A 461,373-nucleotide genomic window follows, 5' to 3' on the forward strand; every position below is an offset into this window, starting at 1 on the left:
GCCGACAGTTGACGGCGAGCCAGTGAGTCGTTGCTCCACAGTGCGGTGGTGGAACGCTCATCGACGCTTTCAACCGTGCCGGAGGCCAGGCTCACATAGACGCTGCCAAACCCTTGGGCGACACCCGCATAGCTGGAAGCATCACGCTGCCAGTTGACGCGACCGCTTTGCAGGTCCAGCGCGGCAACACGGCCCTGATAGGTGGCGACATAAAGGGTTTCACCCGACAGCAGCAAGCCACCGTCGATGTCCACGACGCGATCCAGCTCGGAACGACCTTGTGGGATAGCCACACGGGTTTCCCAGGCCGGCACGCCGTTCTGGGTATTCAGGGCGACCACTTTACCGGTCGACAGGCCGGCAACGGCGAGGTTGTTGGTCACAATCGGACCACTGGTACCGCGCAGGGTCAACACCGCCGGAGTGCTGTCGTACAACCAACGCTGGTCGCCGGTGGAGGCCTCCAGGCCGATCACGCGATCATCCTGGGTTTGTACCACGACGATATCGCCGTTGGTCGCAGGTGCCGAGAGCACTTCACTGGTCACGCGAGCGCGCCATTTCTCTTCGCCGGTGCTGGAGTCGAGTGCGACCACATCACCTTTGAGCGTGCCGATCAGAACCATGCCGTAGCCGACGCCCACACCACCGGAAACCGGCAGTTCGAGGTCTTTTTTCCACTTCACATCGCCATTCATGCGATCCATGGCAATGACGACGCCGGTGGAGTCGGTGGCGACGATGTTGTCGCCGTCAATAGCCGGCTGCAACAGGTTGTAGAGGTCGCCCTGACCATCACCGACGGAGCGGCTCCATTGCTTTTGCAGGACCACTTCTTCCTTGAAGCTGGTCAGCTCGGCAGGCGGCAGTTCTTTTTTGCTGTTGCTGCTGCAACCCGCGGCCAAAACGGCCAGAGCCAGCAATGCTGCATGTTTCCAACGGATCACGTCACGCATCCCCTTTGGCCAAGTCGTCGAGCTTGATTTGTAAGCCACCGACCGCCGCTTCATCAGACAGCGCCGCCTTGGCTTTTTGGTACGCAGCATGGGCTTCGTCGGTACGACCCAATTGGACCAACAGGTCGCCCTTGAGCTCTTCGCGAGTGGCCACGAATGCCTTGTCAGCATCGCCGTCGAGCAGTTTGAGTGCTTCGTCAGCCTTGTTCTGTGCCGCCAATACCTGTGCCAGGCGCTGACGTGCGATTTCACCCAGGGTCGGGTTGGTCGGCTTGTCGGCGATGGCCTTCAGTTCGGTGGCGGCGTCATCCAGCTTGCCGGTGTCGACCGCGACTTTCGCGACGAACAGGCTACCGTACTGGGCGTAAGTGCTGCCGCCGAATTCGTTCTTCAGCTTGCCGGCCAGGTCTGCAACCTGCGCGGGGTCAGGCTTGCCGTCCGGCGTCAGGGTAGTTTCCAGCAATTGCTGATAAACGATCGAGGCGCCCTGGGACTGGTTGGCCTGATACTTGGTCCAGGCTTGCCAGCCGAACACCACCACTAACGCCAGCAGGCCGCCAGTGACCAGGGGCTTGCCGTTACGCTGCCACCAGTCCTTGAACTCGGCCAGTTGCTCATCATCAGTACTCGACACCCCAATACTCCTTAATCGCTAAATTCGGCTGTTCGACAGCTTCAACCCTGCACGACGCAGGTGGCCAAGTGCGCAGCGAGCGCATCAAAGGCAATGTTCTGTTGTTCGCCCTGGCCACGCAGGGGTTTGAAACCTATCACTTGCTGGCCCAGCTCATCATCGCCGAGGATCAGCGCATACAGCGCACCGCTCTTGTCGGCCTTCTTGAACTGGCTTTTGAAGCTACCGGCGCCGGCATTGATCTGCAGCCGCAGGTTCGGCAGTTGGTCGCGCACTTTTTCGCTCAAGGCCAGGGCAGCCAGTTCGGCGGCCTCGCCAAAGGCGCACAGGTACACATCCACCTGACGGGAAATCTCTTCGGGCACCTGCTCGAGGGTTTCGAGCAGCAGGATCAGCCGCTCAATGCCCATGGCAAAACCTACGCCCGGGGTCGGCTTGCCACCCATTTGCTCCACCAGGCCGTCGTAGCGACCACCGGCACACACGGTACCCTGGGCGCCGAGTTTGTCGGTGACCCACTCGAACACGGTCTTGCTGTAGTAATCGAGGCCACGCACCAGTTTCGGGTTGATCACGTAGGGAATACCCGCGGCATCCAGGCGAGCCTTAAGGCCCTCGAAGTGCACGCGGGATTCGTCGTCCAGGTAGTCGGCCATCTTTGGCGCATCGACCAGCACGGCCTGGGTGTCGGCGTTCTTGGTGTCCAGCACGCGCAACGGGTTGGTCTTCAGACGGCGCTGGCTGTCTTCGTCCAATTTGTCCAAGTGCGCGGACAGGTACTCGACCAGGGCTTCGCGATAGCGGCCCCGGGACTCGCTGGTGCCCAGGCTGTTGAGTTCGAGCTTGACCGCATCGCGGATGCCCAACTGGCCCCACAGGCGCCAGGTCAGTACGATCAGCTCGGCATCGATGTCCGGACCGTCAAGGTTGAAGACTTCGCAACCGATCTGGTGGAACTGTCGATAGCGACCTTTCTGCGGGCGCTCGTGGCGAAACATCGGGCCGATGTACCAGAGCTTCTGGGTCTGGCCACCGCCGGTGATGCCATGCTCAAGTACGGCGCGCACGCACGCAGCAGTGCCTTCCGGACGCAGGGTCAGGGAGTCGCCGTTGCGGTCTTCGAAGGTGTACATCTCTTTTTCGACGATGTCGGTCACTTCACCGATGGAGCGCTTGAACAGCTCGGTGAACTCGACGATCGGCATGCGGATCTGCTTGTAACCGTAGTTATCCAACAGGCGCGCGACCGTGCTCTCGAAGTAGCGCCACAGTGGCGTCTGCTCCGGCAGGATGTCGTTCATGCCACGAATGGCTTGCAGAGACTTGCTCACATCAAATCCTTAAATTCGTTCAATCAGCCGCGAGCGATCAGCGCTGCGTCAGCGGCGACCTTCTCGGCCGCTTTCTCGCGGATCAGCTTTTCCAGCTGATCCACCAGATTGTCATTCGTCAGTTTCTGCGACGGCTTGCCGTCGATGTAAATCAGGTTCGGCGTACCGCCAGTCAGGCCCACATGGGCCTCCTTGGCTTCGCCCGGCCCGTTGACCACACAACCGATCACTGCGACATCCAGCGGCACCAGCAGGTCTTCGAGGCGCAACTCCAGATCGTTCATGGTTTTCACCACGTCGAAGTTCTGCCGCGAGCAGCTCGGGCAGGCAATGAAGTTGATACCACGGGAACGCAAGCGCAGGGACTTGAGAATGTCGTAACCGACCTTCACTTCCTCTACGGGGTCTGCCGCCAGGGAGATGCGGATAGTATCGCCAATCCCTTCGGCGAGCAGCATACCGAGACCCACGGCAGATTTCACTGTGCCTGAGCGCAAACCGCCCGCTTCGGTGATACCCAGGTGCAACGGCTGCACGATTTCCTTGGCCAGCAGGCGGTAGGCTTCTACCGCCATGAACACGTCGGAGGCCTTTACGCTGACCTTGAAGTCCTGGAAATTCAGGCGTTCGAGGTGCTCAACGTGGCGCAGTGCCGACTCGACCAGGGCCGCCGGCGTCGGCTCGCCGTATTTTTTCTGCAGGTCTTTTTCCAGGGAACCGGCGTTGACACCGATGCGGATCGGGATACCACGATCACGGGCAGCATCCACCACGGCGCGCACACGGTCTTCGCGACCGATATTGCCCGGGTTGATACGCAGGCAATCCACGCCCAACTCGGCGACGCGCAACGCGATCTTGTAATCGAAGTGAATGTCGGCAACCAACGGCACCTTGACCAGCTGCTTGATACGGCCGAAAGCCTCGGCGGCATCCATATCCGGTACGGAAACCCGCACGATGTCCACACCGGCCGCTTCCAGACGGTTGATCTGGGCCACGGTAGCTGCCACATCGTTGGTGTCGCTGTTGGTCATGCTTTGAACTGCAATGGGGGCATCGCCGCCCACCGGCACAGAGCCGACCCAGATCTTGCGCGATACGCGACGTTTGATTGGAGATTCGCCGTGCATGACTATTGTCCCAACTTGAGGCGAGCAGTCTCGCCACTGGTGAACGGCGCCACGTCTACAGGCTGGCCGTTGTAGGCCACTTGCGCGCCACGGGCAAAGCCCAGACGCAGCGTCAAAGGAGGCTTGCCGCCCTGGTCCAGCGTATCTCCCTTACGCTTCAAACCGCTGAACAGCACTTTGCCGTTGCCATCGGTGACCTGCGTCCAGCAGTCAGCGATGAAGGTAATCTGTACGCGCCCATCACCGGCGATCAACGCTGGGGTGGTGGGAGGCGACATCGCCGGCGCTGTCGGTGCGGCTGCCGCGGGGGCAGGTGTCGGTGCGGCCGGGGCCTGGGCCACAGGCGCTGTCGGAGTCGCTGGAGCCGGCACCGCAGGCGTCGCAGCCGGTGCCGTGGCGGTTTCTGGCACAGGCTGTTCAGCCGTGGCCGGCGCTTGCGGCGTGGTTTGCCCTTCTGCAACGGCCTGGTCTTCCGGCTCATCCAGCGGATGAATCTGGGTAGTGCCGTCGGCGCTTTCGACTTCGACGTGCTCCATGGCGTTGCTGGTCAGGTCTTTGCTGCGTTGGGAAGCCTGGTCTTGCCACCAGACGAAACCGCCGCCAATCACGGCAATCAGCAGTAACAGGCTGACAATTCGCAAAATCGTATGGGAAACCCGAGTTGGTTCTTCGATGCGCCCCAGGCCATGGACGTTACTGCCCTGGGAGTCGGTACCGGTGAACTGGTCGAATTCCTGCACCAGCACGGTCTGGTCGATCCCCAGCAATTTGGCATAGGCGCGGATATAGCCGCGGGCAAACGTATGCCCGGGCAGCTTGTCGAACGCGCCGGCTTCCAGGTTGGCCAGGGACGTGCTGGTCAAATTGAGCTTGAGGGCCACTTCCGCCAGCGTCCAACCATTGCTTTCGCGGGCCTGACGCAAGGTTTCGCCTGGGTTTACGCGATTAGCTGCTACATCTTCCGGGTGCGCGGCTTTCATCATTGCTCCGACAGGTATTGCTGATATTCCGGCGTACCGGGATAGAGTCGTTCGAGTTGCTGGCCAAAACGTGCGGCCGTGTCGTGTTCTTCATGAACCGTCGCCAGGCGCACACCGAGCAATAGACTACGTGCATTTTGCCCGCTGAGCAGGCTAAAACGCTCGTAATAGTCTCGTGCCGGCACATAATGCCTGTCTTCGTACGACAACTCAGCCATTTCGAGCAATGCCCGTGGCTGGCGGCTGTTCAGGTGCAAGGCTTTTTCAAGGTGCTGGCGTGCATTTTCACGCTGGCCGAGATGCATCGAGGTCACCCCGAGGTTCTCGAACACCCGCGAACGCCCCGGGTAAAGGGTATCGACGGCAGCCTGCTGGAAATAACGCGACGCCAGGTCATAACGCTTCTGCTCGAACAGGAAACTGCCGTAGTTGTTCAGCAGCCGTGGGTCGGCAGGGCGTGAAGCCAGGGCCTTGTGGAAATAGCGGTCGGCCAGTTCAGGCTCGGCCTGGGCCTGGAATACCTGGGCCAGTGCGGCATTGGCGTCGGCATCATCGTTGTCCAGCTCAAGGGCCTTTTTCAACGGCACCTTGGCCTGCTCGCTCATGCCTTGGCGCAGGTACCCCAAGCCCAGCTGCACATAGGCAACTCGCGCCTCATCACGGCCTTTATCCGTTTGCAAAGGGCTGACATGGCCCGATGAAACGCAACCGGCCACAAGGCCGGTAACCAGTAAAAGCAGCGCAAGGCGCAAGGGCATAGAGGTCCTCTCTCAGATTCGATTCACAGCAATTTGCGGCAAATCTTCAGCGGCGTTAAGTTCGCGCACGGCGATATAACGTTCGCTGCGGCGGGTGCGATCCATCACCTGCCCTACCAATTGACCACAGGCGGCGTCGATGTCTTCACCACGGGTGGTGCGCACGGTGACGTTGTAGCCGGCCTGGTGCAGTTGATCCTGGAAACGACGGATAGCGTTGTTGCTCGGCCGCTCGTAGCCAGAATGTGGAAACGGGTTGAACGGAATCAGGTTGATCTTGCACGGGGTATTCTTGAGCAGTTCGATCATCTCGACCGCGTGCTCGACCTTGTCGTTGATGTCCTTGAGCATGGTGTACTCGATGGTCAACACGCGCTTCTCGCCCAGGGTCGCCATATAGCGCTGGCAAGATTCGAGCAACATCTTAAGCGGATACTTCTTGTTGATCGGCACCAATTGGTTACGCAATGCGTCATTGGGTGCATGCAGCGACAACGCCAGGGAGACGTCGATGTGCTTGGCCAGCTCATCGATCATCGGGACCACACCGGAGGTCGACAGGGTCACGCGGCGCTTTGAGATGCCGTAGCCCAGGTCGTCCATCATCAGGTGCATGGCCGCAATCACGTTGTCGAAGTTCAGCAGCGGCTCACCCATGCCCATCATCACCACGTTGGTGATGGCACGGTCGACGGTTGCCGGGACGCTACCAAAGGATTTGTTGGCAATCCACACCTGGCCGATGACTTCGGCGGCGGTGAGGTTGCTATTGAAGCCTTGCTTGCCGGTGGAGCAAAAACTGCAATCCAGGGCACAGCCTGCCTGGGACGAAACGCACAATGTGCCGCGTTTGCCCTGGGGGATGTACACGGTCTCGACGCAGCTGCCGGACGCCACGCGCACCACCCATTTACGGGTGCCGTCGCTGGAAATGTCCTCGCTGACAACCTCGGGACCACGCACTTCGGCAATGGCCTTGAGCTTGTCGCGCAGGGCCTTGCTGACGTTCGTCATGGCGTCGAAATCGTCGACGCCAAAGTGGTGAATCCACTTCATTACCTGACCGGCACGGAAACGCTTCTCCCCGATTGAGTCGAAGAATTTCTCCATTTCCGGCTGAGTCAGACCCAGCAGGTTGGTTTTAACAGTCGATGTAGTCATGGATTCACCCTCACTCTTTAAGCCGATGCTTAGCGAGCGGTTACTTCAGTAGCAGCGAAAAAGTACGAGATTTCGCGAGCAGCAGCGGCTTCGGAGTCCGAACCGTGAACAGCGTTGGCGTCGATGGATTCAGCGAAGTCAGCACGGATGGTGCCGGCAGCGGCTTCTTTAGGGTTGGTAGCGCCCATCAGCTCACGGTTCAGAGCGATAGCGTTTTCGCCTTCCAGTACCTGGACAACAACAGGACCGGAGATCATGAAGGCAACCAGGTCGCCGAAGAAGCCACGAGCGCTGTGCTCAGCGTAGAAGCCTTCAGCTTCAGCCTTGGACAGTTGCTTGAGTTTCGAAGCTACAACCTTCAGGCCGGCTTTTTCGAAACGAGTGGTGATCTCGCCGATGACGTTTTTTGCAACAGCGTCAGGCTTGATGATGGAGAAAGTACGTTGAACAGCCATGGTGTAACTCCAGAAACGGTAATTTACGAAAAATTAAACCCGCGAATTATACGCGGGTTATTGGGTATTGCCTAACTGCGTAAAAAGGCGGCTCAGTCTGCTTCTTCGATCCACAGGCCTTGAATCGCCTCCAGGACCTTTTCGCCACCCCGATCCGGGACGTCGTCAAAATCCGGCAGTTCCATTACGAGGTTGCGCAGCTTGACGAAGTTCACGGTAAGAGGATTGACCTCAGGGTGAGCTTCGGCAAGTTGTATAGCGATTTCTTGTACATCAACCCATTTCAGGCTCATGACAGTTCCTTGAATCAATGCGGCGCTTCGGCCGCATGGTTGAGCGAATATTTCGGAATCTCGACAGTGAGATCTTCGGTGCCGACCTTCGCCTGACAGCTCAGGCGCGACGTTGGCTCCAGGCCCCACGCCCTATCAAGATAGTCTTCTTCAAGGTCATCGGCCTCGTTGAGGCTATTGAAACCTTTACGAATGATGCAGTGACAAGTGGTGCAGGCATTCACGCCACCACAGGCACTTTCGATCTCGATATGGTTGTCATGCGCGACGTCGAGCAGGGACTTGCCGGTCTCAGCCTCCACGACCATGCCGTCCGGGCAATGCTCGGCGTGCGGTAGAAAAGTGACCTGCGGCATCAGTTATTCCTCGATTTCATTCAGGTTGCGCCCCGCCAGTGCGGCTTTCACCGTCTGATCCATGCGGCGGGCGGCAAAGGCGTCAGTGACCTGCGACAAGCGCTTGGTCTGCTGCTCGATGGCATAACCATCGTTGCCTTTCATCAGTTCGGCCAACTCCTGCATCTGCAGGTCGATGACCATGCGTTCCTCGGCGTCCAGCAGGCGCTCACCGTCAGCATCCAGGGCCCCCTGAACCGCTTCGAGCAGGCGCTGGGCATCGACTTGCTGCTCACGCAGCACACGGGCGACCTTGTCGTCGCCGGCGTACTGGAACGAGTCCTTGAGCATCTTGGCGATTTCGCCGTCGGTCAGGCCGTAGGACGGCTTGACCTGGATGCTGGCCTCAACGCCCGAACCCAGCTCACGGGCCGCCACGCTGAGCAGGCCGTCGGCGTCGACCTGGAAGGTGACACGAATCTTCGCTGCGCCCGCGACCATGGCCGGGATACCGCGCAATTCAAAGCGCGCCAGGGAGCGGCAATCGCTGATCAGCTCGCGCTCGCCCTGCAGCACATGAATCATCATGGCCGTCTGGCCGTCTTTGTAGGTGGTGAAATCCTGGGCGCGGGCGACAGGGATGGTGGTGTTGCGTGGAATCACCTTCTCCATCAGGCCGCCCATGGTTTCCAGCCCCAGGGACAACGGGATCACGTCGAGCAGTAACAGTTCGCCACCGTCGCGCTTGTTGCCGGCCAGGGTATCGGCCTGGATCGCAGCACCGATGGCGACCACTTGATCCGGGTCGATTTCAGTCAGCGGCTGGCGACCGAAGGCTTCGGCCACGGCCTCGCGAACGCGCGGTACGCGGGTGGAACCGCCGACCATGACCACGGCAGCCACGTCTTCCAACTCGACACCGGAATCACGCACGGCACGGCGACACGCCCTGAGGCTGCGAGCGACCATCGGTTCGATTAGCGCATCGAAGGCTTCGCGGGTCAGCTGTGCCGACCAACTACCGTAGCAAACTTCAACAGAAGCAGCGTCAGTCAGTGCCTCTTTGGCCGCGCAGGCGGTTTGCAGCAGATTACGCTGCGCGCCTGGGTCCAAGTCGGCAGACAAACCGGCGCTGGTGATGATCCAGCCTGCAATGGCGTGGTCAAAGTCATCGCCGCCCAGGGCACTGTCGCCACCGGTGGCCAGCACTTCAAAGACGCCGCCGGTCAGGCGCAGGATTGAAATATCAAAGGTGCCGCCGCCCAAGTCATAGATAGCAACCAGGCCCTCAGCATGCTGATCCAAGCCATAGGCTACAGCGGCCGCAGTCGGCTCGTTGAGCAGGCGCAGCACGTTCAGGCCGGCGAGTTTCGCCGCATCCTTGGTAGCTTGGCGCTGCGCGTCATCGAAATACGCGGGAACGGTGATCACCGCACCGACCAGTTCGCCGCCCAAGGTGGTTTCCGCACGCTGGCGCAGCACCTTGAGGATATCGGCCGACACTTCCACCGGGCTCTTAGGCCCTTGGACGGTGTCAATGAACGGCATATGGGATTCACCGCCGACAAAGCGGTACGGCAGCTGGTCGCCCAATTGCTTGACGTCGGACAGACCACGACCCATCAAGCGCTTGACCGACAGCACAGTATTCAGGGGGTCCGAGGACGCGGCCAGCTTGGCCGATTCACCGACTTCGGTGCGATCAGCGTGATAACGCACGGCGGACGGCAGGATCACCTGGCCATCGGTGTCGGGCAGCGGCTCGGACAGGCCGCTGCGCAAGGCGGCGACCAGGGAATTGGTAGTGCCCAAGTCAATCCCAACCGCCAGGCGACGCTGGTGCGGTTGAGGGCTTTGGCCGGGTTCGGCGATTTGCAGTAGAGCCATGGTAATCAGGTCTTATCTGTCTATCAGGCGTGCATCACGGGCAGCACTGGGTTAATCGTCGAGGCGCTCTTCTAGCTGGCGCACTTCGTAGGTGAGCTTGTCGAGGAACTGCATGCGCCGCATCAGGCGTTCAGCCTGCTCGCGTTGCGCAGCATCATCCCAACAGGCTGCGAAGCTTTCGTTGAGCTCATCCTGGGCAGTTTTCAGACGACGCTTGAAAACCGCGACACCCGCCACATCGGCTTCGTCCTGCAAGTCTTCGAGCTCTTCGCGCCACTGCATCTGCTGCATCAGGAAGTCCGGATCGTGCACCGTGACTTCCAACGGCAACTCACCACCGTTCATCGCGAGCAGGTAGCGCGCGCGTTTCGCAGGGCTTTTGAGCGTCTGATAGGCTTCGTTGAGGCTGGCCGATTGCTCCAGGGCCTGGCGTTGTTCACGCTCGGAAGCGTCAGCAAAACGGTCCGGATGCACGCCACGCGCCAGTTCTCGATAGCGCGTGGCAAGCTGATCGAGGTCCAGGCGAAAGCTCGGCTGCAGCTCGAATAAAGCGAAATGACAAGGAGTACCCACGAGTAGCCTCAGATGTTGAAGCTTTCGCCGCAGCCACATTCACCGCGCACGTTGGGGTTGTTGAACTTGAAGCCTTCGTTCAACCCTTCCTTGACGAAATCGAGTTCGGTGCCGTCCAGGTAGGTCAGGCTCTTAGGGTCGATGATCACTTTCTCGCCGTGACTTTCGAATACCTGGTCCTCTTCAACCACCTCGTCGACAAACTCCAGCACGTAGGCAAGGCCGGAACAGCCTGTGGTGCGAACACCCAGACGAATCCCCTCACCTTTACCGCGCCCATTCAGGGAGCGGCGAATGTGCTGCGCAGCCGCTTCTGTCATGCTGATAGCCATCGTTGACTCCTTACTCGTCGCCAAATGCTTAGATCAAGCCTTTCTTCTGCTTGTAGTCGCGAACAGCCGCCTTGATGGCGTCTTCCGCAAGCACCGAGCAGTGGATTTTCACTGGCGGCAGGGCCAGTTCTTCGGCCAGCTGGGTGTTGCTGATGGTGACAGCCTCATCCAGGGACTTGCCTTTCATCCACTCGGTCGCAAGGGAGCTGGAGGCGATGGCCGAACCGCAGCCATAAGTCTTGAACTTGGCATCTTCGATAATGCCCTGTTCGTTGACCTTGATCTGCAGGCGCATCACATCGCCGCACGCCGGAGCGCCGACCATGCCGGTGCCGACATCAGGGTCTTGCGCGTCCATCTTGCCGACGTTGCGCGGGTTTTCGTAGTGGTCGATGACCTTTTCGCTGTAAGCCATGGTACTGAATCCTCACTCATCAGGGCCGCTCTGGAACCCTGTAGAAACGCCTGCGTTTTCCGCCACGTTCCTACAGAGCTTGGGTGGCGGCTTCTATAGTTAGTGTGCCGCCCACTCGATCTTGGAAATGTCGACGCCGTCTTTGTACATGTCCCACAGCGGCGACAGAACGCGCAGCTTGTTGACGGCTTCGCAGACTTTCTGCGCGGCGTAGTCGACTTGCTCTTCGGTGGTGAAGCGGCCGAACGTAAAGCGGATCGAGCTGTGAGCCAGTTCGTCGTTGCGGCCCAGGGCACGCAATACATACGAAGGCTCAAGGGATGCCGAGGTGCAGGCCGAGCCGGACGATACCGCCAGGTCCTTGAGCGCCATGATCAGCGACTCGCCTTCGACGTAGTTGAAGCTCAAATTCAGGTTGTGCGGTACACGGGCGGTCATGCTGCCGTTGATGTACAGCTCTTCAAGGTTCTCGACCTGCTTGTAGAAGCGATCGCTCAGGGCCTTGATACGCACGTTCTCGGCAGCCATGTCTTCCTTGGCTACGCGGAAGGCTTCGCCCATGCCGACGATCTGGTGGGTCGCCAGGGTGCCCGAACGCATGCCGCGCTCGTGACCGCCGCCGTGCATGGTGGCTTCAATGCGCACGCGTGGCTTGCGGCTCACGTACAGCGCGCCGATGCCTTTAGGGCCATAGGTCTTGTGGGCCGAAAACGACATCAGGTCGACTTTCAGCTTGGACAGGTCGATGTCGACCTTGCCGGTGGACTGGGCAGCGTCGACGTGCAGCAACACACCTTTGGAGCGGGTCAGCTCGCCGATGGCCGCGATGTCGTTGATGGTGCCGATTTCGTTGTTCACGTGGATCACGGAAACCAGGATGGTGTCTTCACGCATCGCGGCTTCGATCATGGCCGGGGTGACGATACCGTCGGTGGTGGGCTCGAGGTAGGTGACCTCGAAACCTTCACGCTCCAGTTGGCGCATGGTGTCGAGGACAGCCTTGTGCTCAATCTTGGTGGTGATCAGGTGTTTGCCCTTGGTCGCGTAGAAATGCGCGGCGCCCTTGATAGCCAGGTTGTCGGACTCGGTAGCACCGGAGGTCCAGACGATTTCACGCGGGTCGGCATTGACCAGGTCAGCGACCTGGCGACGAGCATTCTCCACAGCTTCCTCAGCCTTCCAGCCGAATACGTGGGAACGGGAGGCCGGGTTGCCGAAGTTTCCGTCGACCAGCAGGCATTCGCTCATTTTTTGCGCGACACGCGGATCAACCGGGGTGGTCGCTGAGTAATCAAGGTAAATCGGCAATTTCATGGACTTTCTCCTAAATCAGGCTGGCTGGCGTGCCGGTAGCTCTGCGGCTGTCACTCGACGGCGGACGCTTCGATCTTGTCCAGGCGCGGCGCCTTGGTGTTGCAACGGCGCTGGTCCTGACGCTGGGCTACTTCTTGCACCTCACGGCGAGTCACAAGATCAGCCAAGCTGATACCACTCAAAAACTCATGGATCTGCAGGCTCAAGTCACACCACAAGTGGTGCGTCAGGCAGGTGTCGCCAGCGTGGCAATCACCCAGGCCCTGGCACTTGGTGGCGTCGACGGATTCGTTGACCGCGTCGATCACCTGGGCTACCTGGATGCCCTGCATGTCGCGGGACAATTGATAACCGCCACCTGGACCACGAACGCTGGAAACCAGGTTGCTGCGGCGCAATTTGGCGAACAGCTGTTCGAGGTAAGACAGGGAAATGCCTTGGCGCTCGGAGATATCGGCCAGGGACACCGGCCCAGTTTGCGCGTGCAAAGCCAGGTCAAGCATGGCGGTCACCGCGTATCGGCCTTTTGTAGTCAGTCTCATGGACAAGGTACCAAGGTGTTTCAGAATGGGAGCAAGTATGCGATTCCCGAGTATTTAAGTCAACTATAAGACCTAGTGCTTTAGTCGGGATTACCCGTAAAAAGGGCGCGCGAATCATAGCAGTATGGGGTGGGATGGACCAGCGGGAACAGGGCCTGGCAGAGATCTCGAGACCAATGGAGATCAAAATGTGGGAGGGGGCTTGCTCCCGATGACTGAATGTCAGTCACTTATCAGCTGGCTGACCCACCGTTATCGGGAGCAAGCCCCCTCCCACAGGGATCTCTGGCGGCCTTGGGACTTCAGCTTGCCTTGGTGGCGGCCTCGTCCTTGATCTCGGCGAAGTCCTCTTCGCGCAACTCAGGCAACTCCTTGGCACAGTAGGGGCTGCCCAGGTCCTTCAGTGCGCCACACATGCCGTCCAACTTGCCATCCACCGCCTGCAGGTGGTCGAGCAATTGGCCAATGGCGCGAGCCACCGGGTCGGGCATGTCTTCGCTGATACCGTAGGCATCGAAGCCGATCTTCTCGGCCATAGCCTTGCGCTTGGCCTCCTGCTCGTCGCCGACTTCCGGCTTGACGATGATGCGACCCGGAATGCCCACCACGGTGGCGCCAGCAGGTACAGCCTTGGTTACCACGGCATTGGAGCCTACCTTGGCGCCGGCACCCACGGTAAATGGCCCCAATACCTTGGCGCCCGCCCCTACCACCACACCATTTTCCAGGGTCGGGTGGCGCTTGCCTTTATTCCAGGTGGTACCGCCCAGGGTCACACCCTGGTAAAGCGTCACGTCATCACCAATCTCGGCGGTCTCGCCAATCACGATGCCCATCCCATGGTCGATGAAGAAGCGGCGACCGACCTTGGCGCCAGGGTGAATCTCGATGCCGGTCAGCCAGCGACCGAAGTTCGACACCAATCGCGCCAGCCATTTCCAGCCCATGCCCCACAACACAGCAGACAGGCGATGGATCCAGATCGCGTGCATGCCCGGGTAGCAGGTCAGCACTTCAAAGGCATTGCGCGCCGCCGGGTCTCGGTGGAAAACGCTCTGGATGTCTTCTCGCAAACGCTCGAACATTGTTAATCCTTCCGCTTAAGAAGCTCGCCACGGGCCGCTTTCTGGGTTTCCGTGAGGATGCCACGCAATATATTCATCTCAGCCCGGCTCACCGAGCTGCGACCGTACAAGCGACGCAGGCGCGCCATTAAATGCCTTGGCTTTTCAGGATCGAGGAATTCGATGGCTACCAGGGTTTGCTCCAGGTGCTCATAGAAGCGTTCCAACTCGTCCATGGTGGCCAACTCGCCACTTTTGGTCGATGCGACTTCATCCTTCTTAACCTTGCTCGGCTGGCCTTGAGCAGCCAGCCAGGCCATGCGCACTTCGTAACTCAATACCTGCACCGCCGCCCCGAGATTCAGCGAGCTGAATTCAGGGTCGGATGGAATGTGCACGTGGTAATGACATCGCTGCAGCTCTTCATTGGTCAGGCCGGAGTCTTCACGGCCGAACACCAGGGCGATCTCAGCGCCACCGGCAGCTTCTTCCACCACTTTGGTGCCGCATTCGCGCGGGTCCAGCAGCGGCCAGGGGATGCGTCGGTCACGGGCGCTGGTGCCGAGCACCAGGTTGCAGCCAACCAAGGCATCTTCCAACGTCGCAACAACCTGAGCGCTTTGCAGGATGTCATTGGCGCCGGACGCACGGGCATCGGCCTCGTGGTGCGGGAATACCCGCGGCTCGACCAGCACCAGGCGCGTCAGCCCCATGTTTTTCATGGCTCGCGCCACCCCGCCGATGTTGCCGGGATGACTGGTATTGACCAAGACGACACGAATGTTTTGCAGCAAGGGAGGCGCTCTCGGACATGGGAAAGGGGAGCAAATCTTACAGAACAGCCTAAGGTTATGCCATGAAAGCTAACGTCGTCCTTCACCTGAAGAAAGTTTCTGCTAGAATGCCCGGCTTTCTTTAACAACCTTAGGTGACACATCCATGCAGCCCATGCTGAATATCGCGCTGCGCGCCGCCCGCAGCGCCAGTGAATTGATCTTCCGCTCCATCGAGCGCCTGGATACCATCAAGGTCGACGAAAAAGACGCCAAGGATTATGTATCCGAGGTGGATCGCGCCGCCGAACAGAAGATCATCGACGCCCTGCGCAAGGCCTACCCTACCCACGGCATCCTCGGCGAAGAAACCGGCCTGCACAAAGGTAGCGGCGAAGGCGAAGACTACCTGTGGATCATCGACCCACTGGATGGCACCACCAACTTCCTGCGCGGCATCCCGCACTTTGCCGTGAGCATCGCCTGCAAATACCGTGGCCGTCTGGAACATGCCGTTGTGCTGGACCCGGTTCGCCAGGAAGAATTCACCGCCAGCCGTGGCCGTGGCGCCCAACTGAACGGCCGTCGCCTGCGTGTCAGCGGTCGTACCAGCCTGGAAGGCGCCCTGCTGGGCACCGGCTTCCCGTTCCGTGACGACCAGATGGATAACCTGGAAAACTACTTGGGCATGTTCCGCGCCCTGGTTGGCCAGACCGCCGGCATCCGGCGCGCGGGCGCAGCCAGCCTGGACCTGGCGTATGTCGCCGCGGGTCGTTTCGATGCATTCTGGGAATCGGGCCTGTCCGAGTGGGACATGGCTGCAGGCGCCCTGCTGATCCAGGAAGCTGGCGGCCTGGTGAGCGACTTCACCGGTGGTCACGACTTCCTTGAGAAAGGCCACGTGGTTGCTGGCAACACCAAATGCTTCAAGGCCGTACTGACGGCGATCCAGCCGCACCTGCCGGCTTCGCTGAAGCGTTAAGCGAGCGAGCACAAAAAAAGCACCCTCAGGGGTGCTTTTTTTATGCCTGGGATTTGTGCCAGACCCGTGAATCAGCAGCAATACATATCAAATGTGGGAGGGGGCTTGCCCCCCGATGGCGGCGGGTCAGCCAGCTAATCAGGTACTGACCCACTGCAATCGGGGGCAAGCCCCCTCCCACATTTTGAACTGCACCAGAGCTTTGAATAAGTGCCAGGCCCGGGATTACTGCTGGTTCTGACCGAGGATCAGACGCCCTTCCTTATCCACCGGAATCTGGCTGCCTGGATCACGCTCCATACGCACAGTGCCTTCCTTGCCATCCAGGTTGTAACGCACATCATAGCCAACAACCTTGTCGCTGATGTCATTGACGGTGTTACAGCGGGTTTGCGTGGTGGTGTAGGTATCGCGGTTCTGCATGCCTTCCTGAACCTTGTTACCGGCGTAGCCACCACCAACTGCACCGGCCACGGTGGCCAGCTTCTTACCGTTACCGCCACCGATCTGGTTACCCAGCAGGCCACCTGCAAGGGCACCCACTACGGTACCGGCGATTTGATGTTGATCCTGCACCGGACGCTGCCGGGTCACGGTGACGTCCTTGCAGACCTCACGAGGGGTTTTAATCTGGGTTTTCACCGGCTGCACCGCCAGCACTTGCGCATACTCAGGGCCGCTTTTTACCAGGCTGTAGGTGGCAACAGCGCCCCCGGCAGTCACACCGACAGCACCCAATACCGCACCAACCAGCAACGACTTGTTCACATGAACCTCCTGACCATCACAAGCGGACCGAAACGTCCGCGCTATACCCAGCCTTGGAGCCAAAAAAAAGGCACGAGTTCAATCTCGTGCCTTCTTTGTAACAGCGTATCAACGAACATCCATCAAGGACGGTCGTCGACCTCCTTGTCGGTAGCAGCAGGAGGGATCAGGTCTTCGCTATTGAGGTTCAGCCAGATCAGCACCACGTTGGCGATGTAGATCGACGAGTAGGTACCCGCCAGAACACCGATGAACAGCGCCAGGGAAAAGCCCCAAAGGTTGTCGCCACCGAAGATCATCAGCGCAGCAATCGCCAGCAAAGTGGAGATCGAGGTCGCCATGGTCCGCAGCAGGGTCTGGGTGGTGGAGATGTTGATGTTCTCGATCAACGTCGCCTTGCGCAGTACCCGGAAGTTCTCGCGAACCCGGTCGAATACCACGATGGTGTCGTTGAGCGAGTAACCAATGATCGCCAGCACGGCCGCCAATACGGTCAGGTCGAAGGTGATCTGGAAATAGGCCAGGATACCCACGGTCACGATCACGTCGTGGATCAGCGACACAATGGCGCCGACACCGAACTTCCACTGAAAACGGAAGGCCAGGTAGATCATGATGCCGACCAACGCCATCAGCATGCCGAGGCCGCCCTGGTCGCGCAGCTCTTCACCGACCTGCGGGCCCACGAACTCGACGCGCTTGACCGATGCCGGGTTGTCGCCGCCGACCTTCTGCAAGGCCTCAGCCACCTGGTGACCCAGTTGCGGGTCTTCGCCAGGCATACGCACCAGCAGGTCGGTGGTCGCACCGAAGCTCTGCACGACGGCTTCGTGATAGCCGGCCTTGACCAGCTCGTCGCGCACCAGGGTAACGTCGGCCGGCTTCTCGTAGGTCAGCTCGATGAGCGTACCGCCGGTGAAGTCCAGGCCGTAGTTCAGGCCCTTATGGAACCAGCTGAACAACGCCAGAACGGTAAGGAGCACGGTGACGCCGAACGCAATGTTGCGAACGCCCATGAAGTTGATTGTACGTAACATGGCAGCCCCTTAAATCCACAACTTCTTGAAGTCACGCCCGCCAAAGATCAGGTTGACCATTGCGCGGGTCACCATGATGGCCGTGAACATCGAGGTAAAGATACCCAGGGACATGGTCACCGCAAAACCTTTGACGGGGCCTGTGCCCATGGCAAAGAGAATCCCGCCGACCAACAGGGTAGTCAGGTTGGAGTCGAGAATCGCGGTAAATGCCCGGCCGAAGCCTTCGTTGATTGCACGTTGTACGGTCATGCCCGCCGCGATCTCTTCACGGATACGCGAGAAGATCAGCACGTTGGCGTCTACCGCCATACCCATGGTGAGGACGATACCGGCGATACCCGGCAGGGTCAGAGTTGCACCCAGCAGCGACATCAGGGCCAGTAGCATTACCATGTTGCCCGCCAGGGCGACGGTGGCGATGACGCCGAAGAAGCGATAGATGGCGATGATGAACAGCGACACGAACAGCATGCCCCACAGCGCCGCGTCGACACCTTTGGTGATGTTGTCGGCACCCAGGCTCGGGCCGATGGTACGCTCTTCAGCGAAGTACATCGGCGCCGCCAGGCCACCGGCACGCAGCAACAGCGCCAGTTCGGACGACTCGCCCTGGCCGTTCAGGCCAGTGATGCGGAATTGAGCACCCAGCGGCGACTGGATGGTCGCCAGGCTGATGATCTTCTTCTCTTCCTTGAAGGTCTGTACTGGCACGTCTTTTTCGACGCCGTTGACCATTTGCTTGGTGTAGGTGGTGACCGGGCGCTGCTCGATGAAGATCACCGCCATGCTGCGACCGACGTTGCTGCGCGTGGCGCGGCTCATCAGTTCGCCGCCGTGACCATCCAGGCGGATGTTCACTTCAGGAGTGCCGTGCTCGCCGAAACCGGCCTTGGCATCGGTCACCTGGTCACCGGTGATGATCAGGCCACGCTCGATAAGTGCTGGAGGACGGTTGCCTTCGCGGAACTCGAACTCTTCGGAGGTCGCGCGGGTGGCACCCGGCTCAGCCGCGAGGCGGAACTCCAGGTTGGCGGTCTTACCCAGGATACGCTTGGCTTCAGCGGTGTCCTGCACGCCCGGCAGCTCAACCACGATGCGGTTGGCGCCTTGACGCTGCACGATCGGCTCGGCCACACCCAGCTCGTTGACGCGGTTACGTACCGTGGTCAAGTTCTGCTTGATGGAGTATTCGCGGATTTCGGCAATCTTGGCCGGGCTCATCGCCAGGCGCAGTACCGCCTGGCCATTGAGGTCGGCTGGCACGATGTCGAAATCATTGAAATTCTTGCGGATCAGCGCACGGGCCTGTTCGCGAGAGGCTTCGTCAGCAAAGCCCAACTGGATGGCACCGTTGAGCTGCGGCAGGCTGCGATAACGCAATTTCTCTTTGCGCAGCAGGCTCTTCACGTCGCCTTCGTAGACTTTCAGGCGCGCATCGAGGGCCTTGTCCATGTCCACTTCCAGCAGGAAGTGCACACCACCGGACAAGTCCAGACCCAGCTTCATCGGGTGCGCGCCAATGCTGCGCAGCCATTGTGGCGTGGTCTGTGCCAGGTTCAACGCAACGACGTAGTCGTCACCCATGACCTTGCGCACGACATCTTTGGCCGGCAACTGGTCTTCTTGCTTGGTCAGGCGCAACAAGCCGCCTTTGGAACCAGCCGCCAAGGTTGCCGCTTTAACCTGGATACCCGCGTCGTTGAGCGCTTTGCTCGCACGTTCCAGGTCAGCCTGATTGACCTGCAGCGAAGTGCTGGCGCCAGAGATCTGGATCGCAGGGTCATCAGGATAGAGATTGGGAGCGGAATAAATAAAACCGATCGCCAGCACCGCCAGGATCAGTACGTATTTCCACAGAGGGTATTTGTTCAGCATCACGCCGCCCGCTTATAACGCGGGGCGCCTTGCGCGCCCCGTCGATTGGTAAAGGTTGTTACTCAGATCGCTTTGAGCGTGCCTTTAGGCAGCGTGGCGGCGATGGCGCCCTTCTGGAACTTCATTTCTACGGTGTCGGAGACTTCCAGTACCACGAAAGCGTCGGAAACCTTGGTGATCTTGCCGGCGATACCGCCAGTGGTCACGACTTCGTCGCCTTTCTGCAGGCTGCCCAGCAGGTTTTTCTGCTCTTTGGCGCGCTTGGCCTGTGGGCGCCAGATCATCAGGTAGAAGATGACCAGGAAGCCGACCAGGAAAATCCACTCGAAACCACCGCCCATAGGGCCGGCAGCAGCAGGCGCAGCGGCGTCAGCCATGGCGTTAGAGATAAAAAAGCTCATTTAGCACTCCAGTTGCAAATAGTGAATCTTAGGGTCGGGAAACTCAGTCCAAGGGCGGCACAGGGAGCCCGCGCTTGGCATAGAAGGCATCGACGAAGGCGGCCAATGTACCCTGTTGAATAGCCTCGCGCAAACCAGCCATCAGGACTTGGTAGTGACGCAAATTGTGGATGGTATTCAACATGCTACCCAGCATTTCCCCGCATTTGTCCAAGTGATGCAGATAAGCACGGGAGAAGTTCTGGCAGGTGTAGCAGTCACAGGTGGAATCGAGCGGCGAATCATCATGGCGATGGAACGCGTTACGGATCTTCAGCACGCCTGTATCGATGAACAGATGCCCATTGCGGGCATTACGGGTTGGCATCACGCAATCGAACATGTCCACACCGCGGCGCACACCCTCTACGAGATCTTCCGGCTTGCCAACGCCCATAAGGTAACGAGGTTTGTCAGCGGGCATCAGGCCCGGCAGGTAATCGAGCACCTTGATCATTTCGTGCTTGGGCTCGCCCACCGACAGACCACCAATGGCCAGGCCGTCGAAGCCGATCTTGTCGAGGCCTTCCAGCGAGCGCTTGCGCAGGCTTTCATGCATGCCGCCCTGGACGATACCGAACAACGCCGCGGTATTGTCGCCATGGGCATTCTTCGAGCGCTGGGCCCAACGCAGCGACAACTCCATGGAGATGCGTGCCACGTCTTCATCGGCCGGGTACGGCGTGCATTCGTCGAAAATCATCACGATGTCCGAGCCCAGGTCACGTTGCACCTGCATCGACTCTTCCGGGCCCATGAACACCTTGGCACCGTCCACCGGCGAGGCGAAGGTCACACCCTCCTCCTTGATCTTGCGCATGGCGCCCAGGCTGAACACCTGGAAACCGCCTGAGTCGGTGAGGATCGGGCCTTGCCACTTCATGAAGTCATGCAGGTCGCCATGCTTCTTGATCACTTCCGTGCCCGGGCGCAGCCACAGGTGAAAGGTATTGCCGAGGATGATCTCGGCGCCGGTGGCGACGATGTCACGGGGCAGCATGCCCTTGACGGTGCCGTAGGTACCGACCGGCATGAAGGCCGGGGTCTCTACGGTGCCGCGCGGGAAGGTCAGGCGACCGCGACGGGCCTTGCCGTCGGTAGCCAGCAGTTCAAACGACATACGACTCATAAGTTGTCCTCAGGGCCGCGCGGCGCCGGGTTACGGGTGATAAACATCGCATCACCGTAGCTGAAAAAACGGTACTCGTTGGCGATGGCGGCTTGATAAGCCGCCATGGTTTCCGGGTAACCGGCAAATGCCGACACCAGCATCAACAGCGTGGATTCCGGCAAATGGAAATTGGTGACCAGGCAATCGACCACATGGAATGGCCGACCCGGAAAAATAAAGATGTCAGTGTCGCCACTGAACGGCTTGAGCACGCCATCACGCGCCGCACTTTCAAGTGACCGCACGCTGGTAGTGCCCACCGCCACCACTCGCCCACCGCGCGCCTTGCACGCGTTAACCGCGTCCACGACGTCCTGGCTGACTTCCAGCCATTCGCTGTGCATATGGTGGTCTTCGATGTTCTCCACACGCACCGGCTGAAACGTACCGGCCCCCACGTGCAGGGTCACATAAGCGGTCTCGACGCCCTTGGCGGCAATCGCATCCAGCAGCGGCTGGTCGAAATGCAGGCCGGCCGTCGGTGCTGCGACCGCACCGAGACGCTGGGAGTACACCGTCTGATAGCGCTCGCGGTCCGAGTCTTCGTCGGGGCGGTCTATATAAGGAGGCAACGGCATATGACCGACACGTTCCAGCAGCGGCAACACTTCCTCGGCGAACTTGAGCTCGAACAAGGCATCGTGGCGCGCCACCATCTCGGCTTCGCCACCGCCATCGATCAACAGGCTCGAACCCGGTTTCGGTGACTTGCTGGAGCGCACATGGGCCAGCACGCGATGGCTATCCAGCACCCGCTCCACCAGGATTTCCAGCTTGCCGCCGGAAGCTTTCTGGCCAAACAGCCGCGCCGGAATCACCCGGGTATTGTTGAAAACCATCAGATCGCCTGGGCGCAAATGCTCAAGCAAATCAGTGAATTGACGGTGTGCGAGGGCACCGCTCGGCCCGTCCAGGGTCAGCAGTCGACTGGCGCGACGCTCGGCCAAAGGGTGGCGAGCGATCAGCGAATCAGGGAGCTCAAAAGTAAAGTCAGCAACGCGCATGATGGGGTTCGTCTAGCAGGGCCGGGAAGTCTAGCGGAAATAGTCAAAATTGACCATGAAACGTGATTGACCAACGGTAATCTCATCTCTATACTTCGCCGCCATTGAGCCCTGATGGCGGAATTGGTAGACGCGGCGGATTCAAAATCCGTTTTCGAAAGAAGTGGGAGTTCGAGTCTCCCTCGGGGCACCAAGATTTTCCTTTAAAATCAAGCACTTACCAGCTTACGGTTTTAAAGTTTTGGAAGTTATTTTTGGAAGTGTTTTTGGAACTTCCAAATCAAAGAACCCGGCCCACGCGCCGGGTTTTTTATTGCCTAAAAAACGCTCAAAGCCACAGCCTGCATGGGTTCCTCTGATCCAAGCCCCTCCCCTCAAAATGATCAGGCTGAAATGCCTTTTTCCGCTTTTTCAAAGCCTCCGCTCCACGCAATCCCTTTAGGCAATCCTTCCCGCGCAGCGGAATGCATCAAATGTTAGATTCTCGAATCATCCGAGGATTTCTACCATCATGCTCATGCAGTTCTTGACCAGCCTCTTGCCTACCCTCACACCCGATAACACCAAGATCCATTTGGCACAGCACAACGGGATCGAACACCCAATGGACGTGTACCTGGCTGGGGACTTTGATGAGTGGCAGTCGTGGCAGTCGAGGAAGAATTTCGAGTGCCGATACGTCATCGGCCTTGTTGAGATCCCAGAGTCCAAGAAATGGCTCCTAGCTGGGATCTACGATTCGTTGAAGGTGAAGGAGGCACGCCAAGGCAAAGTCAATCGTGACTACGTTTACGAATACCGCCGTGTGCCAGAGTTCGAAGAGCTGGCGGGACGTTTGGTCTTGGAGTACAAAAAACCAAGGGCCAACTACCTGTACCTCAAGACATGCATACCCACGATGATGCTGTCCGAAATCTTAGAAAAGAAAATGACCGTGGGGGGATTCCCCGGTTTCAAGGATGTAGACATTAGCTTTCAAGAACTGAAAACCATTGCCAGGGAAGGGATAGTGTCGTGGCAGACTGCTTTGAGCAGCGTTGCAGGGGTCTACCTGATATCCGACCGCACCGAGGGTGAACACCAGCTCTATGTAGGCTCTGCTACGGGCACAGGTGGCTTGTGGGATCGCTGGGTAACGTACTCAAAGAATGGGCATGGCGGTAACACCCGTATACGTGACCTTCACCTAAAACGTGGAGAGGCATTTGCAGAACACTTCAGATTCAGCATCTTAGAAATTGCCGATAAGCATACTGGCGCAGAAGAAATGAAGGAAAAGGAGATTCACTGGAAAATGAGGCTTTTGACTCGTGACAGTGGATTGAATGGAAACTGATAAATTAACCTGGGAAATCACATGACGATCTACGAAAAAGTAATCAGCGAATTGCACCAAATTCGAACCATCGTAAACCACATAAAAAAGCTCGGAAATCTATTACCTGAAATTCAAGACAGCAAGCTTAAAGCCTTGCTTCAGGCAACTGTTACTGGCTTGCAGCGAGCACATGCTGACACTCGTGTAAAAAACAAATCGACACCCGGCAATCTTTACGGCCTGAAAGAAAATACTGTAGTGCAGCTCGTTCAGTATTGCGAAACCACAATTGGTACTAAAAAACCAGAATGGCAAGTCGAAGCAGAACGTAATAACTGGGGGCCTAAACAGTAATTTCACTGCAAGATTTCCATCCAATCCATGAGTGCGTTGCTGCTCATGGATTAACTGCAGGCAATATTTGCACTTCCTGCATCCACAACCTTCACATTCGTTCCCATGGGCATACCGATGCGCTCTCCAAAACAATATCTCGTAGTAGAAGTCAGCGCAGAGGGCACTATTGAATTTCATCCAATGAAAAACTGGTGCAGGGCTAACCCTACTGAAGCACCGCCCCTAAACCCCAACGAAGCGAATTCGCAGGCATTAAGGCGAGGTTTCGAGCGTCTTGGATGGAGCGTTGAAGAAACAGATACTCAGATCAGATTCTTCAAGCCAGGTACGACCCAATCAGCTCTAGAGGTCCTGGGAGAAACTGATCCTGACCTAGACCAACTCGATACGCCAGAAGGCGAACGAGAAACGGTTTTCGAGCTTGAGTACCAGCTACGAGATTTCATAGCCCATAACATCGAGTCATTAAAGGTTGATGGAAAATCGCTTCGCCTATATGTCGATGACCAGGGCCGAGACGGCATTGAGTACCCTACTGGTGTTGGCCCTATAGACATTCTGGCAATAGATAGCGATGGCTCCTATGTAGTATTTGAGCTGAAACGTGGCCGAGTGGCAGACAAAGCCATAGGCCAGATTAGCCGGTACATGGGATGGCTGATTACGAACAGAGAGGAAGGAACGAAGGTGAAGGGAGTCATTGTCGCGAAGGACATAAGCCAGAATTTACGCCATGCAGTGGTGGCAGTGCCTAACGTCTCACTTTTCGAGTATCACATCAGCTTCACCCTCAACGAGATCAAAGCAGCCAACGCGAGGTGAAGCACATGCCGCCATTGCGGCGGCATGATAGCTGTCGTGTTACTTGCTCAACCACGACTCAACGGTGTCAGCACCGAACTCGGTTTTCCACTCTTTCAACTGCTTGTGATTACCACCCTTGGTTTCGATGGTTTCACCCGTGTTCGGGTTCTTGTAAACCTTAACAACACGTTCACGGCGAGTAGCTTTGATCGGTGCCGGGGCTGCGCCTTTGCGGTTAAGCGAAGCTGGATCGAGAATGGCGATCACGTCACGCAGGCTTTTGCCATATTGACCAAGCAGGTTGCGCAGCTTCTCTTCAAATTTGATCTCTTCAGCCAAACCAGCGTCACCTTTCAAGGCTTCCAGTTGGGCCATTTGTTCTGCAAGGTGTTTTTCAAGCTGACGGAATTCTGCAAGCTTCGACATTGCTCATACCTAATAAATTGATTGTGATTTGATGATACATGAAATCAATTAAATCTGAAAAGTCATCAATCCATCTTCACAAGAAAAGGTTTGGATTTTGCAATAATTTCAAATTTCTTAGCCTTTTCATTCCAAAGCACCACACCATCGTTTTGCATCATGTCCGGGCTACCAGCTTTGTAGTAACGCAAATCGCTCATGAAAATTGCATTGCTGTTTTGCCTGTGAGCAACCCCACCATTAGCTGGGGCAAGAGCATCTGACTCGCTTGGAAACTGCATAGGTGATTTGTATAGCTTCCCATCGTTCACATCAACGAAGACAGTGGCTTGGCATCCCGTGCCGCAACCATAAGTAGCGACCACAAAGTGCCCCGCAAAATCTGCTTTCTTGCCAACGGTGCCTTCGATGGATTCTTTGATGCGCCACTGCCCTGCTAGGGCTTTGTTACTCGACCAATCTACCTTTGCCAGAGCCTTGCTGGAAACCGCAGAGGCTGGGTACTTCTCAAAGGTGAAACGGTCGTCAGCATGGCTTGCAGAAGCTACACACAGGGAGATAACTACAGCAGTCAAAATCCTTTTCATTTGAATCACTCAATTTTGGTTTGAGGCAAAACCATAGCTCCAGTCTTGAGGATCAATCAAGATCGATCCTAGAAATATTTTAGAACCTTATGAAACCCGGCAGATATAGCTTAAAAATTGCTTTTCCCTGCAATGCCTAACAGTTTTTCTCAACACGGTGCCCCAGCCTTTATTTCGCGTAGCGAATGCCTTCTAAAAATCAAATGGTAAAATCAGTCATATAACAACCAGAAATTAAATGGCAGTAGCTAAACGAAAATCATACAAAGAAAAAAAGGAGTACATCGACAACAATAAAGAGAAGCTCGAGGGATTCCTTGCGGATAAGGTCGATAGCATCCACGCAATGCTCCAGGCAGAAAATCCAGACGTGCCGGTGTGGAATTCACCGTGCTTCAAAATCCGATACCTGAACCCCATGTCAGGAACAGTCTACAACCTCGAAAACTCCATGCTTCTGTCCATGCTAGGGAAAGAGAAAGGCTTTGAACTGCCCTACTACCTCACAGCGAAACAGGGCTACGACGCTGGCCTGTCAAACAAGGGCGAGAAGGGAGACTTCGTTGTTCACCACTTCGGCATGCAGATCGGCTTTGTAAAAGACGGCGAAAAGCCAGGTGCTGGAGGTAACGATGACCAGGACAATGCGGAAGGCAAAGCCATCTATAGACGTGCTTCAAAGCTATCGCCTGTCTTCAACCTGCAGCAATTTACAGGCGAGCTACCCGAGAAGATAAAAGCGCAGATGGCGCAACGCGCCAAGATCCCAACACCAGCCGAAGTACAGACGGTGCTTCAGTCAGTCATGGATACGATGCCCACACCGCTCAAAAGGCACGCAGGGGCGGAACACAGCAATTACTTCTCACCAAGTGAAGACACCATCTACATGGCCCCGTCTGGCTACTTCAAGAGCGACCTCCACGAGCTATCGACGCTTCTCCACGAAGTCAGCCACTCATACGGCGTAGCAAGCCGCAAGAACCGTGAAAGCCTCGCAAAATATGCTCAGAGTGATGAACACAGGGCCTATGAAGAGTTGGTAGCCAATCTGTCAGCGCAAGCCGTGATTAAGCACCTGAACTTCAACATCACCGATGGCATGCGCGACCAGTTAGACGATACCTTTTTCAAGAACCACCAGACCTACGATGTGGGTTGGGCTCTCAAAGGCTTGAGGGACAAACCTGACCAGGTATTCAAAGCAGCAGCAGACGCTGACCGCACAGCGAACGAGATCATCTACAAGCTAGAGAACGACCTCAAAGCCAAGTACGACCTAGACCCTACCCTGCCTGTTTCTGACTTCATCAAACAGCGCCTATCGCGGGCTGATACGGATTCAACGCCACAGGTGAAGGCGCCGACCATAAGCCCTAGAGATTCAGCGGTAGAGACTCCTACACCCCAAGAACAACAACAAAAGAAGAGGACATTGAAAATATGAATAATTTCGAGAAAAACAGAAAACAAGCTATTGAAGATCTGATCGATGGAGACGAAGAGCTAACGGAGCTTTACGAGCAAGGAATGCTGACAGAGGAATGTTTTGTAGAGGAATCCAAGCACGAAGCCGTTCTAGATTCATTACCAGAAAGGATTTACTAAGGAGATAAATTATGATCCTAGAATTAAAACATGAAGAGATTCCTGTTTTTTTTTGGTTTTGATATCCGCAAATCAGTAAATGAAAGGTTTTGATATCCCTTCAGTCTAAAAACCAGCGATCAATCATTTTACTGAAGCCAAAAATTAATTCATGATCCACCACGTTATTAAGCACTTCATAAACACTTATGAAGCATCTCATAAGTATTTCATAACTATTTATGAAATATTTCGCACTAACGGCTTGTTTTCTTTTTTCAAATGTTATTATTTTAAAAACAACCAAAAACTAAAGGACTTTAATCATGAACCAACCAGCTAAAATCTTGGCCTTAATCAGTCATAAAAGCATTACTAAAACCACGACCATTTCAAATCTCAGCCACTCCTTGGCGCTTCAGGGTTATCGCACGCTGATTATCGACACTGATGGCGTACCAGCAATTCAAATGCATATCGAACAGAACAAAGAAGTAACGGAAAAACGCATTATCAAAAACAAAGCCAAGGTGGAATTGCTTAAAAATAAAGGTAGAGCTATAAACCAGTCCTTGCTGGATCAACTTGAGTACGATGAATTCGCACTTGAAAACCGTCCTATCGTTATTGCCCGCAGCCTTTATGAGCTGGACGCACAATTTGATGTAATCAAACGTGACTACGCTCACTTTGACTTTATTATTGTAGATGTTCCAGCCAAGGTTCTCGACTCGAAAAACAACCCAATCAAGGAAATTAAAAGGCTCATCAGCTTTAGTGACTTGGTGATTACACCTTACAAAGGTGACACACAGAACGCAGTGACTGCCGTTACCGTGTCGGGAATCATTGAGGATTTGAAATACGACGCTGTGAGCCTAGGCGGAAAATTCACCACAAAGGTACGCTCTCTGCTGGCTTTCGATCCAGCACGCATCAAGGCAAATTCCAAAGAGGTCAGCGCTAACCTCACCTTGACGGATACATCCACGACTGCAGCAAGACTTGCCCGAAATGCAGAACGTAAAGCCTTGAAGGAAATCGACCGTAAGAACCAGATTGATGCAGATATTAGGGCATTTGGTGATGCGTTTGGTGAACACCAGAAGCCGTTGGAAGCACCTTTGATTTTTCGCTCGATATACCCTAACCAATTCAACAAAGGGCAGACCATTTATAACGCCACGAGTGAATCGGCCAAAATTGCACAAGCTGAATTCAATCTTGTGGTGAAAGCGATTCTTGAAGCCATTGCTGAAACATCAGTGGTCGCCACTGCCCAAAACGAATCAATCACAAACTAACTAAAAGGAGATAACAATCATGACATTTGACTTACAAGCAGCAAAAGCCCGTGCAGAAGCTAAAAGAGCGGAAGCACCTACTACACCACCAGAATCTGAAATCACTTTGGTAGAGACAACTCCAAAATCACCGGAACAGATTCAAGCAGAAATCGAGCAAGCAGCCGCTGAAAAAGCTATCCACGATCAAAAGGTCTTGGCTTTCAAAATCGACCAAGCTTTGAAGGAACACAAAGCCCTACCAGAAGGCAACAAATTGAGCGTTCGCAGCTTTGCGTTCACAGACAAGACCGATAGCGCTATCAAGGCTTTCGAGTCCATCACCAACAACAAGCGCTATGGCAAAGGGTACGTGAGCAGTTCAGTCAGCGTTGACGTTGAGCGCATGTGCATTCTGCGCTTGAAGGCTCTGACAGACCCTGTTCTGAAATCCTACCTGGATGACGTAGACGCAGAATTCAGACGCACCATCGACTGATAGAGACTCAAAAAACCCAAGCCCCCTTAACCGGGGCTTTTTTTCGCCTTGACGTTCATAATCACCGATCTGAACTGGATCTGATCTACATCATAAGCACTTCATAAACACTTATGAAACAGTTCTGACGTGGTTAATAAATCCTTATGAACCATTTCACATGCGTTTCTTCAACAGCTCAGAACCAGCTCATAGCCATTTGCTCAATGCTTATGAAGAGCCTCATAGGGGTTTCACATCTACTTCATAAATGCATCAGAAACAGATTTTAGCGTTTACCGCTACCGTAACTCCCAGGTAGCCGCGCCCAGGAATCAAGCATGTCTATTTTCTTGGGGCTCTTCCTACCCTTCTCAACCGGCTTGGTGTCGTGGACTAGCTTTTTCACGGGCAAAGCAATCTTGAATTTCCTTGCCGCGAACTCTTCAAGACTTACCTTCCAGCTCATGCGCTCGTTAGGCGGATTCCCACCACGAGCAAAGACAGCTCCGTTCGGCCCCGTCTTGCTCAACAACCCAAGCCGCTCACAAACCCAACCTGACACGAATAATTTGTAGTCGCGGGTATCGAAGACCTCAACCAAAGCTACGAATAGCGTGTAGTCACGGTGCTTGGTCGCGTGGTCAATGCAGTGCGCTATTGCCTGACTGTACAAACTAGATAGCAGGATCTTCTTCTCATCAAGCAAAGGGCGAAGCTCGTTTTTGTTGAGTGTCACCAACAGCTTGTAGGACTCCTTCATCACCCACCCTCTTCTTTTCAACCGTGGAAACCGTCTATTAGCGCTCAAGCATAGGCGCTCTGTGTTGAATTCTGGTCTTTTTTGCGTGGCATTGCCCTGCCAATTTCAACACAGGACGTGTGCGGAAGCCTCACCAAGCCGCATCCAACCCGTAAAAACCCAATAATTTAAGAAATGCTTAATAAGTATTTCATAACCACTTATCAAGTAAATCATATCTACTTCATAAACATTTAATAAATAACTTCACTAACAGCAAAATTGGAGAAATCAAGATGATATAATCTTAATACAACAAAAAATAATAAAATGTTAAACCTACACTACGAGAACAACACTTACATATGCAAAACAATTTATGACTTAAAAGATTATCCAAAATCGGCCGGATTCAACTGGAGCAAACCGCTTACCGCATGGGTTACGCCCAGCTTCGTAAACGTATTGAACCTTATAGAATCCCTAAAAGAAAGCGAAGAAGGATACACAACAACCCCTGACTTTGATTACCAATCAGATATTGCTGAAACAGAATTAAACAAGAGACTCGCGGCGTCCAGTAAAACATCTTCCCAATTCGTAGTGCCCGCTCCTATTGGTCTAAATTACCTTCCATACCAAAAGGCCGGTATTGAGTATGCTGTCGCAAAAGGTAATGCATTAATCGCGGACGAAATGGGGCTAGGTAAAACGATACAAGCGATTGGTGTTATTAATTTTCAAAAGTCCAAAAAGATACTAATAGTTTGCCCAGCAACTTTGAAATCTAATTGGAAACGCGAATTACAAAAATGGTTAGTAAATCCTGAACTCTCGAAGTCAGCATCGGTATTGACCAGCAAGTCAAAGATAGATACCCAAAGAGAATATGCTGCAGATGTAATTAACTACGACATTGTTGGAAAACAGATTAATTCGCTTACGGCTCAGAATTATGACTATGTAATCTTTGATGAAAGCCACTACTTAAAAAATCCAAAAGCAAATAGAACCATTGCAGCCCTTTCTATTCCATGCAAAAACTTTATAGCTCTTACAGGAACACCTTTCCTCAATAATCCTTTTGAAATATTCACGATAGCCAACAAGCTTGCTCCAGAGTCATTCAAGTCTTATGGCTCATTTGGGTATAGATATTGTTCTGGCGTGTTTGACGCGAAGATAGCCCCTCACTTCTTAATAAACCTGAACGAATTACAAACCAAGCTTAAAGAAGCCGGAATGATTCGTCGCTTGAAAAAAGATGTGTTAGCGGAATTACCGGACAAAATACACAGTGTTGTGCCAATGCCTTGTGACCATGCTTCATTGAAGATTGCCATTAAAGGCGAAATGGCCGTAGTTGAAAAAGCTCACAAGCTGTACGAAGGCATCATCAAGACGATGAGTAAATATGACCCTTCGCACAAGGTCTACCGTGCAGCAGCAAAAGATTTAGCCGATCTCAGAGGTAATTTCCTTTCGCAGCTTATGCTTGTCAGGAAGATTAGCGCCGTTGCCAAGGCACCACTTGTTGCTGAGTACATCATTGAGGCTGTGGAATCCCAAGGCAAGGTGGTCTTTTTCGCTCATCACCAGGACGTGCTGGATCTCATTGAATCCACTTTGCATAAAGCTGGCTTGAAGACTGTAAGGATTGATGGAAAGGTGCCTACAGCACGCCGTCAGGAGCTTGTAGATGAATTCCAAAATGGTGATGCACAAGTCTTCATTGGTAGCATCAAGGCTTGTGCAGAAGGAATCACCCTTACCGCCGCTTCTACCGTTATGTTTGGAGAAATGGATTGGACCCCGGCTAAGATGGTTCAGTGTGAAGATAGATGCCATAGGATTGGGCAGAAGGACACTGTGAACGTGGTTAACCTTGTGATTGAGAATTCAATTGACGATTTTTTATCCAGCATCCTTCACAACAAAAATATAGTAATTAGTAAATTGTTGGATGAAGGTGACGATCAAGACGCCGAGTATATTTCCTATGATTTGTTCGACTTATTCAAGCATTTCGGGTTATCCAAGTAATCTACAAGCATTTCAAAAGCCAGGTATTGGTAACAGCATCTGGCTTTTTTGCCTGCATTCATAGCTATATTTTTTAGACCACACTCGAAATATTAAATACTTCATAAGCACTTCATAACCATTTCATAAGTAATTATGAATATTTTCGCTAATGGCAAATAAGGCAAAACCAGAATGGTATAATTAGACTAAACAAACAATTACCATTATGAACAACTCATGCGAACTGATTCTACCCATCCAAACCGGATTAATATTACCAAGCCTAAATTTGCTTATCCCCAATGAACAAGGTTTGATTCTGTCTAAACCGACTATAAATGCTTTGTTGGATTTTTACTGTACTTCCCTGCCATTGAGCGTTCTCAATAAATTACCAACGTGCAAAACCAGATAAATTCCCCCTCTACGGCAAAGCCGTAATGCAACTCGACAAATCATCGTCAATAAAAAAGCCACTGAAGAGTGGCCTTTTCATATCCCAACATTTTTATTCATGCAGTTCTTCTATTGTCATTGCGTAAGCTTCTATTTTTCATCAGCACAAAAGTGAACATACCAACAAGCAGAGTAATCGGCCAGATTATTGTAAACGCAAACATAGAGCCGAACATTGCTGAAGGATCACTTCTCTTAAAGCTCATTTGAATCTGAGTAAGATCGACGTAATACAATTCATGGAGGAAAAACTTCACAACTGCCGTTTCACCCGCAAAGCTCCAAAATGGCACCCCGAACAACATGACCATGGATGCCCTGTAGATGAAAACCCATACCAGGATATTCATTATCAACTTGAACGCTTTGATTCGCTTATCGTGAATATCAGGACTGAAAAAGTTTGGTTTGTAATCAATCTGATTGATTAAATAAAAAACTGGCAACGTGATCAATGCAAAAATGAATGGAGCGACATGAAAGAGAATCAGGTGAGCATCATAATACGCAGTATTAACATTTGACGTACCTTGTACGAGAAAGTTTCCAATTGGCAACGTTGAGATACCTGCGTATATAATTATAAATCTCTGTAAGAAATTTAACCTAATCTTTTCCTTCTTCATGTTGCTCACCTTCTTCTAGCTATCCAAATTATAGCATTTGCAAATAAAAAGAAAAGGGTTAAGCGACAAACGTATCAACCCCTTTGCAATAAACTCCTATACCCTTATAACAAATTCCTTATTTGAAACTCTGCAATTTTAATGAGCCTGTGAATTTCTCGTTTGCGCCTTTAACTTTTTCAAAGCCGTTCTCACCCATTCTCTTATCTTCAACAATGTCTTTTGCCACTAGCAATTCCTTGAATGAAACGTTGATGGATTTCACCTGCTTCAAGAATACGACAAACATCACGATACTTATTATGTGATGCAAGAACAACATCACGAGCATTCTTATCACATCAAAGATAAGCCCTGTACCGCCCGACATAAAGATAGAAGATAAATGGTAGACCACCTCATTGACTATTACGAGTATATTTGAAATCAGAACAATGCCCACAACAAACAAGACAATCGTCATAGGACCGTGCAAACAAATCCAAGCGTGCTGCAGAAGAATATTTTTGAAAACATCAAAAGCATGATCTTCACTTTTCCCTGGCATTATCGCCTTGAGAATTCTTACGCAAAGAATAATTGTGATGCCTACAATACCAGCAAAAAGAGTTCCTAATTCACCCATCAGGTAGATGATCGGAAGAATTCCGAACAAGATCTGGCTACCCATAAAGAACAAATACATAAACATTGAGATCTTGGAGATACCCGAAAGGGTATTAGTCAAATATCTTTCATTCTTATTAAATGTCAGAATTCCGTTTCTTAACACTTCTGCACCGTAGTAAATCGACAGTGACATTTGTGTGTATTCAGCTGAGTTACTGAACAGCGCTGCTGGTGCGTTCAAAACTGGCGAATAGCAATTCGCACCGGTTTTAAAACATGATTTGAACTGAAAACCAATATTTTCATAATACTTTGCTGTCATCATGTTTAAGAGTTTTTGAATTGCTCCTAACGTTAAACCTGATAAATCGTTATTTCCGCCAGTCAGGTACACGTCATAAATTGATTTCTTAATATTGAAGAGCTTCACATTTTCAGAATCACTCAATAAATTACTTCTACTATTGCCAGCATCGTTTTCATTCAATGCAGCAGATGAATCAGCCGCATTCAGCTTTTGATCCACAGTAACCACAAAGCCTTTATATTCTGCGTCTACCGCATCATGGATTTTCTTTTGGAAGCTGTTAACGTGCATCAATGATATGAACATTGAAAACAAATCAGAACGAATTTTCTCTTTTTCAGTTCTATCCAACAATTCTCTAACCACTGTGTCTACAGTGTCTTTGACAATGCCAACCAGTTGATCACGGTTTTCACGTAACTGGTCAGCAGTCACGCTTTCCCTATATTCATGAACAAACGTATCCTTGTCAGCAACAGATCCATCCACCTTTATGTCTAGACAGTCGTTTAGTAATAGCTCGCTATCAGCGTATGTTTGACGATTCTCGCCTTTATCCAGGCCGGTATTACACATGTAAATTAGGTTTTTCCTGGCCTCTTCATAAGCACCATCAAACAACCTAATGTTTGCCATCTTTACGATTTCAGTCTGAGAAGACTTGATGATCCCAGGTGAGTATACGTTTATCTGTAGACCCTCTTTCATACACTGTTTGGTCTTCACTATCTCACCAACCAGTAAAGCCTCACCATCGTAGACGGTTTGTGGTGCAGGCTGCTCAAGGCAACGAGAGAAAGCAGTCTCGACGAATTTGAACCTACCCGTGTTCACATCTTTAATTAGGTTATGCTTCACCAGAAGCTTTCTACGAAGCGAAATGTCTTCGGCGGACATTTGTATAGCATTCAATATGACATTATTATAATAAAGCTCGGCAGCGATATTGCCTCTTGTTGTAAATGCAGATTCATCCTTTACCGACGAGTCAAATAAAATACCAAACAAGAATATCCCTGCCTGTATCGTCAGTACAAAACAGACAATCGCAGCCGCTAAAATTGTATGAATTATCCATCCATAACCGACAAGAATAATGGCGGCTATCCAGCAAAATATTAAAAGGGCTTTGTTTTGATTTGCTACAACGCTAGCGTCAGATGCATTCTTGTAAATATTATAGAGAACCGCAAGACCAACAATTAGAAAGGCAAATATACCAATTACGTCCACGGCACCTTTCACGATAGCCTGTATTGCTTCACCATCTTTTGATTTATCAGCAACGATTGATAGGTCATCGTAGTAAGGTGACAAGATCAATCGAGCTATCATGACCGATTGCGGGGTTAGCATTTTAGCGGCTGCGCTAAAGGCAAAATCATTTTTAGCCGCATGCCCAGCGCATTTCCCTACCATGTCACTCGTTGCGTAGTAACAATCTGCCTGTTGTGCTTCTTCCAATGTATTTGCTTGAGCTTGTGAGAGGCAGAAGGTAAACAACAAAAGCAGCACATATCTAATTCTTGTAAAGTTCATCTATTTAGTATTCATTTCCTTAATTATACCATTTGAATACCTTGCTTTAGGAAGCTAAATGGTATACTTCAACCATAACAACCCACACCAAAATGGATATAGTAAAAGAACTAAAAGACTTAAGAGTAAAATTCGACCAAGCAATTGATACAGAGCTGACCATTGCCAATTCGAAAAACCGCCGAAAAATGAAGCCTTAAAGCTTCAGCATTTAACCCTCTTGAGCTGATTCCAATCAGTGACGAAACTATCTGACAGATAATCCCTTTTCATTCCCCACTGGGGAATGGGTGGCTCCACAGCGAGCCTGATGCTACCCCGACCATAGCGAGCGTTGATCCCATCTAGCACCTTCATCAAGGTCTCAGAATTGCGCCGTGGTTCTGGTGCAAATAGATCCGGCTGATACCCGTCGCCACTCACGAATTGACTCAACACGATCCCGGCCTTGGCATAGCGATAACCAGGTACATAGATCTTCTGTAATCCCTCCAAAGCCAGTGCTACGAATTCCCGTGTGTCATTGCTGGGCACCGGCAAGCCACAGATCGAAGCGCGGCTGTAGGGCTTGTCATCAAAGCGTGAGGTTTGAATGAAGACCTGGAGGCAGGAAGCAAGCTGCCCTTCTGACCGAAGTTTTGCGCATGCCCTACTGGCATATGTGGCAACAGCTTCACGCAGCCCCTGCTGTGTAGTAACACGCTCACCAAAGCTTCTGGTACTGGCTATGGTCTGCTTGGGTTCAGGAGAGTCTTCAAGCGCGTAGCAGCTTACCCCTTCAAGCTCCATCGAAGTCTTTTCCACGTTCACGTTGAACACCTTGCGCAGGCTTTTACGGTCATACCGTGCAAGGTCGATAGCCTTGTGGATTCCCATACCTTGAAGGCTCGCAGATAGCTTCCGGCCTATGCCCCAAATCTCATCAACCGGCATCCATTTGAGCAACTTGTCACGGCGCTCTTCATCCATGAGGACCACGACACCACCAGTTTCCTTTCGCCATTTCTTCGCGCTGAAATTGGCAGCTTTTGCCAAAGTCTTGGTCGGCCCAAACCCTACCCCTACCCCAATTCCGGTTTGCTTTTTCACCGCAGCCTGGATCTCACGCCCTAGCTTCTCCAAGTCGCCCTGGACGCCGGTGAAATCTAGCCAGGACTCATCGACATAAAGGAAAGATGTCAACCCATGGACATCGGTTTGGATGAATATTTGTCAGGGTTTAGATCAGGTGTCCGATGTCCATAGACCACACGCATTTTTCACAGAAATGGATCCCGCTGGAACCCGTATCTGGATCGCCGCTGGCGTCACGGACATGCGTCGTGGCTTCGACGGTTTGGCGGCCATGGTGCAGACTCAACTGGAAGCCGATCCCTTCTCCGGTCAGATCTTCGCCTTTCGCGGACGGCGTGGTGACCGGATCAAACTGTTGTGGTGGGATGGCGACGGCTTGTGCCTGTTTTGCAAACGGTTGGAGCAAGGACGCTTTGTCTGGCCGCAAGCAACCAGCGGCAGCGTGTCGCTGACGACCGCGCAGTTGTCGATGCTGTTGGAGGGCATTGATTGGCGCCGGCCAATTCGTACAGCACCCGTCCTCGCGGTCTGACTTGCCGCGCTGAAAAAATCCCCAGTAATATTCGGGCATGACCCTCGTGACCGACTCCCTGCCGAATGATCTTCAAGCCTTGAAGGCGCTGATCGCTGCCCAGCACGCAGAGATTGAGCGCTTGAAGATGATGATCGCCAAGCTGCGTCGTACGCAGTTCGGTCGCAGCTCCGAGCAACTGGAAGCGATGATCGACCAGCTCCAGTTGAGCCTTGATGAGCTGCAAATCAGCCAAGCCGAAATGACACCTCCAGTCGAGCCGGCACCTCGCGCAGTTTCGCGCCGTAAACCATTGCCTGAACACCTACCTCGCGAAACCCACGTTCATCAGCCCGAGTCGCAATGCACTGGCTGCGGTGGGACGCTTCGCCATTTAGGTGAGGATGTGTCCGAAGTGCTGGAGTACGTTCCGGCACGTTTCAAAGTCATTCGCCATGTCCGTCCGAAGTGGGTTTGCCGCTGCTGCGAGCACTTCGCCCAGGTGCCGGCACCGAGTCGCCCGATCGCCCGAGGTCTTGCCGGCCCAGGGTTGTTGGCCCATGTGCTGGTCTCGAAGTTTGTCGATCATTTGCCGTTGTATCGGCAGTCCGAGATCTACGCCCGTGAGGGCGTGGAGCTGGAGCGCTCAACCCTGGCCGACTGGGTTGGCCAGAGCAGTCAGTTGCTGCGACCACTGATCAACGCCCTTGAGCACCACGTCATGAGCGGACACAAAGTCCATGCCGACGACACGCCGATTGGCGTGCTCGCGCCGGGCAACGGCAAGACCAAATCGGCGCGCCTGTGGACGTACGTGCGGGACGACCGACCTACGGGGGACGCGACACCGGCGGCGGTCTGGTTTGCCTACTCGCCGGATCGCAAGGGGCAACATCCCCGCGCGCATCTCAAGCGCTTCAGCGGGATCTTGCAGGCGGACGGCTATGCCGGTTTTGCTCAACTATATGCCACGGGCACCATTGAGGAAGCGGCGTGTTGGGCTCACGCCCGGCGCAAGTTTTACGAGGTCTACAAAGACCTGGCTTCACCACTTGCCGCCGAGGCGCTGCAACGGATTGCGGCCCTGTATGCCATCGAAAGCGAGATTCGAGGGCAACCGCCCAACCTGCGAAAAGTGGTTCGGCAAAGCCGAGCCAGTCCGCTGCTGGAACAACTCCACGCGTGGCTCAACCAGACGCTGACTCAACTGTCGAAAAAATCGGCATTGGGCGGTGCGATTCTCTATGCCCTCAATCGGTGGCAGGCCTTGGTGCGCTATTGCGATGACGGGCGAATTGAGATCGACAACAACGCTGCCGAACGCGCGCTACGTGCTGTCGCGCTAGGCAGAAAAAATTATCTGTTCGTCGGTTCCAACGCCGGCGGCGAACGAGCGGCTGCGATTTACAGCCTGGTGGGTTCAGCCAAACTCAACGACCTGAACCCGCAAGCCTATTTGACACACGTGCTGGAGCGCATCGCCGACCACCCGATCAATCGGGTCGACGAACTGCTGCCCTGGAACGTTTCTCTCGCCTCCACGGAACTCTGCGAGGCCGCCTGATCCATGGTCAAAACTGTTCGCTTGCCAAAACCCGAACCTGATTTGTTGCTACTGCACATTGAATTGAAGTGGATCGAACCTGCCATCTGGCGCCGTGTGGCGGTGCCCGAGAACATCACCTTAGGCAAATTGCACGCGGTGATCCAGATCGCAATGGGCTGGCACGATGACCATCTGCATGAGTTTGAAATAGCTGGTGAGAGTTACGGTATTCCCGACTCCGATGGATGGGGGCCTCCCGTGAACTCGGAGACCCGCAAGACTCTGATCAAAGCGTTGAACGGGAAAAGGACATTCCGCTAGGTCTATGACTTTGGCGATGGCTGGGATCACCGGATCAAAGTCGGAAAGAGAAATCCGATGCCCACTCCGTAGGACATTGAGTCGAAATCCAATCACGATGTTCTCATTGGAAGGGTCTGCAACAGATGTCGATTAAGCTCCTGGCCCACGCCGAACGCCTCTTGGACGCTTACGATAGTCAATCCTTGATGCTTGGAGGCCCAATCTTCTGCCGCTGGGATAGATGCGAAGAAATGCACATGGCAACAGAAGGACTGACGAACGTCGGCCGCCTCCTGCGGCAATACCAGTGACACTGCCACGTCGGCAGGTTCAACAGCCTGTATCTCGCTGGGTGAAACCGTAAGCGAAACGGGTGCTCCAGTTGCAGCGCAATGCGACGAGACGCGAGCTGTACGGCCGATTAACGCCGGGAGCATCAGGGTGTCCAGCGCGCACCAGGCATACAGCCGGCGGTTGTCAATTTCCAAGACATGCGACGTCTCGCGCAAGGTGAGGACATAGCCGATGATGTTCCCATCGTTGTCGTATTCGGTACTGGTGGCTTGTTCGAGCACAGCCGCCACTTGCTCAGCGGGCCAGCCAAGAGTCCTGGCAAGCGTAGTTCGCGAAATCGGGCGTCCCTTGGCAAGTTCACCCAGTAGCGCGACCAAGAACTCCGCAAAACCTTTGGGCCGGTTGGTCGGGGTGAGACGTTCGGCGATCTCGGTAATGTAGCGGGCAAATTTCATGGTGCTCTCCATTCATCCAGCGCAGCAGGACAATTGCTTTACGTCCTTGGTGAAAGTCTGCGCCGCGAGCTTCAGGCCCTCGACCATGGTTAGGTAGGGGAACAACTGGTCGGCCAGCTCCTGCACGGTCATGCGGTTGCGAATAGCCAGCACCGCCGTCTGAATCAGCTCGCCCGCTTCCGGGGCCACCGCCTGCACGCCGAGCAACCGACCAGAACCCGCTTCGGCGACCAGCTTGATGAACCCTCGCGTGTCGAAGTTGGCCAGCGCACGCGGCACGTTGTCCAGGCTCAGCGTGCGACTGTCGGTTTCGAGGCCTGCGCGCTGTGCTTCCGCTTCGCTGTAACCGACGGTGGCCACCTGCGGATCGGTGAACACCACCGCCGGCATGGCATCGAGATTAAGCGTAGCTTCGCCGCCGGTCATGTTGATCGCCGCACGGGTGCCAGCCGCCGCCGCGACGTAGACGAACTGCGGCTGGTTGGTGCAGTCGCCGGCTGCATAGATATCCACTGCGCTACTGCGCATGCCCTGATCGATCTGAATGGCGCCGCGTTCATCCAACAGTACACCCGCCGCTTCCAGGTTCAGGCTTTGGGTGTTGGGCGTGCGGCCGGTGGCGACGAACAGTTGGTCGGCGCGCAGTTCACCGTGGTTGGTGGTCAGTACGAATTCGCCGTTGGCGTGGGTCACCTGACTGGCTTGTGTCTGCTCAAGCACGTCGATGCCCTCCATGCGGAAGGCTGCGGTCAGCGCCTCGCCGATGGCCGGATCTTCGCGGAAGAACAGCGAGTTGCGCGCCAGGATGGTGACGCGGCTACCCAGCCGGGCAAAGGCTTGCGCCAGCTCCAAGGCCACCACGGATGAGCCGATCACGGCGAGCCGTTGCGGAATACTGGCGCTGGCCAGTGCCTCCTCCGAGGTCCAATAGGGGGTGTCTTGCAGCCCGCGAATCGGCGGCACGGCCGCACCGGCGCCGGTAGCGATCAGGCAGCGGTCGAACGCGACTTCGCGCCCGCCCCCCTCGACCAGTTCGACGCTGAGCGTGTGGCCGTCCTGGAAGCGAGCGGTGCCACGCAGCACGGTGATGGCTGGTGTGCTCTCCAGAATGCCTTCGTACTTGGCGTGACGCAGTTCGTCGACAAGGCCTTGCTGTTGCGCGAGCAGCCGCTCGCGCAGGACGGTCGGCGGCGTGGCGGGCATTCCGTCATCGAACGGACTCTCGCGGCGCAAATGAGCCACATGCGCGGCGCGAATCATGATTTTCGACGGCACGCAGCCGACGTTGACGCAAGTGCCGCCGATGGTGCCGCGCTCGATCAGAGTGACGCGGGCGCCGGCTTCCACCGCCTTCAAGGCGGCCGCCATTGCCGCACCGCCGCTGCCTATGACTGCAATGTGTAGCGCGTCGCCGTTTTTGCCGACCTCGGTGTCGCTGCGCAACCAGCCCAGCGCCTTATCGAGCTGGCCGGGGCGCGGTTGTAGCGAGGCGACTTCGAACGACGCTTGATACCCAAGGGCCTCGACGGCGGCTTGCATTTGTTCACGGCTGACAGCCGCGTCGGCCGTCATTTCGGCCTTCCCACCGGCGTAGGAGACGTCCGCCCGGTGCACGCCGGAGATTCCCTCCAGAGCATCTCTGACGCGGTCGGCACAGGAGGCGCAGGTCATACCGTGGATTCGCAGTGTGGTCATAGCGTTTACTTCCTCAAATGGGTCTCTTTGCGGCATTACTGTTTTGGCTGTGGTGGGCAGGCACCCGGGGCGCAACGGGGGTGGGCGGGCGACACGAGATCCCAGATCGAGCCCCCAAGCATGAGGGCCAGACCGATATAGAGCAGCCAACCGCTCCGCCAGCCATAAGCCCGCATCAAAAACACCGCAGCCAAGACCAGGACAGGGCCTATCAGGCCGAGTGCAGTTCGCTGCCACTGCCGATGTTTGAGCCAGCCAAGGGAATTGACGAGCAGCGCCAGGGCCGCAAACAAGGGCAGTAGCGTGGTGATGAACAGGCCTTCCCACTGGCTCAAAAAGCCCAGACCGATTGCAGCGCCTAAGCTAGCCAGAGCAGGAAAACACGCGGCGCAGCCTAGGGCTGAAACCAGCACACCGACGGAACTGGCTTTGTCACCGATCCGCGTGAACAGATTGAGAGGATTTCTCATTGGTATTTCCTCCTATTGCTTGATGGTAGATGGATAGCCGGCATCCTCGGTCGCCTTGGTCAGGGCCTCGGAGTTGGTCTTGGCATCGTCGAAGGTCACGATGGCTTCGCGTTTCTCGAAACTCACCTCGGTCTTGGTCACGCCCTCGACCTGGGTCAGCGCTTTCTTGACCGTGATCGGACAGGCGGCGCAGGTCATGCCCGGTACCGACAGGGTGACGGTTTGGATGGCGGCCCACACCGGGGAAACCACGGCAATGAGCGCGAGAGCGGCAAACAGCTTTTTCATGGGAGACTCCTGCCTGATCAGTAAAACAACGGGAGGATGTAGGGGAAACCGAGCGCGACCAGCACGAGTGCCATCACGAGCCAGAAAATGAACTTGTAGGTGGTTCGTACCTGCGGAATTGCGCAGGTCTCACCGGGTTTGCAGGCTTGAGCCGGGCGGAAAATGCGCCGGTAAGCGAAGAACAGCGCCAACAATGCCGCGCCGATGAAAAACGGGCGGTAGGGCTCCAGAACGGTGAGATTACCGATCCAGGCGCCGCTGAAGCCCAGGGCAATTAGCACCAGCGGGCCCAGGCAGCAGGTGGACGCAAGGATCGCCGCCAGACCTCCAGCGAGGAGTGCACCACGGCCCTTTTGTGATTCAGACATGGGTTCAACCTTTCGAATGTTTGATCGATGGGTTAAGGTTATTTCCGTAGTCAGGTACGGAGTCAAGCGGTATGAAAAACACTGCGGAAAGCCTGACCATTGGCGTCTTTGCCAAGGCAGCCGGGGTTAACGTGGAAACCATTCGGTTCTATCAACGCAAAGGGCTGTTGCCCGAACCGGACAAGCCCTACGGCAGCATTCGTCGCTACGGCGAGGCGGATATTGCACGGGTGAAATTCGTGAAGTCCGCACAACGGCTGGGCTTCAGCCTCGATGAAGTGGCCGGACTGTTGCGGCTCGATGACGGTACGCACTGCAATGATGCGCGTGTGCACGCCGAGCAGAAGCTCGAAGACGTGCGGGGGAAACTTGCGGATCTGCGGCGGATCGAGTTGGTCCTGGCGCAGTTGGTTGATGACTGTTGCGCGAGCCACGGGACGGTTAGCTGCCCGCTGATCGATTCGCTGCATGGAATAGATAGCCACGAAAACTTCGCGCCTTAGCCTACGATTTCCCGTTTCATTGCCCCCCTGTTTGTCGGCTTGAACAGGAAAAGAGCGGCGCTCAATGAGCCCCGTTGACTGGCCAAACCTACGGTCTGCTTTTAGCCACGCTCTTACCCTACAGAGCCGAGAGTCCTGATCACTTCGAATGCAAATGATTGGTCAGTTGCAACGCAAATGGGTGGTCAAGTGGGGTGCAATTTCGCAGTTTTTGAGTGTGAGCGCGTCAATCAGCGGTTAAAGGGGATTAAGGTCTGAGATGCAAGGCGGTGTAGTTCGGACGCTTACGCTCTTAACGCCACGACAGTTGATGTAGAAAATTCCGAATACCGGGAGCACTGCTCCAATTAGAATCAGCCACCAATCGGAGTTTTTGCGTTTAAATGTCTCAAACGCAGCAAGATCGATGCCTATAACAGTCAGGCCAACGCAAACCACAATAAACAAAGCCCATTTGTAGCGTGTCATCTCACCAAATAGGTTTTTTCGATGGATGATACAAAAAATCCAGAAGCACATCCAAGCTACTGCGTCGATCATATAGAGGCTTAAAGCTAGTATGACACCACCCACACCTACTCCATGCATATAGTCCTCCTGCTATAGCAAAGGCATTCAATTTAGACTAGCAGCAATGGCGTGAAATTTCCGTGAAGCTAAAACTTTGAATAGTTTAACGACTCTGGCAAGGAGACGCCTTTGGTCAGCGGCAGCCAGTCAGCGAGACAGACGATATCTGTATCAGTGGGATCAATGTAGCTACCTCTATTCTGTCGAAAACTAAGGTTTTGGTCGCGTACTTTTCTAGGTCAGGTTATACCAAAGTGGTTGCTGGTCTGATTTAACGCTTCCAGAACGCTGATCTGTTTGAGAACCGCCCTGATCGCATATCCAGATGACTATCTTGAAACGGTTGAGCAAGCACGACGGGAAACATCACCTGCCGTAAGGGAGAATTGTTACAGATAGGAGGGCGCCTTATATGCGTCCGGCCAACACACCTTGGCGATTATTTTGGTGGCTGCAGGTGCTGCTGCGGCTATTGGCGCTAAACAAGCGTCCACCGCTGGCCATGGCTGGGCACCGTTGCTCGTCGAGCGCCTTACCTGTCGAGCGTGTTGATCATCGGTGTTGGTCTCTATGTTAACGATAATGCTGGCTTAATTCAGATACGGTGATATCGCCTGAATCAGAGCCTTCGGCAGGCTGTGAGAACTTCATCCAATTGTAAGAGCCCATTTCAGCCACTACACTCCAGCCCATGAAACGCTACCTGCGGTTTTGCCTCATTTTCGTTATTAGCTTGGCGCTTCCCCTTAGCGGGATGGCGGGTGTTCAGGCGCCGACAGAACCTTGCCCAATGAAGATGATGGGCATGGCGATGATGGAAGACATGGGAATGGACTGCTGCAACGACATGAAAAGCCCGACGGAACATGGCAAACCCTGCAAGCCGGGCAAGGAATGCAAGACGGGCGGCATGCTGCAAGTCTCGATCCTCAAGCCTCCTGTAACCGTGTTCAGCCCCGTAGTGACTTCTTTCTTCAGCGACTCCCTGCCCGTACAAAACCCGTCCGGGGTATGGCGACCGCCTCGCGTTTAACTCCTGTCCAACATTGAGCCTCATTCCGCATTTGCGGGATGGACTGGCTGCGCGCATGTTTTTTTTGACGCGTGCAGTGGATGATCACAGGAATCGTAAACATGAACTCCAAGTGCTATTGCACAGGTTGGCCCCTGATGGCCGGTCTGGCGGCAAGCGTACTGGCATTGCCGAGCTTCGCTGCCGCATTGACACTCGATGAAGCGTTGCGGCTGGCTGAAAACAATGCACCGTCGCTGATCGCACAAGACGCCAAAATTCAGGCTGCCAGCAGTGCGGCTATTCCAGCGGGTGAATTACCCGATCCCAAGTTGCTGGCAGGTGTGCAGAACTACCCCATCGGCGGCCCAGATCGCTGGAGCATCGACCAGGACTTCATGACCATGCAAATGGTCGGGGTCAGACAAGAGATGCCCAACAGCGACAAGCGCAAAGCACGCATTGAGGTCGCCGATGCGGCCATTGATCGAGCTGCGGCAGAGCGTGGAGTCGAGCGCCTAAAGGTACGCCAGTCCACGGCGTTGGCCTGGATCAGCAGCTACTCGGTTGAGCGCAAAGATGCGCTGTTCCAGGACTTCTACAAAGAAAACCGCCTGCTGAGCGATACCGTCCGGGCCCAGATTGCCGGTGGCCGCGCTCAACCCGCCGATGCAGTGACGCCCAAGCAAGAAGCGGCTCAACTGGCGGAGCAACAGGACGATCTGGTTCGCCAGCGCATGCAGGCCCGAGCGGCCCTCAAACGCTGGATAGGCTCCGCCGCCAACGACAAGCCTGTGGGTAGCTTGCCTGAATGGCCCGTCGATCCATCAAGCTACGCCCATAAACTGCAACACCATCCCGAGTTGGCAGCGTTTGCGCCGATGACCCGCGAAGCGCAAGCCAAGGTTCGTGAAGCCGTGTCGGAGAAGCAGTCGGACTGGAGCTGGGAACTGGATTACCAGCGCCGTGGCGGTGAGTTTGGCGATATGGTCAGCGTGCAATTTTCCTGGGACCTGCCGCTGTTTCCTGACTCGCGCCAAAACCCCAAAATCGCAGCCAGACAGGCTGAACTCAGCCAGCTTGAGGCCGAGCGCGAAGCTCTGTCTCGCGAGCACACCCAGCAACTGGAAAACGAACTGGCTGATTATGAGCGCCTTAATCGTGCGGTAAGCCGGAACCAGCAAAGCCTGTTGCCGCTGGCCAGGGAAAAGGTCGAACTCAGCATGGCCAGTTATCGCGCTGGTAAAGGCGATTTAAACGCCGTTGTTGCCGCCCGACGTGAACTCATTGAAGTCCGCCTCAAACAGGTCGATGTGGAAGAGCAGCGAGCACTGACCAGTGCGCGTCTGTATTTTGCTTATGGGGAGTCCAGCCAATGATCCTTAAAAAATGGAACGGGGCATTGCTGGTAAGCATCACGCTGGCATTGGGTGCTGTCGGTGGTTACTGGTTTGCTCACCAACGCATGAATGAGGCACCCAATACCGCCCCGGAGCAGAGCCTCAATTCACCGGATGAACGCAAGGCCCTGTATTGGTACGACCCCATGTACCCGCAGCAAAAGTTCGATAAACCGGGTAAGTCCCCCTTCATGGACATGCAACTGATCCCCCAGTACGCCGACGTCGTCGGGGATCGTGCGACCGTCAGTATCGATCCGAGTCTGACCCAAAATCTCGGTCTGCGTATTGCGACTGTCACGCGTGGAAACTTTGAGTCCAGCCTCGACGTGACAGGTGTCTTGGCGTTCAACGAACGGGATGTCGCCGTGATTCAGGCACGCACCGCAGGCTTTGTAGAACGGGTCTATGCCCATGCTCCAGGCGATGTGCTCAAAGCCAATGCGCCGTTGGCGGATATTCTGGTGCCAGAGTGGGCCGCCGCCCAGACAGAGTTCCTTGCACTCAAGCGCAACGGTGATGCCGACCTGTTGGCTGCGGCCCGCCAGCGACTGCGGCTCACTGGGATGCCGGCAACACTGATTACCCAGGTAGAGCGTGGCGGTAAGGTTCAACCTTACCTGACGCTCACCAGCCCCATCGGTGGTGTGCTGCAAGAATTGAATGTTCGTACGGGGATGACCGTGGCGACTGGCGACACTCTGGCGCGCGTCAATGGCTTGAGCAGTGTCTGGCTAGCCGTGGCTGTTCCAGAATCGGACTCCGCAGCTATCACCGTGGGACAGCCAGTCGAAACGCGTCTGCCAGCTTTCCCTGGGACAATGCTCAATGGCAAGGTCAGCGCGATTTTGCCCGAGACCAATCCGGACAGTCGCACGCTTCGCGTGCGGGTGGAACTACCCAATTCGGACGGGCGCCTCAGACCGGGTTTGACGGCGCACGTACGCCTAAACAGCTCAACCGGGCAAAGTGTCTTGTGGGTGCCGAGCGAGGCGGTCATTCGCACTGGCCGACGTGCTCTGGTGATGCTCGCCGAAGACGCTGGCCGCTACCGTCCGGTTGAAGTGCAACTCGGCCAGGAAAGCGATGGCAAGACGGCGATAGTGAAAGGTCTGGAAGAAGGCCAGAAGGTGGTGACCTCTGGCCAGTTCCTGCTCGACTCGGAGGCCAGTCTCAAGGGCATTGTTGCAAGCTCGGAGAAAGAGTCTCCGCCCAGTGAAGCAGCCTCCAGTTTTCATGAGGCGGATGGGCAGATCGTTGAGATCAACGACAAAGAAGTCACGCTCGCCCATGGCCCCTTCAAGACGCTGGGCATGCCTGGCATGACGATGACGTTCCCTCTCGCCAGTCCGGCGCTGATGCAGGGCCTCAAGGCTGGTGACAAGGTTCGGGTCGCGGTGAGCCAGACCGATGATGGCTTGCGTGTCCAGCGCCTGAGTAAATCGGGGAGCCAGCCATGATTGCAGCTCTCATTCGTTGGTCGGTGGCCAACCGATTCCTGGTGCTACTGGCGACACTGTTCGTCACGGCTTGGGGTATTTGGTCGGTGCAGAGCACGCCCATCGATGCGTTGCCGGATCTCTCCGATGTTCAGGTGATCATCCGCACTCCTTATCCAGGACAAGCGCCGCAGATTGTCGAGAATCAGGTGACCTATCCGTTGGCCACCACCATGCTCTCAGTACCAGGGGCCAAGACCGTGCGTGGTTATTCCTTTTTTGGGGATAGCTTCGTTTACGTGCTGTTCGAAGACGGCACTGACTTGTACTGGGCCCGCTCGCGGGTGTTGGAATACCTGAGCCAAATACAAAGCCGGTTGCCGGCCAGCGCCAAACCGGCGTTGGGGCCGGATGCGACAGGGGTGGGTTGGATCTATCAGTACGCACTGGTGGATCGCAGTGGCGGTCACGATTTAGCCCAGCTTCGAGCACTTCAGGACTGGTTCCTCAAGTTCGAACTCAAGACTCTGCCCAACGTTGCAGAAGTCGCTACGGTGGGAGGCATGGTCAAGCAATACCAGGTGCAGCTTGATCCGCTCAAACTGGCCAGCCTTGGTATCACCCAGACTGAGGTGACCGACGCTATCGGCAAGGCCAATCAGGAAACGGGTGGTGCAGTGCTGGAGATGGCGGAGACCGAGTTCATTGTGCGGGCTTCCGGCTACCTGAAGACGCTCAATGACTTTCGGGCGATCCCGCTGAAGCTGGGCTCGAACGGTGTGCCGGTGACTCTTGGTGATGTCGCCACGATCCAACTGGGGCCGGAAATGCGGCGTGGCATCACCGAACTCGACGGTGAGGGGGAGACTGTCGGCGGCGTGGTTATTTTGCGCAGCGGCAAGAATGCTCGCGAGACCATTGCTGCGGTCAAGAGCAAACTCGACGAGCTGAAAAGCAGTTTGCCGGCTGGGGTTGAAATCGTCACCACCTACGACCGAAGCAAGCTGATCGACCGCGCTGTGGAAAATCTCAGCCACAAGCTTATCGAAGAGTTCATCGTTGTCGCGTTGGTTTGTGGGATCTTCCTCTGGCACTTACGCTCGTCGCTGGTGGCGATCATCTCCCTGCCGGTTGGTGTGTTGATTGCCTTCATCGTCATGCGTTACCAAGGCATCAACGCCAATATCATGTCTTTGGGCGGGATTGCCATCGCCATCGGCGCGATGGTCGATGCCGCCGTGGTGATGATTGAGAACGCCCACAAGAAGGTTGAGGCCTGGCACGTGGCCAATCCTGGGGAGGAACTGAAGGGTGAGCATCATTGGCACGTAATGACTGAAGCGGCAGCGGAGGTAGGCCCTGCATTGTTCTTCTGTTTGTTGATCATCACCCTGTCGTTCATCCCGGTATTTACCCTGGAAGCACAGGAAGGGCGTTTGTTCGGCCCACTGGCTTTCACCAAGACCTACGCCATGGCCGCAGCGGCGGGATTGTCAGTGACCTTGGTGCCAGTGCTGATGGGCTACTGGATTCGAGGACGAATCCCCAGTGAGCAACAGAACCCGTTGAACCGGTGGTTGATTCGGATCTATCAGCCAGCCCTGGACGCAGTCTTGCGTCGACCAAAGATCACGCTGCTGGTGGCGCTATTGGTTTTCGTCAGTGCGCTATGGCCAATGTCGCGCTTGGGTGGAGAATTTCTTCCGCCGTTGGATGAGGGCGACCTGCTCTATATGCCTTCTGCTCTGCCGGGATTGTCGGCGCAGAAAGCGGTGCAATTGCTGCAACAGACCGACCGCCTGATCAAGACCGTTCCAGAGGTGGAACACGTCTTTGGTAAAGCAGGCCGTGCCGAAACCGCTACCGATCCGGCACCGCTGGAGATGTTCGAAACCACCATTCAATTCAAACCGCACGAGCAATGGCGCCAAGGCATGACCCAGGAAAAATTGGTGGAAGAACTGGATCGTGTGGTACGAGTCCCTGGACTAACCAATATCTGGATACCGCCAATACGAAACCGAATCGACATGCTGGCGACAGGTATAAAGAGCCCAATTGGAGTGAAAGTTGCCGGCACCAACCTGACGGAGATCGATGCCGCGACTCAGGCAGTCGAGCGAGTGGCCAAGGGCGTGCCCGGTGTCAGCTCGGCTCTGGCCGAGCGACTGACCGGTGGGCGCTACATTGACGTGGATATCGACCGCAAGGCCGCTGCTCGTTACGGGCTGAATATCGCCGATGTGCAGTCCATCGTGGCAGGTGCCATCGGTGGTGAAAACGTCGGCGAGACCATTGAAGGTCTCGCACGTTTCCCGATCAACGTACGTTACCCACGGGAGTGGCGCGACTCGCTCGGCGCCCTGGAGCAATTGCCGATCTATACCCCGCTGGGGAGCCAGATCACCCTTGGCACGGTGGCGAAGGTCAAGGTCAGCGACGGCCCACCGATGCTCAAGAGCGAGAACGCACGACCTTCAGGCTGGGTGTACATCGATGTGCGTGGTCGGGATATTGCCTCGGTGGTTGCCGATCTGCGCCGGGTCGTCAGTGAGCAGGTCAAGTTGCAGCCAGGCATGAGCCTCAGTTACTCCGGACAGTTCGAGTTTCTCGAAAGGGCCAACGCACGTCTCAAACTGGTGGTGCCTGCCACGCTGCTGATCATCTTCGTGTTGCTCTACCTGACTTTTGCCCGATTCGACGAGGCCTTGCTGATCATGGCCACTCTGCCGTTCGCACTGACTGGCGGGGCATGGTTCCTCTATCTGCTGGGCTTCAACCTGTCAGTCGCCACCGGGGTCGGTTTTATCGCCTTGGCCGGGGTTTCTGCCGAGTTCGGCGTGATTATGTTGCTCTACCTGAAAAACGCCTGGGCCGAGCGTGAAGACCTCGGCGACAGCACTGAGCGTGGGCTGGTGGCGGCGATTCGTGAAGGCGCTGTGCAGCGCGTTCGCCCCAAGGCCATGACCGTGGCCGTGATCATTGCCGGTCTGTTACCCATCCTGTTGGGCAGCGGCACCGGCAGCGAAGTGATGAGCCGCATCGCCGCGCCCATGGTTGGCGGTATGGTCACGGCACCCTTGCTTTCCCTGTTTGTCATTCCGGCAGCGTATCGCCTGATGCGTCGCCGTCAACTCCAAGTTTAACCCAATCCCCCTCAAGGAAAAGTCGTATGAAACTGACCCTGATTGCAGCTGCTAGCATCGTAGTTACGCTGTCTTTTTCTGCCCTGGCAGAGGACATGCCGGGCATGAAAATGGACGATATGGAAGGCATGGAAATGAAGCAGGAATCGAAGCAGGAATCGAAGCAAACGCCTGTCGCCAGCGCCGAGGGCACGATCAAGGCTATCGATCCCGCAAAACATACGGTGACCCTAGCTCACGGCGCCGTTCCAGCGGTGCAATGGCCGCCGATGACCATGGCCTTTTCCGTGGCCGAGGATCAGTTGGCAGGGCTGTCGGTTGGAGACCGTGTATCGTTTTCTTTTCGACTAGAGGGTGGAAAAGCAACGATTGTCTCCATCAAAAAGTGATGTTTCAGTAGCCGGCACGTATTGTCGTGCCGGTTTTTACCACCTACCTTCACAACAATCAGCACTTCGGCTACGGGTGAGAATGACTGCTTCTCGCCGATATTGTTGAAAAAGTGGCGTTGTCACGGTGGCATCGTCTTCTCAATCAGATCGACTGACGTTACTTGAGGCAACCAGTCAGCGATTGAGGACGGTAACATTCATGGGGTGTCGCATTTCGGCTCCACGGTGAAGGTCCGCGAGGCATCAACCGCTCCAATACGCGCTAAGGTACTGCGCCCAATCAGCACGGGATAATTCATCTTGCCCCGATCCTTCAGCGAGAACTCCTCATCGTACATACGAGATCCGATGCATATTTTCATCATCACAACCGGACGCTGCTCCGCGCCGCCGGCGCCACGCACTTTTACGTTGCGGACGACTTTGCGCTCAAAGGATGAATTGGTCATCTTGCCAGTCATGCTGTCTTTGACTTCCACGTTAAAGCGGACCCACCTCTGGTTGTCCTTTTCAAACCGTTCCAAATCCTTCGCATCCATGGACGAGGTCAAAGCTCCGGTATCGAGCTTGATTTTCACCGAGATGTTTTCTGGTTGAATCTGCCCTTCCTCCACCCACCCAAATACCTTGGGCGGTGACTTCGTCTCGGCAAATCCGGGCGTCATCGCCAAAGCAATAGTCATCGCAATCAACCATCTTGTCGTTCGATACTGCATAAGGGAAACCTCTTTTATGGGTTGAGAGAGTTGTTTCTTGTGCTGTAGGGGGCTTAGGTTGTCTGCTGCTCCGTCAATGACGAGCCCTAAACATCCTCGTAGCTGCGGCTGTTCGCCCATTCCAACTCATGCTGCACCTCCAGGTGGAAGGCCTCATAGAGCAACCAGGCCTTCTGACAGTTCTGCTCCAGAAGTCTCTCTGCCTCAGCGCTGATGCCCGACTGCTCGCGCAGTGCCATCAACTTTAGGTAGGCAGCATAAGCAGCATCTCGACTCTGGACGGCATGCCCTTCGGCAATATTGCGGTTTAAACCCGCCATTAGCTGCTCTATCTCAACCGTGTAATCATCAGTCATAAGTTACGAGTCTCTGGTTGGGGAACGGCGTGAAGCAGCAGCCAGCAAATGCCCCCTTGATCACGCTTTCAAGGCCAGGATTCGGCGTGCCCCATTCAAGACAATGAGGCCCACAACGGTACCAATCACCAAATCTGGATAGGCAGAACCTGTCCACGCGACCAGCACGCCGGCAACGATAACGCCAAGATTCGCGAGCACGTCGTTGGCTGAAAAAATCCAGCTTGCTTTCATGTGTGCACCGCCTTCGCGATGACCATAGATCATCAAGAGACAACTGACGTTGGCAACCAGTGCGACTGCGCCAATCCCCATCATCAACATCGACTCAGGTTCGCTGCCGTAGAGAAAGCGTCTCGCCACTTCAACGAGTACACCCAGGGCCAACACGATCTGAAAGAAACCTGCCAGGTGCGCAGCGCGCACCTGCAGCCGTGCACTCCGGCCGACTGCGTAAAGAGCCAAGCCATACACGGCAGCATCAGCAAACATGTCCAGTGAGTCGGCCACTAGGCCAGCCGACTGGGCGATCAACCCTGCGCCCATCTCGATGGCAAACATCGCGGCATTGATACCGAGTAGGATTTTGAGCGTGCTTGCCTCCTTGGCAGTAGTCAGCTCTTCGGTGGCACTATTGGCCGAGGCTGCTTCCTGACTGGCCGGTTCAGTCCCCAGTAACGTTGCGCCCAGGCCAAGTGACTCCAGCTTTGTAGTGATCAGATCAACGGGCCCGTAATGGAAAGCGCGTACCTGCCTGCTCGCCAAATCAAAGGACAATGAATGGAGCTCAGGCAAGTCATTTAATGCGAGCCGAATCATCCGTTCTTCTGATGGACAATCCATTTTTGGCACCAAAAAACTGCTAACCCATGTTCCATCATTCGACGACGTGGATGCCGCTTCGGTGGTTGTTTCCGCGGGGCCACAACCACAGGATTTATCACAGGCGCTCATGATCCACTTTTCCTATTGGTTTCCACTCTGGTTATTGAAAACTATATAGTAGGTATAGGGTCAAGCGTAGATATACTGGATTTTTATCGAGGAGCCATTGATGCGCATCGGTCAACTAGCACAGCTGACAGGAGCGGATATTCAGACCATTCGTTTCTATGAGCGCGAACGTCTGCTTCCACTGCCAAATCGTCAGGCCAATGGCTACCGCGCCTATGAAGCGGAACATGTGGAGAGACTCCTGTTCATCCGTCGCTGCCGGTCGTTCGGTATGTCGTTGGAGGAAATCGCTGTTTTGCAGAGCTTTCAAGCACAGCCGCAGCAACCTTGCGCGGCGGTGAATGCGCTGCTTGATAGTCATATTGCTCAGGTCAGAACCCAAATCACGTCCTTGCAAGTTCTGGAAGAGCAATTGGTGAGATTGCGCCGCTGCTGCGATAACGAACGACAAAGCTTGGACTGCGGAATACTTTCGGGCTTGGTGGAGGGCGGTTCAACACACTCCTGATGCACGCGCCCCTTCGTTTTTGCTCAAAAATTTAGTTCTTGACCATATAGCGACTATAGGGTGTTCACTGCGCAACAACAGAGGAGACGCCTTAATGGCTAATTGTTGCGATGACACCCCGAAAAAAAGCTTATGCGGCAACCCTGCGGAGACAAGCTGCAGTGCAACGGCTTGCGCGGCACCGGCAGAACCGGTAGGCGAACTGAGCAGCTTTCGCATTGAACAAATGGATTGTCCTACTGAAGAAGCGCTGATCCGCGGCAAACTGGAGAAGCTGCCCGAAGTGCAGGCGCTGCAGTTCAATCTGCTAAACCGGACCCTCGACGTCCGTCACGAGCCGCTGTCCCCGCAGGTACTTGTGGAGGCCATTGCTTCATTGGGGATGAAGGCTGAGCCATTGACCGCCGCGCAGGGCACTCGTGTGGTAATTGCGCAAATGGACTGTCCCACCGAGGAGCGACTGATCACCGACAAACTGTCCGGTATGCCGGGCATCTCGGCACTGCGGTTCAATCTGCTGCAACGAACACTCACCATCAGCCATGAGCCGGAGGCACTGGCGCCCGCGTTGGACGCGATCCGCGCGCTCGGCTTCACTCCCCAGCTTGCGGCCGAAACCAAATCCTCGACCAAACCGCATCCACCGACCAATGCTTACTGGTGGCGGCTAGGGCTGTCCGGGGCCGCCGCCGCATCTGCGGAGATCTTGCACTTCACCCAGTTGGTGCCCGAATGGGGCGTTGCGGCCATTTCTCTGGCGTCCGTGTTGCTGTGCGGGTTGGCCATCTACAAGAAAGGCTGGATCGCCCTCAAGAACCGTAACCTCAACATCAATGCGCTGATGAGTATTGCCGTTACGGGCGCTATTCTAATTGGGCAATGGCCCGAAGCTGCCATGGTGATGTTCCTGTTTGCGGTCGCGGAGTTGATCGAGGCCAAATCCCTCGATCGCGCTCGGAATGCTATCCGCGGCCTGATGGACCTGGCTCCGGACAAGGCGACGGTGCAGCAACCCGATGGCCGTTGGATCGAGCTGGAGGTGGCCACGGTCGCCGTCGGAAGTTTGGTTCGGGCTCGCCCCGGTGAGCGTATCGGCCTGGATGGGGAGGTGGTCAAAGGTAATTCGACGATCAACCAGGCACCCATCACCGGCGAGAGCCTGCCTGTGGAAAAGGGGCCAGGCGATACGGTGTTCGCCGGCACCATTAACCAAGCTGGCGAATTGGAGTATCGCGTCACGGCGGAAGCCAGCCATACCACCCTGGCTCGGATCATCCACGCGGTCGAAGAGGCTCAGGGTGCCCGTGCGCCAACCCAGCGCTTCGTTGATCAGTTCGCGCGGATTTACACGCCGGCGGTGTTCCTGTTCTCGCTGGCTGTGGCTGTCGTACCGCCCATGCTGATGAACGGGATGTGGTTCGACTGGATCTATCGTGCCCTGGTATTGTTGGTGGTGGCGTGCCCCTGCGCCCTGGTGATTTCCACCCCTGTTACCATCGTCAGCGGCCTGGCGGCCGCCGCTCGCAAAGGCATTCTGATCAAGGGCGGGGTGTACCTGGAAAGCGGCCGCAAGATCACGCACCTGGCTTTGGACAAAACCGGCACCCTCACCCATGGCAAGCCGGTTCAGACCGACTTCCTACCCATTGGCACAGACCTGCCATCGGAATACCTCTCGGCGGCGGCGAGTCTGGCCAGTCGCTCTGACCACCCAGTGTCGCAAGCCATTGCCAACCAGGCTGCTGAGCGCTCAATACCGTTGCTGGCCGTAGAGAGCTTTGAAGCTATCGTTGGGCGCGGCGTTCGAGGTGTTATTGACGGTCATCTTTACCAGCTGGGCAACCACCGATTGCTTGAGGAGCTCGGTCTCTGTTCGACTGAATTCGAAGCGTTACTCGAACGATTCGAGCGTCAGGGCAAAACGGTTGTCATCCTCTCCAACAAAACTCAGGTGTTGGCCCTGTTCGCCGTGGCCGATACGGTGAAGGACAGCAGCCAAGCTGCCATTGGCGAACTCCACGCACTGGGCGTGAAAACACTGATGCTGACGGGCGACAACCCCTACACCGCCGAAGCGATCGCTGCGCAGGTGGGCATCGACGAAGCCAAAGGTAACCTGTTACCGACCGACAAGCTCAGCGCCATTGAAGCCCTGATCAACAACGGAGCTACCGTGGGCATGGTCGGGGATGGCATCAACGATGCCCCCGCACTAGCTCGTGCCGATGTCGGTTTTGCCATGGGCGCAGCGGGTACCGATACCGCGATCGAGACTGCAGATGTGGCGATCATGGACGATGACCTGCGCAAGATCCCGGCCTTCATCCGTCTATCCCGGCAAACCGCTGCGGTGCTTATGCAAAACATCGGACTGGCTCTGGGGATCAAGGCGATCTTTCTGGTAGTCACCCTGGCCGGTCACGCCACGATGTGGATGGCGGTATTCGCCGACATGGGGGTAAGTCTGTTGGTAGTCCTGAATGGATTGCGCCTGCTGCGCAAGTGAGGGCGAGATGAACAGTGAACTACGTGCTGCCATCGAGATGGCCTTCCAGCAAGCCGAGCAGGCACTTGCGGCCAAGGAGCCTTGGCGCGCCTATCCCTGGTTGGAGCGCGCCCACATTCTCAGTCAGCGCCTGCAGTGCTGCACGTATGCAGCCATCGGTTGATGCTCCGGGCTGGCTGGCAACAGCGAGACTACCGGGAAATGTTTGGCCAAACCACACGGATAATGGCCGCCTTGCTGTTCAGCAAATCTGGGTACCAATCGGCAACACCAGACGGGCCAGGATCAGTGCATTCCGGTCGATGCCAGTTCCAAAGGATCTTCAACGACTACTGCAAGGTAAGCACCAGTGAAGGCACATCAGGAAGCAACGCACTACGTCACACCTTGGTTTTGGTGGGGGCTGGCGACTGCAGTTGCCACCCTCGATCAAGGGTTCAAATCCATCGTTGAACGTCTATTCGCGTTGGGTTCAACGCTTCCCTTGAGTTCATTTTTCAATATTGTGCATGCCCGGAATACCGGGGCAGCCTTCAGCTTCCTGGCTGAAGCGGGCGGTTGGCAGCGTTATTTTTTCATCGCCATCGCTTTGGTCGTGTCCGTGGTGCTTGCCCTGTTGCTTCGTCGTGCGCACCCCCCGAGCGAATCCTTGGGTTATAGCCTGATCTTGGGCGGCGCTATCGGTAACCTCATCGATCGGTCGTTCCGCGGCTATGTTGTCGACTACTTGGACTTCTACTACCAGACATGGAGTTGGCCGGCGTTCAACCTAGCGGATATCGCCATCGTCGGTGGTGTTCTACTGTTGTTCCTGAGCAGCCTGTCGCAACCGAGTCCACAAGCAGGTCGGACGGGATGAAGGTGCCCGCAGCGGTCGACTCGCCTCGCTGGTCCGGTCGTGCGTGGATTGCGCCTGGCATGGCTATCTTCATCGGCCGCGCCGGGCATCAAGACTGGCACCATCATCAGGCGCACCAGATTGCACTGGGAGTGAATGCGCTCGTCTCCGTAGAGTCCCCCCAGGGTTGCCACACCGGGGCCGCGGTTCGCATTCCTGCGGGTGTTCGCCATCGGCTCAGCGGCGACATCGTCATGTCGATCTACCTAGATGTATTGTCGGATGAAGCCCGGGCTCTGCCCGAGGGCAGAACCCTGGCGCCGCTCGAAATTGCTACGGCCGACGTGACGAGGCTGATCGATGCCTTAGACGAGACGACCCTTGGTGTCCGAAGGGCGGTTCGGAGGGCGTTGGGAGTAATCGACCTGCCGACAACCGACCCGCGCCTGGCTGTGGTCAGCGCAGCCGTGCACAGCGGCAGCGTGCGGCGTGACCAACTCGCCGCCTTGGTGCACCTGTCTCCGACGCGGTTCTCCCATTGGTTCGTGGAGCAGACCGGCCTGCCGCTGCGCAGCTATGCAAAATGGCTGCGCCTCACCCATGCAGTTCAGCTATTGGCCAGTGGGCTATCGATGACCGACGCGGCACACGCGGTAGGCTTCTCCGATTCCGCCCATTTTTCACGAACCTTTCGTGCGCTGCTGGGCATTGATCCATCCTCAGCGCTTGCCGAAGTTCGCCTGCAGGAAGGCTAGCTCTTTCGTTCAAGCTGCCAGCGCGTACCCGCACATATCGTAAAGGCCCACAACTCGGGAGCCCGATAATGTCCAGCATTTCTCGTTTCGCCATTCGATGGTTGAGCTATCCCTTAGTATTTGGCGGCTGTGCGGCCTTCATGGTGTGGGCGTTATACGCTGGAATGCCCTATTGGCCGACATCCCCCCTTGTCGCTGCGGTCGGACTGCTGGCCATCGCGGCATTGGAGCATCTTCTGCCGTTTCGGCAGGAGTGGCTGGAAGATCACCAGGACACCCAGACGGACTTGCTGCACTTGCTAGTAAACCTTTCCGTCATTCAGTTCACGGCAGAAATCGTGGCCAAACTGGGGGATGCGGTACCGGCCTCGATGCGTCTGTTCCCCACTGAGAGCCCCTTATGGCTGCAACTGTTGCTGGTTGTGGTGGTGCTCGACCTGAGTCTGTACAGCATGCACCGAATCAGCCATCAGGTGCCCTGGCTGTGGCGTTTCCACATGATTCACCACAGTGCCGAACGGCTGTACTGGATGAACGGTGAGCGGCGCCACCCCCTCCACGCTGCGTTCATGGCCGGCCCTGGGCTGGTAGTGCTGCTCGCTTCAGGGGCACCCGCGGCGGTGGTCGCGACCTGGTTTGGCATTTTGAGCGTGCACCTGGCCTTCCAGCACTCGAACCTGGATTACCGGGTGGGCTGGTTACGACATGTGTTTGGGGTCGCCGAAATCCATCGTTGGCACCACAAGCGTGACTTCGAAGATGCCCAAGTGAACTTTGGTGAGTTTCTGATGGTATGGGATCGGTTGTTCGGTACGTTCTATGACAGCGCGGGGAAGCTGGGCGAGGCAGAGGTCGGACTGCATGAACAGGGATTCCCGCAGGTCTATTTGGAGCAGCTTGTTGTGCCCTTTGGAAAAGCAACCTTGCCCAAATAAACCGCGATGATACGTGACATATAATGGCATGAGCGTGTGCCTACACCATCACTCGACGGACGAGCTGGTGTTGCTTAGGTTGACGGCCTTGTTTTGATACCCGAGGGGAGCGCTATGGATAGGGACGCACTTGAACAGAACCAAATACCGATCTATTTCGTCGCGGTCATTGCCGCAGCAATCGGTGGGTTCATTGCGCCTGTAGCTGCTCAGGGGTTGAACGCTTTGGTAACGCCAACCATCGCCGTGCTGATGTACGCGATGTTCTTACAGATTCCCTTTCTTAATCTGCGTGAAGGACTGAGCAATAGACGCTTCATGTCAGCCCTGCTGATCGCCAACTTTGTACTGATTCCGCTGTTGGTATGGGGGCTCACTCGGGGACTCACGGATCATCCGGCGATCCTTGTTGGTGCTCTCCTCGTACTGCTGACCCCCTGCATCGACTACGTGGTGGTCTTTACTCATATTGGCAAGGGCGACTCTCGTGGAATCCTTGCAGCCACACCAATCCTGCTGCTGCTTCAGCTGGTTCTGCTACCCGTGTACTTGGCCTTCATGTTGGGTGGGCAGTCCGAAGTCATGATCTCGGTAGGCCCCTTTGCTGAAGCCTTTCTCGTGTTGATTGTTGCGCCGTTGTTATTGGCCGTGATTACAGCGGCGCTGGCGAAAAAGTCGAAAATCATCGGCGCTTGGAACGCCGCCTGGGCTTGGCTACCCGTCCCAGCTATGGCAGCGGTTTTGGTCGCGGTGGTGGGTTCTCAAATCTCCTCGGTCGTTCGCGACATCGATAAACTTGCTCCGGTCATCCCAGTGTACATCGGCTTCATGCTATTGGCTCCGTTGGTTGGCGCTTTGGCTTCGAGAGCTTTCAAGCTGCCGTCCCCGACTGCCAGAGCAGTGACATTCAGCTCGTCAACACGCAACTCTTTGGTCGTTCTCCCACTGGCCCTGACATTGCCTGAAGAGATTCGAGGCCTTGCAGCGGCGGCGGTGATCACCCAGACGCTAGTCGAGTTGGTGGGTGAGCTGATCTACATCCGCGCAGTACCGGCACTAATTTGGCGAAAAAGTTCGCAGACTGCGTCAATAACGCGATAGAGATCGAAACGTCGCGAAATGGTTTTGATGAAGCTTGAATGACTGCTACTGGTCCGATAGCTGCCTGTTTCCATCGGCGGATCGCAGCCAGTAGGCAGGAAGCATCTAGCCCGGAGCTGCCGGCTGAGATGCATCAATCTAGCAGAGCGCTCAGCTCCTTCCGGCTCGCCGCATCAAGGTTGAGCAGCAGAGTGGTCGGAATAGGCCAGTCCCTACACCCAGACGACTAGCTGCATACGCGCTGTTATCTCAAAGCTTTCTCGGCCCGCGCGGATCCAACGAAATTATATTTGACGCAGGCAACTGCCGCTCAAGCTCAGCGATACGGTCATACAGCTCAATGATCTTCGCATCCGCTTCGCTCAATAAACTTGCGAGTTGGTCGCGCTGCCGGGCAACTTGCTCAATCCGATCACGCAGGGCGCGGCTTTTCTGGCGGGCGAGAAGATTTACCTGGCTCAACGAAGGAGGTCGCTCCTGCGCATGTTGTTCCACGTAGGTTTTTATCTCTGCGATGAGACTCGGGAAACGAGATTTCTTAAGCGCCGAAGGATCGCTTCCGGCCTCTTTGGCCACGTTGTTCTGAGTGACCGGTGTCCCCTTCGGAAGAAGCTGTGGCCTATTGAGTTTCAGGCGCTCAAAAGCATCACGATATTGATCAGCAGCGTTGCGGCGAACAGGGAGTTCAACGTTCATTTACGCTCCCTACGACACGACGGAAGCTCTCTACGCTTCGCTGTTGAGCCATCAACGATTCCATTAGCGGACTCCCATCCTGAGCAATAGCAAGCCGCTCTTTGAGTACATGCTCAAGATCATCTACCGTGCCCAATCGTTCTGAGTCATACAGCACACGGTACTGAACAAGACATCGATCAGCCTTTCGAGACGGAAACTCAAACCACTGAAGCCCGCGACTCTCCAAAAACTTCGCGTAGTTCAACAGCCCGTTCAGGTTGCTAGAAACGGTCTTAAGGAGTGCCTCACCGTTGGTGACTCTCTCCATAGCCCATAGATTGGCTTCTCTCCAGGGCAATCCGTCTTCCCAGAATATTTGTGGTAGTCCTTCGATCACTACACGGGAGCTATTCAGCGAGTAGGTAATCAGGCGGTCTTTGACAGAGAGGTCATGCGGACTGAAGTGAATGTGTTCGACGGTAGGCAAGGGAAATCTCTGTAAGAACAAGCGTCAATGTCCATGGGGACGCCATCTAACTTTGGACGTCCACGGTATGCAACTTATTCTTATCAATCGAATACACCTCGATCCGAGGCGCAAACGTCTCTAAAACACGCATCACACGGTTACTGACTTCTTGGTACAAGGCGTAATTTGAACTGACCACTCGCAGGCCGTGAGACTTCATCAGGTGCTTAATTTCGAAGAATGGCGCGCCCATCTTGATCCCCAGCCCACCAGAAGAGGAGTCCTTGCTTTTGGCTATCGGGCAGCGGGAAACGACGCAGCCATCTGAGTTGGACAAAGCAACAACAGGGACGCCTATCAACGTAGGGTCGAAAAGACGCTCTGCGCTAACGTAGAAGCAGTCACAATCAACCAAACAGAAGACGGCCATGAGTCACCTCCCCGTCAACACAAGGTCGGTATGCTTCATCACAAAGACAGAGGCAACACCGGCAAGATGATTTACTGTCTGAGCTAGATCTGACGTAGGTGGAGTGTATTCATCATCCTTGCCATGAGAGACGCTTTGGGCGTTACGGATGGTCCCTACGCCAAGGAAGATGGTGCCTACTCCACGCATCATTTGCGAGGTGGCTTCGTCGATAACCGAGGACTTTTTCAGGATGTCCAAAACCTTGCTACCAAGCTTCTCAATCGCGTCTTTCTGGTAGCCCGTTTCACCTAGAGATTTGAGACACGCTTTCAGTACTGTCTCAATGTGGCTGCAGCTCAACGTGATGGAAAGCTCTGGATCAGTCAGCACACATCCCCGAGCTTTCAACCAGGAATCCGAGAGCATTTTATTGCCCTGGAAGAGCCCATCGAGATCGGCATCCATCGCGGCCTTCTCGACCGTCACAAATTGGGATAGGGACTGAACCACGGAGGCAGTTTTCATGTACTCCCGATCAAGGTTAACCAGGAGATCAGCTACCAGTGAATTCAGAACCTTATGGTCACTGATACGCCTGTGCAGGTCAGTGTCCGCTTTGTCCAATGGGCAAAGGGTCCAGTAATCCTCTTCGCTTGGACAAGGAACCTGTTTCCATCCAATCATTAGCTCCCGTCCAGTGAATGCGAGATAACAAGCTGTGTGCCCCATCGGCTCATGTTCTTGGTCGAGAATTTCATCAAACACTACGGTCTCACTGTTACCACCACAGCCAAGACCTTCAACCAAATCGAGAAGCTTTCGTTCAAACGCTCTCAACCCAAGCAACAGTTGCAGGTTTTCGTTTTTGACCTTTGCTGATCGAGCTGCCAGCTCAGAAAATCCGTCATCACTCATTTAGGTCTGCCACCATTCGCTCTTTGAGTCTTTCAAGAATATAGATTGCAGCAGCACCAACTAAATTGTTGACCAATCGAGCATCATTTTGACTAACTTTTTTATCGCCGCCATGTGCCGTACTAAAATGAGTTCTAAAAGAACCTGTGCCTACACCGATCGACTTGATTCCGCCGAAAAGTTTTTCGATGTCGCCTTTAGCTTCTTTCCCCTCCACTGTGCTAGGAAATGGAAAGTCTTTGACGACTGCAGCCACTAATTCAGGTGCAGTTTTAGTACCTGGCAAAGGCAAATCTCTTTGTTCTAAATAATGTCGGCATATAGACTCGAGAAATCTATTGCTGTGATTAAGCGAATCGCTCGGATCTGTCGCGACCTTCAGCCGCGCCTGTGCCCATTGTTTCTCGAAATATTGACCTTTCATCAGGCCGGTCAGATCTTCCTGCATTGCTTCAGCTTGGACGTCCGTAAACTCAGAAAGCTGCCTAACAGCGCTTTTAGCTTCACCAAGAAAATCATTCAGTTTAGATTCAACGGCGGACCAAATCGAATTTATGGATTCAGCAGAGGAATATTTAACTATATCCTCTTCACTCAACTCGCTCAAATGCTTAGACGTATAGTATCTTTCTTCTTCATTACCGTAATTGTAAGCATCTTCTAAAGAGGATGAAGAAAGCGCGCGAATTTGTTCACCATCAAAGGTCAGAAATCCATACTCGTAATCGTCGAGTCCGATATTACCCAAGCCAACACGGCAACCGCTTGCGTAAAGACGCACTCCATGAACCGCTTCACGAAGATCTTTCTCAACTGATTCCAGCCCAATACGGACCTCACTGCGAGATTCCTGTACAAGCGTCGCCAGCCGTTCAATGGCTTCTTTCCTGGTTGTCATAACGCACTCATTTATCGAGACACACGGTGTAGGTTGTGCAGGACGATACCCCACAGCTCGATGTCTTCCCACTCTCCCACCTCAATGCTTGCATTGAGGGGATTGTGGGCCAGCAGAATGGGCGATTTCCCTAGGCGTTCTCTGTACTCTTTGCAGCAAAAATCAGCCCCAATGACTACGACCACAATGTCACCATCCAAAGGCTCTAGAGCCTTGTCCACCACTAGCACGTCACCATCGTAGATCCCAATCCCCTGCAAGGAATCGCCATCAGCACGGAGCAGCCAGCGCGAAGGCTCACGCAGGCACACCAGTTCATCCAGGCTCAAAGGCGGTTCAGAGTACTCAAGCGCAGGGGACGGAAACCCACACGAAACCCTGCCCACGATGGGCTTTCGCAGAGGATCTACAGGGGGATTGATGGGACCGAGGATGGAAAACATAGGGGCTTGCTCGCACTGTACATACAAACAGTATGGCGCGACGTGCCAGTAGCCCACAAGCGACCTACAGATCCGTCCGACAGACGAGCTTCGAAAAAGCCTAACAGACGTATTCAGACGAAACGCAAACAGCGATACCAAAACTGAAATTAATTAATTGAAGATAGATTATTTCCCTAATACAAAAAATCAAAAAACATAAATGGTATAATATGCCTACAAAAGGAATAAACCTTTTATCAACAGGCCGGAGATAAGAATGATAGTTAGCACACAAGAATCATCAAAACACTTTAAAGCACCAAAGGAACTTGAACCGTATTTAAACATACAAACCGACAAAGAAGGAAAAATAGGAATTACGATTTTAGATTCAAAAATACTTGGAGAAAAATACACACTTGAATTCATGAGACTAGTTAAAGAGGTATCAATATTAAACCACCATAACAATCATAGAAGCATAGAGCTACGTGAATATGATAGCGAAGATTACAAAGTGCAAAAGACCGCATATCAGAAGTTTTACCAAAGCAAAATTAAATAAGCCCTATAGGGCTTTCTCACAATCAAATGCCGCCCCAATACTATAATAATAATCTTGACAATCACATTTAATTCGATCTATATTTTCGCCGTCATTACTGAATAGGTGAAAAATGAATGAATTAAAAAACCAAATCGTAAATCTCAAGAAAACGATTTTCAAAATTACAAAAAATGTATGCGGTTCAGATTCAGAAAATAAAAAACTCGCATTCAAAGCTTTTGTTCAGCTAGCGCTTCATACCGGCATTCACACCCTAGGCGAGCGCTATGCACATCACGGACTGCCATCCTCGATGATAAATCACCACATTAATGTAGGTGAAGCATTGATCCAATATGAAGGCAAACACAAAGACTTAGAGTTCATAGAACTTGATTCACTCATTGAGTCTGTAAACCTATACAACAATATCGTTAAGCAAAATGAACCATTCCTAGATATTCTTTCACTCCTGGCAGAAGAAATCACTATCTCCAAAGCTCAAGCATTTTCGCGGGGTCAATTCATGACTCCACCTGATCTAGCGCAATTTGTCGTAGAATTACTTGATGCTAAAAATGATAAAAATAATGAACATAAAATCAGTGATATTTGTGTTGGTTACGGAGCCTTAATTCTTGCGAAAATTAACAGAGCCTTCAAGGAAAACCCTCAAAGCCTTTGTAAACTAGAGATACTGATTAACGACTTAGACCCATTCATGTGCAATGTGGCAGCACTGCAAATAATCTCAAATACCGTAAACAACAATATAGATGTTAAGCAATTAGTAGTGCTGTGTTCTGACGCAATCAAACAATACAAAACTGGCGAAGTGTCGTTTGTAATAAAGTACCGCACCCCTGAATTAGTCATTAAAGATATTGAAAGGATTCGCGGGGAAAAGGCGGTACAAAAGGTTATTGAAGAAACTAAATTGCTTCTAGACTTTCTTCATGAATCGGTAGGTGCAGCATGAGCCTACCTATCGAACAACAAATCAAAGCACTGAAAGCCTCAATCTTCCAGATCACAAGACATCAAACCGGTGGCAAACGAGCAAAACGAGATTTGGCCTTGTCCATCTTCATCAAATTCAACCTTGGAGTGATGCTGAATCAGCTTGTGGCGCGATACCGTCATTATGGAACCACTGACCTGGAGCTAACCGAACACGTCTTCATTGACGATACCTACATCTGTCTAGACGCAAAGCTGTTCAGCTCAATCAACCTGGCAGCGTTAGCAAGGTCAGCGCAAATCTACAAAGAAGTTGTAGAAGCCCTACCTGCGTTCTCAGATGTGCTGCATTCGCTCATCGAAGACATATGGCTTGATGACCAGAAGGGGAATGGTTTAGGTCAGTACCTCACTCCACCAGACTTGGCTAATCTGATTGGCAACCTGATAGACGTGAGCGAATCCGACCGAGATAAGCGCACCAAGCCGTATGTCATACATGATGATTGCAGTGGGGCAGGTAGCTTGACGTTACCAGCAGCACAGAGAGAAGCCAGAGTAGGACGCCACCGCACGCAATTACTCAATTTAATGGTGAACGACATTGACCCATTGATGTGTTGCGCAGCGGCCCTACAGTTGGTATCGAGCATGGTGGTTCATGAGCATGACCTTCACCAGCTGAGAGTCATTTGCTCGAATGCGCTCACAGAGACGAACCCTAATAGTAAGTCGATGGTAGTCATCAAGACACCTGAAAATGTTCTCTTGAACGTCAAGCTCGCTCATGACCAGCACATGCAGGAAAAGCTTCAACTGTTCAAACATATGAATTCATTGACCAATAGAATTTTAAATAAAAGTTAGGGTTATTTTCACTCACCTACCTGCAATCTTTAATGGTTCAACGTCTTCACCTAGCAAAGCCCTCAACACGTTTGTCTTCTCCCCTTCCTGCAGGCTGTAAGCAACCGCTGTGCAGCTCACAGGCCATGCCACCAGGTTAGCAATCGACAAGGATTCCAGATCCACGGCGTTAGGCATCACAGCAACAGGCCAAGGCTGTATACCCGCGCTAGAGAGTCGATGACTGCCAGCACTGGCGGACGCCAAGCTCAAGGCAAGGAAACCGCACAGAAAGGCTTTGGTGACACAAGCAAGAAACCTCATCAATCACCAAGCCCGAGCTTTTCAAGTCTCTTCTTTCTGACCTCATTCTTGCGCGACATTTCCAGTCCCATCAGAGTTTCGTTGTGTTCAATCACATCACGATTCGCAGCATCAACTTCTTCAATCTTTGCATTTAGCTTCTGATTTATATTCACACCCTTGAGAATTGCCCAAAACAATACCGCGCAAGCGAATGCAGTTAACAACATCGCACCGAAACTTAAAACGGTAAAAACCTTCACCAGACCTAGCACGACGATAGCTACCAAAAACCAATAGTAGTGCTTTTTAGATTGCTCATTCATATTCAAGCCTCCCCTTCAGTGGTTTGTTTATTTTTATGTTCTTCCTTACTGAATTCTTCACGAGCTTGTCTATTTCTCTCTTTCCTTTGAGCCTCGTATTGCTTTGCCTTCAAATTGTTAGCCACAAGATTTTTGAAGCCTTTCTCAAGTGCTGGGACACTAGAACTGATCGCATTTTGCATTCTATTATTCGCAAACAATAAAGCATACATTCTGTTTGCTGAATCATCAGCAGGGGTATCCTCATTACCGATTACTTTCATTGTACTGTCGAATTGGTCCATACCACTTTTATAGATACTGAAAATACAGAAAATGATAAAGATTACCGTAGCAAGAATTGCAAGAATATCTCCAATAAACGACCCATCACTCATACCTAGGATTCCGGCGATTAAACCTTGAGCATTCATATTGTCTGCAGTGAAAGAAATCACTTTCATAAATAAAGCGAGAACGGGCATGTACCAAGCTAAATAAACCAACTTCCAACCAGCTCTTTGTAGATGGATAGGATTACCGCTTATGGCTCCGTAGCTGAAAAGCACCGGTGCTTCGATAAATTTGAAGAAAAACGCGAAGTAGATAAACGAAATCAATCTACCCAACAACATGAAGAATAAGGCCAAAGGAATAACGTACTTACAGAAAAAGCCTAGAGCTGCAAAAACGTAACCTAAAGGCAAATACGCGCTCATTATAATGTCCATGGATTTGAGAGCTATCTGTACTGTCTTACCGCTAAACGAACCTAGGAATTTAGCGATATTTCCGGTGAATTGTCCTGTCTTGATTCCTGCTGATGATGAATCACTAGAACCGATCATCTCTATAATCGAATCAAGAGTGCCATCTGCAACGGCTGTAAGCGCCTTAAGTAATATGATCTTCACGCCAAAATCGAACATCTCATTGCCCAGCATGTACATTCCGCCAGCAAGGCCGATATGGTAGTTATTCGCACAGCTTTGTGGATTTGCTGCACACTCCGCTCTACCTTTCATAATCGACAGCGAGGGATCAAAACCGGCCATCAATTTGATAGAGGTGAAATCAAAACCGATTGCATCCATTATTAATTTGTTAAAGTCAAATTTACTAAACCAGCTTCCATCATCCAAAAGAGTAGAAGGTGTTACGTTGATAATTGCTGAAAGATAAAGCCCTTTATAATCAATCGGAGCAAACGGTACAAGGTTACACGAGCTTGCTTGGCCTTCGGGCCTAACATCCTGTATGCCACAAAGCACCTTTCTATTCACATAGTTATAGTTTTTAATGTCGGCGTTATCCCAGTGAACAAAGAAAGCATTCTTCAAGGTTTGGGTACTGATGTTTTTATTGTTGCGGAATTTCGACATGGATGAAGCTGACAAAGCACTACCTAAAATCCCTTTTGTCGAATTCGTCAGCACCTCATAGGTCAGCATGTCTATGCCTTCTTTGTTCTCTTGCAGTGCTTTCTTTACCCCGATGTAATAAAGCTCGAAAGCCCTATTAGCAGCCGTTAGGTAAGCTAACTGCACCGCTCTGAATTTGAGAACGTCAGCTTGATTTTCGCTTCCCAATATCTCAATTTTCAATGAGATTGGGTTAAGGGTCGCGCACTGCATGTCAAAATCAGAGATTGAATCCCATCCTTGATCACGGTTTAATTTGCTACCCTTCACGTCATTAGGTAATTCATTGTATTGCTTTATCGCACGCCTTGAGGATTCATGCTCAGACCATGTATCAGTGCAGTATTCGTTTAGTTTGGCTTTTACAATCGTATTCTTAAAATAGTTAATAATGTTTTGAAATGAAGCACCATCAGCATCAAAGTCGTGGCCCATGTACGCTGAAAGAAATCCCGATGCAAATTTCGATTTTATCACTTCAGCAACTGATGACGTACTGACTCCAATTTCGTCAAGCTTCAAAATGCCCATCACTTCTTTTGATTTAGTATAAGCATCATCAACAATGGCTTGCTCTTCTGCGTCGAATTTACCATCCACAACATTCATTGAGTTTGTTTGGAAATTGTCATCCATGATTTGAGCGTAATACTTACGACCTAACGTACCAGTATTTTTCAGGTAGGTAGAAGATCCACCTAACATTTCATTGCTAGTCTTTGCCCCCTTTTCAAACATAGACCTCATCGTACCGTCATTAAGACTCTCACCAGTCAATTGCTCAACGTCAGCACCATTCGATCCAATGATGAATTTACCAAAACTAGCGGGATAACCTTTAAGCACTTGGTCTTTGAATGGGTAATCGTCAGCAGACTTTTTCATTGAATAGTCTTTGACTTCGTTAAGCCAATTAAGAATGTTTTTCCAATTTGTTGTTGCGTCTACGTTTGGTGTACCCCAGCTTTTATCCTTCGAAACCTTCAAACCGGCGTCAGCAGAGATTTTAAGTATCTCACCTCTTGTATATCCGGCTTCCCCCAAAGCAACACGATTATTGGCAAACATTGCGTCTATCGTCCTAAGATCTTCCGTAGCTATATCGTTTATCCTCTCGATGTTAGCGGAGAAAACCATCTTCTCTTCAGCTCTGACGAAGTTGTAATCTTCTGACTTAGCAAGCTCTTCTAAATCAGTGGAAAGCGCATGCTTATTCGAAACCATGAATCCAAATATTGCAAACAACAACATTACAACGCTCACAAGGATGAGGTGACAGAAAAGCAGAAGCAGTGCAATCATTCTTACAGTATTGTTTTTGATAGCAGCCTCAAGGCTACCGGTTTTGGCCTTGTCATATAAAAACTTCCAAATAAGAAAAACAGCAATCAAACCAGTTACGCCCAAACCTATATTGGTTAAATATGTAGTCATTGAATCGAGAAAAGGGCTAGGCTTTGAGAAGCTGGCATCAGTACGACCAGCGTTTACAAGAATCGGCTTGATCGCTTTAACAGCAGCAGAATTAGTACCTTCTAAAGCTAGAAGTACGCTTACCCCCTGATCGGCATCACAAGCGAACATGCCTTGTGTTATCTGAGAAGCCAACCCCTTGGATTGAGGTGTTGCTGTCCTCATCACTTCACAAATATTTGAATATTCGAGAGCTTGGGCTTGGTTGCCAACCAACAGAAGAAAAAGCATTGCGAACAGAATTTTGAATTGACGCATTAAGTTTAAGATTTGTTTTCTTAATTATACCATTTGTAAACATACGGAAACGAATCTAGTGCGCACTTAAGAGGAAGAGTGCTAGCAAAGTTGCTTATACCTGCAGCTAAAGCTACTATAGCCAATGCTAGAAAAAAATCGGCAATATTGTGCTGCAGCAGGGGGTCGAAGTGAACATAGAAAGAATTCAAATAGAAGGCGGTTTTTTAAATGGGGTTGATTTGACCTTATCGGCTGGGTTGAATGTTCTAATCGGCGCTCGTGGCACAGGCAAAACGTCAATCATTGAATTGATCCGTTACGCTTTAGACGTCAGAAATATGACAAGCGAGTCTAAGAGCCGCTCTTTAGATCATGCTCGCGCAGTACTGGATGGCGGCGAAATCTGTGTAACACTTAATGATCTTATAGAAAATATAAGCGTAAGCAGAAGCGCGGATGAAGATAAATTTAGAGCCTCTTCAACTTTCACCTCACCTATCATATTGTCTCAGACTGAGATTGAGACTGTTGGTTTGAGTGAATCTGGTAGGCTCTCATTAATCGACGGCTTCCTTTCCAACAGAACCTCGATCAGAGGTGCGCTAGCAGAAACCGCGAATAACATACGATCTTTTTACAAAGAACTAGAAGCGCTAGAAAAGGAAATAATTAGCCTAGGCGAAGGTATTGAAGAGTTTCAAATACTTCAAGATAAAATCAGTCAACTAGAACTGGAACAAAAAAAATTCCTAGGCGAGTCAGATGAAATTTCAATCAAACAGCTAAAGTTCGGAGTGGTTTCGTCGAAACTCTCAGAGTTGAGCGTAAAAGATGAGGTTTTGCAAAGATTTAGCACCACCGTTGAAAATTGGTTCCAAAAATTGGAGAGCCAAGTATTCGAAGATTTCGGACCTGAAGAATGGGATGGCTCACCGGAAGATGATCCATTGTCTGAGCTGCGCATTAAATACTCACAGACAATAATGCAATTAGATGATGCTTTAGGTTCATTCATGCAAATGAAAGAGGCAGCTAAAAACAAACTAGATGAAGTGCATAAGTCTAAAATCGAATTAGAAAAAGAGTCGCGTGCAATAAGAGGTGAGCTTGACCATAACACAGCAGGTGCTGGAGCTTTGGCTCGACAAATTACATTGCTGAGAGCCAATGCTGCGCAAATTCAATCTCGACAAAAGCTTATAAACGAAAGAAAGGCTAGGTTAGCAGCCTTAAGAACTCGTCGTGATTCAAAGCTAGAAGAATTGTTAGAGTTGCGAGCAAACCGATCTACTGAACGTAAAAAAATCGTGGAAGACTTAAACGAAGCTCTGACACCTTGGGTTAAAGTAGAACTTGAAGGTTCCGCGCAATTCACTGAGTACACTCGGGCAATTGCGAACGCACTGCGCGGCAGTGGTATGAAATATAATGAACTCGCTTTAAATATTTCAGAAAAAGTAAGCCCCCAAGAGCTTATGGATTTTGTTGAATATTATGATTTTGAAACACTATCCCAGATTACCAGTATCCCGAAAGAACGCTGTGCCAGGCTATTAGGTGTTCTCGCGGAAACGGGCATATCAGATATTGTTACAAGCGAAGTAGAAGATAACATAAAACTAACACTACTTGATGGATTAGACTACAAGGACGTGGCTGCATTATCTGCAGGACAAAGATGCACTGTAATATTGTCAATCGTACTACAACACCGTGAACGCATGCTGATCATTGATCAACCTGAAGATCATCTAGATAACTCGTTCATTGCGAATACAGTAATCAAAGCGCTAGTCAATAGAAAAGGTTATGGACAAGTAATTCTTTCAACGCACAACGCAAACATTCCAGTACTTGGACAAGCTGATTTGATAATAGAAATGACATCAGATGGGCGTAATGGATATGTTCAAATGTGTAAGCCTCTCGACGATCTGGAGGCTGTAGAAGCGATTACAAATGTCATGGAAGGAGGCGCGCAGGCATTTGCTACCCGTGCGCGCTTCTACGCAGGGCACAGTTAAAAATGAATGCTGAAGAAGCCAAAATAGTTTTGATTGCAGGTACTGTTAAAGAACGCCTACAAGCAGCTCGGTACTTTTCCCAAAACCCTACTGAGGTTAGCACTGATTTATTGCGGGATGCGCTCGCGCAAGAAGGAGTTAGCTGGATTAAAAAAGCCCTACTGCTTGCACTTGAGCGGGCTGATGTTTCAGTCATACGACCCGCTAATGTTGATGATTCGGCTGAAGGCGAAGTAAATATTAAGCTCATTCGGTCCATAATGGCGCGAGCTACTGAAGAAGTCACAGGTACTATCCTTCATGAGTTTAGTACGATTATCGGCGAAATCAACATGAAGGCGCAGTCTGAGTTTGAGCATTTCTCAGAGTCTCAGACGTTTAGATTGATGTCGCGCTTAAAAGAAATTCTCAGAGCAGTTAGAGAGTTAAAACAGGCATCTGCTTCGCCAAATTACAGCGCATTTGATTTGGGTGAGCTGATTGATCAGATCGTAGAAGAGAATCCGAAAATCTTCGAAGAGATAAAACTGCTTGACGGAGGGCTGCGACCGTTTTTGGTTACTGCAGATCGAGGCTCTATGTATCTGGCAATCATCAACGGATTGAGAAATGCTAATGAAGCAGTTCTTAGCTATAGCAGAAAGAACCCGCCCGAAGTGTTGCTAACATGGGGTCGTGCGGGAGATGAGGTTTTTTTCGCCATTATTGATTCAGGTTCAGGCTTTAAAGGTAACCCTATTGACGCGATGAAGATTGGAGTTTCGAATAAAGATAGAAATCTCCATACGGGATATGGTCTCGCCACTGCGTCCAGTGCAATGAAAGCTATGGAGGGTGAATTATCACTTTCCAACAGCCTTGAGGGTGGCGCAAAGTTTGAACTTAGATGGTACAAAGATAATGAAACTACTACTAGTTGAAGATAATAAATCGTATGCCGAAACGCTTATAGAGCAGATTTCGAGAATAGAAGAGAATATTGACATTTTTCTAGCCGAAAGCCGTGATAGTGCGCTCTCATTTCTGAATGAGGTCTTTTTTGACCTAGTAATTCTTGATCTCGAAATTCCTACTACCGATGGTTCTTTCGATTTAGAAGTTGAGCATGGGCATCAAGTTTTTTATACCGCAGGTAGTTTAACGCCAGGCACACCGGTCTATATCTTAACCGGGTCCAACCCAGATGCATTTCTTAGAGGGCTCGCTAGGAAAGGTCAAAGTATAGACTTATGGGGTGACGGTACATTGGTGCCAACTGTAGCCTATTATTTAAAAGAGGACGGCAATCAACTAATCGCAGAAATTAGGGATATTGCATCGCGCATAGCTCTCACTGACGCTATTCGCATAAATACCGGTGCCAACGCAATCGATCTTACGCAAGAGCAAAAAAGGGCCATTAAGGTATTTACAAGAGCAAACGGTGGCAGCTTTTGTAAGTTAAAGAAATTAGGCGGTTTATCAGATGCAATAGTACTGAAGATCAGTGTGATGGATCAGGCAGGCCGTGTTAGATGTGAATGTGTCGGTAAATTAGGTCTTGCAAGGCATGTCAAGAAGGAGATCGCTGCATATGAAGCAGAGGTAAAACATCTGCGACTGGGAACCTTTGCGCCGGTAATGAGTTATAATGATCAGGGACTTCGTGGCTTTTCTGCTATTTTTTATGTCTTGGCAGATGAACATACCGATACTTTTTTTCAGTTAGCCTTAACCAACCCTGCAGCAGCCCTTGATGTACTTGGCCGGATACGCACTGCTTTAGCACGCTGGTCAGACACGAGAAATGTCAAACCGGTGAAAATAAAAGACATTCGCAGGCGGATCTTGAGTGATGAAAACTTTCAAAATATCATTACTACTCACTCTCTTGAAATACTTTTAGATTTAGAAGAGAGGACTGTTGAAATCTCAGAAGCTTGCATTCATGGTGATTTACATGGAGGAAACATACTAGTCAATGGTGATAACACTCCGGTGCTTATCGACTTTGGCGACGTGGGTACTGGCTATACTTGCCTTGACCCAATAACCCTTGAGCTTAGTTTAATATTCCATCCTGATGCCAGAGCGAACGGATTAGCTACCCTGCTTGAATCATCAGGTGAAAGTTGGCTTGACCTAAATATCTACGCAAAGGATTCACCACTTTATCAAGTGGTTAAGTATTGCAGGGAATGGGCCTATGACGTCGCCCCTCATGATGAATCAGTTTTGAGCATGGCGTATTTATTTGTCTTGAAGCAGTTCAAATATGACACTGTTCCACCCGAAGTGCTTAATAAGATCCTAAAAGGGATAATTAATAGACTCAATGATTAGCGGTGACGCTTACTCATTTAAGTCTATTCCTCCCCCCAAATATAATCCGGCGCCAGGTATACGGCGCCGCAGTTTATATTTACAAAATGCTAATTATTTTAAGATATTCACTTCATTATAGGCGTCAGCCTGTATCACATTAAGCTGTGCAGACCAAAAGCACACAGCGGCACCCAGGACGATGAGACTTACCACTACAGGTACGTGGAGGGCGAAGGCTATGGCGAGCATCACAGAGGGCACCAGGAAGCACACAACGCCGTCTTTGATGATTGCTTTGTGCTGTGCCACGTACTGGCCGGGTGCAAGGATATTGCTTGATAGGATCTTGCCTGAAAGCGCGAGAGCAGGAGTAAACCCGCCTTCATAGCCATCATCCTTTTTGGCGCATTTGGCTCTTAGCATTGCTAGGGAGGAAACGCCTAGTAAGCTCATTAAAAACACCAAGGAGAATAGATAGAAGGCGAAGCTTGTACTGAAGGATTCTTTGAGGAAGAAAGCAATTATCGTTTTGATCACGAAGCCACCCATAACGGCAATGGGTAGGATTCGGACAAGGTTCATGCCTACACCCTCAAGGAGATTCCTTTTTACGTGCAGTAGACTTTTGATTTCGGAATCTGTTGGTTGATTTTTCATTTGTAGTAAAGTTTGTTTATGTTCCAATTATACCATACTAAAAACCACAACCAGCGCATTTGGGGAAACTCAAAAAAATTACGACTGTAGACCTTGAAGAATAGGCTCCAGCTTTGCCCTAAACTCATTAGCCAGACTCCGCTCATGACTATTAGGCAAAGAACCCTTATAGGCACGGTCAGCTTCCATCATAAATTCTTTAATCATTGATATTTGCTTTGCTTTATCCTTAAACGAATTAACGCAAAGCTTTGAACTCAAAGCTGTATTCATCGTTTGCCATGCATCTAAAAACATACGTTGACCAACAGCATCTTTGGCCTGATCAACCCAATGATGAATCCGCTCTAAAGAAAAAATAATGGGATATTTTCTTATAGGGACCAGGCTATGCTTCGGAGGCAATTGCGATTGGAAATTAAGAATTAGCGCTTTACGAAGCTCGGCGCTTTCTGAAAGATGGTTAACGCTTTCTACTGGATGATTACCAGTGAACACAAGGAAAGCGTTAAGAACTACTGTCACCCGATTTATGTATTCATCTATAGAATAAATATTGATTCCGAGATTCTTTCCATCCAGTGCCAAATCGCCTTCAAAATCTTCTTCAACATGAAAAAAACTAAGCGAGTTAGGCATTAGTATTAAATGCTTAATTAAATTGTCTGCGTCCGCTGGAATCCAAGATTTATTCCTTAGCAATTTTTTCATTTGAACGAAGCTTGAAAACATATTTGATAAATCATCAACCTTTGCTAATTCGCCGCCTACAATCTGCACCCTAAACGAGCATTCTAGAGGCGAGTTCTGAGGAAAGATATTATGATAGAGCTTGTCAGGATTTTTGAATTTTATTTTGTTATCCAGGCTTTCTTCGATCTCTTTCAGACGCTCAAGAAACAGCTTACGATGGTTTAAATACTGCTCAAAGGTCATGGCTTCAATTTGCTTCGATGTGACCTTCTGCTGCTCTTTAAATTGCGCGTTTAGGAACAACAGAGTAGCTATGGTTGCGGTGCTGCCGAAGAAAGTAAATACTCCGGCAAGCATCGAGCCGAAACTACTCCATGCTGCATGTTCATGTGAGCGTGGTCCGAGGCTTAATGCATAGGTAGTGAAGATGGCAACAATGACTAAAAAGCCAACACCTATTAGCGCTGAAATCCATGGATACTCGCCGATGCTTTTCCATATTTTTCTATGCATCAAATTCGTCCTACAGAATGCATTTCCTTAAAAAACAGAATCAAAAGGATGAACATCACAAACGAAAATATCCACAGAATTACTCTATCCCTTTCGGACATTTCTATATTTGAGATTTGGTAAAAGGCTCGGTTGATTCCTAGCCAATAAGCTATGCCGCCAACACACATTACAACTACCCCAGTGGTCAAACCTGATCTAGAGTAATATATAATGCAAAACGCCAAAGAAGAGAGTCCCACTCCAACAAAGTAATTTGTCAACTCGATAATTTTGTCTAGAGTCCGTTGTTTGAATGTATTTTTTTTTACAGATCCAAAGAGCAAAGCAACAAGCATGCAAACAGCCCCGATAAATGCGCCCCAGGATATTAAGGGGAAGGATGCATTAGCCTCGACAAAACTATCAAATTTTAAGCATAGGAATGCAAGCCCCAGTGCCAATCCAACAAGGAAAGGTTTGAAGCTAACAAGTACATACTTTTCTAAAAATTCTGATTTCATAACCGTCCCTAGCTTGAGTGAAATTTTCAGCATTCTACTCAAGGCGATGGCACTCCGATAGCACATCTCTCACCGCGCTGGAGCAGAGCCAGCTATACCGCGCCATCAGCCTATCCCAGGGCACACCAAATCACACAGTCCTACCTCTCCATGGATCTGGCTGAAAGCTCTTATCGCTTCTAAATGACGTACACAAATCATCCAAACGAAGCGCATCAGGCCACATCGAACACGCCATCTTGTCGAGCCGATTCCGGCTGCGCAGCGGTCGGGTGCCTCACTCACTACCCTCCACCCTTCGGATGACCACGACAGCGGGGATTCCACTAAAAGCTACGCACCATTGGGTAAGTATTGGTTATTCAATAAAGCTATTTATAAGCATTTTTTAGAGCAGGCAAGGTCAGGTTGTTAATTGACAAGTCAATTAAAACAATCTAGCGCACTCCGTTTGTTTGGATACCGCATTCTACAAGGCTTTCATTAAATCAGTGATGACAAAAATCATACATAAATCAATAAAAAGTGAAAGCATGTTAAAAGGCATCAATAGAATAAAGTGCGCTACTGAAATGCTATAATCTAAAGTACAACAATCTTTATTCATCATGATAATCACACACCTAAAAAACTATTTTCGACTTATAAGGCTTGGCAAAAAATTACGCTCCAAAGAATCCTACAAAATCTTAATCACATACAGAAACTCTGTAGAGGACAACATTCGTGACGTGCTTAAAGAAATAGAGAGAACGCAGCCCCATAAACTACGCAAAGCACTCTTCAAATCTGTAAAAGCTAGGGCCGAGGAATACACACCATTAGCTATGAACCTCGCTAGGTTAAACGCTTCAAAACTCGAAATAGACAATGCCATCTTGGACTACAAATATCTCTACTTCATGAACCCGGTTAAGCAAAGAGCCCTAATCTACAACTATGATTTACTCGACCTTTTGAAACTGCAAATCACATTCGTATTGTTAACTATTCTTTTAAGTATTGCCTCAGTCAATCACTTTGACAAAATCATCGCCGGAATAATTGCAAGTGTTGTTTTTATTTACACTCTACAAATGAAATCCAACAGAACAATTTGCGAAATTAAAAATGCTATAATAGATACAAACAAACAACATAAAAAATGACAATCACAAAAACCATTTCCGATCTAAAAGCCGACATTATCGAAAAACAAAACGAGTTTACAACGCTAGCTTCGGAAATAAAAAAACTAGAAGATCAGGCTAGTACCATTCGCGCAAGCAGAGACAAATTCGGTGAAACCCTACTGAAGAAATCTTCCACAGACGAAGCAAAAGCCAGGGCTGAAAAATCCTACGACAACAAAACCAAATTGCTTGAAAGAAATGAGTCTATAAAGAAGTTAAAAACAGAAGCCCGAGGAAAAATCACGTCAGAAATAAGCGCTATTGAATATTCGATCTCAGTAATAGAAGCACTAGAGTTTGTCGAAGAAATGAAGGCCCTGACTTCAATCAAGGACACTGCCAAGTTAAGAGAAGCCTTCAGGACAAAACTCCAGCCGCAGCACACAACGAATAACAGCCCCCATCAGTGAGGGTTGACCCATGAAAAGGTATCTCCAGTTCAGGTGTTCAGAACGCTTCAAGTCAGACCTACAGAACCTAGTCTTTGCGTGTGGTTACACACGCCTTCCAGAGGTCGTGAATGAGATCGAGTTGATTGCCAAATACAGAAAAGGTGTGAGCCTTTTCTTGACTCACCTCCACAGGGATAAAGACATCTACATTCCTCTGAAGGATCAGAAAAGCGTTGCGGCGTTGAAGGACACGTTCAACAGGAATCAGAGCAACATCCAGCAGCTTTTCAACCTCTGTGCAGGCCAGCAGTACATCTCTAAGCAAGGCAAGACAGTCAAGCTCCACAACGTGCTTACGATGCTCCTGAAGCATCACGTCAAGGTGAACCAGCTCAGTGAAAAATTCACGTATGTCCACGTCGAATACGTCGAGCAAACGACAGGTACGGAGGCCGTAGCCAAGCGTAAATTCTTACGCAGTGCCCAGCTTTATACGGAGAGCGAAACGCGCCTATCTGCGCTGCTTGAGGACGAACCATACTGTTTTTTTAAACACGATGACGATCCATTTACTCAGATTGTGAGGGCAATCGAAGAAGCCAAGATATTCAAGATTGGGGTTAGCTCAAAGCCCCCCTTCTTCGTCGAAAGAAAGCGCATTTACGACCTTCTGAATCGACGCGTCAGAGACGTGAATGAGCTGGTGAAAATCGGTAAGGACTACAAAGAACTGCTGGTTCGCACAATGCTTGAAGCATCAAAAGCGTTGGAGCTTTTACACATGAAATATAGGAACAATAAAACGATCAGAATACGAGAAGAAAAATGATAATTGCCGTACCACTTAAGCTTAAATTTGCCAGCATTACATCCAACGCAAAGATAGAATACGTTGAATCCTCTGACCCTGAAATCAGAGGGAAGGTCAGGATTAAAGGTGCGGTTGCTTATTTGTACCTTCCAAAAATCAATGACGAAGGAATAGACACACACGTAGGAGTCAAATATTCAGAAACGAATTTGGATTTACTGTTAGATTCACCGCAAAAAATGAAGAATCTTGGCCTTTTTAAAAACGGTATTGATGAAAGAAATTATACATTAGAATTCGCAAATTCTTGTGCACAAGAATTCATACAACATTCTAAGCAAGGCAGAAATTCTTCATCGAAAGCATCTGATGCTTTTTCGTTCATCGTTTCTTGTACAGACAACGAGCTTGCTAGCTTAAAGACTGACGAAGAAAAAGCAAAATTCCTTATCAATTCCGCTAAAGAAACTTTACTTGAGCTGTCTAATTCAAAAACGGATATTGCATTCAAATACATGATTGTTCCGCATTTGAAGGACGGGAATCCGCACGTACACGTCCTAATGTCTACACGTAGACTGGATGGGTATAGACCTAGCTTTTTTAGAGGAAAAAAACACAGCGGCATAATCAAAAAAATGAGAGACGTGAAATTCCGCCTCGAAGAAAAATATCCTTTCCTTCTTCAAATGGAGCATGAAGACCGAGCTAAAACTATTGATGTATCAACAAACCCAAATACAGGTGAAGTCTTTGGTAAGGACGTTGAGCTAGTAAATAGAATTGAGTCAATCACCTCAAAATTCATTGGGCAGAACTTCTCTTATCCACAATTCACACAAGCCCTCCAGGACAGTGGTTTTGAAGTGGTGGATGATTATCTCAAAGGGAAACAACACATCAAGATAAAACACAAGGATTATGGTGATGACTTCCTTTCTATAGACACCCTTCCTGCTCATACCAAGGGTGTGCTTGAGCTGCATGTAGCTTACAAATACAAAGCTAAACAAACTAAAACAGATGTGTCCCTAATCGTTTCTAAAGCCGTGGCGCTCATTAACGCTTCAGACATGAGAAATGGATTTGAAGAGCTGAACAAAAAACTGTACCAGAAGCTGGGCGCACGACTGGTCCCGAACATCAGCAAAGACAAAAGCGGCGAACGTAAGGTTAGCGGTTGGTCGATCTACCTAGACGAATTCGATTTCAAAATATCTGCCAAAAAATCCGGCGTCATCATGGATAACAAGCTGAAAATCGACATGGATGAGGTCGAATCAATCAACAGTCTCTACCAAATGGTCAAGAAACAGAACATTCAAAAGCAGGTCACAGAAGCCACGGTGAACGGCTCTATCACCATCGCAGATGGCAGGAAGAAGAAGATCAAGTTCAGGTTCATAGACAACTCTGAAAGCCTTCAGGATTTCATCACACGGTTCAACGAGAACAGTAGATACGGCCCATCCATCACCAAGCAGATGATCGTGGGGAACACCGTTGTGTCGAAATTCAACCAAAGAGACGTATGCACAATCGTTGGGAATGCCGTAGAGACTTACCAGACTGACCTGAATTCAGCTCTCATCACTATGAGTATCCACGTTGCCAAAGGCCACACCAAGATCCGCTGCACAGGGGAGCCGAACCCGAGGACGCAAGCGAATCTCTACCTTGCATCACGTATCTGCGGGACAACGCTTCTGGACTACACGCCTTCTCCAGAGCTTGTCAGAGAAGCAGATGCAATGATGGACAAAGAGTACAAGAAGCTCGTGATATCTAACCGTCAGAGAATCAAAGACGCGGTAGCCATAAGAGCTACTGACCCAACAGGCAAATCGAAGAAGGTGTTCATCCAGACGAACAACAGAATGGATCGTGAGGTTGATGCCCGACCGAAGCTATATGGCTTCCTCTATGGCATACACAAGGGGATACCCTTCCAGGACTTCACCTACGTCCAACATCTGAACGATCTGCCGAAGGCATTGAAGAAGCGCGTTATTGACGACCTTCGCAAGGATGAGCAGCTTTCGGCCAACGAGCTGGACAGCATCCTTATACGAGCTGGGATAACACTAGAAGACGCCCTACCGTCAAAACCACCTGCGAAGGCGCCGGCACTTGCTGCGCAAGATCAGAAGCCAGGGATTGTCACGCCTCCAGCAGCATCAGAGCAGGACAAGCCAGTTCAGCCAGGATCTGCAGGTACGGGTAAGCCAACAGATCCTAGACGCCATTCGGTACAGCCCGGCAAGATGTAATCCCCACCACAATGACAATGGCCGTAAAGCCCAAGTCAGACAGCGATCATCCTGCGGTATCGCTGTTCTAGGGCTTGCTTACCACCCTCCATGATTTCGCATACCTCACGCCTAACGTCTGGCTCTTGAAGGCCGCCTGATGCAGCCACCTCAATACTACCTTTGTCTTGGAGAGCTACAACGAATTCAGAGTCACCGTTGACGACAATATTGGGATTATGAGTGACTACTATCACTTGCCTTCTCGACTTATTTTCCTGCAGCTTTGAGACAATCAACGAGGAAATTAAGCCGTTATCAAGGTCGTCTTCAGGTTGATCCAAAATCAGAGGCTCATTCCCATAGGACAATAGGAAGGAGAGTACCGTAGCCGCTTTCTGACCAGCAGATCCCTGAGAAATATCTTTCAGTCTTTTCCCATCGTTAAATTTAACAACGAGTCGATCATCTGGAAACCACAGGTTAAGTCTGTCAAAAATTTGCGGTTGCAATTGGCTCAACAAATCTGAAAACCGTTTACCGATGGGCATGCCCATGATTTGACCCGTTCCATACTTAAACAATTGGCTTTTAAAATCATGAACACAGGTAAAATTCTGAGTGAGATCGTTTGGCACTGCTGGGTTATTATTATGTTCAGCAATTAGAGCTAACCAAAGGAAATACAAGAATCCTGTCTGTTTTTCCTTATCAAGTATGTCACTAGCAAAAGCACCATCAGGACGACCAATGACTTCCCGGAAAGATTCTTCCATATCATCTATATTACACAAAGGCTCTATAGACAAACTAATAGAGGGGTTATTCGATAAATGCTGACGAACGAAATCTCTGCGCCTATTCGTAAGTGATTTTCTCAACTCGATTAAATCGGCATAAATCAAATTAATTTCAGCCGCCATTAAGCGCTCTTGTGATTCAAAATCTTCTATCTCGGCAAGCTTCTTTTCAATGCCATTTTTGGTTTCAACGAGCTGTTGATATTGATCGGGATTATCCACCCCATTCTGAGTGAGGGTTGCGACAAGAGATGCATATTGGCTAAACGATGAATCTTGCTGCTTACCAAAAGCACTTGTTGCCTGCCATTGACTGAATTCATCAAGACTACTATTCAAGCCAGCAATAAGGGCATTAATCTGGCTTTTAATTTGCAAATAAGCCTGATTCATTGCACCAACACGTTGAAGCACCTCAACATCAATTTCGTTCGTAGCCGCAAAAACTGTACTATTGAATTTAAGCTGATCAGCAGTACGCATTTGCTCTGACAGCTTTTCTCCCAAATTTGAATATGACTCTTTGAAATCTACAATGGCTGTATGTTTTTTCATTGCATCATTAAAATCGGACAATACCTGGGCATGTCCTGATGACTCGATAACATTAATCTTCTGAATTACATCTGATAGCTGACCTTCAAGAACATTCTTGTTAGCCATCTGACCTTGGAGAACCCTTCTCTGTCCGCAGAGAGATAAGAATTTATTTTCTTTCTCTGTCCAAGCCATTTTCCAACCGAACAAATCAACAACGTCAGTTTCGTCAATGATTCTTATCAAAGCACTCGGATTTCTTGCTATATCATATATTTGCTTTTGGCTAAATATTTTTACCGGAAACCTGCTTCGCGCATCACCATGTTCTGCTTTCCACTCCTGACCATCCCACTTGAATATAGCCACGTTAGGAACGTTGGAAACCCATTTCAGAAGGTAATAAGCACCCTCTTTCTGAATAACACAACTGATACAGGTTTCATCGAGCAGAACACCATCGGCATCACGATCTGCTGACTTTTGTGCAAAGCGTGTAAAGGTTTCTTTAACCTCATTACGGCCAGGTATATCTAGTAAATCTTTATCCCGACCTAATGCAAGTCTGATGAATTCTAGGATAGATGACTTTCCGCTACCACGCCCGCCGATGATAGAATTGAGCCAAGGGTTAAAGACAATTTCTAATGGTTTACCTCTACCACAATATTTTGCTTTATCAATAGATATAGAATGAATCACATTACTTGAAACAGCATTTGGATTGCCTGTAACCGTGTTTGATCGTTTGATTGAGGAAGCACCATCAACCAACGCCAACCTTACACCATCAATAGTAGGGCTAGACATCTTGACCCAGGTATAGGCTCTACCCACCTCATCTGGACGGTGCGCGTCAGATCCTATGACCTCGGCCAAACCCAACTCCAGGGCTTTGTACCGCCTTAAACATTCATCATGTTCTGGACCACGCCCGCCTTCTGGAAAAATGACTTCTACAGCAGAAGACTTATGGCAGATCTGCTTGATGGTATGGCTTGACTGAATTTGACACATTCCAGCCTTCATATCGATATGAGCTGGAATTGCAATACCACCTAATTTGGTGATTTCATCGACAATATTTTCAGCGCTTTCACCAGCCACTGCATCACTATTGCCGTACTCGCCTCTGAATTTCGCGGCTCCAACAGCAGCCATGACAATTTCAGATGATTTTGAAGGGTCGAAAATAGCAAGAATATGGATATTACCGTTGGCTGTAATTTCCACACCAGGAAAGACATGAATAATCTTTCCCTCTTCCCTCATTACTGCTGCTTCTACTTGAAGACGGTCAACCCAAGAAGCCGTGTTGTGATCCGTAACCGCTACACACTCTATCCCCTGATCGACAAACGATGATAACCACTCCCTCGGCGTCACGGTGTTGCGAAGATGAGGCTCATGGCGGCCATAGTCCATCGAGGCTGGCGTATGCGTATGAAAGTCGAGTTTCCACCATCTTGCTCCTACCTGAACCATCAACCTTCATCCTTATGCACGCCAAACGGGTACTGCCTCCTAGGTTCAGGTTGCAGCCATGAGAGCTATGAGCTTACCCGTAATGGCGAAAGCCTACTATCAGCCTAACGGATGCCCTTCAGGGACTGCTTGAGGTGACGGCCTTAAGGTAGAGGCAGATGGCTCGTGAGTGCGCAGATTCTCTTAACGGACCTACCGTAAAGGACAGCGACACCTATGCGCCGGCACTTGCTCCGCAAGGTCAGAACCATCCCTGGCTATGCATTCAGTTCCAACGGTCACAAGGCTGGAAAAGCCGGATCAGCCAGATTTTTTAGCATCTGGTAAGCATAGAACCCCTATACGACCGTCTAGTAAACCGAGGAAGGCATAATGGACTCTTCACCCTTTCCAGCACTGCCAGGCTCTTTCGGTTTCTGTCATGATCATCGTCAATGGAGGCTCCCAAGGATCGAAGCAGTTGGGGAGCCTGACGTACCTAAAGGATTAACATGTTCCGCAAAGCTCACATCATTACCTTCCCCGCCCTAATCGCGACGGCGCTTTTACTGACCGGCTGCCCGCCATCACCTGAATTTACGCAGTGGAAACGCCCTTCTACCTCTGTTGAGGGTGTCAAAGCCGCAATGACAGAATGTGGCGACCCGGTAGGCACTTCGATAACGGATTTGCCAATCAACGAACAGGTGCTGCAATTCCAGTGTATGAAGCGTAATGGCTTCATTCGCAAAGACGGTTTTGAATACTGTGAAGTAATGAAAGACATGCCCGCCTGCGTCGAGGAAAGGCAGGGACATCCTCTAAGCCTGTCCCAGCTCGAGGCTTTGCCATTTGTGGAGGACGAAGCATTTCACCCTATCAAGCCGAATTCTGGCAGGGATGAACGCATGCAAGTCACCTGGCGTAAGGCGGGAGCATCACCGCATTTTTCAGTCCAGATAGCAAATGATAGTGAAGCCCTACCTGTAATGTATGCATGCGGTTATGCCAAACCACTGGGAGCAAATCTGGACGTTGCAAGCATTGGAGATACAGCCAAAGCGCAACGCTGCATGATTGATCACGGCTTTGAGCCAAAGCACAAATCAACACTAGTTTGCCTGATCTATCCACAAGTGACTGGTTGTTCGTCAACGAATCTTGATCGTTATTTTAGAAAGTAAATAATTAACACTCGTAACTACTAGCCAATTTAATGATTAGGCGAATGTAAATGATGTTCAACAAAAAACAAATAGCAAGTCCTTCTTCCACAGGCGACCGGGGAGGTGCATTCGAGCGAAGAGTACAAGCCTCAAGATTGCTAGCAATGTGCCTGGGGCTTCCTTGCGCTGGTGTGCCGACTGGATATTCAATCCAAAAATTGCAGTTTCAGGGACGAGTACTGGGGCATAATACAGACGACCTTATTATTACTTCCGTATGCGCGAGAACTGGCGAAAATGCCGTAGTGCGAATGCAGATGAAGCGTACTCTGACACCTAGCTCAAATGATTTTAAAGAAGCAGTTGGACTGGCTTGGCTTGATTTCGTCGACCCTTCCTTTAATAAAAATTTCGATCAAATACAAATTGTTTTCGATTCCTCAAGCCTGGGTCAGATGAAAGGGGCACAACAAATTGTTGCATTCGCCCGTTCAACATTGACTCACGATGTATGGAAAACCAAAGTCAACACCAAAGATTTTAGTAACGAAAAGAATAGAAAAGCATACGACGCCATGGAAAGCGCCGTTAAAATTTATGATTTAGATGCATTCAGCGATGATAGATTTCATGAATTCGTTAAGTCAATAGAGTTTCTTGGAGAAAGCTTAGATTCCGATAATGATGCAGGTACTAACACCCAAAAACAATTGATTTCACAGCAATTACCTAGCCTCGACAAAAACATGGTTTGGGCACGGCTAGTCTTGGTATGCGTTGAGCTAAATGGAGTCGCTGGGGAAGTTTCTCTGAGTAACCTCAACGCGTTTATGCCAGAGCTGGTTGACGACTTTGGCATTGCACGACTCCTGTTGAGGGCAATGGGCACTTCAACTGAAAGCGGGCTCCTAGAGATTAAACAGCATGAGTTTTATGAAAAGCTTCAAAAAAAGTTATTACTAATAGGCTCGCCTGTAATGCCTACTGTAAATCCTAACTCAACTAAAGATAAATCTGAATTTGCCAGTCAAAAGCTTTCTCTTGCGATTAGTGAAGCTAGTAAGAATCAAGCCCTGACTGAGCAAGATGGAGTTTCCTCTACCATCCACGCGACAAATAAGGGTGCATCGACTATTAAACAATTTACAAATGATTCGATAGGGGAGATCCTAGACTCCTGGTTTCCAGATTATGAGCATATTGCAAACACAAACATAAGATTTAGAATACAAGAGCTTCAGTGTGAATTATTCGCAGCGAATATACAAACAGGTGAACTGTCAGAAGAAAGGTTCGAAACAACAGCCTATGCTGAAATATTAGTATCTACAGGAGAAGCCCCTTTTTTGGAAAGGAAGCACAAACTCTGGGTATCTGGGCAGGGGCATGATGAACTAGAAGTTACATGGCAGTTTTCGTTTAACATGTCTAAACAAAAAGATTACTTCGCGAGATCCAAACATTTCTCTTCCTCATTTTTTGCGAGTAATTATTTTCGCGAGAAGCTTAATGCTTATGAGAAGGTGCTGGATAAAATCTTGGCTGGCTGGAAACCCGTTGTCCGTCTTGGCATGTTAGGAAAAAAAGAAGAACGATTCCATAATGATTTAGGTCTGATTTCAAATATCCCCCGGAATGATGAACTCTTAGAAATGTCTCGACGAATTAAAGTAATAAATCTCATTTTAAATCTCGCCGAGAAGAATGGTATCCATCTCCGATTTTCCGACGCGGCCTTTGATAAAATGTTGACAGAAGAACTAATTGTGACTGCTGTTCAGGATTTAGTAAACGCCTGTACGCCTCGCCTACCGAATCCTTATCGATCAGTCGCTTATGTACGAGGGGAAGATTGGGAAATCTGCATGATAGTGAAAAACTTTTTCATAGGATTTCAGAAGCTTAAGATAATAAAACCAAGCGTGAGATTTTGACCTTGTGGAAGGTGGTGAGAACAGAAGCCCCGGAGGTATGGCGAATTCGGGGCTTCGCCTTAATCAGTGTTCAAATCCCCGGTCTCATTCAAGCCATCGATCCATCAAATAGCCAGGATGCGTTCAGTAACACTGCCATCCATAGCACGCAACGTGCCCGTTCTTCCTCACTAGCTTCGTAGCGACAAACGCAATTGATCAGGGTGGATTCTTGAGATCCTCATTCTCCCTTGGTCTACTCACCAGGAACTGAAATCTACGGATAGCACCATGCCCCTCACGAAGCCCAAACAAGCATTGCGCGACGATCTTAAAGAAGCTGCAGCCACCCTCAAGTGGGCTGGCGTTGATCTGGTGGCAGTAGCTGACCGTATGAAGGCAACTGGCGATGAGCAAGCAGCAAGCGAGCTGCTGGAGATAGCTCGCTCCTTCCAAGAGGTTGAAGACAAATTAGAAAGGTGATCCAGAGAGGGTGAAGGCTGGCTTATAAAACACTGCCCAGGAACACTCTAGGGCTTCGGCGCCTTACGAGCTTTCCCTACCAACGCAACCAGCCTCCGAAGCTCATCAGCATCAGCGTTGTGGATAACTTCAAAGAGAAAAGCCCTCTGCTCAATCTCCCCATCCAGATCCGCAAAAAGATCTTTGACTGGCACGCCTAGAATTTCAGCAAATTTGTACACAGCCTCCACGGTTGGGACGTACTCGCCCGTTTCAAATCGACTGATCGTCTTGGGGTCGAACCCTGACCGATTGGCTAGCTCCGCTTGTGTGATTCCCTTCCCTAGGCGGTATTTCTTAATCGCTTTTGCAAGCACCACAGTTTTTCAGCCTGTTCACATATTTCAAACAAGCACTTCACAGTAAAAATCCTTGTCTACAAACGCTCTGTGCCATCGGATTTTTTGCTAAGAATACGATGGCTGGCGTAGACTCCGCTTTAGGTATCAGACGGCCACCACGCCGTCTGTCAGGGGCTTTACGTTCGGTATGGTTGAGGATTCAGGGAATGGCAGATCGCGATGAGGATGACAAATGGTTGTCGTATGACGGCCAGAAGCACGAAACCCATTTTCAGGCCAACGAGAAGGACAAAGCCCATGGCCGGGAGATGCGTGAGACATATCAAAAAGAAGTGAGCTTAAAGGGAAACCTTGTTCAAATTATTTACCTGTTCATCTGCGTCCTTGTGTTTGCAGCAGCTCAAGGTGCCCAAAGTGGTTTGGGGTATTTCCTTCTCTTACCCATGGCCTGGGGTCTGTACGCGCTAACGAAGTTCGTCAACAAATTCTCACAAGAGCAACGTGATCGAATTTTTATGTGGACCCTAATTGCGATTGCAGTGATTTCAATAACGATGATGATTAAAGGAATTGTAAAATGAAAATCGCTGCAAACGTGCTTTCAGCTTTGATTTTCTCCGCTGCCACACTTGTTCATGCTGACGCTAGCTTTTCGAAAAATGAAAGCTATCAACCAGGTCAGGTGAGTGCAGACATCCAAGGTTTCGGGAATCAGGTTTTAGATCAAGCGGGCAAATCGAAGTATCTGAAATTCGATCTGCAAGGCGCAGAATATGCCTACACCATCGAACGTATGGGTTCAAACGATGTGCAATACACGGGCAACGCTAAAGACTTAAATGGTGTCATTTTTATTAATGTGAGAGCTTTCAAAGACGGTTTTGAGCTTCCAAAACAGGTCAGCACGTTCAAGCCTAGCAAATATAATAATGCGATCCGCATTGTAAAAATGGACCGTAACGACGAGCGTCCTTATGAATTTGATCTTGGAATGGATGAAGACAAACGGTTGTTCTTAATCGACGGCCCTACGTCTACGACCCACTTAGAACAGGTCGATACAATTAAGAAGTACGTTTCAAGAAAAGACAAAAAAAGCCCTTACGCTTTCTAAATGGAATTTTATACCATGTGCAAAATGATCAGCAAACTAGTTTTAGCAGCCATACTTTGCTCGACAATCACAATCGTAAATGCTGACCCAAGCTTTACAAAAAATGAAAGCTACAATCAAAGCCAGGTCAGCGCAGATATCCAAGGATTTGGAAACGAAGTACTAGACCAAATAGGAAAGTCGAAATATATAAAATTTGACCAGCAAGGTACGGAATACGCGTTTTCAATTGTACGAATGGGCTCTAACGATGTTAAATACACGGGCAACCCTAACGACATCAAAGGTGTAGTTTTTTTGCGCGTGAGAGCATATAAAGATGGTTTCGAGCTTCCTAGTCAAATCAGCACTTACACTCCGAGCAAATACAATAACGCAATTAAAATCGTGAAAATGGATCGAAATGATGAGCGTCCATATGAGTTTGATTTGGCCATGGACGGTGACAAAAAAATCTACATAATTAATAGTCCGACTAGTGCCAAACAACTCCAGCAGGTTGATGAAATTAAGAAAGATATACCATTAACCGAGCGCCAAAAAAAGTTTATTTGGTAACCGTATTAAAAAAGGCAGTAAGAGAAATCTACTGCCTTTAAATAACCCTACTCCATCTTCCTTATCCACCTATGATTTTCAACCTTATTATCCTCTTCTCACCAGGAGTTAAATTCATTTCAGCCAGTTCGCCAACTGCATAAAGATAGGCATCTTTCGTTGTAGGCAGATTTTGATCAAATTCTTCTTCAAAATCATGAAAGAACAAATTAGCTAATCTGTCAGCTTCAATAACCAAATCATAGCGAGCCAATTCTTCTGCTAACCGGATTCTTTTTGATTCTTGATTGTGAAGCCTCACCCCCTCCACATAGTCATTATTATTCTTGTCTTCTAGCTCAAGCTCAATCGCTTCATATGTATTCATTTTTAGTAAAGTTTGTTGTTAAGCGAATTATAGCATTTCACTTTAATCAAATTTACCATTAAGCAAAAATAAAAAACAGACTCAAAGGTCTGTATTTATTGGCTTCCAATTCTCTCTAAATTCTTGATGCTTTTTCCGCTCAAGATAGATATTCATTTCTAGACTCAAACATTCGTCAATCTCATCATCTGATTTTTTATGTTTAATCGGCTCTAAATCATCATCGTAATAGTTAAATGGCTTCTTTATCCCTATTTTCATTTAACAGCCTCCTTACTGATAAGCTCAAGACTTAAGTCATGGAGCGCAGAAACTGCTGACTCACTGAAAGTGATAAATATAGGCGATCTGAAATTCATCACTTTGATTTTTGTTATCTTCTGCATTTTCTTAGTAAAGCTTAAAAACTTATCCCCCTTGACTCTGACTTTCACCAGAATCGACAACCTTTTTAACTGATCGCCTTCAACCTCAAGACTAAATACTTTTAAAGCATTTACATCTTCAACTGTTATCTCCTTTTTCATTTTTGGTTTGTTTGTTTGTATCTATTATAACATTTTAAAATGGTATAATTTGAGAAACAAACCTTCTAAAAACAATGAAAACAATAAAAAAATGGCTAATGATTCTTTCAGCCATCATAGCCATTTCAGTAACAAACATCCCGTTGAGCCAAGCAGAACCAATTACCGGAGAATCCATATCAGAACATTCAAGCGGATTCGTCGGGGTTGATGACAATGATGAAGGCTATGACGACTGGGCAGATAATGCTAATGGAGACGCATATCTAGACCTTATATCAATAATAACTTGGGTTGCTGTAAAGGTTTCGGTTCTGATCGGAGTAGTTCTTGTCCTAAATGCTTTCATGGATATGCGTCTATCTACAGAAGTAGGCGGACATGACAAACCAAAGCTGGTGCGGAAAGCAATGGTAGGATTTCTAATTGGCGTTTTATTGCTTAATATCACGTCCATCATTGACGTCGTTGTACATACATTAAACCCTGAATCAAAAGGGGGTTGCCTTATCACGAATGCCGAAGCTTTGGATGATATAAGGGTTGGTAAAAACAAAGACGCATGCTGGAGTCTAGCATCAGCACAAATAACTGGTCCAACTTACGAGAAAGCCAAAAGCATGATTGACTCACAGTATGCCGGAGGTATTGAAAGCCAGTTAAAAATTGTCATAAGCGCCCTGCAAGCCTTGGGTGTCATATACTTTATTATTGGCATTAATGAACTGAACCAAATATCAAAAGGTTCAAGCAGGCATGGCGTTGGGCGTGTTTTAACTCAAATAATTGCCGCTGGCCTAATTATTGATTTCCCTCACACTGTAGCTGTAGTCCAAGCTTCTGGAAAGCTGTTAGGTCTGGACATATAAAAAAGCCCCATCTAGGGCTTTTCTAAATCATTGCTCACTCGCTAATGAATTGATCAAACAGGCGCTTGGAAATTTCATATCTACATTCGTTGTAAACTCCACGCTTGATAAGAGCCATTTTCAGCACATTTTCAAGATAATCAAATTCTGTTGCAGTTGGGTCAAAATCGTAACTGACTAATATCTGCGCTGTTTTAAAAGCATCACGCAAAAGCGCTTCTTCTTCTTTCTTGTATTCAAGAGCCCACCTCTTGTAATCAGCCAGGGAACCGCCCTTCTCTTCCACAGGCGTAGCCGGTGGCGTTGCTATAGCTTCGTCTAAGCTTACTTCTTCCTCTACCTGGGCGATGCCTAGAGGCTCATACGATTCGCTCACACCAAGGGGCACAATCACGTCTGGCTCACCAATAGGCCACTCATCATCCCCGATGCCTTGCGAAGGCTCAACAGAGGCTACTGCAGGCGCTACGATGGATGCTGGTGCTGGTGCTGGTGCTGGTGCTGGTGCTGGTGCTGGTGCTGGTGCTGGTGCTGGTGCTGGTGCTGGTGCTGGTGCTGGTGCTGGTGCTGGTGCTGGTGCTGGTGCTGGGAGCTTGATCCCTGCGAGTGATGCATTCAAGCCACGACTCTCTGTTATTGAGCTTAAAGCTTGGATCAGTGAGTCAGTTCTTTCCGCGACGTTCTCTTTTGATTTTTCTGTACCGAATAGATCTGGTAAATCAATCTGCACAGCCGGTTCGTTAAAGTTTAATTCATTCATGTTTTACACAGTTGTTTTTGTCATTATAGCAAATGCGATTAGCTCAAATGTTATAATACATTAAATAAATAAATTCCTGCACATGCCGAATTCAAACCTTCACGTATTAAAGCCAGCTACGAGACTCACATTTCAAGACTTCACAGTAAACGGAAAGCCTTTAATCAGTCAGGGTCTTATCCAGGCACTGGCGAAGCTTCATCAAGCAAATACCAGTGAGTTGATGATATACACGTCACAAAGAAAACACTTCAGCACAAAGATACAGGTGCATTTCACTAGAGACTTATTACTAGAAAGACACATCTGCATTACAGCCCCTGAAGCTATTCGCATAGAACACGAACAACACTGCTGCTTTGAATTCGACATTAGCCATAATGGTAAATACGAAAAACCCAATGAAGAATATTTAAAGCTACATCTTTGCCGATTTTTCAAGGTTGTGGTGAATTACGACACTTGGGATTCTTTTACTAACGAATACTACAGTAAAGCGTATAGGAAATTCATGCCGTACAGGAGCCCTTCAGAAACGGCCATCAAGATTAGCCAAACAGATCTTCTTCAAGGTTTACGCTCAATAACAAAAGACCTTGAAGCCCCGGTCATCAAATACATTCCAAGCGGAGCCGAAACATTCGCAGATTTAACCCAAGATATAGAAACACGAACACATAAGCTTTACGTTGCAATTGAAAACCCATTGGGGGAATTACATTGCATGGTCGCGGTGGATGCGACCACTTGCCAAGTCTTTGCATACTATCCAAAATCAAATCTAAAAGACCTCGCATATTTTAGTAACGTCTTTATCAAAGAATCCTCCTGACAAAATGGTATAATTATAAAAACAAACTTAACAATCATGCAAAACTCAAAACCATCTACAACTCAACCTTATGCTAAATACTATAAAATTGAACGCCTCTTCAAATTTGCAATACTTGCGTTTGCCATATTGATAGCTTGCTCAATTTTCATGAGCCATTCCATTGGTAGTTTCAGTTTCATAGACTGGCTGGTGGTAGCAGCTCAAAAATCAAATGTCACGCAAATCATTTGCGGCCTGATTGCTTACACCATCATTCCAATGGGTCTCTCTTACCTAATCATTTACAGAAGAAAAAACAGTCAGGCTAATGCCTGATTTTTCTTTATTCTATAAGGCGAGTTACATCACCTACAAATGGTATAATTAGAGAAGAAAAACAAACAATGACATTATGTTTAAAGCTAGTCTGACCAAAGGGCGAGAGATCCCGATCAATGACTTGGATGAATTGCTTTACAGCAAGACTTTCGACTTTGATCCGAAACCCAACACTCTCGATGAAATTATCAACGCTGAAAACTACACAGAGCTGAATAATCCTTTCATTCTCTACAAGTACAACAAAGAAATTGAATTTCTACTTTTCTTTTCGAACTGCCCAACGCGCAACGATTTAATCAACGCGCTTATCTTTGACGATTATTCACAACGCTTGGCTAACAAACCTTTCGCTTTTCGTTTGAAGTGGTTCTATGAGAAAGACCTGAAAGGCTTCCTAAAGTCTCTATATGCTTTTCCTACGGATGCTTTGAACGTCAGTGGGTATAGAGCTAATAGCCGTTGTACGGATCATAGATTCCGAATCAGACATGACTGGGCACAGATTCAAAACGAAGAATCATTAAACAACTTCACTACGAATGAAGAAAACTGGCTGGCATTTGACGCTTTTCAACTATGCCAATTCGATGAGTGGGCTGAAAACGCTAGACCAAACAGCATTAATGAATACATCGCTTTTTTGCTAAAGAAAAACTATGCACGATACTTTACACATTACGTGAATAAACCTGAATGGCTTAGATACCCATTAGACTATATGACGGAACACCCTACGCTTCATAAAGACTTGTTAATCAGTTATGAACCATTTCTGAGAAAATACGGGCACCTGTTCCAAAGGTACAACGAGAAATATCTCAATAAAAAAGCAAAGTCTTACAGAGCCTTTCTTACGGCTAGTAAAGCTCAACAAAGAATAATGAAAATATTTTCAATACCAACCAATATCATGAGGATATTATGACAGACGAATATGACGAAGACGCGATAAATCAAATGATGGAAAATTTAGATTCCGGGATAAACGGGGATGATGAAAAAGATATACCCAATCCGAATGCTGACATTCTTGATAAAATTTTTAACTCTGACCCGCCACCGGAAGACAAATCGTATGCCGGGATTAAGAAGAAACTAGGCGCCCCGCTGGATAAATATTGCACTGCTTTTGACCAAATCATCACAAGCAATTTTCTTAAACAACCAATCGAAACATGTGCATCTCTAATGTTTGTCACGAGCATGATTAGAACTTACACAAAAATCAAACCCGGCTCACCAGAATGGAAAATGTGCAATGAAGAGGTAAAGGCATTCGTAAAACACATGGATGACTATTATAGTATTTTTAAGTACACCCAATTCGAAAACAACAAGATCAACACTCACTATGTAGAAAATCTATTCGAGCTTGACAGGATTATTTTCAAGATGGATTATTCAAAGGTCAAATGGGAATACAGACAACCCATGGAAATCCTAACAATTTGCCTAAAATTTCCAACGAACAAATCAGTGCTAGCCGAGATATTTACAGATTTGCACGGCGACCTTTAATCGCCTTTTCTGTAGGTGCTTGTCGTATCAAATGTGTAAAGTTCATCGAATAGAACATCTGCATTCTTCTGTAGTTTCTTATCCAAAAAGCTTTTCAAGTCATCATCACCCAACATCAGGTGAGGTGCTTTCAAGGCTTCATGACGAGCTACAGCTAACGGTATGCGCTGATTGTCAGCGAAGTATTGCCCGAGGTTAGAAGCCAGCTTACGCGCAATCACAGCTTGAACTTGTCCCTCCACGGAATCACGCCCAGCTTCCAGGACCGAATCAGGCAGATCTAGGCACGCCGCGTGTATTACGTCAGTGATGACCCTTACAAGGCCCCCTTCCTGTGTCACAGCTTCATCAGCTACCAGCGAGAGAATGATCTGACCTTCGTTGCTGGCACCTATACCAAATTCATGATGCACATCCCGTATGAGGCAAAGCACAAGCTCCGCAGACTGGGTACGCACGTCCAGGACACAGAAACCCTTGCCCTTCACGAGAACAGAAGCTAAGCCGTTGGCCGTGGCTGTCAACTCTTCACCATCATGGGAAACAACAAGCGTCAAAGACCGAGACGACCGAATCATGGTGCTGATCAAACGTTCTCGACATCTATTGAGGAATTCAGGCTTCGCCACCAGCTCATCAGCAGCTTTGGAAGCCTCTTTGCTTCTTGGCTTTTGAGCTTGGTTAGCCACGAAGAAGGAGAACAGCCCCTTCATAGAAATCATGGCTTGTACCCCCTTTTAACTGCCTCACGCACTGTGTTGTCGTCTTGCTCATTCTTTTCAAGCTTGTGCATTTCTGAAAGAATTTTACCTCCGTTAATGCCATTTAGCTCTAATGATACTTTGTGTAGGTTTCCGTCTTTCGCTTTTTCACCAACAATATTTTTAGAATCTTGCGATATAGAAATATCAATACTTAAATCCTTTGAAGCCTTTCCTGTTAAATCTTCAAATGTAGACAGATTCCCTTTGGAATTCATAACAATGCTACGAATTGTATTGCCTACTTCTCTCATGCTTAACTCATGAATATACCTCTCTCCTTTCTCGACAGTTTTTGTGAGAAAAGTTGCGGATAACTTTTTATCAACTGTTGAACCAGTTACATGATCGCCATCTGGACTAAAACCAATCTCTAAATTATGTTCACTGGCCAAAACTTTACTTTTACTTTCTAAATATTCTAAATCACCACCGCAATATCTTAATATTCTCAAGGTGCGTTGTTCCAAAGCCTCTTGGGCAGTGATTGTTCGAACCCCTCCAGTTAAGGGTGGAGCTTGTGAATTCATTGGTTTCGCGTTGTTGGTTGATTCCGCATCAACTTTGACGGGCTCGACTTTAGGCTTTAACTCATCCATAAGGTATCTGAAATCTTTATCAAGAATGACAATTCTCTTATGATCGATACCTGCAGCATGAAGAGTTTTATAACATGACACGAAATATTTTTTACGTTCTTCATGGCTTACTAAATCTGGATCTGTTGAAAGCTCAATACTTTTTTTATTTCCCGTATAATTATGCCTTGCTTCAAAGTCAACTATCTCTTGAACCCATGGCCCATTGATATTCACATAAAACCTAACCCCACCTGTTCTATTGAGGTCAAATTGAGTTCTATTTCTTTCATCCGCTATCTTAATCTTTGAGTTAGAAAACTCCATTATTGACATATTGTACTTTTCTAGAATCACCTTTAATTCAGCTAGATAATCTTTTGCCTCGACCATAGAATTTTCGGGGCTTTTAGCCAGCTCTGACTCTGGTACTCGCTTAACATTTATACTAGCAATAACCTTGTCACGAAATGCCCCGTCTGTATCAGTCAAATAATCATATTTAGTTTGACTATTGCTTCCCATGCCAAAGGTTTTAGATTCTTCTGCGAAAGCCTTCAATATATCATCGCTATACTGCTCTTGATTCTCCGGTAAATCATTGATGACACTGGGCGTTGAATCTGCATCTTGAAAAGACTGAAGTACATCTACAGTATTCTCTGTGAATCCACCGTCTTTTTTTCCTCCAAATACCTCTTTGAGGTTATCTTTAATTTTATCTATAAACTTCATTTTAGATTTGTTTGTTAATGCTTTAATTATACCATTTCGCAGCCCCAAAATTATGCGCAAAAAAAAGAACCCGCAGGTTCCTTTATTTTTTTCACATCGAAGGTTTGTTTCTTCGACTTGTTTGCCTCTCTTCAACATCCACAGGTTTTGGCTCAAACAATGCATCCGCATTTGCTGCTTTGGCTGCATTGCTTGGCCTTATTTCTTTATACTGATTGTCGGCGCTTGAAATATTCTTCAGTGCGTTGAACAACCCCGCCCCTAATTTTGAATTACCAACCACGATGCTACTAAGAGGAAAGGTTTCTCTCTCTGTTATATTGCCAATCTTTCTCGAAACAACTACGTCTTGGTAATCATCGGAAAATGACAAATCAATTCCACTTTTCATTAAATTCGTTTTTTGCTTATCAAAATTTTCGAGGCTCATACCTGATCTTATGATTGCCAACTGACCTTTCCCTTCAAGAGAATTGAAGACCCTTTTAAACTCATCCTTTTCAGGCATTTTAGAAGTGTCGAACTGGAATTTTCTATCTGGAATTCTTTGACCATCACCTATTTTTGTGACGTTCCAGGTGCTTCCATCTGACGATAATTGAATTTTTAATCCTTCAGTTCTTTCTAGCTCTGCACGTCTATTGAACATATCCAAAATAGTGTCTCCCCTTCTGAACAATCCCTCACCTATAAAAATCTCTTCGATTCTAGTTTTCACTTGATCAGATGGAGTATCGGTTACATTCTGCTTCGCAGGAATTTCTTCTTTTGGTTGAACCACCTTTTGAGAGGATTCAGCCACTGGTGCAGCAGGTTCACCTGGCTTTTCAACAGGCTTGTTTTGACTCACGACATTAACACCAGCTACAGCGGGCTCTTCTGGATTAGCTGCTTGTGCGTCTGTTTTGTACTTCTCAAGAATAGAGTTGAATTGCTCGTTTTTTAAAATAATACGGTCGAGGCTAACGCCAGACTCAATCAACGTGCCAATAGTGTTCTTAATGAATTCTTCTTGCGCAGAAATTGCTTCTGGAGTTTTTTTAGAATCATCTACCCACACCTCAAGCACGGTGTCAGGCTGGTGAAATTTGAAAGGAGCTACAGCTCTCACAACGTCTTGGTTCATCTGGCAATTCAATTCGCCTTCATTGAATCGTATATCACCACCATGCTTTACGCTCACATCAATAGCGCGTTCTTGCCCAACTTTGATGAAGAAAAGGTCTACGCCATCATGAATGTCGTCTTTCTTCTGCATTACTTTTCTATCGTATTTTTTACCTATTTTCAGTAGAGCAGAAACGAATTCATCCACTGGTAGCTGTTCTTCTTCCTCTTCATTAGACAGCTTTGTTAAAGGAACTGCGCGTTTAACATTCACTCCCCCGCTTATTATGCCTTGCTGTGTAGCGATTGGTTCTGGTAACTTCTGAGCAACACCTTTCTTGACGAGCATGTCATCAATATCTTGGATTTGCTTTGCCTCATCTATTTGAACTGCTTGATCTCTTTTTGCCTGTGCCTGCCTTTCTTCTTCTTTTGAATACTTCATATTAGATTTGTTAGTTATATGAACAATTATATCATTTATATTTTTTCAAACACCGCCAAACGAATTGACAACCGTTTTTTCATCGAGTAGCTTCAGGTGATGTTTTTTTAAAACTACCAACACGCACGCAAGGAACGAGTGAATGACTGACAAAGCCTCTCAAAATGAATATGAAGCTGCCGTTGCTGCTGATCTCCATGCAGCTCCTGCAAGGGAGCTGGGCGCAAAGGTTTTGAAGCACCTGCTGTCTGTCACGACTTCATCAGCTCTGACTGACATCCACGCTCAAATCTCCGCTGCAGCAACTTCGGGCGATGACGAAAAGCTGGTTAAGCTTTTTGAAGAATTGAAAAAGCTGAAAGATGCAGAAAAAGCTAACCTCAAGTCCTTGGCAGAATTGAAGAAAAGTACTTCTTTTGAACGCGTTCTGTTGGCTTTCCAAGACGAATTCAAAGCCTTGGCATATGACATTTCCCTTGAGGTCATCAAAGGCACACACGTAGCGTTGAAGAACGCCGGTAGCAAAACAAAGGGCACTCGCAAAACCAGCGAGAAAGACCCATCCGGCGAGCCGACATTCCACACCGTGACGCATAATGGTAAGTCTGAAAAGCTGTTCTCTCGCCGTGGTCGTGCTGCTGCTAACCTGACCCAAGACGAACCAGCTTTCACCTTCTTGGGCTTTAAGATCGTCAAAGATGGCGACGGAAAGGAAACGCTCAACCCGGCCACTATCAAGCTTGCAGACGGCTCCGAGGTTCCAGCTACCCGACCAAACATCATCAGGGCTATCACTGAGAAAACCGCTTTCGATGGTTACACCATCGCTTGATGGTTCCAAACTGCTAGCATGAAGCCCCGGCCTATCGGGGCTTTTTTTCGTCTGCCATTAGGGACTGCACATGGAAGATGATTTCCCAGAGTATGAGAATTACCTGCACCACCAACGGCCCACGTTGGTGGACGACAAGAGCCATCAAAATCATTGGCGGAACCGTGCCAATGACCTTCATGCCTCTGCCGGTGCCATTTGGCTTTCCATGTCAAACGGGCGTGGTCATGACGCCGCTAGGGAGCTTGGGTTAGGTGAAGGGTTCGACATGCACCTTGCCTGTTCACACGTCTACCACATGCTCTGCGGCTTATCTCTGGAAGTAGCTATGAAGGCGGCGCTTGTTAGCCAAGGGATTACTCCACCTGAACATCACGACTTGAATCGGCTGGCTCATTTGCTTGGTGTGAAGAGGAATCCTGCGCAGAAGAAGATCCTGAATTTTTACCAGCACAGCGTTGTTTGGGCAGGACGCTATCCCGTGCCAGTGAATGCGACTGACGAAAAGCTGATCGACTACTACGAAATGGCCAACACCGTTCTGTACAAAGGCAAGACGGTGGTTAAGGGCGCGACCATCAATATAAAGACCTACTCACCGACTGGGGCAACGTCTTGGGAGCGGTATGACGCTCTCTACAAGAGCTACACCGCCCTGTTCGATCATCGCTACCCAGTCAAGGCCAAATAAAATGAGCGAGTGGGAAGAATTCTGTGAGTCCCGTGGCTTCTCCACGGGGGAAGACGACTATGAAAAAATCATCGACAGTCTTGAGAAAACTCCGCGACAAAAATCTTTGAGCCAACCGCCTCCCTGTGATCTTAACCAGGAGGAAGTGAACGCTTTGATCAAGCTTGATGCACACGGCATCCCCAAGCATTCCGAAATATCTCTAATGGTTTGGACGGGCCAAACGGCTGAAATCGGTCAGTGGTCATTGGATGGCATGATCGCGGGTAAAGATGAAGGGCTGATTGTTCGCTTCCGAGAAAAGGACGGTGATTATTTCGCGCCTTTGCACATGCTCATCGAGGCACTCCGCTCAACGTGCTTACCTCTGCAATTGGAGGACCAGCTTGTTATCTGGGATTCCAAAAACGAGTGCTTGGATAGCTGGCAGGGCATTTTTAAAGAGTCATTCTTGGTCCAACGTACCGATAGGGTTCCCTCGGGACAGGACGATCTGAACATGCTGCACCTTCTGGATCGTGCAAAAGCCGCTGACCATTCTTTAAAACCACTACTGGTAGCAGCCACTGACCTTGAACGGGCGTTGTCCGGTGGAGTTGTTGAGTTCATTGATGGTAGCTCGCTGTCATCAGAAACCCTGTCTGATGCTTTCCTTGTTTACATCACGAGCAAGGGCATACCTGTCAGCAAGCCGCTTCGGTCGATGGATGAGTTCGTGATGGAGCTTCACACTCGAAATGGCACCTACAAACTCTCAGATGGCAAGGTTCGCACGGTAAACGGCCCCGCTCGACTCACTGCTGGTGCAATCCTTCTCGACAAGGAAACGAAGCACCCAACGTACTACCTGCGGGCCGACCATGGGACGATCTACCAGCCTGTGTACAGAAAGGTTTCCGAGGACGATATCCAGGACCACGACCCGAGCAACATTTTTGCAACTGATGGTGCCCACCCTCTTGAGCTGAACGGAACGCATAGCGCTGATCGGTACGTTACAACACTGGTCTATGCAGAGCGTTACCAAGGCAGTTTATTCAACGGCATAATGGACGAGGATATTTTTCGATAGCGCGAAAAGCATACCATTTACCATCAAGTAAAATACGCCGCACTACACGGATATATAAGAGGTTTTAATGGAATATTTGATCGGCGCAATCGTGGCCGGAATTATCATTTTTGTTGTCTTGGTAAAGTCCAAAACTGACAAATTCAATAAGCTCACACGGATGCACTTTCCGAATTGGTTTGCATTATTTTCCAACAGTCAGATGCCTGAAAATCACGGGATGGCGCGAGCGTTGATCCTTCAAACCTTCCACCTTGCAGAGGAATTCGGAGCCATCACCCCGACCGAGAAACGCGAACTCGACGTCGGATGCATGAAGGAAGATCCTATAGAGATTCTGAATGGGTGGTTGGAGCATGCTTTGCCGGTCGTAAGGAGAGAATTTGGGGATGCTGAAATCGCCACTTCGGAGGCTCGATTAATCGGAGTTTTGATGTTGGTTAGCGTCAAAGGTGTACGTCCAGAACGTGACCTTAACGAATTTCTAAAACGGTTCAATTAGGAACGTCAGCATGGATGAAATTGACCCTCAAGCCCTCCAGTTCAAAGAGGTCTGCGCTTTCTACGGTGCAGCCATGCACATGGCCCAGGTGCTTGAGCATGGGATAGTGAACGCCATCTTCTTCCTGGACTTTTTACCTAGTAAAAAATCCGAATGGACTGACACTGAATACGAAGAGTTTTTTGACGGTAATTTCTCCAAGACGTTTGGCGCACTTGTCCATTCCTTGAGAAAAGTGATGACCGTGCCGGAAGCCTTTGATGACTTGATTCGCAGATCCAACAAGCGCCGGAATTACCTCGCCCATACCTTTTTCCGTGAAAACATGGACGTGCTTTACGCGGGTGGTTTTGACGAAATCGTCACCAGATTAAACGATGACATTGAGTTGTTCCATGAGACAGATACAGCACTCACAGCCATCCTTGAACCCTTGTGGATAGAGAACGGTTGGACCATAGAACGTATAGAAGCAGAGGCTGAAAAATACCAAGCTGAATTGCGTAGGTCCAAGCCAGACGAGGTGGTCTGATGTTCAGAAGCAATGGTGATGATTCATTCCGGGCTTACCTCAAGGCAGGGACAGAAAACCTAGAAGAGATCCTTGAAGCAGGTTCCCCGTTCCTGACCATGATGAACGACCTCGATTCGTTCCTAAATCAGTACGTGAGTGGTCCAAGCGTCCAGATCGACAATCCGATAATTCACCTTATGCGTACCAATGCCAGGTTTCTTTTAATGACCGGCTTTCGCATTGGTCTCACGGGTCACGTTTCAGGAATTTTCCCCATCTTGCGCACGGCGTTGGAAACTGCCTGTTATGCGCTATTGATGGCGAATGATGAAACCCTGCCAGAGAAATGGATAGGTCGGCACAGTTCACCCGAAGGGTTGAAAGCCTGTAAAAACGCCTTCAAAAAACCGATCAAAGATGCACAGAAATTGGTTGATAAGCATGACCCAGTACTGGGTACTTGGATGTATGCACTGTACGAAAGCACCATCGACTTCGGCGCGCACCCTAATGCCAAGACCGTGACCTTACACACCCGCATTTCATTCGAAGAGGGAATGACCCGCTTAGAAAATGTAGGGCTTTATGCCGTGGGCAATTATGAATACGAGGGTGGGCTCCTAGCTTGTGTAGAACTGGGGCTAGCCACTGCAATGGTTCTCTACATGACTATCTGCAAAGTGTCTCCTGAAGCGGTACAAGCAATCCAGGCACTCAATGATAGGAAGAACGAGCTGGAAGATATGATCAGAGAGAAGCACCTTCAGGACTGATCAAAAAGTGATCATTCTTGCGTTGCTGGTGTGTCGCCGTTCGGCTACACTTGCTTCATGAACACACTCATCACAACAACAGAATTCAACCAGTGGTTGAAAGGCTTGAAGGACGACAGGGCACGAGCCCGGATCGTCTCGCGGATGGTTTCAGCACAGGAAGGTAATTTCGGTGACTGTGAGCCGGTAGGTGATGGGATTTCAGAGATGCGGATCTTCGTCGGCCCTGGCTACCGCGTCTACTACACGCGCCGTGGAGAAGTTGTGTATCTGTTACTGTGCGGTGGTGACAAGTCGTCGCAAAAGCGCGACATAAGGGCCGCAAAAGCTATCCTAAACGAGATCGATCGTGGAGAACGTACATGACCCAGCTCAAGCCATTTGAGGCGTCTGAATACCTTACTAACGAGGACACCATCAGTGAATTCCTCACTGCCTCGCTTGAAGACCCAAACCCTGACGTGTTCCTGCGCGCCTTGCAAGAAGTCGCCAAGGCCCGTGGTATGTCGCAGTTGGCCCGTGATGCAGGCATGAACCGTGAGAGCCTGTACAAAGCGTTGGCACCAGGTGCAAAGCCCCGGTATGACACAGTGTTGAAGCTTGTGAATGCATTAGGCGTGAAGCTGACGGCACAGCACGTCTAGTCCCAATACCCTCCCGGAATCACCGGGAGCATGAGCAAATACAAAACCTCCTAAAAGGAGGCATCGTTTCGTTCCAATGAGAAATTGTTATTCAAACCTAATTTCACACTGTTCATAAGCTTTGTTGTTTTGCGCCTCATAACTGAAAAGAGACATTTCCGCGATACCTAATGTGCGGATAGACTCTTCATCACATCTGAACATACTTTCATTGCACCCATTGTCGTTACACAGTCCTTCTATGAATAACTCAAATGCCCACAGAATGTGTCCATAGCCTTTAGTCACATTCATAAAATTCTTCAACGACCTTCTGAAGCAGCAAGCAAAAACGAATACGCCATCCTTTCTACTTAAAATCATATCTTTACGGAATTTTATTTGGCCCGATGACTCATGGTATTCAGGAGCTTTGATTTGAAGCTCATTAATTTCTGCGTAAAATCCATAGTCTTTGAGAAGCCAGACAAGGAAAGAAGGTACATAAAAGCAATATTTCGTGTGATAACTTGTTAAATAACTTAGGACAAGATTATTTTTCGCATCGAATTCATAAGGATCATTCTCAGATGTGATCTTTCGAATTTTGGCTATTATTTCTACTAGCTCTTCTTTTACTGACTCAGAATACGAGCTAAGACGTTTGTTTCCCAGTCCATTATTCTCATTAAATGAACTCTCAGACCAATCATAATCAAGACCATCTATAGTGAAATCATCATTTGGATCAACGTATTCATCCTTACTATTCTTCGCGCCTATTGGGTCTTCTTCAATAAGGAATGAAAAATCCAGATCGTCATTTTTAATTTCAGCAACTGGCTGAGTACTTTCAGGCAACACACCTTTATTTTTTGTAGCTTTTCTTTTAGTCATAGATGGATAATTTGTTATACAAACAATTATACCATTTGACAAAACAAAACCTCCACTTAGGAGGCTTGAAATTCTATTTCTTTCAAATACTTTATCTGCTTATGAGTTATTACTGTCTCGCCACGGAAAAGCAATACCTCTTTGTTCTTGAATCTTCGAACAGCAACCCCTACTTCTTTGACCAGATCCCAGCTCACCATCGAATCTAGTTTTACATCATAGTAGTCAAGAGAAATTACAGTTTTCCCTGAATAGTCTTTGTAAGATAAACCAAATGCGCAATAACCGTAATCACGGGCTATATGCCTTAAAGAGTCAATCAACCCTTCGAAATGCGTTAGATATTCGTCATCAGATTTGAATTTAATTTTACTCATAGTAAATGTAGGTTTGTTTATGAGTCAAATTATACCAAACCGAATTAGCAAAATTTACCCGTAAGGCAAATTAATTTCATAACTTAAATCTTGGCCTATCAGGCTTATTTTGCTCAACCGGGGCTGGCGCAGAAAAAACGTCCATCACTCGTTTAGCAAAAGAGTTTTCAAAATCAGCAAACCTGTTGGGAACAATGAATTCGTTTTTAAAGCCTTTGACGTATGGATTGAGGGCTATCCAGGTATTGGGCATGTCTAGTTCACGCCATTTAGTGAAATCGTCGCCAGAAAGCTTTTGGAGGTCATCAAGCTTCTTGATAGCAATGCCCTTCTCAGTGATGTTCTTCACCAACTGCGCTTCAGGGTTTTTCAACGTCATGCCCTTCACCTTCTCGTACCACTGCTTAAAGGTGTTATCGAGATCTAGCATAGGCTCACCTTGGCTGACACTGTGATTCCTCAAGGTGACGTAGTTATCGACAGTCTTGGTTAAGGCATTGATGGTCATTGGAGCATGGTCTTTCTGTGTATAGACATTGCACATGTCAAAGCCATAGTAGTCTTCTCCATCCTTCTGAATCACCGTGTTGGTGAAAACAGGGCTACCAAAATTAAGAACGTTCGGGGCTTTCTCACCTTGCGCACGAACCTCTTCTGCAACCAAAGCTGTTAACCAGCGTGGTAGAAACGCTTCTTGTTTGATTTTCGACATTTTGTAATCAACGTCAGGGCTGACGTTGTTGGCGTAATCCAAAGCTTTGATGAAGCTTTGAACCTGTGCGCGGTATTCAGACTTTAGATTTGGCATGGCTATCATTAATTGTTATGAATAAATCATAGCATTTCTTTCTGCTCACATCTAAATCTCTTAACTCTCTTAAACTTTTCAAACCCTCTCGGTCTCTTCTTTGACATCAGTATTTGCTTTTCATTTATTGATAATGGGCTCTCTGAATAACCTTCCCAATATATTTCATCTGCGATAGTGCCGCCGCACCATGTGACTTGCTTTCTCAATTGATCAATCTGATCATTTGAAAAAATTTGGTCTGGCGAGTATTTATTTTCTGATACGTCAGTCATAGAAACTTAATATTTTATTATACCCAAATTATACCATTTAGGTTATCGACTTAATGAGATAAGCCCCTTTGTTCTTCACATTGCCAACGTCTTTTGAGACGGGATACCACTCAAAATCTTCTGCAGGTTCGCCAAGGTCGCGGGCAATTTCCTTTGCTCTATCCTTCGTCAGATCAGGAGAAAGCCATTCCCGCGCAAGCTCGGGAGAAAGAACCACGGGCCTACGGTCATGAACGTCCACCATGCCCCCGGCAGCATCAGCAGTGATGATCAAAAAGCCCGGTGGCTCATCAGGCGATGGACCTGGCTCTACCTGGGCCAGTCCAGCGAAGAACATAGGCTTGTGGCTCTTCAACCTGATGAAGAAGGGTTGCTTCTTCTCATCACCCGGTTCTTTGACCCATTCGTACCAGCCGTCAGCCATTACCAAGGCCCTGTGGTCAGGGAACAGATCCTTGTAGAACCTGCCCTTCGCAATGGTCTCTATGCGTGCGTTGATAGGCTGCACAACCTTGGGCTTCGGCCAAGACACCTCCCTCTTCCAACCCCAATGCACTGGCGAGATCTGCGGGCCGTCAGGCTCGGCATGGATGATTGGCACATCAGTTGAAGGGGCGATGTTGTATCGCTCAACAGGCGTGGTGTCAGCGCTTGTGAAGAGGTCGCGTTGAGGGTCAAGCTCCTGCACATACTCATCAAGGCTTCTAAACATCACAAATCGACCACACATAAACCTTCTCCTGATATTAGAGGTTAGGTCTCTCACCCTTCCCCCATCTGACTGCAGATAGAAATTTGGATGACTCCAATGCTGAGAAATTCATAAAAAAATGAAGGCACCAAACTAATATTTCATTGAAGGTGGAACGGTCCAAGAAGGGTTAACCCGGCCTTCGCCTAAAATGATCGCGAGTTCTTCTAACTCCGTCTCGGAAACTGGCAATAACTTTTGGTGAAGGCCAATCATCTGCTGACCAGGGCTTGATGGATCTGCAAAGGTAAGCCCCATCCAAAAGAAGGCCAAATTTTTATCGCGAGTGACAAGAGTGACCTTTAGCTCTGGGGCTTGTGTCTGGAGAACGTTAGTAAGCATAATCAAAAAAAGATCATACATAGAGTTGTATGCATCTTCTTCCGTGTAAATCGCTTTTGGCTTGATAAGCTTTTGTGCCGGATTGAAACCTTGTTCAGCAGAAGTAGCACTTATACAGGCAAGAAATACAATGTGACTTACAGAAATATTTTCAGCCCTAGCTATCTGAGCCATGGCTTTCCACCTATCAACTCTTTTATTACGTGCTGGTGAATTAATCACCAATGGAGCTAACTTAATGAGAAGGCGCATTCCTTGCGAAAAATACTCACGAAACTTATCTGCCAAAGCTAGAAAGTGTTCTAGGTCCGAATCGGATTCGGGCCAGGTTTTTACGTGGGGCAAAGCTCTCGACAAGGTCTTTAAAGCAGCACAATGTTGTTCAATAATTTTTTCTGCGGAAGGAATTTTTCGCTCATTACTTTCCAGTGCATAAGATATTGTATGAATAGTGCATGAACAGTTCTTGTCACAGATATAGTCTAAAAAATCGTTACGCTCTCTTTCAGAAGACATTTCACCATTTGAAAATCTAGCTTGAATTTCAGAAACCAGATTTCTGTCGGCAATAATATTCCCTTTAGAAAAAGCATAAAATATAGGAACCCATCCGCCTTTAACCAAAGCAAAACACGAGTTATTTAAACTTGGTCCAACCGCAAAGTCGGCTTGGAATCTATTACCAACGGGCGGAAACGTTTTATCCCATTCAGGTTTTCCAGCAACGACACCAGCAATTTTAATCTTTAAGTCTTTCGAATCAGAAAAACCCAACCAATCATCGAGTGTAAGTGGATGAGGTTGAACGTCTTTGAAATATACGATTCCATTAGAACCAGTTTCATCACAATGAATAGGCATTTTCATGAAAAGCTGGGTGTCGAGAGCGGCGCTATGCATTTCTATCCCTTTAAATGTAGTGGCTGGAAGTCGATAGTAGCCTATCCTCCCTTACCTCCACCGGTTAGCACTGACCAATAATTTTATGCTGCATGTACGACCTCTCAATGCCCCGTCGAATGACACCGGGGCATGTTGAAGGTGGAACCTATGAATAGCTCTAAGAGGTGCTTTCAGCTCGGAGGGTGCGGATTCAGAAGGAGCTGTAAGGACAGGGACCGACCAAGACGAATTTATCAATGTCCATCGATAAAAAATCTCTGAACAGAATCTTGAACCATTTCAGGAATGATTAGCCTTTCCGGATCGCATCCAAAAGCTGATCTCGCAACCCTCGACCCTGATCGTCCTTTTTCTGCGCCATAAGGTAAATCCCCTTACCCCCGGATTTTTTAGCCCAAAGCTCACCGATGAGGCGCTTCTCTTTACTGTCATCATTGCTCACACGGTCGCCTCCCTTGTACTCAATCACGAACAGGCGTCCGTCCTTGAGACGAGCTACAAAGTCTGGATAGGTCCTTTGTGTCGCTGTCGGCATCCAGAACTGGGTAGCGTGAACAAGATTCCTTACCCAAAATTCGACTTCATCCAGAAGCTCAATTGCCTGCGCACAAAGGTATTCCTCTGCATCCTCCCCCTTCGACGTTTTCCAAGGAAGCATGCCGGGGAACGGGTAGTAGTGCTTCTTGAACTTGAATGATCCAGAGTAGTACGAGGTAGCAGGATACAACGCCATGTCAGCAGGATAAGTAAACGCATGGTCGGGTTCTGAGGACGTTACCAGCTCCAAATCATCATGGAACAGTGCCTGTTGAAAGCCCTTGTCGTAGGCGTTTTTCTTCGCAAGCAAAAGTTGCTCACCAAGCTTCCTACGAAGGATGAACTGTCCTTTCAACAGTTGGGATAGCGAGAATCCACGATCATCAATCAGTCCCGTTACCGCACGGCGTAACCACTCGCGTAGCACAGGCTGTTTGATAGATGGCTCACGGATTTCTTGATCCAGCCAACCAATCAGGTCCGAAACGGTACGGTCCTGCGCAAAGCCAGGAAGATAAGTACCGACATCGTCTTTCACATTCTGGAACTGGACTGTTTTGTCATCGAGATAAACCTCAAAAGTCATACTCGATTCATCAAACCGGAAAGACGACAGGTCTGGTGGTGACGACAGCAGATCCCAACTGAATGAGGCAGAGACAGCCCCACGGTCTACAAGCTCAAGCTCGCCCTGCTCAACTGAGTAAAGACGTGGAACCTGAAACACGACGCCCCGCTCACTAGGAGCTTTTGCAGCGACGGTCATTTGTTGGTGCCGTTCAACTTCAGCGGCAATTGCAGCCTTTTTTTCCTTGCCAGAAACGCTAGAAACGATGGCTTCAACAGTCAGTAAATCCAACTCGTCCGTCAGCTCAATAGTCCCACCAGGTCCATCAGATGAAAGCACGAAAACGACTCGCTCGTGGTCGCGCTCTGGGATCTTGGTGAAATCAGGGGCTTTGGAGACTTCAACCTTCGTGACCGGTAATTCTGGCGTACCGACTTGCCCACCTTGCAGAGGAAGTTCTGCAGTCTTTTCCTTACGGATTGCAGCCGCCGCTTCCATCGGATTGAAGCCGATACTGATGAGCGATTGGGTCAATTCGCCAGCAGCACGGCCAAACGTATCTGTAGTGACATGAGCATAGGCTTTGCTCATTGCTTCCTGACGCCGAGGTACTGCATATGGCATGCGCAGGACACGACCAAGAAGCTGTTGAATATCTTTGTCAGATTTCACCTGCGCGACGGAACAGAAAACGTAGGCAAACGAGCAGTCCCAGCCTTCTTTCAACGCCTGTTTGGTGATGATGACTTCTATGGGACAGTCTTTGGCAAATAGGTCAATCCCATCAATTTCCCGCTGTGTGCCGGTCGCGATAGCAATAGCTTTTTCGTCCACCCCATCAGTGTCGATGAGGTGCTGCTTTACCTCTTCAACCGTCGCTTCGCTCTTAGCATTTTCAGCCTGGATCAGCAGGATTGGACGAATGTATTCCGGTTCACCGAGTGCGGTTTTCGAAAGGGATTTGCGCCGAGCTACTGCACTGCTCACTGCAACCTGCCATTCCCCATTGTGTTCCTTTAGGATCACAGGGAATTTGATCATGTTTTCTGCTTTTAGCTCGAATGCAGAAACACTGACCAGTACGTTCGAGCTGGACACATCAGGGGTAGCTGTAAGCTCTACCACAGCCTTTGGACCTAGACGCTCATACACAGTGTACGAAAGCGGTGTTGTGGCGTTGTGCGCTTCATCCATGATGACCAATGGACCATGAAGCTTGAGAAGGTTAGCGAAAGAGGCAACGGCTTTCCCATCTTTCCCTTTATCAAGATGTTCGAGCTGTTTGGCAGATCCTGTGAAATGCCCCTCAAGATCCTCGTGATGCTCGTAGACCTTTCGCCCTTCTTCTTTATCGACACGTAAAGCAGCCACTGTGGAGATCACCACGCAGACCTTCGTGATCAAATCTGCCGGACGTATACGGGTGAATTCTGACACATCGAAAACCGCGACCTGCCCACCAAAAGCATCATCAAGTTCCTGGCGATACGGATGGCGATGGTCACGAAAAGCTTCAATCGTTTGATTCTTAATCTGTGTAGTCGGCACCATCCAGAGAACAACTGGGTATTGGCGCTCGAGGTAAGACGAACCGCAGATTTGGATGATATGGGCACCCATCACCGTCTTGCCGCCACCGGTAGGAATTCGCAGACAAACGTAAGGTATTTCAGGCAAACCAGGCATCAGTTTGTATTCACTGACAAGCCCAGCATCAACAGTCTGCTCAAACGCCTTCGATGGTCCTTCTAAACGAGCCGCGTCGAGAAATTTTTCAAGGCTAGACAATGCACGGTTTTGATACAGCTTTAGAGTTAGAGCCATGGTCAGCGAGCCTTAATGTCGTATGGGGTTTGCCGGAAAGTAATCTTCGATTCCAAAAGAAGCTCAGACGGAATTGCGCACGCCTCCCCGTAAATCACCATAGGACCATCAGTCTTTGGCAAAGCTTTGAGTATTCGCTTGGTCAGGACATTGCCTCCTGACGCAGTCAGATCACCGAGTATGCCGTTGAACAGCAGGAAATAAGACGTGCCCTGATGCTCACCAAGGAAGGGAGATTTTTCAGCGGATGACGACCGAGCCGTGCCTGTTTCAGCAAACCATACGTGAGCCGCTAACTGCTCAAAGGAAATACCTTCTCTGATGTGACCAGCGTCATCGAAAACTGGAACACCCAACTTGTAGTAACGGTAGCCTCCGCCGCCATTCCAGCCCAAGGCTTCTGAGATACCACCCTGTTCCCCGTTCACAACCTGAAGCAAGCGTGGACCGCAGAAAAGCCTAGCGTTTGCGGACATCTCAATGCCAATCCAATTGCGCTTCATTTTGTGCGCCACTGCAGCCGTGGTGCCGGAACCAAGGAAGCTGTCGAGTACCAAATCACCAGGCTTGCTCGCCACTTCCAGAACCTGTCTTAGAAGGCGTTCAGGTTTCGGAGTATCAAAGGCTTCAACATCCTGGAACAGAGCCAAGATTTCCTTTTTTGCTTCCTCTGTAGTGCCAGCGTCCATGGCATGCCAAAGCGTCATGGGAACAAGTCCTTCGTCCTCCCAGGGAAACCGCTTCAAGCGGGGTTTACCCTTACCGTCCTTTGGGAAATAGACGCGGTTTTCGGAACGATACCGATTGAATTCTGGCTCAACCGATCCCCAGCAACGGCCTTTCGGAGGCAAGTGAACATCACCTGAATCGCTGGTGATTGGATACATTTGGTTGGGTCTGAAACCTTGAGCCGAGAACGGAATCGACCGCCACGGACCACGCGGGTCATTATCTGGATTTCCGTAGCCCTTGTCGTTGGATGGAAGCAGGTTCCGATACTTCTTCCACTTGGAAGCTTCCATTTTTGCGTAGACAAGCATCGTGTCATGAGACGAGCCTACAGCGGCACGGTTTTCGCGAGACGTGCGTTTCTGCCAAATGATTTCAGCAATGAAATTTTTACGACCAAAAATCTCATCGCAAATGACTTTCAGGTAATGGGCTTCGTTATCGTCAATTGTTATCCAGATCGAGCCTTCTTGACTCATCAGCTCACGTAGAAGCTCAAGCCGTGGATAGATCATCGACAGCCATTTCGAGTGTTCTAGGTTGTCATCGTAACGTTCGAAGGCGGATTTCGTGTTGTAAGGCGGATCGATGAAGATGCATTTCACCTGACCAGCGTAGTACGGAAGAAGCGCCTTGAGCGCGTCGAGGTTATCGCCTTCGATCAGCATGTTCGGAGAGTCAGGCTCTCCATGAGACAGTTCAGCAACCGGCTCAAGCAGACGGTAAGGCGCTAGGGCAGCTCTCGTCAGGTCGGCATCACGGTTAAACCAAGACAATAGAGGCATTCGAAAAGGGTTCCAGGGACGGCTAAATCAATCCCCTACTTTACCTTCTTTAGATGACGGCTAGCCATCGCATCAGCCCCAAGATAGCGGAATGCGGGTCGGTTAAAGACTGCATGTTGATACAAACCCTGAAGGATCAACCAGCCCCCAGACTCGTTCTCGCCGCCAGGGATGGGCGGCCCCCAAGGACGACTGGGACACAGTGAAAGGGTTTAGCTCAGCACATGGCCAAGCTCATTCCTGATCGCTTTTCAGCCGTATCAGGCCCGAAGAATCGTGTAGGCAATAAAGGGCGCGAACATGTGGAACATCCACAACCTCCATGAACGTCATGGCGAGCTTGGGGAAGACCCGTGGAAGGACTACGGCAAAATAAAACAAACGATCACTGCTGATATGCGTGGAATAATTGGACTCAAAAAATAGGAGGCTTCATGGATAACTACCACATCACAAAGTCTGGCGACCATTGGATTCTTAAGAAGCAAGGTGCTGAACGGGCGTCGAAGACTGCTGATACCAAGGCTGAAATCATCAAGCTAGCGGTTGAGTTTTTAGAAGGCAAAACGGTCTCACTGAAAATCCACAAGGAAGATGGCACCATCCAAGAAGAACGCACCTACCCGCGTAGCGCTGACCCTACGAGAACGAAAGGTTGAAAAGTCGATCACAGCCCGTTTTTGCGGGCTTTTTTTAGACAACAAAAAAACGCCCCTAGGAGGCGGTCGTTTCCTTGTACAGCATGACTCATCACATTTTGAGCCTAGACTTTTTGGTTGGCTTAGCATCTACACCAAAATTCTTTTCGACGGATTCAACGATTCCTTGAGCCTCTAAAAGGCCACTCATCAAATCTGGAACAAATACATCCTGTCTTCCAAAATTGTGTTTAACACAAACATTTGAACCTTTTCCTAATGATCCATTTGGGCCATCACTTGGAATCAACTCCAAAATAGAGTCTCCCAAAGATTTTGAGAAATATTTATTGCTTTCGAATTTTACAGTTGGATAATTATCCGTAGTCCCGTCAACTACAATAACACCTGATGCAACTCGCTCCTTTAAAACCTTTAGCGCAGGTTTATTTATAATCAAGTCAAGAATTTGAGCCTTACCCAAGGCACGATCAACCGCCCAATCAGTCGCGAGAAAATTACCCATCAAACTAGCATTCAACCCTAACCCTTTTAATATTTCGCCCTTGTCTTGAACATACGTCTCTGAAAATGTTCTCTTGAAACAATCATCGTTCTCAGCCGCATTTAATTCCTTTGTTCTTCTCATTACCTCCACCAAAACAGCCGCAAATTTATCAGCTTCATTTTTAAATTTCATTATTCTTCACCATTTGATATGAAAGCGTAATTGCCTTCATAGATTTAATTATAACATTTTGAAATACCCAAATAACGATGCACACTATTCACAAGTCAATCTACATAAAAAGATAAAGTCTTGAATTCATCCTCATACTCCAGCTCATATTTTTTACTAGCCACATTCCACTGCTTTATTCCATCCGATCTCAAATTAGAAACCTGCTCAAAAACCCAATCAATATAAACATATTCAATGGTATCTACATAAATGAAGACACAGGTTTCATCTGTTAAATAGATTTGTACACATTCACTATCTATCACATCAACTCGCGTAACCTTTCTCTCAAATCTTCCATTATCAACCATCAACCGAAATTTGTTCTTTTCGACAAACAGGCAAAATTCTTGAAATTTATCCTCAGCAGTTTTAACACTCATAGTGAATACCTCATTACCACCAGCCGAATTACTGATGGGCGTTCCTCAACAATTCTTATGCAAGACGTGAAGATATTCAGTCACGTAAATTTCATTAGCAGCTTCTTTACGTGATTTGAATTTCTTGTACTGCATTTCCTTTCTTTGGTATTTGCCGTAACTACTCATCACATCAGCAATCAGATCCATCGGCATGATGCTTTCGTTGGAATAGCTCATGACCAGGTATTCGAAATTGGCCGAATCAACAAGCTGCCTGAATTCGGCTTCCACCTTCGGCCTGCTAGCCCATGGAGAAACGTTCCGGCCTTCAGGCCGACCGCTTATCCCGTGGATCGTCGGGCGCTCGTTCTGCGAAATGGTGTTAAGGACGTGATAAGCATTGCTGTATTGCATGGACGTGTAGGGTGGATCGAGGTAGAGAACATCACCACTCACCCGCTGCAACAGCTCGTTAGCGTCTCCCAGGTACACCTCATTGCTTGCCACTGGCTCTTTCAGGTCGAAACCTCTGAACTCGATGGGCTTGAGCGAAGCACCAGTGAATTTCTTTAGGAACGATGAATACAATCCGGTCGTGTTGCTCACCCTGTCAGCAGCCTCTATCACGGAGCAGAGGCAATAGTAGAACTGCCCATCAGTCAGCTCCCCATTGCCATACAGCTCGTACACAAGCGCAACCCCAGCATCGATCTTCATGGCGTTGCCATTAGTAAAGAAGGTGCGGCCACCAGACTCGCTGTAGTTCTGAAAAATGAAGCCTTCCACACCATCCATACAGTGATTCATGTAGTCGATGATCGGCTGACATTCGAAGACGGTCGAAGGGTCATTGTTCAGCAGATTTTCAAGCGTCGCATAGGAGTAGTACTCCAGGTCATTAGCTACGACCTTAAAACGATTTTTGAAATGGTTCGCTACCCTGCCCGACCCTGAAAAGAGGTCACACAGAACAATCTCATTTGACGGCTTTGAAATGGTTGAAACACATTCATTAACAACTGATTCAATGAAACCCAACAGCTTTGTTTTAGACCCAAGATATTTCACACGCGCACAGAGCGATGCACGGATTCAGAATGAACCAGCGGAAAAGACTTTAACTTTTCGGGTTCGCACTGCTGAAATCAATCAGCGTTTAGAAATGGGTTATTTCAGATAGTGCGCTTGGTACAAATAACTTACTAGAAGATTCAATGAAGCAAACTTTAATGATTTTAAAAATATTGTCAAACAGCCATAATCTAGAAAAAACAGATTTTTATTTAGCCAAAAAATCTTAAACCTAAAATGATGATTTTGATAAATAACACATAGAGGCTCACACATCGCTGCAGCTCTTAGATTCCCAGGGCTAGAGGTCATTTAAGAAAAGGAAATGACTTTTTTGGAAAAAAATAAAAATCGGATTTTTTGTGAAATACTGTTCACCCCTACCATTTCTGATAGTCAAACTCGATCAGGGGCACCGAAGGCGATTAAAACAATTTTGAAAAAAGATATGCCTTTGTACCCTTGCTCACCGTAATTCCACCCAACTGAAGCAGCTTAATGATCCGCACTGCTCAGAACGATCATGCGTGTGTCCATGGGTACGCACTGTGTGCAATGAAGGCAATCGGCTTATCAGCCGGAAATCACAAAGCAAAATGGTATAATTTAGAAAACAAAACCTATTACTAATGCGTCAATTAGCTCTTGCTCTTCTTCTATTGCCTTTCATGTCTCTGTCTCAAGCATCTGCATCGGAGTGTGGATTCAAAGCAGACAACAAAACCGTAGACCCAAATTCAATGGTTCTCTGCCCGAATAACAAATCATTACAGTTACTGACAAGTTCCTATGGTGAGGGGGTGATGGTTTTCACAAAGGATCAGGACGAGACCTACGCAAAAATCCAAAATGAAAAATCAGAATCACAATTAAGGTTTGACGAATCAAACCAAGAACAGACAAGAAGAGATAAAGAATTTTTTCGCAGCGTTGTATATATAATCGCACTTATAGCCGGTTTAATATTGATTGCTCAAATTATTTTCAATGCTGCTGTTGGAAATTTTGCTGACAAAAAAAATGAGAGCGGAGAAACGGTTGAGGCAAGATACAGCTTGTTGACCAACCTGTTTTTGGCAGTTTTTGCAGTAGGTTTAATTGGGTTCGGCCTTGTTGGCCCTAAAAACTCATTATCAATTATTGATTCTGTTGGCATTAGACTCACGATGATTGGTAACGCTTTAACTCAATATGAAATGCAGCTCTATACCTACATGCTCCAAACGGGAGGACTGGAAAGGAATATTGTTGATCCAGACACAGGGGTTAAGGATGATGTATCGCAGACCCAAGCGGCCTATACTGCGTCTGCATGGACAGAACAACTCATACTCAAAGCTATTGTTGCACGACATTCAAGCCAGCATTACAACGACATTTTCTACAAAAGCGATTCCTCAAATTGGGTAGTTTCAGATTCTCTTTATGATTTATCTAAAAAAGAAGACGTGAGCTATACCTTTGAAAAATACAGTCCAAAAGGAGATCTGCTTTTCGAGCTAGACCCTGTAACGGTTTTCAAATCAGAGTTAAATGCTGGTGCAGCGAATTCTTACTTTCAAGCAGTTCGATACGATCAAAGATACAGAGACGAAGCTGATTTAACAACGGTCGAAGCTACTGCTAATCAGCTTAAAAACGAATTATTGAGTGGGCCATTTGATAACAATCGCGCAGGGTATGAAGATATAAAAAATACTGCCATGTCGATTTTTTATAGAGATTCAAGAGCAAACACTTACCTCAAAGAACTTCCCAATGATTTCAAGCTGGCTGATAACGCTGCAGTGGTAATGCTGAACCTCATCTGTGCAGAAAATCTACAGCTACGCATGTCTGCGAAGCAATATATAGATGCTCACAATGGAAGTGGCCCTAAAGGCACAGGATCTATTTTTTGTGTGGGCGATGACTGGAAAGTCAAAGGAGAGGAAAACGCAGACGTTTATAAGAAGCAACTCTTCGAGACAAGAAAAACCCTTGAGACGAAATTGAGAGATAGAATCCTTGCGTACAATGATGCTTTTAGCAGCGCATTAACAAATGACTCGACATTGACCCAGTTGAAAAAGATGCTCCAAGAAGGTGATTTGACCTTTCTATTTTATATTTTCAATTACAGCGAAGACACCAGCTACACAAGCGCAGCTCAAAACATGTTCAACGACAAGGTGTTGATAATTTCAGAAAGAAAAGCGGTCGATTTCTTTCTGGACGATGAATGGGCTAGAGGTCATGGATACGATCCTGATTATTCAAGTGCAATAAACATAAGCCAATATGTCAGAACCTATTTCGAGAAAACAGAAAGCGCGAAGCTTCCGAACATTGTGGATTCAGATGCTATTTCACAAAAATTGATTTTTGATAATGGCACTGCAGCAGGGATGAACAAAGACCTTCAACAAGGTGCAGGGCTTGCATTTGAAATGCCTATGACCGCTTTACAGCGTTGCAAAAACACAATCACACATCCTTTAAAATGCTATCAGATGTACGCCACAAGCATCAGCAAAACGGCCAGTGGCCTACGTGCTGTTGGCTTGAGCCTAGCGATCAGTGGTCAAATTGCTAACGACTACGCAAATTCCAAATTGGCAGATGTAAAAGGTAACAGTGCCGCAAACATCGGGAAGAAAGACAAAAGCAGCGCAGTAGTTTCTTTTTCTCAAACAGCAACATTCATTGCTGCGGGGATAGGAACAAGTCTTGTCAAGATGAGTATCACACTCGACCAAGCAAGTAACTTCTTAAGATTCTTACCGATGTTGATTTCAATATTGCCTTTTTTTGTGCTTTTGTTGTCTCACAAATTCGTTACCTTGATGACAATCCAGCTTTCGCCATTTTTCCTTTTGGCATTCTGCCGTTTGAATGACGCTGACAATTTCGCATCCATGAGAAGCAATCTTTTAGCTTTCGCTTCTAGCATTATCTTTGTGCCGTCTGTCGTCATGATGACTGCATTGCTGAATTGGGAAGTGAGTCGAGTCATATTGTTGTACACAGACAGCTACTCACATTTTGAAGCTGGCGGTATCTTAGATAACGTGGTTGGTTTCGTCGTTGAATTCATCAAGCCAGCGATTGTTTCTATCGTATCAACCACATTGAGCCTTCATTTCCTCAACAGAGTACTTAACTTAATGAATGGACACGTTATGTTTTCAGATTCGGGAGAGCGAATCATTGCTGTCATGATTAGCTTTTTAAGCATGTTATCGTTTGGATCAGTGAATCTAATTCTAAAATTAAGCTCTGGATTAATGGACTCTGTAAAATCTTACAATCAGCGGTAATCGTATCCCAAAATTGAAGGGCTTGAAAATGTTATAATACAACAAACAAGCCCTACACCATGAAAATCATTACCTATGTATTTTTAATAGTCTTATCGACTATTTCATCATTTGCTAACGCTGATAATATTGCTACCAGAGCAAACGCTCATATGCAGTCATTAACAGAAGAAGAACGTGCGGCATCATTTACCGGCCCACTCGTGGAATCAATGTTTGGCTGTGAAATGACGCAGAGTGCAGTACAAGGTGATGAATTTGGGAAGCATGAATGCGTAGGAAACAATAATCAGTTTAACAGTGGAACGTCAAAAGTACTGAACCCTGCAATTTTTTATACGCTCAATGCAATTTCTATCCTAGCTGGTCTGATATTGAGCAGATTCATTTACCTAAAGATATTTGTCGCTGCCTCTACCAAATTCAAGGATAAGAACTCAATTATCACAGCAGGATCTGTTTCAGCCATTATTTTAATATTTGCATCTCCTGTTTTTGTGAACGAACAAAGTATTAGGTACAATCTTTTCACAAAGCTGGCTATTCAGGTCGTGGTTAAAGCGCTAGACATTGATGAGACGCATCAGTTTGAAGAATCACAAAAAACACGGCTTGAATTCCCTAAACGTTTCGTCCCAAATAAAGATTCTGGCGGAGCGATAAATGAATTTAACGCGATTAGCTTTCAACTCTGCACTTCTAGTATGTCTATCCAAGAAGCTGCTAAACAGCAAAGAATCAAATTCACAATTGACGAATCGAAAGGAGAAATCAAAGCTTTCCATCAGGTTGGTAGCTGCATTCTAGACATTAGCTTTTTGGTAGACATGAATACAGAAAGCATCTCCAAAAGATTTGGGCTCCCAAGCTACTTAGATTCTGCTATAGAAACAGCCAAAAGAATCGTGGAAACAGAGTACACACTGAATGCCAAGAAGATTGCAGACAACATCATAAAAGCGGGTAGGCCCACCTTGGGTGTGGCCGATACCTATACTCCAGGCCAGCTTGATTGCAACGACGAAGCCAGTTTCAACCTTAGAGGGATGAGCCCTAGCAGCATCAAGGACTACGCCTTTGATGCGGCAAAGTGCATCCATGGGCGTGCAATAGATGAGCTGAACAAAGTGCCCACATACACAGAGTCACTGATGCCAGCAGACAGAAACGTCAGGATCTGCTCGACGGTTGACCATAGCGCAGGCCAAGGGACAAATTTAAATCAGGACTCAAGCTCAACATCGTTTGTCGCTGATGAAACCCTAGAATCAACGTTGAGGGCGTGTGTAGAGCGTTCTTGTGCAGAGGATTCAAGCCCAAAGAATTGCTCTGACTCAATAAACTTCTACAATGTTTACTTTAACAATCGTTTTATGACGAACCCGAACATATTGACGATTCTACCAAAAATATTATTCACGGAATTTCAGAATAATCAGTACTCAACACCTGGAGAAACGCTAGCTAACTCAATGAAGGTTGATATGTACCAGTCTGGCAGCATTTTAATCTCTGAGAATAACAACAAAGTCATTTTCACAGTTGACTATGAAAGGGCTGAATCAGACATCAATCTTCAATATTTTTTGAACAATAGCCTTGATTCAGTTCAGCTTACTAAAACCTCTAACGACTGGTCCGCTGGGTTATTGAAAGCAGTGACAGTGGGAGACAATGGCGTACTGGGTATTGATAAGCTAATCGACTGCCTAAATTACCCAAGCTCCACAACACCGAGTGGCAGGGAATGCGGCTCTGTGTTCGTTGAAATTCAGAATTTTGGTCAAACACTGGTATTCACTGCGTCATTAATAAAAGCTGAATTGCGTGTAAATCAACAATTGAGAAAAAATACTCAAAGCAGAAGCAAGGAAGCAGCAGCCGTAAACGGAACAAAAAGTATTATAGATTCTGCCATAGGTTTTTTCGGAACGACTGGAGGTAAAATTGGAATTGTCTCTGCTGGTGTAGCAGCGTCCGCTGGATTCAATGACATTTACAACCCTGTTGGCTTAAACATCGGGCCTGAAGCAATGGTAGCCCTTGCGGTCGTGGTCAGTGTCCCGCAGATGCAAGAGTTCCTGGACTCTCTGTCATCGACGTTGCTATCACTTGGCTACATTCTCATTTGGTCTATTCCTATAGCCATCAGCGTGAGCGTAGTAAGCGTAATCGTTACTTTAATAGTCGCTTTAGTCGGCTTCCTTTTGACCTCAACAACTTCATCACTGCAGATAATTAACGGCACGACCGTAGACAGGAAAACTGACTACCTGAAATTCATAATTGAACTGGCAATGCTGTTCATACCAACTGTCTGCTACACATCAGTTTTGTACATGACATTCAGATTCATAAAGGCTTTGTTCATATACAAAGTCATAACATTGGAAATGTTGACCGGCTCATTGAGCGTTTCGTACACCATAACGAGCATAAGTGATATATACTCAACCCTTGTAGCAATTTGCATCTACCTATTTGTTGTTTTATTCATCTGTGTTCACATGATAAGAAAAGTATCGAAGATTAGAGAAATCATGAAAGTCATTCTTTTCTCGAAACAAGATTCAAATCTACCAGAGCATGCAAATGATATTGTTTTTTCCCCTAACAGGTATCACATGTAAATTGATTGGCCTTACGGCCAATTTCTGATTTTGGAAATGCTATAATTTGCAAAACAGCCTAATACTATAATGTCAATCAAAATTGAGAAACGAAGCGCACGATACACAGATGAAGAAAAACTAGAAATTCAGCAACAGTTTGACTACTCGTTAAGTCAATACAGTGAAGTCGATAACCTTTATAAAATCGCAAAAATCACTGCCCTATTTTTTCCCTATGCATTTTTTGCGACATCAATACCTATAATGAGACTGATACGTTCAAAAAACAAAATCTTCAAATTTTGGGTTATAGCTCCACTCATAATAATTTCCCTTTGGGTCTTCGCAAGCATATACATTTGGTACGCGTACTTTTCACTTTATGCGAAAGGCTTACAAGAGAATTTTCCTTTAGTGATATTTTTCGGATGTTCAGCTTGCCTTTACATTACAGCCATAGCTTTTAGACAATTAAGTAAATTTTTGTGGACCATCAGAGAGTTCATTTATTATAAAAACGTTGGCAGAGTTCAGCATTTCAAAGCCATATTAGCTATGCGCAGAAAGAACTCTGGATTTAAAAATCTCTTCAGCAGCTTCATGAAGAGGGGCTGATAAAACGAGGGCATGTATAATGCAATGCCTTCGGCAGATCATCCCCAGGATGATTAATCCAATGTCTGATGATTCCATCCCTTATGAATGGCCCGTAATAAAATCAAAAAAGCTTTGTGCCGTTTACAGGCGACTCACACGGGATGCATCGCCCCATTCATTCGTACAACCCTTACCAGACACTTGTCGCGTCAGCGAATGCTCCACCAGGTACTCAACCTACCCTAGGCCGTTCCTAGGCCATTCCGAACAGAATCCGAAGCCTCTATTACCCCGATAGAATCTGTCCAAGTCCAGGGAGCGCAGGGCCGGGTATACTCATCCATACCGCAGGTTCAGGGAGTTGACCGTATGGATAAGGAATTCAGCTACAACCCTCAAATTCCGTGCATTGTGCTGCACAACGGCCAAGATGTAGGCGCGCTGGTAGCCGGAAGGCTGTACAGATTCGATTCCAGCCTTACCGCCGCCAACCTCCATACAGAAGCAGGATTCCTTGTGGATAACGTCCTATTCCAGTACGGAGAGCCCATAGGCCACCTTGAAGGCAGAAGGCTCATCATTGATAGCCGTTGCGAAATCCTAGAACTGGTTGAAGCCTAACCGCCCTTCTCTAGTCCACCGGCAAGCTGACTACGTGCAGCATCGAGGGATTCCAGCAGGCTCTGTGAGTAGCTGACGGCATCAGCTAGAGCCACTTCTGCAAATCCTGTATCAACGCCTACGAATTTCTCAACAAACGCCCTGCAGTACTCCTGCCATTCCGCATCATCACCCAAGCCATAAAGCCCGAGCCAACAGGCGATGATCTGGTGTACGTGCATAGCATTCCTTGCCACCTCTCCTAGTGTCCGTAGAAAGGCTTCGCGGTCATCAGAGACTGAGAATTCACGGAAAGCTTGTAGGTGTTGGTTCAGGGTCAAGACACAGGCAGACACGTCAAAATCTAGCTGAATGCGCTCCCTAGAGTTGTACCTGTGTATGCGTCCGGGCATCACATCTTGCGTGATTAAACCGGCTGCCACTTATGCGGAAGCAGCAGCTCGATTTCACTCGCCCGCTGCGTCGGTAAACGCGTGAGAACATCCTTTAGATAGGCGTACGGGTCATGACCATTCAGCCGCGCAGACTGGATCAAACTCATGATCGCTGCCGCCCGTTTTCCGCTACGTAGCGACCCAGCGAAGAGCCAGTTTTTGCGTCCAAGAGCCCACGGCCGGATCTGGTTCTCCGCCCAGTTATTATCAATGGGGACGGCCCCATCATCGAGGTAGCGCGACAGCGCTGCCCAGCGTTTGAGACTGTAATCGAGTGCTCTGCTGATGGCCGAACCTTCGGGCACAAGATCACGCTGGGCGATCATCCAGACATGCAATCTATCCATCACCGGAGCGGCTTTTTCTTGTCGTATTCGGCACCGTAAATCCGGTTCCAGATCACGCACTTCGCTCTCGATTTCGTACAGCAACTGGATGTAGCGCAGGGCCTGCTCGGCGATCTGGCTTTTGTTGGTCGCGTGCAATTCGAAAAACTTGCGTCGGGCATGGGCCATGCAGCCGATCTCGGTCACGCCGAGTTCGAAGCTGGCCTTGTAACCGCCAAAGTCGTCGCAGACCAACTTACCTTTCCAGCCTTGCAGGAAGTTGCGAGCATGCTCACCGGCGCGGCTGGGGCTGAAGTCGTAGACGACAGCGGCTGTTTCGCAGAACTGGCTCGTGGCGTAAGCCCAAACATAAGACCGGTGGGTTTTCTTCGAACCTGGAGCAAGCATCTGTACCGGTGTTTCATCCGCGTGGATGACTTGCTGTCCCATCACTACGTCACGCAGGGCATCGACCAGGGGCTGTAATTGCACACCCGTCATTCCAACCCATTGAGCCAAAGTGGAGCGTGGAATCGCCAAGCCGGCGCGACCGAAAATCGATTCCTGGCGGTAGAGCGGCAAATGGTCAGCGAACTTCGCGATCATGACGTGGGCAAGTAAGCCTGCCGTTGGGATACCTTTGTCGATGACCTGCGCCGGTACGGGCGCTTGGATCAGCGTTTCGCAGTCATCGCAAACCCACTTGCCACGAACATGGCGTTCGACGGTGAACACGCCGGGTGTGTAGTCCAGCTTTTCGCTGACGTCTTCACCGATACGCTTGAGTGCGCAGCCACAAGGGCAGCGAGTGTTGTCCGGTTCATGATGGATCAACGTGCGTGGGAATTCCGCCGGCAATGCCGTGCGCTTGGGCTTTTGCTTTTTCTCGGTCGTCGCTGGCGCTATTTGCAAGGCTTGAAGCTCGGCCTCAATCGCCGCGATATCGGTATCGATCAGGTCATCGAGCAGACTGGCCTGCTCAGGATTCATCTGCTCGCTACGCTTGGCAAACTTCAAACGCTTGAGTTGCGCGATTTCGTGGGTCAGTTTCTCGATCACCGTTTGATCGCGGTTGATCTTCTTGCCCATGGTGTCAACTGTCTTGCCCATGGTTTCAACCGTCTTGCCCAGGGTCTCGACTTGCGACAGCAACTGCGCAGCGAATGCACGTAGCTGGTCGGGAGTCATTTGATCGAGATTGGGTGAGGACGTCATGCCGTGGATTTTACCAAAGCAGGCCACTTGCGACAGCCAGCCAAGACGCTAATTACAGTTTTTAAAGCAGCGTGATTGCACCGCCGGCTCCAACACGTTGCCAAGGTAGTCCGAGCACTAAGGCCTGAAGTTGTTCGGTATCCAACTGCATTTCGCTGCTTTGTCGAAGGCTTGGCCAGTGAAACTTGCCCTGGTTCAAGCGACGTGCGGCCAACCAAATACCAATCCCATCGTGTACCAGCACTTTCATGCGATTGGCCCGGCGATTGGCAAACAAATAAGCGCAGTGCGGCTTCGCCGCACCGAAGACCGCGATCACTCTGGCTAGCGCGGTCTCGGTACCGGCGCGCATGTCCATGGGCTCAGTGGCGAGCCAGATGGCGTCGATGCGGATCATCGCAACAGATCTCGCAGAAAGGTGGCACAGGCAGCGGCGCTTTCGGTCGGCCAGTTCACTTTCACGGTGCCGCGCGGGTGTGGGATTTCGAGGCAGATAGTCGATGACGTGGCTTGCGAATTTGCTCCGGCTAACTGCAAGGGCAGCGGAATGAAAGCAGGTTGCAGCGCCATGGCTTTCTGCGTTTGCACTCGAATCCATTTATGGACGAGGTTCGCGTTGAGGCTGTGGCTCAGCGCAACGCTGGCAATCGAGGCCCCGGGCTGGGAACACTCTTGAATGACCTGGGCCTTGAAGGATTTGGAGTAAGAACGGCGTTGTGGCTGCATGAAAGACCCGCTTATAAAGGCTAGAAATGGTGTCCACTTAAATCAGGTGGACACCATCGCCTTTGGCGTCGGGGTCAGGAAGGTGTGTTGGCCGGACGCATACGTACCTGTTGCGTATCGGTCGAGACATGTGAGGGCGCCCTGGAAGAAGTCGATCTGATCCTAACTCCAGATCTCGCAGCGAAGCCACTTAGGAATCACAGAAAGCGAAAAGCCCGCACGATTGCGGGCCTCTCTAAAAACAAACCTAACTAACAAGCAGCGGACTTTACTAAAAGATGAACAACTTGCTGCTTGCTTCTACAGTTTAACATTTTATATTGACAAAAACCCCATTAACAATTTTTTCTTTAAATTAATTAGATTTTCTTTTTTTAAATGCTATTATTTAAAAACAACAAACCTTTACTAAAATGAAAATCAGATTATTTACCTTTGCAGCTTTAGCGTTGCTTTCGAGTTTATCCCATGCAAATGACTCAACTCAAAACAAATCAGGAAAACAGAATATAGATGAACAAAACCTGATTGAGGCCACGAGACAAATTGTTGACTCAGTGGGTTTCGTTGATATGGATGCACAGTCACGTTCTTTTTTAAGCACCGACTTCAAAGGAATTCCTATTGAAGATTATGAAGACACAAACGATTACGACGCCCACAGAGACGCTTCATGATTAACCACTTATCAATTAAAGCCTCAACAGAGGCTTTAATTTTGCCAAAAGGAAAAGTATGCAAACGGCAAAATGGTATAATTAAGCTAATAAACAAACCTTTAAATCATGCAAAAATCACTAATAGCCATATCAACACTTTCTGTTTTGTTGATAGCAAACACAGCATCAGCAATTACATGGCCTGCTGAACAAACATACGAAGAATCGCTAGGCGCAGAAACATGGTCAACAGACGGGGGATGCAAGTCGGGGCAACAAATCAGTATGAGACGAGTCTTTTTTATTAATAAAGATGGTAGTAAAACCTATGTAAACAAAGGAAATGGAGTTTTTGTAAAGGGTAGTGAATCGTATGGCGACGAATTTGAAATATTGTCAAAATGCTACGAATCGACAAACACAGCAATGGAAGAAGCTAAAATATCGGAAGTTGTATCAGAAGTAGTTTCGCAAAAATGCGAAAATCCGTTAGAAACAGGGTCGATAAATAAACGTCGTGAATATACGCTATGGAGTTCAGACAGAGTAAACAGTAACTTTAAAACAGGTTTTGGTGTGATGGTTACTAGCACTTGTAAATTAGTAGAAACAAAGGTTTTTGATAATCCAGTTTGCTCAATAAAAAACCCTGAATTTCCATTCGGAACGATTTTTGGGACATGGACAAGAACGACAAAAGACGGCATAGCAGGAGAATGGAATTTAAACGGATTTTTTACAAACGTTAACAAATGCTTTAAGACAGTAACTGAAACCAAAAATCCTACATGCCCCGCTGGTTACACCGGGCAAATGACGCAATCGAGAACGTATGATTTATGGAAAACTGGTAGCACAAAAAATGATTCTGGCTTTATCACAACACAAGACACTTGTTCAAAAACTGAAAACAAACAGCTTGTACAAGAGAATTGCCCATCAGTGAACCCAAACTACCCACTTGGAACTACGAACGGGCTTTATTCAAGGACGGTGACACCAGCAGGAATTGCCAGCGATTGGAAATTAACAGTGCTTATTTCTAATGCCTGCTACTACATGAAAGACACAGTAACAAGCACAAATGAGGTTTCATGCCCAACAGGCCAATCAGGAAAAATCATAAGAGAAACGCACTTAAAATTAAAACAATACATCTCTTGGTCACAAAACGATTCTTCATACATTGTTGAAACTGAAAATAGCTGCAAAGCGTCAGGCCCCGTCACTGTTGAAGTAAAACCCGGTAGCGAAACCGTAAGCTGTGATTCGTATTATGGAACACAAGCAGGAACGTACACAGGAAACGTTACCAAGACTGGAGACAACATCACAATCTTTGACCCTATAAGCGGAGCGACAAACACAACGTTCCAAACGAAAAGCGAAGACACAACATCGTGCATAAAAGAAATCACAACGACTACGAAAGAAATCATTGAAGAAGAATGCCCAGCCGGATTTATAGGTAAAATCACAAAGTATTTAGTAAAAGCTGAAAGCACCACAGGTACTGTTTATCCATATGGAACCACGCCAATTCTTGATTCAAATACCTGCACTGCTGTTTCGGTAAGCGATGAAATAAACGCACCTAGCACTGAACATTTGCAAGATTCAGTTCTTTCAAACTTGAGTTTCACCACAACCTCTATCTCAAAAAGCGATTTGATAATCGACCAACTCAACAAAATAGACACATCGAAGCTTGAAGGCAAAGCCTATGTAATGAATATTAATGCTGACAATTTAAGTGCCGAGGCTTTCGATAAAAACAAAATAACTAATCTTGTAAAAACATTTAAAACGAAACTGGGTCAATCAGCTAACGTAAAAATATCATCAGTACCAGTGACATTGGATAAATACATTAATCAAGATGGCTTAACACAATCTAGAATTCGATTAGAAAGATTATCGCTTTCTGGCACTAGCGTTAACAATGGCACAGTCACTGTCAAATACGTTTCTCTTGCGAAATCAACACCTCAACATTTCAGCTTCACAGTAAAGGTCTTTGATTAAGATAAGCCACCAACAGAAGCCCTACGGGGCTTTTTTTGTACCTTGAAACCACCGCCATGAGCCGTCCTAACCTTACCCACCACAAAGGCACCCTCCAACCTTAGAAAGCTCTCAAATCAATCGACAGCCATCCTAAATAGGAACTCTTCAACTTTCATTGCTTACGGGCTAATTTGCAAAACCAAAATGCTATAATTCGATTAACAAACAAACCACTACAAAAATGGACAACAATCAACCAGCGACAGACAAAAAAAGTAAGCTGAATACATTATTAATGCTTATGTTAACCTTTATTGGTGTAAGTTTATTTTTACTATCTGCTTCATATTTAATTCTTCTACATAAAAGCCTTGATCGACAAGGATACTATGTTCATCAGTTCTTAAAAGAAGAACACCTAGCATCAATGTTCTACATCGCTGTTGCAGCGGGCTTTTCTTATTTTATATGGCGATGCATCAAAATCGTTATCAGAATTAAGAAAGAAAAATTCTGTCTGGACAATATTCAGGGAGCTTTTATAGTGGCGCTTTTCATATTTTTTATGACTTTTTTTATTTTCTTAAACACACAGATTAGGTTTCAGCTTTTAAAAATCCAGGATATTAACGTAATACTTGAAGATGCAACCTTGGAAAAATATGAAGCATACAGCCCGTCACGATTCCCACATTACCAATTCAAAAATGCACAGTTCAGATTCATAAGAGAACAAAGTACCAGCTTAATAGAAATACGAAAGATCAGTAATCTTTATGCCACGAACAAGCTGGTAACACCAATTGAACCGCCTTACTATGATTTGCACAATTTATCGAGAGTAGAACTAAAAGCGGGGTTATCGCCACTATTTGCATTTTACTACTTGGTTATTTTTCAATTTCTCTTGACTATATTCTTAAAGCTATGCATTTATTTACCATGTAAAGTGATAAATTATAGCATTCAACGAAAGGCTTGACACTTAATGGTGCCAGCTGCATTCCAAGTCGTTTTATCACTAATTAATGCGCGTTCAAATGTTATAATTCTTGTATTCAGCACTTATGCTGAAAAACAGGATTACATAATGGAAGAAATTAACGATGATGAGTCATTTAAGGAGCTATATGAATTTCTAGACCTAATCAAAATAAACCAAAAAAAATTGAAGAAAGCCCAAATAATAAGCTTTACCTATCAGAAAAGGCTTTCAGCAGAGGGGAAAGAATAGACGAGGTAATATTTGATTAGTTAAAAAATAAAAAAGCCTCTCACGAGGCTTTTTTTAGGTCAGTCATCAGAAGGTCATGAGCTTCACAGCATGCTCTAATGCATTTTCCCTCGCTTTGACGTGACCCTGGCTCAACAGGAAGGCCAACACGTCATCACCGCTGTAATGCTCTGCAAATGCTTGTCTAGCCACTCTCCTATCGATCACATCATCGATCACGGCATCACCAAGAAGCCGAGATTTGTACACCAGCGTTTCTCGTAAAGCCTTTAGGTAGAAAGCGGTGTCATCAGGGCTACCAGCTCCAACAGCAGGCGCTGTGAGCTTCATTCCCCTTACCTTCTGTATCTGATCCACACATTCAGTGCAGGAACGCTTTAGCGAGCGATTGCAGGTCACGAATGACCCAGTGCCATGGTGCTTGAACCCAGCAGCGTGTATAGGTGCTTCAAGGCTCTTTGGACGAGGTACGCGCAAGGTGCTGACACTCTTGTTCAGAGCCCACACGAACATCTGTGCGTTGAATGCGTACTGGTCATCGTCCTTATGCTTGCCGATCCTACACACCAGGTCGTAAAGCTTGCTATGCAGGCTACCCTTGATCGTAGTCACCATTGTTGGGGCAAAGCCAAGGCTAGCCATGTCTTTGAGCTTCAAAGACGTGACAGAGCTGATTGTGAGGTAGTGGAAGGTCTTTGACTTCGGGACAATCGTTACGTCATACCCTTCGATGTTTTTGGCACTCATCAGCTTGAAAAGCTTGTCGGTCAGCAGGTCAGCAGCAGTGAAGAACTGATCCTTCACCCCCTGCGCGTTGTAGGCTTTCAGGCAGAAAGCCGCCTTCTCTTTGGCAATCAAGGTATCTGTTGCGGGGTTGAATATGACTTGGAATTTGTCAGCTTCAAAGGATGCTAACTGATTTGATAAATGGTCGATTCTAGCTATTTTTGTTTTTGTCATTTTGTTCTCGTATTTTGTTATTTTTTATCCTTTAGGAATATAAATCATTAAATCAAAACGGAAGTCCGTCATTGCGTTTGGTTTTACCTTTGAACTGCTTATATTTCTCAAAACTCTCTTTACAGATTTGCCCGTCTACCAACAGGGACGGCCATAAATATTCATCAAAAGCACCTTCCATGTTCACTTTGCTTTCAACGTTACCCTTGCATGCAACATTTACGCTTATTTTAAATTTAGTTGTTCCGCCTTTAACCGTATTTCTTTTGGTCTCTATAAATTTCATATACCTCAATACGTTCAATGCTCGCTTTCTTGTGTTTTCGCTCACACCCAAATAGGAATCGAGGTCTGTAATAATTACTTCACACTCATTAAATCTATCCATGTTTTCTATCGCGGCCATCATTATTCGTGCAGCTACATTATCGAATGCTATTATTGCAATAAAGAATGGCATAGCTTTTACAAAAATCGGCGCGTAAACGTTTTTTTCAAGCTTATTAAATGCTATACTTTTAAAAGGGTTCTCTTTCATTTTAACCTCAACTCATTAATTAGACTGTTAGCGCAGTCTTTTTTATTCTTCTGCAAATCTATTAAAGGTTAAGGAACTTAACTTCTATCCACATCATTCCAACGTGCACCTTGTCTTGCTCAACGGCAATCATTCTCTGCTCACTTAAAATATTCATACATCTGCGAATATTTTCACCTGAACAATCCATGATTTCCATTAATACTGGCTTGTTTGTATAGACGACAAAATACCCATTCTCTGTTTTTTCCGCGAGTGTGCAGAGCTTGATTAAAAGAGAATGTGCGGCATGTCTCGCAAGGGCAACCTTGGATAAAGCATCTAGAGCTGCTTTTGAGGTAGGAAATCTAATGTAAGTCTTATTTTGAGAGTAGTTCATTTTAGTTATTAATGGTTTGTTTTAATACAATACCATTTAAAAACACCAAAACGTGTTTTAAACACCAAAAAGTGTAATAAATATTTTAATATCAGAAAACTAACCCAAAACTACAGTGCAATATTTTGTACTGTAGCTAGGTAAAAACACGTTTTGGTGGAAAATATGCCACTTACAGGTCAGTATTTTGTACTGTAGGTTATGCCTACAGTGTAGTTTTTTGTACTGTAGCTACTCTACAGGCCACGGAAATCAAGGACTGAAAATGTATAGCGCGCCTATAATATCTAGAACTCTTTAAAAACTTAAAGGCGTCAGCAAATCCAGTCATCAATTGTTGGGCATTGGATCATGCATTAGAATTGAAAATGCATTCGACAGGTCAATAACTTTTATTAATCCTTGATGATCATTCATTTTAAGAGGTTCGGGCACTCGCTGCGCGAAATTGTTCAGCACTGCAAGCCCCAAACCTTTGGATCATGCCTTTGTCGCTTAAGTATCCGCCAAGACACTTTTTAAATTAAAGCTATTCCGGCATTTCCATAAACGTACATCAAATATCAAATTTAACCTTTTCAATAGCTTCTTTCTTTGCCATAGGTGTTGGTCCATCAGAGTAACGATCAAAGGTCATAGAAAGGCTACCGCCAACGTCATGCCCTACAATCGACATAACAAGGATGTTTTTCGTATCGGCACGTTCAAGCTCCGTGACCATTGTGTGTCGAAAAGAGTGAAAGACCAAATCCTTTGGATATCCAAGAGCAATTTTAAAGGCAGAGAACTCACTGCTCATTTCTTTAGATTTTGTACCATACTTCCCGCCCCTATTCGTTTTCAGCAAATATCCGTCTTTGGATTCATCCTTTAAACGCCTAACAAGGGTTAGCAATTCTGAGTGAATTGGTACAAGCCTTTCACCAGCGTTGGTTTTGGACTGTTTAATATCTATGCAGTAAACTCCATCTACCTCAACCAAATCTTCAACCTTGATTTGGCATATTTCTTCGATTCGTGCACCTGTGTAGCATCCGAGCCTGATCAAATCAGCAAGACGTGTCTTTTCTTGGCTTATAGCATTACTGTAGAGCGCCTTGACCTGTTCCTTGGTAAATCCTTTACGAGCATCCTCTTTCCTCGCACCACGGCGTATTTTAGCCACTGCGTGATTTGCAAAAGGATTTACTGGATATTTCTGTCTGAAATCCACGTTATTGAACATGAATTTGTAAAAGGCATTGTAGGAACAGAGGTACTGCAATTTCGTTTTATCAGCACATTCAAGAGATTCCAAGAAAACACGAACCGATTCATAATCAAGCTCAAATTTCTGTTTTTCCAGAAACGACTTAAGCATATTCAAACGTTTTACGTGCCGGTCAATCGAACGCAGCGTTACCTTACGTTTCACTTCGTATTTGTGAAACTCAACGAAATTCTTCTCTGTCAGAGGATGCCTTTTGACGAATTTGGTTGGTTCTGCAATGAAGGTTTTGAGTTGTTCCTTTTCTGCATGGGTTTCTGCATACCCGTGGAATGAACCTAATTCAAGGGTATTTTCCAGCTTTTCAAGGAGTCCTTCCGATTGCTTGAAGGTTTTGCTTGGCTGGCTCTGGAATTCATTCAGCTCAGTCAAAATCGAAGCCAGCGCCGGGTGCAAATCCTCACCAAGAGCCTCTTTTTCTTCAGCCAAAAGATTCAGAAAACTATGGTGGCTGTCTATTTCCTTCACTGCCTGTACGTCTTCAAATTCTGAATCTTGAAAAGCCTTCTTCCTATCCTCTTTCCGCTCCATCAGCCTGCGCTTTATCTCGCCCAGGTTCTGGAACATTTCGTCAAATTTCACATCGACTGGCAGTGAAGCTAGGGTCTGCATTTCTTGCTCAATGACGAGCTTGCGCCGCTCCACTGCTATGCGGTTTTTGAACTCATGCAGATCCTTTGTACGAAGCACAAGGGCTTCGCTCTTACGACCCGTTTTGAGACTCTTGATGAACTCAGTTCGGTTCCCAAAAGCAGACCTAACATCCTTGGGAATCGCTACGCGGACGTACCACGTTCCATCGATGTTTTTGAGATTATCGACCGCCATAGCGCGAGCATCCTGTACAATTTTTAGCCTGAAGGCATATGGCCTTCTCATCTGCACAAACTGTAATGCCACGAACAGCTTTTTGGAAGTGGTTTTTGGAAGTAAAAATTGCTGTAAGCGCCGTATATCAAGGTTTACAGGGGGTTGCGCCATTTTTGGAGACAGTTCGATTCTCCCTCGGGGCACCATCTTAAAGAAAGACCTTGAAATTCAAGGTCTTTTTTTTCGCCTGTAGAAAAGTGGGCAGCCGGCTGATCCCTCGCTCACCGCCAATTACCACCTGAAACACGGCCCAATGTGGGAGCTGGCTTGCCTGCGATTACCATGGGTGTCTACAAAACTTCGAGACGCCGCTGGACCCTGTGGGAGGGGGCTTGCTCCCGATGGCGGCCTGACAGACGACCAGAATGCTCGATCAGGCCGAGCACCTATCCGGTATTTAGGTAACGGCCGCTTAAGGTGACCGTTATCGCAGCAATAGATATGTACACCAACAGGGCCAATCGGGAGCAAGCCCCCCCACAGGGTCCAGCGGCGCACCCGATGAAGTTGTGTAGATACCTATACTGCGATTAAGCCAGCCCACATACCGTCAAACCATCGCCTTACACACCAACAGATACCACCTCCTCCACCACCCCATTCGGCAACATCCCATTCGCCAAATCATCCACCACCGCCTTCGCCATCTCTCCCAAATAATGCGCCGCCCAGGCATACCGATCCGCGCTGTTATCCATCGCCGCATCCAACGCCAGCATTTTGGAACAATGCAGAAGCTCGGAGGCATGCTCCAGGGCGTCGCGGATGGGCACGCCGGAATTGACGCGGAATAGACGGTGGAGGTTGGGCTGTTTGCCGCAGGTGGAAAAGGTGATGACACCGAGGGTTTTGTTGAGGGGTGGGTTGATCATTGGGCACCTCCGATCTGAGCGGCGGTGTCGATTGCGGAAGTGCGAGGATACGACCTATCAGAAACGCTCATTGCTTAAGCTCCTATGTAGTGAGCTGCCACGTTCGTTTCTCATGCGAATGGGTGGCAGCTATGCGCGGGCTGAGAAACCGGGACAATAGGAACCCGGCAGACCCGAAGGTCTCCCACGCATAGCCGCCATTACACAGACATGCGGACACAAAAAAGCGCCAACAGTCTAATGGATGGTGGCGCCTATGCGCCTATTGTTTCTCGGATTCTCAAGTCCGGTCGCTGGGTTGGAAGCGACGGGAGAAAAGTAGCGCAGGAGTGGTTGGAGATGAAAGTTAGTATCTGTGGCGAGAGATTTCCGGCGGGCAGCCAAAAGGGTTGCGGGCGTTAGGAAGAAGAAAGTCTTGCTCTAATCCCGATTATTCGTTGCGCGCTGGTATCCACCCCTTGATGTTTGTCGTCTCTGTGGCAGTTGCAGGGCCACTGCTAAATCTGCTCCGACATTAGTTTGTCGGCTTCCATCTCTATGATGGGCCGCGCCTGGTGCGTTCGTGGCACTCGTCAGATAACACCCTAAAGTCCATCGCTGCCGCACAATCAGATGGCATCTTGGTGCCGGATGAAATTGGCATGTGTGATCTGCACATCATTAGCAAAACGGTGTACATGCTCGGCAACGGCACGGGTAAAGCCCGAGCAAATGACCGAGGGCAAGCGGGCCGACAGGTGCAGGGGTGGCGCTTGCTGTTTCTCTCGACCGGCGAGAAGACGTTGGCGCAGCACATGGCGGATGCCAACAAGGAGCTGAAAGCGGGCATGGAGGTGCGCATGCTTGCGGTGCCAGCGGATGCCAGCAAGGGCCTCGGCATGTTCGATGTGCTGAACGGTTTTGAGGACACCGCCGCCCTCTCCGATGCGCTCAAGGCCCGTGTCGCCAAATACTACGCCCCCCCCTCACCGCCTTCCTCCACGCGCTGTGTGCACCTGGAGAAATGCTCAGATGGTCGGTGATCGTGCGCCGCACGGTGGAGCAGTTCATCACCCAAAACCTGCCCGCCTCTGCCAGTGGACAAGCACAACGTGACGCCCTTCGCTTCGGCCTCGCAGCAGCGGCCGGAGAGCTGGCCACCGCCTTCGGCGTTACTGGCTGGCCCGATGGAACAGCCACAACCGCCGCACGGGTGTGTCTGCATGCGTGGCTGGCCGAACGCGGCGACGCCGGAAACTTCGAGGGCGATGCGATCTTGGCGCGGCTGCGCCAGGTCATCGAGCGGTTTGGAGAAAGCCGCTTTACCCGCTGGGAATCCGCCGCCGCCAAGCTCGATGAGCACGGGCCGCGCACGATTGATCGGTTGGGCTTTCGCAAGACGATGGAACACGGCATGGGTGATGCCCTGCACACCACCAACACCTATTACGTGCTGCCTGAAGCCTGGAGGGCCGAGATTTTCAAGGGCATGAACATCAGTGCGGTGAACAAGGAACTGCTGCAACGGGGCGTGCTTGAACCGGGAAGCGACGGCAAAGCGTATAGCTGATTCGCCTGCCCGGACTGGGGCCCCAGCGCTGCTATGTGGTGAAGACCGTTCCAGGAACGGATGAAAGCGAGGCCAAGGCCGCCTAACGGCATCCCCGCTGATCGAGGTAGCGCCGGCTCATTCCCGGCCTCGCCAGCCGTTCAACCATCCTTATCAACCGCAATGCCCAGTGACAATACAGATGAACACTATCCAAGCACTGAAAGACGGCCGCGACAAACTGACCCTCGAAATGGAGAGCATTCAGCGCGACTTAGGTCTTGAGATCTACCACCTGAATCAAAAAATTAACCGTCTCGAGGCGCTGGCGAACCGCGAGAGCTTGGCTGCCGACTACATCAGCGCCATGTCGACCTGGAAAGCCGACGAGATGGAACTTAACGAGAAGCGCAACAGCATCGAGACACGATTGCAGCAGGTCCGCCAGAGCGATCAGGAGGACATGGCAAAAGCTCGACAAGCTGAAACGGACGCAGCCACCGCTTATGCGCAGGCTGTCGCTTGGGGCGATGTAGAGGGGGAGAAAGCGGCCAACACCGAAGCTCAAAAGGCAGCAAAAAACCTCACGGCCGCGGTTGAGCATCACCGTCGGCAACAACTTCTCATCACCGCCTTGGAGCAGGAGCTGATGACGATTGATCAGCACATCACAGAGGCACAAAAAGAACACGCCAAGATCGAGCAGAAAGCAGCACATCTGGCGAACACGGTGCTGGAAGAACAGTGGAACGAGACCGCGAAAGCGCTGCTGGAAATCGGCGGTAAGTTGTGGGCCGCACGCAACCTGATAAATCGAGACCCGGTTGCATCGATGAAACTAGATATCCCTGAACAGGGCGAGCACTTCGGTAGTTGGACATGGCAAGAGCTTGTAGACTGTTCACATCAGCACAAGCTGGCAGATCTTCTACAAGTCTAAAAAGCATCTAACCTCGGCACAACACAAGTCTCTGCTGTGCCGAACATTGAAGCTCATACCATATAAAACCTCATAGATACACACAACAAGCTGCAAAACTGAAAGTTTAAAAAAAACCACCTGACCGCGTACAAACTCAGGTCAGTCAACTAAAGTACGGCATACGATTCAGAACAGCTTAAGAGGGGAGCACTCAGCGAGTCACCTGTATGAAAGCCGAGGTAAGCGCCAACTATAATCGATAGGCATCAAAAGTCTTAACAACCTCCACGCAAAGGCTACTTACTTCCAAACACCAACTATAGAAGAGTGAAAACCTTGAGGATAGAGGAAGAACTGCAAGGAAACCTACTTATGGGGACGGGTACCATCCACAAAGAAAGCCTCTGATAGCTCCAGAAGCCTTCAACGCCACGCTAACAGCCAATGCGACTTTCACTCTAACCATGCACACCTAAAAAAGCTGAAAGCAATAAAACCTTTTATTTAAAAACATCATACGTAGAGACTCCAAAATCGATTACAGCCTCATACCTTGAAGAAACGTCAATCCCAAAGGAATAATCCTTATTGTACTGATGAGCATTAGCATGAACCAGACCAACAGATGGCTCTGATCTATTCAATAAATATAACGCAATTATAGAAGGCCGCGGCCCCACAGAAGTTGCGACAATATTGAAGTCTTCAAGATCAACGCTGATCAACTTATGCATATTATCTCTCAGCTCAATGGGATCTGAATATGCATCGAGCTTTTCGACTTGTATTTCAGCTCCACCACTAAGCTGACTTACACATCTAGAATTATTGCCTAGCTGATCACCGCCTTGAGTGATCAGGACAATTTTTCTAGGCTCAAAAAAATCTACAAAGTGCTGAGCTCTACCCAGATCAAAGCCAGAAAACAATATTAGCGAGGTAGGGAGATCTGGATATGCAATACCACTATGCCTAAATACCATCTGGGGCTTACCAGTATCTGCCGACAACCACTCCCCATACGATTCGGGAGGATAATACACACAAGTAAACTTTAACTTATTTCGTTCTAAACTATGTAAGCACGCCCAGATAAGATAGCGAGGCATTGTTGTAATATCCAAAACAACTTCCGCCTCACTTGATACATTGGCGAGAGCATTCAGAGCCACATTCCAAATACCAACATGATCATCACTGCCAAATTCAAAATAATTATGCCCAACTCCAAGATCACTTAACTTTGATGAGAGGACAGCTTTACTACATCTAGTCACATCAGAAAAAAAAGTCAAGGGCTGAAATATTACAATATGATCCGGAATATAGCTTAGAAGTATATCTTCTATACCTGCAAGAAAGCGCGGTTCCCAGCCTAACGAGGTGATCAGAATTTTACTATTCATCAAACAACCCTCTTTGTGTATCCGATTCTGCCACCGCCGGAAATTTCCCGGTTAACATAGAGCCTAATAGAGCAGATGCTTTAATAGACGCTCTTCCATGCTGCCCATGCGGATCCAAGCCTCTAGCAGGCCAAAATAGTCTGTTAAGAGTATAGTAGTCTTCCTGACGCCCCGCATCCTTTGAAGGACCCGATCGTCTATACATAATCTGAGCCTTCCGCATTAGCCCTAAGATAGGCATCAACTGATTATCTGCTTCAGGCGTCCTTTCAGAAATCGTAAACGTAATAATCCTCGGCTCAGAGACGTGATTGAAAAGTCGATCGCGGAAATAGTCACCCAAAGCGCTAACCAAATTGAAAATCAACTTAGCTTGCTCTTTTGTGCAATCTTCAAGCTCTCGATCTAGTCCATCTCGGACACGACTCCAGAGCTTTTCACTTTCCCTCATAATCACATCAGCCTGGATTGCAGGCGAGATTTTCCGCACTGGCTCCCCAGGGCATTTGGACACAGCATCATCGTACATCCAGTAGCACGGCAACAGGAGGTTACGAACAACACCACTCGACAAATGTATTAAAGTGTCAAGACCGGAATAGATAGGACGATTTGCCTTAGGAGAGCGCTTGCGAAAATACAGCGCGCGAGCTTGCTTGTACGCATAGTCATTTACTTGTTTTCTTTCAGCGCCAGGATTTGCAGCGATATAATTATCTACAACCTCTTGCCAGCAAATCTCTAGCTCAGCCTTAAACTCAGGACTTTCTTCAAAAAACTCGTCTGGAGTAGCATTCACTCCAATATTTTTTAATCTTTTCTCTATTATGCTTCTAGCAAGCATTCCAAACTGGGAATTTTCATTCTGAAAAGGTTGTTCCAAATTTATCGCAATGTAATCATGCCCTTCGATAATACTTCCACCGGTAGACGTTTTTCTATCAAAATCCACCACCGTAGCAAGTGCAACCTTAAAGCTAAAAACCGAATGATCCCTATAACTCAACCAAGAATTCAGCATCAATCGCTGATCATCATTCAAATCTTGTGCATCATCAATCATTAAAGAGAAGTGAGTTTCCTGTAGCGCAGAAGTCGTTCTCAATGCGCCCAAAAATGGGACAATTAAGGTATAAAACGTTCTCGCAAAAGTAAAATCGCTTCTATTTTCAAATGACAAAAACTGCTCTTGCGTCTTTCTCAACTCTTTCTTTAAAGCTCTTTTAATACATTTGAATATACTGAAATCCGACGGAAGCTCGTCGTCAAAAACATAAAATAGTTCATCCCTAAGCTCTTCGAGACTTAAGGGATCGAACACTTCAACAATTTGCTCACAATGCTCTGCTATCGCTACAGCAATAGAAAGAACGAAATAGTGTTCAGAGATGGCCCTAGAGAACTTCTCATCCTCAAAAAAATCATGGTCGACCCTCCTTGCCAGCGGAGTACTGCAAGAAACATACACCCCCACATGCGACAGGTCCTTCTCTATAAGAGGAGTATCCTGTTTCTTAATTTCCAGCGGCAGGGAATAGTAAAGTAAAGTCATACTTTTACCACAACCACGATGCCCTAGCAGAAGTACATTTCGCGAGGACTTCAGAAAGCGAGAATAGTTATGATCATCTATAAACCAATCAATCAACAGGCGGTCGGGGAGGTTTTTTGCGCCATCAAAATCAAAAGGATTATCGGTCATCCCATTTCCTCACTAAGCTTCTGCAACCTAGGTACCAATATATCTACACCATATTCAGGATGAATTTTTTCGACATCTTTAGAATCAACACCCGGAATAAAAAGATCATCCAACTCTATAGGAGGACCGACAGAATCAAGAGCCTCCATGCCTTTCCAGAAATTCATTATAATAGAGGTTTTCTTAAATGCCTCCAAATCCGAACTATAATGTTTACAGTATCTGCGTTCACTATCCAGCTTATGTATCCTTGAGTATATATATCTTAACAACTCACAAAATACTTTCAAATCCTCAGAACTATTAAAGTCTACGCCCTCAATATCTATATGATACGTTAAAGCGATTCTACCACCACCCAAATCAATATTGACGGATGTAATCTCTGCATACTTGTGATGAATCAGTGAGTCTTCAGAAAACATTGCAGCCGATATCATATATGAAGAGGTTCGTTGCGGCCCCTCCGCAAGCTCATCAGCGAAGCGCAAAATCGATGCTAAATTCTGAACACGAATTTTACTGCCAAATATAAAATCATCTTTTAAATCTTTTAAAGTATCACTAGTGCCATCGGTACTTTTCCCACTATGACTGCGCCCAATATTAACCACCAGCGCCATTTCTTGCCGATTAAGCCATAGCTTATTAAATATCTCTCCATACACAGCAGCAATTTTTAAGTTATGCTTCTTCCTACCAAATATATTTCCGACATCATGGAACAATATTGACTGACATAAAATATAGAGCTCTTCGGTACTAAGTCGATCAGTCCCCCCTAAAAGCTGATAAGCATTATCAAGCACGTCACGAATATGTTCTGGACCGTGATCAGTCAGATTGGCCTCGTTCGTTCGTATCCAAGGTAGAATTTGACCAACGAGTAGCGTCCGTGCAGTTACATACCTGCCCCATAAGGCGTCGCCAGTACTTCCTTGGCTATCCAATCGTAGTTTGAGCTCATCTTCTATCTTGGATGATTCCCACATTCTTTAATTATCCAGGGTCATATTGACATGGTGATATGTTGAAAAACAGCCTGCGCAAGTAACGGGGGTACGGCATTACCTACTTGCTGCTGCTGAAAACCAATTGTTCCTTGAAATTCATAGCTATCTGGAAATGATTGAAGTCTTGCAGCTTCTCTAATGGACAACCCCCGGTGTTGCCACGGATGAATTAGCATATTCTTACGAAAATTCCCCACTACTATTGAGGGCCTGTCAGAATAAAGTCGATGATATATCCCCGTATGGCACCGTGACTTATCAGCATAGTTCAACATTAACTCGTCCGGTATATTCTCCCAGTTCCCACCCTGAGGTACATATGGATATCTAGACAAAATATGTTGCGCATTTCTTGTGATCAAGTGATTGGCGCAACTATCTAGCCCACCTCGCATCAACTCAGAAAATTCCGAGTGCGCAGGAATTCGATATGGCAATATATTAATATTTGCACCATTCTCTAATAGAGGGAGATCGCCAATCGCCTCATCAACAGTAATAAATCTATCTTGTGTTACTGCCGGCTCATCTAGAACTACTCCTTTTCTAGAGCCTATAACAAATAGCCGCTCTCTCCTCTGCGGAACGCCATACTCTGTTGCATTCAATATAAATGTAGAGGTTTTGTACTTTAGCTTTTTAAAAGACTCTTGAATATCTCTTAAAAAAACACCACCCTCAGTTTCTTTAAGACCTTTAACATTCTCAAATACGACCCACTCTGGCTCTAACGCTTTAACAAACCGCATATATTCTAAAAATAACCAGTTATTTTCATTGCTTGCCGACCTGGTTTTTTGATTTGAAGTTGAGAACCCTTGGCAAGGGGGCCCACCGAAAAGAATTAGTGGCTCACTAGTAAGCTCTGGTAAATCTGAAAGTTGAACTTTACGGATGTCTTCATTCAGAACGACCGTATCCGGATGATTCAGGCGATAGGTGGCGGCCGCATGCGGATCATTTTCTATTGCGTATTTTACGTCAATACCTGCGAGCGCTGCTCCTACCGACATGCCCCCGGCACCCGAAAATATATCTACGGCCTGCATTTATTATCTCATTCAAAAATTGATTGACAGTACCATATTTTCTTAAAACGAGCAGTCCTTTCCTGCTGGTGCTCAGCCAATTTTGAGGAGAGAACATCGGTGGCTTTCAGTACTGACGGCTAGAAAAATGGCGTCGAACGGGTGCGGAAGGACAGAGCAGGAAGGCTTGGGCGCCGCGGCTTTCGTTGCGCCAGCAATCTGGCCTTGAGGCGCCGAAGCCATAAGTCTACATACGATCACTGAGCCACGTGTAGACGGATTGGGCCCCGCCTTTCCGGTAAAGGGTTCTCACAACGTGGGGCTTCGGCCCTTATAGTCGTGGTGTTAGATACCATTTTCCCTCAACTGGCGACCTGGGTGTCGATAGATGGGCACCAGCTGGCAGGGCTTCGATCTAAATGTGGCGATTGACGTAACAACTATTGGCCTTGTAACACGCCCGTTGACAGCCCCACACAAACGTGTAAAACATGCAAAAATCTTTAAAATCATATAGTTAGTGAGTTTTGTAACACCTGTAACACCCGTTACACAACTTTTTAAAGCTCATCCCCTAGCCCCCTTATTGTCGTATCCTTCAGCGAAGAAAATCTGGCTGTGTCGGAGATAGATAATCCTGCTAGGAAACTGGCGGCTAATCTGCTGACTACGCTGTCGAAAAGCCTTTAATTGTGCATACGGAAGTACCTTGCGTCGTCAATAGATGAGCGCTGTTCACACACCATTGCACTATTGGTCATACGCTGAGGCCCTTGAGTATTCGGATAGACGTGAGGCAAATAGCCCGCAGGGCCTCGTTGGCGTGTTGGCTTCAATGGTAATTGACCGAGTTGCCTGGATGGACTGTTCAAAGCAACAGCACAAACGGGCACCTTTACCGTTTTTGTAACGATGTCTCTTTTTTCTTCAAATTCCTTACAATTTCAACGTTGAAATTTCAGTAAGTTGGCATGACTGCCGCTAACGCGATCTCGCGGGTTTCATGCCCCGTGTACTACCGAATATCTCAGGGCCCCCGCGTATCTAGCGCTATGTGCCACTATACGAACGACCAACCCGCCTCAGCTGACGCTCTGTCAAACTGAATCAGGGAAATCATCAAACAGGGATGAAAAAAGATGGAAGGATTTTGGGACCGTTGGGGAAGTCTGATTCAACGCCTTGTTGCTTCAGTAGGATCGCAGGCTTCTTTGTTAGCACTTGTACTCGTCTTCATGCCGCAGCCAGTAGACCTTTCCGGATGGCCTGGTGCTCTGGCTCTTGCAGCAGGGTTGCTGGCGTTTGCCAGCATCTGCCTTGAGTTCAGGGCTGATAAAAAGGCTCACAACAACAGGAAAACGTACGAAAAGGACGATGTCATTGGTATCAAATCCTATATGCGCAGCTGGATTGGTGATAGCGGCAGAGCAATCATTTGGACTCGCGACTTAAGCTGGGCAGACGATGACTCGACTAAAAAGCTACTCAAAGAGAAGGCGCAAGAAGGGAACTTAACTGTCTGTATGCCAAAAATGACGGAGTTAGGAGAGGTACTTAGAGCGGCCGGAGCCAACGTTTGGATCTACGGAAGACCAAGCTTTCTCGCTCCAGCATCACGCTTCACCATCGCACACTTTGGGAACGGCGGTTCTCAAGTAGCGATTGGGCGTGGTGGGCGTGGTATCCATGTGATTGAAGAAATTGACTCAAGCCATCCAGCACTTCACATGGCGATTGATCTCGCTAGCCTCGCTGAGCTGCTTCATAAAGAGAACGCCGCCCATGTTTGATGTTCTGAACTCTCAACCAAAGCCTCTGGCGGACCTGACCCAGCAATGGGATCAACTGGCGAAGGAAAGAGCGCGACAACTCAGCAGCGGGCTAGACATCAGCTTCAGTAAAGTGGTCGCTCCCACAGCGTTAAAACTTCTCCAGGGCGCAGACCTTTCAGCGTTCTTGGACATTGGCTCTGGCACTGGCCACTTCGCAACCCTTGTTTCCCCACTTGCAGGCTCCGTCATAGGGGTAGAACCGTCAGGAGCAAGCGTCGAAATTGCGATGCATCTCTGTGAGAGCCGCACCAATATCAGGTTTATTCAAGCGGCTGTGGAAGACGTGACGGTCACTCAACTCAATGGTCTAGCTAGTGCTGCCACCGCAATAATGGTGATGATGGCGGCTCCGGACTTGAGACGGTTTGCTGCAGCGGTGAATGCCCTCCTTCGCAGCAATTCAACGTTTGTAGCGGTGATTCCCCATCCGTGCTTTTGGCCTGAGTACTGGGGCTATGCAAATGCCGAGTGGTATGACTACACCAAGGAGATCTTCGTAGAAGCACCTTTCAAAGTCTCCCGTGATCAAACCTCAATACGAACAACGCACATTCACCGTCCACTCAGTCAGTATCTATCTACCTTCGCAAACCATGGCTTCAAATTGGTGGCCTTTGAAGAGCCAATACCGGAAGAGAGCGTGCAGGCGATGTATCCAGAACCTTGGCATTTCCCTAGGTTCGCCGCGTTAAAATGGATTAAGGAATAGAGGCAAACTCAAAATCATTTAATACAGCACCTTCGTTCGTGTATCCCTACATGTATCCCTAAATGTACAATACTTCTGCAAGGCACGAACTATATAGATCGCACGAGTCTCCCTCGGGGCACCATCTTAAGAAAAGACCTTGAAATTCAAGGTCTTTTTTTTCGTCTGTGAAAAAGTGACCGGCATGGCAGTAGAGGTAACGGGACCATGGAATTGACGCTTGAAGCAGTTGCACTGTTTGCCCTGAAACTGGTGCATGAGACCGAGGACGGCAGCCCGCTGCTGCGCGATGACCCGGCGATGGATGGGTATGAACGCGAGGTGTTTGGGCTGCTGGTGCGCCAGGGTGATTTGGCGCGGATTCAGTTAAAGCTTGATCAGTGCCTGACGTTAGCGCTCGACTCTCTGGGCGGCGCCCATACCGTGATGGGGCGCGAGCTGCAGCGGCTTGCGCTGGACGTGCATCAAGCAGCGACCCTGGAAGCACTCAATGCTCCGCTCCAGGCACTCAAGGATTACCTCAAAGCCATCCTGTAACGCGCACCTAGCGTCGCCCCTCCACCGCCATCCGCACCGCCAACCCCATCAACACCGACCCCATCACCCAGCGCTGCACCACCTGCCAGCCTGGCCGGGTGACGAAGAACACCGCGATGGAACTCGCCATGCAGGCAATCACCGCATTGACGCTCACGCTGATAAAAATCTGCAGGGAGCCCAACACCAGGGATTGCATCAGCACACTGGCATGACCGTTCGGATCGATGAACTGCGGCAACAGCGACAAATACATCACCGCTACTTTGGGATTGAGCAGGTTGGTGATTAGGCCCATGGTGAACAGCTTGCGCGGGCTGTCCTTGGGCAAATCCCGCACCTGGAATGGCGAACGCCCACCCGGCTTGACCGCCTGCCAGGCCAGGTACACCAGGTACAGCGCCCCGCCGAGCCGCAGCGCGTCGTAGGCGAAGGGCACTGCCATCACCAACGCAGTGATACCCAGTGCCGCGCAAACCATATACACCACAAAACCCAACGCCACCCCGCCCAGGGAAATCAACCCGGCGGTGCGGCCCTGGCAGATCGAGCGGGAGATCAGGTAGATCATGTTCGGCCCAGGCGTCAGCACCATGCCGAGTGAAATCAGGCCATAGGCAAGCAAGCTGGACATATCGGGCATTGTTTCGCTCCTGGATTTTTATTCTGCCAGCGTGAATCCTTCGCCACACTGTGATGTTTCGCTCCATGCTAGGGCGTTAGAGGCGTGGGCGTTAGATACAGATCCGCGAACAAAACCTCATACAGGGAGCGAGCTTGCCCCCTCCCACATTTTGATCGCGCTGTATCAGCTGAATACGCATGCGAGGCCGCTCACTTGGGCTGGAATGTCTCCAGGTATGCCAGGATGTTTTCAATCTTCTCCTGATCGCTGATCCCCCAGAAAATCATCCGCGTCCCACTCACCACCTTCTTCGGCGCTTCGATATAGGCGGCAAGCTTTTCCCGCGTCCACACCACCCCGGAATTCTTCATCGCATCCGAATACTGATAGTCGGTGGTAGTTCCGGCAGGCCGGCCAATGATGCCGTTAAGCTGCGGCCCGAAACCACCGCGGGCGCCTTCGCCGACGCTATGGCAGCCACCGCAGGTCTTGGCGAAGAGTTTACCGCCCGCCTCCGCGTCGCCGGCGGCGAAGGCAGGGCTGGTGGCAAGGGTCAGGACGAGGGTGAACAGGGCGTACTTCATTGAGGGCTCCACTTCGGCTATTACCGGCGATTATGCCTGTTTAAGCGGGCATGCCCCCAACCGTTCAATCAGGCGCGTCAGATAACCTCGCTCCAGTAGCAACCACGTCAAATGACCACCCATCGTTTAAAAAACATCCAATCGAACCTATAAGCGCGCGCTCCACTCCACCCTACTGAACCCCTGATGGTGGAGTAAGGATCATGGCTCAGCCATCGATTTTGGTGTTGGAAGACGACGAGATCATTCGTTCGTTGATGGTGGATGTGCTGGAGGAGTTCGGGGCGCATGTGACGTCGTTCCCTTCGGCGGATGACGGGATGATTTTCCTGGAGCGCGATGATGAGCAGGTGGACCTGATTGTCAGCGATATCCAGATGCCCGGGCTGTTGAACGGCTATGACTTGAGCAGGGTGGTGGCGCATCGTTGGCCATCTATCCAGGTGCTGTTGACATCCGGCAATACGTCCCTGGCGTCTGAGTTGGGTGGCAGGGTCAGGTTTTTACCCAAGCCATGGAGCACCGAGCGTCTGCTGGAGTGTGTGGAGTCGGCGTTGACCCAGCAGGGTGCGTCCATGCATTGATAGCGCTGCGACATCGCTCAAGCCGAACTTCCGGTCAGGCGAAGGGGTCATTAACCATGCATGGAGCGACTTCTCGGATCCGACGGTCAGCCTTTTCGCTTTGTGCGCTCAGCTGACGGCCATGAGTGTGTAGAATCGTTGCCGACTTTTACCCGTCATGGATGGCTGACAAGCCCACAGTTCGAGCTCATTGAATGCATTCACAGGCCCCTGACATTGGTGCGCCCCCGTTGCTGGAAGCCTTGCGCACAGGTACGGGCTTGCTGCACGTAGCACTGGAAAAGCGCCTGCCGTTTTTCTGTGCAAGCCTGGATGCCGATTGGTACCGACGCTTGCTTGAAGCGTATTACGGGTTTTACGCGCCGATGGAATCGACGCTCTACAACAGTGGCTTGATCCCTGATGGCTTCGACTGCGTATTGCGTGCGAAAACCCCGACACTGGTCTGTGATCTACACGCCCTTGGCCTGGATGACGTTGGGATCAACGCCCTGCCCCGCTGCACCCACCTCCCCGACCTCGACACCGCGGCGGCCTGCCTGGGCGTCCTCTATGTGCTGGAAGGCGCGACCCTCGGCGGCCAGGTGCTGCGCCGGGAAATGGCCCTGCGCCTGGACGTGGGTGCCGACAACGGCGGCGCGTTTCTCAATGTATATGGCGCCGAGACCGGTCGACGCTGGAAAGACTTTCTCGATTATCTGGGCCGTTTGCCGTTGGACGCACTCGCCAAACAGCACGCGGTGAACGCGGCCCGTTCGACATTCAGCGGCTTTGAGCAATGGCTCGACAGCCAGGAGGTACTGCTATGAAACCCGAAGATTTTGAAGAGTTGCTTGCCAACTGTGCTGACGAGCCCATCCGCTTTCCGGGGGCGATCCAGCCCCATGGGGTGCTGCTGACCTTGTCGGAGCCCGGCCTGGAAATCATTCAGGTGAGTGCCAACGTAGGCACCTTGTTTGGCCACGCGCCTGAGACCCTGTTGAACCAGCCGTTGCACACGCTGATTGGCGACGAGCATGCCCAGGCTGTGCAAACCATGGCTGCCAACAACACGTTTTTCGATGCTCCGCCCCTGCACGTCACTTTCAACGGTGCGCCATTCGAGGGCCTGCTGCATCGCCATCAGGATGTGTTGGTACTGGAATTCGAACCACGGCTCGAGAACTTCAAGCCACAGGCGCGCAATGGCCGCACCAGTGACCTGGGCAAGATGCTGCAACGCCTGCAATCGGCCAAGACCCTGCAGGCGCTTTACGCCATCAGCGTGAATGAAATCCAGGCCATGACCGGTTATGACCGGGTACTGATCTATCGCTTCGAAGAGGAAGGCCATGGCCAGGTGATTGCAGAAGCGTCGGCACCGTCCATGGAGTTGTTCAATGGGCTGTTCTTCCCCGCATCCGACATCCCCGAACAAGCTCGCGAGTTGTACCGCACCAACTGGCTACGCATCATCCCGAACGCGTCCTACGAACCGGTGCCGCTGCTGCCCAAGTTGCGGCCGGACACCGGCCAGCCCCTGGACCTGAGCTTTGCCACCCTGCGCAGTGTCTCGCCGATTCACTGCCAGTACATGCAGAACATGGGTGTGCTGTCGTCCATGAGCATCTCGCTGATGAAGGGCGACAAACTCTGGGGACTGATCAGCTGCGGCAACCGCGAACCGCTGCTGGTGCCCAACGATCTGCGTATGACCTGCCAGACCATAGGCCAAATACTGTCGTTGCAGATCAGTGCCATGGAAGCCCTGGAGCTGAGTGGTCAGCGCGAAGAGAAAATCGAAACCCTGGCGCTGCTCGATCAAGCCATGAAGTCCAACGAAGGCAATGTGTTCGACAGCCTGGCCCACCACGGCAAAAAACTGATGGACCTGACCCTGTCCGGCGGCGTGGCGATCATTGAAGACAAACAGTTGCACCGCTACGGCAACTGCCCGGAACCGGCGCAGATACGCACGTTGCACAAATGGTTGCAAGAGAGCGACGAGCCGGTGTTTTCCAGCCATCACCTGGCCTCGGTGTACCCGCCTGCCGCCGAGTACCAAACCGTCGCCAGCGGCGTACTCGCCATGAGCCTGCCCAAGCCTGTGGATAACGGTGTGCTGTGGTTTCGACCGGAGGTGAAAGAGAACATCAACTGGAGTGGCGATCCGAAAAAGCCGTTGAACCTGGAAACTTCCGACGCTGGCCTGCGCCTTCGCCCGCGCACGTCGTTTGAAATATGGAAGGTGGAAATGGCCGGCATCTCCACCAAGTGGAGCCATGGCGACCTGTTTGCCGCCAACGACCTGCGCCGCTCGGCCTTGGAAAACGACCTGGCTCGCCAAGTGCTGCGCGAACAGCAGGCAGTGCGCGCCCGTGATGAATTGGTCGCGGTGGTTTCCCACGACCTGCGTAACCCGATGACCGTCATCTCGATGCTCTGCGGCATGATGCAAAAAGCCTTCAGTTCCGAGGGCCCACACACCTCACGGCGGATTTCATCGGCCATCGACACCATGCAGCAGGCCGCCGGACGTATGAATGTGCTGCTGGAGGACTTGCTCGACACCTCGAAAATCGAGGCCGGGCGCTATGTGGTCAAGCCGGTGGCACTGGATGTCAGCCAGATTTTTGAAGAGGCGTATTCACTGCTTGCACCACTGGCCACGGAAAAAGCTATCGACCTGTCGTTCAATGCCGAGCCTGGCCTGCAGATCAATGCCGACCCGGAACGTTTGTTCCAGGTACTGTCGAACCTGATCGGCAACGCAATCAAGTTCACACCGCGCCAGGGCAACATCGGTATCAGCGCCATGAGCAACGGCGAAGAGATCGTATTCTCTGTGCGTGACTCCGGTGAGGGCATTGCCCCTGAGCAACTGCCCCATGTGTTTGAACGCTACTGGACCCAGACAGAGAACAACCCTACCGGCAGCGGGTTGGGACTGTATATCACCCAAGGCATTGTCCAGGCCCACGGCGGGCGGATTGAAGCCCAAAGTGAGTTGGGCCGTGGCAGTGAGTTCAGGTTTACGGTGCCTAAGCCCGCCTGAAACGCGCCCAAACATTTAATTACCTGAGGCCGGGAACGACGAACCCGGCTTATGCCACTGATTAAGTGCGCACTCAAAGGGAGCATTGATGCGGGAACAATCCTCCAATTGAGCAAAGGGTTTATCATGATTATCGGTCAGCCGTTCCACGCCTATAACATCAACCAATCCACGGAGGTCCAGCAGGACCATCAAGCGCCCCTAAATCCTGCGGATAACCCGTCGACAACTGAAAGCAATCAATCAGAGACCGTGACGACGGGGAAATCTTCTCACTCATCCCTGGATTCCCTCGGACAGGGCCGGCTGCTTTGACCCTACCCACAGCACCAGGCCTGTAGCACGCCTGGTCGCCCCCAAGGAGTGCAGCGCCGGTGCTGCACTCTGTTGACAAAACACCGACATCCGCCGCGCTACCCTTTCACGTCCTAGACTTCGTGTGAGCCACCACCTCAATGCTTCAACCCGACACTCTGCCCGCAGTCATTGCAGGACCGCTGTTAAGGCGGCTGGAACCGCAGCGCCTGGTTATTTGGTTGGTGGGCAGTCGTGTCCTGCCGTTGTACTTGGAACTGCGTTTACCCCACGGCGAGACGTTGGATATCCCTTTAGATACCACGTGCTGCCAAGTCGTGCCCGTCGGGCGCCATGCCTTCATCCACCTGATCGATGTAGCGCTGGACCATGCCCTGCCCCTGGATGTGGTCATCGGCTACGACCTGTTGATCGACGGCGTAGGCATCGCCGACTGGGCATCACATTTGCTGTACGCCGAAACGACGATGCCGAACTTCGTGCTGCACAGCCGCATCCACCAGTTGGTACACGGCTCCTGCCGTAAGCCCCACCACCGTGCCGACGAAGGCTTGTTGTGCGTTGATCGCCTGCTGGCAGATGCCCGCACACCGACCGAACGCCCGGCCCTGCTGATGATGAGCGGCGACCAGGTCTACGCCGACGATGTCGCAGGCCCCATGCTACGGGCAATTCATGCGCTGATCGCGCGCCTGGGGCTGTTCGACGAATACCTGGAAGGTGCCGTGGTGACCGACAGCGCCACCCTCTACGACCATCGCGCCAGTTACTACCACCGAGCGGATTTGCTCCCTGCGCTGGACAGTAACGAGACCTTGCGCGAACGCTTTTTCGGCGGTGTGAGAAAACCTATCTTCACCAGCAGCACCGCGGACAACCACCTGGTGACCTTTGCCGAAGTGATCGCCATGTATCTGCTGGCCTGGTCACCCACGCCGTGGACGCTGATCACGCCACAACCGCCGCAACTGAGCCCCGAAGAACAACAGCGTTATGCCCGCGAGCAGGCGCAGATTGACCTGTTCCGCAGCGGTCTGCCTGGAGTCGCTCGAGTGTTCGCCCGCCTGTCGACGCTGATGATCTTCGACGATCACGACATTACCGACGACTGGAACCTCAGCGCCCAATGGGAAGAAACCGCCTACGGCCACCCCTTCTCCAAACGCATTATCGGCAATGCGTTGCTGGCGTACCTGTTATGCCAAGGCTGGGGCAACCAGCCCGAAGTGTTTGGTGAACTGCTGAGCCAAACCCAGGCCATGGCCGGCCAGGCACGCGACAATCATCTCGACGCCGTCGCGCAAGATGACCTGCTGGAAGCGCTGTTGAAATTCCAGCACTGGCACTACGTATTGCCTACCACGCCCGCCCTGGTGGTTTTGGACACCCGCACCCGACGCTGGCGCAGCGAGTTCACCCTCAAGCAACCCTCCGGCCTGCTGGACTGGGAAGCCTTGAGCGAACTGCAACAGGAACTGCTCGACCACCCGTCGGCCATCATCGTCTCGCCCGCGCCGATTTTTGGCGTAAAGCTGATCGAGACCGTACAGAAAATCTTCAGCTGGTGCGGCTTCCCCTTGCTGGTAGACGCTGAAAACTGGATGGCCCATCGCGGCGCCGCCCAGGTGATATTGAATATCTTCCGCCACTCGCGCACCCCGGGTAACTACGTGATCCTCTCCGGCGACGTGCATTACTCGTTCGTCTACCAAGTGCTGATCCGCCATCGCAACGGTGGCCCGAAGATCTGGCAAATCACCAGCAGCGGTATCAAGAACGAGTTCCCGCCACGCTTGCTGGAATGGTTCGACCGCCTCAATCGCTGGCTCTACTCCCCACGTTCACCGCTCAACTGGTTTACCCGTCGTCGCACCATGCAGGTGGTACCGCATATTCCGGAGCATGCCGAGGCGGGGGAGCGTTTGTGGAATTCGGCGGGCATTGGCCAGGTGTTTTTCAATGAGCACGGCCAGCCAGAGGCTATTTACCAGCACAACGCCAATGGGAAGCCCCGGACAAAAATGGCGACCCCCGAACAATAGCCTATTGCCACTAGCCAAAAGCAGCACACCCGCCCTATTCAAAGCGCGCAAGCTGCGATGTACAGTAGCGCCAGCCACGGAGTATCGGCGACAACAATGACTGGCCTTAAGCCAGCCCCCGCAGGAAGCGCGCTGATGGACGATACATCCGGCAACGAACCACTACGCAATGACATAACCGACCTCAACGTCGACCTGTTACACGCCATCATGGAACTGGTCAGTGACGGAGTCTGGGACTGGAACGCCAATACCGGTTTCGTCTACCGCAACCCCGGCTGGTACGAAATGCTTGGCTACTCCCGCCACTCCCTGGAAAATAGCGTGTTCACCTGGGAGAACGTGATCCACCCCGAGGATTACCCCCGCGTGATGGCGATGTTTGACGACTACATCAGCCAGCGCTCGCCCCATTACCGGGCTGAATACCGCTGTCGAAAAGAAGATGGCACCTATCTCTGGATCGAGGACTGCGGTTATATCATTGCACGTAACCCCGACCACTCCGTTGCCCGCATGGTGGGCGCGCACCGCAATATCCATACGCGCAAATGCTCCATCGAACAGTTGCAAAGGCGCAATAAATCCCTTGAGGCACTGGTGGCCGAACGTACCCTGGAGCTGTCGCGGGTCAATCAGCAACTGCAATTGCAGCTGGACGAAAACCGCTCCCTGGCCGAACGGGATGCGCTGACGCGCATCGCCAACCGTTATCGCCTGGAAAAAGTCCTGCTGGAAGAATGCGACCGCGCCGAGCGCTTCCGCTTGCCCCTGGCGCTGGTGGCGATGGATATCGATGATTTCAAGCCGATCAATGACCGCCACGGCCACGGCGTCGGCGACCAGACGCTGATACAGGTGGTCGAAAGCCTGGAAACCTGCATACGCACCAGCGACTTGCTGGCCCGGTGGGGGGGCGATGAGTTTATGATCGTGCTGCCCAAAAGCACCCTGGAGATGGCCAAGGAACTGGCCGAAAGGATTCGCCATACAGTCAAGCTAGCGCCCACCGTAGGCGGCTTCAACGTCACCCTGAGCCTGGGTGTGGTGGAGCGGCGCATGGGTGAGTCGCCGGCCGCCCTTATGGCGCGGGCCGATCAAGCGCTGTATCGGTCAAAGGCGGCGGGCAAGGACGGGGTTTCGGAATAATGCAGGCAACCGCTCCTTCCGATTTGGAATGACCCGGCGACTTTATTTCGTTTGCGGCAAGACCAGGCGCGCGGCTTAGATAAACACGCCTGCCCTTGCCGAGTCCCGTATTCATGAGCCACGCCACTATCAGCCAATCAATTTCCATCGTTCACCCCATCAGCCTCTGCCACGGTAAAAACGCCGAAGTCTGGGATACGGCGGGCAAGCGCTATATCGATTTTGTCGGCGGCATCGGCGTACTCAACCTGGGCCATTGCCACCCAGCTGTGGTTACGGCGATTCGTGAGCAAGCGGCCAAGCTCACTCACTACGCGTTCAACGCCGCACCACATACGCCCTACATCGAGCTGATGGAACGCCTGACTGCGTTTATTCCGGTGGGCTACCCGGTCAGCGGCATGCTCACCAACAGCGGCGCGGAGGCCGCGGAAAACGCCTTGAAGATCGTGCGTGGCGCCACCGGGCGCACGGCGGTGATTGCCTTTGACGGTGCTTTCCACGGCCGCACACTGGCGACCCTCAACCTCAATGGCAAGGTGGCGCCCTACAAGCAGAAAGTCGGCGTACTGCCCGGCCCGGTGTACCACCTGCCCTACCCCAGTGCCGACAACGGCGTGACCGGTGCCGAAGCACTGAAGGCCATGGAGCGCCTGTTCAGTGTGGAAATCGACGTAAACGATGTGGCCTGTTTCATTATCGAGCCGGTGCAGGGTGAAGGCGGCTTCCTCGCCCTGGATATCGAGTTCGCCCAGGCCTTACGCCGGTTCTGCGACGAGCATGGCATCCTGCTGATCATCGATGAAATCCAGTCAGGGTTTGGCCGCACCGGCCAGCGTTTTGCCTTCTCGCGCCTGGGCATCGAACCGGACCTGTTACTGCTCGGCAAAAGCATTGCCGGCGGCGTGCCGCTGGGCGCGGTGGTCGGGCGCAAAGCGCTGATGGACAACCTGCCCAAAGGTGGCCTGGGTGGCACGTACTCCGGCAACCCCATCGCCTGTGCGGCAGCGCTGGCCACTCTTGAGGTGATGACCGATGAGCATCTGCAGGCATGGGGATCACAACAGGAAGCGGCGATTGTCAGCCGCTATAACACCTGGCGTTCGCGACAACTGTCGCCCTACCTGGGCCGCCTCACCGGCGTTGGGGCCATGCGCGGCATTGAGCTGGCCCATGCCGACGGCACGCCCGCGCCCCAGCAACTGACCCAATTGCTGCGCCTGGCGCGGGAGGCCGGCTTGCTGCTGATGCCCAGCGGCAAGTCGCGGCACATCGTGCGCCTGCTGGCACCATTGACCACCGAGCCGGCGGTGCTGGAGGAAGGCTTGGATATTCTCCAGGCCTGTCTCGCACAACTGGATGAATAGCACGCATGCCAAGGCAGGGCCTGGATGGTGGTACAGGCATTGATGCGCCGCTATCGGCACTGAAAGTATTCACCCGCCCGAACCTGCCTTGACCTGATCCCTCTCCCCGCCGAAAATGCCCGACGTTTTTTTGTCTCCCCGCTTACTACGCAGTGAAATTTTAATGTCCGATTCCTACACCGCAGAATCCGCCGAAGAATCCGTAGCCGCCTTGCGATCCAAAGCCGAATACGAAAACGCCATCAATCTTTCACAGCATGTGCCAGCGGCCAAGATCATCAGCGAGATGGTGCTGGACGCGTTTCACACCTCCAAGGAAAGCGACCAGATCCGCGAGTTGCGCGTTGCCATCCGCCAGGCCCACGACGCCTTCGACGATGACAAAGCCTATGACCTGATGGGCCAGCTCAAGCAATTGAAAGACGCCGAAGCCGCCGATAACGCCGCCCTGGAAAACCTGAGCAGCCAGTTCTCCATCAGCCGTATCCTGTCCTGCTTCAAGGACGACCCAGAGTTCCAGGAACTGGTGTACGGCCTGGCCCTCAAGGTACTGAACCAGTCGCACCAGGCCATCAGCAACCCGAGCGCCGGCAAGGGCAAGGCCGCGCGCGCCAAGAAAGACACCGAAGTGTTTGTGATCAGCAAAGATGGCATCAGCGTCACCCTGCCGCTGCGCACGCCGCGCTCCAAGCTCAATGTGGACCGCGAAGCACTGGAGTTCCTCGGCTTTACCTTCGTGGGCGAAGGCAGCGAGGCGGAATTGGCGAGTGAAACCTTCATCGACAACAGCGGCGCGCAGCAGCCGGTCACGCGCAAGAGCATCATCACCGCACTGCAACAGCAAAGCGCCTTTGACGGCTATACCATCGCCGCCCAGTAACACGATGTGCAGCACACATCGAGCAAGCGCCGAAGGTCGTCGGGCAGCATCGGTCGGGTTTTATCGGGGAAGACATTTCGTCGCACAGCTGTCGTCCTTGATCATTCAACCCGCACGAAAACGAAGCGTGCCCGGCAGGCCTGTCCAGGCTTGGTGTAACAGCCCTGGTGCCTAGGCCCGGGCCAGCTGCGCCGCGAAGACCTGGCGAAAGCGTTCCATTTCCTGCTGGTTACCCACCGTCACCCGCACCCATTGCGGCCAGTTCTGCCACACCCGCCCGACCAGTACATTCTGGGCTGCCAGCCGCTCGACCACCTGTTCTGCCGGTTGCTTCACGTCAATCATGAAGCAATTGCTCTGGGAGGCCGTGCAGGCAAAACCCCGGCCCTTGAACCAAGCGATCGTCTCATCGCGCAACCTGGCATTGAGCGCTTTGCGTTGGCCCACCAGTTGGGCTTCTTCCAGGCTGGCAGTCGCACCCAACAAGCTGGCGCCAGCCGGGACGTTGTCGCCGCCGAACACGGCCAGCCGCTCCAGCAGTGCCGGATGGCCGATTGCCAGGCCCAGGCGTGCACCGGCCATACCATAGATTTTCGAGAACGTGCGCAGCACCAGCAGGTCATCGTGGTCGTTGGTCCAACTCACGCAGCTGGGGGCGTCGCAGAAATCGATGTAGGCTTCGTCTACCACCAGCACACTGCCCTTGGGTTTGTTCACCAGGGCTTGGCGGATAGCTTCAGTCGGGGTCAGGGTGCCGGTCGGGTTGTTGGGATTGCACAGGTACAGCATGCCGGCTTGTGGGTCGGCCTTGAGCATGGCCTGCACATCATGGGCATGCTGCGTGTCGAGGTCCACTTCATGCACAGGCGCTTTGTTTGACTCGGCCGCCTGTCGCGGGACTTCGTAGGACGGTGTGGCCATCACCAGGCCGCGGTTTTGACTGGTGAACGCCAGCACCGCATAACGCAGGGCCGCCATCGAGCCGGCAAATACTGCGACGTTTTCTTCAGCGATCCCCTGTTGCCGGGCAAACAGCTCGGCCAGTGCGTACATGTGCGGGTAAGGATAACGTCCGGACATTGCAATCGCCCGCTGCATCGCCGCACGGGCTGCGTCTGAAGGGCCGTAAGGGCTTTCGTTGTAGTTGAGCAGCACCTTGTCAGAGGTCGTCGGCGTCGGGCTGGCGAGCGCCCAATCCAGATGCCCCAGCACGGGCAAGGCGGCTCCCAGGGCGAGAAGCGACCGACGACTGACACTGACCATAATTACTACTCCTTGTAGAGGGCGAGGGATCGCACGAGGTCATACACAAGAGTATGACGAGATAACCGTTGCTTGATTTAGCGTCACCTCGTATCCGTACATTCAGCACTTTATTGTTATGCCGGGCCCATGCAACACTTCCATTGCCGCGAACCTGAAAGGACAGGTTCTGCCGGACATGGAATGACGACTAAATGGAAGTGGTGAGCACTTGATACACAGACGGGAAAAAACCGAGCACTTGAAAAGCAACATCAAGTACTTGATCAAGAGCCGTGGCGAAACCCAGCTTTCGTTAAGCAATGCCGCCGGGCTGACCAGGACCACCATCTACAACATCCTGGGAGGCAAGGTCCTCAACGTACAGCAGTCGACCATTCGCAAGATCTCTGACTTCTTCGGCGTCTCGTATGAGGAAATCGAGACCATCAATTTTGAAGCCAAGGAAATCATCGAGAACAATGTCTCGCCGCTGGGCAATATGAACCCGGCAGCGGTGCCTGTGCTCAAGGAAAGCCTGCTCATGCAGGACCTGGGCAAGCGCGTGGGCGAATTGGCCACGCTTTACCCGCTGACCTACTACTTCGGCACGTCCTGCAACTTGATCGGCGTGCGCCTGGAACATGCGATTCCCGGCATCAATGAGGTGGGCGACTTGTTGATCGTACAGAAAGGTTCATCGAGCGACGATAAAGAGAAACTGGTATACGACCGCGCGACCAAAAAGCTGTTTATCACCCTGGAGCCCTGTGCCAATTCAGACCGTTTATGTGTCATCGGCGATATTCTTGAGGAACGCTTCAATGACCACATATGAAGGGGCTGTTGAAAACAGCAGGTACAAATTGCTGGGCTTTGAAAATGACAAGCGCCTGGCGGTGATCATGGTGCTTGCCACGGGCAAAGTCATCAAGATCAAACTGAGTGAAGTGCTCAACAGCGAGATCATGGATGACTTCAATAGAATGGAAGTCAAGAACGTCTACAAGAAGTTCTATGCCCAGGGCGGCACACTCACCGCCTACGATATAAACGATCGCAATGAAAACTCGTGGATGATCTACATCATCCTGAACTTGCTGCTGTTCACGTTTTATATCTTCACCAGCATTGCCGCGACCAAGCCGATCTACCTGGAGTCCATGGGCATCATCGTAACGCCGGGCACGTTCCTGTACCCGCTGACCTTTCTGATCGTGGACCTGCTGAACGAGAATTTCGGCTTGCGCCTGGCGCGACGGGCCATTCTGTTTGCGTTTGCCAGCAACGCGATGATCATCATCCTGCTATATGGCTCGACCTTCCTGCCGGGGCTGCCGGGCTGGAAACTGGACGGGCCGTATACCGACGTGATCCTGCAAGTGTCGTCGGTGCTGGTGGCCTCTTCGGTGTCGTTCCTGGTGTCGGAGAATATAAACTCCTACCTGCTGTGCAAGATCAAGGAGCTGACCAACTCCAAATACCTGTACCTGCGGATTTTCCTCAGTACATTCTTTGCGGTCATTATCGACAGCTTCCTGTTTTGCTTCATTGCCTTCTACGGCGCCATGGAGACCCGCGACATCCTGGGCATGATCTATGTACAGATCGCGATCAAAGTCGGCTTTGCGTTCTTCAATATCCTGCCTGCGTATGGGGCGCGCTCGTTGTTCAAGCGCTACCTGACCAGCAGCACAGCATGAGCATTTGAGCTGACAGATACCTGGGTGGTAGGGGGCTTGCCCCCCTACCACATTTTGCTCCATGCATCAGGTGGATCACACCAGTTGCAATTTGTGCTTCAGGCTCTGCATGACATCCGCCTTGTTCTGCAGATACTCATTCAAGCCCCGCGCACGCAGGTTGCACGCATCGCAATTGCCGCAGCCTGTGCCGATGATGCCGTTGTAGCAAGTCAGCGTCTGCTCGCGCACCAGCTCCAGCTGGTCGTGGTAATCGGCCAGCGCCCAGGTCTCGGCCTTGTTCAGCCACATCAGCGGGGTATCGAGGCGCAGGTTGTATTCCATGCCCAGTTCAAGGGCCTTGTTCAGCGCTTTGACGAACTCATCCCGGCAATCGGGGTAGCCCGAGAAGTCGGTTTCGCACACGCCGGTAATGACGGCCTCGGCCTTCACCTGGTAGGCGTAGATCGACGCCAGGGTCAGGAACAGGATATTGCGACCCGGCACAAAAGTGCTTGGCAGGCTTTCGCCCGAGCTGTTCACGGTCGGCACGGGAATGTTGTCACGGGTCAGGCTGCTGATGGCCAGCTCGTTGAGCAAGGACACATCCATCACTTTGTGGACCGTGGCTCCCAGCTGCTTGGCAAGCTTGCGGGCCACTTCGATTTCCGCCACATGGCGCTGGCCATAATCAAAGGTAATGCAGTGCACTTCGTCATACAGCGGCAGTGCCTGGATCAGGCAGGTCGTCGAATCCTGCCCGCCGCTGAATACCATAACGGCTTTTTTACTCATTGCTTTGCTTCCTGCACTCGTAGAATTGGGGAGTAGTTTAAAGGGCATGTCATAAAAAACCCCGCGCTTCTTGCGAAGGCGGGGCTTTTTATTGCTTACACCACTCAGTGGGCGTAGGTCAGCAACAGCTCTTTCGGCACTTGGAAATCCAGGGACATCATCACGCTGAGCGCGGTGATGGTGAAGATCGAGAACACGAACAGCTTGCGCGCCCAGACGGTGTCATCCACCGCCTTGTAGCCGGTCCAGGCCATGTACAACCAGTACATGCCCATGGCGGCGGCCACGGCCAGGTAGCTCATGCCGGCGTAGCCACTGAAGGTCAACATCAAGGTCGCCACGAGGAAGGCCAGGATGTAGAGCAGGATGTGTTTCTTGGCCACCTGGATGCCACGCTTGACCGGCAATACCGGAATCGACGCAGCCAGGTAGTCATTGAAGCGGAAAATCGCGATGGCGTAGGAATGCGGCATCTGCCACAGGCTGAACATCACCAGCAGCACCAGCGCGGCCATGTCGAAGCTATTGGTTACAGCCACATAACCAATCACCGGCGGCATCGCACCCGACAGGCTGCCCACCAGCGTACCGTGTACCGACTTACGCTTGAGGTACAGGCTGTAGAGGCCGACGTAGATGACAAAACCGATCACGGCAAACAGCGCCGCCAACGGGTTGGCCACCTTGTACAACAGCACCACACCGGCAACACCCAGGACGGTCGCAAAGATCAGTGCCAGTTTCAGGGAGATAAGCCCCTGCACCAGCACGCGATTCTTGGTGCGCTCCATCTTGATATCGATGTCACGGTCGATGCAGTTGTTGAACACGCAACCGGAAGCAACCACCAGGGACGTACCGATCATTGCAGCCAGGAAGATGGCCAGATCGACATGTCCCTTGGAGGCCAGGAAGAAACCGCCCGCCACAGAAAGCACGTTACCGAAAATGATCCCCGGTTTGGTGATTTGGATAAAGTGCTTAAGCGACATCGGGTCTTACCTCACTTCGCCATCATGAACGTATGGATGCTGAACATGATCCATATCGACAGGCCAACCAGCAGCACGATTACGATCCCTGCAAACACGAACGCAACCACGTTGTCGCGCTGTTCTTTGGAACGATCCAGGTGCAGGAAGTACACCAGGTGAACCAGCACCTGAATCACCGCGAATGCCAGCACGATCATCAAGGTGATCGACTTCGGCAGGGTCGGGTACATCACCAGACCAAACGGGATGATCGTCAGGATTACCGACAGGATGAAGCCGATAGCGTAGGACTTAACGCTGCCGTGGCTCGCATCATGGCTGTCATGGTCATGGGAGTGTGCATTAGCCATTACAGAGTCCCCATCAGGTAAACAACGGTGAAGACGCAGATCCAGACCACGTCCAGGAAGTGCCAGAACAGGCTCAGGCAAGTCAGGCGAGTCTTGTTGGTGTTGGTCAGGCCGTGCTTATTGACCTGATACATCATCACCGCCATCCACAGCAGGCCGGCCGTTACGTGCAGACCGTGGGTGCCGACCAGCGTGAAGAACGCCGACAGGAAGCCGGAACGGTGCGGGCCGTAGCCTTCGGAGATCAGCAGGTGGAACTCGTTGATCTCCATGCCGATGAAGCCCAGGCCAAACAGGAAGGTCAGTGCCAACCAGCTCAGTACGCCCTTCTTGTTGCCCTTGTAGAAGGCCAACATGGCGAAGCCGTAGGTGATCGAACTGAACAACAGCAAGGCGGTTTCGCCGAGCACGTAAGGCAGTTCGAAGATGTCGTGGCCCGACGGGCCACCCGCTACGTTGTTTACCAGTACCGCGTACACCGCGAAGATCGACGCAAACAAGATGCAGTCGGTCATCAGGTAGAGCCAGAAACCGAAGACGGTCATTGGCCCCGAGTCGTGGTGATGGTCATCGTGCCCATGGTCATCGACATGGGCGTGTCCAGCATTGGTCACTAAGTTCGACATGGTTTAAGCCTGTTCCAACGAGGTTTCTACACGGTTGGCCGGAATCTTCTTCTCGGCTACCAGGCGAGCGTGCTGCTCGGCTTCGATGCGTTCGATCGTTTCGACCGGCACCATGTAGCCTTGATCATCACGGGCAGCGTGAATGATGAAGTAACCGATAGTGCCCACCAGGCTCGCGATTGCCAGCCACCAGATGTGCCAGATCATCGCGAAACCGAACACGGTCAACAGCGCGCCCATCACCACACCAGTGGCGGTGTTGCTTGGCATGTGGATCGGTTCGTAGTGCTTGGGCTTCTGGTACGCAGTACCGTCTTCCTTGGCTTCGGTGAACGCATCGATGGTGTTCGCAGTCGGGATCACGGCGAAGTTGTAGAACGGTGGTGGCGACGAGGTCGACCATTCCAGGGTGTGGCCATTCCATGGGTCGCCGGATTCGCAAGCGTTCTGCTTACGGTCACGGACGCTCACGTACAGCTGGATCAACTGGCAGGCGATACCCACGGCGATCATCACCGCACCGAACATGGCAACGTACAGGTACGGTACCCACTCAGGGTTGGTGGTGGCGTTCAGACGACGGGTCATGCCCATGAAGCCCAGTGCATAGAGCGGCATGAACGCGACGAAGAAGCCCGAGATCCAGAACCAGAATGCAGCCTTGCCCCAGCCTTCGTGCAGCTTGAAGCCGAACGCTTTCGGGAAGTAGAAGCTGAAGCCAGCGATGTAGCCGAATACCGCACCACCGATGATCACGTTGTGGAAGTGCGCGATCACGAACAGGCTGTTGTGCAGGACGAAGTCAGCACCCGGGATGGCCAGCAGTACGCCGGTCATGCCGCCGATGGCGAAGGTCACCATGAAGCCCAGGGTCCACAGGACCTGGCTGGTCATGCGCAGACGACCGTGATAGATGGTGAACAGCCAGTTGAATAGCTTCACCCCCGTCGGGATGGAAATCAGCATCGTCGCCAGGCCGAAGAAGGCGTTGACGCTGGCCCCCGAGCCCATGGTGAAGAAGTGGTGCAACCAGACCATGAAGCCCAGTACGGAGATTGCGCCCGATGCGTAGACCATCGAGTGGTGACCGAACAGGCGCTTGCCGGTAAAGGTCGAGATCACTTCGGAGAAGATACCGAACGCTGGCAGGATCAGGATGTACACCTCAGGGTGACCCCATGCCCAGAACAGGTTCACGTACATCATTGGATTGCCACCAAGTTCATTGGTGAAAATGTGGAAATCCAGGTAACGGTCAAGCGACAGCAGCGCCATGGTAGCGGCCAGGATCGGGAACGAGGCCACGATCAGTACGTTTGCCCAGGTGCAGGTCCAGGTGAAGATCGGCATGTCCATCAGTTTCATGCCAGGGGCGCGCATTTTCAGGACGGTGGCCAGGAAGTTGACCCCCGTCAATGTCGTCCCTAGTCCTGATAACTGTAGCGCCCAGATGTAGTAGTCCACACCAACGCCCGGACTGTATTGCAAGCCCGACAATGGCGGATACGCAACCCAACCGGTCTTGGCGAATTCGCCGACGCCCAGGGACACGTTGATCAGCACCACGCCGGACACCAGCAGCCAGAAGCTCAGGGAGTTCAGGAACGGGTAGGCAACGTCACGCGCACCGATCTGCAGCGGCAATGCCAGGTTCATCAAGCCGGTGAAGAAAGGCATCGCCATGAAGATGATCATGATCACACCGTGGGCGGTGAAGATCTGGTCATAGTGTTCAGGTGGCAGGTAGCCAGGCGACCCCTCGGTGGCCATTGCCAACTGGGTACGCATCATGATGGCGTCGGCAAAACCACGCAGCAGCATGACCATGGCAACGATGACGTACATGACGCCGATTTTCTTGTGGTCGACCGAGGTCAGCCATTCGGTCCACAGGTAGGACCATTTCTTGAAATAGGTGATACCCGCAACCAGTGCCAGACCACCCAGCGCGATCATGGCGATAGTCACCATTACGATCGGCTCGTGGAATGGGACCGCGTCCCAACTTAATTTACCAAACATCGTTTACTCCTCTGCCCCAGCAGTTGAATGCGCGCCTGTATCAGAACCTTCAACCGCGGCCACTTCTTTCTTCTCGTGCTTGACCGGCTTGCCTGGCTTCATACCTTCGTACTTGTCGACGATTTTCTGAAACAGGTTCGGCTCATACGTGGAGTACAGGGCGACTGGGTTGTTCTGGCTTGGTTTGGTCAGGGCGTCGTATTCAGCTTGATCAAGCTGTTTAGGTGCGGCCTTGACTTCGGCTACCCAGGCGTTGAAATCGTCCTGGCTCGTCGAGATCGCTTTGAATTTCATGCCGGTGAAGCCAGCGCCGCTGTAGTTCGCGGAGATGCCTTCCATTTCAGCTTTTTCGTTGGCGATCAGGTGCAGGCGGGTCTGCATGCCTGCCATCGCGTAGATCTGGCCGCCCAGGGCTGGGATGAAGAACGAGTTCATCACGGCGTCGGAGGTGATCCGGAAGTTAAGCGGGGTGTTCTCCGGGAAACGGATCTCGTTGACCGTGGCGATACCCAGGTCCGGATAGATGAACAGCCACTTCCAGTCCAGCGCGACCACTTCGATGTTGATCGGCTTGACGTCGGATTCAAGCGGACGGTACGGGTCCAGCTCATGGGTCGACTTATAGGTGATGTAACCCAGGGCGATGATGATGAGGATCGGTACCAGCCACACCGCAATTTCGATCTTGGTGGAGTGCGACCACTTAGGCGCGTAGGGATAGTCTGAAGTAGGCCGCTATTTTTCGACTGCTGAGCCATAGGTGCTTTCAAAAAACGGCGGCCGTTCAAAACCGATCACGTCTGCCGCCTATTCCATCCATTTTTTCCGCTGAACGCTCCTCGCAGCAGCTATTTTCCTCATTACGGACGCACCTCTCCTGCGCTGGAGAGCAAATATCGACGCGCCATCCAAAGGTTCGACAGGGCGAACAGCGTCACCATCTGAGCAGTGTTTTTCACCAAGCCTCGGAAACGCACTTTCGTATAACCAAACTGACGCTTGATCACTCGAAATGGATGCTCAACCTTGGCGCGAACCTGGGCCTTGGCTTTCTCGATCTTGCGCATCGCTTTGTACAGCGCGCTGCGTTTACCGTGTTTTTTGTAGGTACTGCGCCGGGCTGCAATCTGCCAGATGACGTGGCGTCCCGCATGCTCTTCGCGCTTCTCGACACCGGTATAGCCTGCATCGGCGCAGACCACGTTCTCAGCACCGTGTAGCAGTTTGTCGAGTTGGGTTATGTCCGCGACGTTGGCCGCAGTGACCACCACGCTGTGCACCAGCCCTGACTCATCGTCGACACCAATGTGAGCTTTGGCACCGAAGTAATACTGGTTACCTTTCTTGGTTTGATGCATCTCAGGGTCGCGTTTGCCGTCCTTGTTCTTGGTCGAACTGGGCGCATGAATCAGCGTGGCATCGACGATGGTGCCTTGTCGCAGCGACAAGCCACGGTCGCCCAGATAGCCATTGATCACGCCGAGAATACCAACGGCCAACTCGTGCTTTTCCAGCAGGCGACGGAAGTTGAGGATGGTAGTTTCATCTGGGATCCGCTCCAGGCTCAGACCGGAAAACTGGCGCAAGATCGTCGTCTCGTACAGCGCTTCTTCCATCGCAGGATCGCTGTAACCGAACCAGTTCTGCATGAGATGAACCCGCAGCATCGCCATCAAAGGATAGGCCGGACGACCCCCTTCGCCCTTCGGGTAATGAGGTTCGATCAGGGCAATCAAACCCTTCCAGGGTACGACCCGATCCATCTCGATCAGGAACAATTCCTTGCGGGTCTGCTTGCGCTTACCGGCGTACTCGGCATCGGCGAAGGTCATTTGCTTCATTGAAAAGCTCGGCGATTGGTGTCCGGAGATTTTGCCAAATCAGGAAGTCTTTTTCAGGATTTCCGTAGGTCGCCTTGGTGTTCGACGCGCGGTATTTCCAGGCGAAGGCGAACGTCATGATGATCACAGGCACCACGACCAACAGCATCAGCAGGGTGGCAGTGATGATCAGGTTTCGTTGATCCAGACCGATCTGTCCTTTCGGGTCCATCAAGGTCCACTTGCAGCCTCCCAGCATTAACATCATGCCAAGCAGCGGCAAAAAGCCTAGTAATCGGGGGTACCTGTTTTTACTCATCTCACGACCTCTAAAGCAGCTTGCGCAATGCAGTTGGGTTTTGATCGCCAACACTTCACCCTGCCAAGGGTTGGCATTTCTCTTCGATTGAATAAGAGCCTGCCCGACACGTCATGACTGTACGTTGCACGGACCAGCAGTGAGTTCTTATTCGATTTCGTGGCTAAAGGCCTTGTTACAGACCAATTCCATTTGGTGCGGATAGTTGAAAGGCTGCCGGAACCTGGGGTCGCACAGAGCCTTCCATCTGCCCCTCGACCGCTCCAATGCTCAAAGATTGAACAGCACCGGACATTCAGTGCGGGCGATTGTAGTTAGCTAGCGATGTATAAACCATGTCTTATAAAGAAATAATTTTTATCGATTCCAGCAACAATCCTTCACCAAACTTGCAAAGATTCGCGATCTTATCGCGTTCGATTCTCAACAAAAACCACAAAAATTGCCCTGTTATTGGGCAGATTGCCACTCCCCTTACAGCCTGTAAGGGCATGCCGAAGCTATCCAAGTCCCCATAAAACAAGGCATTCATAGCTCCGTCGAGCGCTCGGACCACAGGTGCGGCGCGGTGCCGCTCGCACCACGAACTGACAGCACAATTTGTGTGCTGGGTGCAAATTTAAGCGCCGATTTCACGGGTCAGAAACGTCCTGCGACAGTGTCCGTGTGACAACATGTCGCACACTGTGCACACCTTAAGTTGCTCCTCGTCACGGCGCTTTCACAAATCCCTACAAACAAAAACGCTCCGGCCTTCACAAGAAGGACGGAGCGTCTTAATGGAGCGAAGGCTCAGGCTTTGGGATGACGATTGCGATAGATGCACAGTGGCACCAGGATCACCGTCAGCACGAACGCCACCAGCGCCCATTGGGCCAGGGACAGGCCGAGTATCGGCGGGTAAGGCGTGCTGCAGAAGCCGTCGACCTGGAAACCCAGGGGGAACACCTTGGCCAGGGGCAGGTCATCGACGATCGGTTGCAACACATCAACGCCGCAACTGACCTGTGGAAAAAACTGGGTGTACACATGGTGGCCGGCAGCAGCCACTCCACCCAGGGCACTGAGCACGACCAGCCCTTCGAAAACCGTGACCGCCCCTTTGGTGCGCATGGCCGCCCCGATGAACGCGAAGAGTGCGATCAGCAGCAAGGCGTAGCGTTGCAGGATACACAGCGGGCATGGTGCTTCGCCCAGCACCACTTGCATGTACAGCGCCCCGCCAATCAGCGCCAGGCAGATGATGCCCAGCAACACCAGAAAGCGCCGCTCCCTGCCCAAACGCATATCGTCAATCATCCCCGTTTTTCCTTTGCCTGATTATGGTTGTGCCTGATGGCAACAAGTTTACACACAGGCAGTGGTTTAAACAGAGAGGGGTTAACAGCAGATTAATCAGGAAAAATAGAGCACTTAATGTGGGAGGGGGCTTGCTCCCGATATAGGTGTATCAGTCAGCATAGAGGTAGCTGGCCCACCGCCATCGGGAACAAGCCCCATCCCACATTGGGATAGTGCCGCTACAAAAAGATTATTCCAGCGCCGCAGCCGGGCCGAAGAACTCATAGCGCGCCTGCTTCTCCGGTACGCCCAGCGCCTTCAGGTGCCGCTTGATCGCCGCCATGAACCCCTTGGGCCCCAGGAAGTACGCATCGACATCCCGCTGCTCAGGCAACCAGGCCTCCAACTGCTCCTGGTTCAGCATTCCAACCTTGTCCGCCGCCGGGCTGATACCGTCATCCTCGGCATAACAGTAGAAACGCTTGAGCTGCGGATGCTGGGCCGCCAGGCTGTCTACCCAGTCACGAAATGCATGCACCCCGCCATTACGGGCACAGTGGATAAAATGCACCGGGCGCTGGGTCGCCAGGGCTGCTTCGAGCATCGGCAGGGTTGGGGTGATACCCACCCCGCCGCTGATCAGCACCAGCGGTTTATCACTGGCGGCCAGGGTGAACTCGCCCGACGGTGGAAACAGGTCAATGGTGGCACCGATGTGCATCTGGTCATGCAGGTAGTTGGACACCCGCCCACCGGCTTCGCGCTTGACGCTGATGCGGTACATGCCGTTATCGGTGAGGGCCGACAGGGAATAGTTGCGACGCACTTCTTCGCCATCAAGCACCAGTTTCAGGCCGATGTACTGGCCAGGTGTGGCAGCCAGGATCGGGCCGTTATCCACCGGGGCGAAATAGAACGAGGTGATCTCGTCGCTCTCCTCCACGCGCTTGACCAAAAGGAACGGCCGCGCACCGCGCCAGCCGCCGGGCGCCTGGGCTTTTTCATCGTAGATGGCCGCCTCGGCGCCGATCAGGATGTCCGCCAACTGGCCATAGGCCGCGCCCCAGGCACTCATTACCTCTGGGGTGGCAATCTCGCTGCCCAGCACTTCGGATATAGCTCGCAGCAGGCAGGCACCGACGATGGGGTAATGCTCGGGCAGGATCTGCAAGGCCACGTGCTTGTTGATGATCTTGGCCACCAGGTCGCCCAATTGGTCCAGCTGGTCAATATGGCGCGCGTACATCAGCACCCCATTGGCCAGGGCGCGGGGCTGGTCGCCGCTGGCCTGGTGAGCCTGGTTGAACAGCGGGCGCACTTCGGGGTACTCGGAGAGCATCATGCGGTAGAAATGGGTGATCAGCGCTTCGCCGCCACTTTCCAGCAGAGGCACGGTGGATTTGACGATGGCACGGTCTTGGGCACTAAGCATGGGGGACTCCTAGGTCTTTTTACTCATTACCCTTTGGTACTCAGTATTCGTGCCAACTAATAAATCCTTTATTTTCAATAACTTAAATATAATCTAGTCAATATGACTTCCTACACCTTATAGTCATAAGGACTACAAGGAGTCATTATGACTGCACAACCGTTGCTCACCACCCTGCTGCCGCTGGTTGCCGATCTGTCTCGGGAATTGCCCGAAGGCGAGCGTTACCGACGCCTGCTACAAGCCATGCGCGCCCTGCTGCCCTGTGACGCCGCCGCGTTGCTGCGCCTGGACGGTGAGTGGCTGGTACCGCTGGCCGTGGATGGCTTGAGCCCCGACACCCTGGGCCGACGCTTCAAGATCAGCGAACACCCACGCTTCGAGATACTGCTGAGCAGCCCCGGCCCCACCCGTTTCGACAGCGACAGCCAATTGCCTGACCCCTATGACGGCCTGGTCGCCGGTTTGCACGGGCACTTGCAGGTTCACGACTGCATGGGTTGCCCGCTGTTTGTCGACGACCGGCCCTGGGGCCTGCTGACCCTGGATGCCCTCGACACCGAACGCTTTGAACGGGTCGAACTGGACGCTTTGCAAGCCTTCGCCAGCCTCGCCGCGGCCACGGTCAATGTGGCGCAGCGCATCGAACGCCTGGCGTTGCGGGCTGAAGACGAGCACCAACGCGCCGAGATCTATCGCCAGGCCAGCGGCCAGCAGCACAAGGAAATGATCGGCCAGAGCAAGACACATAAACGACTGGTTGAGGAAATCAAACTGGTGGGTGGCAGCGACCTGACCGTGCTGATCACCGGCGAAACCGGGGTCGGCAAGGAGCTGGTGGCCCAGGCGATCCATGCGGCTTCGTCCCGCGCCGACAAACCGTTGATCAGTCTCAATTGCGCTGCCCTGCCCGAGACCCTGGTGGAAAGCGAACTGTTCGGCCATGTGCGCGGCGCCTTTACCGGGGCGCTGAACGAGCGGCGGGGCAAGTTCGAACTGGCCAATGGCGGCACCTTGTTCCTCGATGAAGTGGGTGAGTTGTCGTTGACCGTGCAGGCCAAGCTGCTGCGTGTACTGCAAAGCGGCCAGTTGCAGCGCCTGGGGTCGGACAAGGAGCATCAGGTGGATGTGCGCCTGATCGCCGCGACCAACCGCGACCTCGCCGAAGAAGTGCGCAATGGCCGTTACCGGGCGGATTTCTACCACCGTTTAAGTGTGTACCCGCTGCAAGTACCAGCCCTGCGGGAGCGCGGGCGTGATGTGCTGCTTTTGGCGGGGTTCTTCCTCGAACAGAACCGTTCGCGCATGGGCCTGGGCAGTTTGCGCTTGACCGGCGACGCCCAGGCGGCGTTGCTGGCCTACAACTGGCCGGGTAATGTGCGTGAGCTGGAACACTTGATCGGACGCAGCGCGTTGAAAGCCCTGGGCAACTGCCATGAACGCCCGAAGATTCTCAGCCTGAGCGCCCAGGACCTGGACTTGCCCGACGTCGGTGCAGCGGTGACTGAAGCACCGGTCGAAGCGGCGCCCATCGCGACTGGCGACCTGCGCCAGGCTACCGAACACTACCAGCGCCAGGTCATCAGCGCCTGCCTGGAACGTCATCGGCACAACTGGGCCGGCGCCGCCCGGGAACTGGGCCTGGACCGCGCCAACCTTGGGCGCATGGCCAAGCGCCTGGGCCTCAAATAGGCCAGGCGACTCAGTAAAGTGTGGGAGGGGGCTTGCCACATTAGATTTGTTTCGCATGAAAAGTCGGAGCTACCGGCTTGGGTTTACGAAACACCAATACGTTCCCCAACATCACCAATATCAGCCCCACCAGCGCCGGCGCTGTCCACTGATAGCCCTCGGCAAACGCCGACACATTCAACGCCACCACCGGGAACAACACGGTGCAATACGCGGCTTTCTCCGGCCCCATGCGGCCAACCAAGGTGAGGTAAGCAGTGAAGCCGATGACCGACCCCGGGATCACCAGGTACCACAGGGCGCCGATATACCGTGCACTCCAGTCCATTTCGAACGGAATACCGCGTACCGCGCAATAGGTGGCCAACATCGCCGCGCCATAGGCCATGCCCCAGGCGTTGGTGGTCAACGGCTTGAGCCCGGCCTTCTGTTGCAGGCTCGAGAGCATATTGCCCGCCGAGAAACACAGTGTCCCCAGCAGCGCCAAGCCCAGACCCAGCAAGGTCTGCGGGCTGGCGGTATGCCCGGCCAATTGCGGCCAGAACAGAAAGCCCAGGCCCAGCAACCCAAGCGCGCCGCCCATCAACACGTTACGTGCAACCCGCTGGCCGAAAAACACCCGGGCATTCAGAGCGTTCCACAAGGTCGCCGTGGAAAACACCACCGCCACCAAGCCGCTGGGTATCCACTGACTGGCAGTCAGAAAGCACATGAAGTTGACGCAGAACAGGCACAGCCCTTGGGCCAGGCAGATCAGGTGCCCGCGCCTGTTCATCACCTGCAACTTGCCGCTGAGCAGCAACAGCCCGAACAGCACCAGCGCAGCCAAGCCGAAGCGATAAACGATCGACACAGGAATGGCGACCACGCCCAGCTGCCATTTGAGCGCGATCCAGGTGGTGCCCCAGATCAGCACGGTCAGTAAATACAGGAAAAGGTTCATAGCGGGCTCCATCGATTGAGCCACAGTGTCGCCTCCAGCCCTTGAAAGGCTCTTGCACATTCTTGCGCTTTTGTCGGGCAGTGGGCTCACAGCGCCAGCCGTGGAGCGTAGGATGCAAGGTGTCGGAGAACACACCATGCCAGAGCTGGAATCCCTGCAAGTCTTTCAATCCCTCAACCGTTCGCCCCATGCGCGCCTCGAGGCCTGCGCCGAACTGGGCGATGGCTTGGCTGCAGCCGTGTGGAGCAACCACCATGACGCCCAGGATTACCAGGCGCCCAGCCATCACACCTTGTCGTGCTACATCGGCGGCGGCACCGGCACGTTTCGCCGTGAGCGGCCGGGCACCAAGGGCGGCCCCGACAAGCTGTGCATCCTGCCGGCAGAACATCAGTCGGCCTGGGTGATCAATGGCGAGATTCGCCTGGCCCATGTGTATTTCAGCCCGGAACAATTCGCCCTCGGCTGCATCACCCTGCTCGACCGCGAGCCGCGTGCACTGCAATTGCGTGAGGGCACCTTCCTTGAAGATGCCCACCAGGCCCGGCGTTTTCACCAATTGGTCAGCCTCGACTGGCACGAGCCCGGCGAGCGCCTGCTAACCAGCAGCCTGGCCCATGAAATGCTCAGCCATACCCTGCTCAGCCAGGTCGGCGCCCGCGAAGGCTTGCGCCTCAAAGGCGGGCTGGCGGCGTACCAGCGGCGGCTGTTGGTGGAGTACATCGACCACCACATCGAAGCCCCCATCAGCCTCGGCCAGTTGGCCGCAATGTGTGCACTGTCGGAATACCATTTCGCCCGGATGTTCCGGCAAAGCTTCGGCCTGCCGCCCCATCAATACCTGTTGGCACGACGCCTGGCGCGGGCGCAGACCTTGCTGCGCAGCAGCGCGTTGCCGATGGGCGAGGTTGCCCTGCTGTGCGGTTTTTCCAGCGCCAGCCATTTCAACCAGCGCTTTCGCCAAGCCATGGGGGCCACGCCGGGCGAATACCGCCAGGCTTTCTGCGCCTAGACCATCAAGCCCAGCGTCTTCGCCTTGGCCACCGCCTGGGTGCGTCGCTCCACTCCGAGTTTGCTGTGGATACGCCGTGCGTGGGTCTTGACGGTATGCAGGGAGATATACAGGCGCTCGGCGATTTCCAGGTTGGAATTACCGAGGGCGATCAACTCCAGCACTTGCAGCTCGCGCTGGCTCAGTGGGTTTTCCACGGCACCGACAGGCGCTGCCTGTGGCTCCAGGCCCAGTTCACTCAATAGCCCGGGGGCGCGCAAACGCAACTCGCGAATGGCCTGCTGTACCTGGCAACGCCCCGCCAGCGCCAACCCGGCCTGCAACGCCCGACGAGCCAAGGCGGGGTCACCGAGCTGCCAGGTCACTTCTCCCAGCACCAGGTGCAGTTCGGTTTCCAGGCAGAGCATGCCGCGCTGCCGGGAGGTGTCGAGCAAGGCATTGAGCCGCGTAATGGGTTGTTCGGCACAGCCCAGCTTGACCTCGGCCAACACCAGCAAATATTCCAGGCGCGGGATCAGCTCCAAGGTGGCCGGTGGCGCCTGCTTGGCGCAAGGCCCACGAAAATGACGCAACACCCGCCGCACCGCTTGCACCGTCAATTCAGCACGTCCCTGCTGCAACCAGAAGTGCCCGCTGACCAATAGCAGCACCGCGCGATACACCGTGTCCGGCACATGGCGCTGCTGCATCAGGCGCTCGGCGTCACGCAGTTGGATAAAGGCTTGGGCGTAGTCGCCCCGATTGGCGGCCAACAGCGCCAGGCCAAGAAAGCCGTAAAGTACGCGCTTGTCCTGGCTCTGCAGGCACATCGTCAAGCCCGCTTCAAAACACTCGGCCGCCAAGCTGTCTTGGCCCTGCCGCAAGGCCAAGTGCCCGCGACGCAGCACAATACGCCCCACCAACGGCCCAGCCTTGAGACGTTGGCGAGCCAACATCGCCTGCACCGTCTCCAACAGGCTTTGTGCCCGGTAGGGTGCGCCGCGCTGCTCCAGCAATTGAGCATGATCCAACTCCAGCAGGGCCTCCAACACCAGCGAATCATGGGCACGGGCCAGGCACAGGGCTTCGCGGTTCAAGGCTTGGGCGACATCCAGCTCACCGCGCAACAAGGCTTGCTGGGTCAAGCCCGACAGGCACATCAAGCGCGACGTCCAGGCATTCTCAGGCAAGGCTTGCAACGCTTCGAGGAAATGCTCGCGGGAGCGTCCGGCATCGCCGCTCAAATGCAGCAGCCAGCCCCATTGGGCCTGCCAGCGCGCCAGCAGATAGCGTTGTCCAGCGGCCGTCGGCTGGGGGGCAAACCGGGCCAGTTGATCGATACACAACGCCGCTTGCTCGAAGCGCCCGGCAAACAGCAAGGCGGCCGTGACCAACCCCACCAATTGCGCAGACCCCAGCATCAACTCATCGCCGTGCTGCTCATGCAGACGCAACAGGAGCACAGCGTTTTGCTGGCGAAACAAATCTTCGAAACTGAAATGCTGCAATAGGCTTACCGCCAGTTCGTATTCCTCTGCCAGCAGCGCCTGCTCGAAGGCCGCCTGCCAGTCGGTTTCGGCGGTAAACCACTGGCACGCACGTCGGTGCCATGAATGCTTGGTCGGCCAGGGGGCGTCGCGCATCAACCGTGCCAGCGGGGGGAAGACTTGCAGCCAGTCACTGGTGCCTTCCCAAGGTTGGATAAACGCACCGAGCGTCTGCAACTCGTTCAAGTACTGAGCGCCGTCGTTAATGCCGAATAGATGCTCACACAAGCTTTGATTGAAGCGTGGTAGATGGGCCAGCACGCGCCAGGCGTCCACCAATGGCACCGGCAAGGTGTTGAAGAGTTCATGCTGCAGGTAATCGAGCAAGGTTTTGTCGGGATGGCCGTCGCCCAGCAAGGCAATACGTACCCCGGCACACCAACCGGCGCTGAACTGCATAATGCTGTCGACGCTCTGCCCTGGTACGAGCAGCGTCTGGATTTCCGCTGCGCTGAATGACAACTCACTGCACTCCAGCAATTCATCGTCGAGCAACAGGCGTGGCCAGTTGCACAACGGACGCCGCCGCGCACCCAGCCACCAGGTCAGGTGTGGGCTGCTGGCGGTGAGCAAACGGTCAAGCAAGGCGTCCAGTTCGGGCACCGGCAGACGACAGAAATCATCGAGAAACAACCACGTGGGGTTTGACCAACGGCTGAGGTCGAGCAGTAATGTGGCTTCGTCGATAAACCGCAGACCCAGGTATTGCGCCAGCCGTGCACAGAAATGCAGAGGGGTGAGCGCCGCACCATTGAGTGGCATCCAGTAGACCTGGCACTCCTTGGGCGCCTGCAATGCACACTCGGCGAGCAGCGCACTCTTGCCACTGCCCCCAGGCGCGCACAGCAACTTCACCCGCGCCTGTGCCGCGAGCAGCGGCCCAGCCAGGCGCGGGCGCAACAGGTGGTGAGCGGACAGCCTTGGCATGAGTCCAGGACGGTCCAGGCAGCGGGTCATGACGGTCATTGCTGCATCCTGCTTTTTTATTGTTATGCAACCGTAGACCCGTGGTTGGTGGTTGTTGAAGAAGTATTCAGCGGGGTGATTAGTGACCATGCACAAACCCGACATTGCAGTGGGCTGTCAGGCCGCCATCGGGGGCAAGCCCCCCTCCCACACGTTGATCGCATTTCACAAAGGTACTATCGAACGCCTGCCGACCTCAGTGCGGCCGGGGTGTAGTCCGCCGCCTTGGCCGCGAAGCCGAATACGAAGCTGCTCTTCTCCTCGTTCTTCATGCCCAGTGCGATATAGCGTCCCGCGATGAGGTCGTACAGGGTTTCCACGGTGTAGGCCGGCACTTGGTGGTCGTAGTAGAACTGCGCGTGACCTTCGGCGACGCGCCACAGTTGGCCGCGACCGTCGTAGTGATCCACCAGGGCGACCTGCCAGCTGTCTTCATCGATGTACATATGGCGCTTGGCGTAGATGTGCCGCTCGCTGGGCTTGACGGTGCCGACCACTTCCCACACGCGGTGCAGCTCATAGCGGGTCAGGTCCTGGTTAATATGCCCGGCCTTGATGATGTCGTCGTACTTGAGCTTCGGCGAATCGAGTTTGTAGCTGTTGTAGGGGATGTACATTTCCTTCTTGCCCACCAGCTTCCAGTCATAACGGTCGGGGGCGCCGGAGAACATGTCGAAGTTGTCGGTGGTGCGCAGGCCGTCGGAGGCCGTGCCCGGACCGTCATAGGACACCTGCGGCGCCCGCCGCACACGACGCTGGCCGGCGTTGTAGATCCAGGCCAGGCGCGGCTCCTTCACCTGATCGAGGGTTTCGTGCACCAGCAGCACATTGCCGGCCAGCCGCGCCGGGGCGGTGACCGACTGCTTGAAATAACTCAGTACGTTGGCCGCCTTGGCCTGGTCGATATCCGCGATGGCCTGGGGCACCGCGACTTCTTCTTCGAAGCGGATCGGCGTATAGCTGCCGTTGGTCTGCGGCGTGGCCTGGGTGATGATGCGGCGCAGGTTGCCACCGTGATAACGGGTGATGTGGTTCCACAGCACCTCCACACCGTTCTTAGGGATCGGGAACGCGTAATAACGATTGCCGGTGAAGTTTTCCAGGCCGTTGCCGTCATTGATCGCATGCACATTCAGGGCGCTGCGCTTGATCGACTCATAGATGTCCGCCGGCAGATTGACCGTGCGATGGCTGGGGTAGACCGGAATCTTGTAGGTCTCGGGGTAGCGCTTGAACATCGCCACCTGACCGTCGGAGAGTTTGTCTTTGTACTTGTCCACGGTGGCGGGCGTGATCACGAACAGCGGTTTTTCATTGGCAAAGGGGTCGGCGAGAAAGCCCTTGCTGTCTACCGCGCCGGCGTTTTTCGGGATGCCGCCGGTCCAGGCCGGGATCGATCCATCGGCGTTGCCGGCCTTCTCGGCGCCGACCGGGGTCAGGGTGGTGCCGAGCTTGGCGGCTTCTTCGGGCGACACCGCCGCCATTACGTTAGCGGCCAATACACTCAGGGCCATCACTGCAATCATCTTACGCATAGGGTCTTGTCCTTCTTTTAAGCCAGATCAGAAGTTCACGCCGAAGCTGAGGGCGAGGAAATCGCGGTCGGTCAGGGTGTTGTAGTCACCGCCAAAGAAGTCGGTGTAGCTCAGGCTGGCGGTGTAGGTGCTGCGATAGTCCGCATCCACGCCGACGCTGATGGCCTTGGCGCCTTTGTTGAACAGGCCGTTGGGGCCGTAGCCAGCCACGTCATGGGACCAGGACAAGTTGGGCTTGAGGTTCACCCCGGCAATCGCGTTGTTGTAGTCCAGGATCGCCCGCGCGCGGTAGCCCCAGGAGGTGGAGGTGACGAAACCGTCAGTGTCGCCCTCGAAACCGTAGGCGCCGTACACCGAATCGCGGCCGTAACGCAGCTTGCTTTTATCTTCCAGGCCCGCGACGTGCACCACCGCCGCTTCGCCAACCAGCGTCAGGCGTTCGGCGCCCAGCACCTGGTCGAAGAACTGGGTCATGGTGCTTTGGATCTGGGTGATTTCCTTGCGGCGGTAACCTTTGTTGTCCGCGCCAAATGCGCTGCGGATCGGCGACGCGGTATTGCCAGCAATCGGGTTGACCAGCGCCAGAGTCAGGTCGGTGGTGTTGAGTTGTACCGGTGCATTCGGCCGATAGCTGATCTCGCCGGTCCACGCCGTGCCGGTAGACAAGGTGGTGGAAAAACTGGCACCGAACAGGCGAATATCTTCCGGATAATCCAGGTAGTACTGGCCACGGCCGAGCATGGTGCTCTGGGCCAGAGCCGACCCGAAGCCGGGCGGAGCAGCGGCACCAATGGCGCCGATGGTCGCAAGGTTGGTATTGGCGGTAATCGTGCCCACGGTCGGGGTACGGCTGTGGTAATTCATGAAGTACAGGCCGTATTCAGTGTCATCACCCAGCCAGCGCAAGGCCGCGCCAAACTGGCCGGAGTCTCGTGCATCACGGTCGGCGGCACGCTGCACCACCACACCTTCGCGGGTCACCACAAAGCCTTGGCCACGTGCTGCTGCTATGGGTTGCAGAGGGGCAATCGCCGGGTTACCCACCGTGTAGTTACCGGTACAGCCGTCCGCCGCCACATCCCCTCCGAAGAATGTGCCGCAGTTGTCCAGCACGGTCTGGTCCCATTCCAGCTGGTAGAAACCCTCCACGGTCAGCTGGTTGGTCAGGCTTTGTGACGCAAACAGCATGTTCACCGGGATCAACCCTTCCTTGATCTCGGCCCCTGGGCGGCGAAAGGCCGAGACGTCAATGGGGTTGATGCTGTTGATGGAGTTACCGATGAAGGTGCTTTCGCCCCAGCTGACCACCTGCTTGCCGGCGCGCACGGTGCCGGGCAGGTCGCCCAGGGAGTAGTTGTGGTAGACGAAGGCATCGAGGATTTGCGCGCCGCTGGATTTGGCGCCTTCTTTGCGGTTGTGATCGCTGATCTGCTTGAACTCGCGGTCTTCGTCCTTGAGTTCGAAGTCATACCAGTACTTGCCGCGCACGAACACGCCGGTGTCGCCGTATTTCAGCTCGAGGTCGTGCAGGCCCTTGAAGATCTTGGAAAAGGTCTCGCCCTTCTTGAAGTTGAGGCGCCCGTCATCCCCGGTCGACGCCTGGCCGGTGCCGCCGTTGACGGTGCTGACCAGGCTTTTATCGGCATCGCGCATGCCCCAGCTCGCGCCCACCGAGAGCGAAGAGTCGAATTGCCCTTCGATCTCGCCAATATTGAACGAAACAGCCTGTGCCTGGGCACAGCAACCCAACGCAACTGCAGTGGCCAGCGCCTGTGGCGTGAAGATGGCGCGCATTATTGTTTTTGTCATGCGTCTTCCCCGGTGAGTGACAGAAGGCCCCACCCTACTGCCGCCCTGAAGGAGCGATAAGCGCACCAAGGAGGTATTCGTGTTGTCACTCGAAAGGATGAATGGCCCAGCAGGACGGGGCTTGCACAGGGGGCATGCGTTGGACGGATAAGGGGCTATCAGGAGAATCGATGGCGGGGGCAATTATTGTCATTTATGTAACAGTCCTTGTCCCGAACTGCTATTACTCATTTTGTTACAACCGATTATTCTTGCCTGGCTTTCAGGGCAAACAGTCCGCTTCCAAGGTTGGGAGAAAAAGCTTATTTACTACAGATTGATCCTTTATTCAGTCTGTTGCCGGTGTTCACTGACGTTGATTTGTCGCTCCTTGATCCAACGTCTTACTTCGGCCGCTGCTTATGCAGCGGCCTTTTTTATGCCTGGAATAAAGCGGGGCGTCATCGACGCCCCGTAGGATTCAGTGTTTTTCCAGCAACGATCAGAGGCTGAACTTCTGTAAGTTAGCCATCATCTCCTTCAGTGCCTCGATATTGTCCCTGGGATGTGCCGCCCCTTCAAAATCGCAGATCTGCTGCCAGTGAGCTGCCACATCATCCGGAGAGAAGCCAGCCTCAGGATCAAACCCCACCCCCAGGCTGCGCTCCCAGCGGGTCTTGCCGATCCAACCGCCACCGACTTCAAACAACCCCGCGGTTTCCTCGCAGGCTTCACTGCCCAGGTACACCACCAACGGGCTGACCAGCTCCGGCTTGAGCCGCTCGAACACCTGCGGCGGGATCAGCCCTTCGGTCATGCGCGTACCACCCGTGGGGGCAATGGCGTTGACCAGGATATTGTTCTTGCGTCCTTCCAACGCCAGGGTACGGGTCAAGCCATACAGGCCCAACTTGGCCATGCCGTAGTTGGACTGGCCGAAATTGCCGTAGATGCCTGAGGTGGAGGCGGTGAAGATCACCCGGCCATAACCCTGCTCGCGCAGATGGGGCCAGGCGGCGCGGGTGACTTTGTAGGCGCCTTCGACATGCACCCGGTAGACCAGGTCCCAGTCGCTGTCGTCCATTTTGTGGAAGGTCTTGTCGCGCAGGATCCCGGCATTGTTGACTACCACGTCGATACGGCCGAATGCATCCAGGGCATTTTGTACGATCTTGTCGCCGTCAGTGACGGAATCATGGTTGGCTTCAGCAATGCCGCCCGCTGCGCGAATCTCTGCCACCACCCGGTCGGCCGCCGAGGCGTTGGCGCCCTCGCCCTGGGCTGAGCCTCCCAGGTCATTAACCAGCACTTTGGCTCCGTGTTTGGCAAACAGCAGCGCATGGGCCCGACCCAGGCCACCGCCGGCACCGGTGACGATCACGACCTTATCCTGGAACTGCACTGACTCACTCATACCGAACTCCGCTGGCGACAATGGGAATAGCCAGAGTGTCACGCACAGCGCCTTTGGTCACAATAAAGACGGCCGAGGCTGAATGGTGCTCGATAAGGCAGCAGGATGATGCCTTTTCAGGAATAGACCGCGCGCGGCGCCGGCTGGCCGAGACGATCACGGAACGCCTGGTAGTTTTTGAGCACCTGCACCGGCGCCTCGATCTGCGGGTAGTGGCCGATATTGGCCAGCAGTACCGTGTCGGCATGGGGTACCAGTTGGTGATAGCGTTCGACCATATGGGCACCGGAAATGGGATCAACCACACCATTGATCACCCGCAACGCTACATCGCCCTGCTGCATGGCGGCTACCCAGCGTTCGCGCAGGCGATGGCGCTGGGGAATGTAGGCAATCAGCTTGTGCAGGATGCGTGGGCCATCGTTGCAGTTGATCAGGCTCCAGAAATCGTCCAGGGCGCTTTCACTGGGGCGTGTGCGCGGGCCGAAGATCTGGTTGAAACTGCTGGCCAGTGCATTGCGGCCAAAGGCCCGGCCAATCATCCAGCCCAGGGGGCTGAGCAATAATTTTTGCACCAACGTCGGCCGATGGGTTTCCGGGAACAGCCCGCCGTTGAGGAACACACAGCTGGCCATCTGGAAACGCCCCTCGTAATGCCGGGCCAGTAATTCCTGGGCGACGCTGTCACCATAGTCATGGGCCAAGACATGCACCGGTTGCTCCACACGCAGGTGATCAAGCAGCGCCTGTTGCAAGTCGGCTTGTTCCAGCAGGCAATAGTCGTGATTCAGGGGCTTGGCCGAGTCGCCAAAGCCGAGCATGTCGCAGGCAATCACTAGATGGCGCTGGGCCAACGGCTGCCACAGATAGTGCCAATCCCAACTGGCAGTGGGGAAGCCATGGATCAGCAGCAACGGCTCGCCCTGCCCGGCCACCCAATAACGCAGGGTATGGCCACGAAAGATGAAGTCCTGGCCGCGTTTGCGCCAGGCTCTGAGTGGTATCTCGGCGAGTGGCATCAGCTTTTATATCCGGGGTCCTGGTGGTCCAGTTTGCGCAGCAGCGCCGGCCAGGCCAGCGCACCGCCCATACATTGGGCGCTTTTTGTGACAGCTGCCACCATCGCCTTGGCGCCAGCGAGGATTGGCGGCCCTATGGCAATCAGATCGGTTGCGCCGTTTTGCGCCAGTACCTGGATTTCGCAGGCGCGCTGGAAGGTGAACATCATCAGGAAGGTATCGGCGATGGTGCCGGCGCAGGTCAGCAGGCCATGGTTGTTCAGCATCAGGAAATTATTGTCGCCCAGGTCCGCCTGCAGACGAGCCTTTTCCTCGTGATTGAGCGCCACGCCTTCATAGGCGTGATAGCCAAGGCTCGACAACACAAACAGCGATTGCTGACTAATAGGCAACACCCCCTGCTTTTGTGCAGAGACCGCCACCCCCGCAGCGGTGTGGGTATGCAGCACGCACGTCACGTCATGGCGCACTTCGTGGATGGCGCTGTGGATGGTGTAGCCCGCAGGATTGATCTCGTAGGGACTGTCCATCTGCTTGTTGCCGGCCTGGTCGACCTTGACCAGGCTCGAGGCGGTAATCTCGTGGAACATCAGCCCATACGGGTTGATCAGGAAGTCCTCGGTACCTGGCACCTTGGCAGAAATGTGCGTGAAGATCAGGTCATCCCAGCCATGCATCGCCACCAGGCGATAACAGGCCGCCAGGTCGACGCGGGTCTGCCATTCGGCAGCACTGACCTGGGCTTTGACATTCTGTGGCGATAAAGCGGGGGCTAGGCTCACGGCAATGACCTCCTTGGCGCACTTCTTATTGTGTCGAAAGTGAGAGCCAGTCTAGTCAGACGCCGAGGCCGAAGGAGTTGCCTTCGCAGCCAGCTTGATGACTGAGCGAGTCAGCCAACAGAATAGTACAAATTTGTGCCAGGCAAACGCCGTCAATGAAGGCAGGTCTTCACTGACGACGCTGACTGCGATCAACTGCGCAGTGCAGTGACCAGCTCGGCCAGCCACGGCTCGGCATCGGTTTCCGGGGTGACGCTTTCGCTGGCGTCCAGGCGCAGCATCGGCAGCACCTCACGTACCCCCAACTCAGCGAACAATTCGCGCATCTGCTCCCCACCACCACAGAAGGTATCGCCATAGCTGGCATCGCCCAAGCCAATGACCGCACCGGGCAGGCCGCGCCAGGCCGCGGGCAGTTGATCGCGAATGGTCGAATACAGGGGTTGCAGATTGTCGGGCAACTCGCCCATGCCGGTGGTCGAGGTCACCGCCAGGAAGGCCTCAGGGCCAAACGCCTGCACGTCGGCCAAGGTAGCGCGAGGGTTATGCCAGGCTTCAAAACCGGCTTCTTTGAGGATTTCTTCGGCATGGCGAGCGACTTCTTCAGCCGTGCCATAGACGGAGCCGGAAAGGATGGCGACTTTCATCAATCTGATCCTGTAGTTGAGTCAAAGCCTGGGATATTAGCAGCCTGTGCCAATATTTCAGTGCGCACCGTGCAACATTCAAGACTTGCCATAAACTTGCAGGGTCAACACAAGCCATGGACCGCTCAATGATTAACGCCAAGCTGCTGCAAATGGTCGTCAATGCGTCCAACGACGGCATCGTCGTTGCCGAACGCGAAGGCAAGGACAAACCGCTGATCTACGTCAACCCGGCCTTCGAACGGCTCACCGGCTATACCCTGGACGAAATCCTGTATCAGGACTGCCGCTTCCTGCAGTCGGGCGACCGCGACCAGCCGGCGCTGATGGCCATTCGGGAAGCCCTCGACAGCGGTGGCACGTGCCGGGAGATCCTGCGCAATTACCGCAAGGACGGCAGCCACTTCTGGAATGAGCTATCGCTTTCGACGATGTACAACGAGGCCGACAAGCAGACGTACTTCGTCGGCGTGCAAAAAGACGTCACCCTTCAAGTCAAGGCACAGCAACGCGTTGCCCAGCTGGAAGCCCAATTGGCCGAACTCAAAGCCGAGCTCGCGGTTCTCAAGGCGACGAGCGGAATTAACAAACTGTAAAAGATGCAGCCTTTAGAGCGATAATGGCTCTTTAATGCCTTAGCCTTGAGCCAGATCAATGCAGCGCCACACGCTATTGACGCAGGACGAGCTGGATTTTATCCAGGACATGCAGCACAACCCGCAGCTCAACCTGCGGGATGCGTGGTCGAGCCTGACGGTCAATGGCGGAGCGCAGATTCGCGATTTGCTCACCCGGCTTGCCGCTCACGACCAGGTCACCATCCAGGCGCAGTTCGACAACCAGCAACTGACCTTCCCCCTGCATTTGGTGGAAGATGAATTTCATGCCGTGCATTTGCGCCTGGGTGTGCCGAGCATTTTCGAAGACGGCCCGATGATCCGCCCCTGGCGGCTGGCCCTGGAAGCGCCCGTGGCGCTGGAAAACGTCAAGGGCTACGCCAGTGCATTGTGGGTGCACGAAGTATCATTCAAAGGTGTGTTGGTAGAAGTACGAGGCAGGACCACACCACCCAAGACCTTTTCCCTGTGGTTCAGCCCTTCCGGCTACGAACGTATCGCGCTACGCGGTACGTTGGAGCGGGAAACGGCCCGAGGCCTGTTCGCCTATCGCCTGAATCAGAGTGATGCCGGTGAAATCGAGCGCCTGCGCCAGTTCATCCTGCACCAGCACCGCCTGGTCCATCCCCAGGTGCATGCCTGAGATCAGGTATCCAGGCGACCGCTGAGAAACTGCTGCAAGCGACGCGGCATCACACGGCCGTCGTTGCCCAGGCAACCAATCGACGAGCCCGCCAGGCTTTGTTCGGCCAGGTCCGAGGCATCTCCAGCCAGCAGCAACGGGCAATTGAGCGTCAACGCCAGGCGATTGAGCCGCGATGGCAGTTCAGCGCCGGGAGCGTGGTTGGAAAACAGCACCAAGGCTTGCGGCCGAGTTCTCTCGCAGATCAGTGTTAACTCATCGAGAGGTTGGCCAACACCCAGCACTTTGACCGCCAGTTTATCGCTCGACATCAACAGCCCCGCCACCAGCAGTTCCAGCTCCCGGCACTCTCCGGCAATCGCGGCCAACGTCACACTGGGCACCGGCGAGGTATGGGCCATTTGCAGGCATCGAGCGGTGCGCAAACGCAGGAAGTTGTCGAAGAACAGCCACTCGCTGGCTTGGCCGAACCGGCCTTGGTGACGCAACAGTTGCTGCCATAGCGGCATCAGAATGTCTTGAAATACGACGGTCGTTGAGTAGACGCTGAAGATCTGGCCATACAGGTGGCCCAGCTCATGATCATCAAAGGCGCTGATTGCCAACCTCAGCTGCGCCTGCCACTGGCGCCACTCCAGTTCGGTATCGCTGCGTGACGCCGTGGCGGGCTCGCCAGGCAGTAGGTCACGCGCCAGGATCTTGCCCACCTTGCTCACCGCTACGCCACGCTCGATCCAGTCGAGAATGCGATGAACCGTATCGATATCGGTGCTTGAATACAGCCGGTGCCCACTTTCGGTGCGCACGGGCTGGATCAAGCCATAGCGACGCTCCCAGGCGCGCAGTGTCACCGGGTTTACACCGGTAAGCCTCGCCACTTCACGAATCGGAAACAGCACCTCGGCGTCAGCGTGATTGTCGGGTGTCGCTTCTCGAACAGGAGCAATGATTTCGGACATCAGCGGTTAAAAAATCCGTGTGGGCTTGGAACTCATTTAACGCCCATTAAAGCCAATGATTCAAGATCTACGGCAAACCATCCGAAGTTTCTGGCGTATTTCGGCAAAACAGGAATAATCCTTGCCTGTTTTTTACGTCGCTGCATCACCCCGCAGCTTCGTTCGTGCGCCGCTTACCCGGCCCAGCGCACCTGATTACTTGGAGATACACCATGTCTACCTCACCCGTCACCTTGATGGTTGCGCGACGCGTAGCCAAAGGTCGCTACGAAGAATTGATGGCCTGGCTGCGCGAAGGCGAGCAATTGGCCACTGACTTCCCGGGTTACCTGGGTTCCGGCGTGTTGGCCCCACCACCTCATGACGATGAGTTCCAGATCATCTTCCGCTTCGCTGACGAAAAGACCCTGCACGCCTGGGAGTTTTCCGCGTCCCGCAGCGCGTGGCTGAGCCGCGGCAGCGAACTGTTCGCCGACCCATCCGAGCACCGTGTAAGCGGTATCGATGGCTGGTTCGGCGCCGTGGGTGCTCGCCCTCCACGCTGGAAACAGGCAGTGGCGATCTGGCTGGCGTTTTTCCCGGTGTCATTGCTGTTCAACTTCGGCCTGGGGCCGCTGCTCAACGAGTTGGACTTGTTCAGCCGGGTACTGGTCAGCACGGCTGCGCTGACACCGTTGATGGTTTACCTCTTTATCCCGCTGTCGACCCATCTGCTGGCGAACTGGCTACAGCCCTCGCCTTCACGCAAAGTCACCGAAGCCGCCGCTTGAGTACAGGGGGCCGGGGCGCTGGTATAGTTTCAGCCTGCCCGCGACTTGAGCCTCCCATGACTGCAACCAACGCCCCGATCCTGATCACCGGTGCCGGCCAACGGGTCGGCCTGCATTGCGCCGAGCGCCTGCTGGACGAGGGCCAATCGGTGATTTTCAGCTACCGCAGCGAACGCCCCGGCGTGCAGGCACTGCGCGATCGGGGTGCCATCGGTGTGTTCGCCGACTTCTCCAACGAAGCCGGGACGCTTGCCTTTATTGCCGAACTGCACACCCATACCCGAAGCCTGCGCGCGATCATCCACAACGCGTCGGCCTGGCTCGCGGAAACCCCAGGCGACGAAAGCCGCGCCTTTATCGACATGTTCAGCGTGCACATGCTTGCGCCGTACCTGATCAACCTGCATTGTTCACCCTTGCTGCAACGCTCGACACCTGCCGACATCGTGCATATCAGCGATGATGTGGTGCGCAAGGGCAGTCGCCAGCACATTGCCTACTGCGCCACCAAGGCCGGGCTCGACAGCCTCACGTTGTCGTTTGCCGCGCAGTTCGCGCCGTTGATCAAGGTCAATGGCATCGCTCCGGCGATGGTGATGTTCAATGAGGGCGATGACGCGGCCTATCGCGCCAAGGTCCTGGACAAGTCGGCCATGGGCATCGAGCCCGGGCCCGAGGTGATCTACCAGAGCGTGCGCTACCTGCTGGACAACCCCTATGTCACCGGTACCACCCTGACCGTCAACGGCGGGCGGCATATCAAGTAAGCCGTCTGTGAGGATGTTGTATGACCTTATCCCTGCCCCACCACTATCGCGAAATCCTCAAGGGCTTGGGCGAAGACCCGCAGCGCGAGGGCCTGCTCGACACGCCCAAGCGTGCCGCCAAGGCCATGCAGTACCTGTGTCATGGCTACGAGCAGAACTTGGAAGAAATCGTCAACGGCGCGCTGTTCGCCTCCGATAATGACGAAATGGTGATCCTCAAGGACATCGAGTTGTACTCGCTGTGCGAGCATCACCTGCTGCCCTTTATCGGCAAGGCCCATGTGGCCTATATTCCGACCGGCAAGGTACTGGGCCTGTCGAAACTGGCGCGCATCGTGGACATGTTTGCCCGACGCCTGCAGATCCAGGAAAACCTCACGCGCCAGATCGCCGACGCCATCCAGGACGTGACCCAGGCCGCCGGCGTGGCTGTGGTGATCGAAGCCAAACACATGTGCATGATGATGCGCGGCGTGGAAAAACAGAATTCAACCATGAACACCTCGGTGATGCTCGGCGCCTTCCGCGAATCGAACACCACCCGCATGGAGTTCCTGCAACTGATTGGACGGAGCAAGTAGCAATGCCACAACTTCAACCAGGCATGGCGCGTATCCGGGTCAAGGACCTGCGGCTGCGCACCTTTATCGGCATCAACGAGGACGAAATCCTCAATAAGCAGGATGTGCTGATCAACCTGACCATCCTGTATGCCGCCCAGGAAGCCGTGCGCGACAACGATATCGACCACGCCCTGAACTACCGCACCATCACCAAGGCGATCATCGCCCATGTCGAAGGCAACCGTTTCGCCCTGCTGGAGCGCCTGACCCAGGAATTACTGGACCTGGTGATGAGCAACGAGTCGGTGCTGTACGCCGAGGTCGAAGTGGACAAGCCCCATGCGCTGCGTTTTGCCGAATCGGTTTCGATTACCCTGGCGGCCAGCCGCTAACCCCCTGAATCTGCAGTGAGCCCTATGAACGACCAACAACGCCTCGAACTAGAAGCCGCCGCCTTCCGCCGGCTGGTGGCCCACCTGGACAGCCGCAAGGATGTACAGAACATAGACCTGATGAACCTCGCCGGCTTCTGTCGCAATTGCCTGTCCAAGTGGTACAAGGCCGAGGCCGACGAGCGCCAGATCGAAGTCAGCCTCGATGAAGCCCGTGAAGTGGTGTACGGCATGCCGTATGCCGAGTGGAAAGCCCAATACCAGCAAGAAGCCAACGCCGACCAACAAGCAGCGTTTGCCAAAGGAAAACCCCATGACTGATTTGAATACCCTGCGTGCCAGCCTCGACAGCGGCGAGCACGTATTTGCCGATACCCTGGCCTTTGTCGCGGCCAATTACGACTACCAGCCGCAGGCGTTCACCAATGGCGATGTGGAAAATGCTGCCGGACAAAACGAAGGCTCGTGCAAGACCTTGGGCCTGGCACTGCTGGAAGGCTTGAGCGACCAGGAAGCCTTGCTGGCGTTTGGCGAGCATTACCGCTCGGTGATGGCCACGCCGGACGGCAGTGACCATGGCAATATTCGGGCTTTGATTGCCCATGGTTTGGCTGGGGTAAAATTTGCCGCGCAGCCTCTGGCTCGCAAATCCTGAGTCAAATACATATCCAAATGTGGGAGGGGGCTTGCTCCCGATAGCGGTGGGTCAGCTAACTAATACTTGGCTGAAAACCCGCTATCGGGAGCAAGCCCCCTCCCACATTTTTTGCAGCGTTGTTTAGAACGAAGCGTCCTTCAAACCGTCGAGGTAACGCTCGGCATCCAGGGCCGCCATGCAACCGGCGCCGGCCGAGGTAATGGCCTGGCGATAAACATGGTCAGCCACGTCGCCCGCAGCAAAGATACCTTCGATGTTGGTCGCGGTAGCATTGCCTTCACGGCCGCCTTGCACCACCAGGTAGCCATCTTTGGCTTCCAGCACGCCTTCGAACAGCGAGGTGTTCGGGGTGTGGCCGATAGCGATGAACACGCCGTCGACTTTCAGCTCGTCGAAGCTGCCGTCGTTGTTTTTCAGGCGAGCACCGGTCACGCCCATGTTGTCACCCAGGACTTCATCCAGGGTGGCGTTGAGCTTGAGGATGATCTTGCCTTCAGCGACACGGGCGTGCAGCTTGTCGATCAGGATTTTTTCGGCGCGGAAGGTCTCGCGGCGGTGGACCAGAGTCACGGTGCTGGCGATGTTAGCCAGGTACAGTGCCTCTTCCACGGCGGTATTACCACCGCCAACCACGGCAACCGGCTTGTTGCGGTAGAAGAAACCGTCGCAGGTGGCGCAGGCAGAAACGCCCTTGCCCATGAAGGCTTCTTCCGAGGGCAGGCCCAGGTAACGTGCGCTGGCACCGGTGGCGATGATCAGTGCGTCACAGGTGTACACGCCGCTGTCGCCGGTCAGGCTGTAAGGCTTTTTCGAGAAATCGACTTTGTTGATATGGTCGAAGACGATCTCGGTCTCAAAACGCTCGGCGTGCTCTTTCATACGCTCCATGAGCACCGGCCCCGTCAGGCCGTGGACGTCGCCCGGCCAGTTGTCGACTTCCGTGGTGGTGGTCAACTGGCCGCCCGCCTGCATGCCGGTGATCAGCAGCGGCTTGAGATTGGCCCGGGCAGCGTAGACGGCAGCGCTGTAACCGGCAGGGCCGGATCCGAGAATAATCACTCGGGAATGACGGGTATCAGACATGACTCACTCCTATCGACCGCTCGAACCACAGAGCGGCTGGAATAAAAAAGGACCGCGAAGCACTTGGGGAAGGCTTTGACTCGCCAGGTCCTGAAAAATAATGGGTGCAGGGTATCGAGGGGGGCAAGATTAAGGAAATACGCATTAACAATCCAGCTCATAGCGACTCTCTATGTGCTTGATCGAGTTAATCGACACCTTTGTTACCGTGGATGTCGCCTACGTGCCTGCGCTTTCACATCCTGTGCAAAGCCGGTAAGGTCGGCGCGTTCGTCATCCTGCTCGGAGTTGTCCATGCCTGCCCCTGTTCTTTCCGGCCCGCAATACCTGCGTGAAGGCCTCAAGCTGGTGTTGAGCCCCGGCCTGCGCCTGTTTGTATTATTGCCGTTGGGGATCAACCTGGTGCTGTTCGTCGGGTTGATCTATTTTGCCGGCCATCAGTTCAGCCTGTGGGTCGATAGCTTGATACCGACGCTGCCCAGTTGGCTAGGTTTTTTGAATTACCTGTTGTGGCCGTTGTTTGTGGTGCTGGTGGTGCTGATGGTGTTTTTTACTTTCACCATGCTTGCCAATATCATCGCGGCGCCATTCAACGGCTTCCTTGCCGAAAAAGTCGAGGTGGTGGTACGTGGCACCGATGACTTCCCGCCTTTCAGCTGGGGTGAGCTGATCGCCATGGTCCCACGTACCCTGGCCCGGGAAATGCGCAAGCTGGGGTACTTCCTGCCACGGGCCATCGGCCTGTTTATCCTGTCGTTCATTCCGGTGGTCAACCTGATCGCGGCGCCGCTATGGTTGCTGTTTGGCGTGTGGATGATGGCGATCCAATACATCGACTACCCGGCCGACAACCACAAGCTGGGCTGGAACGAAATGCTCGCCTGGCTGCGCCAGAAGCGCTGGCAGAGCATGAGCTTCGGCGGCATCGTCTACCTGGTGCTGCTGGTGCCGGTGGTCAACCTGCTGATGATGCCGGCGGCGGTCGCCGGGGCGACGTTGTTCTGGGTGCGCGAGCAAGGCGCCGAGGCGATGGCTCAGCAAGCCGTTGCCAAGTCATAAATCCATCATCCCACTGACACAATGACGACATGGCCCACGGCGACACTGTGGGTCATGACGACAGCCTCGCTTCACATCACCCTGATCACCGAAACCTTCCCGCCGGAAATCAACGGGGTGGCCAATACGCTTGGCCGTCTGTGCGAGGGTTTGCGCTTGCGTGGCCATCAGGTCGAACTGGTACGCCCTCGCCAGGGTGCCGACCAGAGCCGGTCGAGTGACGACCAATTGCTGCTGTGTCGCGGCTGGCCGTTGCCGGGTTACCCAGGATTGCAATGGGGCCAATCGTCGATGCACAAATTGCTCAGGCGCTGGAGCCGCCAACGTCCGGACGTGCTGTATATCGCCACGGAAGGGCCGCTGGGCTTATCGGCCCTGCGAGCAGCGCGTCGGCTGGGTATCAGCGTCGTCAGCGGTTTTCACACCAACTTCCAGCAGTATTCGAACCAGTATGGCTTGAGCTTGCTCAGTCGCTTGGTCACCCATTATCTGCGCTGGTTTCATAACCGTTCGAGCCTGACGCTGGTACCGAGCGCCAGCCAACGGCTGGAACTGGAACGTCGACATTTCGAGCGCCTGGAGATGTTGTCACGGGGCGTCGACAGCCAATTGTTCCATCCGGCCAAACGCGACAATGCGCTGCGCGAAACCTGGGCGTTGAACAATGAGCAAATCGCCGTGCTGCATGTAGGAAGGCTTGCGCAGGAAAAGAACCTGGGCCTGCTGAAACGCTGCTTCGAGACGCTGCAGGACCGTTACCCAATGCGCCAGATGAAACTGATCATCGTTGGTGATGGGCCGCAACGGGCGATGCTTGAAAAGGAACTGCCCGAAGCGATTTTCTGCGGCGCCTTGCGCGGTGAAGAACTGGCGCGGCATTACGCGTCCGGCGATGTGTTCTTGTTCCCCAGCCTGACCGAAACCTTCGGCAACGTGGTACTGGAAGCCATGGCCTCGGGGCTGGGCGTCGTGGCCTATGACCAGGCAGCCGCTACCCAGCACATTCGTCACGGCTACAACGGCGTGCTGGCGATGCCAGGGGATGAAGATGCGTTTTGCGATGCCGCCAACTGGCTGCTGGAGGATACGGAGAGTTTAAGGCGCATGCGCCTTAATGCTCGCCAACATGCCAGCCGCCAAGGCTGGGCAGCGATTATCGAGCAATTCGAGCATCACTTGCGTGGTGTGTGCGGGGAGCGTTTCGCCCTTCCAACGCAACCTTACGTGCGCTGAGCAACCTGCCATTTACGTGCAAACCGCGATGAGCCCGCTGCAGGCCACTCAAGTTTTGCCTGGTATTTAAAAGGGGAACCCTTGGGCCGCGAAACGCCAACCATTGATACCTGCCGGTCAAGCAGGCCCTTTTAAATAATGGAGATATTTAACAATGCCAATTTATGGAATGGGTGTACGCAATGGCGTCAATATGCCAACAGCGGAATGGACACGCCAGCAACAATGGCTGGATCAATCTCGTGCAGAGCCGCCAACCTATGGTCAGCCCGGGCATAAAGATGCGCTCAAGGCTGATCACCACAAAGAGCTGAATAAGCGTCCAGAGTATTAATCACTAGAGCCGCAAAACTCCCTGTGGTCGACACAGGGAGTCCAGCCCTTATACCAACGTCGTCAACGCCTCACGACTGAAGGGCAAGATGTCGCCCTCGCGCCCTTCGCGCACCTTCACGGCCCAATCCGGGTCGACTAGCAGTGCACGGCCCACCGCCACCAAGTCGAACTCATCATTGTTCAGGCGCTGCAGCAGGTTTTCCAGGCTGGCCGGCTGCGCGACCTTGTCGGTGTTGACCATAAACTGCAGGAACTCGCCATCCAGGCCGACGCTGCCTACGGTGATCGTCGGCTTACCGGTGAGCTGGCGCGTCCAACCGGCCAGGTTGAGATCGGAGCCTTCGAATTCGGGCTCCCAGAAACGGCGGGTGGAGCAGTGGAAAATATCCACGCCGGCGTCAGACAACGGCTTGAGAAATTCACCCAATGCTTGCGGGGTCTGTACCAGGCGCGCCGTGTAGTCTTGCTGCTTCCATTGGGAGAAACGCAGGATGATCGGAAAATCCGGGCCCACTGCGGCGCGGGTCGCCTGGATCAGCTCGATGGCAAAGCGCGAACGGTTGATCAGGCTGCCACCGTATTCGTCGGTGCGCTGATTGCTGCCCTCCCAGAAAAACTGGTCCACCAGGTAACCGTGGGCGCCGTGGATTTCCACACCGTCCATGCCGATGGCCTGGGCGTCCTTGGCGGCTTGGGCGAAGGCATTGACCACGTCCTTGATGTCCTGGGCCGTCATGCCATGCACGACCACCTTGCCGTCCTTGAGTTTTTCCATCGGGCCGTAGGCCGGCACACTGGCGTCAGGTTCGGTGCCGATGCGACGCACGCTGCCTACATGCCACAGCTGTGGGACGATCTTGCCGCCTTCGGCATGCACGGCATCCACCACTTTCTTCCAGCCAGCCAGCGCCGCCTCACCATAGAAGTGCGGGACGTTGGGATAGCCGTTGGATGCAGGGTGGCCGACCACCGTACCTTCGGTGATGATCAGGCCCACACCGGCAGCGGCGCGACGGCGGTAGTACTCGATGACCTTGGAGTTGGGTACGCCCCCCGGGGAGAACGAACGGGTCATGGGGGCCATGACCACGCGGGTAGGCAGCTGCAATGCACCGAGTTGGAACGGTTTGAACAAGGCTTGGACAGGCATGGCAGCACTCCACCGCAAAAAAAATTATGATGCGGATAATATGGGCAGTGCAGCGTGCCGAATAGCACTATTGATCTGGGTGATTAAGGGGATAAAAGTAGCCGAATACTTGTAGGAGCGAGCTTGCTCGCGAAGAACACAAACACACGCGTTAAGTCAGGATAAACGCGTTACCGTTGGCGATCTTCGCGAGCAAGCTCGCTCCTACAATGGGTGTGTTTCAGCTCAGGGCTTTTTCGATGGCCTGCACGATTGTCGGGTCGTCCGGAGCGGTACGCGGCGAGAAGCGCGCCAATACCCGGCCGTCTTTACCCAACAGGAACTTCTCGAAGTTCCAAGTGATATCCCCCGGAAACTCTGCACCCTCGCCCGCCAATAGACGGTACAACTGGTGACGGTCAGGACCGTTCACCTCGAGCTTGCTGCCCAGAGGAAAGGTCACGCCGTAGTTCAGACTGCAGAACTCGCGGATCTCTTCCTCGGTGCCCGGCTCCTGGCCTGCAAACTGGTTGCACGGCAAACCAAGCACCGAAAACCCCTGGTCTTTGTATTGCTGGTAGAGGTTTTCCAATGCCGCGTACTGCGGGGTCAAACCACATTTGGACGCCACATTGACCACCAGCACAACCTGGCCCTTAAAGGGCGCCAGCGGCAGCTCTTGTCCGTCCAAGGCTTTGAGTTTCAGATCGTGGAAAGCACTCATGACGAACTCCAGATATCCCATGTTCTTTGCATTGCAGCCCTTGGAGCTTACAACCCGCAAGACTGCAATCATAGACGTCGGTGACGAAACACGCTTGCCGGTTACTGAGCGGTCGGCCACGGCAAGATCGGAATCGCCGTCACCGCATTCTGCGGGCTGCCTTCGATCAGACGGTCGCTGTAGACCAGATACACCAGGGTATTGCGTTTCTTGTCGAGAAAACGCACCACCTGCATGGTCTTGAATACCAGGGAGGTGCGCTCCTTGAACACTTCGTCACCGTCCTTGAGCTCGCCCTTGAAGCGGATCGGGCCGACCTGGCGGCAAGCAATCGAGGCTTCGGCGCGGTCTTCGGCCAGGCCCAGGCCGCCTTTGACGCCGCCGGTCTTGGCGCGGGAGAGGTAGCAGGTCACGCCGTCGACCTTGGGGTCGTCAAACGCTTCGACCACGATCCGGTCGTTAGGGCCGACAAACTTGAACACTGTCGAGACCTGGGCAATCTCTTCGGCCGAGGCCAGCAGTGGCATGGCGAGCAACAGGCCAAGCAATCCCTTCATTACGCGCATCAGGTATTCCTTCGTTTAAACCAGAATGAGGTTATCGCGGTGCACCAGTTCCGGTTCCGCCATATAGCCCAAGAGTCCGACAATGGCGTCAGACGATTGTCCAATAATCTTCTGCGCTTCAAGGGCGCTGTAGTTGGCCAGGCCACGGGCGATCTCGCGCCCGTCCGGTGCCACGCACACCACCATCTCGCCACGGCGGAAGCTGCCCTGCACCAGTTTGACGCCCACCGGCAGCAGGCTCTTGTTGCCCTGGGACAACGCCGACACCGCACCCGCGTCCAGCACCAGGGTGCCACGGGTTTGCAGGTGCCCGGCCAGCCACTGCTTGCGCGCAGCCAGCATGCCGCGCTCCGGCGACAGCAGCGTACCGATGCGCTCACCGGCCTTGAGACGGTCCAGCACGCGCTCCAGGCGCCCACCGACGATGATGGTGTGAGCACCGGAACGTGCGGCCAGGCGCGCGGCGCGTAGCTTGGTCTGCATGCCGCCGCGGCCCAGGGCACCACCGACACTGCCGGCGACTGCATCCAGCGCCGGGTCATCGGCGCGGGCTTCGTAGATCAACTGGGCATCGGGGTTGTTGCGCGGGTCGGCGTCGAACATGCCATCGCGATCGGTGAGGATCACCAGCAGGTCGGCTTCCACCAAATTGGCCACCAGGGCGGCCAGGGTGTCATTGTCGCCGAAGCGGATTTCGTCGGTGACCACCGTATCGTTCTCGTTGATCACCGGGATGACCTTGAGCTCCACCAAGGCGCGCAACGTGCTGCGGGCGTTGAGGTAGCGCTTGCGGTCGGACAGGTCGTCGTGGGTCAGCAGGATTTGCGCTGTATGGCGGCCGTGCTCGGCAAAGCTGGATTCCCAGGCTTGCACCAGGCCCATCTGGCCGATAGCGGCGGCAGCTTGCAGTTCGTGCATCGCGCTGGGTCGCGCGGTCCAGCCGAGGCGGCTCATTCCGGCGGCAACGGCCCCGGAGGAGACAAGCACCAACTCGACGCCTGCTTCATGCAAGGCCACCATCTGCTCGACCCAGACGCTCATGGCTGCGCGATCCAGACCTTTGCCATCCGCCGTCAGCAGCGCACTTCCGATCTTCACGACCCAGCGCTGCGCACCTGTCACTTTGCTCCGCATCATCTTCAACCTTAGAGTGAGGGCCGCGCGACCCAGCGCCGCCCATAACGTTATACCCGGATACCAAAACGCCGCTCCTGGGAGCGGCGTTCAAGTTTATCGCAACGGATCAGTCGCGCACGTAAATGATTTCCGGGCCATCTTCATCATCCACGTCTTCTTCGTCCCAGTCATCGTCGCCGATGTCATGGACCGACTTCACGCCGCTGCGGCGCAGGGCACGCTGGTCGTCCAGGGCCTGCAACTGGGCACGGGCTTCGTCTTCGATCTGCTGGTCGAGCTCGGCAAGCTCGGCCTTGAATACCGGGTCGGCCGCGAGGCGGTCGGCGCGGTCTTCCAGGTAACGCATGATGTCGCGGGTCAGGCGCTCGGTGCCTTCTTTGGCAATCGCCGAGATCACATAGACCGGACCTTCCCACTCCAGGCGATCAACGATTTCCTTGACGCGTTCTTCGTGCTCTTCCTCGAGGATCTGGTCGCACTTGTTCAGTACCAGCCAGCGATCACGCTCGGCCAGGGCCGGGCTGAACTTGGTCAGTTCGCTGACGATCACTTCGGCGGCGTCCGCAGCACTGGTGTCATCCAACGGCGCCATGTCGACCAGATGCAGCAGCAAACGGGTGCGGGACAAGTGCTTGAGGAAGCGAATCCCCAGGCCGGCGCCATCGGAAGCGCCTTCGATCAGACCGGGAATATCGGCAACTACGAAGCTCTTCCAACGGTCGACGCTGACCACGCCCAGGTTTGGCACCAGGGTAGTGAACGGGTAGTCGGCAACCTTCGGCTTGGCGGCCGATACCGAGCGGATAAAGGTACTTTTGCCGGCGTTCGGCAGGCCCAGCAGGCCCACGTCGGCGAGTACTTTCATTTCCAGCTTCAGGTCACGCTGCTCGCCCGGCTTGCCCGGCGTGGTCTGGCGCGGCGCACGGTTGGTACTGGACTTGAATCGGGTGTTGCCCAAGCCGTGCCAGCCGCCCTGCACAACCATCAGCTTCTGGCCGGCCTTGGTCAGGTCGCCAATCACTTCCTGGGTAGCGGAGTCGATGATCGTGGTGCCGACCGGTACACGCAGTACCAGGTCTTCACCTTTTTTACCGGTGCAGTCGGTGCTGCCGCCGTTGGAGCCACGCTCGGCATCGAAATGCCGGGTGTAACGATAGTCGACCAGGGTATTGAGGTTTTCGTCGGCCATCATATAGATGGAACCGCCGTCACCACCGTCGCCGCCGTTAGGGCCACCGTTTTCGATGAATTTTTCGCGACGGAAACTCATGCAACCGTTACCGCCGTCGCCTGCTTTTACTCGGATGGAAACTTCATCAACGAACTTCATAACAAAACGCCTCTCGCCGCATGGGCGAGCTTAAGAAACCAAGACATAAGACTCTTGCAAAAATGAGCGCAGCGACCTCAAGCAACGACCGCAAATCCTGCTGCCCTCGCCCATTACAAACAGCTTTGCAAGAGACTCACTCCACAAACGAAAAAGCCCCGTCGCAAGACAGGGCTTTTCCAGCGATCTCGCAATTAAGCTGCGACAACGCTCACGTAACGGCGGTTGAACGCGCCCTTTACTTCGAACTTGATCACGCCTTCGATTTTCGCGAAGAGGGTGTGATCTTTACCCATGCCTACACCGTAACCGGCGTGGAATTGGGTGCCGCGCTGACGCACGATGATGTTGCCCGGAATGATTTTCTGGCCGCCATACATCTTCACGCCAAGGCGTTTGGCTTCTGAGTCGCGACCGTTACGGGTACTACCACCAGCTTTTTTGTGTGCCATGAGTCAATTCTCCTAGTGAGGAATTAGGCTGAAATTAAGCCTGAATACCGGTGATTTTGATCTCGGTGTACCACTGGCGGTGGCCCATACGCTTCATGTGGTGCTTACGACGACGGAACTTGATGATGCGGACTTTATCGTGACGACCTTGGGAGATCACTTCAGCCACAACGGTAGCGCCAGCAACGACTGGAGCGCCGATGTTCACGTCATCGCCATTGGCGACCAACAGAACGCGATCAAAAGTAACGGATTCGCCGGTAGCGATTTCCAGTTTTTCGATCTTCAGGTATTCACCTGGGGCGACCTTGTATTGCTTGCCACCAGTAACAATTACTGCGTACGACATGGTATTTCTCCGATAATCCTGCTCACCCAGCGCTTTATAAGAAGAGGTATTGGCTGGCATGGCTGCATGGGATGGACGTCCCGAATGCAATTGCGTAAGGCAGGTGCTGCCCAGGAAGTTCAGGGTGCGCGATTGTACGCAAGGTAAATGGGTGTTGCAAGGGGCCGTCTATCGCGCCTTGACACCCGGGGGTCAGGGTCCTAGCATGCCGCGCAACCCTTCTGGAGCGACTGTCGCTGATGCAACCCCAAGCTTTCTACCGCGCGGTCGCGGACGATTTTAGCGCCGTCGACGGCATCATCAAGCAGCAGCTGACGTCTAACGTGCCGCTGGTCTCCAAAATTGGCGACTACATTACGTCGGCGGGCGGCAAACGCCTGCGTCCTTTATTAGTGTTGCTGTGTGGCAAGGCCCTGGGCCGCGAAGGCGATGACCTACGCCTGTTGGCCGCCACCATTGAGTTCCTGCACACCGCCACCCTGCTGCATGATGACGTGGTCGACATGTCCGGCATGCGCCGTGGTCGCGAGACCGCCAATGCCATGTGGGGCAACGCGCCGAGCGTGCTGGTGGGCGACTTCCTGTATTCGCGCTCGTTCGAAATGATGGTCGAGCTGGGCTCGATGCCGGTGATGAAGATCCTTTCACAGGCCACGCGCATCATCGCCGAAGGCGAAGTGTTGCAACTGTCCAAAGTCCGCGACGCCAGCACCACCGAAGAAACCTATATGGAAGTGATTCGCGGCAAAACCGCGATGCTCTTCGAAGCCTCCACCCACAGTGCCGCCGCACTGTGTGGCGCCACCGCCGAACAGGCCGAAGCCCTGCGCACTTTTGGTGATCACCTGGGCGTGGCGTTCCAACTGGTAGACGACCTGCTCGACTACAAGGGCGACGCCGAGACCCTGGGCAAGAACGTCGGCGACGACCTGGCCGAGGGCAAGCCGACCTTGCCGCTGATCTACACCATGCGCGAAGGCACGCCGGAACAGGCCGCCCTGGTGCGCAAGGCGATCCAGAAAGGTGGCATCGAAGACCTCGAGGCCATCCGCGCTGCCGTGGAAGCGTCCGGTTCCCTGGAGTACACCGCGCAACTGGCGCGTGACTACGTGGCCCGTGCGATCCAGTGCCTGGAAGCCTTGCCGGCCAGTGAATACCGGGATGCATTGGTTGAGCTGAGTGAGTTTGCGGTCGCCCGTACTCACTAAAATCACCAGCAGACGCAGGACAATGTGGGAGGGGCGGTGCGACGATTCGACTTGCTCCCGATGGCAGTAGGTCAGCCAATGTATAAGGTGGCTGACACACCGCCATCGGGAGCAAGCCCCCTCCCACATTTGGAATCCATTGCCAATTCAAGATCCCGCCCGTGCTACAAAACCCTATATAATGTGCGACTTTTAGTCATCCCTGAACCTCAAGGAGCTTTAGTGAGCACGTTGCCACCCTGCCCGAAATGCAATTCCGAATACACCTACGAAGACGGCACCCAACTGGTCTGCCCGGAATGCGCCCATGAGTGGTCCGCCACTGGCGAGGCCGAAGTGGCCGGCGATGAAACCGTGAAGAAAGACTCTGTGGGTAACGTCCTGCAGGACGGCGACACCATCACCGTGATCAAGGACCTCAAGGTCAAGGGTACCTCCCTGGTGGTCAAGGTCGGTACCAAGGTCAAGAACATCCGCCTGTGCGACGGTGACCACGATATCGACTGCAAGATCGACGGTATCGGCCCGATGAAACTCAAGTCCGAGTTCGTGCGCAAGGTCTGATCCTGCTGCGTCCATCCCGCGCCCGCCGCGGGATGGCGTTTCGCCCTCCTGATTGATCGACAATAATATCCACACAAAAAAACCAGAAACCGCCAATAGATACTTGCTATTCTACGAATAAGAATTATTCTCATTGAAACCCATCAAGGAGAACGACCATGACTTATTTGATAGATGCCTGGCTGGATCGCCCACACCCTTACCTGCGGATCCTGCATCGGGAAACCGGCGAAGTCTGTGCGGTACTTGAGGAAGAAGCGCTGAACGAATTGCAGGATCAGGGAGACCTGGACGTCAACGGTCTGAGTTCCAGTGAGCCTGGAGTACTGAAGGAAGTGGTGAGGAATCTGTTTCTGTTCTGCTATGCCCGAGCGCTGCGCCCGACGACCGATCTGAACGGCAAGTTCCATCCATGAAGAACCGGGCAAATCCCTGTTGGGGCGAACGCGTTCGCCCCAACACGTAATCGGCTACAAGTCTTACAGGACGTCGAGAAGCTCGACATCGAATACCAATACGCTGTGCGGCGGAATGCTACCAACGCCTTGAGCGCCGTAAGCCAGTTCGCTCGGCACGTACAGACGCCATTTGCTGCCGGCATTCATCAGTTGCAGGGCTTCGGTCCAGCCGGCGATCACGCCGCCAACCGGGAATTCTGCAGGCTGGCCACGCTCGTAGGAGCTGTCGAACACAGTGCCGTCGATCAGGGTGCCGTGGTAGTGGGTACGCACTTGATCTTCACGGGTCGGCTTGGCGCCGGTACCGGCTGTCAGCACTTCAAATTGCAGGCCGGAAGCCAGGGTGGTGATGCCATCGCGCTTGGCGTTTTCAGCCAGGAATGCCAGGCCGGCGCCAGCGGCTGCTTCAGCCTTGGCAGCCGCTTCGGCTTGCATGATTTCGCGGATCACTTTGAAACTGGCAGCCATTTGCTCCTGGTCAACACGGCTTGGCTTGCCCGCGAACGCATCGGTCAGGCCGGCCAGGATCGCGTCCAGGCTCACGCCCGGTGGCGGGTTGTCGCGCAGTTGGTCGCCCAACTGACGGCCGATACCGTAGCTGACGCGGGTTTCGTCGGTGGACAGATTAACTTCGGACATGAAGAGGCTCCGCTATAGGACAACACGGTTTCCCGCGCCGCCCAGAACTAAAAGGGCCCGCAGACTAGCACACAAGGGCGGCCCATGATCAGCCCCCTCCCCCGGCCATCAGAGCGCCAGGTGGTAGGTCAGGTACAGCCGAATGACACCTCTTCGTCGCCCGGCAAGAAAAGTATTTCAGAATTGTCCACTGCCGCCGATACAGCCCTACACATCTTGGCTGGCTCAAACAACAACACACCGTCCAGCAGACAGACATCACTCTTCAAGGAGCTTTCGATGAACAGCTGGTTCGGTAACATCAGCGTCAATCTCAAACTCGGCCTGGGCTTTGGCCTGGTGCTGGTCCTCACCTCGATCTTGGCACTCACCGGCTGGACCAGCCTGGGCGGCCTGATCGATCGTAGCAATTGGATGAGCGACATCACCCAGCTCAACGCCTCGTTGACCAAGCTGCGGATCGTGCGCTTGCAATACATGCTGGCCAACGGCGACGAAGCCGTGGCGCAGAACGTGCAAACCAGCCTTGACGCCTTCGCCGCTCAACAACAGAAGCTGCTGGACAGCTTCAAGAGCCCGGAAAACCTCAAGCTGCTCAATGAGCAGAAAGCCGTCATTACCGCTTATCGCCAGTCCCTGAACAAAATGCGCGAGGCCTACCGTAATGGCAACGCCGCGCGCGACGTCATGGGCGCCAAGGCTGACATCGCCAATGCGCAAATCAATGCGCTGGAAACCAGCGTGCAGCAATCACCCGATAGCCCGGAGCGCTTCGCTCAGTTTTTGGCCGTGACCCAAGCCAAGAACGAGTTCCAGCAAGCTCGCTACGAAGTGCGTGGCTATACCAATAGCCCCAGCGCAGAAACCGAAGCCCGCGCCGCTGCACAAATCGAAAAAGCCGTCGCTGGTTTGAAAACCCTCAGCGCCGCATTCGGTACTGGCCAGCAAACTGCATTGACCGCACTGGAAACCGCGCTGGGTGACTATCGCAGTGCCGTACAGAGCTACAAGGCCGCCAACGCCAATATCGTCACTGCCCGCGCCGAAATGACCACCCAAGGCGCCGATATCGTGACGATCAGCGACAAGCTGTACGACATCCAACTGGAACGTCGCGACGCTGAAAGCACCCAGGCCCGTAGCCTGCAATTGATCAGCACCTTGCTGGCCCTGCTGGTCGGCGTCATCGCTGCGTGGGTCATCACCCGCCAGATCACGCGCCCGATCCAGGACACCCTGGCCGTGGTCGAGCGCATCGCTTCCGGCGACCTGAGCCACAACATCCAAGTGACCCGTCGTGATGAACTGGGCGTGTTGCAACAAGGCATCCAGCGCATGGGCACGACCTTGCGTGAACTGATCAGCGGCATTCGCGATGGCGTGACTCAGATCGCCAGCGCCGCCGAAGAATTGTCGGCCGTGACCGAACAGACCAGCGCCGGTGTGAACAGCCAGAAGATCGAGACCGATCAGGTCGCCACCGCCATGCATGAAATGACCGCCACCGTGCAGGAGGTCGCGCGCAATGCCGAGCAGGCTTCCCAGGCGGCTTCCGACGCCGACGGCCAGGCCCGTGAAGGCGACAAGGTGGTGGCCGAAGCCATCGCCCAGATCGAACGCCTGGCCGCCGAAGTGGCACGTTCCACCGACGCCATGACGCACCTTCAGCAAGAGAGCAATAAGATCGGCAGCGTGATGGACGTGATCAAGGCCGTGGCCGAACAGACCAACCTGCTGGCCCTCAACGCCGCCATTGAAGCTGCACGTGCCGGGGAAGCCGGCCGTGGCTTTGCAGTGGTCGCCGACGAAGTGCGTGGCCTGGCCCAGCGCACGCAGAAATCCACCGAAGAAATCGAAGGCCTGGTGGCCGGCTTGCAGAACGGCACCCAGCAAGTAGCCAACGTGATGAACAACAGCCGCAGCCTCACCGACAGCAGTGTCGAACTGACCCGCAAGGCCGGCGTGTCACTGGAAAACATCACCCGTACGGTGTCGAATATCCAGTCGATGAACCAGCAGATTGCCGCGGCCGCCGAGCAGCAGAGCGCCGTAGCGGAAGAGATCAGCCGCAGTATCGTGAATGTGCGGGATGTGTCTGAGCAGACGGCGACGGCCAGTGACGAGACGGCGAAGTCGAGTGTGGAACTGGCACGGCTGGGTAGCCAGTTGCAGCAGATGGTCAGTCATTTCCGGGTGTAGACACCAAAAAGCCGCCTCGATCTAGACCGAGGCGGCTCCACCTCTCAGACCTTAACGGTCATCGAAGCTGTCCCGCAGGAACTTCCATACGTGATACGCACGCAGGCAGTTCACTACGAGGTTCCATGTACGTCGTGCAAACTTAGACATACTCGGCCCTCCGTGAGTTGGGCCTTACCTCCAGCGCACTTACCGGAACATGTGGGCCTTTGGACGCGGGTCAACGCTTCCTGTGAGGCGGCCGGGCTCTGGTTCCTCCCGCATGAAATCCGGCACGGATTACTAGCCCGTGGCGTTCGGTCCATAACTCCGCGCGCATACCCAGCCACCACAAAACGACATACTTGGAACGGGGGTGATACTAACCAATATTCCGATCAAAGGTGTGACGGACGAAGATAAACGAGCCATCGAAACTAGATCATTTATTGCAATTTTTTACCGCCAAAATTGGCTCTAAATAAGATAGACGAATAAAACCACCGACCCTCGTCAAGCCTTGCGCGATCCAGTAACTCACATTAGTATCAACGCAGTGGGTCAACGCTTCCTGAGAAGCCGCAACCCCAGCCACTAACTGGGTTTGCAAAAAAAACCGCCTTACCAAGGCGGTTTTTTATTGCCTGCCATTTGCCACTTAGCCCTCGCTGTCCTCGACAAACACCAAGCGATTCCCGAACGGATCCCGGATGCTCATTTCCCGCGATCCCCAAGGCGTTTCCTCGACCGCAGGCTTGGCATAGCGGTAATCCTTGCCGAGCAATTGCTGCTGGTACGCATCCACCCTTTGCGCCTGGATCCGCACCGCCGACCCCGGCGAAGCATCGCCATGGTGCTCGGACAAATGCAACACGCACTCACCCAGCGACACTTGCAGGTACAACGGGAAATTCGCCTCGAACCGATGCTGCCAATCGACCTTGAACCCCAGGAAGTCGACGTAGAATTCCAACGCTTTGGTCTCGTCGAAAATCCGCAGGATGGGGGTGACTTTTCCTAAGTGCATGGCGACCGCTCCGTGTATGAGAACGCCCACTATAAAGACGAAAAGCCGCCACGCAAATCCCCACTGCGCGCCAGGAATCGCCCTGGCCGCTGGCCGTTGGCCTGCCCATTGCTGTAGCTCAGTACCCCGTTAACCCATACACCGTCGATCCCTTCCGCTGCACGTTGCGGTGTGTTGAAATCTGCCACATCACGCACCCGCAACGGGTCGAACAACACCAGGTCGGCCCAGTACCCTTCGCGGATTTCGCCACGCTCGGATAAGCCAAAGCGCGCTGCCGACAGACCAGTCATCTTGTGCACCGCCGTGTGCAACGGGAACAAGCCGACATCGCGGCTGAAGTGCCCCAGCACCCGCGGGAACGCCCCCCACAAGCGCGGGTGGGGAAACGGATCTTCGGGCAAGCCATCGGAGCCCACCATCGACAACGGATGGGCGAGGATGCGCCGCACATCGTCTTCGTCCATCCCGTAGTACACCGCTCCCGCCGGTTGCAGGCGACGGGCAGCGTCCATTAGCGAAACGCCCCACTCGGCAGCGATAGCCTGCAGATCCCGCCCACCCATTTCGGGGTGCGGCGTCGACCAGGTGATGGTGATGCGAAACGCATCGGTCACCTGCTTGAGGTCCAGGGTCGAGGAGCTGGCAGCATAGGGATAGCAATCACAGCCTACCGGATGGTCTTTCGCCGCGGCTTCCAGGGACGCCAACAACTGCGGGCTACGCCCCCAGTTACCGGCACCGGCGCATTTAAGATGGGAAATAATCACCGGCACCTTGGCATGGCGGCCGATCAGAAACGCCTCGTCCATCGCCTCCAGTACCGGCTCGAATTCGCTGCGCAAGTGGGTGGTGTACACCGCGCCGTAGGCCGTCAACTCTTCGGTGAGCTGCAACACTTCATCGGTCTCGGCATTGAACGCGCTGGCGTAGGCCAGGCCTGTGGATAAGCCCAGGGCGCCAGCTTCCAGGCTCTCTTGCAGTTGTATACGCATCGCCGTGATTTCACCGGGCGTGGCAGTGCGGTGCAGGTCATCCATATGATTGCTGCGCAACGCCGTGTGGCCGATCAACGCGGCGACGTTTACCGCCGGATGGGCGTCCTCCACGGCGTTGCGATAGTCGCTGAACCGCGGATAGCAGAACGCCTCACGGCCGCCCAGCAAGTTCATCGGGTCTGGCGGGGCACCGCGTAAACTCACCGGCGAGGCACTGATGCCACAGTTGCCGACAATCACCGTGGTCACGCCCTGGCTGAGCTTGGGCAGCATCTGCGGCTGGCGGATCACCACGGTGTCATCGTGGGTGTGCACGTCGATAAAACCCGGTGCCAATACGCGACCATGGGCCTGGATAACATGCTCGGCCTCGGCTGTGGACAAATCGCCAATGGCCTTGATACGCCCTTGATGCAATCCCACATCGGCGAGATAGCCCGGAGTGTTGCTGCCATCGATGATCAGCGCCTGGCGTATCAGCGTGTCGTACTTCATATCAGTCTCCAAGCGGCAGGCTGTCAGGGCCGCCGCGGTAATCGTCCAGGGCCAGTTTGATCCGGCGCAGGCGCTCCTGGTTGTCGTCCGGCAGGGCCAGCGCCAGCTCGGTGGCGAGCAGGTCGATGGCCAGCAGCATGCCGTAGCGGGCTGCGGTGGGTTTGTAGATAAAACTGGTTTCCGCCGGTTGCAGCGGTAGCAACACATCCGCTAACTGCGCCAGAGGCGAATCGGCGAGCGTGATGGCGACGATGCGGGCGTCGTAGCTGCGTGCCAGCTTTACCACCTCCAATAACTCGGGGGTCAGTCCAGTGAGGGAGCAGACGATCAATGCGTGCTCCGGTCCCAGGGTGGCCGCCGTGACCCGCATCATCACCGGGTCATGGCTGGCGGCAATCGAGTAGCCCAGCCGCACCAGGCGCACCTGCAATTCATCACTGCACAGGCTCGACGGGCCGCCCATGCCGAATGCATGGATCATCCGCGCCCTGCCCAATAGATTGACCGCATCAACGAAACTGGGTTGATTGAACCCCGACAGGTGCTGACGCAGCGTCGCCTCGATATCGCCGAGGATCTGCCGATGAAACGCCGATTGTTCCGGCAACCCCGCAGGGTCCAAAAAGCGGCTACCCACACCACTGGCCTGGGCCAGTTGCAGGCGCAAATCGCGCAAGTCGCGGCAGCCGACGCTACGGGCAAAGCGTGACAAGGTGGCGGTACTGACCTCGGCCCGCTGGGACAATGCTTCCAGGCTGGCCGAGGCGGCAAAGCCCACATCCTCAAGCATCAGCTTGGCGATACGCCCTTCGCCGGCGCTGAAAGAGTCCTGGCGGGCGCGGATCTGGTAAAGGATGTCCATGGGGGCTCCGGGTTACAGGATGAGGCTCATAAAACCAGTGACAGGCCGTAGGTGAGACCGAAGGCGACCAGCGAAATCAGGGTCTCCAGCACGGTCCAGGTCTTGAAGGTCTGGATCACCGTCATATTGAAGTATTCCTTGATCAGCCAGAAGCCGCCGTCGTTAACGTGGGAAAAGATCACCGAACCCGCGCCGGTCGCCAGTACCAACAATTCGGGGTGTGGATAACCCAAGCCCAGGGCGACGGGGGCGACTACACCAGACGCCGTGGTCATGGCCACCGTAGCCGAGCCGGTGGCGATACGCATCAGGGCGGCGAACAGCCAGCCCATCACCAGCGGCGACAGGTGGAACGCATGGGCCAGGCTGAGGATTTCGTTGGTCACCCCGGCGTCCACCAGGATGCGGTTCAACCCGCCGCCCGCGCCCACCAGCAAGGTGATGCTGGCCGTCGGCGCCAGGCATTCGTTGGTGAACTTGAGAATCGACTCACGGTTGAAGCCCTGGGCCAGGCCCAGGGTCCAGAAGCTCACCAGGGTCGCTACCAACAGGGCGATCACCGAGTTGCCGATAAACAGCAGGAACTGGTTGAAGCCAGTGCCTGGGGTGGAAATCACGTTAGCCCAACCACCGATCATCATCAGCACCACCGGCAACAGGATGGTGCCCATGGTCAACGCGAAGCTGGGCAGGCGGGTACGCGGTTCGCGCTCGATGAACTGGCGCTCCAACGGGTTTTCCGCCGGCAGGTGAATATGCGGCACGATGAACTTGGCATAGACCGGACCGGCGATGATCGCCGTGGGGATACCGATCAAAATCGCATACAGCACTGTCTGCCCGACCGAAGCGTTGTAGGCCAGCACCGCCATCATCGCCGCCGGGTGCGGCGGCACCAGCGCGTGCACCACCGACAGGCCGGCGACCATCGGCAGGCCGACCATCAGGATCGACACCCCCACGCGCCGCGCCACGGTAAAGGCAATCGGCACCAGCAGCACAAACCCGACCTCGAAAAACAGCGGCAGCCCCACCAGGAATGCAATGCACACCATCGCCCAGTGGGCATTGCGCTCACCGAAGCGGTTGATCAGCGTGCGGGCCACCTGCTCGGCGCCACCGGACTCGGCCATCATCTTGCCGAGCATGGTGCCCAGCGCCACCACCAGGGCGATATGCCCCAGGGTTTTACCCACGCCCGCCTCGTACGAACCCATGATGGTATCGGCCGGCATGCCGGCCATCAGCGCCAGGCCGATGGATACCAGGGTGATGACAATAAACGGGTTGAGTCGGTAACGTGCAATCAGCACGATCAATGCAATGATGGCAATGGCAGCGTATGCCAGTAGCCCGAAGCCCGGTGATGCGGCCATGCGGTACTCCTCGGAAAGGGTCACGTCGAATTGGTTGTGAAACTCATAAATCATTACCGAGGGATATTTTCAATTTTTATGAAAGTAATTTTCGCCCACAGATAAGCGCTGTCGCTTGGGGATATGTCCAGCGCCAGCCCATGAAAATTCGGGGTGGGTTCTTACATGAAGATCAGAGGATGTCGGAAACTCAAGCGCCGCCCTCGAGTCATAGAATGCGCCTCCACTTTGTTCAGGAAACCGCTCATGATTCGCACCACAATCGCCGCCAGCACCCTGCTTCTGTCCCTGTGCGGCAGCGCTTTTGCCGCAGACAATGCCGCATTGAAGAAATGCATGGACAGCGCCAACACCACGGCGGACATGGTCAACTGCAACGCCAAGCAAACCAAGGTGCAGGACGAACGCCTGAACCGTGCCTACAAGACCGCTATTGCCGCCCAGGACGGCGCGCGCAAGCAGCAGCTGCAAGATGTGCAGCGCCTGTGGATCAAGTACCGCGATGCCAATTGCGCCTTCGCCGGCAGTGCTACCGGCGGCACTATCGATCAGGTCAACGGCTCCGGCTGCGTGCTGGACATGACCCAGACCCGCGCCCAGGAACTCGAAGACCTGGTCGGGCCTTAATATCAGTCGTGGTGAACCTTCGCACGCTTGAGCAGTTTCTTGCAGCGCTCGGATAAATGCAGCACCCGCAGGTGCTTGCCGGCCTTGGAGTAGCGTTCACGCAGGGTCATCAGCGCGGCAATCGCCGAATAGTCGACAAAGCTCAGGTGACGGCAATCCAGCGTCACCTGGGCCGGGTCGTTGGCCGGGTCGAATTGATTCAGGAACGGCGTGGTCGAGGCAAAGAACAAGGTGCCATGCAGGCGGTAAAGCTTGCTGCCGTCAGCTTCCAGATGTTCATCCGCGTACAGCTCCCGCGCCTGCTGCCAGGCGAAGTTCAGCGCCGCGATGACGATACCGCACAACACCGCGGTGGCCAGGTCGGTGAACACCGTGATGATCGTCACCGCCATGATCACCAGTACGTCATTGAGCGGCACCTTGTTGATCACCCGCAGCGACGCCCAGGCGAAGGTCTGCTGCGACACCACAAACATCACGCCCACCAGCGCCGCCAGCGGAATTCGTTCGATCAGCGGTGATAGAAACAGAATGAACAACAGGATCATCACCCCGGCAAACACCCCGGAGAAACGCCCGCGCCCGCCGGAGCTGAGGTTGATCACGGTTTGCCCGATCATCGCGCAACCACCCATGCCACCGAACAGGCCCGAGACCATGTTCGCTGCGCCCAGGGCCACGCTTTCGCGGTCGGGGTAGCCACGGGTCTCGGTGATTTCATCGGTGAGGTTGAGGGTCAGCAGGGTTTCCAACAGGCCAACCATCGCCATCAGGAACGCGTAGGGCGCGATGATGCCGAGGGTTTCCAGGGTCCAGGGGATCTGCGGCAGGGCGAAGGTTGGCAAGCCGCCGGCGATATGCGCCATATCGCCCAAGGTGCGGGTCGGCAGGCCAAGCAGGTAGACCGCCAGGCCAACCCCCAGGATCGCCACCAGCGCGGGGGGCACGGCACGGGTCAGGCGTGGCAACAGGTAGACAATCGCCATGGTCACCACCACCAGGCCGGTCATCACATACAACGGCGTGCCACTGAGCCAGTGTTCGCCGCTCTTGAAATGCTCCAGTTGCGCCAGCGCAATGATGATCGCCAGGCCGTTGACGAAACCGAGCATCACCGAGTGCGGCACCATGCGCACCAGCTTGCCCAGGCGCAGCAGGCCGAATGCGACCATGATCAGCCCGCCCAGCAGCACCGTCGCCAGCAGATACTCCACCCCGTGTTGCACCACCAGCGCGACGATCACCACCGCCATCGAACCGGCCGCGCCCGAAACCATGCCCGGGCGACCGCCGAACAACGCAGTCAGGGTGCAGATGATAAAGGCGCCGTAGAGCCCCATCAGCGGGTTGAGGTGGGCTACCAGGGCAAAGGCGATGCATTCTGGCAGCAGCGCGAAAGACGTGGTGAGGCCGGCCAGGGCATCGGCGCGCAGACGGTTGAGGTTCATGGAGTACCAGGGAGATGCGGGGATAAAGCGGGAATGGTACGGAATTGAGTAAGGCGGGGCTAGTCTTGAAGACCGAGTCGCCTCAATCGGGGGCAAGCCCCCTCCCACACTTGAATGCATTCCAAAGTTGGAATTCGGTCAAATGTGGGAGGGGGCTTGCTCCCGATAGCAGCACCTTGGTCTCAAGCGAACATCACACCATTTCGTCGCGAATCCACTCCACCACCGACGTACGCTTCGGCAACCAGCCCAACAACTCACGGGCATGCTTGCCACGCACCCGGCTGTTGGAACCCAGCCCGTAGTTCGCCATTTCATAGCCCCATTCGGCCTCAGCCTCGGCCAATGGCCAATCCTGCGGCTCGCCCAGGTTCAGCGCTTGGGCAATGGCCGTGGTCATGTCGATAAACGCTGCTTCGCCGCTTTCCACAAAGTAGAACGTACCCGGCACGTTTTTGGTCAGCGCCAGCAGGTACAGGGCCACCACGTCTTCGATATGTACGTTGGACCAGATGTTCTGCCCCGGGCCCACATGGCGCACCACACCACTTTTGCGCGCCTGCTTGAGCAAGCGCGGCAATTGCACGCTGTCACGCTTCACGCCCAGGCTGTGGCCGTAGATCAGGGTGTTGCAGATCACCGCCGAATTGACGCCGTCGCTGGCGGCCGCGAGGATCAAGTTGTCGATCGCCACGCGCGCGGCCTTGTCGACAGTCGGCTCCGGCAGATTGTCTTCAAAATAGATGACATCGCTGGCCTTGCCGCCCGACGCATCGCCGACAATGCTCGAGCCGCTGGTGTGCAGCAACGGCTTGTTCGAGCCTTTCAAGGCGGCCAGCAGGGTTTCCACGGCGGCGCGATGGTCGCTGCTGGCGGCATTGATCACTGCATCGGCCTTGTGCGCCTGCTCGGTCAACACGGCGGCGTCGTCAAGGGTTCCGATCACCGGGGTGATGCCCAGGGCAGTCATCTCGGCGGCTTGCTCAGCGCTGCGCACCAGGCCGGTGACGTGGTGGCCGGCCTTGACCAGGCCGGTGGCGATGGAACCGCCGATAAACCCTGCGGCGCCGGTAACGAATACGTTCATGGAGGTTGCTCCTGACTGGGTAAATGATGAAGCCAGTATCAAGCACCCCTCCCAATCGAATAAGCCCGTATCACCCAATTCACTCTTGCGTGCAGATCACGAATCAGCGGGCATACCGCGCCAGTTTGGCCTGAATAAAATCCAGGAAACACTGGATGCGCAGCGCCAATTGCGAGTTGCGGTAGAACACCGCATGGATCGGCTGGCGATAACCGCTGTTGAACGCCTCCAACATCGGCACCAGGCGCCCGGTGTCGATGTCGTCGATAGTCATGAAGTTCGACAGGCAACAAATGCCCTGCCCCTCCAGCGCTAATTGCCGCACAGTTTCGCCACTGGAGGCGCTGACGCCGGGCTGGATCAGCCAGCGATCACCGTCCACATGGCGCAGCGGCCAGTGGTTGAGGGTTTCGGTGTGGGTGAAGCCAAGCAGCGTGTGATCGGCCAGTTCGGCTACCGTCGCCGGCGTCCCGTACTGCTTGAGGTAGTCGGGGCTGGCAAGGATATGCAGTGGGGTCGAACCCAGGAAACGCGCATGCAGGGTCGAATCGGCCAGGGCGCCGATGCGAATGGCGATGTCGGTGCTTTGCTCCAGCAGGTCGATGATCAGGTCGTCGCTGTTGAGCTCCAGCTGGATTTCCGGGTAGAGGCTACGAAATTCGGCGATGTACGGCACGATCCCATGCAGCATGAACGGCACGGCAGCGTTGATACGCAGGCGGCCGGCCGGTTTTTTCTGGCGCGACGACAGGCGCTCTTCCAGCTCATCCATCTGTGCCAGGATCACCTTGGCCTGCTCGAAGAAGTACTTGCCCTCTTCGGTCAGGTCCATGCGCCGGGTGGTGCGGTTGATCAAGGTGGTGTCGAGCTTGGCCTCCAGGCGCGACAAGGTGCGGCTGACCGCCGAAGGGGTCTGTCCGACCTGCTCCGCCGCGGCGGAAATCGAACCGCACTCAATCACGCTGACGAAAATCTGTAGCTCATCGGACCGGGCTTTCACAGGCGCTCCTCGTAATCGGTTCAGCGCAGCTTACACCGAGCGGTTGGCGACTCAGCCACTGATCAACAGGTGGCCACCCAACAGCGCCATGCCGATAAAGAAAACGCGCTTGAATAACACTGCGCTGATGCGCTGGCGCAACGCCTGGCCCAGCCACATGCCCAGCAGCGCCGGCAGCAGTGCCAACATGGAAGCACTGATCTCACCGCCGCCCAAGGTGCCCCGCCACGCCAGGCCTGCGGCGAGCGCCAGGGTCGATACGCTGAACGACAGGCCCAGTGCCTGCACCAACTGATCGCGATTCAAACCCAAGGCTTGCAGGTAGGGCACAGCGGGAATCACGAACACGCCGGTCGCCGAGGTGATAAGGCCAGTGACGGCGCCGCACAGCGGCCCCAGCCAACGTTCGGTGGCCGGGTCTACCCGCAATGCCGGCAGGAACAGTCCGCTCAACGCATACACCAGCAACGCCGCACCCAACCCACGCACCACCCAAGGCCCGCCCCCCATGCCCAGCCACACGCTGCCAAGCCCGGTGCCGAAGAAAATCAACAACAGCATCGGCCACAAGCGTTTGACCAAGGCGCTCAAATGGCCGCCAAACGCCAGTTGCCAGAGGTTGGTCACTGTCGAAGGAATGATCAGCAACGCTGCAGCCTGCGCCGGCAACATAGCCAGGCCGAGCATGCCCATGGCCACGGTGGGCAGGCCCAGGCCAATGATGCCCTTGACCGTGCCGGCCAGCAGGAAGGTGCCGATCACCAGCAGCGTCAAGGCAGGACCAAGGTTTTGATAGAACGAGAGAAAGGTATTCATGCGCGTCATTGTGGGAGCTTTCGCCGGGTTCGAAAATTCGCCATATACTGACCCTGACTCTTGATTTGCCTGAGGCTGACGCCATGCACTTTGATCTGATCGACCTGCGCCTCTACCTGCACATCCTCGACACCGGCAATATCACCGCCGGCGCGGCTCGCAGTCATTTGTCCCTGGCTGCCGCCAGCGCACGCATCCGGGCGATGGAGTCTTCACTGGGCATCGCGTTTCTTGACCGTGGCCGCCGTGGCGTCACCCCAACCCCTGCGGGCAAAGCCTTGGCCCGGCACGCTCGCCTGCTGCTGCAACAGGCCGAACACCTGCGACAGGACCTGGCCGAATACGCCAATGGCGTCAAAGGCCAGGTCCGTCTGCTGTGCAACACCACCGCTCTCAGCGAATACCTGCCTGAACTGCTCGCCGGCTTTCTGCGTGAACACCCCAACCTGGATATCGACCTGCAAGAACTGCCCAGCCTGCGCATCACCCAAGCCTTGCGCCAGGGCACGGCCGACCTGGGGATTATTTCCGATGCGGTAGACACCCACGGCTTGCAGACCTTGCCGTTTCGCGATGATCCATTGGTGCTGATCGTGCCCCTTGACCATCCGCTGACCACAGCCAGCTTCATCGACAGCTTGCAGTACGACTACGTAGGCTTGGCGGCCAACAGTGCGCTGGCGGTGTACTTGGAGGAGCAGGCATTGCACGCAGGCTTTCGCCTGCAAACCCGTATCCGCGCCGACGGTTTTGATGGCTTGATTCGCATGGTCGCCGGCGGCGCCGGCCTGGGCATCGTGCCTCAGGCCGCCTTGGATCGCTGGCCGTCGGAGCGCCGTTTCAAGGTCCAGCCTCTGCGAGAAACCTGGGCCTGCCGCAAGCTGCTGTTATGCGCACGCGACTTCGAACAATTGCCGGGTTACGCCAGAGCTTTGTTCGATGCCTTGGCCCTGCCCTTGCGGAAAAACCCGTAATACACCGCCGACAGTATCAGCAGGAACGGCACGCCAAACACCAGGGTCATCTTGAACGCCTCGGTGAAATAGGTGGTGATCATCACGGCCCCCATCAGCACCAGCCCCAGCAACGTAGTGTAGGGAAACAAGCGCAGCTGGAATGACAACTTCGCCCCGCCATGGCGCTTGCGATAGCGGCGGAAGAACAGGTGCGTGAGGAAGATCATGAACCAGGTGAAGATCGCGCCGAACATCGAGATCGCCATCATCAGGGTGAACGAGCTTTCCGGGTACACCACGTTAAGCAAGGTCGCCAGGGCGATGCCCGAGCTGGACAGCAACAGGGCATTGAGCGGGATGCCGTTCTTGCTCAAGGCGCCCATGGCCTTGGGCGCAAAGCCTGCGCGGGACAGGCTGAACATCATGCGCGTGGTGATGTAGAGCTGGCTGTTCATCGCCGACAGCGCAGCGATCAGGATCACGAAGTTCATCACCCCGGTGGCACCAGGAATGCCGATGGTCTGCATCACCGTGACGAATGGGCTCTGGGTCTGGCCCGCCTGGTTCCACGGCACGATGGCGAGCATCAGCGCCAGGGTCAGCAGGTAGAACACCACCAGGCGCACAATGGTAGCGCGAAAGGCTTTCTTCACCGCCTGTTCCGGATCGGCGGCTTCACCGGCGGCCACGGCGATCATCTCGACGCTGAGGTAGCTGAAGATCGACACGATCACCGCGATCCACATGCCGCTCAAGCCATGGGGAAAAAACCCGTCGTGGGCCGTGTAGTTCTGCACGCCGTAGTCCGGGTTGCCGGAGCCGAACACCACATACACCGCAAGGATGATGAAACCGACGATGGCACTGATCTTGATCGTCGAGAACCAGTATTCGAAGTTACCGAAGGTCTTCACGCTGATGGCATTGAGCAGGATCAGCACGCTGGAAAACGACACGATCCACACCCACTCCGGCACGTTGGCAAACCAGTATTTCATGTACATCGCCACCGCCGTGACCTCGGCGCCTACGGCCAGCACAATCGCCGCCCAGTAGGCATAACGCACCAGGAAGCCGGCCAGTGGGCTGATGTAGAACTCGGCATAGGCGCCAAAGGAGCCGGAGGTGGAATGAGCCACCGTCATCTCCGCCAGGCAGCCCATCAGCAACAAGGTGATCAGCGCGCCGATGGCGTAGCTCACCAGCACGCTCGGCCCGGCATAGCCGATGGCATAGGCGCTGCCCATGAACAGCCCGGTGCCAATGGCGCCACCGATGGCGATCATGCTCATCTGGCCGGAAGTGAGTTGGCGCCGAAGGCCCAGTTCGCGGTGGGTGATCTCTGCAAAGCCGTTGTCTGGCGTGGTCACTGGAGTGCCCCTTTTATTATTGTGATGGTTGCTTGACTGTTGTCACAGATCCCCTGTGGGAGGGGGCTTGCCCCCTCCCACATTGGGTCTGTGGTGCTATTAGGTGACGCTGTTGCGCACTTTGAATTGCGGCTGGTCCCAGGTGGCGTTGTCGAGGATTTCGCCGAGGATTTCCACAGCCTCCCAAACCTCGGTGAAGCTTGTGTACAACGGTGTGAAACCAAAACGCATGATCCGCGGCTCGCGGTAATCACCGATCACGCCCCGAGCGATCAGGGCCTGGATCACGGCGTAACCTTCGGGGTGCTCAAAGCTGACGTGGCTGCCACGCCGGGCGTGTTCACGTGGGGTGATCAGGGTCAGGCCATGGGCGGCGCAGCGGCTTTCGACCAGCGCAATAAACAGGTCGGTCAATGCCAGGGATTTAGCCCGCAGGCTGGCCATATCGGTCTGGGCAAAAATCTCCAGGCCGCACTCCACCATGGCCAACGAGGTGATCGGCTGGGTGCCGCACAGGTAGCGCGCAATGCCGGTGCTGGGTGCGTAGGTGGACTCCATGGCGAACTGGCGGGTGTGCCCGAACCAGCCCGACAACGGCTGGCGCACTACGTCCACCAACGCCGGGTTGACCCACACGAACGCCTGGGATCCCGGGCCGCCGTTGAGGTATTTGTAGGTGCAGCCGATCGCATAATCAGCGCCGGCCCGATGCAGGTCGACCGGCACCGCACCCGCCGAATGCGCCAGGTCCCAGATGCTCAGCGCGCCGCACTCGTGGCTCAAGGCTGTAAGCGCCTGCATGTCGTACATGTAGCCGGTCTTGTAGTTGACGTGGGTAAGCATCACCACCGCCACGTCCTGATCGATTGCCTGCGGCAGCTCGTCGGGGCTGTTGACCAACCGCAGGGAATAACCCTGCTGCAGCAATTGCGCCAAGCCCTGCGCGATATACAGATCGGTGGGAAAGTTGCTCGCCTCACTGACGATCACCTTGCGCCCAGGCGCACGTTGGCGCTGCACACTCAACGCCGCACTGAGCACCTTGAACAGATTGATCGAGGTGGTATCGGTGATCACCACTTCACCGTCCCGCGCACCGATCAATGGCGCCAGGCGATTACCCAGGCGCAGGGACAAATCCGCCCAGCCGGCGCTGTTCCAGCTGCGGATCAAACCATTGCCCCACTCCTCGGCAATCACCTGTTGCGCCCGCGCCAATGCCGCCACCGGGCGTGCGCCGAGGGAGTTACCGTCGAGGTAGATCACCCCCTCGGGCAAGGCGAACTGGGCGCGCAGTGGCGCCAATGGGTCCTGGGCGTCGAGGGCTTGGCAATGGCTTGGAGTGATCATGGGTCGTCCTGGTTTTTATCAGTGAAGATGCAGCAAATAATGAACGAGGTTTTAGAGAATTTTCGTGCAAAGTGGTGGGTAACAGGCTAATTAAGCTGTAGGAAATTCGAATTTAACCTCTAAATACGCGGATTTATTCAAAGCATGATTCTCGACGCCACCGACCTGCGCCTCCTGCATTTCCTGCAACAGGATGGCCGTATCAGCAACCAGGAACTGGCGGAAAAAGTCGCACTTTCGCCCTCTGCCTGCCTGCGCCGTCTGCGCCTGTTGGAAAGCGAGGGCATCATCAGCGGTTACCGTGCGGTATTGAATGCCGAGCAGTTGGGGATCGAGCTGGAAGCCATCGTGCACCTGTCGTTGCGCCAGGATGTAGAGGACTGGCATGAGACCTTTATCAAGAAGGTGCAAGGCTGGCCGGAGGTGGCAAGCGCCTATGTGATCACCGGCGCCAGCAACTATGTGCTGCGGGTGCAGGCGCGCAATCTCAAGCATTTTTCTGACTTTATCGTGAACCACCTGAACCGCACGGCGGGGGTGATGGATATCAGGTCGGAGATTGTGCTGCAGAAGATCAAGGACCGGGATGAGGTGTTGGATCTGGTCCTGCGCAAATAGCACCAACACCACAAATCAAATGTGAACTAAATGTGGGAGGGGGCTTGCTCCCGATAGCGGAGGATCAGTTAGTAAATAAGTGACTGACACACTGCTATCGGGGGCAAGCCCCCTCCCACATTCTGCCCGCGCTCAGTCCTCGAGAGCCCGTACGCGTTGCATGCGCTTTTGCTCCACCGGCGCATCAGCCACCTGCAACTCAAAGTCAAAATCAATCTGCGCAAACCGCCCTTGCACACCAAACTCCCGTGCCAGCTGCGGATCGTCACTGAAGCGAATCTCGGCAATCAGTTCATCGCGCGTGGCATAGGCAAAGTCATCATGCAGGTAAGGATCATCCGACAGGTTGATCTGGGTGGTCAGGTGCCGGTGCCCGGGCGCCGAGATGAAGAAGTGGATGTGCGCAGGGCGTTGTCCATGGCGCCCCAGTTGGTCGAGCAATTGCTGCGTCGGCCCGGTGGGCGGGCAGCCATAGCCGGAGGGCACGATGCTGCGAAAACGGTAGTTGCCCTGGGCGTCGGTTTCGATGCGTCGGCGCAGGTTGAATGCCGACTGAGTCGGATCGAACCATGAATAGGTACCGCCCGTATTGGCCTGCCATACATCGACAATCGCCCCCGCCAGTGGCTTGCCATTGGTATCGCGCACTTGCCCACGCATGAACAACGGCACCGCGTCATCCTGGCCATCATCCAACCGCGCTTCGTACTTCGACAACGGCGCGCCGGCTACGTACAACGGGCCTTCGATGGTGCGCGGTGTGCCGCCGGACTTGCCGGCCTGTTCATCGGCGGCGTCCATCAGCAGGTCGAGGTAATGCTCCAGGCCCAGGCCTGCGGCGAGCAGGCCGGCTTCCTGGTTTTTGCCCAGTTCATTGAGGTAGTTGACCGCCTTCCAGAATTCTTCCGGGGTCACTTCCAGGTCTTCGATGATGTTCACGGTGTCGCGCAGGATCCGGTACATCAGCGCCTTGGCGCGCGGGTTGCCGGCGTCATTGAGGTTACCGCTGGCTTCTTCGAGAAACCGTTGGGCGTGAGCAGTCTGGGACAGGCGGATGGTCATGGTGCATTCCTCATCTTGTCATTATTAGCTTTTTAAAAGGCGCTTAGCGGTCGTCTGCATGGATCGACGACGGGTGCCGGCACAGCGCATTCACTTCGATGGCCATGTAGGGAAACAGCGGCAGTTGCATCAGCAGGTCGTGCAGGTCCTGCACGCTGTCGACATCGAACACGCTGTAGTTGGCGTAGTGCCCGGCGATGCGCCACAGGTGGCGCCATTTGCCCTCTTGTTGCAGGCGCTGGGCCAGGGCTTTCTCTTCGGCCTTGAGGCTGTCGGCGCGCTCGGGGTGCATGTCGAGGGGCAGGTTTACGGTCATTTTTACGTGAAACAACATGGCAGCGCCTCTTAGTGTTTGTCACGACGGAAGAACGCCAGGCGCTCTTCATCGAGCGCCAGGCCCAGGCCCGGCGCAGTGGAAATATGCAGCTGGAAATCGCGGTATAGCGGCTGCTCGGTGAGGATGTCTTCGGTCAGCAACAGCGGGCCGAACAGCTCGGTGTCCCACGCCAGTTTGCTCAGGGTGAGGAATGCATGGGCCGAGGCCAGGGTGCCGATGCCACCTTCGAGCATGGTGCCGCCGTACAGGCCAATGCCGGCCGCTTCGGCAATCGCCGCCGTGCGCAACACGGCGCGAGGCCCGCCGTTCTTGGCGATCTTGAGGGCGAACACCGAGGCCGCGCCTTCGCGGGCCAGGTTGAAGGCATCCTCGACACACTCAATGGACTCATCGGCCATGATCGGCACCGGGCTCGACAGGTTGAGCCGGGCCATACCGCCGCGGTTATTGCGCGAAATCGGTTGCTCGATCAAGTCTATGCCGTTGTCACCAAGCACTTGGCACGCCCGCAGGGCCACGGCTTCATCCCAGGCCTGATTGACGTCGACACGTACACTGGCACGCTCGCCCAGGGCCTTCTTGATCGCGATCACATGGGTCAGGTCACGGCTGATTTCACCGGCGCCGATCTTCAACTTGAAGATGCGGTGGCGGCGCAGGTCGAGCATCTTCTCGGCCTCGTCGATGTCTTGTTCGGTGTTGCCGCTGGCCAGGGTCCAGGCCACCGGCAGCGCATCGCGTACACGCCCGCCGAGCAGTTCGCTGACCGGCAGGCCCCGGCGTTTGCCGAGGGCGTCGAGCAAGGCGCTTTCGATGCCGGACTTGGCAAAGGTGTTGCCGCGAATACTGCGTTCCAGGCGCAACATGGCGGCGTTGATATTGTTCGCATCCTGGCCGATCAACAGCGGCGCGAAATGGCGGTCGATGTTGACTTTGATGCTGTCGGGGCTCTCGTTGCCGTAGCTAAGGCCGCCGATGGTGGTGGCTTCGCCGATGCCTTCGATGCCGTCGGCGCAACGCAGGCGGATGATCACCAAGGTTTGGTTTTGCAGGGTGTGCATCGCCAGCTTGTGCGGGCGAATGGTAGGGAGGTCGACGATGATGGTTTCGATCGACTCGATGACGCAGGTCAGCATGGCAATACCCATTGGGTTCTTTATAGGTTTTGGCCGATTCTGTGCCGTATTTTTGCGGGGTTCCAATATAGAATGGGTCTCAAGCAATACCTTCAAGGTATGAAAGGAGCCGATATGGAACTGCGACACCTGCGCTATTTCCAGGTGCTGGGCGAGACCCTCAACTTCACCCGCGCCGCCGAACGCCTGCACATCGCCCAGCCGCCCTTGAGCCGGCAGATCCAACAGTTGGAGGATGAACTGGGGGTCATTCTGCTGGAGCGTAGCCGCCCCTTGCGCCTGACCGAGGCCGGGCGATTTTTCTATGAGCATGCCAATGTGTTGCTCGAACAATTGGACAAGGTCTGCGACAACACCCGGCGCATCGGCCTGGGCGAAAAGACCTGGTTGGGCATCGGCTTTGCGCCCTCGACCTTGTACGGCGTGCTGCCGGAATTGATTCGGCGCCTGCGCAATCATGAGGCCCTGGAGCTGGAGCTGGGCTTGTCGGAAATGACCACCCTGCAGCAGGTCGACGCGCTCAAGGCCGGGCGCATCGATGTGGGCTTCGGACGGATTCGCATCGACGACCCGGCCATTGTCCAGCGGGTATTGGTGGAGGATCGCCTGGTAGCCGTGCTGCCCAGTGGTCACCCCTTGCTGGACGCCCCCGCCACCCTCGCCCAGTTGGCCGCCGAACCCTTTGTGCTCTACCCCGGCAACCCGCGCCCCAGTTATGCCGACCATGTGATCGCGCTGTTTGACGCCCATGGCTTGAGCCTGAAGGTTGCACAGTGGACCAACGAGTTGCAGACCGCTATCGGCCTGGTGGGTGCCGGGATGGGTGTGACATTGGTGCCGGCGTCGGTGCAGGTGCTGCATCGGGCGGATATTGGCTATACACCGGTGGTGGAAGCTACTGCGACCTCGCCGATCATTCTCAGCCGGCGGGTAAATGATCAGTCGCTGGGGCTGAGTCATTGCCTGCAACTGGTGGAAGAGTTGATCTGAGATTCCATATGCACCACAAATCCAGTGTGGGGGCTTGCTCCCTCCCACAGTTTGATCCTCATCGTTTTCAAAGGCTGCGCAGGCGCTTGCGTTGCAGGGTTTGGCTGGGGGATTCATCAAACTGCTTGCGGTACTCCGCTGAAAACCTGCCTAAGTGAGTAAACCCCCAACCCAACGCAATTTCCGAGATGGTACGCACCGAGCCCTGCTCAAGAATCTCCTGACGCACAGCCCCCAGCCGATGCTTCTTCAGATAAGCCATGGGCGAGAGCGCAAAGTACTTGCGAAACGCATCGAACAGCTTGAACCGCGACACCCCGGCCGCCGCCTCCAGATCCTCCAGGTGCACGGCTTCGCGGGCGTTGTCATGGATGTACTGGCGCGCACGGATCAGGTAATGCGGCAGTTTTACGCCCAGCACGTCACGCAGCTCTTCGGAGTAGTTATTCGGCTGGGCCAGGATCAGGCCCTTGATCAGTGAGCTTTCCAGGTCGCGGGTGAACGCCGCCTGCTCGTACAACTCGCTGCGGCATTCCAGCTCGGCGATGAAGTAACGCGCCATGCGCCACCACGCAGCCGGGGCACCTTCCACCGCGTCCATCACTGATTCAAAGCGCAGCGGCGCGTCGATGGGCCGTTGCAACAAACCTTCCAGCGATTCACTCATGGCTGCGCGGGTAATCACCACCTGCAACTTGCGGCAGTCACCGGAAATCGCCAGCACCTGGTGTTCATTGGGTGAAATGATCACGCCCTGGTCGCGGTTGGAACTGAGGCGTTCACCGTTCTTGCTCAGTTCCTGCTCGCCCACCAATGGCAGGCTCAGGCTGTAGCTGCTGAAGTGCTCGGCGTCTTCGATGTCGATGGTCACGTCGGTGCCGTATTCGATCACGCCCAGGGTGGTGGCGCGGGACTTGAACACGTTGGCACTGTGGTGAAAACGCAGGCGTTCGGGCGTCGCCGTTGCCAGGCGATGGGGGCCGCAAATACCGGACATCCAGCTGCGGGCGCCCTCCAGGTCGAAGCGTTGGATATGAATATCGCGTGTCTGGCTACTCATCGGGCTGCACCCACGGCGGTTAGGCGTTTGCGCGCTCTGGCGGCGCGTCGTTGAACATCGACAGCAAGTTCCAAGCCACGCCAGCACCATCACCACCGGGTGGATAGCAAAGGTCGACTATGTGGATAAAGCCCAGGCTTTCGTGACCTTCACCTGCAATCACAGTAGCGCATGCTGTCACTTGCGCGCACCGCCGTGGGTATTTGCTGCCCAACTTTGCGGCCCAGCTTCCCCCATTAAGCGGATAGCCCGCCACCACCTCACAGGCTCTTAATGGCTCACCGTTTAGCCATGATCAAAAGGTGCCTCCCATGAGTGGTGCAAGAAGCGTCGAGCAGTGGAAGAGCTTTATCGAAAGCTGCCTGGATTTTCGCCCGGCCGATGCGGTGTTTCGCATCGCCCGCGACATGTTTACCGAGCCCGAGTTGTTCGAGCTGGAGATGGAACTGATCTTCGAAAAGAACTGGATCTACGCCTGCCACGAAAGCGAGCTGGCGAACAACCACGACTTCGTGACGATGCGCGCCGGGCGCCAGCCAATGATCATCACCCGCGACGGCGAAGGCCGGCTCAACGCGTTGATCAATGCCTGCCAACATCGCGGCACCACCCTCACCCGGGTGGGCAAGGGCAACCAGTCCACCTTTACCTGCCCGTTCCACGCCTGGTGCTACAAGAGCGACGGCCGGTTGGTGAAGGTCAAGGCACCGGGGGAATATCCGGAGGGGTTTGATAAAGCCACCCGAGGCCTGAAAAAAGCCCGCATCGACAGCTACAAGGGCTTTGTGTTTATCAGCCTCGACGTGCAGGGCACGGATAGCCTGGAAGACTTCCTCGGCGACGCCAAAGTGTTTTTCGACATGATGGTGGCGCAATCCGCCACGGGGGAGCTGGAGGTGCTGCCGGGCAAGTCCGCCTACACCTATGACGGCAACTGGAAACTGCAAAACGAAAACGGCCTGGACGGTTATCACGTCAGCACCGTGCACTACAACTACGTGGCCACGGTGCAGCATCGCCAGCAGGTCAATACCGAGAACGGCACAGGCTCCAGCACGACCTTGGACTACAGCAAGCTCGGCGCCGGCGACGCCAATACCGACGACGGCTGGTTCGCCTTCAACAACGGCCACAGCGTGTTGTTCAGCGACATGCCCAACCCCAGCGTGCGCTCCGGCTACGCCACGATCATGCCGCGACTGGTACAAGAGCACGGCCAGCAAAAGGCCGAGTGGATGATGCACCGCCTGCGTAACCTGAACATCTACCCCAGCCTGTTCTTCCTCGACCAGATCAGCTCACAGCTGCGCATCATCCGCCCGGTGGCCTGGAACAAGACCGAGATCATCAGCCAGTGCCTGGGTGTGAAGGATGAGTCCGATGCGGATCGCGAAAACCGCATTCGCCAATTCGAAGATTTCTTCAACGTCTCGGGCATGGGCACGCCGGACGACTTGGTGGAATTTCGCGAAGCCCAGCGCGGTTTCCAGGGCCGCCTGGAGCGCTGGAGCGATATCTCACGGGGCAGCCACCGCTGGGAAACCGGGCCTACGCCCAACAGCGAAGCCATTGGCATCCAACCAGCCATGACCGGCACCGAGTTCACCCACGAAGGTTTGTACGTCAACCAGCATCGCAACTGGCAACAGTTCCTGCTCAAGGGCCTGGACCGGCAAGCGCTGACACTGCGGGAGGTGAAGTGATGAATGCACAGTTGCAGTACCAGATCGAGCAGTTTTTCTACCGCAAATCCGAACTGTGCGACGCCCAGGACTGGGATGCCTATGTGCAGTTGTTCGACCCGCAGAGTGAATTCCACCTGCCGCAATGGGACTCGGAACACGTCTACACCCGCGACCCCAAGCGCGAGATGTCGTTGATCTACTACGCCAACCGTTCGGGCCTGGAAGACCGCGTGTTCCGCCTGCGCACCGGCAAGGCCGCCTCGGCCACACCGATGCCGCGCACCTTGCACCTGATCAATAACGTACGCATTGCCGAACAAAGCGACGGCACCTTGGAGGTGCGCTTGAACTGGCACACGCTGTTTTATCGGTTGGCTACGTCCGAGCAGTTCTATGGGCACGCAACCTATCGCCTCAAGCCCGAGGGCGACAGCTGGCTGATCACGCGCAAGCACGCCTTGCTGCTCAACGACACCATCAACTCGGTGCTGGATTTCTATCACCTCTGAAGCACCGGAGCTGTTCAGATGACTCACAAAGTGGCCTTCAGCTTTGCCGATGGCAAAACCCTGTTTTTTCCGGTGGGCGCCAATGAAATTCTCTTGGATGCGGCCCTGCGTAACGGTATCAAGATCCCATTGGATTGCCGCGAAGGCGTGTGCGGCACCTGCCAGGGCCGCTGCGAATCGGGAAACTACACACAAGACTACGTAGACGACGAAGCCCTCTCCAGCCTCGACCTGCAACAACGCAAGATGCTCAGTTGCCAGACCCGGGTGCAGTCCGACGCCACCTTCTACTTCGACTTCGATTCAAGCCTGTGCAATGCGTCCGGGCCAGTGCAGGTACGCGGTACGGTGAGCGACGTGCAGCAGGTCTCCACCAGTACGGCGATCCTGCAGGTGCAACTGCAGCAGCCACTGGATTTCCTGCCCGGCCAATACGCTCGCCTCGCGGTGCCCGGCACCGACAGTTGGCGCTCCTACTCCTTCGCCAATCGGCCGGGCAACCAACTGCAATTCCTGGTGCGCCTGCTGCCGGATGGGGTGATGAGCAAATATTTGCGCGAGCGCTGCCAGGTGGGCGACGAGATGCTGCTGGAGGCGCCATTGGGGGCGTTCTACCTGCGCCATGTCACCCAGCCGCTGGTGCTGGTGGCGGGCGGCACAGGCTTGTCGGCGTTGCTGGGTATGCTCGATGAGCTGGCGGCCAACGGCTGCGCGCAACCGGTGCACCTGTACTACGGCGTGCGCGGGGCCGAGGATTTATGCGAAGCGGCGCGTATCCAGGACTACGCGGGGAAAATCCCGGGCTTTCGCTACACCGAAGTGCTCAGCGAACCCTCCGATGACTGGTCCGGCAAGCGCGGTTACCTTACCGAACATTTCGACCTGGCCGAATTGCGGGATAGATCGGCGGATATGTACCTGTGCGGCCCCCCGCCAATGGTCGAATCCATCCAACAATGGCTGGCGGATCAGGCACTTGATGGCGTTCAGCTGTATTACGAAAAGTTCACCCAGAGTAATATCTGACCCTCAGCACTTCTGAGGGGCCGATGCGGCGTGCACTCACCCTTGAGAAAAACAAGTAGAAGGGAATGTTAATGGCGGATGACATGGTTAACCCGGTGGGCCTCAAGCGTGGCCTGAAGAACCGGCACATTCAGCTGATCGCCTTGGGAGGGGCGATTGGTACAGGCTTGTTCCTCGGCTCGGCCGGGGTACTCAAGTCGGCGGGGCCGTCGATGATCCTGGGCTATGCGATTGCAGGCTTTATCGCGTTCCTGATCATGCGCCAGCTCGGCGAGATGATCGTCGAGGAGCCGGTGGCCGGTTCATTCAGCCACTTCGCGCACAAATACTGGGGCGGCTACGCGGGCTTCTTGGCGGGCTGGAACTACTGGGTGCTGTATGTGCTGGTGGGCATGGCCGAACTGACGGCGGTGGGCAAGTACATCCAGTTCTGGTGGCCGGAGATTCCGACCTGGGTCAGCGCGCTGGTGTTCTTTGTCGCGGTGAACCTGATCAACACCCTGAACGTGAAGTTCTTCGGCGAAGCCGAGTTCTGGTTCGCGATCATCAAGGTGGTGGCGATTGTCGGCATGATCGTGCTCGGCTGCTACCTTTTGTTCAGCGGCACTGGTGGCCCGCAAGCCTCGGTTAGCAACCTGTGGAGCCATGGCGGTTTCTTCCCCAATGGCGGCATGGGGCTGTTGATGTCCATGGCCTTCATCATGTTCTCGTTCGGTGGCCTGGAGCTGGTCGGCATCACCGCCGCCGAGGCCAGCGAGCCACGCAAGGTGATTCCCAAGGCGATCAACCAGGTGGTGTACCGCATCCTGATTTTCTACGTCGGCGCGCTGACCGTGCTGTTGTCGCTGTACCCGTGGGATCAACTGCTGCAGACCCTCGGCGCGTCCGGCGATGCCTACAGCGGCAGCCCGTTTGTGCAGATCTTCTCGCTGATCGGCAACGACACCGCCGCCCACATCCTCAACTTCGTGGTGCTGACCGCGGCGTTGTCGGTGTACAACAGCGGCGTGTACTGCAACAGCCGCATGCTGTTTGGCCTGGCCGAGCAAGGTGACGCGCCCAAGGCGCTGATGAAGCTCAACAAGCAAGGCGTGCCGCTGCGGGCGTTGGCGATTTCAGCCTTGGTGACGATGCTGTGTGTGGTGGTCAACTATGTCGCGCCGCAGAGTGCCCTGGAGTTGCTGTTTGCGCTGGTGGTTGCTTCGCTGATGATCAACTGGGCGCTGATCAGCATCACCCATATCAAGTTCCGCAAGGCCATGGGCGAGCAAGGCGTGACGCCGTCGTTCAAGACCTTCTGGTTCCCGTTCAGCAATTACCTTTGCCTGGCGTTCATGCTGATGATCATCAGCGTGATGCTGGCAATCCCGGGGATTCGCGAGTCGGTGTATGCGATGCCGGTGTGGGTGGGGATTATCTATGTGGCCTATCGGCTGCGGATGAAAAACGCGACGGTTGCAGTAACGCAATAAACCATGTGGGAGGGGGCTTGCTCCCTCCCACATTTTTAACTGCATTCCAAATGAAAAGCCCCGGTAATCCGGGGCTTTTTGTTTAGAGGGTGGAACGTACTCGCCAGAGTTCGGGGAACAGCACCGTGTCGAGCATCTTGCGCAAATACCCCACGCCTTCGGTGCCACCAGTGCCCGGCTGGAAGCCGATGATCCGCTCCACCGTGGTCACATGCCGGAAGCGCCATTGGCGGAACGAATCCTCCAGGTCGATGAACTTCTCGGCCAACTGATACAAATCCCAATACCGGCTCGGGTCGCGATACACCTCACGCCACGCCGCCTCCACCGACTCATCATGCACTGTGGCCGCCGTCGGGTCGCGCTCGGCGCGCTGGGGGTCAATCGCCAGCCCCGCCTTGATCATCAGGTTGATCGCCTCGTCATAGAGCGACGGCGTGGCAATCGCCACCTGAAGCTCCTGCAACAGTTCCGGCCGATGAGCATGGGGGCGCAGCAATGCCGGGCTCTTGTTGCCGAGGATGAATTCGATCTCGCGGTACTGGAACGACTGGAACCCCGACGACTGCCCCAGGAATGGGCGAATTGCCTTGTACTCCGACGGCGTCATGGTCGCCAGCACCGCCCAGGCGTGCACCAGTTGGTCGAAGATCCGCGAGACTCGCGCCAGCATCTTGAACGCCGGCGGCAACTCACCCAGGCGCACGTGTTCGCGGGCGGCCTTGAGTTCGTGGAGCATCAGTTTCATCCACAGCTCCGAAGTCTGGTGCTGGATGATGAAGAGCATCTCGTTGTGGTCAGGCGACAGCGGGTGCTGGGCGCTGAGGACTTTGCCCAGGTCCAGGTAGTCGCCATAGCTCATGGACTCGGAAAAATTCAGTTCGGCGTTATGCCATTCTTCCGGTGGCTGGTAATCGGCAGAGAAGGGACATTGGCTCATCGCGTGGGCTCCTTGAGCGGGCGCAGGATTGCGCGGACCGGGCTGGCATCGAGGTTGGCAAAGCGCAGCGGCAGTGCGATCAGTTCATAGTCGCCCTCCGGTACCTCATCGAGCACGATGCCTTCGAGGATCGCCATGCCGTGACGGGCTACCGCGTTGTGGGAATCCATGGTCTTGGACTGTTGCGGGTCCAGGGACGGCGTGTCGATACCGATCAGGCGCACACCCAGGCTGGCGAGCAGTTCAATGGTTTGTGGGGCGATGGCGGTGAAATTCGCATCCCATTCGGTGAGCGGCGCTTGTGGATAAGTGCGCAGCAGCACGCGCTCCGGCAGGTTATCCACACGGCCTTGCAACTGGTGTGGCTGCACTAGCGCGCCGCTGCCCAGGCAATGCAGCACCCGGCACGGGCCCATGTACACGTCCAACGACACCTCGCCAATCGGCGCACCGTCGGCACTGTAATGCAGCGGAGCATCCACATGGGCGCCAGTGTGCGGCGACAAGGTCACGCGCCCCACATTCACCGGGCACTCAGGGCCGAACTGCCACACGCGCTCTTCCTGGAACGGCGTATCGCCAGGCCAGGTCGGGGTCGCCGTGCTCAAGGGCGGGCTGATATCCCACCACGTTTTTATTGGGTTCATTGCAAGGCTCTCACGGGGTACTGGGGTGAATGATACGAGGGCCAGCTCTGAATTTTCTTGCGAATTCTGGCGTCATAGGCGAATTCTTTCGCAGTTACTGCGATAAAAAGACAAATTACCGAACAATTCACACAGATCCAATGTGGGAGGGGGCTTGCCCCCGATTGCAGTGTGTCAGTAGCCATAGCAGTGACTGACACACTGCTATCGGGAGCAAGCCCCCTCCCACATTAACTGCGCTTCTGGGCATACCGATGTCGAGTCCAGACCACCAGCCCCGGCCGCGACGCTATAGGGTTCGACTCTTCTACCCTTGCCTCGGAGGCATCATGTCCAAGCCTATCACCGTACTGCGCGACACCCACCCACTGCCGGTCCTGGATGCCTGCAAATGGGAAAAGCTTGAAGGCGACCCGCACACCGTCAATCTCAACGCCTACACCAGCGAAGACGGCAGCAAGATCATGGGCACCTGGATCTGCACACCGGGCAAGTGGTACGTGGAATACGTGAAGTGGGAATACTGCCATTTCCAGGAAGGCTACTGCGTGATCACGCCGGAAGGCATGGAGCCGATTCATTTGCGCGCTGGGGATATCTTTGTGGTGGAGCCGGGGATGAAGGGCACGTGGGAAGTGGTGGAGACCGTGCGCAAGTACTTCGTTTTTGCTTGATCCCGTCACCTGAAAAGGGCCATCCCGGCCCTTTTTGCTGCAACGCCATGACCTCGTGTCTACGCCCCTTATTGCCCCCGCATCACAAAAGAACAAAACATACAACAGCCGTTTTTCCGAGCTGTATTTTTCAGCAAAACGCTGGAAAAAAACCTGCATAATGCAAAAAATCACCTGCCCCATCTATCAACGCGCACATACACTACTTTAGTTATAGCTAGTATTAGTTTTGACAGCATCGCCTGCTTCGTATAATTTCATTGGAACCTCGTTAATACCCAGACTCATCGGATTATAATCACATGATAATAGCGACCTGGGCAAAAGGTGCAGACGTTCACATTATCTCAACTTTCAACCCACACCCGTGGAAAATGCCAGGAGAGTTGAATTAGAATCCTGTTGTATTGGCTGCACGGTTCTAAGCTTTCCAACTTCTCGAAACATTACTGTCCGCGGCAGTTGAGACCGCGCTTTTGTATGTAAAAGGACTAGAAAAATGCCTGATAAAACTACGCGCCTGACCATCCTCATCGACGCGCCGACCAAACAACGGCTGGAATCCTTGTCCAGCGACGTTGACCTTACTATCTCTCAGGTCATTCGCAAATTGATTCGCGACCATCTTCAACAATACGACAATCCCATTATTTCTCCTGTCCGAGAGCCGGCAAAGGAAGATTCGTCGCTGTTTTCCTGATAGCTATATGTAGACCTCAGCACACTTACGAACAATAACTCTGTAGCGACAAAGTTTGCATTTTTTGACCAGCCTGCACGTCAAATAATAATTATTGTCGTCAAGTTATGATGCATGGAGAGTTTCGCCTATGAAACAGCAACTGCTCGCCTGCTACACTCTTTTGAGCAAAAACGTTAAAGAGCTGACTGTCTCGCCAGACGCCCCGCACACCTGCACCTTATTTTTTTCAATAAGTGATAGCGCCCACCGTGCGGTGGTTTTTCATATGACGGCTGATAACTTCGAAACTGCGTGGCAATTGGGCGAACTTGAACTGCAACGTCGCTACGCCCAGGCTGTTTGCCAGCGTACGAATGAAACCGATCGTTCGTGGATCCGTGTCGAACGTGCATTCAACGTGACGCCAATAACCTGGGACAAGTTATGTGAGCGTCTCAAGCGTCATAAGCGCAACTATTTCAGGCACGGCCTGGCGTTTGATGCGGATATGCAGCTGGCAATCACCGAACAGGAATTGAATGCCAATGCCATCCTGTACGGCGGCAGCAATATTGCCCACGCGACCTTCAACGCGAATAACTTCGCCATCTATGCCAAGCGACGGTTCAACGGCTCGCAGGCCGCTGCCGTCATCGCAGGGCTTACCCCCGAAACTCGTGTATTTACCTTCAACACAACCGGTGTGTTCTGCGCCGAAGATGGCATTGCCCACGCCCTGAACAGCAGCGGGCCGCAAAGCGGCTGGCGTGCACTGGGAGCGCTCGCGCCTGATGACATTCGGGCCTGTATAAACAGCGCATCCAGCTACCTGAGCACACAAGTGCAAGACAGCGGGCAGTTTATCTATGGCTATTTCCCCTGCTTTGACCGAACCATCAAAAACTACAACACGCTGCGTCACGCGAGCACCACTTACTCGATGATCGAGGCCTGGGCGCTGACCGGCGATAAACCGCTGAAAGCGGCTATCGAACGTTCACTGGCTCACCTCACTGAGGTGCTGATCAGGCCCTCTTTGCTGCCCGATGGCAGCGTGGCGGCATTTCTTATCGACACCGACAACGAAATCAAGCTGGGCGGCAATGCGGTGTGCCTGCTGGCGCTGGTCAAGTACAGCGAAGTCACCGGCACTCGCCGTTATCTGCCGCTGCTCGAAGCCCTCGCCAACGGCATGGCCTGGATGCAGGATTCCGCCAGCGGGGCGTTCGTGCACGTATTGCATGCCCAGGACCTGAGCGTCAAAGAGCCCTTTAGAATTATCTATTACGATGGCGAAGCCGCGTTTGGGCTGATCCGCCTCCATGGGCTGACCGGCAACGAACGCTGGCTGACCATGGTGGAAAAAGCCTTCGATTATTTCATCGAGAAAGAGCATTGGCGCGAGCATGACCACTGGCTCAGCTACTGCGTGAACGAGTTGACGCGCTACCGGCCTGACGAAAAATATTTCCGCTTCGGCCTGAACAACGTCGCCGGCTACCTGGGGTTCGTGCAACAACGCATCACCACCTTTCCTACGTTACTGGAACTGATGATGGCAGCACAGCAGATGCTGACGCGCATCGCCCAGCAACCGCAACTGCGCCACCTGCTTGAAGAGATCGATCTGCACGCGTTCTATGGCGCTTTGCATCATCGCGCACGCTACCTGCTCAATGGCTACTTCTGGCCGGAACTGGCGATGTATTTTGCCAACCCCGCGCGCATCGCCGGAGCATTCTTTATCCGTCATCACGCGTTCAGGGTGCGGATCGACGATGTAGAGCATTATCTTTCCGGGCTGATCGCTTACCATCGTTACCTGCTCGATGGCGCGCCCCAGGTCAGTTTGGCCCAGGACGCAACCGGCATGGATCGGACCTGGGACGCTCGTACCCTGGCCCAGGTGACCCAGGGCACTTGGGCAATCCCACCGCCGTCCGACTGGTGTGCAACAGGGCTGACGCCCTCCATGCAGTTCTTCAAGCCGCAACGCATCCTGAGTCGCCATCCCAGCCGGGTCGGCCCCAATGAAGCGCAATCGGCGCAACGCTGGGCCCAAGCCCGGCCCGAACGTCGGCCGTCAGCCTTCATGTGTGTGGACCCGACTCCCTATCTGGGCAGCGGGCTGCCGGTATTGCAAGTGGCCGACACCAGCGAAGCCATGTTGCAGATGGGCCGCCACGCCCGGCAGCACTTCAGTGGAACAGTGTTTGGCGTGACCGGCAGTTTCGGCAAGACCACCGTCGTGGCAATGCTCGCCCAGGCATTGAAACACTGGGGCGAAGTGGGCCAGACCGAAGCCAATGCCAACCTGCCCCATGGCATTGCCTGGAACCTGGCGAGCATGACCGCCCCGGCCAAATTCTGGGTACTGGAAATGGCCGTCGGGCGCATGCCGATCAACTCGACGCTGGTTCGCCCGCAGATTGCAATAGTCACCGGAATCGCACCAGCGCACTTGGAATATCACGGGACCCTGGAAAACCTGGCGCGCAAAAAAAGCGCGATCTTCAGCGCCATGGCACCGGGTGGCCATGCGGTACTCTGTCGCGATATGCCTTACTACGAGCTGTTCGCCGAAGCGGCCAGGGTCGCCCGGCTGCACGTGATCAGCTTTGGCGAACACCCCGAAGCGGACCTGCGCTTGCTGGATTGGAGCAGCGAGGACACGCAGATAACCGTCAACGCACTCATCGCCGGGCAACCGTTGAAGTTCAGCCTGCAGGCACGCGGCAGGCATATGGCGCTCAACGCGTTGGCGGTGCTGGCTGCGCTGTCTGCGGGCGGGCTGGCGGCCCAGCAGGCGTTGGAAATGCTGGAAGCCTTCATGCCGGTAGAAGGCCGCGGCAATGTCCTGACTGTCGCCTGCACAGGAGGTCATTTCCAACTGATCAACGATGCCTACAACGCCAACCCGGGCTCGATGAATGCCGCCCTGCGCGCCATGACCGACGTGCCTGCCCTGCCTCACCAGCGCGTGCTGGTGCTGGGGGATATGCTCGAACTCGGTGCCGACGCCCAACGTTATCACCTGGAGATGGCCGATTCCTTACGGGCCGTGGCGCCACGGCAGGTGCTGCTGTGCGGGCCGTTGATGCACGCGTTGTACCTGTCCCTGCGTGATGAGCTACCTGTGCAATGGTTCGAGAATGCCAAGGCGCTGACCCAGGCACTGGCGAACGACCCCGACCAGTGGTTTCAGCCCGGCGATTGGGTCATGGTGAAAAGCTCGGGCGGGACGGGCTTGTCACACCTGTGTGATGGCTTGACCTCTCGCCAGCCGGCGCTGCAGGCCTAGCCTGCGCACTGCGCCGCAGTCTTCAACCCGATGTCATGGCGCAGTTGGTGAAAGGTCGTGGGCACGCCTTGCGCCCTGATCAAATGAGCCTGGTGCCCGGCACGCATCAGCGCCTGGAAAAAAGCCTTCTGCAAGGCAAACGGTGCGATTTGATCGCCCGTGCTGCCAATCACGTACAGCTGGCGTGTCGGCGCGGCGGCAATGCCAGCGATGTGCTGGGCCGGGTCATAGGGATGCAGCAATCCATTGGTGTCACGCCCCGGCCTTGAAGGCAGGCCCTTGCTCTGGCGGATCATTTGCGCCCGCTGCACCAGCGAGAAAGCCCCGGAGGTCATCACCGCGCATTTCACGTCGGTGCGGCCCAGCGTCAATAGCGCGGCAGCAACCGTAGCGCCGCCGCTGTGCCCGAGCAACACGAACTGGCCAATACCATAGCGCTCGCGCAACTGATCCAGCGCCCCATTGAGCGCAATGAATTCCTGCGCCTGACGCCGTTGCCCATGGTCACCGCTGGAGCCGTAGGTACCTGGGCGCGCCACGATCACCAAGGGCACACCGACGCGTTTGGTCAGCGCCCTGGCCTGGTTCACTTTGGCGGCCAAAGTATTGCCGGCAATCGCCTGCGGCGCGCGATTCATTTCGGTCGTGCGATCACCGTGAAACATCACAATGACCACGGGCGCATGCTCAAGGGCGCCGCCAGCGAAGTAACGAATGCACGCCTCGGCTCGGCCAGCCTCGACCCACAGCGCCGAGCCCGGCTCAGTGCAGGTGGCACGGTCGGCAGGCGTATTCCAGCGCAGCGGCGTCGTGGCGTCATTGAACGCCTGCGCCCAGGACGCACAGACCATCGTCAGTCCGAATAGTACACAGGTGCCGAACGTTCTACCCACCTTGCCTCCCTAGCGTTCTCGCAACGCTTCGCGTGCCCGGTTCATTGGTTTGATCAGGTAGTCGAGCACGGTTTTCCGGCCGGTCTTGATGTCCACCGACGCGATCATGCCCGGCACGATCGAGAACGACTTGCCGGCTTTGTTTTTCAAGGTGTCGGCATCCGTGCGAATGAACACCCGGTAGTAAAAAACTTCCGGTTTGACTTCGTCCTGGATGGTATCCGGAGAAATGGTCACCACCTTGCCGTCCATTCCGCCGTAAATGGCATAGTCATAGGCCGTGATCTTGACCTTGGCCACCTGGTCGGGATGGATGAAGGCAATGTCCCTCGGCGAGACGCGCGCTTCAATCAGCAGTTGTTCATCCAACGGCACAATCTGCATCAGCCGCCCGTTGGGAGGAATGATCCCGCCGATGGTGGTTACCTCAATGTCCTTGACGATACCGCGCACCGGCGAGCGCAACGTCAAGCGGGTGACCGAATCCGAACGCCCGCGCATCACCGACGACAGCGTCTGGACATCCGCGTTGACCTTGGCCAGGTCCTCACCGGCGCGCACCAGGTAATCGGAGCGCGCCTGGCTGAGCTTCAATTCCAGTTCGGCCTTCTGGCGCTTGAGGCGCAGCACCTCGACATTGCTGGCAGCCCCGACCTTGGCCAGGTTCTCGGTGATCTCCAGCTCGCTGCGCACCAGCCCCAGGGAAGAACGCACGCCGGCCAAGGATTCCTCCAGGCCTTTGCGCCGGGTGTTGAACAGATCGGTTTCAGCACTGATCAGTGCCGGATAACGTGCCAGCTCCGCTGGGAATGCCAACGGCTTGCCGTTCACTTCGGCCTGCAACCGAGCCACGCTGGCCAGGGACGCCCGGTACTTGGAGGCGCTTTCATCGAAGTTGGATTCAGTCTTGGTCGGATCGAGCTTGGCCAGGATCTGCCCCTGCTTGACGATATCACCCTCCCCCACATTCAGCTCGGTAACGATCCCGCCTTCCAGGGACTGGATGATTTGCTCGCGGGAGGTCGGAATGACCTTGCCGCTGCCGGTGGAAACCTCGTCCACTTCAAACACATAGGCCCAGGCGCCAAACACCAGAAGCATGACCGCCACCCACGCCACCACGCGTGTGGAGCGCAGCACTGTGCTGTCATCCACACCCTCGTGGGGGCGCCCGATTTGTTCGTCTTCACTGGCGAGCAGGGGGATTTTTTTCAGCGTATGGGTTTTCACTGGTTTTTCCCCTTGGGTTTGGATAGCCGCGCAATGGCGTTGTCCTTGCTGTCATCGACGATGATCCGGCCGTTGTCGACCACAATGATGCGGTTAACCAGGCTCAATACGCTCATGCGGTGGGTGGCGATAATCAGCGTGCGATGGGCGGCCCAGCGGTCCAGGTTCTGAATCAATTGGCGCTCGGTGGCTTCATCCAGGGACGCGGTGGGCTCGTCGAGCAGGACGATCTGCGGTTGGCGAATGATCAAGCGTGACAGCAGCAACGATTGGCGCTGGCCGCCAGAGAGGCCGAGGCCGCCTTCGAGGATCAGGTGATCCATGCCGTCGGCGAATTTGCCAATGAAGTCGGCGGCCCCAGTGAGGGCCAGGGCCTGGAGGATTTCCTGATCCGACGCATGGGGAGCCCCCATGATCAGGTTGTCGCGCAGGGTGCCGTGGAACAGACGCGAGTTTTGCGTCATCAGCCCCACATCCCGGCGCACGTCCGCCGGGTCGATATGGCTCAGGGCAACCCCATCCAGGCTGATACTGCCGCTCTTGAGATCGAGCATTCCGGCCAAGGCCTGCAACAAGGTCGATTTGCCCGCGCCGTTACGGCCGAGAATGGCGATACGCTCACCCGGCTGGATCTGCAGATCCGCCACCAACAACGCCGGCACCGGGGCTTCGTCGCAATACTGGAACGCCGCCTGATTGAGCACGTAATGACCGCGCACCACCGGTAAATGCACACGCTTGCTGTCTTCAGCGTGGTCCACCGGCAATTCCATGATGCGGTTCAAACTCTGCAGCGCCACCTTGGCCTGCTGCCAGCGTGTCAGTACCTGGGTGATCTGCGACATCGGCGCCATCATTCGCGAGGCCAGGATCGAGGCGGCCACCAGGCTACCCGTCGTCATATCGCTGGCCATGACCATGGGCGCACCGAACACCACGACCACGGCAAACACCGAGCCCTGTACGTTGTTGCTCCATGCCACCAATTTATTGGTGAGCAGCCGCAGCCGCAGGCTGGCATCGCCACAGGTGGCGTTGTAATGGTTCCATTGCTGCGAAAAGCGCTGCTCGGCTTGCAGGGCTTTGATGTCGTCAAGGCCTTGTACGGTTTCGACCAGCATTGCGCTGCGCAACGAGCCCTCACGCATCGACTCGGAGGCCAACGCCGCGAGTTTTTTCTGCGCCAGCAAGCCCGGCACCACCAGAAACAGTACGGCCACCAAGGGTACGGCGACCAACGGGCCGGCGATCAACCAGTAGATCACCAGGAACAGCAGAAAAAACGGAAGATCTGCCAGTGCTGTCGCCGTGCTCGAGGTGATCAGTTCACGCAGTTGCTCCAATTCCTTGAGCTGGGAAATGAACGAACCGGTGGACCTGGGCCGGGCGCTGTTACGCAGGCGGATGGCGTGACCGAACACCAGGTCCGAGACGCGCAGGTCGGCGCGTTTACCGAGCATGTCGGTAATGCGCACGCGGGTGATGCGCATGATGAAGTCGAAGATCAACGCCAGCATTACCCCGCCAAACAGCACATACAGGGTGGGCATGGATTCGGCGGGAATGACGCGGTCGTACACCTGCATGGAAAAGAGCACCCCGGCCAGGCCGAGCACGCTGGTGACCAGGGACGCAAGCATCACGTAGCCGTACGGCCGCAAGTCACGCAGCACGATGGAGGTAAACCAGTCCTTTTGATAGGGCTTGATGTAGCCGTCGACCCGAGTATCGCGCACCGCGCGCATTGGCCGCAGGATCACCGTCTTGCGTGCCTGCTCCAGCAATTCGCGGTGAGTGAGGCGACTTTGCAAACCGCCATCACCGCTGTAGGCGATGCCTACGCTGTCATCCTCACCGAGGATTTCCAGCACACCGACCTGGCCATCATCGAACTGCAACACCAGCGGCAACTGGCGTTGCATCAAGGTCGATGCGCAAAAGTCGCCGATCACACAATTCAACCCGGCCTGACGCGCCATACGCCGCACGACGTCTTCCACCGACGCACTGTCGCTCCATTGGGCTGCGAGACGCACGCTTTGCGCTGAACACTCCAGGCGGTAATGCCGGGCGACGCCAAGAATTGCCTCCAGCCATACCTCGTAATCAAACGTCGGCGGCGAGGTGTGGGGGGGCTGCACTGCACTCAAGTCGTCATCAAGTTTCACGGCTTCATTCATGGCCGAATCTCCACACCCTGCAGGGTGCTGTTGTCCAAATGGAACGCCGTGCGAAGCCCGCCCGTGTTGTAGAGGCAATCGATATTCAGGCGACGCAGGTCAGCCGCGGTGTTTTCCCGATCCATGCGCGCCTGGTGGATTTCCTGCTCGGCATTGAGCAAGTCGAGCAACGGCCGCGTACCCAGCTCGAGGTATTGCTGGCGATAAAGGTCACGGGTCTCGGAGATGCTGCGTTCACGAAAATCCAAGGTCGACAAGCGTTGCGACAAGCTCCCTATCTGGTCGCGGGCTTCCAGCAAACCCTGGCGCACGGCAAGCCGTGCAGCATCGTCGGCCGCCTCGGCCGCGCGCAGCGCCTGTTGCGCCGCGCTCTTGCGTGCGGTGATTGCGCCGCCCTGGTACAGCGGCATCTTTACGTTGAGAAACACGCCATAGCGGGTGCGATCGCGGCCGCCGGGCAGGTTGCTCTCATCGTTGTTGTCCAGGTAGTGGGTGATGGATGGGTCCAGCGAAACCGTGGGCAAGGCTTCGGCACGTGCCTGTGCAATCAGTGCCAAGGCATCGACCCGCTGGGCCTGGGCGATCAGCAATGTCGGCGTGACCGCTGCATCGGGCACCACGCCCACGCAGGACTGTTCCAGGCTGGCCGGAAAACCGCTGGTCACATTCACCGGTGACTGTGCACCAAGCAAACTGCTCAAGGTGCTGCGCCAGCGATTGAATTGCGCGGTGAATTGCATCTGGGTCGCCATTGACGCCTCGACCCGCGAACGGGCCTGGATCAGATCGGAGCGAGTGCTGGCGCCCATGTCACTGCGTTTTTTGGCCAATTCGGCAATCGCCGAAATACCTTCGATCTGCTCACGTGCCACGGTTACCAACCGTTGCGAGCGTTGCAGTTCGATCATCGCAAACGAGGTGTCGCGGGCCACCTGATCAATCGACAGCAAGATGGCCGCCTGGCTGGCGCTGACCCGCGCCAGTGCGCTGTCCACTGAGCTGGAAACCTTGCCGAAGTCATAGAGCATCTGCGACGCCGACAAGGAAAACGCTCGGCTTTGGCCATTGCCACTCAAGCCGCTGTCATAGCCCGAATTGAAGCCACCACTGACTTGCGGGTAGTACCCGGAACGGGCGATGTTCACGTTCTCGTTTTGTTGGTACAGCTGGCCGATCGCCTCGGCAATCGCCGGGTGCCACTCCACGGCCAACTGAATGGCCCGCATGAGGTCGAGGTTGCTCGGTATAGTGCGTTGGGGTGCCACCGGTGCGCTGACGCCCGTTGGCCCTCCCGGTAAATTCGTGCCCAGGTTGCTGGGGCTGATGATGTTGACGGGTTCTTCATCGTCGAAAAGCGACGTGGCCGTGACCGGGTCAATCCCTGGCGCGATCATTGCGACTGCCAGAACCGTGGCAGACAGTTGGTTGGCCAAACTCTTATGCCTCACTGCAAGTCACCTGACTATTGTCAAACCGGATGGGGATAACAACGGACCGTGACTGGCATCAGTCACGCTCCATCGCTGCACTATCGTTGGTGAGGAAAACCGGGCCTTGCGGCCCGGTCATCGGGGTTGGCGTTACACCACATTGATGCCGCTTTGTACCCACAGCTGATGGGCCTGATCTTCCGGGCTGGTGTAGATCACGTACTCCAGACCGTTCTCTACTTGCGTCACACCGCCAGTCCAGTCGCCTGTCAGGTGCACGCTGTCCTGATCATCGCCCTGGATCATCAAGCGCTCCGACTCAGGCCCAGTGATGGACACCAGGTCTTCCAGGCTCAACGTCAGGTCTACCGCGCTGACGTCGTTCAGGTCGATACTGTGCACATCGCTGACTTTGCCAATCAGGTCGGTGAGGTTAATGGCGGCATCCCCCCCTTCCCACAGCAACCCATTTGCACCCGCGCCGGCATCGACATGGGTGAAGTCGGTGTCATCGATCGCCACGGCATCGTGGTGCTCAGCATCGACGTTGGCGTCGTCATCCGCAGTCTGTTCCGCCGCACCCAGGGTGGCGGCAATGCCGGCGCCCTCAGTGGCAGGCGCACCCGGGTTGGCGTCGTCCCAGACCAAGTCACGGTCTGGCGAGTCGATGCGGATGTACACGTCTGCGGTCTCTTCCTGCCCCGTCGGCGTGGTGAGTTTGTAGGTGAATTTATCCACCTGGCCAATCTCGTCCAGCGTCAGGCCGGCATCCGGCGTATAGACGTATTTACCATCGGCAAAGACGGTCAACGTGCCGTGTTCACCGACGATTTTCGCCCCCGTCTGCCCAGGCACCACATAAGCCCCGGCTACCAGCACGCTCAACACCGTCAATGGCGAGCCGAGCACATCCGGCCCGGCCAGGCTGCCAGCCAACAGGTCGCCTGTGGCGTTGGTCATTTCACCTGCCACAAATTGCGTGGTGAAGGTAGTGGTCAACGTCTGAGCCACCGTGATGGTCGACAATGACAGCACCGAGCCTGTGGATGCGGTCACCCGATACGAACCGGCATCCAGCCCGGTGAACGTATGCGACGACTGGGTGGTGGTCTGTTGCGTTTCCCATACACCTGCAATCAGCTTTTGCAGATTGACGGTCGTGGATGGCAGCAGGGTCAAGCCGGAAGCACTGACATCGACTTTCAATGCAGCAACAGAGTCGGCAGCCACCACTATGACTTCGCCCGTGCCCGTTCCCGTGCCGATCGCCGGTAGGTTGTAGGTCAAGGCCGGCGCGTTGGCCTCAGTCACCAGGTTGACGATCGCAATCTGCGCCGAGCCCAGGTCATCGTTCGCAACCGTGTTGACCGTCCCTGGAGCCGATGGGTCTGTAGCGTTCCAGGTCACGTCGACACTTGGGCTGTCGATGCGCACATACAAGGTGGCGGCGGCAGAACCACCGGCACCGTTGACCAAGTGGTATTCGAAGGCATCCACTTTGCCGATGTTGGCGACATCGCCGTTCGGGGTGTACTTGTAGTCACCATTGGCAAAAATAGTCAGTTGACCATATTGGCCTTGCAGCACCGTGCCGGTGGTGGCGTCTGCATCGACGAACTCACCGCCGACCTCGACCTGCACCTTGACGGGCCCACCGTTGCCCGGCACATCCGGGGTACCTCCAACGCCAGGATCAGTGATGACGTTGCCGGACACCTCGGGACCGGCTTCGCCAGTGAACTCGGTCAGGCTGTCGTTGGTGACGCTCAATACAGCCGTCGCACCCGCGCCGATGCTGACCAGGTTCGGATCCAGCTTGAGCGTGAAGCGGTATTGCCCGGCCTGCAGCCCTTCGATCTCGGCAGTGGTGCTTTGACCGAACAGGCCCAACAGATCCAGCAAGCCCGAACCGTTACTGCCCTGCTGAACCGGCAACCAGCCACCCGCACCGTCGCTCACCTCCAGAGCCGCGGTGAACCCGCCCCCTAGCAGCGAAACCAGATCGGCCTGGGCAAACTGCAGGTTCAGAGTGCCACTGGAGCCTTCGGCAACGGAGAACTCCTGCACCTTGGTGTGATCGCCCAGGATGATCCCGCCCACACCCAGCAGGGTGAAGACACGCATATCAGCCAGGCCGGTGTTGGAGGTGACGGGTTTGATGGTCACTTCGCTTGTGGCGAGATCGTCGAAGGCTTCCAGGTCGGCATCCGCATCGGCGTCGGCGTCGGCGTCGGCGTCGGCGTCGGCATCAGCATCAGCATCAGCGTCGGCGTCGGCGTCCGCATCCGCATCCGCATCCGCGTCGGCATCGGCATCGGCATCGGCGTCAGCATCGGCATCGGCATCGGCATCGGCGTCCGCATCAGCGTCGGCATCGGCATCGGCGTCAGCATCGGCATCGGCATCGGCATCGGCATCAGCATCAGCATCAGCATCAGCATCGGCGTCGGCATCGGCATCGGCATCGGCATCGGCATCGGCATCGGCGTCAGCATCCGCATCAGCGTCGGCATCAGCGTCGGCATCGGCATCGGCATCGGCGTCAGCATCGGCATCCGCATCCGCATCCGCATCCGCATCAGCGTCGGCATCGGCATCGGCATCGGCATCGGCATCCGCATCAGCGTCAGCATCGGCATCCGCATCCGCATCCGCATCCGCATCCGCATCCGCATCCGCATCAGCGTCGGCATCGGCATCGGCATCGGCATCCGCATCCGCATCCGCATCAGCGTCGGCATCGGCATCGGCATCGGCATCCGCATCCGCATCCGCATCAGCGTCGGCATCCGCATCCGCATCTGCATCCGCATCAGCGTCGGCATCCGCATCCGCATCCGCATCCGCATCAGCGTCGGCATCCGCATCCGCATCCGCATCAGCGTCGGCATCAGCGTCGGCATCGGCGTCAGCGTCAGCGTCAGCGTCAGCATCGGTATCATCGATATCAACGGCGACCAAGTTAGTCGGTACAGACTCATTACCCGCGGCGTCCTTCAAGGTGACGGCGAGTGTTTCGCCGTTGACCTGAGGCGTGTTCAGGGTGACTTGAAAGGTGCCGTCATCCCCCACCGTCCCAGTGCCGATGACATTGCCATCGATACCCTTGACGGTCACGGTGGTATTGGGCTCGCCTTTACCACTGATCGTTGCGCCGTCGGCGCTTAGCGCCAGATCGGACGGGGCGGAAGGTGCAGTTGTGTCACCCGCCACCACAGGGCTGGCAGGTGATACGTTGCCGGCAGCGTCCTTGAGTACGACGCTCAGTGTTTCGCCATTAGTCTGTGGCGTGTCCAGCGTGACCTGGAAGCTGCCGTCGGCCCCCACTTTGCCGGTACCTATCACATTACCGTTGGCGTCGCTGATGGTAACGGTGGCGTTGGGTTCGCCTCTGCCGCTGACGATAGAGCCATCGGGACTGACCTGCAGCTCTGAAGCAGCAGCAGGCCCCGTGGTGTCACCAGCGACGACGGTCGCAGGCGGCGAAACCTGGCCCGCAGCGTCTTTGAGGGTGACCTGCAGTGTTTCACCATTGGTCTGTGGCGTGCCCAGGTTGACCTGGAAATTGCCGTCTGCACCGACAGTGCTCGTGCCGAGCACATTACCCGCAGCATCTTTGACGGTCACCGTCGTACCGCCCTGGCCCTTACCGGTGAGTAGGGTGCCCGCACCGTTGACGGCCAGGCCGCTCGCGGCCCCTGGAGCGGCGGGTGGTGAATCGTGATGACCACCGCCTCCGCCGCCGCCGCTCATTGCCGCAGCGGCGCCACCCACGGCAAGTATCCCCAGCCCCCACAGCACCCAACTCGGGATGGAACTGTCCGCGGCGATGGCTGCGACACCCAGGTCATCGAGGGTCGAAATTTCAGTGAAGGTGAAGCCCGAATAGGGTGTGGAGTAGTTGCCGAGCAACAATGTACCGTCTGCACTTTCCAGAACCAGTTGGTTCGTCGCACCGTCAGCGCCCACCACAAAAAAGTTCTGGACCGTAACGGTCTCACCTGACTTCAACGTGACTACCAGATTCTGCCCGGACTGTTGAAACGACTGAACGCTTTCAGGCCCGAAGGGCAACTTTACAATGCTGGTGCCTTTGAGACTGGTATTTCCAAAGGCATGTTCCGTTGCCGTCCCAGTCGCCTTGTCGACAATTGTTATGTTTTTCATCTCTCACCCGTTCTATTTATGGACACACAAAGCTCAGCGCGAGCGAATACCCGCGGCGGTGATTACCGCCGAGCGCTAAATTTGTTTTCGCGTTATTAGTGAATTGCCCAGAATAAGTGGCGATCAACCCACGCCCGTTTCTTCACGCAGTCGCGAGTTGATGGGCTCAGACTCGCCGCTCACTGGCGCCAATTGATGTGGCTGGTTCGCAAGTTCAGAGGGCGCTGCTACAGGCAACAAGTGGCTGCGCCCGCAAGCCCATAACTCAAGCAATCTGGAGAGATGGAGGGCCGTAAGGCTGGCCTTCTCGAGTTCCCGGCTGGTTTGGGTCGAAGCAGTCGACCGTGCGGAAAAACTCGCTGTTCGCTTCCTTTCGCTAGCCATTTCTTAGGCACCTGCACAACTGGAAAAAGTACAACGCTTCGGTAAAAACTGCGCAGGCACACCCACATGACAACACCCGCCAACCCGATACTAGCGAGGCAATTGCCGACATCAAAGGGAAAACTAAACCGGTGCGAAGCAGGTCTATTTAGTGATCAGATTTGTCACACACATGAGACGCATCAGTTATGTTTGCATTATCACAACATGATAATTAAGCACTCTCCACATGCATTCCACATGATGAATTGATGATCAAAAAGCAGCGAAAACATACCAAGCCTCTTAAGTTGTAATAATTTATTTCAAGGTGACACACACACAAAACAAGCTCATGCGAACCAGTTAGTCCATTAGTAATAAAACGCCTATAGCTGCAGAGCTCGCGTAATGCGAGGCAGCAAAAATCATTGATCAGAACGGGGATGGGTATTAAGAGGAGACATCGAGGGGTTGGCGCGGGAAGTGCTTGAAGTGAAGCGAACGCAGATGCACGTCAACATCCGAGAACCCACCCGAAGGGGGCTCTCGGAACATACCTTTATTGAGGTTTGCGATAACTATTGATGATGGCCGAGAAGTCTTTACCGCCCTCCCCGCGCTGACTCATCGACTGGTACAACTGCTGGGCTACTGCACCGAGGATCACCGGCTGATGCGCCTGGCGCGCAGCCTCAGTGGCCAGGCCCAGATCCTTGAGCATCAGATCGGCACCAAAACCACCGGTGTAACCACGCGATGACGGCGCGGTCTCGATCACGCCGGGCCAGGGGTTATAGGTATCGGAACTCCAGCAGCGCCCGGTGGAGCTGTTGATGATGCCGGCCAGTACTTGAGTGTCAATACCGAGTGCATCTCCCAGGGCCATGGCTTCACTGACGCCGACCATGCTAATACCCAGCAGCAGGTTGTTGCAGATCTTGGCGATTTGCCCGGTGCCGACATCACCGCAGTGCACGATATTGCGGCCCATCTGCGCCAATACCGGCTGAAGGGTGGCGAACAGTTCCGGGTTGGCGCCGACCATGAAGGTCAACGTCCCGGCTTGCGCGCCGCCAGTGCCGCCGGAAACCGGTGCATCGGCCACGGCCACGCCCTGTTTCGCCGCCGCTGCCGCTACATCACGGATGGTCTGCGGGTCGATGGTGCTGCAATCCACCGCTGGCACGCCTTTGCCGATGCCTGCCAGCACGCCGTCTTCATTGAGCCAGACGCTGCGCACGTGGGCGGCGGCCGGCAGCATGGTAATCACCAGTTCCGCGCCTTGGGCCGCGTCACGGGGCGAGCTGCTGATGGTGCCGCCCAATTCGGCGAGTTCCTTGAGTACCGCCTGGTTCAGGTCGAACAGCTTAAGCGCGTGCCCAGCCTTGATCAAGTTACGGGCCATGGGCGCGCCCATGTTGCCCAGGCCGATAAATGCAATCTTCATGGTCGTCTCCCAGGTTCAGCGCAGGTTGATGGTGGTGTTGACGCCATCGTTGACGGTGTCGTCATCGAACCAGCGGCTGGTGACGGTTTTGGTCTGGGTGTAGAACTGCACCACTTGCTTGCCATACGGGCCGAGGTCGCCAAGCTTGGAGCCCCGGGAGCCGGTGAAGCTGAAAAACGGTACTGGCACCGGGATCGGGATATTGATACCGACCTGGCCCACATCGATTTCGCTTTGGAACTTGCGCGCCGCCGCACCGCTCTGGGTGAACAGGCCAGTGCCGTTGCCGAACGGGTTGGCATTGACCAGGGCGATGGCTTGATCGAGGGTGTCGACTTCCAGCACCACCAGCACCGGGCCGAAGATTTCCTCGGTGTAGATGCGCATGTCGGTGGTGACGCCCGAGAACAGGGTCGGACCGACAAAGTTACCTTGTTCGAAGCCCGGCACCTTGATATCGCGGCCATCCAGTTCCAGCTTGGCGCCTTCCTTCACGCCGCTTTCGATCAGCTCCAGGATGCGTGCCTTGGCGCGCTTGGAGATCACCGGGCCGACATCCGTACCGGCTTCGCTGCCGGCGTTGACCTTGAGCTTCTGCGCCAGGGCCTTGAGGTCCGGCAGCCACTGCTTGGCCGCGCCCACCAGCACCACCACCGAAGTGGCCATGCAACGCTGGCCCGCCGCGCCGAACCCGGCGCCGACGAGGGCATTGAGGGTGTGTTCGCGGTTGGCATCCGGCAGCACCACGGCGTGGTTCTTGGCGCCCATCATCGACTGCACACGCTTGCCATGTTTACCGGCCAGGTCATACACGTGGGTGCCCACGGCGGTCGAGCCGACGAAGGACACGGCCTTGATGTCTTTGTGGGTGCACAGTGCATCCACCACGTCCTTGCCGCCATGCACCACGTTGAGTACGCCGGCCGGTACACCGGCTTCCAGGGCCAGCTCCACCAGCAACATGGTCGACAGCGGGTCCTGCTCGGATGGCTTGAGGACGAAGGTGTTCCCACAGGCAATTGCCATCGGGAACATCCACAGCGGAATCATCGCCGGGAAATTGAATGGGGTGATGCCGGCGCACACGCCGATAGGCTGGCGCAGGGTGTAGGTATCCACACCACCGGCTACGTTCTCGGCGAACTCGCCCATTTGCAGGGTGCCGATGGAGCAGGCGTGCTCGACCACTTCCAGGCCACGGAAAATATCGCCTTCGGCATCGGCAATGGTCTTGCCCTGCTCAGCGCTGAGGACCACGGCGATACGCTTGGAATGTTCACGGATCAAGGCTTGTAGCTTGAGCATGATGCGCATGCGCGCGCCGATAGGCGTCAGCTTCCAGGTCTGGAAGGCGCGATGGGCGGCGTCGATGGCAGCGTTGACTTCATCGGCAGTAGCGAACGGGACTTTGGCCAGCACTTGCTGGGTGGCCGGGTTGACGATGTCTTGCCACTGCGTGGTCTTGGACTCGACCCACTCGCCGTTGATCAGCAACTTGACCTGTTGCACGGAAATATCGGCAGATGCGTTCATGTGGTCTCCAGAATCTTGTATTTATGCAGAGAACCAAGGCGTTGAATCGCCTTGAAGAATGAGGCGTTCGGACTGTTTTTGGAGTATAGATGTGCAAACTTCTAATAAGAACGCACATAAAAGCCGGTCCAATATGCAAAAAAACATCACCTCCCTGGGCTCCCTGAACTGGGATGACCTGAAGTTTTTCCTCGAAGTAGCCCGCACCCGCAAGGCCAGCGTGGCCGCCAAGCGTCTGGCAGTGGACTACACCACAGTGTCGCGGCGCATCAGCTCGTTGGAAGTGTCGCTCGGTACCCTGTTGTTTGAAAAATCCCGGACCAACGGCTTTGTCCTCACCACCGAGGGCCAGCGGCTGCTGGGCTACGCGGAGACCATCGAAAGCACCTTGCACATGGCCTGCGAACAAGTCTCCGGCTCCGGCGTGGCGCTGTCCGGCCACGTGCGCATGGGCTGCACCGAAGGCTTCGGTAGCTTCTTCGTCACCCCGCAATTGAGCCATTTCGTCGACACCTATCCTGCGATCTCAGTAGATATCCTGCCGCTGCCGCACTTCATCAGCCTGTCCAAGCGCGAAGCCGACATCGTCATCGCCCTGGAACGCCCGGAGCACGGGCCCTATGTGTGCTGCAAACTGTGCGACTACAAATTGCAGTTGTACGCGACCCAGGATTACCTCGACCAGCACCCGCCGATCCGCAAACCCGCGGATTTGGCCGAGCACCCGTTTATCAGTTATGTGGATGACCTGGCGTTCAGTTCGGAGTTGCTGTACTTGGCCAACGTCGTGCCAGGCGCCAGCGCCAGTTTGCGCAGTACCAGCGTGATCGCGCAGTACGTGGCGGCACAGCAAGGGCGGTCGATGGCGATATTGCCGTGTTTTTTGGCGGCGCAGGATCCGCGCCTGTTACCCGTGCTGGGCGAGCAGATTGCGATTACGCGGCAGTTCTGGATGTATTGCCGGGAGGATTTGCGCAAGTTGAAGCGGATTACGTTGTTGTGGGATTACATCAGGGAGGTGACGGAGCAGAATCAGGGGTTGTTGATGGGGGAGACGCGGGAGATGCGGTTTGCCGATTGAACACACCGCAAAACAAATGTGGGAGGGGCGGTGCGACGATTCGACTTGCTCCCGATGGCGGTGTGTCAGTCACTGAATGTGCTGACTGACACACCGCCATCGGGAGCAAGCCCCCTCCCACATTTTGAATGTATTTCAGGTTGAGGCGGGTGAATTGCCTTAGTCCGCGATCACCACGATCGATACCCGCCGATTCTCGGTTCGGCCTGCCGTTGTCGTATTCGATGCCACCGGCTCGCTGCTGCCCAGGCCGCGCAGTTGGACGTTCTCTTCTTTCATACCCACGCGGGTCAGCACGTTGCCCACGCTTTTGGCGCGGCGCAGGGACAGCGCCACGTTGTAGGGTTCTTTGCCGGAAGCGTCGGTGTGGCCGTCAACGCGCACGCGCTCGATGCCTGCGCCAACCAGGGCGCTGCCGATGCGCTCAACGATGTCGGTGCTGGGTTTGTTGAGGGCTTCAACGTCGCTGCCAAACAGCACTTTGCCAGACAGGCCGAAGGCCCAGCCCTCGTCGGTCAGCTCGAAGCCTTGTTGTTTGAGCACGGCGACTTGCGCCGGGGTCAGGCCCTTGGGCGGTGGCGTCTGGCAGCCGCTGAGGGCCAGGAAGGCAACGAGTAAAGAAATAAACAAAACGCGCGTGTTAGCGAACAAGGGAATCAACTCCTGTGTTGAACGTTGACGACGGGGCGTTCCGACTCCGCCGTTTGCTGGCCGCCCGAGGACAGTCGTTTGGCCTGGTACATCGCCGCATCGGCGGCGTTGAGCAAGGTGCCGGGAGTGGCGCCATGATCGGGATATATGGCAATGCCAATACTGAGGGAGGTCAATACCTGGGTGTCTCCAGGCAGTGGGATCGCCAAGTCCATGCTGGCAATGATCTTGTCGGCGATGCGCTGGGCGTCTTCGGCCTTGTGCAGGGGCGCCAGCAACACCGCAAATTCATCGCCCCCCAGGCGCGCCACCAGGTCATCCTCGCGCAGTTGCGCACGCACGCGATCGGCAACGGCTACCAGTACGGCATCGCCGGCGGCGTGGCCGAACCTGTCGTTGATGTCTTTGAAGCGGTCACTGTCGAGAAACAGCACCGCCACTTGCTCGTTGACCTTGGCTGCGCTGCGCAAGGCACGGATCAACCGGCCTTCGAAGAACGCGCGGTTGGGCAGGCCGGTGAGGCTGTCGTGGCTGGCTTGGTGAGCCAGGGTTTCGTTCTCGCTTTGCAAGTGGCTCTGCCAGGCTTCCATCTCGCCAAGCAAGGCGTTGAAGTCGCTGCCCAGGCTGTCGAGTTCGGCGATCTGCGCGGAGGGAACGCGGCGGTCGAAGTCGCGCTCGCTGCGGGCCGCGTGGGCCACGGCGGCCAGGCGTTGCAGTGGCACGGTGATGCCATTCAACAGACGCCTCGACAAGTGTAAGGCCACCCAGGCGCTGAGGGCGGTGCAGATCAGAATCCCGACCAGGCCGCTGAGCAAGAAGCGCAATAGACTGCCACCGTGGCCGACCAGGTGAATGCTGCCCACGGTTTGCCCTTGGCGCAGGATCGGTTGGCTGATGGGCTGTTCAAGCAGGGCGTGCGCTATTTGCAGCTCGACACGTGACAACATGCCGGTTTCCGGGCGTACCCATCGCGCCAGCAACTTGCCATTGATATCGAAAACTTCCGCCTGGGCCACTTCCTCGGTGGAAGCAATCAGACTCAGGGCTTCGGTGGCCGCCGCGCTGTCATTGAACACCACCGCCGCTTCCACGGTGTAATTGATGGAACGGGCGATCAGATGCAGGTTGTGCTCGGCGTAGACCCGTAGGGCAAGTACGCCGAGCAGGGTCAGGGACACACTGGCCAGGGTGACCGCCACCAGGGCCAGGATCATATGCCCACGGGCAATCACCGAGCGCAGGGTCGGCCGCACCTTAGTGCCGCTCATGACCCTGGCGCTCGACGGCGAGATAACTGCAACACGCTGGGGTGGATGCGCACGCCGCTGCGGGCGACGGAATCCAGGTTGACCTCGAACGATACTTGCTCATCGCTCACTCGCAGGCAGAACAGACTGCCCACCGTGCATTGGTCGCCGCCTTCGCTGATGCTGAGTACCGGGTGGCCAATCAGTGAGGTGAACAAGCGGCTGCGTTCGTCCGCGGTGAGCTTGCCGATGTAGACGGCGTCGCAGGCGTTGACGATGTCGGGATGATCGACCAGCAGGCGCCGCACCAGCACCGGACGGCCGGTAGCCTGGGTGGTGCCTTTGACCAGATCGTCTGTGTATTGGGTCGGCCCGACAACGCACAGCCGCAACTGCGCAGGCTCTACCGGCCATCGGGCGTAGCTGAGGATACCGAGCACCACTTGGGTAACCGCCTGGGCACGCTGCTCGGCAAGGCTTTGGGTCTGTGCCCATAGAGGCGTCACCAGCAGGCACAGAACCGCCACCAGTAACATGCGTCTCCAGCTCAAACTACGCTCAGTGGGCGAGCCAGCCACGTTCATGCAGCAATTCTCTCAGGTGTTTTTCCAAGGTGATGCCGCAACGATAGCACAGCGGCGGAAAACCCCACGAAACACGGTTTGCGGGGGGCGCACTATTTTTTCAGAAAAATCAGACAGCTGAATAAGAAATATTGCATGACCTATCAGTCAGTTTTTTCAGGCACGGCATCCAATTCCAGCATCAACCCGCTCAAGCGTTTGACCTTGCGGCGCACGGCCTCCTCAAACACGCCGCTGCGCGACTCGATCAGGCTGAACCAGCGCTTGGCGCGGGTAATACCGGTGTAGATCAACTCTTTCGTCAGCACCGGATTGAGCGCATCCGGCAAGATCAGTGCGGTATGGGTGAACTCAGAGCCCTGGGATTTGTGCACGGTCATTGCGAAGACGGTTTCCACGTCATTGAGCCGGCTGGGCAATACAAAGCGCACGCCGCCCTGGCCATCGTTACGCGGAAAGGCCACGCGCAGCACCTGGGGGCCACCGTCGCTTTCGGGCAATTTCAGCGCGATGCCGATGTCGCCGTTCATCAGGCCCAGGCCGTAATCGTTACGGGTCATCAGCACCGGACGGCCTTCGTACCAATGCTCATCGCCTTCGATCAGGCGCACTTTGCGCAGCGCCGCGGTGATGCGCAGGTTGAGCCCTTCAACGCCCCAAGGGCCCTTGCGTACGGCGCAAAGCAGCTGGAACGCGTCGAAGGCTTGCAGCAACTGTTGCGCCCAATGGGTCCAGGCAGGGTCGTCCCGCCGCGTATCCAGCGATGGACGTGCCGATTGCAGCAGGTTCAGATAGTAGCGATAACCTTGGGCACCCTCGCCCTGCCCGTCCAGAACCAGACGCTCAAGTGCGTGGTCATGTTCACCCTTGAGGCTGACGCAGAAGAGGTCGTCGTGGCGGCGTGCGGCCAACAGCTGGCGGGCCTCTTCGGCGTTTTGCTGGTTAACCCAACGCGCCAGTTGGCCGATGCCGCTGCCCTCACCGAAGCGGCGCGAATAGCGCAGCATCACTACTTGCTGGGCCAGGGGATGACTGCCATCGAGGTCTTCTTGCAGGCCACTGGTACTGAGGTCTTCGCCGCTGACCGCTTGCAACCATTGGCGCGTGTGCGGGCTGTACCAGCCGGCTTCGGCATCGCGGCACAAGTCGCCGAGTACGGCTCCCGCTTCCACCGATGCCAGTTGGTCCTTGTCGCCCAGCAGTATCAGGCGTGCATGGGCCGGCAAGGCGTCGAGCAGGTTGGCCATCATTTCCAGGTCGATCATCGAGGCCTCATCCACCACCAGCACATCCAGAGGTAACGGGTTACCCAGGTGATGACGGAAATGTCGGGTTCCCGGGCGGCTGCCCAGCAGACGGTGGACAGTGGTGACCTGAGTGGGGATTTTTTCCCGCACGTTGTCGGCCACTGTCAGCGACAGCACTTGCTGGCTGATGGATTCGGTCAGGCGCGCGGCGGCTTTACCGGTGGGCGCGGCCAGGCGAATACGCAACGGGTTGCCGGACTCCACGGCGGGCGCTTGCAACAGCGCGAGCAGGCGCACCACCGTGGTGGTCTTGCCGGTGCCGGGGCCGCCGGTGACGATGCTGAATGGGCCGCGGGTCGCCAGGGCACAGGCGAGTTTTTGCCAGTCGATCACGCCATCCGGAGCCGGTTGATCGAACAGGCGATTGAGGCGCTGCGGCAGATCATCGGCAACGCTCTCCACGCTCGCAAGACGCTGACGCAAGGCACTGTCGATACGCCGCTCGTAGGTCCAGTAGCGGCGCAGGTACAGGCGCTTGCCGGACAACACCAACGGTCGGCTCTGGGCGGCTGCGCTGCCCTCGACCGCCAGCGCGACCAGTTGGCTGGACGCCAGGGCATGACACCAATGGGCGCCGTCCAGGCCATGCAGCAGCTGCGACGGCAGCAGCATGGCGCCGGTGTGCGGGTCGCCCTCAGGCGGCAGTGACAGGGCGAAGTCCGGGGCCTTGAGGGTTTCGAACAAATCCAGACAGACGTGACCATGACCCAACTGATGGCTGGTCAAGGCCGCCGCCAACAGCACCAGAGGATCGGCCTGTGGATCAAGCTCATGCAGGAAGCCGACGAAGGCTTTGTCCAAGGCACGCAACCAGCCACGGTCGACCCAACGCTCCAACAGTTGCAGCAGGTCGGCGGCGCGGCTCAGGGGCGCCAGCTCTTCCAGCGGTAACGGCGACAGGTTCATAGCAGCACTCCTTGTTCCCAGGCGGGCTCAACCTTGGGCGGGATGGGCTTGCCCTGGAACAGCAGGTCCAGCCCCTCGATCAGCTCACGGGGGGGCCGGGTGAAATACGCGCCCTGGCTCACCGACTGGGTACCGCGCAGGAACAGGTATAGAGCGCCGCCGACGTGCTGGTCGTAATCGTAATCCGGCAGGCGTGCCTTGAGCTGACGATGCAGGGCCAGCAGGTAAAGTACGTATTGCAGGTCGTACCGATGCTCGAGGATCGAATGCTCCATGGCATCAACGGTGTAGGCTGAATCGTCGGGACCGAGCCAGTTGGATTTGTAGTCCGCCACGTAGTAGCGGCCATCATGCTCGAACGTCAGGTCGATAAAACCCTTGAACATACCGTTGAGCAACACCGGCTCAGCGGCCACGCGGGAGACACCGCCGTGGGTGTGCTGGCACACCAGCTTGTCGAGGGCGAGCACATCGACCTTGTGGCTGGCGAACCAGAATTCCATTTCGATCTGGTACTGCTTCAGGCCGCTGAGGGTGACGTGGTCGTTGCACAGGGGCAGCGGCGTTTGCAGCAGATGACCCAGCCAGCCGCTGAGGGTGACGATCCAGCCCTCCCAGTTGCGGCGATTACAGCGTGCGCCCACGGCTTTTTCGATCGCCTCAGGCGTCACGTTGAAACCCTCTTCACCGGCCCACTCCAATAACCCGTGAAGGAAGGTGCCTGGATTAGGGCCGCGTGGGAAACGGTGAATGTCACCGCCGGACGCCGCCACTTCCCGTGGTGCATCCGGGTCGAGGCGTTCGTCGTCGAACAGCTTCTGGGCCTGCGGGCTTTCCGGTGCTTCGAGGCTGGCGGCGCTCATGCTGTCGCCAATGCGCAAGGCGCTGTAGGAAGCGATCCACCAGTTTTCCGCAGCCTTGCGCTTAGGCAGCAACGGCGCCAGCAGGGTCGCTTCATTGCGTGGCGGGTGGAACAGGATGTCTTGCGCATCTGGCACAGGTGCATAACTGATGGCCGGGCAGCCTTGCTGCAAGTCCAACAGCCAGCGCGCCAGGTCGGCGGATTCGCCTAGCGACGCACCGGCGCCCAGCAGATAGCCCAAGGCCGAGAGGTGCAAAACCGAACTGCTGTTATTGCCGCGCTTGAGGTCGGCGATGCCCAGCCAGCACGCGTGTTTGGCGCGGGTCAACGCCACGTAGAACAAGCGCAGGTCTTCGGCCAGGCGCTCATCATCGGCCTGGGCAATCAGCTCGGCCGTCGGCCGCAGGCTCACTTGGGACTTACCCTGTTCATCGTGGTAATGCAGCGGCAAGCGACTGCCATCCACCGGTTTGGCCGAGCAGATGAACGGCAGGAACACCAAGTCGTATTCCAGGCCTTTGGATTTGTGGATGGTCACCACCTTGACCAGTTGCTCATCGCTTTCCAGCCGCAGGATCTGCTCTTCGCCAGCCTGGCCCGACAGCGCCAAGTGTTCGGCCAGATGACGGATCAACGCCTGTTCACCATCGAGTTCCGACGCGGCTTGTTGCAACAACTCACTGAGGTGCAACAGGTTGGTCAGCACACGCTCGCCATCACTGCGGGCGATGAGGGTTTGCGGCAACTTGAAGTCGTGGAGCAGGCGGCGCAGCATCGGCAGCACGCCTTGGGTACGCCAGATCGAGCGGTAACCCCGGAACTGCATAACGCGGGATTCCCACGCCAATTCGTCCTGGTTCAGGCGCTCCAGTTCCGCCAACGACAGGTTCAAGGTGACGCAGGCAAGGGCAGCGCGTAGCGGGCGCTCGACATCCGGCTCGGCGCATGCCTTGAGCCAGGCCAACAGGTCGTGGGCTTCCTGGGCGGCGAACACCGAGTCTTTATCCGACAAGTACACGCTACGCACGCCACGGCTGGCCAGTTCAGCACGTACGGCCTGGGCTTCCTTGCCGTCGCGCACGAGGATGGCGATGTTTGAGGGCAGCACACCGGTGAAACTGTCTTTCGTGACAAACCCCGTCGTGCCTTGCTGCCCGCCGTTGAGCAGCGCGACGATCTGCGTGGCACAGGCAGCAGCCAGTTGTTGGCGATAAAGCGCGTTGGAAATCGGCTGGTCGGTGGGCAGGTGCCAAAGGTTCATGGCCGGCAGCGTCTGGCCGTCGACCTGCAACTGTTCTTTGCGACCCTGGGACAATACCGGGTGGAACGGCACTGGATTTTCGCCATTGGACTCGCGAAACAGGAACGCCCCCCGGCCGGTTTCAGCCCGCTGGAACACGTGGTTCACCGCCTCGACCATCGCATGGCTGGAACGGAAATTGGTGCCCAGGGTGTGATGACGGCCGGTGGTGGACTGCCGGGCGCGCAGGTAGGTGTAGATGTCGGCGCCGCGGAAGGCGTAGATCGCCTGCTTGGGATCGCCGATCAGAAACAGGCCACTGTCGAGGTGGTTCTCCTCGATGCGGTAGATGCTGTCGAAGATGCTGTATTGCACAGGGTCGGTGTCTTGGAACTCATCAATGAGCGCCACCGGGAATTGCTCACGGATCACACTGGCCAGGCGCTCGCCCCCGTCGGCTTGAAGGGCCGCGTTGAGGCGAATCAGCATGTCGTCGAAGCCCATCTCTGCGCGGCGACGCTTTTCTTCTTCGAAGCGTTTGCCGACCCAGCGGGCAGCATGTTGCAACACCGCTGCGTCTGGCGTTGGCAAAGCGTCGAGGCTGGCTTTGAGGCTCGCCATGGCCTCGATCCCTGGGTGCTGCGGCGGCTCACCTTTCCAGGCTTCGGCCATGCCGTCGGGCGTCAGGCGCGTGAAGCCGGTGCCGATGTCCAGTTGTTCCAGGGCTTCATCAGCGGCCCAGGCGCTGATCTTCTCGAACCAGGGTTCGAAGTAGCGCGCTTGCATTTTGCGACCATCGACAGCTTTGGCCGCAACAGCTTGCAGGCAGATATCCCGCAGCTCGACGGCCCATTGTTGCCAAGGCGCCTTGAGGCTTACCAGCGCTGCGCGACGTTCTTGCAGGCAGGCGTTGATCAGCTGCGCCGGCTCACGACCTTCATCGGTGGGTCGTTCACTGCCGAACAGCGCACGCACTCGCGGCATCAGTGCAGCGGGGCCGCCCCAATGGCTGCGCACCCAGTTGAGCGCGTCGTCGTGCATCGGGTAGCAGAACAGCCGCCAGTAGTCGCGCAGCACTTCGCCCAGCAGGTCGCTATGGTCGGTTTCAAGGGTCTGGGTGAACAAGCTGCCGCTGTCGAACGCATGTTCGCGCAGCATGCGCTGGCACCAGCTGTGGATAGTCGAGACGGCGGCTTCATCCATCCATTGCGCGGCGATGTCCAGGCGGTTGGCGCAGGCGGGCCACTGCTCCGGGGGGTACTGATCGCGCAGGTCGGCGATCAACGCATCGGGCTGCTCGATTTCGTCGCGAAAGAAACGCGCGGCCTCGGCCAAGCGGATGCGGATGCGCTCCCGCAGCTCTTTGGTAGCGGCGTCGGTGAACGTCACCACGAGGATTTGTGGCGGCAGCAGTTCGCGCCCGAAACCGGACTCATCACCGCCGTGGCCGAGCACCAGGCGCAGGTACAAGGCAGAGATGGTAAAGGTCTTGCCAGTGCCGGCACTGGCCTCGATCAACTGGCTGCCTTTGAGCGGGAATGCCAAGGCCAGGGGTTTGCCGATCATGAGCCGGCCTCCGCGCTGGTGAGTGATCGCCACGGGGCGTTGAGCAGTGGGCGATACAGGGTTTCGCACCAGCCTTCGAACTCTTCGCTGGCAACCAAGGCGGCGTAGTCGGGAAATTGCCGCGTGAGCGCGGGCGTTTCGCGGCGTTCGCCGTCGGTGGTGATGCCATCGCCTTCGTAGGCTTTGCTGGCCGCGGCCTGGGCCTTGACGGGATCGGTCTGGCCGAGCCAGGCAAAGGCGGTTTTCACCGCGACGGGTAGCGGCGTGCTCATGCCGGTGTGCCAGGCCAGCAGCAGGTTGCCAAGGATTTCCTGCGCAATGGGCTTGTCCAGCGGAGCCAGCAGCAAGGTGTCATCACCTGCCACCAGGCCGGTGCTCAATGGCAGGCCACAGGCGCAGGCCACCACATGATTGACCCAGGGTCGGATCAGGCGATGCCACTTGCGGCTCTTGATTGAGCCAATGCTGTTGGGGATGGTGGTGACACTTAACAAACCGCCATCACTGCGTCGATGCAGGCCGCTGATCCAACCTTCCAGCTGGATGCCCTGATACTCAAAACTGATCGGTTCAGCAGCGGTATGCGGGGTTGGCCAAAGGGCCAGAAGGTGTTGATAGCGCTGCACCAGGTCAGGCAATGGCTCGATCAGTTCGTTACGCAGGCACTCACCGAAACCGACCATCGGCAGTAGTCCGCTGCCTTGCAGGCGCAGCGCCTGGGCATTGAGGGCCTGATCGAGGTGATCGGGTTGGGTCAGTGCGGCGCTCAGCAGGCTGTCACTGAGGCTGTAGCGTTGCAGTGCGTCCAGCACGAAGGGCTCTTCGTCGGCCAGGGGCACTTCGGCAGCTTCAAAGAACACTTTCAGGCGCTGGCTGAAGAAGTGTTTAACCGGATTACGTAGGAAGTCCTGCAACTGGCCAAGACTCAGCGGCTCGTCCTGTTGGTGTTGCGCCAGCGTATTTTCTGGGCCGACGGCGACCGGGGTTTCATGCAGCAATTGCCATTCGCGGGCATAACTGAACAGCGGATCGCCTTCGTGAAAGTAGCGGGCGCTGAAGGGCTGCAGAGGATGTTCCTGGGTCATTGCGTCAATCAGCGGTGTATCGGTTTTGGCGTGCTGCCAGCCGCTGGCGAGGTGATCGCGCAGTTGACCAATCAACACCGAGGCTGGGCGATCGCTGTTATCGCGGATGCTGCGCCCTACCCAGCTGATATATAGCTGGTCGCGGGCCGAGAGCAGCGCTTCAAGCAGTAAGTAGCGGTCGTCTTCGCGGCGTGAACGGTCACCGGGGCGGTAGTCGCTGCCCATCAGGTCGAAGTCCAGGGGCGGCTGGGCCCGCGGGTAATCACCATCATTCATGCCGAGCAGACAGACCAGCTTGAACGGGATTGCACGCATGGGCATGAGGGTACAAAAATTGACAGCTCCCGCTAGGAAGCGTTGGGACAGGCGCCCCTGATCCAGTCCGGCCAACCACGCCTCACGGACCACGGTAAGCGGCAACTCGTCCTGCAAGCCAACGGACTCGCAGGTTTCCAGCCAAGTCTCTCTTAGTTGTTCGAGCTGGCCTAGCAGGTAGTCATCATGCTCACTGCTGGGCAGGAAAAACAGCTGCATCAAGCGTTGCAGTCGCTCGCCCCAGGCTTGGGGGGAGGCGGGTTGGGACAACGCCTGGTGGGCATCGCTCAAGGCGTCGAGCAAGGCGACCAGCGGGCCGATCAATGCCGCATCAAGGCCGCCGATTTCATCGTAGGGCTCAATCCCATTACAGGCCATGCCGGTGCCCACAGCGTAGCCCAGCAGCATACGACGCAAGCCGAATCGCCAGCTGTTTTGTTCCAGCTCTGTGGGTAGGCCTAAACCAGCGCGTTGCTCAGCATTCAGGCCCCAGCGGATGCCGGCGCCTTCGATCCAGCGATGCAAGGTGGGCAAGTCGCGCTCTTTGATAGCGAAACGTTCGCGCAGGGCGGGCACGTCGAGCAGGTCGAGGATCTCGCTGACGGGGAAACGGCTGTCGGGAAGTTTCAGCAGGTGCTCGACGGCGATCAGCAGAGGGTCGCGGCCGCGCTGGCCTTGGTCGGTAAGCGTGAAAGGAATGAAGCGTGGATCATTTCGTTCGAGCTGGCCGAAGACTGCGCGAATGTGTGGCGCGTAGCTGTCGACGTCGGGGACCATGACGATGATGTCCCGGGGGCGCAAAGTTGGTTCGGCGCTGAAGCGTTGGAGCAATTGGTCGTGGAGGATCTCCACTTCGCGCTGGGCGCTGTGGGCAATGTGGAAGCGGATCGAAGCATCGTGCTCCAAGTCAACAGGGGGCCACAGCTCACGAGTTTCATTCAGCGGGCGCAGTTCGAGGATATCGTCCTGGAGCTGGTTGAGCAGCGTGGTGGGTTCACTGTCGCTGAACAGGTCGATGCGACCGTCACGGAATGCGGCCCGATAGCTGTTGGGGTCATCGTAGCTGTCCAGCAGGCTGATGTAATCACGGCCTTGCTTGCCCCACGCGGCGAGCAACGGATGGGCGTGCTGATGTAGGGTTTGGGGGTCGATGATGACCGGCATACCGGCTTTGCGCGCCTGGCGTTTGTATTCGTTTCGCAGCAGGTCCTTGTCGGCGACAATGTCGGACCAGTGGTGGCGGCAAGGGTTATGCACGCAAAGCAGGACTTGGCTGAAACGGGCCAGACCCGCCAGCGCTTCCAATGCCTGGGCCGGTAACGATGAAATGCCAAAGACAATCACCCGGGAAGGCAAGCCGGACGGCGCTTTTTCAAGGCTATTGATACGTTCGATAAAGCGTTGGTGAACGCCGGCTCGACTTTGGGCCATGCCCTCTGCTCCCACATCCAGCAACAACGCACGCCATAATTCGGCTTGCCAGCAATTGGCAGGGTCGAGCGGTTTGGATTCGCCTCGACCATTGCGTAGTTGGTGGCGGCCTGCGGCCCAATCCTCCAGCCAATCAGCGCGGTAGACCTGGTATTGGTCGAACAAGTCAGCCAGGCGCTCGGCAAGTTGGTAGCGTTTGCGCAGGTCGGTGTCTTGAGTCAAAAAGCGTTGCAAAGGCTCGAAGTGCGGCTGGTCAATCAGCTCGGGTAACAGGCGCATGAGGCGCCAGGTCAGCGGGGCTTTATCGAGCAGGGATTTCGGAGGGATTTCGTCACGGCCCAGGACCATGCGGTAGAGCTGCCACATGAAGCTGCCAGGCAGTTGCACGTCGATTGCAGCAGCAATGCCACAACCGCCCATATCGTCTTCTTCCGGATCTTCGGCCAGGGCCAGCTTGAGCCATTGGGCGATACCGTTGCTTTGTACCAGGGCGATTTCGTTTTCCAAAGGCGCCAGTGGGTAGCGGCGCATCCAACTGACCACCAGGCTACGCAGTTCGTCCAGGCGATTGCCGTGGACCACCATGAATCCAGCGCTGAGGGACGTTGCGTCCGGCATAACGGTTTCCTTGGGAAAAGCAAAATCGAGGGGTGGACTTTAGCACTGTGGTGCACGGACCGGACACATGGCTGACAGGTGCGCGGGGACAGGGTGGACACTTTCCGAGCGCCCAAAACAAAACCCCAACTGCTTTCGCAATTGGGGTTTCGGAATTTAATCTTGACGATGACCTACTCTCACATGGGGAAACCCCACACTACCATCGGCGATGCATCGTTTCACTACTGAGTTCGGGATGGGATCAGGTGGTTCCAATGCTCTATGGTCGTCAAGAAATTCGGGTACTGAGTCGTGGCCAGCTGGCCTCGCTTCAGCAAATTGGGTATGTGACAGCGGTCGGTGCTTTGTGAGCGTCGAACTTTCGGTTCATTTCGTCTTCACACACCGCAATCTGATGCTCGTTAGAGTAGTCAAATTGCTTGGGTGTTATATGGTCAAGCCTCACGGGCAATTAGTATTGGTTAGCTCAACGCCTCACAGCGCTTACACACCCAACCTATCAACGTCGTAGTCTTCGACGGCCCTTCAGGGGACTCAAGGTCCCAGTGAGATCTCATCTTGAGGCTAGTTTCCCGCTTAGATGCTTTCAGCGGTTATCTATTCCGAACATAGCTACCCGGCAATGCCACTGGCGTGACAACCGGAACACCAGAGGTTCGTCCACTCCGGTCCTCTCGTACTAGGAGCAGCCCCTCTCAAATCTCAAACGTCCACGGCAGATAGGGACCGAACTGTCTCACGACGTTCTAAACCCAGCTCGCGTACCACTTTAAATGGCGAACAGCCATACCCTTGGGACCGGCTTCAGCCCCAGGATGTGATGAGCCGACATCGAGGTGCCAAACACCGCCGTCGATATGAACTCTTGGGCGGTATCAGCCTGTTATCCCCGGAGTACCTTTTATCCGTTGAGCGATGGCCCTTCCATACAGAACCACCGGATCACTAAGACCTACTTTCGTACCTGCTCGACGTGTCTGTCTCGCAGTCAAGCGCGCTTTTGCCTTTATACTCTACGACCGATTTCCGACCGGTCTGAGCGCACCTTCGTACTCCTCCGTTACTCTTTAGGAGGAGACCGCCCCAGTCAAACTACCCACCATACACTGTCCTCGATCCGGATAACGGACCTGAGTTAGAACCTCAAAGTTGCCAGGGTGGTATTTCAAGGTTGGCTCCACGCAGACTGGCGTCCACGCTTCAAAGCCTCCCACCTATCCTACACAAGCAAATTCAAAGTCCAGTGCAAAGCTATAGTAAAGGTTCACGGGGTCTTTCCGTCTAGCCGCGGATACACTGCATCTTCACAGCGATTTCAATTTCACTGAGTCTCGGGTGGAGACAGCGCCGCCATCGTTACGCCATTCGTGCAGGTCGGAACTTACCCGACAAGGAATTTCGCTACCTTAGGACCGTTATAGTTACGGCCGCCGTTTACCGGGGCTTCGATCAAGAGCTTCGCGTTAGCTAACCCCATCAATTAACCTTCCGGCACCGGGCAGGCGTCACACCCTATACGTCCACTTTCGTGTTTGCAGAGTGCTGTGTTTTTAATAAACAGTCGCAGCGGCCTGGTATCTTCGACCGGCATGAGCTTACGGAGCAAGTCCTTCACCCTCACCGGCGCACCTTCTCCCGAAGTTACGGTGCCATTTTGCCTAGTTCCTTCACCCGAGTTCTCTCAAGCGCCTTGGTATTCTCTACCCAACCACCTGTGTCGGTTTGGGGTACGGTTCCTGGTTACCTGAAGCTTAGAAGCTTTTCTTGGAAGCATGGCATCAACCACTTCGTCATCTAAAAGATGACTCGTCATCAGCTCTCGGCCTTAGAATCCCGGATTTACCTAAGATTCCAGCCTACCACCTTAAACTTGGACAACCAACGCCAAGCTGGCCTAGCCTTCTCCGTCCCTCCATCGCAATAACCAGAAGTACAGGAATATTAACCTGTTTTCCATCGACTACGCTTTTCAGCCTCGCCTTAGGGACCGACTAACCCTGCGTCGATTAACGTTGCGCAGGAAACCTTGGTCTTTCGGCGTGGGTGTTTTTCACACCCATTGTCGTTACTCATGTCAGCATTCGCACTTCTGATACCTCCAGCAAGCTTCTCAACTCACCTTCACAGGCTTACAGAACGCTCCTCTACCGCATCACTTACGTGATACCCGTAGCTTCGGTGTATGGTTTGAGCCCCGTTACATCTTCCGCGCAGGCCGACTCGACTAGTGAGCTATTACGCTTTCTTTAAAGGGTGGCTGCTTCTAAGCCAACCTCCTAGCTGTCTAAGCCTTCCCACATCGTTTCCCACTTAACCATAACTTTGGGACCTTAGCTGACGGTCTGGGTTGTTTCCCTTTTCACGACGGACGTTAGCACCCGCCGTGTGTCTCCCATGCTCGGCACTTGTAGGTATTCGGAGTTTGCATCGGTTTGGTAAGTCGGGATGACCCCCTAGCCGAAACAGTGCTCTACCCCCTACAGTGATACATGAGGCGCTACCTAAATAGCTTTCGAGGAGAACCAGCTATCTCCGAGCTTGATTAGCCTTTCACTCCGATCCACAGGTCATCCGCTAACTTTTCAACGGTAGTCGGTTCGGTCCTCCAGTTAGTGTTACCCAACCTTCAACCTGCCCATGGATAGATCGCCCGGTTTCGGGTCTATTCCCAGCGACTAGACGCCCTATTAAGACTCGCTTTCGCTACGCCTCCCCTATTCGGTTAAGCTCGCCACTGAAAATAAGTCGCTGACCCATTATACAAAAGGTACGCAGTCACCCAACAAAGTGGGCTCCCACTGCTTGTACGCATACGGTTTCAGGATCTATTTCACTCCCCTCTCCGGGGTTCTTTTCGCCTTTCCCTCACGGTACTAGTTCACTATCGGTCAGTCAGTAGTATTTAGCCTTGGAGGATGGTCCCCCCATATTCAGACAAAGTTTCTCGTGCTCCGTCCTACTCGATTTCATGATTAAGAGATTTTCGCGTACAGGGCTATCACCCACTATGGCCGCACTTTCCAGAGCGTTCCGCTAATCTCAAAGCCACTTAAGGGCTAGTCCCCGTTCGCTCGCCACTACTAAGGGAATCTCGGTTGATTTCTTTTCCTCAGGGTACTTAGATGTTTCAGTTCCCCTGGTTCGCCTCTTGCACCTATGTATTCAGTACAAGATAACCATCTTATGATGGCTGGGTTCCCCCATTCAGACATCTCCGGATCAAAGTCTGTTTGCCGACTCCCCGAAGCTTTTCGCAGGCTACCACGTCTTTCATCGCCTCTGACTGCCAAGGCATCCACCGTATGCGCTTCTTCACTTGACCATATAACCCCAAGCAATCTGGTTATACTGTGAAGACGACATTCGCCGAAAATTCGAATTTCTCAATTAAGAGAACTCACAAATTTTACCTTAGCCTGATCCGTTACCAGTGAAAGTAACGTTCAGTCTATCTTTCTATCACATACCCAAATTTTTAAAGAACGAACTAGTCAAAGACTAGAAATCAACATTCACCATCACAGCGATGGAATGCTCATTTCTAAGCTTTATACAAACAGAAGCAGTAGTGGTGGAGCCAAACGGGATCGAACCGTTGACCTCCTGCGTGCAAGGCAGGCGCTCTCCCAGCTGAGCTATGGCCCCGTATTTCTACAGGCGTTTCCCACACAAAATTGGTGGGTCTGGGCAGATTCGAACTGCCGACCTCACCCTTATCAGGGGTGCGCTCTAACCAACTGAGCTACAGACCCAATTTCGGGCTGCTTCTTTATCGTCTTCTTCAATGAATCAAGCAATTCGTGTGGGAACTTATGGAGCAGCTGATGTCGTCGATTAAGGAGGTGATCCAGCCGCAGGTTCCCCTACGGCTACCTTGTTACGACTTCACCCCAGTCATGAATCACACCGTGGTAACCGTCCTCCCGAAGGTTAGACTAGCTACTTCTGGTGCAACCCACTCCCATGGTGTGACGGGCGGTGTGTACAAGGCCCGGGAACGTATTCACCGCGACATTCTGATTCGCGATTACTAGCGATTCCGACTTCACGCAGTCGAGTTGCAGACTGCGATCCGGACTACGATCGGTTTTCTGGGATTAGCTCCACCTCGCGGCTTGGCAACCTTCTGTACCGACCATTGTAGCACGTGTGTAGCCCAGGCCGTAAGGGCCATGATGACTTGACGTCATCCCCACCTTCCTCCGGTTTGTCACCGGCAGTCTCCTTAGAGTGCCCACCATTACGTGCTGGTAACTAAGGACAAGGGTTGCGCTCGTTACGGGACTTAACCCAACATCTCACGACACGAGCTGACGACAGCCATGCAGCACCTGTCTCAATGTTCCCGAAGGCACCAATCTATCTCTAGAAAGTTCATTGGATGTCAAGGCCTGGTAAGGTTCTTCGCGTTGCTTCGAATTAAACCACATGCTCCACCGCTTGTGCGGGCCCCCGTCAATTCATTTGAGTTTTAACCTTGCGGCCGTACTCCCCAGGCGGTCAACTTAATGCGTTAGCTGCGCCACTAAGAGCTCAAGGCTCCCAACGGCTAGTTGACATCGTTTACGGCGTGGACTACCAGGGTATCTAATCCTGTTTGCTCCCCACGCTTTCGCACCTCAGTGTCAGTATCAGTCCAGGTGGTCGCCTTCGCCACTGGTGTTCCTTCCTATATCTACGCATTTCACCGCTACACAGGAAATTCCACCACCCTCTACCATACTCTAGTCAGTCAGTTTTGAATGCAGTTCCCAGGTTGAGCCCGGGGATTTCACATCCAACTTAACAAACCACCTACGCGCGCTTTACGCCCAGTAATTCCGATTAACGCTTGCACCCTCTGTATTACCGCGGCTGCTGGCACAGAGTTAGCCGGTGCTTATTCTGTCGGTAACGTCAAAATTGCAGAGTATTAATCTACAACCCTTCCTCCCAACTTAAAGTGCTTTACAATCCGAAGACCTTCTTCACACACGCGGCATGGCTGGATCAGGCTTTCGCCCATTGTCCAATATTCCCCACTGCTGCCTCCCGTAGGAGTCTGGACCGTGTCTCAGTTCCAGTGTGACTGATCATCCTCTCAGACCAGTTACGGATCGTCGCCTTGGTGAGCCATTACCCCACCAACTAGCTAATCCGACCTAGGCTCATCTGATAGCGCAAGGCCCGAAGGTCCCCTGCTTTCTCCCGTAGGACGTATGCGGTATTAGCGTCCGTTTCCGAACGTTATCCCCCACTACCAGGCAGATTCCTAGGCATTACTCACCCGTCCGCCGCTCTCAAGAGAAGCAAGCTTCTCTCTACCGCTCGACTTGCATGTGTTAGGCCTGCCGCCAGCGTTCAATCTGAGCCATGATCAAACTCTTCAGTTCAAACATCTTTGGGTTTTTAAGAAACCCTAAACTTGGCTCAGCAATCGTTGGTTACATCTTTGATTTCTCGCGGAGTAACTTGTGATGCTGATAATCTTGTTGACTATCAGTCTGACTCCACAAGCACCCACACGAATTGCTTGATTCAGTTGTTAAAGAGCGGTTGGTTAAGAGCTTTCGTCTCAACCGAGGCGCGCATTCTACAGCAGCCTCATTTGCTGTCAAGTGATTATTTTCAGAAGCTTTCGAAGATTTCTTCAACAACTTCAACCACTTGCGCTTCTGATCTCTCATCAGCGGGAGGCGAATTCTACAGCGTTACACGCTGCTGTCAACACCTCTTTTTCAACTTCCTTTGGGCTTCGATGAACTGAAGCTATTTGCTGCCGAAAACTTCATAACTCTTTGTTTACCAAGGAGTTTTCCGTTTCGACTGCGCCGGAAGTGGGGCGAATTATAGGCTTCCAGAATCTGTCGTCAAGGGTTAATTACACTTTTGTGGCAGAAGGTGCTTTTTTAGCAATAAGGCGGGGGATTCGCCGCATAACTGGAGGCACCCGCAGCAGAAGAAGCAGCGCACCGATGGAAGCGTAGACAGCCCACTCCTTCAAATCAGCCCGAACTATCCAGAGCATGTGCAGCAGACCAAGCCCGAGAATCACATAGACCAAGCGATGCAACTTCTTCCAACGACTACCCAACCGTCGCTGGCTGTAGCGATTAGATGTGACAGCCAGCACTAATAAAGCAAGAAACCCCAACGCCCCCACAATTATGTAAGGCCGCTTGCGCAGCTCCACGCCGAGCTGGGACCAATCCAGCCCAAGGACGAACACGCAATACGCCGCCAAATGCAACACAACATAGGCAAAGCACCACAAGCCCAATTGCCGGCGTACCGCGATCCACCCCGCCCAACCGCTCAACTTCTGCAGCGGCGTCATCCCGAGCGTGACCAGCAGTAGAATCAACGTACCCAGGCCCAGGCGATCGACCAGCACTTTGCCCGGATCAGGTCCAAGGGCAAAACTCCATGCTTCATATAGCCAGAGCAATGGCCAAACCGCCGCAGCTATGAAGACCCCAATGCGCCAGATTGGAAAGCGCATCAGTAGTTCTTCCGCAGGTCGAGACCTGTATATAAAGAAGCGACCTCATCGGAATAGCCATTGAACATCTGCGTGTCGCGCACATTCGGACTGAACAGGCCGCTGGGGAGACGTCGCTCCCTCGCCTGGGTCCACCGCGGATGATCGACCGTGGGATTCACGTTCGCATAAAACCCATACTCATCAGCCGCAATGCTTTGCCAGGTGGTTTTCGGCTGCTCGCTGACAAGACTGATCCGCACGATGGATTTCACACTCTTGAAGCCGTACTTCCACGGCACCACCAGGCGCAACGGCGCGCCATTCTGGTTAGGCAATTCGCGCCCATACATGCCAACAGCGAGTATCGCCAGTGGATTCATCGCTTCGTCCAGACGCAACCCTTCTACATAGGGCCAATCGATCAAGCCAAAACTTGAACGCTGCCCCGGCATGCTTTTCGGATCCTGAAGGGTCTCGAACCGGATGTACTTCGCTTTGGAGGTCGGCTCAACCTGCTTGAGCAACGCCGAGATCGGAAAGCCGATCCACGGGATTACCATCGACCAGGCTTCAACGCAGCGCAGGCGATAGATGCGTTCTTCCAGTTCATAGGGTTTCATGAAGTCTTCCAGGGCATAGCGCCCCGGCTTGGCTACCTCACCATCAATCACAACGCTCCAAGGCTCAGTCTTGAGCGAACCCGCATTCTGCGCAGGGTCACCCTTGTCGGTACCGAACTCATAAAAGTTGTTGTAGTGAGTTGCGTCCTTGAACGGTGTGATCGCCTCGTCCTTGACCGTCACCGCCTGCCACTTCGTCCCAGCAAGCTTCTCGGCAAACCAACTGGGCGCCCTGCCCGCCTCGACATCGGCATAGCGCGCCGCATCACCCGCACTGGCCCACCGCGGCAAGCTGCTGGCAGCAATACCGGCCAGCGCACCACCGAGCAAGCTGCGGCGAGAGAAATAGAGGGATTCAGGCGTGACATCCGATTCGTGACAATCGGACGCTTTAGGCAATTTGATTAACATGGCAACTCCGCAGCATTGGAGAACTGATGCACCAATAGACTGCGGAGTATGGGGGAAATTACATTAAGACAATGTTTTGTCCCGACGCAGATGCAGCAAGTACTGAATCGGCCCCGAAGCCGCGTAGACGAGGAACGCCAACAGCAGAATACGCGGCGGATCGCTGAACACTACCGCAAACACCAGTACCACCACGAGGATCGCCACAAAAGGCACTCGCCCCTTGAGATCCAGCTCCTTGAAGCTGTTGTACTTGATATTGCTGACCATCAGCATGCCGGCCGCCGCTACCATCAAAGCGACCAGGAACGACATTTTCGAGCCCTGAATACCGTAGTCACTGAATGCCCACACAATACCGGCTACAACACCCGCCGCTGCCGGACTGGCCAGACCGATGAAGTAGCGCTTGTCAGCGGTCCCGACCTGGGTATTGAAGCGCGCCAGGCGCAAAGCGGCACCGGCAACATAGATAAAGGCAACCATCCAGCCGACCTTGCCCATGTCACCCAATGCCCAGGCAAACGCCAGCAACGCAGGTGCGACACCAAAGGCGACCATGTCCGACAACGAGTCGTATTCGGCGCCGAAGGCACTCTGGGTATTGGTCATCCGCGCTACGCGCCCATCCAGGCCGTCGAGCACCATGGCCACGAAGATTGCGATGGCAGCAAAACCAAAATACTTGCTGGCACTCGCCGCATCACCTGCCGCCAGTGCACTTTGGGCACTCATGGAGTTGATGATGGAATAAAAGCCGGCAAACAGGTTCGCCGTCGTAAACAGATTGGGCAGAAGATAGATGCCACGATGCCGGACCTTACGGCCTTCGGCGTCATGCCCTTCTTCGACATGTTCATCGATCGGCAGCATGCTTTCGGCGTCGGAAGCCTGGTTTGGCTCTTCGGGACGTTCGCTCATGGACTTTACCTTGCAACGGTGTGAAAAAATTCGACAGATACTTGCGGCGAGTGTTCGCCCGCAAACGATGCAGCTTTATACCAGAACCGGCCCCTCAAACGAAAAAACGCGGCCTAAGCCGCGTTTTCCCTTGATGCGTACGACTTAGTTCTTGGCTTTGTCGACGATCTTGTTGGCACCGATCCACGGCATCATGGAGCGCAGTTGCTCGCCGATGACTTCGATGCCGTGAGCTGCGTTGTTACGACGCTTGGCGGTCATCGAAGGGTAGCCGGTAGCGCCTTCGCTGATGAACATTTTGGCGTATTCGCCGTCCTGAATACGTTTCAGGGCGTTGCGCATGGCCTGGCGGGACTCGGCGTTGATCACTTCCGGGCCAGTCACGTACTCACCGTACTCGGCGTTGTTGGAGATCGAATAGTTCATGTTGGCGATACCGCCTTCGTACATGAGGTCAACGATCAGCTTCAGTTCGTGCAGGCATTCGAAGTAGGCCATTTCCGGCGCGTAGCCAGCTTCAACCAGGGTTTCGAAACCGGCCTTGACCAGTTCAACGGTACCGCCGCACAGAACGGCTTGTTCGCCGAACAGGTCGGTTTCAGTCTCGTCCTTGAAGGTGGTTTCGATAATGCCGGTGCGACCACCACCAACGCCAGCAGCGTAGGACAGTGCAACGTTCTTGGCGTTACCCGAAGCGTCCTGGTAGATCGCGATCAGGTCAGGGATACCGCCGCCTTTGACGAACTCGGAACGCACGGTGTGGCCCGGGGCTTTCGGCGCGATCATGATCACGTCCAAGTCAGCGCGTGGCACAACCTGGTTGTAGTGAATCGCGAAACCGTGGGAGAAGGCCAGGGTGGCGCCTTTCTTGATGTTCGGCTCGATTTCGTTCTTGTACAACGCGGACTGGAACTCGTCCGGGGTCAGGATCATGACCAGGTCGGCAGCTGCAACGGCGGAAGCGACGTCTGTCACTTTCAGGCCATGGGCCTCGGCCTTGGCAACGGTGGCCGAGCCTTTGCGCAGGCCAACAGTGACGTCTACGCCGGAATCTTTCAGGTTGCACGCTTGGGCGTGGCCCTGGGAACCGTAGCCGATGATGGCGACTTTCTTGCCCTGGATGATCGACAGGTCACAATCTTTATCGTAATAAACTTTCATGAGGTTCCTCTATATATCCAGGCCGTAAGGCCATTCGCTAATTTGGGTTAGATGCTGAGTACTTTGTCGCCACGGGCAATCCCGGTGACACCACTGCGTACGGTTTCCAGAATCGAGGCCGTCCCGATCGACTGGATGAAGCTGTCCAGCTTGTCGCTTGTACCGGTCAGTTGAACGGTATAAACGCTGGCGCTCACATCGACGATCTGCCCACGATAAATATCGGTAGTCCGTTTGATCTCGGCACGTTGGGCACCCGTGGCCTTGACCTTGACCAGCATCAGTTCGCGCTCGATGTGGGCACTTTCCGACAGGTCGACCAGCTTGACCACTTCGATCAGCTTGTTGAGGTTCTTGGTGATCTGCTCGATCACCTCATCGTGCCCCACGGTGGTCAACGTCAGGCGCGACAGGGTCGGGTCCTCGGTCGGGGCCACGGTCAGACTTTCAATGTTGTAGTTGCGTTGCGAAAACAGGCCGACAACACGGGACAGAGCGCCGGGTTCGTTCTCCAGAAGCAGGGAGATAATATGCCGCATGATTAAGTACGCTCCGTCTTGTTCAGCCACATGTCGCGCATAGAGCCGTCTTTGATCTGCATCGGATAGACGTGCTCGCTGGTATCCACCTGAATATCGATGAACACCAGGCGGTCCTTCATGGCGAACGCCTCTTCCATCTTCGGCTTCAGATCTTTCAAATCAGTGATGCGAATGCCGACGTGGCCATAGGCTTCAACCAACTTGACGAAATCCGGCAACGATTCCATGTAGGAATGGGAGTGACGGCTACCGTAGCTCATGTCCTGCCACTGGCGAACCATGCCCAGTACACCGTTGTTCAGGCAGACGATCTTCACCGGAAGACCATATTGCAGGCACGTCGACAGTTCCTGGATGTTCATCTGGATGCTGCCTTCACCGGTGACACAAGCCACGTCGGCATCCGGGAAGCTCAGCTTCACGCCCATGGCTGCAGGGAAACCAAAGCCCATCGTGCCCAGGCCACCGGAGTTGATCCAGCGGTTAGGCTTGTCGAACGTGTAGTACTGGGCTGCGAACATCTGGTGCTGGCCCACGTCGGAGGTCACAAAGGCGTCGCCCTTGGTCACTTCGCACAGGGTTTCGATCACGGTTTGTGGCTTGATGATGCTGCCGTCGCCCTTGTCGTAAGGGAACAGGCCACGATCACCACGCCATTCGTCGATCTGCTTCCACCAACTGGCAACGGATTCCTTGTTCGGTGCCTCGCCAATGTCCTTCAGTGCAGCGACCATTTCGGTCAACACGCTTTCCACCGGCCCCACGATCGGCACATCGGCCTTGATGGTCTTGGAGATAGACGCCGGGTCGATGTCGATGTGGATGATCTTGGCATTCGGGCAGAACTTGCTCGCACCGTTGATCACACGGTCATCGAACCGCGCGCCCACGGCCAGGATCACGTCGGCGTGGTGCATGGTCAGGTTGGCGGTGTAGCTGCCGTGCATGCCAAGCATACCGACGAACTGACGATCCGAACCCGGGAATGCACCGAGGCCCATCAGGGTGTTCGTCACCGGCAGGTTGAGCAGCTTGGCCAGCTCGGTCAGTGGAGCAGAACCACCGCCCAGAATCACGCCACCGCCGGAGTAGAGAACTGGACGCTTGGCCGCCAGGAGCATTTCTGCCGCCTTGCGGATTTGCCCTGAGTGCCCACGGACGGCCGGGCTGTAGGAGCGCAGCTTGGCTTTTTTCGGAAAGACGTACTCGAATTTCTCGGCCGGGTTGGTCATGTCTTTCGGGATATCAACCACCACAGGGCCCGGGCGACCGGACTGTGCGAGGTAGAACGCCTTTTTCATGATTTCCGGGATTTCCGATGCATGCTTGATCATGAAGCTGTGTTTCACGATCGGGCGGGAAATACCGATCATGTCGGTTTCCTGGAATGCATCGGTACCGACCATGGTGCTGGCGACCTGACCGGAAATGATCACCATCGGGATGGAGTCCATATAGGCAGTCGCGATGCCGGTAATAGCGTTGGTTGCGCCTGGACCGGACGTTACCAGTACCACGCCGGCTTTACCGGTGGCACGGGCGTAACCGTCAGCCATATGGGTCGCGGCCTGTTCGTGGCGAACCAGGATGTGGGTAACAGCCGGTTCCTTGAACAGTGCGTCGTAGACATGCAGCAGAGCACCACCTGGGTACCCGTAGATATAGTCGACGCCTTCGTCACGCAAAAAGCGGACGAGCATCTCACCGCCAGATAAAAGCTCCACGTTGTTCACCTCTAAAACGCCAGAATACCGTCCGTTAAAAACCGACGGGTCTTAATAGGTTTACTTCTCAACAGAGCATGAGCGACGGTGGTCGCCGACTACGTCAGCACTGACTGAGCAAGTATTGGGATCGTCCCAAGTGTTGCGGGCTTTTCCCACCCAGCGCGAGGTAACGCGTTGCGGGTGTTACAGGTCGGCGCGGATGTGCGCCTCATGATCTGCTGAGCGGGTCTGCTTCTGGCAGTCCCGATACAGCGGACTTTGGATTCTTCTGTTTCAGGCCGTTCAAGTCAAGCAATAATTGCGCTTTTTTCCAACTAAGCGCATGAGAACGTAGAAGAAATGGCTTTGAGGAGGGATAAAACTCGCCTGAATGTCGTCAAGCGGTAGAAATGTGCGCAAGACTGCCGAAAAAACCGGCAGTCAGGCAATTAACGAGCGTCGACGATCAATTGGTCGAACTTTTTCAGCGCATTGCGCAAGCCAAGGCTCTCCAATGGACGGTCGGCATAGACCATCTCGGCCATTTCCAGGATCCCCGACGCATTCGGCAATGGCAGGTCCTGCTCCAGGATCTGCTTCATGCGCACGAGGAAGATCCACTGCAGCCATTGGTAGAAGTCCAGGGTATCGACTGAAAAGGGCTCGACACTGCTAAGCGCTTCGGCACTTGGGGGAACTTCGTCCCACCAGCCCTGCATACGCAGTTCGCGCTCAATCAGCAATAACTGTTCGGCAATCGCTGGAAAACGCGCATCCATCAGAGGCTGACCTTGGCTTTCTGTCGTGCCTGGGCGGCACCCGCGGCATCACCCTGAGCAGCACGCGCATCACCGATCAAGGCCCACAGGCTGGCCTGCAGGGCCGGGCGACCATTGGCCAGGGACAGGCCACGGCGAGCGAATTGCTCCGCTTGGGGTGCATCGCCCTGGGCCATGCGTACCTGGGCCAGGCGATACAACACTTGCGGCTCGCGAGGCGCCACGCGCTGGGCACGTTCAAGGCTCGACGATGCGCCATTCAAGTCGCCCCCCGCCTGCTGCTGTTGAGCGGTGGTGAGCAGCGCCAGCACCGGGCCATCCAGTTGTTCGTCAGCCGACAACCCACCTGCGCTGGACGCCGACGGAATCCCGCTTGGCGTCGATGGCATGGTGTAGGTGCCCTGGTTGACCGGCGCGGTTTGAATCGGCGCGGAATCTACCGGCCCGGAAGTGCTGGGGCCTGGGGTCCATGGTTCGGCACTGATGGGCGCCGAGGTCGCAGCACCACTGCCAGGCACCATAACAACCACGCCTGAATCCTGTGGTATCGCTTGGGTCGCAGCTTGGGCAGGACGTTTGACCACGGTCTGGCGAAAGCCGCCGTTGGCCGAGATGCGGTCGTTATTGGAGACGGACGTGCTTGAGTCCACCACGGGAATAGAGCCGCGCTGCACGCTGGAGCAACCGCCGAGCAAAGCCAGAGCCGCAATCGCTGGAATCCACAACTTGTTCACTTGAAACCCTCTTTGCTTAATTCATCCAGCCCTTGACCCAATCCATCACCGATTCCGCGTCAGCAGGTGCACTGCCACCGCATGGGGCGCCGGGAGGTGGTTCGCTGCCGCGAATATACGGCATCTGTACCGCGCCAGGACAGTTGGCATCAGAGCCTTGGCCGGTGTGCGGGTCGATCCAGGCCTGCACGATATTGTCCGGCTGCGGCATGTTGAGCGGCAACGGGTCGGCCTTGCGCATGAAACTGGTCCACACCTGCAACGCACCGGTGGCCCCGGTAAACGGCGTCTTGCCGTTGTCGTCACGCCCCAGCCACACCACCGCCAATACATCCTGGCCGAAGCCCGCGAACCAGCTGTCACGCGAATCGTTACTGGTACCGGTCTTGCCGGCCAGGGTCAGGTTCGACGGCAACACGTTATAGACCGAACGCCCAGTACCCTCACGCATCACGCGCTGCATGGCGTTCTGGATCAGGTAGATAGAGCCCGCGTCGAAACGCTGCTGGATCTGGAACGGATAACGCTTGAGCGGTTCGCCATCAGCGGTCAGCACACTCCGGATACCGCGCATGGGCGTATTGAAGCCGCCATTGGCCAGGGTTTGGTACATGGTGGCCACTTCCATGGGAGTCATGGCCGCAGCGCCCAGTAGCATGGACGGAAACGCCGGAAACTCACGCTCGACCCCCAGTCGCGCCAACGTCTTCAGCACATTCGGCACACCGACCTCAAGCCCAAGGCGTGAGGTCGAGATGTTGTAGGAGTGCGCCAACCCCTGATACAGGAACACCGTGCCGTGGGAGCGGCGGTCGAAGTTCTTGGGCGTCCAGACCTGGCCGTCCGCGCCTTTGACCGACAGCGGATCATCCGACAGCCAACTGGTCAGCGTGTACTTGCTGGGTTTTTCCAATGCGCTCAAATAGACAGCGGGCTTGACCAGCGAGCCTATTGGACGCACAGCATCCAGCGCCCGGTTGAAGCCGGCGAAGCTTGCCTGGCGGCTGCCGATCATGGCCTGGACTTCACCGGTTTCCGGATTGGTCACCACCATGGCGGCCTCGACCTCATCCGAGCCTTTACGGCCGGTCAGGCGCTTGAAGGTGTCGTTGACCGACGCCTCGGCCTTCATTTGCAGGATCGGATCGAAGCTGGTGAAGATCCGCAGGCCCTCTTCGGTCAAGTCTTCGTCACGGTAGTCTTCACGCAGCTGACGCTTGACCAGGTCGATAAAGCCGGGGAATGAGCTGTCCGCCAGCTTGCCGCGGGTGGTTACACCCAGCGGCATTTTCTTCGCGGCGGCCACCTGCTCGGCCGTGGCAACACCTTGCTGCTCCAGCACATCGAGTACCAGGTTACGGCGCTCAAGCGCACGCTCCGGGTTGCGACGCGGGTTGTAATAGGACGGCCCCTTGACCATCCCCACCAGCAACGCGACTTGATGCAACTTCAACTCGGACAATGGCTGCCCAAAGAAGAATTGGCTGGCCAAGCCGAAACCGTGCACCGCGCGCTGGCCATCCTGACCGACGAATACCTCGTTGAGGTAGGCCTCGAGGATTTCCTGCTTGCTGTAATGCAGCTCCAGCAACATCGCCATCATGGCTTCAGTGAGTTTACGGGTCAGGCTGCGTTCACTGGTCAGGTAGAAGTTCTTGACCAGTTGCTGCGTGAGCGTACTGCCGCCCTGGGTCATCTTGCCGCCGGAGGTGTTGACCCAAATGGCGCGGGCAATCGACTTCGGCGAGACGCCCCAATGGCTGTAGAAGTCGCGGTCTTCCACAGCCACCAGGGTTTCCAGCAGGTACGGCGGAACCTGATCGAGTTTGATCAGGATGCGATCTTCAAGATTTTTCGGGTAAATACCGCCGATCATCAAAGGTTCCAGGCGCACCACCGGCAGCTTGGAGCCATTGAGCGACGACAGCTCAGCCACATAGTCGCCGGAAAAACGCACGCGCACAGGCTGAGCTTTTTCCAGGCCTTCGTAGAACTGGAAGCCACGGGTGTTCAGGTCGACGGTATTACCGCTGACGGCCGCCGCGCCTGGGCCATTGCTCACGGGCTCGCGACGGTAGCCCAGTGCGTCGAGCTCGGTCAGAAAGTCTTCCTTGCTCAGCTTCTGGCCGGAGAACAACTCCAGCGGGCGTGCGTACACCTTGGCCGGAATGGTCCAGCGCTTGCCGGAGAACTTTTCCTGCACCACGGCATCGAGGTACACCGCAAAGCCGGCGATCACCACAAGGCCCACCAGGCCAAGCTTGAGCGCCCAGCCCAGCCAGGGGCGCAGGCTGCGGGAAGGAGGTTTTTTACGGGAACGGGGAGATCGGGTTCGAGTCATGGCGGCGGATTATACGCACTTTATTGATGATCAACATGAGCCGGACAGCGGTTTGCACGACTGGCATCAGCAGCCATAATGCCCACCATGATTTCTCCCCGACTTTGAAGGATCGCCCGTGAGCCAGTCCCTGATCGCTGCCCTGCAAAACCCGGCTTTGTACCCTCATCCGGTTGAAGCGTTTCAAGTCATCGAGACCCATATTTCCTGGGTGATACTGACAGGCGCCTACGCATATAAACTGAAGAAGCCGATGAACTTCGGCTTCCTGGACTTCACCCAACTGGAGGACCGCGGCCACTTCTGTCGCGAAGAACTGCGCCTCAACCAGCGCCTGACCGCAGATTTGTATCTTGAAGTGTTGCCAATCACCGGCACCTCCGAGGCACCGCAACTGGGCGGCGATGGCCCGGTGATCGAGTACGCGCTGAAGATGCGTCAGTTCCCGCAAAGCCAGATGCTCAGCACCCTGCAAGCCAACGGCGAACTGACCTGTGCGCACATCGACGAGATGGCCCAGCAGATTGCGCACTTCCACCTCACCGCCCCCAAGGTCCCACAAGAGCATCCGGCCGGCACGCCGGAGGAAGTGATGGCTCCGGTGCGCCAGAACTTCGACCAGATCCGCCCGTTTCTTAGCGACAAGGCCGACCTGACTCAACTGGAAGCCCTGCAAGCCTGGGCTGAAAGCAGCTTCGAACGTCTCAAGCCCTTGCTGGAACAGCGCAAGCTCAATGGCTATACCCGCGAATGCCACGGTGATATCCACCTGGGCAACGCGACCCTCATTGATGGTCACGTGGTGATCTTTGACTGCATCGAGTTCAACGAGCCCTTCCGCTTTACCGATGTGTACGCAGACACCGCCTTTTTGGCCATGGACCTGGAAGATCGCGGCCTGAAAAGCCTGGCACGGCGTTTTATCAGCCAGTACCTGGAACTGACCGGTGACTACCAGGGCCTGGAGCTACTGAACTTCTATAAAGCCTACCGTGCGCTGGTTCGCGCCAAAGTTGCGCTGTTCAGCATGCCGAGCGAAGCAAGCCCGGTGCAACGCGCCAACACCCTGCGCCAGTACCGCAATTACGCCAACCTGGCGGAAAGCTACAGCACCATTCCGTCTCGCTTCCTGGCAATCACCCATGGCGTTTCAGCCGTGGGCAAGAGCCACGTCGCCATGCGCCTGGTCGAAGCCCTGGGCGCCGTGCGCCTGCGCTCGGATGTGGAACGCAAGCGCCTGTTTGGCGAGCAACAGATCGAAAACACGCCACAGGCCGATATCTACAATCATGACGCCAGCGCTGCCACCTACGCACGCCTGAACGAAATGGCCGACACCGTGCTGCGCGCCGGTTACCCGGTGGTGCTGGATGCGACCTTCTTGAAACGCGCTCAACGTGACGCGGCTGCCCAAGTCGCCGAAGCTACCGGGGCGCCGTTCCTGATCCTCGATTGCAACGCGCCTCAAGCCGTTATTGCCAGTTGGCTGGCACAACGTCAGGCGGATAAAAACGACCCGTCCGACGCAACACTGAGCGTTATCGAAGAGCAGCAAGCCAGTCGTGAGCCGCTGACAGCACAGGAGCTGTTGCTGAGCAAGCGTGTCGAGACCAATGAAAGCGGGACCCTCGACGCTTTAGTCGCTCATATCCGACAGCGCTTGCCGGGCCTGTAAGAAATATTTCTTGGTCGTGTCGTCTACTTCGACGCACGACCCAGAAATAGTGGCACTATAATGGCGTCATAATTCCAACAGGAGTCGCCATTATGAGTCAGCCCAAGCTTCTCGACACCCCGCTCTACGCGCTCCTGCACAAGGACGACATCCGCGGCTTCAATCAGGAACGCCCTGAGGGTGGCCCCATTGACATGCGTGGTGGCGACTTCCGGGGCTTGGACCTGCGCGACCTGAACGCCAAGGATGTTGACTTCACCGACGCCTATTTCCGTTCGGCCGACCTGCGCGGTCTGGATTTACGCGATTGCTCGCTGGAGGGCGCCAGCCTGGCCCACGCGCAGATTTCGGGGACTTATTTCCCACCCGAGCTCACGGCTGACGAGATTCTGATGTCAGTCAATTTCGGAACTCGCCTGCGCTACCGTACCAAGTAGCCTTCGCCCAGAACCCCGGCTAAGTCCCAGGCGCGCCGGGCGGTTGCCGCCTGCCTGTCGCTAAAGCCATCACACCATTCTTATAAGCTTTTCGCCCGCTTCTGACCAAAGAACCACGCTTTTCCTACTGAGCGCTACACTCATTTTCAGGCTGCCTGGTCACGACACCCACCGCACCATTCGGCCGTCGCAAGGAGGCTTGATGAACGATGAGCTGCAACACCTGAAAAACCTTGGCAAGACGTCAGCGCAGTGGCTGCATGCGGTGGGCATCCACAGCGCGTCCGACTTGCGTCGCCTGGGAGCGGTCGATGCTTACCGAGCCGTGCGAACTCGCGGCTTTCGAGCATCGAAAGTCCTGCTGTATGCAATTGAAGGCGCATTGATGGATGTGCACTGGAACGACATTCCCACGGAACGCAAGGAGGCGTTGAACCGTCAGCTGGATGCTATGTCAACGCGTCAGAAAAACTAGATTGGCGTGCAGACCCAATGTTTACGGGCATTACAAACGGGCGTTTGAGAAAACTGGATGAGCATGCAAAAACAAATGTTGACTCTCAAATGAGAATCGTTATGATTATCACAACTGGTCGCGAGATCAGCCGATAACTGAAAGACCATTGGTTCGGACTCTCAGATTATCTCCTCATCAGGCTAATCACGGTTATTTGACCCGGCTCTTGCCGGGTCTTTTTTTGCCCGCACATAACTGAGCTCAGCGCGCAATGATCAGCGGGTGCCCCCGCTCCGGATGTCGCTGTACCAGAACCTCCAAGCCAAAGACGGCCTTGAGCGGTTCAGGTTGCAGGACTTTAGAGGGCGTATCCAAGGCATGGGGGCGTCCGTCTTTCAGCAACAGGATCCGGTCGCAGTAACGCGCGGCCAGGTTCAAGTCATGCAGGATCACCAGCACGGCAGCGCCTTTGTCGGCAAAGCTGCGAATGGCCTGCAATGTGGTGTGCTGGTGCAAAGGATCGAGCATCGACGTCGGCTCATCCAACAACAACGTTTGCCCCGCCTCACCCGGCCATAACTGCGCCAATACCCGCGCGAGATGCACACGCTGCCGTTCGCCCCCCGACAAAGCCAGGTAACTGCGACCACTCAAGTGGCCGACATCCGCCGCTTGCAGCGCCGCATTGATGATTTCGTCATCGCGCACTCGCCCGGTCTGATGGGGCAAGCGCCCCATGCCTACCACCTCTTCGACACGAAAAGCAAAATCCAGGGTTGAGCTTTGCGGTAACACCGCCAGGCGCTGGGCACGCTGCGCGCCGCCCAGGCTCTTCAACTCTTGCTGATCCAGCCACACTCTGCCCTGATCAGGCTGCAACTCCCCGCAAAGCGCCCCCAACAAGGTACTTTTGCCGGCACCGTTCGGCCCCAGCACGCCCAGTACTTCGCCCGGCAACAGGTTCAAGGTGACATCGGCCAGCACGGTTTTACGCCCACGCCGTATCTGCAACGCATCAACTCGCAGCATCAGGCGCGCCCCCGCAGTAACAGGTAGAGGAAAAATGGCGCACCGATAAATGCAGTAACAATACCAATCGGCAGTTCCGCGGGCGCCAGCGCCAAGCGTGCCACCAGGTCCGCAAACAACAACAAACTCGCCCCTGCCAGCACCGAGGCCGGTAGCAACACCCGATGATCCGGCCCCGCCAGCAGCCGTACCAGGTGCGGCACCACCAAGCCAACAAAGCCAATCATCCCTGCCGCCGCCACCGCCGCACCAACGCCCAAGGCCGTGCAGAACACCAATTCACGCTTGAGCCCCTCTACATCGATGCCCAGATGATTGGCCTCAGACTCTCCCAACAACAGCGCATTCAATGCCTTCGCCCGACGCGGCAACCACAGCGCCACGCCCGCGCTCACCAGCAGCAAGGGCCACAACCGCGAATAGCTCGCACCATTGAGGCTGCCGAGGTTCCAGAACGTCAGGGTGCGCAAAGTGGCGTCATCGGCCAAATAGGTAAACAGCCCGACCGCCGAACTGGCCAGCGCCGTAAGCGCGATACCAGCAAGCAGCATCGTCGCAACATTCGTCTGGCCATTGCGACGCCCCAGCCGATAGACCAGCGCCGTGACGCCCAGGCCACCGAGAAATGCGCACAACGACAACAGGTACGGCCCGAAGGCATCCGGCAGCCCGCCAAAAAACGAACCGCCGACAATCGCCACCGCCGCCCCCAATGCTGCGCCGCTGGACACCCCCACCAACCCAGGATCGGCCAGCGGGTTGCGAAACAATCCCTGCATCGCTACCCCTGACAACGCAAGCACCCCGCCGACCGCAAGGCCCAGCAAAGTTCTTGGCAGGCGAATCTGCCCCAGGATCAACTCGGCTTGTTCCAAGCCTGCCGCTTCAATCGGCACCCCCATCAGTCTTAAAGCAGCCCTGAGCGTGTCCACCAATGGCAGGCTGACCGGGCCCAGGGCCAATGAGAGCCAGATCGCCAATAGACATAACAGCGACAGCCCGATGAACAGTGTTTTCGGCTTGACCAGAGTGGTCATGGAGCAGGCTTGGCCTGGGACGGATAAAACCCGGCGGACAGCTTCACCAAGCTTTGTGGCAACCGCGGCCCCAGACCACCCACCAGTAGGGTCGGATCCAGCTCAAACACTCGCCCGCTCTTGGCTGCAGGTGTAGACGCAAGGATCGGATTTTCCTTGAACAAGGCTGCCCGCGCCGCATCGCCGGTGAGGGCGCGATCAGCAAACACCAGCACATCCGGGCTCAACCCTGCCAGCGACTCCACTGAAAACGGTTTGTAGCCCGTGTGCGTGGCCAGATTACGCCCGCCGGCCTGCTGCAACAGCCAATCGGCGGCCGTGTCCTTGCCAGCAACCAGCGGCTTGCCACCGGCATTGCCCAGCAACAACAGAACACCCGGCGCCTTTTGCGTGGCCTGGGCCTTGTTCACCCAATTCTTTTGCTGCTCAAGCGCCTGCTCATATCCGGCAAACAACGTGTGGGCCTTGGCCTCACTGCCGAGCAACTTCCCCAGGTGTTGAAGGTTGTCTTTCAAGGTCGGCAGATCCGGCTGGGCCGAGAACATATCCACCTGCACGCCAGCATTGCGAATCTGCGCCAGTACCGGTGGTGGCCCCATTTCCTCGGTGCCCACGAGGATTTGCGGTTGCAGGCTGAGAATACCTTCGGCCGACAACTGCCGTTGATAGCCAATGCTCGGCAACGCCTTGAGCGATTCGGGATGCTGACTGGTGGTATCCACCCCGACCAATTTCGATTCACCGCCCAGTGCCGCTACCCACTCCGATAGCGCCCCTCCGGCACTGACCCAGCGCTGTGGCAGCTCAGAGGCTTGCGCCCCGTGGTTGACCAGCAGTGAAGCAACAAGCGCAATAGCGCTGGTACTCAGACGCATAACAGGGTTTCCTTCCTAGGGCAGGGCCACTCGAGCGCTCATTGATGTGCCAGATAATCCCTGCCATGTATCGTATTGAGCACCCAGTCACCTGACGGGCGAAGCGGGCATTTGATAATTGTTTGCATTTGAACGTCAAGGCACTTAAGGATTGAAATGAAGTTTCTCTGCGCCTCAGGCGACCTCGCCCCCAACAGCAGCCGCGGTTTTGAGATCGACGGCTGCAAGCTGCTGGCTGTGCGCCGGGACGGCATTGCCTACTTCTATCTCAACCGCTGCCCCCATCGCGGTATCCCGCTGGAATGGCAAACCGACCGCTTCCTCGATGCCAGCGCCAGCCTGATCCAATGCGCCACCCATGGCGCACTGTTCCTGATCGAAAGCGGCGAATGCATCGCCGGCCCCTGTGCAGGCCAGAGTCTCACGGCCTTGCCTGGTCGGGAAGACGCACAGGGATTATGGGTAGAACTCTAGCTACCAAGCAGCACATGCAGTGGACGCTCGATGTAAATCTCTTGCGGCGTGACCCGTACGCCATACGCCAGCACCTCGACGCCCGCGGCCTTGGCCTCACGTAAAGCGCCAGCGTAGGCAGCGTCGATTTCCACGGCGGGCCGCACCGCATCGATTCCCGATAGATTCACGCAATACAACTGCACCGCTCGCACGCCTGTTCGTGACAGGTAAGCCAGCTCTCTCAGGTGCTTGGCCCCGCGCTGCGTCACCGCATCAGGAAAGGCCGCCACCGAAGTGTCGTCAAAGCCCAAGGTCACGCTTTTGACTTCGACGAACGCGGCACCCTGCGGGTAATCCAGGCGAAAATCGATCCGGCTCTTCTCCTGACCATAAGGTACTTCACGCTTCAACGCCGTGAAGCCATTGAGTTCAGTAATCACACCGGCACGCAGTGCTTCTTCCACCAGCTGATTGGCGCGTGCCGTGTTGACACACGCCAGCCGTCCCTGAGGCGTTTCAGCAATTTCCCAAGTGCCCGGCAACTTGCGCTTGGGATCGGAGGAACGACTGAACCAGACCTGGCCACCTTCGACCATGCAATTGAGCATCGAGCCAGTATTCGGGCAGTGGATGGTGAGCAACTCGCCGGTAACGGTTTCGATATCGGTGAGAAAACGCTTGTAGCGACGAATCAGCCGCGCTTCTTCGAGAGGGGGATCAAATCGCATCAGCCTTGCCAGCTCCGCAAACCACGGGCGATGCGTTCCACCGCCTCTTGTAGCCGATCGAGGTTTTGCGTGTAGGCAAACCGCACATGGTGACCGGCTTGATAGCGGCCAAAGTCCAACCCAGGCGTAAAGGCCACATGCTCGGTTTCGAGAAAATGACGGCAGAATGCGAAGGCATCACCGCCGAACGCGCTGATATCGGCGTACAGGTAGAAGGCACCCTCCGGCTCTACAGCAATGCCGAATCCCAACTCGCGCAATGCAGGCAGCAAGAAGTCGCGACGTCGACCGAATTCAGCGCGGCGCTCTTCAAGAATGCCCAGTGTTTGCGGGGTGAAACAGGCCAAGGCGGCGTATTGGGCCATGCTCGGCGCGCTGATGTAGAGGTTTTGCGCCAATTTCTCCAGTTCACTGACCGCGTCCGGCGGCGCTACCAGCCACCCCAGGCGCCAGCCGGTCATGCCGAAATACTTCGAAAAACTATTCAGGACAAAGGCGTCATCGTCGACTTCCAGCACGCTGACCGCGTCGGTGCCATAGGTCAGGCCGTGGTAGATCTCGTCGACCACCAGGTGACCGTTGCGCGCCTTGATCGCACTGGACAGCCCGGCCAACTCGCCTCGCGTAAGAATAGTCCCGGTGGGATTGGCCGGAGACGCGACCAGCGCACCCACACTGTCCTGGTCCCAATGCCTGGTAACCAGGTCTGCGGTCAATTGGTAGCGCACCTCCGGCCCCACCGGCACCAACTGGGCCGCGCCTTCTACCAGCCGCAGGAAATGTCGGTTGCAAGGATACCCCGGGTCCGCCAGCAACCAGTGCTTGCCTGGGTCTACCAGCAGACTGCTCGTTAACAACAAGGCGCCGGAGCCACCGGGGGTGATCAGAATGCGCTCGGGATCGACACTCAAACCGTAACGCTGCTGATAAAACCCGCTGATGGCCTCGCGCAATTCGGGCAACCCACGGGCGGCGGTATAGCGGGTCTTGCCGTTCGCCAGTGCGGCCTGGCCGGCCTGGATGATCGGTTCGGCCGTGGTGAAATCCGGCTCGCCGATTTCCAGGTGGATCACATCATGGCCGGCGGCCTGCAGCTCATTGGCCCGTGCCAGTAACGCCATGACATGAAAAGGTTCGATAGCGCGACTGCGCGCACTGTAGGGCTGAGCCATTAGCCTTCCTTAACGGTGAGGACAAAATCAGGATTCTACCGAACCCTCGCGGTAAAACATGCTCTATTGCCTGCTCGGCCATCCAAGATGAGCCCGGCAGGCGCCTGTAAAACGACTAAAATCAACATTCGAGCGGGTACATCCCCAGCCATGGCGGGCTGTTGCAGTTTGCAACCCCTTTGTCGTGGAGCTCGACAACCGGGAGTGGCGCACCCTGAATCTATCTGGTAAGTTCGCCCGCTTGCAGCCGCAGGGCCGGCAGGTGTCGGTGACGTTGCAATCCTGCGCAATGGATTAGAAGAGTGAGAGGCGGTCTATTCATGTCCACCCAAGCAAAGCAACAGAGCATCAGCGGCTTCCAACCCTACGTTGAGTCGAAGGGCGAGGAATACATGGGCAAGCCCATGCGCGAGCACTTCTCCAAAATCCTGAAGCAGTGGAAACAGGACTTGATGCAGGAAGTCGACCGCACGGTTGACCATATGAAGGACGAAGCAGCCAATTTCCCGGACCCGGCCGACCGTGCCAGCCAGGAAGAGGAATTCGCCCTCGAACTGCGCGCCCGTGATCGCGAGCGCAAACTGATCAAGAAGATCGACAAGACCCTGCAACTGATCGAAGACGAGGAATATGGCTGGTGCGAATCCTGCGGCGTCGAGATCGGTATTCGCCGTCTGGAAGCCCGCCCAACCGCGGACCTGTGCGTAGACTGCAAGACCTTGGCTGAAATCAAGGAAAAACAGGTCGGCAAATAACCCTGCCGAACTGAACGAATGGGGCGTGCTAACGCCCCATTTTTGTTTCTGGCGTTTACCGCTTTTGCAGTAGTATCCGGCCCATGACAGCCTCTACCTATATCGGGCGTTTCGCCCCCACGCCCAGCGGCCATTTGCACTTCGGCTCCCTGGTTGCCGCCCTCGCCTCCTACCTCGATGCTCGCGCCCACCAGGGTCGCTGGTTGATGCGCATGGAAGATCTCGACCCACCGCGTGAAGAGCCCGGCGCCCAGGCAGCGATTCTGCATGCTCTGGAAAGCTACGGCTTTGAATGGGATGGCGATCTGGTCCGACAGAGCAAGCGGCATGATGCCTACGCCAAAGTGCTGAATGACTTGTTCAACCACGGCCTGGCGTACGCCTGCACGTGCTCACGTAAACAGCTGGAACCCTATAACGGGATTTACCCCGGCCTGTGCCGTAATGCCGGCCACGATCAGCAAGATGCCGCCATCCGTCTGCGCGTACCCGAACTGGAATACCACTTTACCGATCGCGTACAGGGTGAGTTCCGACAGCATCTGGGCCGCGATGCGGGCGATTTCATCGTCCGTCGCCGCGATGGCCTCTACGCCTACCAATTGGCCGTGGTCCTCGACGACGCATGGCAAGGGGTTACCGACATCGTGCGCGGCGCCGACCTGCTCGACTCCACACCGCGCCAGCTGTACCTGCAAGAGCTACTGGGCCTGCGCCAGCCGCGTTACCTGCATGTGCCGCTGATCGTACAGCCGGACGGCCACAAGCTGGGCAAGTCCTACCGTTCACCGCCGTTGACGGCCGACCAGGCCACGCCTTTGCTGCTCCGGGCCCTGCGCGCCCTTGGCCAGCCAGCCGGCGATGAACTGCTGCACGCCAGCCCACGGGAGCTGCTGAATTGGGGCATTGCACACTGGGACGCCACCCGCATCCCACGCACACTCACGTTGGCCGAAGCGCAATTGAGCTGAAGGCGCTTGCAGGTTGCCAGCCATCCGTTACCATCGCCGCAGATTTTCAATCAGAGGCCAACATGTACATCTATCGATTGGTCCTGCTGCTGGTCGTCGGGATCTACCTGTTTTCCCCCGCCATCATGGATTGGTGGATCGACGCCACGGGCGCCTGGTACCGCCCCTATCTGCTGTGGCTGATCCTGATCGTCGTGACTTTCATCCTGCAGAGCCAAAAAGATGCCGATGAGCTTTAGCCTCACCCAGATGCTGCTGATCAGCGCCGCCTACCTGGCTGCGTTGTTCGGCGTGGCCTGGATCAGTGAGCGCGGGATGATTCCGCGGGCGATCATTCGCCATCCGCTGACCTACACCTTGTCCCTGGGCGTGTACGCCAGTGCCTGGGCGTTCTATGGCACGGTAGGCCTGGCCTATCAGTACGGCTACGGCTTTCTCTCCAGCTACCTGGGGGTGTCCGGCGCCTTCCTGCTGGCGCCGGTGCTGCTCTACCCGATCCTGAAAATCACCCGTACCTACCAGTTGTCGTCCTTGGCGGACCTCTTCGCCTTTCGCTTTCGCAGCACCTGGGCCGGCGCGCTGACCACGATTTTCATGCTGATCGGCGTGCTGCCATTACTGGCCTTGCAAATCCAGGCGGTAGCCGACTCCATCAGCATCCTGACCCGCGAGCCGGTACAACACCTTGTTGCCCTGGCTTTCTGCGCGCTGATCAGCCTGTTTACGATTTTCTTCGGCTCGCGTCATATCGCCACCCGTGAGAAGCACGAAGGCCTGGTGTTTGCGATTGCCTTTGAGTCGGTCATCAAGCTGATCGCCATCGGCGGCGTCGGCCTTTATGCGCTTTACGGTGTGTTCGACGGCCCGCAACAGCTGGAACTCTGGCTGCTGCAAAACCAGACCGCCCTCGCCGCCTTGCATACTCCCTTGCAGGAAGGCCCCTGGCGTACACTGCTGCTGGTGTTCTTCGCCTCGGCGATCGTAATGCCGCACATGTATCACATGACCTTCACCGAAAACCTCAACCCCCGTTCGCTGGTCAGCGCCAGCTGGGGATTACCGCTGTTCCTGCTGCTGATGAGCCTGGCGGTGCCGCTGATCCTGTGGGCCGGCCTGAAACTGGGGGCCACCACTAATCCTGAGTACTTCACCCTGGGCATCGGCATTGCCGCCAACAGCCCGGCCCTGGCGCTGCTGGCGTATGTCGGCGGTTTGTCGGCGGCCAGCGGGTTGATCATTGTCACTACGCTGGCGCTCTCGGGCATGGCGCTCAACCATCTGGTGCTGCCGCTGTACCAGCCGCCGGCCGAAGGCAATATCTACCGCTGGTTGAAATGGACCCGCCGTGCGCTGATCATCGCGATCATCATGGCTGGCTACGGGTTCTACCTGCTGCTTGGCGCCGGGCAAGACTTGGCCAACCTCGGCATCGTCGCGTTTGTCGCCACCTTGCAGTTCCTGCCGGGCGTATTGTCGGTGCTGTACTGGCCAACCGCCAATCGCCGTGGCTTTATTGCCGGGCTACTGGCGGGAATCCTGGTGTGGGTTGTCACCATGCTGCTACCGCTGGTCGGCAATTTGCAGGGTTTCTACATCCCGTTGCTGAACATGATCTACGTGCTCGACGACACCAGCTGGCACATGGCGGCCATTGCCTCGCTGGCTGCCAACGTACTGATGTTTACCCTGATCTCACTGTTCACCAACGCCAGCCCCGAAGAAACCAGCGCCGCCGAAGCCTGCGCGGTGGACAACGTACGCCGCCCGCAACGCCGCGAGCTGCATGCTGCCTCGCCCCAGGAGTTCGCCACGCAGCTGGCCAAGCCCCTGGGCGCGAAGGCGGCGCAAAAGGAAGTCGAGCAGGCACTGCGTGACCTCTACCTGCCGTTTGACGAGCGCCGCCCCTACGCCCTGCGCCGTCTGCGCGACCGTATCGAGGCCAACCTCTCCGGCCTGATGGGCCCCAGCGTGTCCCAGGACATGGTCGAAACATTCCTGCCCTACAAGGCTGGCGGCGAAAACTACGTCACCGAAGACATCCATTTCATCGAAAGCCGGCTGGAGGATTACCATTCGCGCCTCACCGGCCTGGCCGCCGAGCTCGACGCCCTGCGCCGCTACCACCGCCAGACCCTGCAGGAACTGCCAATGGGCGTCTGCTCCCTGGCCAAGGACCAGGAGATCCTGATGTGGAACAAGGCTATGGAAGAACTCACCGGCATCGCCGCGCAACGAGTGGTGGGTTCGCGGCTTAATACCCTGGGCGATCCCTGGAAAGAACTGCTCCTGGGCTTTATCAACCTGCCCGATGAGCACCTGCATAAACAACACCTGGCCCTCGACGGTCAGACCCGTTGGCTCAACCTGCACAAGGCTGCCATCGATGAGCCCCTTGCGCCTGGTAACAGCGGCCTGGTATTGCTGGTGGAAGACCTGACCGACACACAAATGCTCGAAGACAAGCTGGTGCATTCCGAGCGCCTGGCCAGCATTGGCCGCCTGGCGGCGGGCGTGGCCCACGAAATCGGCAACCCGATCACCGGTATCGCCTGCCTTGCGCAGAACCTGCGGGAAGAGCGTGAAGAAGACGGTGAAATCACCGAAATCAGCGGACAAATCCTCGAGCAGACCAAGCGCGTCTCACGCATCGTGCAGTCACTGATGAGCTTCGCCCACTCCGGCGCGCATCGGAATCAGGATGAAGCGGTGTGCCTGGCCGAAGTGGCGCAGGATGCCATTGGGCTGCTGGCCTTGAACCGACGCAATTTCGAAGTACAGTTCTTCAATCTGTGTGATCCGGAACATTGGGTCGATGGCGACTCACAACGCCTGGCCCAAGTGCTGATCAACCTGCTGTCCAATGCACGCGACGCGTCGCCGGCCGGCAGCGCGGTACGCGTCAAGAGCGAGGCTTTCGAGCATACGATCGACCTGATCGTGGAAGACGAAGGCAGCGGCATTCCACAGAACATCATGGACCGATTGTTCGAACCTTTCTTCACCACCAAGGACCCCGGTGAAGGTACCGGTCTGGGCCTTGCACTGGTCTATTCCATCGTTGAAGAGCATTATGGACAAATCACCATCGACAGCCCGGCTGACACAGAAAGCCAACGCGGCACCCGTATCAGGGTGACCTTGCCGCGTCATGTCGAAGCGACGTCCGCTGTGAACTGAGACCGTCGAGAGAATTGAATCAATGCCGCACATTTTGATCGTCGAAGACGAAACCATTATCCGCTCTGCCTTGCGCCGCCTGCTTGAACGTAATCAGTATCAGGTCAGCGAAGCCGGCTCGGTGCAGGAAGCCCAAGAGCGATTCAGCATTCCCACGTTCGACCTGATTGTCAGCGACCTGCGCCTGCCCGGAGCCCCGGGCACCGAGCTGATCAAGCTGGGCCAAGGCACCCCGGTGCTGATCATGACCAGCTACGCCAGCCTGCGCTCGGCGGTGGACTCGATGAAGATGGGCGCGGTGGACTACATTGCCAAGCCTTTCGACCACGATGAAATGCTCCAGGCCGTGGCCCGCATCCTGCGTGACCGTCAATCGGCCAGCAGCGCGCCTGCCGAACAGCGCCCAGCCGGTAAAACGACCAACGGCGCCGACAAGCCAGGCGTCGACAACAGCAACGGCGAGATCGGCATCATCGGCTCCTGCCCACCGATGCAGGATCTGTACAGCAAGATCCGCAAAGTAGCGCCGACCGACTCCAATGTATTGATCCAGGGCGAGTCGGGGACCGGTAAGGAACTGGTAGCCCGCGCCCTGCACAACCTGTCCAAGCGTGCCAAGGCACCGATGATCTCGGTGAACTGCGCGGCGATCCCCGAATCCCTGATCGAGTCCGAATTGTTCGGCCACGAAAAAGGCGCGTTCACTGGCGCCAGCGCCGGGCGCGCGGGGTTGGTGGAAGCCGCAGACGGCGGCACCTTGTTCCTCGATGAGATAGGCGAGTTGCCCCTGGAAGCCCAGGCCCGCTTGCTGCGGGTGCTGCAGGAAGGCGAGATTCGACGCGTAGGTTCGGTGCAATCGCAAAAGGTCGATGTGCGACTGATTGCTGCGACACACCGTGACCTCAAGAGCCTGGCCAAGATCGGCCAGTTCCGTGAAGACTTGTATTACCGCCTCCACGTGATCGCCCTCAAGCTGCCGGCCCTGCGCGAGCGCGGCGCCGACGTCAACGAGATCGCCAGTGCGTTCCTGTTGCGCCAGAGTGCGCGCATCAACCGTACCGACCTGAAGTTTGCCGCAGACGCCGAGCAGGCGATCCGGCATTACTCGTGGCCGGGTAACGTGCGGGAACTGGAGAACGCTGTCGAACGCGCGGTGATTCTGTCGGAGAGCCCGGAGATTTCCGCCGAGTTGCTGGGTATCGATATCGAGCTCAGTGACCTGGACGACGACGATTTCATCGGCCTGGCCCCGCAGCAGGGCGGCGGTAGCAATACCAGCCATGAACCGACGGAAGATTTGTCACTGGAAGACTACTTCCAGCATTTCGTCCTCGAGCATCAGGACCATATGACCGAGACCGAGCTGGCACGCAAGCTGGGGGTGAGCCGCAAATGCCTGTGGGAGCGGCGCCAGCGCCTGGGCATTCCACGGCGCAAGACGGGAGTCGCCAGCGAAAGCTGAGGGGGCGCCCCACCAGGTAACACCTGCTGATGTGAAAAAACTGTTACCGCTGACTTTTCACGTAACAGAAGCCGGGGCTTACGGTAACGAAGCCCCGGCTTTTTTTTGGCCCCGAAAACACTAAACCACCTCAACCCCCCGGTTTTGCTGGCCGGCACAAAAGTTGGCACGCACCCTGCTATATGCTTAGTACAAAAACAATAACAAGCTTTGTACAAGACAATAAAAATAAGACGAATCGACTCACGCATAACAAAAACAACACGGCGGAGGCGCAGCTAACTGATTCTTTTGGAGAGGCGTTGCATTTGGGGCTTGCCCCGCAACCAGGCCGAGAACAACAAAAACTGCCCTAAGGCAGAGCCTGTACTGGTTGGATCGTAGATCAGCAACACAGCGACCAAAGCAATCCGTTTGCTCTTGACTCCCAATTGGGAGTGTCATGAAGGTGAAGCTTCATGGCGAGGGCGATCAACAAAAACAAGAAGCCCGAAACCAATAATAAAAATAGAGCACGCAACTACTTCTGGGGGAGCTTCGGCTCCCCTTGTAGTTTCCGGCATTTGACGTTCTGAAGCTTATGGCGCAATGCCTGTAGCTTGTTCCTACACCATCCCCCGACTAAATGCTAGAATCCCGGCCCATCATGCGGTCATTCTTCGTTATGGCCGAACATTCCTTCAAACAGTGCATCCCATGCTGAAGAAGTTGTTCCAGTCATTCCGTTCTCCCTTGCGTCGAACGCAACACAAACGCAGCACGCCTGAAGTGCTCAATAGCAGCCAGCATTCACTGCAACGGGCTCAATTCAGCCGTTATGCGGTGAACATCGTCGAACGTTTGCAGAACGCCGGCTACCAGGCTTACCTGGTGGGTGGTTGCGTACGCGACATGCTGCTCAATATCACGCCCAAGGATTTCGACGTCGCCACCAGCGCCACGCCTGAACAGGTACGTGCCGAGTTTCGTAATGCACGCATCATCGGCCGGCGCTTCAAGTTGGTGCATATCCACTTTGGACGCGAAATCATCGAGGTCGCCACCTTCCGCGCCGGCCACCCGCAAAACGACGAAGAGGAAGACACCAATCAGTCTTCCCGCAACGAAAGCGGGCGCATCCTGCGCGACAATGTCTACGGCACCCTGGAGGAAGACGCGCAACGTCGCGACTTCACCATCAATGCCTTGTATTACGACCCGGTCAGCGAGCGCATCCTCGATTACGCCAATGGCGTACACGACATTCGCAATAACTTGATCCGCCTGATCGGGGACCCGACGCAGCGCTACCAGGAAGACCCGGTGCGCATGCTGCGTGCCGTGCGCTTCGCGGCCAAGCTCAACTTTGGTATCGAGAAGCACACCGCTGCGCCGATTCGCGAGCTGGCGCCAATGCTGCGGGAAATTCCCTCGGCGCGCCTGTTCGAAGAAGTGCTCAAGCTGTTTCTCTCGGGCTATGCCGCCGACACCTTCGAAATGCTTGTCGACCTGCAGTTGTTCGATCCATTGTTCCCGGCCAGCGCCGAGGCCTTGGAATACAACCCAACGTACACCCACACGCTGATCAGCGAAGCGTTGGTCAACACTGACCTGCGCATCAAGCAGAACAAACCGGTGACCCCAGCGTTCCTGTTTGCCGCCCTATTGTGGCCAGCCCTGCCCAAGCGAGTGCTGCGCCTGCAGGACCGTGGCATGCCGCCGATCCCGGCCATGCAAGAAGCGGCACACGAGCTGATTTCCGAACAGTGCCAACGCATCGCCATCCCAAAACGCTTCACCATGCCGATCCGCGAGATCTGGGACATGCAGGAGCGCCTGCCGCGCCGCAGCGGCAAACGTGCCGACCTGCTGCTGGACAACCCGCGCTTCCGTGCTGGCTACGACTTCCTGCTGCTGCGCGAAAGCGCCGGCGAGCAGACCGATGGCCTGGGCGAATGGTGGACCGACTATCAGGACGCCAATGACAGCCAGCGCCGCGAAATGATTCGCGAGCTGGGTAGTAAAGGCGATAGTACCGGTGAAGGACCGAAAAAGCGGCGCCGCAGCGGTAGCAAGCGTAAACGCAGCGCCGCCGACGCCTCGGGCGCCGCAGGGGAATAAGCGTGGAGCGTATCTACATCGGCATGGGCAGCAACCTTGCTGCCCCGGACCAGCAATTGCGCCGCGCGATCACAGCCCTGGCGCAACTGCCAGGCACCACCCTCGCCGGTGTCTCCGCGTTCTATCAAAGCGACTCCCTGCTTCCAGGCCAACCGCGCTTCACCAACGCGGTGGCGGCCCTGGACAGCAACATGGCCCCGTTGGACCTGCTCGATGCACTGCAAACCATCGAGAAGGATCAGGGCCGCGAGCGCCATGAGCGTTGGGGCCCACGCACGCTGGACCTGGATATCCTGCTGTTTGGCGATCACTTGATCGATGAGCCGCGCCTGAAGGTGCCGCACTACCAGATGCACGTGCGGGCGTTTGTGTTGTATCCGCTGGCGGAGTTGGCTCCCGTCACCCTGCAACTGCCTGACGGTCGCCACTTGAGCGACCTGCTCACCGCCTGCCCATTCGTCGGCCTGGAACGCTTACCGCAAGAATGACTCGGTCAATGTGGGAGCTGGCTTGCCTGCGATACAAGCGACTCGGTGTATCAGCCACACCAATGTGGATGCCGTCGCTGGCAAGCCAGCTCCCACACTTGATCGCCTGTGCCGCGATACTGCGCTCAAGTTGCTGAATCGCGTCAGTAACAGCGGTAACACCGCCATCGTAACAATGCGGTAACACATCCAATTGACTTCCCGTGTCCTCCTCACGACTATAGGCGTCCCGCTGCCGCCAACCCGGCGCTACAGGGCGCAATTCAGGCCTTATAAGCACTGCTTTCAAGACAGTGCGCCTGTATAAACGAAGACTCACGCGCGTTACTCGCTGTTTCCAAGCGCCTGAACGAGGACCCTTTTCATGCCAGACATTACCCTGACCACCTTGCAGAGCCTCAAGCTCAAGGGTGAAAAAATCACCATGCTGACTTGCTATGACGCCACCTTTGCCAACGCCTGTTGCCAGGCCGGGGTTGAAGTATTGTTGGTAGGCGATTCCCTGGGCATGGTTCTTCAAGGGAATGACAGCACCCTGCCCGTGACCACGGATGAACTTGCCTACCATACCGCCAGCGTCAAGCGTGGCAACGACGGCGCCTTGATCATCGCCGACCTGCCGTTCATGGGGTACGCCACGCTGGAGCAAACCTTCCAGAACGCCGGCAAGCTGATGCAAGCCGGCGCCCACATGATTAAGGTCGAAGGCGCCGTGTGGCTGGCCGAGTCGATCCGGCTGCTGGCTGAACGCGGTGTACCGGTATGCGCGCACATGGGCCTGACACCACAGTCAGTGAACATCCTCGGCGGCTACAAGGTACAAGGCCGCAATGAAGCCCAGGCGCGCCAGATGCGCGCCGACGCAATCGCCCTGGAACAAGCCGGTGCCGCGATGATTGTGCTGGAGTGCGTGCCCAGCGAACTGGCCGCAGAAATCACCCAGGCCGTCAAAGTGCCGGTGATCGGCATCGGCGCCGGTTCCGCCACCGATGGCCAGGTGCTGGTACTGCACGACATGCTCGGCCTGTCGATGACCGGTCACGTACCGAAGTTCGTGAAGAACTTCATGGCCGGCCAGACCAGCATCCACGCTGCGCTGAGCGCTTACGTAGGCGAGGTCAAAGCCGTCACCTTCCCGGGCATCGAACACGGGTTCTCGGCATGAACACCGTTAAAACCCTGCGTGAACTGCGCGCCGCGGTTACCCACGCCCGCAGCGCCGGCAAGCGCATCGGCTTCGTGCCCACCATGGGCAATCTGCACAGCGGCCACGCAACCCTGGTGACCAAGGCCGCGCAGCAAGCGGATTTCGTGGTGGCGAGCATTTTCGTCAACCCGCTGCAATTCGGTGCCGGCGAAGACCTGGACAAATACCCGCGCACGCTGGCCGCCGATCAGGAAAAACTCCTGCAAGCCGGCTGCAACCTGCTGTTCGCGCCTACCGTCGAGGAAATGTACCCAGGTGGCATGACCGGCCAGACCCGCGTCAGCGTTCCACAGCTGTCCGAAGGCTTGTGTGGTGCCAGCCGCCCAGGGCATTTCGAAGGCGTGGCCACGGTGGTCAGCAAGCTGTTCAACATGGTCCAGCCGGACATCGCCGTATTTGGTCAGAAGGATTACCAGCAACTGGCGGTGATCCGCGCCATGGTCCATGACCTGAACATGCCGATCCAGATCATCGGCGAACCCACCGTACGCGCAGAGGATGGCCTGGCGCTGTCATCGCGCAATGGTTACCTCACCGAGGAGCAACGCGCCGTCGCGCCGGTGCTGTATCGCGCCCTCAACCAGATAGCCACGGCCATCAAAAGCGGAGAGCGTGATTTCGCCAAGCTGCGCGCCGAACAGATCCAGCACATTGAGAAAGCCGGGTTGCGCATGGATTATCTGGAAGTACGCCAAGGTGTGCACCTGCGTCCGGCCACGGCGCAAGACCGTGATGTGGTGATCCTGGTCGCTGCTTATTTAGGCACGACACGCCTGATTGATAACCTGCACCTGAATCTCGCCTGACCCTCTTTAATCCACAACCTGTTGCCCCCACCGCCGTGCCGGTATAAAAAAGTACCGGCCACAGCGCAGACAAAGCCAAGACATATCGACACGCTAGGTTTAATGTAATCGCCCTGCGCTACGGTTAGCGCTGTCTGGAACCCAATCCTTGATATAAGACTGGATGTTCCGGGTTTTGAAGTGTCCTAAAGGCAGTCCCTGTAATAAAAAGGAAACCCGCAGCGATGGCGTACTACCGCACCCCTCATGACGTTACCGCGCTGCCCGCCTGGCAAGCGCTTACCCAACATCGCCAAGCCATGCAGGATTTCAGCATGCGCGACGCGTTCAATGCCGATCCCCAGCGTTTTTCCCAGTTCACCCTGAGCAGCTGCGGACTTTTCCTCGATTACTCGAAAAACCTGATCACCAGCGAAACCCGCGACCTGCTGGTGGGCCTGGCCAAGGAAGTGAACCTCAAAGGCGCGATCGATGCGTTGTACGCCGGCGAGCCGGTCAACTCCTCCGAAGGCCGCCCTGCCCTGCACACTGCCCTGCGCCGCCCGGTGGGCGACAAGCTGTCGGTCAACGGTGTGAACATCATGCCGGACGTGCACAAGGTGCTGAACCAGATCACCGACCTGGTCGGCCGCATCCACGACGGGTTGTGGCGTGGCTACACCGAGAAGCCGATCACCGACGTGGTGAATATCGGTATCGGTGGCTCGTTCCTCGGCCCGGAGCTGGTCTCCGAAGCCCTGCTGTCCTACGCCCATAAAGGCGTGCGCTGCCACTACCTGGCGAACATCGATGGCAGCGAGTTCCACGAGCTGACCATGAAGCTGCGCGCCGAGACCACGCTGTTCATCGTCTCGTCGAAATCCTTCAACACCCTCGAAACCCTGAAGAACGCCCAGGCTGCTCGTGCCTGGTACCTGGCCCAAGGCGGCTCGGAGGCCGAGCTGTATCGCCACTTCATCGCCGTTTCCAGCAACAACGCCGCGGCCGTGGCCTTCGGGATTCGCGAAGAAAACATCTTCCCGATGTGGGACTGGGTCGGCGGGCGTTACTCGCTGTGGTCCGCCATCGGCTTGCCAATTGCCCTGGCCATCGGCATGTCCAACTTCAAGGAACTGCTGTCCGGTGCCTACACCATGGACCAGCATTTCCAGAACGCTCCGTTCGAAGACAACATGCCGGTACTACTGGGCTTGCTCGGCGTGTGGTACGGCAACTTCTGGGGGGCGCAGAGCCATGCGATCCTGCCGTACGACCATTACCTGCGTAACATCACCAAGCATTTGCAACAGCTGGACATGGAATCCAATGGCAAGAGCGTGCGCCAGGATGGCACGCCGGTGTCCACCGATACCGGTCCGGTGATCTGGGGCGGCGTAGGCTGCAACGGGCAACACGCTTACCACCAGTTGCTGCACCAGGGGACCCAACTGATCCCGGCCGACTTCATCGTGCCGATCGTCAGCTTCAACCCGGTATCCGACCACCATCAGTGGCTATACGCCAACTGCCTGTCCCAGAGCCAGGCGCTGATGCTCGGCAAGACCCGCAGCGAAGCCGAAGCCGAGCTGCGTGAGAAGGGCCTGCCGGAAGCCGAGGTGCAGAAGCTGGCACCGCACAAGGTGATCCCGGGCAACCGTCCGAGTAACACCATCGTGGTCGAACGCATCAGCCCTCGTCGCCTCGGCGCGCTGGTGGCGATGTATGAGCACAAGGTGTTCGTGCAAAGCGTCATCTGGGGCATCAACGCCTTCGACCAATGGGGCGTGGAACTTGGCAAGGAGCTGGGCAAGGGCGTGTACAACCGTCTGACCGGCGCCGAAGAAACCTTGGCAGATGATGCCTCGACCCAGGGCCTGATCAACTACTTCCGCGGTCGCCACCGCGGCTGAAGCTTGTCTCAAGGCCAACGTGCGTTTGGACGTTGGCCTTGAACCCACCTGCCACAGGGTGCATCTTTATTACTTGTCGCAAAAACAAGAATAAGGATCGCTCATGTTCGATATCAGCACGTTCCCCGCCGCCGATGCCGTCCGCCGGGCTGCGCAACTCAGTCAAGAGGACTACCAGCGCCTCTATCGCCAATCCATCGAACAGCCGGACACCTTCTGGGCCGAACAGGCCAAGGGCTTTCTCGACTGGATGACTCCATGGCACAGCGTCCAGCAGTCAGACATCAAGACCGGCGCCGCCCAATGGTTTGCCGGCGGCCAACTGAATGTCAGCTACAACTGCATCGACCGTCACCTGGCAAAGCGCGCCGATCAGCCGGCCTTTATCTGGGAAGGCGACGATCCGACAGAGTCCTGCAAAATCACCTACCGCCAGCTTCATCAAAACGTTAGTCGCCTGGCCAATGTGTTGAAAAGCCGTGGCGTGAAAAAAGGCGACCGCGTGTGCATCTACATGCCAATGATTCCGGAAGCGGCCTACGCCATGCTGGCCTGTACGCGAATTGGCGCGGTGCACTCGGTGGTGTTTGGCGGTTTTTCACCTGACGCCCTGCGTGACCGTATTCTCGACGCCGATTGCCGTACGGTGATTACCGCCGACGAAGGCGTACGCGGGGGCAAGCCCGTGGCGTTGAAGCAGAACGTCGATAAAGCCCTGGCCAGTTGTCCGGATGTCAGTACTGTAGTGGTGGTGGAGCGCACCGGGGCCAGCGTGAACTGGAACGATGGCCGCGACCTCAAGTATCAGGCCGCCCTGGAAGCCGCCAGCGACAACTGCCCGCCCGAGCCGATGGATGCCGAAGATCCACTGTTCATCCTCTATACCTCCGGTAGCACCGGCAAACCCAAGGGTGTACTGCACACCACCGGCGGCTACCTGCTGCAAGCAGCGATGACCTTCAAGTATGTGCTCGATTACCAAGAGGGCGAAGTGTTCTGGTGCACCGCCGATGTCGGCTGGGTCACCGGCCACAGCTACATTGTCTATGGCCCGCTGGCCAATGGCGCGACCTCGCTGATGTTCGAAGGCGTGCCAAGTTACCCGGACAGCTCGCGGTTCTGGCAGGTGATCGACAAGCACCAAGTGAATATTTTCTATACCGCGCCCACCGCGTTGCGCGCCCTGATGCGTGAAGGCCACGGTCCGTTGGAGAGTAGCTCCCGCGCCAGCCTGCGCCTGCTCGGCAGCGTCGGTGAGCCCATCAACCCGGAGGCCTGGGACTGGTATTTCAACGCGGTCGGCGAACAACGCTGCCCGATTGTCGATACCTGGTGGCAGACCGAAACCGGCGGCATCATGCTCAGCCCGCTGGTCAGCGCCCAGCGCATCAAGCCTGGATGCGCCACCCAGCCAATGTTCGGCGTACAGCCGGTGCTGCTGGATGAGCAGGGCAAGGAAATCAGCGGCGCCGGCAGCGGCGTGCTGGCGATCAAGGCCAGTTGGCCTGGGCAGATTCGCAGCGTCTATGGCGACCCGCAACGCATGATCGACACCTACTTCAAACCCTATCCCGGCTACTACTTCACCGGCGACGGCGCGCGACGCGATGAAGACGGTGACTACTGGATCACAGGGCGAATCGACGATGTGATCAACGTATCGGGCCATCGCATCGGCACTGCCGAGGTGGAGAGCGCCTTGGTGCTGCATGACCAAATCGCCGAAGCCGCTGTGGTCGGCTACCCCCACGACGTCAAAGGCCAGGGCATCTATGCCTTTGTGACCCCAATGAACGGTGTCGAGCCCAGCGATGCGTTGAGAAAACACCTGCTGGACCTGGTCAGCAAGGAAATCGGCAGCTTTGCCAAGCCAGAACTGATCCAATGGGCGCCTGCCCTGCCGAAAACCCGCTCCGGCAAGATCATGCGGCGCATCTTGCGCAAGATCGCCTGCAACGAACTGGACAGCTTGGGAGATACCTCGACCCTGGCCGACCCGAGCGTCGTAGACGGTTTGATCGACAAGCGCCTGAACCGATAGGAACCCCCGAGTCGCCATGGAATTTATCCGCAGCCGTATCGAAACCCAGTTGATGAGCCTGACGGGTTTGTCACTGGGCCAACTAGACCTGGAGAACCCCAAGGGCGATCCGGGACTGTTCGGGCCCGACTCGGTCAGTTGGCAAGTGCATGGCGACTTCAGCAGCATGCTGATCGGCGGCATCAGTGCCTTGATGCTGCAAGCCTTGCACCCACTGGCCCTGGCCGGCGTATGGGACCATTCGAACTTCCGCCAGGACATGCTCGGGCGCTTGCGACGAACCTCGCAGTTCATTTCCGGCACCACCTTCGGCTCACGCAAGGATGCAGAGTGGCTGATCGAAAAAGTGCGCACCATTCACCTGCAGGTGGTCGGCCACGCGCCGGATGGGCGACCTTATGCGGCCAGCGATCCCGAGCTGCTGACCTGGGTGCATGTGGCCGAGGTGAGCAACTTTCTGGCCGCTCACCTGCGTTATCGCAACCCACGGCTTTCGGGTCGCGACCAGGATCGCTACTACAGCGAAATTGCCCTGGTCGCTGAACGCCTGGGCGCGCGGCATGTGCCACGTTCACGCCAGGAAATTTCGGATTATCTGGTGCGTATCCGCCCACAACTGCTGTGCGACGAGCGCAGCCGTGAGGTGCTGCGCCTACTGCTCGAGGCGCCTGCCCCGAGCACCTTGGCCAAACCCTTCGGCAGCCTGATGATGCAGGCCGGAATCGACCTGCTGCCCGACTGGGCAAGCGCGATGCTCGACCAACAGCAGAGCCCGCTGCAACGCCAGATGATCCGCGCCGGGGTCAAGCACAGTGCGCCACTGCTGCGCTGGGCGATGCGCAACGGTTCGGTGCAGCGCGCCCATCGGCGGATGGGGCTGATGTAGGTAGCGGCCCATAGCTGTTAAACTCCGCGCCCACAATGCCCTCATTTACCGCAAGCAAGGCGCGCTCCATGACTCCCTTGAATCAGGCGCTGCGCGCCGCCCTCGATTATCGCCAAGACCTGATCAACCAACTGCACGCCCAGGGTACGGACTGCTATCGGTTGTTCCACGGCAGTCAGGAAGGTGCCGGTGGCCTGACCATCGATCGCTACGGTCCGCAATTGCTGGTGCAGAGCTTCCACCAGTCCCTGGAAAGCGCAGACCTGCTGGACCTGCACCAGATGATCAACCAGCACATGGGCCTGGAATTGCTGCTGGTATACAACGACCGCGCCCGCGGTAACTCGCGCATCGACCGCGAAGACACGGTGTACCGCGCAGCGCCCGCGGCACTGGAAGACCTGGTAGGCCACGAATGGGGCCTCAACTACCGTGTGCGTGGGCGTCATGCCGGACAAGACCCCCTGCTGTTCCTCGACCTGCGCAATACCCGTGGCTGGGTCAAGGACCACAGTGCCGGTAAAAGCGTGCTGAACCTGTTCGCCTACACCTGTGGCGTAGGCTTAAGCGCGGCGGCAGGCGGGGCACGCGAGGTATGCAACCTGGACTTTGCCGAAGGCAACCTGGCGGTTGGGCGTGAAAACGGCCTGCTCAACCCGCAGTTGCCAGCAATGGATTTTGTGCAGTCTGATTACTTCCCGGCGATTCGCCAACTGGCGGGCCTGCCGATCACCCAGCGTCGCGGCCAGAAATTGCCGAGTTATCCACGCCTGGAACAGCGCCAATATGACCTGGTACTCCTCGACCCTCCCGCCTGGGCCAAGAGCGCCTTCGGCACCGTCGACTTGCTGCGCGACTATCAGAGCCTGCTCAAGCCCGCACTGCTGGCCACCGCCGACAATGGCGTGCTGATTTGCTGCAACAACCTGGCGAAGGTCAGCATGGATGACTGGCGCGAGCAGGTGCTGCGTTGCGCAGAAAAAGCCGGCCGCCCTGTGCGTGACTGGCAAATCATGACACCCGGAGCCGACTTTCCATCCAGAGATCAGCAACCGCCATTGAAGACCTTGATCCTGCATTTGTAGGAAGTTTCCCAGCGCCCACGGTTCTTCGGAACCGAATTCCCGTGCCATACTCCAAGGCACTCTCGTTTGACATAGATGGCGTCACCCATGCCCAAAGGATTGATTCGCGCCGCAGGCGCCTTGTTGACCGCCCTTGCTTTGTACAGCTTGCTGGGCTTTCTGATCTTACCGGGCATCGCCCTTCGCATTGCCAACCAACAGTTGGCCAACTACGCCACGGTGCCGGCGCGAATCGAGCGCATCGAGCTCAACCCGTTCAGCCTCGAACTGACACTGTGGGGCCTGAAGATCGGTGAGCCGGGCAAAGAACAAGTGGGTTTCGAGCGCTTCTACGCCAACCTGCAAGTGGACAGTCTCTGGACCCGCGCCCTGCACCTGGCCGATGTGCAACTGGACCAGCCCAAGACCGAACTGCTGTTCGACAAATCCGGCCAACTTAACCTGGCGCAGTTGTTCAAGCTGCCACCGAGCGAGCCGACCCCGGCCGATCCCGATGCCAAGCCGTTCCCACTGCGTATCGACAACATCAAGCTGGCGGGCGGCAATCTGCACTTCCAGGACCTGCGCCCCAGCGAACCCATCGAATTTCTCTACGACAAACTCGACTTCGAGCTGAAAAACCTCAGCACCTTGCCCGAAGACAACGCCGACATGACCCTGGTCGCCGCGGGCCCTGATGGTGGGCAGATCGACTGGAAAGGTAATTTCAGCCTGGTGCCGATCACATCCGAAGGCACCTTGAAAGTCACCGACGGCAAGATGAAAGCTTGGTGGCCCTATGTACGTGACGCCTTGCCCTTGGTGCTGGAAGACGGTGTGCTCAACTTCAGCACCGACTATAAATTCAGCCTGGCCAGAGAAACCGAACTGAACCTGACCAACACCGCCGCCAGCATCGCGCCCTTCGCGATCAAAGCGCCGGATGGCCGGCCATTGGCCCGCCTGGAGCGCCTGGACGTCAGCGAAACCACGGTAGACCTGGCCAAGCAGCAGGTGGTTGTCGGCAAGATTCGCAGCAACAAGCTGGAAACCTGGGCGGCCCGTGAAGCCGATGGGCAGTTGGATTGGCAGAAACTGTTCGCCAGCCAGCCGAGCAAACCAGCCACGACACCGGAACCAGCCACTGCGCCGGCCACTGCCGATGCCCCTCAGGCACCACCGGCAGCCGCGAATAAACCCTGGCAAGTGCTGCTCAAGGATGTGCAACTGCGTAACTACCAGGTGCACCTGGCCGACCGCCAGGCCCAGCCTGCGGTCGCGCTGGAGCTGGGCCCATTGAATGTCGACGTACAGAACTTCGACAGCCTCAACCAGAGCCCTTTCAGCCTGAAAGTCGACACCGGCCTGGGCAAGCAAGGCAAGATCCAGGCTACTGGTGAGGTTAACCTCAACCCCGTCAGCGCCAAGCTGAAAGTGACCACCCAGGACATCGATCTGCGGGTTGCCCAGTCTTATATCAGCCCGTTTATTCGCCTGGAACTGCGCAGCGGCATGCTGGGCAGCAACCTGGATGTGAACCTCAAAAGCACCGAGCCCCTGGCCCTCCAAGTCACCGGCCGCGCCCAGGTTGATCAGTTGCATACCCTGGACACCCTCAAGACCCGCGACTTCCTCAAGTGGCAGCGCCTGGTGCTGGAGGGCGTGAACTACCAGCACGGCCAAAGCCTGTCGATCGACAAGGTCAACCTGCTGCAACCGTATGCGCGCTTCATGATCAACGACGATCGCACCACCAACATCGATGACTTGCTGGTCCCACAACCGGCAGACAGTGGCAATAAGTCGGCCGCCAAACCCGCAGCCAGCAACGAGAAGCCACTGGGCATTCATATCGGCCAGATCGCGATCAACGATGGTTCTGCCAACTTTGCCGACTTCAGCCTCACCCCCAACTTCGCCACCGCGATCCAACAGCTCAACGGCCAGATTGGCACCATCGACAGCCGCCAGGCCAAGCCGGCCAGCGTCGACATCAAGGGTAAGGTGGACCGCTACGCGCCGGTGACCATCAAAGGCAGCGTGAACCCGTTTGATCCGATGGCGTCGCTGGATATCGCTACCAGCTTCAAGCGTGTCGAGTTGACTAACCTGACGCCTTACTCAGGCAAGTTCGCAGGTTTCCGTATCCGCAAGGGCCGTTTGAATCTCGACTTGCACTACGTGATCATCAAGGGCCAGTTGAAGGCTGAAAACAAAGTGGTGGTCGAGCAACTGCAACTGGGTGAAAAAGTTGACAGCTCCGACGCGGTGGACTTGCCGATTCGCCTGGCGGTTGCCCTGCTCAAGGACTCCGATGGCAAGATTTCCATCGAACTGCCGGTGAGTGGCGACCTGAACAACCCGCAATTCAGCGTGATGCCGATTGTGTGGCAGACCCTGCGTAACCTCGTAGTACGGGCAGCAACAGCGCCGTTCAAGTTTATCGGTGGGCTGGTGACCGGTGGCGGCTCGGAAGACCTGGGTAATGTGTCGTTCGCCGCCGGCTCCAGTGAGCTGAACAAAGATGCCGAAGGCGCTTTGAACACCCTGGCCAAGGCGTTGAAAGAGCGCCCTACCCTGCGCCTGGAAATCGAAGGTACGGCTGCCGCAAGCAGCGACGGGCCGTTCCTGGCCGCACAACGGCTGGAGCGTGAATACCAATACAACTACTACAAGATCCTCCAGCGCCGTGGCGACAAAGTCCCGGCCCAGGCCTCATTGCTGGAGGTACCAGAGAAGGAAAAGGCACCTTTGCTGGAAGGCATCTACCGCACCCGCTTGAAACAGCAGCCACCGGCCGAATGGAAAGACCTGGGCAGCGATGAGCGCACGGCGAAGCTCAAGGACGGCGTGATCAAATTCTGGAGCGCCAATGATGTGCTGTTACGCAAACTGGGCCAGGACCGCGCCAGCACGATCAAGGATTACCTGGTGGACAAGGGACAGCTGGAAGACGACCGGGTGTACTTTATTGATGCGCAGCTGGGGCAAGCCGAGAAAGATGGTCGTGTCATCACCCCAATGCATCTGGATGCTGAGTAACGAAAAACTTGGCATAAAACTGAATGTGGGAGGGGCGGTGCGACGATTCGACTTGCCCCCGATAGCGGTACCTCAGTCAATTACATATTGACTGTCACACCGCTATCGGGAGCAAGTTGAATCGTCGCACCGCCCCTCCCACGCTTTTATTCCGTGCCTGGCCGCAAGTCATTGCGCCCCAGAAATAGAACAGGCCCCGACACAAGTGCCGGGGCCTGTAATGACCACATCCGTGTGGTCGGTCGCATGAACTCCAGAGGTGCATCGGGTGGATATCTAACTCACCCTAAGCCGCCGCCGTCTAGTTCAGACGAAAAGAGCGCGTTACTCTGCTTTCAGGCCATCGGCCGATACAGCTTTAACGCCTTTGATTTTCTTGGCAATTGCCACTGCGGTTTCTTTCTGCGATGCAGTTACAGCAGTCGCGGACGACAGGGAAACCACACCTTTATTGGTCTCTACCTTGATATCAGTACCAGGAATACCTTTCTCGGTCACCAGGTCAGCCTTCACTTTAGTAGTGATCCAAGTGTCGCTGGTCGCGCCTTTGGCATCAGCAGCAGCACCTTTGGTTTTATCAATACCGTCAGCTTTGGTAGCGCCGCCAGCCAGCAGGCCGTCAGCAGAAACAGCAGTTACGCCTTTGATTTTCTTGGTAATGGCTACAGCGGTCGCTTTCTGCGAGTCGGAGATAGCTACGTCGGAAGAAAGGGAAACCACGCCTTTGTTGGTTTCTACCTTGATGTCCGAACCAGGAATGCCTTTTTCAGTCAGCAGATCAGCTTTTACTTTAGTGGTGATCCAGGTATCCGAGGTGGACTCTTTGGCCTTGGTCATTTCACCAGCCGCCAGAGTCATAGGGGCTTGGGAAGTCTGAGCAAAGGCCACGCTAGCACCCATGGCCAGGGTCAGAGCGGTAGCAGTAGCGAGAGCGAACTTCTTCATACGAGTAACTCCTGTTTTATTAAAAGTCTGCAGTGTGTAAACCTTGATGCTGCAGCGTTAACAGGGATAGTGCAGACGGCGTGCCAAGTCAAAAACGCGGCATAAACTCTTATAAATCAACGAGTTAAAAAAACACCCAATTTTCGAAATCGTGCAACTTGCATGAAACCCGCCACACCTGCATGCAAGTTGCGGTTTTTGGCGGTTGGCTAAATGGCTGATTTTGCTTAATTTTCCAGCACCCATAAAAAAAGGACTCCGAAGAGTCCCTTTTCCAGCCTGAACTACGAGTGATTAAACGCCCGAAGCCTTGGCTGCTGCTACGTCCTTGATGGACAGCTTGATACGGCCGCGGTTGTCCACGTCCAGTACCAGCACTTCGACTTCCTGGCCTTCTTTCAGAATGTCGGTCACTTTCTCAACGCGAGCGTCGCTCAACATGGAGATGTGAACCAGACCATCCTTGCCCGGCAGGATGTTGACGAATGCGCCGAAGTCGACGATGCGCTCAACCTTGCCGACGTAGATCTTGCCGATCTCGGCCTCAGCGGTGATGCCCAGGACGCGCTGGCGTGCAGCTTCAGCCGCTTCCTTGGTTTCGCCGAAGATCTTGATCGAGCCGTCGTCTTCGATGTCGATCGAAGCCTTGGTCTCTTCACAGATCGCACGAATGGTCGCGCCGCCTTTACCGATAACATCACGGATTTTGTCGGTATCGATTTTCATCGCGATCATGGTCGGAGCATTTTCCGACAGTTCGGTACGGGACTGACCAATGATCTGGTTCATCTGGCCGAGGATGTTCAGGCGCGCTTCCAGGGCTTGGCCCAGGGCGATTTCCATGATCTCTTCGGTGATGCCCTTGATCTTGATGTCCATCTGCAGCGCGGTAACACCTTTAGCGGTACCGGCTACTTTGAAGTCCATGTCGCCCAAGTGGTCTTCGTCACCCAGGATGTCGGTCAGGATGGCGAACTTCTCGCCTTCTTTGACCAGGCCCATGGCGATACCGGCAACCGGTGCCTTCATCGGCACACCCGCGTCCATCAGCGCCAGGGAAGCACCGCAGACCGAAGCCATGGAGCTGGAACCGTTGGACTCGGTGATTTCCGATACCACACGGATGGTGTACGGGAACACGTCGGCGGCCGGCAGCATGGCCTGGACCGAACGGCGGGCCAGACGGCCGTGACCGATTTCGCGACGACCAGCACCACCCATGCGACCACACTCGCCTACCGAGAACGGTGGGAAGTTGTAGTGCAGCATGAACGGGTCTTTTTTCTCGCCTTCCAGGGTGTCCAGCAGCTGTGCGTCACGGGCAGTACCCAGAGTCGCAACCACCAGGGCCTGGGTTTCGCCACGGGTGAACAGCGCCGAACCGTGAGTCTTCGGCAGAACGCCGACTTCGATGTTCAGCGGACGCACGGTGCGAGTGTCGCGACCGTCGATACGCGGCTTGCCGTTAACGATGTTTTCGCGAACGGTGCGATATTCGATTTCACCGAATGCAGCTTTGACGTCGCTGGCGGAAGGCTGGCCTTCTTCACCGGACAGCTTGGCTACAACCTGATCCTTCAGCTCGCCCAGGCGAGCGTAACGGTCGGCCTTGACAGTGATGGTGTAGGCGTCGGAGATGGCAGCGCCGAACTCGGAGCGGATCGCGCCCAGCAGCTCGGTGGCTTCCGGGGCAGCAGCCCAGGTCCAGGTCGGCTTGGCAGCTTCGGCAGCCAGTTCGGTGACAGCCTTGATAACAGCCTGGAATTCGTCGTGGGCAAACAGTACAGCGCCCAGCATCTGGTCTTCGGTCAGCTCTTTGGCTTCCGATTCAACCATCAGTACGGCTTCCGAGGTACCGGCAACGACCATGTCCAGGCTCGACGCCTTCAGTTGCTCGTAAGTCGGGTTCAGCAGGTAGCCGGTGCTTTCGTGGAAAGCAACGCGCGCCGCGCCGATCGGGCCATCGAAAGGAATGCCCGAGATGGCCAGGGCAGCCGAGGTACCGATCATCGCAGCGATGTCCGGATCGGTTTTCTTGCTGGTGGAAACCACGGTGCAGACGACCTGCACTTCGTTCATGAAGCCTTCTGGGAACAGCGGACGGATCGGGCGATCGATCAGTCGGGAAGTCAGGGTTTCTTTCTCGGAAGGACGGCCTTCGCGCTTGAAGAAACCGCCAGGGATCTTACCGGCAGCGTAAGTCTTTTCCTGGTAGTGAACGGACAGAGGGAAGAAGCCTTTGCTCGGGTCAGCGGTCTTGGCGCCAACAACGGTCACCAGTACGGTAACGTCGTCGTCAACGGTAACCAGCACTGCGCCGGAGGCTTGACGGGCGATACGGCCTGTCTCGAGGGTAACGGTCGACTGACCGAACTGGAATTTTTTGATAACCGGGTTCACGGTGTCCTACCTTCTTTGTGGCTCTTGGGGGAACTTGTCTTCTTGCGAAATTCTTGGGCAATGTCGGGAATCGGCCCAACCCTTGTCCAGGGGGTAAAACGTGTATCCAGATAAAACTTGAGGCTGGGAGCCTACCATGGGCCAGCGAGAATCCCACTGACACACGGCAGACAACCAACCTCTAGCGCAATCGCTGATTAGCGACGCAGACCCAGGCGACCGATCAGAGCCTGATAACGACCCAGATCCTTGCCTTTCAGGTAGTCCAGCAGCTTACGGCGCTGGTTTACCATGCGGATCAGACCACGACGGGAGTGGTGATCTTTACCGTTGGCCTTGAAGTGACCTTGCAGCTTGTTGATGTTGTGGGTCAGCAGTGCAACCTGCACTTCTGGCGAACCAGTGTCACCAACAGCCTGCTGATAGTCAGCTACGATTTGTGCTTTTTCTTGAACGTCGAGAGCCATGAGGCAATCCTTTTTTCAGGAAACTACCCAAGGGTAGTTTCAACAGGCCAGGGACAAATCCCTGTATCTAAAAATGAGAAGTGACCATGCCTGTTAACAGCCACCCTCGTTCGGTCATTCTGACCGAATCAGTCGACGCGGCGCGATACGCCCGTCTTCGCTCACTTCACCGATACCGATGAAGCGACCGTTATGATCCTGTACGCGCACCATGCCGAACTTCGGGGCATCCGGGGCGCGTACCGGCTGGCCGTTGAGCCAGTAGAACGCGCTGTGCTCCGAGAAGTGCAGCAATGGCCAATCGAGCAAACCGCTGTCCGATGGCATCAGGAAGCGATCAACCGCTTCGTTGCCGCCTTCGGCGTGCACGGCTTCCAACTCTTCCAGCGTCACCGTCTGGGCCAGGCTGAAAGGGCCGGCCTGGGTGCGTCGCAGTTCTGCAACGTACGCGCCGCAACCGAGCTTTTCACCGATATCTTCCACCAGGGTACGGATATAGGTGCCTTTGCTGCAGTCAACGGCCAAACGGGCAGTGTCGCCTTCACAGGCGAGCAATTCCAAGCGCGCAATAGTAACAGAACGCGGTTCACGCTCCACTACTTCGCCCGCACGCGCCAGCTTGTAAAGTGGCTGTCCATCCCGCTTGAGGGCCGAGTACATCGGTGGTATCTGACTGATTTCCCCACGAAAAGCGGGTAAAGCAGCTTCGATATCAGCACGACCAACGGTCACGTCGCGAACCTGCAGAACATCACCTTCGGCGTCGGCCGTGGTGGTGGTCTTGCCCAATTGCATCAGGGTTTCATAGCCCTTGTCGGAATCGAGCAGGTATTGGGAGAACTTGGTGGCCTCGCCAAAGCACAACGGCAGCACGCCGGTGGCCAGCGGATCAAGGCTACCGGTGTGCCCTGCCTTCTCGGCATTGAGCAACCAGCGGACCTTCTGCAGCGCGGCATTGGAGGTAAAGCCAATAGGCTTGTCGAGCAGAATGATGCCGCTGACGTTGCGACGGATACGTTTGACCTGAGCCACCGCTTACTCCTTGGCGTCTTCAGGTGTGGACGGGTGCTGGCTGTCTTCAGCAACGGCGCGCTCGATCAATGCCGACAGGTGCGCCCCACGCACGACGCTTTCGTCGTAGTGGAAGTGCAACTGGGGGACGCTACGCAGCTTCATTTCACGGGCCAACTGCATGCGCAGGAAACCTGCGGCCGAGTTGAGCACCTTGATGCTTTGTGCGATTTCTTCGCTGTTGTCCTGCCCCATCACGGTGATGAAGATCTTGGCGTGACCTACGTCACGGCTCACTTCAACGGCGGTGATGGTGACCAGGCCAACGCGAGGGTCTTTGACTTCGCGACGGATCAGTTGGGCCAGCTCACGCTGCATCTGATCGCCGATACGCTGGGTACGGCTGTATTCTTTTGCCATGTCTTGTTACCTGTTACTGCCACACGGTGAAACCCGTGGGGTCTGAAAGCGGCAAACGCCCGGCCTGACAAAAGCCAGACCGGGCGTTGCGTTTAGAGTCCTGACGCTGCGCGGGGCATTTGCATGCCCACACGCGGCGTGGCTCCTGAAGTGCGCGAGTTAGAGGCTGCGAGCAACCTGAACCTTCTCGAAGACTTCGATCTTGTCGCCAACCTTGACGTCGTTGTAGCTCTTGACGCCGATACCGCATTCCATGCCGGCACGCACTTCGGCAGCGTCATCCTTGAAGCGGCGCAGGGATTCCAGCTCGCCTTCGAAGATAACGATGTCTTCACGCAGTACACGGATTGGACGGTTACGGTATACGGTGCCTTCGACAACCATGCAGCCGGCAATCGCGCCGAACTTCGGCGAGCGGAACACGTCACGCACCTCGGCGATACCCAGGATATTCTCCCGGACGTCGCTGCCAAGCATGCCGGTAAGGGCTTTCTTGACGTCTTCGATGATGTCGTAGATGACGTTGTAGTAACGCATGTCCAGGCCTTCCTGCTCGACGATCTTGCGAGCGCCAGCATCGGCACGCACGTTGAAGCCGAACAGTACAGCGTTGGAAGCCAGTGCCAGGTTGGCGTCGGATTCGGTGATACCACCGACACCGCCACCGACAACGCGCACTTGCACTTCGTCGTTACCCAGGCCATTCAAGGCGCCGTTCAACGCTTCGAGGGAACCACGAACGTCAGACTTGAGGACGATGTTAAGCGTCTTCTTCTCTTCCTGGCCCATGTTCTCGAAGATATTTTCCAGCTTGCCGGCGTGAGCACGGGCCAGCTTGACTTCGCGGAACTTGCCTTGACGGAACAGAGCCACTTCACGGGCTTTCTTCTCGTCGGCAACTACACTCATCTCGTCGCCAGCGTCCGGGGTACCGTCCAGGCCGAGGATCTCGACCGGGATAGCTGGACCTGCTTCCTTGATTGGCTTGCCGTTCTCGTCGAGCATGGCACGTACACGGCCGTAGTTCGAACCGACCAGCACCATATCGCCTTGGCGCAGAGTACCGTCTTGAACCAGCACGGTTGCAACCGGGCCACGGCCCTTGTCGAGACGGGATTCAACCACGACACCACGGCCAGGAGCCGATGGAGTAGCAGTCAATTCCAGGACTTCGGCTTGCAACAGAACCGCTTCGAGCAGTTCGTCAACGCCGGTACCCATCTTCGCCGAGACTGATACGAATGGAGTCTCGCCACCCCACTCCTCGGAAGTCACGCCGTGAACCGACAGCTCGCTACGGATGCGATCAAGATCAGCGCCCGGCTTGTCGATTTTGTTCACGGCAACGACCAGAGGAACACCGGCAGCCTTCGCGTGCTGGACCGCTTCAATGGTCTGCGGCATTACGCCGTCGTCCGCTGCAACGACCAGGATCACGATGTCGGTCGCCTTGGCACCACGGGCACGCATTGCGGTAAACGCGGCGTGACCCGGGGTGTCGAGGAAGGTGACCATACCGCGTTCGGTTTCAACGTGGTACGCACCGATGTGCTGGGTGATACCACCGGCTTCGCCAGCGGCTACCTTGGCACGACGGATGTAGTCGAGCAGGGAAGTCTTACCGTGGTCAACGTGGCCCATTACGGTCACGACTGGTGCACGGGAGACTGCCTCACCTTCAAACTTCAGGGACTCGGCCAGGGAATCTTCCAGGGCGGTGTCGCTGACCAGGGTCACTTTGTGGCCCAATTCCTCAGCCACAAGCTGGGCAGTTTCCTGGTCCAGTACCTGGTTGATGGTGGCCGGAGTGCCCAGCTTGAACATGAACTTGATGATTTCAGCAGCCTTGACCGACATCTGCTGGGCCAGATCGCCCACAGTGATGGTCTCGCCGATCTTCACTTCACGCACGACAGGGCCGGTTGGGCTCTGGAAACCGTGGGCGTTGCGTTTTTTCAGCTTGGCCTTGCCGCGTCCACCACGACGGAAGCCATCGCTTTCTTCGTCGGTAGTACGTGGGGCAACGCGTGGAGCAGGCGCCTTCTCTTTGACCGAAGCACGATGCGGAGCGTTTTTGCGCTCGCCATCGCCACCACCACCGCGACGACTGTTATCGTCGGCACGGGGTTTGTCTGGACGACGAGGTTCGTCGCGCTTGCGGGCATCTGCTGCAGGAGCAGGTGCAGCGGCAACCGGGGCGGCCTCACGCACAGCTTCAACAGGGGCGGCGACCGCTTCAGTGGCAGCTGGTTGCGCAGCAGCAGGCTGGCGACGCGCTTCTTCTTCGGCGCGACGCTTGGCTTCTTCTTCAGCCTTCTGACGAGCAGCATTTTCTACTGCGCGACGTTCTTCCAGTTCGCGTTTGCGCTCGGCTTCGATTTCTTCCGGGCTGCGCTGTACGAAGACTTTCTTCTTGCGCACTTCAACGCTGATGCTCTTGCTACCCGCAACACGCAGGGTGCTGGTGGTTTTGCGCTGCAATGTAATCTTGCGCGGTTCTTCCACTTTCGCCTTGTGGCTGCTCTTCAAGTGAGTCAGCAAAGACTGCTTCTCACTATCGCTCACACCTTCATCGGCGGCGGTGTGCGGCAGACCTGCCTCACGCATCTGCTGCAACAGGCGCTCTACCGGTGTTTTGACCTCATCGGCCAGTTGTTTCACCGTGACTTGCGTCATGCACTTCTCTCCTCAGGCCGCGCCTAATTACTCGAACCAATGGGCTCGGGCGGCCATGATCAACTTGCCGGCACGATCATCGTCAATGCCGTCGATGTCGAGCAGATCGTCAATAGACTGCTCGGCCAGGTCTTCGCGGGTAATTACGCCGCGCACCGCCAGTTCCATCGCCAAATCCTTGTCCATACCCTCAAGCGAGAGCAGGTCTTCGGCCGGATGGGCGTCTGCCAGCTTTTCCTCAGTAGCGATGGCTTTAGTCAACAAACGATCCTTGGCCCGAGCGCGAAGCTCGTTGACGGTGTCTTCGTCAAAGCCGTCGATGTTGAGCATTTCTTCCAACGGTACGTAGGCAATCTCTTCCAGGCTGGTGAAGCCTTCATCTACCAGCACCTGCGCCAGGTCTTCATCGACTTCCAGCTCTTCGATGAAGTTGCGCAGGATGTCACCGGTTTCAGCTTGCTGCTTAGCCTGGATGTCCGATTCGGTCATCACGTTCAGGGTCCAACCGGTCAGTTGGCTGGCCAGACGCACGTTCTGACCACCACGACCAATGGCCTGAGCCAGATTGTCTGCGCCAACGGCGATGTCCATCGCATGGGCATCCTCGTCAACGATAATTGCCGCCACTTCAGCCGGCGACATCGCATTGATCACAAATTGCGCAGGGTTATCGTCCCACAGGACGATGTCTACACGCTCACCGCCCAATTCGCCCGACACTGCCTGGACGCGCGAACCGCGCATACCGATGCAGGCGCCTTGCGGATCAATGCGCTTGTCCTTGGAGCGGACCGCGATCTTGGCACGCGAACCCGGGTCCCGGGATGCAGCCATGACTTCGATCAGACCTTCGGCGATTTCCGGCACTTCGATACGGAACAGCTCGATCAGCATTTCCGGCGCGGTACGCGACAGGATCAACTGAGGGCCGCGGTTCTCGGTGCGGATTTCCTTGAGCAGCGCACGCAGACGCACGCCAACACGGAAGGTTTCGCGAGAGATGATGTCTTCACGGGCCAGCAACGCTTCCGCATTGTTACCCAGGTCGACGATCACGTTGTCGCGGGTGACTTTTTTCACGGTGCCGGAGATGATTTCCCCCAGGCGCTCACGATAGGCGTCAACGACTTGAGCGCGCTCGGCTTCGCGAACCTTCTGCACGATGACCTGCTTGGCAGTCTGTGCAGCAATACGGCCGAATTCGATCGATTCGATCTTTTCTTCGACGACATCACCGACCTGGGCACCAGGGTGCGTCTGCGCAACCTTGCTCGGCCAGGTTTCGATGGCCGGATCATCAAGATCGGCTTCTTCGACGACCGTCCAGCGACGGAAGGTCTCATAGGCACCGGTGTGGCGGTTGATTTCCACACGCAGATCAACTTCATCTTCAAAACGCTTTTTGGTAGCAGTGGCCAGGGCCAGCTCCAGCGCTTCAAAAATCACGTTTGCCGGTACGCCCTTTTCATTGGATACCGACTCAACAACCAGCAGTACTTCTTTGCTCATCGTACGCCTCGCCTTTCGCAAGCCATTGGATCCGCGGGATCCGCGTCTCAGTCAAAACTGGGAATAATGTTGGCCTTGTCGATCATATCGATCGGCAACAGGAACTCATGGTCTTCTACCTGCACCACGACATCCTGTTCTTCTACACCGCGCAGAAGGCCCTGAAAGTTGCGTCGCCCTTCGAACGGGGAGCGCAGCTTGATCTTCACTTGTTCACCGACATATTTAGCAAACTGCTCGATAGTGAACAGTGGGCGTTCCATGCCTGGCGAGGAAACTTCGAGGGTGTATTCAACGGCGATTGGATCTTCAACATCCAGCACACCGCTGATCTGACGGCTGACAATGGCACAATCGTCGACCAGCACGCCGCCCTCTTTATCGATATAAACGCGCAACATTGAGTGGCGACCTTGAGCCGAAAACTCAATACCCCAGCATTCATAGCCTAGGGCCACGACCACCGGGGCCAGCAAGGCCTGCAACTCTTCTAGCTTGCTCGACACCTGAACCCCCTCGTGCATGTATGTGCATGCTGTGCAAAATAAAAAAATGGGCGAAACGCCCATCCTTGAAACGCCGTCGAACAGCGGCGTTGAAAGTGTCCAGCTAACAAAAAGCCCCTTAAAAGGGGCTCCGCTAAAACTGGTTGCGGGGGCCGGATTTGAACCGACGACCTTCGGGTTATGAGCCCGACGAGCTACCAGACTGCTCCACCCCGCGACAAAGCTGGGGCGGAAGTATACGACCGATCCCTTACAGGGTCAATGTAACCTTCCACCTACAAGAAAGCCCGCAACAGCGGGCTCTCCTGATAATTGGTACCGAGAAGGGGACTCGAACCCCTACACCCTATGGGCACAACCACCTCAAGGTTGCGTGTCTACCAATTCCACCACCTCGGCAATACAGCGTTTACAACCTTCTTACTTCTGCTCTTGAGCTGGAGGCACGTCAGTCGCTGGAGTAGCCGACTTTTGCTCTTGAAGCACCGGGACATCATCAGAAGCCGGTTTTGCTTTTGGTACTTCCAACACTGCTGGGTTTGGGAGACCTACTTGAGTCAGCACATGAGCCTTCTCTTTAGCAAAGTAACCTAACCCCAAGCTGGTTATGAAGAAACCGGCGGCAAGTATAGCAGTAAACTTACTAAGAAAGGTAGAGGAACCTTGGCTTCCGAACACAGTATTTGAAGCACCTGCACCGAAAGACGCACCAGCATCCGCACCTTTACCCTGTTGCAACAAAACCAGAGCAACTACGCTCAGGGCAGCCAACAGATGAAAAACGACTACGACTGTTTCCAGCATTTTTTCAGTTTCCCGCGGCGCGACAGATCGCACCGAACTCATCTGCATTCAGGGAGGCTCCACCAATGAGCCCCCCATCGATATCCGGCATGCCGAACAGTTCGACCGCATTGGCCGCCTTCACGCTGCCGCCGTATAGAAGCCGCACACCTTGTGCGACCTCAGAATTCTCTGCCGCCAACTGCGCGCGAATGGCTGCATGCACATCCTGCGCCTGTTGCGGTGTAGCAGTCAGCCCGGTACCAATGGCCCAGACCGGCTCGTAAGCAATGACTGCCTTTGCAAACGCACCAACACCCAGCTCCTCAATGATGCTGCCCAGCTGACGCGAGACAACTTCAAGAGTCTTGCCCGACTCGCGCTGCTCCAGGGTCTCCCCTATGCACAACACTGGAATCAAGCCACAAGCCTGTGCCGCTGCGAACTTGCGGTTGAGTGTCCCATCACGCTCGCCCATCATCTGACGACGCTCGGAGTGCCCGACCAGCACATAGGAACAACCCGCATCCACCAACTGACTTGGCGAAATCTCGCCAGTCAACGCACCTTGCATGGGCTCCACCGCAGAGTTCTGCGCGCCGACCTGAATCGACTTACCTTTCAAGCCGTCAACCACTTGGTTGATATGCAAGCAAGGCGGGAACACCGCGACATCAACACCGCTAGGCAAGGCCAAGTGACGAAGGCCGTTGATCAGCTCAGCGACACTGGCGCGGGTACCGTGCATCTTCCAGTTACCAGCTACCATAGTGCGACGCATGCTGTACCTCGTCGGTCAAAGTGGGCGCAGATGTTACCCAACCACATCATCACTGGCAAGCCGAATTCAGGCGCAAACTTCAGTTACCAGTTTTGCCAGGTCTTCGGCATGGCCGCGAACCTGGGTTTCGTCCTCGCCTTCGACCATGACGCGCACCAGAGGCTCTGTGCCGGACTTGCGCAATAACACACGCCCACGCCCAGCCATTGCCTGGGTCACACGCTCGCAAGCCTCTTTGACTGCCGGGTGCTCGATTGGGTTTTCGCCACCGGCAAAACGCACGTTTAGAAGCACTTGCGGGCATTTGCGCAGGGCTTGGCGTGCCTGGGCCAGGCTCTCTTCACGACGACGCAAGGCCAGCAAAACCTGCAACGCGGCGATGATCGCGTCGCCAGTGGTGGTGTGCTGGAAGCAAACAACATGCCCCGAATTCTCCCCACCGACCAGCCAATTACGTTCCAGCAACTCGGCGATCACATAACGATCACCAACATTGGCACGAATAAAGGGGATACCCAGTTCTGCCAGCGCCAGTTCGAGCCCGAGATTACTCATCAAGGTACCAACTACACCACCGTGCAGCTTGTTACGCTCATGCAGGTCACGAGCAATGATGAACAGCAGGTCATCACCATCCACGATCATGCCGGTGTGATCCACCATCAGGACCCGGTCGCCATCGCCGTCGAAAGCGATGCCCAGATCTGCGTGCTCGGCCAGGACCGCCGCCTGCAGCTGCTCCATGTGGGTGGAGCCACAGTTATCGTTGATGTTCAAGCCATTAGGCTGTGCGGAAAGCACCGTGACCTGCGCGCCCAACTCCTTGAAGACGCTCGGCGCTACCTTGTAGGTCGCACCATGGGCGCAATCGACGACGATCTTCAACCCGGCAAAATTGGTACTGCTTGGAACGCTACTTTTGCAGAATTCGATATAACGCCCGGATGCGTCATTAATACGCGACACCTTGCCTAGCTTACTGGATTCAACCACCGTCATCGGCGCATCCAGCAACTCTTCGATCATCAGTTCGATCTCGTCAGGCAGCTTGGTGCCCTGCCCGGAAAAGAACTTGATGCCATTGTCATCATGAGGGTTATGAGAGGCACTGATTACAATCCCAGCCTCAGCGTGGAACGTGCGCGTCAGATATGCGATCGCCGGTGTGGGCATAGGCCCCAGCAGCATCACATCGGCTCCGGCGGCCGACAAGCCGGCCTCCAGCGCTGACTCAAACATGTAACCCGAGATACGGGTATCTTTGCCTACCAGGATGCGACAAGCGCCCATGCTGCGGAACGCCATGCCTGCCGCCCAGCCCAGCTTGAGCATGAAATCAGGAGTAATCGGAAATTCGCCGACCCGACCACGAATACCGTCGGTGCCAAAATATTTTTTAGTCATAAGTGCTCCATCATTCTTATTCGGCTGATTCTACAGCAGCGAGCATGCGCACCACATCGACCGTTTCGGCGACATCATGCACACGCAAAATACGTGCGCCCTTGGTCACGGCAAGCGCCGCAAGCGCCAGGCCGCCATACAAACGCTCACCCACCGGGCGATTCAAGGCGAGCCCGATCATGCTCTTGCGCGAGACGCCGACCAACAGCGGGCGACCAAGGGCATGCAGGGCATCCATGTGTTTGAACAGGCTCAAATTGTGCTCCAAGGTCTTGGCGAAGCCAAATCCCGGATCAAGGATGATCTTCTCAGGTGCAATTCCCACAGCCACGCACCGGGCCATCCTGTCAGCAAGAAACTCACTTACTTCGCCGACCAGGTCGTTGTAGTGCGGATTATCCTGCATATTGCCGGGCTCACCCAGCATATGCATCAGACACACAGGCAGGCCGGTCGCTGCGGCGGCATCAAGGGCACCATCACGTCGCAACGAACGTACGTCGTTGATAAGTCCCGCCCCCAGACGAGCAGTTTCGCGCATCACCGCCGGAGTGGAAGTGTCCACCGAGATAATCACATCCAGCTCGCGGGCGATGCGCTCGACAACCGGCGCCACTCGCTCCAACTCTTCCAATGGCGAAACAACACGAGCGCCAGGCCGTGTCGATTCACCACCGACATCAATCAAAGTCGCGCCAGCGGCCACCATCGCCTCGGCGTGGCGCAACGCAGCATCTACCTGGCTGAAACGGCCGCCATCGGAAAAGGAATCAGGGGTTACATTGAGAATGCCCATGACATGTGTATGGGCCAAATCAAGAACCCGGTTGCCGCAAGGCAACCGGGTAGAGGACAACGCAGAAGTCATTTCAAACCTTAATGGTCAGCCGCCGGGCCACCGATTGGGGCTTCAGGGAGTTCATTCTGAACTACGGGCGGGGTGCCCGAGGTACCCGAACCACCTTCCCAGTCACGAGGCTCACGCGGCGTACGGCCAGCCATGATGTCGTCGATCTGGTCGGCATCGATGGTCTCATACTTCATCAGCGCATCAGCCATGGCGTCAAGTTTGTCGCGGTTATCAGTCAGGATCTGCTTGGCCGTACCGTAGCACTGGTCGATGATGCTGCGAACCTCGGAGTCGATCAGCTTGGCTGTCTCACCCGAGAAGCTGGCGCTCTGACCGCCACCACCACGGCCCAGGAACACTTCACCCTCTTCCTCGGCATACATCAAGGGACCCAGTTTCTCCGACAAGCCCCACTTGGTCACCATGTTCCGGGCAATCTGGCTGGCACGCATGATGTCATTGGACGCGCCGGTGGTCACGCCGTCGAAACCAAGGGTCATTTCTTCCGCAATCCGGCCGCCGTACAGCGAACAGATCTGGCTGATCAGTGCTCGCTTGGAGAGGCTATAGCGATCCTCCTCCGGCAGGAACATGGTCACACCCAGGGCCCGACCGCGCGGAATGATCGACACTTTGTAGACCGGGTCATGCTCAGGCACAACGCGACCGACAATAGCGTGACCCGCCTCGTGATAAGCGGTGTTCTGCTTCTCTTTCTCGGACATGACCATGGATTTGCGCTCGGCGCCCATCATGATTTTGTCTTTGGCCAGCTCGAACTCTTTCATTTCAACAATGCGCTTACCGGTACGGGCAGCGAACAAGGAAGCCTCGTTGACCAGGTTAGCCAGGTCAGCACCGGAGAAACCTGGCGTACCACGGGCAATCACAGCCGGTGCCACGTCGTCACCCATTGGCACTTTGCGCATGTGTACTTTCAGGATCTGCTCACGGCCACGGATATCCGGCAGGCCAACCACGACCTGACGGTCGAAACGGCCCGGACGCAGCAGTGCAGGGTCCAGCACGTCCGGACGGTTGGTTGCGGCGATGACGATAATGCCGTCATTCATCTCGAAACCATCCATCTCGACCAGCAACTGGTTGAGGGTCTGCTCACGCTCATCGTGACCACCACCCATGCCGGCGCCACGATGGCGACCAACGGCATCGATTTCGTCGATAAAGATGATGCACGGCGCGTGCTTCTTGGCCTGCTCGAACATATCGCGAACACGGCTTGCACCCACGCCGACGAACATCTCGACGAAGTCAGAACCGGAAATGGTAAAGAAAGGCACCTTGGCTTCACCGGCAATCGCCTTGGCCAGCAAGGTTTTACCGGTACCCGGAGGACCCACCATCAACACACCGCGAGGAATACGACCACCCAGGCGCTGGAACTTGCCCGGATCGCGCAGGAACTCAACCAGCTCGCCGACTTCTTCCTTGGCCTCGTCGCAACCGGCAACGTCAGCCAGGGTGGTCTTCACCTGATCTTCGGAGAGAAGGCGCGCCTTGCTCTTGCCGAAGCTCATCGGCCCGCCCTTGCCTCCCGCGCCGCCTTGCATCTGGCGCATGAAGAACATGAACACAGCAATAATCACCAGGATCGGGAAGCTGGCTACCAGGAGCTGGGTCCAGATACTCTGCTGCTCCGGCTGCTTGCCTTCCACGACGACCTTGTTATCCACCAGGTCGCCGATCAGCCCATTGTCCTGAATTGCCGGACGAATGGTCTTGAAGCTGTCGCCATCAATGCGCTTACCGGTAATCACGTAGCCATCAACCGCTACGCGCTCGACCTTGCCATCCTTAACTTGCTGGATGAAGTCGGAATAGTTGAGGGTCTGCGGCTCGTTAGGGCTGGAGAAGTTGTTCATCACCGTCACCAGGACAGCCGCAATGATCAACCACAGGATCAGATTCTTTGCCATATCGTTCAATTAACTACCCTCTGAAGCAAGCTCCGCTACTGGCGCGCGCTTCGCATGATATTCACCGGCCTAACTTACTACATTACCTACATCTCTGGCAGGCGCCGTCTGTAACCCTTTGTGAAACTTTGACCACACAATATTCGTAAAGCCTCATGACGAAAGCGATATAAAAAAACCTATCGCCCTCCTCGAAATTCTCAAAAACGCTCTTCGCTCGCCGCGCCTTCGACGCCGCGGAAGCCGCGGCACAACAGGTATTGCTCCCTGGACCTGTCCCGGGAGGAGTCCGGCTTACGCGTCTGAACCTTGTCGAACAACTTGCGGATGTTCTTGTGGTACTCGTCGAAACCTTCACCCTGGAACACTTTCACCAGGAAATCACCACCTGGACGCAATACGCGCCCCGCCAGATCCAATGCCAATTCACACAGGAACATGGCTCGCGGCATATCAACAGCCGGTAATCCACTCATATTGGGGGCCATGTCGGAAATCACAAGGTCTACCTGCGAATTTCCTACAGCCTCCAGAATCTCGGCCAGCACCGCGTCCTGGGTAAAATCACCGTGCACGAAGGTGACATCCGGGATGCTGTCCATCTCAAGGATGTCGGAAGCGATCAGTCGACCTTGCCCACCAATCAGACGACTGGTCACTTGGGACCAGCCACCGGGGGCCGCACCAAGGTCGATAACGCTCATGCCTGGACGAATCAACTTGTCCTTGTCCTGGATCTCCAGCAGCTTGTAGCTGGCCCGGGAGCGATACCCATCCTTCTGCGCCTTTTTGACGTAAGGATCGTTGAAATGTTCTTGCAGCCACTTAAGGCTAGTTTTGGAACGGGCCACGGGCCACCTCGAAAAATAAAACGGGTCGTGATTAACTGGGCGGTCCCGGACTCGCTCGGGTAAACTGGCCGCCGCTTTTTACAAGATCAGACGCAGGGGTCAGATTATGCCGCTCACTCAAGAGCAGAAGAAACAGTACAAATCCATTGGCCACCATCTGAAACCAGTTCTGATTGTGGCAGACAACGGGTTGACTGAAGGTGTGTTAGCCGAATTTGAACGCGCACTGAACGATCACGAACTGATCAAGATCAAGGTCAATATCCTTGATCGCGAAGCGCGCCTGGCTGCCGTTGCAGAACTGTGCAAGGCGGGCAAGGCGGACCTGGTCCAGGTCATCGGCAAGATGGCGCTGCTGTATCGCAAGAACTTCAGCGTCAACAAGCAACTGTCGAACGTACACCGCTTCAAGTAACAAAAAGGGTCACGGGCGTGCTTCGCGCGCCCTGCCACTCCATCCCGGGACCGGCTGCATCACCAGCACCAGGCCGGAGAACCCTAGCACAAGATAGCTGAACAGCCGCCAGCGCAACGCTTCCGGCAGCCACACATGCACCACGCAAAACATCGCGCATGCATACAGCGCCATCAACAGCAGTTGCCCACGAATATCTCGCCACAGACTCCCCAAGCCTTCAGCCTTGATCAGCACTAACGCCTGAAGCATTACGCACGCCGCCGCAAAACCTACCAGCAGCGCACTCAATAATCCGTCGACCTCGTCGATCAGCAGCGGTGCCAGGCCAATCAGGCCCAGCGCCGGTAGCACGCCGATATGTAACAGCCACAGGCCGCCAACCCAAAGCATCTGGGAGAGCTGCCAAAGCATGGCGCCCGCACGAAGCGGGCGCTTTTTTTCAGATGTGACGAACTTCGACAATCTCGTACTCGATCACGCCACTCGGCGTCTTCACAGCAACCACGTCGCCCTCTTCCTTGGCAATCAAGGCACGAGCAATCGGCGAACCGACGGAGATCTTGCCTTTTTTGAAGTCAGCCTCATCTTCTCCCACGATCTGGTAGGTCACGCTCTCATCGGTCTCGACGTTGGCGATTTCCACCGTGGTGCCAAAGATCACCTTGCCAGTATGCGGGATGGTCGTGACATCGATAATCACCGCATTCTGCATGCGGCCCTCGATATCACGAATCCGCGCCTCGACCATACCCTGCTGCTCACGGGCAGCGTGGTATTCGGCGTTTTCCTTCAAGTCACCCAGCTCGCGGGCCGTACCGATGTCCTGGCTCAGCTTTGGACGTACGACCTTGGTCAGATGGGCATGCTCCTCTTCCAGGGCCTTGGCACCCTGAACGGTCATTGGGTATTTGGTTATGCTCATGCCTTCAATCCCGCATGTAAATCCTGCAAGCGACGCACGGTCTTTTCCGGACCGAACTTGAGCGCTTCGCAGATGGCTTCGCCAGCAGCAATGGTGGTGGTGCAGTAGATCTTGTGCTGCAAGGCATTACGACGAATGGAGTAGGAATCCGCGATCGACTGGCGACCTTCGGTGGTGTTGATGATCAGGGTTACTTCGTCATTCTTGATCATGTCGACCACGTGCGGACGGCCTTCCGTCACCTTGTTCACGCGACGTACTTTCAGGCCGGCAGCTTCGATCAGCTTGGCGGTCCCGGCGGTAGCCACGACTTCAAAGCCCAAGTTGATCAGATCACGGGCAACCCCTGCAACCAGTGGCTTGTCGTCATCACGCACGCTGATAAACGCAGTACCGCCGGTCGGAAGCACTTCACTGGCCCCCATCTGAGCCTTGGCGAACGCTTCACCGAAGGTATCGCCCACGCCCATCACTTCACCGGTGGACTTCATCTCCGGGCCCAGGATCGGGTCCACACCAGGGAATTTGGCGAATGGGAATACCGCCTCTTTCACGCTGTAGAAGTTTGGAATGATTTCCTTGGTGAAACCGATTTCCTTCAAGGTCTTACCGGCCATCACACGGGCCGCGATCATGGCCAGGGACACACCGATGCACTTGGAAACAAACGGCACGGTACGCGAAGCCCGCGGGTTGACTTCGATGACGTAGATGTCTTCGCCTTGCAGCGCCAACTGTACGTTCATCAGGCCGACCACACCCAGCTCCAGAGCCATTTTCTTGACCTGCTCGCGCATCTCGTCCTGGATATGCGCCGGCAGCGAGTACGGCGGCAGCGAGCATGCGGAGTCACCGGAGTGAACGCCCGCCTGTTCGATATGCTGCATGATTGCGCCGATCACCACGTCGGTACCGTCGCAAACCGCATCCACGTCCATTTCGATAGCGCAGTTGAGGAAGTGGTCCAGCAGCACCGGGCTGTCGTTGGACACTTTCACCGCATCACGCAGGTAACGCTTGAGCTCGTCTTCTTCATAGACGATTTCCATCGCGCGACCGCCCAGCACGTAGGATGGACGCACCACCAGCGGGTAGCCGATCTTGCTGGCCGCACGAATGGCTTCGTCTTCGCTGCGCACGGTGGCATTTGGCGGCTGACGCAGGTTCAGGCGCTCAACCATCTGCTGGAAGCGCTCACGGTCTTCGGCGCGGTCGATGGCATCAGGGCTGGTACCGATGATCGGCACGCCAGCCGCTTCCAGGGCACGCGCCAGTTTCAGCGGAGTTTGGCCGCCGTACTGGACGATCACGCCTTTGGGCTTTTCGACGCGACAGATTTCCAGGACGTCTTCCAGGGTTACCGGTTCGAAATACAGACGGTCGGAAGTGTCGTAGTCAGTGGAAACAGTTTCCGGGTTGCAGTTGACCATGATGGTCTCGTACCCGTCTTCGCGCAGCGCAAGGGCGGCGTGTACACAGCAATAGTCGAACTCGATGCCCTGGCCGATACGGTTCGGACCGCCACCCAGGATGATGATCTTGTCGCGGCCTGTCGGCGCGGCTTCGCACTCTTCCTCATAGGTGGAGTACATGTAGGCCGTGTCGGTGGCGAATTCTGCGGCGCAGGTGTCAACGCGCTTGTAGACCGGGAAGATATCCAGCTTGTGGCGATGAGTACGCAGGTTCTTCTCGGTCACACCCAGCAGCTTGGCCAGACGCTGATCGGAGAAACCTTTGCGCTTGAGGCGGAACATCAAGTCGCGGTCGATAGACGACAGACCCAGCGTCTTGACCTTCTCTTCTTCCTTGATCAGATCTTCGATCTGCACCAGGAACCACGGGTCGATCATGTTCATGCCGAAGATATCTTCGACGCTCAGGCCGGCACGGAAGGCGTCAGCCACGTACCAGATACGCTCTGCGCCCGGCACCGTCAGCTCGCGCTTGAGGATGCTCATGCTTTCCGGGCTGCTCATGTCGAGCTTCTCGTCCAGGCCGCAAACACCAACTTCCAGGCCGCGCAGGGCTTTCTGCAGGGATTCCTGGAAAGTACGGCCGATTGCCATCACTTCACCGACAGACTTCATCTGGGTGGTCAGGCGCGCATCAGCCTTGGCGAATTTCTCGAAGGCAAAGCGCGGCAGCTTGGTCACGACGTAGTCGATAGACGGCTCGAAAGACGCCGGCATAGCGCCGCCGGTGATTTCGTTTTGCAACTCGTCCAAGGTGTAGCCGATAGCCAGCTTGGCGGCGATACGCGCAATCGGGAAGCCGGTCGCTTTCGAGGCCAGCGCCGAAGAACGCGATACCCGTGGGTTCATCTCGATCACGACCATGCGGCCTGTGTCCGGGCAGATACCGAACTGAACGTTGGAACCACCGGTTTCAACGCCGATCTCACGCAATACCGCCAACGAGGCGTTGCGCATGATCTGGTATTCCTTGTCCGTCAGGGTCTGCGCCGGAGCAACAGTGATCGAGTCACCGGTGTGCACGCCCATCGGGTCGAAGTTTTCGATGGAGCAGACGATGATGCAGTTGTCCTTCTTATCGCGGACAACCTCCATCTCATACTCTTTCCAGCCGATCAGGGATTCGTCGATCAGCAGCTCTTTGGTCGGCGACAGGTCCAGGCCACGGGCACAGATTTCTTCGAATTCTTCACGGTTGTAAGCAATGCCACCACCAGTGCCGCCCATGGTGAAGGACGGGCGGATGATGCATGGGAAGCCCAGCTTTTCGAGAACCGCGTTGGCCTCTTCCATGCTGTGGGCAATACCGGAGCGCGGGCAGTCAAGGCCTATGGACTTCATGGCCTTGTCGAAGCGCGAACGGTCTTCAGCCTTGTCGATGGTGTCGGCATTGGCGCCGATCATCTCTACGCCGAACTTCTCCAGGACACCTTCGCGCTCCAGGTCCAGCGCGCAGTTCAGCGCGGTCTGGCCACCCATGGTCGGCAGCAGCGCGTCCGGACGCTCTTTCTCGATGATCTTGGCCACGGTCTGCCACTTGATCGGCTCGATGTAGGTGGCATCGGCCATGGCCGGGTCGGTCATGATGGTGGCCGGGTTGGAGTTCACCAGGATGACGCGGTAACCCTCCTCGCGCAGGGCTTTACAAGCCTGGGCGCCGGAGTAGTCGAATTCGCAGGCCTGGCCGATCACGATCGGGCCAGCGCCGAGAATCAGGATGCTTTTTATGTCTGTACGTTTTGGCATGGGTTTGTCACTCAAATCCGCAGGTCAGTCGGCAAGCCGTCTTGAACAATCTTTGAAGAGCCTGCGGGGGCCACCGAAGCTCGGGGCCGCCCACAGGCCAGTCAGTCAGCGTCGCTTGGCCATCTCATTGATGAAACGGTCGAACAGCGGCGCTACGTCGTTCGGGCCCGGGCTGGCTTCAGGGTGGCCCTGGAAGCTGAACGCGCTCTTGTCGGTGCGCTCGATGCCCTGCAGGGAACCGTCGAACAGCGACTTGTGAATGGCGCGCACGTTGCTCGGCAAGGTGGCTTCATCTACCGCAAAACCGTGGTTCTGGCTGGTGATCATCACAATGCCGGTATCCAGGTCTTGTACCGGGTGGTTTGCACCATGGTGGCCGTGCCCCATTTTCAGGGTCTTGGCGCCGGAGGCCAGGGCCAGCAACTGGTGGCCCAGGCAGATGCCGAATACCGGGATCTCGGTTTCCAGCACGTCCTTGATGGCCTGGATGGCGTAGTCGCATGGCTCGGGGTCACCCGGGCCATTGGACAGAAACACACCGTCCGGTTGCAGGGCGAGCACTTCGCTGGCCGGGGTCTGTGCCGGCACAACGGTCACGCGGCAGCCGCGCTCGACCAGCATGCGCAGGATGTTGTACTTGACGCCATAGTCGTAGGCGACCACGTGGTAAGGCAACTCGGCAGCATCGATGGTCGCATGGCTGTCAGTCTTCAAATCCCAGACAGTGGAGCGCCACTCGTACTTTTCTTTGACGCTGACGACTTTCGCCAGGTCCATGCCCTTCAGGCCAGGGAAACCTTGTGCTGCGGCAATCGCCGCCTCTTCGGAAATATTGTCACCGACCATGATGCAGCCGTTCTGCGAGCCTTTCTCACGCAGGATGCGCGTCAGGCGGCGCGTGTCGATACCGGCGATCGCCACAACGTTGTTGGCTTTCAGGTAATCGGACAGCGACATCGTGTTACGCCAGTTGCTCGCAACCAGTGGCAGGTCACGAATTACCAGACCTGCTGACCAGACACGATCAGACTCGACGTCTTCCGGTGTAGTCCCGGTGTTGCCGATGTGCGGATAGGTCAGGGTAACGATCTGTTGGGCGTAGGAAGGATCGGTAAGGATTTCCTGATAGCCGGTCATGGCAGTGTTAAACACTACCTCTCCAACGGTTTGACCGTCGGCTCCAATGGCTTCGCCGCGAAAAATGCTGCCATCAGCAAGGGCGAGTATGGCTGGCTTAGTCAAGAAGACCTCCCGTAAATAAAGCCTGAAAGGGCGATCGCAGGTTGTAAAAAAGCGGAGTGACGTATGGACACGTCACCCCGCTTCTTCACTGAATTATTCTGCGCGCTTTTAGTGGACACACTAAAGCTGTAGCTTACAGAAAAAGGCTTTTTTGGTCCACCGCTAATGAGCCTTAAAGGCAGGAGAATGCGACAGGACGTCGCTTAGCGGTTAAAAACGGGGCCTCAGGATAATCCTGGAGCCCCGTTTTAGCTACTGATTAGTGCAGATCCAGCACATCGCGCATGTCGTACAAGCCAGGCTCGCGCCCCTCCAACCAGAGCGCAGCACGCACCGCCCCCTTGGCAAACGTCATGCGACTGGAGGCTTTATGCGTGATCTCCAGGCGTTCACCTTCGGTGGCGAACAGCACTGTGTGATCGCCCACTACATCACCACCGCGCACAGTCGCAAAGCCAATGGTGTCGCGCGCACGCTCACCTGTATGACCTTCGCGCCCGTACACAGCCACTCTCGACAGATCGCGACCCAACGCATCGGCTATAGCTTCACCCATGCGCAGTGCGGTACCGGAAGGCGCGTCGATCTTGTGACGGTGATGGGTCTCGATGATTTCGATATCCGCCTCATCACCCAGCACACGCGCCGCCAGATCCAGCAATTTCAGCGACAGGTTCACACCCACACTGAAGTTGGCGGCAAAGACGATAGGGATGTCCTTGCCCGCCTCCACCAGCAACTGCTTCTGCTCAGCACTCAAGCCCGTCGTGCCAATCACCATCGCCTTGCCCGCCTTGCGGCAAAACGCCAGGTTTTTCAGCATCACATCCGGCAAGGTGAAGTCGATCAATACGTCGAACTCGTCAGCCACCTGCTCAAGGCTGCCCGACAATGAAACACCGATGCGCCCCAGAGAGGCTAACTCACCGGCATCCGCACCGATCAACGTGCTGCCCGGGCGAACAATCGCCGCGGTCAGCCCAGAGGCCGGCGAACGCTGCTGCACCGCTTCGACCAGCGTCTTGCCCATGCGCCCGGCAGCGCCCATTACGGCTATACGTCGCATATCACTTCCTTACAGGTCGCCGAAGAAGCGCTTTACGCCATCGAAAAAGCCAGTGGTTTTCGGCGAGTGGGAATCGTCACCTTCCAGCGAACTACGGAACTCTTCGAGCAATTCGCGCTGACGACGCCCCAGGTTAACGGGGGTTTCCACCGCTACGCGGCACATCAGGTCGCCAGCAGCACCACCGCGTACCGGCGCAACGCCTTTACCACGAATGCGGAACTGCTTGCCGGTTTGAGTACCTTCAGGAATCTTGAGCTTAACCCTACCATCAAGGGTCGGAATTTCCAGCTCGCCACCCAAGGCCGCATCGACAAAGCTGATCGGCACTTCGCAGAACAAATGCTTGCCATCGCGCTGGAAGATCGAATGCTCGCGCACATTGATCACCACGTACAGATCGCCCGTCGGACCGCCTTGGGTACCCGCCTCGCCTTCGCCCGACAGGCGAATACGATCACCGGTATCCACACCTGCCGGCACTTTCACCGAGAGGGTCTTGTACTCTTCGACGCGGCCTTCGCCGTGGCAGGAGTCGCACGGATCAGAAATGATCTTGCCCTGACCATGGCAACGCGGGCAGGTTTGCTGCACCGAGAAGAAGCCCTGCTGCATGCGCACCTGACCGATACCACCACAGGTCGGGCAAGTAATCGGCGAGGAACCTTTCTTCGCACCCGAACCGTCGCACGGCTTGCAATTGACCAGCGTCGGTACACGGATATTGACGCTGGTACCGCGCACGGCCTCTTCCAGGTTCAGTTCCAGGGTGTAGCGCAGGTCACTGCCCCGCTGGGCACCGCCACGCTGACCACCGCGACCACCACCAAAGAAGTCGCTGAACACGTCGCCAAAAATATCGGAGAAGTTCTGGCCACCAAAACCGGCACCGCCGCCGCCCATGCTCGGGTCGACGCCGGCATGCCCATACTGGTCGTAAGCCGCACGCTTATTGGGATCACACAGGCATTCGTAGGCCTCGTTGGCCTCCTTGAACATCTCTTCGGATTCTTTGTTATCCGGATTACGGTCCGGGTGGTGCTTCATCGCCAGGCGGCGGTAGGCCTTTTTCAGGTCCGCCTCGCTGGCCCCGCGCTCCACACCCAATACTTCGTAATAGTCACGCTTTGCCATAAGTCTTTGCACTCTTAAGGACGTCCGGCCTGGCCCTCCTGAACCCTGCCAAACTCGTTGAGCCCCAATACAGGCCCGGACCCAACTCACGTCAATTCAACGATCCTGGTCATTACTGCTTTCAGCCAGGGACCCGGCCAAAAACGCGGTGATTGTCATTCGGAAAGCAGGAGCATTCCCGGTCACACCGCCAGCATCCGAGCGTTGTCGCATGCTGTAAAAATTCGCATACCCCAGACACGCCAACGCGGGAGCTAGCTCCCGCGCGGCGACATCCTACCAGTCACCGCTTGTCAGCGGTCAACCGGACAACCAACTTACTTGTTGTCTTTAACTTCTTCGAACTCGGCATCGACAACATCATCGTGCTTGGCTTCAGGCTCTGCTTGTTGCGCAGCACCGTCAGCCGGCTGAGCTTGTTCGGCGTACATTTTCTGAGCGACCGGCGCGGAGACTTTCGACAGTTCCTCAACCTTCGCCTCGATGGCAGCCTTGTCGTCGCCCTTGATGGCGGCTTCCAGGGCAACCACTGCTGCTTCGATTGCAGTTTTCTCTTCGGCAGTCACTTTGTCGCCAGCATCAGCGATCATCTTGCGAGTCGAGTGAACCAGCGCATCACCCTGGTTGCGAGCACCGGCCAGCTCTTCGAACTTCTTGTCCGCTTCAGCGTTGGTTTCGGCATCACGGATCATCTGTTGAATTTCTTCATCAGACAGGCCGGAGTTGGCCTTGATAGTGATCTTCTGCTCTTTGCCGGTAGCCTTGTCCTTCGCACCAACGTGCAGGATGCCGTTGGCGTCGATGTCGAAGGTCACTTCGATCTGTGGCACGCCACGTGGTGCTGGCGGAATCTCAGCCAGGTCGAACTTGCCCAGGGACTTGTTCTGGGCGGCTTGCTTACGCTCACCTTGCAGCACGTGAATGGTCACGGCGCCCTGATTGTCATCAGCAGTCGAGAACACTTGGGATTTCTTGGTAGGAATCGTGGTGTTTTTCTCGATCAGCGCAGTCATCACGCCACCCATGGTTTCGATACCCAGGGTCAGCGGGCTTACGTCCAGCAGCAGTACGTCTTTCACGTCACCGGCCAGTACCGCACCCTGGATCGCAGCACCCATGGCAACGGCTTCGTCAGGGTTGACGTCTTTACGTGCTTCTTTGCCGAAGAACTCGGTTACCAGCTTTTGCACCAAAGGCATACGGGTCTGGCCGCCGACCAGGATCACGTCGTTGATCGAGCCAACGTCGATACCGGAGTCTTTCAGCGCGATACGGCAAGGCTCGATAGTGCGCTGAACCAGGTCTTCAACCAGCGCTTCGAGCTTGGAGCGCGAGATCTTCACGTTCAAGTGCTTAGGACCGGTAGCGTCTGCAGTGATGTACGGCAGGTTGACGTCGGTCGACTGAGCGGAAGACAGCTCGATCTTGGCTTTCTCAGCGGCTTCTTTCAGGCGCTGCATGGCCAGCGGGTCACCCTTGAGGTTCATGCCGCTTTCTTTCTTGAATTCATCAACGAGGTAGTCGATCAGACGAATGTCAAAGTCTTCACCACCCAGGAAGGTATCGCCGTTTGTGGCCAACACTTCGAACTGGTGCTCGCCGTCAACTTCAGCGATCTCGATCACGGAAACGTCGAAGGTACCGCCACCCAGGTCATAAACGATCACGGTGTGATCGCCCTTGGCCTTGTCCATGCCGTAAGCCAGTGCGGCTGCGGTAGGTTCGTTGATGATGCGTTTTACGTCGAGGCCCGCGATGCGGCCGGCGTCCTTGGTTGCCTGGCGCTGGCTGTCGTTGAAGTAGGCCGGAACGGTGATCACCGCTTCAGTCACAGCTTCACCGAGGTAGTCTTCGGCAGTCTTCTTCATCTTTTTCAAGATTTCAGCCGAGATTTGCGGCGGCGACATTTTCTGGCCGTTTACTTCAACCCAGGCGTCACCGTTGTCGGCCTTGGCGATTTTATAAGGCACCATCTTGATGTCTTTCTGTACGACTTCTTCGTCGAACTTACGACCGATCAGACGCTTTACCGCGTACAGGGTGTTATGCGGGTTGGTTACAGCCTGGCGCTTGGCCGACTGACCGACAAGGATTTCACCGTCGTTGGCGTAAGCAATGATCGACGGAGTGGTACGTGCGCCTTCGGCGTTTTCGATAACCTTTGCAACGCCGTTTTCCAGCACGGAGACGCAGGAGTTGGTGGTCCCCAGGTCAATACCGATAATTTTGCCCATGATTTACTCTCCCGAAACTTGAATTTTTTTGCCGCAGCAGTGGTGGCTAACCGCGGTAGCACTTAAACGCTTGACTTATAGATGGGGGCCTTGCGGCGGATTTCAAGCCTGCTCATCGATAGAAGGTGCAGGAGGTGCATCGGCGGCAGGAGCCTTGCTCACCACCACCATTGCCGGGCGCATCAAGCGACCATTGAGTTGGTAGCCCTTCTGGAACACCTTCATAACGCTGTTAGGCTCCAGGTCGTGACTTTCCTGCATGGCCATGGCCTGGTGGTGCTCAGCGTTGAAAGGCTCACCGCCTTGCGGATCGATAGCTTCCAGCTGATAACGCTTCAGGGTGTCCTGGAACATTTTCAGGGTCAGCTCGATGCCTTCGCGCATTGGGCGGATGTTTTCGTCGTCCGGGTTGGACAACTCAAGACCACGCTCCAGGCTGTCGATGATCGGCAACAGATCACCGGCGAATTTTTCCAGCGCGAATTTGTGAGCCTTCTCTACGTCCTGCTCGGCACGGCGGCGGACGTTCTGCAGATCGGCGGCAACACGCAAAGATTGATCCTGCGCAGCGGACAATTGCTCTTCGAGCACTTGCACGCGTGTCGCCAGCTCATCACCGGCAGCCGCGTTGGCGTCTGGAGTTTGCGTATCCTGCGTCTGTTCGTCAGCCATAGATCTCTCCTTTCAAAATCATGCGCGAACTCAACTCGCGCTTCTGTTCCGGTATATGGGGCCACAATTTCCAGGTTCAAGGGCGCAGGCGTTACCAAAAGTCTTTCGCATGCTCTGGATCATTTCCTGCGCCTTCATTCCGCATCGCGCTAAAAAAACGCATTGATCAAGCAAATCGAGCTAAGCCTCAGGATTGTCAGGCCTGAACAAAACACTGTATAAATAACCAGACCTAAAGCCTGGGAGCGGCCGTCATGCTGGTGCACCTGTCTGTACACAACTACGCCATTGTTGAACACCTGGACCTTGAACTGGATCGCGGGATGAGCGTAATCACAGGCGAGACCGGCGCCGGCAAGTCGATCATGCTCGACGCTCTGGGCCTGACCCTCGGCGACCGTGCCGACAGTGGCGTGGTACGCCCCGGCTCCGACAAAGCCGATATCCTGGCCACCTTCGACCTTGCGGATATTCCTGAAGCCGAGGCATGGCTGGCCGAGCGCGACCTCAATAATGAAGGGCCCTGCATTCTGCGTCGGGTGATCACTGCCGAAGGGCGCTCCCGCGGCTATATCAACGGCACCCCTTGTCCCCTAGGTGACTTGAAAGCGCTGGGGGAGCTGCTTATTGATATCCACAGCCAGCATGAGCACCAATCCCTGCTGAAAACCGATACCCACCGCCGCCTGCTCGATGAATACGCCGGCGCCACCGATCTTGCCCGTCAAGTTCAACTCGCGGCCCAACGCTGGCGCCAGACGCGCCAGGAGCTGGAACGCCTCTCCAACTCTGGCGACGAACAACGTGCCCGCCACCAGTTGCTCAGCTATCAGCTGGAAGAGCTCGAAAGCCTGGGCCTGGGTGAGACCGAGCTGGAGCAGCTTGAACAGGAACACAAGAACCTGACCAATGCCGAGACCCTGCTAGGTATATGCCGCCAGGTGGTCGAGCAATGCAGTGAGAGCGATTCCGGCAATGTACTCAACGCACTGACCGCCAGCCTCAATCGCCTGTCCAGTGTGAACAACGCTTCCGGTTCGCTGAGTGAAGCCACCACCCTGCTGACCAGCGCACAGATCCAGGTTGAGGAAGCGGTCGGCGAACTGAATCGTTTTCTGGACCATTTCGATGCCGATCCAGCGCGCCTGCAGGAAATAGAAGAGCGCCTGGATACTATCTATACCCTGGCACGCAAGCATCGAATCCAGCCCACTGAAGTCGCCGCCATGCAGCAGAAACTGCTGGATGAAATCGAGACACTGAACGCGAACGACGAATCCATCGAGCGACTGGGCGAAGAGCTCGCCTCGTTTGCCCGCCACTACCAGGAAAAGGCCCGGGAGCTCAGCGACCTGCGCCAGCAAGCAGCCACCAGCCTGGCCAGCGCCGTTGAGCAAGAAATCCAGCGCCTGGGCATGCCGGGCGGGCGCTTCACCATCGAACTACGCGCAAACGCCAGTCACGAACTGCAACCCCATGGGCTGGAGCAAGTAGAACTGCTGGTCAGCGCCAACCCCGGGCAACCACTCAAGGCCCTTGCCAAAGTCGCGTCCGGCGGCGAGCTGTCGCGAATCAGCCTGGCGATCCAAGTGATTACCGCCCAAACCTCACGAGTGCCGACGCTGGTATTCGACGAGGTAGACGTTGGCATTGGCGGGCCGACCGCAGAGATTGTCGGCCAGTTGTTGCGCCGCCTGGGGGATCGCGGCCAGGTGCTTACGGTAACTCACTTGCCGCAAGTGGCCGCCCAGGGTCATCAGCATTTATTTGTGCACAAGGTGCGTGGCAATGACGCGACGCACACGGCCGTCTCCAAGCTGAACAAATCGGAGCGGGTAGAAGAGGTCGCGCGCATGCTCGGCGGTATCGACTTGACCAAGGAGTCCTTGGCTCACGCGAAAAAAATGGTCGTGGCGGCGAAGGCCTGAACTGATATTTCCCTTCTTATAGAAAGCACGAAGGCGACCCTGGGGTCGCCTTCAATCGTTTCACAGAGCAAATCTGCGTCGATTTTTACTTTTTCTTACGGATGTACAAGACCAGATTATGATCGACCAAATCGAATCCATGCTCCTCAGCAATCTTATGCTGCAGCGCCTCGATTTCAGGACTGGTGAACTCGATAACCTCATTGGTATCCAGGTCAACCATGTGGTCGTGGTGACCACCGTCGGCCAATTCAAACACCGCATGACCGCCGTCGAAATTATGACGAACCACCAGCCCTGCGGCTTCAAACTGGGTCAGCACACGGTAAACCGTGGCCAAGCCGACGTCCTCGTTAGACTCCATCAGCGCCTTGTAGACATCCTCGGCACTCATGTGACGCTGCTCAGCAGAATCGAGCATTTGTAGAATCTTGACTCGTGGCAGAGTCACTTTGAGACCGGCTTTGCGTAGTTCGCTATTTTCAACCATGGTTAGCTTTCTCGCGGATGCTGCTTCGCAGCTTCTCTTAATACGGGTATGATCGGCGTTTACGTTGTCCCAGCCAAGATAGTGGAAGTCGCCCACCGATGCAAAACACCAAGCTCTTGCTAACCAGTTTCACCTTTGTGGGACTGCTCGCACTCGCCGGTTGTTCATTCCCCGGGGTTTACAAAATCGACATCCAGCAGGGCAATGTCGTCACGCAGGACATGATAGACCAGTTACGCCCGGGAATGACCCGACGGCAAGTACGGTTTATCATGGGCAACCCCCTGCTGACCGACACTTTCCATGCCGATCGCTGGGATTATCTCTATAGCCTCCAGCCAGGTGGCGGTGAACGCCAACAGGAGCGCGTCAGTGTCGTCTTCAATGGCAATGACCAGCTTGTCAGCCTGTCCGGTGACTTCATGCCTGGCGTGAGCCGCGATGAAGCGCTGCTGGGCAAGGACAGCGGCACCAACGTGACCGCACCTGTGCAGGAAGCTGAAAAACCGAAATCCGAGGTGCCGGCCAAGCCTGGCTCGCTGCTGGACCAGATCCAGAAAGACGTCGACGGCGTGGAAACCGTGCCCGTTCCGACGCCACAACCTCTGGACACCGACCCGCAGTAATTTTTCGTTGCTCGATAAAAAGCCCGGCATGCCGGGCTTTTTGTTGCCTGCCATTTGGCCGGCTTAGGAATTTTGCTGTCTGCTCATCGCAGCTTTAGCCGCACGCAGCCTGCGCACTTCCTTGGGGTCCGCAAGCAGCGGCCGGTAGATTTCAATTCGATCACCTGGCTGCACAGCACGCACATCAGCATCCGCCACCACCTTACCGAAGATTCCCAACGGGCAGTCGGCCAACACCAGATCCGGAAATTGCCGTGCGATTCCCGACGCCAGGACCGCCGCCCTCAGGCTGGTGCCCACGGGCATTGTCACCGCCAACAAAACCTGGCGATCCACCGCGGCATACACCACTTCAATCTCAACCATGCAATTGCTTGGCCCGCTGGCAGAACGCATCCACCAGCGTATTAGCGGCCTGATTGAACAAAGGCCCCAGCGTGGCACGCACAATAGGCCCGGCATAATCAAATGACAGATCCAGGCTGATCTTGCAGGCCTTATCCGTCAGCGCCTTGAATACCCACACCCCATGCAACTGAGTGAAAGGCCCCTCCTGCAGATTCATTTCGATGGATTTGCCAGGCACCAGCACATTGCGCGTCACAAAATGCTGGCTAAGACCGCCCTTGGCGACCCCGACACTGGCAACCATGTGCTCGTCACTGCTCTCCAAGACCTCGGCAGTCGAGCACCAAGGCAGGAATTCCGGGTAACGCGCCACGTCGTTGACCAGGTCATAGAGCGCCTGCGCTGGATAGGGCAACAGGGCCGAACGTTGAATATGCGTCGTCATGTGAGCGTTACTTCCACTGCTGAGCGGCAAACATCGCGAAAGTACAGCCCGATCCGCGAGAGAAAAAAACCTAAGAACTGCCCGTATTGTCCGGGATTCGTCCAACACGCTCAAGCACGCAGGTTGACCGTAGCCGACACGCTCGCAACTCCCTATAATGCCGCCCCTATGGCTAAACAAAAGAAACACCCCACAGGGACCATCGCGCAAAATAAAAAGGCGCGACACGATTACTTCATCGAACATCGGTTCGAGGCTGGTCTGGTCCTGGCCGGCTGGGAAGTAAAGAGTCTGCGTGCCAGCAAACTGCAGCTGGTCGACAGTTATGTGCTGCTCAAGGATGGCGAGGCATGGCTGCTCGGCAGTCATATCACCCCGCTGACCACCGCGAGCACTCACGTGATTGCCGACCCGGTGCGCACGCGCAAGCTATTGCTTAACGCCCGCGAACTGGAAAAGCTCGCCGCGGCCGTGCAGCAAAAAGGTTACGCCTGCGTCTGCTTGTCCTGGTATTGGAGCAAGCACCTGGTCAAGTGCGAAATCGCACTGGGCAAGGGCAAGAAGGAATACGACAAGCGCGATACCGAACGCGAGCGCGATTCCAACCGTGAACTGCATCGCGCCGTGCGCAACAAGGGCAAGGAAGAATAACCCTTGCGACGATGTAGCCTCGGGCACCTTGCCCGGGGCTACATGCCCTTGCGTCGTTCCGCCCGCGCTACACGCTGAACCTCCTGACGTACTTCCTCCAGCACTTCCTGCACATACAACAGGTGACGTGTCGAGACTTCGCGCGCCTGCTCGGCTCGCCCCTCAATGATTGCCAGGTACAAATCCCGATGCTGGCTGATCAGCATGTCGCGGGTCTCTGTACGCTGTTGATACATGCCGCCGATGTTGGTCACCACGTTTCGCTTGAGCAGATCGAACAAGCCGCGAATGGTGTGCAGCAACACAGCGTTATGACTGGCCTCGGCAATCGCCAAGTGAAATCTCGCATCCGCGGCGCCCTCCTCAACTCGGCTCACCTCGTCGGCTCGCGCATAACAATCCTGCAGCGCCTCAAAAGCCGCTGTCAGCCGTTCACGGTCGACCTCCGTGGCACGCAACGCCGCGTAATAGGCACAAGAAGCCTCCAGGGTCTGGCGAAACTCCAAAAGGTCCCGCTGTGCCTCGGGATTGTTTTCCAACAAATGCAGCAGCGGATCGCTGAAGGTCGAACCCAGGGAGTCCACCACATAGTTGCCACCGCCCTGGCGACTGACCAGCAACCCCTTGGCCGCCAGTTTCTGGATCGCCTCACGCAATGACGGGCGCGACACACCAAACTGTTCAGCCAAAGCGCGCTCGGCCGGCAAGCGCTCGCCTGACTTCAACGTGCCCTCAAGGATCATGCCCTCAAGCTGCTCGACAATGTCATCAGACAAACGGCGCTGACGCACCTGATCAAACCCCATAACTCACTCTCCACGATCCCGACCACTCGCCGGGCCTTCTATTCTGGCCTATCGCTGCGCTTGCAGCACCTATCAGAACACCTTTGATTCATCCGATCAGAGCACCGCCCATCACGGCCTCAGACCAAAGTTTCGCGAGCGGCAAATTGACACACCACTGCAATGCCTTTTAATCTAGCCCACAGCGAATGTAAATTGGTATTACCAATTATCCAAGCACACAAACAACAACAAAATCAGGGGCCACCCCATATGCAAACCTGGCAACAGCTCTACAGCCCTCTCGGCAGCCTCGGCCTGTCCGCAATGGCCGCCGTCATTCCCATCGTGTTCTTCTTCCTGGCCCTGGCTGTGTTTCGTCTTAAGGGTCATGTGGCTGGCAGCATCACCCTGGCGCTGTCGATCCTGGTGGCTATCTTCGCCTTCCAGATGCCGGTGGACATGGCCCTGGCTGCAGCCGGTTATGGCTTTGCCTACGGCTTGTGGCCCATCGCCTGGATCATCGTGGCAGCGGTATTCCTCTACAAATTGACGGTCAAGAGCGGTCAGTTCGAGATCATCCGCAGCTCCGTCTTGTCGATCACCGACGACCAGCGCCTGCAGGTCCTGTTGATCGGCTTCTGCTTCGGTGCTTTCCTGGAAGGCGCCGCCGGTTTTGGTGCGCCCGTGGCGATTACCGCCGCGCTGTTGGTCGGCCTGGGTTTCAACCCGCTGTACGCCGCCGGCCTGTGCCTGATTGCCAACACCGCGCCAGTGGCCTTCGGTGCATTGGGCATTCCGATCATCGTCGCAGGCCAGGTCACCGGCATTGATGCGTTCAAGATCGGCGCCATGACCGGCCGGCAACTGCCGTTGCTGTCGCTGTTCGTGCCCTTCTGGCTGGTGTTCATGATGGACGGCCTGCGTGGCGTTCGCGAAACCTGGCCAGCGGCATTGGTGGCTGGCTTGAGCTTTGCCATCACCCAGTACTTCACCTCCAACTTCATTGGCCCGGAACTGCCAGACATTACCTCGGCACTCGCCAGCCTGATTGCCCTGACGCTGTTCCTGAAAGTCTGGCAGCCCAAGCGCACCGCAGGCGCACAGATTGCCGGCACCACCTCCAGCGTAGCGGTCACCTCCAGCGCCGGCGGCTTCGGCTTGCCACGCAGTACAGTGGTTTCGCCCTACAGCCTGGGGCAGATTTTCAAGGCCTGGTCGCCGTTCCTGATCCTGACCGTGCTGGTAACCATCTGGACCCTCAAGCCCTTCAAGGCCATGTTCGCCGTGGGCGGTTCGATGTACAGCTGGGTCTTCAACTTTGCGATCCCTCACCTGGATCAACTGGTGATCAAAGTCGCCCCCATCGTGACCAACCCGACCGCCATCCCGGCCGTATTCAAGCTCGACCCGATTTCGGCCACCGGCACTGCGATTTTCTTCTCCGCACTGATCTCCATGCTGGTGTTGAAAATTGACGTAAAAACTGGTCTTACCACTTTAAAAGAAACCTTCTTTGAGCTGCGTTGGCCGATCCTGTCCATCGGCATGGTGTTGGCGTTTGCTTTCGTCACCAACTATTCGGGCATGTCCTCGACCATGGCTTTGGTGCTGGCCGGCACCGGCGCAGCTTTCCCGTTCTTTTCGCCATTCCTTGGCTGGCTGGGGGTTTTCCTGACAGGCTCCGATACTTCATCCAACGCCCTGTTCAGCTCATTGCAAGCCACCACCGCCCACCAGATTGGCGTCAACGACACCTTGCTGGTAGCGGCGAACACCAGCGGCGGCGTGACCGGCAAAATGATCTCGCCGCAATCGATCGCCGTGGCCTGCGCCGCCACTGGCCTGGTAGGCAAGGAATCCGACCTGTTCCGCTTTACCCTCAAGCACAGCCTGTTTTTTGCCACCATCGTCGGGCTGATCACCTTGGCGCAGGCCTACTGGTTCACCGGTATGCTGGTGCACTGAGACCTGCACGTAATAGGGTAAGAATCGACGCCGGATAACGATTCCGGCGTCTGCTATTTCTGGAGGACCGATGAGCCTGCCTGCTGCTTTTATCAGCGACGTCGCACAACTGATCCCGAAAGACCGCCGTTTCGACGACGCACTCTCCACCCTGGCCTTCGGCACCGACGCCAGCTTTTACCGACTGGTCCCACAGTTGGTGATCCGCGTGGAGTCAGAAGACGAAGTGGTCGCACTGCTGCAGCTGGCCCAGCGTGATCACGTGCCAGTGACCTTCCGTGCCGCCGGTACCAGCCTGTCCGGGCAGGCCATCAGCGACTCGGTGCTGATCGTGCTGGGAGACAACTGGAACCATCGCGAAATCCGCGGGCAAGGCACTCAGATACGCCTGCAACCGGGCGTCATCGGTGCCCAGGCCAACGCCTGGCTCGCGCCATTCGGGCGCAAGATCGGGCCGGACCCAGCGTCGATCAATGCCTGCAAGATTGGCGGTATCGTCGCCAACAATGCCAGTGGCATGTGCTGCGGCACGGCGCAGAATACCTACCACACCCTGGCGGGCATCCGCCTGGTACTGGCCGATGGCAGCCGCCTGGACACGGAAGACGCCGCCAGCGTGCAAGCCTTTCGCCAGACACACGGCGCGTTGCTTGAACGCCTGGCCACATTAGGCCGTGAGACGCGGGAAAATACTGAACTGGCGGCAAAGATCCGCCACAAATACCGTCTGAAAAATACCACCGGCCTTTCACTCAATGCCCTGGTGGATTTCGATGACCCGCTGGATATTCTCAGCCACCTGCTGGTGGGCTCCGAGGGCACCCTTGGGTTTATCAGTGCCGTCACCTACGACACGGTGGTCGATCACCCGAACAAAGCCTCGGCACTGATCGTATTCCCGGATGTCGAGACGTGCTGCAACGCGGTAACGGTGCTGAAAACCCAGCCCGTCTCAGCGGTCGAACTGCTGGATCGACGCAGTATGCGCTCGGTGCAGAACAAGCCGGGCATGCCCGCATTCGTACAACACTTATCGGAAAATGCCTGCGCACTGCTGATCGAATCCCGGGCCGCCTCGCCCTCATTACTGCACGAACAACTGACGCTGATCATGGCTTCCCTGGCGGCGTTTCCCGTAGAGAAACAGGTCGACTTCACCGAAGACCCCGTGGAAAACGCTCGCTTGTGGGCAATCCGCAAAGACACCTTTCCCGCCGTAGGCGCCGTGCGCAAGACCGGCACCACCGTGATCATCGAAGACGTCACCTTCCCCGTAGAGCAACTGGCGATTGGCGTGAACCGCTTGATCGAACTGTTCGACAAACATCACTACGACGAAGCCATCCTGTTCGGACACGCTCTGGAAGGCAATCTGCACTTTGTGTTTACCCAGGGCTTCAACAGCCGCGAAGAAGTCACACGCTATCAAGCGTTCATGGATGAAGTCGCGCAACTGGTGGCGGTTGAATTCGGTGGCTCGCTGAAAGCCGAACACGGCACCGGCCGCAACATGGCGCCGTTCGTTGAACTGGAATGGGGCAGCGATGCCTATCAGCTGATGTGGCAACTCAAGCGCCTGCTCGACCCCAACGGCATTCTAAACCCGGATGTGGTGCTCAGCGACGACCCACAGATTCACCTCAAACACCTCAAGCCCCTGCCTGCCGCCGATGAGCTTGTGGATAAGTGCATTGAGTGTGGGTTCTGCGAGCCGGTGTGCCCATCCAAGGGCCTGACCCTGAGCCCACGCCAACGCATCGTGATCTGGCGCGATATTCAGGCCAAGCAACGCGCGGGGGTCGACACCACCGAGCTAGAAGCGGCCTACCACTACCAAGGCATCGAGACCTGTGCCGCGACCGGGCTCTGCGCCCAACGCTGCCCTGTCGGTATCAACACCGGTGATCTGGTGAAAAAGCTGCGCAGCCGCGAGGCCGACCGTACGAAGACCGCCGAATGGCTTGCCAGCCATTTCTCCATGGCGCTGCAAGGCGCACGCTTTACCCTGCACGTCGCCAATGGCGCACGCATGCTGCTGGGCGCACCACGCCTGGCTAAGTGGTCGGCCACGGTGACCAAATTGTCCAAAGGCCAGGTTCCGCAGTGGACCAACGCCATGCCTCAACCGGAAAAAGCCATTCGCTTCAGCCCGGCAGTGTCGGACGAGCGCCCGCGGGTGGTGTATCTGGCCGCCTGCGTCTCACGCGCCATGGGCCCGGCAGCCGGGGATAAAGAGCAGATGTCGCTGTATGATAAAACCCGCAATCTATTAGAAAAAGCCGGTTACCAAGTCGTATTCCCCGACAACCAAGACAGCCTGTGCTGCGGTCAGCCCTTCGCCTCCAAAGGTTACGCCGAGCAGGCTGAACACAAGCGTCAGGAACTGATCGGCGCCCTGCTCCACGCCAGCCGTGGCGGCCTTGACCCGATCTACTGTGACACCAGCCCATGCACACTGCGACTGGTGCAAGACCTGGGCGAAACTCGCCTGGACCTCTACGACCCGGTGCGCTTCATCCGCACCCACCTCATGGACCGCCTCGACTTCACCCCCCAGGAAGCGCCCATCGCCGTACATGTCACCTGCAGCACCCAGCACCTGGGCGAAAGCCAGGCGCTGATCGAGCTGGCCCGGCGTTGCGCAAAAACCGTGGTAATCCCCGAAGGCATTCATTGCTGCGGCTTTGCCGGCGACAAAGGCTTTACCACGCCGGAACTCAACGCCCACTCCCTGCGGTCGCTCAAGGACGCCGTGCAACATTGCAGCGAAGGTATCTCCACCAGCCGCACCTGTGAGATAGGGCTGAGCCAGCATGGCGGCATCGATTACCACGGTTTGGTGTACCTGGTGGACCGGGTCACCCGCGCACGCGCTCACTAACCTGCAAAAAAACAGAACCCTGGCGCGCCAGCGCAGTCATCTGCATAGGCCTCGACAAACGAGGCTCATCAGTGATGTCGCTGGCAGCGGTTGAACGCCAGCAGCGTCGAGCCCTTTTGCGCAAGGAGATACCCTATGAAGCGTTCCGCTCTTGCTGGCTTGTTTATTACCGCTGCGATGCTGGCCTCCCCTGTGTTTGCGGCCGGCAGTGACAAAGACCTGTGCCAGATCAATCTGGATAAAATCAACAACGGCAAGGCCCTGCTCTCCACCGATACCAGTGGTAAAAGCGGCGAAATAGACACCGCCGTTTCCCAGGCCAAGGCCGCCCTCGCGGCAGGTGATGAGAAGAAGTGCATCGAAATCACCTCCAAGGCCCTGCAGGACCTGCAAAACAGCGACAAAGGCGGTCAGTAAGCGATAGGGCCAACCTTCGGGTTGGCCTAGCTGACCTTTTGGCGTACACTGCACAGGCTTGTCACTCACTAAGAAACAACGAGTTACAAGCACGGGGCCGTTTAGGATTCGACGCCGGTTGCGAAACTTTAGGTGCATGCCGAGTTGGTAACAGAACTCGTAAATCCACTGTTGCAACTTCTTATAGTTGCCAATGACGAAAACTACGGCCAGGAATTCTCTATCGCTGCGTAAGCAGCCTTAGATCCTGAGCTTCTGGTACCTTCGGGTCCAGCAATCACCAGGGGATGTCTGTAAACCCAAAGTGATTGTCATATAGAACAGAATCGCCGTGCAGTACGTTGTGGACGAAGCGGCTAAAACTTACACAACTCGCCCAAAGCACCCTGCCCTTCGGGTCGCTGAGGGTTAACTTAATAGAAACGGCTACGCATGTAGTACCGACAGCGGAGTACTGGCGGACGGGGGTTCAAATCCCCCCGGCTCCACCAATCAAACATCTAAAGACGTCCAAGGACGTCTTTTTTTGTGCCTTAAACCCAGCAAACATGGGGCCTTCAGCGCCATCATGATCTATCAGCGTCCATAGACATCCATGCAAACGTGTATTCCAAGTGGTATTCCAAGCTCCCAGCTGGTAATTTTTGGAATACACAAACAGCATTGGGATACACCATGTGCGCCCAAGCCACGCGCCTTTCAGACATGAAAGTCAAAGCCGCCAAGCCTAAGGAAAAGGACTACACACTCACGGATGGCAACGGCCTCCAAATGCGAGTGAGAGTCAATGGCTCAAGGCTATGGAATTTCAACTATATCCATCCCGTGACCAAAAAACGGATCAATATGGGATTAGGTACCTTTCCCGAGATCAGCCTGGCCCAAGCCCGCAAACGGACAGTTGAGGCTAGGGAGCTTGTCGCCCAGGGACTAGATCCGAAAGAGCAGCGCGATGCTGATCGCCAAGTGAAAAAAGCCGCGACAGAGCACACGTTTCAAAACGTGGCGACGGCATGGTTTGAACTAAAGAAAGACTCAGTGACAACTGCCTACGCTGAAGATATTTGGCGCTCGCTCACGCTCCACATCTTCCCGGACATGGGCTCAACCCCAATTTCCGCAATCAGCGCCCCTAAGGTCATCAATTTGCTCAGACCTCTTGAGACCAAAGGTAGTTTGGAGACTGTTAAACGGCTGACCCAGCGCCTCAACGAGATAATGACTTATGGGGTGAATTATGGGCTCATCCATGCTAACCCCCTTAGCGGGATTCGCTCGGTCTTTAAGAAACCAAAAAAGAAAAATATGGCGGCACTGCCGCCCGATGAGCTAAATGAGCTCATGGTGGCAATTGCCAACGCCAGCATTAAAAGAACAACTCGCTGCCTAATCGAATGGCAGCTCCATACGATGACCCGACCCGCAGAGGCCGCCACCACTCGCTGGGCTGACATCGACTTCGAGAAGAAAATCTGGACGATCCCAGCGGAGCGCATGAAGAAACGTCGCATACACATTATCCCTCTCACGGAGCAGTCTCTGGCACTCCTAGAGGCCATCAAGCCCTACAGTGGAAACAGGGAATACGTTTTTCCTGCAGACCGGAACCCTCGCACTCACTGCAACAGCCAGACCGCTAACATGGCGCTAAAGCGTATGGGTTTCGAAGGGCGTTTGGTAAGTCATGGCATGCGATCAATGGCGAGCACCATCCTCAACGAGCAGGGCTGTGATCCTGAGTTGATCGAGGTTGCGCTTGCCCACGTCGATAAAGACGAGGTACGCAGCGCCTATAACCGAGCGGACTACATAGAGCGCAGACGCCCAATGATGAAGTGGTGGAGCGAGCACATCCAGGAAGCGGCCACCGGCAACCTCTCAGTGTCAGCAATCAAGGAAAACAGGGACAGAAAAGTCGTGTCGATACGTTGATCTACGGCCCGGTGTCGGACAAAACCCATGGTTCTCGGATAGAGAGAACGTCATTGCTCCGACACATCGTCGCTGGACTCCTCGACATCGGATTTCATCGTTGCGTACATCTTCTTGAGCAGTGGCTCAATGATGCGCTCCGCCTCGTCCCAGTAGTCTTCACGAAGCATCGAGTACTTCACGTCCAAGTGTATCTCTCTATCGAAGGGGAAGTCCGTTGGAGTCTCCAGTCCAACAATTAGCTGCATGTCCTCCGGCAACTCTTTAGCGATGAACTGAAGCACAGCGGGAAGATTAATATCGTCTTGAGCCTGCTGGTTCGGCGAGTCAATGACGACTGGTATATCGTACGTACCGGTCACACCTTGGCACGTTCGCCACAATGCGGCGTAGTAGGCCAAAATCGACCGAGGTCCGCCGCTTCCGGATAGGTCTGGACGGCTGGTGAGCTTCATCTTTGATGCGTCCACAGGGGGGAGCTGCAGCGCAACACGACCGGTCACGTAGTAGGATCTGAAGTCTTCCAAGATCGCCCGCGTTCTTTTCACGGCGCGCAGCGACTTCATCTTTTCATCTAATGAATCGACCGCACCTAGAGCCTTGTTGATCGCCTCTTGCAGCAGCTTACGCTCGGCTTCGAACGCCGCGAACGCACTTTCTGCGCCCATGCTACCAACGACGTCCTGGAACTTGAGCTCGCCTTTGCTCGTACCCAACAACGTGGAGATGCGCTGATAGTTCTCGTTAAGTGTGCTGAGTTCGGCCAACGCGGTTCTGCATCGATGCCGTACTTCGTTTGCGTCATCCCTAAGGCGTCCAGCGAGTTCACGTAGTACACGCGCGTCCTCAGCGAAATTGAGCAGATCTAGGAATGACTTGGTGTGCTCGGCGTTGCAAGTTGGGCAAACCAGCGGCTCAGAATCTCCAGTGCGCAGATACTTGGCATCGTGGTCATAAGCCGCGAGAGCATCATCGGCCAGCCGAATCTGTTGCTCCAAACTGGAAAGCAAGTCTTGCTCGCGGACAGCAGCACTTCGTAGCATCTCCTGCCGCTGATTCAGCTCATTGACCTCTTGGGTCAGCAGATCGATCTCATCTGCAAAGTTCTCAGGGTTGAGCTTGGGACCGGATAAGGGCAGCGTACGGCTAAAGCGCTCTATAGTACGTTCAAGGAGTTTGTACTCGCGCCGATGCTCCTCAAGAACCTTGGACTCTTGAACCCTCTCTGCTCTAGCACGGTAGTACTCAGGCGGACACACACCAGTGAAGTACTCCAGAATGGCGCTCCAGGGGGAGCTGAATCTTTTGAGCCCGCCAAAGGTGTTCCACTCAGACTGCCAACTGCCGTCCTGATTTACATAGAAAGGCAAGAAGAAGCACGCAGGGTCCGCCGGCCGAATCTCTGACTCCTTCTTGTCAGTGAACACTAGGTTGAAATCAGTGACGTCACAGAAGGCCTGAGACCACTCTCCAAATTTCGAGGTGGCGACAATCATCTCTCGATTGATGTTGAACAACGCACGCCGCCCGTTCTGGTGAAGCGCGAAGAAGTGACGCCCGTCGATAGAGAATTCAAGGAGTGATGCCGTGTTGTCGTCCCATGATTCCAGCTTCCCCTGAGGCTTGGCACCAAGAGTCTCAAAGAGACTGCGAATCAGACTCGTCTTGCCCGTGTGATTCCTCCCCCTCAACAAATTCTTCTTCGGGTGGAAGTTCACGTGCCTCGCCTTCCTGTCGCGATGCGAGAGCAGCCAGATGTTTTCGAATCGGAAGCTTTTCATAGTTCTTAGTTCTCAAGCTACGAACGAGGAATCTCAGTTCGGGTCCACGCATTTCTTAATAGCCCTCATCGCAAAGCGCGCTAGAAGTTCGGCATCACGAAAGCTGCTGAAATCCTGTCTCAGCGCAGCTAACCCCGCCTCGAAATACGGTCGCAGGCCCAACCCGCGCGCATTGGCGTCGAGCCAGACATCACAAAAATCATGAAGAGATTGAACAACAGGCAGCGTCGCGCCTGTGAGTTGCTCACGCACAACTCGGGCCGCCTCCGCACGCATTGCAGTCACCACCATGAAATCCATTCCTTCGCTCTGCAGTTGCGTGAGCCAGTCATTCAGATATGCAGAGTGATCTGGAATGGTCTCGAGCGCACCCAGCGCAGAGATAAACTCGTGCCTTGCGAACCCTCGCTGCTTAACGAGATCGCCGAAAGATGAGCAAGTATCAGTGTGGCGACCTAGAGGAGAAATCTTAGTAACGAGGGATTCTACGAACGATGCGGCTTGGCCCGCATGAGGAGGGCTCCGCTGCGTCAATAGCTCCAGAGCGGACTTGATGACGTAACTGCTGGGCTCATCAGGGTGGATGGCGACTCTCTTCAGTTTGAGCTTCGTCAAGTCTGGAACAGGTGAGCCATCAGCACTAAGCGAATGCAGAGCTTGAGCCAACAATTGCGAATGCTCAGGGGCGAAATCTGCCAGTGAGCAAGGCATTGACGTTGCAGCATTTCCTCCGGCAGCGAGGGGAATGTCACATCCAGCATTTGAAATGAAGTAGGCCTCGACGGGCAGTTTATTGAAGGCTGCAAGACTGAGCTGAAGCTTTCCTAGTGCACTGTCACTGACCTTTGTAAATGTGGGTGTTACTGCCTTTGATGCAGTTGTCGAGCTCTTTTTCTTAGGAGGCGCCGTTGTCCCAGTGAGAACGGACCACGTCCACTCTCCACGGTCCTTCTTTTTCACCTGATAAACACGAGCGCGCGTAGGAGTATTTACTGAGTTTAGTTCCGTGACATCTTGCACTGTCTCGAAAAGGAGCAAGAAGTCCGGTTCGTTCGCCCGCTCCATTTCCACCATTCGGAGCACCGCCCACCAGCGCTGAAAGTCCACGCCCTTAGCACCATGCCCTCCACCTGTCTCAGTGAGACCTGGTTTGTTCGCGACGAGAAGTAACTCTGCGGCACCAGCCGATATGGACAAGGCATCCTCCCTATGCACTTTCGCCACCAAGGATGGCACGCTGCAATCATCAATCACATTTTGAGGACTGTAAAGGTATTAGGCATTGCCTTACCTCTTCCAAGGATGATGAGGCTGACATAGGCCATTTCGCACGACTGCCTTTATTAAGGCGACTCGTACAAAATAATCACTTGCCAATCTTTTGGAAAAATACTCAGTGCTACATCACCGCCATGATAACCACGTCATTGAGCTCCCAATGTAAATGCAATGCCCTCTCTGTAACGCCAGCAAAATTGCTTCACTCTGAACGACCATAAAAATAGGCGCGACCATTGGTACCGTCGGCGGTGCCGCTCGGGGCTTCAGCGCAACTCTAGCAAGTGGGCCGGATGGTGAGCTCATCGGCGATGTCGGCGGCTGTGCGCGCAGCGCCCAACTGGGCGAGTCGCTCGAACACCACGTTCTGGCTATACGGCTACAGAGGTAAGTAGACATACCTTCTTTAGCCGTTCGTTGAGCTCATGCCGTGCACTGCGCCGAGGTCTGAGCGATAAGCAACATGCGCCTGGATTCCAACTCTTCGAAATAAGTGCTCGCCACCACGTTAAAGTTTTTTCTCTGACGGCCGATGTCCAGATGCCAGCATTGTACCAATGACGCGGGTGATCCACTGAGCTAGCAAGGACGATAAGGTGCTCAACCTGCCCGCACTACGCCTCCTTACTTGCCCTCAGTTTGCCACGCTGATTGGGTGCCCCTGCCTGAACACAACTTGCGCAGCCCATGAATTTGGATAGCCAACAGATCGCTGCAGAAAATCGAGCCCATTTAGTCAGATAGGAAGACACCATGACTGCAGCTGAAGACCTCTCCGAAGGCCTCTATCTTAAACTTATCGATCACATCAGCACCTTGCTCAAAGCCTTGGCACGGGGTGCCGACGATCCAAGCCTAGCCTCGGCCCAAGCAGAGGCGCAGAGCAAACTGCAGGAAATCGAACAGGCGCTGACCAAGGCAATTAACGAGTTAAAGGACAACGCTGAACACAAGACCTTCACCGTTGCGTTCTATGGCGAAACCAACGCTGGCAAGTCTACGCTGATCGAAACCTTGCGCATCTTGCTCAGGGAAAACACCAAACGTGAGCAACGTCAGCGCTTCCTCGCCTTGCAGCAGCAGTCGGGGCTGAGCGAAGCGGCGTTGCAGGCACTGGAAACCGAAATCGAGTCGCTGGGAAGCCGCTTGGCTCAGGCCGAAAGTGCAACAGCCGCCACCGATGCTCGCCATGACCAGCGCCAAGTCGAACAGCAGTTGCAAGAAGACGCCCTGCGCACGCGTATCGAAGAGCAGAAACGAAGCGCTAATCCGATCCAGCGCATTCTCAACCTGCTGCGCAAGCTTCCCGAAGAAATCGCTCTGGTGCAGTTGCAGGCCGGCTCCTCCGTGCTGTCCGTACAGCGTGAAACCGAAATGACCACGCTACGTCAGCAAAGCGAAGATATTCAGTCCCTGCTAGCCGAAACCTGCCAACGTCATGCAACGGCACTGGATGGTCTACAGCAACTGGCCGCCTTCGAAGACGGCAGCATCATCGGTGATGGCCGCGCTGACTTCACCCGCCAAACCCAAGCGTATGCCTTTGATTCAGAAGGGCAGCACTTTCAGTTGCTCGATGTTCCCGGCATCGAGGGTGACGAAAGCAAGGTCAGCGAGCAGATAAGCAACGCGGTCAAGCGTGCCCATGCGGTGTTCTACGTAACGTCCAAAGCGGCACCTCCGCAGACCGGTGATGCAGGCTGTCCTGGTACTCTGGAAAAAATCAAGGCGCAATTGGGTGCGCAGACGGAAGTCTGGACGCTCTACAACAAACGCATCACCAACCCAATGGCCCTGCAAAAACCCGCATTGATCAGCCCTGACGAGCAGGCCAGCCTGGATGATCTTGACCAGATCATGCGCAAGCAGCTGGGCGAGCATTACCAGCGCAGCATGACCCTCTGCGCCCTGCCCGCGTTCTATGCAGCAGCCGATTGCCTGGTACCACGCTCCACGATAGCGACCAGCCGCAAGAAATTCCTCGATGCCATGGCGCCAGACGCGCTGCTGGAAAAATCCGGCGTCAAGCAGTTCTATCGGCACCTGACCCGAGACCTGGTCATAAACGTACAGACCAAGATACGCCGCTCGAACATGAACAAGGTTCAACTGGCGGTAACCGATGTTTGCTCAGAAGTGAAAGCCATCCAGGTCGCGCAGTTCGCTCCGTTGGCGAAAAAACTGCACGAGGAAGCCGAGAATGCCTGTCACCAGTTGCAAATTGCGTTTAAGTCCCTCAACAGCCGCCTGAGCAATGCGGGCGAGCAGGCCATCGGCGAGTTTGAAGACGCCGTGCGCAACCGCGTTTACGACAGCATCGACGACGACATCAGCAATGATGATTTCAAAGAAGCACTGGAGCAGGCGCTACAGAGTGAGCAGTCGGCACTGCAGGAAAAACTCCCCACAGCACTCGACAAGCAAGTCGAGCAGTTCCAGAAGAATGTCAGCGAAATCGTCCAGCGTTTCGAGGCTCATGCCAAAGACCTGCTGGCCGGCTACTCACAGATCGGCAAGGCACGCCTGGCCGGAGACTTCAGCCTGAACGTGAACATCGACAACGGGATCAACGTCGTAGGCTTGCTGGCCAGCCTGGCCGGTGGTGCAGTGTTGTTCTGGAACCCCGCCGGCTGGGTGCTGATGTCCATTGGCGTGGCGACGCTACTGGTCGGTCTCGCAAAGGCCGTGTGGAGCTTTTTCGACAGTGACTACAAGAAAGGCCAACAGCGCAAAGCCACCGACAACAACCTCGAAAACGCTTGCGAGGCGATCCGCGACAGTTTCCGCGAAACCCTCGCGCAGGCGCTGCCGCCACTGGAAGAGAAAATCGAACAAATCCGTACCGTTCTTCGGCAACCCGCCCTGCAGGCACGGCACATCAACCAAAAACTCGACGCTGCCCACCTCGGCCTGAAAAAGATAGCCAGCGACCTCAAAGCATAAGGAACTGCACCATGAACTCGACCCTTGAGCTCTTTCTGAACCAAAACAACAAGGCTCTGGCACTGCTGGACAAACTGCGAGTGTTCCTCGAAAAAGGCACGGCACTGGGCGTCAACATCGACCCGACACTGCTGAGCAAGCTCGAACATGCCAGTCAGAACCTGGCCAACGACAAGCTGAAAATTGCCCTGATCGGTGGTTTCTCTGAAGGCAAGACGTCCATCGCTGCGGCCTGGATGGAGCGTCTCGACAAATCCAGCATGAATATCAGCCAGCAGGAGTCATCGAACGAGGTGAAAGTCTACGAAGTAGATGACAACTTCGTGCTGATCGATACCCCAGGGCTGTTCGGTTTCAAGGAACAGTTCAACGCCGATATCAATGCGATGGAGAAGTACAAGGACATCACGCGCAAATACGTCAGCGAAGCACACCTGGTGCTGTACGTGATGAACTCGACCAACCCGATCAAGGACAGCCATAAAGATGACCTGAACTGGCTATTCCGCACGCTCGACCTGCTGCCGCGCACCGTTTTCGTGTTGAGCCGTTTCGACGAAGTGGCCGACGTGGAGGATGAGGCCAGCTATGCGCAGCACCTGCAGGTCAAACGCAGCAATGTGGAAAGCCGACTTCGCGAGTCCATCGGCGCCAGCGACGCGGAGGTGGCGGCACTGAGCATCGTCGCAGTGGCGGCAAATCCGTTCGACATGGGCACCGATTACTGGCTCGAGCGGATCGAGCAGTTCAAGACACTTTCGCACATCAATAACCTGCAACAAGCAACCGCCGGCAAAATCCAGTCCAGCGGCGGCTCTGCGGTAATCGTCGAGCAAGCGCGAAAGAGCGTGATCCTCGACGTGCTGCACAAAGAGTTGCCAGTGGCGGTGGAAAACGACCAACGCCTGGGCGAAGAAGTAGAGCGCCTCAGCGGCGTCAGCCGCACGCTCAGTCGTCAGCTCGATAGTGCCAAGGGTCAGATCGGTGAGGTACGCATTGGCCTGCGCGAATTTGTCACCCGCTATTTTTCCGGGTTGATCATGCGCACTGAAGGGCTGACCCAAGAGACCTTCAAGGAGTTCTTCGAGCGCGAGATTGGGCGCGATGGGGTCATGGTGACCACACGCCTGCAAAACGAATTCGATCGTCAACTCAACGGGGTGAGCCAGGAGCTCAGCCGCATGCGGCTGAGCTTCGACTCCGAAATCGATCACTTCAACACCAACGTGATCAACCTGGGCAAGCAAGGCGTGAACTATGTGATCAAAGGCAACCTGATCAACAATGGCACCATTCTGGCTGCCCGAGACGGCATCGTCAGCGTAGCCAAGACCCTCGGCGTAGATTTGGGCAAGGCACTTAAATTCAAGCCTTGGGGCGCGGTTAACCTGGCGAAAAACCTCAACGGCATCCTGTCGGTTGCAGGCCTGGCACTGGAAGCTTGGGACAGCTATGAGCGCAAGAAACGCGAGGATCAGTTCAGACAGGCCATTGCAGAGATGGTGGACAACTTCAACAACCAGCGTGAAGAACTGTTGAACATGATTCAGGACGTCTCGTTCGAGGAGCGATTCTTCCCTGACTACGCCTCGCTTGATGCCAATGCTGCTGATGTTCAGGTCGCCATCGATACGCAGAAAAAGCTACGTGAACAATTCCGGGAATGGCGCCAAACCGGGGAATTGATCGAAGCCGAATTCACCCGGATCGAGGGCTGAGATCATAATGAACACGATGTGCGTAAGCCGCTGGTTAATGGTTTCCCCAAAGGGCCCCGAAACTTGCGCAGAGAATGGCGCCCTGGTGCATCTGCGCCAGGGCGATGCCGACGGCGCTTGTGGCCCATACGCGCTGATGATGGCGTTGCTCACACTCGGCGTGCTAGAGCGTAAAGAGATCACTGATATGAATCTCTGGGATGGTCGCAGCCGCGAAGGCAAGTTTCGTAGCGCGCTGATCTCCCATGGCGCGCTGATTTCCTCCGGAACCAACGGCGAGGATCTGGCTAGCCTTGCCCAACACTTCCGTGGAAGTGGTATTGAAGTCGAGCACGTGACAGGCAGCAAAAAACAGCTAGTCAGCGAACTACGCGATGCGCTGGACAGGAACGGCATTCCATTGATAGGCGTAAGCTGGTCGAAGCATAGTGGCCACTGGATGATGGTCGTGGGCCATCAAGGCTATGAACACGAAGGTCAATATCAACTGACCCATTTGCTCTGTCTTGACCCTAGTACTGAACCCCCCAGGGCCTCCCTCTGGAACGCAGTGATTGAGGTATTCACTGAAGAGGGCCAGTCAGTGTCGCGCGGTATCTACAGCAGTAATCACTGGGGAATGGACGGCCATACCAGCACCTGCAAGCTTGATGAAGCGGTTGTGCTCGAATGCAATGAGGAGTGATAAAAACATGTCAGACAACGCATTTGAAAAGGACTACTCGGACAATTCCTTCTGGGAAAAAATCAAAAGCCATGCAAAATCCGCAGGCGAGGCCGCCCTCGAGCCAGCGCTGAAGATGTATTACGCCGCAACAGATTCGGATACCCCAACGTGGGCGAAAACTACCATTTATGGAGCGCTGGGATATTTCATCTCGCCGATCGATGTCATCCCGGATATCACTCCAATCGTAGGATACACCGACGACATCGGCGTTTTATGCGCGGCTTTGGCCGCAACCGCGACCCACATCAAGGCCGAGCACGTGACTCGGGCGAAGCAAACACTGAAACAGTGGTTCTCCTGATCGCAACGCGATGCCTCACGCAAGACTGTGTTTGAGTGAGCATCGACAAAACCGGGCCATCACAATCTGACACTCCATGCGTCCCAGACTCCTGGATTACCAGCCCAGCCCCTCAAGACGCGTCACCGACTTGAACGCGACAACCATCACATCAACCTTACACGGCGCGGTCACCATGCGTCCGGCCATCACACCTTGCGTGACTAGACCGTTAGCCAGTATGCGGCAGCAACTGGTCGACTTCACTCACCAGCTGCGTCGGCAGGCGCGTGGGAACATCCTTCTGATACGCGTACGGATCATGTCCATTCAGTAGAGAAACTGGATCAAAAGCATAAGCGCAGCCGCCCGTTTACCGCTGCGCAACGAACCTACAAAGAGCCAGTTCTTGCGCCCAAGTGCCAACGGCCGAATTTGGTCCGCCGCCCAATTATTATCAACAAGTACGGCTCCACCGTCGAGGTAGCGCAACAGAGCTGCCCTGCGTTTCAGGCTGTAGTCCAGCACTCTGCTGAAAGCCGAACCTTCGGCCACGAGATAGCGCTGGATGATCATCCAGGCATGCAGTGTACTCATCACCGGCGCGGACACCATGCCCTTAATGCTGGAGTTCGAAAGGTGTGTTCCCGGTACGCTTTCGATAATTTTAGGTTACGCTTCGCACCATACTGCACCAAAGAAAAAACCGAATTAGCCGGCTTGTTTCTGAAGAACAAGGCAGAGCGCTACATGACTCTGTAGGTGACCGCAGGCTGGTGAGACCAACACCACGAAATGGTGAGATTATGGGGGGATGGCGAACAGTTTAACTAAGCTGCTACCCGCAAAACTGTCACAGCAGTCTCCTGTGCGTACAAAATTCTGCATGCCCTCGAGATTGTAGGTGGATAAATACAACAAATGAATTCGAATAATTTTTATCCTCTAAAAGCTCGCTGGCCCCAGCTGTATCAGCATGCATCGTTTGCCGAATTCTACGTGTTTTCAGATCCGCACACGGCGGCCATCAAGATGCGCTGCTTCGCTGAAGTCCTGGTTGGCATTCTCTACAGAGAGCTGAGACTTCCGAGCGAACCGACAGATGGTTTTTTTGAAAAGCTCAAATTGCCGGATTTCCGGGAGGTTGTCGGCGACACCGTCCTCCAAAAGCTCCACGCCCTTCGGATGCTCGGCAACAAAGCCGCCCACGGCAACTCGATGGGTGCCGATATTTCCCTTCTACTGATTGAGGAGGCATACCTTATCGGTCAGTGGTTTTACAAGACCTACAGCGGGGAATGTCTCGACGAGTATCCGCCCTACACTGCTCCGACTAAACCCTCTGAGCATCTCGCAGAGGTGAGCAAGGCAGGAGAAAACCTTGCTAAACAGTTGGCAGCTGCAAAGGATGAGTTGAGCCTATTGGAGGCTGCGGAGAAAGCCGCCCAAGCCGAAATAGCAACCCTAAACCAGACGCTTGACGAGGCTAAACTCCGAGATTTCAAAAACTCGGCCGCGCGGGTCACCGAAACAATCGATTTCAAATCCGCGCGCACGCGCAGGCTGATAAGCACTAACGACGCCTTCGCCGGGTATTCACTGACTGACGGACAGGCGGAGCTGATTAACCGGCTGGAACGATTCCTCAACGGCAATGAGGAAAGCGTGTTCCTCCTCAAAGGCTACGCGGGCACCGGCAAAACCTTCGTCACCAAGGGCCTGACCGAGTATTTTCGCGCGATAGGCCGAAACTACGTTCTTGCCGCGCCGACCGGCAAGGCGTCAAAAGTAATCGCCAGCAAGACAAAGTCACCCGCTTACACGATTCACAAGACCATTTACTCGTTCGACGACATTTCTGAGTACCGCGACGCCGGGATGGACGGAACCGAGACGTTCAAGTTCTACGCTCAAGTGGCGGTGAACAGCCTTTCAGCTGATACGGTCTACATAGTGGACGAGGCGTCCATGATTGCGGATATCTACCAAGAGGCGGAATTTTTTCGTTTCGGGACGGGATACCTGCTTGCCGACTTCCTCAAGTTCGTGAACCTAGACCACAACGATCACAGCAAAAAGGTGATTTTCATCGGTGACGACGCGCAGTTGCCACCGGTGGGCATGAGCTTCTCGCCTGCTCTGGACGCGGATTACCTATTGCGCAAGCATCACACACGCTCGACCGGGTACGAACTGTCGGAGGTGGTTCGGCAAAAATCGGAAAGCGGCGTAATCGCAAACGCAATACCGATTCGAAAGTCTTTGCAAGCCAAGGTTTTCAATCAACTGGTGATCGATTTCGACCATCCCGACGTCCAGAAGGTGGAACACCAGGATCTGATGTTGCGCTATCTCGAGTCCTGCGGCGGCAAGATTAACGGGGAATCCATAGTCATCGCGCACTCAAACTCCGATGTTGGGGACTACAACCGCCAAATCCGAGAGCATTTTTTCCCAGGCTGTCCAGAGGTTATGCCCGGGGACAAGGTCATGGCCGTCTCGAACAGCGACGCCTGCGGGATATTCATCTCGAACGGTGATTTCGGCTTGATCCGGCAGGTAATTTCCTCCCCGGAGAAACGAACCATTACGCTTAAAAGGAAAGTCCCTGACTCGGGGAAACTCGAGGAAACACCGGTTCTGCTGACGTTTCGTGATGTAGTGGTAGGCTTCAAAGATCTGGAAGGCGTTGCTCGTTTTTTCCAGATAAAAATCCTGGAGGATCTGCTCTACAGCAAGGAGCCTGGCCTCTCGTCCGATCAGAACAAGGCACTCTATCTGGATTTCTGCATTCGCAACGAAGGCATTAAGAGGAACAGCGCCGAGTTCAAGCACAAACTGAAAACCGATCCGTATTTCAACGCGCTGAGGCTCAAGTTCGGCTACGCAATCACCTGTCACAAAGCCCAAGGCAGCGAATGGAATCATGTGTTTGTGAAATCCAAGAGCCACCAAAGCCAGCTGACAGCCGACTATTTCCGCTGGTTCTACACCGCAATCACGCGCACGGCAAAAAACCTTTATTTGCTCGACCCGCCGAACCTGCAACCGTGGAGCCGCATTGAAATCGTTTCGAATCCTGCTTTGGACTTTCTTCAATTCCCGAATCCGCTGAAGGATATTCTTGCCATGCCCGCCAGCCCACAGCAGACGTCTGTGGCCCTTGCTCTGCAGAACTCCGACACATTTGGCATTCCCCCGACGGCGTCGTTTCTGCTTTCTCTGCTGGCCGAGGTCTGCAAGCTGATCGACGGCCAGGGCATCGCCATTGAGGAGGTGTTTCACAATCAATACCAAGAGGTTTACCACTTCAAGCGCGAAGCAGAGTTTGCTCGGATAGACATCGCCTACAACAGCAGGAACAAGGTTACCAGCGTCGCTGCCCCCCGCCTTACGGACCTGGGCGCCAAGTTGGCAGCTCTACTCGCTCCGCTCAAAGGCAAGCCACTGTTTGCGGGCACAGACTCCCCGATTATCGAGATGCGCTTCGCCAAGCCATTCCTGAACGATTTCCACGAGAGGGTTCTCAGCCTTTGCGGTGAGAGCGGCATTGCCGTTCAGAAGGTTGTAGAGCAGCAATGGTCCCAGCGATACAGCTTTGCCAAAGATGGCGCGGTCGCCGTTTACGATGTCTGGTACAGCGCGAAAGATCAATTCACGAAGTGCCAGCCACTGATCAGCGCCTGCTCGCCGGGCTCGTTGGTCGGTGACGTCGGCTTACTTCTTACAAAAGGAATGCAGGGGTGATTACAAACAAGGAGGTTTTCGCCAAACGCAAGGAAGGTGCGATCGATGAGGCATATCGGATGGCACTGGAACTGATGGGGGCACCGCAAGTAGATGACTGGGACCGGAAAGCATTCTGCTGGACCCTGATCGACCTCATCAAGCGGGACGCCAAAAGCGGGAACCAAGAGAACCTGCCCCACTACCGCAATCAACTGGAAGGCAGCAAAGTCGACCTCTCAGACGACGTGCTCGCCAAGGGGATTCGTAATGCCCTGGCGCTGTGCAATTCCCACGGGCAGCAGATCAGCCAGGCGAAAGCCCTCAGCAAGGATGGCCAGCATGCGCAAGCAGCTGTCGTTTATCGCACGGTGTGGGCCGACGGCGCCGCCGACAAGGAAACCCAGACTGGCCTTGGATGGGCGTTGTTCAAGCACTCCAAGGAGTTGATGGCTGCCGACAGCGTTAACCTCGGAGCCATCAAGCGCAACCTGCACGACTATCTCAAGCTGGATGTTGAAAAGCCTTCGCTGCTGCACGCATGCGTACTTCAACTTGCCGCGAAACTCGCAGGGCAGGACAAATTGAGCATGCTTGGTTTTTCGCGCCTGTGGAAACTAGAATATCTGCGCTCGGAGGATTTCGAGCGCTATCGAGCGGAGGACGGCAAGGAATACCCGTCCTTGGCGGAGAAGGTCATCCAGCAGGCAGGTAAGGAGGCCAGCGCCTCAACCAACGCCGAAGACCAGAATTACATGCTTCCCCATATCAACGCGGCAATCGAGCGATTTCCCGACAACATCTGGCTGAAACTCGATAAAGCGAAGGTGCTCTTGTCCTTGGGCGCGCATGACGAGGCCTTAGCCTTCGGGCTCCAAGTCGCTAAGGCCAAGGCAAACGACTACTGGGCTTGGGGGTTACTGGGGGACATCGTTTCTCGCACCGACCAGCAAGCGGCGCTCGGCTGTTACTGCAAGGCACTGTCCTGCCCCGCCGATGAAAAATTCACGGGAAAAATCAGGCTCAAAGTCGCTCAACGAATGTTGGAATGCAATGACTTGTCTGCCGCCAAGCGCGAAATCGAGACGGTTATCGCCTCCAAGGAGAATGAGGGCCACAAAATTCCCGAAACCGCGGCTCAACTCGCTTCTCAGCCATGGTTTGCCGAATCGCAGGCCAGCGCTTCAAACCGCGCCTTCTATCAGACTCATGCGGCAGCTGCCGAAACTCTGCTATTCAGCAACTTGCCTTGGCAAGATGCCAACATTGGCGAAAAATTTACGGTTCCAGGCAAAGAGGACAAGCCGAAGCGGAGGTTATTCCTGAAAACCTCCTCTATCCCGACAGAGGTGAGCATTTCCGAATCCAAGGTTGGACGCAAGAAGCTGGCTCCGGGCAATGCGGTCAGGATCAAGGGCGAGTTTGACGACAATCAGAGGTTCAGGATTTTCGTGCTGGAAGACAGGCCATCCGAAACGCTTTGGGATGTTTTTCCGGAAAAAACAGGTGTGATCGACCACATCAACAAGGACAAGCACGTCCTCCACTTCATCGTCGACCGCGAGATAGAGGGTGTAATCCCTCTTTCCGAACTGTCCGGTTCTTTCGTTGAAGGGGACTCGATAGGTCTAAGGCTATCCCGATACACGTCAAAAAAAGGCCAGGGGTTCCGTGTGCATCAGGCTTGGTCGACCGACAAACAGCCAGATGCACATGTCAAAAAGGCATTCTGTGAGGAGGTCCGCGTATCCAATGGCATGGGCTTCACGGAAACCGACATCTTCGTTGCGCCCCCGCTTGTGACAGAGCACGGAGTCGAGGATGGCCGGAAAATATCTGGCACTGCTGTGCTGAGCTACAACAAGAAGCGGGCTTGCTGGGGGTGGAAAGCCGTTTCGATTGACGCAGAATGACTAGTGCCGTTGCTGCGGCGCCTCAGGAGGCTGTTGGTCGTGTTGTGGAATGCGGGGTTGGAGTGAGGCGTCTACCAGCGCCTCAGATTTGGCATAGAGAGAAAGGAAGTAGATTTGAAATCGACTCCGATTCAACGGATCTTGGCTCAGGGTCACTTTGATGGGCTGTGTCTGATTTATTCTCTGTTCAATGCGTACAAAGCACTGAGAAGCCCTAGCGAAAAAGCTTCAGATTTTGCGTACAGGAGCTCAAATTTTTGGAGGCGGGTGATTAGTAACACGCCATCCCTTCACAATTTCGTACTGGGCGAAGGTAGTGACTTCGGGAAGCTCAGGAACGCGACAGACGCCAAGGTCAAGCAAGCGTTTATCGCTACCTGCTTCGAGGTGATGACCGATGGATCTGCTGTGTCCTCGGTGGTTACTCCCTCCAACATTGAGTCTCTGGCAACGATGAATTTCACTGACTCGGTGGCGATTCTCTGTGTGAAGGAGAAGGCTGAATTCGAAGAGGGTGGGATGGGGGATCATTGGGTAGCGATTGTTGGACGTGAAGATGACACCGCGGTTTACCTTGTGGCTTGCTCGTACACGAACCATGCCTATGGACTCAATGAGCGAAAGGATGCCAAGACGGGTCGATACTATAATACGACCATCGAAGTGGACCGCATCGCCACATCCACTTCTTACCCCGACAACATCAACGTTATCCAGCTCGTTTCAAGCTCATAAAAATCCCTCGGTGATACTAGAGCTGATGCGGTGCAGGCGTGGTTGGCGCGCTTTTGACGATTTTTCAGTTCAAGGAAGTTGAAATGTCTTACCAATTTTACGGCAGAAATATTCCCAAAAGCATTTCATGCATCAACGTCGAACCATTTTTGGATAAATTATCCGAAATCACCGAAAATTTTACCGCTATACCTGAACAGTTTTTTAAAATTTGGAACGCGATATGGTGGATTGACGTTACAAGTGGCTTTCCCGAATTTAAAGAGAAACTGGCTGAATATGCATTATTGTGCCAGTTACCGCCTGACCTAGAGCAATATCTAGATTACGACGTTTCTGAGCTTACTATTACCCAACGCTTTCATGTGTTAGTGACGTTGCTAGAAAGTGAAAATGTGGCGGAAACCTTTGAGAAATATACTGAGCCTGAAAGCTTTAAGTGGTATATGGCTAGCTTTAATCTCCACAGAAACGGTGATTTATCCGAAGATGTGCTGGAGCGCATGTCAAAAGGTTTTAGGGATTTTTGTTATGAAATAGGTCACTTCCAGACGGCGCTTCAGTCGATAGTCCCGAAACGGGATTCAATTATTCAGGTCTTTTCTACTCAAAATATCCGGTACGCAACGGGTGAGCTGAATTTCGATAAAATACTGAAGGTTATGAAATCCCAGTTTGGTGAGCCTCATAAAGGATACATCGCATACAAGGGTGTCATTATTGGGCGCTTGCTGAGCCAATCTTCCAAGGTTGTGGTGAAACCAAGCTCGACTGCAGTGGGATTGAGCCTTGAAAAAGCCGTGTTTGAGCTTTATCGGGTCATCGGTTATGCCGTGTCTGAAACGAGCGCAACGGGTGATTTTGGCATAGACATTCTTGCTCAATCGAATACCGAAAAAATCGGAATCCAATGCAAGAACTACGCTGGAACGGTAGGTGTGGAAGCCGTAATGCAGGCGCACTCAGGTGGGCACTACTACGGTTGCACCCGTTTTATCGTCTATAGCGCTAGTGGATTCACCCCAGCAGCTCTGGAAATGGCGACCAAACTCAAGGTCGAGCTTCTGATTTACAAAGGTGCTTGATGCGAAAATATATCCGTGCTGGACTGCGCGACAGTCCAGAATGGGAGATCTTAAAGGCTTGATTTTGCGTTTGGGGTCAGCGTGATGACCTCTCTCGGTCTCATTAGTCAAGTCGAATGCAAACGGGTGGTCTCTGGCAGTGCAAATGGGTGGTCAAGTCTGTGCAATTACGCAGATTCCAGCCCCAAGTCTGTCGGTAGGTCCCGGAATTCCTGAGCGGCCCTTTTTCCCATCGAACTTATTTCGCGTCCCGTCCTACCGTACACAGTCGGTATGTTGTCCAGCTTACGGAAAAGGCCGTCCAGTGTAGGGTCACCGCTCCTTGAGCTGCCTGCAACGCGCCGAGCAGGCCGAGGTGGTCGACGGGCGATTCGTATTTCTGTGGATCGCCTTCAATGCTGCCTATGCCACCGACATCGATGAGACCCAACGATTGGCAGCCGAGTACCGCCATTTACCAACACTAAGTTATCGCTAAATGCCGTTGCGCAAATTCGCGCTCTTCGTAATCGGTAATTCAGAAACGCTTCAGAACACTCCTAGTTCTCCGTTGAGTACAGAGTGGCTGCGATGTTCCCAAAGAGTCCCGAATTACGATGAATATTGAGCATTCTAGCGGCTGGCGAGTTGTTTTCTATCTTGAATTTTGCCAGTTTCAGCTTGGCTTCCTCGCTTAGGCATAGAGCTGGATTTCCGAGTAAAGCGAGCTTCACATCAGCGTTGGTATCGTTAGCCAACGTTTCCTGAACCTCGCTGGTAACTTGTAAGTTTTTGGCAAGGTTGATCCGCACCTTGGAGCTGGAGTCAGTAGCTAACTGGACTTGAATTGCTTCGGCAAGTTTCGGGTGCGCGGCAAGGACAAGCTTTAAGGGATTGTCGGCATTTTTCAGCAACATTTGCTGTTCTGCCGCCGTCAACTCTGGACGTCTGGCAAATGCCTGCTTGATCTTGCTTGCGCCCTTCTCAAGGAGTTGAAGTTTTACATTGGCTCCAAGCGATGGATTAGAAACCAGGGCAGCGACAACCGAAATGTTGTCATCCACCGCCAGCTTAAACTGCAGGGATTCAGGCAGAATCAAGTTGCCGCCCACCGCCCTCCTTACGTCAGCATCGTCATCCAACACAAACTTCTCCAGAACTTGCTCGGGAAGTGCCCTATTACTTGCCAAGCCCTGACGAACAAGCGCATCGCTATCGGCTGCCAGCTTCTGCTGAAGAGTTGTCCCTTTCGCCTGGCTTGCCAGCTTGGTGCGCAGTTCTTTGGCAAGAGTACCGTCATTGATCTGGCGAATCAGCAGATCTTCCGGTGCATTGCCGTTCAAGCAGGCCAGCTCGAGTAGCTCCAGATCGTACTGTGGGCTGCTCAGGGGAATATTGATGCGAATCGACAGCAAGCGCTCGGGACAACGCGGGTTTTCGTAAACGGCCTTGATCACTGTGCGCTGCGAATCCATTGCCAACTTCTCTAGCTGATCGTCCGGACAATCCGGGTTACTCGCGACTTCCTCACGTTTCACATGGTTAGGGTCGGCAGCCATCTTGATCATCTGTGCCACACTGAGCCCCTGATACTCAGATGCCGGGCGCAACTTGAGTTTTTCGAACAACTCTTCGTACTTGCCGACCTGATCGCGCAGGGTTTCGCGCAGTGGGATGGTGGACTGGATCGCGTCTTCCAGCAATTTCTGAGTCAATGCGCTGCCGTTAATGAAGGCATTAGCCAAGGCTTCATTGACCGCATTCTCGATGTCAGCACCGCAGTAATCACGACACAGTTTTACGAGCTTCAACATCTCCAGTTCAGCAAATGTCTGGTTCGACTTGCCCAAATGGATCTTCAGGATACTTTCCCGCTCCACGGCATTGGGAAAGCCCACATAAAAGATCTCGTCGAAACGCCCTTTGCGCAGCAGCTCCGGTGGCAAAGCGCTGATGTCATTGGCGGTGGCGATAACGAACACCGCCCCGGTCTTTTCCTGCATCCAGGTTAGGAAGTAGCCCAGCAGGCGCGCCGTCACTTCCGAAGCATTACCGCCGCCCATGCCAACGAAAGCCTTTTCCAACTCATCAACCCAGAGAATGCAGGGGCTAACGGTCTCGGCCATACTCAGCGCACGGCGCATATTGTGCTCGCTTTCGCCGACATACTTACCAAGCAATGAGCCGATATCCAAACGCAACAGGGGCAACTGGAACAGGCTGGCTGCGACCTTGGCTGTCAGCGACTTACCGCAACCTGGCATACCGGCGATCAACACCCCTTTGGGTGCCTTGACTCCCCGTTTAGTGGCCTCGTCCAGCCGACGGATAATGGTGGAGCGCTGCTCCAGCCAATGTTTCAGGTTCTCCAGTCCACCGATATCGCCCAACTCCACCACGCTAGGGACCATCTCCAGCACACCGCTCTTGGCGATAATATGTTCCTTCTCGTGGAGAATCATCTTTAATGCACTCTCATCCAGCGTCGCGGCCTGCCGGGCCATCATCCTTAGCAACTGACCGATTTCGCTGATGGTCAGTCCACTCAGTCCTGAAACCACCTGATCATTCAGATTTTCCGGCACGGACAATTGCCCGCGGGCTGCTGCCTGCGTCAGCAAGGCCTTGATTTCCTCGCGATCCGGCAGCGGTAGGGCGAGCAAGGTTACTTGGGCCTCGATCGGGGCAGGGATACACACCGCCTCCGAGACCAGAATGACTGAGCACTCGCCAGCGTGATGACGTTCGATCAGGTTCAGCAACTGCTTGAGGCGTGCAATAGCGAGCGTGTTGTGTTCTAGAGCGAGTCGAGCGCCTTTGATCAGGATCAGTGACTGCTCCAGGTCCGCGTGCAACAGTGCTAACAGGGCGTGTTCCAGCTCGGTTTTGCCTGACTCGAGATTACTCAGTGGGCGCTTGTTGTCGAAGTCGACCCAACCATGCCCCAGGTTCCACTCGTGGATACGCTTGAGCCCGAGCTTATCCTGAAGTCGGATCAGCAACTGATCGACACGGGCCTCTTCGGCGGACTGGATATAGATGGCGGGAGCGCCAGCCAGAAAATGCTCTTCCAGCTTGATTTCGAAATTCTTTTTGCTTTTCATGAAAAAGCCTCAGCCAAAAACCCAGTTAAACGCGCCTTTGATACTATCTACTACGGCCGAGCCAACCTCTTTAATGGTTTCCGTCACTTTCCGAACAACCTTGCTGGCAACCTCGACAATCTTTCTGCCACCCTTTTCAATAAGCGTGCCCACCGCCTTCCCTGCTAAACCACCGGCAATGCCGCCAACAAGACCACCCACAGCCGTACCTCCAGGACCAAAAACGGAACCTAACGCAGCTCCCCATTTGGCGCCAAGTTGAGTGCCTTTCTGTTCGACTGCTTGCGCCAGCGAGCGAGCCGCCACCATGGTTGTCTGCTCGATGGCATTGATTGCGGTATCGGCGAGGATGTCGCCCTGCCCCAGCTTATACAACGCCTTGGAACGCTCCAGGCCGGTATAGGTAGTAGTCGCGATCACCTCGGTTGGTGTATTGCGGAAAAAACTCAGCCAACCGCTTTTGGCAGCAATCACCACGCCACCGGAAACGGCAACCTGCGCACCGATATGCCGGGTGGACTTCAGCGAACTGTCGAAAAATTCCTGCAGGGCGACACTGACCGGTGCGTTTTCATGGCCACGCATCCAGTTCCAGGTGCGCTGCCCGAGGATGCGGGCACCATGGCAGGAAGCATTCAGCGCCGCATTTAGCAATGCCTGATTGTTGATGTCCTTGGCAATGGCCAAACGGGAGTTTTCGTCCCAGATAGTCGGTTGTTTTTCCGTAGTGACTGTCGTACCGACAATGGCGACGCCGGCTGGTACCGTAGTGTGACGAACATCCCGCTTGAGTGTCTGCATCAGCGATACGTTGGCCGACTCCAGCATGTCCTGCACATGCCCGGCGTACTCGTCCAGATTCAGGTCGGGATTGCCCTGAGCGTCCTGCTCCAGCTCCTTGGCCAGCCAGTTAGCCGTGCTTTTCCCCTTGTCGAGATGTCGTTGCAACGACTCTTTATGCTGATTGGTACGCGTGATCGACTCGATGAGCGTGCTCGCGACACTTTCGACTTCGGCGTTGTTTTCCCAGAGATGCGGATACTTGTTGAATTCATGCGTGAGCCACTGATCCAGGGGCACCTCGTGGCGATGCTGGTCGTAGGAACGAATGAAGCTCCAAATGACCTCTACAGCCTTGGGCGCACTACCGGAGTCAGCGAATGCGACTTGGCTCAGCAGATCTGCTTGGCGCTCGTGCTCTTTTTCATCGTTAAGCATCGGCTCGGAAACGTTCGTCATAGAAAATCCGTCTGATTGGCTCATGGCAGAGTGTCCTTTGGGGTTCAGCAAGGGGTGACAAAAAAAAGAAATGATACCCGGCAAAGTGCCTATGGTCTCGCTAACGAATGGCCTTTTGCCATGAGGCACCACCCAGATATCACTGGACATGCACTTAGAGACGCATAAACAACTCTGCTAACGTCCGCTCAACCCACCCCGCATCGCGCATCTTCAACGATTCGCTCCCGCACTTCGGGCACTGCTTGAACCACTCCCCCGATCCCAGTGCATCACTCCGGGGTGCCACCGTTTTCTTCCAACCACATTCACCACACACAAACGTAAATGGCCTGGGCTTTATAGGCATCGCAGCTCTCCTAAAAATTATCCATAGTCGTCTCCATCAGCGCTCTCAGCCAGCGGGATACGCCAGCTCGATCTGCAAATCGAACTCTCCGCCATACCCACAGTACTCACGCGGAACGCGATCAATGTCCTCGGCGATTTGCACAATTACTTCGCGCAGTTCCAATTGTTCGAACCACCGAGTAGGAATCGCTGCAGCACCATACTGAACACCCAACAAGTGCCCGGCGATGAGCCCGGTACTGTCGCTATCGCCACTGTGATTCACCGCCGTGATAACGCCCTCTTCGAACGAAGGCGCTGCCAGGGCACACCACAATCCGATAGCCAGCGTTTCTTCGGCGACCCATCCGCCACCGAGCTCGCCTATTCGTTGCGGAGTGGGCTGGTAGCCCTCGTAAAAGTAGAAAAGTACGCGCTCAATGAGGCTCCGTATTTCTTCCATACCGGGCACTTGTCCATATTGGGCCAGGCTCTGAGTGACTGCGTGTTCCAGGCTGTCTTGCCGATCGACAATGCGCTGGAGAATATCGGCGAACAGCCCGGCCGCCAGGTAGCCCGTAGGGTGTCCGTGAGTCAGGCGCCCTGACTGGACAGCGTAGTCAAAGGCGTTTGCAAAGAAGGCGCAGGGCGCAACGCGCATCAAGGCGCCACAACCTTTGCTGTTATTTTCGGCCACAGCGCCCAGCCGCGGACTGGCCTTTAGTGCACCTAGGCAAGTAGTGCCAGGGGCGCGCCGAGACCAGAGCTCCGATTGCTTGATCAGCCAGCCGTCCACGCCGATCGGCATCGCCGTAGGGTAGTCCTGGGTTATCAGCCAGCGCAGCAACGCATGATGAATAATGCTGGGGACGTGGCAAGTCCCTCGTGAGCTGCCGCGCACAAACGCCCGCAGCAAGCCCTCTGCGGTGAAAAGCATCATCTGCGTGTCGTCGGTGATGGCGCCGGTGGTACCGAAAGCAGGGGCAAAATCAACGATACCTTGTGGACCGAACTTAGCTTCAATTGCAGACCACTCAAGAAACTCCACTGGGGCGCCTAGCGCATCACCGACGGCGCCGCCGAGCAGGCAGCCCTTGATCCGTTCGAGTCTATTCATGTCCTTTTCCTTATCCCTCTGCAGGGATCAATTCCTGCAGAATCACCAGCTTTCTTTGCAACTGCTGGACGTGCTCTTTCTCGGCTCGCAACGCCGAACGCAGTTCGCGGTTTTCCATCTCCCAGATCCGCGCCCAGCGCACACTCTTCTGGCAGCCCAGAGCCACCTGCCAGAGCTCATGCAACCGCAGACACTGATGCAGAAGCACCAGCAGGATTGCTCCCATCATCAGCAATGCACCTGTCGAAACCGCTTCCGACATACTCATGTCCACTTCCTTTCGTGACTTCAATTCATTTTGAAGACAGTCACACGATATGTAGTGTTAAACGACAGGTCTAGAATGTAGACTTATACAGGTAAAGTATTCGCGCACATGGAGAGGGTATGAAACGCAAGCAGTCCATCGAACAGGTACGCTGGGACCTGGCACTTCGCTATCGTTTGATTGAGACCGTTGCCTGGTGGGAGGGCCGGTTGACCACGGGACACTTGATGCAGAGCTTCGGCATCAGCCGTCAGCAGGCGTCCAAGGACATCAACACCTACATCACAGAACATGCGCCTAAAAATCTTACATATGACAAAAAAATAAAAGGCTACGTGCCCAGCAAAACCTTCACGCCACTGTTCATCGACGACAGCGCCAGCGCCTATTTGCACCTGCTTTACCAGAACAATGAACGCGCTCCGCACATTGATGGGCTCGCCCTGGCCTACGCCCACACCAAGGTGCTGGAAGTCCCGGATCGCCCGATTCGACCGGAGGTCCTGCGCCCATTGCTCAAGGCCTGTCGCGATGGCCTGCGCCTGGAAACCGAGTACGTATCGCTCAATACCCCTAACGTGGAAATTCGCCTCATAGCCCCTCACACGCTGGTCTACACCGGTATGCGCTGGCATGTGCGGGCTTACTGCGAGAAGAACGGCCAGTACCGCGACTTTGTACTCAGCCGCCTGCGGGGTCAGCCGGATTTGCTCGACGAATCGCAAAACACACGAGAGCTGGATGAAGACTGGAATACCGAGATACCAGTCATCTTTACAGCCGATGGGCGATTGAACGCGGCGCAGAAGTCGATCATCGAAACCGACTTCGGCATGATTGATGGCCAGCTAGTGGTGCCCAGTCGCAGGGCTCTGGTGAAGTATGTATTGCAACGCTATCAGATCGACCCGAGAAACCAGGCAACCAACCCCGAAGCACAGCAAATCGTGGTAACCAACCTCAAGGAGCTGCGACCCTGGCTCATGCATGACTAATCCTCAAGCCTCTGATCGAAGGCGTGTTGCCCCCGAGTCAATCGCTGTCCGTCAGTCATTTCGACTCGGCAACATCCATGTCCACCCGGCCGACATCTCGTGCCAGATACGCGCAGCACTTATGTAGTTGTTGATCTCCCGGATCAGCAGCTGCTGCGCTATGTCGTGATGGCCATTGAGGATCGCTAGATTTCGAGCGGTATTGCCCTCGTTGTTCTTCGCGTTCATATCAAGTTCGAACATATTGTAGTTGTCAGTGAAGTACTTGACGGCCTTGAAGTGGCCGCTTATTGCGAGCCAATGGATAGGCGTATTTCCGTCCACATCACGATGGTTGAGACTACCGCCTAGCCGAAAACGCGTTTCAAGGGTTTTGATTTTTCCCTGCCTGGCGGGCAGATGCATGTATTTATCGTGCGGCATGAAGCTGCCGAGGCCTTTCCAGTCCCGCCGTTGCTTGTCCCCCACGGCACCGAGTGCCTCCAGCTTCTCGATCAGGACGATTCGGTTCAGCCGGTAGGCGATGTCCAGTGGTGTGTCCCCTGCAAGATCTCGGTCATTGAACGCCAGCGGGTCAAACGACGACAGATACTGCGTATTGTCGAGAAGCACTGAAGCGTGCCAGTCCCCCAGGTCGAGTCCCTCTATGTCGTCAACGCAATAGCCCGTCGGGGCCAAAGTCTTTTGCAGCAGAGGAAGTAGAGCGGGCGAGATTGGCATTACTTTCTTCCCTGTTCCAGATAGATGACAAGATCCTTGTAGGCGCTAATCACACAGCGCGACAGCATTGGCAGTCGTCCCGTACCTGACAGCCATGCACAAGCCATTGACCAGGCTTATGTCGTGCGGAGTAAGGCAGCGAATGGCAGTCAGATTAGGGCTGGCGACGATACAGGCCAGCGACTTCGCCCGACTGACGGCCACATTCAAGCGGTTTTTCGAGTACAGAAAACCAATGTCTCTGGGCAGGTAGTCTTCATTCGAGGTCGCCATCGAAACGATGACAATCTCCGCTTCTTGCCCCTGAAACTTATCCACAGTGCCGACACGAGCGCCCGCTGGCAGCACCTGTTTCAACAACTGCACTTGCAGGTTATAGGGTGCTACTACCAGGATGTTTTCGATGCATATCGCGTGCTCGACGCCCTTGTTATCCACATAACGCTGCCGCAAGAAGTATGCGAAAAGCGCTTTGACTTGCTCCGCTTCTTCGTCCGAACTCTGGCTGTTGCCATCGTGCGCCACAGGGCAAAACATTAGCCCGCTGTCCGGCACATCCGGTCGTTGGCCATCCAGTAACAACACCCGTCGCTCGGTACCAGGCGCCGAGGAAAGTTGCCCTTCGTACACAGCTTGCGAAATGAATGAGCAAACCTTGGGGTGCATCCGCCAGGTTTGCGCCAGGAACACTCCACGATTAAGCGCGATGATGGGCGTGCCATTCAGCAGATAGTCGAGGATAGAGTCCCCGGAACGGCCTGGATGCACGCCTTGCACCGGTTGCGACAATTGCATCTGATCGCCCATCAGGACGATGTTGCGAGCAGCCATGCCCATCGTGACCAGATTCGCCACACTTACCTGACCAGCCTCGTCGATAAAGAGGTAGTCCAGTTGCTCGGTGAAGGCGGGATCGGCAAATAGCCAGGCAGTGCCGGCCGTCAAGTCAATGTTCGGCCCCCAGGCATCGAGGAACTCACTCTTGTCCTCAATGGAACGAATGCAGCGGCCGGTGAACTCCGTGCCTTCTCCCTCCGAGGACTTTTTCAATCCCTCAAAAGTGAATCCCTCTTCTTGTGCACGACACTCAACGGCCGCCAACAGATTATTGATGGCGTGGTGCGAATTGGAAGTTACGCCGATGCGCTTGCCCGCCTTGAGCAAGTCAACGATGACTTGCGAGCCGGTGTAGGTCTTGCCTGCGCCTGGCGGCCCCTGAATAAACAGCACGCTGTGCTCGAGGTTTCGCACCACCTGCTTGATGGCATCAATCGTCGGCAGGCTTGAATCAAGCAGTGGTGCACCCGGCTTGGCGCCCTTCACCCGCGGGGCGCGTCGATACAGAAAGTCGGTAACCGCCTGGAAGCGCTGCTCGCCAGCCAGGACGTTGTCGGCATATCGATACAGCGCCTCTCGCAGCGATTTAGTCGGAATCGGCTGGCCAGGAATCATGTCGAAGCAATCAGGCGGAGCTTTATTCACGGTGGCCTGGAATGTCGCCAGACACTTTTCATAGTCCAGATGAACCAGCTGTACCGCGTTCAGGGACTCACTGATGGCCCCTTTAGAACCGCTGCGCATTTTGGTTTCCTGAGGATCGAAGCTGTACTCAAACAAAAATGATTTCTTGATCGGTTCAGGCGGCGTTGTTGTGCGCCGCAAACCGGCCAGGCTCTCGATATCATCTAGCAGTTCCTCGGTTGTCATGTCCTGCCGGCTGAAAAGCTGCCACCACGTCGGCTTATCGGCGCGGCGGTGGAAGTCGAGTAGCTGGAAGGTCAGCAACGTGACCTGTTCCTCGTCACTCATGGCCTCTTCGTCGGTGCGCAGACCACCCAGTAAACGATCGTGATAATTCTCCAGAAGAATCTCGATTTCCTTTTGCTCCACGACTGACTTCTCGCCTTCGGCGGCAGCCCCTGAAAAAGCGCCTGCATTTGACGGCGTGATGTCCAGCAACCAGTTGCGCAGAAGGTAGGTGGATAGCACGTCGTCTTCGTTGTAACGCTCGATCTGCTCAAGCAACTTCGAATCGCCGGTCTCTTTCCATCGCTCATAAAACACGATGCTCGCGCCAGCATTGGTGACGTCGCCGTCACGTCGGCCCATGTAGAAATGCTCGATATTCTTGATCGAATAGCTGGGTTCGGACACCCGGATCGCTTCGCGAACGACCTTGTACAGATCGATCAGCTTGCCGTTGCGCAGCAACCAGTCCACTTGAGCTTCACGCGTGCCGTGCTGGCTCATCAGGCGTTTGATGGCCGTCTCTTCGTAACTTGCGTAGTGGTAAATATGAGCGTCGGGGTAACGCTTGAGATGCCCGATGACCCAGTCGATGAACTGCTCGAAGGCGATCTTTTCTTCATTTCTGGTATGCGCCCAGAACGGTTTGAAGGTTCGCTGCCCATACTCGTCGATGTAAAGACCGAAGAGGTATTCCAGCCCTCCCTCCTCCAGCGGATTGCCCTCCATGTCGAAGAACAGATCACCGTCGACCGCCTTGGGCATCCGATGGAAACCACGCCGTTCACCCAAGACAGGCAGGAGCTCGAACAACGGCACGTCACTGGAACGCCCCTGGAACTGCAAACGCGCCTGATGCCGCAACTTGCTCAATGACTCTGTCTGCAGTTTAGGAATGCGCAGGTCGTCAGTACTGTCCGCCAACTGGTGCAATGTGGTCACGCCGGCACTCTGTAACTTCTTGATTTGCGAACGGCTGATACCCGCTACCGCCGAGAGATGATCGTCCTGCAGTCGTTGTTCGTCGCAGCGATCAAGCCAGGCGCAGAACCCACAATGCCCGCATGGCTCCGGGTAAGTAACGGGTCGCTCGGCACTGTTCACGAACGCTTCGAAACGCTGTAGCACATGCTCCAGATAATCGGCGTAGTCAGCGACCCGAAATGCCTGCTCGGTACGCGCAGCATCACCGAGTACGACATACATAAACGTTGGTTGCACACCTTGGATCGAGATCAGCATTCGTGAATAAAGCGCAACCTGTACAAGGAACTTGGCCTTGGCCGTTTTCGCCAGTTTGGTGTCGATCACCTCATAGCTGTGGTCGCCCAGCGCCGACGCCCGCGGCACTTTGCGCAGGAAGTCGGCATGGCCAATAAAGGCGCCTTCCTGAAGCGACGCCTGGAAGATGATATCGACACCGGCCTTCATGGCCTGGATGGTCAGTACCACCCGACGCGCGAAACTCGGATTGCCCTCGGCAATGTCGACAACGTTGGCGTATTGGTTTTTCAGCCGTTCGAAAAAGGCCGCTTCATGGGCCAGACCTTTGTCCTGGATCAAACGGTTCTGCTCGCTTGCCGCCGCTTTTTCCATAGGGCTTACAAGGTTCTGAAGGTCCAGCGCCGTGAGGTGCTGGCACTCAAGAAAACCGCAGATATCTGAGGCAGAGTACAACTGAATTCCGTTCCGGCTTTGCATGGTCGCTTCCAGTACGGTGAAGCGTCCAGGAACGCTTCACGCTGATTCAATGTCGTGTGTGAGTCAGGCGTCGAGCGAGCATCCGCCGAAAAACTGCTCGAACAACGTCGTCGGCAAATGTTCTGCATCGAGCAGCCCGAAGTGCTTGCCCACGTTGCGCCCCAACGCCATCAGCGTCTTGGCAGAGTTCTCGGTACCTGCATATCCGGCGCTCAAGAGGTAGCCGATGCGTGCCTTTTCAGTCGTCGCCCGCAGATACGCATTGCCCGTGATCAACACATCCACCAAACAGACGCTTGCCCGTTCATCACCCAGGGTGAACGGTTCCAATGTCTCGCTCACCAATGCAGCGCACAACCCATCCTTGCCACCGACGACGATACGTTCGAGTTCTTCGAGCGACCGGCCAAACAGGTCGAATTCATCGATGGAAAACGCGAAACAGTAGCCCTGCGCTGTGGCACGCGTGAGCGGGTTCTCGTTGCGCGGGTTGGCCAACAGCCAGGCAGTGAAGGACGCTTTATTGTCGAGCGAACCGCTGTGGCGGAAGGCCAGATAGTCCTTTAGGACCTGACTGAAGGGATGCCCGGTTGGCACCCATCCAGTGCTTTCACGTTCACTTTTCTGCGGATCACTCGCTGGCACTGCGGCCTTCGGATCAGTCGCCAGCGTCACATCAAAGCACCGCAGGTCATAGCCGAGCATAAACAGGCTGGCCTCGAAGGCATGGCATCGCGTGGGCAGCGCCCCTTGTTCGGCAAACCAGCCAGTACGTTCGAGCAGGGCGCGGATAATCCAGCCCAACCGCACCTGCCAACGTGCCCATTCGGCATAATCAATCGCCGAAAATTGCGGCGCCGCCAAGCCGTTCAAGAACGCTCCCGGGTTGCGGATCTGGTTGCCACGAGCGGCTCCGGACGGGAACGCCAGCAGAGGTTTGCCGCTCCCCGTCCATTGCTGGCGAAACAATGAATACAGCATGCCTGTCGCTGCGCCGACGCGACTGTCATAGATGGGTGACCCCGACGGATCAAGCAAGGCGTGAATCTTGGTCAGGCCAGCATCGAAACGCTCGACACTGATCGCGTCGAGATCATTCAGATCATTGTCGCCGTCGAGCGACATGAGCCCGGCCATTTCCCGCAGATAGCTCGACAGCTCGCCCTTTTCGGCCAGCCGGTGCAAAAATGGAATGGCTCCCCGGACACCACCCCAACGAAGAATCTGCAAACACGCCTGAAGCGCTTGTTGTTCGTCCCCCCGGTTGACCGCACTCGTCAGCCACTCGCGAAGTTGTCCGAGAGAGCGTTGAGTTTCAGCCCAGGTTTGTGAATCCACCGAATTTTGATGGGTATCTTGCCAGCTTGCTTTCCAGCGGTATTGCTCAAGAATCTGCTCGAAACCCTGGACATCAGCGGTTAAACCGCCCGGCACAAATTTGCTCGCCTTGAAGCGCAGCTTGAACGTCAACGTCGGCAAGTTCGTTGCGAGCCATGCGATGAAGGACTCAACTTCAGGTTGCGCCAGGAACTGTTCGCGCTTCATGCAGACCACCTTGCAGGTAATATCGAATGGCCATACCCTAAGCAAAACCACAGCCCCCGTCCATGTTGTTTGTCCGTACAGGTAAACAAATGGAGCAGGTTCTCAGGCTCTCGATAGAAACTTCTCTACCCATGCCTGGGTTTAATCAAAAATATGTAAAGTTTTCAGACGCTCCCAATCTGTTGACGTACTGCCCATGACCTCAAGGATCGGCACCCCATGGACCATCAAGCACTCAAGACCCGTCATCGACAGGAACGTGAAAGTCATCATCCCAACCTCACCTTGCGTGTTCATCGGGCGCTGAGTTGGCTCAATCGTGCCGAGCAAGCTGACGATGTCGATGGGCGTTTTATCTTCCTGTGGATCGCCTTCAACTCGGCCTACGCCACCGATATTGACGAGCAGTACCGCCTTTCCGAGCAGTCCACGTTCAAGGCGTTCCTGGACAAACTCTGCGCGCTCGACACGGCCAACCTGATCGAGAATCTGGTCTGGTCCGCGTTCTCCGGCAGCATTCGCGCGTTGCTGGACAACCCCTACGTGTTCCAGAGCTTCTGGGATTACCAGAACGGCAAGATCAGCGAGCAACAGTGGACCGAGCGCTTTGCCAGCGGTCGGCGAGCAGCGCAGCAAGCGTTGGCCAACCGCAATACCCCAGCAGTGCTCGGCGTTCTGTTCAATCGAATTTATACATTGCGAAACCAGGTCATGCATGGGGGCGCAACCTGGAACAGCAGTGTGAACCGGGATCAGCTGCGCGACTGCTCAAACCTTCTCGGCAAGTTGGTGCCGGTGATTATTTTGCTGATGCTGGATAACCCGGAAACGCTATGGGGTGATGCTTGTTATCCGGTTGTTTCTTAGGTCGTGGGACTTTCCAATCACGCGATCACAAACGAAGTGATTCCGCTGGCTGTTCATCCTCATCACCTAACTTGCCACTGTCGAGCATGACATCTTCGTCCTCAATCAGAGGGATTGCGAAAAAGCGGGGACTTTGGGCGCAAACTGCGCCCGTTCCCGCCCACGAACTGTTCAAGGAAAGAATGCAATGATCAAGAAATCGGTATCGGAGCTCTCGTTCGTCAACAAAGGGTCGCCATTGCCCACTGTCGAGGTCGACTCGCACTCCGTCGAAAATGCGGGCTTTAGTATCTACCGCACTGTGATGCAGGTACTGACCCAGTTGGCCGAACAGGACGCATCACTTCGCGCAACCCTTTACATGTACGCTTCTGCCAGCGTCAATTTCCGTGAGCAGAGCTGGTCTGAATTCCTGTTGGTTGCCGGCCCTAATAAGGTTCTACTGGCCTTGGGCGCTGGCTTCGAGCGGTTGCCAGCGGTGAAGTCGCGGTTCAGCGATTACGTTTCGTCCTCCATAGCCCTGCGCACCTTTCATGTCGAGGATGGGCTGGTATGGGAGCAGGAGGACGCCTGCACTTGGTATCCCAATGGTCAGAGCCTGGCTGACCTGACCGCTGAGGCCGAAGAGGCGGAAGAGGCCGATGATGATCCGGAACTTATAGAGGGGGATGAAGAGGACGAGGACTGGGATGTCGAGGAACCAGATGCCGAGGATGAGCAGGGTGCAGACCAGGCCGTGGCCACTGCCGAGCGAAGGGCGGCGCGCTATCGGGCCGCACGTTCGGATGCGAAGGTCAGCAGCATTCGGGCAGCCATCGAGGAAGTCTTTGGTCTACCGGAAGGTTCGGTCGCGCTCTGTGGACCGGATCGGCGTGCGCTGCGGGGAGATGCCCGGATCAGGACGTTGCGCAAACGCTGGGAAGAGAGCTGAGCAGGGGAGCAGATAAATGACGCATGAATCTCCTGTCCGGGTCAGCACCCTGGCATTCGACGATCTGCTAAAGGTAGGTTGGCCATTGGCACTGGACAGTTATCAGCGCGGCTTCGTGTGGGGCCCGGACAAGCTGTTGCAACTGACCAGTGATCTCGCAGAGTTCGCAGGCCAGCCGGACAAAACCTTGCCTTACTACATTGGCGCGGTATTGCTGCATCGCGATGTGCACCAATCGAGAAGGTTCATCATCGATGGTCAGCAGCGCATCACGGCGTTGTCGCTGCTGTATCACCGCGCGACCGGTGCACTGCCAGCGGGCCAGGTGCTCAGCTATTCGGGGCAGTCCGCACGACATATCCGTGAAGGGATTCAGGCGTTGAAGCAGCAAGAGCCGATTGCACCGGAGATCATCGGAAAGCTTCGTCTGACGGTGATCGAGGTGGACAGCAGCGACCTTGCCTTCACCTTTTTCGATACCCAGAACAATCGCGGCGTGCCTCTGCGGGCCACCGACCTGCTCAAGGCCTATCACCTGCGTGCGATCGATCACGCAGACGCTGAGGGCGATCTGAAGACAGCCCTGCAGCAGCACTGCGCCGAGCGCTGGGAGGCGCTGCAACGTCAACCCGCGATACTGTCGCCCGGCCAGGATTTTGCCCCCAACCTGTTCAATCGTTTTCTCTGGCGTGCGCGGCGTTGGCGCGGTGCGCAAACTCCAGCGGGCAGACACGAGACGCTGCTGACCGAGTTCCAGTGCGACACATGGAACCACGTTGCGGACAGCCGCAGCAGCGTCGACAGCGTGCCGCTCTACGCCACCCGACACAATCGGCTGGCAACTGCGTTGACGCTGACGGGCGACGGAGAGCACGTACTGCACGGCAGTCAACTGCGCATCAGCCACAACCCCGCGAACTTGCCGATGGCACTGCGCCAGCCCATTCATGAGGGCGTGGGCTTCTTTCTCTACGCAGACAAGTATGCCGCCCTGCTGCAGAGGCTGATGAACGATCCTGCGCCGTGCGCGCAGGTGAGTTTTTTCCGCGCGATATATCGACAGCTGCTGTGCAACAACCAGGAGTATCTGCGCGAAATTTTCATGCTCTGCAGCCTGGTGTACATGGATCAGTTCGAAGTCGAGCAACTGACCGCGTTTGCCTTACGCCTGGAGTTTCTGCTGGGCGCAATTCGCCTGGAGAAAAAACAGGTCAAGCAGGAAACCGCCGCCAACTTCTTCAGGTTGGCCGAGCTAAACCTGCTGGATGTGATCGCACAAAGCTACCATCCGAAACAGGTGCTGGACTTTCTGCAAAAGCGCCAACAGGCCGTGGCATCGTTGTATGCCGATGAAACGATTGAAGTGGGGAATGGTGTGCAAGGTCGATACAAACGGGCTGTTCTGGCGTTCTACAAGGTGCAGGCGGATCCTGAATGCCGCAACCTTGCGGACAAATCGCAATGGCTTGAGGTGTTTCTTAAAGCCTCCCATGGAGGTCGCCATGAGCATTGATTCCAGCCTCTGCACTCTGCAACAGCTGGCCAACAGGAAAGACGCTGCGTGGTGTTTCAATGTGCCGATCTACCAGCGCCTGTATGTGTGGGGTGATGAGCAGATCAAAACACTGCTGACAGACATCGCCAATGCTTTCGATCGAGGCGACACGCAGTTCTTCCTGGGCGGCACGCTGTTGGTGGAAAAAACCACCGATGAAGATCGCAATCAGGGCATGCGCCGCTTCGACCTGATCGACGGCCAGCAGCGTTTCACCACGTTGTGGATGCTCAGCACGGTGCCGGTATGGAGCCAGGTGATGGAGGACTTCAGTAGGGTTGTGCTGAAGGAAAGGACGATTCCGCGTCTGCACTTCTCAATCCGGGAGCAGGTGAACGACTTCCTTGCCAGCATGATGCCGGGGGGGAAAGCGACGAGCAGCGAAATCATCGACACTCAGAGCATGAGAGAGGCTCAGCAATTGATGGCCTCCTTCGCGCAGACCTACAAGCGTGCGGACGGCGGGCCTGTTGATGATGAATATCTCAAGGCGCTGGCCAGCTTTGTGTATCGCAATGTATCGCTGGTGCTCACGCAAGTACCTGAGGGCATGGACCTGAACAAGCTGTTCGAAGTCATCAACAACCGTGGTATCCAGCTACAGCACCACGAGATCCTCAAGGCTAGGTTGCTGCAGGACATCCCCGCGGAAAGCCGTTTCCGTTTCGCGGCATTGTGGAATGCCTGTGCCGACATGAGTGGCTTTGTCGAGCGCAATCTGTGTCTGGAAACCCAGCTGGAGGCGCACCGACTGGGGGATCTCTATAACAAGGGGCAACTGCTCCATGCAGGCGCCGTACACGGGTTGCTCGATCGAAAGACCGACTCCGCGCAAACGGATGGCTACGACCGCCTGACCTTGCAGGCCATCGTTGACGGCTCTGTTACCGATATCGGCGCGTCTCCGGCAGCAATCGCCGAGGATGACGGAGAAGCCCCCTGGGCGCGGAGCATCATCGGCTTTCCACTCTTCTTGCTTCATGTGTTGCGTATCTGGCTGAAGGAGCAAGGGCAGGCGGATCTGCCGCGTGTGCTGGATCGGCAGTTGCTCGCCCTGTTTGAAGCCCACTTGCTGGCGCCAGCGGATTCGGCGCAGCGTGTGGCGAGGGCGCAAGGGTTCATTGATCTGCTCTGGCGCATGCGTGTGCTGTGGGACGAGTATGTGATCAAGTGGGTCGATCAGGGCGATGACGAAATCCATCAGGTCTGCCACACCTCGATTTCCGCCAGTGAAGACAAGCGTTACATCAATCGCAGTCGCGACAATGCCGTGCACCAGGGCCTATCGTTGCTGCAGAGCATGCTGTATCACTCGCAGGAAATCACCACCCATTACTGGCTGACCCCCTTCCTGTACTTTATCCACAAGCATGCGCACACCGTGCGGGGTGGTGGCGGTGAAATCGAGCGGTACTACGGCTTCCTATGCCATCTGGATAACCAGCTGCTTGGAGAAGTGACGGATGCTGCGCTGGTCGTACGTAGCCGCCGGTTCATGGACGATCCCTGGCGTACCGCTTCGGCGCTGCAGTTCGAAGCTGTGCTGACGGAGGACCATGGCGTCAGATTTGCGCATTACTGGTTCTATAAACTGGACTTCGTGCTTTGGTATGAACAGCAACGTGATCATGAGTTCTGGGGCAATTTCCGTTTCACCGCGAAGAACTCGGTAGAGCATATTTCGCCGCAGACCCCACAGGCGATCGATACCAACACGGTCTCGCGGGATTGGCTGGACCGCTTTGGCAATCTCGCGCTTGTCTCGCGCAGTATCAACTCGGAGTACGGTAATCTGCCCTACAACGAAAAGCGCCAGCGATTCCTCAACAAGCGGGCGTACGAGAAGCGACCTGACTCCCTGAAAATGGACTTGATCTATTCGAAGGAAACGTGGGGAGAGGTCGCGGCCGATGCTCATCAGGCTGCCATGCTGGCGGCAATGCAATGCCATTACCAAAGGGTTTTCACCATCGACTAGGGTGACGGTGAAGCAAGCGTTATCAGCGCTATCCATTAAGCGCAACGACGGGTGATAACCCTGCAGCGATGTCGCCCGATGAATCCACAGCCAGGAGCGACGGTTCAGCATCTACGGCGTAAGCAGGATTACACTGCGAACCACTGAGATGATGCCATCGCGTGCAAGCCCGCTCCCGCAAAGCTTGGAGCCCAATCCCTTACTACCGTCCATTTGGGTCGATCTCAGTCTGCCACGACCGGCTAATGACGACCCAAAGTTCCCTGTCGCAGCAGCTAGAAAATCAGGGGAGATTTAGCGTGCCAGATGGGTCTGAGCATATGTTCACTGAGAAGAGCCAAAATTCATTAAAAAGCTGGTCACATAGGCCTGGCAAGACGTGGCCCGAAAACGTGTGTATGGATTAGATTACCCGTCATTTGAGAAGCGCGAAGAGTACATCCAGTGAAATTTCCACATTGGTGTCTGGTTCGTAGAAACAATCATCTAACGGATCCGTCCAAACCAACTCCCCGGTCAAAGGCCGTCGCATGCAGTTACTCAGCCGCAGGTCCATCGACTCAATCCCCGGAAACTCCGCCGCCAGCGCCAGCGTTTCCATCAACCCAGCATACTGCCTGTGAGCGCGCGCCAGTTCACGACATTGCTGTGCAACAACGGGTAAGTCCCTCGAGCCAGGCTGCCCCTCTTCATCGAATCGCGCAAGCCAAGCCTCAAGAACAGGCTCGCTGCCCACTTCAATATCAACCAGGCGCTCGACCTGCGCTAGCCAGTAGAACTCTACCTCAGGGCCAGACTCGTAGGTGTCCGATAACGCCACCGCACCATAGTTGTGCAGTACCCTGACCACGTTTGGGTTACCCGCAGCCGATTGTTGCTCCAGGAAGTTATGGCCACTGCCTTGCAGGGTTAGCCGCAGCAAACTGTCACCCTTCTCGAAGATAGTTGAACTGGAACCGGTCTTGAATACCTTCGCGCCTTTGAGTGGCAAGGTTTCCAGCAGCCGGTCGAAATTCGGGGTCGGGAAACGCACGCAGATGTGTTCGCTCATTGTGTTCTTCCATAACAGATTGATGGGCCTGCCAAGCGCAAACTTCGGCTCATTTTGACAACGACAATTCAGCTTGTAGCCGGTTTTATTTCAAGCAGGCCTTCCACCACAGCATTGACGTCTGCCAGGCCGCCAATGCTCACAAGCCAGCCATAAGTGATGGGTTGCTTGCCATTATGCAATTTCGATGGAAACTTCGACATGCTTGAGTGGTGTCGATGGCCTGTGCTGACGGCGATTTCCGCCAGCAGATCTACCAAGTGCCCCCTGATGATGTTGGGGTGAACCATCAGACAGATGTTGTTGATGCGGGTCCTTGCTTTCAATAAATAGACCGTCTGGCCGGCAGCGCAAAACTCTGCAAGGTATTTGCTCTCCCTAACGAGCACGTATCCGCTCTGTTCAATCTGCTTGATCACCTTATTGGTGAATTCATCGCATGGGACAGCTACGGTCTTGCGGGCTGGCTTGGCCGGAGGCGGTGGGGCAAGGGCAGCTTGGGTACTATCCGGTAGAGGGACGGCGCGTGGCGGTTCCGACATTGGCGCAGCTCCGCACAGAAGCAACGCAGTTGCGCCAGCCATTCGCGCATAGGCCCGATCGAGTTTCGCAACTCTGTGACGTACAGGGTCTGCTGGCTTCAGGTCACTGAGTGTTTTATCTCTGATATACACACTCGGTGCGCTGCCGCCACTGGTTGAAGGATGGCAGAAAGAACCCAGAAACTGCCGGGCGTGCAGATACCCGTTATCGACGCACCATTGCAACGCGTCTTCGGGGCAATCGCCCAGGCCGATATACAGGGCGTCTGGGTTAATTTCGCGGAGTGTGGAGACGAAGCAGTCCATGAAGCACTCTCGAAATAAAGGGGAAGCCATCAGGTAGGCAAATGAGCCCGCAAACATGGATTCGCCGCCCTCAGGCGTTGTTGTAAAGGCCGCGTGAGGTATGACCGAGGTTCCGTGGAACAAGTCGGCGTTTTCTTCCCACAGGGACTCTACATTTGGAATGCGCAGGATCTTGTCGAACTTGAAGTGCCGCAAATAGCGCAGCAAGTTTGGGCGCATGGCGCTGCCACCGAATGCACCAAGTTTTTTCACTTCATGAAGCAGCGTTGCAGTCGGGATGCCAACGGCCATTAGTCGCTGGACTTCGCCGTACGCCAATCGCAGCTGGTTGGGGCCTGGGGTGATGCCCACGATGACCAACTTGGCATCAGCGTTGACGTGTTCGAAAGGGATATACCTGAGGATGTCTCTGCCTGTGTTTTCAATCACGAGCTCGGGACTGTTGGCGCCCGCCGTGCCGAGCCTGCGGATGGCAGGTGAGTAGCGCTCGAAAAGTGTGTGGTCCATCGAGTTGTTCTCCTGATCTGTTCGAGCTCGTTCCGTTAGTAGGGCAGTTGCTCAGCGGTGCCGGTGTTGGGCCGGTATTTTCTCGGTCCGAATCAGTCGCTCGCGCTCTTCGACTCGTCCGCCACGGTTGATAGGGGCCTACCTGTATCCTGCCGACGGAATCGGCTCTGGGAGGCGCCTGGGTTACTCGGCGCGCAGCGTTAGGGTTGTTGTAGTTATGGGTTACCAGAGCTGCTCGTCGCGAACTGCTGCTTCTGGCCATTTGTTGCCCTTCCTGACAGGCAGCAATCGGCCAATTCTGTTGAAAACAGTCGGCCATAGTCTCCACGGCAGAAAAGTACGTACTTGAAATTGAAATTTTTATTTTGAGCAGAGTACTCCGGCTCAGATTTCGCGTAACTGCGCGCTAAAAAAGACGTTTTCAGCCGTCAGCATGCGGGCAGTCTGGAAGGACTTACTTTTTCACCAGAATCGGCCAATATCGGTCACTCTCGAAGGCCCGCGATGCAGCATGGAAGCGGATCAAGCTTCTGTTTTCTCCTGTGCGCTAGCTGGAATATTCAACTCACTCAGCGAATCAATAAGGACTTGGATTTCCTCAGGATGCTTAGGCCGGGGTCTGCGCACAATTTCCTTCTTCTCCGCTACCGTTCGTTTTTTATTAGCCGTAATGAACTCCATGAGCCCGCCAAAGATAAAGAACAGTGAAAACCCCAGCGTAAATGGGGCCAGCACTATTCCGATGAATATTCCCAAACATCCGTCCGCCGCTTGATTTGAGTCGTACTCGCATGCCTCAAGTGTCGTCACTTCCTGAGGAGCATAAAGAGCAGCATCGAGCCCGGGAATGTCGGACGCGAAGAGCTCAGACTGCCCCCTTCCGCTTAGAGGCTGGGACGGGTTATTGCTGTACTTTCCAAAAGCGCGAAGCTTACTGAGGTGGTCCAGCAGTGTTTGCTCAACATCCCATGCATCCTAGAGCTGCGTGAAGAAAAACACTTTATCGATAAGTTTTTCATCGCCGTGACCACCATACGCCATGCGATCGACCAGGCTAGCCTTGGTCGTGAAGCCAATTTTGTAAAAAAGACCCTGTGGAGTGGTTAGCCGTGCGTAATAGACGTTACCTGCAGGGTTACTAGGCCTGCGGAACCAGCGCTTGAATCTCGTATACAGTGATGCATGTGGCTTGGCCATTCCCTTTATAATTCCCGATAAGTCCGCAGCTGGGACATCCTACAGTGGCGGCATTAAGCCTCCCACCTCAGCCTTGCATCTCCCAGGGCTCGTGAGACGGTAGCTCCAGTTGGTGCTGCCGACTAAGGTCTGCTGTACCTACCTTGAATCGCGCTCAAATTTGTAGTCATTCCATGACTACTTCTGGCCGATTCTATTGAAAAAATCCGGCTGGGTTTTCACGGCAGAAAAATACGTGCCTGAGATTGAGACCCTAGCTTTGAGCAGAGGCTTCCGGACTCGGATTTCACGTTGTAGCGTGCGAGAGAGATGTTTTCACCCATCAATATTCGAGCATTTTGGGCAAACCGACTTTTCAACAGAATCGGCCGATTGCTGCACTTAATCGTCATGGAGGCCGATTACGATTCGACTCAAAAAAAATTCAGTCCTACATCACTGCCATGACATCCACCCCATGGAGCTTAGAACCATGTCATTGCATTGCCCTCTGTGTAACTCCCCCAAGATCGCATCTTTACAAACAGCCATGAAGATTGGCGCAGCTGTTGGAACCGTAGGCGGAGCCACTCGTGGTGCGAGCGCCGCTCTGGCAGCAGGCCAGGTGGGCGCCTATGTCGGCGCTATTGCCGGCCCTCTTGGCATCACCCTCGGCACAGTTTCTGGTGCCATCCTCGGCGGGCTCGCTGGAGGTGCAGGCGGCTGCGCCCTCGGTGCTCAGCTTGGCGAAAAACTCGATCGCCATGTGTTCGCCAACAACCTTTGTCTCGCCTGCAATCATCGCTTCAACCTACCAGCCTAATCCTCTTACAACATTCTTCGGTAAATGCTGCGCGTGCGCAGCATTTATTCCGGCACGCACCCAAAGGAATTACTCCCATGGCTCATCTCGTCGAACAAATGGCATACGTTGGCGCTACCCCTTGGCATGGTTTGGGTAACCACCTGACGCAAAAACAACCGCTGGAAGTTTGGCAGCGCGAAGCCGGCATGAACTGGCAGATTCAGGAAAGTCCAGTTCACTTCAAGGCCGACACTGTCGGCAACCTCGGCACGATTGACTCCTTTCCGGAACAGAAGGTGCTGTATCGCTCCGACACCAAGGCCCCGTTGTCGGTGGTCTCCAACCGCTACCAGGTTGTGCAGCCCCGTGAAGTTCTGGAGTTCTACCGGGATCTGACTGAGGTCTCCGGCTACGAGTTGGAAACAGCTGGGATACTCAAAGGTGGCCGCAAGTTCTGGGCTCTGGCCAGGACCGGGCAGACAACCGTGCTGAAGGGTGACGATCAGGTCAATGGCTATCTGCTGCTAGCCACCTCCTGTGACGGTACGCTGGCCACCACCGCGACCCCGACCACCGTGCGTGTAGTTTGCAACAACACCCTGACCATCTCCCTGAACGGCGCTACCCGCGCAATCAAGGTACCGCACAACACGCGCTTTGATCCGCAGGCCGTGAAGAAACAACTGGGCATCGCCGTCTCGCAATGGGATGAGTTTATGTACCGCATGCGCGCACTGTCGGAACGCAAAGTGCAGTGGCATGAGGCGATGGGCTTCTTTATGAATGTGCTGTGTGACGTAGCCCCCAATAGCCAGCTGCCGGAAGTGCTGCCGAATGAGCGAGCCCTGCGCAAGGTGCAAGGGCTGTACGAAGGCCAAGGTCGTGGAGCGACGCTGGAGTCAGCCCAAGGAACTGCGTGGGGTTTGCTCAATGCTGTGACTGAGTACGTCGATCACGAGCGACGTGCCAGGAGTACTGAATACCGCATGGACTCCGCGTGGTTTGGGGCCGGTGCCAGCCTCAAAGAGCGTGCACTGAACGCCGCGCTGCAACTCGCCGCCTAGCCCCACTCATCTACTCAAAGCGCCTGGTCAGCTTCTGCTGGCCGGGCGTTTTTATGCCGCATAGGAAAACATCATGGAAACGCAAACGCTGCAACAATCCCGCAGTAAACCCCGCCCTGCCTTGCGCCTGGTGGGGACCAAACAACTTCCCCGAGAAGACTGGCTGACTGTGCGCAAACAAGGCATCGGCAGCTCGGATGCCGCCGCTGCCATAGGCCTTAACCCTTACAAATCCCAGTTGGAGCTGTGGCTGGAGAAAACTGGTCGTGACACCTCACTGCCCAAGCTAGATCTCAATGATGAAGAGAGCCCTGCTTACTGGGGCAACATCCTCGAACCGATTGTCGCATCGCATTACACCAAGCGTAGTGGTCACCGGGTACGACGTATCAATGCCGTGCTGCAGCATCCTGATCCTAAACTGCCCTGGATGCTGGCCAACATCGACCGCGAGGTCATCGGCGCCGACGATGTACAGATCCTTGAATGCAAAACTGCCGGCATAAACGGTGCACGCCTCTGGAAAGAGGGCGTGCCCGAGTACGTGCAGTTGCAAGTGATGCACCAGTTGGCCGTGACCGGCAAGCAGGCTGCCGATGTGGCGGTACTGCTGGGTGGCCAGCACCTGGAGATCCATCGCATCGATCGGGACGATTCGATGATTGCTCGGCTGATCGATCTGGAGCGGTTGTTCTGGGATTACGTGGTCAGTGACACCCCACCACCGGCTGATGGCACAGCTTCTGCGGAAGCGGCGCTGCGCTGCCTCTACCCAGAGGATAACGGCCAGACCCTGGATTTCAGTCAACACACGGATCTGGCCAGCACCTACCTGGAGCTCAAGTCTGTTCGCCAAAGCATGGCTCAGCAAGAGACGCGCGAGGCGCAGCTCAAGCAAGCCCTGCAGCAGGCCATGGGCGCAGCCACCCGCGCGGAGTTTGCCGATGGCTACATCAGTTGGAAGAAGTCCAGGGACAGCACCGGGCTGGATGTCGAACAGATGCTCAAGGACAAACCCTACCTACAAGCCCGCTACCCCAAGATCAAAACAGGCAGTCGCCGCTTTTTGATTAGCTGAACCATACCCCGTCTCCCAAACCACCTGGACCGTTTCCATCCTGGTGGCTTTTTTATTTCCAGATCAAGGATAACCAACATGCTCAAAGGTTTAGCCATTACTCCTCCGGTACTCGGGCGTATTTCCATCGGCAAGGTCGTCGAGAAAAACGGCAAACGTTTGCCGGAGAAAGATGATCAGTTCACTATTACTTCGCAGGTACAGAACCGCGACGGCTGGCTGCTGCACCCGCTCAATGAGGAACTGCGCAATGGCCAGGACGGCAAGCTACGCAGCATTCCGATCCGTTTGTTGTTCAACGAGCCGGACCTCAACTTTCGGGCTGACTACAGTCTGTTCGACCGTAACACCGGTCGGCCGGTGTGCGTCGGCAATGGTGAGACCTGCAAGCGCTTGACCAAGGACGGAATCCAGTCGTTGCCCTGCCCTTCACCGGATGGCTGCTCACTGGCCCAAGGCAATGCCTGCAAGCCTTACGGCCGGCTGAACGTGGTAATTGGTTACGATGATCCGCTAGGTAGTTTTGTCTTCCGCACCACCGGTTTTAACAGCATTCGCACTCTGGCGGCACGCCTGCAGTATTTCCAGGCCATCTCCGGCAACCGCCTGGCCTGTCTGCCACTGGAGCTACGCCTGCGCGGTAAGTCCACCCGCCAAAGCCATGGCACTCCAATCTTCTACGTGGACATCACCGTGCGCAGAGGCTTAAGCATGGAAGACGCCTTGCTGGAAGCCAAGCAGCTTGATGAAACCCGACAAGTCTCTGGCTTTGACCAGACCGCATTGGATCGCGTGGCACGACAGGGCTTTAACAACGGCGCCTTTGAAGACAGTGAGGAGGACACCGGCGCCATCGTCGAGGAGTTCTTCCCCGCAGCTGAAGATCAGCCCGGCAAGGAAGAAGTCACCCCCAAACCAGCAGCCCTTACCAAAACATCACTGGCACAAAAGCTGGAATCTAAACCCCTCCAAAGCAGCAGTGACCACTCCGCTCGCGCCCACTGATCAAACTTCCAACATGACCAAGGTATTCCAATGCAGGAGAGTCCCCATGAAATATCACAAGCTCATAGCCGGTGAAGAGACCGGTACTTATGTAATGGAATCACCAGTCACCGAGGCCGACATCCTGCAGATGGCTCAACAACTCGCGATGAGTCGTCTATCTAAAGGACGGGCCTTGACTGAGCCGAAGCAAGTATTCAGCCATCTACAAACACTGTTGCAGCACCACGAGCATGAGGTCTTTGCGTTATTGCTGCTCGATACCAAGCACCGGGTGATTGGTTTCCGAGAGCTATTCAGAGGCACCCTGGATGGAACCAGCGTGTCCCCAAGGGAAGTGGTCAAGATCGCCCTGGAACACAACGCTGTCGCCGTGATCCTTGTTCATTTTGTGGCGCGCCACAAAATGACACATAACCATCCCTTCGGATCCCCGGAGCCTAGTCAAACCGATCGTATGCTGACCACAACTCTCAAGAACGCTCTCAACATGATCGGCACCCGGATTTGGATCATGTTGTCGTGGGGTATGAGGGCTTTGCCTCGTTTGCCGAACGGGGTTACCTGTAACCCAAAAAAGCTGGTTTAGTTACTCCGTCCAACAGACTCGCCCTGGTCAATGCCGAAGCGGTAATTGGCACGGTAAGCTCCCATTTCATTGGAGCTTATTTTTTGTCATGCCCCCTAGGTGACTTCGCCGGACGGTTACTTGCAGATGCTTTTTCCTGCGGACAAAACAAAACCCCTATCTGCATGCGCAGATAGGGGTTTCGGAATTTAATCTTGACGATGACCTACTCTCACATGGGGAAACCCCACACTACCATCGGCGATGCATCGTTTCACTTCTGAGTTCGGGATGGGATCAGGTGGTTCCAACGCTCTATGGTCGTCAAGAAATTCGGGTACTGAGTCGTGGCCGGTTGGCCTCGCTTCAGCAAATTGGGTATGTGACAGCTTGGTGTTTTGTGAGTATCTCGAACTTTCGGTTCGTTTCGTCTTCACACACCGCAATCTGGCCTCTCTCGAGTTCGCAAATTGCTTGGGTGTTATATGGTCAAGCCTCACGGGCAATTAGTATTGGTTAGCTCAACGCCTCACAGCGCTTACACACCCAACCTATCAACGTCGTAGTCTTCGACGGCCCTTCAGGGGACTCAAGGTCCCAGTGAGATCTCATCTTGAGGCTAGTTTCCCGCTTAGATGCTTTCAGCGGTTATCTATTCCGAACATAGCTACCCGGCAATGCCACTGGCGTGACAACCGGAACACCAGAGGTTCGTCCACTCCGGTCCTCTCGTACTAGGAGCAGCCCCTCTCAAATCTCAAACGTCCACGGCAGATAGGGACCGAACTGTCTCACGACGTTCTAAACCCAGCTCGCGTACCACTTTAAATGGCGAACAGCCATACCCTTGGGACCGGCTTCAGCCCCAGGATGTGATGAGCCGACATCGAGGTGCCAAACACCGCCGTCGATATGAACTCTTGGGCGGTATCAGCCTGTTATCCCCGGAGTACCTTTTATCCGTTGAGCGATGGCCCTTCCATACAGAACCACCGGATCACTAAGACCTACTTTCGTACCTGCTCGACGTGTCTGTCTCGCAGTCAAGCGCGCTTTTGCCTTTATACTCTACGACCGATTTCCGACCGGTCTGAGCGCACCTTCGTACTCCTCCGTTACTCTTTAGGAGGAGACCGCCCCAGTCAAACTACCCACCATACACTGTCCTCGATCCGGATAACGGACCTGAGTTAGAACCTCAAAGTTGCCAGGGTGGTATTTCAAGGTTGGCTCCACGCGAACTGGCGTCCACGCTTCAAAGCCTCCCACCTATCCTACACAAGCAAATTCAAAGTCCAGTGCAAAGCTATAGTAAAGGTTCACGGGGTCTTTCCGTCTAGCCGCGGATACACTGCATCTTCACAGCGATTTCAATTTCACTGAGTCTCGGGTGGAGACAGCGCCGCCATCGTTACGCCATTCGTGCAGGTCGGAACTTACCCGACAAGGAATTTCGCTACCTTAGGACCGTTATAGTTACGGCCGCCGTTTACCGGGGCTTCGATCAAGAGCTTCGCGTTAGCTAACCCCATCAATTAACCTTCCGGCACCGGGCAGGCGTCACACCCTATACGTCCACTTTCGTGTTTGCAGAGTGCTGTGTTTTTAATAAACAGTCGCAGCGGCCTGGTATCTTCGACCGGCATGAGCTTACGGAGCAAGTCCTTCACCCTCACCGGCGCACCTTCTCCCGAAGTTACGGTGCCATTTTGCCTAGTTCCTTCACCCGAGTTCTCTCAAGCGCCTTGGTATTCTCTACCCAACCACCTGTGTCGGTTTGGGGTACGGTTCCTGGTTACCTGAAGCTTAGAAGCTTTTCTTGGAAGCATGGCATCAACCACTTCGTTAACTAAAAGTTAACTCGTCATCAGCTCTCGGCCTTAGAATCCCGGATTTACCTAAGATTCCAGCCTACCACCTTAAACTTGGACAACCAACGCCAAGCTGGCCTAGCCTTCTCCGTCCCTCCATCGCAATAACCAGAAGTACAGGAATATTAACCTGTTTTCCATCGACTACGCTTTTCAGCCTCGCCTTAGGGACCGACTAACCCTGCGTCGATTAACGTTGCGCAGGAAACCTTGGTCTTTCGGCGTGGGTGTTTTTCACACCCATTGTCGTTACTCATGTCAGCATTCGCACTTCTGATACCTCCAGCAAGCTTCTCAACTCACCTTCACAGGCTTACAGAACGCTCCTCTACCGCATCACTTACGTGATACCCGTAGCTTCGGTGTATGGTTTGAGCCCCGTTACATCTTCCGCGCAGGCCGACTCGACTAGTGAGCTATTACGCTTTCTTTAAAGGGTGGCTGCTTCTAAGCCAACCTCCTAGCTGTCTAAGCCTTCCCACATCGTTTCCCACTTAACCATAACTTTGGGACCTTAGCTGACGGTCTGGGTTGTTTCCCTTTTCACGACGGACGTTAGCACCCGCCGTGTGTCTCCCATGCTCGGCACTTGTAGGTATTCGGAGTTTGCATCGGTTTGGTAAGTCGGGATGACCCCCTAGCCGAAACAGTGCTCTACCCCCTACAGTGATACATGAGGCGCTACCTAAATAGCTTTCGAGGAGAACCAGCTATCTCCGAGCTTGATTAGCCTTTCACTCCGATCCACAGGTCATCCGCTAACTTTTCAACGGTAGTCGGTTCGGTCCTCCAGTCAGTGTTACCTAACCTTCAACCTGCCCATGGATAGATCGCCCGGTTTCGGGTCTATTCCCAGCGACTAGACGCCCTATTAAGACTCGCTTTCGCTACGCCTCCCCTATTCGGTTAAGCTCGCCACTGAAAATAAGTCGCTGACCCATTATACAAAAGGTACGCAGTCACAGAACAAAGTCTGCTCCCACTGCTTGTACGCATACGGTTTCAGGATCTATTTCACTCCCCTCTCCGGGGTTCTTTTCGCCTTTCCCTCACGGTACTAGTTCACTATCGGTCAGTCAGTAGTATTTAGCCTTGGAGGATGGTCCCCCCATATTCAGACAAAGTTTCTCGTGCTCCGTCCTACTCGATTTCATGACTAAGAGATTTTCGCGTACAGGGCTATCACCCACTATGGCCGCACTTTCCAGAGCGTTCCGCTAATCTCAAAGCCACTTAAGGGCTAGTCCCCGTTCGCTCGCCACTACTAAGGGAATCTCGGTTGATTTCTTTTCCTCAGGGTACTTAGATGTTTCAGTTCCCCTGGTTCGCCTCTTGCACCTATGTATTCAGTACAAGATAACCATCTTATGATGGCTGGGTTCCCCCATTCAGACATCTCCGGATCAAAGTCTGTTTGCCGACTCCCCGAAGCTTTTCGCAGGCTACCACGTCTTTCATCGCCTCTGACTGCCAAGGCATCCACCGTATGCGCTTCTTCACTTGACCATATAACCCCAAGCAATCTGGTTATACTGTGAAGACGACATTCGCCGAAAATTCGATTGCGCTCCTAAGAGCAACTCACAAATTTTACCTTAGCCTGATCCGTTACCAGTGAAAGTAACGTTCAGTCTATCTTTCTATCACATACCCAAATTTTTAAAGAACGAACTAGTCAAAGACTAGAAATCAACATTCACCATCGAACCGATGGAATGCTCATTTCTAAGCTTTATACAAGAGAAGCAGTAGTGGTGGAGCCAAACGGGATCGAACCGTTGACCTCCTGCGTGCAAGGCAGGCGCTCTCCCAGCTGAGCTATGGCCCCGTATTTCTACAGGCGTTTCCCACACAAAATTGGTGGGTCTGGGCAGATTCGAACTGCCGACCTCACCCTTATCAGGGGTGCGCTCTAACCAACTGAGCTACAGACCCAATTTCGAGCTACAAGGCCGACCTCACCCTGCTCTTTACCACAGAGCATGGAGTGCGCTCTAACGAACTAAGTTACAACCTTTTAGGGCTGCTTCTTATCGTCTTCTTCAATGAATCAAGCAATTCGTGTGGGAACTTATGGAGCAGCTGATGTCGTCGATTAAGGAGGTGATCCAGCCGCAGGTTCCCCTACGGCTACCTTGTTACGACTTCACCCCAGTCATGAATCACACCGTGGTAACCGTCCTCCCGAAGGTTAGACTAGCTACTTCTGGTGCAACCCACTCCCATGGTGTGACGGGCGGTGTGTACAAGGCCCGGGAACGTATTCACCGCGACATTCTGATTCGCGATTACTAGCGATTCCGACTTCACGCAGTCGAGTTGCAGACTGCGATCCGGACTACGATCGGTTTTGTGGGATTAGCTCCACCTCGCGGCTTGGCAACCCTCTGTACCGACCATTGTAGCACGTGTGTAGCCCAGGCCGTAAGGGCCATGATGACTTGACGTCATCCCCACCTTCCTCCGGTTTGTCACCGGCAGTCTCCTTAGAGTGCCCACCATTACGTGCTGGTAACTAAGGACAAGGGTTGCGCTCGTTACGGGACTTAACCCAACATCTCACGACACGAGCTGACGACAGCCATGCAGCACCTGTCTCAATGTTCCCGAAGGCACCAATCCATCTCTGGAAAGTTCATTGGATGTCAAGGCCTGGTAAGGTTCTTCGCGTTGCTTCGAATTAAACCACATGCTCCACCGCTTGTGCGGGCCCCCGTCAATTCATTTGAGTTTTAACCTTGCGGCCGTACTCCCCAGGCGGTCAACTTAATGCGTTAGCTGCGCCACTAAGAGCTCAAGGCTCCCAACGGCTAGTTGACATCGTTTACGGCGTGGACTACCAGGGTATCTAATCCTGTTTGCTCCCCACGCTTTCGCACCTCAGTGTCAGTATCAGTCCAGGTGGTCGCCTTCGCCACTGGTGTTCCTTCCTATATCTACGCATTTCACCGCTACACAGGAAATTCCACCACCCTCTACCATACTCTAGCTCGTCAGTTTTGAATGCAGTTCCCAGGTTGAGCCCGGGGCTTTCACATCCAACTTAACGAACCACCTACGCGCGCTTTACGCCCAGTAATTCCGATTAACGCTTGCACCCTCTGTATTACCGCGGCTGCTGGCACAGAGTTAGCCGGTGCTTATTCTGTCGGTAACGTCAAAACACTAACGTATTAGGTTAATGCCCTTCCTCCCAACTTAAAGTGCTTTACAATCCGAAGACCTTCTTCACACACGCGGCATGGCTGGATCAGGCTTTCGCCCATTGTCCAATATTCCCCACTGCTGCCTCCCGTAGGAGTCTGGACCGTGTCTCAGTTCCAGTGTGACTGATCATCCTCTCAGACCAGTTACGGATCGTCGCCTTGGTGAGCCATTACCTCACCAACTAGCTAATCCGACCTAGGCTCATCTGATAGCGCAAGGCCCGAAGGTCCCCTGCTTTCTCCCGTAGGACGTATGCGGTATTAGCGTTCCTTTCGAAACGTTGTCCCCCACTACCAGGCAGATTCCTAGGCATTACTCACCCGTCCGCCGCTGAATTCAGGAGCAAGCTCCTGTCATCCGCTCGACTTGCATGTGTTAGGCCTGCCGCCAGCGTTCAATCTGAGCCATGATCAAACTCTTCAGTTCAAACATCTTTGGGTTTTTAAGAAACCCTAAACTTGGCTCAGCAATCGTTGGTTACATCTTTGATTTCTCGCGGAGTAACTTGTGATGCTGATAATCTTGTTGACTATCAGTCTGACTCCACAAGCACCCACACGAATTGCTTGATTCAGTTGTTAAAGAGCGGTTGGTTAAGATCTTTCGTCTCAACCGAGGCGCGCGCTGTACGCTTTCCTCTGCTGCTATCAAGCGGTTATTTCCGAAGCTTTCAAAGTTTCCCTTGTAACTTCAACCACTTGGCGCTTTCGATCACTCGTTGGCGGGTGGCGAATTCTACAGCGTTACTCGCTGCTGTCAACACCTGTTTTATACCGCTTTCGACCGAGTGGATCGAACCGTTAACAGGGTCAAACAACGCGACCGTATCAACTCCTTCTGGGCTTCGATGAATTGAATCAACTCGCCATCGAAAACCGCGTAACTCTTTGTTTACCAACGAGTTTTCCGTTTCGACTGCGCTGGAAGTGGGGCGAATTATAGACTTCCAGGATCTGCCGTCAACCCCTAATTGAGGCTTTCTATCAATAAGCCTGAAAAAGCCCGAAAAGCGCCGGTTTTTTGCCTCTTCTATATAGAAAAACAATCTGCATCTATCTCAACCAGCGCGAAACGAATGGCGCGGCGCATCCAAGAGCCCATGAAACGCCTCAACACTTACGAAGGCAATGACTGAACTGAAGCGGCCACCGAAAAGCGGACCGCCGACAAGAGCCTGTCCGGCGATTGTGACGACGGTAATCATCTACAACCTGTTTAGCATCCCCAGCTGGTTCACGACTCAACGCCAACCTAAGCGCGGCGAGCACCATCAATTGCCACAAAATCGTAATTTTCATCGTCACTCATGACCACCTGTTGTTGGCGATCCGCCACAGCCGCCAACATGAAGCGTATCAACCGACCAAAGCTAGACGACACATCGGAAAAAGGGTTTACACCCCTCTAGAAACTATAGGAAGAAACTCGAATCAAATTATTTTCAGTCCTACATCACTGCCATGACAATCCCTCACGGAGCCATCCCATGTCATTGCAGTGTCCCCTTTGCAATTCCCCCACAATTGCCTCACTCAGAAACGCCGTGAAAATTGGCGCAGCCATTGGCACCATTGGCACTATTGGCACCGTTGGCGGCGCGGCACGCGGCGCAAGCTCTGCATTTGACAGGCGGCCGGTTCGGCGCTGCTATCGGTGCTATTGCCGGACCGCTAAGTATCACCCTCGACACGATCTCCGGAGCAGTCCTCGGCGGCCTTGCTGGCGGTGTGGGAGGGTGCGCGCTTGGCGCTCAGCTTGGCGAAAAACTGGATCGTCACGTCCTGGCGAACAATCTCGGCCCCATCTGCGGTCATCGCTTCAATTTGCCTGCCTGACTTACAACCCACCTTTTTCCGGGCAGTGCTGCGCATTGCGCAGCGCTTATGCCGCACTGTGTTCAAAAGGATTTTCCGCATGAAATATCACAAGCTCAAAGCCGGTGAAACGAACGGAACCTATGTCATGGAATCCCCCGTCACAGAGGCCGACATACTGCAGATGGCTCAACAACTAGCGATGAGTCGCCTGTCTAAAGGCAGGGCACTTACTGATCCGAAGCAGGTTTTCAGCCACCTGCAAACGTTATTGCAGTATCACGAGCACGAAGTTTTTGCTTTGCTACTGCTCGATACTAAACATCGGGTAATCAGCTTTCGGGAGCTATTCAGAGGCACCCTAGACGGTGCTAGCGTGTACCCGAGGGAGGTGGTCAAGATCGCCCTAGAGCACAATGCCGCAGCCGTGATCTTGGTGCACAATCACCCATCCGGTGATCCTGAGCCCAGCCAGGCTGACCGCTCGCTAACGCGCACGCTCAGAGAAGCGCTGAATCTGATTGGGGTACGAACGCTGGACCACATCATCGTTGGCAGTGACGGCTGTACATCGCTGGCCGAACAGGGCTACCTGTGAGGAAGGAGGCATGAAGCAACTGGTACGAATCTTCGCAGCCATGTTCATGTTCGTCGGCATTCTTGCCGGATGCATGACAGCGCTACTTCTGTTGATTCTCATGGTGCGGTTTCCGCCGCTGCTGATTGCAGCAGTACTGACTTGCTTGATTTTCAGTCGGCTACGGAGCACTGCAAATAACACATCTGGATAATCGTGAGCATCAACCAACGTCCGTCGCTCGCAGGCGACGGACGTTGGTTGATGCACGGCCTTCTTTCTTTCACCCAATCTGCTGCAGCTACAGACCGCAGGCTTGTCCTGTGGACAAGGGCGGCTCTGATACCATCTTCAATGATTGCTAAACGGTAGGCGGTTAGCTTCCATCCCCCCTACTCCACAATCGCTTTCAACAACGCATCCCGTGCATCCTGGTAGAACTGGATGTCGATCTTTGTTGCCATGTCATCAGATAAGTCATACAGCTGGCGCCTGGCTGTGACAGGCATGAGCAGCACGCTGGCGCCCTTCTCTACAGCCAGCTCGGCAATATTCACTGCGCTGCTAATCGGCTCAATCGAGCCGCCAAGGTTTATCTCGCCGACGACGATCACTCCGCCCTTCACCGACTTTTTCAGCAAGCTGCTGCACATAGCAATCAGCGCCGCCATGCCCAGTTTGGAACCGCGTTTGGCGGCGTCGAAGGCCCTTAGCTGCACAGAGAACTCATGAGCCCGTGGGTCGCGGTCCCCAATGAGCTGAGTTGTTCTGGAATAAAGGTTCTGCTCGGCATAGCGTAGCGACTCCTTGAAGGCTGCGGGTGCCGGACTATTGAGGATGCGCACCCCAGAGCCCGGGCCTTCATTCACCTCAATGCGATACAGGCCGGCGTTGTCGTCGATGTCCGCCCCGCCTTCGCTGATGGTCCATATCTGGCCTGGCTCCAGCGGGTCATCACCGATCTCGTTGTCGGCGCGCAGTTCCGGCGTAGCCACGAACTTCTCGACCCCGTCATCACCAATGAAGTAACTGAAGTGAGTGTTACGAAACTCGGCGGCGCCGACTCGTTTTTGCTGTTCCTTGACCCGGCGCCGTACCTCAAGCCCCAGACGGGTAGCCCATTCCAAATCCTCGTCGGACACTGCCATGTCCTGGCCTGGATACATCAGCTTGAGCAATCCGGAGACGGTTTTGTTGACCGCATTGGTATCACGGCCACTGAGTGCTCCGCCCAGGTGAACGCGATTCTGCATGGCAGATACGCGGCTCTGGAAGCGCAGGCGACTCATACACTCGGAAAAGAAGTCACTGACCAGGCCAAAATGGTCGGTGGTCAGTGACTTGTTCATTTTAGGTACGTCCCAGCCAGGCAGATAGCAATGGATACGGTCCATCCAGGCGGTGTCATCACGCATTTCTGCTGGGAGTGGGCCAAACAGATGGCCTACTCGCTGCTGGTGTTCGACATCTACATCAAAGTTGCCGACAAACACCATGGAGCCATCGGCTCGAATGCTTTCCTTCCCACGGCTGAACTCGCCGGACTCCATGTAGCCCTTCATGATGTTGATCCCTTCCTTGGTATCGAAGGAGATCCCGCTGACCTCATCAAAGCAAACCACGTCGTACTGGCACACCAAGCCGCGCTGCCCGCTGGCGTTATTGACAAACATCTTGGCTATGGTCGCCTTGCCGCCTGAAATTAAATGCGCGTAGGGCGATATTTGTTGAAACAGGTGACTCTTGCCCGTGCCCCGCGGCCCCAGCTCGACCATGTTGTAGTTACGCTCAACGAACGGCACCATGCGTAGCATGATGGCGTCTATAGCTCGCGGCGACAGCGCACTTGGCTCCAGGCCGATGGAGCGTGTGAGGAAATCCCGCCACTCTTCGCTGCTGAATCGGGTACGCGCCTCTGCCATGATATCCAACACGTTGCGCTTGGACATCTGGATGGGGCGTAACTCTGCAATACCAAAGGCGTTACCCTTTTCCTCAGCTATGATGCTGTCGTACTCCAGCGTCACCTCAGCATAAAAGCCACCGGTCAGCAGACGCTCGTTGTCATCAACAATCTTGTCTGGGATGCGCACCCGATTGAGATTCAAGCTGGGCAAAGACGCCAGGTAACCACCTTCCTTTTCTACAAACCGCACGCTGACAATATCGATCAGTTTGGCAGAGCCGGTTTTATAGGCTCGTGCTTTGAACAGCTCTTCTTCGCCGGCACGCACGGTGCGATCGGACAGCTGTCGCTGAACGATTTCCAAACCTTCTTCGATTTCAACGGGATCGGTCGAGGCGCAATATCTACCCAGCATGAACTCGACGACATAGGTCGGAACCGGAAATTGACGCGCAAAAGTGCGCACCAGGTCTTTGCGAACCAAGTACCCCTCAAAGACCTCCGCGGACTTACGATCCAGCGCATCCATTTCCACTTATTCGTCTCCTACCAGAGTTGGTTTTTTCGCCAGCACATTGCCCCGGTCATCCAGAAGCACCAATACAGCAGTAGTGCCCTCGTACTGGTCATCTACCAACAGAGTGCACTTGCCTTCTTTCAGCGGCTTGCGCTTGGTTATTTCTGAATCCGGGTCAGCCGGGTGCGTTCTGAGTACCGACAGTACCCCTTCAGCACTGGTTTGCGCCTGGACTTTACAGGTCAATCCCATCCAGCGCAGATCCAAAAGTGTTGCAGAGATCGCTGAGGTCGTAACTGGTGCTTTTGTGCTGCGCACCTCTAGCACCGGGGTCAAACACTCCTGCAGGCTCAGACCACCGTGGTCATAGTGCTGTCCTGCCTTGAAACTACAGGCACCTGGAGCCATGGCAATACTGACGGCACCGTTCCAGTACCAACCAACCTGCTGATAACCGCTGTCCACAGAATCCTTGATGACCGCGCAGCGGCCCCAGCGCGTTTCGGTCAAATGTTTGGCCAATTCGACCTTCACCATCGGTGCGGGCGTCAGCATCCAGCCGTGGTCGGTGACGATGCGAATTTTGCGCCAGCCTGCTGCCAGGAGTTCTTCAACTCGCTCCACGACTTCAGCCAGCAAGGTATCAATTCGCGCCGCCAGCTTGAGCCCCCTCACGTGGCCTTCTTTGTCAATATCACCGCTTTGCACCCAGGCATTGGATGCTGCGTCGCCTGAATCGCCCTCATCCAGGTACTGCCAGCCTTTTTCCTGCAGAAACTTCTTCAGGTAATAAGCTGAGAAGTCCTTGTCTTCGTCCAGCAAACTGGGCTCAAAATCCCGGTCAGTGGTTCTGCCAGTCAAGCGGTTATGCACAGGGGTTACCGCTGCTTTCGCGGTTGCCGTAACTGAGGGCAAAGCCGCCCAGTTTGCCGAAAGCGTTACGGCTCCCAACCTTTGCAGAGCCTGATTCAGGCGTTTGGCGATGTCATAACGCAGCCCATCGACAAAAAACACTACTTCGCCTGCCACGGCATACTCAGCCGTGGCTTCATTCACCTGGTTACTGCCCGGATAGCCCTTAGACTTGATCACGCCTTGGAAATTACGCGTCACCTCATCCAGCCAAGGCGTGTAGATCAGCGCGAGAATCTGCTGCACAAGAACTTGCTGGCTTGCTGACAAGGGGAAAGCCAAGGCTTTGAGCATCTGATCATCAGCCTGCCAGTAGTGCTCCCGATACTGCGCGGCCATTTCTTCCGCATCAATGCCGGAGAAGACCTTTGTGGTTTTCTCAGCCACTTGGCTCAGGTGCTCAAGAACGCCTGCCAATGGAGCCAGACCGAGCTCAGACCAAATCCAAGTACGCCGCGGCGCATGCCGTTGCTCAAGTGTCCGCAGGCTTTGGCGAACCTGGGCAGCACCTTGCTCTAGCAACTGCTGTAGCGTCTGCTCCAGGTATTGCTCTTCACTGACATTGATGGTCGGATAACTTTCACCGCTTGAAGCCAAGTCAGGCTGGACCTTGAGCAACAACTGCGGCAAGAAAGGATAATGGTGGCAAGACTCAGCATAACGTTGCCATACACTGCCCCAAATACCCTGGCGTTGGCACAGCAGCTCGGCGGCCGTCAGCTCACCAGCCAGGTCAGGATTGAAGTGATACTCGGTTTCGCAGATACCGACCAGGGCTTGCCAGCGTGATACGTCCCAACGTTCACGGCAACTCTTGCTGTCATTCATCCAACTGAGCAAGTCACGCACCGGATCACTGCTTACCAATTTGTTGAAATCAGCCGCTTCCAGGCGGCGGTTGATCAGCTCATCACGTTCACTTTCCAAAATCTCAGGCAAAACGCGCTGCATGGCTTGTTGGGTTTTCTCATCTTTAGCTACATCCAGCCCGGCTCCGCCGTTACTAGAGATCAAAAAGGCGTTCACCGTCCAATCACGGCCAGAGTTGTTGTAGATCCACCAACAACCCCGGTACTGAAGCTCAGCCAGCGGCTTGAGGGCGTCCGGGCAGGAGCCGATAGCACTTAAGTCGCGACGCGATACGCCCGGTAAATATAGGATCGGCGTTCGATCTGCCGGAAGCTCGATGTTGGGTAGTGCATTTTCGACCACACATTTGATCCAAATAGCTGGGCCGGCTTTCTTAGCGGGGGCGTAGTCACCCAACACAATCAGCTCCGGCATTGCAGCTTGCAGCAATGGTAATGCTGGCTCCCACTGGCGCAGTATGTCAGTCCACAGGATTACGCTGGGAGCAACTTGTACATTGGAGTTGTAGGCAGCGCTGTTCCGGATTTCGGTGGCCAGCAAATCAATCAGTTTCATATCAATCCTTGGGATTCATTAAGCAGGCTTGATCATGCGACCGTAATAACCAATGGATACTTCGCCTGTACCTCTAGCACCAACTGTACCGTTCTCGCCTCCAGCTTCTCCACGGTCCAGCTGTCCTCCGTGGCCAGTGCTTGGTTCAGATAGAGGCCGTTGTTGTAGCCAACCTCTCTGCCCTGGCTGTCGGTGCGGCTTTGCTTCTCAGCAAAGCTCTTATTGCCCAGCGCGCTGTTATAGCCAGAGATGGTTAGGTTACCCAGGCAATGGGCGTAGGTCTGCCGGTGTTGTTCGGCCAGGTTCGCATCCCCATCGGCAATCATCTGCACCCAACTGTCAGGAATGTTTTCACCCTGGGGAAAGATATGCTCGATGGTCCATACGTACTGTTTGCCCTTCAGTGCCCACAGATCGACCTGGGTTTCGCGTGTCATGCGGCTTTCTTCAAGGGCGCAAAGCACAAAGCGACAGACCGCCTTGTTGTCTTCGTAGATCGGACCTCTGAGGCTTTTCTCGAACTGCTCATCACTGGCGCTTTCGGCTTTAAGTGAATGCTGAATATGACTGACCACATCGCCAGAACGCAGCTCCCGGATGGTCTCAGCCACATCCATGAAGATACGTGTCAAATCACGGGTAGGCGGCAAGTCCGTCGTATTGCGCCGAACAAAGAAGGCAATCAGAAAGCTCACTACCTGCTCAAGGTGCTCATGCTTCAGTTCCAGGTCGGTTTGGGGCTCCATTATTACCATCAGCAGCAAATAAGCGGCGGCACCCTGGATGCGATCCAGAGAGAGCAGCAGGCTGGAGAGTTTGTGCTGCTCAGGCACAGCACGATAGCCGACAATTTGGGCATAGCGGCTGGACAGGCGAATCATGGCGTGCAAAAAGCCCTCAGCATCATGAGCGATAAGCTTTTCATACACCTGCATCAGATTTGACTTAGTGGCCACCGGTACTGAAACGATATTCTTCAAATCGGGTTTGAAGCCGTTGTAGTACTGGCGGAAGAAACGCTCCTGGACGGTATAGTCATCACCCAGGGCGTCAATCACCTTCTTCCAGCGGTTGTACTGCGTATCGATGCTTCCGGGGTCTTTGGACTCCAGCACTGCCAGTAACTTGTTCTTGATCAGGTCAATGGCCGTAAGCGGTACACCTCGATTGTTCAGCGACTCAAACAGGGTGTAAGCGTCGGAATGCCCGGCGACTTCAATCTTTACTAGGGTGGCGGTGTTTACCTTCTCCAGCAGGGTTTGCAAGCTGGCGATGGGGTCAGCGCTGTGCTCCAGGTACAGCTCAATGCGACTGATAAAATGCCGGAAGGCTTTCAGCACGCGACGGTTGCCCGCATTCGGAACAGGATCCACATCGTCCAAAATGCCGGTCTGTCCGAGCACCGCGAAGTAGTCCTGCTGGTTGTTGTTTTGCACCTGGGGAATCAGGCGCGGCTGATCCGGCTTTTTCTTCAGCACCAGTTTGTGCTTGAGGTTATAGAGCTCAATCTGCTGCTCCATACCCAGATTCGGCAGGGTACGGTAACTCTGATAAATAGCCGCCAGCAGCAAAGACATCGTGGTCATGCGCTGTTGTCCGTCTACCAGCTCCAGGCTTTGCACCGTCAGCGCATCCTGCGACTGGTTAATGCAAATGATCGAGCCGAGAAAATAATGCAGCTCGTTGTCCAGCAAATCCTCGAATAGCGCATCCCACTGCGCCCGACTCCAGGTGTATTCACGCTGGTAGCGCGGGATGGCATATACCACCCCACTCTCGATATCGAGCAGGGTGGAGACCGGGTAGTTGTAAACGGACTTGATCATGGGCTAGCTCCTTGCCGCCTGTTTTTCAGCCAATGACAAGTGGTGATCATTAATTCGCGCACCTTCGCCTTCATCGTATTGCAGGCCGAGTGTGTACCAGGGAGCGGATTCGACGTCTTTGCCGCGGTCTTTGGTCCATTTGATATTGGGCATCCAGCGCAGGATACCGGCGCCTTTTTTGCCGACGTCGCGGGCATAAAGGAACGGGCGGATGTTAAGGCGCACACCGTCGTTGAGGTCGGGGGTCCAGCCTATGGATTGTTCGGCCAGGGGCTTCCAGCGCACGAAGATGTCGTAGGGCTTTTCGCCTTCGAGCGCGGCTTCGAGCTCCCCCTTGAGAGCTTCAGCGGCCAGTAGGCGCTCCTGAGCGCCGTCTTCACCGTTGGCCATTCCGGTTTGTTGGGTGCGGATCCAGTCACCAAGGTAGGTGTAAATCAGACGCTCTAGGCCGGCTTTGTCGAGTTTGTGGTAGTTGACCAGGGCGCTAAAGCCGTCTTTAAGGCCGTCCCAGATGTGCCAGATAAACGGCCGGTGCTGAAATAGTTTGCAGTGCTGCTCGAAGAATTTATCGCGTAGCCACAAGCTGAGGGACTTGCTGCCGACGGTTTCCAGCAGACGGTTTTTCAGTGGCGTAGTCCAGGCATCACCGTAGGCGGCTTGCAGTAGAGCTTCAAGGCGTTGGTCGGCGGCCTTTTCACCGCGCACAGCAGGCAGGCAGACGATGCCATCGTCATCCGCATAAGCATCGAGCTGCTGGCAACGCTGCGCCCAAGCGCGCTGCTCTGCGGCCAGTTCCATTTCCGAATCCATCTCCGCCGGCCAGCGGTAGCCGAGCAGACGGGCGACGGCGACTTGCAGCACGCTGTCATCGACTCGCAGTTCGCTGTGGGCAGTCCACATTGCCTCTTCGTCCCAAATTACCGAGCCGCAGGGGTGGCCGTGGAAGATCCACTGGGTGGGGTCGTTGGTGTACGGCTTGGGCAGACCATTGGGATATTGTTCTTCGGCGACGTTTGTCCAGTGGACGATGTCGAAGGGGACTTTAACCATAGTTCCACTGGCCACTATGACGTTTTGATCAACCTCTCTTACACGATCATGAAACTCCGGTGACGCGCAGTATGCATATATCGCTTTGAGATCACTCATGTCACGAGGAATGATCGCAGCCATCGACTTGTCATAGCGATTACCGAGGTAAAAAGAGCTTCGCAAACCTCTCATCAGCGCAATAGAAATGCCCTTCCTTTGCCATGCTTGCTGCCCACTCTGATCTTGATTATGAATTCTGTCACGGTATAGCTTATCCATACCTCTAACTCTGTTAGTCGCATAATCCCACGCAACCAACAAAGATAAACCATCAAACATCACATCACTATTCTGGGCCGAAGATTGCAACCAGTCCCAATTGTGCGGCTTTCCGTCAAACTCCCAATAGCAACGCCCAAACTGTTCAAAACCACCTGTCCCCAACCCAAGAAAGCTGTCTGCGTGCTCAGCCAACAATGTCTCGGCTCCGAGTACATCTAAAGCAACGCGAGCATCTGGATTCTCCAACTGCCTCCCCTGCTCCACACTCTTCACTTCATCCGTCAGCAACCCCGTCGCTTTCTCCGCCGCCGTGCGCGGTTCGGACACATCCACCCCGCGAATCCAGTTACCCGGCTCGCCACTATGAAGTAGATCCGCCGACTGGCCCGCCGCATTACCACGGCTCAGAGTAATTAGTGCAACGAACGCACCCGCTGCGGCTGAGGATTCAAACGCCCCTTCACCCATCCGCACAATCAAATGCCAGCTGTCGTTCTGCAACAGCTTTTCGCGGAATTTGCGGTAGCTGGTCAGGAACAACCAGTTCTGCGGCAAGACAATGCTGGCTGCCCCCCCCTGCACACAGAACTCCAGACAGCGATCGAGAAATACTGTGGCCAGATCGTTCTTGCCTGCGGGATAATAGGCCTCGCAATAGTCCTTGAGGATCTCATGCTGCTTACCACGCGCCAGGTACGGCACGTTGGTAATCACCCAGGTGTACTGCCCGGCCAGAAGCTCGGCGGCCTTGGCCAGGCCTTGAGCGACGACACCCGCTTCCAGACGGTTAGTGTGGGCAGAGATCTCTCCGTCGGCCTCGCTGTGCTGTTTTATTTGTTCCTGCGAGAGCGCCTCGCCCAGCAGTTGCTGCAATTCGCTCCACTGGGTGATTTGTGCTGCCTTGCTACGGCGCGGGTTGATCAGGCTGCCGAGCACCGGCGCATCTTGGAAGGTCTGATACATCCAGTCCAGGGCGATGGTGAGGTTCTGTTTGCCGGCCCTACGGCTGAGCTCTTTCCACTCTTCGCGAGCGGCGGCGATGGACAGTCCACTACAGGCCAGGTGCAATTCCGGCAGGCTGCGGTAGCCACCGGCCTGCGGGTAACGCCAGGCTTCCAGCGCAACAGCAAAGGCAGCCAGCTCCACGCAGCGTTGGTCCAACTCCAGGCCGTGTAGGTTGTCGCTGAGTACGCGGTCGATGGCCTGTTGCGCCGTGAGGCTCTCGGCCTGCATGCGCATAGGCACCAGCATCAAGAAGGCGGCCACCAGAAAATGGCCAGAGCCGCAGCAGGGGTCGAGGGCTTTCAGTTCACTCAGCTGTTTAGGCCAAGCATCGAAGGTGCCAGAGGCGGGTTGCCATTGCTGGGTCGTTTCATCTTTCACAAAGCGCAGATAACTCAGTGGCGCGCCGGGGATGGCGGCTTTGTCGCGCAGTTCCTGTTCGCTATTGGCGTGCTGCCAGTCGCTGTCACTCAGGCGCTGGCCGGCCCACCAGGCACCCAGACTGTTATCGAGCAGAAAACTGACCATATAGGGCTCGGTAAACAGCTGGGTGACCGGCGAGAGTTCGTCGGCACCTATCTTGACTTCGGACTTGTTGACCTCTTCCTTGCGCTTGCTCTGCCAGAACTGATAAACCCAACCGAGGCTGTCCTGGGCCTGAAAGGTTTCTAAGGCCAGGCCAGTCCCCAGTTGCTCCAGGCTGCGCTGATGTTCTGGGGCAAGCTCCAGCTCGAACACTGGCGAATCAATGCGGAAGATCTGCGGTAGCATCTTCGAGGCCAGCACCCCAGCCAGCTCCCAACCGCTCTGGCAACGGCGTTCAAGTTCGTCGCGAGCCACATCCGGGTCTTGCACCAGCTCGTTGCATTCGGCCAGGGTCAAGTGCGTGTGCTCGTCATACATGAGCAGGTTGTTCTGTTCCAAAAAGCGCGCAAACAACATGCGGTGCCAGTGTTCGTAAGCGACTTCGGTGACCAGCTTATGGATCGTTTGCTGTCCATTGGCGTCTTTGCTGTCACCCAACTGGCGCCCATGGGCACGCAGGCGGGTGCGCAGTTTTCGCTGCTCATCATTCAGGTAGTCGGCCGGTTTAGCATCACCTACGCCCAGTCGCTTGAGGGCCTGGGTGGCAGCCTGCTCGGCAATGTCACGGGCTTTGACCACGGTGGTTTCCAGCGCACGCCGCAGGGCTTTATCGAGGGGCAGTCGAGTCATCAGAAGGTCACCGGTCCGTCGTTAATTTTGTCCAGGATTTGTTGCTTCACTTCTGCCAGCCAGGTGTCGACGTCGGCCTCGGTCTCAAATGTTTTGCGCGGCAGGCTGATGCGCTGCAGTTTGGGTTGCAGCAGTTGAACGGCTTCCATGCGTGCACTATCGAATTTACTGGACAGCGATTCAGTGCGATCGGTCCACTGCTCCAAGCTGACGTCATTGAGGCTGTCGATGATGGCTTCGGCGTCGTTCAGCACCGGTTGCGCCAAGGTAAGCAGTTTACGTTTGCCGAGGATGTCGCTTTTTTGCTGCTCACTGAGTTGCTGCCAGTGGCTGTCGCCCTGCAGTTGAATCAGGCATTCGGCATACCGTTCCTGATAGGCCTGCACATGGAACTGTATGGCATCGCGCAGCTTATTGACCAACTGCTGAACCAGGCCGGATACCGGATTGGGTTCATCCAGCAGGGATCGATGGCTGACTATGGCATCCACCTCGGTCTGGATAGCAGCATGGAAAGACAGACCACGACTAAGATCGAGTAAGTTTTTGAGCAGCGCCCAATCACCGCGCCGAGCTTCGATAAGTCGGGCAATATCGGCCCAGGCCTTGATCGCCTGTTTGATGGCGTCTTGCTCATCGAGCACATGCTTGAGTTGTGCATTACCAGAGTGACGCGCCAGCTCATCGAAAATACGGCTGTCGGGGGTTTTCGGCAGAGGGGCCTCCCCCCCTGCTCGCTTGGCCAGTTCACGGCCTTTTTCAGCTAGAAGGGGCAGTTTGGTAGCTTCTTCACCGGGCTGGCAATCGATGCCGCTGCTGCTGAGCACACCGCGTATTTTGATCAAGTCTACCGGGCGGATGGTGATGCTTTCCGGCTTAAAGCTGGTCTGGGTGATCTGCTTGCGATCCAGCGTTGTGGCAGTAACCGGGTTGTTGCGGTTGTCGTAGGCAATGAGAATACCGGTGGCCATCAGAATGGCTAGGCCTCCGTCGATGGCGTCCTGCGGCCAGCCGTAGGGGGCCGCGAGAAAGTGCTCACGAATCTCGTTACCTTTTTTCGACACACCAATATAGCGCTTAATGGCAGCGCACACGGGCTGCTGCTCGGCATCACCGCTGTAGCTCAGCGCTTCCAGGGCATTTTGCCCACCCTCTTTGCTCGCGCGGTCGTACACCTTACCCCAGCCGGTATGGTCAGCGGCATCGAAGTCGCGGTAGAGGCGAATCAGCGAGGCTTTAGCAGCAGTTTCTACCCGGTCGGCAATAGTGTTGCCGTCTACTTCGTTACCGCCGGCCTGAAGCACCTGCACGCCGTCGAAAATTTCGCGCAGCAGTGCTTGTACCTGCTTTTGCGCATCGCGGTAGCGGGTTTCCATCGCACTACGGGCATCTTTGCCGGCATCGGTATTGGGGATGCCGCGCTTTTCCAGAGTGGCATGAGCGGCGTTCTCAGCGATGATGGCGCTGGTCAGCTCGGAGCGGTTGCGCGCCGGTACAAAGACGAAAATAGTCGGCTCGCCCGGCTGCCGGCTGCGGGCATCGGCGAGGAAGCTCTTCTCATCAATACTCCACCCGTCCTGTACCCAGGCGTATACTTTTTCTTTGGCGTCTTTGGGCAGCTCGGAGTCAAAGCAAGGGATCACTTGGCGCGGCTCATTGCACTTGCCCTGGGTGAGACGCACCTGGGCTACCTGGCGGCGCAGTTCTTTGTGCAACAGGTCTACGCGGATATTTTCGATACGCTGCATATTGCCGCGCAGGTCAGCTTCTTCCTGACGAAGAGTGTCGTACCATTGCGCACTCTCCTGAGTTTGCAGACGAAACTCGGTGCCGGTGCTGGTTTGCATAGGCATAACAAGGCCTTCGTCGGCCAATGCCTGCAGCAGTTTGGGCACGCTGGTACGAATAGAATCCTTGCCGCTATTGAGGTCATCAATCAGCAGGTCAGCCAGCATGTCGGGGGTGGCCCGCACTCCGCAGTCGGCGGTGGGATCTGAGGGCAGTTTACCGATCAGCAGCACCAGCCCGAGAATGCGCGACTTGAGCTTGTCGTCAGCATCGCCGGCGGACAGGCGACCAATGGTTTCGGCGATTTCTTTGGAGATGACGCCGGTCTGTAGCAGGTTGACGGCGATCTGGTTGTAAATGAAGTCCGCCGGCACCACATGGCCCAGCGGCAGATCGGCGGTGGCCTGGGCGGCTTCGTGGATGACCTTGAGCTGGTTACGCAATTGCGAAACAGTGCCGGTGGTGTCGACAATACGCAGCACTCGCTCCCAGAAGCGGCGGCGCACAGGCAGCAGCGGGTAATCGGCCAACATGACTTTTTCGTCATCCTGGTGATGCTCGATTTTGGTACCACGCAGCTGGCGCGAGATCTCGCCCAGATGCGATTGCAACATCTGCTCCAACTGCGGCTTGGCCGAGGCTTTTTTCAGCAGGATGACCTTACGGATCACCGACTCGACATCGGTATCGGACAGCTGAATTGGAATCTGGAAGCGACCAAGCAGACGCTGCAGATTAGGCATGCCCGACAGGGCGCTCTGGCCGGTGGCAACAAACAGCAGCTTATTCTGAAAGACGGAATGCTTGCAGCAGGTTTCTACCACTTCTTGGACTTGATGCGCTTTGTCAGTATCGGAGCCGACGTACTGTTGCACCTCATCGAGCACCACCAGGGTGAGCGGGAACTGGCCTTGCGAAGCTAAGGCATCGTGGATGGCGTCGACCATCTGCTGGTTGGTGACATCCTGGACATTGGGGTACTGCTCGCGCAGCAGCTGGCGCACACCTTTAACATCATCGCCTAGCGTACTGTCCACCTCAAGCAATGCTCCTGCAATGCTGCGGGAGACGTATAAGTCTTCCAGTTCGTCGTCCCAGCTATCTCCCGCGGTTTCGACCTTGTCTTTGACTCGATCAAAGATACCCTGCTTTTTCAGCCACAGCACAAAGCGGGCCTGATGGTACTGCTCGGGTAGATCGGCGGACTTGAACACAATGTTGAGCAAAGCCAGGCGCACGTTGTTGTTGGCGCCGGAGCCAAGAGTACCGGAGGCAGCATGCAGACCGCCGTGGCGGTTCGCGGCGTTGCTCAGCTCCTTGAAGTGGTCTTTGACGTCCTGCGGCAAATCGGCAATATCGCGAGCAGAGACGCCATCGCTGAACGGCTGGTTAGTCCACAACGCGCGTAGCATCTTGGCCAGGTGCGATTTACCTGAACCGAAGAAGCCGGAGATCCAGACGCCGGGCTGTTCGTGCTGACCGCCCAAATTGCGCAGGTAGGCAGACAGAATCTTATCAAGACCGGCTTGGTATTCACCGTCGCAGACGAAGGTTTGCAGCTCGTAGCGCAAGGTCTTGAGTGCCTGGGCTGACTGGTCGTCCTTTACTTCGGCCACGCCGTTGTTTTCCAGACGGTTCTGCTGGGGGTCGAGCTGGTAAATCTCGCGGTTCAACATCCTGGGCGTACTCCCTTTGCGCCTACTGCGCCAATCTGTGCGTTAGTGTCTTTATACGGCTGAATTCAGTTGTCAGCGGTGATCGCGGTAGCCTGGTAACCCCAGCCGTCGCGGGCATCGAGCAAGCGGTAGCCGTTATTGATGTACTCGCCAGGGAAAAGTACCAAAAGGCGCCCTGGGACATGCTCAGCCAACTGCTTTACAAAGTCAGAGACGGAGGCAAAACCAAACAGAGTGCCGCAGCCCATGAGCGCGACGACGGTCTTTTCATCGGTTTGGCTGTTGATTCTCTCTGCTAGCTCTTCGACCGACTGGCGAACAAAGGTCTTGTACTTGGGAGCCAGGGTATCCGGGTCTTCAAAGTAGTCTTCGCGGTACTTCTGCTTGGCCATCCAGTCAGAGAACAGGCGGGTAACATCCAGCTCCAGCCACGGGTGGCCGGCGCCTTCAGTGGCCAGTCGAAACTCTTCAACCCTGGCACGCAGTTTGAGTTCGTCTTCTTTGTGGTAAACCGCAAACAACACCCGCTGCTCATTGGCCAAACCCTTCAACCAGGGCAGGCTGATATGGCTGGTGTAGCTCTTGATAAGGCGGTTCAATCGGTTACTCATACAACCAGGACTCCTCTTCCTTGGTCAGGTAGTCGGGAAAAGTCACTTCCACCACTTCACTGGAGTGTTTGAAATTAATCATCCCGCTGTAGCTGGCCTGACGGGCCAACTCCAGCAATCGCTCCTGGCGGCTGCTAAGCAGGAGGGTCCACTTGCTGGTAAACAGCCGGTTGCCGGTGGCGCCCTGCAGATAAGCGAGAAACAAGGCAAACACAACGTTGACCGGGCGCACGTCGGGTTCATCACGGTGCTTTTTAATCCGCCCTTTCAGAAAGCCCGCATTCGTCCAGGTGCCGTTGACGTTCTGCGCCAGTGATTTGAGCATCGCTTTGCTGTAGCGATCCGGGCATTGTTCGTCCAGCGCCTGCTCCATTTCCTCACGGGGCAGCCATTGACCTGGCGCCAGAGAAAGAATCTTGTCCTGGGACAGTTGCAGCAGTGGGTCCCGAGCCAGCGCCATTTGGCAAGCAAGCATGGGTCTTGCCGATTCGTCGCTTTCCCATAAACGGCGAAAGGTCCGAAACAACGGGATAGTGACATCCATGCCATAAAGGTCGATGAGATGTCGCCACGTCAGTTTTCTTGCCTTCTCGGTCGGCTTATGTAGGACGTTGAAGAGCTCTATGTCTTCCTGGTATTGGGCTGAGATTGTCTCAACGCCGCGACCATGAAACAGCTCGGTAATCTCTGCCAGCATCATAGTGCGGGCGGAATGGGCACCGTTGCGGCCGAACTTGAAGCCGAATTTTTGTTGGGATTCAGTCGAGCTCATCAGAGGCGATTCTCATCGTAAAAGCCTGGGGCAATGTACAGGTTGACCTGGTTAGCGACCCCCTCGGGGTCACGCAACGCCAGTTGATACTCATCAGGGTGCAATGATGCCTTGGGACTGCAGTCAACGCCCCAACGCCGCAGCAGATAGCCGGCCATTACTGCCCGGACTGACAGCTTGATGGATTGCCCGGATTCGAGACCATAATCCAGCTCGATGGCACGGGAATAGGTCGCGCGGGGGTGCGGGATCAGCTCCAGCTCCACTTCACGATTCCACTCCCGATCCTGAGCCAAAGACTCAACCGTTGCATCGATCAAGCCGTCCACTTCGTCTGCGACGGTGATGCGGGTCAGCACAAAATCCCTGAACTCGGAATGCGCTCTACAGTAGGCGCGCGTATGCCAGCGCTGGCCAGTATTGACCAAGCTGTGCGGCACAATTTCACGTGTAGATTCACCGTTGCTAACAGACACATACCGGATAGTCAGCGCCTTGGCGGCATATATGGCACGAGATACCGCTGCCAGAATATCTAGATCGGGCTGATTTAGTATCGGCGCAGAGTCAACAAGAATCGGCTGGTCGCAGGCTTCCAACCCCACCCCTTGGCCCCAGGTCAGGGTTTGCAGGGTATGTTCACAATCATAGATGAACAGCGGCTGGAAGCATCTAGCCCGGCGATACACCTTGTCACTGTGATCATAATCCAAGTTATCAGGTGCCAACTGACGGTAGAGAGTGAAGTCCCGAGTGGCGTTTGACAGTGCAATGCCAAAGCGGAGAACCAGATCCTGCCGGGACACCTGACCACGAAAACGCGCTAGGAAATCGATCTGCCAAAGGCGTTCGCGTTGATTAGGTGAGGCTCCACCCGGTGCCAGATTCGGCATTTAAATTGATCCTTGTCCACACTGCCATCATTAGTCATGCTAAAAATGATGATAACAGGGCATCTGAGCGACGAACCAGGGATTTCGATAACGTTGCACCTCTACTCGAGTCAAGACCAGAGGCGTGGTTTAGCTCCTGCTGCATCCAAAGGCATGATGGTTGTCCCCATACAACTTCGTAGCTGACTTGCACAGGTAGCTGGCGCGGTAGAACAGACCCGGCAGCACGTCCTCATCGCCGGCACGCAGATACCGGTTTAATCGGTACTCTGCGTTGCGAGGGATCTCGACCAGCCCGTCAACTTGATCGTCAGGCAGGCCCAAAGCACTGGCCCATGCCTCCTCCATGCGACTAAAGATCCTTGGTCGTCTGGATACAAGCCGACCTACTGCCCGGTACGCATCTCGATTGAGCAATATCACCAGGTGGTAATGAGGCCTGTTGCCATGCCCCACTTCTCTGGCCCAGACGTAGCGGACCTTGCAGTCATGAGCGTACAGGCTCCGCTCACGGGCCTTGTCACGGTTATGCTCGATCTTCGCGCTGAAGGAAGCTACGAACCTACTTATGACCTCATTCGTGTACGCATATTCAGGTAGATCGACTCCGAGCGGCAGACGGAGATCCACTCTAAAGGCCAGTACTCTGGAGTATTGGCTAAGAGCTAAATCTATGGTGCGCTTCAAGCGGGATAGGTATTGCCGAACGAAGGGGCCTTTCTCGACCATGACTGGCAAGCCTTCGAAGGTGTCTTCGCGGTGCAGATGGAGATTGGTGTTATCGGGATGTCGAAGCATGGTTATGACTCTCAGTTAGTGAGTTACATAACCAGTGCCTACTGTGTAATTTTTAACCGCTACCTTTTCCGGGCCGATAGACCTCTACCGAGTAGATAGTTGTGATACCACCGGTATGCGAGCCAAAAGGGGTAATAGCCCATCAGGTGATGATGTATCCAGCCTACTAACCTTACAGGTGGTAAGTAGTAGTAAAAGCATATTACCCATACCGAAAACACCTTCCCCGATGTGCCTGGGAAAATGACCCCGACTAACCAGCCACACCGTCATTTTCACCCTATGCCTCACTCCGGAAATAAATCATCGTCCGGCAGCTCCAACAGCTCCGGCACTGGCCCTCTGACCTCCAGCAACCCGAGCGATGGGGAGCAACATAACCCGGACTTACTGGAGGGAGTGCCAAGTGGTCGGCAAGGCTCAACCGGCATAAAGGCCATGACGGGCTTTCGCCCGGTCATGGCCTAAAAGTTAGCTACTAGCTGACCACGCCCAGGCGGCCAAGTCGGACTGGAGAGTCTTCAGCCGAATCGCGCTCCTCAATCCTTGCCAGGATCCAGTCGTGTACCTCGCTGTCTACCCAGCCGACGCAGCGATCCCCCAACGAAACCGGCTTCGGGAAGGTGCCCTCCCCGATGTACTTGTAGATGGTCGACCGTGCCAAGCCGGTCGAATCGATTACTTCTTTCAGGCGAATGATCCTCATGAGCGGGCTCCTCTGTTAGCTCAGAGGATCTGCAGTGGCAGTAAAAAAATACTGCTCAGGAACAATCCAAAATCGTAATCACGGCAATCACTCTGTAAGTGCCTGGACTTTCCGCATCAGCGTCGGTGCGAGCACTTATGCAGCAGTGAGCAGACCCGCCATGGGAATAACTTCAAAGGAGCGTAACCATCCCTAGTCAATCCTGACCTCAACGAATTGCTTATGTCACGCCACTGGCATCGCAGGTTGCAGGTTTACCGACTTACCAAAAATCCCGCTTGTAGCACCCTTGAAAGCTGTAGGGGCCATACAAACCGGGCCACAATAGAAATTTATCCTTATCTATCACGCACCTATCTTACATCTAGAAATCGTCTTAATATGCTCTACAAAACATCTATAAGCGATCTACCCATGACCTTTGTTCTGAGCGAAGACACTCAAAAAGATGACGATGACAATCTTTCTGCCTTGCTGACTGGATGGTCACTAAATAACCGAGAGGTGGCCTGGCTGTGGCTATCTCTAGTCGGACGGGAAGGAGAGCGCCTCGATGACTGCCAATTCAATAGCCCTACGATGCGTGACAAAATCGCGCAGACACTCAAAGACAGCCGAAGTCTAAAACGCGAAATTGAACACGCTCGAGAAACGCAACTCCTCCCGCTGGAAGCTTTTGGCTGGATAGAAAAGAACGGGCGGCAGCCGAAATGGTTGGCAGCAGAAGCCATGAGGAAGACCAACCTAAGACTGCGCAACAGCATTTTCCGAACACTACCCAACAAGGATCAGGTGATAGTACTTTTCGACCTTTGGAATACGGAATTCAGCAGGAAAGAGAGGGCGTTACGCTACCTTTCGGAAGACTGGAATGAGCACCTGCGAACCGACAAAATCTTCAAGTGGTTCAAAGACCAAGATGAGCGAGAAAAATGCTCACTGGCGTGGAGTTGGCTAGAGCAGAACCAGCCGACGCTAATCCGACAAGAAAAGCCTTTCACCCGACATGGCGAGCTACTGGAGTTTTTCGACCACAGTAGCGCCTCATCCGGCGAAAAAGAGCTCTACGTGGAGAAGATCAAGAGACGCTGGAGCACGCAAAAGACGCGAGTGAACGCTACCCACAAGAAGCAGTACAACTTTGTGCTTAACAACAACATCAACGCCGCCCTCGATAAGCTTGCCGAAGAGCATCAGTTGTCTAGGACGAAAATTCTTGAGGAGCTCATACTGAGTGAGACAGCGCACAGGCTTTACCTCGTGACACGATAAGTTTTCTCAACCCAAAGCGTCCCGAATTTAAATTCATCGATGGGTATTCCAAAAGGTATTCCAAGAAAATACTTAACAGATATTTATCTATTAAAATCAACAACTTAATAGGCCTGTTCAGATTACCCCGGCCCACCACTTCAACATCTAAAGACGTCCACGGACGTCTTTTTTTGTGCCTGAAACCCAGTAAATACGGGGATTTCAGGGCTACGGGAAGCTTTCTAAATTTTTGAATCCCTGCGGAGCGAATGAGAAAGCGTCGTCCGCACATAATCCCGCAGACCGAACATGCACTCTCGTTATTGGAGACGCTTAAGCCCCATAGCGGCCACAGGGGTTATGTGTTCCCGTCAGATAGAAACCCGCGCACCCACGCGAATAGCCAGACAGCCAACATGGCGTTGAAACGAATGGGCTTTCAGGACCGTTTGGTCAGCCACGGCATGCGCTCCATGGCCCGCACAATTCTGAACGAGCATGGATGGGATCCGGAGCTAATCGAAGTCGCGCTGGCGCATGTCGATAAGGATAAAATTCGAAACGCTTACAACCGGGCGGATTACATCGAACGCTGACGCCCAATGATGGCTTGGTGGAGTGAACATATCCAGAAGGCGGCCACCGGCAGCCTGTCGGCATCTGACATCAATCAAATCAGGGATCACAATGTCGTCTCGATACGCTGAGTGACCACTGGATTGGCAAAGCAAATTCTTGCTACTGGCAAAACGCCGGCGGGCGTGGGGGGATTAAAAGGCCACGCTGGTGTTGATCAAGGAGCCCGTCAATCGGGAAAGGATCGCCATCGCGAAGCAGCCGATCACCACAGAGGCCGTGCGGTTGATATTCAGCGGCGTCAGCCAGGCATGCCCGCTGCGTTTGATGCGTGCCCCGAACAGCACCCAGGTGCAGCCGACCGGAATCACCACCACGCTGAATTGTGCGACAAAATGCAGGTACAGGGTGATATCCGCAAAGGTCTGCACCGGCACGATGAACGAGACCACCAGTAAACCCTTGGGGTTGATCAGGGTGAGCAAAAAGAAATGCAGCCGCGAGGCCCGCGCCTCGGGAAGGGGATTGCGCGGGTTATCGGGGTGACGCCAGAGTCGGTAGGAGGTCTTGATCAGATACGCCACCGACGCCAGTTGCACCCACTTCAGGCACCAGGGCGCACTGTCGCCGATATGGCTGAGCAGGTAGCCCCAGAAGGAAATCTGCAGCAGGTAGGCCAGGCACTCCAGCAGGCTCAGGGGCCAGGCGCGCCGGAAGCCGCTGAGCACTCCGGAGCGCAGCAATAGAGTATTGGTTGGCCCCGGCATCAATAGCAGCAACCCAAGTGCAGACATGACGTTGAGCATGATGGTTGTCTCCTGAAACCGCTGCTGTGCGGTCAGTCCACCAGGTAGATTTCGACGCGTTCTTTGTGCGCGCCAATGTTGTTGCGCTTGAGGCGAATACGCCCGACCTCGCCTGTGGTGCGCAGGTGTGTGCCGCCACAGGGCACCTCTGAAAACCCCTCAATGTACCAGCAACGGCGCAAGCGCTCTGCATCGGTAAAGCGACTTTCAATCGGCAGGTCGGCCGCCACTAGTTGCTCGACGTCCTGCAATATCTCGGGGAAGTACTGGCTGATATTGCCCATCAGCGCAAAGTCGATCCGCGCCTTGCTCTGGCTGATGTGCGCGCCGATCTTTTCCAGGGCCGGGAATTTCTTGTAGAACAACTCCAGGACGATCTCGGCGGCGAAATGCAGGCGCATCAGCGCATACCGCCGGGGCCAGTCGATCTCCACGCTGACCAGGTCACCCACGGCAAAGTCCGGCTCCTCGGCGAGGCGGTAGATGATGCGATCATCGGCAACCGTGGCCTGGCTGACGTCGATCCGGTTGATGCGGCCCTGATCTGACTCCTGGCCGCCGGATTCGGCGAAGAAAATCGTCGGGCTGATCACCACGTCGCGCCCTTCGATGCTCAGCACGCGAGCGTCCAGGGACGAGAGATAAGGGGTGTTCCAGAATGCACGTTCCATAACGCTTAGCTGCCTTGTTCATTGAGGGCGGTTAAAAGGGGTGAATACAAACGTTGAAAATCGCTGTTGAAGAAAAAATGCCCGCCGGGCACGCACTCGCTATGGAAGCCGGCACTGGTGTAGTGCTGCCACTCGTCCAGGCGTAGGGGGTCAAGCAACGGGTCGTCCCTACCGTTGAGAATGTGCAGAGGCACCGGCAGCGGGCGGATAAAGTGATAAGTGAGTTGCGCGTTGAGCGCCAGGTCGGCCTTGAGCTTGCCCAGGGCGTGGCGGGCGAAACTGCATGAGGCATCCGTCGGCAGCGGCAACGGGCTCTCTGCACACACGTGCCGCCACAGTTGATGGTCGTCCATCGCCCCCAGCAGCGGCGAGTAGCCGGCATGGGGCGGCATGCGCCCGGACAGGATCAAGTGCGTCGGCAACGGTCGGTCGCGTTCGGCCAGCGCGTGGGCGACGTCCAGCGCCAGCCCGGCCCCGAAACTGTGACCGTAGAACGCATACGGTACGCTCACGCCTCGCAGTTCATCGATAATGGCCTCAATCAGAATTGCGATCTGCGTGGCTGATGCTTCATGGCCGCGTTCCTCGCGCCCGGGCAGCTTGACGGCCCACGCCGCGATACCGATATCGGCCAAGCGGCTCAAGTCATTAAACGCCGAGGCCCCCCCACCGCCATAGGGAAAGCACAGCAGCAAGCGGTCGGGGTTTGCGAGGGCACCGGGCAGCGGTGCAAGCCAGCGCTGTTGCGCCAAAAGGGCAGCGACCATGGCCAGCTCCTTAACCGGTGATCTCGAACAGGCCCACTGCTGGGTGGAACATGTGCGAGGTGGTCAGCGAACGATGTTCCGCGGTAGCCGGGTACGGAATGGCCATGGGCGTGGTCACCGTAACGCCGCCGAGGCTCGCCAGGGACGCTTGGGTGGCCTGCATGTCGCCGACCCTGAAGGCCACGTGGTAAACGCATGCCTCCACATTCACCAGCAACCGGCTGACGACGCTGTCGGCGCGTAAGGGTTCGACCACTTCCACGATTTCCCCCGCCGGAGAGCGCAGCTTGGTGATCAGCACACCAAACGTATCGATCGGTTGTTTATGGAACAGCACCTCGAACCCCAGGGCCGTGAAGAACGCCGAGGTTTTCTCCGTGGACCGGGTGGCATACGCAATGTGGTCAATGGCCAGGTAAGAGGGCTGTTCCATGGTCAATCCTCAGTATGTGGCCAGGGGTTTGAGATCCAGGCCGCTAAGGCTCTTGGCCGCCACCCGGTTCTTGTGGTCGGTGGCGGTACCGGCCACCTGCACCACGCCGAACCGGTCCAGGCGATACTCGCCACCAAACTCCTTCACGTAATCGGTATCGGGGTAAACCTTGACCCGTCCGGGCACGTAGCGGGCCACATAACCCAGGCGGGTCTTGTCGGTTGTCGAGTTGGGTAGCGAGCAGTGCATGAGCATCGAGCGGAAGATCACGAATTGGCCTGCCTTCATCACGATTGGCACCGCCGCCGCCTCATCCGGCTGCCACGACTTGTCCTTTTGCAGGGTGCTGTAGTCATAGCCGTTGAACCCCCGTGCGTACTGGCCCTTGACCACGTCCTTGTTGGCCACCGGGTCGAACGTCATGCCGATGGACTCGTCGTAGTTCATTTGCTTGTGGGTGCCGGGGATAAACAGCATGCAGCCGTTTTCCTGGGTGGCATCGGTGAAGCCGGTCCAAACATTGATGGCGCCGCCGAACGACTCGTCCTCGGGCCACACCAGTTGCGGCTCGCCGGAAGCGTGGCCGAAGGTGTCTGCCTGGTGCCAGTCGGTGCCTTCGTTGCCCGGGTACTTGGGGATGAACTCGCTGCGCCAGCAGATCACGTCCGGGCCGAGGATGCTGCGCAGGCGGTGCACGATTTCCTTTCGAAACACGTGGTGGGTCAGCAAGTCCACATCCAGGTGGCGGTCGTAGTTGGTGATCGCCACATCCAGCGGTGCGTCGTAGGGCGCGTGGGTGCGGTTGAACAGTTGAGCGCGCACGGTTTTGTGCATCTGTTTCATCTCTTCAGGCTCATAGAGCGTGAAGGGACCGATAAACCCATCCCGGTCGAATTGCTGAAGTTCCTGTTCCGTCAACGAAAAGTCAGTGATGTCCATGTCGGCTCCTAAGAGAAGTTACTGAGGTTTTCATGCGTTGCGTAGTACTGCACCCACTCTTGCAAGGTGTTCAGCCTGGCGACTTCGTCGAACGGGGTTCTTCTGCCAAGGGTCTGGTTGATTCGGCTATGGGCCATGACCACACTCAAGGACGAGGCGCCATAGGCGTAAATAGAGTTTTCCAGCTGCAGGTTGCGGGTGCCGAGGATGCCGGACCAGGCCTCGAGCACGGCTGAACCGGCCTGACGGGGTGACGCTGCCGGTGCTGTCTCCAGCGTCTGCAAACGGCGCTTGTCGACCTTGCCGTTGGCCGTCAGCGGAAGTTCCGGCAAGTGGTGGATCCGGGTCGGCACCATGTAGTGGGGAAGCTGGCCGCCCAGCAGGCTCATCAGCTTGCCTTCATCGGTATTTGGCCAGCCATGCTGGAATACGATGAACGCGTGCAGGCTGTTTTCCAGTGCATTCATGGCGCGTGCCAGCACCACGGCCTGGGCGATGCCGGGCAGTTGGGTCAGGGCGTGTTCGACCTCGGCGATTTCCACGCGGTAGCCTTTGATTTTCACCTGTTCGTCGATGCGGCCCTGGTAAAAAAGCAATCCGTGCTTACCTTCTGTCACGTAGTCGCCGGTGCGGTAATAGGTACCCTCCGGCAGCTGCAGGAAGCGGGTCTCAGTCAACGCTTCGTCAAGGTAACCCAGGGCCAGGTTGGCGCCCGCAAGCAGCAGCTCGCCGGGCGTGCCGGGGTCGACTTCTTGCAGTTGGGCGTCGACGATTTTAGCGTGTACCTGGTTGAGCAATTGCCCGATGGGCAGTACATCCAGCTCGGCGTCCTGGGGTTTGTTCAGGCTGTACCAGGTGGAGAACACCGTGTTCTCGGTGGGGCCATAGCCATTCACCAAGGTAATGCCGGGGTTGGCCACCAGCAGGGCGCGGGCATGCACTGGCTTGAGTACTTCGCCGCCCACGTAAAGCACGCGCACCGAGTCGAGCATCGACAGGCGGTGCTGCGCCACCAGGTGGAACAGCGAGGTCGTCAGCAACAGCACATCGCACCGGGCCGCGAGCACGCATTGAGTGAGGCTGTCGATATTGAACGCACCGTGTTGCAGGGTGACGCGGGCGCCGGTCAGCAGCGGCACCCAGACTTCAAACAAGGCGGCGTCGAAGCCGATGGACGAATGATGCACATAGCTGCGAGCCATGCCCTGGACCTGACGCTGCACGTTGTCCACCAGGTTCAGCAGCCCGTCATGGCTGATGCGCACACCCTTGGGAACTCCGGTAGTGCCGGAGGTGAACATCACAGTGATCACCGAGGCGTCAGCCAAACACCGCTGGATGGGCGGGCGCAAGGCCGGCCCTTCGGCGTTGAGGGTTCCGCTGGCATCCAGGCGAAAGCAGGTCAGCCGTGGGTCAAGGCGCACGTCTGCTGGCTGGCCGAGCAGCAGCAAATGGCTGCAGCCCAGTTGTTCCAGCAAGGCGATCAGGCGTTTGCCTGGCGTGCCTGGTTCGATGCAGACGTAGGCAATGCCCAGTTTGCAGCAGGCCAGGACTGTCACCAGATATGCCAGGCACCGGCTGGCCATCAGCGGTACGTAAGGGTGCTCGGCCAAACCTTGGCGCGTCAGTTCCGCGCAACGTTCCAGCACCAGCGTGTGGAGCTGTTGATAGGTGACCGACTGTCCTTCGTCGACCACGGCAATCGCGTTGGGCGTTTGCGTGCAGATCGACTGGAACCGGCGGTAGGCTTTGGTGGGCAGCGAGTTGTGGGCATTCATTGAACGACCCTCTGCTGGTGATGGGTCAGAAAACGGGTTATGGCCTGGTACAACTGTTTGTGGCCGTCGACAAAGTCGTGGTGCTGGCCGTCTGGGTCCTCCACCAATTCACTGTGGGGCAGCCATTTGGCGATGTACCGGGAAGACGCAGTGTCGGTATAGCGGTCCTGGCTGCCGCACCACACCAGCGTGGGCGCCTGTACGGCCTGTGCTGTCCTGACCACTTCCAGGCTCGCCAGGCTGTTGAGGAACGTCAGGTACTGGCGGAATGCGGGCAATTCCCGCAGAGGGCGCACCTGCTGGTAGCGATAGTCGCTGGGGGTATAGGCGCTGTTGGCGTGCACCAGGCTCACGGCCTCGTACACCCGGGCGCAATTGCCCTGGGGAATCGACTGCATCATGCGCTCCACATCGCGTTCGTACTGGCTTTTGCTGACCTCGTCATTCTTGAGAAAGTACGCGCCATTGAGCAGCAGCAAGGTGCGACAAGCGCCCAGGCTGGCGGCCAGCAACGCCAGTGGCGCCGAGGAGCAATAACCCACCAGCGCATCCACGTGCACGGCCTTGGGCAGCGCTGCATGGAACTGGCGGAGAAAGTCGGCGACGCCTTCGTCGGGCGCCAGGTCGGCTGCCGCGGCGTATGCCAGCAAGGCGTCGCTTTCGAGGATGATCAGGTTGAAACGGCTGATCAGAAACAGCGCTGCGTTCTTCATGTAGAAGCACTGGGTGCCCACCGGCGACAGCAACAATAGGGTTGCCCGCGCAGGGTCGAGCGGCAGGCTCTGGACACAGATCACCTTGCCAGCACGTTCCAGATTCAGGGTCAGGGTGAACAGGCTGTGCATGGCAACCCTCTCAGACCGTGTGTGCTGTGTGGGTGGCTTGCAACTGCGCAAGTACCGTTTGTTTGCAGGGCATGCGGAAAAACTGCTCCATGTTGATGTTGGCGCCGAACGCCTCGTTGACCTGGCCGATCAACTGGATCGCTGTGAGGGAGTTGGCGCCCAGGTCGAAGATGTCTTCATGGTCGCCCACCGGGCGCTGGAAGATGGCTTCGAAGATCTTGTCGAGTTTTGCTGAGCTCATGGTCTACCTGCCTTGTTGTCATTAAGGGGGCCGGTTACCCGGCCCGACGGTAAGGTTCACGCCGCGACGCGGTCGCCCTCGGCCTGCAGCAGGGTGGCATCGAGCAGATCCCACAGGGCTTCCAGGTTGTTGAGGAAGTCATCGGCGCCCTGCACGATCGCCGCGCTGTTGTCGGGGTTGAGTACCGAGCCTACGGCCTCGATGGCGTTTTGTTCGTGCTGACATTCGGCGCCGGTTTCGCCGTAGTGCTCCACCAGGTAATGCATCGCCGGCTCGTCGAAACTGGCGCGGTACAAACCGCTATCGATCAGGCAGGCCTTTTCGCCGGGAATCAGTTGCCGGTTGGAAATGATCTCCAGAGCCAGGGCCGTACCGAGGCTTTTGTACACGTCTTGGGCGGCCGTGGACTTGCGCGCTTCGAAGGTCTGGATGGCTTTTTTGGTCTGGGGCATCAGGCCGGTGCTGAAGTCATACCCGGGCAGTTGGCCGAGCAGTTCGTCGGAGCAGCGCTTGAGCATGGACTCGATGTGGATCTGGTCGGTCAGGTCGTCGAAAACCGGCTTGCCAGGCACCGAGCGGTTGATGATATGCCCGGCCATCATGGCCAGTTCCGGGCCGTGGTTTTCCTCGCTGTCGACGATCTCCTGGAGCAGGTGGCTTTCCGTGGACAGGCCGATCTGCTTCAAGCCCTGGGGCAGGTTCCAGCCGGGACGGGTGGCGTCGCAAAAACTGCGGATATGGTGGAAAAGGGCGCCGATGGCCTCGGTGCCGGGGTTGACCCGCGCCCAGTTCTGGAAAATCGGATGGCTGTAGCAACGATGGGTTTTGACGCGGTCCACAAGGTTTTCTATACGCATGATCGATCTCCCGATGAGTGGTTACTGCATAGGATTTCTTACTGCTTGAGGTTGGGTGTTGCTCTAGTGACCGACGATCAGGCGACTGCCGGAAAGGCCGGGTTTGCTGATAGTCACGTCGCTGAACCCGGCTTTTTCAAGGAGCCCGCGCCAGCCGTCTTCCGTCGGGAATTTGCGGTCCATGAAGTGGGTGTGCAAAAACGTGAATGCCAGCGAGTAAGCGTTGTTTTCCCAGGGCGCGTCATCAGGGATGGCGTCGGCAATCACCAGCTTGGCCTGGGGCGAGGCGGCCTTGATGGCGGCCAGCAGGCGCGGCAGGACTTGGCTCTGGGTGGGGTTGAGGTCGTGGAACACGAAGCCTGCGTGAATGACATCGACATCCTTGAGCAGGCTCGGGTCAGTGATCAGGCTCTCCACCGGTGCGTGGATCACCTGAATTCGCTGGCTCAGGCCTTTGCCCTCGATAATTTCCCGGGCCTTCTCGCAGGCGCTCGCGCTCAGGTCGATGCCTATGGCAGTGGCGTTGGGCAGTTGCTCCAGCAGGCGGATCAATAATCCGCAGGTGCCGGAGCCGAAGTCGATGATCTTCTTCGGGTTGGCGTTCAGGATTTCCTTTTCGGCATGGGGATAAAAGTCGGTCGCCCCCATCCACTTGGACGTCCTGGCCACGTGTTCGCCGTTACGCACGTAGGTATCGATCGAACCGGGCAAGTCGTTGGCGAACTGCACCGGGTGTTCGATCAGCGGTGCACAGGACTGCAGGGCCCAGAGCAGGTAGCCGCAGTTATTGACCGCTACCGGCAGCTCGGCAGTGCCGGTGTAGTGGCCCGCACGCTCAGTCGCCAGCCCCAGCTTGCACAGCGCCTTGAGGTAAGACTCTACGAAATGCTGTTTGGCGCCGCTGATACGCACCACTTGCCCGGCCTCGAACGGCTCGCCCTGCATCAGCAGTTCGACGACCCCCAGGCGTGCGCCCATCTCCAGGAAAATCGACTTGCCTGCCAGGTTTTGCGCAGAGTCTATGGCTGTTGCTGACATGACCTGGGTCATGATCCACCTCCGTGTGTGATGAGCCTGCGCTCAGGTTTTTCGGTCGAAAAAGTTTTCCAGTGCAATGGCTGCCTTAATCAAATGCTTGCGCACCAACGCTTCGGCGCGATCAAGGTCCTGGTGGGTTGCAGCTTCAACCATCGCCAGGTGTTCATCTTGTGACATGTGCTCGCGTCCCATGGCCGACAGGTGAAAGCGCAGGTATCGATCCTCCACCGACAGCTGTTTCTCCACCAATTGCAACAACTTCACATGGGGCGTCTTGCCGTACAGGCACATGTGAAAACGTTTGTTCAGTACACCCAGTTGGTCCATTTCCGTTTCGTCATGCATTTGCTGGATCAAGTCCCGGGCCAACTGCAGATCGTCACTTGTCAAAAAAGGAATCGAATACCGAATGGCGGCCGGTTCCAGTGCCAGGCGGATGGCGTAGTTATCGAGGCCATCGGCTTTGGAAATCTCCGTCACGATCGCGCCCTTATAGGGTACGAAGTCCACCAGTGCTTGCGCTTCCAGCTTCTTCAGGGCCTCGCGAACTGGCATCCGACTGACGTTGAAGGTTTGCGCCAGCTCTTCCTGGCGCAAGACCTCTCCCGGAGGAAGACGGCCCTCCAGAATTGCCTGCTTTAACACCTGTTCAATCTGCTCGCTGGCAGTCCTGTGTTGAATCTCTCCGAGGTCGCTGAGCAGTTTGCTTTTCAAATCCACTTCTCACTACTATTGGACAACATATCCAATATCCAATGGATATTGGTTTTAGCATCGAATATTTTGGATTGCAAGATTGGCCCTTTTCTTTCGTCGCAAATCCGACGAGCGAGGTGGCAGCATGAGTGCTTTGAGTAAGACTGGCGTCGCAGGGGGCCAGGTGCCCGGCGAGTGGGTGAGCCTGGTCAGCACGGGCGCGAGTGCCGCGCTGATCGGCTTTATCAGTACGTTCTTTATCGTCTTGCAGGGTTTTTATAACGTGGGTGCCACCCCCTCCCAGGCGGTGAGTGCCTTGGCGGTGTTGTGCCTGTTCCAAGGGGTGATGGGGATCGGGTTCTCCCTGGCCACTAGAAAACCTTATGCCTTTGCCTGGTCGACGCCGGGGTCGGCCATTTTGCTCAGCTATAACCAGCCGCTGGGTGGGTTCGATGAGGCCGTGGGGGCTTTTTGCATGTCGGGGGCGTTGATGCTGGCCCTGGCCTCGGTGCCACGTATTGCCCGCTACATCGAGAAAATTCCCGCCAGCCTGTCGTCGGCGATGCTGGCGGGGGTCTTGCTGTCACTGGCCAAATCCTTTGTGCCAGCGTTTGAGACCTACCCGCTGATCGTCGGGTTGGTAAGCGGCATCTGGTTGCTGCTGTTTATCTACAAGCCGTTGGTCGCTTTGCCGGTGGCGCTCGGTGTGCTATTCGCCTATTTCCTGTTCCAGCCGGCGGTGCAACCGGTGGTTGCGGCGTCGGTCCACGGGGTCGAGTTTGTCGCACCGGTGTTTACCCTCTCATCCTTTATCAACCTGTCGATCCCGTTGTTCGTGGTCACTTTGTTTTCGCAAAACATCCCGGGCTATCTGATTTTGCGCAACAACGGCTACGCCACTCATTTTCCCGGCACCCTATTCGTCACTGGGCTAGCCACCTCGTGCGCGTCGTTGTTCGGTTGCCACAACCTCAACCTGGCGGCGCTGACGGCGGCCATGTGCGCCGGCCCGCTGGCGTCCCATGACAAATCCCTGCGCTACATTGCCAGTTGCGCTGCAGGGGGGACCTACCTGGTAATGGCGTGGTTTGCGGCCGGCCTGGTCAGCCTGCTGTCAGTGATCCCGTCGCAGATCATTCTCGCGCTGGCGGCACTGGCCCTGTTCAGCACCCTGGCAGATGCGTTGCGCGATTCGCTCAAAACTGAGCCGTACTACCCGGCCGTGGCGACGCTGATGATCACCGTGTATTTCCCGAACTTCTTCCATGTGTCGTCATCATTCTGGGGATTGTTGCTGGGCACCCTGTTTTATCTGATCTACAACAAAAAAAGGCTGGGCTGAAAGCGCTTATCAATCTGCCCGGCTCGGTTCAGCCATTGAACTGCAAGGCATCGGTAGGATTGGGGCCTCTTGCAGCCAAAGCCCTCATGGACAGGAACGCCATCTACTGCCGCTCGCCACTTAGAGGGATGTCCAACTGGTTTGCCCTGCATCCGCGTGCAAGGCACCTGCAAAGACCGGCAGCAGCGCCTGGTTAACGTAAACATTGGCCACCGACAAGCCGCACAGTAAAGCAATGCCCGCCAGAATCAGCGGCGTAAAGTGTGTATTGGGCGACATCAGCATGGCTCCGGAGCGGCTCTCAGGTATCAGATGAAAAACGCACGGCATCGGGCGCGGATTCAACACCGGCCTCGCTTTGGCGCCCCAGGAACAGGAAGACCACGGCAGCAGTGAACAGCGTGAACATCGCCAACAGCTGCAACAAGGTGTTGAACCCTGAGGTATAAGCAGAGCTCAGCACCGCTAATGGAATTTGACCGGCGTCGGCGCTCGCGTGTTGGATATCACCCATTACCAGGCGTTGCGCGATACCCGAATAGTCGACAGCAGACAGTTTGACCGCGTCACTGAGACTCAGATGATGCGCCACCAGCGCCGTCAGCACCGCAACCGTAATTGCCAGGGCGACACCGTCGTTGGCCACCCGCGTGGTGTTGAAAATACCCGCGGCCATCCCCGCTCGTTCCTTGGGAATAACACTGATCGACAAACCATCCATCAAGCCCCACGGCAAGCCGGTGCCGATACCGGTCAGCAGCATAGCCGCGATAATCTGCGCATGGGCGCCGACCGGAATCGTACTCAGCCAGTAGAGCCCGGCCGCCGCGATCACAAAGCCGATCGCGCAAAGTATCCCTGCCGACAGCCAGCGCGTCAGCGACGCGGCAGCCATCGGTACAAACAGCATTGGGGCAGAGAGTGCCAACATCATCAACCCCGCCTCAAACGCGCTGGCCCCTTCCACACCGATAAACCGAAATGGCAGCAAGACGATCAAGACGATGTAGCAGTAGCAGGTGCCGATCGGCAGGATCTGTACACCGACAAAGCGCGGAAACAGGAACAGCCCCAGTTCCAGCATCGGATGTTCCGCCCGATTTTCAACCATGATAAACAGCAGCAAAAACACCGCCGCCCCACCCAGCAAATCGCCCGACTATCTGCAGCGTAAGGGGCGCCCCGTCACGCTCATTGAGCTTGAGCATCACGAGTGCTTGCGTTACCGATTTGTCACCACGGGTAAAATCATGGACTGGAGTATGTCTTCGGCGCCCCAGTTCACGCAGCTGCGCCTGCCCACCGCACTGATCTTGAACAACATGGAGGCCATGCTGATGGCCGCGGTGGATGGGCATGGCATCGCATTTGTCCCGGATTTCCTCGCGCGCGAAGCCATCGCCCAGGGGCGCCTGGAAACCGTGCTCGAGGGTTACAGTGAAGATCAGGGGCAGTTCTGGGCGCTGTGGCCGTCCAGCCGCCATCTTTCACCGAAAATTCGCGTATTCGTAGACTTTGCCGCCGAGCATCTATTTGCCACTCCTGGCGTCGACAATCCGGGAGCAACGAGTTCATGAAGCATTGTCGCCACCGTGTCGCCCAGGTATCGGCCTTGTCAGCCCGCAGCGATATTGCTAGTGTCGACTCATGAGTAATTATTGCCTCACCTCGACAACCACCACCATGACCGCTTCAAGCGGAGCGTGCGAGGTGTCGTGAGCCAAAACAGACGAACACTTCAAAGGCCCGCCAGCGATGGACAGGGCCTTTTTTTATGCCCTTGTGTCGCTGGTTCATACGCAAGGAGATGCACCTATGTACGCCCTGTTGATACTCGATATCCAAGTCGGACTCATCCACGGCCCGGAAAAACCATGGCGTTGCGACGAACTGTTGGAAACGCTGAATACCCTGATGGACAAGGCCCGCAGCGCAGGCGCGCCGATTTTTCTCGCCCGTCACATCGGCCCCGCTGGCTCGCCAATCGAATCGGGTAGCCCGCTTACGCTGGTTGCAGAGGAACTGAAGTTGCTAGGTGGAGAAGTGATGTTCGAAAAGCGGCGGCCCAACGCTTTTGCGATGACAGACCTTGCTGATAATTTGCGCTCCAGCGGCGCCACCGGCGTGGTAGTCACTGGGATGAAAACGCAATACTGCGTCGACAGCACCTGCCGCGCCGCGCGTGATCTTGGCTTCGATGCGGTGCTTATTGCCGACGGTCATACCTGTTCTGATACGTCCTTGATGAAAGCCGAGGCCATCGTGGCTCATCACAATGCCACGCTCAATGGGCCGTTCTGTCAGGTGGTTCGGGCGCAGGAGTGGAGCTTTTAGCAGAGTTTTCCGGCGGGAGAGAAAGCTGGCGCTGGCGACCTGAATTCCGGAGGGAGGAAAGTCGCCAGGGCAGTGCTTCGGAATTTTCCCACAACATGACGCGCTGCTGGTGAGCTGGTCAAACTCACCTGTCGCGGATAGCCTGCAACTGTCGCAGCAATGGCAGCGCCACCCGCTCAGTACAGCGCGCAGGCAATTGTTAGTACCTGCCCAGCAGTCCTGAGCTTTTTTTGCCCGGAGAAAAATTCGGAGGCGATATGGCGGCTGTGCGTGGGGCACTTTCGGGTGCGCCGGGTTGTTTGATTCCTGGTCTGCTAACCCGCGCACGGTCGCCACCCTATAACAGGGGCGAGAGGCCTCAACGCACACCTCGCCCGCTGGCATCCCCTCACACTTCCCATTACCCTGACGGCCTTTATCAGACAACCGGAAGTCAGATACCCGTGTTCAAGCCCTTCGCCGTCATCGCCCTCGCCTTTATCCCTTCATTCGCAACCGCTGCCGAACTGGCCGGGGTCTGGCAAGGCACCTTGGGCAAGTCCGCTATTACCGTCTGTTTCAATGGCGCCGACGGGGAGCATGGCAGTTATTACTACCAGCGCATCCGTACTCCTATCCAGCTGACCCAGGCCAACGACAAAGCCCCTTGGGTGGAGGAAGGAAACACCGGTTTCTGGGCCCTGCAAAAAACCCAGGGCGATACACTTTCTGGTGCCTGGAGCAAAACCGCCGACGGCAAGCCGCTACCCCTGGCCTTGCGCCGCATCGGCACGGACGGCTGCGGCAGCGATGCCTATAACGCGCCCATGGAAGCCGCGCCGCTGCCGATCAAGACCGAGAAGAAGACTTTCAAAAACCACTCCTACGCGCTCAAGACCCAAGGCCCCCGTGTCACGCTCAAGCTGGAAGGTGACAGCCCGGCAGTGCAGAAGATCAACCAGCAGCTCGCCGCCCTGGCCGTCAATGACGAGGACCTAACCGACTATTTTTATGAACGACGTGAATACCTGGGTCGAAACGGGTCTGTCTATACCAGTGAAATCGAGGTTGAACCCGCCTATTGGTCATCGCAATTTCTCACCGTGCGGTTCTACCGCTGGGCCGCAGGCCAAGGCGCCATGGGCATCAGTTGGGGCCTGCACTCCTGGAACCTGCAAACCGGTGACAGTGTGGACCCATGGACCTGGCTCGGCGGCCATCAGCAATGGTATGACGCTTATTCCGGCCACTTGAAGCTGCCGGCCGCCTTCAGCACTTGGCTGGCCAAGCAAACCACCACCGACGAGGGCTGCCCCGCGATTACCGATTACTCCAACTTTCACCTCAGCTTCAACACCCAGGGCCTGCAACTCTCGACACCTGCCAATGGTGACGGCTGCGACAACGACTTGAGCTTCACTTGGGAGCAGTTGGAGCCGGTGCTGACCGAACAAGGCAAAGCGGCAGTGCCCAGTTTGAAGCAGCCCTAACCCGCCCGAGAAAAACCCTACGGCCGTTCACCAAAGGTTAAGAATCGCGCTCGTATACTCCCTGACTACCCATGACCGGTCGCCCGATCGGTCTCATGCCCCGGTAGCCAGATTCCATGACGCGTCCCGCTCCCCTGCTGCTCCTGCTTGCTGGTCTGCTGTTCTTCTTTGCCCTTGGCAACCATGAGCTGCAAGGCTCCACCGAGGCCCGGGTTTCCGGGATCGCCATGGCCATGCACCTGGACGATGACTGGGTGGTGCCGCGTCTGTTTCGCGAGCCGTTCCTGGAAAAACCACCCCTGAGCCTGTGGCTGGACGCCGGGGCGATTCGCCTATTTGGCGCCAGCACCGGGGCCGTGCGTTTGGCCTCGGCGTTCGCCGGTTTGTTCAGCGTGATGCTGCTGTACGGCATGCTGCGCCGCTTTGGACGACCGCAGACACTGGCATTCAGCGCTGCGCTGATCCTGGCGACCATGGCCAGTTACTGGGGCAATGTGCGAGGGGTGGGTGAGGATTCGTTGCTCAGCCTCGGCGTGACCACTGCCCTGCTGGGGTTTTACCAGGCGGTACGGCGCGATCGTGAAGGTTCGAGTACCTGGGCCTGGGCGCTGTTTACCGTCGGTATGGTCATCGCCACGTTGAGCAAGGGCGTGTTGGGCCTGGCGATGCCGGGCATCGTGATCTTTGTCTACTTGCTCAGCACCAGCCTGATGGATAGGCGCCTACGCATCGGTGACTGGCTCAAGCCGGCACTATTCACGCTGCTGGCCTTGGTGCCCTTGCTGATCTGGCTGGGGTTTCTGTTTCAGCGCGGCGGGATGCAGGCGGTGGGTGAAGTGTTATGGACCAATAGCGTCGGGCGCTTCAGCGGTTCGTTCGTAGAAGCCGGGCATTACGAGCCGTTTTACTATTACCTCGCGAAACTGCCCGAGGCCTTCCTGCCCTGGAACATCCTGGTGTACCTGGGCCTGTGGCACTTCCGTAAAAGCCTGGTGCGTAATCGCTACCAGTTGTTTTTCAGTGTGTGGCTGGTGGCGCAGTTCACCCTGCTGACCCTGGCTTCCAGCAAACGCACCGTGTACTTGATGGCGCTGACGCCAGCCGCGGCGGTACTGGCCGCCGAATATGCGCGGGTGTTGCTGGAGTGGGCCAATGCACACAAGCCGGCGCTGTACCGTTACCACCGGCGCATCATCGCCGGGGTTTTCAGCCTGGCCATCGCTTGTTACCTGAGCGCGGCATTCTGGTTCGCACCTAAAGCCGACGTGCGCCACTCATTCGTACCGGTGATGAGCCAGATCCAGACGCTGCAGGACGAAGGGAAAGCGGTGGCGATGTTCCAGCCCAACGAGCGGATCGCCGGCGCCAGCGTGTTCTACCTGCAAGCCTACCTGCCGATCCTGCAGACCGAAGCCGAGCTGCGCGCCTTCCTCACTGCCAAGCCCGGCAATGTTGCGCTGATGGATCACACCGACCGGCTGAACGAGAAGGTCACGGTGATCAAGCAGATGGCGATCAACCGCCAGCCTTACTACTTCGTCGAGCAGTAAGGCCGGCGCGGGCATCAGTGCTTGGTGAGCTTGTCCAGGTAGCCCATGGCAAACGCCGAGACCACGAAGGTCATGTGGATGATCACGTACCACATCAGGTGTTGCGGATCGACGTTCTTGGCGTCCATGAAGATGCGCAGCAGGTGGATGGAGGAAATCGCCACGATGGAGGCCGCCACTTTCATCTTCAGCGACGAAGAGTCCATGGTGCCCAGCCAGTTGAGCTTTTCCTTGTTTTCATCGATGTCCAGCTGCGAGACGAAGTTCTCGTAGCCGGAAATCATCACCATCACCAGCAAGCCGCCCACCAGGGCCATGTCGATCAGCGACAGCAGCAACAGGATCACTTCCGCTTCCAACATGGTGAAGATGTTGGGAATCACGTGAATGATTTCCTGGAAGAATTTCAGCGCCAGGATCAGCAAGCCCAGGGACAGCCCCAGATAGATCGGCGCCAGCAGCCAACGCGAGGCGTACATCGTATTTTCGATAAAGCGTTCCATTGAATCTCACACAGCTTGGCTAAAAATGGCGCCGAGTATACCAGCCGCCACCCGGCCCCTGTCACCGCTAGAAAACTGACCCAAGTGGCATCTGTAAGAGAGTTTTTCTGCTAGTGTCGAGACCATTAACTCGGCTCGATGATGTCGGACAGGAAAACTCAGATGATGGATGTGCGATCCCCTTTGGCCACTCTCGGCCTGTGCGCGGCGTTGCTGATGGCCAGCGGCTGCTCCCCCAAAGAAGAGCAGAAGCAAGCCACCCTCGAAGAGAAAACCGCCCAATTCGAACAGTCTCTGGACGACATCCAGGATCCCAAGCTGCGCGACGCCATCGCCGACCTCGGCGGCTCGCTGCTGTTGCTGGAGCGTGCGCGCCTCAAGCTTGCCAGCAAGCCCATTGAAGCCGAGTACGGCGAAGACAGCCTGGCCCTGCTCAAGCACTACCCTACCCCGCAGGCCCTGGTGGACACTTATATCAACGGCCTGTTCGTGCTGCGCAAGACCTCTCATTCGGACTATCTGACGGATTTGCAGCCGGTCTTCCCGTTCAACTTCAACGCCCCCGACCAGTTCCCCTTCCCCCATGGCCTGGAATGGCAATCGGTCACCCTGAGCAACAATAAAGTCATTCCTTTCCAGCCGGAGTGGTCGGAAACCGACCCTGGCATCCAACTGAGCCCCAGCAGCTCCAACCTGACCAATCCCGACGACCTGACGGTCACGTATCCGTTTATCGAGGGCATCGAGACGGAAAACAAAAGCCAACCACAGCCGGTCAGCCTCAAAGGCGCAGTCGAAGTGGTCACCCCGGGCAAGGTGCTGACTTTCGATCTGACGAAAAAAGACGTCGGCCATAAACGCACCGAGGGCAATATCACGCTCAACCTGCTGGCGCTGGAAAAGAACTACGCCGAGATCGAACTGACCAACAGCGCCCCCCTCGCCGCCGAGCTGGGCGACGAGTCGCCGAACCCGCTGCTGGTGCAGGCACGGGACAGCACCGGGCAATTTCTCACGCGCTCAGGCTCGATCAACGAGAGCGCCGCGCAAGTGGCGTTCTATGAGAAACAATTGGCTGAAATGCAGAAACAAAAGATCTGGTCCGAGGCCCTCGAGAAACAGCTTACCGACGAGCAAAACGCCTTCGAACACAAGCAGAGCAGCCATTACGCCAAGGTGTATTTCAATGGGCTGATCGACAATCTGCAGGTCAATGTGCTGGATTTTTCTACAGCTACGGTCACCCACAAAGACCTGAACCTGCCGGTGCTGCGCTTCGACAGAAACAGCCTGCAGAAAACCGTGCAGGCTCTGCCGATGCCGGTCACGGTGTATGACGACAGCGCCGCCAGTTGGCTAAAAGATGCCTCGATGAGCGAAGACCAGCTCAAAAGCAGCGTCACCATCAGCCAATCGACCGAAGACGCCAGTGCGGCGAAAATCGTGTTTGATCACCCGTACACGTTCAATGACGACTTGGTCGGCGCCGAACGTAACAACAGCGATGCGCCTATCACCTTCTTCACCGCCGACGACAAGGGCGAACGCGGCGAGCCTATCGAGTTGCCGACCGAGGCGTTTGAGCTGAACGCCGTCAGCGGCACGCTCACATACGACCTCAACCTGTTCCCTGAGACTCCCGCGTTTGTAGTGGGCTCCGTACCGCTCTTCCTGGCCAGCATTGAAAAAACCACGATTGACGCGGCCAAGCTGCCCAAGGGCCTGTCGCTCAAGGACAACGCACTGATCGTCGACCAGAAGGATTTCCCATCCGATAGCTGGCGCTTCTATGCCAAGGACGCCAGTGGCAAGTACCTCAAGGAGATCCTCAGCGTCAGCCACCGTGCCGAGGAATACGGCACGGCGTTGTTTGACGTGCATTACTTCTACGGCCAGCCGACTACGCTGGAAAGTTACCAGCGCACTGACCTCAGCACCGTGCAATACGGCTTTGAGGTCAAGCTGGACAAGCCTGAGAGTAAATAGCCGTCGCTACAGGGCCAGCCGCTCTTGACTGCCATTGAGTTGGCGCAGATGGGCTTGCAGGTGCAGGCACCAGATCTGCGGTTCGTCCATCTGCTCATAGCCATGCAAGGTCAGGTTATCGACGATGGAATCCAGCATTGTTTCAGCCACCCAGGGCCCATTAAACGGGCCCTCGGACTTGACGGTGGAAGGCTGTTCGCCCGACATTCCAGCGGCAAACAATAACGTCCACATGCCGTTATCCCCGGCGAGTGGGCGAATGGAGCATTCAATACGGGTGACCAGGCCCAGGCACTGGCGGGTAAGGCAAAGGTTGCGCGACATGGCGGCGACCCTCGGTAGATCGGTGTTCAGCCCCAGCGCAAGGCGAGGCTGTCTCTATCCTGCGACTCCTGTGGATATCCCTGAATTGAGAATAGAAGAAAAACGCGCCAAACCAAGGTTGTAGGGACCAACGGGCGTTTTCCCGGGACAACTGTCAATTTAGTGACATACGCAGGAGCAAATGTGGGAGGGGGCTTGCTCCCGATTGCGGTGTGCCAGTCTAAGTAATTTTGACTGACCCACTGCTATCGGGAGCAAGCCCCCTCCCACATTTTGATCTCCATCGAGCTTGAGGGATCAGGTCGGCTTGGCTTCTGCCAACGCCTGCTGCGCCAGCTCCTTCTCCGCCTCCTTAAGATCTTCCTCGCTGATCATCTCGGCAATCGCCCGCAAACGCTCAACCACCCGCGCATTCACGGTGCCTTCAGGAAATTGCCCCTCTGCGTCCGGCTCACCGGCATCCTCGCCCACCAACAGGCTCAACGCCTCATCCGCCTGGCGTACCGCATAGATATGGAATTGCCCGTTGCGCACGGCCTGCAACACCTTCTCATCGAGCATCAGCGTGGCAACATTGGCCTGGGGGATGATCGCGCCCTGCTCACCGGTCAAGCCGCGGGCTTCGCAGAGCCGGAAGAAACCTTCGATTTTCTCGTTGACCCCGCCCACCGCCTGCACTTCACCAAACTGGTTGATCGATCCGGTGATGGCGAAGCACTGCTTGAGCGGCGTCTTCGACAAGGCCGAGATCAAGGTGCAGGCCTCGCCCAGGGAGGCACTGTCGCCGTCCACATAACCGTAGGATTGCTCCAGGGCGATGCTAGCGGAGATGGCCAACGGGAATTCCTGGGCATAGCGGCTGCCCAGGTATCCGGTGAGGATCATCACCCCCTTGGAGTGGATCGGCTGGCCGAGGTTAACTTCGCGCTCGATGTCGACAATCCCGCTGCCGCCCGGGTATACCGTGGCGGAAATCCGCGCCGGGACACCGAATGCCGAGTCGCCGACCTCCAACACCGTCAGCCCATTGCACTTGCCCACGGCGGCACCAGCCGTGTCGATGAGAATCACCCCGGCGAGCATGTCGTCGAGAATCCGCGCCGACACGCGACCGGTACGCGTGGCCTTGGCCTTGAGGGCGCGCTCGATATGCCCGGCATCGGTCATCTCGTCGCCGGCCAGGTGACGAATGAAATCCGCCTCGCTGACCAACTGGAACAAATCGCCAATCCGCGCCGACAACCGGCCCTGGTGTTCCGCCAGGCGTGCGCTGTAGGTCGCCAGGCGCGCCACCGCGTCCGAGGTCAGCGGCGCCATGCCTTCTTCCGAGGTGCGGGTTTTCAGCAACTGGGCGAACTGCTCCAGGCTTTCGTCGACCATCGGGATGTCTTCGTCGAAGTCCACCAGTACGCGGAACATCTCCTGGAAGTCCGGGTCGGCATCTTGCAACGCGTAGTACAACTGGCGCGAGCCGATGATGATCACCTTGACCTGCAGCGGGATCATTTGCGGGTTGAGGGTCACGGTGGCCAGGCGGCCCAGTTCGCCCAGGGGCGATTCCATCTTCAGCTTGCGCGATTGCAGGGAACGCTTGAGCGCATCCCACACGAACGGCTCGCTGAGCATTTTCTCGGCTTCAAGAATCAGGAAGCCGCCATTGGCGCGGTGCAAGGCGCCCGGGCGCAGCTGGCGATAGGTGGTGTAGAGCGCGCCTTGGTCGGTGCTGTATTCGATGCGGCCAAACAGGTTGTCGTAGGTAGGGTGCGGTTCAAACACCACTGGCGCGCCACCGTTGAGCGGATGGCCCACCACCAGGCTCGGGCAATACTGCTCTTCGAGCAGCTTGCGCGCCTGGGCATCGGTCTTGGCGTCATCCACCAATTGCTCGACCACGGTTTTGAGCAGGTACACCTGCATGGCTTGCAGGTAGCCGCAGACTCCGGCGTTTTCTGCGTATTTTTCCGACAGCGGCGCCAGCAAAGGCTGCAGGGCCAGTGTGATAGTTTCTTCGTTGAACTGGCGCAGTTGGTTGTTGGACTCACGCTTCCACTGCGGCAGGCTGGCCAGTTCTTCGTTGAGACGTTCTTCCAACTCGGAGATATCGGTGTGGAAGCGCTCGCGATCGGCCTCAGGCAGTTGCGAGAACTCGGCTTCGTCCAGCGCCTTGCCATCGAGCATCGGCGTGAAGGCGATGTTGGAGCTGTCGCGGTACAGCGCCACGTCCTTTTCCAGGGCCAGGCGTTCGATCACGTCCAGCGCCTTGTCATAGCGCTGGTTGAACGCCCGGTCGATGGCGCTTTTGCGCTGTTGATAAGTCGGGTGTTCAAACACTGCCGGGAAGGTCGCGACCAGGTTGTCGACCAAGCCGTTGATATCGGCGATAAACGCCGCAGCGCCGCCCCCCGGCAATTCCAGGGCGCGGGGTTCGCGCGGCTCATCGAAATTATTCACATAGACCCAATCTGCCGGGGTCTGCAGGCGCTTGCCTTCGGCTTTCAGGTAGCGTTTGACGAACGAAAAGCGGCCGGTGCCCGGCTCGCCCATGACAAACACGTTGTAACCGGGGCGTGGCATGGCCACGCCGAACTGCAAGGCTTCAACCGCACGTTCCTGGCCAAGCACACCGCGAAAGGGCTCCAAATCATTGGTGGTCGAGAAGCTGAACTGTTCAGCGGAGAAAGGGCGAGTCAGCGCTTCGGGCGCTAGACGCAAGCTGGCAGCAACAGGATCAGGCATCGGGCTTCCTTACATCAGGCGGGGCAGATGGGCGCATTCTGGCTCCCGGTTGAGCGCTCTGGCAAGGCGCGCTTTCGGGAAAGCATAGCCACCGCACGCGCCCTACAAAAAAATCGCCGGAGATTGAATGTTTATAAAAAAACACGGAACCCCGGGAACGTGCCTAAACTCCAAATTGCGCGGGTTGGACTAATAACTGGCCCCTAGGGCGTTGCGAAGCGCCTGAACCCTTGTCCATTGGTTTGCACACAAAGAGAACAAAGCTATGAAACGGATCCTTCTTGGTACTCTCTTCACCGTCGTCTCCCTCAATGCAATGGCAGAAGCACCAGGTGGCCCGAACTGCGGTTGGGGCAACATGTTGTTCGAAGGCCAGCGCGGCACTCCGGCCCACTTCCTGGCCTCCACCACCAACGGCACCTCGGGTAACGCCACATTCGGCATGACCTCGGGCACCAACGGTTGCAGCACCAACAGCGCCCTGACCTACGGCGGCAAGTCCTGGATTGCCATGAATGGCATGATGAACGAGCTGTCCGAAGACATGGCCAAAGGCAACGGCGAAGCACTGACCACCTACGCGGTGGTATTGGGTGTTGCCCCGGAAGATCGCGATCACTTCGCGGCCGTGACCCACGAGCACTTCCAGCAGATCTTCAGCAAGGCTGACGTGACCGCTGACGACGTGCACAACAACACCATCGCAGTACTGAAAAGTGATGCCCGTCTGGCGAAATACGCAACCCAGGCTTAAGCTCGACCCGCCCGCGTCTTTCGAGGCGCGGGTTTTATTTTTTCGACCTGCCCCCCTTGGGTCTTTTTTTCAGTCCGACTTAAGTAGCCCCAATGCTCAAACGCCTCGCTTGCCTGGCTCTCTTCGCCTGCGCCCCGCTGCATGCGGCCCCGCACCTCGACGATCAACGTTTGCAGCAACTGGCCAATGACCCGTTCTGGCTTTCGCTGGGGCATTACGAAGCCGGCAAGATCAGCGGCTGGCGCAGCTATGTCAGCGACAAGAAGTTCTTCCTCGCCGCCGATGGCGCCCACCATCCAGACGCGGAACTCAGGGCCACCGTCGATGCGCTGTACGCCCCGGCCAGCCTGGGCGAAAAGCACGCCCAATGCGTCTACCCTGCACGTACCCGCTGGCTCAAGGATCAGTTGCATCTCACCGACCTGCCCGCCCTGGACTGCAAAGAATTCACCCAATGGTTCAAGGACGTTGCGCCCCATAGCGCGGTGATGATCTTCCCGGCAGCCTACCTCAACAGCCCGTCGTCGATGTTCGGCCACACCCTGCTGCGTATCGACCAGGCCGACGTGCAAAGCAACAACACCGCGTTGCTCAGCTATGCGATTAACTTCGGCGCCTACATCGAAGGCTCCGACAACAGCATCCTCTACGCCTGGAAGGGCCTGATGGGCGGCTATCCTGGTCTGTTCGCCCTGGTGCCCTATCAGGAGAAACTCTCCGAATACCGTAGTCTCGAAAACCGCGACCTGTGGGAATACCGCCTGAACCTCACCGAAGTCGAGACCAAGCGCATGGTCGAGCACGTATGGGAACTCAAGCAGATCCAGTTCGACTACTTCTTCTTCGATGAAAACTGCTCCTACCGCCTGCTGTAGCTGCTGCAAGTGGCACGCCCCGGCCTGCGCTTGACCGAGCAATTCCCGCTTACTGCGATCCCTACCGACACGGTCAAGGCCGTCAAGGAAGCGGGCTTGGTGGAGAAGATCGACTATCGGCCCTCCCGTGAGCGCGAACTGCTGGAACGCGCCAAGCCGTTGGATGGCGATGAGCAACAGTGGGTATTGAAAATCAGCGATGACCAGAAGCAATTGCAGGAGCCGGCCTTCAAGACCTTGCCCCGCGATCGCCAGGCCCTGATAGTCGACGCCGCCTACCGCCTGGGCCGCTATCGCGCCAACGGTCTGGAGCGCGACAGTGCACGCTCCCAGCGCAGCTTCGAGCTGCTGCGAGCGATCAACCAGAACCCTGCGCCCGACCTCAAGATCACGCCCCCAGGCTTGCCCGAGAACGGCCACCAATCGCGCACCTGGCAAGCCGGCGTCGGCACCCGAGGCGACAAAGCCTTCGGCGAATACGGCCTGCGCATGGCCTATCACGACCTCAACGACAACGCCGAAGGCTTCCCCCTGGGTGCCCAGATCGAAATCCTGCAAATGAAACTGCGCCAGTACGAAGGTAACCACTGGCAGCTGCAGCAACTGGACCTGGCCACCATCCGCTCCCTGACCCCGCGCAATGCGCTGCTGCAACCCTGGTCCTGGCAAGTCACCGGTGGCCTGGAGCGGGTACCGGGCAAGCACGACGATGAAACCCTGGTCGCCCACGTCAACGGCGGCGCCGGCGGCACCTGGCAACTGAGCGACGACATGCTCGGCTTCGCCCTCGGCACCGTACGCGTAGAGCACAACAACGACTTCAGCGAAGCCATCTCCCCCGCCGCCGGTTTCAACACCGGCGTGCTATGGAAGAACCCGCTGGGCAACCTGAGCCTGGAAGCCAAGGGCGATTTCTTCACCAACGGCGAAGTGCGGCGCAGCATCAGCCTCAACCAGCAGTGGGAACTGTCGCGCAACCTGGGCCTGCGCCTGAGTGCGCAGCGCGAATACAGCCACTTGTCCACGCCGGTAAATGAAGTGATGCTCGAAGTGAAGTGGTACCACTACTGACTCAAGCCTGATGAAACTCAAAATGTGGGAGGGGGCTTGCTCCCGATAGCAGAGTGTCAGTCTCAGTATTTTTGACTGACCCACCGCAATCGGGAGCAAGCCCCCTCCCACATTTTGTTAGCATTGCTCACATAATCAGGAGCCCACTTACTATGGCCGTTCACTGCACTACCCTCGAAGAAGTCCGCAATAACATCGACCTTCTTGACCAGCAAATCGTCACTCTGATCGCCGAACGCGGCCACTACGTTTCCCAAGCCGCACGCTTCAAAAAAAACACCGATGGCGTCAAGGCGCCACAACGGGTTGAACAGGTGATCGCCAAGGTGCGGGGGTTATCTCAGGTGGTCGGCGCCAACCCTGAGGTCACTGAGCAGGTGTATCGCGCGATGATTACGGCGTTTATTCGACAAGAATTAGCTGAATATGCTGTGCTGGACAAAGCTGACAAACCATGAGCCTGATCCCTCCATCACTGACGAGATTTACGAATACGCCGATCAGCTAAAAAAGACAGTGGGTTACTACGAATAAAGCCTGCAGCGGGAAACGGGAGTTATGGATAAAACTGTGGGAGGGGGCTGCCCCGATAGCGGTGGGTCAGGAACAAATAGACTGACTGACACCCTGCCATCGGGGGCAAGCCCCCTCCCACACTTGGTTTTGTACTTGGCCAAAAGTCCTGCACATCCCTCTGACACCACTTTCACATACAGCTGACAAAACCCCTTCTAGACTCTCCTTAACAGCCGTGAACCGGCCAGGGAGTACGCCATGTGGCGGTATGCGCTAATGCTGTGTGCAGTGGTATGGCTGGCGGGTTGCCAAACAACCCATCAGGATTTGTTGGCCAAGGGTTATCCACCCGCCTTTGCCGATGGCTTTGACGACGGTTGCAGCAGCGGTCGCCAGGCTGCGGGGGTGATCACGGGGGAGTTTCGCAAGAACGTGCCGCGCTATCTGAAAGAAAAGCACTACGCCGAAGGCTGGGAGGATGGTTTCCGTCAGTGCAAGGCTATGCGCGAGAGCGAAGAGCTGCGCGACTACCAGGACAACCGCAACAACGACCGCGAGCACGAGTGGCAGCAAGAAAAAGACCGCGATGCGGCCAAGGCCTATCGCTCGCAATAGGTCGTTTGCAGACATCCATCGAAACTAAAGCACGGCGAATATGGCCCAAACGCCATAGAGGGAGAACGCCATGAGCCGAGCTTTTGTAAATGAAGACAATGCTGCCGCCCAGGCCGATCAGCCGGTGGAGCGTCAGGTCAGCGAACAGCCCAACCGCCTGACCGCGCAAGGGTTGGCGCAGTTGCAAGCCAAGGTTGCGCAATTGCAGCTTGAGTACAGCGCCGAGTCCGCCAAGGGCGACAAGGCCGATAAACAGCGGCAAGCCGATCTTGAGCGGGATCTACGCTACTTCAACCAGCGAGTGCAAAGCGCCCAGGTTGTGCCGCCTGCCACGTCCACCGACAAGGTGCAAATCGGCAGTTGGGTCACGTTCGCCAACGAGCAGGACCAGCAGCAGCGCATCCAGTTGGTCGGTGAAGACCAGGCCGACGCCAGCGCCGGGCTGATCAACTGGGGGTCGCCCCTGGGCCGCGCCTTGTTGGGTGCCCAGGTAGGTGACGAGGTGCTGTGGAAACGCCCCGTCGGCGATCAGTTGATCGAAGTGCTGAGCATCGAACCCGAGGTCTAGACGATGCCCTGGGCCAGCATCGCGTCAGAGACTTTCACAAAGCCGGCAATGTTCGCGCCCTTGACGTAGTTGACCCTGCCGTTTTCCTCGCCGTAATGCACGCAGGCATGGTGGATCGACTGCATGATGTTGTGCAGCTTGCTGTCCACTTCCCCCGCGGTCCACAACAGGCGCATGGCGTTCTGCGACATTTCCAGGCCGCTCACCGCCACGCCGCCGGCGTTGGATGCCTTGCCCGGTGCGAACAGAATGCCCGCATCGATAAAGATATCCACAGCCTCAAGGGTGGTCGGCATGTTGGCGCCTTCGGCCACGCAGAGGCAGCCGTTGTGCAGCAGGGTGCGGGCGGCGTCGCCGTCGAGTTCGTTCTGGGTGGCGCATGGCAGGGCAATATCGCAGGCCAGTTCCCAAGGCGTCTTGCCTTTACGGAACTCCAGGCCGAAGCGTTCGGCCAATTCACTGATGCGCCCGCGTTGCACGTTTTTCAGCTCCAGCAGGGCTGACCATTGCGCCTCGGTCAAACCACTCTCGGCGTACAAGGTGCCTTCGGAGTCCGACAGGGAAATCACCTTGCCGCCCAGGTCCATCACCTTGCGCGCCGCGTATTGCGCCACGTTACCGGAACCGGACACCGCCACGCGCTTGCCTTCAACGCGCTGGCCTTGGCGCTTGAGCATTTCCTCGGCGAAATAGACGCAGCCGAAACCGGTAGCTTCCGGGCGGATCAGGCTGCCGCCATAGGTCATGCCTTTGCCGGTCAGCACTGAGGTGAATTGGTTGCTCAGGCGCTTGTACTGACCAAACAGGAAGCCGATTTCCCGTGCGCCCACGCCGATATCACCGGCCGGTACGTCCACGTCCGCACCAATGTGGCGGTACAACTCGCTCATGAACGCCTGGCAGAAGCGCATCACTTCGGCGTCACTCTTGCCCTTGGGGTCGAAGTCCGAGCCGCCTTTGCCGCCGCCCATGGGCAACGAGGTCAGGGAGTTCTTGAAGGTCTGCTCGAAGGCGAGGAATTTCAGCACACCCAGGTTCACTGACGGGTGGAAGCGCAGGCCGCCTTTGTAGGGCCCGATGGCGCTGTTCATCTGGATACGAAAGCCGCGATTGACCTGGACCTTGCCATGATCATCCACCCACGACACCCGGAAGGTAATCGCGCGTTCCGGTTCGCAAATGCGCTCCAGGATGCCCGAGGTCAGGTAATGGGGGTTGGCTTCAAGAAAAGGCCACAGGCTGCGCAGGACTTCTTCTACGGCCTGGTGGAATTCCGGTTGGTCCGGGTCGCGTTTCTTGAGGCGGGCCAGGAAGGATTCGACGGATTCGATCATGAAAAGTCTCGGCAAATTGATTGTTGTTAAACAGAGATTGAGCCGGACTTTATCAATTCGTTTCGCACCGTGACAGGGCAAAATGTCGCCTTTGTGAAATTAAATGGTGCATTGGATATAACTGTATCCAGTTTTACAGGGTTTTATGCACTTAAAAGAGGATTTCAAATCAAGGGAGTGCACCAGCAGGTAAACCGCTATCGGGGGCAAGCCCCCTCCCACATTCGACCGTATTAAACACACAAAAAACGGAGCCCGAAGGCTCCGTTTTTTCAAACCAACCTGAATCAGGCCAGTTTCTTGTGACGCACACGGTGCGGCTGGGCAGCGGCTTCGCCCAGGCGCTTTTTACGGTCTGCTTCGTACTCGGTGTAGTTACCTTCGAAGAACACCGCTTGGGAGTCATCTTCGTACGCCAGGATGTGGGTCGCGACGCGGTCAAGGAACCACCGGTCGTGAGAGATCACAATGGCGGCGCCGGGGAAGTCCAGCAGGGCTTCTTCCAGGGAACGCAGGGTTTCCACGTCGAGGTCGTTGGACGGTTCGTCGAGCAGCAATACGTTGCCGCCCTCTTTCAGGGTCAGGGCCAGGTGCAAGCGACCACGCTCACCACCGGACAAGTCCTTGACGAACTTCTGCTGGTCGCCGCCCTTGAAGTTGAAACGGCCGACGTAGGTACGCGACGGGATTTCATAGTTACCGATGCGGATCTGGTCGGAGCCGTCGGAGATCTGCTGGAACACCGTCTTGCTGCCGTCGAGGTCTTCGCGGCTCTGGTCCACGCATGCCAGCTGCACGGTGTCGCCGATCTCGATGCTGCCGGAGTCCGGGGTTTCCTTGCCCATCAGCATACGGAACAGCGTGGATTTACCCGCGCCGTTACCACCAATGACGCCGACGATCGCGCCTTTTGGCATGGAGAACGACAGGTTGTCGATCAGCACGCGGTCGCCATAGCCCTTGCAGACGTTCTTGAACTCGATGACCTTGTCACCCAGGCGCGGGCCGGCCGGGATGTAGATTTCGTTGGTTTCGCTGCGCTTCTGGAATTCCTGCGACTGCATTTCTTCAAAGCGTTGCAGACGTGCCTTGGATTTGGACTGGCGGGCCTTGGCGCCTTTGCGCACCCACTCCAGCTCTTCCTTCATGGCTTTTTCGTGGGCCGATTGCTGCTTGGATTCGGCAGCCAGGCGGTCGGACTTGGCTTCCAGCCAACCGGAGTAGTTGCCCTCGTAAGGGATACCGGCGCCGCGGTCGAGCTCGAGGATCCAGCCGGCAACGTTGTCCAGGAAGTAGCGGTCGTGCGTGATCGCAACCACGGTGCCCGGGAAATCGTGCAGGAAGTGCTCCAGCCACGCGACGGAATCGGCGTCCAGGTGGTTGGTCGGTTCGTCGAGCAGCAGCATGTCGGGGGCCGACAGCAGCAGGCGGCACAGGGCCACGCGACGCTTCTCACCACCGGACAGGTGCTCGACCTTGGCGTCCCACGCCGGCAGGCGCAGCGCATCGGCGGCGACTTCCAGCTGGCGCTCCAGGTTGTGACCGTCGCCGGCCTGCAGGATCGCTTCGAGCTTGGCCTGTTCGGCGGCGAGTTTGTCGAAGTCGGCATCCGGTTCGGCGTAGGCGGCGTAGACCTCGTCCAGACGTGCCTGGGCGTCCTTGATCACGCTGACGGCCTCTTCGACCACTTCGCGCACGGTCTTGGTCGGATCCAGGATCGGCTCTTGCGGCAGGTAGCCGATGTTCAGGTCCGGCATCGGGCGGGCTTCGCCTTCGAACTCGGTGTCGACGCCGGCCATGATTTTCAGCAGCGTGGACTTACCCGAACCGTTGAGGCCGAGCACGCCGATCTTGGCGCCTGGGAAGAAGGACAATGAAATGTTTTTCAGGATTTCCCGCTTCGGCGGAACAACTTTTCCCAGCCGATGCATGGTGAAGACGTATTGAGCCATGGTGAACCTAGCGTCAGTGACTGATGAATTAAGCGGGCGAAGCCCGTGCCAGGCCATGCGCCGCGCGGGCCGTTGACGGTGATCAATGCCTGCGTGGGGAAAAGCCTGAGTGTCTGGGGCTGGAACGCCCCCGCGTAACCGGCAAAGCTACCTGAATGCGCTGGGGCAGTCCAGCCAGGCGGGACTGGCACTTTGCCACAACTCAAGGCATGCTAGCCGCCCTCCGGGCGTCCGGCTTATAGTGCACGTCGCGCGCCAGTCCAGCCAAACCGCAGGATCACAGCTTGTCCAAAGTCACGCCGCCAACTCCCTTGCGCGCCGCTCATATTGCGCCGGGAGCGCCCCTGCACGGCACCTTGAAGGGCGCATTGGCGACGCTTGTCCTGTTGCTGCTCGCGTTATTGTTCTGGCAACTGCTCGACCAATTGCAGCAAAACCAGAAAAACCAGCAGCAATACACTATCGATTATAGTGCCGACCTGGCCGAGCAAATCAGCCAGAGCATGGCCCTGAGCGCGCAGATCGCCCTGAACCTGCTGCCCATCGTCGAACCACCGCGCAATGCCGAACAGCAGCAGGCCTTGATGCGCACCTTGCAGCGTTCGTTACCAGAACTACGCAGCTTCGCCCTGCTGGCGCCCAGCGGCGCGCTGATCAGTGACACCGACGACGACAGCCGCGACAGCGCCTGGCTTGAAGAGCTGGTCAAGCGCAGCCACTCCCAGTCCTATTACCTGAGCAACGACAATGACGGCACCGTCATCTATCTGTTGCTGCACCAGCCCAGCGGTGGCTCCAAGGTGTACTGGGCATTACGCCTGGCACCCAGCTACCTGGCCGGCCTCACACGCCAGGATGCCCAGGCCCAGCGCCCGATGTGGGCGATCGAGAACCGTCTGAACCGCCGCGTGGTCAGCCGGGACAGCGGCATGCCGGCGCAGTGGGCCGGCGCTCTGACCCCGGAGGAGTTGAACAAAAGCGTGCTGGTCACGCCCTTGAGCAAAAGCGACTGGCAACTGCGCGGGCTGTTCGACCGCAGCGCAGTGCTTGAACAACTGCTGCCGGCGTTTATCGGCAAATGCCTGCTGGGGCTGGCGTTCTCGCTGATACCGGTGATCGTGCTGCTGAACATGCGTCGCCGCCAGCGCCAGGTGAACGAGGGCCGACGGCGCTACCAGGACATTTTCGAAGGCACGGGCGTGGCCTTGTGCGTGCTTGACCTGTCGGGGCTCAAGACATTCTTCGACAAAACCAAAGTGCACAGCCGCGAGCAACTGCATGCCTGGTTGCAGGCCAACCCCAGCGAGCGCCAGCAACTGCTCAAGGAACTGCGGGTCACCGAGGTCAACCAGGTGGCGGTGCGCCTGTTGAACGTAAACTCATGCGAACAAGCCTGGGAACGCCTGATCGATGATTGCCCACGTAACGCCACCGCCATCGGTTACCCGGTGCTGGAAGCGGTACTGGCCCAGCAGAAACAGCTGGAGCTGGAAATCCAGCTCAACGATGTAGCCGGCAACGAGCAATACCTGTGGCTGGTGATGCGCCTGCCGGAGCAACAGGATGACTTCAAGGCGGTGATCCTCAGCATCAGCGACATCACCAGCCGCAAGCTGATCGAGCTGTCACTGGTGGAACGCGAGAGCTTCTGGTCGGACGTGGTGCGCACCGTGCCTGACCACCTGTATGTGCAGGACGTGATCAGCCAGCGCATGATTTTCAGCAACCATCACCTGGGCCACACCCTGGGCTACAACAAGGCCGAACTGCAGCAAATGGGCGAGTACTTCTGGGAAATCCTGCTGCATCCCGAAGACGCCGAGCATTACCACGACTTGCGCCAACAGCAGCGCCGGGTCGGCTATACAACGCAACTGCATTGCCAGCTGCGTTTTCGCCACCGCAATAACCAATGGCGCCGCTTCGATATCCGCGAACAAGCCCTGGCCCGGGACACGTCCGCGGTGGTCACGCGGATCATCGGCGTGGCCAAAGACATTACCGACCAGATCGAGGCCAGCGAATCCCTGCGCGACAGTGAACAGCGCTACCGCATGCTGGCCGAAAGCATCAGCGACGTAATCTGCTCCACCGACAGCCAACTGGCCCTCAACTACGTCAGCCCATCGGTCAACGCCGTGCTCGGCTATGACGTGGACTGGGTGTTCAAGAATGGCTGGCAGTCAATCATCGCCAACCCGCAACAGCTGACCGGCATCTATAGCCTGATGGAACAGGTCAGCCGCGCCCTGGGCAACCCCGAAGCCTTGAACACGCTGCGCGATGACGTCCAGACCCAACTGTTTCTGTTCGACTGCTTGCGCGCCGACGGGCGCAAAGTGCCGATCGAACTGCGCCTGGTACTGGTATGGGATGAACATGGTGCGTTTGAAGGCATTCTCGGCGTGGGCCGCGATATCAGCCAGCAACGCCGCGCCGAAAAAGACCTGCGCATGGCGGCCACGGTATTCGAGCATTCCACCTCGGCCATCCTGATCACCGACCCGGCGGGCTATATCGTGCAGGCCAACGAGGCGTTCAGCCGGGTCAGCGGCTATGCCGTGAGCGATGTGCTCGACCAACTGCCGAACATGCTCACGGTCGACGAGCAGCAGGAAGCCCATCTGCGCTATGTACTCAAACAATTGCACCAGCACAGCACCTGGGAAGGCGAAGTGTGGCTCAAGCGCCGCAATGGCGAGCATTACCCGGCCTGGGTCGGCATTACGGCGGTGTTTGACGATGAGGGCGACCTGGCCAGCTACGTCTGCTTCTTCAGCGACATCAGCGAGCGCAAGGCCAGCGAACAGCGTATCCATCGCCTGGCCTACTACGACGCCCTGACCCACCTGCCCAACCGCACACTGTTCCAGGACCGCCTGCACACTGCGTTGCAGTCGGCGGAGCGGCAGAAGTCGTGGGTGGTACTGATGTTCCTTGACCTCGACCGCTTCAAGCCGATCAACGACTCACTGGGACACGCCGCCGGCGATCGCATGCTCAAGGAAATGGCCACGCGCCTGCTCGGTTGCGTGGCCGAGGACGACACCGTGGCGCGCATGGGCGGTGATGAGTTCACCCTGCTCTTGCAGCCGCGGGTCAGCCGCGAGATGGCGTTGAACCGGGCGATTCATGTGGCCGAGCAGATTCTCGCCAGCCTGGTGAAGCCGTTTGTACTGGAAGGCCGCGAGTTCTTCGTCACCGCCAGTATCGGCATCGCCCTCAGCCCGCAAGACGGCAACGAGCTGAGCCAATTGATGAAAAACGCCGATACCGCGATGTATCACGCCAAGGAGCGCGGCAAGAACAACTTCCAGTTCTACCAGGCCGACATGAACGCCAGCGCCCTGGAACGCCTGGAACTGGAAAGCGACCTGCGCCACGCCCTGGACCAAAATGAATTCGTGCTCTATTACCAGCCGCAGTTCAGCGGCGACGGCAAACGCCTGACCGGCGCCGAAGCCCTGCTGCGCTGGCGCCATCCGCGTCGCGGCTTGGTGCCGCCGGGTGACTTCATTCCTGTGCTGGAGGAATTGGGCCTGGTGGTGGACGTGGGCGACTGGGTGATCAGCGAAGCCTGTCGCCAGCTCAAGAGCTGGCATCAGAACAAAGTGCGGGTGCCGAAAGTCTCGGTGAACATCTCGGCGCGGCAGTTCTCCGATGGCCAATTGGGCACGCGCATCGCCACCATCCTCAGGGATACCGGCTTGCCGCCGGCGTGCCTGGAGCTGGAACTGACCGAAAGCATCCTGATGCGCGAAGTCAACGAAGCCATGCAGATCCTCGCCAGCCTGAAGAACCTGGGCCTGAGCATCGCGGTGGATGACTTCGGCACCGGCTACTCATCACTCAACTACCTCAAGCAGTTTCCCATCGGCGTGCTGAAGATCGACCGTACATTCGTCGATGGCCTGCCCTCGGGTGAGCAGGACGCGCAGATTGCCCGGGCGATCATTGCCATGGCCCACAGCCTGAACCTGGCGGTGATTGCCGAAGGCGTGGAAACCCATGAGCAGTTGGATTTCCTGCGCGAGCATGGCTGTGATGAGGTGCAGGGTTACCTGTTCGGGCGGCCGATGCCGGCGAATCGGTTCGAGGCGCAGTTCAGCAATGATGCGCTGTTCATGTTCGACTGAGCTGCTGTTGTGAGGCTAATGGCCCCATCGTGAGCAAGCCCCCTCCCACATTTGAAGGTATTCACAGTTCAAAATGTGGGAGGGGGCTTGCTCACGATGAGGCCAGCACAGTCACCACTCATCTCCAGATGAGCCCCACTTGTCCGCGACATGATGTCCTTTCATATGCCATCCAAAACCCATTGGGTTAGAATGCCCTCCTTTTCTGCCCCCGATCCTTGAGGACCGCCATGTTCAGCCGTGATTTGACTATTGCCAAGTACGACGCCGATCTCTTCGCCGCCATGGAGCAAGAAGCCGTGCGCCAGGAAGAGCACATTGAGCTGATCGCTTCGGAAAACTACACCAGCCCTGCGGTGATGGAGGCTCAAGGTTCGGTTCTGACCAACAAGTACGCCGAAGGCTACCCAGGCAAGCGCTACTACGGTGGCTGCGAGTACGTCGACGTAGTTGAGCAGTTGGCTATCGACCGTGCCAAGCAACTGTTCGGCGCCGATTACGCCAACGTCCAGCCACACGCCGGTTCCCAAGCCAACAGCGCGGTATACCTGGCCCTGCTGCAAGGCGGCGACACCATTCTGGGCATGAGCCTGGCCCATGGCGGCCACCTCACCCACGGCGCCAGCGTTTCCTCCTCCGGCAAGCTGTACAACGCCGTCCAGTACGGTATCAATGCCGACGGCCTGATCGACTACGACGAAGTCGAGCGCCTGGCGGTTGAGCACAAGCCGAAAATGATCGTGGCCGGTTTCTCTGCCTACTCGCAGATTCTGGATTTCCCACGCTTCCGCGAAATCGCTGACAAAGTCGGCGCCTACCTGTTCGTCGACATGGCCCACGTGGCCGGCCTGGTCGCCGCTGGTGTCTACCCGAACCCGGTGCCTTACGCTGACGTGGTGACCACCACCACCCACAAGACCCTGCGCGGCCCACGTGGCGGCCTGATCCTGGCCCGCGCCAACGCCGAGATCGAGAAGAAGCTCAACTCCGCAGTATTCCCGGGCGCCCAGGGTGGTCCGCTGGAGCACGTGATCGCGGCTAAAGCGATCTGCTTCAAGGAAGCCCTGCAGCCTGAGTTCAAGACCTATCAACAGCAAGTGGTGAAGAACGCACAGGCCATGGCCAGCGTATTTATCGAGCGCGGTTTTGACGTAGTGTCCGGCGGTACTGAAAACCACCTGTTCCTGCTGTCGCTGATCAAGCAGGACATTTCCGGTAAAGATGCTGACGCTGCCCTGGGCAAAGCCTTCATCACCGTGAACAAGAACTCGGTACCGAACGACCCACGTTCGCCGTTCGTCACCTCCGGCCTGCGCTTCGGCACTCCGGCAGTGACCACTCGTGGTTTCAAGGAAGCCGAGTGCAAGGAACTGGCCGGCTGGATCTGCGACATCCTGGCAGACCTGAACAACGAAGCCGTGATCGACGCGGTACGTGAGAAGGTCAAGGCCATCTGCAAGAAGCTGCCGGTATACGGCGCTTGATTGCAATTGCTTGAATGAAAAGCCCGGCTCTTGAGCCGGGCTTTTTTATGCCGATTCCGATTTGCAATGCATTCAACTGTGGGAGGGGGCTTGCTCCCGATAGCAGTGTGTCAGTCACTTATATGTTTACTGACCCACCGCAATCGGGAGCAAGCCCCCTCCCACAGTTGATCGTATTTCAAGTCAGGATTGGTAGACGCGCTGGAAGCCTTCTCGGATCTTGTCCTCCGGCAGCTCATCGGCAATAAACACAATCACACTCTCCCGCGCCTCGCCGTCGGCCCATTCGGTGTCCCAATCGAACCCGTAGAGTTTCAGCACGCCCTGGAACACCATGCGCCGATCTTCCCCGGCAATATTCAGCACGCCCTTGTAGCGCAGTAGTTGCTTGCCGTGGTCTTCCAGCAACTCGTTCATGAACTCGCTGAGACGATCGATATCCAGCGGCTGCTCGGTGCGCAGCACCAGGCTGGAAATACGGTCGACCGATGGCGCCGCGCTGACCGGGCGCAGGCTCATGCCGGCATTGAGGTTGAAGCCGCGCACATCCAGCAACTCGGCCAAGTCAATCTGGCCGTGATCGACCACACGAATTGGCGCACGACGGTTGATGCGGGTCAGGCGCTGGCTCAGGGCGTCGAATGTGGCGTCGTCCACCAGGTCGCGCTTGCTCACCAGCAGGCGGTCGGCAAAGCCGATCTGGGCCTGGGCGATGGTTTGGGTCAGGTGATGCTCGGCGTGGGCCGCGTCCACCAGGGTAATGATGCCATCGAGGATATAGCGCTCGCGCAGTTCTTCGTCGATGAAAAAGGTCTGGGCGACAGGGGCTGGATCCGCCAGGCCCGTACACTCGATCACCAACCGGTCGAAAGCGATTTCGCCACTGTCCAGGCGCTCGAGCAGCAGGTACAGGGCCTTGGTCAGGTCGGTGTGGATGGTGCAGCACACGCAGCCGTTGGACAGGGTCATGACTTGTACCGGCTCTGCGCCCAACAGCTGGGTGTCGATGCCGGCGTCGCTGAACTCGTTTTCGATCACGGCGATTTTCAAGCCGTGCTCGGCCTTGAGCAGGTGGCGCAGCAAGGTGGTCTTGCCGGCACCGAGGAAGCCGCTGAGGATGGTGACAGGGATGGGAGAGGACAAAATTACCTCCTGATAACTGAATAAACACAAAACAAATGTGGGAGGGGGCTTGCCCCCGATATCGGTGTGTCAGGCACTTATAGGTCACTGACACAAAGCTATCGGGGGCAAGCCCCCTCCCACAGTAGATCCACCGCCAGCCCGAATTAACGGGTCAGCAGCACTTGGGCCCACCCTTGCCGCCGTAACGGGCCTCCTGGCGTTCCCGGAAGAACGCCTTGTAGTCCATCACCGGCTTGTCCGGGTGCTTGGTTTGCATATGCTCGACGTAGGTGTCGTAGTCGGGCATGCCGACCATCAGGCGCGCGGCCTGACCGAGGTATTTACCGAGGCGACTGATGTCATTGAACATGTTTGCAATCCTCGTTTACGCGTCCGGTACAGCCTGGAACGGGGCTTCTTTATCCGTACGCTCTTTGTTGCCCCAGGCGGCGACGCCAACCTTGAGCGCATAGAACAGGATGCTGAACACCACGAACAGGAACAGCGCCGTCAGCGTTGCGTTGGTATAGGCGTTCCAGATCACGTGCTGCATCTGGTCGATGTTCTTGGCCGGGGCCAGGATCTGGCCATTAGCCAAGGCATCGCTGTATTTCTTCGCAAGCGACAGGAAGCCGATGGCCGGGTTGGCGTCGAACAGCTTGATGAAGCCTGCGGTGGTGGTGCAGATCAGCAGCCAGACCGCCGGCAGCATGGTTACCCAGATGTAGCGCTGGCGCTTCATTTTGATCAGCACAACGGTGGCCAGCATCAGCGCGATACCCGCCAGCATCTGGTTGGAGATACCGAACAGCGGCCACAAGGTGTTGATGCCGCCCAACGGGTCGATCACGCCTTGGTACAGCAGGTATCCCCACATCGCCACGCAGCCTGCGGTAGCAATCAGGTTGGCAGTCCACGACTCCGTGCGTTTCAGCGCGGGCACGAACGAACCCAGCAGGTCCTGCAGCATGAAGCGACCGGCACGGGTACCGGCATCGACTGCCGTGAGGATGAACAGCGCTTCGAACAGGATCGCAAAGTGGTACCAGAACGCCATGGTGTTTTCACCCGGCAGCACACTGTGCAGGATCTGCGCGATACCGACCGCCAGTGTCGGTGCACCACCGGCACGCGCCAGGATCGTGGTTTCACCGATATCGTGGGCGACGGCTGACAGCGCCTCAGGGGTAATTGCAAAGCCCCAACTGCTGACGGTTTGTGCCACGGTGACCACGTCGGTGCCGACGATTGCAGCCGGGCTGTTCATGGCGAAGTACACGCCTGGCTCGATCACCGAAGCGGCAACCATCGCCATGATGGCTACGAACGATTCCATCAGCATGCCACCGTAGCCGATGTAACGGGCGTGGCTTTCACTGGCCAGCAACTTGGGCGTGGTGCCCGAGGAGATCAGCGCATGGAAGCCCGAGACCGCGCCACAGGCAATGGTAATGAACAGGAACGGGAACAGGCCGCCCTTCCACACCGGACCGGTGCCGTCTATGAACTGGGTCAGTGCTGGCATTTTCAGGTCGGGCATGGTGACCAGGATGCCAATCGCCAGGGCGATGATGGTGCCGATTTTCAGGAAGGTCGACAGGTAGTCACGGGGCGCCAGGATCAGCCAGACCGGCAGCACGGCGGCAACGAAGCCGTAGCCGATCAACATCCAGGTGATCTGGATGCCGGTGAAGGTAAAGGCCTTGGCCCAGACCGGGTCGGCGGCAATCTGCCCGCCCAGCCAGATCGAACCGAGCAGCAACAGCACACCGATGATCGAGATTTCACCGATGCGGCCCGGGCGGATGTAGCGCATGTAGATGCCCATGAACATCGCGATCGGGATGGTCGCCATCACCGTGAAGATGCCCCATGGGCTCTCGGCCAGGGCCTTGACCACGATCAGCGCCAGCACCGCGAGGATGATGATCATGATCAGGAAGCAGCCGAACAGCGCGATAGTCCCGGGAATGCGCCCCATCTCTTCGCGGACCATGTCGCCCAGGGAGCGACCGTTGCGGCGGGTGGACAGGAACAGGATCATGAAGTCCTGCACCGCACCGGCCAGTACCACCCCGGCAATCAGCCACAGGGTGCCGGGCAGGTAGCCCATTTGCGCCGCCAGTACCGGGCCGACCAAGGGGCCCGCGCCGGCAATCGCCGCAAAGTGGTGACCGAACAGGATGTGTTTGTTGGTCGGCACATAGTCCAGACCATCATTGTTGACCACTGCGGGGGTGGCCCGCCGTGGATCGAGTTGCATCACGTTATTGGCGATGAACAGACTGTAGTAACGGTACGCAACCAGGTAAATGGCCACGGCAGCGACCACGATCCACAAGGCGTTGATCGCCTCGCCGCGGCGCAAGGCCACTACGCCCAGGGCGCACGCTCCTACGATTGCCAGCACCAGCCAGGGTAAGTGGCGTAGCAGGCTATTATTATTTTTCATTTTTATATTCCAGCCAGGGTGGACAGAAAGGACAGCCATCCGGAGTTTAGCGCTACTGGCATCAAAGACCAGCCCCCTACGTTGGTCTAGAGCCTTGCCATGGCCAAAAAAAGCGGAAATAAACGCTGGAGGGTGGCGCAGGGCTACACTGCTCCTATCCAAAGAGGGCCTCACCATGATCGAGCAAGCGCCTGACCGCCGCAATTTTCGCCGGATAGCTTTTGACGCCAAGACCGAACTTCGGCAAAACGGATGGGAATTGCCGGTTAAGTTGGTAGATCTCTCGTTAAAGGGCCTGCTGATAGAGCGCCCCGAGGGCTGGAAGGGAAATAAAGCGCTGCCGTTCGACGTCGACATACGTCTGGATCCGAAGGCACATATCAAGATGCAGGTACGGTTGACCCATGAAGATCCCGGGCAACTGGGCTTCGTGTGCCAATACATCGATCTGGATTCGATCAGTCATTTACGGCGGCTGGTTGAGTTGAATCTGGGGGATGAAGATGAGCTACACAGAGAGCTGGCGGCATTGCTGGAAATCTAGAAGCCAACAGAGCTCTGAATTTGGGAGGGGGCAAGCCCCCTCCCACATTGGTTTTGCGGTGTCGCTGGCTACTCGAACAGTGCATCCAACGCCTGCTCCAGGCGTGTCACCCCAATCACCTGCAAGCCCTGTGGCATTTCCTTCGGCGCATTACCCTTGGGCACAATCGCACGCTTGAAGCCATGCTTGGCTGCCTCCTTCAATCTCTCCTGCCCGCTGGGCACCGGGCGCACTTCACCCGACAAGCCCACTTCACCGAACACCAGCAGGTCGTGAGGCAACGGCCGATTGCGCAGGCTGGACATCACCGCCGCCATCAGCGCCAGGTCGGAGGCGGTCTCCAGCACCTTGACCCCGCCGACCACGTTGAGGAACACGTCCTGGTCGTGGGTCGGGATACCGCCGTGGCGGTGCAATACCGCCAGCAACATCGCCAAACGGTTCTGGTCCAGGCCGAGCGTGACCCTTCGCGGGTTGGCCAGATGGCTGTCATCCACCAGCGCCTGGACTTCCACCAGCATTGGCCGGGTGCCCTCCCACGTGGCCATCACCACACTGCCCGGGACTTCTTCTTGGGCGCGGGTCAGAAAAATCGCCGATGGATTGGAGACCTCTTTCAGCCCTCGGTCGGTCATGGCGAACACACCCAGCTCGTTCACCGCGCCAAAACGGTTCTTCACCGCCCGCAGCAAGCGCAGGCGACCATCGGATTCACCTTCGAAATACAGCACGGTGTCGACCATGTGCTCTAACACCCTTGGCCCGGCCAACGCGCCTTCCTTGGTCACATGCCCCACCAGGAAGATCGCCGTGCCACTCTGCTTGGCATAGCGCACCAGCAGTGCCGCACTTTCCCGCACCTGGGACACGCCACCCGGTGCCGATTGTAATTGCTCGGTAAAAATCGTCTGGATCGAGTCGATCACCATGACCTTGGGCTTTTCGATCCGCGCCGTGGCAATGATGCTTTCGATGCAGGTTTCGGTCATGACCCGCAGCTGGTCCTGGGGCAAGCCCAGGCGCCGGGCGCGCATGGCCACTTGTTGCTGGGACTCTTCGCCCGTGACATACAGCGCCGGCATGCGGCTGGCGATGCTGCACAGGGTCTGCAAGAGGATGGTCGACTTGCCGATGCCTGGGTCACCACCAATCAGCACCACCGAACCGTCCACCAGGCCACCGCCGAGTACGCGATCCAGCTCACCGGAGGCGGTGGAGAAACGCGGGATCTCTTCGACACTGACCTCGGCCAGGGTCTTGATCTGCGCCTGTTGGCCGGTCCAGCCGGCGCGGCCAGTAGGCGCTGCTGCCCCGCCGCTCTCGATCATGGTTTCAGTCAGGGTGTTCCACGCACCACACTCGGAGCACTGGCCTGCCCATTTGGGAAAGGTCGCGCCGCACTCTGTGCAGCCGTACATGCGCTTGGCCTTTGCCATGTGAGAACCTCCAACCGAAAAACCGCGATGATAGCTCAGCGCGACGCCGGGGTCCGGATTTCACCGTTAGCCAAACGTGAAGCGCTGTTGCCGATGGGGTCTTCGGCGTTCAAGTCGGCGCCTTTGGCTTGCAGCTCGCCCAGCAGTTCAATGCGCTTGAATAGCCCGGCGTACATGGCGGCAGTCTGCCCCGCACCGTTGCGTTGATCGGGGTTGCAGTCGGTTGCCAGCAGACGCTGGGCAATTTTCAGCTCGCCTTTGAAGATGGCGCCCATCAACGCCGTGTTGCCGCGCTTGTCTTGCACACAGGCGTCGGCCCCCGCGTCGAGCAAACGTTCTACATACGGGCCTTGGCCGTGATAAGCGGCGAGGATCAGCGCGGTGTAGCCTTTATCGTCCTGGGTGTTGAGGCCGTAGCCAGACTCGATGAAGGTGTTGAGCATGTCGAGGTCACCACGGCGGGCAGCATCGAAATAGTAATCCTGTAACTGCGCCTTGAGCGCCATCGGGTCGGTGGATTCGGCATGGGCGACAAAGGCCAGCATGGCCATCAGCAAACCGATAGAGATACGCATAGGGTTTTCTCCTGCAAAGGGTCAGCGCCCCATCAGGGCGCCGACCACAACCAACGGATCAGTCGGTCAGTTTTTCAGCCAGCGCCTTCACGCGAGCCAGGTCACCCTTGGCGACCTTGGCCACGCCGGTGCCGTATTCCGGATCAGCCTTGTAGAGGAACGACAGGATGATGTGCTTGCTCTCGTCATCGGTGGTGGCCAACGAGCCGCCGAAGTTGTCGATCAAGTCCTGACGCTCTTTCTTGGAGTAGGACCGGTAAAGGTCACCGGCCTGCTTGAAGTTCTGCTCACGCTGGATCTTCGCCTGCTGGGTGTTGCCCGACAGCGCAGACTGGCTGTAGCGCGCGGTCTGCGGCTCGTCCCGTGGCAACAGACGACTTGGCTGGTAGTTCACGCCGGTGGTGGTCTTGCCGAAGTTCATCGCGCCGTCCTGGTTGCCGTTGTTGACGGCCACCCGTGGGGCGTTGATCGGCAATTGCAGGGCGTTCGCCCCCAGGCGGTACATCTGCGTATCGGCATAGGAAAATACCCGGCCTTGCAGCAGGCGATCTTCCGACGGCTCGATGCCGGGTACCAGGTTGGCCGGGGCCATGGCGACTTGCTCGGTTTCCTGGAAGACGTTGGCCGGGTTGCGGTTCAGCACCATTTGCCCGACTTTACGCTGCGGTACATCCGGCCAGATCTTGGTGGCGTCCAGTGGGTCGAAATCAAACTTGGCCAAGTCCTCGGGCTTGAGGACTTGTACATATAAGTCCCACTTGGGGAAATCGCCCTTGTTGATATGAGTGACCAAGTCATTGGTCATATGGCTGTAGTCACGACCCTGAACCTCGGTGACTTGCTTGGGATCAAGGTTCTTGATGCCTTGCAGGCTCTTCCAGTGGAACTTGACGTAGTGCACTTCGCCCTTGGCGTTAATCAACTTGTAGGCATGTACGCCGTTACCGTCCATTTCACGGTAACTGGCTGGCGTGCCCGAGTCCGAATACAACTCGGTCAGTGTACGAGTGGACTCTGGAACATGGGAGAAGAAGTCGAAACGACGCGAGTCATCATCCAGGTTAGTGCGAGGGTCCGGCTTGAAGGCGTGGACCATGTCCGGGAACTTGATGGCGTCACGGATGAAGAAGGTCGGGAAGTTATTGCCCACCAAGTCCCAATTACCGTCGGCGGTATAGAACTTGGTGGCGAAGCCTCGTGGGTCGCGTAGGGTTTCCGGGGAATGGTTACCGTGGACCACCGCCGAAAAGCGCACGAACACCGGCGTGGTTTCCCCGGCGGCGAATACCTTGGCCTTGGTCAGGTCGCTGAGGTCGTCAGTCACGGTAAACGTGCCATGGGCGCCGGTACCACGGGCATGAACCACGCGCTCAGGAATGCGCTCGCGGTCGAAGCGTTGCAGTTTCTGTATCAGTTGTACGTCCTGCAACAACACTGGGCCGTTAGCGCCGGCGGTTTGCGAGTTCTGGTTGTCACCGACGGCGGCGCCGTTATCGCGGGTCAGGTTGGCGGCTTGCACAGAAAGGGAAAGCAGGCTGGCGGTCACCAGTGCCAGCGCGTGGCGCGCGGACACGGGCCTGCGGCTGAGTGAAGTATTCATCGAGATTTCCTCTGGTTTTTTCAGTGCACATTCGTTGTGCTTGCCAGAGGCTAGTGACCCGCGAGTCAGAAGATAAATAGAAAAACACCACAGGCCCGATTAAGAAAATAATCTGGTAACTCGCTGAAATGACGGGTAATTCGCGCGCGACTGGTGGCACTTTGCAAACTATTTGCGATTTAATGTGTCGATTAAAATCGACAGTGTTAACAGTTGTGTCGAGCAAGCCTTGACCGACTGAATTACACTGACCTCCACCCTTTTCAACTGTAACAAGGAATAACCTATGGGCGTGATCAGTGAATTCAAGGCCTTCGCGGTCAAAGGTAATGTGGTCGACATGGCCGTCGGTATCATCATCGGCGCCGCTTTCGGCAAAATTGTTTCCTCGTTTGTAGGCGACGTGATCATGCCGCCTATCGGCCTTCTGATCGGGGGGGTGGACTTTGGCGATCTGGCAGTAACGCTCAAGGCCGCTCAAGGCGATGTACCGGCTGTGGTCCTGGCCTATGGCAAATTCATCCAGAGCATCATCGACTTTGTGATCGTCGCGTTTGCGATCTTCATGGGTGTAAAGGCCATCAACCGCCTGAAGCGAGAAGAGGCCGTAGCCCCGAGCTTGCCACCGACGCCGAGCAAGGAAGAAGTGCTGCTGGGCGAGATTCGCGACCTGCTCAAGGCACAGAATGACAAGCCACTGTAACCAGCGGCTGCAGAAAGAAGGCGCCTCGTAGGGCGCCTTTTTTCCTACCAGTAGTTTTCTACTGCAACCTGGCCCGGACGTCGACTCAGGCTCAATTGCATGTCCCGTTGCTTGAGCAACTGACGGGTGTCATCGACCATCTGCGGGTTGCCGCAAATCAGTACGCGCGAGTGCTCCGCCGTCAGCTCGACGCCAGCCGCACGCTCCAACTCACCGTTTTCTATCAAGGCCGTGATGCGCCCGTTCAACGCACCCGGGTGCTGTTCACGGGTGACGATGGGGATGTAGACGAACTTATGGGCGTATTCGGCAAGATACTCACGTGTCCCCAGCTCCTTGATCAGCGACTGGTACGCTAATTCCTTGGCCTCCCGGGCGCTGTACACGAGGATGATGCGCTCGAATTTCTCCCAGGCCTCGAAGTCCTGCAGGATCGACAGGAACGGTGCCACGCCGGTACCGGTACCCAGCAGCCACAGGTCACGCCCATCCACGAAGCGATTCAGGGTCAGGAAGCCCGTGGCTTGGCGTTCCACCAGCAAGGTATCGCCTACCTGCAGGCGGCTCAATTCACTGGTGAACTCGCCGCCTGGGACGACAATGGAAAAGAAATCGAGGTACTCGTCGAACGGCGACGACACCACGGAATAGGCGCGCCATACCGTGCTGCCATCTGCCTTGGTTACGCCCAGGCGCACGAACTGGCCCGCAGTAAAACGAAAACCGGGGTCGCGGGTGGTGCGCAGGGTGAAGAGGCTGGGGGTCAGCGATTGCACGTCGAGCAAGGTCTGGCGGGTAAATTTCTCAGCACTGGCCGTCATGGGGGGCTCCGTTTTGCACAGGCGCCTAGTGTCCCTCAAAGCAGGCCGCGCAAACACCGTTGATTTGTACTGGCATTGCCAGGACGCCAAACCCTGGACAGTCTGCCGCGTAACGAAATTCGCTGAGGGAGCTACGGGGGCCACCTGAACGCAAACTAACTATTTTGCTATTAATCGATTGCCAACCTACTACCGTCGAGCACATCGCATTGCAGATGCCATGAGTCTGACACCCATTTATAAGCCCTTATATCTAATAAAAAACCACCTTCCTGCCGGGTGAGGCTTATACAAAAACCGCTACACCGTACAAGATGAAACAACTGTTAGATGTGACTGCATATAACATCTTTTTCACATGCATTCGCAGGCAGTGTCCTACACTCATTTCCGTTAAACGCCGGGATCAGGACGTACCCACGTAACACAGCAAATAATGGAGATTCACCATGGAAAACTGGCGCACTACTCGACTCCCCAAACTGGAAGGGGAAAGCGAGATCACCACTGTCTTTGAGATGGTGCTTAACCATACCTATGAACTAGGTTTCCAATACTGCTCATTCACGATGGGCTGCCAATCAAATAGTCCCCAAGCAAAGCCCGTTCAGATAAACAACTATCCAAACGAATGGAACAAACTCTATCAACGAGCGCATTACTTCGAAGTGGATCCAATGGTGGCCCACTGCAAGCGCTGCGTATTGCCTATCGTCTGGGAGGAAAAGGCATTCGAAACCGCACCTGAATTGTGGTCGATAGCCCAATCGTACGGCGTGCATTTAGCCTGGACACAACCGGTGCATGACTTCCAGGGCGTCTACAGCATGCTGACCTTGGGCCGCAGTACTGGCGAAATCACCCCGCAGGAATTATATGAAAAGGCAGGGCAGGCCTTGTGGCTATGTCATGCGCTACACGCGGTGGTAGCGCAAAAATATGCCGATAACTCCGACGTGCATTCTCCGAGCAAACTGACCCCGCGGGAAACGGAAATCCTCAAATGGTCAGCCATGGGCAAGACCGCCTCGGATATCGCCACCATCCTCTGCCTTTCGGAGCGCACGGTAGGTTTTCACATCAGCAGTACGTTCAAGAAACTGGGGGTCAACAACAAGATCGCTGCCGTACTCAGTGCCTCCAAAGCGGGATTGTTTTAACCGGCGCAAGAAACACTGCATGCCATCGGGTTCAAAAAAAAGTAACATTTGTGGTCAATTCTGAGTGTTGACGCAGCCCTTGCAGGTATTGCTTCGCGGTTCACTCAGACGGCCCGCCGATTACCCAGAGCCTCCCCTGCCATGCCCCTGCTCGACAGCCCCTTCGCCCAGCTCGATCTGATTCGCCAGCCAGAGCAGCATAATGATCCGCTGCAAGCCTTCGATGCCGCCGACGAGTACCTGCTGAGCTACCTTGCCGAACAACAGCCCCCTGCTGCCACCCGCGTGTTGATCCTCAATGACAGCTTCGGCGCCCTGGCAGCCAGCCTTGACGGCCAGGTGCAGGTGACCTCCAGCGGTGACTCATTCCTCGCCGCACAGGGGCTGGAGAAAAACCTCGTGCGCAACGGCAAGGCCTTTGATGCAGTGAAGTTTACGCCGGCCAGCCAGGTCGCGACCGGGCCGTTCGATCGCGTGTTGCTCCGTGTCCCGAAAACCCTGGCGCTGCTGGAGGAACAACTGATCCGCCTGCAGGGGCAATTGGCGCCTGGCGCACAAGTGATCGCCGCAGCTATGGTCAAGCATCTGCCACGGGCCGCAGGCGAGTTGCTGGAGCGTTACATCGGGCCGATGCACGCCTCATTGGCGGTAAAAAAGGCACGGTTGCTGATCGCCACCGCTGCCGAACGCCCCGTGGCGGTCTCGCCCTACCCGACCCGCTACACCCTGGACACACCAGCCATCGAGTTGCTCAACCACGCCAATGTGTTCTGCCGCGAAGGCCTGGACATCGGCACCCGCGCCTTCCTGCCCCACCTGCCCAAAGACCTCGGCAGTGCCCGCGTGGCGGACCTGGGCTGCGGCAATGGCGTGCTGGCGATTGCCAGTGCCCTGCAAAACCCCGACGCCCACTACACCCTGGTAGATGAGTCCTACATGGCCGTGCAGTCCGCCGCTGAAAACTGGCAATCCGCTTTGGGTGGGCGTGAGGTCATAGTACGCGCCGATGACGGCCTGGCCGGCCAGGAGGCGCAATCGCTGGACGTGGTGCTGTGCAACCCGCCGTTCCACCAGCAACAGGTTGTCGGTGACTTCCTCGCCTGGCGTATGTTCCAGCAGGCACGAGAGGCCCTGGTCGTCGGCGGCGCCCTGTATATCGTCGGTAACCGTCACCTGGGCTACCACAGCAAGCTGGCGCGGTTGTTCCGCGGTGTCGAGCAAGTGGCGGCCACGCCGAAGTTCGTGATTCTCAAGGCACGCAAATAAAAAAGCCCTGCCCTTCCAAAAGAAAAGCAGGGCATGCCCCTCAAGTCAGCAGGCAGCGGGCTGCAAAGCCCGGATGGGGATGTCAGTGGGTGGTCAGGCCGGCGGCATTCATGAACATGCGCATCAGGCTGGCCACAATGAACAGGGCCACCACGCTGGCGGTCCAGATCATCGCCAGCCAACCCAGGCGCCGCCACAACGGCTGCTTCTCGGCCTGTTCAATCTCGTGCAACGTAGGTTTGCCGGACATGTTTCGACCCTCCTAGTGATAGCCGTCTTCATGGGTGACCTTGCCGCGGAACACGTAGTAGCTCCAGAAGGTGTAGCCCAGGATGAACGGGATGATGAACAACGTGCCCACCAGCATGAAGCCCTGGCTTTGCGGCGGCGCGGCGGCATCCCAGATCGACACGGACGGCGGGATGATATTCGGCCACAGGCTGATACCCAGCCCGCTGTAGCCGAGGAAGATCAACACCAGCGTCAACAGGAACGGCGTGTAGTGCGCATGGCGGGCCACGGCGCGGAACAACCCGTACATGGTCACCAGCACCAGGATCGGCACTGGCAGGAACCAGAACAGGTTCGGCAGGGTAAACCAGCGCGAGGCGATTTCCGGGTGGGTCAGCGGCGTCCAGATACTGACGATACCGATCACCGCCAACACCACGAAAGCCAACGGCCGCGCCAGGTTATGCATCTGCTCCTGCAACTTGCCTTCGGTCTTCATGATCAGCCAGGTGCAGCCGAGCAAGGCATAGGCCACGATCAACGCCACGCCACAGAACATCGTGAAGGGTGTGAGCCAGTCCAGTGAGCCACCGGCAAACTGGCGGTTGACCACCGGGATGCCGTCGATGAAGGCGCCCAGCGCTACGCCCTGGAAAAAGGTCGCCGCCAGCGAGCCGCCAATAAACGCCTTGTCCCACAAGTGGCGCTTGTGGTCCTTGGCCTTGAAGCGAAACTCGAAGGCCACGCCACGGAAGATCAACCCGATCAGCATCAGGATCAACGGCAGGTACAACGCCGACAACACCACCGAATACGCCAGCGGGAACGCGCCAAACAACGCCGCGCCGCCGAGTACCAACCATGTTTCGTTACCGTCCCAAACTGGGGCCACGGTGTTCATCATGACGTCGCGATCGACCTTGCCCGGGATAAACGGGAAAAGGATGCCGATACCCAGGTCGAAGCCGTCCATGACCACGTACATCATGATGCCGAAGATGATGATCACGGCCCAGATCAGCGGAAGATCAATACCCATCTCAATTCCCCTTGTGCTGGATGTGGTCGTGGTCGTTATCGCTGCCATCGTCGGCGGCGGACAACGGCCGCGCCGGGGTGCGTTTCTGGCCAGGGCCACCGTGGGTGGGTTCGCTGCCTTCGTGAGTCTGAGGCCCTTTGCGCACCAGGCGCATCATGTAGCCCAGGCCGGCACCGAACAGCGCGAAGTACACCACCACGAACAACACCAGGGTGATGGTCATTTGCGCCAGACTATGCCCGGACGAGGCATCCGCCGTGCGCATCAACCCATAGACCACCCATGGTTGGCGCCCGATTTCAGTGGTGAACCAACCGGCGAGAATCGCGATCAACCCGGACGGGCCCATCCACAACGCCAGGTACAGGAACGGCTTGGACGTATACATCTTGTCGCCCCGGCGCAGCCAGAGGCTGAACAAACCGGTGAAGATCATCAAAAAGCCCAGGCCGACCATGACCCGGAATGACCAGAACACGACCGTCGAGTTCGGACGGTCCTCAGGCGGGAACTCCTTGAGCGCCGGCACCTGCTTGTCCAGGGAGTGGGTCAGGATCAGGCTGCCGAGGTAGGGAATCTCGACCGCGTATTTGGTTTTCTCGGCTTTCATGTCCGGCCAGCCGAACAGGATCAGTGGTGTCGGCTCGTTGCCGATGTTTTCCCAATGGCCTTCAATCGCGGCGATTTTTGCCGGTTGATGCTTGAGGGTATTGAGACCATGGAAGTCGCCGATCACCGCCTGGATCGGCGCGACGATCAAGGCCATCCACATGGCCATCGACAGCATTTTGCGGACCGCCGGGTTGTCCTTGCCGCGCAGCAGATGCCAGGCCGCCGAGGAGCCGACGAAGAACGCCGTAGCCACAAAGGCCGCCGTGGCCATGTGCATCAGGCGATAGGGGAATGAAGGGTTGAAGATCACCGCCAGCCAATCGGTGGGAATCACGCGGCCATCGATGATTTCAAAGCCCTGGGGCGTCTGCATCCAGCTGTTGGATGCCAGAATCCAGAACGTGGAAATCAACGTACCGACCGCCACCATTACCGTGGAGAAAAAGTGCAGCTTGCGCCCCACCTTGTTCCAGCCGAACAGCATCACACCGAGGAAACCGGCCTCAAGGAAGAAGGCCGTCAACACTTCATATGTCAGCAACGGCCCGGTAATGCTGCCGGCGAAGTCCGAGAAGCGGCTCCAGTTGGTGCCGAACTGATAGGCCATGACCAGGCCCGAGACCACCCCCATGCCGAAGTTGACCGCGAAGATCTTCGACCAGAAATGGTAGAGGTCACGGTAGGTGTCGTTATGGGTCTTGAGCCACAAGCCTTCCAGCACCGCAAGGTAACTGGCCAGGCCAATGGTGATCGCCGGGAACAGGATGTGGAATGAGATGGTGAACGCGAATTGAATTCGGGCGAGATCTAGCGCCTCCAAACCGAACATAAGTCTTCCTCTGTCAGGTAATACCGGCTGCTGGCTGGGAGCCTGCAACCACTGCCCCCACGGATATGGAGTGCGGCGAATTTCAATTCGTTTCTTTTTTTACCCATCTCGCAGGGAATCTGGTCTTGCGACCGCCAGAACAATCCCGGGGCAGGTTTTGATCTGGATCAAGCATTGCTCAAAAGAGTAGTCTCATTTTCGCGATCAGACTGTGTGGTCTTTTGCCGCGTGACAGCTTGCCTCAGTCCTGTTCTCGCAACTATTTGTTACAGCTTGGTGCTAATCTCGCCATTCCCACAACCTGACCTGAGTTCCCGATGCCCAGTGAACCCGCGTTATTGTTACGTCACCACCGCCCTTTCATCGCGTTCTGGCTGGCGCGCATCTTTACTGCCAGCGGCTTCCAGATGCTCACCGTGGCTATCGGCTGGAACCTCTACCAACTGACCGGCAATGTGCTGGACCTGGGCTTGGTGGGTCTGGTGGAATTCGTACCGCGTGTGCTGTTCATGCTGCACACCGGGCATGTGGCTGATCGCTATGAGCGACGCAAAGTCGCCGCTATCTGCCAGACCCTGCAGGCGCTGATTGCCTTGTCCCTGGCCATCGGCGGCCTGACCGGCAACGTGACCCGCGAGATGATCTTTATTCTCGCGTTCCTGCTCGGCGCGGCGCGTTCGTTTGAAATGCCCACCACCCAGGCTCTGCTGCCAAGTATCGTGCCGAGCGCCCTGTTCCCGCGGGCCGTGGCCTCCTCGCAATCGGCCCAGCAATTGGCGACCATCGTCGCCCCGGCCCTTGGCGGTTTGCTCTATGCGTTTGGCAGTGTGTGGGTGTACGGCCCGACCGTGGCGCTGTACCTGATCGCCTGCGTGCTGACCCTGAACCTGCCCGCCCGCCAGACCCCGCTGAACAAAGGCAAGGCCACCCTGGATTCGTTGCTGGCCGGCATTCGCTTTATCCGCAGCCGCCCGGACATCCTCGGCGCTATCTCCCTCGACTTGTTCGCCGTGCTGCTGGGTGGCGCCACCGCGCTGTTGCCGGTGTTCGCCAAGGACATCTTGTTGACCGGCGCCTGGGGCCTGGGCCTGCTGCGTTCGGCACCGGCGGTGGGGGCGTTGTTGATGTCGTTGTGGTTGGCGCGGTTCTCGGTGGATCGCCAGGTCGGCCGCGTGATGTTTACCGCCGTCGGCGTATTTGGCGTGGCAACCATCGCCTTCGGTCTGTCGACCTCGTTCTGGTTCTCCCTGGCAGTGTTGGTGGTACTCGGCGCGGCGGACATGATCAGCATGGTGATCCGCGCGTCGTTCGTGCAGCTGGAAACGCCGGATGAAATGCGCGGGCGGGTCAGTGCGGTCAATGGCCTGTTTATCGGCGCATCAAATCAGTTGGGCGAATTCGAATCCGGGATTACTGCTCATTGGTTCGGCACTGTGCCGGCGGTGGTCATGGGTGGTATCGGCACGCTGGTGGTGACTGGGGTGTGGATCAAGCTGTTTCCGACATTGGCTAATCGGGACCGTATGCATGTGCCGGTGGAAGAGCCCATTCAAAAAGCTACCGCATAGCTAATGTGGGAGGGGGCAAGCCCCCTCCCACATGGGTGATGAGGTGTTTTTTAAAGCACCTTGTCCAGGGTGATCGGAAACTCCCGTACTCGCTTGCCGGTGGCGTGGTAAATCGCATTCGCCACCGCCGCCGCCACCCCGACGATCCCGATCTCTCCCACCCCCTTGGACCCCAGGGCATTGACGATCTCGTCGTGCTCTTCGACAAACACCACGTCAATCTCGCCGATATCGGCATTCACCGGGATGTGATACTCGGCCAGGCTGTGGTTCATGTAGCGCCCCAGTTGGTGATCGACCTGGGTCTCTTCATGCAGGGCCATGCCGATGCCCCATACCACGCCGCCGAGTATCTGGCTGCGGGCCATCTTCGGGTTGACCACGCGCCCGGCGGCAATCGCGCTGACGACACGGCTGACCTTGATAGTGCCCAGGTCCTCATCCACCCGCACCTCGACGAATACCGCAGAGTGGGTGGCGGTGGCATAACCCTCGCGCTTCTTGTCGGGCTCACTGTCGACCTGCACCTCCAGGACGTCCTCACCACTGTCCTTGACGAGCTGGGCCAACGCTACACTCACGTCACCGGCATGCAGCTTGCCGTCCTCGAACCTTACGGATTCGGCATCCTTGAACACCGGATAAGTCTGCCGGGCGATTTTCAGCAATTTGGCGTTCAGTGCTTCGCACGCTTGCTGCACAGCGGTGCCGACGGAGGACACGGTAAACGAACCGCCCTGCAGCGGCGCCGTGGGTAGGGAGGAATCACCCAACAGGAAATTGATATCGGCCAGCGCCACGCCACTGGCCTGTGCCGCGATCTGGGTCATCACTGTGTAGGTGCCCGTGCCAATATCCGTGGTAGCGCTGCTGACCGTGAGCTTGCCATCGGCGTCGATGCGCGCCTTGGCGCTGGCCTTCATCTGCATGGCTTCCCACACGCCGCCGGCCATGCCCCAGCCGATCAACTGGCGGCCGTCGCGCATGCTACGCGGTTCCGGGTTGCGCTGGCTCCAGCCGAAGCGATCGGCGCCCTCGCTGTAACACTCGCGCAGAGCCTTGCTTGACCAGGGCTTGTCTTCGTTCTGGTTGCGCTCGGCGTAGTTGATCAGGCGCAGTTGCACCGGATCGATAGCCAGGGCGCAGGCCAGTTCATCCATGGCGCATTCCAGGCCGATCACGCCCAAGGCGGCGCCGGGTGCGCGCATGTCCAAGGGCGTGAACACATCCAGCGGTGCCAACTTGTAGGTCAGTTGCACGTTGTCGCAGTGATAGAGCATGCCGCTCCACTCCACTACGTGCTCGCTGAAATCCTCGAAGCGCGACGTCTGGCCAATTGCGGTATGGCCCAGAGCCAGCAATCGGCCGTTGGCAGCGGCACCCATTTGCAAACGCTGCAAGGTGCGCGGGCGATAACCGAAAGTGAACATTTGCTGGCGGGTCAGGGTGACGCGCACTGAACGCTTGAGCGCCAGGGATGCCATGACGGCCAGTGGCAATTGGTATTGCGGGCGCAGGCCTGAACCAAAGGCGCCGCCGACGAACGCAGCGAAAATGCGCACCTGGGTTTTATCCAGGCCAAAGACTTTTTGCACATAGGCCTGGCAGTTCTGCGGGCCCTGGGTCTTGTCGTGGATATGCAAAGTGCCGTCCGGCTGATACAGCACAGTGCTGGCGTGGGGCTCCATCGGGTTGTGGTGCTCGATGGGGGTGCTGTAATGCAAATCGAGGCTGACCGCGGCGCCCGCCCATTCGGCCTGGAAGTTGCCGCGTGGCTTGGGCGGCGTCTGTGGCGAAGGGTGGGCCTGCTCCTGTTGGGTGAGCAAATCCGTCTCGAAGCTATCGCGTTCGTATTCGATCTGCACCAGTGAGCCGGCATGCCGCGCCAGCTCCAGGTTATCGGCGATCACCAGGGCCAGGGGTTGGCCGCTGTAGAGCACACGATCGTTGTAGAGCGGGCGAAACGGCGAGCCATCAGCGGCATCGGCGTCGGCGAAGGCATCGTCGTAGCTGGCGATCTTCGGTCGATTGAGGTGATGGATCACCGCCACCACGCCCGGCAACGCCAGGGCCTTGGCAGTATCAATGCTGACGACCCGGCCCTTGGCGATCGTGCTGGAGACTACGCTGCCATGCAGCAGGCCATCTTCAGGAAACTCACCGGCATAACGCGCTTGTCCGGTGACTTTAAGCAGGCCGTCGACACGGTCCAGGGGTTTACCGATGGCACTCATGGCTGTTCTCCTGCGACCGCTGCATCGCTCAGGGCACGAATGATTGCGCGACGCGCCAGCTTGATCTTGAAGCCGTTGTGTTCCAGCGCCTCGGCATCTTGCAATAGGGCGTCGGCGGCGTTGCTGAAGGTTTCGCGGCTGACGACCTGGCCGATCAATGAAGCTTCTACCGCACGGTCACGCCAGGGTTTGTGCGCCACGCCGCCCAGCGCCAGGCGCGCATCGATGATCGTCTCGCCATCAAGCTCAAGGGCTGCGGCGACGGACACCAAGGCAAAGGCGTAGGACGCCCGGTCGCGGATTTTCAGGTAATGGCTGTGCCGGGCCAGATGGTCGGCGGGCAACTCGATGGCGGTGATCAATTCGTCGTCGGCCAACTGGTTATCGCGCTG

396 protein-coding genes, 7 tRNA genes, 6 rRNA genes, 1 other RNA gene and 16 pseudogenes (2 of these 426 cut by a window edge) are annotated in these 461,373 nt (G+C 55.4%); 179 read left to right on the forward strand and 247 right to left on the reverse strand.

What is annotated here, in order from left to right:
- From bamB to trmJ, 18 genes are all read right to left on the reverse strand, one after another.
- On the reverse strand, positions 1–956 hold the 5' portion of the coding sequence (gene bamB, locus BLU48_RS22145) for an outer membrane protein assembly factor BamB (protein ID WP_057013174.1). 196 nt of this gene lie to the left of the window's left edge; 956 of the gene's 1,152 nt are visible here — the first part of the coding sequence; the start codon lies at positions 954–956; its stop codon lies off the left edge, out of view.
- Complete coding sequence (locus BLU48_RS22150; protein ID WP_003194010.1) at positions 949–1,590, reverse strand: YfgM family protein; 642 nt, start codon at positions 1,588–1,590, stop codon at positions 949–951. Before BLU48_RS22150 ends, bamB begins: the two co-directional genes overlap by 8 nt.
- Before the next feature lie 41 nt (positions 1,591–1,631).
- On the reverse strand, positions 1,632–2,921 hold the full coding sequence (gene hisS / locus BLU48_RS22155) for a histidine--tRNA ligase (RefSeq protein ID WP_057021704.1): 1,290 nt from the start codon (positions 2,919–2,921) through the stop codon (positions 1,632–1,634).
- Between the two features lie 23 nt (positions 2,922–2,944).
- Positions 2,945–4,054, reverse strand: coding sequence for a flavodoxin-dependent (E)-4-hydroxy-3-methylbut-2-enyl-diphosphate synthase (ispG, locus tag BLU48_RS22160; RefSeq protein WP_034115889.1), 1,110 nt, complete (start codon positions 4,052–4,054; stop codon positions 2,945–2,947).
- Positions 4,055–4,056: 2 nt separating this feature from the next.
- The gene (locus tag BLU48_RS22165; RefSeq protein WP_057021705.1) at positions 4,057–5,034 is read right to left on the reverse strand and encodes a RodZ domain-containing protein; all 978 of its coding nucleotides are present in this window, start codon (positions 5,032–5,034) and stop codon (positions 4,057–4,059) included.
- Positions 5,034–5,792 (reverse strand): type IV pilus biogenesis/stability protein PilW, encoded by a 759-nt coding sequence (gene pilW, locus BLU48_RS22170; protein ID WP_057021706.1) that lies wholly within the window; start codon positions 5,790–5,792, stop codon positions 5,034–5,036. Before pilW ends, BLU48_RS22165 begins: the two co-directional genes overlap by 1 nt.
- A gap of 12 nt (positions 5,793–5,804) precedes the next feature.
- The gene (rlmN, locus tag BLU48_RS22175) at positions 5,805–6,953 is read right to left on the reverse strand and encodes a dual-specificity RNA methyltransferase RlmN (protein ID WP_005791178.1); all 1,149 of its coding nucleotides are present in this window, start codon (positions 6,951–6,953) and stop codon (positions 5,805–5,807) included.
- A 29-nt stretch (positions 6,954–6,982) separates the two neighbouring features.
- The gene (gene ndk, locus BLU48_RS22180) at positions 6,983–7,408 is read right to left on the reverse strand and encodes a nucleoside-diphosphate kinase (protein ID WP_003175956.1); all 426 of its coding nucleotides are present in this window, start codon (positions 7,406–7,408) and stop codon (positions 6,983–6,985) included.
- A gap of 92 nt (positions 7,409–7,500) precedes the next feature.
- The gene (gene iscX, locus BLU48_RS22185; protein ID WP_057021707.1) at positions 7,501–7,701 is read right to left on the reverse strand and encodes a Fe-S cluster assembly protein IscX; all 201 of its coding nucleotides are present in this window, start codon (positions 7,699–7,701) and stop codon (positions 7,501–7,503) included.
- Between the two features lie 14 nt (positions 7,702–7,715).
- Positions 7,716–8,057 (reverse strand): ISC system 2Fe-2S type ferredoxin, encoded by a 342-nt coding sequence (gene fdx / locus BLU48_RS22190; protein WP_057013169.1) that lies wholly within the window; start codon positions 8,055–8,057, stop codon positions 7,716–7,718.
- Between the two features lie 3 nt (positions 8,058–8,060).
- Positions 8,061–9,923: a Fe-S protein assembly chaperone HscA gene (gene hscA / locus BLU48_RS22195; protein WP_057021708.1), complete on the reverse strand. Its 1,863-nt coding sequence runs from the start codon at positions 9,921–9,923 to the stop codon at positions 8,061–8,063.
- A 51-nt stretch (positions 9,924–9,974) separates the two neighbouring features.
- Positions 9,975–10,496, reverse strand: coding sequence for a co-chaperone HscB (gene hscB, locus BLU48_RS22200; protein ID WP_043046817.1), 522 nt, complete (start codon positions 10,494–10,496; stop codon positions 9,975–9,977).
- Between the two features lie 8 nt (positions 10,497–10,504).
- Positions 10,505–10,828 (reverse strand): iron-sulfur cluster assembly protein IscA, encoded by a 324-nt coding sequence (iscA, locus tag BLU48_RS22205; RefSeq protein WP_003209680.1) that lies wholly within the window; start codon positions 10,826–10,828, stop codon positions 10,505–10,507.
- Between the two features lie 28 nt (positions 10,829–10,856).
- Complete coding sequence (gene iscU, locus BLU48_RS22210) at positions 10,857–11,243, reverse strand: Fe-S cluster assembly scaffold IscU (protein WP_043046816.1); 387 nt, start codon at positions 11,241–11,243, stop codon at positions 10,857–10,859.
- A 99-nt stretch (positions 11,244–11,342) separates the two neighbouring features.
- A complete protein-coding gene (locus tag BLU48_RS22215; protein ID WP_003194019.1) occupies positions 11,343–12,557 on the reverse strand; it encodes an IscS subfamily cysteine desulfurase in 1,215 nt (404 codons plus the stop codon).
- 50 nt (positions 12,558–12,607) lie between these two features.
- On the reverse strand, positions 12,608–13,099 hold the full coding sequence (iscR, locus tag BLU48_RS22220) for a Fe-S cluster assembly transcriptional regulator IscR (protein WP_003194020.1): 492 nt from the start codon (positions 13,097–13,099) through the stop codon (positions 12,608–12,610).
- Positions 13,100–13,401: 302 nt separating this feature from the next.
- Positions 13,402–14,184, reverse strand: coding sequence for a serine O-acetyltransferase (gene cysE / locus BLU48_RS22225; RefSeq protein ID WP_057021709.1), 783 nt, complete (start codon positions 14,182–14,184; stop codon positions 13,402–13,404).
- A 2-nt stretch (positions 14,185–14,186) separates the two neighbouring features.
- Positions 14,187–14,957: a tRNA (cytosine(32)/uridine(32)-2'-O)-methyltransferase TrmJ gene (gene trmJ, locus BLU48_RS22230; protein ID WP_057021710.1), complete on the reverse strand. Its 771-nt coding sequence runs from the start codon at positions 14,955–14,957 to the stop codon at positions 14,187–14,189.
- A 145-nt stretch (positions 14,958–15,102) separates the two neighbouring features.
- Between trmJ and suhB the strand changes: the two genes are divergently transcribed.
- Complete coding sequence (gene suhB / locus BLU48_RS22235) at positions 15,103–15,918, forward strand: type III secretion system regulator SuhB (protein ID WP_005791195.1); 816 nt, start codon at positions 15,103–15,105, stop codon at positions 15,916–15,918.
- Between the two features lie 225 nt (positions 15,919–16,143).
- Here suhB and BLU48_RS22240 read toward each other — a convergent pair whose 3' ends face one another.
- The 6 genes from BLU48_RS22240 to queA form a co-directional block, all read right to left on the reverse strand.
- Positions 16,144–16,686, reverse strand: coding sequence for a glycine zipper 2TM domain-containing protein (locus tag BLU48_RS22240; RefSeq protein ID WP_003194023.1), 543 nt, complete (start codon positions 16,684–16,686; stop codon positions 16,144–16,146).
- Between the two features lie 122 nt (positions 16,687–16,808).
- Positions 16,809–17,723, reverse strand: a complete 915-nt coding sequence (gene secF / locus BLU48_RS22245) for a protein translocase subunit SecF (protein ID WP_043046812.1) — start codon at positions 17,721–17,723, stop codon at positions 16,809–16,811.
- Between the two features lie 9 nt (positions 17,724–17,732).
- The gene (gene secD, locus BLU48_RS22250) at positions 17,733–19,601 is read right to left on the reverse strand and encodes a protein translocase subunit SecD (RefSeq protein ID WP_043046811.1); all 1,869 of its coding nucleotides are present in this window, start codon (positions 19,599–19,601) and stop codon (positions 17,733–17,735) included.
- 62 nt (positions 19,602–19,663) lie between these two features.
- On the reverse strand, positions 19,664–20,002 hold the full coding sequence (yajC, locus tag BLU48_RS22255; protein ID WP_003175975.1) for a preprotein translocase subunit YajC: 339 nt from the start codon (positions 20,000–20,002) through the stop codon (positions 19,664–19,666).
- Between the two features lie 43 nt (positions 20,003–20,045).
- Positions 20,046–21,161, reverse strand: coding sequence for a tRNA guanosine(34) transglycosylase Tgt (gene tgt, locus BLU48_RS22260; RefSeq protein WP_162493187.1), 1,116 nt, complete (start codon positions 21,159–21,161; stop codon positions 20,046–20,048).
- Between the two features lie 5 nt (positions 21,162–21,166).
- A complete protein-coding gene (gene queA / locus BLU48_RS22265) occupies positions 21,167–22,216 on the reverse strand; it encodes a tRNA preQ1(34) S-adenosylmethionine ribosyltransferase-isomerase QueA (protein WP_043046810.1) in 1,050 nt (349 codons plus the stop codon).
- 108 nt (positions 22,217–22,324) lie between these two features.
- On the opposite strand from queA, the gene BLU48_RS22270 reads away from it, so the two are divergent.
- The 4 genes from BLU48_RS22270 (at position 22,325) to BLU48_RS22285 (ending at position 24,713) form a co-directional block, all read left to right on the forward strand.
- Positions 22,325–22,409: transfer RNA gene (locus BLU48_RS22270), tRNA-Leu, on the forward strand.
- Between the two features lie 318 nt (positions 22,410–22,727).
- Entirely contained in the window at positions 22,728–23,552 is an 825-nt protein-coding gene (locus BLU48_RS22275) for a GIY-YIG nuclease family protein (RefSeq protein ID WP_057021711.1), read from the forward strand.
- 21 nt (positions 23,553–23,573) lie between these two features.
- Positions 23,574–23,888 carry a hypothetical protein gene (locus BLU48_RS31785; RefSeq protein ID WP_138233649.1) on the forward strand — a complete coding sequence of 105 codons (315 nt, stop codon included), beginning with the start codon at positions 23,574–23,576 and terminating at the stop codon, positions 23,886–23,888.
- Positions 23,889–24,005: 117 nt separating this feature from the next.
- The gene (locus BLU48_RS22285; protein WP_172833432.1) at positions 24,006–24,713 is read left to right on the forward strand and encodes an endonuclease NucS domain-containing protein; all 708 of its coding nucleotides are present in this window, start codon (positions 24,006–24,008) and stop codon (positions 24,711–24,713) included.
- Between the two features lie 39 nt (positions 24,714–24,752).
- Here BLU48_RS22285 and BLU48_RS22290 read toward each other — a convergent pair whose 3' ends face one another.
- Together BLU48_RS22290 and BLU48_RS22295 are read right to left on the reverse strand one after the other, a co-directional pair.
- The gene (locus BLU48_RS22290; protein WP_057021714.1) at positions 24,753–25,121 is read right to left on the reverse strand and encodes a histone-like nucleoid-structuring protein, MvaT/MvaU family; all 369 of its coding nucleotides are present in this window, start codon (positions 25,119–25,121) and stop codon (positions 24,753–24,755) included.
- Positions 25,122–25,186: 65 nt separating this feature from the next.
- Positions 25,187–25,708: a hypothetical protein gene (locus BLU48_RS22295; protein WP_057021715.1), complete on the reverse strand. Its 522-nt coding sequence runs from the start codon at positions 25,706–25,708 to the stop codon at positions 25,187–25,189.
- Between the two features lie 238 nt (positions 25,709–25,946).
- Between BLU48_RS22295 and BLU48_RS22300 the strand changes: the two genes are divergently transcribed.
- The 4 genes from BLU48_RS22300 to BLU48_RS22310 all read left to right on the forward strand — a co-directional run bounded on the left by BLU48_RS22300 (position 25,947) and on the right by BLU48_RS22310 (position 29,077).
- Positions 25,947–27,155: a zincin-like metallopeptidase domain-containing protein gene (locus tag BLU48_RS22300; protein WP_057021716.1), complete on the forward strand. Its 1,209-nt coding sequence runs from the start codon at positions 25,947–25,949 to the stop codon at positions 27,153–27,155.
- A complete protein-coding gene (locus BLU48_RS31790; RefSeq protein WP_156422409.1) occupies positions 27,152–27,316 on the forward strand; it encodes a hypothetical protein in 165 nt (54 codons plus the stop codon). Before BLU48_RS22300 ends, BLU48_RS31790 begins: the two co-directional genes overlap by 4 nt.
- Before the next feature lie 305 nt (positions 27,317–27,621).
- On the forward strand, positions 27,622–28,599 hold the full coding sequence (locus BLU48_RS22305; RefSeq protein WP_057021717.1) for an AAA family ATPase: 978 nt from the start codon (positions 27,622–27,624) through the stop codon (positions 28,597–28,599).
- Between the two features lie 19 nt (positions 28,600–28,618).
- Entirely contained in the window at positions 28,619–29,077 is a 459-nt protein-coding gene (locus BLU48_RS22310) for a hypothetical protein (RefSeq protein WP_056788995.1), read from the forward strand.
- A gap of 268 nt (positions 29,078–29,345) precedes the next feature.
- Here BLU48_RS22310 and BLU48_RS22315 read toward each other — a convergent pair whose 3' ends face one another.
- The gene (locus BLU48_RS22315) at positions 29,346–29,819 is read right to left on the reverse strand and encodes a hypothetical protein (RefSeq protein WP_057021718.1); all 474 of its coding nucleotides are present in this window, start codon (positions 29,817–29,819) and stop codon (positions 29,346–29,348) included.
- Between the two features lie 309 nt (positions 29,820–30,128).
- Here BLU48_RS22315 and BLU48_RS22320 point away from each other — a divergent pair, with 309 nt between their 5' ends.
- Complete coding sequence (locus BLU48_RS22320) at positions 30,129–31,841, forward strand: DEAD/DEAH box helicase (protein WP_082636604.1); 1,713 nt, start codon at positions 30,129–30,131, stop codon at positions 31,839–31,841.
- A 494-nt stretch (positions 31,842–32,335) separates the two neighbouring features.
- Here the strand turns inward: BLU48_RS22320 and BLU48_RS22325 are convergent, their stop codons facing one another.
- From BLU48_RS22325 to BLU48_RS22335, 3 genes are all read right to left on the reverse strand, one after another.
- Positions 32,336–32,905 (reverse strand): hypothetical protein, encoded by a 570-nt coding sequence (locus BLU48_RS22325; protein ID WP_231988983.1) that lies wholly within the window; start codon positions 32,903–32,905, stop codon positions 32,336–32,338.
- Positions 32,906–33,023: 118 nt separating this feature from the next.
- On the reverse strand, positions 33,024–35,336 hold the full coding sequence (locus BLU48_RS22330; RefSeq protein WP_231988984.1) for a hypothetical protein: 2,313 nt from the start codon (positions 35,334–35,336) through the stop codon (positions 33,024–33,026).
- A gap of 228 nt (positions 35,337–35,564) precedes the next feature.
- Positions 35,565–36,542, reverse strand: a complete 978-nt coding sequence (locus BLU48_RS22335) for a DinB/UmuC family translesion DNA polymerase (protein ID WP_057021722.1) — start codon at positions 36,540–36,542, stop codon at positions 35,565–35,567.
- A gap of 19 nt (positions 36,543–36,561) precedes the next feature.
- On the opposite strand from BLU48_RS22335, the gene tnpB (BLU48_RS22340) reads away from it, so the two are divergent.
- Genes tnpB (BLU48_RS22340) through BLU48_RS22350 form a run of 3 tightly spaced genes read left to right on the forward strand, consistent with a single transcriptional unit; the run spans position 36,562 to position 38,812 of the window.
- A complete protein-coding gene (tnpB, locus tag BLU48_RS22340; RefSeq protein WP_346243129.1) occupies positions 36,562–36,966 on the forward strand; it encodes an IS66 family insertion sequence element accessory protein TnpB in 405 nt (134 codons plus the stop codon).
- A 37-nt stretch (positions 36,967–37,003) separates the two neighbouring features.
- On the forward strand, positions 37,004–38,509 hold the full coding sequence (gene tnpC, locus BLU48_RS22345; RefSeq protein WP_003425038.1) for an IS66 family transposase: 1,506 nt from the start codon (positions 37,004–37,006) through the stop codon (positions 38,507–38,509).
- A 3-nt stretch (positions 38,510–38,512) separates the two neighbouring features.
- A complete protein-coding gene (locus BLU48_RS22350; RefSeq protein ID WP_003425039.1) occupies positions 38,513–38,812 on the forward strand; it encodes a plasmid pRiA4b ORF-3 family protein in 300 nt (99 codons plus the stop codon).
- 92 nt (positions 38,813–38,904) lie between these two features.
- Here the strand turns inward: BLU48_RS22350 and merB are convergent, their stop codons facing one another.
- Genes merB through merT form a run of 5 tightly spaced genes read right to left on the reverse strand, consistent with a single transcriptional unit; the run spans position 38,905 to position 42,364 of the window.
- A complete protein-coding gene (gene merB / locus BLU48_RS22355) occupies positions 38,905–39,543 on the reverse strand; it encodes an organomercurial lyase MerB (protein ID WP_003425042.1) in 639 nt (212 codons plus the stop codon).
- 12 nt (positions 39,544–39,555) lie between these two features.
- Positions 39,556–41,238 carry a mercury(II) reductase gene (gene merA, locus BLU48_RS22360; protein WP_003425044.1) on the reverse strand — a complete coding sequence of 561 codons (1,683 nt, stop codon included), beginning with the start codon at positions 41,236–41,238 and terminating at the stop codon, positions 39,556–39,558.
- 35 nt (positions 41,239–41,273) lie between these two features.
- A complete protein-coding gene (gene merC / locus BLU48_RS22365) occupies positions 41,274–41,708 on the reverse strand; it encodes an organomercurial transporter MerC (RefSeq protein ID WP_003425046.1) in 435 nt (144 codons plus the stop codon).
- A 12-nt stretch (positions 41,709–41,720) separates the two neighbouring features.
- Positions 41,721–41,996 (reverse strand): mercury resistance system periplasmic binding protein MerP, encoded by a 276-nt coding sequence (gene merP / locus BLU48_RS22370; RefSeq protein ID WP_003425048.1) that lies wholly within the window; start codon positions 41,994–41,996, stop codon positions 41,721–41,723.
- Positions 41,997–42,013: 17 nt separating this feature from the next.
- On the reverse strand, positions 42,014–42,364 hold the full coding sequence (gene merT / locus BLU48_RS22375) for a mercuric ion transporter MerT (protein WP_003425049.1): 351 nt from the start codon (positions 42,362–42,364) through the stop codon (positions 42,014–42,016).
- A gap of 71 nt (positions 42,365–42,435) precedes the next feature.
- Between merT and merR the strand changes: the two genes are divergently transcribed.
- From merR to BLU48_RS22410, 7 genes and pseudogenes are all read left to right on the forward strand, one after another.
- Positions 42,436–42,867, forward strand: a complete 432-nt coding sequence (gene merR, locus BLU48_RS22380; protein WP_003425050.1) for an Hg(II)-responsive transcriptional regulator — start codon at positions 42,436–42,438, stop codon at positions 42,865–42,867.
- Between the two features lie 773 nt (positions 42,868–43,640).
- A pseudogene (locus tag BLU48_RS32370) lies at positions 43,641–43,815 on the forward strand (flavodoxin); the annotation flags it as partial.
- A 313-nt stretch (positions 43,816–44,128) separates the two neighbouring features.
- The gene (locus tag BLU48_RS22390; RefSeq protein ID WP_044268166.1) at positions 44,129–44,470 is read left to right on the forward strand and encodes a hypothetical protein; all 342 of its coding nucleotides are present in this window, start codon (positions 44,129–44,131) and stop codon (positions 44,468–44,470) included.
- Between the two features lie 101 nt (positions 44,471–44,571).
- Positions 44,572–45,828 carry a TolC family protein gene (locus BLU48_RS22395; protein WP_044268168.1) on the forward strand — a complete coding sequence of 419 codons (1,257 nt, stop codon included), beginning with the start codon at positions 44,572–44,574 and terminating at the stop codon, positions 45,826–45,828.
- Positions 45,825–47,309 (forward strand): efflux RND transporter periplasmic adaptor subunit, encoded by a 1,485-nt coding sequence (locus BLU48_RS22400; RefSeq protein WP_044268171.1) that lies wholly within the window; start codon positions 45,825–45,827, stop codon positions 47,307–47,309. Before BLU48_RS22395 ends, BLU48_RS22400 begins: the two co-directional genes overlap by 4 nt.
- Positions 47,306–50,434 (forward strand): efflux RND transporter permease subunit, encoded by a 3,129-nt coding sequence (locus tag BLU48_RS22405; protein WP_044268174.1) that lies wholly within the window; start codon positions 47,306–47,308, stop codon positions 50,432–50,434. Before BLU48_RS22400 ends, BLU48_RS22405 begins: the two co-directional genes overlap by 4 nt.
- 26 nt (positions 50,435–50,460) lie before the next feature.
- Positions 50,461–50,823 carry a copper-binding protein gene (locus BLU48_RS22410; protein ID WP_044268177.1) on the forward strand — a complete coding sequence of 121 codons (363 nt, stop codon included), beginning with the start codon at positions 50,461–50,463 and terminating at the stop codon, positions 50,821–50,823.
- Between the two features lie 200 nt (positions 50,824–51,023).
- Here the strand turns inward: BLU48_RS22410 and rloA3 are convergent, their stop codons facing one another.
- The 3 genes from rloA3 to BLU48_RS22425 all read right to left on the reverse strand — a co-directional run bounded on the left by rloA3 (position 51,024) and on the right by BLU48_RS22425 (position 52,852).
- Entirely contained in the window at positions 51,024–51,542 is a 519-nt protein-coding gene (rloA3, locus tag BLU48_RS22415; protein WP_102047827.1) for a retropepsin-like aspartic peptidase RloA3, read from the reverse strand.
- A gap of 86 nt (positions 51,543–51,628) precedes the next feature.
- Entirely contained in the window at positions 51,629–51,898 is a 270-nt protein-coding gene (locus BLU48_RS22420) for a hypothetical protein (protein ID WP_044268181.1), read from the reverse strand.
- Between the two features lie 60 nt (positions 51,899–51,958).
- Positions 51,959–52,852 (reverse strand): cation efflux transmembrane domain-containing protein, encoded by an 894-nt coding sequence (locus tag BLU48_RS22425; RefSeq protein ID WP_044268183.1) that lies wholly within the window; start codon positions 52,850–52,852, stop codon positions 51,959–51,961.
- Positions 52,853–52,952: 100 nt separating this feature from the next.
- Here BLU48_RS22425 and cadR point away from each other — a divergent pair, with 100 nt between their 5' ends.
- The 7 genes and pseudogenes from cadR to BLU48_RS22460 all read left to right on the forward strand — a co-directional run bounded on the left by cadR (position 52,953) and on the right by BLU48_RS22460 (position 59,495).
- Positions 52,953–53,360: a Cd(II)/Pb(II)-responsive transcriptional regulator gene (cadR, locus tag BLU48_RS22430; RefSeq protein WP_078467797.1), complete on the forward strand. Its 408-nt coding sequence runs from the start codon at positions 52,953–52,955 to the stop codon at positions 53,358–53,360.
- Between the two features lie 226 nt (positions 53,361–53,586).
- Positions 53,587–55,866: a heavy metal translocating P-type ATPase gene (locus BLU48_RS22435; protein WP_044268187.1), complete on the forward strand. Its 2,280-nt coding sequence runs from the start codon at positions 53,587–53,589 to the stop codon at positions 55,864–55,866.
- Positions 55,867–55,873: 7 nt separating this feature from the next.
- Positions 55,874–56,219: pseudogene (locus BLU48_RS22440) on the forward strand (DUF3703 domain-containing protein).
- Positions 56,216–56,725 (forward strand): signal peptidase II, encoded by a 510-nt coding sequence (gene lspA, locus BLU48_RS22445; RefSeq protein ID WP_044268189.1) that lies wholly within the window; start codon positions 56,216–56,218, stop codon positions 56,723–56,725. Before BLU48_RS22440 ends, lspA begins: the two are co-directional and overlap by 4 nt.
- A gap of 59 nt (positions 56,726–56,784) precedes the next feature.
- Positions 56,785–57,459 (forward strand): helix-turn-helix transcriptional regulator, encoded by a 675-nt coding sequence (locus BLU48_RS22450; RefSeq protein ID WP_231988985.1) that lies wholly within the window; start codon positions 56,785–56,787, stop codon positions 57,457–57,459.
- 68 nt (positions 57,460–57,527) lie between these two features.
- Positions 57,528–58,394: a sterol desaturase family protein gene (locus tag BLU48_RS22455; protein WP_054897301.1), complete on the forward strand. Its 867-nt coding sequence runs from the start codon at positions 57,528–57,530 to the stop codon at positions 58,392–58,394.
- 114 nt (positions 58,395–58,508) lie between these two features.
- Positions 58,509–59,495, forward strand: a complete 987-nt coding sequence (locus tag BLU48_RS22460) for an arsenic resistance protein (protein ID WP_044268193.1) — start codon at positions 58,509–58,511, stop codon at positions 59,493–59,495.
- A gap of 249 nt (positions 59,496–59,744) precedes the next feature.
- Here the strand turns inward: BLU48_RS22460 and BLU48_RS22465 are convergent, their stop codons facing one another.
- The 6 genes and pseudogenes from BLU48_RS22465 to BLU48_RS22490 all read right to left on the reverse strand — a co-directional run bounded on the left by BLU48_RS22465 (position 59,745) and on the right by BLU48_RS22490 (position 63,310).
- The gene (locus tag BLU48_RS22465; RefSeq protein ID WP_044268196.1) at positions 59,745–60,191 is read right to left on the reverse strand and encodes a hypothetical protein; all 447 of its coding nucleotides are present in this window, start codon (positions 60,189–60,191) and stop codon (positions 59,745–59,747) included.
- A gap of 157 nt (positions 60,192–60,348) precedes the next feature.
- Positions 60,349–60,681: pseudogene (locus BLU48_RS32580) on the reverse strand (site-specific integrase); the annotation flags it as partial.
- A gap of 25 nt (positions 60,682–60,706) precedes the next feature.
- Complete coding sequence (locus tag BLU48_RS22475; protein WP_057021726.1) at positions 60,707–61,072, reverse strand: Y-family DNA polymerase; 366 nt, start codon at positions 61,070–61,072, stop codon at positions 60,707–60,709.
- A 3-nt stretch (positions 61,073–61,075) separates the two neighbouring features.
- On the reverse strand, positions 61,076–61,969 hold the full coding sequence (locus BLU48_RS22480; protein ID WP_057021727.1) for an abortive infection family protein: 894 nt from the start codon (positions 61,967–61,969) through the stop codon (positions 61,076–61,078).
- On the reverse strand, positions 61,962–62,867 hold the full coding sequence (locus BLU48_RS22485; RefSeq protein WP_082636605.1) for an abortive infection family protein: 906 nt from the start codon (positions 62,865–62,867) through the stop codon (positions 61,962–61,964). Before BLU48_RS22485 ends, BLU48_RS22480 begins: the two co-directional genes overlap by 8 nt.
- Positions 62,868–62,878: 11 nt before the next feature.
- Complete coding sequence (locus BLU48_RS22490) at positions 62,879–63,310, reverse strand: LexA family protein (protein ID WP_032899762.1); 432 nt, start codon at positions 63,308–63,310, stop codon at positions 62,879–62,881.
- A 259-nt stretch (positions 63,311–63,569) separates the two neighbouring features.
- Here BLU48_RS22490 and BLU48_RS31795 point away from each other — a divergent pair, with 259 nt between their 5' ends.
- The 3 genes from BLU48_RS31795 to BLU48_RS22500 all read left to right on the forward strand — a co-directional run bounded on the left by BLU48_RS31795 (position 63,570) and on the right by BLU48_RS22500 (position 65,666).
- A complete protein-coding gene (locus BLU48_RS31795) occupies positions 63,570–63,857 on the forward strand; it encodes a hypothetical protein (protein ID WP_138233651.1) in 288 nt (95 codons plus the stop codon).
- A gap of 112 nt (positions 63,858–63,969) precedes the next feature.
- Positions 63,970–64,818, forward strand: a complete 849-nt coding sequence (locus tag BLU48_RS22495) for an N-6 DNA methylase (protein WP_057021728.1) — start codon at positions 63,970–63,972, stop codon at positions 64,816–64,818.
- Positions 64,815–65,666, forward strand: coding sequence for an N-6 DNA methylase (locus BLU48_RS22500; protein WP_057021729.1), 852 nt, complete (start codon positions 64,815–64,817; stop codon positions 65,664–65,666). Before BLU48_RS22495 ends, BLU48_RS22500 begins: the two co-directional genes overlap by 4 nt.
- A 302-nt stretch (positions 65,667–65,968) precedes the next feature.
- Here the strand turns inward: BLU48_RS22500 and BLU48_RS22510 are convergent, their stop codons facing one another.
- Both BLU48_RS22510 and BLU48_RS22515 read right to left on the reverse strand, forming a co-directional pair.
- Positions 65,969–66,274 carry a hypothetical protein gene (locus BLU48_RS22510; RefSeq protein ID WP_057021731.1) on the reverse strand — a complete coding sequence of 102 codons (306 nt, stop codon included), beginning with the start codon at positions 66,272–66,274 and terminating at the stop codon, positions 65,969–65,971.
- Between the two features lie 2 nt (positions 66,275–66,276).
- The gene (locus BLU48_RS22515; RefSeq protein ID WP_106110952.1) at positions 66,277–69,405 is read right to left on the reverse strand and encodes a hypothetical protein; all 3,129 of its coding nucleotides are present in this window, start codon (positions 69,403–69,405) and stop codon (positions 66,277–66,279) included.
- A gap of 170 nt (positions 69,406–69,575) precedes the next feature.
- Between BLU48_RS22515 and BLU48_RS22520 the strand changes: the two genes are divergently transcribed.
- From BLU48_RS22520 to BLU48_RS22535, 3 genes are read left to right on the forward strand one after another with little or no spacing between them, the layout of a single operon-like run.
- Positions 69,576–71,411: an SMC family protein gene (locus BLU48_RS22520; RefSeq protein ID WP_138233652.1), complete on the forward strand. Its 1,836-nt coding sequence runs from the start codon at positions 69,576–69,578 to the stop codon at positions 71,409–71,411.
- A gap of 2 nt (positions 71,412–71,413) precedes the next feature.
- Positions 71,414–72,331 (forward strand): ATP-binding protein, encoded by a 918-nt coding sequence (locus BLU48_RS22530; protein ID WP_138233653.1) that lies wholly within the window; start codon positions 71,414–71,416, stop codon positions 72,329–72,331.
- Complete coding sequence (locus BLU48_RS22535) at positions 72,312–73,733, forward strand: phosphotransferase (protein WP_057021735.1); 1,422 nt, start codon at positions 72,312–72,314, stop codon at positions 73,731–73,733. Before BLU48_RS22530 ends, BLU48_RS22535 begins: the two co-directional genes overlap by 20 nt.
- Positions 73,734–73,826: 93 nt before the next feature.
- Here the strand turns inward: BLU48_RS22535 and BLU48_RS22540 are convergent, their stop codons facing one another.
- The 3 genes from BLU48_RS22540 to BLU48_RS22550 form a co-directional block, all read right to left on the reverse strand.
- Entirely contained in the window at positions 73,827–74,297 is a 471-nt protein-coding gene (locus BLU48_RS22540; RefSeq protein ID WP_231988986.1) for a hypothetical protein, read from the reverse strand.
- Positions 74,298–74,450: 153 nt separating this feature from the next.
- The gene (locus BLU48_RS22545) at positions 74,451–75,578 is read right to left on the reverse strand and encodes a hypothetical protein (RefSeq protein WP_138233654.1); all 1,128 of its coding nucleotides are present in this window, start codon (positions 75,576–75,578) and stop codon (positions 74,451–74,453) included.
- A complete protein-coding gene (locus BLU48_RS22550) occupies positions 75,578–76,123 on the reverse strand; it encodes a hypothetical protein (protein WP_138233655.1) in 546 nt (181 codons plus the stop codon). The genes BLU48_RS22545 and BLU48_RS22550 overlap by 1 nt, the downstream gene beginning before the upstream one ends.
- A 689-nt stretch (positions 76,124–76,812) precedes the next feature.
- On the opposite strand from BLU48_RS22550, the gene BLU48_RS22555 reads away from it, so the two are divergent.
- From BLU48_RS22555 to BLU48_RS22570, 4 genes are read left to right on the forward strand one after another with little or no spacing between them, the layout of a single operon-like run.
- Positions 76,813–77,229: a hypothetical protein gene (locus tag BLU48_RS22555; RefSeq protein ID WP_231988987.1), complete on the forward strand. Its 417-nt coding sequence runs from the start codon at positions 76,813–76,815 to the stop codon at positions 77,227–77,229.
- Positions 77,226–77,663: a hypothetical protein gene (locus tag BLU48_RS22560; protein ID WP_057021740.1), complete on the forward strand. Its 438-nt coding sequence runs from the start codon at positions 77,226–77,228 to the stop codon at positions 77,661–77,663. The genes BLU48_RS22555 and BLU48_RS22560 overlap by 4 nt, the downstream gene beginning before the upstream one ends.
- A 10-nt stretch (positions 77,664–77,673) precedes the next feature.
- The gene (locus BLU48_RS22565; protein ID WP_057021741.1) at positions 77,674–78,474 is read left to right on the forward strand and encodes a hypothetical protein; all 801 of its coding nucleotides are present in this window, start codon (positions 77,674–77,676) and stop codon (positions 78,472–78,474) included.
- Positions 78,471–80,726 carry a hypothetical protein gene (locus BLU48_RS22570; RefSeq protein WP_057021742.1) on the forward strand — a complete coding sequence of 752 codons (2,256 nt, stop codon included), beginning with the start codon at positions 78,471–78,473 and terminating at the stop codon, positions 80,724–80,726. Before BLU48_RS22565 ends, BLU48_RS22570 begins: the two co-directional genes overlap by 4 nt.
- Before the next feature lie 35 nt (positions 80,727–80,761).
- On the opposite strand, the gene BLU48_RS22575 is transcribed toward BLU48_RS22570, so the two are convergent.
- Positions 80,762–83,527, reverse strand: a complete 2,766-nt coding sequence (locus BLU48_RS22575) for a TrlF family AAA-like ATPase (protein ID WP_057021743.1) — start codon at positions 83,525–83,527, stop codon at positions 80,762–80,764.
- A gap of 491 nt (positions 83,528–84,018) precedes the next feature.
- Between BLU48_RS22575 and BLU48_RS22580 the strand changes: the two genes are divergently transcribed.
- The 3 genes from BLU48_RS22580 to BLU48_RS22590 all read left to right on the forward strand — a co-directional run bounded on the left by BLU48_RS22580 (position 84,019) and on the right by BLU48_RS22590 (position 87,068).
- Entirely contained in the window at positions 84,019–84,690 is a 672-nt protein-coding gene (locus tag BLU48_RS22580; protein WP_057021744.1) for a hypothetical protein, read from the forward strand.
- A 50-nt stretch (positions 84,691–84,740) separates the two neighbouring features.
- On the forward strand, positions 84,741–86,606 hold the full coding sequence (locus tag BLU48_RS22585; RefSeq protein WP_138233656.1) for a hypothetical protein: 1,866 nt from the start codon (positions 84,741–84,743) through the stop codon (positions 86,604–86,606).
- Positions 86,607–86,876: 270 nt separating this feature from the next.
- Positions 86,877–87,068, forward strand: a complete 192-nt coding sequence (locus BLU48_RS22590) for a hypothetical protein (protein WP_057021746.1) — start codon at positions 86,877–86,879, stop codon at positions 87,066–87,068.
- 47 nt (positions 87,069–87,115) lie between these two features.
- Here BLU48_RS22590 and BLU48_RS22595 read toward each other — a convergent pair whose 3' ends face one another.
- A complete protein-coding gene (locus BLU48_RS22595; protein WP_057021797.1) occupies positions 87,116–87,424 on the reverse strand; it encodes a helix-turn-helix transcriptional regulator in 309 nt (102 codons plus the stop codon).
- Between the two features lie 191 nt (positions 87,425–87,615).
- Here BLU48_RS22595 and BLU48_RS22600 point away from each other — a divergent pair, with 191 nt between their 5' ends.
- The 3 genes from BLU48_RS22600 to BLU48_RS22610 are packed head-to-tail and all read left to right on the forward strand — an operon-like array spanning position 87,616 to position 89,081.
- Positions 87,616–87,990, forward strand: coding sequence for a hypothetical protein (locus BLU48_RS22600; RefSeq protein WP_057021747.1), 375 nt, complete (start codon positions 87,616–87,618; stop codon positions 87,988–87,990).
- Complete coding sequence (locus BLU48_RS22605) at positions 87,987–88,523, forward strand: hypothetical protein (RefSeq protein ID WP_057021748.1); 537 nt, start codon at positions 87,987–87,989, stop codon at positions 88,521–88,523. The genes BLU48_RS22600 and BLU48_RS22605 overlap by 4 nt, the downstream gene beginning before the upstream one ends.
- 15 nt (positions 88,524–88,538) lie before the next feature.
- Complete coding sequence (locus BLU48_RS22610) at positions 88,539–89,081, forward strand: hypothetical protein (RefSeq protein WP_231988988.1); 543 nt, start codon at positions 88,539–88,541, stop codon at positions 89,079–89,081.
- Positions 89,082–89,142: 61 nt separating this feature from the next.
- Here the strand turns inward: BLU48_RS22610 and BLU48_RS22615 are convergent, their stop codons facing one another.
- The 3 genes from BLU48_RS22615 to BLU48_RS22625 all read right to left on the reverse strand — a co-directional run bounded on the left by BLU48_RS22615 (position 89,143) and on the right by BLU48_RS22625 (position 89,975).
- A complete protein-coding gene (locus BLU48_RS22615) occupies positions 89,143–89,448 on the reverse strand; it encodes a hypothetical protein (protein ID WP_057021750.1) in 306 nt (101 codons plus the stop codon).
- 81 nt (positions 89,449–89,529) lie between these two features.
- Positions 89,530–89,709 (reverse strand): hypothetical protein, encoded by a 180-nt coding sequence (locus BLU48_RS22620; protein ID WP_057021751.1) that lies wholly within the window; start codon positions 89,707–89,709, stop codon positions 89,530–89,532.
- A complete protein-coding gene (locus tag BLU48_RS22625) occupies positions 89,706–89,975 on the reverse strand; it encodes a hypothetical protein (protein ID WP_057021752.1) in 270 nt (89 codons plus the stop codon). The genes BLU48_RS22620 and BLU48_RS22625 overlap by 4 nt, the downstream gene beginning before the upstream one ends.
- Before the next feature lie 98 nt (positions 89,976–90,073).
- Between BLU48_RS22625 and BLU48_RS22630 the strand changes: the two genes are divergently transcribed.
- Positions 90,074–90,844, forward strand: coding sequence for a hypothetical protein (locus tag BLU48_RS22630; RefSeq protein WP_057021753.1), 771 nt, complete (start codon positions 90,074–90,076; stop codon positions 90,842–90,844).
- A 34-nt stretch (positions 90,845–90,878) separates the two neighbouring features.
- On the opposite strand, the gene BLU48_RS32070 is transcribed toward BLU48_RS22630, so the two are convergent.
- Positions 90,879–91,238 carry a hypothetical protein gene (locus BLU48_RS32070; protein ID WP_057021754.1) on the reverse strand — a complete coding sequence of 120 codons (360 nt, stop codon included), beginning with the start codon at positions 91,236–91,238 and terminating at the stop codon, positions 90,879–90,881.
- 80 nt (positions 91,239–91,318) lie between these two features.
- Between BLU48_RS32070 and BLU48_RS32525 the strand changes: the two genes are divergently transcribed.
- From BLU48_RS32525 to BLU48_RS22645, 5 genes are all read left to right on the forward strand, one after another.
- Complete coding sequence (locus tag BLU48_RS32525) at positions 91,319–91,441, forward strand: hypothetical protein (RefSeq protein ID WP_269458421.1); 123 nt, start codon at positions 91,319–91,321, stop codon at positions 91,439–91,441.
- A gap of 245 nt (positions 91,442–91,686) precedes the next feature.
- Positions 91,687–92,436, forward strand: a complete 750-nt coding sequence (locus BLU48_RS31805; RefSeq protein WP_138233658.1) for a hypothetical protein — start codon at positions 91,687–91,689, stop codon at positions 92,434–92,436.
- A gap of 36 nt (positions 92,437–92,472) precedes the next feature.
- Positions 92,473–92,754 (forward strand): hypothetical protein, encoded by a 282-nt coding sequence (locus BLU48_RS31810; RefSeq protein WP_138233659.1) that lies wholly within the window; start codon positions 92,473–92,475, stop codon positions 92,752–92,754.
- Positions 92,755–92,830: 76 nt separating this feature from the next.
- The gene (locus BLU48_RS22640; RefSeq protein WP_057021755.1) at positions 92,831–93,685 is read left to right on the forward strand and encodes a hypothetical protein; all 855 of its coding nucleotides are present in this window, start codon (positions 92,831–92,833) and stop codon (positions 93,683–93,685) included.
- Complete coding sequence (locus BLU48_RS22645; RefSeq protein ID WP_057021756.1) at positions 93,682–94,278, forward strand: hypothetical protein; 597 nt, start codon at positions 93,682–93,684, stop codon at positions 94,276–94,278. Before BLU48_RS22640 ends, BLU48_RS22645 begins: the two co-directional genes overlap by 4 nt.
- Here BLU48_RS22645 and BLU48_RS22650 read toward each other — a convergent pair.
- Genes BLU48_RS22650 through BLU48_RS22660 form a run of 3 tightly spaced genes read right to left on the reverse strand, consistent with a single transcriptional unit; the run spans position 94,275 to position 97,904 of the window.
- Entirely contained in the window at positions 94,275–95,000 is a 726-nt protein-coding gene (locus tag BLU48_RS22650; protein ID WP_057021757.1) for a hypothetical protein, read from the reverse strand. The genes BLU48_RS22645 and BLU48_RS22650 overlap by 4 nt on opposite strands.
- The gene (locus tag BLU48_RS22655) at positions 94,997–96,508 is read right to left on the reverse strand and encodes a hypothetical protein (protein ID WP_231988989.1); all 1,512 of its coding nucleotides are present in this window, start codon (positions 96,506–96,508) and stop codon (positions 94,997–94,999) included. The genes BLU48_RS22650 and BLU48_RS22655 overlap by 4 nt, the downstream gene beginning before the upstream one ends.
- Entirely contained in the window at positions 96,444–97,904 is a 1,461-nt protein-coding gene (locus BLU48_RS22660; protein WP_057021759.1) for a hypothetical protein, read from the reverse strand. Before BLU48_RS22660 ends, BLU48_RS22655 begins: the two co-directional genes overlap by 65 nt.
- Before the next feature lie 142 nt (positions 97,905–98,046).
- Between BLU48_RS22660 and BLU48_RS22665 the strand changes: the two genes are divergently transcribed.
- The 8 genes from BLU48_RS22665 to BLU48_RS22700 all read left to right on the forward strand — a co-directional run bounded on the left by BLU48_RS22665 (position 98,047) and on the right by BLU48_RS22700 (position 102,932).
- Positions 98,047–98,736, forward strand: a complete 690-nt coding sequence (locus tag BLU48_RS22665; RefSeq protein WP_231988990.1) for a hypothetical protein — start codon at positions 98,047–98,049, stop codon at positions 98,734–98,736.
- A gap of 70 nt (positions 98,737–98,806) precedes the next feature.
- Positions 98,807–99,427: a HEPN domain-containing protein gene (locus tag BLU48_RS22670; RefSeq protein WP_057021760.1), complete on the forward strand. Its 621-nt coding sequence runs from the start codon at positions 98,807–98,809 to the stop codon at positions 99,425–99,427.
- A 1-nt stretch (position 99,428) separates the two neighbouring features.
- A complete protein-coding gene (locus BLU48_RS22675; RefSeq protein ID WP_057021761.1) occupies positions 99,429–100,499 on the forward strand; it encodes a hypothetical protein in 1,071 nt (356 codons plus the stop codon).
- A gap of 67 nt (positions 100,500–100,566) precedes the next feature.
- Positions 100,567–101,001 (forward strand): hypothetical protein, encoded by a 435-nt coding sequence (locus BLU48_RS22680; protein ID WP_057021762.1) that lies wholly within the window; start codon positions 100,567–100,569, stop codon positions 100,999–101,001.
- 10 nt (positions 101,002–101,011) lie between these two features.
- A complete protein-coding gene (locus tag BLU48_RS22685; protein ID WP_057021763.1) occupies positions 101,012–101,533 on the forward strand; it encodes a hypothetical protein in 522 nt (173 codons plus the stop codon).
- Entirely contained in the window at positions 101,533–102,288 is a 756-nt protein-coding gene (locus BLU48_RS22690; protein WP_057021764.1) for a hypothetical protein, read from the forward strand. The genes BLU48_RS22685 and BLU48_RS22690 overlap by 1 nt, the downstream gene beginning before the upstream one ends.
- A gap of 57 nt (positions 102,289–102,345) precedes the next feature.
- Entirely contained in the window at positions 102,346–102,654 is a 309-nt protein-coding gene (locus tag BLU48_RS22695) for a type II toxin-antitoxin system RelE/ParE family toxin (protein ID WP_014717392.1), read from the forward strand.
- On the forward strand, positions 102,651–102,932 hold the full coding sequence (locus BLU48_RS22700; RefSeq protein WP_014717391.1) for an addiction module antidote protein: 282 nt from the start codon (positions 102,651–102,653) through the stop codon (positions 102,930–102,932). Before BLU48_RS22695 ends, BLU48_RS22700 begins: the two co-directional genes overlap by 4 nt.
- An 87-nt stretch (positions 102,933–103,019) precedes the next feature.
- On the opposite strand, the gene BLU48_RS22705 is transcribed toward BLU48_RS22700, so the two are convergent.
- The 7 genes from BLU48_RS22705 to BLU48_RS22735 all read right to left on the reverse strand — a co-directional run bounded on the left by BLU48_RS22705 (position 103,020) and on the right by BLU48_RS22735 (position 111,707).
- Positions 103,020–103,850 (reverse strand): hypothetical protein, encoded by an 831-nt coding sequence (locus tag BLU48_RS22705; RefSeq protein ID WP_138233660.1) that lies wholly within the window; start codon positions 103,848–103,850, stop codon positions 103,020–103,022.
- A gap of 14 nt (positions 103,851–103,864) precedes the next feature.
- Positions 103,865–104,185 (reverse strand): hypothetical protein, encoded by a 321-nt coding sequence (locus tag BLU48_RS22710; RefSeq protein ID WP_083348205.1) that lies wholly within the window; start codon positions 104,183–104,185, stop codon positions 103,865–103,867.
- A gap of 76 nt (positions 104,186–104,261) precedes the next feature.
- Positions 104,262–104,993: a hypothetical protein gene (locus BLU48_RS22715; RefSeq protein WP_057021799.1), complete on the reverse strand. Its 732-nt coding sequence runs from the start codon at positions 104,991–104,993 to the stop codon at positions 104,262–104,264.
- Positions 104,994–105,305: 312 nt separating this feature from the next.
- The gene (locus BLU48_RS22720) at positions 105,306–105,998 is read right to left on the reverse strand and encodes an SOS response-associated peptidase (RefSeq protein ID WP_057021766.1); all 693 of its coding nucleotides are present in this window, start codon (positions 105,996–105,998) and stop codon (positions 105,306–105,308) included.
- 114 nt (positions 105,999–106,112) lie between these two features.
- Entirely contained in the window at positions 106,113–107,228 is a 1,116-nt protein-coding gene (locus BLU48_RS31815) for a hypothetical protein (protein ID WP_138233661.1), read from the reverse strand.
- Between the two features lie 325 nt (positions 107,229–107,553).
- On the reverse strand, positions 107,554–110,193 hold the full coding sequence (locus tag BLU48_RS22730; RefSeq protein WP_057021768.1) for a DEAD/DEAH box helicase: 2,640 nt from the start codon (positions 110,191–110,193) through the stop codon (positions 107,554–107,556).
- Between the two features lie 2 nt (positions 110,194–110,195).
- Positions 110,196–111,707, reverse strand: coding sequence for a site-specific DNA-methyltransferase (locus BLU48_RS22735; RefSeq protein WP_057021769.1), 1,512 nt, complete (start codon positions 111,705–111,707; stop codon positions 110,196–110,198).
- A gap of 184 nt (positions 111,708–111,891) precedes the next feature.
- On the opposite strand from BLU48_RS22735, the pseudogene BLU48_RS32380 reads away from it, so the two are divergent.
- Positions 111,892–112,133 (forward strand): annotated as a pseudogene (locus tag BLU48_RS32380) (hypothetical protein); the annotation flags it as partial.
- Between the two features lie 8 nt (positions 112,134–112,141).
- A complete protein-coding gene (locus BLU48_RS22745) occupies positions 112,142–112,366 on the forward strand; it encodes a DUF2188 domain-containing protein (RefSeq protein ID WP_057021770.1) in 225 nt (74 codons plus the stop codon).
- A gap of 91 nt (positions 112,367–112,457) precedes the next feature.
- Here BLU48_RS22745 and BLU48_RS22750 read toward each other — a convergent pair whose 3' ends face one another.
- The 3 genes from BLU48_RS22750 to BLU48_RS22760 all read right to left on the reverse strand — a co-directional run bounded on the left by BLU48_RS22750 (position 112,458) and on the right by BLU48_RS22760 (position 114,490).
- Complete coding sequence (locus BLU48_RS22750) at positions 112,458–113,045, reverse strand: hypothetical protein (RefSeq protein WP_057021771.1); 588 nt, start codon at positions 113,043–113,045, stop codon at positions 112,458–112,460.
- Between the two features lie 95 nt (positions 113,046–113,140).
- Positions 113,141–113,470, reverse strand: a complete 330-nt coding sequence (locus BLU48_RS22755) for a hypothetical protein (protein WP_057021772.1) — start codon at positions 113,468–113,470, stop codon at positions 113,141–113,143.
- A gap of 45 nt (positions 113,471–113,515) precedes the next feature.
- A complete protein-coding gene (locus BLU48_RS22760) occupies positions 113,516–114,490 on the reverse strand; it encodes a DNA adenine methylase (protein ID WP_231988991.1) in 975 nt (324 codons plus the stop codon).
- 662 nt (positions 114,491–115,152) lie between these two features.
- Between BLU48_RS22760 and BLU48_RS22765 the strand changes: the two genes are divergently transcribed.
- From BLU48_RS22765 to BLU48_RS22780, 3 genes are all read left to right on the forward strand, one after another.
- A complete protein-coding gene (locus BLU48_RS22765) occupies positions 115,153–117,822 on the forward strand; it encodes a hypothetical protein (RefSeq protein WP_057021774.1) in 2,670 nt (889 codons plus the stop codon).
- 59 nt (positions 117,823–117,881) lie between these two features.
- The gene (locus BLU48_RS22770; RefSeq protein ID WP_231988992.1) at positions 117,882–120,452 is read left to right on the forward strand and encodes a hypothetical protein; all 2,571 of its coding nucleotides are present in this window, start codon (positions 117,882–117,884) and stop codon (positions 120,450–120,452) included.
- A 948-nt stretch (positions 120,453–121,400) separates the two neighbouring features.
- A complete protein-coding gene (locus tag BLU48_RS22780) occupies positions 121,401–121,652 on the forward strand; it encodes a hypothetical protein (protein WP_057021777.1) in 252 nt (83 codons plus the stop codon).
- Here BLU48_RS22780 and BLU48_RS32385 read toward each other — a convergent pair.
- The 4 genes from BLU48_RS32385 to tnpA all read right to left on the reverse strand — a co-directional run bounded on the left by BLU48_RS32385 (position 121,649) and on the right by tnpA (position 124,353).
- On the reverse strand, positions 121,649–121,873 hold the full coding sequence (locus tag BLU48_RS32385) for a hypothetical protein (protein ID WP_231988993.1): 225 nt from the start codon (positions 121,871–121,873) through the stop codon (positions 121,649–121,651). The two genes, BLU48_RS22780 and BLU48_RS32385, sit on opposite strands and share 4 nt — an antisense overlap.
- A 185-nt stretch (positions 121,874–122,058) precedes the next feature.
- Positions 122,059–123,627: an IS66 family transposase gene (gene tnpC / locus BLU48_RS22790; RefSeq protein WP_041476245.1), complete on the reverse strand. Its 1,569-nt coding sequence runs from the start codon at positions 123,625–123,627 to the stop codon at positions 122,059–122,061.
- Between the two features lie 61 nt (positions 123,628–123,688).
- Complete coding sequence (gene tnpB, locus BLU48_RS32390; protein WP_014335806.1) at positions 123,689–124,024, reverse strand: IS66 family insertion sequence element accessory protein TnpB; 336 nt, start codon at positions 124,022–124,024, stop codon at positions 123,689–123,691.
- Positions 124,021–124,353, reverse strand: coding sequence for an IS66-like element accessory protein TnpA (gene tnpA, locus BLU48_RS22800; RefSeq protein WP_014335805.1), 333 nt, complete (start codon positions 124,351–124,353; stop codon positions 124,021–124,023). The genes tnpB (BLU48_RS32390) and tnpA overlap by 4 nt, the downstream gene beginning before the upstream one ends.
- A gap of 413 nt (positions 124,354–124,766) precedes the next feature.
- On the opposite strand from tnpA, the gene BLU48_RS31825 reads away from it, so the two are divergent.
- From BLU48_RS31825 to BLU48_RS31835, 4 genes are all read left to right on the forward strand, one after another.
- Positions 124,767–125,030 carry a hypothetical protein gene (locus BLU48_RS31825; protein ID WP_138233662.1) on the forward strand — a complete coding sequence of 88 codons (264 nt, stop codon included), beginning with the start codon at positions 124,767–124,769 and terminating at the stop codon, positions 125,028–125,030.
- Positions 125,031–125,138: 108 nt separating this feature from the next.
- A complete protein-coding gene (locus BLU48_RS31830) occupies positions 125,139–127,037 on the forward strand; it encodes a hypothetical protein (RefSeq protein WP_138233663.1) in 1,899 nt (632 codons plus the stop codon).
- A 223-nt stretch (positions 127,038–127,260) separates the two neighbouring features.
- Positions 127,261–128,001, forward strand: a complete 741-nt coding sequence (locus BLU48_RS22805) for a hypothetical protein (RefSeq protein WP_138233664.1) — start codon at positions 127,261–127,263, stop codon at positions 127,999–128,001.
- Between the two features lie 108 nt (positions 128,002–128,109).
- Positions 128,110–128,253, forward strand: a complete 144-nt coding sequence (locus BLU48_RS31835) for a hypothetical protein (protein WP_156422427.1) — start codon at positions 128,110–128,112, stop codon at positions 128,251–128,253.
- Between the two features lie 66 nt (positions 128,254–128,319).
- Here the strand turns inward: BLU48_RS31835 and BLU48_RS22810 are convergent, their stop codons facing one another.
- The 5 genes from BLU48_RS22810 to BLU48_RS22825 all read right to left on the reverse strand — a co-directional run bounded on the left by BLU48_RS22810 (position 128,320) and on the right by BLU48_RS22825 (position 133,139).
- Complete coding sequence (locus BLU48_RS22810; RefSeq protein ID WP_057025664.1) at positions 128,320–129,213, reverse strand: hypothetical protein; 894 nt, start codon at positions 129,211–129,213, stop codon at positions 128,320–128,322.
- Positions 129,214–129,265: 52 nt separating this feature from the next.
- Positions 129,266–129,751 (reverse strand): hypothetical protein, encoded by a 486-nt coding sequence (locus tag BLU48_RS22815; RefSeq protein WP_057025663.1) that lies wholly within the window; start codon positions 129,749–129,751, stop codon positions 129,266–129,268.
- 61 nt (positions 129,752–129,812) lie between these two features.
- Positions 129,813–130,130 carry a hypothetical protein gene (locus BLU48_RS31840; protein ID WP_133244093.1) on the reverse strand — a complete coding sequence of 106 codons (318 nt, stop codon included), beginning with the start codon at positions 130,128–130,130 and terminating at the stop codon, positions 129,813–129,815.
- A gap of 556 nt (positions 130,131–130,686) precedes the next feature.
- A complete protein-coding gene (locus tag BLU48_RS22820) occupies positions 130,687–132,378 on the reverse strand; it encodes a tyrosine-type recombinase/integrase (RefSeq protein ID WP_231988994.1) in 1,692 nt (563 codons plus the stop codon).
- A 452-nt stretch (positions 132,379–132,830) separates the two neighbouring features.
- Positions 132,831–133,139: a DUF3077 domain-containing protein gene (locus tag BLU48_RS22825; RefSeq protein ID WP_057025661.1), complete on the reverse strand. Its 309-nt coding sequence runs from the start codon at positions 133,137–133,139 to the stop codon at positions 132,831–132,833.
- Between the two features lie 434 nt (positions 133,140–133,573).
- Between BLU48_RS22825 and BLU48_RS22830 the strand changes: the two are divergent.
- Both BLU48_RS22830 and BLU48_RS22835 read left to right on the forward strand, forming a co-directional pair.
- A pseudogene (locus BLU48_RS22830) lies at positions 133,574–134,774 on the forward strand (DUF927 domain-containing protein); the annotation flags it as partial.
- A 95-nt stretch (positions 134,775–134,869) separates the two neighbouring features.
- A complete protein-coding gene (locus tag BLU48_RS22835; protein ID WP_057025659.1) occupies positions 134,870–135,607 on the forward strand; it encodes a hypothetical protein in 738 nt (245 codons plus the stop codon).
- A gap of 482 nt (positions 135,608–136,089) precedes the next feature.
- On the opposite strand, the gene BLU48_RS31845 is transcribed toward BLU48_RS22835, so the two are convergent.
- From BLU48_RS31845 to BLU48_RS22850, 4 genes are read right to left on the reverse strand one after another with little or no spacing between them, the layout of a single operon-like run.
- Positions 136,090–136,995: a hypothetical protein gene (locus BLU48_RS31845; protein ID WP_124356303.1), complete on the reverse strand. Its 906-nt coding sequence runs from the start codon at positions 136,993–136,995 to the stop codon at positions 136,090–136,092.
- The gene (locus BLU48_RS22840; protein WP_057025658.1) at positions 136,988–138,697 is read right to left on the reverse strand and encodes an ORC-CDC6 family AAA ATPase; all 1,710 of its coding nucleotides are present in this window, start codon (positions 138,695–138,697) and stop codon (positions 136,988–136,990) included. Before BLU48_RS22840 ends, BLU48_RS31845 begins: the two co-directional genes overlap by 8 nt.
- Entirely contained in the window at positions 138,694–139,689 is a 996-nt protein-coding gene (locus BLU48_RS22845) for an HD domain-containing protein (RefSeq protein ID WP_057025657.1), read from the reverse strand. The genes BLU48_RS22840 and BLU48_RS22845 overlap by 4 nt, the downstream gene beginning before the upstream one ends.
- A 17-nt stretch (positions 139,690–139,706) precedes the next feature.
- Complete coding sequence (locus BLU48_RS22850; protein WP_082636744.1) at positions 139,707–140,759, reverse strand: DNA cytosine methyltransferase; 1,053 nt, start codon at positions 140,757–140,759, stop codon at positions 139,707–139,709.
- A gap of 1,118 nt (positions 140,760–141,877) precedes the next feature.
- On the opposite strand from BLU48_RS22850, the gene BLU48_RS22855 reads away from it, so the two are divergent.
- From BLU48_RS22855 to BLU48_RS22865, 3 genes are all read left to right on the forward strand, one after another.
- Positions 141,878–142,528 carry a hypothetical protein gene (locus tag BLU48_RS22855; protein ID WP_057025656.1) on the forward strand — a complete coding sequence of 217 codons (651 nt, stop codon included), beginning with the start codon at positions 141,878–141,880 and terminating at the stop codon, positions 142,526–142,528.
- Entirely contained in the window at positions 142,521–143,279 is a 759-nt protein-coding gene (locus tag BLU48_RS22860; RefSeq protein ID WP_057025655.1) for a methyltransferase domain-containing protein, read from the forward strand. The genes BLU48_RS22855 and BLU48_RS22860 overlap by 8 nt, the downstream gene beginning before the upstream one ends.
- Positions 143,280–143,486: 207 nt before the next feature.
- Complete coding sequence (locus tag BLU48_RS22865) at positions 143,487–143,816, forward strand: hypothetical protein (RefSeq protein ID WP_057025654.1); 330 nt, start codon at positions 143,487–143,489, stop codon at positions 143,814–143,816.
- Between the two features lie 7 nt (positions 143,817–143,823).
- On the opposite strand, the gene BLU48_RS22870 is transcribed toward BLU48_RS22865, so the two are convergent.
- Entirely contained in the window at positions 143,824–144,459 is a 636-nt protein-coding gene (locus tag BLU48_RS22870; protein WP_057025653.1) for a LysE family translocator, read from the reverse strand.
- 191 nt (positions 144,460–144,650) lie between these two features.
- The gene (locus tag BLU48_RS22875; RefSeq protein WP_057025652.1) at positions 144,651–145,025 is read right to left on the reverse strand and encodes a c-type cytochrome; all 375 of its coding nucleotides are present in this window, start codon (positions 145,023–145,025) and stop codon (positions 144,651–144,653) included.
- Between the two features lie 203 nt (positions 145,026–145,228).
- Between BLU48_RS22875 and BLU48_RS22880 the strand changes: the two genes are divergently transcribed.
- From BLU48_RS22880 to BLU48_RS22915, 7 genes are all read left to right on the forward strand, one after another.
- On the forward strand, positions 145,229–145,609 hold the full coding sequence (locus BLU48_RS22880) for a response regulator (RefSeq protein ID WP_046069458.1): 381 nt from the start codon (positions 145,229–145,231) through the stop codon (positions 145,607–145,609).
- Positions 145,610–145,803: 194 nt separating this feature from the next.
- Entirely contained in the window at positions 145,804–146,418 is a 615-nt protein-coding gene (locus tag BLU48_RS22885; RefSeq protein ID WP_057025651.1) for a biliverdin-producing heme oxygenase, read from the forward strand.
- Positions 146,415–148,643, forward strand: a complete 2,229-nt coding sequence (locus tag BLU48_RS22890; protein WP_057025650.1) for an ATP-binding protein — start codon at positions 146,415–146,417, stop codon at positions 148,641–148,643. Before BLU48_RS22885 ends, BLU48_RS22890 begins: the two co-directional genes overlap by 4 nt.
- 455 nt (positions 148,644–149,098) lie before the next feature.
- Positions 149,099–151,000 (forward strand): alkaline phosphatase D family protein, encoded by a 1,902-nt coding sequence (locus BLU48_RS22900; RefSeq protein WP_057025648.1) that lies wholly within the window; start codon positions 149,099–149,101, stop codon positions 150,998–151,000.
- A 135-nt stretch (positions 151,001–151,135) separates the two neighbouring features.
- A complete protein-coding gene (locus BLU48_RS22905) occupies positions 151,136–152,149 on the forward strand; it encodes a sensor domain-containing diguanylate cyclase (RefSeq protein ID WP_057025647.1) in 1,014 nt (337 codons plus the stop codon).
- Between the two features lie 113 nt (positions 152,150–152,262).
- A complete protein-coding gene (locus BLU48_RS22910) occupies positions 152,263–153,516 on the forward strand; it encodes a 2-aminoadipate transaminase (RefSeq protein WP_057025646.1) in 1,254 nt (417 codons plus the stop codon).
- 163 nt (positions 153,517–153,679) lie between these two features.
- Positions 153,680–154,396, forward strand: coding sequence for a hypothetical protein (locus tag BLU48_RS22915; RefSeq protein WP_057025645.1), 717 nt, complete (start codon positions 153,680–153,682; stop codon positions 154,394–154,396).
- Between the two features lie 171 nt (positions 154,397–154,567).
- On the opposite strand, the gene ptaA is transcribed toward BLU48_RS22915, so the two are convergent.
- The gene (ptaA, locus tag BLU48_RS22920) at positions 154,568–155,659 is read right to left on the reverse strand and encodes a pyoverdine biosynthesis transaminase PtaA (RefSeq protein ID WP_057025644.1); all 1,092 of its coding nucleotides are present in this window, start codon (positions 155,657–155,659) and stop codon (positions 154,568–154,570) included.
- Between the two features lie 211 nt (positions 155,660–155,870).
- On the opposite strand from ptaA, the gene BLU48_RS22925 reads away from it, so the two are divergent.
- Positions 155,871–156,476, forward strand: a complete 606-nt coding sequence (locus tag BLU48_RS22925) for a helix-turn-helix transcriptional regulator (RefSeq protein WP_082636743.1) — start codon at positions 155,871–155,873, stop codon at positions 156,474–156,476.
- Positions 156,463–157,341, forward strand: coding sequence for a queuosine precursor transporter (locus BLU48_RS22930; RefSeq protein WP_057025643.1), 879 nt, complete (start codon positions 156,463–156,465; stop codon positions 157,339–157,341). Before BLU48_RS22925 ends, BLU48_RS22930 begins: the two co-directional genes overlap by 14 nt.
- A 75-nt stretch (positions 157,342–157,416) precedes the next feature.
- Here BLU48_RS22930 and queC read toward each other — a convergent pair whose 3' ends face one another.
- From queC to hmpA, 10 genes and pseudogenes are all read right to left on the reverse strand, one after another.
- A complete protein-coding gene (queC, locus tag BLU48_RS22935; RefSeq protein ID WP_057025642.1) occupies positions 157,417–158,115 on the reverse strand; it encodes a 7-cyano-7-deazaguanine synthase QueC in 699 nt (232 codons plus the stop codon).
- A 104-nt stretch (positions 158,116–158,219) separates the two neighbouring features.
- The gene (gene cyoE / locus BLU48_RS22940) at positions 158,220–159,107 is read right to left on the reverse strand and encodes a heme o synthase (protein ID WP_003176002.1); all 888 of its coding nucleotides are present in this window, start codon (positions 159,105–159,107) and stop codon (positions 158,220–158,222) included.
- An 11-nt stretch (positions 159,108–159,118) separates the two neighbouring features.
- Entirely contained in the window at positions 159,119–159,460 is a 342-nt protein-coding gene (cyoD, locus tag BLU48_RS22945; RefSeq protein ID WP_046069469.1) for a cytochrome o ubiquinol oxidase subunit IV, read from the reverse strand.
- Positions 159,460–160,086, reverse strand: coding sequence for a cytochrome o ubiquinol oxidase subunit III (locus BLU48_RS22950; protein ID WP_046069470.1), 627 nt, complete (start codon positions 160,084–160,086; stop codon positions 159,460–159,462). The genes cyoD and BLU48_RS22950 overlap by 1 nt, the downstream gene beginning before the upstream one ends.
- 3 nt (positions 160,087–160,089) lie before the next feature.
- On the reverse strand, positions 160,090–162,108 hold the full coding sequence (gene cyoB / locus BLU48_RS22955; protein WP_046069471.1) for a cytochrome o ubiquinol oxidase subunit I: 2,019 nt from the start codon (positions 162,106–162,108) through the stop codon (positions 160,090–160,092).
- Positions 162,109–162,111: 3 nt separating this feature from the next.
- Positions 162,112–162,822 (reverse strand): annotated as a pseudogene (cyoA, locus tag BLU48_RS22960) (ubiquinol oxidase subunit II); the annotation flags it as partial.
- A 146-nt stretch (positions 162,823–162,968) separates the two neighbouring features.
- On the reverse strand, positions 162,969–163,949 hold the full coding sequence (locus BLU48_RS22965; RefSeq protein WP_057025744.1) for an IS5 family transposase: 981 nt from the start codon (positions 163,947–163,949) through the stop codon (positions 162,969–162,971).
- A gap of 64 nt (positions 163,950–164,013) precedes the next feature.
- Positions 164,014–164,247 (reverse strand): annotated as a pseudogene (locus BLU48_RS22970) (cytochrome o ubiquinol oxidase subunit II); the annotation flags it as partial.
- A gap of 792 nt (positions 164,248–165,039) precedes the next feature.
- A complete protein-coding gene (locus BLU48_RS22985; RefSeq protein WP_043046793.1) occupies positions 165,040–165,546 on the reverse strand; it encodes a disulfide bond formation protein B in 507 nt (168 codons plus the stop codon).
- A 232-nt stretch (positions 165,547–165,778) separates the two neighbouring features.
- Positions 165,779–166,960 (reverse strand): NO-inducible flavohemoprotein, encoded by a 1,182-nt coding sequence (gene hmpA / locus BLU48_RS22990; protein WP_057025189.1) that lies wholly within the window; start codon positions 166,958–166,960, stop codon positions 165,779–165,781.
- A gap of 147 nt (positions 166,961–167,107) precedes the next feature.
- Between hmpA and norR the strand changes: the two genes are divergently transcribed.
- Positions 167,108–168,652, forward strand: coding sequence for a nitric oxide reductase transcriptional regulator NorR (gene norR, locus BLU48_RS22995; protein WP_057025188.1), 1,545 nt, complete (start codon positions 167,108–167,110; stop codon positions 168,650–168,652).
- 40 nt (positions 168,653–168,692) lie between these two features.
- Here the strand turns inward: norR and BLU48_RS23000 are convergent, their stop codons facing one another.
- Positions 168,693–169,595 carry a DMT family transporter gene (locus BLU48_RS23000; protein ID WP_057025187.1) on the reverse strand — a complete coding sequence of 301 codons (903 nt, stop codon included), beginning with the start codon at positions 169,593–169,595 and terminating at the stop codon, positions 168,693–168,695.
- Positions 169,596–169,731: 136 nt separating this feature from the next.
- On the opposite strand from BLU48_RS23000, the gene BLU48_RS23005 reads away from it, so the two are divergent.
- Entirely contained in the window at positions 169,732–170,607 is an 876-nt protein-coding gene (locus tag BLU48_RS23005) for a helix-turn-helix domain-containing protein (RefSeq protein ID WP_057025195.1), read from the forward strand.
- Here BLU48_RS23005 and BLU48_RS23010 read toward each other — a convergent pair.
- From BLU48_RS23010 to BLU48_RS23040, 7 genes are all read right to left on the reverse strand, one after another.
- Positions 170,604–173,099, reverse strand: a complete 2,496-nt coding sequence (locus BLU48_RS23010; protein WP_057025186.1) for a LuxR C-terminal-related transcriptional regulator — start codon at positions 173,097–173,099, stop codon at positions 170,604–170,606. The two genes, BLU48_RS23005 and BLU48_RS23010, sit on opposite strands and share 4 nt — an antisense overlap.
- A 176-nt stretch (positions 173,100–173,275) precedes the next feature.
- Complete coding sequence (locus BLU48_RS23015) at positions 173,276–174,634, reverse strand: DUF1329 domain-containing protein (protein ID WP_057025185.1); 1,359 nt, start codon at positions 174,632–174,634, stop codon at positions 173,276–173,278.
- 27 nt (positions 174,635–174,661) lie between these two features.
- Positions 174,662–176,443, reverse strand: coding sequence for a DUF1302 domain-containing protein (locus BLU48_RS23020; protein WP_057025184.1), 1,782 nt, complete (start codon positions 176,441–176,443; stop codon positions 174,662–174,664).
- Positions 176,444–176,924: 481 nt separating this feature from the next.
- The gene (locus BLU48_RS23025; protein WP_057025183.1) at positions 176,925–177,836 is read right to left on the reverse strand and encodes an SDR family oxidoreductase; all 912 of its coding nucleotides are present in this window, start codon (positions 177,834–177,836) and stop codon (positions 176,925–176,927) included.
- Between the two features lie 116 nt (positions 177,837–177,952).
- Positions 177,953–178,855, reverse strand: a complete 903-nt coding sequence (locus BLU48_RS23030) for an alpha/beta fold hydrolase (protein ID WP_057025182.1) — start codon at positions 178,853–178,855, stop codon at positions 177,953–177,955.
- Positions 178,855–179,637, reverse strand: a complete 783-nt coding sequence (locus BLU48_RS23035) for a class II aldolase/adducin family protein (protein ID WP_057025181.1) — start codon at positions 179,635–179,637, stop codon at positions 178,855–178,857. Before BLU48_RS23035 ends, BLU48_RS23030 begins: the two co-directional genes overlap by 1 nt.
- A 191-nt stretch (positions 179,638–179,828) precedes the next feature.
- Positions 179,829–180,284, reverse strand: a complete 456-nt coding sequence (locus BLU48_RS23040; RefSeq protein ID WP_057025180.1) for a flavodoxin — start codon at positions 180,282–180,284, stop codon at positions 179,829–179,831.
- A 128-nt stretch (positions 180,285–180,412) separates the two neighbouring features.
- On the opposite strand from BLU48_RS23040, the gene BLU48_RS23045 reads away from it, so the two are divergent.
- Positions 180,413–180,880 (forward strand): PAS domain S-box protein, encoded by a 468-nt coding sequence (locus BLU48_RS23045; protein WP_057025179.1) that lies wholly within the window; start codon positions 180,413–180,415, stop codon positions 180,878–180,880.
- Between the two features lie 58 nt (positions 180,881–180,938).
- Complete coding sequence (locus tag BLU48_RS23050; protein WP_057025178.1) at positions 180,939–181,544, forward strand: hypothetical protein; 606 nt, start codon at positions 180,939–180,941, stop codon at positions 181,542–181,544.
- A gap of 2 nt (positions 181,545–181,546) precedes the next feature.
- Here the strand turns inward: BLU48_RS23050 and BLU48_RS23055 are convergent, their stop codons facing one another.
- Positions 181,547–182,503, reverse strand: a complete 957-nt coding sequence (locus BLU48_RS23055; RefSeq protein ID WP_057025177.1) for a MerR family transcriptional regulator — start codon at positions 182,501–182,503, stop codon at positions 181,547–181,549.
- Between the two features lie 212 nt (positions 182,504–182,715).
- Here BLU48_RS23055 and BLU48_RS23060 point away from each other — a divergent pair, with 212 nt between their 5' ends.
- Genes BLU48_RS23060 through BLU48_RS23085 form a run of 6 tightly spaced genes read left to right on the forward strand, consistent with a single transcriptional unit; the run spans position 182,716 to position 185,650 of the window.
- A complete protein-coding gene (locus BLU48_RS23060; protein ID WP_046069486.1) occupies positions 182,716–183,273 on the forward strand; it encodes an antibiotic biosynthesis monooxygenase in 558 nt (185 codons plus the stop codon).
- A gap of 56 nt (positions 183,274–183,329) precedes the next feature.
- Entirely contained in the window at positions 183,330–184,040 is a 711-nt protein-coding gene (gene folM, locus BLU48_RS23065; RefSeq protein ID WP_057025176.1) for a dihydromonapterin reductase, read from the forward strand.
- Positions 184,041–184,060: 20 nt separating this feature from the next.
- Entirely contained in the window at positions 184,061–184,621 is a 561-nt protein-coding gene (folE, locus tag BLU48_RS23070; RefSeq protein ID WP_003194072.1) for a GTP cyclohydrolase I FolE, read from the forward strand.
- A 2-nt stretch (positions 184,622–184,623) separates the two neighbouring features.
- Entirely contained in the window at positions 184,624–184,995 is a 372-nt protein-coding gene (folX, locus tag BLU48_RS23075) for a dihydroneopterin triphosphate 2'-epimerase (RefSeq protein ID WP_005791287.1), read from the forward strand.
- Between the two features lie 24 nt (positions 184,996–185,019).
- The gene (locus BLU48_RS23080) at positions 185,020–185,316 is read left to right on the forward strand and encodes a DUF1244 domain-containing protein (RefSeq protein ID WP_014719882.1); all 297 of its coding nucleotides are present in this window, start codon (positions 185,020–185,022) and stop codon (positions 185,314–185,316) included.
- Positions 185,309–185,650 carry a HopJ type III effector protein gene (locus tag BLU48_RS23085; protein WP_057025175.1) on the forward strand — a complete coding sequence of 114 codons (342 nt, stop codon included), beginning with the start codon at positions 185,309–185,311 and terminating at the stop codon, positions 185,648–185,650. The genes BLU48_RS23080 and BLU48_RS23085 overlap by 8 nt, the downstream gene beginning before the upstream one ends.
- A gap of 123 nt (positions 185,651–185,773) precedes the next feature.
- On the opposite strand, the gene trxB is transcribed toward BLU48_RS23085, so the two are convergent.
- Positions 185,774–186,736 (reverse strand): thioredoxin-disulfide reductase, encoded by a 963-nt coding sequence (gene trxB, locus BLU48_RS23090; protein WP_003194076.1) that lies wholly within the window; start codon positions 186,734–186,736, stop codon positions 185,774–185,776.
- Between the two features lie 294 nt (positions 186,737–187,030).
- Here trxB and cysZ point away from each other — a divergent pair, with 294 nt between their 5' ends.
- From cysZ to BLU48_RS23110, 3 genes are all read left to right on the forward strand, one after another.
- Positions 187,031–187,795 carry a sulfate transporter CysZ gene (cysZ, locus tag BLU48_RS23100; RefSeq protein ID WP_057025174.1) on the forward strand — a complete coding sequence of 255 codons (765 nt, stop codon included), beginning with the start codon at positions 187,031–187,033 and terminating at the stop codon, positions 187,793–187,795.
- Between the two features lie 54 nt (positions 187,796–187,849).
- A complete protein-coding gene (locus tag BLU48_RS23105; RefSeq protein WP_057025173.1) occupies positions 187,850–189,028 on the forward strand; it encodes a glycosyltransferase family 4 protein in 1,179 nt (392 codons plus the stop codon).
- A 154-nt stretch (positions 189,029–189,182) separates the two neighbouring features.
- Positions 189,183–189,362 (forward strand): hypothetical protein, encoded by a 180-nt coding sequence (locus BLU48_RS23110; RefSeq protein WP_080944663.1) that lies wholly within the window; start codon positions 189,183–189,185, stop codon positions 189,360–189,362.
- Positions 189,363–189,410: 48 nt separating this feature from the next.
- Here BLU48_RS23110 and BLU48_RS23115 read toward each other — a convergent pair whose 3' ends face one another.
- The 7 genes from BLU48_RS23115 to rplU all read right to left on the reverse strand — a co-directional run bounded on the left by BLU48_RS23115 (position 189,411) and on the right by rplU (position 195,051).
- Positions 189,411–190,514, reverse strand: a complete 1,104-nt coding sequence (locus BLU48_RS23115; protein WP_057025172.1) for an NADH:flavin oxidoreductase — start codon at positions 190,512–190,514, stop codon at positions 189,411–189,413.
- Between the two features lie 220 nt (positions 190,515–190,734).
- Positions 190,735–191,217 (reverse strand): glutathione peroxidase, encoded by a 483-nt coding sequence (locus tag BLU48_RS23120; protein ID WP_057025171.1) that lies wholly within the window; start codon positions 191,215–191,217, stop codon positions 190,735–190,737.
- A gap of 101 nt (positions 191,218–191,318) precedes the next feature.
- The gene (locus tag BLU48_RS23125; RefSeq protein WP_043046770.1) at positions 191,319–191,783 is read right to left on the reverse strand and encodes a CreA family protein; all 465 of its coding nucleotides are present in this window, start codon (positions 191,781–191,783) and stop codon (positions 191,319–191,321) included.
- Between the two features lie 15 nt (positions 191,784–191,798).
- Complete coding sequence (gene proB / locus BLU48_RS23130; RefSeq protein WP_057013120.1) at positions 191,799–192,917, reverse strand: glutamate 5-kinase; 1,119 nt, start codon at positions 192,915–192,917, stop codon at positions 191,799–191,801.
- A 109-nt stretch (positions 192,918–193,026) separates the two neighbouring features.
- Positions 193,027–194,250 (reverse strand): Obg family GTPase CgtA, encoded by a 1,224-nt coding sequence (gene cgtA / locus BLU48_RS23135; protein ID WP_005791308.1) that lies wholly within the window; start codon positions 194,248–194,250, stop codon positions 193,027–193,029.
- A 194-nt stretch (positions 194,251–194,444) separates the two neighbouring features.
- Positions 194,445–194,702, reverse strand: a complete 258-nt coding sequence (gene rpmA, locus BLU48_RS23140; RefSeq protein ID WP_003176049.1) for a 50S ribosomal protein L27 — start codon at positions 194,700–194,702, stop codon at positions 194,445–194,447.
- A 34-nt stretch (positions 194,703–194,736) separates the two neighbouring features.
- On the reverse strand, positions 194,737–195,051 hold the full coding sequence (rplU, locus tag BLU48_RS23145) for a 50S ribosomal protein L21 (RefSeq protein WP_003176051.1): 315 nt from the start codon (positions 195,049–195,051) through the stop codon (positions 194,737–194,739).
- 239 nt (positions 195,052–195,290) lie between these two features.
- On the opposite strand from rplU, the gene BLU48_RS23150 reads away from it, so the two are divergent.
- The 3 genes from BLU48_RS23150 to BLU48_RS23160 all read left to right on the forward strand — a co-directional run bounded on the left by BLU48_RS23150 (position 195,291) and on the right by BLU48_RS23160 (position 197,239).
- Positions 195,291–196,259, forward strand: coding sequence for a polyprenyl synthetase family protein (locus tag BLU48_RS23150; protein ID WP_043046768.1), 969 nt, complete (start codon positions 195,291–195,293; stop codon positions 196,257–196,259).
- Between the two features lie 222 nt (positions 196,260–196,481).
- The gene (locus BLU48_RS23155; RefSeq protein WP_046069494.1) at positions 196,482–196,823 is read left to right on the forward strand and encodes a zinc ribbon domain-containing protein YjdM; all 342 of its coding nucleotides are present in this window, start codon (positions 196,482–196,484) and stop codon (positions 196,821–196,823) included.
- A 158-nt stretch (positions 196,824–196,981) separates the two neighbouring features.
- Positions 196,982–197,239, forward strand: coding sequence for a PA4570 family protein (locus tag BLU48_RS23160; protein ID WP_057025170.1), 258 nt, complete (start codon positions 196,982–196,984; stop codon positions 197,237–197,239).
- Between the two features lie 63 nt (positions 197,240–197,302).
- Here the strand turns inward: BLU48_RS23160 and BLU48_RS23165 are convergent, their stop codons facing one another.
- Entirely contained in the window at positions 197,303–197,920 is a 618-nt protein-coding gene (locus tag BLU48_RS23165) for an FKBP-type peptidyl-prolyl cis-trans isomerase (protein ID WP_003194089.1), read from the reverse strand.
- A gap of 279 nt (positions 197,921–198,199) precedes the next feature.
- On the opposite strand from BLU48_RS23165, the pseudogene BLU48_RS32745 reads away from it, so the two are divergent.
- Together BLU48_RS32745 and BLU48_RS32750 are read left to right on the forward strand one after the other, a co-directional pair.
- Positions 198,200–199,216, forward strand: a pseudogene (locus tag BLU48_RS32745) (methyl-accepting chemotaxis protein); the annotation flags it as partial.
- A gap of 306 nt (positions 199,217–199,522) precedes the next feature.
- A pseudogene (locus BLU48_RS32750) lies at positions 199,523–200,119 on the forward strand (methyl-accepting chemotaxis protein); the annotation flags it as partial.
- A gap of 637 nt (positions 200,120–200,756) precedes the next feature.
- Here BLU48_RS32750 and BLU48_RS23175 read toward each other — a convergent pair.
- Genes BLU48_RS23175 through BLU48_RS23190 form a run of 4 tightly spaced genes read right to left on the reverse strand, consistent with a single transcriptional unit; the run spans position 200,757 to position 204,856 of the window.
- Positions 200,757–201,125 carry a glyoxalase superfamily protein gene (locus BLU48_RS23175; protein ID WP_057025168.1) on the reverse strand — a complete coding sequence of 123 codons (369 nt, stop codon included), beginning with the start codon at positions 201,123–201,125 and terminating at the stop codon, positions 200,757–200,759.
- A gap of 29 nt (positions 201,126–201,154) precedes the next feature.
- Complete coding sequence (locus tag BLU48_RS23180; RefSeq protein WP_057025167.1) at positions 201,155–202,618, reverse strand: N-acyl-D-amino-acid deacylase family protein; 1,464 nt, start codon at positions 202,616–202,618, stop codon at positions 201,155–201,157.
- 1 nt (position 202,619) lies between these two features.
- Entirely contained in the window at positions 202,620–203,480 is an 861-nt protein-coding gene (locus tag BLU48_RS23185) for a MurR/RpiR family transcriptional regulator (protein WP_057025166.1), read from the reverse strand.
- 26 nt (positions 203,481–203,506) lie between these two features.
- A complete protein-coding gene (locus BLU48_RS23190; protein WP_124356304.1) occupies positions 203,507–204,856 on the reverse strand; it encodes a GntT/GntP/DsdX family permease in 1,350 nt (449 codons plus the stop codon).
- A 246-nt stretch (positions 204,857–205,102) separates the two neighbouring features.
- Between BLU48_RS23190 and BLU48_RS23195 the strand changes: the two genes are divergently transcribed.
- Positions 205,103–205,483, forward strand: coding sequence for a lysozyme inhibitor LprI family protein (locus BLU48_RS23195; RefSeq protein WP_046069500.1), 381 nt, complete (start codon positions 205,103–205,105; stop codon positions 205,481–205,483).
- A gap of 2 nt (positions 205,484–205,485) precedes the next feature.
- On the opposite strand, the gene BLU48_RS23200 is transcribed toward BLU48_RS23195, so the two are convergent.
- The 4 genes from BLU48_RS23200 to BLU48_RS23215 all read right to left on the reverse strand — a co-directional run bounded on the left by BLU48_RS23200 (position 205,486) and on the right by BLU48_RS23215 (position 209,834).
- Positions 205,486–206,931, reverse strand: a complete 1,446-nt coding sequence (locus BLU48_RS23200; RefSeq protein ID WP_057025164.1) for a SulP family inorganic anion transporter — start codon at positions 206,929–206,931, stop codon at positions 205,486–205,488.
- A gap of 193 nt (positions 206,932–207,124) precedes the next feature.
- The gene (locus tag BLU48_RS23205) at positions 207,125–208,018 is read right to left on the reverse strand and encodes an NAD-dependent epimerase/dehydratase family protein (protein WP_057025163.1); all 894 of its coding nucleotides are present in this window, start codon (positions 208,016–208,018) and stop codon (positions 207,125–207,127) included.
- Between the two features lie 103 nt (positions 208,019–208,121).
- On the reverse strand, positions 208,122–209,018 hold the full coding sequence (locus BLU48_RS23210; protein WP_057025162.1) for a LysR family transcriptional regulator: 897 nt from the start codon (positions 209,016–209,018) through the stop codon (positions 208,122–208,124).
- 51 nt (positions 209,019–209,069) lie between these two features.
- Positions 209,070–209,834 (reverse strand): sulfite exporter TauE/SafE family protein, encoded by a 765-nt coding sequence (locus BLU48_RS23215; RefSeq protein ID WP_057025161.1) that lies wholly within the window; start codon positions 209,832–209,834, stop codon positions 209,070–209,072.
- A gap of 83 nt (positions 209,835–209,917) precedes the next feature.
- On the opposite strand from BLU48_RS23215, the gene BLU48_RS23220 reads away from it, so the two are divergent.
- A complete protein-coding gene (locus BLU48_RS23220) occupies positions 209,918–210,808 on the forward strand; it encodes a LysR substrate-binding domain-containing protein (RefSeq protein ID WP_056845993.1) in 891 nt (296 codons plus the stop codon).
- On the opposite strand, the gene BLU48_RS23225 is transcribed toward BLU48_RS23220, so the two are convergent.
- Together BLU48_RS23225 and kynU are read right to left on the reverse strand one after the other, a co-directional pair.
- Positions 210,754–212,160 carry an amino acid permease gene (locus BLU48_RS23225; RefSeq protein ID WP_046069504.1) on the reverse strand — a complete coding sequence of 469 codons (1,407 nt, stop codon included), beginning with the start codon at positions 212,158–212,160 and terminating at the stop codon, positions 210,754–210,756. The genes BLU48_RS23220 and BLU48_RS23225 overlap by 55 nt on opposite strands.
- Before the next feature lie 99 nt (positions 212,161–212,259).
- Complete coding sequence (gene kynU / locus BLU48_RS23230) at positions 212,260–213,510, reverse strand: kynureninase (protein WP_057025160.1); 1,251 nt, start codon at positions 213,508–213,510, stop codon at positions 212,260–212,262.
- Positions 213,511–213,654: 144 nt separating this feature from the next.
- On the opposite strand from kynU, the gene BLU48_RS23235 reads away from it, so the two are divergent.
- Positions 213,655–214,128, forward strand: coding sequence for an Lrp/AsnC family transcriptional regulator (locus BLU48_RS23235; RefSeq protein WP_003194103.1), 474 nt, complete (start codon positions 213,655–213,657; stop codon positions 214,126–214,128).
- A 132-nt stretch (positions 214,129–214,260) separates the two neighbouring features.
- Here the strand turns inward: BLU48_RS23235 and catA are convergent, their stop codons facing one another.
- The 3 genes from catA to BLU48_RS23250 are packed head-to-tail and all read right to left on the reverse strand — an operon-like array spanning position 214,261 to position 216,663.
- On the reverse strand, positions 214,261–215,190 hold the full coding sequence (gene catA / locus BLU48_RS23240) for a catechol 1,2-dioxygenase (protein ID WP_057013104.1): 930 nt from the start codon (positions 215,188–215,190) through the stop codon (positions 214,261–214,263).
- 43 nt (positions 215,191–215,233) lie between these two features.
- Positions 215,234–215,524, reverse strand: a complete 291-nt coding sequence (gene catC, locus BLU48_RS23245; RefSeq protein WP_043046752.1) for a muconolactone Delta-isomerase — start codon at positions 215,522–215,524, stop codon at positions 215,234–215,236.
- 11 nt (positions 215,525–215,535) lie between these two features.
- On the reverse strand, positions 215,536–216,663 hold the full coding sequence (locus BLU48_RS23250) for a muconate cycloisomerase family protein (protein WP_057025194.1): 1,128 nt from the start codon (positions 216,661–216,663) through the stop codon (positions 215,536–215,538).
- A 114-nt stretch (positions 216,664–216,777) separates the two neighbouring features.
- Between BLU48_RS23250 and BLU48_RS23255 the strand changes: the two genes are divergently transcribed.
- Complete coding sequence (locus tag BLU48_RS23255; protein ID WP_057025159.1) at positions 216,778–217,653, forward strand: LysR family transcriptional regulator; 876 nt, start codon at positions 216,778–216,780, stop codon at positions 217,651–217,653.
- Between the two features lie 67 nt (positions 217,654–217,720).
- On the opposite strand, the gene BLU48_RS23260 is transcribed toward BLU48_RS23255, so the two are convergent.
- Positions 217,721–218,713, reverse strand: a complete 993-nt coding sequence (locus tag BLU48_RS23260; protein WP_057025158.1) for an AraC family transcriptional regulator — start codon at positions 218,711–218,713, stop codon at positions 217,721–217,723.
- 311 nt (positions 218,714–219,024) lie between these two features.
- On the opposite strand from BLU48_RS23260, the gene antA reads away from it, so the two are divergent.
- From antA to BLU48_RS23280, 4 genes are all read left to right on the forward strand, one after another.
- Positions 219,025–220,416: an anthranilate 1,2-dioxygenase large subunit gene (antA, locus tag BLU48_RS23265; protein ID WP_056845954.1), complete on the forward strand. Its 1,392-nt coding sequence runs from the start codon at positions 219,025–219,027 to the stop codon at positions 220,414–220,416.
- Positions 220,416–220,907, forward strand: coding sequence for an anthranilate 1,2-dioxygenase small subunit (gene antB, locus BLU48_RS23270; RefSeq protein WP_056845953.1), 492 nt, complete (start codon positions 220,416–220,418; stop codon positions 220,905–220,907). The genes antA and antB overlap by 1 nt, the downstream gene beginning before the upstream one ends.
- An 18-nt stretch (positions 220,908–220,925) precedes the next feature.
- Positions 220,926–221,933: an anthranilate 1,2-dioxygenase electron transfer component AntC gene (gene antC / locus BLU48_RS23275; protein ID WP_057025157.1), complete on the forward strand. Its 1,008-nt coding sequence runs from the start codon at positions 220,926–220,928 to the stop codon at positions 221,931–221,933.
- A 71-nt stretch (positions 221,934–222,004) separates the two neighbouring features.
- Positions 222,005–223,405, forward strand: coding sequence for an amino acid permease (locus BLU48_RS23280; RefSeq protein ID WP_057025156.1), 1,401 nt, complete (start codon positions 222,005–222,007; stop codon positions 223,403–223,405).
- 82 nt (positions 223,406–223,487) lie between these two features.
- On the opposite strand, the gene kynA is transcribed toward BLU48_RS23280, so the two are convergent.
- Both kynA and kynB read right to left on the reverse strand, forming a co-directional pair.
- The gene (gene kynA / locus BLU48_RS23285) at positions 223,488–224,345 is read right to left on the reverse strand and encodes a tryptophan 2,3-dioxygenase (protein WP_043046745.1); all 858 of its coding nucleotides are present in this window, start codon (positions 224,343–224,345) and stop codon (positions 223,488–223,490) included.
- On the reverse strand, positions 224,342–224,992 hold the full coding sequence (gene kynB / locus BLU48_RS23290; RefSeq protein ID WP_043046744.1) for an arylformamidase: 651 nt from the start codon (positions 224,990–224,992) through the stop codon (positions 224,342–224,344). Before kynB ends, kynA begins: the two co-directional genes overlap by 4 nt.
- A gap of 329 nt (positions 224,993–225,321) precedes the next feature.
- On the opposite strand from kynB, the gene BLU48_RS23295 reads away from it, so the two are divergent.
- From BLU48_RS23295 to BLU48_RS23305, 3 genes are all read left to right on the forward strand, one after another.
- Positions 225,322–225,666, forward strand: a complete 345-nt coding sequence (locus BLU48_RS23295) for a cupin domain-containing protein (protein ID WP_003230905.1) — start codon at positions 225,322–225,324, stop codon at positions 225,664–225,666.
- 499 nt (positions 225,667–226,165) lie between these two features.
- Complete coding sequence (locus BLU48_RS23300; RefSeq protein ID WP_057025155.1) at positions 226,166–226,366, forward strand: hypothetical protein; 201 nt, start codon at positions 226,166–226,168, stop codon at positions 226,364–226,366.
- Between the two features lie 268 nt (positions 226,367–226,634).
- The gene (locus BLU48_RS23305; RefSeq protein WP_231988995.1) at positions 226,635–229,649 is read left to right on the forward strand and encodes a Mur ligase family protein; all 3,015 of its coding nucleotides are present in this window, start codon (positions 226,635–226,637) and stop codon (positions 229,647–229,649) included.
- Here BLU48_RS23305 and BLU48_RS23310 read toward each other — a convergent pair.
- The 7 genes from BLU48_RS23310 to BLU48_RS23345 form a co-directional block, all read right to left on the reverse strand.
- Positions 229,646–230,542 carry an alpha/beta hydrolase family protein gene (locus BLU48_RS23310; RefSeq protein WP_231988996.1) on the reverse strand — a complete coding sequence of 299 codons (897 nt, stop codon included), beginning with the start codon at positions 230,540–230,542 and terminating at the stop codon, positions 229,646–229,648. The genes BLU48_RS23305 and BLU48_RS23310 overlap by 4 nt on opposite strands.
- Positions 230,543–230,551: 9 nt before the next feature.
- Complete coding sequence (locus BLU48_RS23315) at positions 230,552–231,718, reverse strand: HlyD family efflux transporter periplasmic adaptor subunit (protein WP_057025193.1); 1,167 nt, start codon at positions 231,716–231,718, stop codon at positions 230,552–230,554.
- 50 nt (positions 231,719–231,768) lie between these two features.
- Positions 231,769–233,952 (reverse strand): type I secretion system permease/ATPase, encoded by a 2,184-nt coding sequence (locus tag BLU48_RS23320; RefSeq protein ID WP_057025152.1) that lies wholly within the window; start codon positions 233,950–233,952, stop codon positions 231,769–231,771.
- On the reverse strand, positions 233,949–235,346 hold the full coding sequence (locus BLU48_RS23325) for a TolC family outer membrane protein (RefSeq protein WP_057025151.1): 1,398 nt from the start codon (positions 235,344–235,346) through the stop codon (positions 233,949–233,951). The genes BLU48_RS23320 and BLU48_RS23325 overlap by 4 nt, the downstream gene beginning before the upstream one ends.
- A 186-nt stretch (positions 235,347–235,532) precedes the next feature.
- Complete coding sequence (locus BLU48_RS32130) at positions 235,533–239,549, reverse strand: BapA/Bap/LapF family large adhesin (protein WP_197678338.1); 4,017 nt, start codon at positions 239,547–239,549, stop codon at positions 235,533–235,535.
- Between the two features lie 925 nt (positions 239,550–240,474).
- Positions 240,475–241,362 carry a 3-hydroxyisobutyrate dehydrogenase gene (gene mmsB / locus BLU48_RS23340; protein ID WP_057025150.1) on the reverse strand — a complete coding sequence of 296 codons (888 nt, stop codon included), beginning with the start codon at positions 241,360–241,362 and terminating at the stop codon, positions 240,475–240,477.
- Between the two features lie 15 nt (positions 241,363–241,377).
- Positions 241,378–242,895 carry a CoA-acylating methylmalonate-semialdehyde dehydrogenase gene (locus BLU48_RS23345; RefSeq protein WP_057025149.1) on the reverse strand — a complete coding sequence of 506 codons (1,518 nt, stop codon included), beginning with the start codon at positions 242,893–242,895 and terminating at the stop codon, positions 241,378–241,380.
- A 133-nt stretch (positions 242,896–243,028) separates the two neighbouring features.
- Here BLU48_RS23345 and BLU48_RS23350 point away from each other — a divergent pair, with 133 nt between their 5' ends.
- Positions 243,029–243,976: a LysR family transcriptional regulator gene (locus tag BLU48_RS23350; RefSeq protein WP_057025148.1), complete on the forward strand. Its 948-nt coding sequence runs from the start codon at positions 243,029–243,031 to the stop codon at positions 243,974–243,976.
- Positions 243,977–244,135: 159 nt separating this feature from the next.
- Here BLU48_RS23350 and BLU48_RS23355 read toward each other — a convergent pair whose 3' ends face one another.
- The 20 genes from BLU48_RS23355 to mrcB form a co-directional block, all read right to left on the reverse strand.
- Complete coding sequence (locus BLU48_RS23355; RefSeq protein WP_057025147.1) at positions 244,136–244,627, reverse strand: outer membrane lipoprotein YfiB; 492 nt, start codon at positions 244,625–244,627, stop codon at positions 244,136–244,138.
- Positions 244,628–244,632: 5 nt separating this feature from the next.
- The gene (locus tag BLU48_RS23360; RefSeq protein WP_057025146.1) at positions 244,633–245,895 is read right to left on the reverse strand and encodes a diguanylate cyclase DgcN/YfiN; all 1,263 of its coding nucleotides are present in this window, start codon (positions 245,893–245,895) and stop codon (positions 244,633–244,635) included.
- Positions 245,892–246,458, reverse strand: a complete 567-nt coding sequence (locus BLU48_RS23365) for a regulatory sequestration protein YfiR (RefSeq protein WP_057025145.1) — start codon at positions 246,456–246,458, stop codon at positions 245,892–245,894. The genes BLU48_RS23360 and BLU48_RS23365 overlap by 4 nt, the downstream gene beginning before the upstream one ends.
- A 143-nt stretch (positions 246,459–246,601) precedes the next feature.
- The gene (gene recD / locus BLU48_RS23370; protein ID WP_057025144.1) at positions 246,602–248,671 is read right to left on the reverse strand and encodes an exodeoxyribonuclease V subunit alpha; all 2,070 of its coding nucleotides are present in this window, start codon (positions 248,669–248,671) and stop codon (positions 246,602–246,604) included.
- Positions 248,668–252,339 carry an exodeoxyribonuclease V subunit beta gene (recB, locus tag BLU48_RS23375; RefSeq protein WP_057025143.1) on the reverse strand — a complete coding sequence of 1,224 codons (3,672 nt, stop codon included), beginning with the start codon at positions 252,337–252,339 and terminating at the stop codon, positions 248,668–248,670. The genes recD and recB overlap by 4 nt, the downstream gene beginning before the upstream one ends.
- A complete protein-coding gene (recC, locus tag BLU48_RS23380) occupies positions 252,336–255,788 on the reverse strand; it encodes an exodeoxyribonuclease V subunit gamma (protein ID WP_057025142.1) in 3,453 nt (1,150 codons plus the stop codon). The genes recB and recC overlap by 4 nt, the downstream gene beginning before the upstream one ends.
- A gap of 160 nt (positions 255,789–255,948) precedes the next feature.
- A 5S ribosomal RNA gene (gene rrf / locus BLU48_RS23385) occupies positions 255,949–256,064 on the reverse strand.
- Between the two features lie 157 nt (positions 256,065–256,221).
- Positions 256,222–259,113: ribosomal RNA gene (locus tag BLU48_RS23390) — 23S ribosomal RNA — on the reverse strand.
- Positions 259,114–259,360: 247 nt separating this feature from the next.
- Positions 259,361–259,436: transfer RNA gene (locus BLU48_RS23395), tRNA-Ala, on the reverse strand.
- A 30-nt stretch (positions 259,437–259,466) separates the two neighbouring features.
- Positions 259,467–259,543, reverse strand: a tRNA-Ile gene (locus tag BLU48_RS23400).
- Positions 259,544–259,626: 83 nt separating this feature from the next.
- Positions 259,627–261,163, reverse strand: a 16S ribosomal RNA gene (locus BLU48_RS23405).
- Together the 16S, 23S and 5S rRNA genes with 2 tRNA genes alongside form the textbook arrangement of a ribosomal RNA operon.
- A gap of 488 nt (positions 261,164–261,651) precedes the next feature.
- Positions 261,652–262,272: a protein-methionine-sulfoxide reductase heme-binding subunit MsrQ gene (gene msrQ / locus BLU48_RS23415; protein ID WP_046069526.1), complete on the reverse strand. Its 621-nt coding sequence runs from the start codon at positions 262,270–262,272 to the stop codon at positions 261,652–261,654.
- Positions 262,272–263,285: a protein-methionine-sulfoxide reductase catalytic subunit MsrP gene (gene msrP, locus BLU48_RS23420; RefSeq protein WP_057025002.1), complete on the reverse strand. Its 1,014-nt coding sequence runs from the start codon at positions 263,283–263,285 to the stop codon at positions 262,272–262,274. The genes msrQ and msrP overlap by 1 nt, the downstream gene beginning before the upstream one ends.
- A gap of 63 nt (positions 263,286–263,348) precedes the next feature.
- Complete coding sequence (gene pssA / locus BLU48_RS23425; RefSeq protein WP_043050593.1) at positions 263,349–264,206, reverse strand: CDP-diacylglycerol--serine O-phosphatidyltransferase; 858 nt, start codon at positions 264,204–264,206, stop codon at positions 263,349–263,351.
- Between the two features lie 144 nt (positions 264,207–264,350).
- On the reverse strand, positions 264,351–265,367 hold the full coding sequence (gene ilvC, locus BLU48_RS23430) for a ketol-acid reductoisomerase (protein WP_003176099.1): 1,017 nt from the start codon (positions 265,365–265,367) through the stop codon (positions 264,351–264,353).
- Positions 265,368–265,414: 47 nt separating this feature from the next.
- The gene (gene ilvN / locus BLU48_RS23435; protein WP_003176102.1) at positions 265,415–265,906 is read right to left on the reverse strand and encodes an acetolactate synthase small subunit; all 492 of its coding nucleotides are present in this window, start codon (positions 265,904–265,906) and stop codon (positions 265,415–265,417) included.
- A gap of 2 nt (positions 265,907–265,908) precedes the next feature.
- On the reverse strand, positions 265,909–267,633 hold the full coding sequence (locus tag BLU48_RS23440) for an acetolactate synthase 3 large subunit (RefSeq protein ID WP_057025061.1): 1,725 nt from the start codon (positions 267,631–267,633) through the stop codon (positions 265,909–265,911).
- Positions 267,634–268,064: 431 nt separating this feature from the next.
- A complete protein-coding gene (locus tag BLU48_RS23445; protein ID WP_057025003.1) occupies positions 268,065–268,394 on the reverse strand; it encodes a YqcC family protein in 330 nt (109 codons plus the stop codon).
- On the reverse strand, positions 268,394–269,128 hold the full coding sequence (locus BLU48_RS23450; protein ID WP_057025004.1) for a tetratricopeptide repeat protein: 735 nt from the start codon (positions 269,126–269,128) through the stop codon (positions 268,394–268,396). The genes BLU48_RS23445 and BLU48_RS23450 overlap by 1 nt, the downstream gene beginning before the upstream one ends.
- Positions 269,129–269,144: 16 nt before the next feature.
- Positions 269,145–271,469, reverse strand: coding sequence for a penicillin-binding protein 1B (gene mrcB / locus BLU48_RS23455; RefSeq protein ID WP_057025005.1), 2,325 nt, complete (start codon positions 271,467–271,469; stop codon positions 269,145–269,147).
- Between the two features lie 118 nt (positions 271,470–271,587).
- On the opposite strand from mrcB, the gene BLU48_RS23460 reads away from it, so the two are divergent.
- The 3 genes from BLU48_RS23460 to BLU48_RS23470 all read left to right on the forward strand — a co-directional run bounded on the left by BLU48_RS23460 (position 271,588) and on the right by BLU48_RS23470 (position 274,056).
- Positions 271,588–273,144 carry a bifunctional aminoglycoside phosphotransferase/ATP-binding protein gene (locus BLU48_RS23460; protein WP_057025006.1) on the forward strand — a complete coding sequence of 519 codons (1,557 nt, stop codon included), beginning with the start codon at positions 271,588–271,590 and terminating at the stop codon, positions 273,142–273,144.
- 92 nt (positions 273,145–273,236) lie between these two features.
- Positions 273,237–273,581: a pentapeptide repeat-containing protein gene (locus BLU48_RS23465; protein ID WP_046069532.1), complete on the forward strand. Its 345-nt coding sequence runs from the start codon at positions 273,237–273,239 to the stop codon at positions 273,579–273,581.
- A 202-nt stretch (positions 273,582–273,783) separates the two neighbouring features.
- Positions 273,784–274,056: a TfoX/Sxy family protein gene (locus tag BLU48_RS23470; RefSeq protein WP_046069533.1), complete on the forward strand. Its 273-nt coding sequence runs from the start codon at positions 273,784–273,786 to the stop codon at positions 274,054–274,056.
- A gap of 243 nt (positions 274,057–274,299) precedes the next feature.
- Here BLU48_RS23470 and BLU48_RS23475 read toward each other — a convergent pair whose 3' ends face one another.
- From BLU48_RS23475 to BLU48_RS23485, 3 genes are read right to left on the reverse strand one after another with little or no spacing between them, the layout of a single operon-like run.
- On the reverse strand, positions 274,300–275,067 hold the full coding sequence (locus tag BLU48_RS23475) for a heme ABC transporter ATP-binding protein (protein WP_057025007.1): 768 nt from the start codon (positions 275,065–275,067) through the stop codon (positions 274,300–274,302).
- A complete protein-coding gene (locus BLU48_RS23480; protein WP_046069535.1) occupies positions 275,067–276,104 on the reverse strand; it encodes a FecCD family ABC transporter permease in 1,038 nt (345 codons plus the stop codon). The genes BLU48_RS23475 and BLU48_RS23480 overlap by 1 nt, the downstream gene beginning before the upstream one ends.
- Entirely contained in the window at positions 276,101–276,979 is an 879-nt protein-coding gene (locus BLU48_RS23485) for a heme/hemin ABC transporter substrate-binding protein (RefSeq protein WP_057025008.1), read from the reverse strand. Before BLU48_RS23485 ends, BLU48_RS23480 begins: the two co-directional genes overlap by 4 nt.
- A 156-nt stretch (positions 276,980–277,135) precedes the next feature.
- Here BLU48_RS23485 and BLU48_RS23490 point away from each other — a divergent pair, with 156 nt between their 5' ends.
- Complete coding sequence (locus BLU48_RS23490; protein WP_057025009.1) at positions 277,136–277,453, forward strand: Rieske (2Fe-2S) protein; 318 nt, start codon at positions 277,136–277,138, stop codon at positions 277,451–277,453.
- Here the strand turns inward: BLU48_RS23490 and sfsA are convergent.
- Together sfsA and BLU48_RS23500 are read right to left on the reverse strand one after the other, a co-directional pair.
- Positions 277,450–278,163 (reverse strand): DNA/RNA nuclease SfsA, encoded by a 714-nt coding sequence (gene sfsA / locus BLU48_RS23495; RefSeq protein ID WP_043050604.1) that lies wholly within the window; start codon positions 278,161–278,163, stop codon positions 277,450–277,452. The two genes, BLU48_RS23490 and sfsA, sit on opposite strands and share 4 nt — an antisense overlap.
- Entirely contained in the window at positions 278,163–279,335 is a 1,173-nt protein-coding gene (locus tag BLU48_RS23500; protein WP_057025010.1) for a pyridoxal phosphate-dependent aminotransferase, read from the reverse strand. Before BLU48_RS23500 ends, sfsA begins: the two co-directional genes overlap by 1 nt.
- A gap of 320 nt (positions 279,336–279,655) precedes the next feature.
- Here BLU48_RS23500 and dksA point away from each other — a divergent pair, with 320 nt between their 5' ends.
- The 14 genes from dksA to BLU48_RS23565 all read left to right on the forward strand — a co-directional run bounded on the left by dksA (position 279,656) and on the right by BLU48_RS23565 (position 299,223).
- Entirely contained in the window at positions 279,656–280,090 is a 435-nt protein-coding gene (gene dksA, locus BLU48_RS23505) for an RNA polymerase-binding protein DksA (protein ID WP_005791430.1), read from the forward strand.
- Positions 280,091–280,173: 83 nt separating this feature from the next.
- A complete protein-coding gene (gluQRS, locus tag BLU48_RS23510) occupies positions 280,174–281,061 on the forward strand; it encodes a tRNA glutamyl-Q(34) synthetase GluQRS (protein WP_057025011.1) in 888 nt (295 codons plus the stop codon).
- A gap of 62 nt (positions 281,062–281,123) precedes the next feature.
- Positions 281,124–281,300: a hypothetical protein gene (locus tag BLU48_RS31865; RefSeq protein ID WP_003176118.1), complete on the forward strand. Its 177-nt coding sequence runs from the start codon at positions 281,124–281,126 to the stop codon at positions 281,298–281,300.
- On the forward strand, positions 281,284–284,238 hold the full coding sequence (locus BLU48_RS23515; protein WP_164484458.1) for a sensor histidine kinase: 2,955 nt from the start codon (positions 281,284–281,286) through the stop codon (positions 284,236–284,238). The genes BLU48_RS31865 and BLU48_RS23515 overlap by 17 nt, the downstream gene beginning before the upstream one ends.
- A 22-nt stretch (positions 284,239–284,260) precedes the next feature.
- Entirely contained in the window at positions 284,261–285,700 is a 1,440-nt protein-coding gene (locus BLU48_RS23520) for a sigma-54-dependent transcriptional regulator (RefSeq protein WP_057025013.1), read from the forward strand.
- 696 nt (positions 285,701–286,396) lie between these two features.
- Complete coding sequence (locus tag BLU48_RS23525; protein ID WP_057025014.1) at positions 286,397–287,800, forward strand: polynucleotide adenylyltransferase PcnB; 1,404 nt, start codon at positions 286,397–286,399, stop codon at positions 287,798–287,800.
- Between the two features lie 2 nt (positions 287,801–287,802).
- Positions 287,803–288,288: a 2-amino-4-hydroxy-6-hydroxymethyldihydropteridine diphosphokinase gene (gene folK / locus BLU48_RS23530; protein ID WP_057025015.1), complete on the forward strand. Its 486-nt coding sequence runs from the start codon at positions 287,803–287,805 to the stop codon at positions 288,286–288,288.
- A gap of 364 nt (positions 288,289–288,652) precedes the next feature.
- Complete coding sequence (panB, locus tag BLU48_RS23535) at positions 288,653–289,453, forward strand: 3-methyl-2-oxobutanoate hydroxymethyltransferase (protein WP_057025016.1); 801 nt, start codon at positions 288,653–288,655, stop codon at positions 289,451–289,453.
- Positions 289,450–290,301 (forward strand): pantoate--beta-alanine ligase, encoded by an 852-nt coding sequence (gene panC, locus BLU48_RS23540; RefSeq protein WP_057025017.1) that lies wholly within the window; start codon positions 289,450–289,452, stop codon positions 290,299–290,301. The genes panB and panC overlap by 4 nt, the downstream gene beginning before the upstream one ends.
- 224 nt (positions 290,302–290,525) lie before the next feature.
- Positions 290,526–292,190: a glucose-6-phosphate isomerase gene (pgi, locus tag BLU48_RS23545; RefSeq protein ID WP_057012759.1), complete on the forward strand. Its 1,665-nt coding sequence runs from the start codon at positions 290,526–290,528 to the stop codon at positions 292,188–292,190.
- 103 nt (positions 292,191–292,293) lie between these two features.
- The gene (gene acs / locus BLU48_RS23550; protein WP_057025018.1) at positions 292,294–294,231 is read left to right on the forward strand and encodes an acetate--CoA ligase; all 1,938 of its coding nucleotides are present in this window, start codon (positions 292,294–292,296) and stop codon (positions 294,229–294,231) included.
- 16 nt (positions 294,232–294,247) lie between these two features.
- Positions 294,248–295,117, forward strand: a complete 870-nt coding sequence (locus BLU48_RS23555; RefSeq protein ID WP_057025019.1) for an oxygenase MpaB family protein — start codon at positions 294,248–294,250, stop codon at positions 295,115–295,117.
- 68 nt (positions 295,118–295,185) lie between these two features.
- Positions 295,186–296,202 carry a class I SAM-dependent rRNA methyltransferase gene (locus BLU48_RS23560; RefSeq protein WP_057025020.1) on the forward strand — a complete coding sequence of 339 codons (1,017 nt, stop codon included), beginning with the start codon at positions 295,186–295,188 and terminating at the stop codon, positions 296,200–296,202.
- 87 nt (positions 296,203–296,289) lie between these two features.
- Entirely contained in the window at positions 296,290–299,223 is a 2,934-nt protein-coding gene (locus BLU48_RS23565) for a DUF748 domain-containing protein (protein ID WP_057025021.1), read from the forward strand.
- Positions 299,224–299,547: 324 nt separating this feature from the next.
- On the opposite strand, the gene BLU48_RS23570 is transcribed toward BLU48_RS23565, so the two are convergent.
- The 16 genes from BLU48_RS23570 to rlmE all read right to left on the reverse strand — a co-directional run bounded on the left by BLU48_RS23570 (position 299,548) and on the right by rlmE (position 315,763).
- On the reverse strand, positions 299,548–300,168 hold the full coding sequence (locus BLU48_RS23570) for a BON domain-containing protein (RefSeq protein WP_043051762.1): 621 nt from the start codon (positions 300,166–300,168) through the stop codon (positions 299,548–299,550).
- Positions 300,169–300,462: 294 nt separating this feature from the next.
- Positions 300,463–302,568: a polyribonucleotide nucleotidyltransferase gene (gene pnp, locus BLU48_RS23575; protein WP_017528788.1), complete on the reverse strand. Its 2,106-nt coding sequence runs from the start codon at positions 302,566–302,568 to the stop codon at positions 300,463–300,465.
- A gap of 197 nt (positions 302,569–302,765) precedes the next feature.
- Complete coding sequence (gene rpsO, locus BLU48_RS23580) at positions 302,766–303,035, reverse strand: 30S ribosomal protein S15 (RefSeq protein ID WP_003176135.1); 270 nt, start codon at positions 303,033–303,035, stop codon at positions 302,766–302,768.
- 114 nt (positions 303,036–303,149) lie between these two features.
- Positions 303,150–304,067 (reverse strand): tRNA pseudouridine(55) synthase TruB, encoded by a 918-nt coding sequence (truB, locus tag BLU48_RS23585; protein ID WP_034117853.1) that lies wholly within the window; start codon positions 304,065–304,067, stop codon positions 303,150–303,152.
- Positions 304,068–304,070: 3 nt separating this feature from the next.
- Positions 304,071–304,466 carry a 30S ribosome-binding factor RbfA gene (gene rbfA / locus BLU48_RS23590; RefSeq protein WP_003176137.1) on the reverse strand — a complete coding sequence of 132 codons (396 nt, stop codon included), beginning with the start codon at positions 304,464–304,466 and terminating at the stop codon, positions 304,071–304,073.
- A gap of 159 nt (positions 304,467–304,625) precedes the next feature.
- Complete coding sequence (infB, locus tag BLU48_RS23595) at positions 304,626–307,142, reverse strand: translation initiation factor IF-2 (protein WP_046069550.1); 2,517 nt, start codon at positions 307,140–307,142, stop codon at positions 304,626–304,628.
- A gap of 27 nt (positions 307,143–307,169) precedes the next feature.
- Entirely contained in the window at positions 307,170–308,651 is a 1,482-nt protein-coding gene (nusA, locus tag BLU48_RS23600; RefSeq protein WP_043051766.1) for a transcription termination factor NusA, read from the reverse strand.
- A 47-nt stretch (positions 308,652–308,698) separates the two neighbouring features.
- Complete coding sequence (gene rimP, locus BLU48_RS23605) at positions 308,699–309,157, reverse strand: ribosome maturation factor RimP (protein ID WP_032862957.1); 459 nt, start codon at positions 309,155–309,157, stop codon at positions 308,699–308,701.
- Positions 309,158–309,297: 140 nt separating this feature from the next.
- Positions 309,298–309,374, reverse strand: a tRNA-Met gene (locus BLU48_RS23610).
- A 96-nt stretch (positions 309,375–309,470) separates the two neighbouring features.
- Positions 309,471–309,556 (reverse strand) — tRNA-Leu (locus BLU48_RS23615).
- 21 nt (positions 309,557–309,577) lie between these two features.
- Complete coding sequence (gene secG, locus BLU48_RS23620) at positions 309,578–309,961, reverse strand: preprotein translocase subunit SecG (protein ID WP_003194191.1); 384 nt, start codon at positions 309,959–309,961, stop codon at positions 309,578–309,580.
- A gap of 4 nt (positions 309,962–309,965) precedes the next feature.
- Positions 309,966–310,721: a triose-phosphate isomerase gene (gene tpiA, locus BLU48_RS23625; RefSeq protein ID WP_003194193.1), complete on the reverse strand. Its 756-nt coding sequence runs from the start codon at positions 310,719–310,721 to the stop codon at positions 309,966–309,968.
- Positions 310,722–310,787: 66 nt separating this feature from the next.
- On the reverse strand, positions 310,788–312,125 hold the full coding sequence (gene glmM, locus BLU48_RS23630) for a phosphoglucosamine mutase (protein WP_043051840.1): 1,338 nt from the start codon (positions 312,123–312,125) through the stop codon (positions 310,788–310,790).
- Between the two features lie 16 nt (positions 312,126–312,141).
- Positions 312,142–312,993 (reverse strand): dihydropteroate synthase, encoded by an 852-nt coding sequence (gene folP, locus BLU48_RS23635; protein ID WP_057025022.1) that lies wholly within the window; start codon positions 312,991–312,993, stop codon positions 312,142–312,144.
- 8 nt (positions 312,994–313,001) lie between these two features.
- Positions 313,002–314,912 carry an ATP-dependent zinc metalloprotease FtsH gene (gene ftsH / locus BLU48_RS23640; RefSeq protein ID WP_046069552.1) on the reverse strand — a complete coding sequence of 637 codons (1,911 nt, stop codon included), beginning with the start codon at positions 314,910–314,912 and terminating at the stop codon, positions 313,002–313,004.
- A gap of 200 nt (positions 314,913–315,112) precedes the next feature.
- On the reverse strand, positions 315,113–315,763 hold the full coding sequence (gene rlmE, locus BLU48_RS23645) for a 23S rRNA (uridine(2552)-2'-O)-methyltransferase RlmE (protein ID WP_034117848.1): 651 nt from the start codon (positions 315,761–315,763) through the stop codon (positions 315,113–315,115).
- A gap of 106 nt (positions 315,764–315,869) precedes the next feature.
- Between rlmE and yhbY the strand changes: the two genes are divergently transcribed.
- Positions 315,870–316,178, forward strand: a complete 309-nt coding sequence (gene yhbY, locus BLU48_RS23650) for a ribosome assembly RNA-binding protein YhbY (RefSeq protein ID WP_043048386.1) — start codon at positions 315,870–315,872, stop codon at positions 316,176–316,178.
- Between the two features lie 9 nt (positions 316,179–316,187).
- Here yhbY and BLU48_RS23655 read toward each other — a convergent pair whose 3' ends face one another.
- From BLU48_RS23655 to grpE, 8 genes are all read right to left on the reverse strand, one after another.
- Positions 316,188–316,592 (reverse strand): hypothetical protein, encoded by a 405-nt coding sequence (locus BLU48_RS23655; protein WP_043048387.1) that lies wholly within the window; start codon positions 316,590–316,592, stop codon positions 316,188–316,190.
- Between the two features lie 28 nt (positions 316,593–316,620).
- A complete protein-coding gene (greA, locus tag BLU48_RS23660; protein ID WP_043048492.1) occupies positions 316,621–317,097 on the reverse strand; it encodes a transcription elongation factor GreA in 477 nt (158 codons plus the stop codon).
- Between the two features lie 2 nt (positions 317,098–317,099).
- Positions 317,100–320,321 carry a carbamoyl-phosphate synthase large subunit gene (gene carB / locus BLU48_RS23665; RefSeq protein ID WP_057025023.1) on the reverse strand — a complete coding sequence of 1,074 codons (3,222 nt, stop codon included), beginning with the start codon at positions 320,319–320,321 and terminating at the stop codon, positions 317,100–317,102.
- 105 nt (positions 320,322–320,426) lie between these two features.
- Entirely contained in the window at positions 320,427–321,563 is a 1,137-nt protein-coding gene (gene carA / locus BLU48_RS23670) for a glutamine-hydrolyzing carbamoyl-phosphate synthase small subunit (RefSeq protein ID WP_057025024.1), read from the reverse strand.
- Positions 321,564–321,822: 259 nt separating this feature from the next.
- Positions 321,823–322,629, reverse strand: coding sequence for a 4-hydroxy-tetrahydrodipicolinate reductase (gene dapB / locus BLU48_RS23675; protein WP_057025025.1), 807 nt, complete (start codon positions 322,627–322,629; stop codon positions 321,823–321,825).
- A 9-nt stretch (positions 322,630–322,638) separates the two neighbouring features.
- Positions 322,639–323,763, reverse strand: a complete 1,125-nt coding sequence (dnaJ, locus tag BLU48_RS23680) for a molecular chaperone DnaJ (protein WP_056845708.1) — start codon at positions 323,761–323,763, stop codon at positions 322,639–322,641.
- A 317-nt stretch (positions 323,764–324,080) separates the two neighbouring features.
- A complete protein-coding gene (gene dnaK, locus BLU48_RS23685; RefSeq protein ID WP_046069556.1) occupies positions 324,081–325,997 on the reverse strand; it encodes a molecular chaperone DnaK in 1,917 nt (638 codons plus the stop codon).
- Positions 325,998–326,099: 102 nt separating this feature from the next.
- Entirely contained in the window at positions 326,100–326,669 is a 570-nt protein-coding gene (grpE, locus tag BLU48_RS23690; protein ID WP_056845709.1) for a nucleotide exchange factor GrpE, read from the reverse strand.
- A 254-nt stretch (positions 326,670–326,923) separates the two neighbouring features.
- Between grpE and recN the strand changes: the two genes are divergently transcribed.
- Positions 326,924–328,597, forward strand: coding sequence for a DNA repair protein RecN (gene recN, locus BLU48_RS23695; protein WP_057025026.1), 1,674 nt, complete (start codon positions 326,924–326,926; stop codon positions 328,595–328,597).
- An 85-nt stretch (positions 328,598–328,682) separates the two neighbouring features.
- Here recN and fur read toward each other — a convergent pair whose 3' ends face one another.
- Positions 328,683–329,087, reverse strand: a complete 405-nt coding sequence (gene fur, locus BLU48_RS23700; protein ID WP_003194220.1) for a ferric iron uptake transcriptional regulator — start codon at positions 329,085–329,087, stop codon at positions 328,683–328,685.
- A gap of 98 nt (positions 329,088–329,185) precedes the next feature.
- Between fur and BLU48_RS23705 the strand changes: the two genes are divergently transcribed.
- Entirely contained in the window at positions 329,186–329,713 is a 528-nt protein-coding gene (locus BLU48_RS23705) for an outer membrane protein assembly factor BamE (protein WP_043048396.1), read from the forward strand.
- A 63-nt stretch (positions 329,714–329,776) separates the two neighbouring features.
- Here BLU48_RS23705 and BLU48_RS23710 read toward each other — a convergent pair whose 3' ends face one another.
- Both BLU48_RS23710 and BLU48_RS23715 read right to left on the reverse strand, forming a co-directional pair.
- Positions 329,777–330,079 (reverse strand): RnfH family protein, encoded by a 303-nt coding sequence (locus BLU48_RS23710; RefSeq protein WP_057025027.1) that lies wholly within the window; start codon positions 330,077–330,079, stop codon positions 329,777–329,779.
- Entirely contained in the window at positions 330,072–330,506 is a 435-nt protein-coding gene (locus BLU48_RS23715) for a type II toxin-antitoxin system RatA family toxin (RefSeq protein WP_005791512.1), read from the reverse strand. The genes BLU48_RS23710 and BLU48_RS23715 overlap by 8 nt, the downstream gene beginning before the upstream one ends.
- Before the next feature lie 168 nt (positions 330,507–330,674).
- Here BLU48_RS23715 and smpB point away from each other — a divergent pair, with 168 nt between their 5' ends.
- Positions 330,675–331,157, forward strand: coding sequence for an SsrA-binding protein SmpB (gene smpB / locus BLU48_RS23720; protein WP_014719962.1), 483 nt, complete (start codon positions 330,675–330,677; stop codon positions 331,155–331,157).
- A 38-nt stretch (positions 331,158–331,195) separates the two neighbouring features.
- Here the strand turns inward: smpB and BLU48_RS23725 are convergent, their stop codons facing one another.
- Positions 331,196–331,963, reverse strand: coding sequence for a GntR family transcriptional regulator (locus BLU48_RS23725; RefSeq protein WP_034117836.1), 768 nt, complete (start codon positions 331,961–331,963; stop codon positions 331,196–331,198).
- 252 nt (positions 331,964–332,215) lie between these two features.
- Between BLU48_RS23725 and BLU48_RS23730 the strand changes: the two genes are divergently transcribed.
- The 5 genes from BLU48_RS23730 to BLU48_RS23750 all read left to right on the forward strand — a co-directional run bounded on the left by BLU48_RS23730 (position 332,216) and on the right by BLU48_RS23750 (position 339,140).
- Positions 332,216–333,910, forward strand: coding sequence for a lactate permease LctP family transporter (locus BLU48_RS23730; protein ID WP_057025028.1), 1,695 nt, complete (start codon positions 332,216–332,218; stop codon positions 333,908–333,910).
- A gap of 70 nt (positions 333,911–333,980) precedes the next feature.
- Entirely contained in the window at positions 333,981–336,791 is a 2,811-nt protein-coding gene (locus BLU48_RS23735) for an FAD-binding and (Fe-S)-binding domain-containing protein (protein ID WP_057025029.1), read from the forward strand.
- A gap of 135 nt (positions 336,792–336,926) precedes the next feature.
- On the forward strand, positions 336,927–337,208 hold the full coding sequence (locus tag BLU48_RS23740; RefSeq protein WP_057025030.1) for a hypothetical protein: 282 nt from the start codon (positions 336,927–336,929) through the stop codon (positions 337,206–337,208).
- Between the two features lie 93 nt (positions 337,209–337,301).
- Positions 337,302–337,699: a transfer-messenger RNA gene (gene ssrA, locus BLU48_RS23745) on the forward strand.
- A 184-nt stretch (positions 337,700–337,883) separates the two neighbouring features.
- Positions 337,884–339,140, forward strand: a complete 1,257-nt coding sequence (locus BLU48_RS23750; RefSeq protein ID WP_057025031.1) for an integrase domain-containing protein — start codon at positions 337,884–337,886, stop codon at positions 339,138–339,140.
- A 50-nt stretch (positions 339,141–339,190) separates the two neighbouring features.
- On the opposite strand, the gene BLU48_RS23755 is transcribed toward BLU48_RS23750, so the two are convergent.
- Both BLU48_RS23755 and BLU48_RS23760 read right to left on the reverse strand, forming a co-directional pair.
- A complete protein-coding gene (locus BLU48_RS23755) occupies positions 339,191–340,858 on the reverse strand; it encodes a hypothetical protein (protein WP_231988998.1) in 1,668 nt (555 codons plus the stop codon).
- A 96-nt stretch (positions 340,859–340,954) separates the two neighbouring features.
- Positions 340,955–342,028, reverse strand: coding sequence for a dsDNA nuclease domain-containing protein (locus BLU48_RS23760; protein WP_167659873.1), 1,074 nt, complete (start codon positions 342,026–342,028; stop codon positions 340,955–340,957).
- A 924-nt stretch (positions 342,029–342,952) separates the two neighbouring features.
- Between BLU48_RS23760 and BLU48_RS23770 the strand changes: the two genes are divergently transcribed.
- Genes BLU48_RS23770 through BLU48_RS23785 form a run of 4 tightly spaced genes read left to right on the forward strand, consistent with a single transcriptional unit; the run spans position 342,953 to position 347,891 of the window.
- Positions 342,953–345,142 carry a coiled-coil domain-containing protein gene (locus BLU48_RS23770; RefSeq protein WP_057025034.1) on the forward strand — a complete coding sequence of 730 codons (2,190 nt, stop codon included), beginning with the start codon at positions 342,953–342,955 and terminating at the stop codon, positions 345,140–345,142.
- An 11-nt stretch (positions 345,143–345,153) separates the two neighbouring features.
- On the forward strand, positions 345,154–346,860 hold the full coding sequence (locus BLU48_RS23775; protein ID WP_057025035.1) for a LeoA/HP0731 family dynamin-like GTPase: 1,707 nt from the start codon (positions 345,154–345,156) through the stop codon (positions 346,858–346,860).
- A 7-nt stretch (positions 346,861–346,867) separates the two neighbouring features.
- Positions 346,868–347,545: a cysteine peptidase family C39 domain-containing protein gene (locus BLU48_RS23780; protein WP_057025036.1), complete on the forward strand. Its 678-nt coding sequence runs from the start codon at positions 346,868–346,870 to the stop codon at positions 347,543–347,545.
- Positions 347,546–347,552: 7 nt separating this feature from the next.
- A complete protein-coding gene (locus tag BLU48_RS23785; protein WP_057025037.1) occupies positions 347,553–347,891 on the forward strand; it encodes a YkvA family protein in 339 nt (112 codons plus the stop codon).
- 211 nt (positions 347,892–348,102) lie between these two features.
- On the opposite strand, the pseudogene BLU48_RS23790 reads toward BLU48_RS23785, so the two are convergent.
- Positions 348,103–348,467, reverse strand: a pseudogene (locus BLU48_RS23790) (IS66 family transposase); the annotation flags it as partial.
- A gap of 324 nt (positions 348,468–348,791) precedes the next feature.
- Between BLU48_RS23790 and BLU48_RS23795 the strand changes: the two are divergent.
- The 5 genes from BLU48_RS23795 (at position 348,792) to BLU48_RS32395 (ending at position 355,807) form a co-directional block, all read left to right on the forward strand.
- Positions 348,792–351,617 carry an ATP-dependent DNA helicase gene (locus BLU48_RS23795; protein ID WP_057025039.1) on the forward strand — a complete coding sequence of 942 codons (2,826 nt, stop codon included), beginning with the start codon at positions 348,792–348,794 and terminating at the stop codon, positions 351,615–351,617.
- Positions 351,614–353,509, forward strand: coding sequence for a DUF7017 domain-containing protein (locus BLU48_RS23800; RefSeq protein ID WP_057025040.1), 1,896 nt, complete (start codon positions 351,614–351,616; stop codon positions 353,507–353,509). Before BLU48_RS23795 ends, BLU48_RS23800 begins: the two co-directional genes overlap by 4 nt.
- 114 nt (positions 353,510–353,623) lie before the next feature.
- Positions 353,624–354,244 carry a hypothetical protein gene (locus BLU48_RS23805; protein ID WP_057025041.1) on the forward strand — a complete coding sequence of 207 codons (621 nt, stop codon included), beginning with the start codon at positions 353,624–353,626 and terminating at the stop codon, positions 354,242–354,244.
- Between the two features lie 83 nt (positions 354,245–354,327).
- Complete coding sequence (locus BLU48_RS23810; RefSeq protein ID WP_057025042.1) at positions 354,328–355,329, forward strand: restriction endonuclease; 1,002 nt, start codon at positions 354,328–354,330, stop codon at positions 355,327–355,329.
- 322 nt (positions 355,330–355,651) lie between these two features.
- The gene (locus BLU48_RS32395; RefSeq protein WP_156786506.1) at positions 355,652–355,807 is read left to right on the forward strand and encodes a hypothetical protein; all 156 of its coding nucleotides are present in this window, start codon (positions 355,652–355,654) and stop codon (positions 355,805–355,807) included.
- A gap of 61 nt (positions 355,808–355,868) precedes the next feature.
- Here BLU48_RS32395 and BLU48_RS23815 read toward each other — a convergent pair whose 3' ends face one another.
- The 4 genes from BLU48_RS23815 to BLU48_RS23835 form a co-directional block, all read right to left on the reverse strand.
- The gene (locus tag BLU48_RS23815; protein ID WP_082240434.1) at positions 355,869–358,412 is read right to left on the reverse strand and encodes an AAA family ATPase; all 2,544 of its coding nucleotides are present in this window, start codon (positions 358,410–358,412) and stop codon (positions 355,869–355,871) included.
- A gap of 9 nt (positions 358,413–358,421) precedes the next feature.
- Entirely contained in the window at positions 358,422–359,675 is a 1,254-nt protein-coding gene (locus BLU48_RS23820) for a DUF1269 domain-containing protein (protein WP_231988999.1), read from the reverse strand.
- A gap of 370 nt (positions 359,676–360,045) precedes the next feature.
- Positions 360,046–361,098: an ADP-ribosylglycohydrolase family protein gene (locus BLU48_RS23830; protein ID WP_057025044.1), complete on the reverse strand. Its 1,053-nt coding sequence runs from the start codon at positions 361,096–361,098 to the stop codon at positions 360,046–360,048.
- A 10-nt stretch (positions 361,099–361,108) separates the two neighbouring features.
- On the reverse strand, positions 361,109–361,366 hold the full coding sequence (locus BLU48_RS23835; RefSeq protein ID WP_057025045.1) for a hypothetical protein: 258 nt from the start codon (positions 361,364–361,366) through the stop codon (positions 361,109–361,111).
- Between the two features lie 119 nt (positions 361,367–361,485).
- Between BLU48_RS23835 and BLU48_RS23840 the strand changes: the two genes are divergently transcribed.
- Positions 361,486–362,361 (forward strand): WYL domain-containing protein, encoded by an 876-nt coding sequence (locus tag BLU48_RS23840; RefSeq protein ID WP_057025046.1) that lies wholly within the window; start codon positions 361,486–361,488, stop codon positions 362,359–362,361.
- 51 nt (positions 362,362–362,412) lie between these two features.
- On the opposite strand, the gene BLU48_RS23845 is transcribed toward BLU48_RS23840, so the two are convergent.
- The 3 genes from BLU48_RS23845 to BLU48_RS23855 all read right to left on the reverse strand — a co-directional run bounded on the left by BLU48_RS23845 (position 362,413) and on the right by BLU48_RS23855 (position 368,073).
- Positions 362,413–363,081, reverse strand: coding sequence for an ankyrin repeat domain-containing protein (locus BLU48_RS23845; protein ID WP_057025047.1), 669 nt, complete (start codon positions 363,079–363,081; stop codon positions 362,413–362,415).
- 45 nt (positions 363,082–363,126) lie between these two features.
- Complete coding sequence (locus BLU48_RS23850; protein ID WP_057025048.1) at positions 363,127–366,528, reverse strand: TM0106 family RecB-like putative nuclease; 3,402 nt, start codon at positions 366,526–366,528, stop codon at positions 363,127–363,129.
- A 63-nt stretch (positions 366,529–366,591) separates the two neighbouring features.
- A complete protein-coding gene (locus BLU48_RS23855) occupies positions 366,592–368,073 on the reverse strand; it encodes a hypothetical protein (RefSeq protein WP_057025049.1) in 1,482 nt (493 codons plus the stop codon).
- A gap of 219 nt (positions 368,074–368,292) precedes the next feature.
- Between BLU48_RS23855 and BLU48_RS23860 the strand changes: the two genes are divergently transcribed.
- The 4 genes from BLU48_RS23860 to BLU48_RS23875 all read left to right on the forward strand — a co-directional run bounded on the left by BLU48_RS23860 (position 368,293) and on the right by BLU48_RS23875 (position 373,404).
- Positions 368,293–368,940, forward strand: coding sequence for a HEPN domain-containing protein (locus BLU48_RS23860; RefSeq protein ID WP_057025050.1), 648 nt, complete (start codon positions 368,293–368,295; stop codon positions 368,938–368,940).
- Positions 368,941–369,127: 187 nt separating this feature from the next.
- Positions 369,128–369,871, forward strand: coding sequence for a hypothetical protein (locus BLU48_RS23865; protein WP_057025051.1), 744 nt, complete (start codon positions 369,128–369,130; stop codon positions 369,869–369,871).
- Between the two features lie 16 nt (positions 369,872–369,887).
- Positions 369,888–371,384 (forward strand): DUF262 domain-containing protein, encoded by a 1,497-nt coding sequence (locus BLU48_RS23870; RefSeq protein ID WP_057025052.1) that lies wholly within the window; start codon positions 369,888–369,890, stop codon positions 371,382–371,384.
- Positions 371,374–373,404 (forward strand): DUF262 domain-containing protein, encoded by a 2,031-nt coding sequence (locus BLU48_RS23875; protein ID WP_057025053.1) that lies wholly within the window; start codon positions 371,374–371,376, stop codon positions 373,402–373,404. The genes BLU48_RS23870 and BLU48_RS23875 overlap by 11 nt, the downstream gene beginning before the upstream one ends.
- Before the next feature lie 415 nt (positions 373,405–373,819).
- On the opposite strand, the gene BLU48_RS23880 is transcribed toward BLU48_RS23875, so the two are convergent.
- The 4 genes from BLU48_RS23880 to BLU48_RS31875 form a co-directional block, all read right to left on the reverse strand.
- Positions 373,820–374,455 (reverse strand): hypothetical protein, encoded by a 636-nt coding sequence (locus tag BLU48_RS23880; protein ID WP_057025054.1) that lies wholly within the window; start codon positions 374,453–374,455, stop codon positions 373,820–373,822.
- A gap of 68 nt (positions 374,456–374,523) precedes the next feature.
- Positions 374,524–375,810, reverse strand: coding sequence for a hypothetical protein (locus BLU48_RS23885; protein WP_057025055.1), 1,287 nt, complete (start codon positions 375,808–375,810; stop codon positions 374,524–374,526).
- A gap of 522 nt (positions 375,811–376,332) precedes the next feature.
- The gene (locus tag BLU48_RS23890) at positions 376,333–376,566 is read right to left on the reverse strand and encodes a hypothetical protein (RefSeq protein WP_138233665.1); all 234 of its coding nucleotides are present in this window, start codon (positions 376,564–376,566) and stop codon (positions 376,333–376,335) included.
- Between the two features lie 219 nt (positions 376,567–376,785).
- Entirely contained in the window at positions 376,786–377,007 is a 222-nt protein-coding gene (locus BLU48_RS31875; protein ID WP_138233666.1) for a hypothetical protein, read from the reverse strand.
- Positions 377,008–377,479: 472 nt separating this feature from the next.
- Between BLU48_RS31875 and BLU48_RS23900 the strand changes: the two genes are divergently transcribed.
- From BLU48_RS23900 to BLU48_RS23920, 5 genes and pseudogenes are all read left to right on the forward strand, one after another.
- Positions 377,480–377,809, forward strand: a complete 330-nt coding sequence (locus BLU48_RS23900) for a hypothetical protein (RefSeq protein ID WP_077182406.1) — start codon at positions 377,480–377,482, stop codon at positions 377,807–377,809.
- 77 nt (positions 377,810–377,886) lie between these two features.
- Positions 377,887–378,855 (forward strand): DUF932 domain-containing protein, encoded by a 969-nt coding sequence (locus BLU48_RS23905; protein ID WP_057025058.1) that lies wholly within the window; start codon positions 377,887–377,889, stop codon positions 378,853–378,855.
- Between the two features lie 73 nt (positions 378,856–378,928).
- A complete protein-coding gene (locus BLU48_RS23910) occupies positions 378,929–379,933 on the forward strand; it encodes a YqaJ viral recombinase family nuclease (RefSeq protein ID WP_057025059.1) in 1,005 nt (334 codons plus the stop codon).
- Positions 379,934–380,011: 78 nt separating this feature from the next.
- A complete protein-coding gene (locus BLU48_RS23915) occupies positions 380,012–380,938 on the forward strand; it encodes a recombination directionality factor (RefSeq protein WP_057025060.1) in 927 nt (308 codons plus the stop codon).
- A 46-nt stretch (positions 380,939–380,984) separates the two neighbouring features.
- A pseudogene (locus BLU48_RS23920) lies at positions 380,985–381,508 on the forward strand (JAB domain-containing protein).
- Between the two features lie 211 nt (positions 381,509–381,719).
- On the opposite strand, the gene rrf (BLU48_RS23925) reads toward BLU48_RS23920, so the two are convergent.
- From rrf (BLU48_RS23925) to BLU48_RS23945, 5 genes are all read right to left on the reverse strand, one after another.
- Positions 381,720–381,835: ribosomal RNA gene (rrf, locus tag BLU48_RS23925) — 5S ribosomal RNA — on the reverse strand.
- Positions 381,836–381,991: 156 nt separating this feature from the next.
- Positions 381,992–384,883: ribosomal RNA gene (locus BLU48_RS23930) — 23S ribosomal RNA — on the reverse strand.
- A 246-nt stretch (positions 384,884–385,129) separates the two neighbouring features.
- A tRNA-Ala gene (locus BLU48_RS23935) sits at positions 385,130–385,205 on the reverse strand.
- Positions 385,206–385,235: 30 nt separating this feature from the next.
- Positions 385,236–385,312 (reverse strand) — tRNA-Ile (locus BLU48_RS23940).
- Between the two features lie 161 nt (positions 385,313–385,473).
- Positions 385,474–387,010, reverse strand: a 16S ribosomal RNA gene (locus tag BLU48_RS23945).
- Between the two features lie 1,060 nt (positions 387,011–388,070).
- On the opposite strand from BLU48_RS23945, the pseudogene BLU48_RS32405 reads away from it, so the two are divergent.
- The 3 genes and pseudogenes from BLU48_RS32405 to BLU48_RS23965 all read left to right on the forward strand — a co-directional run bounded on the left by BLU48_RS32405 (position 388,071) and on the right by BLU48_RS23965 (position 389,189).
- Positions 388,071–388,419 (forward strand): annotated as a pseudogene (locus tag BLU48_RS32405) (hypothetical protein).
- A gap of 79 nt (positions 388,420–388,498) precedes the next feature.
- Positions 388,499–388,996 carry a RadC family protein gene (radC, locus tag BLU48_RS23960; RefSeq protein ID WP_057024545.1) on the forward strand — a complete coding sequence of 166 codons (498 nt, stop codon included), beginning with the start codon at positions 388,499–388,501 and terminating at the stop codon, positions 388,994–388,996.
- 10 nt (positions 388,997–389,006) lie between these two features.
- Complete coding sequence (locus tag BLU48_RS23965) at positions 389,007–389,189, forward strand: hypothetical protein (protein ID WP_057024544.1); 183 nt, start codon at positions 389,007–389,009, stop codon at positions 389,187–389,189.
- A gap of 178 nt (positions 389,190–389,367) precedes the next feature.
- On the opposite strand, the gene brxL is transcribed toward BLU48_RS23965, so the two are convergent.
- The 10 genes from brxL to BLU48_RS24015 form a co-directional block, all read right to left on the reverse strand.
- Positions 389,368–391,410: a BREX system Lon protease-like protein BrxL gene (gene brxL, locus BLU48_RS23970; protein ID WP_231989068.1), complete on the reverse strand. Its 2,043-nt coding sequence runs from the start codon at positions 391,408–391,410 to the stop codon at positions 389,368–389,370.
- Between the two features lie 6 nt (positions 391,411–391,416).
- On the reverse strand, positions 391,417–393,735 hold the full coding sequence (gene pglZ / locus BLU48_RS23975) for a BREX-1 system phosphatase PglZ type B (RefSeq protein ID WP_057024542.1): 2,319 nt from the start codon (positions 393,733–393,735) through the stop codon (positions 391,417–391,419).
- 32 nt (positions 393,736–393,767) lie between these two features.
- Entirely contained in the window at positions 393,768–395,504 is a 1,737-nt protein-coding gene (locus BLU48_RS23980; protein ID WP_197678339.1) for a DUF262 domain-containing protein, read from the reverse strand.
- 60 nt (positions 395,505–395,564) lie between these two features.
- Positions 395,565–399,041 carry an Eco57I restriction-modification methylase domain-containing protein gene (locus BLU48_RS23985; RefSeq protein WP_197678340.1) on the reverse strand — a complete coding sequence of 1,159 codons (3,477 nt, stop codon included), beginning with the start codon at positions 399,039–399,041 and terminating at the stop codon, positions 395,565–395,567.
- A 50-nt stretch (positions 399,042–399,091) separates the two neighbouring features.
- Entirely contained in the window at positions 399,092–402,556 is a 3,465-nt protein-coding gene (gene brxC, locus BLU48_RS23990) for a BREX system P-loop protein BrxC (RefSeq protein ID WP_057024539.1), read from the reverse strand.
- Between the two features lie 65 nt (positions 402,557–402,621).
- Positions 402,622–403,167, reverse strand: a complete 546-nt coding sequence (locus BLU48_RS23995; RefSeq protein ID WP_057024538.1) for a BREX protein BrxB domain-containing protein — start codon at positions 403,165–403,167, stop codon at positions 402,622–402,624.
- The gene (locus BLU48_RS24000; protein ID WP_057024537.1) at positions 403,160–403,939 is read right to left on the reverse strand and encodes a hypothetical protein; all 780 of its coding nucleotides are present in this window, start codon (positions 403,937–403,939) and stop codon (positions 403,160–403,162) included. The genes BLU48_RS23995 and BLU48_RS24000 overlap by 8 nt, the downstream gene beginning before the upstream one ends.
- Positions 403,939–404,832 (reverse strand): WYL domain-containing protein, encoded by an 894-nt coding sequence (locus tag BLU48_RS24005; protein ID WP_057024536.1) that lies wholly within the window; start codon positions 404,830–404,832, stop codon positions 403,939–403,941. The genes BLU48_RS24000 and BLU48_RS24005 overlap by 1 nt, the downstream gene beginning before the upstream one ends.
- Before the next feature lie 129 nt (positions 404,833–404,961).
- Positions 404,962–405,630, reverse strand: coding sequence for an inovirus Gp2 family protein (locus BLU48_RS24010; protein WP_057024535.1), 669 nt, complete (start codon positions 405,628–405,630; stop codon positions 404,962–404,964).
- A gap of 478 nt (positions 405,631–406,108) precedes the next feature.
- Complete coding sequence (locus tag BLU48_RS24015; protein WP_057024534.1) at positions 406,109–406,336, reverse strand: helix-turn-helix transcriptional regulator; 228 nt, start codon at positions 406,334–406,336, stop codon at positions 406,109–406,111.
- A gap of 414 nt (positions 406,337–406,750) precedes the next feature.
- On the opposite strand from BLU48_RS24015, the gene BLU48_RS24020 reads away from it, so the two are divergent.
- On the forward strand, positions 406,751–407,608 hold the full coding sequence (locus BLU48_RS24020) for a hypothetical protein (protein ID WP_138233667.1): 858 nt from the start codon (positions 406,751–406,753) through the stop codon (positions 407,606–407,608).
- Positions 407,609–407,844: 236 nt separating this feature from the next.
- Positions 407,845–408,297: pseudogene (locus tag BLU48_RS24025) on the forward strand (tyrosine-type recombinase/integrase); the annotation flags it as partial.
- 63 nt (positions 408,298–408,360) lie between these two features.
- Here the strand turns inward: BLU48_RS24025 and BLU48_RS24030 are convergent.
- The 11 genes from BLU48_RS24030 to BLU48_RS24080 all read right to left on the reverse strand — a co-directional run bounded on the left by BLU48_RS24030 (position 408,361) and on the right by BLU48_RS24080 (position 417,255).
- Positions 408,361–408,972, reverse strand: coding sequence for a LysE family translocator (locus tag BLU48_RS24030; RefSeq protein WP_057024532.1), 612 nt, complete (start codon positions 408,970–408,972; stop codon positions 408,361–408,363).
- A 32-nt stretch (positions 408,973–409,004) separates the two neighbouring features.
- Positions 409,005–409,643 (reverse strand): alanyl-tRNA editing protein, encoded by a 639-nt coding sequence (locus BLU48_RS24035; protein ID WP_057024531.1) that lies wholly within the window; start codon positions 409,641–409,643, stop codon positions 409,005–409,007.
- Between the two features lie 5 nt (positions 409,644–409,648).
- The gene (locus BLU48_RS24040; protein WP_057024530.1) at positions 409,649–410,410 is read right to left on the reverse strand and encodes a thioesterase II family protein; all 762 of its coding nucleotides are present in this window, start codon (positions 410,408–410,410) and stop codon (positions 409,649–409,651) included.
- 10 nt (positions 410,411–410,420) lie between these two features.
- Entirely contained in the window at positions 410,421–410,843 is a 423-nt protein-coding gene (locus BLU48_RS24045; RefSeq protein WP_057024529.1) for a VOC family protein, read from the reverse strand.
- A 9-nt stretch (positions 410,844–410,852) separates the two neighbouring features.
- Complete coding sequence (locus tag BLU48_RS24050) at positions 410,853–411,782, reverse strand: chlorinating enzyme (RefSeq protein ID WP_057024528.1); 930 nt, start codon at positions 411,780–411,782, stop codon at positions 410,853–410,855.
- A gap of 8 nt (positions 411,783–411,790) precedes the next feature.
- Positions 411,791–413,560 carry an L-allo-isoleucine:holo-[CmaA peptidyl-carrier protein] ligase gene (gene cmaA, locus BLU48_RS24055; protein ID WP_057024527.1) on the reverse strand — a complete coding sequence of 590 codons (1,770 nt, stop codon included), beginning with the start codon at positions 413,558–413,560 and terminating at the stop codon, positions 411,791–411,793.
- On the reverse strand, positions 413,557–414,405 hold the full coding sequence (locus BLU48_RS24060) for an alpha/beta fold hydrolase (RefSeq protein WP_057024526.1): 849 nt from the start codon (positions 414,403–414,405) through the stop codon (positions 413,557–413,559). The genes cmaA and BLU48_RS24060 overlap by 4 nt, the downstream gene beginning before the upstream one ends.
- Before the next feature lie 10 nt (positions 414,406–414,415).
- Positions 414,416–414,646 carry an acyl carrier protein gene (locus BLU48_RS24065; RefSeq protein WP_057024525.1) on the reverse strand — a complete coding sequence of 77 codons (231 nt, stop codon included), beginning with the start codon at positions 414,644–414,646 and terminating at the stop codon, positions 414,416–414,418.
- A gap of 56 nt (positions 414,647–414,702) precedes the next feature.
- The gene (locus tag BLU48_RS24070) at positions 414,703–415,503 is read right to left on the reverse strand and encodes a hypothetical protein (RefSeq protein ID WP_057024524.1); all 801 of its coding nucleotides are present in this window, start codon (positions 415,501–415,503) and stop codon (positions 414,703–414,705) included.
- Between the two features lie 63 nt (positions 415,504–415,566).
- Positions 415,567–416,553 (reverse strand): class I SAM-dependent methyltransferase, encoded by a 987-nt coding sequence (locus BLU48_RS24075; RefSeq protein WP_057024523.1) that lies wholly within the window; start codon positions 416,551–416,553, stop codon positions 415,567–415,569.
- Positions 416,554–416,583: 30 nt separating this feature from the next.
- Positions 416,584–417,255, reverse strand: coding sequence for a GntR family transcriptional regulator (locus BLU48_RS24080; RefSeq protein WP_057024552.1), 672 nt, complete (start codon positions 417,253–417,255; stop codon positions 416,584–416,586).
- A gap of 127 nt (positions 417,256–417,382) precedes the next feature.
- Between BLU48_RS24080 and BLU48_RS24085 the strand changes: the two genes are divergently transcribed.
- Positions 417,383–418,579 carry a benzoate/H(+) symporter BenE family transporter gene (locus BLU48_RS24085; RefSeq protein WP_057024551.1) on the forward strand — a complete coding sequence of 399 codons (1,197 nt, stop codon included), beginning with the start codon at positions 417,383–417,385 and terminating at the stop codon, positions 418,577–418,579.
- 120 nt (positions 418,580–418,699) lie between these two features.
- On the opposite strand, the gene BLU48_RS31880 is transcribed toward BLU48_RS24085, so the two are convergent.
- Together BLU48_RS31880 and BLU48_RS24090 are read right to left on the reverse strand one after the other, a co-directional pair.
- On the reverse strand, positions 418,700–418,858 hold the full coding sequence (locus tag BLU48_RS31880) for a hypothetical protein (protein ID WP_156422419.1): 159 nt from the start codon (positions 418,856–418,858) through the stop codon (positions 418,700–418,702).
- Between the two features lie 22 nt (positions 418,859–418,880).
- Positions 418,881–419,729, reverse strand: a pseudogene (locus BLU48_RS24090) (MFS transporter); the annotation flags it as partial.
- Position 419,730: 1 nt separating this feature from the next.
- Here BLU48_RS24090 and BLU48_RS24095 point away from each other — a divergent pair.
- The 4 genes and pseudogenes from BLU48_RS24095 to BLU48_RS24110 form a co-directional block, all read left to right on the forward strand.
- A pseudogene (locus tag BLU48_RS24095) lies at positions 419,731–420,156 on the forward strand (LysR substrate-binding domain-containing protein); the annotation flags it as partial.
- Between the two features lie 238 nt (positions 420,157–420,394).
- A complete protein-coding gene (locus tag BLU48_RS24100; RefSeq protein WP_057024522.1) occupies positions 420,395–420,913 on the forward strand; it encodes a cysteine hydrolase family protein in 519 nt (172 codons plus the stop codon).
- Between the two features lie 443 nt (positions 420,914–421,356).
- Positions 421,357–422,382 carry a hypothetical protein gene (locus tag BLU48_RS24105; protein ID WP_057024521.1) on the forward strand — a complete coding sequence of 342 codons (1,026 nt, stop codon included), beginning with the start codon at positions 421,357–421,359 and terminating at the stop codon, positions 422,380–422,382.
- Positions 422,383–422,498: 116 nt separating this feature from the next.
- Complete coding sequence (locus BLU48_RS24110) at positions 422,499–423,932, forward strand: ArnT family glycosyltransferase (protein ID WP_057024520.1); 1,434 nt, start codon at positions 422,499–422,501, stop codon at positions 423,930–423,932.
- Positions 423,933–423,946: 14 nt separating this feature from the next.
- Here BLU48_RS24110 and BLU48_RS24115 read toward each other — a convergent pair whose 3' ends face one another.
- On the reverse strand, positions 423,947–424,435 hold the full coding sequence (locus BLU48_RS24115; protein ID WP_005791582.1) for a TIGR00645 family protein: 489 nt from the start codon (positions 424,433–424,435) through the stop codon (positions 423,947–423,949).
- 162 nt (positions 424,436–424,597) lie between these two features.
- Here BLU48_RS24115 and BLU48_RS24120 point away from each other — a divergent pair, with 162 nt between their 5' ends.
- Positions 424,598–426,421: a hypothetical protein gene (locus tag BLU48_RS24120; protein ID WP_082636705.1), complete on the forward strand. Its 1,824-nt coding sequence runs from the start codon at positions 424,598–424,600 to the stop codon at positions 426,419–426,421.
- 6 nt (positions 426,422–426,427) lie between these two features.
- Here BLU48_RS24120 and BLU48_RS24125 read toward each other — a convergent pair whose 3' ends face one another.
- Positions 426,428–426,745 (reverse strand): PA4575 family protein, encoded by a 318-nt coding sequence (locus BLU48_RS24125; protein ID WP_057024519.1) that lies wholly within the window; start codon positions 426,743–426,745, stop codon positions 426,428–426,430.
- Positions 426,746–427,042: 297 nt separating this feature from the next.
- Entirely contained in the window at positions 427,043–429,481 is a 2,439-nt protein-coding gene (locus tag BLU48_RS24130) for a Lon protease family protein (RefSeq protein WP_046069590.1), read from the reverse strand.
- 265 nt (positions 429,482–429,746) lie between these two features.
- On the opposite strand from BLU48_RS24130, the gene BLU48_RS24135 reads away from it, so the two are divergent.
- The 5 genes and pseudogenes from BLU48_RS24135 to BLU48_RS24155 all read left to right on the forward strand — a co-directional run bounded on the left by BLU48_RS24135 (position 429,747) and on the right by BLU48_RS24155 (position 433,880).
- Entirely contained in the window at positions 429,747–430,235 is a 489-nt protein-coding gene (locus BLU48_RS24135) for a DUF3015 domain-containing protein (protein ID WP_003194274.1), read from the forward strand.
- A gap of 92 nt (positions 430,236–430,327) precedes the next feature.
- Positions 430,328–432,181 (forward strand): annotated as a pseudogene (locus BLU48_RS24140) (Lnb N-terminal periplasmic domain-containing protein).
- 152 nt (positions 432,182–432,333) lie between these two features.
- Positions 432,334–432,639, forward strand: a complete 306-nt coding sequence (locus tag BLU48_RS24145) for a chorismate mutase (RefSeq protein WP_057024518.1) — start codon at positions 432,334–432,336, stop codon at positions 432,637–432,639.
- Positions 432,640–432,955: 316 nt separating this feature from the next.
- Complete coding sequence (locus BLU48_RS24150; protein WP_005791596.1) at positions 432,956–433,312, forward strand: hypothetical protein; 357 nt, start codon at positions 432,956–432,958, stop codon at positions 433,310–433,312.
- A gap of 70 nt (positions 433,313–433,382) precedes the next feature.
- Positions 433,383–433,880 carry a GreA/GreB family elongation factor gene (locus BLU48_RS24155; protein ID WP_057024517.1) on the forward strand — a complete coding sequence of 166 codons (498 nt, stop codon included), beginning with the start codon at positions 433,383–433,385 and terminating at the stop codon, positions 433,878–433,880.
- Here BLU48_RS24155 and gdhA read toward each other — a convergent pair.
- Positions 433,877–435,214, reverse strand: coding sequence for an NADP-specific glutamate dehydrogenase (gene gdhA, locus BLU48_RS24160; protein ID WP_057024516.1), 1,338 nt, complete (start codon positions 435,212–435,214; stop codon positions 433,877–433,879). The genes BLU48_RS24155 and gdhA overlap by 4 nt on opposite strands.
- A 287-nt stretch (positions 435,215–435,501) precedes the next feature.
- The gene (gene ettA / locus BLU48_RS24165) at positions 435,502–437,166 is read right to left on the reverse strand and encodes an energy-dependent translational throttle protein EttA (RefSeq protein ID WP_046069594.1); all 1,665 of its coding nucleotides are present in this window, start codon (positions 437,164–437,166) and stop codon (positions 435,502–435,504) included.
- 284 nt (positions 437,167–437,450) lie between these two features.
- Between ettA and BLU48_RS24170 the strand changes: the two genes are divergently transcribed.
- Together BLU48_RS24170 and glyA are read left to right on the forward strand one after the other, a co-directional pair.
- The gene (locus BLU48_RS24170) at positions 437,451–441,302 is read left to right on the forward strand and encodes a sensor domain-containing protein (RefSeq protein WP_057024515.1); all 3,852 of its coding nucleotides are present in this window, start codon (positions 437,451–437,453) and stop codon (positions 441,300–441,302) included.
- A gap of 230 nt (positions 441,303–441,532) precedes the next feature.
- Positions 441,533–442,786, forward strand: a complete 1,254-nt coding sequence (gene glyA, locus BLU48_RS24175) for a serine hydroxymethyltransferase (protein ID WP_057024514.1) — start codon at positions 441,533–441,535, stop codon at positions 442,784–442,786.
- 183 nt (positions 442,787–442,969) lie between these two features.
- Here the strand turns inward: glyA and yjiA are convergent, their stop codons facing one another.
- The 3 genes from yjiA to BLU48_RS24190 all read right to left on the reverse strand — a co-directional run bounded on the left by yjiA (position 442,970) and on the right by BLU48_RS24190 (position 446,363).
- Entirely contained in the window at positions 442,970–443,929 is a 960-nt protein-coding gene (gene yjiA, locus BLU48_RS24180) for a GTPase (RefSeq protein WP_057024513.1), read from the reverse strand.
- Positions 443,930–444,083: 154 nt separating this feature from the next.
- A complete protein-coding gene (locus tag BLU48_RS24185; protein WP_003194308.1) occupies positions 444,084–444,281 on the reverse strand; it encodes a YbdD/YjiX family protein in 198 nt (65 codons plus the stop codon).
- Positions 444,282–444,296: 15 nt separating this feature from the next.
- A complete protein-coding gene (locus BLU48_RS24190) occupies positions 444,297–446,363 on the reverse strand; it encodes a carbon starvation CstA family protein (RefSeq protein WP_057024512.1) in 2,067 nt (688 codons plus the stop codon).
- Between the two features lie 175 nt (positions 446,364–446,538).
- Here BLU48_RS24190 and BLU48_RS24195 point away from each other — a divergent pair, with 175 nt between their 5' ends.
- Positions 446,539–446,907, forward strand: a complete 369-nt coding sequence (locus tag BLU48_RS24195; protein WP_046069597.1) for a PilZ domain-containing protein — start codon at positions 446,539–446,541, stop codon at positions 446,905–446,907.
- Between the two features lie 68 nt (positions 446,908–446,975).
- Here the strand turns inward: BLU48_RS24195 and radA are convergent, their stop codons facing one another.
- Genes radA through katB form a run of 3 tightly spaced genes read right to left on the reverse strand, consistent with a single transcriptional unit; the run spans position 446,976 to position 450,518 of the window.
- A complete protein-coding gene (gene radA / locus BLU48_RS24200; protein ID WP_046069598.1) occupies positions 446,976–448,343 on the reverse strand; it encodes a DNA repair protein RadA in 1,368 nt (455 codons plus the stop codon).
- A 35-nt stretch (positions 448,344–448,378) separates the two neighbouring features.
- Entirely contained in the window at positions 448,379–448,918 is a 540-nt protein-coding gene (locus tag BLU48_RS24205) for an ankyrin repeat domain-containing protein (RefSeq protein ID WP_057024511.1), read from the reverse strand.
- Positions 448,919–448,976: 58 nt separating this feature from the next.
- Entirely contained in the window at positions 448,977–450,518 is a 1,542-nt protein-coding gene (gene katB / locus BLU48_RS24210) for a catalase KatB (protein ID WP_057024510.1), read from the reverse strand.
- Positions 450,519–450,804: 286 nt separating this feature from the next.
- Between katB and mscL the strand changes: the two genes are divergently transcribed.
- Positions 450,805–451,221 carry a large-conductance mechanosensitive channel protein MscL gene (gene mscL, locus BLU48_RS24215; protein ID WP_043048461.1) on the forward strand — a complete coding sequence of 139 codons (417 nt, stop codon included), beginning with the start codon at positions 450,805–450,807 and terminating at the stop codon, positions 451,219–451,221.
- Positions 451,222–451,265: 44 nt separating this feature from the next.
- On the opposite strand, the gene BLU48_RS24220 is transcribed toward mscL, so the two are convergent.
- Positions 451,266–452,042 (reverse strand): ferredoxin--NADP reductase, encoded by a 777-nt coding sequence (locus BLU48_RS24220; protein ID WP_057024509.1) that lies wholly within the window; start codon positions 452,040–452,042, stop codon positions 451,266–451,268.
- A gap of 449 nt (positions 452,043–452,491) precedes the next feature.
- Here BLU48_RS24220 and BLU48_RS24225 point away from each other — a divergent pair, with 449 nt between their 5' ends.
- Both BLU48_RS24225 and BLU48_RS24230 read left to right on the forward strand, forming a co-directional pair.
- Positions 452,492–453,202: a LuxR family transcriptional regulator gene (locus tag BLU48_RS24225; protein ID WP_057024508.1), complete on the forward strand. Its 711-nt coding sequence runs from the start codon at positions 452,492–452,494 to the stop codon at positions 453,200–453,202.
- A gap of 141 nt (positions 453,203–453,343) precedes the next feature.
- Positions 453,344–454,468 carry a methyltransferase gene (locus tag BLU48_RS24230; RefSeq protein WP_057024507.1) on the forward strand — a complete coding sequence of 375 codons (1,125 nt, stop codon included), beginning with the start codon at positions 453,344–453,346 and terminating at the stop codon, positions 454,466–454,468.
- Between the two features lie 82 nt (positions 454,469–454,550).
- Here BLU48_RS24230 and BLU48_RS24235 read toward each other — a convergent pair whose 3' ends face one another.
- Genes BLU48_RS24235 through BLU48_RS24245 form a run of 3 tightly spaced genes read right to left on the reverse strand, consistent with a single transcriptional unit; the run spans position 454,551 to position 457,179 of the window.
- Positions 454,551–454,718: a DUF2474 domain-containing protein gene (locus BLU48_RS24235; RefSeq protein ID WP_068965453.1), complete on the reverse strand. Its 168-nt coding sequence runs from the start codon at positions 454,716–454,718 to the stop codon at positions 454,551–454,553.
- 12 nt (positions 454,719–454,730) lie between these two features.
- Complete coding sequence (cydB, locus tag BLU48_RS24240) at positions 454,731–455,738, reverse strand: cytochrome d ubiquinol oxidase subunit II (protein WP_057012814.1); 1,008 nt, start codon at positions 455,736–455,738, stop codon at positions 454,731–454,733.
- 1 nt (position 455,739) lies between these two features.
- Complete coding sequence (locus tag BLU48_RS24245) at positions 455,740–457,179, reverse strand: cytochrome ubiquinol oxidase subunit I (RefSeq protein ID WP_057024506.1); 1,440 nt, start codon at positions 457,177–457,179, stop codon at positions 455,740–455,742.
- Between the two features lie 317 nt (positions 457,180–457,496).
- Here BLU48_RS24245 and BLU48_RS24250 point away from each other — a divergent pair, with 317 nt between their 5' ends.
- Complete coding sequence (locus BLU48_RS24250; RefSeq protein ID WP_057024505.1) at positions 457,497–458,747, forward strand: MFS transporter; 1,251 nt, start codon at positions 457,497–457,499, stop codon at positions 458,745–458,747.
- Between the two features lie 50 nt (positions 458,748–458,797).
- On the opposite strand, the gene BLU48_RS24255 is transcribed toward BLU48_RS24250, so the two are convergent.
- Together BLU48_RS24255 and BLU48_RS24260 are read right to left on the reverse strand one after the other, a co-directional pair.
- Positions 458,798–460,981, reverse strand: coding sequence for a xanthine dehydrogenase family protein molybdopterin-binding subunit (locus BLU48_RS24255; RefSeq protein WP_057024504.1), 2,184 nt, complete (start codon positions 460,979–460,981; stop codon positions 458,798–458,800).
- A protein-coding gene (locus BLU48_RS24260; protein WP_057024503.1) for an FAD binding domain-containing protein crosses the window boundary here: on the reverse strand, positions 460,978–461,373 show its 3' end. The gene runs 594 nt beyond the window's last position; only the last 396 of its 990 coding nucleotides appear in the window; its start codon lies off the right edge, out of view; the stop codon is at positions 460,978–460,980. Before BLU48_RS24260 ends, BLU48_RS24255 begins: the two co-directional genes overlap by 4 nt.

This window comes from Pseudomonas synxantha, from assembly GCF_900105675.1.
Lineage (GTDB): Bacteria > Pseudomonadota > Gammaproteobacteria > Pseudomonadales > Pseudomonadaceae > Aquipseudomonas > Aquipseudomonas synxantha.

Coding starts and splice junctions, on each gene's coding strand:
- ispG (WP_034115889.1), bottom strand. CDS start 4,054: ATGCACGGCGAATCTCCAATCAAACGTCGCGTATCGCGCAAGATCTGG.
- BLU48_RS22165 (WP_057021705.1), bottom strand. CDS start 5,034: ATGAAAGCCGCGCACCCGGAAGATGTAGCAGCTAATCGCGTAAACCCA.
- pilW (WP_057021706.1), bottom strand. CDS start 5,792: ATGCCCTTGCGCCTTGCGCTGCTTTTACTGGTTACCGGCCTTGTGGCC.
- rlmN (WP_005791178.1), bottom strand. CDS start 6,953: ATGACTACATCGACTGTTAAAACCAACCTGCTGGGTCTGACTCAGCCG.
- ndk (WP_003175956.1), bottom strand. CDS start 7,408: ATGGCTGTTCAACGTACTTTCTCCATCATCAAGCCTGACGCTGTTGCA.
- iscX (WP_057021707.1), bottom strand. CDS start 7,701: ATGAGCCTGAAATGGGTTGATGTACAAGAAATCGCTATACAACTTGCC.
- fdx (WP_057013169.1), bottom strand. CDS start 8,057: ATGCCGCAGGTCACTTTTCTACCGCACGCCGAGCATTGCCCGGACGGC.
- hscA (WP_057021708.1), bottom strand. CDS start 9,923: ATGGCTCTACTGCAAATCGCCGAACCCGGCCAAAGCCCTCAACCGCAC.
- iscA (WP_003209680.1), bottom strand. CDS start 10,828: ATGGCTATCAGCATGACAGAAGCGGCTGCGCAGCACATTCGCCGCTCC.
- iscU (WP_043046816.1), bottom strand. CDS start 11,243: ATGGCTTACAGCGAAAAGGTCATCGACCACTACGAAAACCCGCGCAAC.
- BLU48_RS22215 (WP_003194019.1), bottom strand. CDS start 12,557: ATGAAATTGCCGATTTACCTTGATTACTCAGCGACCACCCCGGTTGAT.
- iscR (WP_003194020.1), bottom strand. CDS start 13,099: ATGAGACTGACTACAAAAGGCCGATACGCGGTGACCGCCATGCTTGAC.
- cysE (WP_057021709.1), bottom strand. CDS start 14,184: ATGTTCGAGCGTTTGCGAGAAGACATCCAGAGCGTTTTCCACCGAGAC.
- suhB (WP_005791195.1), top strand. CDS start 15,103: ATGCAGCCCATGCTGAATATCGCGCTGCGCGCCGCCCGCAGCGCCAGT.
- secF (WP_043046812.1), bottom strand. CDS start 17,723: ATGTTACGTACAATCAACTTCATGGGCGTTCGCAACATTGCGTTCGGC.
- secD (WP_043046811.1), bottom strand. CDS start 19,601: ATGCTGAACAAATACCCTCTGTGGAAATACGTACTGATCCTGGCGGTG.
- yajC (WP_003175975.1), bottom strand. CDS start 20,002: ATGAGCTTTTTTATCTCTAACGCCATGGCTGACGCCGCTGCGCCTGCT.
- tgt (WP_162493187.1), bottom strand. CDS start 21,161: ATGTCGTTTGAACTGCTGGCTACCGACGGCAAGGCCCGTCGCGGTCGC.
- queA (WP_043046810.1), bottom strand. CDS start 22,216: ATGCGCGTTGCTGACTTTACTTTTGAGCTCCCTGATTCGCTGATCGCT.
- BLU48_RS22275 (WP_057021711.1), top strand. CDS start 22,728: ATGCTCATGCAGTTCTTGACCAGCCTCTTGCCTACCCTCACACCCGAT.
- BLU48_RS31785 (WP_138233649.1), top strand. CDS start 23,574: ATGACGATCTACGAAAAAGTAATCAGCGAATTGCACCAAATTCGAACC.
- BLU48_RS22285 (WP_172833432.1), top strand. CDS start 24,006: ATGCGCTCTCCAAAACAATATCTCGTAGTAGAAGTCAGCGCAGAGGGC.
- BLU48_RS22290 (WP_057021714.1), bottom strand. CDS start 25,121: ATGTCGAAGCTTGCAGAATTCCGTCAGCTTGAAAAACACCTTGCAGAA.
- BLU48_RS22295 (WP_057021715.1), bottom strand. CDS start 25,708: ATGAAAAGGATTTTGACTGCTGTAGTTATCTCCCTGTGTGTAGCTTCT.
- BLU48_RS22300 (WP_057021716.1), top strand. CDS start 25,947: ATGGCAGTAGCTAAACGAAAATCATACAAAGAAAAAAAGGAGTACATC.
- BLU48_RS31790 (WP_156422409.1), top strand. CDS start 27,152: ATGAATAATTTCGAGAAAAACAGAAAACAAGCTATTGAAGATCTGATC.
- BLU48_RS22305 (WP_057021717.1), top strand. CDS start 27,622: ATGAACCAACCAGCTAAAATCTTGGCCTTAATCAGTCATAAAAGCATT.
- BLU48_RS22310 (WP_056788995.1), top strand. CDS start 28,619: ATGACATTTGACTTACAAGCAGCAAAAGCCCGTGCAGAAGCTAAAAGA.
- BLU48_RS22315 (WP_057021718.1), bottom strand. CDS start 29,819: ATGAAGGAGTCCTACAAGCTGTTGGTGACACTCAACAAAAACGAGCTT.
- BLU48_RS22320 (WP_082636604.1), top strand. CDS start 30,129: ATGTTAAACCTACACTACGAGAACAACACTTACATATGCAAAACAATT.
- BLU48_RS22325 (WP_231988983.1), bottom strand. CDS start 32,905: ATGAAGAAGGAAAAGATTAGGTTAAATTTCTTACAGAGATTTATAATT.
- tnpB (WP_346243129.1), top strand. CDS start 36,562: ATGAATATTTGTCAGGGTTTAGATCAGGTGTCCGATGTCCATAGACCA.
- tnpC (WP_003425038.1), top strand. CDS start 37,004: ATGACCCTCGTGACCGACTCCCTGCCGAATGATCTTCAAGCCTTGAAG.
- BLU48_RS22350 (WP_003425039.1), top strand. CDS start 38,513: ATGGTCAAAACTGTTCGCTTGCCAAAACCCGAACCTGATTTGTTGCTA.
- merB (WP_003425042.1), bottom strand. CDS start 39,543: ATGAAATTTGCCCGCTACATTACCGAGATCGCCGAACGTCTCACCCCG.
- merA (WP_003425044.1), bottom strand. CDS start 41,238: ATGACCACACTGCGAATCCACGGTATGACCTGCGCCTCCTGTGCCGAC.
- merC (WP_003425046.1), bottom strand. CDS start 41,708: ATGAGAAATCCTCTCAATCTGTTCACGCGGATCGGTGACAAAGCCAGT.
- merP (WP_003425048.1), bottom strand. CDS start 41,996: ATGAAAAAGCTGTTTGCCGCTCTCGCGCTCATTGCCGTGGTTTCCCCG.
- merT (WP_003425049.1), bottom strand. CDS start 42,364: ATGTCTGAATCACAAAAGGGCCGTGGTGCACTCCTCGCTGGAGGTCTG.
- merR (WP_003425050.1), top strand. CDS start 42,436: ATGAAAAACACTGCGGAAAGCCTGACCATTGGCGTCTTTGCCAAGGCA.
- BLU48_RS22390 (WP_044268166.1), top strand. CDS start 44,129: ATGAAACGCTACCTGCGGTTTTGCCTCATTTTCGTTATTAGCTTGGCG.
- BLU48_RS22395 (WP_044268168.1), top strand. CDS start 44,572: ATGAACTCCAAGTGCTATTGCACAGGTTGGCCCCTGATGGCCGGTCTG.
- BLU48_RS22400 (WP_044268171.1), top strand. CDS start 45,825: ATGATCCTTAAAAAATGGAACGGGGCATTGCTGGTAAGCATCACGCTG.
- BLU48_RS22405 (WP_044268174.1), top strand. CDS start 47,306: ATGATTGCAGCTCTCATTCGTTGGTCGGTGGCCAACCGATTCCTGGTG.
- BLU48_RS22410 (WP_044268177.1), top strand. CDS start 50,461: ATGAAACTGACCCTGATTGCAGCTGCTAGCATCGTAGTTACGCTGTCT.
- rloA3 (WP_102047827.1), bottom strand. CDS start 51,542: ATGCAGTATCGAACGACAAGATGGTTGATTGCGATGACTATTGCTTTG.
- BLU48_RS22420 (WP_044268181.1), bottom strand. CDS start 51,898: ATGACTGATGATTACACGGTTGAGATAGAGCAGCTAATGGCGGGTTTA.
- BLU48_RS22425 (WP_044268183.1), bottom strand. CDS start 52,852: ATGAGCGCCTGTGATAAATCCTGTGGTTGTGGCCCCGCGGAAACAACC.
- cadR (WP_078467797.1), top strand. CDS start 52,953: ATGCGCATCGGTCAACTAGCACAGCTGACAGGAGCGGATATTCAGACC.
- BLU48_RS22435 (WP_044268187.1), top strand. CDS start 53,587: ATGGATTGTCCTACTGAAGAAGCGCTGATCCGCGGCAAACTGGAGAAG.
- BLU48_RS22450 (WP_231988985.1), top strand. CDS start 56,785: ATGGCTATCTTCATCGGCCGCGCCGGGCATCAAGACTGGCACCATCAT.
- BLU48_RS22455 (WP_054897301.1), top strand. CDS start 57,528: ATGTCCAGCATTTCTCGTTTCGCCATTCGATGGTTGAGCTATCCCTTA.
- BLU48_RS22460 (WP_044268193.1), top strand. CDS start 58,509: ATGGATAGGGACGCACTTGAACAGAACCAAATACCGATCTATTTCGTC.
- BLU48_RS22465 (WP_044268196.1), bottom strand. CDS start 60,191: ATGAACGTTGAACTCCCTGTTCGCCGCAACGCTGCTGATCAATATCGT.
- BLU48_RS22475 (WP_057021726.1), bottom strand. CDS start 61,072: ATGGCCGTCTTCTGTTTGGTTGATTGTGACTGCTTCTACGTTAGCGCA.
- BLU48_RS22480 (WP_057021727.1), bottom strand. CDS start 61,969: ATGAGTGATGACGGATTTTCTGAGCTGGCAGCTCGATCAGCAAAGGTC.
- BLU48_RS22485 (WP_082636605.1), bottom strand. CDS start 62,867: ATGACAACCAGGAAAGAAGCCATTGAACGGCTGGCGACGCTTGTACAG.
- BLU48_RS22490 (WP_032899762.1), bottom strand. CDS start 63,310: ATGTTTTCCATCCTCGGTCCCATCAATCCCCCTGTAGATCCTCTGCGA.
- BLU48_RS31795 (WP_138233651.1), top strand. CDS start 63,570: ATGATAGTTAGCACACAAGAATCATCAAAACACTTTAAAGCACCAAAG.
- BLU48_RS22495 (WP_057021728.1), top strand. CDS start 63,970: ATGAATGAATTAAAAAACCAAATCGTAAATCTCAAGAAAACGATTTTC.
- BLU48_RS22500 (WP_057021729.1), top strand. CDS start 64,815: ATGAGCCTACCTATCGAACAACAAATCAAAGCACTGAAAGCCTCAATC.
- BLU48_RS22510 (WP_057021731.1), bottom strand. CDS start 66,274: ATGAATGAGCAATCTAAAAAGCACTACTATTGGTTTTTGGTAGCTATC.
- BLU48_RS22515 (WP_106110952.1), bottom strand. CDS start 69,405: ATGCGTCAATTCAAAATTCTGTTCGCAATGCTTTTTCTTCTGTTGGTT.
- BLU48_RS22530 (WP_138233653.1), top strand. CDS start 71,414: ATGAATGCTGAAGAAGCCAAAATAGTTTTGATTGCAGGTACTGTTAAA.
- BLU48_RS22535 (WP_057021735.1), top strand. CDS start 72,312: ATGAAACTACTACTAGTTGAAGATAATAAATCGTATGCCGAAACGCTT.
- BLU48_RS22540 (WP_231988986.1), bottom strand. CDS start 74,297: ATGAACCTTGTCCGAATCCTACCCATTGCCGTTATGGGTGGCTTCGTG.
- BLU48_RS22545 (WP_138233654.1), bottom strand. CDS start 75,578: ATGCATAGAAAAATATGGAAAAGCATCGGCGAGTATCCATGGATTTCA.
- BLU48_RS22560 (WP_057021740.1), top strand. CDS start 77,226: ATGACAATCACAAAAACCATTTCCGATCTAAAAGCCGACATTATCGAA.
- BLU48_RS22565 (WP_057021741.1), top strand. CDS start 77,674: ATGAAAAGGTATCTCCAGTTCAGGTGTTCAGAACGCTTCAAGTCAGAC.
- BLU48_RS22570 (WP_057021742.1), top strand. CDS start 78,471: ATGATAATTGCCGTACCACTTAAGCTTAAATTTGCCAGCATTACATCC.
- BLU48_RS22575 (WP_057021743.1), bottom strand. CDS start 83,527: ATGGTTCAGGTAGGAGCAAGATGGTGGAAACTCGACTTTCATACGCAT.
- BLU48_RS22580 (WP_057021744.1), top strand. CDS start 84,019: ATGTTCCGCAAAGCTCACATCATTACCTTCCCCGCCCTAATCGCGACG.
- BLU48_RS22585 (WP_138233656.1), top strand. CDS start 84,741: ATGATGTTCAACAAAAAACAAATAGCAAGTCCTTCTTCCACAGGCGAC.
- BLU48_RS22590 (WP_057021746.1), top strand. CDS start 86,877: ATGCCCCTCACGAAGCCCAAACAAGCATTGCGCGACGATCTTAAAGAA.
- BLU48_RS22600 (WP_057021747.1), top strand. CDS start 87,616: ATGGCAGATCGCGATGAGGATGACAAATGGTTGTCGTATGACGGCCAG.
- BLU48_RS22605 (WP_057021748.1), top strand. CDS start 87,987: ATGAAAATCGCTGCAAACGTGCTTTCAGCTTTGATTTTCTCCGCTGCC.
- BLU48_RS22610 (WP_231988988.1), top strand. CDS start 88,539: ATGTGCAAAATGATCAGCAAACTAGTTTTAGCAGCCATACTTTGCTCG.
- BLU48_RS22615 (WP_057021750.1), bottom strand. CDS start 89,448: ATGAATACATATGAAGCGATTGAGCTTGAGCTAGAAGACAAGAATAAT.
- BLU48_RS22620 (WP_057021751.1), bottom strand. CDS start 89,709: ATGAAAATAGGGATAAAGAAGCCATTTAACTATTACGATGATGATTTA.
- BLU48_RS22625 (WP_057021752.1), bottom strand. CDS start 89,975: ATGAAAAAGGAGATAACAGTTGAAGATGTAAATGCTTTAAAAGTATTT.
- BLU48_RS22630 (WP_057021753.1), top strand. CDS start 90,074: ATGATTCTTTCAGCCATCATAGCCATTTCAGTAACAAACATCCCGTTG.
- BLU48_RS32525 (WP_269458421.1), top strand. CDS start 91,319: ATGCTGGTGCTGGTGCTGGTGCTGGTGCTGGTGCTGGTGCTGGTGCTG.
- BLU48_RS31805 (WP_138233658.1), top strand. CDS start 91,687: ATGCCGAATTCAAACCTTCACGTATTAAAGCCAGCTACGAGACTCACA.
- BLU48_RS31810 (WP_138233659.1), top strand. CDS start 92,473: ATGCAAAACTCAAAACCATCTACAACTCAACCTTATGCTAAATACTAT.
- BLU48_RS22640 (WP_057021755.1), top strand. CDS start 92,831: ATGTTTAAAGCTAGTCTGACCAAAGGGCGAGAGATCCCGATCAATGAC.
- BLU48_RS22645 (WP_057021756.1), top strand. CDS start 93,682: ATGACAGACGAATATGACGAAGACGCGATAAATCAAATGATGGAAAAT.
- BLU48_RS22650 (WP_057021757.1), bottom strand. CDS start 95,000: ATGATTTCTATGAAGGGGCTGTTCTCCTTCTTCGTGGCTAACCAAGCT.
- BLU48_RS22660 (WP_057021759.1), bottom strand. CDS start 97,904: ATGAAGTATTCAAAAGAAGAAGAAAGGCAGGCACAGGCAAAAAGAGAT.
- BLU48_RS22665 (WP_231988990.1), top strand. CDS start 98,047: ATGACTGACAAAGCCTCTCAAAATGAATATGAAGCTGCCGTTGCTGCT.
- BLU48_RS22670 (WP_057021760.1), top strand. CDS start 98,807: ATGGAAGATGATTTCCCAGAGTATGAGAATTACCTGCACCACCAACGG.
- BLU48_RS22675 (WP_057021761.1), top strand. CDS start 99,429: ATGAGCGAGTGGGAAGAATTCTGTGAGTCCCGTGGCTTCTCCACGGGG.
- BLU48_RS22680 (WP_057021762.1), top strand. CDS start 100,567: ATGGAATATTTGATCGGCGCAATCGTGGCCGGAATTATCATTTTTGTT.
- BLU48_RS22685 (WP_057021763.1), top strand. CDS start 101,012: ATGGATGAAATTGACCCTCAAGCCCTCCAGTTCAAAGAGGTCTGCGCT.
- BLU48_RS22690 (WP_057021764.1), top strand. CDS start 101,533: ATGTTCAGAAGCAATGGTGATGATTCATTCCGGGCTTACCTCAAGGCA.
- BLU48_RS22695 (WP_014717392.1), top strand. CDS start 102,346: ATGAACACACTCATCACAACAACAGAATTCAACCAGTGGTTGAAAGGC.
- BLU48_RS22700 (WP_014717391.1), top strand. CDS start 102,651: ATGACCCAGCTCAAGCCATTTGAGGCGTCTGAATACCTTACTAACGAG.
- BLU48_RS22710 (WP_083348205.1), bottom strand. CDS start 104,185: ATGAGTAAAATTAAATTCAAATCTGATGACGAATATCTAACGCATTTC.
- BLU48_RS22715 (WP_057021799.1), bottom strand. CDS start 104,993: ATGCCAAATCTAAAGTCTGAATACCGCGCACAGGTTCAAAGCTTCATC.
- BLU48_RS22720 (WP_057021766.1), bottom strand. CDS start 105,998: ATGTGTGGTCGATTTGTGATGTTTAGAAGCCTTGATGAGTATGTGCAG.
- BLU48_RS31815 (WP_138233661.1), bottom strand. CDS start 107,228: ATGAAAATGCCTATTCATTGTGATGAAACTGGTTCTAATGGAATCGTA.
- BLU48_RS22730 (WP_057021768.1), bottom strand. CDS start 110,193: ATGGCTCTAACTCTAAAGCTGTATCAAAACCGTGCATTGTCTAGCCTT.
- BLU48_RS22735 (WP_057021769.1), bottom strand. CDS start 111,707: ATGCCTCTATTGTCTTGGTTTAACCGTGATGCCGACCTGACGAGAGCT.
- BLU48_RS22745 (WP_057021770.1), top strand. CDS start 112,142: ATGGATAACTACCACATCACAAAGTCTGGCGACCATTGGATTCTTAAG.
- BLU48_RS22750 (WP_057021771.1), bottom strand. CDS start 113,045: ATGAAATTTAAAAATGAAGCTGATAAATTTGCGGCTGTTTTGGTGGAG.
- BLU48_RS22755 (WP_057021772.1), bottom strand. CDS start 113,470: ATGAGTGTTAAAACTGCTGAGGATAAATTTCAAGAATTTTGCCTGTTT.
- BLU48_RS22765 (WP_057021774.1), top strand. CDS start 115,153: ATGCGTCAATTAGCTCTTGCTCTTCTTCTATTGCCTTTCATGTCTCTG.
- BLU48_RS22770 (WP_231988992.1), top strand. CDS start 117,882: ATGAAAATCATTACCTATGTATTTTTAATAGTCTTATCGACTATTTCA.
- BLU48_RS22780 (WP_057021777.1), top strand. CDS start 121,401: ATGGATAAGGAATTCAGCTACAACCCTCAAATTCCGTGCATTGTGCTG.
- BLU48_RS32385 (WP_231988993.1), bottom strand. CDS start 121,873: ATGCACGTACACCAGATCATCGCCTGTTGGCTCGGGCTTTATGGCTTG.
- tnpC (WP_041476245.1), bottom strand. CDS start 123,627: ATGACGTCCTCACCCAATCTCGATCAAATGACTCCCGACCAGCTACGT.
- tnpB (WP_014335806.1), bottom strand. CDS start 124,024: ATGATCCGCATCGACGCCATCTGGCTCGCCACTGAGCCCATGGACATG.
- tnpA (WP_014335805.1), bottom strand. CDS start 124,353: ATGCAGCCACAACGCCGTTCTTACTCCAAATCCTTCAAGGCCCAGGTC.
- BLU48_RS31825 (WP_138233662.1), top strand. CDS start 124,767: ATGAAAATCAGATTATTTACCTTTGCAGCTTTAGCGTTGCTTTCGAGT.
- BLU48_RS31830 (WP_138233663.1), top strand. CDS start 125,139: ATGCAAAAATCACTAATAGCCATATCAACACTTTCTGTTTTGTTGATA.
- BLU48_RS22805 (WP_138233664.1), top strand. CDS start 127,261: ATGGACAACAATCAACCAGCGACAGACAAAAAAAGTAAGCTGAATACA.
- BLU48_RS31835 (WP_156422427.1), top strand. CDS start 128,110: ATGGAAGAAATTAACGATGATGAGTCATTTAAGGAGCTATATGAATTT.
- BLU48_RS22810 (WP_057025664.1), bottom strand. CDS start 129,213: ATGACAAAAACAAAAATAGCTAGAATCGACCATTTATCAAATCAGTTA.
- BLU48_RS22815 (WP_057025663.1), bottom strand. CDS start 129,751: ATGAAAGAGAACCCTTTTAAAAGTATAGCATTTAATAAGCTTGAAAAA.
- BLU48_RS31840 (WP_133244093.1), bottom strand. CDS start 130,130: ATGAACTACTCTCAAAATAAGACTTACATTAGATTTCCTACCTCAAAA.
- BLU48_RS22820 (WP_231988994.1), bottom strand. CDS start 132,378: ATGGCGCAACCCCCTGTAAACCTTGATATACGGCGCTTACAGCAATTT.
- BLU48_RS22825 (WP_057025661.1), bottom strand. CDS start 133,139: ATGATCAACCCACCCCTCAACAAAACCCTCGGTGTCATCACCTTTTCC.
- BLU48_RS22835 (WP_057025659.1), top strand. CDS start 134,870: ATGAACACTATCCAAGCACTGAAAGACGGCCGCGACAAACTGACCCTC.
- BLU48_RS31845 (WP_124356303.1), bottom strand. CDS start 136,995: ATGAATAGTAAAATTCTGATCACCTCGTTAGGCTGGGAACCGCGCTTT.
- BLU48_RS22840 (WP_057025658.1), bottom strand. CDS start 138,697: ATGACCGATAATCCTTTTGATTTTGATGGCGCAAAAAACCTCCCCGAC.
- BLU48_RS22845 (WP_057025657.1), bottom strand. CDS start 139,689: ATGTGGGAATCATCCAAGATAGAAGATGAGCTCAAACTACGATTGGAT.
- BLU48_RS22850 (WP_082636744.1), bottom strand. CDS start 140,759: ATGCAGGCCGTAGATATATTTTCGGGTGCCGGGGGCATGTCGGTAGGA.
- BLU48_RS22855 (WP_057025656.1), top strand. CDS start 141,878: ATGGAAGGATTTTGGGACCGTTGGGGAAGTCTGATTCAACGCCTTGTT.
- BLU48_RS22860 (WP_057025655.1), top strand. CDS start 142,521: ATGTTTGATGTTCTGAACTCTCAACCAAAGCCTCTGGCGGACCTGACC.
- BLU48_RS22865 (WP_057025654.1), top strand. CDS start 143,487: ATGGAATTGACGCTTGAAGCAGTTGCACTGTTTGCCCTGAAACTGGTG.
- BLU48_RS22870 (WP_057025653.1), bottom strand. CDS start 144,459: ATGCCCGATATGTCCAGCTTGCTTGCCTATGGCCTGATTTCACTCGGC.
- BLU48_RS22875 (WP_057025652.1), bottom strand. CDS start 145,025: ATGAAGTACGCCCTGTTCACCCTCGTCCTGACCCTTGCCACCAGCCCT.
- BLU48_RS22880 (WP_046069458.1), top strand. CDS start 145,229: ATGGCTCAGCCATCGATTTTGGTGTTGGAAGACGACGAGATCATTCGT.
- BLU48_RS22885 (WP_057025651.1), top strand. CDS start 145,804: ATGCATTCACAGGCCCCTGACATTGGTGCGCCCCCGTTGCTGGAAGCC.
- BLU48_RS22890 (WP_057025650.1), top strand. CDS start 146,415: ATGAAACCCGAAGATTTTGAAGAGTTGCTTGCCAACTGTGCTGACGAG.
- BLU48_RS22900 (WP_057025648.1), top strand. CDS start 149,099: ATGCTTCAACCCGACACTCTGCCCGCAGTCATTGCAGGACCGCTGTTA.
- BLU48_RS22905 (WP_057025647.1), top strand. CDS start 151,136: ATGGACGATACATCCGGCAACGAACCACTACGCAATGACATAACCGAC.
- BLU48_RS22910 (WP_057025646.1), top strand. CDS start 152,263: ATGAGCCACGCCACTATCAGCCAATCAATTTCCATCGTTCACCCCATC.
- BLU48_RS22915 (WP_057025645.1), top strand. CDS start 153,680: ATGTCCGATTCCTACACCGCAGAATCCGCCGAAGAATCCGTAGCCGCC.
- ptaA (WP_057025644.1), bottom strand. CDS start 155,659: ATGGTCAGTGTCAGTCGTCGGTCGCTTCTCGCCCTGGGAGCCGCCTTG.
- BLU48_RS22930 (WP_057025643.1), top strand. CDS start 156,463: ATGACCACATATGAAGGGGCTGTTGAAAACAGCAGGTACAAATTGCTG.
- queC (WP_057025642.1), bottom strand. CDS start 158,115: ATGAGTAAAAAAGCCGTTATGGTATTCAGCGGCGGGCAGGATTCGACG.
- cyoE (WP_003176002.1), bottom strand. CDS start 159,107: ATGTCGCTTAAGCACTTTATCCAAATCACCAAACCGGGGATCATTTTC.
- cyoD (WP_046069469.1), bottom strand. CDS start 159,460: ATGGCTAATGCACACTCCCATGACCATGACAGCCATGATGCGAGCCAC.
- BLU48_RS22950 (WP_046069470.1), bottom strand. CDS start 160,086: ATGTCGAACTTAGTGACCAATGCTGGACACGCCCATGTCGATGACCAT.
- cyoB (WP_046069471.1), bottom strand. CDS start 162,108: ATGTTTGGTAAATTAAGTTGGGACGCGGTCCCATTCCACGAGCCGATC.
- BLU48_RS22965 (WP_057025744.1), bottom strand. CDS start 163,949: ATGAAGCAAATGACCTTCGCCGATGCCGAGTACGCCGGTAAGCGCAAG.
- BLU48_RS22985 (WP_043046793.1), bottom strand. CDS start 165,546: ATGATTGACGATATGCGTTTGGGCAGGGAGCGGCGCTTTCTGGTGTTG.
- hmpA (WP_057025189.1), bottom strand. CDS start 166,960: ATGCTTAGTGCCCAAGACCGTGCCATCGTCAAATCCACCGTGCCTCTG.
- norR (WP_057025188.1), top strand. CDS start 167,108: ATGACTGCACAACCGTTGCTCACCACCCTGCTGCCGCTGGTTGCCGAT.
- BLU48_RS23000 (WP_057025187.1), bottom strand. CDS start 169,595: ATGAACCTTTTCCTGTATTTACTGACCGTGCTGATCTGGGGCACCACC.
- BLU48_RS23005 (WP_057025195.1), top strand. CDS start 169,732: ATGCCAGAGCTGGAATCCCTGCAAGTCTTTCAATCCCTCAACCGTTCG.
- BLU48_RS23010 (WP_057025186.1), bottom strand. CDS start 173,099: ATGACCGTCATGACCCGCTGCCTGGACCGTCCTGGACTCATGCCAAGG.
- BLU48_RS23015 (WP_057025185.1), bottom strand. CDS start 174,634: ATGCGTAAGATGATTGCAGTGATGGCCCTGAGTGTATTGGCCGCTAAC.
- BLU48_RS23020 (WP_057025184.1), bottom strand. CDS start 176,443: ATGACAAAAACAATAATGCGCGCCATCTTCACGCCACAGGCGCTGGCC.
- BLU48_RS23025 (WP_057025183.1), bottom strand. CDS start 177,836: ATGAGTGAGTCAGTGCAGTTCCAGGATAAGGTCGTGATCGTCACCGGT.
- BLU48_RS23030 (WP_057025182.1), bottom strand. CDS start 178,855: ATGCCACTCGCCGAGATACCACTCAGAGCCTGGCGCAAACGCGGCCAG.
- BLU48_RS23040 (WP_057025180.1), bottom strand. CDS start 180,284: ATGAAAGTCGCCATCCTTTCCGGCTCCGTCTATGGCACGGCTGAAGAA.
- BLU48_RS23045 (WP_057025179.1), top strand. CDS start 180,413: ATGATTAACGCCAAGCTGCTGCAAATGGTCGTCAATGCGTCCAACGAC.
- BLU48_RS23050 (WP_057025178.1), top strand. CDS start 180,939: ATGCAGCGCCACACGCTATTGACGCAGGACGAGCTGGATTTTATCCAG.
- BLU48_RS23055 (WP_057025177.1), bottom strand. CDS start 182,503: ATGTCCGAAATCATTGCTCCTGTTCGAGAAGCGACACCCGACAATCAC.
- BLU48_RS23060 (WP_046069486.1), top strand. CDS start 182,716: ATGTCTACCTCACCCGTCACCTTGATGGTTGCGCGACGCGTAGCCAAA.
- folM (WP_057025176.1), top strand. CDS start 183,330: ATGACTGCAACCAACGCCCCGATCCTGATCACCGGTGCCGGCCAACGG.
- folE (WP_003194072.1), top strand. CDS start 184,061: ATGACCTTATCCCTGCCCCACCACTATCGCGAAATCCTCAAGGGCTTG.
- folX (WP_005791287.1), top strand. CDS start 184,624: ATGCCACAACTTCAACCAGGCATGGCGCGTATCCGGGTCAAGGACCTG.
- BLU48_RS23080 (WP_014719882.1), top strand. CDS start 185,020: ATGAACGACCAACAACGCCTCGAACTAGAAGCCGCCGCCTTCCGCCGG.
- BLU48_RS23085 (WP_057025175.1), top strand. CDS start 185,309: ATGACTGATTTGAATACCCTGCGTGCCAGCCTCGACAGCGGCGAGCAC.
- trxB (WP_003194076.1), bottom strand. CDS start 186,736: ATGTCTGATACCCGTCATTCCCGAGTGATTATTCTCGGATCCGGCCCT.
- cysZ (WP_057025174.1), top strand. CDS start 187,031: ATGCCTGCCCCTGTTCTTTCCGGCCCGCAATACCTGCGTGAAGGCCTC.
- BLU48_RS23105 (WP_057025173.1), top strand. CDS start 187,850: ATGACGACAGCCTCGCTTCACATCACCCTGATCACCGAAACCTTCCCG.
- BLU48_RS23110 (WP_080944663.1), top strand. CDS start 189,183: ATGCCAATTTATGGAATGGGTGTACGCAATGGCGTCAATATGCCAACA.
- BLU48_RS23115 (WP_057025172.1), bottom strand. CDS start 190,514: ATGCCTGTCCAAGCCTTGTTCAAACCGTTCCAACTCGGTGCATTGCAG.
- BLU48_RS23120 (WP_057025171.1), bottom strand. CDS start 191,217: ATGAGTGCTTTCCACGATCTGAAACTCAAAGCCTTGGACGGACAAGAG.
- BLU48_RS23125 (WP_043046770.1), bottom strand. CDS start 191,783: ATGCGCGTAATGAAGGGATTGCTTGGCCTGTTGCTCGCCATGCCACTG.
- proB (WP_057013120.1), bottom strand. CDS start 192,917: ATGCGGAGCAAAGTGACAGGTGCGCAGCGCTGGGTCGTGAAGATCGGA.
- cgtA (WP_005791308.1), bottom strand. CDS start 194,250: ATGAAGTTCGTTGATGAAGTTTCCATCCGAGTAAAAGCAGGCGACGGC.
- rpmA (WP_003176049.1), bottom strand. CDS start 194,702: ATGGCACACAAAAAAGCTGGTGGTAGTACCCGTAACGGTCGCGACTCA.
- rplU (WP_003176051.1), bottom strand. CDS start 195,051: ATGTCGTACGCAGTAATTGTTACTGGTGGCAAGCAATACAAGGTCGCC.
- BLU48_RS23150 (WP_043046768.1), top strand. CDS start 195,291: ATGCAACCCCAAGCTTTCTACCGCGCGGTCGCGGACGATTTTAGCGCC.
- BLU48_RS23160 (WP_057025170.1), top strand. CDS start 196,982: ATGACTTATTTGATAGATGCCTGGCTGGATCGCCCACACCCTTACCTG.
- BLU48_RS23165 (WP_003194089.1), bottom strand. CDS start 197,920: ATGTCCGAAGTTAATCTGTCCACCGACGAAACCCGCGTCAGCTACGGT.
- BLU48_RS23175 (WP_057025168.1), bottom strand. CDS start 201,125: ATGCACTTAGGAAAAGTCACCCCCATCCTGCGGATTTTCGACGAGACC.
- BLU48_RS23180 (WP_057025167.1), bottom strand. CDS start 202,618: ATGAAGTACGACACGCTGATACGCCAGGCGCTGATCATCGATGGCAGC.
- BLU48_RS23185 (WP_057025166.1), bottom strand. CDS start 203,480: ATGGACATCCTTTACCAGATCCGCGCCCGCCAGGACTCTTTCAGCGCC.
- BLU48_RS23190 (WP_124356304.1), bottom strand. CDS start 204,856: ATGGCCGCATCACCGGGCTTCGGGCTACTGGCATACGCTGCCATTGCC.
- BLU48_RS23195 (WP_046069500.1), top strand. CDS start 205,103: ATGATTCGCACCACAATCGCCGCCAGCACCCTGCTTCTGTCCCTGTGC.
- BLU48_RS23200 (WP_057025164.1), bottom strand. CDS start 206,931: ATGAACCTCAACCGTCTGCGCGCCGATGCCCTGGCCGGCCTCACCACG.
- BLU48_RS23205 (WP_057025163.1), bottom strand. CDS start 208,018: ATGAACGTATTCGTTACCGGCGCCGCAGGGTTTATCGGCGGTTCCATC.
- BLU48_RS23215 (WP_057025161.1), bottom strand. CDS start 209,834: ATGAATACCTTTCTCTCGTTCTATCAAAACCTTGGTCCTGCCTTGACG.
- BLU48_RS23220 (WP_056845993.1), top strand. CDS start 209,918: ATGCACTTTGATCTGATCGACCTGCGCCTCTACCTGCACATCCTCGAC.
- kynU (WP_057025160.1), bottom strand. CDS start 213,510: ATGATCACTCCAAGCCATTGCCAAGCCCTCGACGCCCAGGACCCATTG.
- BLU48_RS23235 (WP_003194103.1), top strand. CDS start 213,655: ATGATTCTCGACGCCACCGACCTGCGCCTCCTGCATTTCCTGCAACAG.
- catA (WP_057013104.1), bottom strand. CDS start 215,190: ATGACCATCCGCCTGTCCCAGACTGCTCACGCCCAACGGTTTCTCGAA.
- catC (WP_043046752.1), bottom strand. CDS start 215,524: ATGTTGTTTCACGTAAAAATGACCGTAAACCTGCCCCTCGACATGCAC.
- BLU48_RS23250 (WP_057025194.1), bottom strand. CDS start 216,663: ATGCTGACCTGCGTCATCGAGTCGATCGAAACCATCATCGTCGACCTC.
- BLU48_RS23255 (WP_057025159.1), top strand. CDS start 216,778: ATGGAACTGCGACACCTGCGCTATTTCCAGGTGCTGGGCGAGACCCTC.
- BLU48_RS23260 (WP_057025158.1), bottom strand. CDS start 218,713: ATGAGTAGCCAGACACGCGATATTCATATCCAACGCTTCGACCTGGAG.
- antA (WP_056845954.1), top strand. CDS start 219,025: ATGAGTGGTGCAAGAAGCGTCGAGCAGTGGAAGAGCTTTATCGAAAGC.
- antB (WP_056845953.1), top strand. CDS start 220,416: ATGAATGCACAGTTGCAGTACCAGATCGAGCAGTTTTTCTACCGCAAA.
- antC (WP_057025157.1), top strand. CDS start 220,926: ATGACTCACAAAGTGGCCTTCAGCTTTGCCGATGGCAAAACCCTGTTT.
- BLU48_RS23280 (WP_057025156.1), top strand. CDS start 222,005: ATGGCGGATGACATGGTTAACCCGGTGGGCCTCAAGCGTGGCCTGAAG.
- kynA (WP_043046745.1), bottom strand. CDS start 224,345: ATGAGCCAATGTCCCTTCTCTGCCGATTACCAGCCACCGGAAGAATGG.
- kynB (WP_043046744.1), bottom strand. CDS start 224,992: ATGAACCCAATAAAAACGTGGTGGGATATCAGCCCGCCCTTGAGCACG.
- BLU48_RS23295 (WP_003230905.1), top strand. CDS start 225,322: ATGTCCAAGCCTATCACCGTACTGCGCGACACCCACCCACTGCCGGTC.
- BLU48_RS23300 (WP_057025155.1), top strand. CDS start 226,166: ATGCCTGATAAAACTACGCGCCTGACCATCCTCATCGACGCGCCGACC.
- BLU48_RS23305 (WP_231988995.1), top strand. CDS start 226,635: ATGACGGCTGATAACTTCGAAACTGCGTGGCAATTGGGCGAACTTGAA.
- BLU48_RS23320 (WP_057025152.1), bottom strand. CDS start 233,952: ATGAATGAAGCCGTGAAACTTGATGACGACTTGAGTGCAGTGCAGCCC.
- BLU48_RS23325 (WP_057025151.1), bottom strand. CDS start 235,346: ATGATCGCGCCAGGGATTGACCCGGTCACGGCCACGTCGCTTTTCGAC.
- BLU48_RS32130 (WP_197678338.1), bottom strand. CDS start 239,549: ATGAAAAACATAACAATTGTCGACAAGGCGACTGGGACGGCAACGGAA.
- mmsB (WP_057025150.1), bottom strand. CDS start 241,362: ATGAAGATTGCATTTATCGGCCTGGGCAACATGGGCGCGCCCATGGCC.
- BLU48_RS23345 (WP_057025149.1), bottom strand. CDS start 242,895: ATGAACGCATCTGCCGATATTTCCGTGCAACAGGTCAAGTTGCTGATC.
- BLU48_RS23350 (WP_057025148.1), top strand. CDS start 243,029: ATGCAAAAAAACATCACCTCCCTGGGCTCCCTGAACTGGGATGACCTG.
- BLU48_RS23360 (WP_057025146.1), bottom strand. CDS start 245,895: ATGAGCGGCACTAAGGTGCGGCCGACCCTGCGCTCGGTGATTGCCCGT.
- BLU48_RS23365 (WP_057025145.1), bottom strand. CDS start 246,458: ATGAACGTGGCTGGCTCGCCCACTGAGCGTAGTTTGAGCTGGAGACGC.
- recD (WP_057025144.1), bottom strand. CDS start 248,671: ATGAACCTGTCGCCGTTACCGCTGGAAGAGCTGGCGCCCCTGAGCCGC.
- recB (WP_057025143.1), bottom strand. CDS start 252,339: ATGATCGGCAAACCCCTGGCCTTGGCATTCCCGCTCAAAGGCAGCCAG.
- recC (WP_057025142.1), bottom strand. CDS start 255,788: ATGCCGGACGCAACGTCCCTCAGCGCTGGATTCATGGTGGTCCACGGC.
- msrQ (WP_046069526.1), bottom strand. CDS start 262,272: ATGCGCTTTCCAATCTGGCGCATTGGGGTCTTCATAGCTGCGGCGGTT.
- msrP (WP_057025002.1), bottom strand. CDS start 263,285: ATGTTAATCAAATTGCCTAAAGCGTCCGATTGTCACGAATCGGATGTC.
- pssA (WP_043050593.1), bottom strand. CDS start 264,206: ATGAGCGAACGTCCCGAAGAGCCAAACCAGGCTTCCGACGCCGAAAGC.
- ilvC (WP_003176099.1), bottom strand. CDS start 265,367: ATGAAAGTTTATTACGATAAAGATTGTGACCTGTCGATCATCCAGGGC.
- ilvN (WP_003176102.1), bottom strand. CDS start 265,906: ATGCGGCATATTATCTCCCTGCTTCTGGAGAACGAACCCGGCGCTCTG.
- BLU48_RS23445 (WP_057025003.1), bottom strand. CDS start 268,394: ATGGATGCGCGTTTTCCAGCGATTGCCGAACAGTTATTGCTGATTGAG.
- mrcB (WP_057025005.1), bottom strand. CDS start 271,469: ATGACTCGAACCCGATCTCCCCGTTCCCGTAAAAAACCTCCTTCCCGC.
- BLU48_RS23465 (WP_046069532.1), top strand. CDS start 273,237: ATGAGTCAGCCCAAGCTTCTCGACACCCCGCTCTACGCGCTCCTGCAC.
- BLU48_RS23470 (WP_046069533.1), top strand. CDS start 273,784: ATGAACGATGAGCTGCAACACCTGAAAAACCTTGGCAAGACGTCAGCG.
- BLU48_RS23475 (WP_057025007.1), bottom strand. CDS start 275,067: ATGCTGCGAGTTGATGCGTTGCAGATACGGCGTGGGCGTAAAACCGTG.
- BLU48_RS23480 (WP_046069535.1), bottom strand. CDS start 276,104: ATGACCACTCTGGTCAAGCCGAAAACACTGTTCATCGGGCTGTCGCTG.
- BLU48_RS23485 (WP_057025008.1), bottom strand. CDS start 276,979: ATGCGTCTGAGTACCAGCGCTATTGCGCTTGTTGCTTCACTGCTGGTC.
- BLU48_RS23490 (WP_057025009.1), top strand. CDS start 277,136: ATGAAGTTTCTCTGCGCCTCAGGCGACCTCGCCCCCAACAGCAGCCGC.
- sfsA (WP_043050604.1), bottom strand. CDS start 278,163: ATGCGATTTGATCCCCCTCTCGAAGAAGCGCGGCTGATTCGTCGCTAC.
- BLU48_RS23500 (WP_057025010.1), bottom strand. CDS start 279,335: ATGGCTCAGCCCTACAGTGCGCGCAGTCGCGCTATCGAACCTTTTCAT.
- dksA (WP_005791430.1), top strand. CDS start 279,656: ATGTCCACCCAAGCAAAGCAACAGAGCATCAGCGGCTTCCAACCCTAC.
- gluQRS (WP_057025011.1), top strand. CDS start 280,174: ATGACAGCCTCTACCTATATCGGGCGTTTCGCCCCCACGCCCAGCGGC.
- BLU48_RS31865 (WP_003176118.1), top strand. CDS start 281,124: ATGTACATCTATCGATTGGTCCTGCTGCTGGTCGTCGGGATCTACCTG.
- BLU48_RS23515 (WP_164484458.1), top strand. CDS start 281,284: ATGCCGATGAGCTTTAGCCTCACCCAGATGCTGCTGATCAGCGCCGCC.
- BLU48_RS23520 (WP_057025013.1), top strand. CDS start 284,261: ATGCCGCACATTTTGATCGTCGAAGACGAAACCATTATCCGCTCTGCC.
- BLU48_RS23525 (WP_057025014.1), top strand. CDS start 286,397: ATGCTGAAGAAGTTGTTCCAGTCATTCCGTTCTCCCTTGCGTCGAACG.
- panB (WP_057025016.1), top strand. CDS start 288,653: ATGCCAGACATTACCCTGACCACCTTGCAGAGCCTCAAGCTCAAGGGT.
- panC (WP_057025017.1), top strand. CDS start 289,450: ATGAACACCGTTAAAACCCTGCGTGAACTGCGCGCCGCGGTTACCCAC.
- pgi (WP_057012759.1), top strand. CDS start 290,526: ATGGCGTACTACCGCACCCCTCATGACGTTACCGCGCTGCCCGCCTGG.
- acs (WP_057025018.1), top strand. CDS start 292,294: ATGTTCGATATCAGCACGTTCCCCGCCGCCGATGCCGTCCGCCGGGCT.
- BLU48_RS23555 (WP_057025019.1), top strand. CDS start 294,248: ATGGAATTTATCCGCAGCCGTATCGAAACCCAGTTGATGAGCCTGACG.
- BLU48_RS23560 (WP_057025020.1), top strand. CDS start 295,186: ATGACTCCCTTGAATCAGGCGCTGCGCGCCGCCCTCGATTATCGCCAA.
- BLU48_RS23565 (WP_057025021.1), top strand. CDS start 296,290: ATGCCCAAAGGATTGATTCGCGCCGCAGGCGCCTTGTTGACCGCCCTT.
- BLU48_RS23570 (WP_043051762.1), bottom strand. CDS start 300,168: ATGAAGAAGTTCGCTCTCGCTACTGCTACCGCTCTGACCCTGGCCATG.
- rpsO (WP_003176135.1), bottom strand. CDS start 303,035: ATGGCTCTCGACGTTCAAGAAAAAGCACAAATCGTAGCTGACTATCAG.
- rbfA (WP_003176137.1), bottom strand. CDS start 304,466: ATGGCAAAAGAATACAGCCGTACCCAGCGTATCGGCGATCAGATGCAG.
- infB (WP_046069550.1), bottom strand. CDS start 307,142: ATGACGCAAGTCACGGTGAAACAACTGGCCGATGAGGTCAAAACACCG.
- nusA (WP_043051766.1), bottom strand. CDS start 308,651: ATGAGCAAAGAAGTACTGCTGGTTGTTGAGTCGGTATCCAATGAAAAG.
- secG (WP_003194191.1), bottom strand. CDS start 309,961: ATGCTGGAAACAGTCGTAGTCGTTTTTCATCTGTTGGCTGCCCTGAGC.
- tpiA (WP_003194193.1), bottom strand. CDS start 310,721: ATGCGTCGCACTATGGTAGCTGGTAACTGGAAGATGCACGGTACCCGC.
- glmM (WP_043051840.1), bottom strand. CDS start 312,125: ATGACTAAAAAATATTTTGGCACCGACGGTATTCGTGGTCGGGTCGGC.
- folP (WP_057025022.1), bottom strand. CDS start 312,993: ATGACTTCTGCGTTGTCCTCTACCCGGTTGCCTTGCGGCAACCGGGTT.
- ftsH (WP_046069552.1), bottom strand. CDS start 314,912: ATGGCAAAGAATCTGATCCTGTGGTTGATCATTGCGGCTGTCCTGGTG.
- yhbY (WP_043048386.1), top strand. CDS start 315,870: ATGCCGCTCACTCAAGAGCAGAAGAAACAGTACAAATCCATTGGCCAC.
- BLU48_RS23655 (WP_043048387.1), bottom strand. CDS start 316,592: ATGCTTTGGCAGCTCTCCCAGATGCTTTGGGTTGGCGGCCTGTGGCTG.
- carB (WP_057025023.1), bottom strand. CDS start 320,321: ATGCCAAAACGTACAGACATAAAAAGCATCCTGATTCTCGGCGCTGGC.
- dapB (WP_057025025.1), bottom strand. CDS start 322,629: ATGCGACGTATAGCCGTAATGGGCGCTGCCGGGCGCATGGGCAAGACG.
- dnaJ (WP_056845708.1), bottom strand. CDS start 323,763: ATGGCAAAGCGTGACTATTACGAAGTATTGGGTGTGGAGCGCGGGGCC.
- dnaK (WP_046069556.1), bottom strand. CDS start 325,997: ATGGGCAAAATTATCGGTATTGACCTGGGGACCACCAACTCCTGCGTC.
- grpE (WP_056845709.1), bottom strand. CDS start 326,669: ATGGCTGACGAACAGACGCAGGATACGCAAACTCCAGACGCCAACGCG.
- recN (WP_057025026.1), top strand. CDS start 326,924: ATGCTGGTGCACCTGTCTGTACACAACTACGCCATTGTTGAACACCTG.
- fur (WP_003194220.1), bottom strand. CDS start 329,087: ATGGTTGAAAATAGCGAACTACGCAAAGCCGGTCTCAAAGTGACTCTG.
- BLU48_RS23705 (WP_043048396.1), top strand. CDS start 329,186: ATGCAAAACACCAAGCTCTTGCTAACCAGTTTCACCTTTGTGGGACTG.
- BLU48_RS23710 (WP_057025027.1), bottom strand. CDS start 330,079: ATGGTTGAGATTGAAGTGGTGTATGCCGCGGTGGATCGCCAGGTTTTG.
- BLU48_RS23715 (WP_005791512.1), bottom strand. CDS start 330,506: ATGACGACGCATATTCAACGTTCGGCCCTGTTGCCCTATCCAGCGCAG.
- smpB (WP_014719962.1), top strand. CDS start 330,675: ATGGCTAAACAAAAGAAACACCCCACAGGGACCATCGCGCAAAATAAA.
- BLU48_RS23725 (WP_034117836.1), bottom strand. CDS start 331,963: ATGGGGTTTGATCAGGTGCGTCAGCGCCGTTTGTCTGATGACATTGTC.
- BLU48_RS23730 (WP_057025028.1), top strand. CDS start 332,216: ATGCAAACCTGGCAACAGCTCTACAGCCCTCTCGGCAGCCTCGGCCTG.
- BLU48_RS23735 (WP_057025029.1), top strand. CDS start 333,981: ATGAGCCTGCCTGCTGCTTTTATCAGCGACGTCGCACAACTGATCCCG.
- BLU48_RS23740 (WP_057025030.1), top strand. CDS start 336,927: ATGAAGCGTTCCGCTCTTGCTGGCTTGTTTATTACCGCTGCGATGCTG.
- BLU48_RS23750 (WP_057025031.1), top strand. CDS start 337,884: ATGTGCGCCCAAGCCACGCGCCTTTCAGACATGAAAGTCAAAGCCGCC.
- BLU48_RS23770 (WP_057025034.1), top strand. CDS start 342,953: ATGACTGCAGCTGAAGACCTCTCCGAAGGCCTCTATCTTAAACTTATC.
- BLU48_RS23775 (WP_057025035.1), top strand. CDS start 345,154: ATGAACTCGACCCTTGAGCTCTTTCTGAACCAAAACAACAAGGCTCTG.
- BLU48_RS23780 (WP_057025036.1), top strand. CDS start 346,868: ATGAACACGATGTGCGTAAGCCGCTGGTTAATGGTTTCCCCAAAGGGC.
- BLU48_RS23785 (WP_057025037.1), top strand. CDS start 347,553: ATGTCAGACAACGCATTTGAAAAGGACTACTCGGACAATTCCTTCTGG.
- BLU48_RS23795 (WP_057025039.1), top strand. CDS start 348,792: ATGAATTCGAATAATTTTTATCCTCTAAAAGCTCGCTGGCCCCAGCTG.
- BLU48_RS23810 (WP_057025042.1), top strand. CDS start 354,328: ATGTCTTACCAATTTTACGGCAGAAATATTCCCAAAAGCATTTCATGC.
- BLU48_RS23815 (WP_082240434.1), bottom strand. CDS start 358,412: ATGAAAAGCAAAAAGAATTTCGAAATCAAGCTGGAAGAGCATTTTCTG.
- BLU48_RS23820 (WP_231988999.1), bottom strand. CDS start 359,675: ATGAGCCAATCAGACGGATTTTCTATGACGAACGTTTCCGAGCCGATG.
- BLU48_RS23830 (WP_057025044.1), bottom strand. CDS start 361,098: ATGAATAGACTCGAACGGATCAAGGGCTGCCTGCTCGGCGGCGCCGTC.
- BLU48_RS23835 (WP_057025045.1), bottom strand. CDS start 361,366: ATGAGTATGTCGGAAGCGGTTTCGACAGGTGCATTGCTGATGATGGGA.
- BLU48_RS23840 (WP_057025046.1), top strand. CDS start 361,486: ATGAAACGCAAGCAGTCCATCGAACAGGTACGCTGGGACCTGGCACTT.
- BLU48_RS23845 (WP_057025047.1), bottom strand. CDS start 363,081: ATGCCAATCTCGCCCGCTCTACTTCCTCTGCTGCAAAAGACTTTGGCC.
- BLU48_RS23850 (WP_057025048.1), bottom strand. CDS start 366,528: ATGCAAAGCCGGAACGGAATTCAGTTGTACTCTGCCTCAGATATCTGC.
- BLU48_RS23855 (WP_057025049.1), bottom strand. CDS start 368,073: ATGAAGCGCGAACAGTTCCTGGCGCAACCTGAAGTTGAGTCCTTCATC.
- BLU48_RS23860 (WP_057025050.1), top strand. CDS start 368,293: ATGGACCATCAAGCACTCAAGACCCGTCATCGACAGGAACGTGAAAGT.
- BLU48_RS23865 (WP_057025051.1), top strand. CDS start 369,128: ATGATCAAGAAATCGGTATCGGAGCTCTCGTTCGTCAACAAAGGGTCG.
- BLU48_RS23870 (WP_057025052.1), top strand. CDS start 369,888: ATGACGCATGAATCTCCTGTCCGGGTCAGCACCCTGGCATTCGACGAT.
- BLU48_RS23875 (WP_057025053.1), top strand. CDS start 371,374: ATGAGCATTGATTCCAGCCTCTGCACTCTGCAACAGCTGGCCAACAGG.
- BLU48_RS23880 (WP_057025054.1), bottom strand. CDS start 374,455: ATGAGCGAACACATCTGCGTGCGTTTCCCGACCCCGAATTTCGACCGG.
- BLU48_RS23885 (WP_057025055.1), bottom strand. CDS start 375,810: ATGGACCACACACTTTTCGAGCGCTACTCACCTGCCATCCGCAGGCTC.
- BLU48_RS31875 (WP_138233666.1), bottom strand. CDS start 377,007: ATGGCCAAGCCACATGCATCACTGTATACGAGATTCAAGCGCTGGTTC.
- BLU48_RS23900 (WP_077182406.1), top strand. CDS start 377,480: ATGTCATTGCATTGCCCTCTGTGTAACTCCCCCAAGATCGCATCTTTA.
- BLU48_RS23905 (WP_057025058.1), top strand. CDS start 377,887: ATGGCTCATCTCGTCGAACAAATGGCATACGTTGGCGCTACCCCTTGG.
- BLU48_RS23910 (WP_057025059.1), top strand. CDS start 378,929: ATGGAAACGCAAACGCTGCAACAATCCCGCAGTAAACCCCGCCCTGCC.
- BLU48_RS23915 (WP_057025060.1), top strand. CDS start 380,012: ATGCTCAAAGGTTTAGCCATTACTCCTCCGGTACTCGGGCGTATTTCC.
- radC (WP_057024545.1), top strand. CDS start 388,499: ATGAAATATCACAAGCTCAAAGCCGGTGAAACGAACGGAACCTATGTC.
- BLU48_RS23965 (WP_057024544.1), top strand. CDS start 389,007: ATGAAGCAACTGGTACGAATCTTCGCAGCCATGTTCATGTTCGTCGGC.
- brxL (WP_231989068.1), bottom strand. CDS start 391,410: ATGGATGCGCTGGATCGTAAGTCCGCGGAGGTCTTTGAGGGGTACTTG.
- pglZ (WP_057024542.1), bottom strand. CDS start 393,735: ATGAAACTGATTGATTTGCTGGCCACCGAAATCCGGAACAGCGCTGCC.
- brxC (WP_057024539.1), bottom strand. CDS start 402,556: ATGTTGAACCGCGAGATTTACCAGCTCGACCCCCAGCAGAACCGTCTG.
- BLU48_RS23995 (WP_057024538.1), bottom strand. CDS start 403,167: ATGAGTAACCGATTGAACCGCCTTATCAAGAGCTACACCAGCCATATC.
- BLU48_RS24000 (WP_057024537.1), bottom strand. CDS start 403,939: ATGAGCTCGACTGAATCCCAACAAAAATTCGGCTTCAAGTTCGGCCGC.
- BLU48_RS24005 (WP_057024536.1), bottom strand. CDS start 404,832: ATGCCGAATCTGGCACCGGGTGGAGCCTCACCTAATCAACGCGAACGC.
- BLU48_RS24010 (WP_057024535.1), bottom strand. CDS start 405,630: ATGCTTCGACATCCCGATAACACCAATCTCCATCTGCACCGCGAAGAC.
- BLU48_RS24015 (WP_057024534.1), bottom strand. CDS start 406,336: ATGAGGATCATTCGCCTGAAAGAAGTAATCGATTCGACCGGCTTGGCA.
- BLU48_RS24020 (WP_138233667.1), top strand. CDS start 406,751: ATGACCTTTGTTCTGAGCGAAGACACTCAAAAAGATGACGATGACAAT.
- BLU48_RS24030 (WP_057024532.1), bottom strand. CDS start 408,972: ATGCTCAACGTCATGTCTGCACTTGGGTTGCTGCTATTGATGCCGGGG.
- BLU48_RS24035 (WP_057024531.1), bottom strand. CDS start 409,643: ATGGAACGTGCATTCTGGAACACCCCTTATCTCTCGTCCCTGGACGCT.
- BLU48_RS24040 (WP_057024530.1), bottom strand. CDS start 410,410: ATGGTCGCTGCCCTTTTGGCGCAACAGCGCTGGCTTGCACCGCTGCCC.
- BLU48_RS24045 (WP_057024529.1), bottom strand. CDS start 410,843: ATGGAACAGCCCTCTTACCTGGCCATTGACCACATTGCGTATGCCACC.
- BLU48_RS24050 (WP_057024528.1), bottom strand. CDS start 411,782: ATGGACATCACTGACTTTTCGTTGACGGAACAGGAACTTCAGCAATTC.
- cmaA (WP_057024527.1), bottom strand. CDS start 413,560: ATGAATGCCCACAACTCGCTGCCCACCAAAGCCTACCGCCGGTTCCAG.
- BLU48_RS24060 (WP_057024526.1), bottom strand. CDS start 414,405: ATGCACAGCCTGTTCACCCTGACCCTGAATCTGGAACGTGCTGGCAAG.
- BLU48_RS24065 (WP_057024525.1), bottom strand. CDS start 414,646: ATGAGCTCAGCAAAACTCGACAAGATCTTCGAAGCCATCTTCCAGCGC.
- BLU48_RS24070 (WP_057024524.1), bottom strand. CDS start 415,503: ATGCGTATAGAAAACCTTGTGGACCGCGTCAAAACCCATCGTTGCTAC.
- BLU48_RS24075 (WP_057024523.1), bottom strand. CDS start 416,553: ATGACCCAGGTCATGTCAGCAACAGCCATAGACTCTGCGCAAAACCTG.
- BLU48_RS24085 (WP_057024551.1), top strand. CDS start 417,383: ATGAGTGCTTTGAGTAAGACTGGCGTCGCAGGGGGCCAGGTGCCCGGC.
- BLU48_RS31880 (WP_156422419.1), bottom strand. CDS start 418,858: ATGTCGCCCAATACACACTTTACGCCGCTGATTCTGGCGGGCATTGCT.
- BLU48_RS24100 (WP_057024522.1), top strand. CDS start 420,395: ATGTACGCCCTGTTGATACTCGATATCCAAGTCGGACTCATCCACGGC.
- BLU48_RS24110 (WP_057024520.1), top strand. CDS start 422,499: ATGACGCGTCCCGCTCCCCTGCTGCTCCTGCTTGCTGGTCTGCTGTTC.
- BLU48_RS24115 (WP_005791582.1), bottom strand. CDS start 424,435: ATGGAACGCTTTATCGAAAATACGATGTACGCCTCGCGTTGGCTGCTG.
- BLU48_RS24120 (WP_082636705.1), top strand. CDS start 424,598: ATGATGGATGTGCGATCCCCTTTGGCCACTCTCGGCCTGTGCGCGGCG.
- BLU48_RS24125 (WP_057024519.1), bottom strand. CDS start 426,745: ATGTCGCGCAACCTTTGCCTTACCCGCCAGTGCCTGGGCCTGGTCACC.
- BLU48_RS24130 (WP_046069590.1), bottom strand. CDS start 429,481: ATGCCTGATCCTGTTGCTGCCAGCTTGCGTCTAGCGCCCGAAGCGCTG.
- BLU48_RS24135 (WP_003194274.1), top strand. CDS start 429,747: ATGAAACGGATCCTTCTTGGTACTCTCTTCACCGTCGTCTCCCTCAAT.
- BLU48_RS24145 (WP_057024518.1), top strand. CDS start 432,334: ATGGCCGTTCACTGCACTACCCTCGAAGAAGTCCGCAATAACATCGAC.
- BLU48_RS24150 (WP_005791596.1), top strand. CDS start 432,956: ATGTGGCGGTATGCGCTAATGCTGTGTGCAGTGGTATGGCTGGCGGGT.
- BLU48_RS24155 (WP_057024517.1), top strand. CDS start 433,383: ATGAGCCGAGCTTTTGTAAATGAAGACAATGCTGCCGCCCAGGCCGAT.
- gdhA (WP_057024516.1), bottom strand. CDS start 435,214: ATGATCGAATCCGTCGAATCCTTCCTGGCCCGCCTCAAGAAACGCGAC.
- ettA (WP_046069594.1), bottom strand. CDS start 437,166: ATGGCTCAATACGTCTTCACCATGCATCGGCTGGGAAAAGTTGTTCCG.
- glyA (WP_057024514.1), top strand. CDS start 441,533: ATGTTCAGCCGTGATTTGACTATTGCCAAGTACGACGCCGATCTCTTC.
- BLU48_RS24185 (WP_003194308.1), bottom strand. CDS start 444,281: ATGTTCAATGACATCAGTCGCCTCGGTAAATACCTCGGTCAGGCCGCG.
- BLU48_RS24190 (WP_057024512.1), bottom strand. CDS start 446,363: ATGAAAAATAATAATAGCCTGCTACGCCACTTACCCTGGCTGGTGCTG.
- BLU48_RS24195 (WP_046069597.1), top strand. CDS start 446,539: ATGATCGAGCAAGCGCCTGACCGCCGCAATTTTCGCCGGATAGCTTTT.
- radA (WP_046069598.1), bottom strand. CDS start 448,343: ATGGCAAAGGCCAAGCGCATGTACGGCTGCACAGAGTGCGGCGCGACC.
- BLU48_RS24205 (WP_057024511.1), bottom strand. CDS start 448,918: ATGCGTATCTCTATCGGTTTGCTGATGGCCATGCTGGCCTTTGTCGCC.
- katB (WP_057024510.1), bottom strand. CDS start 450,518: ATGAATACTTCACTCAGCCGCAGGCCCGTGTCCGCGCGCCACGCGCTG.
- mscL (WP_043048461.1), top strand. CDS start 450,805: ATGGGCGTGATCAGTGAATTCAAGGCCTTCGCGGTCAAAGGTAATGTG.
- BLU48_RS24220 (WP_057024509.1), bottom strand. CDS start 452,042: ATGACGGCCAGTGCTGAGAAATTTACCCGCCAGACCTTGCTCGACGTG.
- BLU48_RS24225 (WP_057024508.1), top strand. CDS start 452,492: ATGGAAAACTGGCGCACTACTCGACTCCCCAAACTGGAAGGGGAAAGC.
- BLU48_RS24230 (WP_057024507.1), top strand. CDS start 453,344: ATGCCCCTGCTCGACAGCCCCTTCGCCCAGCTCGATCTGATTCGCCAG.
- BLU48_RS24235 (WP_068965453.1), bottom strand. CDS start 454,718: ATGTCCGGCAAACCTACGTTGCACGAGATTGAACAGGCCGAGAAGCAG.
- cydB (WP_057012814.1), bottom strand. CDS start 455,738: ATGGGTATTGATCTTCCGCTGATCTGGGCCGTGATCATCATCTTCGGC.
- BLU48_RS24245 (WP_057024506.1), bottom strand. CDS start 457,179: ATGTTCGGTTTGGAGGCGCTAGATCTCGCCCGAATTCAATTCGCGTTC.
- BLU48_RS24250 (WP_057024505.1), top strand. CDS start 457,497: ATGCCCAGTGAACCCGCGTTATTGTTACGTCACCACCGCCCTTTCATC.
- BLU48_RS24255 (WP_057024504.1), bottom strand. CDS start 460,981: ATGAGTGCCATCGGTAAACCCCTGGACCGTGTCGACGGCCTGCTTAAA.